Genomic DNA, 444,597 nt, shown 5'->3' on the forward strand with positions numbered 1-444,597 from the left:
CCTGACCGTCGCCGTCGACCGCCCTGACGGGCCCGTCGAGCGCTCTTTCGAGGCTGTCGCGCTCCCGTACTCGCCCGCCGGTACGGTCGCTGCGCCGCTGGTGGACGTCGGCTACGGGACCGAGGCCGAGGTCGCGGACGCGTCCCTCGACGGTGCCATCGCGGTCGCACGGACGGACAGCCCCGAGTCGAAACGCTTCGTCCACCGCATGGAGACGTACGGCCACGCCGTCGACGCCGGCGCCGAGGCGTTCCTGTTCGTCAACCACGTCCCCGGCCAGTTACCACCGACGGGGTCGCTCCGATTCGGGGGGTCGGGTGCAGTTCCGGGCGTCGGCGTCTCCCGGGAGACGGGCGCCTGGTTGGCGGACTACGCGGATGGTGACGACGACTCGCCGTCGGTCACCGCCCGTCTCGCCGTCGAAGCCGCCACCGAGCGGGCCGAGAGCCGCAACGTCGTGACTCACCTCGGCCCGGACACGGACGAGCGCGTGGTCCTGGTCGCCCACCTCGACGCACACGACATCGCGGAGGGAGCCCTCGACAACGGTGCCGGGCTCACCGTGGCCGTGACGGCCGCGCGCCTGCTCGCGGCGGTCGCCGATGACTCCGATGCGCCGGGTCCCGGCCTCGAACGAGGGATTACCGTCGCGGCGGTCGGCTGCGAGGAGACGGGCCTGCTCGGGAGCGAGGCGCTGGCCGACCGACTCGATGTCGAGCACGTCCACGCGGTCTGCAATGTCGACGGGGCCGGGCGCGCCCGCGACCTGCGGGCGTTCACGCACGGCTCGGCGGCGGTCGAGTCACTCACGCACGACGTGACCGACACCGCCGGGGCCCCCCTCCACGTCGAACCGACGCCGCACCCGTACAGCGACCACTGGCCGTTCCTCCGCGCGGGCGTCCCGGCGCTCCAGCTCCACAGCCAGCCGCCGTCGGGCGGCGAGGGGCCCGGCGGGGGCTCGCGCGGCCGCGGGTACACCCACACGCGCGCCGACACGCGGGACAAGGTGGACGCCCGGGACCTCCGGAGCCACGCGGTCCTGACCGCGCTGCTCGTGCACGCGCTGACGCGCCGGGACCTGCCACGCCGGGACCCGGCCGAAATCGCGGTCGAGTTGCGGGATACCGGTGCCGAGCCGGGGATGCGCGCGGCCGGCATCTGGCCTGCACGCTGGGACTGAGCGACACTCGACGGCCGGGCCGGAGCGCGACGGCTACGGCTCCCGCGAGGCGCCGCGGCGCAACTGCGCGGCGACCCGCGCACCCGTCGTCCGCTCGACACGCCGGCGCTCGAACACGGCCCATGCGGTCGCCGCGGCCCGCTGGTCGACGGCGAAGTCGAGGCTCGGGTAGTCGACACGGACGAGGACCAGCGGCTCCGGTGGCGCAGCCGCGATACCCTCGGCCCCGGACAGCGGTTCGTCGTCGAGGACGTGGTCCACGAACGCGAGGTCGCGCTCGCCCGCGCCTACGGCCGCCAGCAGGCCGGCAACCCGGCGGACGCACTCGCGGGGGAAGCCGTCCGCCCGCGCCCGGACCCGGAGGTACGCGCCGTCCCGCTCGGCCGACAGCGAGAGGTCCCGACGTGTCCCATCGCCGCGCGGGTCGGCGCTCAGGTTGTGCAGGTCGGCCTCGCCGGAGAGCCGCTCGCACGCTCGGTCGACCGCGTCGTCGTCGGCCTCGGGGGCGTGGAGGTGGTACTCGTACTCGCGCTCGCGTGCGTCGTGGGTCGCGTGGAAGTCCGCGGGCGCGTCGGCGCTCGCCCACGCGCGGATGTCGTCGGGCAGTTCGCCACAGAATGCACGCGGCGTCAGCCAGTCGGGCGCGTCGAACGCGACGGTCTGGGCGACGGCGGAGACGCCGCGGTCCGTCCGTCCGGCGGCGGCCCACCCCGGCGGTGTCTCGCGGCTGTCGCCGGCCGGACGCGGGTCGGCGTCGAGGACGCCGAGCCGACAGCACGCGTCCAGCAGCGTGTCCTCGACGGTATCGCCGTGTGGCTGGCGCTGGAATCCGCGGTAGGCCGTCCCGTCGTAGGCTATCCGGAAGGCCCGTCGAGTGCGCGCTGCCTCGTTGCCGTCGGCGTCCGTGTCGGTCACGTCCGGGGTTCGGAGTACGGCCCCAAAACTGGCTTGCCCCGGGGCGCCCTCCGAGCGTCCGTGCAGGCCGTCATCCCCGCGGCCGGTCGTGGGACGCGGCTGGGTCCGCTCACCGGCCGGCGGCCCAAGCCGCTCGTCCCCGCCGCCGGTCGCCCACTCCTCGCGCACGCGTTCGACGCCGTCCGGCCCATGGTCGAAGAGGCCGTCGTCGTGGTCGGCTACCGCGGCGAGCGCATCCGCGAGCGGTTCGGTGATACCTTCGAGGGACTCCCGCTGACCTACGTCGAGCAGCCCGAGCAGCGTGGGCTGGCCGACGCCCTGGCGTGTGCCGAGCCCGCCGTCGAGGGGTCGTTCGTCCACCTGAACGCGGACAACGTCTTCGGTGCCGAGCCGGGCGGCGCGGCGAACGTGCGGCGGCTGGTGGCCCGTCGGTGCGAGACGGACGCCGACGCCGTGCTGCTGGTCGAGCGCGTTTCCCTGGCAGCTGCGCGCCAGGTCGGTGTCGTGACGACCGACGGCGCGGGTCAGGTACGCGACGTGGTGGAGAAACCCGAGTCCCCGCCTTCGCGGCTCGTTCAGACGGGCTGCTTCGTGTTCACGCCCGCGATATTCGAGGCGTGTCGCGCAATCGAGTCGGGCGACACGGGCGAGGTCGAGCTGTCGGACGCCATCGCGCGGCTCGCGCGCGGCGGACGGGTCGAGACCGTCCGGTTGCGAGGCTGGCGTCGGAACGTCAACACCCCGTACGAGCGCGCGGCGGTCGAGGCGAGACTGGCGGGCGAGCGCGCCCGTCGGGCGTCGAGCGACCGTCTCGACCGCTGAAATCGCACGACGCCGCCGGGTCGCGGTGGCCGCGGGATTCAATACTCCTCACGCCAATTCCGGGGTATGGACCCCGCGGTGCTCCGGGACGACATGGTCGACAGCCTCGAACACGAGGCCAAGCGGTGCGTCCGGTCGGAGGCCGTGAGTGTCGCGATGCGCGAGGTGCCGCGCGAGGCGTTCCTGGACGACGAGCGCGCCGCGTACGCCGACCGCTCGTTCGAACGCCACGGGACGCGCGTCCTCTCACCCTCCACGGCCGCCCGACTGGTGGAGGCGCTCGCGCCCGAGTCGGGCGACGAGGTGCTCGTCGTCGGCGCCGGCGTCGGCTACACGGCTGCCGTCTGCGCGGAGCTCGCCGGCGCGCGCCACGTCCACGCCGTCGACATCGACCGCCGGCTGGTGTACGAGGCCCGCTCGAACCTGGCCGAGGCGGGCTACGGCGAGGTGCTCGTCGACTGTCGCGACGGCGCCGACGGCCTCCCGGAGTACGCCCCCTACGACCGCGTGCTGGTCGAGGCGGCGGCCATCGAACCGCCGCGCCACCTCGTTCGGCAACTCGCTGCGGACGGCCGGCTGGTGCTCCCACTGGGCGGCGGCGAGCAGACCCTCTCGGTCGTCACGCCGGACGCCCCGGGCGGCGAGGTGGCCGAGCGCCTCGGGACGACGGCGTTCGCCCCGATGCTGGTCGAGGGCGAGCAGGCCACCACGGTCGAGCGGAATCGAACGGTGCGCGAGGACCGCGAACACGCCCAGCGCGCGGCCGAACGGCGGAAGGGCTGGGAGCAGGAGTGGATCGACTGGGACCGAGAGTTGTAGGTTGGCTCAGTATTCTGTGTATAATATTTTCAATCTGAGTTTTAGAAATATGTATGCTCCTTTCGCGATAAATGTCTCGTCCGCTCCCGCTGTGACCGTGAGAGTGGTGGCGGAGTCCTGTTGAAAGCTCCCGCCCGCTCTCCCTGCGACAGCCACAATCGGACCGTGTAGAAAGCCCCCGCCCGCTCGACCCGCCGGGCCTCGCTGCGCGCCTCGGGTTCGCTCCGCTCACCCTGCGGTGCTTACTTCGTCCGGGCGGGGTCGAGGCGGATTGTCGGCTCCGCCGACAATCTATTAGCTGGCCGGCTCCGCCGGCCAGCCGGGCGGCCCCTTTCAGTCCCGCCCTGTTGCCTGATTCACCGAGCGTTCGCGCGTGGTGGTTCCAGCGGGCCGCGGGGTCCCCACACCTCCCCGCGCTCGCGCTGTGGTGCTCCGGCACGCTCGCTCCGCTCGCGGCCTCCACGGGGGTGGCGCGAGCGCGCTTCCTTTTCGTGGAACCGGCTTGTCGACCAACCGCCAGCCGGCCGGGAGCGCGTGGCGCAGCGCGGACGCGCAAGCCAGCGCGACCCGGGGAAGGGCAGGGCCACAGCGCCCGTGGAACAATCCATGCTCCTGGTGGAATCGAAGGGCGAGCACGCCCGACGAAGCACGACGACGTAAGCACCGCAGGCTCCGCGCGAGCGGAGCGAGCGCGGCGCCGAGGAGCGCAGCGAGGCGCGCGAGTCGAGCGTGCGAGGGCTTCGTAGATGTCTCCGTAGTCGCGGTAGTCTTGCTGTAGCGGGCGAGGGGTGCAAAGCCAGCTCTGTCCATCCCGGACTCGCGGTTTCGCAACTACCAAATACGCCCTTTCCGAAGTCCCCACCGATAGACATGGCCAGGCCGGAAGTTCTCGACCGAGTCAAGGAGGCCGAGCGTGAGGCCGACGAGATCGTCGAAGAGGCGGAGGCCGACCGCGAGGAGCGCATCGACGAGGCCCGGGCGCGGGCCGAGGAGATCCGCGAGGAGGCTCGCGAGGCGGCACAGGATATGAAGGATGAACGCCTCGCGGACGCCCGCGGGGAGATCGAGGAGGAGCGCGAGGCCATCGTCGCGGAGGGCGAGGCCGACCGCGAGAAGCTGCAGGCTCGCGCTCGTGACCGGAAGGAGGAGGCGGTCGAACACGTGGTGGACCTGTTCGAGGAGGCGGTCGATGCTCAGACCTGAGAAGATGGGCCGGGTCTCGGTAACGGGATCCAAAGCAGTTCTCGACGACGTGGTCGAGACGGCCCACGACCTCAACCTGCTCCACCTCACCGAGTACGACGGTGGCTGGGAGGGCTTCGAGCCGGGGAACCCGAGCGAGGGCGCCGACCGCGCCTCCGAGGCGCTGGTGACGGTCCGTTCGCTCGAGTCCGTCCTCGGTGTCGACGAGTCCGACGCGGAGGGCCAGCCGGTCCTGCCCGACGACCTCTACGCCGAGATCGAGGAGGTCCGCGAGCAGGTAAACGAACTGGACGACCGCCGGGACGAACTGACCGAGGAGCTCCGGAGCGTCGCGGAGGAACTCGACGCCGTGCGTCCCTTCGTCCAGCTCGGTATCGACCTCGACCTGCTGGACGGCTACGAGAACCTCTCCGTCGCGGTCGGGGAGGGTGACGAGGCGGCCGTCCGGTCGGCGATGGTCGACCAGGCCGGCGTCGACAAGCACGAGACGTTCGCCAGCGAGGAGGACGACGTGCTCGCGGTGTTCGCCTATCCCGCCGTCGATATCTCCGACGCGCTGGTGGGCGCACAGTTCACCGCGTACGAGGTACCGGAACTCGGTGACGACGGCGAGAGCGTCAGTCCCGACCAGTACGTCCAGCAGCTCGAACAGCGTCACCGCGAACTCCAATCCAAGCTCGAGACCGTCGAGGACCAGCTCGACGACCTCCGCGTGGAGGTCGGCGGCTTCCTGCTGGCGGCCGAGGAGAAGCTCGCGGTGCAGGTCCAGAAGGCCGAGGCACCGCTCTCCTTCGCGACGACGGAGAACGCCTTCGTCGCGGAGGGCTGGCTCCCGTACGACGAGTACGTCGAGCTGGCCGAGGGCCTGCAGGAGGCCGTCGGCGACCACGTCGACGTCGACCTGCTGGAGGTCGCCGACTACAACGAGGAGGGGCATCCGACCGACTCCGAGGATGTCGCGGGCGGTGCCGCCGGTGGCGTCGGCGAACCAGCGGCCGCCGATGGCGGTGAGGTCGCATCCGACGGTGGCCGCGACCTGGGCCGCATTGCGGAGGCCGACGTGGCGACCGACGGTGCGGGCGCGGACGTGGCGATGAGCCACTCCACTCCACCGGTCATCCAGGACAACCCCGGCCCGGTGAAGCCGTTCGAGGCGCTGGTCGAGGTCATCAACCGCCCCAAGTACAGCGAGCTCGACCCGTCGGTCATCCTGTTCCTGACGTTCCCCGCCTTCTACGGGTTCATGATCGGTGACCTCGGGTACGGCATCCTGTACATGCTGCTCGGTGGTGCGCTCATGACCCAGTTCGACTCGGATATCATCCGGTCGCTGGGTGGCGTCGGCGTCCTCGCGGGCTTCTTCACCGCGATATTCGGCGTGCTGTACGGCGAGTTCTTCGGACTGCACCAGCTCGGGGAGATCGTCTGGGGCGGTAGCCCGCCCATCCACAAGGGGCTCATTCCCGAGTACAGCGACTACGCGCTCGGCTGGCTCGTCCTGAGCCTGCTGGCCGGCATCCTCCACCTGACCATCGGGTGGATCTTCGACTTCTACGAGAACCTGTCCCACGGCTTCAAGGACGCCATGCTGGAGTCCGGCTCGTGGCTGATGATGATGTTCGGCCTGTGGACGTGGATCTTCGCCGGCGCGTTCGGCTCCGCACCGGACCTCATCTACGGTGCCGACAGCGTCTTCAACGGACAGCCGTTCCCGCTCGGCTTCACCGGCTTCGGTCCGACGGTCGGGCTCGTCGGGCTCGGGGTGTTCTTCGTCGGGCTCATCCTGCTCGTCGCGGGTGAGCCCATCGAGGGCGTCGAGTTCCTCAACGTCCTCGTCAACGTCCTCTCGTACACGCGACTGGCCGCGGTCCTGCTCGCGAAGGCGGGGATGGCGTTCGTCGTCAACCTCCTGTTCTTCGGCGTCTGGGTCACCGAGACCGAGAGCGGTCCGGCGTGGCACTTCGGTATCGACCACTCGCCGCAGTACTACCTCGAACAGGGGACCTACCACGGCCACGAGGTCACGGAGGTCATGTTCGGCGGGCTCGTCCACGGCGGTATCGGCGCCGCGCTGGGCGGCATCGTCATCCTCGTCCTCGGGCACCTGCTGGTGCTCGCGCTCGGCGTGACGAGCGCCGGCCTGCAGGCCGTGCGTCTCGAGTACGTCGAGTTCTTCGGGAAGTTCTACGAGGGCGGCGGCGACGAGTACGAGCCGTTCGGCTACGAGACCCGGTTCGCCAGCGACGACTGACGACCCGGTCTCGACTTCCACGGTTCTCCGGCGGATATTCTTCGAACTCCGTGCCCCCGTGCCGAATCCAGCAGCTACGGCTCTGGAACTCGTCATTCTACGGCTATCTCGGTCGAACCGCAGAAATCGCCCGACAGGGCTTCCGTGACCCGGTTCCCACGGTGACGGGTGGATTCTCGCCCGTGAGGCACGCTACCGTGCGCAAGACCGCGGGTGGGTTTGAGAAGTTTTATTGGCTGGCTGTCCGGATAGCCGCCTGTTCGGAAGCGACTACCCACGGAGGAACCTCAAAACAATGCTGGAACTCATCATGGCGCTTGTCACGTTCGTACTGCAGACCAACCCTGCCCCGGCCATCCCGCCGACAGCCGCAGCCGCCCTCGCCGTCGGGCTGGCCGCGTTCGGTGCGGGCTACGCCGAGCGCGGTATCGGTGCCGCCGCCGTCGGCGCTATCGCGGAGGACGACGACATGTTCGGTCGCGGGCTCATCCTCACGGTGCTGCCGGAGACGCTCGTGATCCTTGCGCTGGTCGTCATCTTCGTCGTATAAACTCCCCCCACTTTTCGATTCATGAGCCTTGATACGGTCGTAGAGGACATTCGAGACGAAGCGCGCACGCGCGCGGAGGAGATCCGCGCGGAGGGCGAGGAGCGAGCCGAGCAGATCGTCGACGAGGCAGAGGCCGACGCCGAGGAGATCGAGGCCGACGCCGAGCAGGAGGTCGAGCGGACCATCGAACAGGAGCGCGAGCAGGCCCTCTCCAGCGCAAAGCTGGAGGCCAAGCAGGAGCGACTCGAGGCCCGACGCGAACTGCTCCAGAACGTCCGCGAGGACGTCGAGGAGGAGGTCGCCGGGCTGGAGGGCGAGCGCCGCGAGGGGCTCACCCGGACCCTGCTGGAGGCCGCCGCCCCCGAGTTCGAGGACGCCGACACCGTCCGGGTCAGGGGTCGTGCGGACGACGCCGACCTGCTGGAGACGATCTGTGACGACTACGACGGCTTCGAGGCCGGCGAACCGGTCGACTGTCTCGGTGGCGTCGTGGTCGAGAGCGAGGGCTCGCGCGTCCGTGTGAACAATACGTTCGATTCGGTGCTCGACGAGGTCTGGGAGGACAACCTCCGGGCCATCTCCGAGCGCCTGTTCGAGGAGCGATGAGTACGCGAACCCAGGGCGGCTCGAACTACGAGTACGTCACCGCGCGGGTGCGGTCCCGCCGTGCTCGGCTGTTCGACGAGGACGACTACCGCAAGCTGACGCGGATGGGGACGGGCGAGATCGCCCGCTTCATGGAGGAGTCCGAGTACGAGACGGAGATGAACGCGCTGGGGTCGCGCCACAGCGGAGTCGACCTCATCGAGTACGCCCTCAACCGGAACCTGGCGAACAACTTCGACGACCTGCTCCGGTGGGCGGACGGGAAGCTGTACGATTACGTCGCCCGCTACCTCCGGAAGTTCGACGCCTGGAACGTCAAGACCACGCTGCGTGGCATCTACTCGGATGCCGACCGCGCGTCGGTCGAGGACGACTTCATCCGGGCCGGCGAGTTCGGCGAGGAGCGGCTGACACGCCTGCTCGACGCCGGTTCGATGGAGGAGGCCGTCGAGGAGACCCGCGGGACGATGTTCCACGGGCCGCTCGAGGTGGCACTCGAGGTGTACGAGGAGAGCGGCGAGCTGGTGCCGCTGGAGAACGCCGTCGACCGCGCGTTCTACGGGCACCTGCTCGACGACCTCCCGGAGGAGCCGGGTCGCGCGACGGAGCTGTACATCGAGTTCCTGCGCGCGGAGATCGACTTCCGGAACCTGCGGAACGCGTTCCGGCTGGCCTACTCCGGCGCGGACATCGACCCGGCGGACTACTTCATCGATGGGGGCCGCCTGTTCGGCGAGGGTGACCTCCGCCAGCTGGCGAAGAATCCCGACGAACTCGCGGCCCGCGTGCGGGAGTCGCCGTACGGCGACGACCTCGACGAGGCACTCGACGCCCTCGAACGGGCCGAGAGCCTCATCGGGTTCGAGAACGCACTCGACGCGGCGCTGCTCGAATATTCGGAGCAGCTGTCGAGCCGCTACCCGCTCTCGGTCTGCCCGGTGCTCGGCTACGTGCTCGCGAAGGAGCGCGAGATCGACAACATCCGCGCCATCGCGCGCGGTCGGGAGGCCGGACTGAGCGAGGAGGAGATCAACGAGGAACTGGTGGTACTATGAGCCAGGAGATCGGCGTGGTCGGGAGCCCCGACTTCACGACGGGTTTCCGGCTCGCGGGCGTCCGGCGCTTCGTGAACGTGCCGGACGAGGAGAAGGAAGACCGACTCGACGAGGCGGTCACGGAGCTGTTCGAGGACGACGACGTCGGCATCGTCGTGATGCACGACGACGACCTCGACCACCTCTCGCGCACCGTCCGACGCAACGTCGAAACGAGTGTCGAGCCCGTGCTCGTGACGCTCGGCGGGGACTCCAGCGGCGGAGCGCTCCGCGAGCAGATCAAGCGCGCCATCGGCATCGACCTGATGGAGGACTAACACATGAGCCAAGCGACAGACACGACTCCGGATACGGACGGGGTCATCGACAGTGTAAGCGGCCCGGTCGTCGTGGCGACGGACCTGGACGCGCGGATGAACGACGTCGTCTACGTCGGCGACGAGGGCCTGATGGGTGAGGTCATCGAGATTGAGGGCAATCGGACCACCATCCAGGTGTACGAGGAGACCTCCGCCGTGGCCCCCGGCGAGCCGGTCGAGAACACCGGCGAGCCGCTCACGGTGGACCTCGGGCCGGGGATGCTGGACTCCATCTACGACGGCGTCCAGCGTCCGCTCGACGTCCTCGAGGAGCAGATGGGTGCCTTCCTCGACCGTGGCGTCGACGCGCCCGGTATCGACCTGGAGGCCGAATGGACCTTCGAGCCGACCGTCGAGGTCGGCGACGAGGTCGAGCCTGGCGACATCCTCGGGACCGTCCAGGAGACGGTCCAGATCGAGCACAAGGTCCTGGTCCCGCCCGAGCGCGGTGACGAGGACAACTCCGGCGAGGTCGTCGAGGTCAACGGCGGCGAGCACACCGTCGAGGAGACGGTCGTCGAACTCGACACCGGCGCCGAGATCTCGATGCACCAGGAGTGGCCCGTCCGAGAACCCCGCCCCTCCGCGAAGAAGGAGACGCCGACGACGCCCCTCGTTTCGGGGCAGCGCATCCTCGACGGCCTGTTCCCCATCGCGAAGGGTGGGACGGCCGCGATTCCGGGGCCGTTCGGCTCCGGGAAGACGGTCACCCAGCACCAGCTCGCGAAGTGGGCCGACGCGGACATCGTCGTCTACGTTGGCTGTGGTGAGCGCGGCAACGAGATGACGGAGGTCATCGAGGACTTCCCCGAGCTGGAGGACCCCATCACGGGCAACCCGCTCATGTCCCGGACCTGCCTCATCGCGAACACGTCGAACATGCCCGTCGCGGCGCGGGAATCCTGCGTGTACACGGGTATCACCATCGCGGAGTACTACCGCGACATGGGGTACGACGTGGCGCTGATGGCCGACTCCACCTCGCGGTGGGCCGAGGCCATGCGCGAGATCTCCTCCCGGCTGGAGGAGATGCCCGGCGAGGAGGGCTACCCGGCGTACCTGGCCGCGCGCCTCAGCGAGTTCTACGAGCGCGCCGGCAAGTTCCAGAACCTGAACGAGACGGAGGGTTCCATCTCGGTCATCGGCGCGGTCTCGCCGCCGGGCGGCGACTTCTCCGAGCCGGTTACCCAGAACACCCTGCGTATCGTGAAGACGTTCTGGGCGCTGGACGCCGACCTCGCGGAGCGTCGGCACTTCCCCTCCATCAACTGGAACGAGTCCTACTCGCTGTACCAGGACCAGCTCGACCCCTGGTTCACGGACAACGTCGACGAGGACTGGCCTGACCGGCGACAGTGGGCCGTCGACACGCTCGACGAGGAGGACGAACTGCAGGAGATCGTCCAGCTCGTCGGGAAGGACGCGCTGCCGGAGGACCAGCAGCTGACGCTGGAGGTCGCACGCTACCTGCGTGAGGCCTACCTCCAGCAGAACGCCTTCCACGACGTCGACACCTACTGCGAACCGGAGAAGACGTTCCGGATGCTCGGTGCCATCAAGACGTTCAACGACGAGGCGTTCAAGGCGCTCGACGCCGGCGTCCCGGTCGAGGAGATCATCGATATCGACGCGGCCCCGCGGCTCAACCGGATGGGCGTCGCCGAGGACTACCACGACTTCATCGACGAGGTCGAGGAACAGATCGAGAGCGAACTGCAGGAGAAGTACTGACGATGCAGAAAGAGTACCAGACCATCACGGAGATCAGCGGCCCGCTGGTGTTCGCCGAGGTCGACGAGCCCGTCGGTTACGACGAGATCGTCGAGATCGAGACACCGAACGGCGAGGTCCGGCGCGGACAGGTGCTGGAGTCGACGAGCGAGTTCGTCGCCATCCAGGTGTTCGAGGGGACCTCAGGTATCGACAAGAACTCCTCGGTGCGGTTCCTGGGCGAGACCCTGAAGATGCCGCTCACGGAGGACCTGCTCGGCCGTGTGCTGAGTGGCTCCGGTGAGCCCATCGACGACGGCCCGGCCATCGAACCCGAGGAGCGCCGGGAGATCGTCGGTGCAGCCATCAACCCGACCGCCCGGGAGTACCCAGAGGAGTTCATCCAGACCGGCGTCTCCGCCATCGACGGCATGAACACCCTCGTTCGTGGACAGAAGCTCCCCATCTTCTCGGCATCGGGGCTGCCCCACAACGACCTCGCACTGCAGGTCGCCCGCCAGGCGACCGTCCCGGAGGACGTCGAGGAGGGTGACGACTCGGAGTTCGCCGTCATCTTCGGCGCGATGGGTATCACCCAGGAGGAGGCCAACGAGTTCATGGACGACTTCGAGCGCACCGGTGCGCTGGAGCGGTCGGTCGTCTTCATGAACCTCGCGGACGACCCCGCCGTCGAGCGGACGGTCACGCCGCGGCTGGCCCTCACGACGGCCGAGTACCTCGCCTTCGAGAAGGGGTATCACGTGCTCGTCATCCTGACGGACATGACCAACTACTGTGAGGCGCTGCGCGAGATTGGCGCCGCCCGTGAGGAGGTGCCCGGTCGCCGTGGCTACCCCGGCTACATGTACACCGACCTCGCGACGCTGTACGAGCGCGCCGGCCGCCTCGAGGGTGTCGAGGGCTCTGTCACGCAGATTCCCATCCTCACGATGCCCGGCGACGACGACACCCACCCCATCCCGGACCTGACCGGCTACATCACCGAGGGGCAGATCTACGTCGACCGTGACCTCCACAGTCAGGGTATCCAGCCCCCGATCGACGTGCTGCCCAGCCTCTCGCGACTGATGGACGACGGTATCGGCGAGGGCCTCACCCGTGAGGACCACGCCGACGTCTCCGACCAGATGTACGCCGCGTACGCCGAGGGTGAGGACCTGCGCGACCTCGTCAACATCGTCGGCCGCGAGGCCCTCTCCGAGCGGGACAACCTCTATCTGGACTTCGCGGACCGCTTCGAGGAGGAGTTCGTCCAGCAGGGCTTCCGTACGAATCGGGACATCGACGAGACGCTCGACCTGGGCTGGGAACTGCTCTCGATGTTCCCCAAGCCCGAACTCAACCGCATCGACGAGGAACTCATCGAGGAGTACTACCACGAAGACGTCGAGGCCGAGGACGCCGAAGAGGTCGCGGCCGACTGACGCCGGTCTCACCGTTCTCCATCACCTTCTCCCTGTGCCGGCGCGGGCCGAATCCGGATGTGTCCGAGCGTTCAGCCAGCGACAGGTTTCTTCTACCCGGCCATCGTGTGTCGTGAGTACATGACCGCGACGGGACGGGCGACGACGGGATGGGACGGGATGGGGTGGCTATCATGACCGAGGAACCGCCGGACCGGGAGGTGCTCTTGGGGGCGGACAACAGCTGGCTCCGGATGGGCGACCGGACGAACCTGATGACCATCACGGGGATGCTCCACTTCGACGACCCCGTCTCCTACGGGGCGGTCCGACAGCAGCTGAAGGAGCGACTCCTCCCGTTCAAGCGGTTCCGTCAGCGGGTCGTCAACGAGCACACGCCCTTCCGGCGGCCGACGTGGGAGGTCGACGAGCAGTTCGATATCGACTGTCACCTCCATCACGTCGCGCTGCCCGAGCCACAGGGCAAGGCCGAGTTCCAGTCGTTCGTGGGGGACCTGCTGAGCCAGCCAGTCGACCACGACAAGCCGCTGTGGCAGGGCTACCTTGTCGAGGGAGCCGGCGACGGCAACGCGCTGGTGATGCGTATCCACCACGCGCTGGGCGACGGCTTCGCAATGATGTACGTCCTGCTCGGGCTGGCGGACGACCCGAGCGAGATCAACCTCCCCATCCGGGGCGTCCCGTCCCCCCCGGACCACGCTGCCGACGAGGACGCCACGTCGCCGGGTAGCCCCTCGGCCTCGCCCTCGGCTACGGACGCCGACGCGGACGACGGACCGGGCGTGCTGGCGTCGCTCTCGAAGGCGCCGAGCCTCCTCGTTCGGGGCGCGCGCGCCACGAAGATCGGCACGGAGTCGATGTTCCTCCCGAAGGAGTCCGAGACCGCGGTGACGGGCGAACTTGGTCTGAAGAAACGGGCCGCCTGGACCGCGCCGATCGATGTCGACCGGGCCAAACGCGTGGGCCGGGCGTTCGACGGTACCATCAACGACGTCCTGCTCGCGACGACGACCGGGGCGCTTCGGCGCTACATGGAGGCACACGACGGGCACGTCGACCCGGACGCCGAGCACCGGACGGCCATCCCGGTCAACCTGAAGCCGCTCGACCGGCGTGACGAACAGCTCGGCAACGCCTTCGGGCTGGGCTTCCTCCAGCTCCCGGTCGGTATCGACAGCGTGCAGGGCCGTATCGATGCCATCGGCGAGCGGACGGGGGCGCTCCGGCAGGGGACGCAGGCGTGGCTGATGTTGACGCTGCTGCGGACGGTGGGGAACCTGCCGATGCCGTTCCAGGACCTGGCGATGTGGCGGTTCCAGAACCGGGCGTCGTCGGTCATCACGAACGTGCCCGGCCCGACCGACACGTTCCACTTCGCCGGGGCCGAGGTGAGCGACATGATGTTCTGGGTACCGACCTCGCAGGGTGTCGGACTCGGCATCAGTATCTACAGCTACGACGGCGACGTCCGGGTCGGTATCGCCTCGGACGCCGGGCTCGTCGACGACCCGACGGAGTTGACCGAGGCCTTCACCGACGAGTTCGAGGCCATCGCCCAGCAGGTCGATATCGAACCGATTCCTGCGGACGACTGAACGGGCCGTCACCCGCACCATAGCCTTGATATCATCCGGTCCGATATCGCAGGTAGTCTCGAATGCGTGAACTCTCCGACCTCGCCGGCGTTCCGCCCGCGGTCTCCGGAGCGTCGGCAGTGCTGGTTCGCGCACCGGGCCTCCACGACGACCGGGAGAACGCGTGCGCGACGCTCTCGCTGGCGGGGGGCCCGACCGGTGTCGTCGCCGTCACCTACCGGGGGACGGCCGCCGAGTGGCTCGAACGGCTGCGGGGCCACCGTAACTCCCCGGAGGCGGTCCAGGTTGTGACCGTCGGGGACGCCCTCGGCACACCCGAGTCGTCCGGCGCGTCCGGAGCGGTCGTCCGCCGGGTCGAGAACCCGGACGACCTCACGGGGCTGGAGATCACCGTGGGAGAGGCCATCGCGGCGCTTCCGGACAGGCCGTCGACGCTCTGTTTCGACTCGCTGACGGCGTTGTTACAGTACGCGGAGGTCGAGGAAGCGTACCGGTTACTCCACCCACTCGTCGAGCGGCTCCACGCCGCGGGCGCCGTGGGGCACTTCCACGTCGACCCGGTCGCGCTGGAGGATCAGGACCTCACCGCGCTGACCGGCCTCTTCGACGCCGTCGTCGAACTCGGTGACGGTATCGTCGAGGTCCGAACGTCCACCGGTGTCGGCCCCGACGATGGGGTTGGGGACGGCGGTGACGACGGCTGAGGCGCGCGCCACCCTTCGTAAAGCGTTAAGCCGCTTCGCCCGGAACGACCCGATAATGGCCAAGGACGTCAAGCCGACGCGGAAGAACCTCATGGCTATCGAGGAGCGCATCGAGCTCTCCGAGCGGGGCCACGACACCCTCGAGAAGAAGCGTGACGGCCTCATCATGGAGTTCATGGACATCCTCGACCAGGCCCAGGACGTCCGCGAGCAGATGGACGACCGCTACGAGCGGGCTCAGCGTGCCATCAACATGGCGCGCGCGATGGAGGGTGATGTCTCCGTGCGCGGTGCCGCGGCCGCGCTCAAGGAGCACCCAGAGATCACGACCCAGTCGAAGAACATCATGGGCGTGGTCGTCCCCCAGATCGAGTCCTCGAAGGTCAAGAAGTCCCTCGACGAGCGTGGCTACGGTGTCGTCGGGACCTCTGCGCGCATCGACGAGGCCGCCGAGGCGTACGAGGAACTGCTGGAGATCATCATCCTCGCCGCCGAGGTGGAGACGGCGATGAAGAAGATGCTCACGGAGATCGAGACGACCAAACGCCGTGTCAACGCCCTGGAGTTCACGCTCCTGCCGCAGCTCTACGAGAACCAGGAGTACATCGAGCAGAAGCTCGAGGAGCAAGAGCGCGAGGAGATCTTCCGGATGAAGAAGATCAAGGCCAAGAAGGAAGAAGAGGAGTCCGTCGCCCGCGCCGAGGAGGAGGCCGAATCCGAGGCCGAGGAACCGGTTTCCGCCGACGACTGACCGCCCCCCCTGGACGTCCGGCTACCCACACTGGTTTTTACCCCTGCCCGTGAAGGGTGGGTATGCGCTGCCCCGTCTGTAACGCGGCCGTCGTGACGTTCGACGTGCCCGAGGAGTACCGTGGCCACCTCCCGGCCGAGACCGAACACGCCGGCCTCTGCTCGCGCTGTCTCCGGCTCCACCCCGCCGACGAGGGTGGTGGTGACTTCGAACAGCTGGGCGAGGAGTTCCCCCAGGACCCCGACGTGGCCGTGCCGATGGCCATCGCCATCGGCCTGCTGGATTCGCTCGCGCTCAACCGCCGGGATATCGAGGAGCTGCTGGATGTCGTCATCGACGCCGGCGTCGACCCCATCATGACCGTCGACCGGCTCCAGACCCAGGGCTCGACGGATCCGGCGGTCGACCTGAACCGGCGGATGGAGCAGCTCCAGCAGCTCATCAACGCGGGCAGCGAGGAGGAAGCGGCGTAGCGACGCAGGCCTCTCCAGAGACAGTTACTGCATACCGCGCGACCGCAGGGAGCGCGGTTTCTCCGCTCCGAGCGTAGCGAGGAGCGGCTTTTTTGGTGCAGATTTTTTCGGTGAGCGGTTCCGCGCCTGCGGCGCGGAACCCGAACCGAAAAAAGGTGCGTTAGAAGGTCTCGAGGTACCGGTCGAGCTCCCACTCGGAGACGTCGACGAGGTAGTCCTGGAACTCCTCGTTCTTGGCCTCGACGAACTTCTCGCCGATGTGCGGGCCGAGCGCGTCGAGGATGGTCTCGTCCGCTTCGAGCTCGTCGATGGCCTCGCCGAGGTTGGTCGGCAGCGTCTCGATGCCGTACTCCTCGCGCTTGGCCTCGTCGAAGTCGTAGATGTTCTCGCGGACGGGGTCGTCGCACTCCAGGCCGCGCTCGATGCCGTCGAGACCGGCGTGGATGAGCACGGCGAACGCGAGGTAGGGGTTACACGACGGGTCGGGGAAGCGGGCCTCGATGCGGCTGGCTGCCGGGACGCGCGCGGCGGGCTTGCGGATGAGCGCCGAGCGGTTCCGGTCGGACCACGCCACGTAGACGGGTGCCTCGTAGCCGGGGACGAGTCGCTTGTAGCTGTTCACCGTCGGGTTCGTGACCGCGGCGAGCGCGGGCGCGTGCTCGAGGATACCGGCGGTGAACTGCTTGGCCGTCTCGCTCAGATTGAACTCGTCGTCCTCGTCGTGGAACGCGTTCTCGCCGTCCTGGAACAGCGAGAAGTGGGTGTGCATGCCGGAGCCGTTGATGCGCGGGATGGGCTTGGGCATGAACGTCGCGTGGAGGTCGTGCTGGGCCGCGATGGCGCGGACGACCGTCCGGAAGGTGCCGACGTTGTCGGCCGTGGTGAGCGCGTCGTCGTACTCGAAGTTGATCTCGTGCTGGCCCTGGGCCACCTCGTGGTGGGAGGCCTCGATGTCGAAGCCCATGTCCTCCAGCCCGTAGATGATGTCACGGCGGACATCGGAGGCGAGGTCCTTCGGCGCGAGGTCGAAGTAGCCGCCGGCGTCGTTGGTCTTCGTCGTCGCGCGACCGTTCTCGTCCTCCTCGAACAGGAAGAACTCCGGCTCGGGCGCGGCGTTGACCGTGTACCCGAGGTCGTCGGCGCGCTCCAGGGCCTGCTTGAGGACGTAGCGCGGGTCGCCCTCGAACGGCTCGCCCGTCGAGGTGTTGATGACGTCACAGATGAGGCGTGCCGAGGCGTGCTCCTCGGTGTTCCGCCACGGGAGTACCGCGAACGTCTCGGGGTCGGGCTTGAGCCGCATGTCCGACTCCTGGATGCGGACGAACCCCTCGATGGAGGAGCCGTCGAAGTAGATGCCCTCGGTGAACGCCTTCTCGGCCTGGTCGGCCGGGACGGACACGTTCTTGACCGTTCCCAGGATGTCCGTGAACTGGAGCCGGAGGAAGTCGACGTTCTTCTCCTCGATCTCCTCGACCACCTGTTCCGCCTCCGCAGAGAGGTTATCGTTCGTCATTTTCGTCGTCACCGGGTTCCAACACTCCCTTGGATAAAATACTGGCGCTCTGGGCGAGTTTCTCTCCGCCGAACTAGAGGCAATACCTGCTATTATTGGATGAATGAACAGATATGGTTCGGTACTGCTCGGATAACTGCCCGAAGTTCAACGCCCGGGTCGCTCCCGCCGTTCGGGGTGTGCGTCAGGTGTTTGCGCGAAAAAGTGGGTGTTCATAAAGTTCTAAATCCCCTCTCCCGATAGGGAACGTATGACCTACGAGAACCTGGACCGCCGCCTCATCAACGCCCTGCTCAACGACGGGCGCGCATCGCTCCGCAGCCTCGCCGAGGACCTCGATGTCTCCGTCACGACCGTCTCGAACCACCTCTCCGACCTCGAGGAGCAGGGTATCATCCGCGGCTACACGCCCGTCGTCGACTACGGCGAACTCGGGTACGACGTCACCGCCATCATCCAGCTCAAGGTCGAGGGGGACGCCCTCCCCGACATCACCGATCGACTCCAGGAGCACCGGCAGATGGTCTCGGTGTACGAGGTGACCGGCGACCACGACATCGTCGCCATCGGGAAGTTCACCGACACGGACCACATGAACGAGGGCATCAAGGAGCTGCTCATCGACCCGGACATCAAGGAGTCCAACACCAGTGTCGTGCTCAACACGGTCATCGAGCACGAGCAGTTCGATCTGGATTTCGAGTAACGCGAACGCTCCCGTCGTTCGGATGGGTCCCCGGCGTCGCCAGCGTCCCCAGCGGTTCGTCCCCGGCAGGACAGCCGGACAGCTGGCGCGCGCTGTGGCCGATGAATCGCACACCTTCGGCGCGCGGCACCGTCGAAACCGCTCAGCGACAGCGCTCGGAGGTCGGGGTCAGATGCTCTTCCGCACGACATCTCCAACCAGCGGCAACACCAGAACGCTGGCGGTGATGACCGCGCTGGCGGCGAACGCGACGGTGGGACCGGGCTCGACCGCGTAGAGGTAGAAGAACGGTCCCCCGAGCACCGGGAGTCCGACGGCCGTGAGGACGAGGCCGGACCGGAGGCTCGTGGGCGCCCGGAGTGCGTCCTCGCCGACCGCCCCCCACGAGATGCGTGCCCCGAGCGTGGCCCCGAGCGCGGTCAGGTGCGTGGCGTCGAAGTTCGCGACAGCGCCGGCGAGCGCCACCAGCGCGGCCAACGAGAAGACACGTCCCGGGTTCCGGTCACCGCCGACCCGGAGCAGGATGGTGAGCGCGGCGCCACCGATAGCCCAGCCCGCGAGCACGTCCACGAGGTAGTGGACGCCGAGCCCGACGCGCGAGAGGCCCACCAGCAGCACGACCGCCGCCCCGCCCGCGAGCCGCGTCCGGCGGTCGGTCTCCAGTGTGAGCGCGGCGCCGCCCCAGACGAGGGCCGCACCGAGCGCGTGCCCGGAGGGGAAACCGGTCCCGTCGGCCGTCGCCGCGTCGACGTAGAACGCCCGCAGGGCGCCGGGGAGCCGGTCGGCACCGACGGCCACGCCCGCGCCGGGCGGGCGCGGGAGTGCGAAGTAGCCCTTGAGCGTCGTCGAGAGCGCAAGCGCGGTCAGCGCACAGCCGAGCAGGAAGGCGGCGTGCCGGCGGTCGCTGCCGGCGACGGTGTCACCGACCCAGTAGGCGGTCGCGAGCGTGAGGAAGTAGAACCAGACGTCGCCGAGCTGGGTCAGGGCGGCGAAGCCGACCAGCAGCGCGAGGGGGAGGCCGGTGAACAGTGATTCGAGCCCGACACCGCGGGTCGTGAGCACGACGGCGACCCGGCGGAGCGCGTCGTGGCCGGATGCGGACATCCGGTCAGGAGCGGAACTCGTCGATACGGTCCTTCATCCTCCCGGGTGCGCGGGCGGCGCCGACGCCGGCACCGACCAGCAGCATCAGGGTGTAGAGCCCGAGCGTCGAGAGCCAGATGACGAACATGGCGAGGACGGCGGCGATGTCCCCGAGGAGATAGAACGCACCCAGCGTCATCGCGGTCCCGTACAGCAGGACGAGGTAGGGGCCCCAGCCGCGGGCCTTCCCCTTGCGGACCTGTCCGCGGACGTAGTGTTTGAGTTCGTCCGTGATCTCCTCGCGGTGGACGGTCCGGTCGTCGATGCGCTCCTCGAAGTCCGCGAGGTCCTCGCGGAGCCCCTCGACCGCTCGCCGGAGTTCCTCGTCGTCCAGTTCCTCGGTGTCGATGTCCAGATTCAGCTCGGTATCTCGTTCGGTCATGTCTGAGTCCCGCTTCTCGCTGTCGATGCTCTCCATCTCGGTCTCGATGTCGTCCTCCGCCAGCCGTCCCGCGTTGGCCGCGTTCAGGGCCACACCGACGAGGAGGATGAGGGCGCCGAAGTAGAGGAACGTCACTAGAAGGAGTGCAGCCCCGAGGACACCGTAGGCGCTGGTACCGGCGCCCGCGGCGTAGACCCGGAAGCCTGTCTGGAGCGCGGTCCAGCCGACGGCCGCGAAGAGGGCGCCGGGGAGCGCCTCTCGCGGGGTCACGTTCTGGGCGGGGAGGAAGTAGTAGAGCGGGAAGAAGGCCGCCGCCAGCCCCACGACGAGCAGGAGCGTGCCGATGACGTTCGCGAGGTCGATGCCCAGCGCAGGGATGTCGACCTGTGCGATGAGAAAGCCCAGAAGGACCGTCGCGGCGATGCCGAGGCCGACCGCGACCAGCGTGATGAACGCGTCTCGGACCTGCTCGATGATGCCCTCCGGGAGCGGTGCCCCGTACACCGTCGAGAAGGCGACATCCATGCCCCGGAACAGCTTCAGTCCGGACCACAGCAACACCGCCAGGCCGACGAGGGTGGCGCCCCCCTGTCCGGCGGCGGAAGTGAGTGCACCTCGGACGGCATCCCCGGCCTGGTCGCCGAAGGCGGTGGCGGCCCGGTCTGCGAGCCCGGCGGCGAGCTGTTCGCCGCCGAACACGCTCGCAGTGACGATGGCCAGCAACAACAGCGGGATCAGCGAGATGAACGCGTAGTAGGAGAGACTGGCCGCGATGAACGTGATCTGGTCCGACCGGACCGCCCGGACGGTCGTCCGGGTCACGTCTGCCAGTCGCGACGCCCGCTGGTTCATGGGCCGGCGTTCGGCAGACGGTCACATAAAACGGGTGGAACCGGCGGCTGGTGTCGGAGCGGGTTCCGTCGGGCGGTCACCGGGGAGTGTGGCCCTGGCACGGCCGGTCAGCCGTACTCGGGGAACAGGTCGTCCTCGCCCTCGACCGTGACCCGCTCGGCCATGACGGCGTTGAGGGTCGCTCCGACCAGCAGCAGGAGGCTCCCGCCGTAGAGCCACGTCAGGATGAGCAACACGGCGCCGAACGCCCCCGCACTGGAGACGGCCACGCCGGATGCCCCGCTGATGTCGGCGAGTACCGACTGGAAGCCGGCCTGGAACAGCGTCCACGTTGCCGCGGTGAACAGCGTCCCCGGCAGGACCTCCGTCGGCTCCGGGTCGACGTTGGGGAACAGGTAGTACATCGGGAAGAAGACGACCGCGAGACCCACGAACAGCGCCAGCGGTTCGAGGATGGTGCCGATGGGCGTCGTCGCGCTCACGACGAACCCGACGACGACCATCAGCCCGGCGCCGAGGGTGACGGTCGTGAAGACGACGGCTGCATCGACCAGCGCCTCGGGCAACGAGTCACGCTCGTCGGCGCCGTACACCTCCTCGAACGCGGCGTCGAGCCCCCGGAACGTCCGGAGCGCTCCCCACAGGACGACGGGAAGGCCCACGAGCGTCACCTGTACGCCCGTGGCCTTCTCGGTGAGTATCCGGTAGAGCAGCTCGTCGACCCGGGGACCGAACAGAGCGGTCACCTCGCCGATGATGATCAGTGCGAGGTCCGTCCCGCCCAGGAACGAGGCGGCGATGACCACCACCACCGCGAGCGGGAGCAGCGAGACGGCCACGAAGTAGGCGACGGCTGCCGCCAGGAAGGTGACACGTGCCGTGCGCGCCCGCTCAACCACCTTCCGGGTGATGTCGACGGCGTCGGTGGCGTGTTCGCGGGCAGCGGCAGAGAGGTCGCTGGTTGCCACTGCGCCCGGGTTCGACCCTGCCGTACAAAGGTTCCGTGACCGCGGGTCCGTCGCAGCCGGACGCCCGTCCGCTCAGGCGAACAGGGCGGCCATCTCGGCCACGTCGGCGTCCGTCTTGAACGTCGTCCCGCCGTAGTGGGTCCGCGAGGCCTCGAAGCCGGCCTCGTGGAGTTCGTCGATGAACTCGTCCATCCCGATGGCCGGGGCGCTCCAGTTCCCGAACAGCCGGTGCTGGTCGTAGTGGGTCGGCTCGTCGAGCTCGACGTCGAGTCGGTCGAGCGTCCGCCCGACGGCGCGGGACGCACCCATCTCGTCCTCGTCGACGTGCGTGCGGACGCGCGCGAGGAAGCCGTCCTCCTGGGTCCGTCCCAGCCAGAGCGGGCCGGCCGGTTTGGTCGGGCGCTCGCAGTCCGGACACTCCGCCACGGGGTCGTGGACGAGTCCCCGCCGAGACGTCCGCCAGAAGCAGTCTGGGCACCAGTCCACGTAGCCCAGTTCCTCCAGCAGGCTGTCTGCCGCCTGTGCGCCCGAGGTGAGTTCGAGGTACGTCCGGGCGTAGTGGGGCGCCGAGTGCGAGAGGATGGGTTCGGCCGCCATGTCGTAGCGTGCGGCCGTTCGCACGAGTGCCGACAGCAGGATGCGCAGCCCCATCTCGGCGTGGAAGTCCGTGTTCCGCGGGACGGCGCCGTACGACCGGACCCCCGACTGGAAGTGGGCACCACAGAGCGGCGCCGTATCGGTGGCCGTCACACAGCAGAGCGTGCGGGCCGACCGGAAGGCGGCGTCGGCGAACGGGATGGGCGTCCCGAACGGGTCCAGGTCGACCACGTCGAAGCGGTCCTCGTGCATCAGCGCGTTCGCGTCCCGGTGGACCGCTTCGCCGTCGAGGTCGTTGCGCGCGAAGTTCTCGCGGGCCAGGGCGACGGCCTCGGGGTCCACGTCACAGCACGTCGCCTCGAACCCCGCGGCGGCCGCGCGAACGCCGCGGATGCCCGAGGCGGCGGTCGCGTCCAGATACGAGCGCGGCGGCGGCCCGTCGACGCCCTCCTCCTCGGCCCGTTCGCGGTAGGCCCGCAGCGCAGCGACCGTCAGGTCCCGGTTCAGCTCCTGCTCCGGGTTGTAGAAGACCGCATCGCCCGCGCCCTGCTCGGGCTGTTCGGGCACCTCGACCGTGATTCTCCCCTCCGAGACGTTCATCGACCGGATGGAGTGGAGGCGGGGACTAAGGGGCTCCGTTCGTGGGTCGTATCGTTTCCGCCCGAAGAATCGCATCTTCTGATATTGTGGGCGTATTCTGGAATCTACGCTTCAGATTACGTCTATATGTGCGTGCTTATAGATATGATCTCCGTGCTCTGGTCGATTCCATCGAAAGCCCCCGCTCGCTCGGGGGTCCGCGACTCGTTGCGCTCCTCGGGCGCCTGCGACGCCCTGCGGTGCTTACTTCGCCGGGGACCCGCCGAGCGAGCGGCCCCTTTCAGTCCCGCCCCGTTCCTGTATCACCGAGCGTTCGCGCGTGGTGATTCCAGCAGAGCGCTAGCGTCCCCATACCTCCCCGCGCGAGCGCCGACTGGCTGCGAACACGCTCGCTCGCGCTCGCGGTTCGCTTCGGGTGGCGCTCGCGCGCTTCCTCGTCCCGGAACCGATTATATCGAGCAACCGCCAGCTGGCCGGGAGCGCGTGGTCGAGGCGCTCGCGCCGAGGCCCGTGCGACCTGGGGAAGGGCAGGGCCATCGCGAGCCGACACAAGCCACATAGGGCGGGACTGAAAGGGGCCGCCCGCCTCGACTCGGCCCCGACGACGCAAGGACCACAGGCCGAACGAAGTGAGGCCGAGGACCGCAGCGAGTCGCGGCCGGTCGAGCGGGCGGGGGCTTTCAGCTGGTTCTCATCGTGGCTGTCGGTTCCGTCGTGAAGTCACCCTACTACCACCCATCCGCCAGAACCCGAATCCCTAAGCCCACACGACGAGCGCTCCCCGCCATGTTCCGCAGCGGCGCGTTCGTCGCCGAGCACATCACACCGACCAGCGAGGAGCAGGTACAGCCCAACGGCGTGGACCTCACGCTGGAGGCGGTCTTCCGCCAGAAGGGGCCCGGTCGCATCACCACGGACGGGAAGTCCGTCGGGCCGCGCTACAAGCAGGTGAACGAGCCAATCGGCGACGCGCTAGAGGGCGAGGCGGGCTACGAACACGCGGGCCAGGACGGACCCGACCGCGAGGGCTACCGGCTCACGCCCGGCAACTACGTCGTCCGGTACGCCGAGGTCATCTCCATCCCGGAGGGCCACGTCGGCTTCCTCTACCCGCGCTCGTCGCTCCTGCGCAACTCCTGTATGCTGAACACGGCGGTCTGGGACGCCGGCTACGAGGGCAAAGGCGAGGGACTCCTGCAGGTCGGCCACGACATCGACATCGAGACCGGCGCCCGGGTTGCCCAACTCGTGCTCGCCGAGGCCGAACACACCGGCGCGTACGACGGCGACTATCAGGGCGAGAACGTCTGAACGCACGATGTCGCCGGTCGCGTCGCCCGGCGACTGGGCCTGAGCTCGGGATGCCGGACGTTCTCCCCGCCGGTGCTGATTCGCTATCCCGTTGCTGGTTGGACACTCTCTGGCGTGCGTGACAATGTAAAACAAACTGACTGAATATCTGTTATATGTGGTTGTATGTCCGTAACCTTTGGACGAATCTGTCTCAATCTGTTTACCTTGTTCACGGGATGGAAGCGGTATGGACGCAAACCGACGGACCGTGCTGAAGGGTGCGGGTGCCGCTGCGGGTGGTGCCCTGTTCTCGACCACTGGGGCGGCCGCCGACACCGTGCGTGCGGCTCTCGGGGACGGTATCGATGCGGAGGATGACGACCTCCAGGGGGCACTGGTCGTGTTCGAGCCGGGTGCCAGCTACGACGTTCTCGACCGGTTCGACCTCCCCGACGGGACCTACGAGATGGACGCCCTCGACATCGTCTACACGCGGGCGACCGGGACGGCGCTTCGTGCCATCGCCGGTCTCGACCGGGTACAGTACGTCGAGGCGAACCGCCGTATCGACTACCACAACGGTGACGCGCAGGTCGCCACGACGGCCGGTGAGGCCCAGGAGCGTTTCGACCTGGGCTACACGGGGGACGGCGTACACGTCGCGGTCATCGACAGCGGGGTCGACGCCTACCACCCCGACCTCCAGGACCGCCTGCGACATAACTACCAGTTCCAGGACCCGCTGAGCACGGACACGGCCTGGACGGACGTCGGCCCCGCCGACACGGACGACATCGGCCACGGTACCCACTGCTCCGGGTCGGTCGTCGGCGAGGGGAACCGGAACCTCGAACACGAGGGGATGGCGCCCGACGCCGACCTGACGGTCTACTCCACGGGTGCGGGCCTGTTCATCCTCAACGCGGTCGCCGCGTACAACCACATCCTCGACACGCTCACGGCGCCCGTCGAGGACGGCGGCCTCGGCGAGGAGCTCCACATCACGTCGAACTCCTACGGCTCCGCCGGCGGCAACGATTTCAACCCCGCCGGCGGTCAGGAGCGCGCGACGTGGCGGGCGTTCGACGCCGGCATCACGGTCGTCTCCTCGGCCGGCAACAGCGGCCCGAGCACGAACACGCTGGGCGGCGCGAAGACCGCGCCCCACATCCTCTGTATCGCCGCCAGTCACGACGGCCAGGGCGAGGGCATCGACGCGACGACGAAGCCGACGAGCTTCTCCTCGCGCGGTCGGACGGCGAACCACGGCCAGCAGAACCCCGAGAGCGAGGGCGCCCGCTGGAACGAGTTCCCGAACGGCGAGGGCGGCTTCACCGGTGAGGACCGCCGGGACGCGCTGGCAAACGTCAACGAGTTCAACCGCGAGAGCAGCTCCGCCGAGGCGTTCGCCGACGAGAAGCAGCCCGACTCGCTCTCGTTCACGGCCGGTCCCGGGGCCGACGCCAGTGTCGCCGCCGACGGCGCGAAGGTCGGCTCGCCGACGTACGTGGAGTACACGCCGAAGAACGATGGCGTCGGCTCCATCGAGGCGACCATCTCCTGGAACCCGCCGGGACAGGACCTCGACATCAACCTCCGGAAGGGGGGCGAGGATGGCCCGGTCGAGAGCTCCGCGGCCTCGCTGAACAACCCCGAGGTACTCTCCGCGCAGGTCGACCCCGACGCGACGTACGTCTTCGAGATCATCCCGTACGCCGCCGTGCAGGCGACCGGGACCATCGATCTCATCGAGCGCAAGCAGTCCGCGGACCCGCCGACCGGTCCGTACGGCGTCTACCGGCCGAGCGTCATCGCACCCGGTAGCGCCGTCGTCTCGACGATGGGCGCCTCCGCGCTGAAAGCGCTGGAGGCCAGCTACGGCGCGACGCCCGCCGACACCGGCGTCTTCTACTCGGCGCTCTCGGGCACGTCGATGTCGTGTCCGGTCACCGCCGGGGTGACTGCACAGGTCATGGAGGCCTACTACCGGAACAACGGCGGCGAGTATCCCGACCCCGAGGAGGTTATCCGGCTCATCGAGGGCGGTGCCAACCCCAACGCCGAGGCGGCGTACACGCCGTACAACGCCGGTGCAGGACTGGTCGATGCCGTCCGGACCATCGAGACGTTCGCCGAGCCGGGCAACGTCCCGACGTACGAACAGATCAATCTCGCGCCGCTCGGTGACGAGCCGGTCACGCTCTCGGCGACCGGGTCCCGCCAGGACGACGGGCAGGTGTTCACAGCCGGCGGGACGAACCAGGTCACCGTCACCATCGACATACTCAGTCACGACGTGGAGGCCGCCCGCGAGCAACTGCCCGACGGCTGGACGGTCGTCGGCACGAACGAGGGCGTGACGAAGGAGAGCGATACGGAGGTCTCCTTCGACACGGGGATGGTGAACGAGGCGACCACGAAGGGGGAGTCGGCGGAGTTCTCCTTCTTCGTCGAGGCGCCGAGCGACCCGGCGGCGAGCAACCAGTACTCCCTCGGGCCGACGGAGGTCAGGAAGAACAGCGGTGTGGACAACGCCGACACGTTCGTCCCAGTCTCCGGGACCTCCAGCACGGAGTACGTCGCCGCCGTTGGAACTGGGTCGCCGCTCTGACCGGCCCGCTCGCCCCACGACCCGCGAGCGTTGCGTGCCGGTGCTGTCCGGGAGCAATCGTCACGATGCTCCAGTTCGATGTCTCGCCCCCGCCCCACCGACTTGCTGTTCGGGCGGTCCCATCGCCGACAGGTGTCCGGTTCCGGTCCAGTCCGTCGTCGGTTCCGCCGAGATGCGTATAAATAACATAAACACCCGTACATGCGCACCCAAACACCTATCCTGCTCTGTCGGGTATCGGTGACAACTGCCAGCGGTATCCCGGTGGTGCAATGAACTACGCACGTACACGACGTGGACTGGTGGTCCTCGTCACCCTCCTGCTCGGGCTGTCGCTCGTGGCGCCGGCCGCCGTAGCCGTCGGGCCCCACGATGACGGTGGGGGCGGTTTCGGCGATGGGCTGTCGTCGGATTCCGATGCCGAATCCGGCGATAGCTTGTTCTCGGACTCCGACTCGGATTCTGGTTCGGGGTCCGACTCCGATTCGAGTGGTGATACGACGACCAGTGGCGGCGACTCCTCCTCGGACACGTCTTCCTCCGACACGCCCTCGTCGGATTCGGACTCCTCTGATTCGTTCGGCTCGGATGATGATACCGACTCGTCGGACTCCTCTGATTCGTTCGGCTCGGATGACGATACCGACTCGTCGGACTCCTCTGACTCGTTCGGCTCGGATGATGATACCAACAGGGAGATACTCCCCAGCGAGGGCGACGACTCGCTGCTCCGGCAGTCACTGCCGTCGCTGGTCTCCGACTCGACGACGGCATCTCTCGACAGCGAGACGGTCAGCGAGACCGACCTCGTCAACGTGGATGCGACCTCGTCCACGAGCGGTACCGGCTACCAAATCGAACTCGTCGAGTTGACCGCCAGCGACGACCCGATTCTCCGGCTGACCGCTACCGGCGGGACGACCGACGGGGTTGCGACGACCCTCACGACGGTCTCCGACGCCCTGAGCGACACCGGTGACCGGCTCACCGCGGGCACGAGCGGGCCCACCGATGCGACGGCCGACACCGCTCGGGTGGCATCGCCCCGGTCCCGTGACCCGGTCGTCCCGGCCGCCGACGCCCCGGCCGCCGTCGAGCCACAAGCTGCGGACGCGGACGGGAGCGGCGATACGGGGGCGATGCGACAGAACGCCGTCGGGGTCGAGGCGCCCATCTCGCCCGAAGACGCTCCCGGCGGCCCAGCCGGAGCCGGCGCGATGGTCGGCCTCCTCGGAGCCGCTGCGGCCGCGGCCACCCGCCAGTCGGGTGCACTCTCGGGCATGACGGGGAGCCTCGAGACGACCGCCCGCACGACCGCGGCGGCGATGCCCGGCTCCAGCTACCTGGACCGCCTCGTCCGGATGCTGGCGCCGTTCCGCTACTCCCGGTACGACGACTCGGACCCGCTCGAACACGACGCCCGCGAGGCGATGTTCGAGGTCGTCGAGGACTCGCCGGGGACGTACCTCTCGGAGATCGCCGACCGGGCCGACATCCCGCTGTCGACGGCCCGCCACCACATCCGTGTGCTGGAGCGCGAGGACCTCGTCAGCGGGGCGAAGGTTCGCGGCAAGCGCCGGTTCTATCCCGCCCACACGGAGGGCGTCGAGCTGGCCGCGGCGATGAACGACGACTCCACCGCGGCGGTCATCGACGCGCTCGCCCGGCTGGGCGCGGCCTCGGTCAGCGACCTGGCCGACGAACTCGGGAAGGACCCCAGCACGGTCACCCATCACGTCCAGCGGCTGGAGGAGGACGAGGTGGTCGTGCGCGAGCGCGACGGCCGCGCCGTCATGAACAAGCTGACCGCCGCCGCCCGGACGATGCTGGAGCCCGAGGAGCCCCCCGCCGAGCGCCCGGCCGCGGGCGAGGCGATGGCCTCGGACTGACCCCCCGCGCCCCCCGATTCGCTTCCTACTCCTCGAGGCTGCTCCCTGCTTCCGTCAACAACGCGATATCCGTCGCCTCGAAAGCCCGGCCACGCTCGAACAGCGCCCGCACCGGGCCGGTCGTCTCCGGGCGGAACTCGACGGTGTAGCCCTGCATCCAGTTCTCCCCACGGAGCCGCCCGGTCTCCGTGTCACGGTCGGTCACCTCGATGGAGTGTGGCGTTCCCTCCACCTCGAACCCGAGACGGTCCCCCTCGACCACGTAGCGCAGCGGCGTCCGGGCGGTGTCCAGCTTCCGGGCGGTGGTCGGGCGGAGGTCCAGTGTCCCGGTTCGTTCTGCACCCTCGTAGGTTCCGGTCCAGCCGTCGCTGCTGCGGCGGAGTTCCAGCGTGTAGCCGACCGGCTCGTTCCGGAGGGTGATGACGCCTTTCAGCGAGTCGACGGCCTCCACGGTTCCGCGGAACCGGCCGCCCCGGACGGTGACGTCCGGGTCGTTGACACGGACCCAGCGCCCGAGTGCGCGCTCGCCGGTCACCAGAACGGCCGCCAGCGCGCTCGCGTCGGGTGCGGGGTCCGCCACCGGTGTGGCCGACTCGTAGACGGATTCCCTGACCGCACGCCGGGCGGCCCGCCGGACGCCCTCGTTCAGGTCCGTCCGGGCGACCTGTGCCAGCACCGACCGCGAGCCAGCCCCAGAATCGAGCCGGTCAGCCGCGCCCAGCGCGAGGCAGGCGGCCCGGCGGACGGGGATGGACTCGTCGCTCAGCAGGTCGACCAGTCGCTCGTGTCGCGTTCCGTCCGCGTGCGGGACGAGGGCACAGAGGCGTGCGGCGTGCTTGCGGACCGGCGGGTGCTCGTCCGTGAGGAGGTCGGTCAGCCGGGCCGCCGGGACGACCGTCGGGTGGCGGGTGGCGAGCCACTCCAGCGCCCACGCGACGCTGTGGCGGACGCTCTCGGACTCGTCGTCGAGCCGGTTTCGAAGCGTGGCCGCCGTCGAGTGGTGGGCCGCCGGGTCCCGGACGATGACCTCCGCGATGGGGCGGGCGACGTTCGCGCGGACGCTGGCCACGGGGTCGTCCAGACCCTCCAGAAGGTCGTCCAGCAGCGGCTCGATAACGGTCGGGTCGTGGGTGCCGACCTCGAAACAGATACGTGCGGCCGCCGTTCGGATGCGGTCGTCGCGGTCGGTCAGCGCACCGACGATCCGGTCGAGGGCTGGGGCCACGAGTCCCGGGTTCCCGGTCGTCGTCTCGACCAGCCGGGACGCCGCCTCCCGGCGTTGCTCGACGGTCTCGCCCTCGAGCAGCGCCGTGACACGGTCGTTCGGCACTCCCATTCACCCCCGATACGGGGGGCCCCGAAGTGTAACTGTCGGTGGGACGGTGTGGCGTGGCACGGGCGGGTCACTCCCACGCCGGGCCGCCCGGTTCGATTTCGTCGGCGCGCTCGCGGAGCCACGCGCGCTGTGCGCGGACCCGTGGCGGCGGGTCGGCGTACGAGTGGTCGAACAGGTCCGCGACCGCGGGCGGCGCGGTCGCCTCGGCGGTCGCGACGGCCTCGTCGGCCTCGTGCTCGGCCCGGTCGTGGGCCGACTCGACGAACGCCTCGTCCGCGATGTCCCGCTCGCGGGCGAACTCGGTGAGTCGCTCCAGCGGGTCGTGCGTGCGCCACTCGGCCACCGCCGCGCGGTCCTCGTAGCGCGAGGGGTCGTCGCTGGTCGTGTGCGGGCCGTGCCGGTGGACGAGCGACTCGACCAGCATCGGTTCGCCGTCGCGCACGCTCGCGAGCGCCTCCGCGACGACCTCGTGGACCGCCAGCGGGTCCGTCCCGTCGACCTGCCGGCCCGCGAAGCCGTACGCCTCGGCCCGTTTCGCGATGCTGTCGGCGGCGGTCTGGCGTTCGCGCGGCGTCGAGATGGCCCAGCCGTTGTTCTCACAGAGGAACAGCACCGGGGCGCCGAACACGCCCGCGACGTTCATCGCCTCGTGGGTGTCGCCCTCGGAGGTGGCGCCGTCGCCCAGGTACGCGACGACCGCCTCGTCGGTCGGGCCGTCGGTGGGGTCCACGAGGCCGGCGGCCACTGCCCCGTCGCGCGTCCGGTCGTCTCGCGGTGGGTCCGGTGCGACGGCGTTCCGGTAGTCGATGGCCATCCCGAAGCCGACGGCGTGGGGTAACTGCGTGGCGATGGGAACCGCCTGCGGGAAGAGCCGAACCTCGTGGTCGGAGACGAACTCCGGGTAGCCGCGCCGGAACAGGAGGACGTCGCTCATCGGAACCCCGCGGGCGAGCGCCATCGCGTTCGTCCGGTAGGTCGGGAACAGCCAGTCCTCGCCGCGCATGGCGTGGGCGGCCGCCACCTGCGACCCCTCCTGCCCCCGGTAGGGCGGGTAGCCGGACATCCAGCCCCGGCGCTGGAGCGAGAGCGCCCGCTCGTCGAAGACGCGGGCACGGATGACGTCGCGGAGGAGGGCACGCACGTCGTCGGCGTCGAGCGAGGTGTCCGCGAGCGACCGCTCCCCGATGACGCGGTACATGCACACCCCCTGTCGGGGGACGTGGTTAGCCGTTGTGGTGGGTACTGTTTTCTCCCAACTGACGAATCAAATATAAAATTCTGGAAACTCCATCTCAATGTGCCCATCTGGCTCTGAAATGGTGGTTCTGTTAGCGTACATTCACGATGTACTGGAAACGACAGCGCCGCTGTCCGGCCTCGGGGTTCGAAGAAGCCGGCAGCCTTAATCCGGTGCCGGAGCCACCGTCGGGCAGTGTTCGGGTCCGATATCGCCCAGCTGGTGCCGCCACGGACCGCTTACGGGACGGTGGCGGACCTGCTCCGGCTGCTGCTCGTGCCGGCGTTCGGCTACGCCGCCTACCGCGACATCCGGACCCGGCGGGTCGACGGGCGCCTGTGGGCCCCGCTCGTCGTCATCGGCGTCGTGGCGCTGTTGCTCGACTTCTCGCGCGTCGGGCTGACCTCGTTCTCCGGGGAGCGGCTGCTGTTCCGCACCGGTCTGTCGCTCGGGCTGGTCGGGGCGCTGGGCTACCTGTTCTGGCGGCTGGGCGCGTTCGGCGGCGCGGACGCGAAGGCCATCATGACGCTCTCGCTGTGTTTCCCGGCGTATCCCGACTACGCGCTCCCGCTCGGGTTCGGCACCATCCCCGACCACCGCGCGACGCTGGGCGTGTTCTCGCTCACCATCCTCACGAACACGGTGCTGGCGGGGCTGGCCTATCCGCTCGTGCTGGCCGCCGGGAACGCCGTTCAGGGCCGGTTCGCGCTTCCGATGTTCATCGGCCGACCCGTCAGCGTTGGCACGCTCGGGGAGACGTACGGCCGGCTGCTGGAGACGCCCGACGGCTTCGACCGCGGCGGGCTGGACCTCGATACGCTCCGGATGTACCTCCGCTGGCGCGGGACGACGCTGTCGGCGGTCCGGAACGACCCGGGGACGTTCCGCGACCCCGACTCGGTTCCGGCGCCCGACGCGCGTGGCGACCCGACCAGCGGCTCCGTCGCGGAGGGCGAGGCGGTGACCGATGGGGGACAACCGGCCGACGCCCCGCCCGTCCCTCGCGTGCCGACGACGGACGAGCCCACCAAGCCGGCCGTCCGCCGGGTCGACGAGTGGGGTGCGGCGACGTTCCTCGACGACGTGGGCTACGCCTACGGCGCGACGGCGGTCGACATCCGCGAGGCGCTCGACCTCCTCTCGGACGCCGAGTGCGAGCGGGTGTGGGTGTCGCCGGGCATCCCGTTCGTCGTCCCCATGTTCGGGGGGCTGCTCGTCTCGCTCGTCGTCGGGGACGTGCTGTTCCTGCTGCTCGGGCTGGGGTGAGCCGAGGCGCTCGCCTCTGGTCGACCCTGCCCCGCGCCCACGAAAAGACCTATCCTCGGGACGGGCCTCGCTCCGGGCATGAGCGAGACCGAGTCCGTGGCGACCGACCTCGCCGTCGACCTGGATTTCGGCGACGACGGGCTGGTCCCCGCCGTCGCCCAGGACGCCGAGAGCGGCGCGGTGCTGATGCTGGCCTATGTCGACGAGGAGGCCCTGGCCGCCACCCGCGAGACGGGCTACGCCCACTACCACTCCCGGTCGCGCGACGAACTCTGGAAGAAGGGCGGCTCCAGCGGCCACGTCCAGCGTGTGCGCGAGGTCCGGGTGGACTGCGACGGTGACGCCCTCCTCTACCGCGTCGAACAGGAGGGCGGCGCCTGCCACACCGGCTTCGAGAGCTGTTTCTACCGGACCCTCGACGGCGAACAGGTCGGCGAGCGTGTCTTCGACCCGGACAGTGTGTACGACGAGACCGACGACGACGGGGACGACGAGGACTGATGGCCGACACGACGTCGAGAACGGCCGGTGACGGTGACGAGCGCGCCGAGTCCCTCATCGCGGACCTCGACGCGGCCGACACGGAGTTCGAGCGCCTCCGCGAGCGTGTCGACGAGTACGGCGTCGACGCACTCGACCGCGTCGCGGGCGCGTGCGAGCAGGTCGACCGGCTGTTCGAGCGCTACGAGGACCGTGCCACCGACTACGACGATTTCCAGGGGTACGTGGAGTTCCAGGACACGTTCGTCGAGTTCGTCGCTGACCTGCCCGAGGACCTGCCCGCCCGGGACGCGTTCGAGGCCGCCGACGAGACGTTCCAGCGCTCTCGCCTGAAGGAGAAGCACTTCGAACAGGCGCGCGAGGACCTCCAGCCCGCCCGCGAACTGGCGCAGCTGTACCAGGACTGGCAGGACGTCCGCCAGCGCTACAGCGACGCCCGATACGCGGTCGCACAGCGACTGGAGACCATCGAGACGCGCATCGCGGACCTCGAACAGACGCTCGAGTGGGGCGAGGCGGACCTGGGCGCGTCGGTCGAGCGCCTGCGCGACCCCATCGAGACGTACGACGGCGCCGTCCGCGAGGCGTTCACCGACCTCCGGCGGGACGCACCGGCGCGGGAGACGCTCGACGTCCTCGCTGCGGCGGCCGACGAGCCGCTGTTGGACGCCCGTCGCCCGCCCAGCCGCCTGCTGGAGTACGTCCACGAGCACGAGGTGGGTGAGGAGTCGGTGACGAAACTGCTGGAGTACGCGGGTTACTCGAACTCGAAACTGAGCCACTACGTCGACGACCCGGCGGCGTTCCAGCGGTGCGTGGCCGCCAACGAGACCTATCTCGACCGGCTCGACGCCGGGTCGCTGACGGTGGGCTGGCCGCCGCCGGCCGCCGAGGAGCTGCGCTGGTGGGCCGACGCGGCCGAATCGGTCGTCCGCCGGTTCGCCCCGGAGGACGTGGTTGCGGCACTTCGGGTGGTCCGGGAGCTGACCCACGACGCCGAGTACGGCCGCCTGCAGACGGCCGCCGTCGCGCGCGCTGAACTGGGCGAGCGCGAGCGCGAGCGCCTACGGAACGGCGCAGTGGAGGCCGACCTCGCCGCGGCGCGCGAGGCGCGGGACCTGCTCGTCAGCGCGCTGGACGAGCACCCGCCGCTGGAGGACCGCCGGACCTAGCTGTCGGTGGCAGTGTTGCTACCGCGAGCGGTCGGACTCGCCGTCCGCACGTCGGTCGGCGTCCGGTCGCCACGGGAGACGCTCAGGACGCGTGCGACGTTCCCTTCCCGGTAGAACAGTTCGGCGGTGTCGCCGAGCCGGACGCTGTTGAAATCACCGCGTGTGAGGCTCGCCTCGCCGCAGCCGCCCGCGCCTTCGGCGTCGGGCGCGCAGTCGTGCCGGACGAGGTAGTCGACGGCGGCGTACTGGCGGTTCAGCGCCTCGCCGAGTGGCTGGGAGACGATGAGTGGCCCGTCCTGCTGGAAGTCGTTCCGGTGGCCCCGGGCGATGGTCCGGGCCTCGTCGATGGCGTCGTAGGCGATGCGGCCGCGGCCGTTCTCGGTCTCGACGACGATGGACTTCGCGCGGACCAGGCCCGTCTGTGTCACGCCGAGCGTGCTCAGGCAGCCGCTCAGAGCCGTCGTCGTGCCGAGTGCCGCCGCGCCGAGCGCCCGGAGCGCTGCCCGTCGTCGCATGGCCGTCGATTCGGGGGGCGGCGCAAGGAGGGTTCCGGTCGCGGCCGGGCTGTCGTGTTCTCCGGCCTCAGACGCTGCCGGTCACGTCCTCGTACGTGCCCGCCTCGTACTCGTCGTCGGGGACCACCACCACACTCCCGAAGCCCTCGCGGTCCTGCAGCATCTCGTGGGCGCGGTCGGTCTCGCTCATCGGCAGCACGTCGCGGACGTACGGCGTGAGCGTGCCGTCCCACACCAGCGAGAGGACGTCGTCCATCTCGCCAGGCGTGCCCATCGTCGAGCCCATGATGTCCAGCTGCTTCCAGAATATCTGGGTGATGTCCGTCTCCGGGTTCGGGCCGGTCGTCGCGCCGCAGGTGACGAGGCGCGCACCCTGCGTGCAGGCCGTGATGGAGTCCTGCCACGTCGCCGCGCCGATGTGGTCGACTACCACGTCCGCGCCGCGGCCGTCGGTGTCGCCCTTGATAGCGCTCACGAAGTCGTCCTCGTCGTAGTTGATGAGGTGGTCGGCGCCACACTCGGCGGCCAGTTCGAGTTTCGCGTCGCTGGACGCGGTGGCCCACACCTCGGCGCCGGCGTTGGCGGCGATCTGGACCGCGGCGTGGCCCACGCCGCCGGAGGCGCCGTGGACGAGGACGTTCTCGCCCTGCTGAACCTCGGCGCGCGTGGTGAGCATCCGCCACGCGGTCTGGAAGACGAGCGGCGCGGCCGCCGCCCGGACGAAGCTGACGTCGTCGGGGATGGGGACGAGGTTGTCCTCGTGCAGCGCCGACAGCTCCGAGTGGACGCCGGTCGTGTGCTCGCCGATGAGCATGAAGTTCTCACACAGCGAGTAGTCGCCGTCCCGGCAGAACTCGCACGTGCCACAGGAGGTGGCGGGCGCGACGGCCACGCGGTCGCCTGCCTCGAACCGGGTCACGTCCTCGCCAACCTCCTGGACGACGCCCGCGCCGTCGCTCCCGGGGATGTGTGGGAACTCGCCGGGGCTCGGCATCCCGCGCCGGGTCCAGACGTCGAGGTGGTTCAGGCCCCCCGCCTTCATCTCGACCAGACACTCGTCGCGGCCGACCTCGGGGTCCGGCAGCTCGTCGTACTGGATGACGTCGGTGTCGCCGTGCTCCTCGTAATAGACTGCCTTCATAGACCGGACGTCGGAGGGCTCGGGCAAAACGGTAGCGGTGGCGGAAGCCGTCCGTCGGCGCCGCTCGACGCAAGACCCATATCCGCCTCGGGGCTATCGCCCACGAATGCGGACCTCGTATCTGGGTGTGGCGGTCCTCCTCGTCGGCCTCGTCGCGATGGGCGCCGGCGCGGCCACCTACGTCGACGCCCAGAACTGCCGGACGGTCGCCGGCCTCTCGGTGACGCCCGTCGAGGACCCGCCCGCGGACCTCACCCGCGTCGCGTACGCGAACCTCACGGACGACCAGCAGCGGGTGTTCGACCAGGTCCGGGGCGCCCGCCAGGCGCTCGTCCAGCGTGGCGTGTTCACCGAGGCACTGGTCGTCCCCTACGAGGGCACCGACTACGTGGTCGCGGTCAGCGAGGAGTCCTCGTGCGGTGACCCCGGCCGCGACGGCGTCCGGGTCCCGCTCCTCGGCGGTGCGGCGCTCCTGCTCGTCGGTGCCGGCGTGGCGAAGTACGGGAGCTGATGACGTACCAGCAGAATTCCTCGGGAACATACTGACTTCGCTCGGAATCCGATGGATTCCGCAGAAATATCTCCGCTCGGCGCTTCCGGTCCCCGCACACTAACCTACCGCCGGGTCGAACGACGGGCCATGACCGATGACGCCGATGCCGACCACGAACCCGACCACAGCCATGGCAGCCACGACGGACACGACCACGACGACCACGGGCACTCACACGACCACGACGACCACGACGACCACGGGCACTCACACGACCACGACGACCACGACGACCACGGGCACTCACACGACCACGACGACCACCACGCCCACGACATCGAGGCCCTCTCTGTCGGCGTGGTCACCGTCTCCTCGTCGCGGAGCGTGAAGGACGACCCCGCGGGCGACGCCATCGTGGCGGCGTTCGAGGATGCGGGACACGAGGTCGCGGTCCGCGAACTCGTCAACGACGACCTCGATGGCATCCAGTCGACGGTCGACCGGCTGGTCGCGCGCGAGGACGTGAACACGGTCGTCACCACCGGTGGGACGGGGGTCACGCCGGACGACGTGACCATCGACGCCGTGCGGCCGGTCCTCCGGACGGAGTTGCCGGGGTTCGGGGAGCTGTTCCGGCGGCTCTCCTACGACGAGGTCGGGACGCGAGTTGTCGGAACGCGCGCGCTCGCGGGCATCGCGCGCGGCGTCCCCGTTTTCTGTATCCCCGGGAGCGAGAACGCCGCACGGCTCGGGACCGAGGAGATAATCGTCCCAGAGGCGCCCCACCTGTCCGGGCTGGCCCGGCGCGACGAGGAAGACGACGAGGAGAACGGGGACGAGGACGACGAGACGGCCTGAGTCGGCCGTCAGATGTCGAGCGGGTCGTCACAGCGAACGACGGCCGGGTCACCGCCCGCGAGTTCCAGGCCGCCGCCGAACGCTGCCACGAGGTCGCGGTTCGTCCGCAGGTGGTCGGTGAGCCGGCGGGTCGTCAGGCGGCCGCCGGCCAGCGCCAGCACCACCGCGAGCTGGTCGGCCGTATGGCTGTCGACGGCCGGCCCCTCCTCGGCCGTCCCGCCCGCCCGCCGGAATCGGTCGAACGCGCCGACGGCATCGCCGGCCACCTCCTCCATCGGTTTGCCCTTCTCCCCGAGGCCCGTGAAGCCGGCCCGGCCGTCCGTGCCGTGGGCCACCACCGTCAGGACGGCGCCCGGGGAGTCGGTCTCGACGTACTCGGGGTGGGTTCCGACCGGGAGCGGGGTCAGGTCGCGGAGCGACTGGCGGGCCGCCCGGGCGCCCCGCTCGGCCACATCGGCATCCACGAGGGGCTCCGCCGCGACGGCGTGGACGTCGAGCCGCTCGGTCGGTCCGATGTCCCGGAGTTCGAGCGGCTGGAGGTCGGCGCTCCCGAGTCGGAAACTGGCCTCGCCGCCGCCGGCTGGGTAGAACCCGTGCCGCGAGACGGCTACGCGGGCATCGAGGCCGGCGCGGCGTGCGAGCGGGAGCTTCACCTGCCGGTAGTGGTCGGTCGTGGGGGCCCACTTCACGTCCGTGCCGCCGGTTGCACGCACGACGAGGTCCTCGCCCTCGTCGAGGGCAGCCGAGAGCGGTACGAGTGCATCGAACACCAGCAGCACACTCCCCGCCGTCCCGATATCCACCTCGTACTCCCCCGGGTGGACGGGTCCGGGCTCGAACGTCAGCGCCTCCGAGCCGTATTCTGCGTCCGTCACCTCGGCGTCGCAGGCGGCCGCGACGGCCTCGACCGCGGCGAGGTGCTGTGATTTGAGCCCCGGTTCCGGGCGGTCCCCTCGGATGCCGGTCATCTCGAATGCACGGCCGGTGACCGCCGAGAGTGCGAGCGCCGTCCGGAGGAGCTGACCGCCGCCAGCGCTCCCGTCGAGGTCGAGCATACCGGCCGTGGGCGCCCGCCCGGCCTCAACCCTGCGGTGGCCCGTCACGGGCTCCCACGGGTCGCGGTCGGCAGGCACTCGTCGCTCCCGGTCGAAGACGGGGCATGGACAAGCAGTCACTCCGCAAGCGGGTGTGGGACGCCCTCGAGGACGAGGGAGCGGCCCGGTTCCCGTTCCCGCCGCATGGTCGCATCCCCAATTTCGCGGGTGCCGACCGAGCGGCCGAGCGCCTCGCCGAGACCGACGCGTGGCGCACGGCCGAGACGGTGAAGGCGAACCCGGACGCCCCCCAGCTTCCGGTCCGCCGGGCCGCGCTCCGGGCGGGCAAGACCGTCTACATGGCGGTCCCGCGGTTGCGTGACGAGCGGTGCTTCCTCGAACTCGACCCCGACGCGCTGGATGATTACGACGCAGCCACGACCGTCAGCGGCATCGGCGAGCACGGCCGGCAGGTCCCCCCCGACGCGATGCCCGACATCGACCTCGTCGTCTCGGGGAGCGTCGCCGTCTCCGAGTCGGGCGCACGGGTCGGCAAGGGCGAGGGATTCAGCGACCTGGAGTGGGCCGTGCTACGGGAACTGGGGCTGGTGGACGATGGAACGCCCGTTGCGACGACTGTCCACGAGTTGCAGGTGCGCGAGGAGGACTGGGCGACCGACGCCCACGACGTGCCGCTGGACCTCGTCGTCACGCCCGAGCGGACGGTGGAGACGGGGAGCGTGGGGAAGCCGAGGGGTATCGACTGGTCGTTGCTCTCGGAGACAGATATCGATGAGATGCCCGTACTCGGGCGGTTCCGGGACGGTAGCGACTGATACCGGACGGGCGGCTACTTCTCCCGGACGACGACGAACTCCGCGAGGTCGCGCAGGTAGTCGACCGCGCGGGAGTCCCGATGGGTCGCGGTGTCGAGCGCGGCGAGCGCGGCGTCGGATTCGTCCCGGGCGCGCTGGTTGGCCTGCGCGGGCGAGAGGTCGGTCACCTGGACGATGGAGGGGCGCTCCATCTCGGCGTCCTGCCCCGTGGGCTTGCCGAGTTCCTCGGGGTCGGCCGTCTCGTCCAGCACGTCGTCGCGGATCTGGAAGGCGACGCCGACCCGTTCGGCGTACTCGCCGAACGCCTCGACGCGGTAGGGGTCGGCGTCGGCTGCGACCGCGCCGAGTTCGGCGGCCGCGCGGAACAGCGCGCCCGTCTTCCGGCGTGCGAGGTCCATGTACTCCGCTTCGTCGCTCGGTATCGCGACGAGTTCGGTGGCCTCGCCCATCCCCAGCTCCACCATCGCCTCGGCCACTATCTGCATCGCGTGCTCGTCCGCGGAGAACAGGTCGAAGGCCTCGCCCAGCAGGCCGTCGGAGGCGATGATGGCCGGGCCGTGGCCGAACGCGACGTGGGCGGCGGTCTCCCCCCGGCGCAGGTCCGACTCGTCGATGATGTCGTCGACGACGAGCGAGGCGTTGTGGACGAGTTCGACCCCGACGGCGAAGTCCACGGCGACCGAGTCCTCGGCCAGCGGGTCGCCGCCGGCGGCCTCGCAGGCGAGCATCGTCAGGGTGGGGCGGACACGCTTGCCCCCCGACAGCGAGACGTGCCGGACCTGGTCGGCCAGCGCCGACGGCTCCACCCCATCGAGGACGGCCTCCAGCCGGTCCTCGACCAGGCTCCGCCGACGTTCCAGATACTCCATCACCAGAAGAGAGGCCCGGAGCCCGGAAGTACGTGACGGAGTCGGGCACCCGCTCGGGTACCGCCTCCCGCTCCGCGGTCCAACCACGGGGGTCGTTTACCCGGAGCATCCCGGTACCTCGCCAGGCTACGTATCTAGTGTCAAGACACTCCCCCATCGCCCCCTTCCGTTCGGGTATGTTCACGTTCCAGCCCATCGTGCTCGCGGCCGCCGTCACCGGCATCCTCGCCGCGGCGGTCTTCCTCTCGGTCGCGGTCGTCGCCTGGCTGCGCGGCGGCAGGTCGCGAGGCGCCGCTCGACGACTCGCACCGATGACGGTCATGCCCGCCGTCGCCGCGTTCTTCCTCTCGTCGCTCGTCATCGCCGGGACGCTCCCGGCCGCCGCGCCGCTTGCCGGTGTCATTCTCGTGACCGGCGGACTGGTCCCGCCCATGCGGTCGCTGTGGCGGACGCCCCCGGAGCCGCGGACCTCGCGGCGGACGGCCCACACTGCCGACTGAGGCGAGGCCGACGCCATCTGTTGCTGCGAGCAGTTCTCCTCGACACGCGGCCCCGATACGCGGGACCGCGGCCCGTGCGTGACCTTCCTGCCAGTGCCACCGCTAGTCGGGCGGCGAAAGAAAGGAACGAGTGGGACGGTGACCGGCTACAGGTTCGGCGCCTCGCCGCCGAACTCCTCGATGAGCTCGGGGACGACGTCGAACAGGTCGTCGACGATGCCGTAGTCGGCGAGGTCGTAGATGGGTGCGTTCGGGTCCGTGTTGATGGCGACGATGGTGTCGGCGCCCTTCATGCCGGCGACGTGCTGGACGGCGCCGGAGATGCCGATAGCGATGTAGACGTCCGGCGTGACGACCTTGCCGGACTGGCCGACCTGCCGGTTCTTCGGCAGCCAGCCGTTGTCCACGATGGGCCGGGACGAGGAGAGCGTCGCGCCGAGCGTCTCGGCGAGTTCCTCGACGAGGACGAGGTTCTCCTCCTCCTCGATACCACGGCCGATGGAGACGAGCACGTCGGCCTCGGTGATGTCGACGTCGCCGCCGCCGACCTCCTCGAAGCCGGTGACCTCGGAGCCGATGGCGTCCTCGTCGATGTCGACATCGACGGCACCGACCTCGGCGTCGCCGTCACCCTCGGCCTGGGGCCATTCGGCCGGCCGGACGGTGAGAGCGTACTGGTCGGCCTCGACGTCGTACGTCGTCTCGACCTTGCCACCGTACTGCTCGCGGGTGACCTCTGTCGTGTCGCCGCCGTCGAGCGCGATGGCGTCGGTCACGAGCGGGAGGTCGAGGTCGTCGGCCACGGCCGGGGCGTAGTCGAGCCCGTTGACCGTGTTCGGCATGAGCAGCACGTCCGCGCCGCTTGCCTCGTACAGCTGCGGGATGGCCTGCGCGTAGACGTCGTGGTTGAACTCCTCGCCGTGGTCGACGGTGTGGATAGCGTCGACACCGTCACGGTTCAGGTCGTCGGCGAACGAGTCCACGTCACCGGAGATAACACCGAGGTGGAGTTCGCCACCGAGTTCGTCCGCCAGCTCGCGCCCGGCGGTGATGACCTCGTAGGAGACGTCGCGGAGCTCGCCGCGCCGGTGCTCCGTAATCGCGAGGACCGTCATCCCTCGACCACCCCCTTATCACGGAGGAAGTCAGCCAGCTCGCCCGCGGTCTCCTCGGGCGAGCCCTCCCAGAGGGTGGCGTCGCTCTCGGACTCGGGCTCGTACATCGACGTGCGGGAGACGTCGGACTCCAGCGTCGACTCGTCGAGCCCCAGGTCGCCCAGCTCCTGGACGTCGAGGGGCTTCTGCTGGGCCTGGCGGATGCCGCGCAGACTCGCGTAGCGCGGCTCGTTGATACCGGACTGGATGGTGAGGACGGCGGGCGTCTGCACGTCTGTCAGCTCCTCGATGCCACCCTCCAGCTCGCGGTGGACGTGTGCCACGCCGCCCTCGATGTCGAGGTCGAGCGTATTGACGACGGCGGCCCACTCCATGTCCAGCTTGTTCGCCAGCGCGACACCGGTCGCGCCGTTGGAGTCGTCGGCTGCCTGGACGCCGGAGAAGATGAGGTCGGGCTCTTCCTCCTCGGCGACCGCGGCCAGCAGCTCGGCCTTGGCCTCGACGGAGAGGTAGTCTGCGCCCGCAAGGGAATCGTCCCAGACACGGATGGCCCGGTCCGCGCCTTTCGCGAGCGCCATCCGGATGGTCTCCTCGGACCGCTCGGGCCCGATGGTGACCGTCACCACTTCCACGTCGTCGTTCTCCTCACTGGTCTGGACGGCCTCCTCTACGGCGTAGTCGTCCCACTCGTTGAGGTCGTACTCGAGGTAGCTCTCGTCGACGTCGAGTCCAGAGATCTGGAACTCGTCCTCGACCTCGGCCACCTCTTTCACGGTGACGAGTATCTTCATGCTAGTCGTTACAACCCAGCAGTCGTTGGTGAATAAACGTTTCCGAACGGCCCGAGCAGCGTCGCCGTTGGCCGGCGATATGAGGGCTGTTCAAGCTGATTCCGATCGCCACGCCCCACGGTGTCGGCAAGATTCGCCCGGGCTGTCACTCCTCGTCCAGTTCGGTCACGTCCTCACCGGGAAGGCTGATGAGGTTCTCCCGGCCGATACGGAGCTTGTCGATGCGGTCCGCCTCGTCCATCGCGGACAGCAGCTGGGACACCTTCGCGTTCGACCAGCCCGTTTCGGAGACGATGTTGGCCTGTTTCATCCGCCCGCCGTTGCGTTCGAGCAACCGCTCGACCCGCTCCTCGTCGCTGAGAAGCTCCGTGTCCGTCTCGGTGTCGTCCGGTGCCTCCGCGTCTTCAGCGGCGGCAGCACCGCCGCCGGCCGCTCCCGCTCCGTCCCCAGCACCTGTCTCGGTATCGCCGGCCGCGCCGCCATCGTTTCCACTCTCCGACCCCGCCGGTGCGGGGCTGTCGTCGTCACGCCGTCGCTGGAGCACGAGCAGCACGGCACCGACCAGAAGCAGCCCGCCGATTCCGCCGACGACGAGCAGCTCGGCGGGGAGCGGCGAGCCGGGTGTCGGCGTGGCTGTCGGCGTCGGCGAGCCGGGTGTCGGCGTGGCTGTCGGCGTCGGAGCCCCGTTGCGCTCGTAGGTCGCCGCCACGTCCCCGGGTTCGAAGGTCGCCGGGCCCTCCCACCGGAGAACGCCGGCCCGCGGGGTGGTCGTCGCCGTGAAGACCCCGTATCCCCGTGGGGGACGGATCTCGAGCGTCTGTCCGGCCGCCAGCCCGGGGAGCCACGTCCCCTCGCTCGTGTTGAACGCGGAGCCGAACCGGAGTCGGTCGTCAGTCCCCCGTGCGAAGCCGGTCCAGGTGAAGTTCAACGTGAGGTGCCCGGCCGCGGTCCCGTTCTCCCGTTCGACGACTGTGGCGTTCCGCTCGACCGCCCGGATGGACATCGACCGGTTGACCGTCGCGTTGGCTTCGCGGTTGGCGCGCCGGAACGTCGTGACATCGAATCCGACATCCGCGTCACCGCGTTCGTATCGGCGCGCGAGGTCTTCGAAGGCGGCGCGGTCGCTCTCGTTCTCGAGGTCGAACGCCGTCACGACCGACCATCGTGCGTCCCCGTTCGGCTGGAGCTGTACGACGAGCGTGGTCCCGTCGCGGGGTGGCGTCTCCGACTGGACCGCGGCGATATCGGCCGAATCGGTGTCCAGGACGGGGCTCGCAGGAGCCGGTGCTGTCGCCGTGGCCGGGGCGGTCGCAGCGACAACGACCATCGCGGCGAGGACGGCGAGGGCAAGCGTCGGCTGGAGGGCGGCACACGACCTCGCCCGCATACGGTGCGGGTGGCGGTGGAGTGGGGAAAACGCTTTCCATCGGGGAATGAAACGTCTCCGCGCCGGATGAAACGTCTCAGGCCTGCTGCACCCGTCTCGTGTCGCCGTTGTCGGTGCCGCGGGCTTCCCCTCGGACGCGACGGACGACTTTTTACTCCCTGGGTCGGAGGGGTGTGACATGAGCGGTCCCCGTTCCCTCCACGCGCCTGCTATCGCGGCCACGCTGGTGCTCGCGGCCGCGCTGGTGCTCGCTCCCGTCGCGGGACTCCCCGCTGTCGGCGGGACCTCCGCCACTCCGTCCGTCCCGACCCCGGCGCCGGCCCCACCGTCGGATGCGCCTCAGACGGTCGCCGGTGGTGACTACGCCGACACGCGTGCTGCCGACGCGCGGCTGCCGGCAGCCCTCCGCGAGCCGGTCCGCTCCGAGCGGAACACGACCGCGTATCTGACGCTCGCGGCGGACCTGGAGACCCGCCAGTTCGGGACGGCCACGTTCGACGTGGGCGGTGCCGTCGCGACCGACGGCGGTTCGACGCACTCGACCTACGAGACGACCTGGCTCCGGTCGTCGTTCACCGATGTCGGCGACAATCGAACGGAGCGCCAGCGCGTCGTCGAACGCAGTGCCGACCGGCTGGACGCCCGCATCACCGCCCTCGAGCGTCGCGAGAGCCGTGCACTCGAACGGTACAACAGCGATGCCATCTCCGCCCGGTCGTATCTGCGCGAGCTGGCCGCTATCGACCGGGCTGCAGGGTCACTCCGTGAGGCTGTCAACCTCCTGCACACGTACAGCTCGGCGGTCGGACAGCCGGTCTCCGAGCGCCGTATCGCGGCCCAGAAGGTCCGTCTGCTGTCGCTCGAAGGCCCCGTCCGTGCCCAGGTCGCGGCGTCCATGTACGGGGACCAGCCGCCGACGCGGGTCTACATCGAGACCTCCAGCCAGGGCGTCATCCTCGCCACCATCGACCGCGGCCCCTTCACGCAGGAGTACCTCCGGGAGGCGTACGTCCCGTCGGCTCGCGACCCCGATGGAACCGACCGGTTCGGGCAGAGCGGTGAGAAACTCGAGGCCGCCAGGGACCAGGCTGCAGCACTCTACCCCTGGGCCTTCGAGAACCAGGGCGGCACCTCCATCGGGACGTTCACCGGCGAGCCGTTCCTCTACAAAGCCGGCGTCTACTCCGTCCGTGTCGGGCATCCCCACGGGACGAGCCGGACGTACGACCTCATCACGTTCCTCGACGGTGGGACCCGGGATGTCTTCCGCGAGATCCAGTACAAGGACCTCTCCGCCGTGCCGACGGTGTTCGCCGACGAGAACACCTCCGACGGCGTCCGCCTCGCCGTCGAGCGGACCAGAACCGGCGGCCCGATGCGCGTGACGGTGACGAACGCAGCCACGGGGGAACCGATTCAGGCAACCGTCCTCGTCAACGGCGAGCGCGTTGGAACGACCGACATCGAGGGGGAGCGCTGGGTCGTCGCCCCCGGACCGACCGCGACGGTCACCGTCGCCTCCGAGGGGGCGAACGTCTCGACGACCGTCTTCAGCGACGGCGCGCCGACGGGCTGAGTCGGACACCCGCCCCGTAGCTTCTTGTCGGATGCCGGAACCAGACGTCCCGTGCCGCCGCGTCCCGACCGCGCCGTGTCACCCGTCCTCGGGTCCGTCCTGCTCGTGGCCGTCACCGTCAGCCTCGCCGCCGTCGTCGGGAGTGCCGTCCTGTCCGGGGCCGTCCCTGCGGAGCCACCGCCACGTGCCACACTCGATTGCCGGGCCGACGCCGCCACGGACCGCGTGACCTGTGTCCACGGCGGCGGCGACCGCCTGGATGTGCGGGACCTCGATGTCCACATCACCGTGGACGGCGAGCCGCTGGCCTACCAGCCGCCGGTTCCGTTCTTCGCCGCGCGGGGGTTCCGCGCCGGCCCGACAGGGCCGTTCAACAGCGCTGCCGACCCCTACTGGTCCGCCGGCGAGTCCGCAGCCGTCCGGCTCGCAGGGACGAACCGACCCGGACTCACATCCGACGCCCGGGTGGGAGTCACGGTTACGGCCGGCGACCACGTGGTCGTGCGAGTACACACGACTGCGGGATGATTCGAATATATCCATTTTATGCTCTCAATGTACGACCCTGTGATGTAGCATCTTCAATTAACAAATTATTGGGTGGTGAAGGAAAGTTTTCGCCGATGAATGCCGGTTGTCGGGGCGTCAGTCGTCGGCCGACGCGTCGACGGGGTCGGTCTCGGCGTCGGTGGCGTCCTCGGTCACGTCCGTCTCGGCGCCACCGGGAACGTGGGCGAGGGTCGTGATGGCGATCTCGGGGTTGTAGTCGGGCCCCATCGTGACGTGGTGGAACTCCTCGTAGCCGGCCTCGGCGAACATCCGGTCGGCCTCGGCCTCGTCGTAGAACAGCATGATGGCGTCGGCGAGCTTCTGGAAGACCGACGAGTTGGGGTAGTTCGGGCCGACGACCAGCACCGGGCCGCCCGGCTTCACGACGCGGCGGAACTCCTCCAGCGCGTCGACCGGGTTCGGCCAGTACTCGATGCTCCCCGAGGACCAGAGCGCATCGAACGAGTCGTCCTTGAACGGGAGGCGTTCGGCGTCGCCGCGGTGGAACTTCACCTGGCCGCGCTTGCCGAACTTCGCGTAGGCCTTCTCGAGCTGGTGTTCCGACTGGTCGAGGCCGTAGACGTCCTCCGTGTACTCCAGCAGTCCCTCCGTGGCGAAGCCGGTGCCACAGCCGACGTCCAGCACGCGGTCGCCCTCGTCGACGCCGAACAGCTCCAGCGCCTCGTTGCGCATCTCCTCGTTCCAGATGAACGGGTTGATCTCGTCGTACACCTTCGAGAGGTACTTGTAGAAGAACCGCGCACGCGCCTTGTTCTCGAGGAGTCCCATTACCCTCGTGTTGGGTCCCAGCGGGCATAATTCCCCTGCTTCCGGGGCCGTGCCGGCTCCGACACGGTCGCCCGACCGCGGGAACTAACCCCGCGCCCTGCCACCACCGAGCCATGAGCGAGGACGTGCTGGTCCCGGGCGGGCGCGACGTGCGTGGGACGCTCGACACGCCCGACGGCGAGGCGACGGCCTGCGTCGTCGCGTGTCCGCCGCATCCGCAGTACGGCGGCAAGCGCACCGACGCGCGCCTGCGGGCGCTCTCGGACGCCCTGACGAGCCAGGGTGTCGCCTGTCTCCGGTTCGATTACGGCGACTGGGACGAGGGCCGGGGCGAGCGAACCGACGTACAGCAGGCCTGTCGGTGGGCTCGCGACCGCTTCGGCGACGACCGTGTGGGGCTGTTCGGCTACTCCTTCGGCGGTGCCGTCGCGCTGCTCGCTGCTGCGGCCGACGCCGCCGACGGGCGGGACCTGCAGGCCGTCGTGGCACTCGCGCCGGGCGCCGGCATCACCGGCGGCGTGGAGCGCCCGGTCCCCGAGGCGCTGGGCGACATCGTCGCGCCCGTCCGCATCGTCTACGGGAGCCGGGACACGACCGCGAACTGGGAGCCGGTCGTCGAGCGCGCCCGCGAGCTGGGGCTCGGCCTCGTGGAGATGAGTGCCGACCACCACTTCGTCGGGCAGGCCGACAAGGCCGCGAGCCACGCCGCCGAGTTCCTGCTGGCCCGGCGCTGAGACGTCTCAGGTGCGACTGCCTGACAGACAGAACCGACCCGGGCACGACAGCGCCGGGTTCTGCCCGGACTAAACGGCCGAGTTCTGACCGTACCGGCCCGATTCGACGACGTGGAGTGTCTCTTGGCCGTGATGGTCGGTTCCAGAGCGACCGGGTATCCGGCGGCGTCCGGCGAATCGTCGGGGGCCGTTCAGCATCCTTCATCGCCAAGATATCACAAAAAATATTATTTTTCGTCGGGTTCTCATCCCATGGACTGGAATGGGGAGTACGCGAGGAGTACGATCATCCCGAACTACGGCCTCACGTCGTCGTTCAACGTTTCCTCGTCGGGGAACATCGACTACGAGGTTATCGTCCGTTCGGGGGCGGGTGTCAGCGTGTACATCGTCGATGAGACCGAACTCCAGAACTACCAGCAAGGGTACAATTTCGGTTCGTACACCAATGCGACACACAAGAACGTCACGAGGGTGGAAAACAGCTTCCCAGTCAACCCCGGGAATTACGGTCTGATAATCGAGAACCCTACGATGAGTAACATCGTGGTCGACGTCGCGGCGGACATCCCGGGGATAACCGGCAGTATCCAGTTGTCTTAGGTACCGCCACCTCGACGACCGGGTACGCGGCCCGAGACGGGACTGCGGCTACCAGCTACCGTGCTCCACCCGTGTCCGTATCGTCTTCCGCGCCGCTGCGTTGTCGCACGAGGCACAGGCCGCACACGTCCGGAACCGACACCACTACCCTCCGACCGTCCCGACCGGCGGGTATGACTCTTCGATACGTGACGACCAACCCCGGGAAGGTCCGGGAGGCCGAGGAGTATCTCGACGACGTGTCGGCCCTGGACTACGACTACGCCGAGGTGCAGGCCCCCGAACTGGGGCCCATCGCGGCCCACGGTGCTCGCGAGGCGTATCGCCACGCCGGTGAGCCGGTCATCGTCGACGACGCCGGCCTGTTCGTGGAAGCGCTCGACGGGTTCCCGGGACCGTACTCCTCGTACGTCGAGGGAACGCTCGGCGTGGAGCTGACGGGCCGGGTCGCCCGCGAGGCCGTCGCCGACGGGGAGGTCGCCCGCGCGGCGTTCCGGTGCGTCATCGGCTACTGCGACGGCGACGACTTCGCCGCGACGCCCGACCCCGTCGACCGTGGCGAGCGCCGTGGGCAGGACCTCGCGGCCGAGGACCGCGATACCGCGACCACGGACGCGCAGGTCGCCGGCGCCGACGGGAGCGTCGGCCTCCCCGTGAAGCTGTTCGAGGGCGCCGTTCCGGGCCGAATCGTCGAGCCACGCGGTGACGGCGGGTTCGGCTACGACCCTATCTTCGAGCACGATGGGACGACCTTCGCGGAGATGGACGCGACCGAGAAGAACGCCGTCTCGCACCGGGGGCGGGCGCTCGCGAAGTTCGCCGACTGGTTCGCCGGGCGGTAACTCCGGCCGTTGTCCCCGGGGACGATGGTCGCCCTCAGGTCAGCAACCGGGGTCCGAACACCATCACCAGCAACCCGAGTATCATCACGATACTGACGGTCGTGGTGACGGCGGAGGTGAGCGCCCGGCCGTTCGAGACGGGGAGCCGTGAGACGACGGTCTCGGTCGTCGTCCGGAGGATGTGGCCGCCGTCGAGCGGATACGTGGGGACGCAGTTGAACTGACCGATGATGAGGTTGATCCACGCCGTCCAGAACAGCAGGTTGGCGAGGAAGAAGGCGACCCCGGCACCGAGCAGTCCGAGCGGACCGCTCACGGTGTAGAAGTTCGTGACCGGGCCGACGAAGCCGGCGAAGTTGTAGCCCACCTCCGGGAGGGTGAGCGACGCGAACGGGAGCACCAGCGTGAGGTAGGCCCGTTCGATGCCGCCGAGGTCACCGCCCCCGTCCCCGCCGAGCACCGTCAGGAAGGTGTCTGCGGGATAGACATCGACACCGAAATCGTCGAGGACGAACCCGGAGACGCCGCGCTGGACCCGCACGCCGAGCTGGGCGTCCGACCCGCTGCCGCCGAGGTCTACCTCGACGGTGCGGCGCTCGCCGTCGTAGCCGCCGACGTAGCCCGTCACGGAGACGGTGTCCCCGGGCTGGCGCGCGTCGAGGACGGCGCTGAGGTCGTCGAAGTCGACGGTCCGGTTGCCGTCGATGGCCGTGACGATGACGGTTTCGCCGCCCGAGAGGCCGGTCTGCCCAGCGAGCGCGCCGTCGGGCGCGACGAGGCTGTACGTCCCGATGGGGAGCCGCACCGAGCGGCTCCCACTCTCGTTCCGTACCGTCAGGTCCGCGACGTGGCGGGACTCGACGGCGTCCTCGAAGTCACCGACCGTCGAGACGCGGCTCCCGTTGACGGCGGTGACGGTCTCGTTCACGGCGATTGGGGCGTCTCGGACCGCGACTGTCACGAGCACCTCGCGCTGGACCGTGACCGTCTCGCCGCCCTCGAGTTCGACGGGAACGCTGTCCGCGCGCGACTCGGCGAGGGTGGCCTGCATCGCGTCGGCGTCCGCGACGGGCTCGCCGGCGACGCTCGTGATGACCGTCCCGCGGTCGATGCCGGCGTCCTGGGCGGGCGAGCCCTGGAGCGTGCCGCCGACGGGAACGCCGGCTGCGACGCTGATGCTGCCGGCGACGGGACCGAAGAGGAGGAGGAAGGCGACGACGGAGATCGCGAAGTTGTTGGTGACGCCGGCCGCGAACATCCGGGTCTGCCCGCCCCGGCTCGCCCGGTTCCGGGAGGCTTCGCTCGGCTCGACGAACGCGCCGATGGGGATGAACGCCAGCAGCGCCAGCCCCATCGACTCGATGTCGATGTCCTCGACGCGGCAGAGGAGGCCGTGGCCGCCCTCGTGGACCACGAGGCCGATGAGGAGGCCGGTCAGGATCTCCGGCGCCACGGAGAGCGGGAGGAAGTCGTTGACACCGGGGATGGCGAGGACGTTCTGTGGCTCGTTCAGTGCCGTCGGCGTCGGGTTCTGGATGGCAGAGACGGCCGCGAACGCGACGAGGGCGAACGAGCCGACCATCACGACGAGCGCGATACCGACCCCGAGGTTGCCCCACGCCCGCCAGAACCGTTTGGGCTGTGCCAGCCAGTTCAGGAACGCCTTGCCGCGCTGGGTGTGGATTGTCGTGATGGGTCCGGACACCCGGACGGCCCTGGGGAGCCGGCCCTGCGCCTTCAGGCCCATCGCGACGAGGGTGTAGAGGACGATGCCTCCACCCACTAGCCACAGCGTGCTTACCATTGTCTCCGGGGAGGGTCCTGTGGCTCAAATGGATTCGGGTTGCGGGATTCGGGCACGGTCCCGGGTCAGGCCAGGAAGAAGATGAGACCACTGATGGCCGTCACCGCGAGGATGAACACGGCTGCGAGCGCCCCGCCCATCGATATCATCGCGTTGGCGTGGGAGGCCAGCGTCTCGGTGCGGTCGTTGCCGAAGACGGTCACCTCGGCACGCTCGGTCGCCATCCCGGCCTCGACGGGGGCGATATCGTCGATGGCTTCGCGGGTGACGGCCTCGACGGCCTCGACGAGCGGGGCGGCCTCGATGGCGGTGCCGACCTGATTGACCGCCTCGACCGTGTTGACGATGTGCGTGTCCGTCGTGAGCGCCTCGACATCGCCGATATCGAGTTCGGAGAGGAGGTGCTCGACCAGTCGGTCCCGGAGCCCCGGCTCCATGTTGTTCCCGTCGATGAGCACGTACGCCGTGCGCTGGTCGTCGACCTCGGTGACGGCGACGCGGATACCGAGTGGACCGATGCCGTCCTGTGGGTTCCAGTCGGTCCGGTCCCACGCGACGCCCAGCGAGAGGGGATGGCGCTCGGCGGCCGCGAGGGTCTCGCCCAGCTGGCCGGCCGCCTGTATCATGTCGAACGAGCGCTTCGATCCCGGTGTGATGTGCCCGAGGTCGTCGCCCTCCAGTCCGTTGTTGCAGTTGTGAGCGTCCGCCAGCAGGACGTCATCGAGTCCCCCCGAACGGGCCTCGGCCTGTGCGGAGAGCCCGACCGCGTACTCCACGTCGTCGGCGAAGGCGGGCGCGTAGGTGGCTGTCATGAACGCGTCCTTGCCGAACGCCTGGCCGATGAGCGTCGCCTCGCCGTGGCTGGTCCGGTACGAGCGGGTCGCGTCGGCGGTGTAGTCGATGCGGTCGAACGCGCGGTCGGCGGCGTCGATGATGGTCTCGACCTCGCGTGCGGTGACGAGGTTGAAGTCGTGGCCGGCGGTGGCGTGGGGCGGGAAGGCCAGTCCGTCGGCCTCCTGGGCCACGCGCTCGGGGAGGTTGCCGCCGCCGATCTCCCCCATCGGGCCGGGGTGAATCATCGGCAGGACGAACCGGGCCTTCTCGACGCCGCCGGGCTCGCGGAACGCGAGGACGGTGACGGGGACGACGGCCTCCTCCCCGAGCTGCTCGAAGAACTCCTCGAGTTCGTCTGTTCCCTCGGCGATGTGGCCGACGAATCCACGGAGGAAGTCCAGCACCGAGACGCCGAGCGAGTTGCGCCACGGGCGGTCGATGACCAGCAGGAAGGCGTAGACTGAGCCGACGTAGAGTACACAGGTGATAGCCAGCAGGACGAACGTCTCCGGGCCGACGACGGTGATCTCACTCGGTGCCTGGTCCGCGCGGTTGAGGAAGACCTGCGTCAGCGGCCCGCCGACCTCGAACAGGCGGATGGTCCCACTGTAGATGAACAGGAGGGCGGCGGCGGCGACCGTCTGGATGCTGGCCGGGACGATGGCGGCGGCCAGGGATTCGTGGGAGACGGCCATGATGACGAGTAGCCGGAGCGCGAAGATGCTGGCCAGCGCCGCCACGAGCGCGTCGAAGACGAACTGCTGTCCCAGCGGTGTCAGGACCGCGACGGCGCCGGCAGCCGTCAGGACGACGACGACGACGAGTTCGCAGGTGAGTGCCAGCAGCGAGGCCCGGTTGGGCGTGAGGTGGCCACCGAACAGCCGGTCGACGGGGGGCGTGACGAGTGACGCTACCACCGTCGGGACACCGATGTAGAAGATGCCCTCCCAGGCGTCCTCGAGGACGAACTGGGACTCGAAGGCGGCTACGCCCGCGAACGCGGCGATGAGGAGCGCGAAGGCGATGCTGGAGTACCAGCTCGGCGCCCGGAAGATGAACCGCGACAGCGAGGCGAGGTCGCCCTGTGTGTTGCTCATGGGGGGTTTGCCGGTGGGTGTTACGCTGAAATTCCCGCGCGCCGACATAAATCGGTCGCGCGCGTCCGACGGCTGACGGACGAGAACAGGCGTGTGTGTAGTGCTAACGCCTGTCGCAGAGCGTCCGGAAGTTCTCGAATACCTCTTCGCCCCGTTCGGTGTGGGCGACCTCGGGGTGCCACTGGACGCCGTAGAGGTCGCGCTCGGTGTCGCTCATCGCCTCGACGCCGCAGACGTCGCTCTCCGCCGTGCGGGTGAAGCCGCCGGGGACGCGCTTGACCTCGTCGGCGTGGCTGGCCCACACCCGCGTCTCGGGGGCCAGCGAGCCGACGAGCGGGTCGTCCTCGTCGTCGATGCGGACGGTCACGTCGGCGTAGCCGCCGTAGTCACCGGCCCCGACCTCGCCGCCGAGTTCGTCGGCGATGAGTTGCATCCCCAGACAGATGCCGAACACCGGGATGTCGAGGTCGAGGTAGTCGGGTGCGCGACCGACGCGGTCCATGTCGGGGCCGCCCGAGAGCACGATGCCGTCGGCGTCGACCTCGTCGGGCGGGGTCTCGTTGTCGACGATGTCCGTGTCGACACCGATGTCGCGGAGTGCCCGCTGCTCCAGATGGGTGAACTGTCCGTGGTTGTCCACCACGACGATACGGGTCATTACTGCCTGTTCTCTCGTGGACGGGTATAAGCCTCCTGAAACGGCGTACGTGCGAGAAACGGCTCGTTCAGGTTCGCTCCTGCGGGACCGCCGCTCCGAGAGGTCAGAGCACGGTCGGGTCGAACCGCTCGTTGCGGCCCACCCACTCCTCAACCTCACGTGACGCGCGCGTGTCGAGGTACACCTCCACCCCGTTGCCTGCGGGGTCGTCGAAGTAGAGGGCCTTCGAGATGCCGTGGTCGACCGGTGCCACCTCGACGCCGCGGTCGTGGAGCCGCTCGTAGGTCTCGCGCAGTGCGGTGCCGTCGGACACCTCCCACGCCGAGTGATAGAGACCGACGCCGGGGCCGGGTCCGGCAGCGCCCTCGCCGAGTCCCTGTAGCGCGAGGTCGTGGTGGTGTGCGCCGAACGAGAGGAAGGCGAAGTTGCCGTGCCGTTCGGCCACGTCGAGGCCGAGCACGTCGCGGTAGAACTCGATGGCCCGGTCCACGTCGCGGACCTTCAGGTGGACGTGGCCGAGGTGTGGGTCGCTGGTCATACCTCACAGAGCGCGTCTGGCGACAAAAGTACAGGAGCGACCCCGCTGTCAGCTGCTGTCGTCGGTGTCACCGGGGTCGAACCGCTCGGCGGCCGTCTCGAAGCCGGTCTCGGCCTGCTCGCGGGCGCGGCGTTCCTCCTTCGCGGCGATGGCCTCCGGGTCCGGCGCGGCGTCGTCGTCGACCCGGGCCCACGACTGGTGGACCTTCGCGTGACACCATCTACAGAGGTAGACGGTTATCTCGTGGGCCATGTCCGCTTCGGGCTCGCCACGGTACGAGAGGTGGTGCTCCTCGAGCAGCGGCCGGGTGTCGCGCGCCTCCACGTTGGCCAGGCGGACCTCCTCCAGTCCGCACCGGATACACTCTCGCGAGCGCTGGCGCGCCCGGAAGTGCGGGCAGTCGGCCCAGTCCCACGCGCCATCAGGGTCGGCGGCCGGGCACCGGAGGTCGTCGGCCCGGCGCTCGGCGGCGAACTCCGGGTCGTGCTGGGCGTACTCGGCGGCGTACCGACACCGCCCGTCGTCGGTCAGGTGGTCGCAGCGCTCGACGTGTTCGTACGGGTCGTCCACGCCGACGGAAGTTCCTGACGGGGTCTTCATCGTGTTCTGGTTCGGTGGGCGCTGGTCGTTTCTGGGGCGGTGTCGGGTTTCAATCTTCGTCCGCGGCTGTGTGGTCATGTGATTGCTGCTGTCGGTGACTGCAACGACGGCGGAGCTTCCTACGAAGCCCTCGCCCTTCGATTCCACCAGGGCCGCATGTTTGTCAGTCGGTAGCCGTGAGCCTCACGCCTCCCCAACCAACTGCGCTTCTCGCTCCCCGCGGTCGCTGTCTCCGAAAATCAGAGATTTTCGGGATGACGAGAGAGCGCCGCTCTCTCGAACCACGATGCTCGCCCCTCGCGCGTGTATAGGCGGCCGGCCTTCGGCACAGCCGCCAGCGCGCGCCCAGTTGACTGACAGCCGTAGGCGTCGCCCCCAAATTAGTCGTGAATCGCCACTGTATTTCGAAAATTCAGGCTACTCTGCGATAATCAGGCCAGTTCGCGGTCGATAACCGACCGCAGTTCGCGAATCTCCTCGACACCCACCGACACCGACTCACCGCCGGCAGCGACGGATAGCGACCCGTCGCTCGTACTCGCGCCGACCTCGTGGACGGGCGCGACGCCGTCGAACGCCTCGCGAACGGCCTCGGGGTCGGTCGTCTCGACGACGGCGCGGCCCACTCGCTCGTTGAACAGCAGGTGCGCCGCGTCCCCGTTACCGAGGTCGATGTCCGCACCGGCCGCGTCGGTCACCATCTCGGCCAGCGACACTGCCAGCCCGCCGTGGCTCACGTCGTGGACGGCGTGGGTGGCGTCGTGGTCGGCCACGCCCGCGAGCGCGCGGACGAACTCGGTGCCGTTCTCGGGTGGCGTGGGGAACACGTCGCTTCCGCCGTGCTGGGCGAGGTACTCCGAGCCGCCCAGCGGGACGGCCTCTCCGTCGAGCACGGGGTCACCGACCACGAGCACCGTCCCCTCGCCGGCGAATGCAGCGGGCGGGGCGTCGTAACCGGGCTTCGTGCCGACCATCGCCAGCGTCGGCGTCGGCGGGACCGGGCCCGCCTCGGAGTCGTTGTAGAGCGAGACGTTGCCGCCGACGACCGGCACGTCGAGGCCGGCACACTCGTCGGCGAGGCCGTCGACGATGCCGCGGAAACCGCCGTACACGTCGGGCTTCTCCGGGTTGCCACCGTTGAGGCAGTCCACGGCCGCGAGCGGGTGCGCACCCTTCGCGGCGATGTTGGTGGCGTTCTCCAGGGCGACCGCACGGGCACCCTCGTAGGGTGCGGCGTCCGTCCAGTTGGGGTCCGCGCCGGCGGAGAGCGCGAGGCCGGTGCCGGGTGCGGCGTCGACGGGCGCCGACTCACGCACTGCAACGAGCGCCGCGTCGTCACCGGGCCGGAGCGCGGTACGGGTACCGACCTCGTGGTCGTACTGCCGGTAGACCCACTCCTTGGAGGCGGTGTTGGGCGAACCGACGACGGCCTCGAAGGCCGCGTCGAGGGCCGGGGACGGGAGGTCCGTCGCCGGCTGTTCGGGCTCGACGTGGTCGAGGTCGTTCATGGGCGCGCCGTCGGCGAGGAACTCCGCGGGCGCGTCGACGACCGTCTCGCCCTCGAACGTGCAGACGTAGCGGTCCTCGGTCACCTCGCCGATGACCGAGCAGCCGAGGTCGTACTTCTCGGCGATGTCGCGCACGGCGTCGACCTCCTCGGGGCGGACCTCGTAGCACATCCGCTCCTGGGACTCGGCGAGGAGAATCTCCAGCGCGTTCATCTTCGGCTCGCGCTGGTGGACACGCTCGAGTTCGATCTCGGCCCCGAGGCCGCCCTTCGCGATCATCTCCGAGGACGCGCCGCCCAGCCCGGCCGCGCCGAGGTCGCGCGCCGCGCGCACGAGGTCGTTGTCGACGAGTTCCTCGTTGGCCTCGATGAGGAGCTTCTCCGTGTACGGGTCGCCCACCTGGACGGCGGGGCGGTCCTCCGTCTCGGCGTCCTCTGCGAGGTCCTCGGAGGCGAAGGAGGCGCCGCCGAGCCCGTCCCGGCCGGTTCCGTTCCCGACGAGGACGAGCTTGTTCCCGGTCTCCTGCACGGCGGCCGTGACCAGACGCTCCTCGTCCAGCAGGCCGACGCAGGCGACGTTGACGAGCGGGTTCCCCTCGTAGTGGTCGTGGAAGGCGACCGAGCCCGAGACCGTCGGGACACCGATGCAGTTGCCGTAGTGGGAGATGCCCTCGACGACACCCTCGAACAGGTAGCGCGAGTGCTCGCGGTCGAAGTCGCCGAAGTACAGCGAGTCGGCCAGCGCGATGGGGTAGGCGCCCATCGACATCGTGTCCCGGACGATGCCGCCGACGCCCGTCGCGGCGCCGTCGAACGGGTCGACGTAGGAGGGGTGGTTGTGCGACTCGACGCCCATCGTGATGTAGGTGTCCGAGTAGCGGGTCTCCGCGTCGTCCTCGGTGCCGGGGACGGGGAGCGCCACGACGGCGGCGTCGTCGCCCGGGCCGACGACGACCTGCGGGCCCTCGGAGTCGAACGCCGAGAGCAACGGCTGTGAGGAGCGGTAGGCGCAGTGCTCGCTCCAGAGGTTCTCGAAGAGCGCTTCCTCGGCTGGCGTAGGGTCCCGACCCAGCTCCTCGGTGACGAGTTCGCGGTCCGAGGGTGCAAGCGGCATACCGGCGGGTCCGGCGTGCCCGTGGAAAGCGCTTTCCATCCCCGGGACGGTCGGCACGCCTCCCCACGCGGTTCGAACGTCCAGCCGTCGAGTCGTCGGTCTGTACCCGGGCGACCGATTTACCCCGCCGCAGTCCGTGTGTCCGGCCGTGTTCCGGGGGTTCGTGGTCGCCGTGCTGGTCGTTCTCGCCGGCTGCAGCGGCTTCGCCGGCGCCCCGTCGGGCGGCTCACCCACCGACACCCTCACGCCGGTGCCGGTTCCCGAGGCCGACCGGCAGACGCGCGCCCCGGCCGCACGCTCGACAGGCACGGCCGACCGGCGACTCGTCCCCGGCGTGACGACCGAGCGCCTCGTCGACCCGTTCGCACTCGTCGACGCACACCTCGTCGGCATCACCGCTGCGTCCTACCGCGCTCGACAGACGACGACCGTCCGCTACCCGAACGGGACGCTCCGGACCCGCGAGGTGACGACCGCACAGGTCGGCTCTGGCGCGGAGCGCTACCAGCTCTCGAACGAGGTGACTGGCCCCTCGGCCGCGAGCGTCCGGGCGCCGCCCGGCCGGTTCGATATCTGGACCGACGGGGACCGGTTCCTCTCGCGGTTCCGGCCACACGATGGCGCGCCCGAGTACGCGCGCATCGCCCCCGACCGCTATCTGGCCCAGCGGGAGTACTACAGCCCGCCGCCGAACCGTGGGGAGTTGCTGGCGCTGTTCTCGGCCTTCGAGATGCGTCCGGTCGAGCGCCGGTCGCGGCGTTCCTCCATGCCCACCGTAGCGCCCGGAACGCGCGATTCGCGCGGGGGAACGGCCACGGCGAGCGGGACTCCCCGGCCGGTTCCGGTCCGCGGGACCCGGTCCACGCCGTCCGTGGACGGAACACTCGTCGGCTACCGGCTGGTCGACACCGCGTTCACCGGTCCCTCCGCACTCGAGACGGTCGGGCCGGGGACCGACCCACGGAACGCGAGCCTCGCGGTCTTCGTCGACACGCGCGGGCGCATCCGCAGGTACGACCTCCAGTACACCGCTGTCGTCGCTGGCGAGCGGGTGCGGGTGACCAAGCAGGGCCGCTACGAGGTCGGCGGGGTCCGGGTCGGTCGGCCCGACTGGTACGGCGCGGCGCTCGCGGCCACGAACGCGACGGTCACGCCGACGCCTCCCGGGCCACGGTGACCCACGGACCACGACCCGCCCACGGCCGACCGAGCGGGGTGACCGGGCGTGGACTGCCCGGACACCGGCGTGCTTTTGGCCCGGTCGCCCGAACGGTGGAGCGTGCTGTCGGTCGAGTTCCATTCCCACTCGTCGCTGTCGTACGACGGGCATGACCCGGTCGAGCTCCTCCTCGGCCAGGCCGAGGCCGTCGGACTGGACGCGCTCGCCGTGACCGACCACGACGAGATCGATGCTTCCCTTCGCGCTGCGGACCTCGCGCCCGAGTACGACCTCGTGGGGATTCCCGGGATGGAGATCACCTCCGAGGCCGGTCACGTGCTCGGACTCGGCGTCGAGGAGGCCGTCCCGCCCGGGCTCTCCTACGACGAGACGCTCGACCGAATCCACGCCCAGGGCGGTATCGCGGTCGTGCCCCACCCCTTCCAGAAGTCCCGGCACGGGGTCGCCGCCCACATCACGCGTGGCCAGCTCTCGAGCGCGGACGCCATCGAGGTGTACAACTCCCGGCTCCTCACCGGCCGGTCGAACCGCCGGGCCGAGCGTTTCGCCCGGGAACACGGCCTCCCGATGACCGCCGGGAGCGACGCCCACATCAGCGAGATGGTCGGGCAGGCCGTCACCGAGGTCGACACGACCCACGAGGACGTGACCAGCATCCTCGACGCGGTCCGCGAGGGCCGGACGACCGTTGTCGGCAAACGCACGCCCTGGCGCGTCAGCTTCCGGCAGTTCGGCGGCGGCATCCTCCGCCGGGCGAGACAGGCCATGCTGGCCCCGTTCTGATGCTGCCCGACTCGTCGTCGATGCAGGGCTTCGACGCCGACCTCGTGGCGCGAGCGCTCCGCGAGGATGACCCGCTCCCCGGTACCCACGGGTTCGCGGGGACGCTCCCCGATGGACGTCCCGTCCGGGACGTACTCGGCCGCTATCCGCTGTTCACCGAGCGTGACGACCACGAGGTGGCCAGCGCCGACCCGGCGGCTCTCGACACGCCGGTCCGGCTCCCCGCGGGCACGGTCCGCTCGGCCGACGGCGACGAGCGGGGCTGGTCGCTTCCCGACCCACCCCCGACTCCCGACGGCCGCCGGGCCGTGCGGGATGTTCGGGACGCCATCGCCGAGAGCGTCGCCGCCGTGCCGTCGGGCCGGGACGACCTCGCGGTCGCGTTCTCCGGCGGCGTCGACTCGGCCGTCGTGGCCGCGGGGTTCCCGCGGGCGCCACTCTACGTCGCGGGCGTCCCGGGGAGTCCGGATATCGAGGCCGCACGGGAAGCCGCTCGCCTCTGTGACCGTGCGGACGACCTCACCGTCGTCGAACTCGACCACGCCGCCATCCGCGACCACGCCGTCTCCGTCGCCCGCGCGACCGGGCGGACGAACGCCATGGACGTGGCCATCGCGGTGCCGCTGGTCGCGGTCGCGCGTCGCGCATGCGAGGATGGGTACGGACGACTGGCCGTGGGGCAGGGTGCCGACGAACTGTTCGGCGGCTACGACAAGGTCGCACGGGCTCCGGAGGACCCGCGTCTCTCGGCAGGTACCGTCCGAGATGCAGTCCGCGAGGTCGTCACCGGGTTGCCCGACCAGCTGGAGCGGGATGTCCTCGCGCTACGGGCGGCGGGCGCCGAACCTGTCGCACCGCTACTCCACGACGCGGTGGTCCGTGCCGCCCTCGGATTGCCCGAGCGACTGCTGGTGAGCGAGCGTGGCGAGCGGAAGGTCGCCCTCCGGCGGGCGGCGCGTTCGCTCGTCCCCGACCGCGTCGCGTTCCGCGGGAAGCGAGCGGCCCAGTACGGGAGCCGGGTTGCCCGTGAACTCGACCGGCTGGCCCGCGAGGCCGGGTTCGAACGCTCCGAGGGGGCACACGTGGCACGGTTCGTCGGTGACCGGGCCGGTAGTGTCCCGGATATCCGTCGCCCGTCGCGTTCGGATTGAGGCGTCGCGCGGGGGTCCGTGGCCGCCTGTCTGCCGCATGTTCGACACCCGGCAGACGACCGTCGTTCGATAGTCATCCATCCGGCGAGCATCGGGGTAAATGCTTTCCGGCCGAATCCGGGGCCCACAGCGCGTGTGAAGCGGTGTCGCGACTCATGTTTGACCAGAAAGCATTTATTATACCCGCGGCTTGTTCTGGCCGTACCCCTACCCATGGTGACAGCACGGAGTACCCCGCTCGGGTCTGTGCACGAGGCGAACGGCGCCGGCGTGCCCCGGGTTGCGGTGGAAACTGTTGTTGCCGATTGCGGTTGCGAGAAATACCAAACATGACAGGAACACACGAGAAACTCCGCGGCATCACCCTTGCCGTCCTGATGGTCGTGTCCGTCTTCGCGGGCACGATTGCGCTCTCAGGATCGGCGGTTGCCCTTCAGAGTGGCAACTTCGACAACGGGAATGCCAATGCGGAGCAGACGAGCGAGCTGATTGCACAGGCAACTTGGGAGTCCACTGATAACAATGGCTTCCAGGAGTATCAGGTTGACTTCAGCGGTGCCAGTGGCTTCGACGGCGACTTCGGTCGCGTCGACGACGCTGAGGTCGAAATCGTCGTCTACGACGCGACGGTCGCCCCTGGCAACATCAAGGCTACGTCCGCTGACGATGGCGGTACGTACGACCCTGCTGGAGCCACCGACCTCGACGAGGCCACGGTCAGTGGTCTCTCGAACGAGGGCGACACCATCAAGGTCGGCCTCCCGAGTGCGTACAACAACCTCGACGCGGACGACATCATCGAACTGCGTATCGCGGATAACCAGTTCCAGAACCCGTCCACGCAGGGTACGTACGAGGGCACAATCGACCTCGACCCCCAGAGCAGCAGCGCCTTCGACGAGGTGACGGCTGATCTGGACGTTGACGAGGAGACCGACTCGGTCAGCGGTGACGATGAAGCCGCCGCGCCCGGCACTGGCGCTGACGATGTCTGGGACGACCAGGCGACTCGGTACCAGGGTCAGGACCTCTTCTTCGCAGTGACTTCCAGCTACGAAGAGGGTCAGAGCAGCCCCGAGGGCGGCTCTATCGACTACCAGCTCCGGTCGGTCAGCGGCTTCGACTCGACCACCGGTGGCTACGACTCCAGTTCGCTCGAGCGTGACATCACGCTCGATACGGACGGTCCCAGTGCCCCGGACGGCTCCGGCATCAGCTCGGGCGACTACTCCGCCTCGACGCTGATCGACACGTCGGACCTGGAGGGCAACTACGTCATCACCGACGGTCAGGGCAACTACGTCGAGACCGAAGGAACGGCCGGCATCGTGGACGCGAACGCTGACTTCATCACCCAGACCGAAGCGTCGAGCAGCGGCGCCGGTGAGGGTGACCAATCCACCGAGATCGTCGTCCAGACGCTCGACACGGAGTTCGACGAGGACTCCGTCGCATCCGGTGACACCGTCGACATCGACTTCGACTCGCCGGTCCGCTCCGGCTACCAGGTTGAGGTCGAGGCAGACGGCCTCGATCAGGACGACCTGTTCCGCATCTTCGACGGCAGCGGTGTGGCCGACCTCGAGCCCGACAGTGACTCCACTGACGGGACCGAGTCCGTCCGCGACGAGAACATCACGTTCACCGTCACGGACACCGACTTCACGGCCGAGGCTGACTTCTCGGAGATCGACACCGGTGACTACGACTTCACGTTCAACGTCACCGACTCGTCCGCTCAGGACACGGCCTCCATCACGGTCAACGAGGAGGACGACATCGACGCCACATTCGCTCGCAACGCCATCGTGCAGCAGCGCGGTGACGTCGTGGGCGTCAGCGTCGCACTCGAGGAGACCGACACGGTCACCGTCGTGTTCGGTAACAGCTCGGACGTCAACTTCGAGCAGAAGGTCCGCATCCGTGACGACGACGACAACGACCGCGTCAACTTCAGCTTCAACACCTACCTCGCTGGTGGTGTCGCTGACCAGGACGCATCGGCTGCGTTCAACACCGAGGATGACCTCATCGTCGGTGCCACGATCGCCGACGGTGTGCCGGACGACGAGCCGCTCGAGGCCGGCGACTACGACCTCTCGGCTCGCGTCGACACTGACGGCGACAGCTCCACGCCGCCCGTGGAGCAGGACCTTTCGGTCCTGACGCTCGAAGAGCGCAGCACCGACAGCGCGGCGGTCTACTCCGCCCCGACCGGTGCTGCTGGCAGCTACGACGACGCTGAGGACCTGCGCAGCGATATCGTGCAGTCCGACGCTGTCGCGCAGAACGACCTCGTCGTTCTGCAGGCGAACGTCTCCGGCGTCTTCGGCTACCCCAACGACGCTGGTGACGACTACCTCGGTAACGAGGACTCCGCCCCGTTCGGTGACTACCTCAAGCAGGGCGACGAGAGCGACGAGCTCTCGTACACTGCTAGCGAGCTGAGCCGCCTCGGTGTGTCCCTCGCGCTGCAGGAAGAGGGCCCCAACGCCGACGCGGACAGTCTGAACATCGGCGGTGCGACCGTCTACCCGGACCAGGATAACGACACGATGTACATCGTGTTCGACTCCCGGGAAATCAACCTCGAGGACGGTGAGACGTACAACGCGTCGTTCGCCGTCCCGGAGGACAACTTCTACGTCGATGACGACGACTCCGGTGAGGACGAGGCGGAGGTCGTCTCCGACACGTTCGAGTACGAAGAGCGCGAGCTCACCTTCGACACGAACGAGCAGGGCATCATCACGGTCGAGGCCGCGGAAGGTCAGACCATCACTGGAACGACCAACCTCGCTCCGAACACCGAGATCACCGTCCGTGCCCGTGCCAGCGGTGAGGGTGCGTTCCTGAAGACGGCCGATGTCGATGTCCTGGCGGACGGTACGTTCAACGCGACGCTCGACTTCTCGGACGTCCCGTCGAACACTAGCTTCACCGCGACCGTCCCGGGCCAGGGTCTCGAGGACAACGCCGAGACGCCCGGCCAGGTTGGTTCGGCCCAGGTCGGCGCTGCGACGTTCAGCAACCAGACCTTCACGGGTCAGGCGACGAGCGTCAACGTCGAGAGCGTCACCGTCTCCGAGGGTGGCTTCGTGACGATCCACGACTCCACGCTCGTCTCTGACGGTGCCGTCTTCGACTCCGTCCGTGGCACCTCCGAGTACCTCGAGGAAGGTACGACCGAGAACGTCACGGTCGAGCTCGACTCGCCGATCGCTCCGTCCGGGTCCGGCACGTACTACGCGATGCCGCACCTGGACTCCGACGGTGACGAGACCTACGACTTCGTCACGAGTGAGGGCGCCGACGACGGCCCCTACGTGGACGGCGAGGGTAACCCCGTCACCGACGCCGCGACCATCACGGTCGAGCGCGTCGCTACGGTCACCCTCAACGACCAGACCACCAGCGGTGACAACGTGCTCGTCGAGAGCGCGCGTCTCCCCGACGGTGGCTTCGTGACCATCCACGACGCCACGGTGTCCGACGATCCGTTCGGCTCCGTGCGTGGCACGTCCGCCTACCTCGACAGCGGGACCAGCGCCGACATCAACGTCAGCCTGGACACCCCGGTCGAGGAGAGCGGGCAGTTCTTCGCCATGCCGCACCGTGACACGGACGGCGACGAGACGTACGACTTCGTCTCGTCCAACGGCGACGACGACGGTCCGTACCTGAACGCGGACGGTCAGATCGTCCTCGACAGCGGGCAGATCTCGCTCGCTGGCGAGATGACTCCGACGCCGACCGAGGCCGACGAGCCGACTCCGACGCCGACCGAGGCAGACGAGCCGACGCCGACCGATGGTGAGGAGACGACGACCACGAGCAGCGACGGTCAGCCCGGCTTCGGCCTGGCTGTCTCGCTGATCGCGCTCGTCGGTGCCGCCCTCATCGCGCTCCGCCGTCGCGACTAACACACGGAACCCTCACGGGTTCTCGAACTGACTTCGCGGTTCCATTCTTTCGCGCGCCACACGACGACGGAGAGACATCTGTCTCCGTGCCCATGGTGCCGGTCCGGTCCCAGCGTCTGGGACCGAAGGGAGACGCCTAAGTCCATCCCACCCCGAACGCGGGTATGGACCTCCCGTCCCGGTCGGAACTGTCCTTCCGACATTACCTCGCGGGGACGACCGCACTCACGGGGATTCTGATGCTGCTGGGCGTGTACACGGCAGCAGCGGGTGCCGGACTGACGTGTGCCCAGCGGTGGCCACTGTGTGACGGTGCGGTGTTCGGCCTGTTCCCGGCCGACTGGATGAGCTTCATCGAGTGGTTCCACCGGCTCGTCGCGATGGTGACGGGGTTCGTCATCCTCGGGGCCACCGGCCACGCGTGGCGGGCGGGGCTCTCGCGCCGCGTGCGTGGCGCACTGACCGTCGCGACGGTCCTGCTGCCCGCACAGATCGTCCTGGGTGCCCTGACCGTCACGGAGTACGAGTGGGTCATCCTGACGGCGCACTTCTCGACGGCGACGGTCATCTACGCCGGTGTGGCGCTGGCGACCGGGTGGACGTTCGCCGGGTCCGTCACGGCCGGGGCGGCCCGCCGGGCGACGCTGGCCGCGGCCGCGCTCCTGCCGGCTTTCCTCGTCCTCTCGCCCCGGCTCGTGTTCGTCTACGGGGCGACCGCACAGGTCGCGCTGTACGCCGTCGGGCTGGCGGCACTGGCAGCACTCTGCTGGGCTGCCGTCTGGAGCCGCGAGGCGGGGAGTGAACCGCGCATGACGCTGGCGACCAGCCTCGCAGCGGTCGTGCTCGGTGGGCTTCTGGTGCTGGGTCGGCAGGTGTTCGGCGCGAGTGCGCAACTGGTGATGACGGGCGGAACACTGCTGGCGTTCTACCTGTCCTTCGCCGCTGCCCACACCCGCCCGCCGGCCACCGGCCGCTCGCGTGAGCTGTCGGGAGCCGAGCGCGGCAGCCGGGGCGACGACTGAGTCACCGGCGTGTTGGGCGAGGGCCCGGACTGGCCGTAGTCTTATCCGCCCGCCGGTCGTGGCCACGGCCATGGCAGACCTCCTGTCCGACGATGAGATCGACGCGCAGCTCCCCGACGGCTGGAGCCACGAGAGCGACCGGATCGAGCGGACCTACGAGTTCGACTCCTACCTCGAGGGTGTCGGCTTCGCCTCGGGCGCGGGCGGACTCGCCGAGGAGGCGTTCCACCATCCGACGCTGACCGTCGAGTGGCGCGAGGTGACCGTCGAGTTGACCAGCCACGAGGAGGGGGGCGTCACGACGAAGGACATCGACCTCGCCGAGCGGCTGAACGAACTCGCCGACTGAGATGGCCGACGAGCGGCGAGGAGGTCCGGGCGTCGGGGACGCGGCGTACGTCTTCCGTGTCACGTTCCGACTGGAGCCGGAAGAGGGCGTGACCGTCGCCCCCGAGACGTTCGAGACGACGCTAGAGCGACGGGCCGACCCGCCGGGTGAGGCGGGCTGGCTGTTCTTCCGCGACAACTGCTGGCGGGGTGAGGCGAACGACGAGGCGCACCTGTGCGACCTGGCGAGCGAGGCACTCGGGGTCGAGGTGGTCTCGGTCGCCTTCCGCGAACTCCGGACCGACGAGGCGTATCTGTCGGCGCTGCGCGAGGCCATCGCGGCGGACCTCTCGCTCTTCCGTACCGACGATGTCGACGAGGTCCTGCACAAGTACCTCGGGTCCTCCATCCACGTCCGGGAGTAGGGTGCTCGCGGCCGAACACGCCGAACGCGCCGACCGTGGCCGTCCCTGCCGGCCGATGCGTGGTCAGCAGATACTTGTCCATCGGCCGGCTACACTGTGTCCGGATGAGTCACGCCGCGGACTACGACGTCTGGCTGTTCGACCTCGACGGGACGCTGGTGGATGTCGAGCCGTCGTACATCCACGAGACACTCGGCGAGGTCGGCGACCGGCTCGGCCACGAGTTCGGTCCCACCGAGGCCGAGGCCATCTGGCACGGGTTCGGCGCGGGCGCGAACGACGTGCTGGCCGAGCGTGGCGTCGATGTCGAGGCGTTCTGGGAGACGTTCCACGAGGTCGAGGACCCTATCGCCCGCGCCGAGGCCGCGTTCTGCTACGACGACGCCGAGTGGGTCGGTGCGCTCGACGAGCCGGTCGGGCTGGTGACCCACTGCCAGTCCTATCTCACCGAGCCCGTGCTGGACCGGCTGGACCTGCGCGACTGGTTCGACACGGTCGTCTGCTGTGACGCGGAGACGGGCTGGAAACCCGACGCCCGACCGGTCGAGCTGGCACTCGCCGACCTCGGCGTCGGACGGGACCCCTCCGGGCCGCTGGTCGGCGACAACCCCTCGGACGTGGGGGCGGCGTGGAACGCCGGGCTGGAGGGAGTCCACGTCGAGCGCCACGGCCACGAGCGGCGCGGCTGCTGTGTGCTGGGAGACCGGCGGCTCCGGAGCCTCGACGCACTCGCCCCCGGGACGGGCCGGGTACCCGACGCTACTTCCGGTGGGTGAACAGGACCGGACTCCCCTCGTGGACCGTCGCGCAGATGTCCATCTGCCGGGAGAGGTTGAGGCGGGTGAACTCCTTCGAGACGATGAGGTCGTCGAACGGCTCGTCACAGGACGGGCACGCCAGCCCGACCGTGTTCTGGTAGATATCGACGGCGCCGGTCTCGCGGGGCGTACACGAGGAGACGATTTCGTCGAACTCGTCCATACCGACGGCTACGGCGCCGACTGCTTAAATTCGACCCATCCAGTCCCGCGGGTCACGCCCACGCTGACCCTCCCGACTCGTCCGAAGCCACGAACCCTGCCAGGACGGCGCCGATGCCGGCGCCGAGCGCGAGTGTGATGAGGTGGTTCCGAGAGGCACGAAGCGGTCTACGGCATCCATGCCCCGTCTCCCCGCGGGAGTAGTCGAAGCTTAGTCGTCCAGGGCCGCCTCCATCGCGGCACCGATGGTCGCCTCGCCGGCGATGACACGCTCACCAGCGTCGGTCGTCGTGTATATCACCTCCTTGCTCACCGGCTCGAGGAGCCCCTGTTCGACCAGGCGTTCCACCCGTCGCTCCGCGTATCGGACGTGGATCCCCAGCCGGTTGGCCACGATAGGGACGTACTCGGGTGGGTTGTCCCCGAAGAACTCGAGGATGCGTTCGTCCGCCGGGTGGCTCTGCGGGGGCATAGCGCCGGTATATGGGTCGTGCTACCACTTAACAGTGTCGGGGGCGTGAGTCGGGATACCGAGTCTACCAGGAGATGACCCGTGTATCTCAGCAGAGATCCGCCGTCAGGTACGCACGGTTGCTCCCACTGACGTGGACGCCGACGCCGAGGAGTTCAGCGTTCTCGAACGTCAACTTACGCCGGTCGGAGTTCTCTGTGAACCACTTCTCGACTGCGTCGACGGCGACGTCTCGGTCGTTGCGGTTGACCTGTCCGCCGTATTCTCCCCCTGCAGACACCTTCTCAAGCGTTTCGAGTTGCTTCCCCTCACGAATCCTGGTCTCGTCATCGTTGAACACTTTGCACCGGTCGTACATCCCGTTCCGACGGTAGCGGTCCGCGGTCGTGTACCCCCCTGCAGCGTGGGAGACGTAGCCCTGTTCGCTCATCCGGCGGCTGTGGTTCCCGGCCATCCTGGTCAGCACCTCGTCGGAGCGGAGCTTCTCCAGCCCGCGCTCGACGCGCCGGTCGTTGATCTCCTCGACGACCAGCAGCTGGATCTTCGTCTCGTTGAACGAGTCGGGGCGGATCGGGCCCGGTGTCGCCGTCGCGTCCGGCTCGGATGTCGCGGTCGGCGGCGGCGTTCCGGTCGATGTCGGCGGTGGTGTCGTGCCGGCGCTCCCCGGCTTCTCGGTCGCGGTTCCACCCCCATCGTCACTGTTACCGCCAGCGTCACCCGTATCTGTGGCCGCCGTGGCGGTGGCGGTCAGCGTGGGCGTCGGGGCTGCGCTGCCGTCCTCGCCGTCGCCGCCACTCTCGAGCAACGGCCCGCCGCCATCGAGATACACACCGATGGCGGCGCCCGCGCTCGTCGCTGTGACGACGATTCCCCCAAGCAGGAGCAGCGCGATCTTGTTCGCCATGTCGTTGGTTCCCGCTAGCCCCCCGAGTTGATAACGCTGTCCCGGGGGCGTCGAAAGCCGTTAACGCCCCCCGCTCGAAGGGAATCACGTGACGGCACCCGACCCGGACGACCCGCTCGGCGTACTGGACGACGAGGCCCCCGGGGACGAGTCCCGCCGCCGACTGGTCCGCCTGGCGACGGGGTTCCTCTTCCTCGTGCTGGCGGTCCTCTGGTTCCGGGGCCCGCTGGCCGACCTGTGGCCGCAGCTCTGGCCGCCCGGCGGGGCACGGTGGGCGACGCTCGTGCTCGTGGTCGGGCTGTCGCTCTTCCTGCCGATGATGGTCGGAGCCGCCCTCGCCGACGTACTCTACCGGCGCCGATAGGCTAGTCGTCGTCCGCTTCCAGCGGCGTTCGCGACGGTTCGACCGCGTTCGTGGCGGCGTCTGTCAGCGCCGTCACGGTCGGTGTTCCGGTCGCGGCGTTCTCCGTGACGACCGTCTCGATGCCGTAGGCCGCCCGCAGCTGCTCGGCGTCGAGCACCGCGTCCGGCGGACCGACCGCCTGGATACTGCCGTCGGCGAGTAACGCGACGCGGTCGCAGAACCGGGCGGCGAGGTCGAGGTCGTGGATGGCGGCGACGGCGGTTCGCTCGGCTGGTGTGTCGGCTGTGGCATCCCGGTTCGTCGAGCCGTCGGCGGGTGCGTGGACGAGGTCGCTCACGAGCCCGAGGACACGGACCTGATGGTTGATGTCGAGACTGGCGGTCGGTTCGTCGAGCAGGAGCAGCGGCGCGGCCTGCGCAAGCGCCCGCGCGAGAACGACCCGCTGGCGCTCGCCGCCGCTCAGTGACCCGACCGAGCGGTCGGCGAACGTCGCCGTGTCGGTCCGGTCGAGCGCGCGCTGGACGACCGCCCGGTCGCTCTCACCCCTTTGCGAGAACCGCGAGCGGTGGGCTGTCCGGCCCATCGCCACGAGGTCGCGGACAGGGAAGTCGAAGCCGACGCTCGTCTCCTGGGGGACGGTCGCGACCCGGCGCGCGCGTTCGCGCACCGACAGGCTCGTGGCGTCCGTTCCGGCGATGCGAACCGTCCCCGAGTCGGGCGTGACGAGCCCGTTGACGGTCCGCAGGAGCGAGGTCTTGCCGGCGCCGTTCGGGCCGACGAGTGCGAGGAACTCCCCGCGCCGGACCGAGAGCGAGACCCCGTCGAGGACGGTCCGGTCGCCGTACCGGACGCTCACGTCCTCCAGTTCGAGTGCGGGTGCATCCTCACTGCCGGCCACGTCGCCTTCCGTGTCGGGTCGATTCTCGCTCACAGCGAATGCACCTCGCGGTTGCGCAGCAGGTAGAGGAAGAACGGGGCGCCGAGCGCCGCGGTGACGATGCCGACCGGTACCTCCGCGGGTCCGGCGCGGGCGAGCGTGTCGGTGGCGACGAGGAAGCCCGCGCCGGCGAGCGCCGAGGTGGGGAGGAGGATGCGGTGGTCCGGGCCGACGAGGAGGCGCATCACGTGCGGGACGACGAGGCCGACGAAGCCGATGACGCCGGCTACGGCGACCGCGGCAGCCGTCAGGATGCTCGCGACGGCCAGCAGCACCCGCTTCGTGCGCTCGACCTCGACGCCCATCGTGTGCGCGTCGTCCTCGCCGACGAGCAGGACGTTCAGGTCGCGGGCGTACGCGAGCGTGACGAGGAACCCGAGCACGGCGACGGGCCAGATGGCGCCGACCTTCCCCCAGTTGGCCGCGTGGAGGTGGCCCATCAGCCAGTAGACGGCCCGCTCGAGCGAGTCACCGGCGAACAGCAGCGTGTAGGAGACGACCGCGCCGAGGAACGTCTGGACCGCGACCCCCGCCAGCAGCAGCGTCGCGACCGGCGTCCGGCCGCCCTCGCGGGCGATGAGGTAGACGGTGAAGCCCGCGAGCAGCGCCATCCCGAACGCCATCGCCTGCAGGTCCGGCAGCAGTGGGATGGCCGGCTGGAAGACGATGGCAGCGACGGCACCGACGGCGGCGCCCGTCGACACGCCGATGATGGAGGGGTCGGCCATCGGGTTGCGGAAGAACCCCTGCATCACGGTCCCGGCGGTGGCCAGTGCGAAGCCCACGGCCGCGCCCAGCGCGATACGCGGCAGCCGCAGTTTCGTCACGATGACCGCGTGCGACTGCTCGACCGGGAAGGTGAACGGGTGGACCCACTGCACCAGCCCGGCGCCGACGGCCAGCGTGGGGAGCGCGACGTCGTTGAGGATGGCCTTCGCCACCGCCAGCGGCGGGATGGCGACGGGGCCGATGGTGGCGCTGTAGACGGTCACGAGCGCCAGCGCAGCCGCTAGCCCCGCCGACCACGCGACCGTGCGCTGCCGCTCGTACATCTCGTGCGCAAACGAGATTGGGATAGGTAAGTACTTGTTGCATAGTCGACTCCGGCCGTGCATGCGCAGACTCACGACGCTGGCTGTGGCCGTGTTGCTGCTGACCGTCGCGCCCGGCGGGGCGCTGGCGGCGTCGGCCACTGGCCCGGAAGGGGCGCACGCATCGGTATCGAGCAGCGTGGGGACGGCCACCCAGCAGGACTGTTCGTTCCCCGTCTCGCGGGTCGACGCGACCGGGACGAACGTCACCGTCTCCGAGGACCCCGAGCGGGTGGTCGTGCTGGCCCCCAGCGCCGCACAGACGATGTGGGAGCTGAACGAGGACTCCAGCGTGGTCGGCCTGCCGACGGGGCCCACGACCGCGTACCTGGAGGGTTCGCAGAACCGGACCGACGTGACCAATCAGGACGGCACTGTCAACCAGGAGCGGGTGGTCGGCCTGCAGCCGGACCTCGTGCTCGCGCCGAACATCGTCCCGAACGGGACGGTCTCGCAGCTCCGGAGCGCCGGCCTTACCGTCTACAAGGTCGATTTCGGCAAGTCGCTCGCGTCCATCACGACGAAGGTGTCGCTGTTCGGCCGCTTCACGGGCGCCTGTGACCGCGCGGCGACCGTCAACAGCGATTTCAATGCCTCGCTGGAGGATATCCGCGCGAACGCACCCGAGCAGCCCCCCCGCGTGGCCTACTTCTTCTACAACTTCACCACCGGTGAGGGGACGTTCATCCACGAGGCCATCGAGACGGCCGGCGGCGACAACATCGCCGCCAACGCCGGTGTGTCGGGGTACAAGCCGCTGAACGACGAGATCGTCGCGGACCGGAACCCGCAGTGGGTCGTCCGGCCGGCCGGCTCGTCGCTGCCCTCGGGCCCGCCGTGGAACGGCACGGACGCCTACGTCCTCGGGCAGACGCTGACCGTGGACAACAACCTCATCAGCCAGCCGGGGCCGCGCGTGGTCCAGCCGATGCAGAACATGTCCGAGGCGTTCCAGAACACGGAGACGCTGGAGACGGACACCGGGTCCGCGACCGAAACCCCGACTGCGGTGCAGGACGACCCCGGTGAGACGCCCTCGGGCGACGCGGAGAACGTGACGATGCAGAACGCGGGCGGTGATGGGGAGCAGACGCCCGACGCCGAGACGAACTCCGGCGGTCAGCCCGGCTTCGGCGCCGTAACCGCGCTCGCCGCGGCCCTCATCGGGCTGCTGGCGCTCGCGCGGCGGACCGAGTAACGACTGCCCGGATTCGCGTTTTCGTCCCCTTTCCGGCCCATTCTCCGCAAGCGCGCTCCCCCGTCAGTCGACCGGGCGCGCGCTGGCGGCTGTGCCGCAGGCCAGCCGCTTCTATACGTGCGAGGGCTGAAGCGCGCAGCGGAGAGCGGAGCGACCGCAGCGAGCACTGCAAGCGGTTGGGGATGCGTGAGGTCCTCACAACCCGACTGACGAGCGAGGCGCGCGAGTCCAGAACGTGAGGGCTTCGTAGCTGTTCATGATGCCTGATGCAAATATCGGAACGGTGAGTGAATTCGGGAACTTATGTCTTGGATAAGTATAAAATAGAACTGATATAATATTTATACTTGTCTCATAGCGACCGACCCGTTCAAAGCCCTCCGCCCGGAACTCCCGCCAACAAGCCGATGCCCGACCACGATACCGACGCGCGCCGCCGCCTCGCCGAGCGGATGGCCGGCGAGATAACACTCAGCGACGACCCCGGCGCGACGATGCGCAAGTGGCGGACCGAGTTCGACGTGAGCGGCACCGAACTCGCCGACGAACTCGGCGTCTCGCCCTCTGTGGTCTCGGACTACGAGGGCGGGCGCCGGGACTCGCCGGGCATCGGCATCGTCCGGCGGGTCGTGGAGGCGCTCCTCGCTATCGACGAGGCACGCGGTGGCGGTCGCGTCCGCCAGCACGCCCGGGTCGTCGAGGCGGGCTTCGACCGCGACATCGTCCACGACCTGCGCGAGTATCCCGCACGGGTCCCTATCTCGCGGGTGTACGAGGCCGTCGGCGCGACGGAACTCGCGCCCGGCGACGACACGACCGTCGCGGGTCACACCGTCATCAACTCCATCCAGGCCATCACGCGGCTCTCCAGCGAGGAGTTCTACCGGCTGTACGGGCAGTCGACCAACCGCGTCCTCGTGTTCACGGAGGTCACGCGCGGGGAGTCGCCGCTCGTCGCGTTGCGCGTGGTGACGCCGACGCCATCTGCGGTGGTCCTGCACGGCATCACGCCCGAGGAGTGCTGGGAGCATGCGCCGAAGCTCGCGCGCGCGGACGGGTTCTCGCTGGCCGTCGCGGACGGCCCGCTGGAGGACCTGCTGGGCGGGCTGCGTGAGGTGGCGTAGAAGGTACCGCGGATTCAGCATTTTCGAGGTGGAGCCTCCGGCCTCAAGGAGCGACCAAAGGGAGCAAGTAGGTCGGGGAGGAAACCGACATGGTACGACGCAACCGACGTACTTCGCCCGGCTGACTCCCGAACGTATAGATGCCGTCGGACCCTCTCTGAAGTATGGAAATGCGTCGAACCGCTGTCGTGAAACTCGCCGTTTCCGACGAGCAACGCGACGCACTCCACCGAACCGCCGACCAATACCTGTACTGCGCGAACCGAACCGCCGACTACTGTTGGTCCGACGCCTCCGACACCGAGTGCAAGACCAACAAACGGCAGGTTCGTGACGCGCTCTACTCCGAACTTCGAGAGGAGACGGACCTACAGGCACAACTTGTCCAAGCCGCCATTCGGCGAGCCGTCGAAGCCGTCAAAAGCGGTGTCGAACGCTGGAAGAAGGGACAGCGCGTCTCCCAACCGACGTTCACCGCCGAAACGATGGACTACGACGCACGGAGCGCGACCTTCTACCGCAACAAGGTGTCGCTGGCAACCATCGAGGGCCGGGTCGAACCCTCGTTCGTCCTCCCGGCGGACAGCCCCACGCCCTACGAGCGGTACGTCCTCTCCGAGGACCACGAGTTCCGCGAGAGTACGGTTCGATACGACGCAGTAGACAACGAGTTCTACCTCCACATCTCGACTCGGCGGATAGACGGCGACGCAGAGGTTTCGGAAGATACCGGGCACCCCGACCAAACGGTCCTCGGTATCGACCTCGGCGTCAACAGTCTTGCCGTCTCCTCGACCGGGCGCTTCTGGCAAGGAGACGATTACGACCACTGGTGCCGTGAGTTTGAGAAGCGACGCGGTGAGATGCAACAGCGCGGGACTCAATCCGCGCACAACGCCATACTTCGACTCGGCAAGCGCGAAGAAGCGTGGCGGAAACAGTACATCCACACCGTCGCTAACGAACTTGTCTCGGAAGCCGTCGAACACGACTGCGACGTTATCGTGTTCGAGGACTTGACCGACATTCGAGAGCGACTTCCGCACGCGAAGTGGCACCACGTGTGGGCGTTCCGACGCCTCGTCGAGTACGTCGCGTACAAAGCACCCGAGCGGGGCGTCACCGTCGAACAAGTTGAGCCGAACCACACGTCCCAACGCTGTTCTCGGACGGACTGTGGGTTCACTCATGAGAACAACCGCCACGGAGAACACTTTGAGTGCCAGAAGTGTGGGTATGAGGTGAACGCGGATTACAACGGCGCGAAGAACATCGGGCTACGGTACGCTCGAAAGCGGATACACAGACTCCGTTCCTCGCCTAAGTCGGGGAGCGGAGACGCAGAAGTAGACCTGCGTATAACTGGTGGAACGTTGAGCGGCGAGAGTCACCGGCCTATCGCCGGTGGCTGATTGCCGGGAGTCCACATCAAAGCCCCACCCTCAACGAACCGAGGCGCGGAGCGCCGAGGGAGTAGGGTGGGGTAGTTTACACGTAGCGGTACTTGCGCTCGCCCATCCGGCCCCAGCCGTCGAAGACGAACTCGTCCTCGGGCGTGGTCAACTCGTCGACGTCGGTCTCCTTCTCGTGGTTGTGGGCGTCGTGGATGCGCTCGTACTCGTCGAACGTCAGCTCGTAGCGGTCGCGGAGCTGGTCCTTCACGCCGAGCGCGCGGATGTTCTCCTCCCACCCGGGCTGGATGACCTCGTGGTGGATCTCGGCCTGCGCGCCGCTGCCGTAGGAGCCGACGAGCAGGCGCTCGCCCGCGAGGTCCTCGCCTGCCTCGGCGGCCTCCAGCAGCCCCGACGCCCGCGCGACGTGGACGCTGCCGGTGTACCAGTTCCCGCAGTACCGCGACAGCTCCAGCGTCGGCTCGACGGTCTCGGCGTACCAGTCCTGGTACACCTCTGTCTCGGCGAGTGCGTCCGTGTACTCCTTGAGCGCGTCCTGGAACGCCTCGATGTCGTCGTACTCTTCCTGCCGGGGCTGTCGCCCGAGCTCCTCGGCGAGCTGGTCCTCGTACTCCGTGTCCCGGGCGACGTGCCGGAACCCGAGCAGCGCGGCCTTCCGGACCATCCCCGGGAACGGGGTGTGGAACGGCACCAGCGCGAAGTCGTCGGGGTGGGTGTCGCCCGCGACGGACTCGTAGTCCATCAGCGCCTCCCGCATCCGCGCCAGGTACACCTGCACGGACCGCTTCCCGTCGACGCTCGGGAACTGCTGGTTGGGCTTCAGGAAGTCCGTCTCGTCGGCGCTGCCGTACCCCTGGTGGGTAGACAGCTCGACGAGGTCCGGGTCCTCGGCGATGAGCATCGCCACCGCGCCGGCGCCCTGCGTCGCCTCACCGGGGTCGCCACGGGCGTACAGCGCCGTGTCCGTCGCGATGACCAGCGCCGCCCGGCCACGATTCCGCCCCGCCCGGATCCAGTTGTACGCGTCGTCCAGCGACTGCGTGCCCGAGATGCAGGCGAACTTCCGCTCGCCCTTGTTGGCGTGGTGGAAGTCCTCGTCGTACACCTGCTCCAGACAGCCCGCGATGTACGTCGAGACGGGCTTCGAGTTGTCGAACGAGGACTCGGTCGCCACGTCGATGCGGCCGATGTCAGCGGGTGTGAGGTCGCGCCGCTCCATCAACCGGTGGGCCGCGTTCGCGCCCATCGTCACGATGTCCTCGTACACGTCCGGGAACGAGGAGGCGAACAGGCCGAGCCCCTTCGTGTACTTGCCCGGGTCGTCGTCCTTCGCGGGCGCGTACGTCTCCGCGAGGTCCAGTCTGAGTTTCCCTGTGTGGATTTCGACTGCATCGATACCGACGGATTTCTCGGTCATGGTTCCGTGTCCGTTCGATACCTTATGGACCTGTCGACAAGGAATTCGTTATCTGTCGAAATATTTGGTCAGACTGTTGCCATGCCGCTCCCAGTCGCGCCATCCGTATCTGTCACGGTGACCTCGACCGAATCGGGCTTGTTGTTGCTGGTGACCGTGAACGTCTGAGTGATGGTGTCTCCCTCGCGGCCGGAAACGTCAATCGGCGACGCCGTAATCGCGTTCCCATCCCCGTTCTCGATGGTCGCCGTGTCTAGGTTCCCGTCGGCGTCATCTGGTGTGAATGTCACGCTTAGTCTATCGTCCGAGTTGGAGTACGTCGCGCTGTTGACGGCCACGGACGGAGGTTGATTCCCCCCACCGTCTCCACCGTCCGTATCCCTGACCGTCACGGTCGTCGTGGCGGTGTCCGAGTCACCCTTGTTGTTCGTCACCTTCAACCGAACCGTGACATCGGTGTCTGCCCCCACGTCGACTCCATTGGCATCGATGGTGGCGGTTGGAGTAGCGGTGTCGTCTTCGTTGATAGTGAGGCCGTCGGGCTTGCTCCCGACGAACGACCACTCGTACGTGTCGATTTTCCCGGTACTGGACGTGCTGGTATCCCCATTCAACGTCCCCGTCGACCCCTCGTCTACTGACGAGTCGGAGTTGCTCGCGTCGGCCGTCACCGACGAGCTCCCACCGCTACTCTTCGGCGCGTCGATGTAGTACGTGGCCCTCGTCCCGTCGCTGTAGACGGCCTTGAAGACGAAGAAGTCGTCCTTGATGTTCTCGTTGAACTCGAAGGTCAGCGTCTCCGTTCCCCCGTCCGCACCGATTTCGATGTCCTGGTCGACGGTCTCGATCCGGTCGCGGATGCCGAGCCGGTCGGTATCGTTCCCGTTCAGGTCGGCGTAGTCCGGGCGGGTGCTGCTCCCGCCGGTGGCCCCGTAGTAGAACGGGATACGGGCCCGTGCGAGTGATTTCGCCTCGCTGTCGGTGTTCTTTAGTGTGACCTGGACATCGCTGTTGGAGCCCACATCGGACATGCTCACCAGCCGGACCTCGCTGAAGCCAGCAGGGTTGATGCTGCCGCCCCCGCCGCTCCCGCTCCCCGACCCGAGCAGGCTCCCCGACCGCGCGCCGGACGGCGGCGCATCGTTGAGGCCGATGGGCCCGCAGTTCAGCTGGTAGCTGCCGGAGAGCGTGAGCGTGAGCGTACCGTCGGTCACGTCGATGTCGTCGGTCGGGACGGTCCCGTCCAGCACCTTGTCCTCCCACACGTCCTCGCTGTACGCGGTCGGGAGCTGTATCTCCGGGTCGACCACGTTCGTCGACAGCACGCCGCCGGGCACCGGCTCGACCGTCGCAGCGCCGGTTCCCGACTCCGAGAACTCGTTGCGGAGGGGAAGCAGGTTGATGCTATCGTCGGTTACGAGTTGCTGGCCCGAGCCTGGCAGCGTCTCGTCCGGGAACTCCCGGAACAGGACGGTGTTCTCGACCCGGTAGGTCGGGTCGCTGTCGTAGTAGTTGTAGCCGGCCCGGTACTCCAGCGCGCGAGTTTCCGGAACCGACGCCCCCGGGCACGCGTTGTTGGAGATTGTCTGCGGACTGCTGACGCTGTCGTTGATGATGGTGATTTCGCGGGCTTCCGTCGTTCGAATGGTCCCCGACGGCTCCGCGGGATTCACGAACAACGACCGCGATGGGTACGCCGGTGCCAGGTCCACCTCCACGAACGACTGGTCGCCGGTTGCCGCGTCGAGGACGGCGTTCCGTGCGTCGAGCATGTCCGAGCGGACCTGTTCGCTGTGCTTGAACTCGATCTCCCCGTTCTGGTCCGGGACGACGAATATCTGGAACAGCGAGAGGTTGATGATGAGGATGGCGAACAGCAGCAGCGCTCCGAGCTGGATGGCCTGTGCCCGACCGTCCCACCGGGCTCCCTGTCCACCGGGCTCCATTCCTTGCCCCTGCTTTCCGTCGCTCGCTTAAGTAGTTGCGGGCATATCTGGGTCTCCGGCCGGGACCGTCGCGCGACCGGTGAACTCGGTCGTTCCCTCCGCCGTCGCCCGATTACTCCTGCTCGAAGCTCCCGCCGTCCCACTCGTACTTCAGCCCGTCACCGTCCGGGCACGGCGACGACGCCGTCTGTCCGCTTCCGGCCGCCGTTCCCTCACCGACGGCCGCGGCGCCGCTGGTCGACCCGCCGGCGTCGAAGTTCTCCATCGACGTTCCGGCCTTCAGCACCACCGTCTCGACCGGGTGGTCGCTGGTCCACTCGATGGCGACCGGTTCGCCGCCGTCCTTCGTCTCGGTGATGGTGATGTCGAGCGACTCGATGTCGTCGTCGACGGGACAGGCCGCGACGAAGCTGATGGCCTTCCGTGAGTCATCCTCGTCGTCGTTGTCATCGTCGTCACTATCTCCCTCACCGTCGTCGTCGCTGTCGTCGCTATCGCCATCTCTGCCATCACTGTCGCCGCTGCTCCCGCCGGCGGTCGCGGCCTCGTCGCCGAGATACCACGTGACGAGCTGCTGGCCGTCGAGTCCGGTCACGTTCAGCACGCTGTCCGGAGAGCCGGCGGGGAACCGGCTCGGCAGGCCACCGTCGCCGGCGCCGTACCTGGTCGTGTCCTGCACCTCGAAACCGACGCTGTCGAGCCCGACAACCGAGGGCCCCTCCTCGCCGACGGGGTCGCTCGTCCGGTTGACGCGGAGGTCGTTGCGCTCCTCGGGTTCGAACAGGCCCGTCGGAAGCTCCGGTCCGGGCGTCAGGTAGACCGCGCCGGGATACGTGTTCTCGTAGCCGAAGGTGGCCTCGGCCGTCCCGTCGCCGTCTTCCTCGTCGCAGCCACCGTCCTCCTCACCCTCCCACGACGAGCCGAAGTTCGGGTTGTCGGGGTCGGTGTCGTCGGGGTTGTTCCCGATACCACGGTCGTCCGTCCCTGGTGAGCCGTCGTCCTCCTCGACCTCACACTCGTCCTCGTCGCCGCTCCCGCTGTCGTCGCTCCCGCCATCGTCATCGCTCACCTCCCCCTCACAGTCCTCTTCCTGAGCGGGCGGGTCGTTGTCACTCGGGTTGCTGGGGTCGGTGTCACAGTCGTTCCCGTGACCGTTGTCGTCATCGTCTCCTTCGTCGTCCTCGTCGTCGCTTCCGTCCTCACCGTCGCCCCCATCCACGGGCGTAGTCCCAGTCACGACCGGCGAGATGTCGCCATCGTCGTCCGGGCCACCGACGACCCGGACGTTGTCGACGTGCCAGAAGTCGTCGGTCCCGTCGCCGTCGAGCTGGTGGAACCGGAGTCGGAACTCCTCGTGGCTGGCGACGCTCCCGGGCAGGTAGACCCGCCGTTCGAGCCCTCCATCGGCCAGCGCGGGGTCGTCCTGCTCGATGCGGTCGACCCGGTGCCACTCCCCGTCCGCGCCATAGAACTCCACCTCGAGGTCCTCCGGCACGGCGTCGGGCGCGCCGCTCGGGCTCTCGGCGCTGGGCAGGTCTGCGGTGTATCCGTCGGACCCGTTCTGGACCCAGTAGGCCACCTCGACGAGGTCGTAGTCACCCGTGTCGACGGTCGGGCCCGTGATGCGCTGCTCGCCGTCCGCGGTGTAGGCCGACTGCCCACAGGTCTCGCTCGTGAGGTCGTTGACGCCGGCGATGCCGTCGCCGCTCGCGCTCCAGCTAGCGTTGGCCAGCCGTGCGGCGTCGTCGGCGCCGCGGGTCTCGAACGTCGACCACAGCAGCACCGCCTCGTCGCCGTCCAGGTTCGTCGGGTCCGAGCAGACGACCCCGTCGCCGTCACTGCCGTCGTCGCCGTCACTTCCATCACCGCCATCACTGCCGTCCCCGCCGTCGCTACCGTCACCACCGCCCGGCGGCCGTTCGAGTTCCTCGACCGTCACGGTCGCCTCGTTGTTGGTCGTGTTCCGGTCGCCGGCCGCGCCCACGTCCGCGATGGTCGCGGTGTTGTCGAGCCCCGAGGGCACCGGGCTGGCGATGGCCGTGATGGTGACCGTCTCCGTCGTACCCTCCGCGAGGCCGCTGGAGAGCCGCCACGTGCCCGTCGCCGGATCGTACTCGCCGGCGCTCTCCTCGTGCGACAGCGGAATGAACCCGGTCGGCAGCTCGTCACGAACCACGAGGCCGCTGGGGATGTCGCCCGGCCCGCGGTTGCCGACGGTCAGGTCGAACGTCACCGTGTCGCCGCTGTCGACGCGCGCCGTGCCGTCCCCGTTCGGGTCCTGGGGCGAGGTCATCTCCAGGTACGGGTCCGCCCCGCCGATGGTCACCGACGCCGTGTCCACGTCGTTGTCGACGCCCGGGTCCTCGACCGCCGATTCCGTCCGGGCGACCGTGTACGGGAGCGCCTCGCCCGTACTCCCGCTGGCGCGCATCGTCACGTTCAGCGTGACCGACTCGCCGGCCGGGAGTCCGTCCGGAATCGTCCAGGTCCCGCTTGCCGGGTCGTAGGTGGGCCCGTTCGCGGGACTGCTCGCCGATACCGGGTCGAACTGACGGGGATCGTAGCCGTCACTCACGCGGATCGGTCCGGTCGCCCGCCCCGGACCGAGGTTCTTGACCGTCGTACTGAAGGTGACCTCCGCCCCGTCGCCGACCGCGGGCTTGTCGGCGGTCACGTTGACCGCGATGTCGGCCGGGCGCTGGCGCAGGTGGACCGTCTCCGTCGAGCCGTCGTCGAACAGCAGCGTCACTGACAGGTTGGCGTCGCCGGCCGTCGTCGGTACGAGCGTTCCCAGGTCGGCGACGGACCCGTCGTCGGTCCGGTACTCGCCCACTTCGAACTCGAAGGTCGCGTTCCCCGGGACCGTCGCGTTCTCGGCGTCGTAGCCCGGGAGGGCGTCGAGGTCCGCGAACCGATATCGCGTGCCGTCGGCCGAGACGTTCGCCTCGGCGTCCGCGAAGCCGTCGTCGCCGCTGCCGTCGCCATCGACCGGCACGTCGACCTCCCGGTCGCCGCCGCGGTCGACCGCCGCCGCGAGCGTCGTCTCCGTCTCGAACCCGACGATCTCCGTCGGCCCATCGCCGCTCGACAGGTCCACGCTCACGCCCGTCGTCTTCTCGATTTCACCGTCACCGTCGATGTCCTCGCCGGTCGGCGTGACGCCCTCGACGGTCACGTTCGCGCTCGCGGGCTGGGGGTCCTCGCCGGGGAGCGCCCCGGTGTCGTACCAGTCGTCGGCCGTGTCCGTGTCGATGTACTGGCCGGCGTCGTCCTGCTCACGGTACGCTGTCGTGTCCTCGGTGCCGCCGGTGAAGGTGTGCTCCCAGTCGCCCGTGCGAGGGGCCTCCGTTCCGTAGGCGTAGCGGTCCAGTTCGGTCTCTGCGGTCCCGTCGCTGTCCAGGTCGCCCCGCAGCGTCAGCGTCGCGCCCGCGTCCGTCAGCACGTCCGAGACCGCGAGGTCGGTGAACTGCGCGCCCGACCCCGCCGGCCCGTCGATGACGATGACCCGGTCGGTCGTCACGCCGTGCTCGGCCGCGAATCGGTCCACGTCGACCGTCTCGCCGACCAGGTAGACCGGACCGCCTGTCGTGGCGACGGGCGCCGCGACGTCGTCTAGCGAGACGTCGAGTCGACCCTCCCCGTCCGGGGCGCCCGGCCGACGGACGGCCAGCTCGTACCCGCTCGTGTCGACGGGCCGCTCGAAGTCCAGTCGGACGTACTCGTCGCTGGACTCGTCGCCGGCCGCGGTGGTCGCGTCGCGGGCCTCGACGGCCGCGATACGGCCACTCCGCAGTTCGCTCCCGTAGACGTACGTGTCGACGGTCGCATCCGACGCGTCGCGGAGCGTCACGGTCCCACCATCGTCCGCGAGGAACGACGCGGGGAGCCCGTCAGCGAGCTCCTCGGCCCGGAGTACCTGACTCGGGTCCACGCCCTGCCCGTCGGCGAACGTCGCCGGGTCGATTCCCCCGCCAACGACGTACACCGGGTCGCCGTCACGTGCCGTCCCATCGACGGCTCCGAGGTCGAGCGTTGCCACGCCCGCGGTGGGGTCGGCGCCGTCGACCGTCGCCGTCCAGCCGGTGGTGTCGGCACCGCCGGGGAACGCGAGCCGGACCCAGCCGTCGCGGTCGGCCGCGGACGCCCCGTCACCGCCCGGGAAGTCGCCGTCCGAGTCGGCCGTCACGGCGTCGATGCGACCGTTAGCCGTCCCCATCCAGGCCGCGCTGTCGACGGTCGTCCCCCCGGCGTCCTGCAGTTCGAGTGCCCCGCCCAGGTCCGAGAGTACGTCCTCGGGCGTCGGATTCCCGTCCGTGCTCGGCACGGCGCCACCGAACCGGAACACCTGGGACGGCTCCACGCCCCGCTCGGTCGCGAACGCCTCGGGGTCGATTCCCTCGCCCACGAGGTACACCGTCCCCGCCTCGGATGCGGCCTCCGCGACGGCCGGATCTGTCAGCGCGTAGGCCACCGATTCCGTGCCCGGGCCGACCGTCGTCCGCTCGACGGCGACCGTCCAGCCCGTCGTCGTGTCCACGGAGCCGGTGAAATCCAGGCGGGCGAACTCGGCGCTCGCGTCACCGCTCCGCGCGGGGTCGACCGTCGTCACCGAGCCGGATTCGGGGTTCCCACTCCCGGTCGGCGTTCCGTCGTACGCGTACCGGTCGACGAGCCGGTCGCGGTCGTCGCGGAGCCGCAGCGTCGCGCCGGGTTCTGGCAGCGCGTTCATCGCGAGTCCGGGTTCGGCCACCGCCCCGATGGGTACCACCTGCGACGGGTCCACGCTGCGGTCGGCGGCGAACCGGTCACGGTCCACCGCCCGCCCGACCAGATAGACGTCCTGCCCGGCCGCGATGGTGTCACGGGCCGCCGGAACGCCCAGGTCGAGTCGGCCGGCGCGCCCCGGCCCGTCGATGGCAAGCGTCCAGCCGGCTGCGTCGAACGCCCGGTCCACGTCCAGCCGCAGGAACTCGTCGGTCGCGCCCCCGGCGCCGGTCGCGTCGCGCGGCGTCACGTCGGCGATACCCGCCGCGGGTCCGCCACCGTAGGCGTACGTGTCCACGGTGTCGCCGGCAACGTCCTGCAGGGTGAGCGATGCGCCGTCATCGTCGAGCAGGTCGGCGTCGACGAGACCACTCTCGGCGAGCGAGGCCGCAGGTACGACCCGGTTGGCCGTGAGATCGCGAGCGCTCGCGAACGCCGCGGGATCGACCCCTTCGCCCACCAGGTAGACCGGCCCGGGGGCGGTGCCGGTCGTGTCCGCCAGCGCCGTCAGGTCGAGCCGTTCGGTCGTTCCGTCACCGTCGTCGACGAGCAACTGCCAGCCCGCCGTATCCACTGCCGTCTCGAAGTCGAGGCGCGTGTACTCGTCGCTCGCGACGCTCGGCGTCCCGCTCCCGGTTGCCTCGAGCGGCACCACGCGCCCGATGCTGGCCCGCTGGATGCCGTCGTACGCCCGCTCGTCGACCAGCTCACCCTCGCCCGGCGGCCCGTCGTGGAGTCGGACGGTCCCGCCGGTTCCGGGGACGAACTCGTCGTCTGCGAGTCCCGCCGGAGCGAGTGTCGTGGCGCGGAAGACGCGGTCGGTCGAGACGCCGTGTTCTCTTGCGAACCTCGTCCGATTCACGTCCCCTCCGACGACGTACACCGGTCCCGTGACCGACCCGTCGGTACCGACCCGCTCGGCGACCGGGCCGAGGTCGATTGTCTCGCGGCGCCCGTCGGCGACGACGCTCAGCGTGTGGTTCGCCCCGTCGAGCAGGTCGGCCGGCCGCTCGAACCGGAGTTCGACGTGTTCGTCGGCGGGGCTCCCGCCCGGCCCGGCCGGCTGCACGCCCGCAATCCGCCCGCCGTCCGAGCGATAGGCGAACGCGTCGACGATGGTCGAGTCCTGCCGGAGCAGCACCGTCCCGCGCTGATCGTCCAGCACGTCGGTGAACGCATCACCGTCGCCTGGGTCGGCGTCCGAGAGTTCGTTCCGTGCCGTCCCATCGACGAGCGACGCGCCGGCGTCCGGGGCCAGCGCCGCGGACCGCACGACCACGTCGTTCTCGTCCAGGCCGTTCCGCGCGGCGAACGCTTCCAGTCCCGCCGCCCCCTCGTACGAGTCGTCGTACGCGTTCTCGCCGACGACGTAGATATCGACCGGACCGCTCGTCACCTCGTCGACCGTCACGCTCGTCAGACTGGACAGGGGAACGCCCCGAGCGTCGGCGACGTCCACCAGCACCTGATTGGCATCACCGGCGAAGTAGATCTCGTCGGCACCGCCGGTCACGCCGGCACGGTCCAGGCTTCCCGCCAGTGCGACCGTGTTCCGGACGCTCCCGTCCCGGTTCACGAACTCGAGCGTGTGGTTCGCCGCGGCGATTCCGTCCGCGTCGGTGACGGTCACCCGGACGAAGTCCCCGCTCTGGTCGTCCCTGACGTTCGGGCTGACGGCTGTGACGAGCGGCGGCATCCGGTCGTCCCGCACCGCCTCGGCGGTGTTCTCGACGCCGATGTCGTAGGTCACCTGCCCCTTGTCACCGTGGATACCCGGGGCCTCCACGCCGAGGGTCGCGGTGGCGCCGTCGCCGGGGGCATTGACCGGCGCCCGGTAGGTGAACGTCGCCCGACCGTCCTCGTCCGTGACGGCGCCGACCTCACCGACGCTGTTGACCGGTCCGACCACGCGACCGACCGACGGCTGGAGGATGTCGAGTTCGATACCGCTGACGGGGTTGTTGTACCGGTCACGCACCTGCACGGTGAACTGGCGCTGCTTCCCCTCGTCGATGGGGTCCGGGTTCCGGAGCGCCGTCACGTAGGCGGCCGGCTCCGACACCGACCCCGTCAGGCCAATCTTCGACAGTTTGGCGTCGTACGTCACGCCAGGCTCCATCTTCAGCGTGAGCGTCCCACAGGGGGCGTCGGCCCGACTCGCCGTACAGCTGTACGACCGGACGTAGGCGTCCGGGTCGGTCCCAGCGGGGTCGAGTTCGCTCGCGAGCAGGTCGCTCCAGGCCGACTTCGGAATCCGTGTCGGGATCCGGAGCGTCATCGGCTCAGCGTTCGGGCTCCGCAGGTCCACGTTCACCTGCGAGGCCGACAGGGCCTCGGGCTCGATCGTCGCCGTCCCGGTCCGGCTGATGTCGCGCTCGCCGTCGACGAACGCCAGGGAGAGCTGCTTCCCGTCGACCAGCCGCTGGCCGCTCTGCATCGTCGTGCTCTCGTCCCCGCTTCGGTAGAGGACGGAGCTCTCGTAGGCCGCTTGTGGGGCGTCCTCGTAGTAGTTGTAGCCCGGATCGTAGAGGACCCGGCTGTTCGTGTAGCCGCTCCGAACCGTCCCGCTCCAGAAATCCGTCGTCTCGGGGTTCGCTGCGACCGCGTTCGACAGCGACCCGGCGCCCAGTGAGTCGATACGCAGCGACCCCTGTGGCTGCTGTGGATTCTGCAGGACCGTCCGCTCGGGGTAGGTCGTTCCCAGACGGACGGTCGCTGTCTGCCCGGTCGTCGTGTCGGCCGACCCCAGCACCGCAGCGCGTACGTCCAGCATGTCCTGTTCGATTCCCTGCTGGTGCTGGACCTCCGCGCGCTCGTTCTGCTGTGGCACGACGACAGCCTGTGTCACCGCCAGCGAAACCACCACCAGTGCCAGAACGAGCACTGCCGCGATAGCCGCCACCTGGGCCCGCTCTGCCTCGGAACCCAACCCCCGGACATACATCTTGATTACCATCACGGTAGTCGTTAATACTAAAAGGGCTTCTGACAGTGCCATCCAAAAGCCCGCCACTCCAGGGTCACGAACCACGGCTATTCGGCCCTGAAACGCCGTACCTGCCGGTCCCCCGTCGTCTCCGCGCTCAGGGCGAGCAGCTCAGACCGTCCGCCAGCGTCAGCGTCTGTCCCGCCTCGACGAGCGTTCCCTCACACTGCACCTGCTGTCTGGTGTCATCGGTGAACGTCACGGTGACGTCGATGTCGTTGGCGGCGGCCACGCTGGGGGTGAACTCGATGATAGCGGTCCCGGACGGTCCCGACGGCGGGTTCACGAGCGAGACCGTCGTGTCGTCCGACGGGTCGGCGTCGACCGTGACCTCCGGCACGTCGAAGTCGTCCGTGGCGCTGTAGGTGAACGTCACGCGGTCGGTCTGGGGCTGGTTGCCCTGCCCCTCTCCTTGCCCTTGGCTGGGATTGCCGCCACCGGCGTAGTTGGCGCTCACGCTCAGTGACCTGACGGTCGGCGCCTGGTCGCCCGCTTCGGCCTCGCAGACATCCTCGGGCCCAGTCGTCCGCCAGTCGTCCGCCGAGACGTTCGTATCCACGTAGGCCTCGTCGTCCACGCGGCGGAGGCCGATGCCGTCGGCGTCGAACTGAACCCCTTCGGCTCCGTTGTACGTGAGGCTGTCATAGACTGGCCCGCCGCCATCGGGAACGAGTTCGAGCACGCCGCTGTCACTGACATCGAGCGTTCCAGTCGACTCGGAGCCACAGGGGTTGGCGTTGACGTATACCTCCTCCCGAGACATGGCATTGTCAATATTGACGGTCACATCGCCCCCGTCGGGGTTGTACACGAGGTCGTAGTCCCCGCCATCCGGGAAGTAGAGCCGGACGAACTCATCGGCGGCCGAATCGTCTCCGACATTCGGTGACGGTTCCACCGCGGTAATGAGCGGCCGTGTGTACGCGTCGTTCTCGACCCGCTCGGCGTTGTCCTCGACGGTGAGGTTGACGGCGACGGTCTGCGGGTCGCTCCGGTCGGCTGCGTCGCCGCCGGGGCCGGTCGCGTTGAGCGTCACCTCCCGGCTCTGCCGGACGTTCAGCGGCGCGCGGTAGCTGAACGTCGCCCGGCCGTTGGCGTCGGTCGTCGCCGTCGCCGTGCCGCCGCTCCCGCTCCCGTCGCCGACCACCCAGCCGGTCACGGGCTGGTCCACCTCCACCTCCTTCCCGGCGAGGGGGTTGTTGAACCGGTCGCGGACCTCGACCGTCACCTGCTGGCGGTCGCCCTCGTCGAGGCTGTCGCCGCTCCCCCGGGTGACGACCACGTACGCTACCTCTCCGGCTGCTCCCTCGGCGGGGCTCCGGCTCCCCACACCGACGGCGCCGAGCCGGAGGTTGTAGCTCTGCCCCTCGACGAGGGTGACGACGAGGAGGTTCCCCTGGGCTGCCGGATTGTCCCGGACCTCGATCTCCTCGACGTAGCCGTCGGGGTTCCTGGTGGCCATCTCACCGCTCAACAGGTCCTTCCACTCCGATTCCGACAACTGCGTCGGGAGCCGAAGCGTAATCGCCCCCTCCTCGCTCGTCACGCTCACGGTCCGGTTCGTCGCGGAGACGACCCGCGGGTCGACGGCGACCGCGCGGCTCGTCGCCGTGTCGTACTCCCCCATCAGTCCGACCAGCGAGATCGTCCGGGAGTTGATGAACGACTGGTTGGAGAGTGTGAGCCGCTCGCCGCTCTCGAACCGGTTGTACAGCACGGAGGTCTCGAACACGGTCTCCGGGGCCCCACCGTAGGCGTTGTACGACGGCTCGTACACCAGTCCGTTCGTCGAGAAGTTCCGAGCCGTCCCGTTCCAGTAGTTCTGAGCGCCGTTGCTGGTCGTCGCCGTCGCATTGGTGATGTTGAATCCGCCCCGGTCGACGGTCCGGAGGGTCCCGCCCGGCGGGGCCGGGTTCAACAGGAGGGTCCGCGAGGGGTAGGTCGTTCCCAGCCGGACCTGCGTGGTCCGGGGCTCGCCGGTCGCGGCCGACCGGAGCAGGTCGCTCCGCAGGTCGACCATGTCGCTCTGGAGGTTCTGGTTGTGGTTGAACTCCACCTGAGCGTTCTCCTGTGGGACGAGCACCGCCTGGAAGAGGGCGAGACCGATGATGAGGAAGGCGAACAGCACGAGGACGCCGATCTGCACCGGCTGCCCCCGCGCTCCCCCCGTCGTGCCGTACATATGCGTCTGCTCGCATCTCTCGGGCGGTGATAAAAGTGGTTTCCGACAGAAGCATCCAACCATCGGCTGGTCGGCCGCGCCCCCGGTGGGCGGCCGCCGACGCCCGGGCTCAGTCCTCCTCTTCGACGACCTCGGGGTCGGCGAGTGCCGACTGGAGGCTGTCGAGCCCGTTCACCCAGTCGAGAACGAGTGCGTTCTCTATCTCCTCGACGACGCTCGTGTCAATCTCATCGCCCGCGAAGATGCGGGTCCCGGCCTGCGCGCAGTAGGCGAACGCGGCATCGAGGTCCTGCTCGTTCCCCGCGTCGATGGCCGCGTCGACGTACTCGGCCGCGCTGGCCTCCTCGGCGGGCGCGTTGGCGACGTACTCCTCGGCCGCCGAGATGACGGGCTCGAGCGAGGCCTGCACGCTCTGGATGAGCATCGTCTTGTCCTCGTCGTCGAACTCCACCTCGGCGAAGATGATGTCACGCATCTGCCCGAGCTTCTCCAGCGCGCTCTCCTCGGCCAGCTCCTCGTCCTCGGCGTCGGTGACGATCTTCGCGACCGCGATGGCCGTATCGTCGCGCAGGTTCCAGAGGAAGCGTGCCGAATCCTCCTCTTCGGGGTTGAAGTCCTCTTCACGGAGCCGGCCGACCCAGTTCTGCCAGCGCTCCGCCGTGTAGTACTCGTCCGGGGGCGTGCTCATGTTGCCGGCGTACGTGCGCCGGGGGTTATGCCTTTCCCTCGGCCGCCACCCGATGGACTCAATACTCTCGACACATCGCCGACTGCGGGCCGCTAACGGCCCGTATCGCATGGGTTGTCGTCTCCCGCCGTGTGCTGGCGCGCCCCACCCTACGCGGGTCAACCCGGCGATATCACGCTCCGAGCGTCGCCTCGGTGTCGATTCCGTAGACGCGCGCGGGAGTCTCGACGTGCACGGTCCGGACGGCGTCCTCGTGGCCCGCCTCCAGCAGCCACCGGGTCCGCCGGGGGACCGTCTTCGGCCCGAGCACCGCACCGGGACGGTCCGGGTCGTCGATGAAGTCCGTCTCCAGCATGAACGGCCGGCCCTGCTCCATGGCGCCCTCGATCTTGGGTTTCTTGGCGATGACGCTCGGCACCGGGCCGACCGTCCGGCTCCCGGCGTAGTGCTTGACCACCTGCTCGCGCGGGAGGCCGCGCTCCTCGGCCCAGTCCGTGACCTCGGAGAAGTCCTCGCCGCCCTCCGTGTGGAGCTGGACGGCACAGCCCACCTCGGCCGCGCGCTCGAACGCGTGGCGCATGACCTCGTTCGAGGCGTCCCAGACGGCCTCGTCGACATCGTAGTGTGGACGCCCGGATTTGATGGCCAGCGCGGGGCCGTCGCTCACATACTCTGCAGCCACGTCGATGCCTGCACACATCAGGTCGCGCGCTGCCTCGGCGGTGTAGCCACGGTCGACGAGCTGGCTGATGAGCGCGGGGTGGACCCCGAGAACGGGCCATGCACGGCCGTCGAGTACCTCCGTCGCGCGTTCGACCGCCGCCACGGTGAGGTCGAACCCCTCGCGGAAGTCCTCGCGCTCGTCCACCTCGACGCCGAGACTCCACGACGGCTTGTTCAACACGAGCAGGTGCGTGCCGCCGACATCGGCGAACTCCTCGACCGCCTCCGTATCCCGGCCGTTCACCGGGTCGAGGTGGAGGTGGTCGTCGAGAACGGGTCCGTCGTATTCCATACCCGTGGCTGGGACGGCCGTGGCGAAAAGCGTCCGGGATGCGCCCGACGGTCGCGGTCGCGTGGCTGGACACCGGCACGTCCCCGAAAGCGGCACGCGGTGGCCCCCGGCCGCGACGCTCGCGGGGCTGGCGAACCCGTCGGCGCGACTCGGTGCGTCAGGTCACGGTTGGGCTGGTCCCGTCCCCCTACTTGAATCTCAGGCCAGCAGCGTCGACCGGCCGACGCTCTCGGCGGCCATCCACGCGAGGAAGCCACCGTAGACGAGCAACAACCCGACCGCTTCGGCCGTCGACACCTTCAGGTCCGTCCGGACGACGGTCAGCAGGAGGAGGGCTGCGCCGACGAGGAAGACGAACAGCGGCACGACCGCGCCGAAGTTCACCGTGACGGCGCCGACCACCAGCACCGCGACCGGGATGGCGACCAGCAGGTCGAACGTGCTCGACCCCAGCACCGTCGAGATGGAGACGCCCGGTTCGTCGTTGCGCGCAGCCAGCACCCCGACGAACACCTCCGGGACCGAGACCCCCGCGCCGACGACGGTCAGACCCCAGAGGAACTCGGAGGTGCCGAACACGTCGCTGAATTCGATAGCCGCGCGCACCAGCCCCTCGACGCCGACGCCCACGAACACCAGCGATACGACCAGGCCGGTCAGGTACTGGGCGGCCGAGTGGTCGCCGCTCGCGCGTCCCGCCCCGTGCTCGGCGGCATCGGCGTACTGCAGGAACAGGAAGAAGAGGTAGAGCCCGAGCGGTGCGAGCACCAGTTGCCGCGTCAGCTCCCCGGTCCGGCTGCCGGTGGCGACCGGGTTGTAGATGACCGAGAGCGCGAGCACCAGCAGGACGGTGGCGACCGACAGCACGTAGAAGCCGGTCTCCTGATACACCAGTTCGCGGTCGGTCTGGAGGCTGCTGCCGGGGGATAGCAGCGTCGAGACGCCCGGCACCACGAGCACCTTGAACACGGCCGAACCGACGACGATGCCGACAGCCAGCTCGACGCGGTCGTGGAGCGTGATGGCGACGACCGTCGCGATGAACTCCGGGAACGAGGAGCCCAGCGCCGTCACGACCGCGCCCCGGACATCGCTCGGGAGGTCGAAGTGGTCGGCCAGCTGTCGGGTCGACCGTTCCAGCACCGTCGCTCCCGCCCACACCGCCGCCAGCGACCCCGCTGCCAGGGCCGCGACAACCTGGAGACTCGTCATGGCCGCCCGGACTCGGGGTCGACCCGTAATTCCAATGGCCGCGTCGTGGTGCGTGAGGTGTTGACGCAGCGGTTCATGGGGTCCTGTCGTATCCGTGGCGGTGTCGACCCACGAGCGACAACCCTGAAGCGTCCGCCCCTCGACAGCCGGCCCATGTCCATCCCGCTCTGGCAGTTCGCGGACCGACTGAACGAGTTCCTCGACGTAGACGCGTACGCGGCTGACGCCGCCGTCCAGGGGCTGCAGGTCGGCCCCGAAGACGCGACCGTCGAGACGGCCGCCTTCGCCGTCGACGGCGTCGTCGCCACCTTCGAGGAGGCCGCTTCGCGTGGTGCCGACGTCGTCGTCGTCCATCACGGCATCTCCTGGGGCGGCATCGACGCCGTCACCGGGAAGGAGCACGACCGCGTCGCCGCCCTCGTCGAGAACGACCTCGCGCTGTACGCCGTCCACACGCCGCTGGACGGGCACGACGAGGTGGGGAACGCTGCGCTGCTCGCCGACCACCTCGACCTCGATGTCGTCGAACCGTTCGGCGAGTTCGGTGGCGTCCACGTCGGCCAGCGCGCCCGCGCGGACGACCCGCTGACGGTCGCGGACCTGCGGGCGTCGCTGTCGGAACTGGCGACCGGTGACCAGCCCGTGCAGGTGCTCGACTTCGGCCCCGACGAGGTGGAGAACATCGCGATTCTCACGGGGAGCGGCACCGACTGGCTGGACGAGGCCCGCGACGCAGGCGTGGACGCCCTCATCACCGGCGAGGGGAAACAGCCCGCCTATCACGAGGCTCGCGAGGCCGGCATCCATGTCTTCCTCGCCGGCCACTACGCCACGGAGACGTTCGGCGTGCGCGCGCTGGCCGACCGCGTGGCCGGCTGGGACGAGGGCATCGAGACGACGTACATCGAGCACCCGACCGGGCTCTGAACACCCGATTCACGACGCGACCACGCCGCGAGGCCGCCTGCCCACATCCGAACCCATATCCTCCAGCCGGCCCTCTACAGCGGTAGTGAGCACGGACACCATCTCCCTGCCGGGCCGTGGGCGGGTGGAGGCGGGGCTGGACGACCTGGTCAGGGAGAACCGGTTCACCATCGCCGTCGTGTTCCCGCTGATGGGGGCGGTCCTGCTGGTCGCCTCCCGGGAGACGCTCCTGCCGGCCGGCCTGAACTTCAATCCGTACCTCATCATCTTCGGGACGCTCGTGATGCGCCTGCCGCTCGTGGCCGGGCTCGCGCCGCTGGTCGACCGCCGGGCCGCCGCTGGCCTCCTCGCACTCACCGCGTACTCCTACGCCATCGAGTACGTCGGCGTCCTGACGGGATTCCCGTACGGGAACTTCGAGTACGGCGTGGAGCTGGGGCCGATGTTGCTGGACACGGTGCCACTCGGACTCCCGGTGTTCTTCTTCCCGCTCGTCGTGAACGCCTACCTGCTCTGTCTGCTCCTGCTGGGGCCCCGCACGGAATCGGCGCTCGTCCGCCTGCCCGCGGTCATCGCGGTCGTCCTGCTGATGGACCTCGTGCTGGACCCGGGTGCGGTGGCGCTGACGTTCTGGACGTACGACCCCGCCGGCGCGTACTACGGCGTCCCGTGGTCGAACTACGCGGGCTGGGTGCTGTCGGCGACGGTCGCGGTCGTGACGCTCGATGCGGCGTTCGAGCGGTCGGGGCTCCGTCAGCGACTCAGCGACTGCGAGTTCATGCTCGACGACCTCGTCTCCTTTGTCGTGCTCTGGGGGCTCGTCAACGCCTACTTCGGCAACTGGATTCCGGTGGTGCTGGCGGGGCTGCTGGGCGCCGGCCTGCTGGCGACGGACCGCTTCGACTTCGACGTTCGCCCCTCGTGGCCGTCGGTTCGGGGGTGAGATGGGTACGACTGAACCGGTTGCATCTCGGCTCGGCCGACGACGGACCCATCAGACAGCGACGATGGCCCCGGGTAGAAAGCCCCCCCGCGCTCGGCCGTAGGGTGGTTGGTTAGCCGGGCGGTTCCGAGACCAGGAAGCGCGCGAGCGCCATCCACGGCGAACCGCGAGCGTCAGCGAGCGTGTTCGCCGGTACTCGGCGCTCGCGCGGGGAGGTTTGGGGACGCTAGCACTCCGCCGGAACCACCACGCCCGAACGCTTGGTCCAACAGACAACAGGGTGGGACTGAAAGGGGCCGCCCGGCTGGCGGCGAAGCCGCCAGCTACTAGATTGTCGGCGGATCCGACAATCCGCCTCGACCCAGCCCCGGTGACGTAAGCACCGTAGCACGAGCGAAGCGAGCGCGAGGAGCGCAACGAGCTGCGGCTGGTCGAGCGGGCGGGGGCTTTCACCAGGAGTCCGTCGTGGTTGTCCTCGCTATCGTCGTAGAGAGAGCGGGCGGGGGCTCCCAACAGGAACTATCACTCTACGACCGAGATAATCCAGATAAGGGCACACCTATTCATTAATGGGCAGAATAGGTGCGGAGATTAACATTTTCCTATCGAGCAGGCATCGGCTCGCCGGGGTGGTCGTGGCTCGTCTGCGTGCCCGACGGGACCGCGCTCACCTTCGCGAACACCGTCTCGGGGTCCTTGTTCCAGAACCAGTGCCACTGGGTCTCCGCGACGAGCCGGAGCTTCCGAAGCGAGGACAGCGACGGGGTTGCCGAGAGCACGTCGCAGTCGCGCTCGCGGATGAGCCGGTGATGGTCGGCGTACAGCACGGCGGCGATGAGAACCGGAAGCTGGCAGTCGCGCGGGAGGAGACCGATGCCGGCAACCCCTTCCTGGTACAGCGTCTCCGTCCGGCGCAGTTCCTCGCGCATCGCGGCGGCGAACGCCTCGTCGTACTCCAGCCGCTCGACCTGCGCCTCGGGGACGCCGTGGCGCTCGAGCGTCTCCAGCGGGAGATAGATGCGGTCGCGCTCGATGATGTCCTCGCGGACGTCCCGGAGGAAGTTGCTCATCTGGAACGCCTCACCCAGCTTGCGAGCGGCGGGGATGGCCTCCTCGGGGGCGTCCTGGCGCATCACGTAGGTCATCATCACGCCGACCGCGGCGGCCGACCCACGCATGTACGCCTCGACCTCCTCGTAGGTCTCGTAGCGGGACTTCTCGATGTCGGTGAGCATCGCGTCGATGAACACCTCGACCTCCCCGTCGGGGATGTCGTAGCGCTCCCGGAGTTCGGAGAAAGCCGCCAGCACCGGGTCGTCGGTCTCGCCGGTCAGTGCGGCCTCCCGGATCTCCTCGAGCTGCCGCCGCTGCTCGGCCGGTGGGACCCCCTCGGCGTCGTCCACCACCTCGTCGGCCACCCGGAAGAACGCGTACAGTACGTACGTGGCGTGCCGGACACGTTCGGGGAGCAGCCGCGTCGCGTAGTAGAACGTCCGTCCGGTCCGCCGATGGATGGCCTTGCTCCGAGAGAGCTGCGCGTCGTCGACCATTCGGTACCTCACAGTACGGTCGTCAGCATCTTATAGATAGTGCAAGGACGAGCCGGTAAGCTTGAACATGGGGGTTGTTCAAACCGCCTATCTAGGAAAAAATTGCCTAATGTCGGCCACCATGCTGAGACTGGCCCGCCGTCTGCCTCGGTCCGGATATCGAGTTGAATACCGGTTCCGGCCTCGGACAGGTCGTCGCCTCGTCGACGGGGTCGTCGTGCTCGCCGCCATGGCCCCCGCACTCGCCGACACGGCAACCAGTCGTCGAGGGGCATCGGCGCCCGGGGCTCGCCGGTGTCTAGGGCCCGAGATAGCCCCATGCCTGCAGCCGGTCACCGTCGCCGTCGACCCAGCGCTCCCCGATGTCGTCCCGGTAGTAGCAGTTGGGGAGCAACACCTGGTCGACGCGGTCGTACGCCTGCTCGCGGGCGTCGGCCATCGTCTCGCCCGTCCCGGTCACGACCAGTGGCATCCCGCTCTCCCCCGCCGCGCGCCACTGCCCGTCGACGAGTTTCGCGTCCTCGATGTGGACGCCCTCCGGTGGGCTCCCGTCGGGCGTGTCGAACACGATGGCGGCGTTCCGTGAGCTCTCGTCGTACGTCTTCTCGTCGTCGAACGGGAACGGCGGGAGGACCACCCGAACCGCGACCTGGTAGCCACCGTGGACCTCGGGCGAGGGATTCCGCCCGTGCGCGAGGTCGTGGAGGAACTCGCCAGTGGGTGACTCCAGGGACTCCTCCTGCAGGACGATGGTCGGGTAGCCAAAGCGGGGCGTGAACTCCAGCGGGTAGATGCCGCTCTCGTTGACGATGCAGTTGATGTCGATGCTCCCGACGTACCCCTCGTCGGCGAGCCAGCCCTCCAGCTTCCCGAACGTCTCCTCGAACAGGCGGTTGCGACCGGCCCAGAACATCGAGGTCCCCATCTCACCCGTCGAGGGGCCGATATTGCCCGGGAACAGCTTCTTGTGCTCGAAGTTGAAGTTGATGGGCTCGACGAAGCCCTCGCCGTCGAAGAAGCCACAGACCGCGACCTCGACGCCCTCGACGCGGCGCTGAAGCTGGAACCCCTTCATCCGGTGGCCCCACGACTTCTCGTACGCGCGCAGGATGTCCACCACGTCGCTCCCGTCGTCCTCGCGGCCGACGTACAGCAGCCGTTTGACGTTCTGGACCTCGCCGAGCGGCTTCACGACGTACGGCGCGGGGTTCGCCCGGACGTGGTCGATGGCCGCGTCGAAATCGTGGAACACCTCCGAGGGAATGGGGTCGATGCCGTGGGCCTCGAACACCTCCGTCGCGTAGCCGCGGTCGTCCTCCAGCCGGTCGGTGTTCGGCGTCCCGCCGACGACGGCGTGGCCCTCGGCGCGCAGTTCCTGGGCCAGTTCGCCCGTCCCCACGTCGCTCCCGACCCAGATGTCGTCGAAGACGACGACGTCCGCCCAGTCCAGCTCCGCGCGCCAGTCGTCGGTCTTCGGGACGAACCCGTCGGCGATTGCCCGGTCGCTCTCGGCGGCGATGTAGTAGCGGACGTCGTGTCCCTCGCGTTTCACCTGCCACGCGAGGTCCCCGACGAGGGCCGCGTCCAGCGAGCAGAAGAGGAAGTTCCTGCTGTCCATGCCCGGGTGTCGGCGGGTGACGGGATAAGCGTGGGTCCGGGTGGCGGAATAGTGATACAGGGCGCCGCACAGCATCGGCGCATGACGAGGCTGCTCGGGGCGTCCGACAGGCACGAGCGCGGTGTCTCGGAGGTCCTCGGCAGCGTCCTGATGACCGGCCTCGTCGTCGTGGCGATGACGGTCGCTGCGTCGGCTGTCGTGCCACAGTTCACCTCCGATACGGACTCGGCCCGGCCACTGGTCGACTGCGAGATTGCCTACGAGGACGAACTGCTGCTGACGCACGCCAGCGGCCACAGCATCGACACCACCGGGCCGTCGGTGGTCCTGCAGGACGGGTCGGGGTCGCCGACTCGCCTCCCGTTCGCCGTGGACGAGGGCGACGACGACGGCCGGTTCGAGGTCGACGAGACCGCCCGGCTCGGGACGCTCCCGGGCCGCACGGAGGTACTGCTCGTCGCGGACGGCGCCATCGTCTGTGAGGCCATCGTCTACCCGACGACGCCGACCCCGACGCCAGGCACGACGCCGACGGCCACAGCAACGCCGATGCCGACAGCTACACCGACGCCGATGCCGACAGCTACACCGACACCCAGCGCGCCGGCGCCGGCCACACCGACACCGTCTCCAACGCCGGAGAATCAGCCTCCGGCAGCAGACTTCACGGCCGACCGGAAGGGACAGTCGTCCAACGTCGACCTCGATGGCTCCCCGTCGTCCGATTCCGACGGTACGATTCTGACCTACCGGTGGGACGTGGGTAACGACGGTTCCATCGACTACAGGACCGAGACGGTGAGCTGTGCCGAGGTTCCGCAGGGTGCGCTCGTGCGACTCATCGTCACCGACGACGACGGGGCGACCGACCGTACACTCAAATATGTTCCGTAGCTCGGCTCAGGGCGTGAAGAAAAATGGTATATGTCGGAAATTATCTGGAAATTGTCGGAATAACTCGGATATGGGCTACAGCGGCTCCTCGCCGTCGATGATGCGCTGGGCACGGGCCGCCAGCGCCGGGACGCCGTGGCGCATCTTCGGGTACATGTCGTCGTCCGAGTTCCCCTCGAGGTAGCGCCGGAAGAACATCTCCCCGAGTCCGGCGAGTTTGTACACCGCGAGCACGCGGTAGAACTTCTCGTTGGTGAACTCCAGCCCCGTCTTCTGCTCGTAGCGCTCGACGAGTTCCTGTCGGGTCATGTACCCGTCGCGGGTCATGAACGTGTTCGACAGCGAGTCCGTCGATTCGGGCGGATCGGGATCCTTCGCGTCCCACCAGTACGACAGCATCCACCCGAGGTCGGTGAACGGGTCCCCGAGCGTGGCCATCTCCCAGTCGAAGACGGCGTTGATGCGTGGCTCGTCGTCCGTGGCGAACATGACGTTGTCCAGCTTGTAGTCGCCGTGGACCAGCGTCGACGGCGGGTCCTCGGGGACGTTGTCCTGGAGCCAGCTCATCACGTCGTACAGTTCGTCGACCTCGCGCTCCTCGGTGGTCACCTCGAACGCCCACATCAGCTGCTCGGACCAGCGCCGGACCTGGCGCTCGGTGAAGCCGGGCGGGTAGCCGAAGTCGCCCTCCTCCAGCCCGACGGCCTCGTAGTCGACGGCGTGGATCTCGGCGAGCCCGTCGACCAGTTCCTCGCCGACCTGTCGCCGGCGCTCGGGCGTGGCGAAGCGCTCGGGCTCCTCGTCGCGGAGGACGACACCCTGCATCCGCTGCATCACGTAGAAATCCGCGCCGAGGACGTCGTGGTCGTCGCACGCGAGTACCGTCTCGGGCACGCGCACGTTCGTCTCCTGAAGCGCATCCATCACGCGGAACTCCCGGAGCACGTCGTGGGCGTTCTCGGCGGTCTCGCCCGGCGGCGGCCGCCGGATGACGAGATCGTCGTCGCCCCACGTGACGAACAGCGTCTCGTTGGAGTGACCCTCCTTGTGATGTTCGACCTCGTAGGTGCCGCCGTGCGGCCCGAGTTCGTCCTCCAGATACTCGGCGAGCGCCTCGCGGTCGACGATGCGCCGGAAGTAGTCCGATTCGCCCTCGCTCATGCTCTCTCCTGGCACGACACGCCCCGTGTTGCCTCGATTGCTAACATTGTAAGGGGTAGTTCCCGCCGGGGGTACGTATAGGTGGGGGACGAACGGGGGCGACCCCGTTGCCGGCGGGTGGATTGCTGCGATTCCTTTACAATGGTTGCCCAGCAACACCTCGAACATGGATATCGATTACCACGACTCCGAGCGGGCGACGGAGCTTGCTCGGCGCGCACGCGAGTTCATGGACGAGGTCGTCATCCCGACCGAGCGCGAGTATCTCGGCAACGGCCCCGTCGACATGTCCGTCATCGAGGACCTGCGTGCGGAGGCGCGCGAACGGGACATCTACTGCCCGCAGATCGCCGAGGAACACGGCGGCATGGGCGAGTCGTTCCGCGACGTGCTGCCCCTGTTCGAGCAGGCCGGGCGGTCGCTGCTGGGCGCGGTCGCGATGCGCGTCGACGCCCCGGACGAGGGGAACATGCACACCATCGAACTCGTCGGGACCGACGAGCAGAAGGAGGAGTACCTCGAGCCGCTCGTCGCCGGCGACATCCGCTCGGGCTTCTCGATGACCGAGCCCCGCGAGGGCGCCGGCTCTGACCCGAAGATGATCAAGACCACCGCCGAGAAAGAGGGCGACGAGTGGGTCATCGACGGCCACAAGTGGTGGACCACGCAGGGTGACGAGTCCGACGTGCTCATCGTGATGGCCCGGACGAACCAGGAGAAGCACCCGTACCAGGGCTGCTCGCTGTTCCTCGTCCCGACCGACGCCGACGGGGTGAACATCGTCGAGCCGACGCCGCACCTCGGCCAGACGCTCCTGCCCGAGAGCCACGCGGAGATCCGCTACGACAACGTCCGCGTCCCCGAGGAGAACCTCCTCGGCGGGCTGGACATGGGCTTCGTCCACGCCCAGGAACGGCTGGGCCCGGCGCGCCTGACCCACTGCATGCGGTTCTCCGGGATGGCCGAGCGCGCGCTCGACATCGCGAAGACGTACATGCAGAATCGCGAGGGCTTCGGGTCGAAGCTCTCCGAGAAGCAGAACCAGCGCTACGAGATTGCCGACATGGAGACGCGCCTCCACGCGACGCGCTCGATGGTCCGCCACGCCGCCGAGGAAATCACCCGCGGCAACCAGGCCCGCGTCGAGGTCGGCATGGCGAAGGTGTACGCCGCGAACACCGCACAGGACGCCATCGACCTCGCGGTCCAGTGCTGTGGCGGGGCGGGCATCTCCCGGAAGCTCCCGCTCGCGGACTTCTACGAGGCGGTGCGGGCGTTCCGCATCGTCGACGGCGCCGACGAGGTCCACCAGCGCGTCATCGCTCGCGAGGCGTTCGACATGGAGTACGACGAGGCCGAACTGGCGAACCTCCCGACGTTCGGCAACCCGAGCGTCTGAGCCCCCGTCGTTTCCGCCGAGTCGTTTTTGTCGTGCCATGCCCTCCCACAGTATATGACTGACCTCGATGTCGAGGACGAGATTCGCTTCGCTGCCGACGCCATCCGTGACGCCGACTCGGTGGTCGCCATGACCGGCGCCGGCGTCTCGACGGCCTCCGGCATCCCCGACTTCCGCAGCGAGGACGGCGTCTGGCAGGAGTACGACCCGATGGACTTCCACATCTCACGGTTCGAGGCCGACCCCGAGGGGTTCTGGACCGAGCGCGTCGAGATGGTCGAGGACCTGTTCGGCGACGACTTCCAGCCCAACCCGGCTCACGAGGCACTCGCCACGCTCCAGCGCGATGGCCACGTGGACGGCCTCATCACGCAGAACATCGACGGACTCCACCAGGAGGCCGGCAGCGAGGAGGTCATCGAGGTCCACGGCAACGGCCAGCGGGTCGCGTGCTACGACTGCGACCGGACGTTCGAGGCCGACGGTGTCTTCGACCGCGTCCGTACGGGCGCGGTCCCGCCGCGCTGTCCCAACTGCGACGGGCTCCTGAAACCGGACGTGGTGCTGTTCGGCGAGGAACTCCCGGAGTACCCGCTGTTCCGCGCGCAGTCGCTGGCCGAGCGTGCCGACCTGTTCCTCGTTGTCGGCTCCTCGCTCACCGTCCAGCCCGCCGCCTCCTTCCCCCGGACCGCCGCCCAGTCGGGCGCCACGCTCTGTATCGTCAACCTCGACCGGACGGGGCTCTCGGACCGCGCGGAGTACGACTTCCGCGCGGACGTGACGGACGTGCTGCCGGCCCTACAGGACGCCGTGCGGGAGCGGGCCTGAGCGCTGCCGTCCCGTGTGAGTCTAGTTCCCGCAGTAGGTGGCCTGGCCGGTCGCTGCACAGGTCAGCGTGAGGTCGTATCCCGTCACGGCTGCCGGGTCGCCATCGACCGGCTTCCAGACAGTCAGCCGGACGGACTCGCCGGGGTCGAGTTCGGGGCTCCCGTCGCCGGAGACGGCCACGCCGTTCCCGGGGTCCGCTCCCGCTCCGGTCGTCAGGTCGAACTCGTAGCCGTACCCGGAGGAGAGGACGGTGGCCTCGCGGTCGCCCGTGTTCGTCACGGTGACATCGACGCCGAAGTCGGGGTCGGCGACGAACGGCGTCGCGTCGTCGAGTGCGAGTTCCGCGACGGTCGACCGGGCCGTCCCGGTCGCGTCGGTCGGCTCCGGTGAGTCGCGCGGCTCCCGCGCCGACGGCGTCGGGGAGGGCGACCGTCCATCGCCTCCGTCCGAGCTACACCCGGCTAGCAACGGTGCCGTGGCGAGGCCAGCGGTCGCCCGGAGCAGCTGTCGCCTGTTCACTCGTGACCCGTCACGGACGGGTCGCATGAAGCTACTGCTCGGTGGCGCCTGTCGGACGCAGTGGTGTCGCCGCTACTCTTTTGTCCCGACCGGGCGTGCCAACGCTCGCCATGGAATACAGCGTCGTCGAGACGGATGAAGTCGCGGTGACCGACCTCTCGCAGATAGAGGAGATTCCGCCGGACCTGGACATGCAGGATGTCGACTCCGCGCTCGGGCTGGAGAACATGCTCTGCAAGATCTGGCACTTCGAGGAGGACGAGCAGATCGGGTACCACGCGCACGCCCAGCAGGAGGAGCTGTTCTACGTCCTGGAGGGGCGGTTCTCGCTGAAGCTCGGGCGCTCGGGCGAGGAGGAGTTCCGCGAGGTCGGCCCGGGAACGTTCTGGGCGGCCGGCCCGATGATCGGTCACGGTCACCGCTGCGTGAGCGAGTCGGGGAAGGTCCTCGCGCTCGGGGCGCCCGACACCGCTGACCCCGGACTCGACCCGCATCAGATATCCGACGAGGAGATAGAGGAGGCCCAGTCCGGCGACGACTGAGTCCGGCCGTCCCGAGTGGTCCGGTCGGCCTCAGTTCGCCTCCGTCTCCGGGTTCGCGTCCACCTCGATGTCCTCGCCCGCGTAGGTCGCGTCGAGGTACTCGAGGATGCGCGAGGACTGGCTCATCGTCACGCCGGTCGCGCTGTCGACGACGACCGGGACCTGCCGCTGGCCGGAGACGCGCTGGACCTCGTTGCGCCGGGAGTGGAGCCCCTCGACCCAGACGCTGTCGTATGCGAGGTCGAGTTCGTCCAGCCGGTCGACGACGAACTCGCAGAACGGGCAGCCCTCCAGTCGGTAGAGGGTGATGGTCGGGTCGGTGTCGGCGGCGTCGGTGGCGTCGCCCGCGTCGGCGTCGGTGCTCATACCCGTCGTTGTGGGGCGGGGCGCATAACTCTCCGGGGCGCTCGGTTACGTCGTATCGCTGGGACGTGTCTCCGGGATAGGTTCGACTCGAAACACGTAGTCCGGGTAGACGCCATCCAGATTCGCCGGACTCTCTTCGGCGGTGTGCGCTCGACAGAGGGCGGCTTCTGACTCCACGGCGCCGTGGCCGGTGTCCTCCTGATAGCGTTCACGGACGAGAAACGTCGCCGGCTCGGTACAGCCGCGACGGTGACACTCACCGGGCGAGCCCGACTGTTCGTCCTCCTCGTGTCGGGCCTCGTCGTGGCCGGTCCTATCGTCGGCGGACGGTTCCGGTTCGTCGGCACGGTCACGCGCCTCCCCAAGCTCTCGCTCCCGCTGACGGCGTTCCTCGTCGTCTGCCTGGTCCTCTCGTCCCTGCTTAGTGTCCACCATGCCGCTCTCTACGCGAATGGGCGGGATAACGCTGTGGACGGTCGTCGCTTCAGTGCTGCACAGTCGCGCCGTCTCCCGCGGACGCTCTAGATGTCGGAGCGACAGACGGACGGTGTTCACCTCGGGCCGGTCGTCAGGGGGTATGCAACGCTCCCTGCGAGCTCGGTGATGTCGCTACTTCGCGGGCTCCGGTGGCCGGCCGGGGAAGTTCACGTAGCGGTCCAGAACGCGTCGAGCGTCCTCGGTGACCGAGGACCCGTGGTAGACGAGCGCGGCGTCGAACTCCCAGTCGAGGAGGCGGTCGAGGTTCAGCTCCGCTGCCCCGTGGTCTGTGGCGTAGACGGCGGCGTGCGGGAGCAGGTACCCCTCGGGGAAGCCACGGAGGTCGGCCCCCACGAGTGCATCGCCGGCAAGCAACACCCCACGTCGCTCGGACACGAGTACGTGGTGGTCGGGGGAGTGCCCCGGCACGTGGATGGCCCGGAACGCCCCGATTCGGTCGCCATCGCCGTAGCGGTTGTCGGCGGCGTGGTCGGTGTCTAGCTCGGACTGCTCGGGCACGCACGTCTCGGTGCCGTAGCGGTCGACAACTGCGTCGAATCCGCCGACGTGGTCGTAGTCCCCGTGGGTGATGACGAGCCGTTCCGGGCGGAGCCCGGTCGCCTCGATGCCGTCGAACAACGCCTCCGTCGTGTCGTCGAACCCCGCATCGAACAGCGTCGGAACCTCGCCGTCGACCAGGAAGGCCCGGTACCGGCGACCCGTCGGGTCCGTCCGCACGGTGATGTCGAACACGTCCGGAACAATCTCACGAGGCATGTCCGTGCTAGCACCCGGTCGCCCTTATATCGCGCTCCGGCACGAGGGACCCTGTGCAGCACGGGTCCGCGAATCGCTCCGGTAGCTGCCTGGCCGACACGGGACAGTGGTACGCCGACTCTCCGGGTCGGTATGTACCCGACGCCCACGAGCCACGCACGTCCTGCGTCCGGGAGCGCAACGCCCAAACGACGGCCACCCCCACGGACGCACATGAACGCCGACCGGCGGTACGTCGCGGTGGCCGCCATCGTGGGCATTTTCGTCCTCGTCCAGCTGGGGGCGCTCGCGCTGGTGGAGCCGTTCAAGTCCGCGGGGTTCCAGGACGTCCAGAACCCCTCGGACCCGACCAACAGCCTGCTGTACGTGGGGGCCATCCTCGTCGCGACCGTCGTGATGCTCGGCGCGTTCAGGTACGGTGGCGACCGCGTCATCCGCGCGGTGCTGGTGTTCTCGTCGGGCTACCTCTCGTTCTACGTCTTCGCGGTGCTCGTCCCGGCGGCGCCGCTCCCAGGCCTCGCCGCCCTCGCGCCGGCCGTCGCGCTCGCCGCGCTCGTCACCGGCGCGCTCTGGTTCTACCCCGAGTGGTACGTCATCGACGCCGCCGGCGTCGTGATGGGTGCGGGCGCGGCCGGCCTGTTCGGTATCAACTTCGGCATCCTCCCGGCGCTCGTCCTGCTGGTCGTGCTGGCGGTGTACGACGCTATCAGCGTCTACGGCACCGAGCACATGCTCACACTCGCCGAGGGCGTGATGGACCTGAAGGTGCCGGTTGTCCTCGTCGTCCCGCTGACGCTCTCGTACTCGTTCCTCGACGAATCACCGGAGGCTGGCGGGAGCGACGACGGTGACGAGGACGACACGGCCGTCGCCGATGGGGGGCAGGCCAGCGGCAACGAGGCCGGCGGGGACGGGACCGACGAGGGCGGGAATGCGTCCGAAGAGGGCGACGAGGCGGACCCTGAGCGCGACGCCTTCTTCATCGGGCTCGGCGACGCCGTGATGCCGGCGGTGCTCATCGCGTCGGCCGGGTTCTTCGCGCCCGTCGGCGTCTCCTCGCTCGTGCCGGGCATCGCGCTCACGCTCCCGGCGCTCACCGCGATGGTCGGGACGAACCTCGGCCTGCTCGCGCTGATGTACTTCGTCATGCAGGGGCGCGCCCACGCGGGCCTGCCGCTGCTCAACGGTGGCGCCATCGGTGGGTACCTCGTCGGAGCGCTCGCCGCGGGCATCCCGCTGGTGCAGGCACTCGGACTGGCCCCGTACCTCTGACCGTCCCTCGCGTTGGTGAAGCAGATTTCAGTAACTTCCCATACAGAAATGTCCTTCAGATTATACTTTTCACCCTCCCTCCGTTAGGGGTGGATGCGGGGATGGTCCCCGCTGGTCCCCATGAAGCCTCCACGAACGCGCCGCCTCATCGTAGGCGGCTCCGTCCTGCTCGTCGCCGGCTGGCTGGGCCTGATGGCGCTCGTCGCGCCGGCCCTCCTCGGTGCGGTCGCCGCAGCGACGACGCTTCCGCTGGCGCTCGTCCTCCTCCCGTACGTCGCGGTACGGCTCGCGACACGGGTGATGGAACCCCCCCGGTGGCCGCTCCGGGCCACGCCCGACGGCGTCGAGGGGGCCGACCCCGGGACCGCAGAGGCCTGACTCCCGCACTGCCGGGGCCTCCGCGTGCCACGAAGGCCCCGGCCGTTCTCGGTCATGTCCTGGTCCCTTACGGGACCACCCTGCTGTCGCGGTCCGCGTGCTACCGCCCGGTGAGCGCGTCGCTCGCCGGCGCGAACTCGAGCAGTTCTCCCAGTCCCTCGTCGCGCGCCTTCCGGTACAGCATGTATGCCGCGGCGACGGTCTCGACACCCGTCCCGCCCGAATCGAACATGGTGATCTCCCGGCGGTCCGTCCGGCCCTCGGCCTCGCCGGCGACCACCTCGCCCAGTTCGGCGTGGATGTGGTTGTCCCCGACGACGCCCGCTTCTTTGGCCTGCAGGAACGCCCCGGCGTCCTGGTCGACTCGGGCACGGAGGTCCGGGACGTACTTCGCACGCTCGACGGCCGTCGTGTCCACCTCGCGCTTGTCCGGGTCGTACTGGCCCATCGCCGTGATGTGGGTTCCGTCCTCCAGCATGTCGCCATCGAAGACGGGTTCGGTGGCGTTCGTCGCCGTGACGACGATGTCGGCGCCCTCGACGGCGGCGTCCGGCGAGGCGACCGCCGCGACGGACGCGTCGAGCGCCTCGTTCATCTCGCCCGCGAAGCTCTCGCGGTGTGCCTTCGTCGGCGAGTAGACCTCGACGGTCTCGATGTCGCGGACCGCGGCGGCCGCGCGGAGCTGGCCCCGGGCCTGGGCGCCGGAGCCGAACAGCGCCAGGTCGGTCGCGTCCGGACGCGCCAGTTCGTCGATGGCGACACCACCCGCGGCGCCGGTCTTGAACGGATTGAGCGAGGCACCGTCCAGCATCGCCAGCGGGCGCCCGCTCTCGGCGTCGAACACCGGCAGGAAGAAGTGCGCATCCTTGTCGCCGAACCCGGCCGCGTAGGTGTACCCGCCCATCGCCCCGGTCTCGGGAAGGATGGCCATGTAGCCGGTCAGCATCCCCGGCGGCGACTGGTTCACGAGTTTGGTCCGTGGCTCGGCAGCCGCACCCTCGCCGACCTCGCGGTACCCCTCGCGGACGGCGTCGACGTACTCGGACAGGGTGGCGAGCCCGGACAGCTCGTCGCTCCGCAGGAACAGCACCTCCGTATCGGTCATACCGGGCGTTCACACGGCCACCGTTTGGCGTTTGCGGCCCGGACGCCCGGACGCCATCGGGTGGGTATCCGCCTCCATCGAGACAAGAAGCATCGGACATTATCCCGGAACATGTCCAATATATCTATAATATCTAGATTATATTCAGTAGATGGGATTCTGGTAACAAATGGTGGTGTAGGACCGTAGCGTAGAATACGGCACCGTCGGGAGTTCAGTCGGCGGGCTCGAAGGAAGCCTGCGACTCGGTGGCGGGGGCCCCCGTCGACCGACCGGGGGTGCGGACGAACATGGCGTGGCCGACGAGGCCAGCGGCGACGAGGCAACCCAGCGAGATGGCGGTGGTGACGACGATGCCACCGAGGAAGAGAGCGGTGGCGATGCTGGCTGCTGCGAGCGGAATCGCGCCGAGAACGAAGTCGTAGTAACCTGCCATATCTATCATGACTTTCGGATGTTACTGGTATAAGTGTTTCCCAGATTCAACTGGTAAGTCGTGTGGGGGCGATATATATCTGCTCCAATACTTCTGCAAATAATCTCCATAACTTATGAAATAGTTCGTTCTCCATAACCGCAATCGAGCAGCGGGAGAAGGGAACGGCTGGACGGGCACGAACGGCCGACTGGAGGATTACATACGATGCAGTATGTTTACCGACTCGTCCCAAGCGACTCCCCGCGGCGCCGGGAACCGGTCAGACGCTGGGGGAGTCCGGGCCCGTGAGGAGCGAAACGACGTGTTGAAACCTGCGGCGTCGGAGTTGAAGACGTGAACCGGAACGACCGGGCGATTACGGGGCTGGTGATGGTCGCACACGCGATGGTCCACACGTACGAGCTGTCGCTCCCGCTGTTGCTCCCGGTCTGGCAGGCCGAGTTCTCGACGGTCGCGCTCCCCACAGGGACGCTCGCAGTCACGGGGTTCGTGATGGGTGTCGTCCTCACGATGGGATACGCTCCCTTCGGGCTGGGCGCGCTCCCCGGCGGCGTCCTCGCGGACGCCTACGGCTCGCGCCGACTCATCCTCGCCTGTCTCGTCGGGATGGGGGCCTCGTTCCTCCTGCTGGCGGTTTCGCCCGGACTCATCGCCATCGCGTTCGCACTGTTCGTCTGGGGTGTGGCGGCGTCGGTCTACCACCCGTCGGGGCTGGCGCTCATCTCGAAGGGCGTCGAGGAGCGTGGCTCCGCGTTCGCCTACCACGGGGTGGCGGGCAACCTCGGCATCGCACTGGGCCCGCTCGCCACCGCCCTGCTCCTGTTCGGCCTCGGTGACTGGCGCGTCGCCGTCGGCCTGCTGGCACTCCCGGCGCTCGTCGCGGCTATCGCGGCCGCGCGCATCGACGTCGACGAGACGGCTGCTGTCGGGTCGGAGCCCGCGACCGACGGAGGGGCACCGGACGGCACGCCTGATGGCGAGGAGACCAGCGGCGACGCCCGGGCGTCGGGGTCGGTCGCCTCGCTCGGTGAGTTCCTCGCGGACTCGCGGCTCCTGTTCGGTGGCGCGTTCGTCCTCGTGTTCGCCGTCGTGATGCTCTCGGGACTCTACTACCGTGGCCTATTGACGTTCCTCCCCGAGATACTCGGTCGGTTCCCGTCGCTCGCTCCCATCGAGTTCGCCGGCCGCACGCTGGAACCGGAGCGGTACTTCTACGTCGGCCTACTGATGGTCGGCGTCGCCGGCCAGTACGCCGGCGGCCGCCTCACCGACCGGGTCCCGGTCGAGCTCGGACTCCTCGGCGGCTACGGCGCGCTCGCGGTGCTCGCCGTCCTCTTCCTCCCGGTCGCCACGATGGGGCTCGTTCCCCTCCTGGTGATGGGCGCGCTCGTCGGGTTCTTCCTGTTCGTCGTCCAGCCGTTCTACCAGGCGACGGTGGCCGAGTACACGCCCGCCGGCGCGCGCGGGCTCTCGTACGGCTACACCTACCTCGGCGTGTTCGGCGTGGGGGCGCTCGGCGGTGCGGTCGCAGGTGGTGTCCTCACCTACGCGAACGACGCCGCCCTGTTCGCCGTGCTCGCCGGGTTCGGCGCGCTGGCGTCGCTGTGTGGTGCGGTGCTGTATCTGCGACGGTGAGAGTCGTCGACCAGCGACGCACTGCCGTACCGCCGGCCTCCCGCCACGACCCGCTGTGAGTCACCGAGAATCGAATCGTCACTCCGGTTCCGCTGGCGAGGGGTACCGCGATCAGCTGGTCATCGAGTCCTGACTCGCCGCGCAGTTGTTCGGGCCGAGTTCGAGTTGCAGGGCGACACGCTCGGGTGGCGACTCCACGCCGAGGTTCGTCCCGATGATCTGCTGGTAGTTCGACGGACGAGGCGGCATATCCGAGAGGACGAACTCGACGAACTCGTCCTCCGTCATCTCGAGGGCGTCCATCGACGCCCGGAGGTCACCCAGCGTCGCCGTGTACGTGCCGTCCTCGGCGGGCTCTGCACTGTCGCTGAAGTGCGCCGGGGCGACGATGGTGCTGTCCGGCAGGGAGAGTACCGTGTTCTGAAGCGTGTCGTACAGGAGCCTGGCAGCGTCCGCTGCGCCGTCCTCCCCGTCCTCGAGGTCGGGGCGGGCGACGCTCTCGGTGAACAGCCCGTCTCCCGTGAACAGGACATCCCCGACCTGGTAGGAGGTCATCCCCGAGGTGTGCCCCGGGGTGTGGACGACCTCGACCTCGGCCCCTCCGACCTCGAGGACATCGCCGTCCGAGACGGTGTCGTAGTCGATGTCGTATTCCACGCCTCGCTCCTCGGCGGCCACAGGGACGACCGCCGTCGCGTCGGTCGTCGAGGCGAGTGTCCGAACGCCCGAGATGTGGTCGGCGTGGATGTGGGTGTCGATTGCGTACTCGAGCGTCGCGCCGCGCTCGCGGGCGTCCTGCTGGTACCGGTCGGTGAATGCACGGAGTGGGTCGACGACGACAGCCTCGTCGCCGGCCACGACGAGGTACCCGAGGCATCCACTGGATGGTCGCCTGTATTGTATAATATCTGCACTACTACTGCTCTCGAGCGGCACCCCCTGGTAGAGGTACGCCCAGCCGTTCATCCCGTACGAGAGGTTCTCGGCCTCGATTCCGTACCGGTCGAGGTGGGCGGCGGCGGCCCGACTCGAGTTCCCGCTGGCGCACACCGTGACGACACGATTGTCGGTTGGCACGTCCTCCAGCATCGACCTGACCCGGGAGGTCTGAAGGCTCGCTATCGGGATGTTGACCGTAGTCACGTTCTCGCCGCCGTCGATATGCCACTCCTCGTACTGTCCGGGACCTCGAACGTCGATGATGGTCACGTTCTCGCCGCGCTCGATTGCGCCGTACAGTTCGTCGGGACTCAGTGTCGGAACTTGCATCTACGACGTAGTATCGGATGGACCTACATAAGCATATCCATAGTATTGTAGAATTCTCACAATATTGATGCTCCCGGCGCCCTCACCGGGGCACGGGCCAGTCGACTCGACGGGCGCGTGACGCGACCCTTTTGCTCCCGCACTCGCTACCCCGTCCCGTGCCCCCCGACATCTCAGTCGCCGTCGTGGACGCCGAGACGCCCGGCAACGTCGGGACCGTCGCCCGCGCGATGAAGAACTTCGGGCTCTCGGAGCTGCTGCTGGTCGACCCGCCGGAACTCGACCCCGAGGGTGAAGCGTACGGGATGGCAGGCCACGCCCGCGAGGACGTCCTCCCGAACGCCCGTCAGGTGACGTTCGACCATCTCGTCGAGAACTTCCACACCGTCGGCTGCACCGCGGTCACGAACGAGGACGCCCGCAAGCACGTCCGGTACCCGTTCCGCACGCCCGCGGACCTCGCCGACTCACTTCGCGGCGTCGAGGCCGACACCTGCATCGTGTTCGGCCGCGAGCGCGTCGGCCTCACCAACGACGAACTCGGCCGCCTCGACGAGGTGTGTGCCATCCCCGCCAGCGCTGACTACCCCGTCCTCAACCTCGGCCAGGCCGCGACCGTCGTCATCTACGAACTCCGGGAACTGACCGTCACCGAGACGCAGGTACCCGACGAAATCGAGCGCGCCGACGAGGCCGAGATCGAGGGGCTGCACGAGGAGTTCGCCCGCTACCTCGGCAACGTCAACCACCCCGAGGGGAAGCGGGCGAAGGCCCGGCGACTCCTCCGGCGCGTGCTGGGGCGTGCGCATCTGACCGGCCGCGAGGCCCGCACACTGCGGGGAATCCTCCGGCGAGGGAACGGCCTGCTCGAGCACCCCGAACGGCTCCGCCCGGGCGGGTCGGCCCCCGACGAGAGCGACGACGAGGCCTCCTGACCGCTCCCCACGAACGGGTGCCGGCCCGCAGTCAACCGCTCTGGACCCGGAGCTTCCCCGGCGTCAGGTCGAAGAAGGCCGTCTCGTACCCCTCGTGGCGGGCGACCTGCGGCGGCACCGTCACGCGGAGCCGGACCCGGTCGTCGGCCCGTAGCGACGGGAGCCCCGCACCGTAGTGGTAGCCCAGCTCGGGTCCGAGCGTCCGGGTCAGCGCTCCCTCGAACACCGTCTCCCCCTCGCGTTCGACGGTTGCCGTCAGCCCCATCGACGGGACCACGAGGCGGTTGTGGACCGTCCGGGCCGCGACCGCGAGGTAGGAATCGCCCGGGAGGTCGGGACGCGAGACGCCGAGCGCGGCGAGGTCGATGGCGCCGGTCCGCACCGTGCCCAGATGGCGTCCCGGCAGGTCGGCCGGCTCCGGGGTCGTCGAGGATGGCAGCACGTCCGGAACGGCCCGCGCGAGCGCGCCGGGGTCGCCCGCCCGGGAGACGCGCCGGCGCTCGATACGCTCGCGGTCGCGACGGCTGTAGTCGAACGCGACCGTGGCCGTCGCCGGGTCCGAGAGCCGCCCCGCGAACGCCCCAACGCGGCGGTTCTGCAACCCCCCGACCCGGACGCGGACGGTGTAGCGACCGTCGCCCGTCAGCGCGAAGTTGCCGCCGTAGTGAAAGCCCATCCGCTGGGCCAGCATCGGGTAGACCACCTCCTCGCTCACGAGGGCACCGTCTCGCGTGAGCTCGGCGGTGACGCCGGCCTCTGGAAGGACCAGTCTCGATTCTCGCTCCCAGACGGTGACCATCAGGTGACAGTTGTCGTCCGCGTCCACCTCGGTCCGCTGGCTCCGGGTGCCGGTGACGTTCCAGAACCGGCTCGGATACGAGTACGTGACCGCGACCCCGAACGGGCCCGCCGTCGTGGCATCGACCAGTTCCATCCCGAGGGCGAGCGTCGGCCGGTAGACCGTCTCCGGCCGGTAGTCGACGACTGGCGGCATCCGACCGCTCGAGCGCCGCTGGAACGGCATCCCACCGTAGACACAGCCCGCGGTCGCGGCGCTCCCCGCGAGTGCACTCGCCCGGAGGAACGCGCGCCGTCGCATCTCACTCGACGACGCGGAAGCCGCCCTTCATGCCGACCGAGAGGTGCGGCTCGCAGAAGTACCTGTAGTAACCCGGTTTCTGGACCGTCTTCTCGTAGGTGTAGCCCTCCGTGTTGGAGTAGCTGCTCTCCCAGTTCCGGTCTTCGAACACGACGACGTGCTGGCCGCCCTTCCCCGTCCACTCCCAGGTGATGGTCGTCCCCGGAGAGACGTCCATCTTGATAGGGTCGAAGTCGAAGCCGTCGCTGGCGCCGACCTTCACAGTCACCGCATCCTGTCCGGTCATATCGACCGGCTCGCCGTCGTCGTCGATGTCGCTGAAGTGGTCGCCGTATCCCCCGCCTCCCGACCCGCCCCCGATGCCGAGACAGCCGGCCAGTCCGCCCAGCGTGCCGGCACCGGCCGCCCGCGCGAGGAAACCACGGCGTCCGGTCGGTCGTCGCATACCGCCATCTCTCCCCCATCGAGTGATAAGAGTGACTCCTGTCTGGGTCGGTCGGTTAAGTGTCGGACCGCCAGTACCGCTCTGCTCTGCCCACCACTCGACCCCGGGCACGGCGGTCACTGTGCGTGGCCGAGTGGCGGATACGACGGGTGCTCGGATGATTACTTATCAATATCCCGGCTCTACAGGGGGTATTTTTAACCTCGGCTGGGGGCCTCTCCTCGGTATGACCGACGAACCGGAGCCAGCAACCGACGAGCGGGGACTCGCACGCCGGGACGTGTTGAAACTCGCAGGCTCGGCGAGCGCGGCCGGGACCGTCGCCGCCGTCGGTGGGGCCGCTGCCGCACCGACACAGAAGCGCGGCGACGTGCCCGCGAACCAGCCCGACCGCGGCGACCCCGCGGCATACGAGGACTACACCGTCCGGCGGGTGCCCGAGCAGTACGACACCATCCAGGCCGCCGTCAACGACGCCGAGGAGCGCGACCTCGTGCTGGTCGGGCCGGGCGTCTACAACGAGGCCGTCACCATCCAGGACACGAACGGGCTCACCATCCGCGGGACCGACCGGAACGAGGTCGTCCTCGACGGCGAGTTCCAGCGCCGCAACGGCATCACCGCTATCGGGACGAACGGGAGTCTCGAGGACATCGTGCTGGAGAACATGACCGCCCGGAACTACCAGTACAACGGCTTCTACTGGACGGGCGTCGACGGCTGGCGTGGCTCCTACCTCACGGCGCACAACAACCGGATGTACGGCATCTACGCGTTCGACTCGGTCAACGGCAAGTTCGAGCAGTCCTACGCGTCGGGCCACCGCGACAGCGGCTTCTACATCGGGCAGTGCTACCCCTGCCACGCCATCATCGACGACATCGTCTCGGAGGGGAACGCGGTCGGGTACAGCGGGACGAACGCCGGTGGCTACCTCACGCTGAAGAACTCCGTCTGGCGCGAGAACATGTCCGGCATCCTGCCGAACTCGCTGGACAGCGAGGAACTCGCCCCGCAGGGGACCGCCCGCATCGAGAACAACGTCGTCGAGCGGAACAACAACGTCGGTGCGCCCGCTCGCAAACTGGCGTACCCCGCGTTCGGTACGGGCATCAACATCGCCGGCGGCGTCGACAACGAGGTCGTCGGCAACGAGGTCCGCGACCACGTCAACTTCGGGCTCATCGCCTCCATCAACATCTCCGAGAACCTCTACAAGCCCGCGGACAACGTCTTCCGCGAGAACACCGTGGAGCGGTCCGGTCGCGCGGACCTCGCGGTCGGGGCGCCCTCCGGCGGCGGGAACCGCTTCGAGGCCAACGAGTACGATTCCTCGCGCCCGGCGGGACTGCAGGACGGCTTCGGCCTGCTGGGGAGCGATATCTGGCCGACGCTCGTGCTGGGCAAGCAGTTCCTGCAGGGCTTCGGCGAGCCGCCGCGCGGCGACTGGAAGGAGTACCCGCACCCCGACGACCAGCCCACCATGCCCGACCCCGAGTCGCCGCCGCGCGAGGCCGTCGCGGAGAAGGCCGAGGTCCAGTACGGACTCACGCCCGGCCGTGGTCCCGGTGCGGTCACGGGAGGTGAGCGGTGATGGCGGGGTCGACCGTCGAGCGGTTCGCGGCCGAGAACCGCCACGACACCGCCACGACCGCAGTCGTCGTCGCGTTCGCGGCCCTGTTCGGACTCTACGGTTCCTGGATGCTGGCCGACCTGCTTCCCCGTGCCCTCGGGTTCCTCCTGCCGGCACTGGTCGGGGGCTGGGTTTGTTACGGTCGCGCGGACCGCGGCTCGGTCGCGGCGGCCGGCTGCTACGGCCTCGCCGTGCTGGTCGTCCTGACGCCGGTCGCGCTGCAGGTGCCGTACGTGCTCAACAGCGGGATGGTGTCCAACGGCGGTGCGCTCTCGTTCTTCCAGCCGACGGACCTGGTCTTCCTGCTCATCTTCGTCGTCATCGCGGCGGTGCCGGCGCTCGTCGGGTTCTACCTGAACAACCGCGGCCACGTCCGCGAGCGCGTCAGTGGAGCCGTCGGAGGCGTCGCGGGGCGTATCCGGGGCTGACGCGGGCCACTGCTTCTCGCTTCGCCGCCGTCTCCAGCTTCGTTCACTCCGGGTGGCCGTAGCCCGCCAGGGCCGCGATGCCGTCGTCCGCGTTCGTGATGGCCTCGCGCAGCGCCGTCACGCCTGGCTTCTCGATACGCTCGGGGTTGGCCAGCACCCGGACCGTCTCCTCGCCGACGGGGACGAACGCCATCTCGAGCCGGTCGGCCGTCACGCGCAGGCCGAGGCCGGCGTCGGCCTTGCCCGCGAGCACTCGCCGAGCGGGGCTCTCGTGGGCCCGCGTGCCGGCGTCGAAGCCGTCGATTGCGTCGACGAGGTCGTGACGGTCGACGCCGCGCTCCTCGGCGAGGTCCCCCACGGCGTTCCCGAGCGTGGTCCGCAGTCCCGACGCCGAGGTTCGGTTGACGAAGCGCAGGTCGCGGTCGACGAGGTCCCCAAGGCCCTCGACGCCCTCGGGATTGTCGTCGGGGACGACGAGGCCCCACTCACGGGTCCACCGACCGAGTTCTTCGGCCTCGATGCTGACCTCGCCCGGGGCGCTCGTGACGGCCACGTCGGGAACGCCGTCCCGGAGCCGGCGGAGCCCCTCCCGCGAGCCGACACCCAGGTAGCGAGGTCGTTGTGTGGCCGATACCTCGTCCAGTAGCTCCGACAGCAGCGGGTCGTCCTCGCCCACGCCGAACAGTGTCGGCGGACGCACGTCCGGCGAGAACAGTTGCACTGCGACCGATTCGCCCTCGTCGAGGTACTCCACGTCCGGGTCGACGGCGACGACCCCGTCGGCCTCGACGAGCGAGGTGGTCGCGCCGCTCCCCTTGTCGACGGGGTAGACGAGCGTCTCGCCGTCGCCGTCGGTCACGAGGCCGGCCGGCATGTAGCGCAGTCGGCCCTCGCTGTAGCGTTCGGCGACGGCCATCCGCCCCTCGACAGTGGCTGTCTGTGCTTCGGGCAGGCCCGCCGCCTCGCGGATGGCGGGTGCGACGAAGGTCCGGAAGATGGTGAGCGCCGAGACGGGGTAGCCCGGCAGCCCGACGTACGCGCTGCCCTCCATCCGCCCGATGAGCATCGGCTTCCCGGGCTTGACGGCGACGCCGTGGAGCAGCAACTCGCCGCGCTCCTCGACGACGCGGTAGATGACGTCGACGGCCGAGGCCGACGTGGACCCGGAGGAGAGCACGAGGTCGCACTCCGCCGCGGCCTCGCGCAGGACGGACTCCATCGCGTCGTAGTCGTCACCGGCGTGGGGGTAGAGTCGGGCCTCGCCACCGGCGGCCTCGACCGCGGTGGCCGTGGTGTAGGAGTTCACGTCGTAGATCTGTCCGGCGTCGCTGTCGAGGTCGCCGCCCGGACGGACCAGTTCCTCGCCGGTCGAGACGATGCCGACCGTGGGGCGGCCACGGACGGGTACCTCGTCGACGCCGAGTGCGGCGAGCAGCCCGATTTCGCGGGGGCCGAGTTCCGTTCCGGGCCCCAGCGCCCGCTCGCCGGCGGCCACGTCCGCGCCCGCGAACATCACGCGGTCGCCCGGGGCGACCGAGGTGCGGACGAGCACGTCGTCGCCGTCTCTATCGGTTCGCTCCACCATCACCACCGCGTCGGTGTCCTCGGGGACGACCGCGCCCGTCGATATCTCGACGCAGGTGCCCTCCGGAACGTCGACGTCTGGTGCCTCGCCCGCGTGGACTTCACCGACGAGTTCCAGCCGGACGGGGTCGGCTTCGTCGGCGCCGAACGTGTCGCTCGCGTGGACGGCGTACCCGTCGACGCTCGCGCGGTCGAATCCGGGCACGTCGATGGCGGCGTCGATACGCTCGTGGAGGACCCGGCCGCGTGCTTCACGCAGCGGGACCGTCTCGCTGTCGGGCGTGAGGTCCAGGGACGCGATGGCCGCCCGTGCCTCCTCGGGTTGTGCCAGGTCCCTGAACTCCTTCCGCTCGCTCATGCGACGGGGTTGGGCCGGGGGCGTAATGAAGGGGTGGACCCGCGAGCAACGGGCAGTTCGTGCGACTGTTCGTCTGATATCGCTGTTGCTGCGTGGGAATTCGCGGAGTTGGTCGAAAAAGTCAGCTATTATCCCAAAATCAGGCCTCGACGGCCAGTCCGGACTCGCGCAGCGCCTCGTCGGGGTCGGCGTCCTCGTGGACGACCAGGCTGACCGCGCGGGTCATCGCCTCGGGGTCGTCGTGCTGGAAGATGGTCCGGCCCATCGAGACGCCGGCGGCGCCGCCGTCCATCGCGCCGCGGACATCGGCCAGCGTCTCGCGGTCGGTGTCGGGTTCGCCGCCCGCGATGACGACCGGCAGGCGCGTCGACTCGCAGACGTGCTCGTAGCTCTCGGCGTCGCCGGAGTAGGCCGTCTTCACCACGTCCGCGCCGAGTTCCTCGCCCAGCCGGACCGCGTGGCCCAGCGCCTCGGGGTCGTGCTCGTCGACGCCCGGTCCGCGAGCGTACGTCATCGCGAGCACGGGGAGGCCGTAGTCGTCGGCCACGGTCGTCAGCTCGGCGAGTTCCTCGATCTGGCCGGGCTCGTGGTCCGAGCCGACGTTGATGTGGAAGGAGACGGCGTCCGCGCCCGCACGGATGGCGTCCTTGACGCTGCCCGTGGTGCGCTTGTCGTTCGTGTCCGGGCCCACGACGGTCGAGCCGTTGAGGTGGACGATGTAGCCCGCACCGTTCTTGTGGGGGTGGACCCGCGGGGCGATACCCTTCTGCGTGAGGACCGAGTCCGCACCGCCACGCGTGATGGCGTCGATGGTCGATTCGATGTCCTTCAGGCCTGTCACCGCGCCGAGTGTGATGCCGTGGTCCATCGGAACCACGACGTATCGCCCGTCCGTCCCGATGCGGTCCAGACGGGCCGTCTTCCCTGCATCCATGTTACCTGACGGTGTGGCAGGTACGAACAAGGGCGTTCCGGTCGGGGCCGACGTTGCGGGGATATGTGGGTGGTGGTGTACGGTACTGTCCACCCTGTTCGAGGGATGTCACCGTAGACGACCCGCTGAAAGCCCCCGGTCGCTGGCGCGGTCGAGCGACGCGTGCCGAAAACCAGGTGTGTCCGTTCCGTCCGTCAGTCCGCCTGCGACGCTTCCGTCTCGGTGCCCGCCAGCGCACCCTCCTTCAGCTCGCGGCCGAGTTCCTCCAGTTCGGCGGCGGTCTCCGCGACCGGCCGGTCCGTCTCGTGGCCCTCGGCGACGATGTCGACCAGCGCGCTCCCGACGATGACGCCGTCGGCGCCCGCCGCGATGACATCGCGGGCCTGCTCGAACGAGGAGATGCCGAAGCCCACGGCGCGGGGAAGGTCGGTCCCGGTCTCGGCGACGCGCGCGAGCGACTCGCTCGTCCGGTCGGAGACGCTCGCGCGGGCGCCCGTCACGCCCAGTCGCGCCTGGATGTAGAGGTAGCCCGAGGAGAGGTCGACCAGCCGCTGGAGCCGCTCCTCGCCCGTCGTCGGCGCGACGATGGAGACGAGGTCGCGCCCGTGCTCGTCGCAGGCCTCGCGCAGCGGGCCGGCCTCCTCCGCCGGCAGGTCTGGCACGACGAAGCCGTCGATGCCCTCCGCGGCGGCCCGCTCGACGAACGGCTCGGGGCCCTCCTCGTCCCCGTAGCGGTAGATGAGGTTGTAGTAGGTCATACAGACCAGCGGGGTGTCCACGTCCAGCTCCGAGACGAACTCGAAGTAGCGCTCGACGGTCATGCCGCCCTCCAGCGCCCGGACGACGGCCTGCTGGATGGTCGGGCCCTCTGCGATGGGCTCGGAGAACGGCAGGCCGAGTTCGATGCAGTCCGCGCCCGCCCGCTCCAGGGCCTCGACGTACTCGAGCGAGGCCTCGTAGTTCGGGTCGCCGGCCGCGAGGTAGGGGACGAAGGCGGGCTCGCCGTCGAACGCCGCAGGGATGTGGCTCTGACCACTCATCGGAGGCCACCCTCCCCCTCGAACACGCCCATCTCCGGCGCGTTCGGCAGGTCGCGCGTCGCGGTCTCCTCGATGGCCGACTCGAGGTCCTTGTCGCCACGCCCGGAGACGTTGACGACGACGTACTCGCCGAGTTCCGAGGGGTCGTCGTGTTCCTCGAGATAGGCGAGCGCGTGGGCCGTCTCCAGTGCCGGGATGATGCCCTCGGCCTGTGAGAGCCGGTGGAACGCCTCCAGCGCTGCGTCGTCGTCGACGTTCACCGCGTCGACCCGGCCTTCGTCGACGAGGTTCGCCAGCTCGGGGCCGACACCGGCGTAATCGAGGCCGGAGGAGACCGAGTGGGACTCCATTATCTGTCCGTCAGCGTCCTGCAGGACCTTCGTCCGGGCGCCGTGGAGCACGCCCTCCGTGCCGGTCGAGAGCGACGCCGAGTTGGGCGCGACGCCGCGTTCCTCGTCGACAGCGAGCGAGGAGCCGCCCGCCTCGACGGCGTACAGGTCGACATCGTCCTCGGCGCCGGCTTCGTTGGTCGCCGGGTCCGTGCCGGGGAGCCCGCCGGCGTCGACGAACTCCGAGAAGATGCCCATCGTGTTCGAGCCACCGCCTGCGCACGCGACGACGGCGTCGGGGAGCCGGCCGAACGCGTCGATGGACTGGCGCTTCGTCTCCGCGCTGATGGGCCGGTGGAAGTCCCGGACCATCGACGGGAACGGGTGGGGACCGACGATGCTCCCGATGACGTAGTGGGTGGTCTCGACCGTCGTCGCCCAGTCGCGCATCGTTTCGTTGATGGCCTCCTTCAGCGTCCCGCGGCCGATGTCGACGGGGTTCACCTCGGCGCCGTTGATGCGCATCCGGAAGACGTTGGGGCGCTGGCGGTTGATGTCGCGCCGGCCCATGTATATCTCGCAGGGCATATCGAGGTGCGCGGCGGCCATCGCCGTCGCGGTGCCGTGCTGGCCGGCGCCGGTCTCGGCGACGATGCGCTCCTTGCCCATGTACTTCGCCAGCAGGCACTGGCCGAGCGCGTTGTTGAGCTTGTGTGCACCGCCGTGGAGCAGGTCCTCGCGCTTGAGGTACACCTCGACGCCGTAGCGCTCGCTCAACTGGTCGGCCCGGCCCAGCGGCGTGGGCCGGCCGCCGAAGTCTCGCAGGCGCTCGCGGAACTCGTCCATGAAGCCGTCCTCGTTGTCGAGGACGTAGCGTTCGTAGGCGTCGGTCAGCTCCTCGATGGCCGGCATCAGTGCCTCCGGGACGTACTGGCCGCCGTACTCCCCGAACTTGCCGTCACCGCCGCGTCGTTGTTGTTCGCTCATGATGAATCGCCACCCTCGGTGGGCATCGTCAGCCGCTTCGTGTTCGCGCGGACCGAGCCATCCATGATGGCCGACCCGACCAGCAGTCCGTCGGCGCCGGCCCGTCGCATCCGCGCGGCGTCCTCGACGGTACCGATGCCGCTCTCCGCAATCAGGGTGACGTTTGCGCGTTCCTCCGGGGACAGCGACGCCGCGACGCGCTCGAAGGTCGCGAGGTCGACCGCCAGGGCGGCGAGGTCGCGGTTGTTCACGCCCACGATATCCGCTCCTGCCGCGAGTGCCCGCTCCAGTTCGTCGGCGTCGTGGACCTCGACGAGCACCTGGAAGCCGCGCTCGCGGGCGGCCCGTAGCATCGGTTCGAGGTCGTCACCGAGGAAGCGGGCGATGAGCAGGACCACGTCGGACGCGACCGCATCGAGCTGCGCCTCGTGCAGGAGGAAGTCCTTCCGCAGGACTGGCACGTCCACCGCCTCGCGGACGCGTTCGAGCGCATCGGTCGAGCCACCGAAGTGCTCGGGTTCGGTCAGCACCGACAGCGCCGCCGCGCCGCCGGCGACCATCTCCTCGGCCAGCGCCACGGGGTCCTCGCGGCGTTCGCCCTCGGTCGTCGGCGAGGTCGGCTTCACCTCCGCGATGACCGGCACGCGCCCGTCCGCCTCCGCTACGGCGAACGCCTCGGGCAGCGACCGCGGCTCGACCGACACACGCTCGTCGCTCCCCCCGCGCTCGCGGGCCGCCGCCAGGATGGAACGCACGGCTGGTGCCAGCTCCTCGGTGGTATCCATTACTGTACACTGAGGGACGTATCTGTGCATAAGGCTTGCGGGACGCGGTTGCCGCCTGCCGGTCGACGGCCGTACTTCAATGCCCGGACATGACGGGAGGAATCTGTTTGACCGAACGGTCAGTCCATCGGGACGAATGCGACAACGGACTCTTGGTCGACGGTCACTCCTCCAGGGCATCGCGGGGGCGGGAGCGTTCACGGTCCTTCCGGGGACTGCCCGCGGTACCACGCCGCCGACCACGGACCCACACACGCGAGTGACGTTCGCGGCGGCGGTAGACGCGGTGGTGCCGCCGACACCTGACCTCCCGGAGAACGACGAGACGGACGCCGACGACGTGGACGACGGCAAGCAGTACGGCCACGTCGGCGAGGAGCACGTGCCCGGCGCTGTCGAGGTGGGCGTCGACGAGTACATGATCACCTACGTGAACTCGCTGCTGGGTATCGGGAGCGAGGAACTGGGGCTCACCGGTGAGCTTCGACTGGCCGAACTCGTGGGACTCGTCCTTGACGCCGCGGCGACCGAACTGGTCGCCCGCGGCGAGAACACGGTGCCGCTGGACCCGGGACGGGTCCTCGACCTGCTCGCCCTTCGGGACATCGCGGCGGACCCCCGGAGCCTGGCGGCCGGGCCGTTCGCGAAGCTCTCGCGGACGGACCGGCTCCGGGCGCTCGCCATGCTGGACGAGAAGGAACTCGACACCGCCGAACTCCCCGGTCCGCTCGTCGAGGCCGACGCCGGCCTGGTCCCGCAGCTCATCGTCGGCTTCTCCGAGGTCATCTACTACAGCGAGTGGCAGGGGTACGACGATATCGGCGGGCCCCCGAGCGAGCGGTCGCACCCGAACGACCCCGATTCGGTCCAGTCCTGGCGGCAGACCGGCTACCCCGGGTTCGAGGACGGCAACGCGGCGTTCCGGGGCTACTGGGGTGCCCCCGACTCGTCCCTCGGCGGTGGCCGGACCTGGAAGACCTACAAGGGACCACAGGGCCCCCGCCAGCTCACCTTCGAGTCGGGCGCGTTCCGCGAGAACGACTACGACACGAGCGACTACGAGGAGGTGTACCCGGAGACGGGCCGGACCGACGGCGACACGCCGGTCACAGACGTGACCGGCATCGTCCGCGGCGAGGACCCCGGCGACGCCCCCGGTGAGACCGGCAACCCGACGGGAACCGCCCCGGACCCCGACGCGTCCGGGACCGACGGCCCCGGCGACGGCGGAACCGACGATGCGGACGGCATGGACGACAGCGGGTTCATCGGCGGACGGACCGACGATGACGACGACGACGGCCTGCTCGGCGGTCTGCTCGGGGGTGACGACTGATGGTGGACCGTCGCTACGACGCGGTAATCGTCGGCGCGGGCGGTGACGGCCCGGTCGCGGCCTGGAAGCTCGCGGAGGCCGGTCTGGACGTTCTGCTGCTGGAGGCGGGGCCCTTCCACGGCAACGAGGAGTGGCCCCGCCCTCACGAGGAGGCCGGCGGGGAGTACTCCGACAGCGCGAGCGACCTCTCGGGCGAGCTGCTGGACGAGCAGTTCACGACACGCGAGTTCGAGATGACGGGGAAGCTCCTGTTCGGCCCGGCCGACCACGAGCGGGGACTCTGGTTCCGGAAGTTCCCCGGCGATGGCGCGCTGCTCCAGTGTGCCGGCGTCGGCGGCACGACGCTGCACTACACCGGCAACCACCCCCGGGCGTATCCGGCCGCCATCGACGAGCAGGGTCACTGGCCCGACGAGGTGTCGTACGCTGACCTCGTCCCGTACTACCAGGAGGTCGAGACGATGACTGAGGTCCAGCCGGCGCCCGTGACGAAGAAGGAGGAGCTGTTCTTCCAGGGCGCCGAGGAGGCCGGCTGGGACCTGCTGGACACGAAGAACGTCACGGAGCCGGGCTATCGCCCCCAGCCCAACGCCGTCCGGCAGCCCTCCGAGAAGCTCCACGTCTCGAACGACTACGACGGGAACTTCCGCCACCCCGCCGACCCCGATGCCGAGAACCCCGTCGAGGGCTCGACCGGCGCGCTGTCGATGATTGCGGGCAACCCGCATCCGAAGGGCGCGCCGTTCGAGGAGAAGGCCAAGCGCGCCTCGAACGTTAGCTTCGTCCCGGCCGCGCTCCGTGCCAGCGACGACCCCGAGAAGGGTGACGTGCACGTCCGGCCCAACGCGTTTGCCACCGACATCGAGGCCGACCGCGCGCTCGGGGACGCCCCCGTCGCGACCGGTGTCACCTTCCGTGACACCTGGACGGGACAGACGGAGTCCGTCGAGGCGGAGGTAGTCGTGCTGGCGGCGGGCGCCATCGAGACGCCGCGCCTCTACCTCAACAGCGGTCTGCCGCAGAACGGCTGGGTCGGCAAGGGGATGACCATCCACTTCGGCGACAACGTGATGGGGTTCTGGGAGTCCGCGGACGCCTACGCGGAACTGGAAGAGCGCGTCCACGACGAGGTGCCGCTGGAGGGCGACCCAACTGTGGACCAGCACAAGGGGCAGAACATCGCCGCCCGGTTCGATTACCCTGGACTGGGGATGCTCCAGACCACCGGAATCGGGCCCGGTGTCGGTGCGTTGCTCGGGTTCGGCGCCTCGGCGTCCGGGTTCAGCTTCCGCAACGACGTGGGTGACGCGCCCTGGGACTCGATGGGCCGCCTGACCGGCGAGGACCTGAAGTACCACCTCTCGCACTACGAGCGGAACCTGCCCGTCCTCGTGGTCACCGACGACCGGCCCCACCAGCGCAACGGCGTCTCCGTCGCGCCCGGTGCCGAGGACGAGCACGGCCCCATCCCGCTGGTGAACTACGTCCCCAGCGAGGGTGACGTCAAGCGCCGCGACCGGCTGGCGGAGATCTGCACGGAGATCCTCCGCGAGGCGGGTGCCGACCACATCCACCGCTCGGACTCGCCGCCTGCGGCACTGCACATCCACGGGACGATGCGGATGGGCACGCGCGGCGAGCGGGTCGTGGACACGGCGTGTGAATGCGTCGAGGTCGACCGGCTGTTCGTGGCCGACCACTCCGTCCTGCCGAACTCGCTGGGCGGGCCGAACCCGACGAACACCGGCCAGGCCATGGCGGCCCGGACGGCCGACCGCATCGTCGACCGCTACTTCTGACACCCGCGCGGCCCGGGGCGCCGCCCTCGCCGCACTGCCGCCGGAGCCGTCAGTACAAATACGTCCCCACATAGACGGCGACAGTCGTTAGCCGCTATTCTCCCATGCGAGGTGTACGGAGCGACCCGTCGGCCGGCAACGGCGAACACGTGGTGTGTCTCGGTGCGGGCGACGTACCGGTGGTGGGCAGGTCGACGGGCCACATGAACAATGCTAGGACGACCAGCGGACGACGGAGACGAGGAGCCGAACACGGACGAACAGCTCGACCGCCCGCCTCGGGTGGCCGGAGCCGACCGGACGGCTGACGACCGGCGGGCACACCCCTCGCGCCGGAGTCGGAGCCGGCGCGGGTTCCTCGGTGGCATGGCCGGGATGGGCGTCGGCGTCGGGACGGTGACGCCCGGGCGCGTGCTCCAGCAGGTAGAGGACCTGCTCACGCAGGTCGACGAGGAGGACCTGCCCGCCGACACGGACGCCGGGCCGCACGACCCACACACGGTGGCGACGTTCGAGGCCATCATCGACGCGGTCGTGCCGAACACGCGTGAGGCGGACGGTCACGACCCCGTCACGACGGACAAGGTCGGCGAGGAACTCGACGACATCCACCAGTACGGCGGCCTCGACACGGGGATGACCGGGATGTGCATCGACATCCTCAACGACTTCATGTCGCCCGAGGTCTCCCTGCCGAAGGTGACCAACACGGGCGAGACGGCGCCGCTCTCGGAGGCACTGGCGGCCATTCTGGACGTGGCGGCCAGCGAACTCGTCGCCCGGGGGGGAAATCAGGACACACCAGAGCCCGGTCGGTTCGGCCCCGCTGGCGGTCCGTTCGCCAGTCTCTCACGGGAGGACCGCTTCCGGGCCCTGTACGACGTGGAGAACCGGGCGAACCAGCTCGGCGAGGGCGAAGCGCAGGTGAGCGAGGCCGTCGGCATCGACAACGGTCGGTATAGCCGGACCGGGAGCTTCGTCGTCGCGCTGGCGGTCGTCTTCCCGCCCATCGTCTACTACAGCGACATGAACGCGTACGACGACTTCATCGACACCGCGCCCAGTGAACGCGATTTCGACCCCGAGGAATACAACAGCGCGCCCGAGGGATACGACACGCTGCTGGGGTGGGCCCAGACCGGCTATCCTGGCATCACCGAGGGACACGACGCGCTCCTGGGGTACGAACTCGAGATAGCCGAGGGCGGGGAGAACGAGGGCGAGTTCGTCGCAACCGGCGACGGGAAACAGCGGTCCGAGGGTGCGGGGCCGCGGAACGATACCGGCGAGGACACCTCCAGCACGGACAGCGACGGCGGGGACGGCCCGCTGGGCGGCCTGCTACCGAGCGACCCCGCGGGCCAGTTCACGGAGGGTGGATTCTGATGAGTACGAACACGAGCAACGACTTCGACGTCATCGTGGTGGGAGCCGGCGGCGACGGCCCCGCCTGTGCACAGCGACTCGGCGAGCGCGGCCTGAACGTTCTGGTGCTCGAGGCCGGGCCGTGGTACGGGAACGAGAAGTGGCCCCGACCCACGGAGAGCGGGGGGAAGGCGAAGGTGTCCTCCGACCCGGAGGACCTCTCGGGCGAACTGCTCGACGAGCAGTTCACGACCCGCGAGGCGGAGATGCTGGAGAAACTGGTCTGGGGCCCGGCCGACATCGAGCGGCCGCTCTGGTACCGCGAGCAGCCCGAGGATGGCCTCATCCTGCAGGTCGCCGGCGTCGGTGGGACGACGCTGCATTACACGGGCTGTCACCCGCGGGCGTATCCGAGTGCGTTCGAGACGGGCGGTGCTGCCGCCGGTGGCGAGGGGTGGGAGAAAGCGGGCGTCGGCTACGAGGACCTCGCCGTGATGGGCCCGGGGCCCGACGGCCCACAGGAGGAGGGCAAGTCCTACTACCGCACCGTCGAGGACCAGCTCGACATCTCGCCCGCGCCCACGACGCCGAAGGAGGAACTCTACTACCAGGGCGCCTCGAACATGGGCTTCGACCTGCTGGAGGGACGCGACGTGGAGGCCGAGGGATATCGACCCCAGCCCAATGCCATCACCCGACCCGACGGGAAGCTCAATGCCAATAAGGGAAAGAACCCGGACGACTACAGCGCCGACAGCGTCTCGGGCCACACGCTGGTCGGCACCGAGATTCCCGGCAACCCGCACCCGCGCGGCGCGGACTACGCGGACAAGGCCAAGAAGTCCAGCGCTATCGGCTTCGTCCCGGAGGCGCTGGAGACGGGCAACGTCACCATCCGGCCGAACGCCTTCGTGACCGAGGTCCTCCCCGAGGGCGGGCCCGGAAGTATCCAGGCGCGGGGCGTTCGGTTCCGCGACACGTGGACCGGCGATTCACGCATCGTCGAGGCCGACGCCGTCGTGCTGGCCGCGGGCGCCATCGAGACGCCGCGGCTGTGGCTCAACTCCCCGCTTCCGCGCAACGAGTGGGTCGGCCGGGGGCTGACCATCCACTTCGGCGAGGTCATCGTCGGCCAGTTCAGCAAGAAAGCACTGGAGGGTGTTATCGGCCAGGAGCAGATCGACCCCTGGGCCGGCGAACAGATCGCCGCCCGCTTCGACTGGCCGGGCTACGGCGGCGTCCAGACGTTCGGCGGCGCGCCGGGGACGACCGCACTCTCGTCGGTCTCGGGCTCGGCACAGACGTTCACGAGCGACATCCTCGAGGATGTCGGCGTCGAGGCCGACCCGTCGGAGCCGTGGGACACCCGCGGGCGCATCGCCGGCGAGGAGCTCAAGCGGTTCATGGGCGGCTACGACCGGATGCTCTCGCTGCAGATCATGACCGACGACGAGCCCCAGAAGCGCAACCGCGTCGAACTCGGCGGCTACGCCGACGAGCACGGGGCCGTCCCGAAGGTCACCTACACGCCGAGCGCCGACGACATCGAGAAGCGCAACGAGCTCTCGCGGCGCTGTGCGGACATCCTCCGCAGCGCCGTCCCGGACGGACTCGACCCCGACGAGCACGTCCACGTCCACCGGCTCGACGCCGGCCCCAGCGCCATCCACATCCACTCCACGATGCGGATGGGATTCGTGGCCGACGGGAACTGCGAGGCCTACGACGTCGACCGGCTGTTCATCGCCGACCACTCCGTCCTGCCGAACGGACTGGGCGGGCCGAACCCGACGAACACCGGCCAGGCACTCGCGATGCGTACGGGTGACCGTATCGCCGACCTCTACTTCGAGGACTGAGTGGCGGCCGCCGTCCGGCTCGCGCCCGCCGTTCCTGCTCCTTCACGCCTCACCTCGACCGCCAGCCTCGCCGTTCATCTGCCCACGTTGCGCGACTGTCGTGCCCAGTATTTCGACTATATGTCGATAATGTGTTATTTAATCGAGGTATGTCGCGATACTCGTGAGTAATCGGCGAGACAACAAGAGAGTGTGTGGAACGGGGACCCGAGGTGGGGGGACCAGTTGGGCGGGTCGTGTTGGCGGTGGGGCTCCTGTGTTGGGTAGGGAGACTACGAGGCGTCGGTCACGCGGGTTCCACGCGCCACGTGGTCGCGCTCGTGTACGACCACTTCTCGATCTCGAGGTCGGTCGCGGAGTCGCGGAGCTGGACCATCAGCGCGCCGATCTCCTTCGCGGAGAGGCCGACCTCGTCCGCGATGAACTTGCTCTTGAAGTAGAGCTCGCCGTCCTGTGCGCGCTCGCTCAGGTACGTCTGGAGTCGCTCGTACTTGCTCTCGGTCTCCGCGTCGTCGGAGGGGGACTGCGTGGTTGCGCTCATCTCTGACACCTCATCCCCGTCTTGCCACCACACCCCCATATAAACGCGAGTCGCTTGCCGTTACTTCGGCTCGTTTCGCCGGTCTCGGGGCGAAAAGAGTTCGTTTTACGACCTTTTCAGAATCCCTTAGAAGTTTTATCGAGTCTTCAGAATCTTTCGTTCGGTTGTGATAGCGTTCGTGAACGAGGGCCACTGCCGCGGTCTATTCCTGTTCGTAGGAATTGGAATAATCGGCCAGACGGGGGTCGCGCCCCGGAGCGCGCTCCTCTGTATGACAACGTTTGCCCTGGCATTCGGGGTGGTCACTCGCGCTCGTGGACCCAGAACGTCTCCGCCTCGGTGACCTCCTTCTTGAATATCGGAACCTCGTCTTTCAGCCGGTCGATGCCGTCCTCGACCGTCCGGAAGGCCTCCTCGCGGTGGCCGGCGAGGACGACAACGAAGACGATGTCCTCTCCGTCCGGGATGACACCAGTCCGGTGGTGGAGCCGGACCTCGAAGACGCCGTCGCGGGTCGCCAGTTCGTCCTCGATGGCACGCATCCGCGTCGCCGCGACCGCCTCGTACTTCTCGAACTCCAGGTACTGGGTGCGGTCATCGTCCGGGTCGTCACGCGCGCGAACGCGGCCAGTGAACGTGGCGATGGCGCCCGACCGGTCGGCGTCGGGTGCGCGTTTCACCTCGGCGACCAGCGATTCCAGGGTCTCGAACGGCTCCGTCTCCTCGATGGCGGCGACGAGGTCGGCCGTCGGCCCGTCCGGGTCCGCGACACGGGCGATGACCTCGCCCGGCGGCTCCGCGTCCCCGATGACGACCTTGGGCAGGTCGGCCTCCGGGAACCCGACGGCGAGCGCGTAGTCGTGGTCCGGTGCGAGGCGCTCGATGGCGTCCCGAAGCGACGGCCCCGGGCCGCTGGCCGCCCACGACTCGGCGCCCAGCCGGTAGGTGGTGTCGGCGGCGTCGATGCTAGCTGTTCCGGTAGCGGCCCCGCCGTCGGATGTCTCCGCCGAGGGTTGTCCCGCTCCGCTCGGCTCCCCGCCGTCCTCGGCGACCTGGTGGACGAGTCCGACCCGGCCAGCCAGCGCGTCGGCCAGCCGACCGGCCAGCCGGTCCGCGCCGGGGCCACAGACGACAACTGCGTGCATGAGCGATACCAGGTCGGCTCGGGGCTTGTATCCCCCGGGTAATCGGACGTTAAGCGGAAGCTTAACCGACCGGCCGGGGGTACGCTCGGACATGAAAGTAGTCGTCTCCGTCGGGGGGAGCGTCCTCGCGCCGGACCTGGCTGCCGACCGGGTCGCCGCGTACGGCGACGTGCTCGTGGACCTCGCCGCGGACCACGAGGTGGCCGCGGTCGTCGGTGGTGGGCGGGTCGCGCGCGAGTACATCGATGCGGCCCGCCAGCTGGGGGGCAACGAGATCGAACTCGACCAGCTCGGCATCGGCGTGACGCGCCTGAACGCCCGTCTGCTCGGTGCCGCGATGGAGGGTCCTGTCAAGCCACCCGAGGAGTACGACGCCGCTGCCGAGGCGCTGCGCCGTGACGGTCTCGTCGTGATGGGTGGGGTCGTGCCCGGGCAGACCACCGACGCCGTCGCCGCGGCGCTGGCCGAGTACGTCGAGGCGGACCTGCTGGTGTACGCCACGTCGGTGCCCGGCGTGTTCGACGCGGACCCCAACGAGGACCCCGACGCCGAGCGGTACGACCGCCTTCCCGCGGCGGAACTGGTCGAACTCGTCGCCTCGGGCGGCTCGCTCGGCTCTGCCGGCTCGAACGCCCCCATCGACCTCCTCGCGGCGAAGCTGGTCCAGCGCTCGGGCACGCGGACGCTCGTCCTCGACGGCGAGGACCCCGACCGCGTCCGCGGTGCGGTCCGTGACGGCGACTACGACGGCACCGAAATCGTCCCCGACGCGGAGGTGGAGTCGTGAGCGACGACTCCGGCCCGCCCGTCGATGCGGCCCCCTCGAACACCGTGGACGTGCCGCTCGACGCCGAGTCGTTCGACGCCCGCTCGCCACACACGCTCGCCGAGAGCGACCGCCAGCACGCCTTCTGGGCCGACGCCGTCGCCGACGCCGTCGAGAACCGCGTCGAGGCGGCAATCGAGGCCGGCGAGCGCGACTCGGACGCGCCCATCGTCGTGAAGGGTGGCATCTCGCCGTCGGGCGTCCCGCACCTCGGGAACATGAACGAGGTGATGCGGGGGTACTTCGTCGCCGAGGCCCTCCGCGAGCGTGGCTACGAGGTCCGACAGGTGTTCACCACTGACGACCGTGACCCGCTCCGGAAGGTCCCCCGGAAGCTCGCGGACCTCGACGGCAACGTCGTCGGCCTTGGCGAGGTCGAGGATGCGGGCGCGCTGGGTCGCAACCTCGGCAAGCCGTACACGGCTATCCCGGACCCGTTCGGCTGCTGTGACTCCTACGGCGACCACTTCTCGGAGCTCATCCGGCGCTCGGCCGAGCAGCTGGGCGTCGACATCGACATCGTCTCGAATACGGCGCTGTACGAGTCCGGCGAGTTCGAGGACGCCACGCGGGAGGTCCTCGCCAACGCCGACCGCGCCCGGAAGGTCCTCGCGAACTACCAGAACAAGGTCGACGCCGACTACGTCCCGTTCAACCCCATCTGCGCGGAGTGCGGGACGGTGACCGAGACGGTCACGAGCATCGACCTCGACGCCGGCACCGTCGAGTATCGCTGTACGGATATGGAGGCCGGCGACAACGTCATCGAGGGCTGTGGCCACCAGGGGACCGCGACGTTCCGCGAGGGGAAGCTCCCGTGGCGCTTCGAGTGGCCCGCCCAGTGGCGCGTTCTCGGCGTCGACTTCGAGCCGTTCGGGAAGGACCACGCCGAGGGCTCGTGGCCCTCCGGCGACCACATCGCTCGCGCCGTCTTCGGCGACAAGCCGCCCGTTCCGATGGTGTACGAGTGGTTCACCCTCAACGGGGAGCCGTTCTCCTCGTCGGCGGGCAACGTCGTCCTCGCGGGCGAGGTGCTGGACCTGCTGGAACGGGCGGTCGTCCACTTCTTCTTCGCGAAGGACCCCAAGCGCGCCCGGGACTTCGACATCCACGCGCTCGACCAGCTGGTCGACGAGTTCGACCGCTTCGAGCGCGTCCACTTCGGCGAGGTCGAGGGTCCGGAGACCGAGCGGGAGCGCGCAGAGCGGGTCTATCCGTTCGTCGTCGACGAGGTGCGCCCGGAGCGGGTCCGCATCGCCTACACCTTCGCCGCCGTCCTCGGGATGACCGACGACCTCGACCTGCGCGAGACGATGGCCCGCCGGTCGGGCCACATCCCCGACGACGCCCCCGAGTGGGCCACCGAGGACGCGCTCGACCGCGTCCCACTGGCACGGAACTGGGCGGTCCGCACGGACAACGAGTACAACTACCGGCTCGCCGAGGACCTGCCCGAGGTCGATTTCGACGCGAACACCGAGGCCGCGCTCACGGAACTGGCCGAGTTCATCGAGTCCGAGGGGCCGGACGGCGAGGCGCTCCAGGAGGCCGTCTACGAGACCGCGCGCGGGAACGATGTCGAGGTGGGCGACTTCTTCACGGCTGGCTACCGGCTGTTCCTCGACGAGGACCAGGGCCCGCGGCTGGGTCCGTTCCTGGCGGCGCTGGACCGGCAGTTCGTGGTCCGGCGGTTGCGGCTGGAGGGGTAGCTGGTACTCCTGCCGGGGCCAGTCCCGTCAGCGCGTCTCGTCGCCCATCCCGGTGTAGAGTTCACCCTCCATGACTGTCCAGCCCTCGTGACTCCCGGTCACGGTCACGGTCGTCTTCTGGACGAACTGATTGAAGCCGTTGCTGAGGCCGAATCCCCACTCGTTCGTGCCGGACAGTTCGAGGGCCAGGTGAGCGACGTTGTCGGCGCTCGTGTCGTACGCGACGTAGCCGGGCGTCTCGAACGTCGTGCAGGCGGCGTTCTCGTCGTCGGGCCAGTACGGCTCGCAGGCGTCGGCGGTTGGGTTCTCGACCGGGAGGACGGCGGCGCTGGCGACGGGGTCGGTCACGTCGATGCGGTCCTCGACGGGCACGTACACCGAGAACCGGTAGTGGGTCGGCTCGGCGTACGCTTTCTTGTTGGTCATGTCCGCGGGGAGTTCGTCCTCGGGGACCTTCTCCCAGCCGAGGTGCGTGCCGTTGTCGTCGAACTCGTGGACGAGGTAGTAGAGTTCACCTTCGACGCGGTCGGCGGTCAGCGCGAGCATCGGGCCGTCCGGAGTCTCGACGAGTTCGACCTGCCAGTCGGCGGCGCCGTCCTCGGTCTCGACCGTGACGTTGGCCGCGTCGATCAGGGCCGTCCCGTTCTCGACGGGAACCGGGAGGTAGAGCGTGACGTTGGTCAGGGTCTCGTTCGTGGCGAGCGTGCCCTCGTACTGGTAGTGGCTGGTGTAGCTGCCGGCCACCCCGAAGCCACCGAGGGCGCTGAGGAGGAACAGGAAGCCACCGGCGACGACCGCTATGGCGACCACGATAGTCGCCACGGCGATGCCGATGGAGCGGAGGTTCATCTATATCACCGTGTGGTTAGACGTGCCCTCGGGGCATATACCGCAGATCCGATTCTCGGTTTCGGAGAATCTCGAGCCGGTTCCGCGTCCCACTGGACCGCGAGAGCGGGCCGGGCCGGGCGCGGAGCGGTCGTGCCGAACGCCACTCTCAGTGTGCAGATATGATGAAAATGCGCCGATTACGGGGAAAGCTAGGGAATCACGCGTAATACTCCCAGTCTTCGACGGAAATCTCGCTGCCTTCCGCGTACCCCTCCGTCTCCTCGGGCACCACGACCCAGCCGTCGGCCAGCGCCACGGACGACAGCACGCCCGAGCCCGAGGCCCGCGTCGGCGTCGCCTCTAGCCCATCCCCGCCCGACTCCTCCACCGTCACCCGCGCGAACGTCTGCACGCCCGGTTCGCTGGGGAGCTTGCGCGTCAGCGTCGCCTCCCGCGTCGGATGCTCGCGCAGCGGCATGTGGCCGGCCCACTTGATGGCGGGCCGGAGGAACTGGACGGCGTTGACGATACACGCCACCGGATAGCCGGGGAGCATCAGCACCGGCGTGTCCCGGACGACGCCGAAGCCGAACGGGTGCCCGGGTTTCAGCGCGACGCCGTGAACGAGCACCTCGCCGAGCCGGTCCACGACCTCCGGAATCAGGTCCCGCTCGCCGACCGACGAGCCGCCCGTCGTGACGATGAGGTCCTTCGTCAGGTCGCGCTCGACGGCCGCACGCAGGGCCTCGGGGTCGTCGGTGACGGTGTTGCGGTAGGTCGCGGCGCCACCCCAGCGCTCGACGTAGCGCGAGACGGTGAGGCCGTTCGTCTCGACCACCTCGCCGGGCCCGGGGTCGCGCTCGACCACCTCCTCGCCGGTCGGAATCACACCGACCGTGGGACGGTCGTGGACCTGCACGCGTCGGACGCCGCACGATTTGAGCAGTCCCATGTCGGAGGGCCGAACCTGATGGCCGGGCTCGTAGAGGCGCTGGCCGGCCTCGACATCCTCGCCGGGTGGCGCGACGTTCTCGCCCTCCGCGACGGCGTCGAACACCTCCACCTCGCCGGCGAAGCGGTCGACGTGCTCGACCATCACCACGGCGTCGGCGCCTTCCGGAAGTGCGCTCCCGGTGTGGACGCGGGTGGCCTCGCCCGGCCTGACGCTCGCCTCCGCGGGGTCCGTGTCCTCGTCCTCACCGACCTCGCGGAGGACCTCCGGCGCGCGGTCGCTGGCGCCGAACGTGTCCGCGGCACGGACCGCGAACCCGTCCATCGCGGCGCGGTGGTAGTCCGGCACCGCGTGCCGGGCGTCGACCGGCTCGGCCAGCGCCCGGCCTTCGGCGGCCGAGAGCGGCACCGTGTCCGTCCGGTCGACGGGTGTCACGGCCTCGCGGAGCCGTTCCCGGGCGGCCGCGACGCGGGTAACCTCCTTGAACCCGTGTTCGTGCAGGTCGCTCATGGTGGAGTCGAGGGGCGGGTGGCGCAAAAACGGGCGGGTCGTGGCGGGGGTCGGCCCCGCTGGACCGGGGCGGCCGCTCGTGCCCGCTGGGAGATAGAAGATACTTGTCCGCGCGGGCGAGAGCGGGGGACGTGACAGGCGGCGGGCCCGAGGGCCGACTCGCACGCATCCGGGCTACCGGTGCGTCCGCCCTCGCTCGCCGCGTCGCTGTCGACCGCCGGGCGCTGGCGGCGCTCCGTATTTCGCTCGGCCTCCTGCTTCTCGCGGACCTGCTGCTCCGTTCGCGGGCGCTCGTCGCCCACTACACCGACAGCGGGGTCATGCCCCGCACGGCGCTCCGGGAGGTCTACGGCCCGCTCGCCGATATCTCGCTCCACGCGCTCTCGGGCGGTGTCGTACTCCAGGTCGCGTTGTTCGCCCTCGCCGGACTCGCGGCGCTCGCGCTCGCGGCCGGCTACCGGACCCGCCTCGCGGCCGTCGTCTCGTGGCTCCTGCTCGTCTCCCTGCACGCGCGTAACCCGATGCTCCTGAACGCGGGCGACTCGCTCCTCCGGCGGCTGCTGTTCTGGGGGCTGTTCCTCCCGCTGGGGAGCGTCCGGTCGCTCGACGCGCTCGCGCGGGACGAGGAGCGCGAATCCTCTGTCGGTAGTACGGTCGTGAGCGTCGCCACCGCCGCGCTGCTGGTACAGGTCGTCCTCGTCTACGCGGTCAACGCCGCCATCAAGGTCCGCGGGGAGGCGTGGGTCTCGGGCACCGCTGCCCGGTACGTCTTCGGTATCGACCATCTGACGGTGCTGCTGGGGGATGTCCTCGCCGGCCACCCGGCGGTGCTGACGCCGCTCGCGCACCTGTGGCTCGCGTTGCTCGTCGCATCGCCGCTGTTACTCCTCCTCACGGGCTGGCCCCGCGCGCTCCTCGCCGGTGCGTTCGCTGCCGGCCACCTCGGGATGGCGCTCACCCTCCGGCTGGGGCCGTTCCCGTTCGTCTCAATGGCAGCGCTCCTCCCGTTCCTCCCGCCGCGCGTGTGGGACGTGGCCGAGCGCCGGCTGGCGGGTCTCGTCGCCCCCGACGCTCGCACGCGTGCCCGACGGGTGGCACGGCGACTCGCCCCGTGGCTCCCCCGCGGCCCGACGCTCCCGAACGAGGTCCGGGCTCCGGGCCGCCGGGTCGTCACGGTCGTCGTGGCGGTCCTCCTCGTGACGGTGCTGGTCTGGAACGCCGTCTCGGTCGACCTCGCGCCCGCGCCACCCGAGGTGGAGGCCGCCAGCGAGGAGTACCGCTGGGACATGTTCGCGCCGGAGCCCCGACGGGTCGGTGGGTGGTACGTCGCCCCGGCGACGACGGTGGCGGGCGACCGCGTCGACGCGTGGAACGGCGGCTCCGTCTCCTGGGCCCCCCCGGCGGACGCCACGACGACGTTCCCGACCCATCGGTGGCTGGTCTACCTGCTCGACCTCCAGCGCCCCGGTGGCGTGCCCCTGCGGGACGAGTTCGGGGCGTACCTCTGTGACCGCTGGGCGACCCGCCACGACTCCCGGTTGCAGAACGTCTCCGTGGTGTACGTCGAGCGACCCGTCCGGTTCGAGGGCCCGTCGGAGACCCGCCGGGCCGACCTCGGGACGTACGGATGTTCGGGCGGCTGACCGACGGTCAACGTGCCGCCGGCTGGCGGTCGTGAGCGTAGCGCGGCGCCAGCCACAAGCCGTATATCCCGGCACGACGACGGGCCACGTGTGTCGCAGGCACTGACCGACGCGCTGGCCTGGATATCCATCGCCGCGTTCGTCGTGGCGGCCCTTGCGGAGTTGCGTGACCGCCGAACGGCGAGTCTCGCCGCCGCGGGCGCGTGGACGCTGTTCGCCGTCTTCTGGCTGGCGCTCATCCCGCAGTTCCTGCTCGTCGAGAAGAGTGCCATCGAGGGCGTCCTCAGTGCGCTCGCCGTGCCGGCCTCGCTGTCGGCCGCGTACCTCCTCTACCGGGGTCGCGCGTCGCTGCTCGTCCTCACGCGTGGTGTCGCGGTGATGGGCCTCATCTACCTGCCCGCCACGACGATTCCGTGGCTCTACGGCCTCCTCATCGAGACGACCACGGCCCAGACGGACGCGCTCATCCGGTTCGCGGGCTACGACCCGACCGTCGCCACCAACGAGGCAGGCCTCCGGAACACCTTCGTCTTCACCACGGGCGGCCACCAGTACGAGACGTTCATCATCCTCGCCTGCACGGGGCTGGGGAGCATGGCCATCTTCGCCGGCCTCATCGCCGCCGTCCGTGCGCCGCTGCGCCGGAAACTGGCCGCGTTCGCCGTGAGCGTCCCGGTCATCTGGGTCCTCAACCTCGTCCGGAACGCGTTCATCGCGGTCGCGTTCGGGAAGCAGTGGTTCCAGGTCGCGGTCCCGCAGGTGTCGATGCTGTTCGGCATCCCGCCCGAGGAGTCGGGGCTGGTCTCGTTCTACCTCGCGGACAAGGTCATCTCGCAGTCCGCGTCGGTCGTCGCGCTCGTCCTCATCACCTACCCGGTCGTGCGGGCGCTGCCCGAACTCGCCGGCGTGCTGGACGACGCGCTGTACGTCGTCACGTATCGGGAGTTCCACATCGCCGAGGCACTCGGGCTGGAAGCATCGGATGCCGGGGCAGCCGAGACGACCGCGACCGACGCGAGTCACGCGGCCGGTTCGGATTCCGTCGGCCACTCGGACGACGACTGATGGCCGCATGGCGCCGGCCCGCTTCCGTTGTGGCGTCTTGTACCCCCCGAGTACACCCGGGCAAGAGCTATAGGCCGAATCTCCCAACGGTGGAGCGATGAGTGGACCGGCCGAGGCGCTCCTGTCGGGGCTCGCCGCGCTGGGGGCGCTGTCCGACCCGCTGGCGTGGTTCGTCGTGGCGGCGTTCGTCGGCGGGAGCCTCCTCGAGCTACGGGCCCGCGAGCCCGCGCGCTACGTTCTCACCGGTGCGTGGCTCCTGTTCGGTCTGTTCTGGCTCACGCTTGTCCATCACTTCGCCTTCGAGCAGAAGTCGCTCATCGAGGGGGTCGGGAGTCTCGCCGCCGTCCCACTCTCGGCTTACGTCGGCTATCTGCTCTTCCGGGGTCGTGACTCCCTGTTCGTCCTCTCCCGGGCCGTCGCGGGGATGGGCGCCGTCTTCATGCCGTTCGAGGCGCTCGCCGTCCTGCGGCGCCCCCTTATCGAGACGGTCACGTCCCAGACGGAGTTCCTGATGGCCCTGCTCGGGCAGGACCCGACGGTCCTGACGTGGTCCGGGGCGACCGAGCGCATCGCCGCCCAGTACGACTGGTCGGCCGCCCGTGCCCGGGCCTTCAGCGACGCCCGGGGCTACTACGACTATCGGAACACGTTCTTCTGGCTCCACGAGGGCCAGTACCCCATCACCTACACCATCCGTCTCGCCTGCACGGGGCTGGGAAGCATGGCTATCTTCGCGGGGCTCATCACCGCTGTGCGCGCGCCGCTCCGCCGGAAGGCCCGGGCGTTCGCCGTGAGCGTCCCCGTCATCTGGGTGCTCAACCTCGCCCGGAACGTCTTCATCGGCCTCGCGTTCGGCCAGCAGCGGATGCAGTGGTTCGTCCCGCAGGTGATGGACCTGTTCGGCACCACGGACCCCCGGATGGTGTCGTACTTCCTCGCGGACCGCGTGCTCGCACAGTCGCTGTCGGTGGTGGCGCTCGTGGTCGTCACCTACCTCGTCGTCCGCGAACTGCCGGAGGTGTTGACCGTCGTGGAGGACGTGCTGTTCGTGCTGACCGGCAGCGAGTACGACCTCGGCGCGGCGCTGGACGTGCCCGGCGCCGAGGAGGCCGACCCCGACCCGGCCGCGGTGCGGGCCGACGGCGGCGAGTGAGGCCGACCGCCCTACGCCAGTCGTTCGTCGGCCAGGTCGGCGGGTGCGTCGGCCAGTTCGACCAGCGCGTCGCGCTCGATGTAGTGCAGCTCGCCAGGGAGCACGAGCAGGTGGAGCGGGTCGCCGAAGTCGCGTTCGGCCAGCGCCGCGAGTCGGTCCGCAGTGACGACGGGGTCGGGACTCCCGGCACGCGCGACCACGACGCCCAGTTCGTCGCCGCGGCCGGCGTCGGTCAGCAACCCGGCGGCGGTGCTCGCGGCCATGTACTCGTCGGTCTCTGCGAGTTCGTGGTCGACCTTGATATCGAGGAAGCAGAGCGTGTGGAGCCCGCGCTCCCGGTTGGCGCCGACGGTATCGAGGACGGAGTCGGGGACGCTCGCGGACTCCGTCCGCTCGCCGGAGGCGTCTTTCGACGCCCGGCCACCGTGCGCGTACGGGAACGGGAGCGTCGTCGCCTTGCCGAAGCGGTAGTTCTGGAGGCCCGTCAGCGAGGCGGCCGCGGCCGCGGCCGTGGTCCCGTGGACGACGCGCGTCTCGATGCCGCGCTCGTGGGCGCGCAGGCGCAGGTCGACGTGCGTGGTCGCGATCATCGTGTCGCCCGCGGTGCAGAAGACGACATCACCCGACGCGGCGGCGTCGAGAATCGGGTCGGGCTCCTGCTCGACGCCCTCACGGGACCGGACCTCGACCGTGATGTCGTGGTGGGATTCGATGTCGTCGAGGGTCGCCCCTGCCAGCTTGCTGGTGTAGAACTCGGCGAAGACCTGGTCCGCCGTGCGGAGGGCGTCACGCCCCTCGACGGTGACCGAGCGCTCGTCCCAGAGGCCGAGGCCGACGAAGGTGAGCATACACGCCCTCTCGGCGGTGTCCGAGCGTAAGCCTGGCGGAGCATGGGTGGCCGGGAGCAGACGGCGGCCGGAAGGTGGGTGAAGCCGCTGTTTGTGTCTGCCGGAGACGTATGCGTCGGGGGGACCAGGGAGTCGTATGAACCGCAGAACGTACCTCGGCGCGCTTGCCGCCAGTGGGGCCGGGATGCTCGCCGGCTGTTCGGCACTCGGAGGAGCACAACCGGACCGGACCAGCGGGGAGCGTCGGCTCCAGTACGACGAGAACTCCGTCGGCTCGAACGCCCGCAACCCCGCGACCGTCGAGGCGTACCTCGACTCGATGGCCAGCACGTACGGTTCGATGGGCGTCTACGGCGAGGCAGGGGCCGACCCGGAGGGCGACCTTCCTATCGGTGGCCTCTGGACGCAGCCGCTGGAACACGGGAGCGGGGTCGTCTCGAACCACGCGCTCGTTCTCCATCGGCTCCCGACGGCTCCGGACGGGACCCCGGCGGCCGCGCTCTGGCTCTGGAGCGCCATCGACCCGAGCGCCGCCGAGGATGCGACGGTCGAACGCATCGAGACCCACGTCGACCTCCCCGGGGACGGGGCCGAGATGGGCATCTACGACCCCGGCGGCGACCGGCGGAGCGGCCAGGTCGACGCCTACACCGTCGGGACCGCTCGGAAGGACGTCGAGGGACTCTCCGCCTCGATGCCGCTGCCGGCCGGTCGGGTCGAACACGACCCGGACCGGACACAGGTGGGGGACGCCGGCGGCTACGCGCCGCTCTGGCGTGGGAGCCACGACGGCGCCGTCGGGCTTCTGGCGACCTGCGAGGTCAGGTGGCCCCCCTCGACGGACCAGCACCTGACGTGGTCGATGGCGGCCGAGACGACGGGGACCTGACGACGGCCCGGTTGGTCACGTTCCGGGTCCGGAGACGAGTGCGGGCGGGGCTGCACCCTCGCGGTCGTCGAGGAACGCACGTTCGGCGTCGCTCAGCCCGTCTCGCCCCCGGAACCGGTCCAGCCCCTCGCGGTAACGCTCCCCGTCGGCGTCGGCGGGCCGGTCGGCGGGTCGCGCGAGGACCAGCTCCGCGAGGCCGCTCGCCTCGCCGGTCCACGCGAACCCGGCCTTGTACAGCGCCTCGTAGGAGAACGCGTTGTTGACGCCGATAGCGACCCGGTCGAATCCCTCCTCGGCCGCGCGCGCCGCGACGAACGCCGAGAGCCGGGCGCCCAGGCCGCCGCCGCGGGCGTCCTGCCGGACCGTCAGGTAGCGGAGCTTCAGCGTGTCCGGGTCGGTGCGGTCCGCGTCGAACGCCGCGGCGGCGCGGACCGCCTCGGAGTCGCCCGGGTCGCCACGTTCGGGCGCGTAGGCGACGGCCTTTCCCGTCGAGGACATCACGAACTTCCCGGCGTAGGCGAACCGCCGGTAGTCGAGCCGCAGCGTGGGGCCCTCGTCGGGCCACCCCAGGACCGTCAGCTCGACTGCCGGTTCGTCCATGGTATGGCTCGCCCCCGGAAGGTGAAAACGGCAGCGCCCGGCCCCGGCTGTGGGGCGTCGATTATCGTGGTGAGCGCCGTATATTTCGAGTATTTTTGTCCTATCTCTGTAATCCATCCGAAAAGGGGGTAACGGGCTCCCGGGACGCTCGCCGGGAGCGAGGCGCACAAGTCGTCGGGTGCCAAAGCAGGTGGTATGAGCACCGCCACCGCTCTCTCGTCCCGGTTCGACCGCTCGGCCACGACCGTCGGCCTCGCGCTGGTCGACCTGGTCCTCATCATGGCGTTCTTCGTCCTCGGGGAGATCCAGCACGGGGGCGTCGCAGCCATCCCGAGTGCGCCGGTCGCCGCCGCGCCGTTCCTGCTCGGCTGGGTCGTCTCGACGGTCGTGCTGGGGCTGTACGGGCCGCCGTGGCGCGCGTCGCTGCAGGACGCCGCTGTCCGCACCGCCGGCGCGTGGACCGGCGCCGTCGCTATCGGCCAGCTCCTGCGGGACACCTCGTTCCTCCCGGGCAACGCCGACCCCGCGTTCATCCTCGTCTCGCTGGTCGTCGGGATGGTCCTGCTGGTGCCGTGGCGGCTTGTCGCCTTCCAGCTCGACCTGGCCGGAGTGGAACGGCAGGCTTAGGCCGTCCCATCGACGAGCAGTGGCCGTGACCGACGACCGCGACCGCCGGACGGAGCCCACGCCCTGCGTCCGCGTCCCCCGCGAGGAGGGCGAGGCGACCCGTGCGGCCCTCGCCGAGCGCGATATCATCGACGGCGACCACGAGATTACGGTCGCCGACGGAGCCCTCTTCATCCCCGTCACTGACCCGATGGCCGTCCCCGACGAGTTCGACGTGGTCTCCCACGAATCGCCCGTCCGCGAGGGGCAGACCCTCCCCGAGGACATCCTCGGTTGGGCGCCCACCTACGAGCGCCTCGGGGAGGTCGTCATCCTCGACGAGGACGACCCCGAGCGCGCGCAGGCCGCGGCCGACGCCGTGATGGAGTCCTCGCTCCCCGCTGAGACGGTCGTCAACCGCGCCTCGAAGGTGAAAGGCGAGACGCGCGTCCGAGACTGGGACGTCCTCGCCGGCGACGGCACCGAGGCCGTCCACCGCGAGTACGGCTGCGAGTTCCTCGTCGACATCGCGGAGGTGTACTTCTCGCCGCGGCTCGCGACCGAGCGCCACCGCGTCGTCCAGCAGGTCGATGCCGCCGACCACGTGTTCGACATGTTCGCCGGCGTCGGCCCGTTCGTGATTCCGGCGGCGAAACGCGGGGCACGTTGCGTCGGCGTCGACCTCAATCCGGACGCGATTCGCTACCTCCGCGAGAACGCCCGCCGTAACGGCGTCGAAGAGCGCGTCACCGCCCACGAGGGTGACGTTCGAGACGTAGTCGGCTGCGAGGGCTACGACGGCTGGGCCTCGCGCGTCGTGATGAACCTGCCTCACTCTGCCGACGCGTTCCTCGACACTGCAGTCCGGCTCGCCAGCGACGAGTGTGTCCTCCACTACTACGACATCCAGCACGAGGACGACCCGTTCGGTCCGGGGGAGAGCGCGATTCGCGATGCGGCCAGCGACGAGTACGACGTGACCGTCGAGACGCGCCACGAGGTCCGGTCGTACGCCCCCCACGAACTGAACGTCTGTCTGGATGTGCGGCTCTCGCGCTGACCCCGATACCGTCGCACGGCTTCGGAATCCTTATACTCCGCACCCGGTTTCCATCGTGTAGCGCCGGTGTAGCTCAGACTGGCAGAGCGATTCCTTCGTAAGGAATAGGCCGGGGGTTCAAATCCCTCCACCGGCTTTCTGCTGCGAACGAACGTGAGCAGCGAAAGCCGTCGAGGGATTCGAACCAGAGAGTGAAGCGTCGCGGAACGACCGAGGTTCACAGTCCCCTCCACCGGCTCTCGCGTACCTGCGGCGCGCGAGGAATACGAACAGACCGTCGAGGGCGTTTGCATTGTTCTTCCGGTCGGCGGAATTCGCCGGTGGTGACCTCTCAGGCCTCCATTGTCGATGCGGTGGCGTCCTCGTCGAGGAAGCCGTGGTCGGCCAGCACGTCGTCGATGACGGTGAAGAAGTCGTGTTCGGGGTCGAGCGTGTTCGCGACGCCGTCGGTGATCGCCATCACGCGCAGTACGAGTACGAGGTCGGGTGGGAGCGTGAACGGCAGCTCGTAGAACGCCTCCTCGAGCTCGTCGACGAGGGACTCGAACTCCCGGGCGTCGAACTCGCCGGCGTGCAGGCGCTGGACGAACCGTTCGACGACCTCGCCGAGGGCGTCGTCGCCGGTCTCGGCGGCAGCCGGGTCGAGCGTCCCCAGTTCGATGAGTGACTCGAGGATGGCGTCGACAGCTCCTCGGTTGATGGCCACGAAGAAGTCGACGATGCCGGACCGCAGTTCGGGGTCGAGGACGCCGGCCATCCCGAAATCGTAGAGGACGATGGTGCCGTCGGGCTGGACCGCGACGTTCCCGGGGTGCGGGTCGGCGTGGAAGATGCCGTCGACGAGCGTCATCTGCAGGTAGAGCTCCCGTAGCGTGTTCGCGAGGTCGGCGCGGTCGATGGCCATCGAATCGAGCGCCTCGTGTTCCGAGACCTTCGTCCCGTCGACGTACTCCATCGTCAGCACGCGCTCGGTGGTGTGTGAGTCGACGGCCGCGGGAATCTTGACCCGGTCGTCGTTCCCGAAGCGCTCCCGGATGCGCTCCATGATATCGGCCTCGCGTTCGTAGTCCAGTTCCTCACGGAGCGTATCGGCGAACTGGTCGACGATGGTCTCGAGGGTGAACGCCCGGCCGTCGTCGAGGAACGCGGTGGCGACCGGTACGGCGGACTCGACCAGGCGCAGGTCCCGCTGGACACGCTTCTCGATGTCCGGGCGCCGAACCTTCACCGCGACCGTCTCGCCGTCGAGTTCGGCGCGGTACACCTGTCCGAGACTCGCGCCCGCCAGCGGCTCCCGCTCGAAGTCGTCGAACACCTCGTCGACGGGGCCGAGTTCCGCCTCGATGACGCCCTCGACGCGGTCCCAGGGTGCCGGCGGCACCTGGTCCTGCAGCTCCTCGAGGGCGCCGACATACTCCTCCGGGACGAGGTCGGGCCGCACCGACAGCGTCTGCCCCAGCTTCACGAACGCCGGGCCGAGGTCGGTGAACGCGTCCCGGAGCTGTTCACCGCGGCGCGCCCGCTGTTCGCTCGATGTCTCCCGCCGCTGGTCCCGGGCGAGCCCCGTCACGACCGGGGCGGTCGTCAGTGCGATGTCGGTCGCACGCGGCCACTCGGTGAGGAGCAACGGGTCCTCGACGAACATGTCGATGCTCCGCTTCGAGGCCTCGTACCCCTGTAGCGTCGTCTCCATCCCCGTCACACCGAGAGCGAGTCCCCGCGAGGTGACCGCCAGCCCCGACTCGAAGGCGGAGAGCCCCCCTTTGACCGCGTACTGCAGTGGCATCGCTGGTTCTGGAGAGGTGTAGGGTCGCCACACGGCTCAATCTTCGGCAGGTCATCTAAGGGAGTATAAAGACCTGTCCGCCGTCGGGGGCGCTCGGGTCGACCGGTCCAGAGTCGTCCTCGTTGATACCACATGCCGCACCGAGACGGAGCGCTCCCAGGGCGGGACATCGACCACTCGTGCCCCACCTGCCGTCGCCAGCCGTACCGAGGTCCCCCTGAACAGCAGAACCAAATGGGTCGCCTCGGAATATCGGGTAGACTGCTCAGATGGAGATTCCGGACCAACTACGATGTCTGTTCTCGGCGCAGGTGACTGAAGCGGACGGGACGTATCGGCTCGAGATTCCCGACCAGGAGGTACAGCTCGGCGAGCTCTCGGAGGGTGAAACGTATCGCGTGGCCCTTCTCGACGCCGCCTCCGACACGGGGGATGGGCGAGCGACGACCGAGCCAGCCCGTGAGGGCGACCACCCCGAACCGCCAGTCGAGGAGGGCGAAACGCTGACTGTCGATATCGAAGACATCGGTGACCAGGGGGACGGCATCACCAGGGTCGAACGCGGGTTCGTTGTCATCGTTCCCGACACCGAACAGGGCGAGCGTGTCAGAATCGAGATCACGGATGTCCAGCAGACCGTGGCGTTTGCCGATGTCGTCGAGCGACTGAGCTACTACGAATAGGGCGCGAGCGCCGCTGTTCCTGCCATCGCGTGGCGGTCATCGAGTGCCGACCGATTCGTCCTCACCAGTCAGCACGCTCGGTGACCGTGGCCCGATGCGAGAAGCCCTAAGTAGTCGGGGAGTCACCCCACAGACGGAATCCTGATCCAGTGCGCTACCAGGGTGTTACAGCCCGGGCCGCTCTGGCAGGTAGGATGGCGTAACCCAGTCATCCGCCCACCATTCATCCGGCTTTCATATCTCGACCGTCTCGACCTCCCGGTTCAGCCCTCGAACCACTCCGTACAGCGTCTCCGGTGTCTCCACCAGTACGCCCTCACCCCGGGAGCGGGATTCGTTCCGACGGATGATGTTTCCACAGACGACGTTCCCGTCGCGGACCGGTTCGGTCTGCATCGAGTGGCCGACGACCTGTGGCGGGGCCGACGAGTCGAGGTGCCTGAAGTCCAGCCAGCAACAGCCGGCACCGGGACTACGGGCGCCCGATTCGCCGAGGCCGAACAGCCGGTCGTACTCCGCCTCGACGCGGTCCTGCACCGCCGGCTCGTCGTCGGTCCCCAGGGCCGACCGGAGCTCGCTCGCTGCGGCTCGAAGCTCGTCGTTGAGCGTCGCGGCGTCGAACGGCTCGTTGCTACCCGCGTGGGAGTAGGTGTACGCGTAGCCCTCGAACGCGGCGGTTACGTCGCCGTCGCCGATGCGGTCGAGGAACGCCCGGCGGGCGTCCCGGTCCAGGTCCGTCGAGAACGCGCTCGGCCACCGGACCTGCTCGGGAAGGAGGATGGCCTGCTCGTGGTTGCCGAGGTGGTAGCGCACCCGCCCGGGTGGTGCCTCCTCGACGAGCCGCCACACGAGGTCCAGACACGCCTCGTTCTCGGGGCCGCGGTCGACGAGGTCGCCGTTGACGACGAGCACGTGGTCGTTGCCGGCCCAGTGGAGTCGTCCCTCGTCGTCCGCGGTGACGACGGGGTCGAACCGGTCGCTCTCGCCGACGGCGAGCAGGGCACTGCGTGCCTCGTCGAGGTAGCCGTGAACGTCGCTGATGTGGACGATACGTGGCGTTCCGTCGAACGCGTCGACGCTGTGGATACGCGCTTGTCTCACGTTCTGCCTCCGGTCGGGAATGGTGCCGCCGGCCTGAACAGTCCTCCGCTGCCCCGGCGACGCCGACCGGGCTATCGCCAGCGGTTAGCCGGTCGGCCGCGTGGGCCCGGACATGGCAGCCAACTCGCTCGCGCCCGATGCCCCGGATGTCACGTCGTTCGACGCATCGGTCACAGCGTACGACGAGTCCGAGCGGCCCACGGTCGTCCTCTCGGAGACGTACTTCTACCCGGAGGGTGGCGGTCAGCCGGCCGACCGTGGCACCATCGCGGACGTGGCCGTGACCGACGTGCAGTCCGTCGACGGGCGGGTGGTCCACCGGCTGGCCGAACCACTCCCCGCCGGCGAGGGCGACTCCGTCGCCTGTACCGTCGATTCCGCGTTCCGCACCTACTGCCGGCGGGCGCACACGGCGAGTCACGTACTGTACGGGGCGGGCAGACGGCTGTTCGAGGACCTCGGCTACGGCGGCTTCGGTATCACCGCCCCCGACGTGGACGGGGAGACGGCCAGTGGCGGCAAGGTCCGCGTCGACTTCCGAACGCCGACCGATATCGACGACGACGCCCTCGTCGAGCTGGAGCGACTGACGAACCGCGCCGTCTGGGACTCACGAGAGGTCTCCTGGGAGCGCGTCCCCGCCGACGAGGCGCTCGACCGCGAGGACGTGGCGTTCAACACGAAGACCGAGGAGGGCATCACGGGCGACACCGTGCGCCTCGTCACGGTCGACGGCTGGGACATCGCCGCGTGTGGCGGTACGCACGTCGCGAACACCCGCGATATCGGGCCGGTGACGGTGCTGGAACGCTCGAACCCGGGCGAGGGGCTCACCCGGGTCGAGTTCGCCGTCGGGCCGCGGGCAATCGACCGCCGGGCCGACGACCACCGGGCGGCGCTCCGCGCGGCACGAGCGCTCGGCAGTGCCGTCTCGGACCTCCCCGAGGCCGTGGCCCGGCTGCAGGACGGGCGGGCCGACCTCGAATCCGAGCTGTCGGCCCTGCGCGAACGGTACGTCGACGCGCGGGTGGCCGCGCTCCGGGAGGACGTGGTCGAGCGCGACGGCCGGCGCTGGCTCGTCGGCACCGTCGAGGGTGTCGACGCGAACGCGCTGGCCGACCGGGCGGGCACACTGGCCGGCGACGCCGCGGCCGTCGTCGCGCTCGTCGCCGACGACGCCTCGCTGGCGGTCGCCACGGACGGTGCCGTCGACGCCGGGGATGTCGTCGACGACGTGACCGACCGGTTCGGCGGCGGTGGCGGCGGCTCGCCGACGGTCGCGCAGGCCGGCGGGCTGGACGCGGACCCAGAGGCGGTCGTTGGATTCCTCCGCGGGGAGTGAGCCGTTGGACGGAGGCATGGGCTCGCCAGTCGGACGCGGTGTATTCTGGCCCAAAGGCTGAAATTTGCGGCAATCTGCGTCTGTTCGCGAGGTATTCTTATGCTTATCGGGGTTGTATGTGAACGTGTAGACGGTTCGGCCCCACTGACGGTCGGCCGTCACAGAGCGACCGATGTCACCACTCTCCCCATCGACCGGTGCCGCCCTCGTCCCCCTGCAGGCGAGCCAGGCGGCCGTGTTCGACCGTATCGCCGGCGACCCAGTCCTGAGCGCGTCGCTCTGGGTGAACGTCGCCCTCGCGGGGCTGTCCATCCTGCTGTTCGTGGCGATGGGCCGCGAGCTGGAGACCGACCGCGCCCGCGCCATCTTCGTCGCGACCCTGCTGGTCCCGCTGGTCTCCATCGCCAGCTACCTCGGCATGGTCTCCGGGCTCACCGTCGGCCTCCTCGAGATGCCGGCGGGCCACCCGCTCGCCGGAGCGGAGGTGCTCTCGTTCTGGGGGCGCTACCTGACGTGGACCCTGTCGACGCCGATGATACTCGTCGCTCTGGGCCTGCTCGCGAACACCGACCGCACGAAGCTGTTCACCGTCGTGACGATGGATATCGGGATGTGCGTAACGGGGCTGGCGGCCGCCCTCATCACGTCGTCGTACCTCCTGCGCTGGGCGTTCTTCCTGCTGAGCTGTGCGTTCTTCGTCGTGGTGCTGTACGTGCTACTGGCGGAGTGGCCCGCCGACGCGCGGGCCGCCGGCACGAGCGAGATCTTCGGAACCCTCCGGAACCTGACGGTCGTCCTCTGGCTGGGCTACCCGGTGCTCTGGGCCCTCGGCGTCGAGGGTATCGCCCTGCTGGACGTGGCCGTCACCTCGTGGGGCTACTCCCTGCTGGACGTGCTCGCGAAGTACGTCTTCGCGTTCCTGCTGCTCCGGTGGGTCGCCGCCAACGAGGGGGTCGTGGCGGACGCGGGCGAACCGTTCGGCAGTGGTGCCGCACCCGCGGACGACTGACTCCCCGGAACCGTCCACCCACGCTTATCTTCCGGCCCGGTGTCGATGCAGCCAGTGGCCGTCTCGCTCTCCCTGCTCGGCACGCTCGTTCTCGGGGCCGTGGCGCTGGGCGTCCTCGTCCGGGCGGCGGGCGTGGTCGTCGACCGGGCGACCCGGCTCGCGACCTCCTTCGACGTGGACGAGGAACTGGTCGCGATGACGGTCGTTGCACTCGGGACGAGTCTCCCGGAGATCGCGACCGGCGTCATCGCCAGCGCCGGCATCCTCGCGGGGACGCTGGACCCCGTGGTCGCCTCGGCGACGGTGCTGGGCAGCAACACCGGGAGTTCGACCGTCCAGCAACTGCTCCTGTTCGGCATCTTCCTCGTCGGCTACGGCCGGCTCGACCTGACCACATCGTTCGTCCGCGCCCGATACCTCCCGATGCTCGGTTCGCTGGCGCTGTTGCTCGTGCTGTCAGCCGATGGCCACCTCTCCCGACTCGAGGGACTCGTGCTCGTCGGCGCGTACGGGGCCTACTTCGCCTACAGCTACACCCGACGACAGCGGACACGGGGGCTTCCCGAGGCCAGGAGTGCCACACCGGGCCGCGATGCCGCGGTCGGGGCCGCCGCCCTCGTCGCCGTGCTAGTGGCCTCGTTCGTCGTCCTCGACACGGTCGACGTGGTCGTCCAGCGCCTCGCACTCGGCGGGTCGATGCTCGGGGTCGTCACAATCGGCGTCGCGGCGGCACTCCCCGAGTTGAGTGTGGTCCGGGAGGCCATCCGTCGGCGTACCCCGACGCTGGCACTCGGGACGCTCGTCGGGAGCAACGTCGTCAACTCGCTCGTCGGCCTCGGCCTCGGCGCGACCATCTCGACCTACCAGGTTCCGCAGTCCGTGATACTCTGGGACCTGCCGTTCAAACTCCTCGTCGGCGTCGGGCTGCTGGTGCAGGTCCGCCAGCGGTCGGGCGGGCTCGGGCGCGGCGAGGGGACCACGCTACTGGTGCTGTATCTGGTCTTCATCGCCGGTCGGCTGCTGCTGTTCGCCGGGCAGTGACCGTGCCCGAGCAGTGACCTGCCCCGGGATTCTTGATGGCCCGTCGCCCACGGCAGTACCATGACCGACGACCCGACGGCCAACGACGCTGCGGCGTTCTCGGACCTCATCGGGCTGGAGTTCACCGATATCGAGGAGGGGTACAGCCGCGGGGAACTGGACGTGACCGACCGCCTCCGAAACCCCCACGGTGTCCTCCACGGGGCGGTCGCGTACGCCATGGCCGATACGGGGATGGGTGCTGCACTCTACCCGGGACTCGGTGCCGACGAACTCTGCGCGACCATCGAGGTCAAGATCAGCTATCTGGAGCCGGTCTCCGAGGGAACGCTCGTCTGCGAGACGACGGTCACGAAGCGTGGCCGGACGGTTGCGTACCTCGAATCCGACGTGACGGTGGACGGGGAGTCAATCGCCAGAGCGACCGGCTCGTACTCCATCTTCGAGTCCTGACCCGCGGCCGGCAGCGAGGTCCCGGCCGAGGCAGGTATGCGCCGTGTGTCCCGGACACACCTCGAGAATCCGGAGTAGACACCTTCTTGAATCAGGACGAGAACCCTCAGATATGAGCGCCACGGTAGCCTACGCACTCATCGGCATCACCGTCCTGGCCATCTTCGCGGTCGGGGCGGCAGGCTGGTGGATGACCGAGAAGACGCTCGGGGAGGACGAGGAGGACGACCACGAGCCGCCGACGGGCGGCAGCGCGGTCTGACTCGCTGACCGGGCCCGCGCTGCCGGCGCCCGTCGCCGCGGCGGACCGGGCCGCACAAGTGGCCCCTGTTCCTCGCTCCGATAGTGACCGCTGTCGACGAGCGGCCCGGCTACGGCAGGCGGATGCTGGCCATCCTCCTGCTCGGGTGGGCCGTCCTGCAGGGTGGCCGGTTCATCCTGAGCCCGCTGTTGCCGGCCATCATCGACGACCTCTCGCTGACCTCCGCCACTGCCGGTCTCGCCCTGACGGTGTTCCAGGCGGTGTACGCCGTCACCCAGTACCCGAGCGGTCGGCTCTCCGACGAGTGGTCGCGCGCGACGCTCATCCTCCCCGGCCTTGGCGTCCTTGCGGTGGCCTTCCTCGCCATCGGCGCGGCGCCGAACTACCTCGCGTTCGTCGCGGGAGCGGTGCTACTCGGGGTCGGGAAGGGTATCTACGTCACCCCGTCGCGCGCGTTGCTGTCGGACCTGTTCGTCGAGCGGCGAGGCCGCGCACTCGGCATCTACACCGCCGGGACCGACCTCGGCGGCCTGGTCGCGGCGGGCGTCGCGGCGCTCGTCCTCGCGACGACGCTCCCGGCCGTGGGGCTCCCGGCCGACCTTCACGCCGCGCTGGAGGCGGCCGGCTGGCGGACCCCCTTCCTCCCCATCGCGGGCCTGCTGGCGCTCGCCACGCTGCTGTACGTGTGGTGGAATCGTGAGCCGTACCGGACGGGGCCGGCGTCGCTGGAACTCCGCGCGACGGTCCGGCGACTGGCGACCACACGCGAGCAGCGCGAGGTCCTGGCCGCGTACGCACTGTTCTACTTCATGGTCGGCGGCTGGATCAACTTCCTGCCGACCTACCTCAACGTCGCGAAGGGGATCCCCGAAGCGGTCGCGTCGGCCGGATTCGCGCTCGTGTTCCTCACCGGAATCGGGACGAAGCCGGCAGCCGGGTGGCTCTCGGACCGGTTCCCGCGCCGTGCCGTCTCCGTCGCGGGGCTACTGCTGGCGACCGCGGCGCTGGCAGGCGTGGTCCTTGCCTCGTCGGTAGCGGCGCTCGCGGCCTGCGTGGTCGTGCTGGCGCTGGGTTACAAGACCCAGTTCCCCATCGTCGACGCTATCCTGCTGGAGGCGGCGCCCGACGAGAACATGGGTGGGGACCTCGGGGCGGCCCGGGCGCTGTTCCTCGGCGTCGGCAGTCTCGGGCCCGCGTACGTCGGCATCGCCGCCTCCCTGGCGGGCTACGAGGTCGCGTTCGCGGGACTCGCGGTCTGCCTCCTCGTCGCCGCCGGCATCATCGGTCGCCAGCACCGGCGCCGCCGGGCCGCGACGGCCGCCCCTGCCGGCGACTGAATAACCGTCGGATGGTACGAGATGGTTCTGTATGGTCGGGTTAATCAAATCGCCGTCTATGTTCTGCAATGGTCTCATGGTGCTGTGGGCAGAGTGTAGAGTGAACGCCTGGGAATCACTCGGTGGGGACACGGGTGGACTCCGGGTGGATGATACGACAGCCAACATGAAACTGACACGCACATCTGCCGTCCTCGTGACGGCACTGGTGGTGGCCCTCGCAGCAGTGGCCCTCCCTGCGGCCGGTAGTCTCGTAACGCCGGGCGACGCGCCCGAACCGGATACGAAGAACCGCGAGCCCACTTCCGGGGCGGACTTCCAGGTCCGGCCCGACGACCCCACTCCCGATACCACGACGGCCTACACGATGCTCTCTCGCGGGAAGGGCCCCTGGGACGGGAGCGAGGGGCTCCAGCAGATCGACTACTACAAGATCACGACCCAGGAGACGCGGTTCAAGGACTGCGCCCCGAGCGACGCGCAGGCGTTCGGTATCGACCGTGACAACGACGCCGAGGGGACGAAGACCGACACCGGGCTCCTCCGGCATATGGAGCAGTACTCCGTCAGCGGCCGCATCATCGCGGTGGACATCTACGACGATGGTGACCTGGGTGGGTCCCCGACCTACCTCAACGACACCGACGAGACGGTGGCGAAGCTCGCCAACTGCGTCGTCACGCCCTCCGACCCCGGCTGGTACCAGTTCAAGGGCTACGTGAACGGCACCAACTACCAGGGCAACTTCCAGGAGGTCCTGCTGTACTCGAAGTACTTCTACATCTGTGACTGCTCCTCCGAGGCTGAAGCAGAGGAGCAGCTCGGGCCGAAGCCGTACAGCGAGAGCGACTCGACCGGCGGCGGTTCGTCGGGTGGGACCTCCGAGACGACTGCGACACCCACCGCGACGGCGACCCCGGAGCGTGGCGGCTCGTCGGGTGGTTCGTCGGAGACGACCGCGACGGCCACGGCGACCGCGACACCGACCACGACGGCTACGGCGACCGCGACACCGACCACGACGGCTACGGCGACCACGACGCCCGCTCGGAGTGGCGGGGGGTCGTCGGGCGGCTCGTCTGCTTCGACCGCGACGGCCACCGCAGCCAGTGGTGGCGCGAACACCGCGACGGCTACGGCCGCACAGAGCGGCGGGGGCGGTGGTGCCTCCGGGCAGCAGGCCGGCGGTGGCGCCCGGAGCGGAAGCCAGGAGCGCGTGACACCGACAGCCGGGAGCGGTCCCGGGTTCGGCGCGGTCGCGGCGCTGGGCGGGCTGCTCGCACTCGGTCTGTTCGCGCGCCGGCGGGACTGAGTCACTCCCCGCCGCGCTGGTGGTACTCCTCGAGGATCGACGACAACATCGTCGACTCGGCCTTCCGAAGGTGTTCGTCGACGGTGGAGGGTGCGAGCCCGAGTTCGTCGGCCAGCTCCGTCTGCGTGATGCCTCGCGGGATGCGGTAGTAGCCACGGTCGACGGCGGTCTCGAAGATCTCGCGCTGGCGGTCGGTCAGGAGCGAGCGGGCGTCCTTGCGGCCGGGCGTGTACCGCCCGACCTCCTCGACGGTCACACGCACGTCGTCGGGAACGGCGGCGAGCGCGTTCCGGAGGGTGGCGTGCTGGCCGACGATGCGGACCCTGAGACTTCCGTCGCCGCGGAACCGGATGGGAGTCTCGACGATGAGCGCGTGGTCGTACGGCAGCCCCAGCAGCGTCCCGTCGGGGTCGTTCGAGGCGAGGTGGGCGTAGCAGTAGAACCGGCCCTCGTCGTCGGGGTCGGTCACGTCGTAGTCCAGCAGCCCCTCGCCCTGGATGGCTGCGACTGCAGCCTCGGGGTCGCCTTTCAGCCGGTAGAGGAGCGCGCCCGTGCCGTCGCTGTACGCGTCGACGTGATGGAGGAGTTCCCGCGTGACCTCCGGTTCCGAGGCCAGCCGACCGTCTACCGGATGGATACCCTGCTCGCCCGGAGTCAGTACGAGGTCGAAGTAGCGCATCTCACCACCAGTGGCCGACGGGTTCTCGGGGTCGGTACACCGTGTGGACTCGCGCGGGGTGGTTAACGGTTCCGACGCCGAGACCTCCCGCGCCGGTCGGGTACCGGCGTTCGTCCCCCGCCGACCCCGACTGTTTATGCGGTCTCCACTCCCTTTCCGGGTATGGAGAAGGTCGCCATCGACGATGTCGAGACCCAGAACAGCCCGCTCGGCGTTCACAGCCTCCGGAAGCCGGTCTCCTCGGCGCTCGGGACCGAGCATTTCGCGATGAACTACTTCGAACTCCAGCCCGAGGAGTCGTTTTCCGGCGGGCTCCACACCCACCACGACCAGGAGGAGGTCTTCTACGTGATGGAGGGGAGCGTCGAGTTCGAGGTCCTGGCGTCGCAACGCGACGCCGAACGGTCGAGCGGGGAGCGGAGCGACCCGCGAGACATCTCGGAGCGCGAGACGGTGCTGGTCGAGGCGGGTGAACTCATCCGGTTCGCGCCCGGTGAGTACCAGACCGGCTGGAACCACGGTGACGAGACGGTCTCGGGCTGGGCGCTCGGCGCGCCCGGCGCACAGCACGACTGGGACGAACTGGAGTCGGTCGTCGACTGCCGTGAGTGCGGTGAGGAGACGCCCCACGCGACGACTATCAACGAGGAGGGCCGCTTTGCCTTCACCTGCAACGAGTGCGGGACCTCGTTCTCGATGTAGGGCGGGTGGGGTTGTTGCTGTGAGTGGACTTGCTTCGAGGCTCTCGCGTTCCCTCACGGTGACGGCAACCACGGCGACGACCGACACCTAGACGAAGCCCTCGCGTTCTCGACCTTCCGTCAGAGCAAGCTCTGACGGCTTCTCGCTCGCTTCGCTCGCGAGAACTCCGGGACTCGCTGCGCTCCTCGGTCGCTCACTGCGTTCGCTCCCTGCGGTGCTTGCTTCGTCCGGGATGGGTCGAGAGCGCTCGCCCTTCGAGTCCGCCAGGGACATGGATTGTGTCACGGGGGCGGCGGCCCTGCCCTTCCCCGGGTCGCGCGGCACTCGCGGGCAAGCCGCTCGGCACGTGCTCCCGGCCGGAGAGCGGTGGATCGGCTGGCCGGTTCCGGAATCAGGAAGCGCGCTCGCGCCACTGCCGTGGAGGCCGCGAGCGCGAGTGAGCGTGCCGGAACACGCGCGGTGCGAGCGCGGGGAGGTGTGGGGACACTAGCGCTCCGGTGGAACCACCACGCGCAGACGCTCGGCCCAACCAGCAACAGGGCGGGACTGAAAGGGGCCGCCCGCTCGACCCAGCCCGGAGGAAGCAAGCACCGCAGCGCGAACGGAGCGAGCGCGAGGAGCGCAGCGACTCCCGGCCGGTCGAGCGGGCGGGGGCTTTCAACAGGTTATGGTGGCGGTCTCCATCGCAGCGAGAGCGGGCGGGGGCTTTCAACTCCGTCGTCGCCGTGGCTCTGTGAGAAGAGCATCCGGAGAGTCCGGCAACGTCTCAATCAGAGATAAAAAGCCGAATAATTCAGAAATATTCTGTATAGATATAAAATATCTGCAAAAAGGTCATGATTCAGAGTTGTTCTCCAAAGTGGGTTCGGAAGTTCCCTACGCCCGCTTCTGAATCTCCTCGCGCAGCACGTCGCTCACGACCTCGCCGTCGGCCTTCCCGCGCAGCGCGCCCATCGCCTCGCCCATCAGGGCGGAGAAGGCGCCCATTCCCTGCTCCTCGATCTGTCCGGTGTTGCGCTCGACGACCTCGACGACGGCCTCCCGAACCTCCTCCTCGTCCACGCCCGACAGCCCGGCCTCCTCGACCGCTGCCTCGGCCGAGAGGTCGGGCTGTTCGGCCAGCACCGTCAGCACCTCGCCGATGCCCTCCTTGGCGAGGTCACCGGCCTCGACCAGCGCGAGCACGCCCAGCAGGTGGTCGTCGGTGAGGTTCTCGACGGGGGCGTCGCGCCGGCGGATCTCCGTGACTGTCGACTCCAGCGTGGTCGCCGCGGTCGTCGGGTCGATGCCGCGGTCGACGGCCTCCTCGAAGGCCGGCATCCGGCGGCCGTAGGCCACCTGCTCGGCCAGTCCCGCACCGAGGCCGTACTCCTCCTGGTAGCGCTCGACCTTCTCGGTGAGGAGTTCGGGCGGCTCCACCTCGCTCGGGTCGGGTTCGACGGGCGGCACGTCCGTCTCGGGGTACATCCGCGCGGCGCCCGGCAGGGGCCGGAGGTAGCGCGAGGTGCCGTCCTCGTTGGCGTCGCGGGTCTCCTCCGGGACGTCCTCCAGTGCGGTCTCGGCGCGGTCGGCGACGGCCTCGATGGACTGCTCGGCCACGTCGCGGTCGGCCGCGACGATGGCGACCGCGTCCTCGTCGCCGGCGCCCACGGCATCGCGCAGGTCGGCGACCTCGGCCTCGGTGACGCCGTACGCCGGCAACTCGTCGGTGTGGAAGATGCCACCGGCACCGTGGCGCTTCGCGTGGTCGGAGAGCTCGGTCCCGAGGCGGCGGTCGGGCTGTATCTCCGCGCCGACGATGCCGTCGAAGCCGTACAGCGGCACCGCCATCACGGCCGATGCGCCGGCGATGACGCCCGAATCGGTGTCGGCGAAGGTGTCGGTCACGTCCTGGGTCTCGCCGACGCTGGCGTCGCGCTCGCGGAGGTCGTCGCGGAGCTCCAGCAGCCGGACCTGCCGGTGAGCTTCGAGGCGAACGATGTCGTCGATGTCGTCGAGCGACTGGACGCCCTTCAGCTCGATACGTGCGCCGTCGGCGATGGAGACGTTCACGTCCTGGCGGATGGTGCCGAGGCCGCGCTTGACCTTCCCCGTCGAGCGCAGGAGCATCCCGATGCGCTCGGCGGCCTCGCGAGCCTGCTCCGGCGAGCGGATGTCGGGCCCGGTGCCGATTTCGACGAGCGGGATGCCCAGCCGGTCGAGGCCGAAGCGGACGCCCGTGTCCGTCTCCTCGACGCGCTGGGCGGATTCCTCCTCCAGCAACATGTCGGTGATACCGACGGGACCCTCGCTCGTCGATATCTCGCCGTCGGTCGCGACCAGCGAGGAGCGCTGGAAGCCCGTCGTGTTCGAGCCGTCGACGACGATTTTCCGCATCACCTGCACCGCGTCGACGACGTCCATGTCGAGCAGTGCGGCGATCTCGAGGGTGACCTCCAGTGCCTCCTCGTCCAGCCGGGCGGGGGGCTCGTCGTCCTCCTCGACGAGGCAGGTCGAATCGAACGCGAGGTACTCGAACTCGCGGTCGACCTTCGACTCCTCGAGCGCGGCGTCGTCGATCTCTCCCAGCTCCGAGCGCGTCGGGTGGAGATAGCGGGTGAACCGGCGTGTCGACTCCTCCGGCTCGCGCCGCGCCGTCGGGCACGAGCAGAACAGCTTCGTCGCGGTGTCGAGTTGCTGGTGGATCTCCAGCCCCGCGACGAGCCCGAGGTCGGCGTAGTCGTAGTCGCGGTCGTGGTCCATGGCGCGGAGTGTGTCGGGCGGGACCAAAAACGGCCCGATGGCGGGGGGCCGGCCGGCGGCCCCGCGGCCGGACCGAGAGACACCCATCGGTCCTCTCGACGACCCTTCGTTCCGAGACACGTTAGCCGGTCAGAGCCGGTGAATGACCGTTCAATCGTCGCTTCAGCGGTTGTAGTACCCGGAAGGTTGATACGGTTGTGTCAGACTCATTTGCACAATGAGAACCCGGTCCACGCTGCGCGGGGGGAGGCGGACCCGGGTCGCCCTCCTCGTGCTGGCACTGAGCGGCTGTCTGCTGGTCGCGGCGTTCGCACCGGCGGCTGCACTGACTGGAACCGTCACGAGCGTCGCCAACGATGGTGGGAACACCGGCGCTGGAACCGACGCCGGGAACACCGACACCGACAACGGTGGCCCGACCACCGTCTCGGCGTGTCGCACCATCGAGGCCGCGGGTGACTACCGGCTCGACGCCGACCTCGCGGCCGACAGCGGGGCCTGCATCGAGATCACCGCCAGTGACGTGGGTCTCGACGGCGCCGGCTACGAGGTGACGAGCGGCGCGGACGGCACAGGAGTCGAGATCCGCGCGGGCTCGGATGGGACCAGCAACGTCACGGTCCGTGACCTGGCCGCGAACGGAACCCGGGACGGTGTCCTCGTGACCGGCTCGCAGGACACGTCCGACGTGGTCGGCATCGAACTCGTCGATATCACCGGCCACAACAACTCGCGGGCGGGCATCCGGACGGTGTTCGCGAACGTCACCGTCCGGGAGAGCACGCTGACCGAGAACGAGGTCGGGCTGGCGGTGCTCGGCGGGGCCGCTGTCGTCGAGGCGACCGACGCCGAACGGAACGACGTGACGGGGCTGAAGGCCTCGTTCGACCCGATGGCCCTCACGGTGTCCGGCGGCGCGTTCACGGAGAACGGCGCGCGTGGCATCCTCGTCCGCGAGCTTCCGGGGGCGAACCTCACGGACGTGAACGCCTCGAACAACGGCTTCGACGGCATCCTCATCGCGTCGACCGCGCCGAACGCCACCCTCCGCGATGTCGACGCCTCTGCGAACGTTCGACACGGACTCGTCGTGCGTGCGCCCGGCGTTCGCGTGCTGGGCGCGACCGCCAGCGGTAACGGTGGCGACGGCTTCCGGCTCCCGGCGGTCGATGGCTCGCGCGACGCCCGCCGGCTGCTGGCCGGCGAGACGACGCTCGAAGCACGGAACAACGTCGATGCCGGTGCGCGACTCTCGGGGTCGAACACCTCCGTCTCCGGGCTCGTCGCCACCGGGAACGCGGCCGGGGTCAACCTGACCGACGCGACCGGCGTGACGGTCAACGAGACGGACGCGTCCCGGAACGACCGGGGCGTCGTCCTCGCGAACACGTCCGGGAGCGTGTTCGACGAGGGGACCGTCGCGAACAACTCCGGGGTGGGGCTCCTCGTCATCGGCTCGGACGACAACACCATGGAGGACCTCACCGCGCTCGACAACGCGGTGACCTACCGCGCGCTGGGCAACGGCCGCACCAGCGTCGACCGTCTGACGCTCGCCCGCGGGACGATATCGTTCACCGCCAGCGATGTCGAGTTCGAGACGGTCTCGCGCCCCGCCCCCGCTCGCCCCGGGAACCGGACCTTCGGGCCGTATCTCAACGCCACGACGACCGAGAGCACGTCGCTCTCCACCGGCCTGACCGGGAACCTGGGCGGGGGGAGCGGCTTCCTCGACCTGACCGTCGGCTACGCGTCAACCGACCTCCAGCAGCCACCGCTGGAGGAGCCGACGGTTCGCCTCCACGTCCACGACGGTAGCTGGTCGGCCAGCGGTGGCTCGCTGGACCGGGACGCCAACGAGGTCTCGCTCAACATCTCCGCGCCGAACGGCGTGTACGCGCCGGCGGCGGACCTGGAGAACGCCATCACGGCCTGCCGTGGCGGGTCACCACTCACCGAGGACGGGGCGACCTACCGGGTCGATACGGACCTCCAGGGCACCGGGTCGCGATGTCTCGCGGTCAGCGCGAACAACGTCACCGTCGTCGGCTTCGGCCACGGCGGCGAGCAGCCCCGTACCATCACCGGACAGGACAGTGCCGACATCTCCGGTATCGACGTCCGGCCCGCCGACGACCGGACCGGCGTCACCGTCCGGAACCTCACCGTCCGGGACTTCGGCGTCGGTGTCAAACTCCGCGGCGCCAACGCCACGCTCCGGCGCGTCACGGCGTTCAGCAACGCCGACGAGGGAATCCTCGTCGACGGCGCCACGAACGCGACGCTGTTCAACACCTCCGCCGTCGAGAACGGGGGGACGACGGGCGACGGCATCCTGCTGCGGGACGCCACCGACACGAACCTGACGAAGGTCCTCGTCCAGGACAACGGCGCGTGGGGCCTCCGGGAGACCGGCGGCACGACGGGCACGACCGCGGCGGACCTGAACGTCTTCGCCGACCCGGACGACGACGGCGCGGGCCGGAACGTCGTTCTCGGCTTCGAGGCGGCCCAGGATATCGCGCTCGGCTCGGTCGCCGACCCGGCACGACCGGGCGAGAACCTCACCGACCTGGGCAACTTCGTCGATGTCGAGGGGCAGCAGGACGGTGCGTACGTCGAACTCGACCTGCGCTACAACGACACCGGCGTCGACGAGGGGAACCTCTCGCTGTACGACTACGACGAGCGGGTCGGCGAGTACGCCCCGGTCGAGGGGGCTTCCGTCCACCCGGACGCCGACGTGGTCTCCGCCAACCTCACCTCGTTCAGCACGTTCGCCCCGCTGGTGAACACGTCGACGAGCAGTGGTGGGGGTGACGGTGACACTGGCGACGGTGACACTGGCGATGGCGAAACGGGTGACGGCGACACCGGCGATGGAGACACCGGTGACGGTGACACGGGGGATGGTGACACTGGCGGCGGTGACGAGGAGTCACCGCCTGACATCGGTTCCGGCACGGGCGACGGCAGCGGTGACGGTTCGGACGGGGGTAGCAGTGGCGGTGGTGGTGGTGGCGGTTCCGCGTCGACCCAGGACAACCCGTCGTTCGCGACGGTCGCCGCGAGCGTCAACCGGACGGGCGTGCAGGTCGACGGGACGGTCCGCATCAACGCGACCGTCCGGAACAGCGGCGACGGCGGCGGGCGCTACGAGGCCGACCTCTACCGGAACGACCGCTTCGTCCAGAGCCGTTTCGTCGAACTGTCTCCGGGCGAGGCGGCCGAGATCTCCTTCGAGCGCCAGCCGAGCGAGGTCGGGACCTACACCTTCCGCGTCGAGAACGTCACGGCGGGGACGGTCAACGTGACCGAGACGGCGCCCGACAACGCGTCGACGACGTCCACGGCTACCCCGACACCGGCGCCCGATGACTCGAGCGCCGACGGCGGGACCGATAACGGTGGCGGGGACGGGACCGCCACCGGAGACGGGAGCACCGACGGTTCCGATAGCGACGACTCCGGCTCCGACGACTCCGCCGACCCGGGGACCGGCGAGAACGCCCGCGAACCAGGGTCCCCCGGCGATTCCGACGGGGGCTTCGGCGGTCTGGGGCCACTCGGGATGGTGGTCGGCGGTATCGGCGCACTGGCTGTCGGCGCGGGTACCATCTACCTCGTCGTACTGAAACCCTGACGCCGGACCGGCACCGCTGGTCGGTCGCCCGGTTCGGGCCCGTCCGCCGCGCGATTCTTGCCGCCCCGGTTCGTAGCACGAGCGTGACCCGAGCGGTCGCGGTGGCGCTCGCCGCGTTGCTGGTCTTCGCCGGCTGCAGTGCCGTCGGGGAACCCGCCGAGCGTGGGGCCACGCCAACCCTGACGCCGGCGCCGGTTCCGGAGGATGCGGCCGGCGGCGACCCCCCTGCCCGCCCCGGATTCCTCCAGCGCCCCATCGAGCCGTGGACCGTCGGCGACGCGCACGCGGCCACGCTCTCGGGACGCAACTACACCTGGGTCCTCTCGTACAACCGGACCACCCACCGGTTCGACTTCCCCGACTCCGGGCGCGAGACGGTCCGGGTCGTCCGGGTCGCGAACGCGACTACCTACCGCGTCGACCGGCGGGTCCGGGTGACGACCGTCACGGGGCCCGGCCCTTGGCGGGCTGCGACGACGGAGTACGCCGCCGGCGGACTGGTAGCGGAGCGGCGGCCGCCGACGGACCCGGTCCGGGTCCGGCCGGTCGAGCGCCCGCGTAACGGCGAGGGTGTCGTCGACGACCGTGCCGAATCGCTGGTCGCGCGGTATCTCGACGCCGGCGAGACCACGGTCGTCCGGTTCCGTGACGATGGGCGGCGACGGTATCTGGTCCGGGGGCGCGGTGCCCCGCCGTCGGTGACGGCACTCACGAACGACACGGTGTCGGACTACCGCGTCGCGGCACTCGTCCGTCCCGACGGCCGCGTGGTGACCCTGCAAGCGCGCTGGCTCGCGGGTCCCCGGACGGTCGTGACCGTGCGGTCCGAGTATCGTGCGGCCGGGAAGACGTCGGTGCCGGCGCCGGCGTGGTTCGGTGACGCGCCGGTCCAGCAGCCCGGGGACCGGAGTGCGGCGGACTCCCCGGACGACTGGTTCGCCGGTTCGGACCTCCGCGAGGCCGCGGCCTCCCGGAGAGGGGACGAGCCGTCGAGTGACGGCGTCGACGGCTGGGTCGGGTGGCCCGACTGGGCGAGCGACGACTGAGGCGGCGTGGTGGCCTGGCGCTCAGTCGTCGCCGAGGATACCGCGTTCGGTCATCCGCATGGGGTCGAGCACCTCGTCGGCTTCGTCCTCGGAGAGATAGCCCTCCTCCAGGACGACCTCGCGAACGGTCTTGTCCTCGGCGAGCGCACGCTTCGCGACCTTGCTGGCCTTGTCGTAGCCGATGGCCGGATTCAGGGCCGTCGCGAGTGCCATCGACTGCTCGACGCGCTCTTCGCAGTACTCCTCGTCGGCCTCCAGTTTGTGGACGAACTTCTCGCCGAACACCTCGGCGGTGTTCGACAGGAGCTTCGCGGACTGGAGGAAGTTGTGCGCACAGACCGGCTTGTAGAGGTTGAGGTCGATCTGTCCCTCCGCCGCGCCCGCGGCGACGGCGGCGTCGTTGCCGACGACCTGCTTGTGGACCTGATTGACCGATTCGGCGACGACCGGGTTGATTTTTCCGGGCATGATGGAGCTGCCGGGCTGGTTCTCCGGCTGGTCGACCTCGTTGAGCCCGTTGCGCGGCCCCGACGCCAGGAGGCGGAGGTCGTTGGCGATCTTGTTGAGGCTCCCTGCAATCGTGCGGAGCTGGCCGTGTGCCTCGCCCATCGCGTCGTGGGCGGCCTGGGCCTCGAAGTGGTTGTCTGCCTCGCGGAACTCGAGGCCGGTCTCCTCGCTGATGTACTCGGCGGCGCGGGTGGGGAACTCGGGATGTGTGTTCAGGCCCGTGCCAGTCGCGGTCCCGCCGAGTGCGAGTTCGCCGAGGTGGTCGCGGGTGCTGTCGGCGCGGCTGATACCCTTCTCGACCTGCGCGCGGTAGCCGCCGAACTCCTGGCCCAGCGTCACCGGCGTCGCGTCCTGCAGGTGCGTGCGGCCCGTCTTCACGACGTCCGCGAACTCCTCCTCCTTCGCGGCGAGCTCCTCGCGCAGCGTCTCCAGCGCCGGGATGAGGTCGCGCTCGACCGCCTCCAGCGAGGCCACGTGCATCGCCGTCGGGATGACGTCGTTGCTGGACTGGCCGTAGTTGACGTGGTCGTTGGGGTGGACCTCGCGGGACCCGATTTCCCCGCCGATGAGCTCGGTCGCGCGGTTGGCGATGACCTCGTTGGCGTTCATGTTCGAGGAGGTGCCGCTCCCGGTCTGGAACACGTCGACCGGGAAGTGCTCGTCGTGCTCGCCGGCGATGACCTCGTCGGCGGCCCGCACGATGGCCTCGCCCTTCTCCTCGGGGATGAGGTCGAGGTCGAGGTTCGCGCGGGCGGCGGACTTCTTGACGATGCCGAGCGCGCGGACGAACCGCCGCCCGAACGTCACGTCCGAGATGGGGAAGTTCTGGAGCGCGCGCTGGGTCTGTGCGCCCCAGTAGGCCTCCGCGGGCACCTGCATCTCGCCGAGACTGTCGCGTTCGGTCCGGTAGTCACCGTTGTCCTCGCTCATACCTCGGCGGTCACACGGTGGGGGCTAAATCCCGTCGAAGCCGGCCACGCTGGCCGTCGTCTCCCCCTCGTTCCAGTCCGCCACAGCAAAGCCCACGGCCAACCAACGCCGTTCCGTGTACGTCTCCAACGCGGTCACGCCGATGGTCGAGGACCCGCCCGACGAGCCCGTGGCGCTCGTTCTTCGGACCGACGACGACACCGACACCGACACCGTCGTCGCCGCCGTCGAGGACATCGGGGGCGAGCACGAGCGTGACCTCGGGTTCGGCGACGTGCTGGTGACCGTCCCCGGCGACGCGGTCGGCGACGTGCTCGATATCGCCGGGCTGTCGGCCGTCGAGACGGGCGCACTCGCCGAGATGACCGACGCCGACGGGGCCGGCGAGGACGTGGAGATGGGGGACGGCGACGGTTCTGACTGAAGATCGCGACTATATCACGAGAACTGCAACTCCCACGATAATGTGGGGTACACGCTACCTGTATATCGATTAATCGAACGTCTCCGGGGCGTCCTCGAACTCCTCGGGTGTGTACGTCTTGAGCTCCAGAGCGTGGATATCGGTCGTCATGTGCCCCTCGAGCGCGTCGTATATGATCTGGTGCTGGTTCACGAGCATCTCGTCCTCGAACGCCGGTGAGACGACCAGCGCGGCGAGGTGGTCGTCGTCGTGTTCGCCGCGGGCCCGGCGCACCCGTACGCGGGCGTCGGGGAGTGCCTCCCGGATGAGGTCCTCCACGTCGGCAGGGTTCATGTCCGGTCGTGGGACCGGTGCGGGGATAAATCCCGTCGAGACACGCACGACCCGTGGCCCCGGCGGCGCAGTCCCGCGCGGGCCGTCACTATATAACTCTCCCTACATCAACGGCATCGTACCCATTGTGCGGTAGTCGAACGGTTCCGTATGGAACGACGCACGTTTCTCAGAACGGTGGGTGCGGGTGCGCTCGCCGGCGCTGGTGGCGCCGGCAGTGCGGCGGCGAACGGTGATAGCGAGGCCGAACGGAACCCGACGCCGGTGGACGGCTCCGAAGTGTACGTCCCGAAGGTGAACGAGATACGGTCGCCGCTGTCGGGTGTGCCCGAGGTGGTCGAAGCCGGCGATAGCCTGCGCGTGGAACTCGACGCGAACGCGGACATCCCGTTGCGGACCGTCGAGGCCCGTCTGGAGCCGAGTTTCGGTGGCCCGGCTCGGATTCCGCTGTCGCGGGCCGGCACCGACGGGGACGACCCGACGAGTCGCATCTGGAACGCCGGCGCCGAGGTGGACGGCTCCGAGAGCGAGGGCGACGAGGCCTCGTACGGGCAGGTCGTCGTCGCCGAGTTCGACGTGCCGGCGCTGGACGACCGCCCGACGTTCACGCCCGACCTGTACGACCTCGTCGTGACGTGGGACACCGCCCCGACCGCGCTGACGGGCGGGGAGGACCGGCAGCCACGCGCGGTGAGCGTCCGTGAGACCATCCCCGACGAGTTGGACATCGCCGTCCTCGCGGACCCGCAGATCGGCGACCCGCGAGCACTCCAGTCCGGGTTCAACGAGGCCCGGGACGAGGGGAATCCGGACCCGTTCGTCCAGCGGTCGCGCCGTGTCCTCGGCGACCGGCCGGACGAGCGCTGGGCGGCTACCCGCCGCGCTATCGCCGAGGTGAACGCGCTCGACCCCGACATCGTGCTGGTGGCGGGGGACCTCTGTCTCGGCCAGGACGTGCCCGGGAAGTTCTACGCGGAGTTCGAGGACGCCTGGACGGTGATGAATCAGGTGCAGGCGCCGACGTTCATGACGCTGGGGAACCACGACGGCTACGTCCAGTCCGGCACCGACGGGAAGGCGCTCTATCGCGAGACCTTTGGACCGCCGTCCTACAGCGTCGAAATCGGTGACGCCGCACAGGTCGTCGCCGTCGACACGTTCGACTGGTCGTACCTCGACCGGACTGGGGCCAGCGTCGCTGTCTCGACCTACGGCGGGCAGGTCCGGGACGCGCAGTTCGACTGGCTCCGCGGGGAACTCTCCCGCCTGGCCGATACGGACCGCTCGATTCTCGCCGTCGGCCACCACAACCCCTCGTGGGTGCCCGACGCGAAGAACGAGGCGTACGCACAGACCGACGGCCAGCCGGTCGCCGAGCAGGTCGCGCGTGGGAGCCGTATCGCCCAGAGCGGCCAGCGCTGGACCGGCGAGAACGCCTTCTCGCTCCGGCGGCTGTTCGACGAGGCCGGCGTGGACGCGTTCTTCTGTGGGCACTCGCACCAGGACCGCGTGGCGCGCTCGATGGCGAACCGGACGGGCGATTCGACCGTCGATGTCGATGGCGACGGTGACACCGATGTCTACACCGCGGGCGACCCTGCCGACGTGGTGGCGGCCCTCGGGAACCGGTACGCGAGACAGTCGTACGAAGCGACGGACGGCGTCACGACGGGCCGAGTCGAGAACTATCCCGACCCCACCGTCGAACGCGCCGCCCCCGGAACGGCCGACGCCGAAGGACTCGTGGCCGACCTCCGGAACACCGAGGCGGGTACCCTGTACGTCAACGTCGCCTCCACGATGTCCTCGACGGGCGAGTACTGGGGCTGGCGGCAGTTCGACTACGATACCACGTCCGACGGCCTCGACCCCCGCGCGTTCCGGTATCCCGTGAGCCAGGCGTTCCTCGACGAGCGTACGGTCAGTCCCGGGCCTTCCGACGACCCACGGTGGGTCGCCCAACAGGACGAGGTCGGCTTCTTCTCCACGCCCTCGTACCTGTTCGACGTGACCGACGAGGGGAGCGCGAACGCGCCGGACGGGCGCACGGTGACGGTCACCAACGACCAGACGCTCGACCGTTCGGGCGCCGTGACCGTCTCGACTACGGCCGCGAACCCGACTGTCGAGGGCGGCGAGGTCGTCTGGCGACGCGAGGCCGACCCACGGACGGACCTGAAGGTGGCCTTCGACGTGCCCGCGGGTGGCGAGACGAGCTTCACTGTTACCGGCGACACGCCGGGCCGGAACTGATGCGCCGGCGGCTCACGCTCAGGCGGCGTCGACGAAGACGTCGAACGTCCCGTCCGCCCCGACCACGATGTCGGCACCGACGACGTTCCCAGCCTCGCTGGTCCGGTAGGAGACCTCGCGGACGGCTCCGCCCCGTCGGCCGAAGCTCAGCCGTGGCGCGCGGGCGTACACCCGGTCGAACGTAACCGAGAGGAGACCGCCCTCCGCCCGGAGCCCGCGGTGGACATCGAGCGGCGGCGCGTTGTCCCTGGCCCGGGAGGTGGGACTCGTGATGCGCCACGGGGCCTCGCCGTCGGCCCGGTTGGCCTCGTACCGGTTGTCGCCGCCGTCAGCGCACTCGATGATGCCGGGGCCGCGGTTGCGGTGGATGCTGTTCCCCCGGACCCGGACGCCGTGGTCACAGACGCGGATTGCCGGCGCCCCCCTCGATACGCGGCCACCATCGCCGCCTCTGTCGCCGCCTCCGGTATCGCGCAGGTGGTTGCCGACGATGTCGGTGCCCGCGGTATCGGGGCCACCTCGCACGTCGATTCCCGGGCCGGCGGGAGCACGAATCTGGTTCTCCCCGACCCGGAGGCCGCCGGCGTCCACGAGTCGGATGCCCACCGTCCCGGGTTCGACGACCACGTTCCCGGTCACGGTGCCACCGTCGACCTGGCGGACCCGGACTCCCGCCCGGGCCGGTTCGACGAGCGCGTTCCCCGCGACGACGGCTTCCCGGACCGCACCGTCGATGTTGACACCGGGGCCGCTGTACCCGCGGAAGGTGTTGTTCCGGACCACGAGGGTGTCTCCCCCCACTGCGTCGGCCGCGACGCCCGCGAACCGCGTCGTCCGGTCGGTCGTCAGCCCCGCCGTCTCCTGGGTGGCGAGGTTGTTGCGGACGGCAACGCTCGCGAACGGCTCCGGGCCGCGGACGTGGCAGAACGACTTGTGGGCTCCGTAGCCGACGTTGCCGACGAACGCGATGTGTCCTCGCCCGGGCCCGACGGGTTCGTTGTGGGCCACGCCCGTCAGGCTCCCCTCGGCGCTGTCGCCGAGTACGTTGCCCGTGACGAGTGCGTGCCGGGCCGTGTGGTTCTCCCCGTCGGGGTACCAGAGGTCGGCGGATATCGCCCGGTCCAGACTGCCCCGGATGTCGTTCCCTGCGACGAGCAGGCCCGAGCCCGCGACCTGTATCCCCCGGTCGCCCGCGTCGCGGATCCGGTTCCCGACGACCCGGACCGCGTCGCACCCGGGGGTCACGCTGATACCGCTCCCGCCGTCGCCGTGCCTTCGGGGGTGGGTCCCACGGATATCGTTTCCGGCGAGCGTCACGCCGTCGGCGTCCCGGACGGCGATGCCGTGACAGCGGGGCGCCCGTGGGCGCTGCGCCGCCCGGTTCCCCTCGAAGCCGAACCCCCGGACGAGGACATTCTCGCAATGGCTGTGGTGGCCGATGCGGATGCCACCGGCGTCGGCGCCGCGAGCCGGCCGGACGAGACCCGGTATCCCGGGGCCGACCACGGCCACGTCGTCGACGTCCACGTCGAGCCAATCGCTCGTCCGGTAGGGGCCCCCGGCGGCGGAGATGTGGATGGTGTCGCCGGGGGAGAGGCGCTCGAAGGCGGTCCGGAGCGCCGGCGTGGAGTCGACCACCCGGTCGGTGATGCGCCCGTCGGTCATCGAGCACCCCGCGAGTGCGGCCGCGAGCCCGGCCGCACCCTGGAGGAGTGGCCGCCGGGAGAGTCGTTCGCCCAGGCCGTCGGAATCGGGTCGTCGCGACACACGTACACCCCGGCGCACCCGCCAGGGGGATACTTACTCGGGGGATAACGGCGCCCCGCGGCAGGAGCCCCGTGGGACCGATGGACTCAGGTCCAGCGGTCCAGGCCGGTCTGCGTGAGCGCCTCCTCGATGCGCTCGAAGCCGCGCTCGACCTCGTCGGCGGGGACCTCCCACTCGTCGGTGACGTAGGCTTTCGCGGCGGCGATGTCGGGGTCGATGTCCGTGTCGAACCCGACGTCGTCGGTCACGTCCGGGTCGAGGAACAGCTGCCGGATGGCGTCAGTGTTGTCGACGTAGCAGTCCTCGGCCTCGAAGACCGCCCAGATGTCGCCGTGCTCGTTCAGGAGCTTGACGGCGGTCTTCGGGCCGATGCCCGAGACGCCCTCGTTGAAGTCGGTCCCCATCAGGATGGCCGCGTCGACCAGTTGCTCCCAGGAGAGGTCGTGCTTCGCGAGCGTGGCTTCGAAGTCCATCAGCTCGGGGTCGCCCTTGCTGGTGAGCTGCCGCAGCGTGAGCGGCGCCCCGAGCAGCAGCGAGTCGTAGTCCTCGGTGCCGGCGTAGTCGACAGTTCCCGTGCGCGCCATGTGTGCGGCCTGTGCCTCGCCCTCGGCGGGTGCCTCGATGACGGGCACGTCCAGCAGTTCGAGCAACTCGCGGGTGGTCCGGCGGATGGTCTCGGTCAGGCGCTGGGTCCGGGATTCCAGCGTGGCGATGGTCTCGGCGGCGGCACCCTCCTCGCGTGCCGTCTCGAGGTCGTCCTCGTACCGTTCGCGCTGCTCGCGGCGTTCGGCCACCTCATCGGCCTTCAGTTCGGTCGTCCCGCCGTCGAAGACGAAGACCGGCGTCAGGTCGTGTTCGAGGAACTTCGGCAGGCCCTGCACGGTGCCGATGAGGTTGGCCACCTCCTCGCCGTCGCTCGTGGTGTACGCGCTCGTGCTCGTGAACTTGACCGTCGTCGTCAGGTACCGGTAGAGCCAGTTGTGCGCGTCGACGGCGACGACACTCCCCTCGAGGTCGTCGAACGACACGTCCTCGATGACCGCCAGTTGCCGGAGGTCCGCGTTGCCCATTGGCGTCCCCTTGGATGGTGCGTGATTTGGTGTTTGTGTCGCGCGCCTCGTGTTCTTTCGCCACGTCGGAACTGACCTCTGCCGAAGCCCTCGCGTTCTCGCCCTTCGGAAGTCCGCTAGACCCCCGCGTCCGTCAGTCGGGTCTGTGGGCCTCACGCCGCCCCAGCCGACTGCGGTACTCGCTCCCTGTGGTCGCTGTGCTCCTCGCCCCTCGCGCGCTGGGCGGCGGCTGGCCGCCGGCACAGCCGCCAGCGCGCGCCCCGTCGACTGACGGCACGCGATTTCCCGCAATCCACGGGCCGGTCGAGCGCGCGAGGCCTTCGTGGCCATCTCCGCCTATCCTACAATAGAGATGCTGAATTTAGAATTATGCAGTTTATACGATATCTCGATATTTTTGGGTGGATTTGTACTGCTATGCGTGCCGTTCGAGCAATCCATCCAGCCGCTCCAGTCCCTCCTCCAGGTGCGCCGTCTCGTCTCCGAAGCCCAGGCGGAAGTAGTCGGGCTGGTCGAACGCCTCGCCGGGTGCCAGCACCACGCTGCATTCCTCCACGACGCGCTCGCAGAACGATTGCCCGCCGAAGAACCCGTCCGGGACCTCGATGAACGCGTTCACGCCGGTCTCGGGGTCCGGCCACCCGAGGTCGTGCCGGTCGACGAACGCCCCGACCAGGTCGCGGTTCCGGGCCGCCAGGTCGCGATTCTCGGCCAGTATCTCGGCCTCCGTCTCGGGGTCGAGCACCTGCTCGGCGACGCGCTGGGAGACGGCGGGCGGGGAGATGGTGGTGTAGTCCTTCCACTGGGCGGCGGCCTCGACGACCTCGCGGGGGCCGGCGAGCCAGCCGAAGCGCAGGCCCGCGAGCCCGTACCCCTTCGAGAGCCCGCAGGTCGAGACGCCGTAGGGACCCAGACTCGCCGCGGGGGGCGGCAGCTCGACCGCCCCGTCGTCGGCCCCGGCGAACGGCCGGTACACCTCGTCACAGAGGAGGTACGCGCCGGCGTCGGCGGCGTGCTCGTACACCGCCCGGACGGTGTCGGCATCGTGGATTCTCCCGGTCGGGTTGTTCGGGTTGTTGAGCACCACCAGCGCCGTGTCGGGGCGGATGGCCTCGGCGACGGCGTCCGGGTCGAGCCGCCAGCCGTCGGCCGCATCGAGTTCGACGCGGGTCACCTCGCCGAGCGCCTCGGGAATGGCGTGAAGCGACTGGTAGGTGGGCGTGACGACGACGGCGTGGTCGCCCATGAGCGCCGCGAAGGTGACGAAGTTGGCCTCCTGGGTGCCGCAGGTCAGGAGCACCTCGTCGGCGGCGCGGTCGTAGCGGTCACCGATACGTCCCCGGAGGTCGGGGTCGCCGCCGGTCGGGATGACGTAGCCGAAATCGTCCGGGACGAGGTCGAAGCGGGTCGGGTCCAGCGGCCGGATGCCGGACTCGGCGAGCATCAGGTTGTCCGCCTCGTGGGTGGCGAACCAGCGTTCGAGGGCGAACGGCTCGATCTGCATACCGGCGTGTCGGCGTGCCAGGAGAAAGTGTCACCGGACCGGTCGCCGATGCGCCCGGCCCTCGTCCGTCAGCTGCGGTCCTCAGTTCGCCTCGACGGTTACTCGACCATGCGCCTGCTCGACAAATACGTTCTCGGCCTTGTCCAGGTTCAGGTCGTCGAACGAGTCGTACGGGTCGCTCTTGCCCCACGGGTCACTGAACAGGACGCCGTCGTCACCATCCCACTTCGCGGTCTTGTAGTTGTTCGAATCGAGGATGTCCGTCCCGCCGGACCGGAGGATGTCCTTCGCGGCCCCGCGCTTCAGTTCGCCCCGGAACACCTTGTCGCCCTCCTCGTCGTCGATTCGGATAGTCGCCCCGTCGTGGCCATTGATATTGTCGTCCCCGTTCTCGTCGAAGAGGTAGTACCGGAGCTGCAGCTCCTTGTTGTTCTGCTTTTCGAGCAGGAGACTCCCCTGGATGGTGCGGAAGGAGTCCTTGTCGCACTGGAGGCTGCCGAGCAGTCCGCCGAGCAGTCCGCCACCGGTATCTCCCAGGAGCAGGCAGTCCGTGTCACTGGTGGGAACGGTCCGGCCGCTTGACAGCCGCAACTCCGAGAACCCGGAGAGGTCCTCGAGCATCTGTCCGGAGGTGTAGATGCTCTTCTGCCCCTTCGTGGTCGTCGGCCGCGTGATGTCCACCTCGACGGTCCGGTAACTCCCCGGGCCGCCGCCGATGTCGGCTTCGACAGCGCCGGGAGCCGATCCGCCGCCGGAGAATACGGCCGTCGCTTGGCCGTCCGGCCCAGTCTGGACCGGATTGGAGAGCGCGTTACCGTCGGTGTCCTCCAGGTTCCCATTGCCCGACACCTGCATGGTCACGTCGGCACCCGGGACCGGATTGCCGTACTCGTCACGGACGGTGACCGTGACGGGTTTCGACCCGCTTTCCGGGATCTGGACGGTTCCCGACGGCGCCGTCAGGTACGTCGGCGCCACGCTCGCTGGCTGCCCGAGCGTCACTCGCGACACCCGGAAGTCGTACTGCTGGCCGTCCTTCAGAGTCAGTTTCACGTAGTCACCGTTCCCGGCCGGGGCAGGGCTGTCCCCACTGTCCTTCACCTCGGCGCTCACCAGTTCGTCCTGTGCGTCGGCGATGTCGGTCCACTCGTCCTGGTTCAGCTGCGTCGGGAGCCAGATGTGCGGGTCCTCCTTCGAGGAATCGCCGGAGATGTCCGTCCGCTGAGCGGTGACGGTAAGGCTGCGGCTCGTGGTGCTCACCGGGCTGAACTCGACGCTCTCTCGATGGGCGGTCCGGTCGTAGTCCCCGCCCAGCAGGGTCAGGGAGATGCGATTCCCGTTGACCGGCGCCGCAGTCAGGTTCCGGGTCTTCCCGTTGGCGTACTTCTTGACGAGCATCCCCTGTTCGAGGGCGTACTCGTCGCCCGTGATGCGGTTGTACGAGATGGAGTAGTTGAGGTGGCGGGTCGCGTACTGTACCGACCGGCCGTCCCAGAACCGTTCGTCGGTACTGTAGAGCCCCCGGACATAGACGGGGTGTTCGTCACTCGTGGCGAGACGGCCTGCGGGCTCGGGCGGGTTGACCGCCACCGCCCGGCCGGGGTAGGAGGGACTGAGCTGCAGAGTCGCGGATGCAGCGCTCTCTGACGTGCTCGCATCCTGCATCGCCGCTCGGAGTTCACCCATCTCACCCGCCATCGCGCTGTTGTGGTCGAACTCCACCTCCTCGTTCTGGTCGGGGACCACGTCTGCCTGGTACAGCGCGAACGTGGTCATCGTGACCGCGAACATCAGGGCGAAGCCCAGAACCTGCGTCGAGCCCCGGTTCTCGAACAACGTCCACGTCGCTCGGCGCTCGTGGTTCCTGCGGCCGGATGGAGGGTCCCGCATGCGTGTAACTCTCTTCGTCAGTCGATGGTGCGGAGATAAATACCAACCGCTCGTTCAACAGCTCGGAATCTCGTCCGAAGATTTATATTCGATTACTCGTCCTGCCGCTTTCGCATCTCCTGGCGGGTGAACTGTGGCGTCGCGCTGATGCCGCTCTGCTCGCGGAACGAGCGGTACAGGAGCACGAGGACGAGCGCTGCACCGACACCCGGCGCGATGGCGTCGACGGGCGTCGCGAAGGCGTAGAGGATGGCCGTCGAGAGGACGGTTCCCGTTAACAGGAGCCCCAGCACCAGCCGCCGGGCCAGCGTGTCGAAGACGGCCTCCTCGTCGTCGATGGTGGCCTCGACCTCGAGGTCGCCACGGTTGATGCGGTCGAGCGCGTCCTCCAGTTTCGGTGGGGTGCGGACGGCCGACCGGGCCGCGTCGTTGAGCTCCTCGGTGCGCTCCTCGACGAACTCGCGGATGCTTGCCTCGACGTACCCCTCCTGTCGGAGGTAGTCGGTGGCGACGTCGATGAAGTCGAAGTCCGGGTCCAGCGTCACGCAGACCCCCTCGACGACCGTCGCCACACGCAACACGAGCGCGAGGTTGGGTGGGAGGCGTAGCGGGAACTCGTAGATGGTGTCCTCGACCTGCTCGACGATCTGCTGGACGCGGTACTGCTCGATGTCCTCGCCGCGCGCGTCAGCGATGGCCAGTTCCATGACGTCCGCCATCACCTCGCGGTCGGCCTCGGGCGAGAGCGTCCCGAGTTCGATGAGCGTATCGAGGATGGCGTCGATGTCCTGGTCCGCGACGGCGATGTAGAAGTCGACGATCTTGTCCTGAACGAAGGCGTCGACGCGGCCGGACATCCCGAAGTCGTAGAAGACGAGCCGGCCGTCGTCCTGCACGGCGAGGTTCCCCGGGTGCGGGTCGGCGTGGAAGGTACCGTCGGTGACGAGCATCTTCAGGTAGGCGCGCTGGAGCGTCTCGGCCAGTTCCGTCCGGTCGAAGCCCCGCTCGTCGAGCCCCTCCACGTCGGAGATCTTCGTCCCGGGGACGTACTCCATCGTCAGCACGCGGCCCGTCGAGCGCTCGCCATCCACCGCGGGGATACGGACCGCCGATTCCTCCCGAAAGTTCTCCCGGATCTCCTCCAGCATCCCGCGCTCGCGCTCGTAGTCCATCTCCTCGCGGATGGTCTTCGAGAACTCGTCGGCGAGCGTCTGCATCGAGAACGACCGGGCCTGGTCGATGAACCGCATCAGGATGGGCAGCGAGAACTGGATGATGCGGAGGTCGGCCTCGACCAGCGACTCGATGCCCGGTCGCCGGACCTTCACCGCGACCTCGCGGCGGGCGTCCGGGCTCCCCTCGACCGGTTCCGGGATGGTCGCCGTGTACACCTGCCCGAGCGACGCGCCGCTGATGGGGTCCGTGTCGAACGACTCGAACGCGTCCTCGACCGGACCCAGGTCCTCCTCGATGACGGGCCGCACGTCCGCCCAGTCCGCCGGTGGGACGCGGTCCTGCAGTTGCTCGAACTCGTCGATGTACTCCGGGGGGAGGATGTCCGGACGGGTCGAGAGTATCTGCCCGAGTTTGATGAACGTCGGCCCGAGCGTCAGCAGCGAGTCCAGCAGCTTGCGGGCCCGGCGGCGACGCGTCTCCGCGTCGACACGCCGGGCTCGGCCGAACAGGAGGAACCGCCGCCGGTCCCGTGCGTAGGCCAGCAGTAGCGGCAGGAACTGGTAGACGACGACGGGGAACCGGCGGTACGCGCGGAGGTTCACCACGCGCTCAGGCGTCCTCGACAGGCACCCGTGTCTCGCCCGCCGCACCCCGCTTGGGGAGCGTCACCGTCAGGACGCCCCGGCTCACGCTCGCGGTGGCGCCCTCGCCCGTCGTGTTCGGCGGGAGCGGGAGTTCGGCGTCGAGGAACAGCGACCGGTCCTCCGTGACGTACGAGAACTCCGACGGCACGTCCTTCGCGCGCCGGGCCTCGATGCGGAGGCGCCCGCCGTCGATGGACACGTCGACCGTGTCCGCCGTCGCGCCCGGCAGGTCCATCACGACGCGGTGGGCGTCGTCGCTCTCCAGCAGGTCCGCGAACACCGTCTCCGGGAGTTCGCGCAGGGCCTCGCGAAACGCGTTCATACCACGCTGTACGGCTCCGGGGGCGAAAAAGGCCCCGGAGCCGGAACCCCGGAGGCGTCCGTGCGACCGGGGGCCCGCCCGCCACGGCCGCGGCTCGGAGACGGCTCCCGACCGTCCCCAGTCAGGTGCCGATTTCTAGGGTTAGAGTGTGTCTAATGTCCGCAGATGGCCAGAAGGTACTTACAAAACCAGCAGTAAATGCCGGTTGAACACAGATGAGTACCTACACCGCGGCGGGCGACCGGATGGCGGCCGACGGCCGGGCGGTGGTGCTGGTGCGCAACGGGACGACCGAACCCCGGACGGCGACCGTCGTCATCGACGGCACCGAGTCGGCCCCGCGCCGCGCCGACCTCTCCCCCGGGGAGGTCGGTGTCGTCGCCGCTCCCGCCGCCGGACAGGTCACCGCCGCGGTCCACACGAACGAGGCCTCCGCCTCCCTCTCGTTCGACCCGGAGACGGCGTCGGCGCCGCCGCTGTTCGCCCTCCGCCCGGGTCGGGTCCTCGTCTCGCCGGAGTGACACGACGCCGGCCTCTGCCGTCAGTCGAGGAACGCGCGGATATCGGCGACCGTCTCCTCGTTCTCGTCGGTGGTCGGCACCGGCACTTCGTCGTGCCACCCCACCGTCCACTCCGCCACGACCTCGGCGGGCGGGGCCGGTGTCTGCTCCCCGACCGGGGTAGCGTCGACGAAGACCTGGTACCCCTCGGTCGCCGTCTCGTCGTCCGGACGCCGGTATCGTCGCCGCTTCACGCGCCGCACCCCATCGACACGGACGACGACGCCGGCGGTCTCGGCCACCGCGTCGCGGGCCCGCTGGGTCCAGTTCTCCCCCGGCGCGACCGTCGCGTGCGGGAGGGCCGCGAACAGCTCCTCACGACTGACCTGTAACAGGAGCCGGCCGGCCTCGTCCCTCGCCCCGACGACCACCATCCCCTCGATGCCGTCGTACAGCTGAGCGTGGTGTTCGTGCGGTATCACTGCCGACTCGTCGTCGACGAGTACGTCTTCGCGGTGCAACAGGTCTGCGGGGTCGGTGATTCCGAGCGCGTCAGGAGGGCCGTTTCGCATCACTATCTGGTGCCACCGCTGGCGTGAAAGTGCTATGGGTCATCTCAAATGGCGCAGATTACTCGAAAAATATCTGTATTTGTATCTAATCTGGAGAAATACGGGGAAATTGGCGGCTTTGGTGGCTTATCTGGAGGTTACTCCCCGAGCGTCACGGCCTCGTGCGCGGCGTTCCGGAGTGCGTCCGACCGGCCGTGGGTGCCCGGTGCGATGGCCAGCGTCCGGCAGCCACGCCGGGCCGCCAGCTCGAGGACGGGTTTGAAATCGGTGTCCCTGGAGGCCACGGCGAGGACGTCGCAGTCGCCGTCGGTGACAGCCGTGGCGGCGTCCACGGCCAGTTTCACGTCCACGTCACCGCTCGTGATGACGACCTCGTAGCCCCGGGCCTCGGCGGCCTGGATGAGCCCCGAGGAGGCCTGCTCGTCGAGGTAGACGCGGGTGATGACGGGGCGACCCATCGCGGCCGCGGCCGCCCGGACCTCGTCGAGGTCCGTGTCGAACTCGCTCCGCAGGACGTTCGGTCCGTCGACGAACAGCGCGACGCGGTCCGGGCCGCCGCCGAACAGTCCGTCGAGGAGTCCCATACGCCCGCCGTCCGGGACGGGCCGTGATAGCGCTGGCGGTCCCTCGGCCCCGACTGCTCGCCAGTGGACTCGGAACGTCGGTCACCCTTATCACGGCGCCCCGAGCTAGGCCGGTCATGGCTGCCGGATTCGCGGTACCGCCGCTCGTCGGAGGCCTCGACGCCGTCGTCCTCGCCGCCGAGAGCGGCGGCGGGGCTCTCATCGAGGAGACGCTCATCCAGCTCCTGCCGGTGTTCATCATCGCTGCCGGGGTCGGCATCTTCGTCGCCAAGGTCGGCCGGTTCCCATACACCATCGCGCTGTTGCTCGCCGGCTTCGGCCTCTCCGTGCTCGCGACCACGACCGGGCAGTTCGGCCGACTCATCGACATCCGGCTCTCCGACGAACTCATCTTCCTGGTCCTGTTGCCACCGCTCCTGTTCGAGGGCGCGGCGACGACGGACCTCGAACGGCTCAGGCGCAACATCGTCCCCGTCATCGTGCTGGCCGTCGTCGGCCTCGCCATCGCCGTCGTCCTGCTGGGCGTGGCGGGGACGTACGTCTTCGGCGCGTTCGCCCCCGGGTTCACCCTGCTGCTCGCGCTGCTGTTCGCGTCGATGGCGCTCCCGACCGACCCGGTGAGCGTGCTGGCGCTGTTCGAGGAACTGGGCGCTCCCGAGCGCCTCTCGGTCCTCGTCGAGGGGGAGAGCCTCATCAACGACGGCGTCGGCGTCGTCCTGTTCTCGACGTTCCTCGTCCTCGTCGAGGAGGGTGCGGCCACGAGCCGACTGTTCGACCCCGTCGAACTGGCACGCATCGGACTGGACGTGGCCGTCGTCTCGCTGGGCGGCCTGGTGGTCGGCTTCGCCGCGGGGTACGCCGTCTACAGCGTGATGCGCGAACTCGACGAGCACATGACCGAAATCGTCCTGACGTTCGTCCTCGCGTACGGGTCGTTCGTGCTGGCCGAGCACTACCTCCACGTCTCCGGCGTCATCGCCACGGTCGTCGCGGGCCTGTTCATCGGGAACCGCGGCGCCGACTACGCGATGAGCCCGCAGACGAAGGTCAGCATCTTCAACTCGCTGGAGACGGCGGCGTTCCTCGTCAACACGTTCATCTTCATCATGATCGGCGTGACGACCCCCGTCCATACGCTCGCGACCCACGGCCGACTCATCCTGCTGGCCATCCCGCTCGTCCTCCTCGTCCGCGCGGCCATCGTCTACCCCCTCACGACGCTCACCAACCAGTTCGTCGAGCCGAAGGTCTCGACGGCCTACAAGCACGTCCTCGTCTGGGGTGGGCTCCACGGCTCCATCCCCATCGCGCTGGTGCTGGGCCTCCCGCGTGAACTCGCCTCCGGCGCGCCGTTCCCGTTGCGCGAGGAGCTGCGCGCGATGGTGTTCGGCGTCGCCGCGTTCTCGCTGGTCGTCCAGGGGCTGACGATGTCGAACCTGCTCGACCGGCTCGGCGTCGTCACCCGCTCCGAGGCCACCGAACTGTACGAACTCCTCATCGGGCGCGCCCGCGCGGTGGACGAGGCGCTGGAAGCCGCCGAGCGGCTCCACGCCGCCGGCGAGATTCCCGGTGGCGTGTACGAGGACTTCTCCGCCGAGTACGAGCGCGAGAAGGCGGCCCTGAACCGGGCCATCTCGGAGTTGCTGAGCGAGCAACCGGAACTCGCGCGCGAACAGTTGCTCGCAAGCGAGCGGCAGGTGCTCCAGCGCGAGAAGTCCGCCATCATGGACGCCATGCGCAAGGGTGTCGTCAGCGACGACGTAGGCGAGCGGCTGCTGGAGGAACTCGACCTGAAACTCGACCGCGTCCGCGACGGCGAGAGCACCGTCGCCGGCTCCGAGGAGGGGTACACGGAGTTCTGGCGCCGGCGCGCCGAGGAGTACGGCCTCGAGGCCGAACTGGAGACCGCGGAGGCCGACGACGAGGCCCTCGAGCCGGGGCACGGCGCCGAGGCCGACGAGAAGACCAAGGAGCCAGATGAGTGAGTCCGCCTACGTCGCCGTGTAGCCGCCGTCGTTGAGGTAGACCGTGCCCGTGCAGTACGCCGAGGCGGGGGAGGCGAGGAACAGTGCCAGCCCCTTCAGGTCCTCCGGGTAGCCGAGCCGTCCGAGCGCGGTCTCCTGGCGCATCTGGTCCTGGATGGGCTCCATCCCGGGGGCGTCCTCGCGGAGCATCCCGCCGCCGATGCCCGTGTGGATCCAGCCGGGCGCGATGGCGTTGACGCGGATGTCCGGGCCCAGTTCGACCGCGGCCTGCTTCGTGAACTGGACGACGCCGCCCTTCGAGGCGACGTACGCCGAGAGGCCGGGCGTCTCCGTCCCCACGAGGCCCAGCACCGACGCCGTCGTGACGATGCGGCCGCCTCCATCCTCCTTCATCGCTGCAGCGGCCTCGCGCGTGGTGAGGAAGACGCCGTCCAGGTTCACGTTCATGACCTCGCGCCAGTGGTCCAGCGACTGGCTGTGGACCGGGTTGAACATCCGGCCGATGCCGGCGTTCGCGAAGGCCACGTCGAGGCCGCCGAACGCGTCGACCGTCGCGTCGACGGCCGCGCGCACGTCGTCCTCGTCGGTCACGTCGCACGCGACTGAGCGTACGTCCCCGGCCGTCGCGTCCGCGAGGTCGGCCGCGACGCTCTCGGCGCCCTCGGCGTCGATATCGGCGAGCATCACGTCGGCGCCGGCCTCAGCGCACGCTTCGGCGTACGCCGTGCCGATGCCGCTGGCTCCACCCGTGACGAGCACCGCGTCACCGTCGAGCGAGAAGGCCGCCAGTACACCGTCCGCTGCCGGAACGTCGTCGCGTTCCATGAGGGCGCCTCGACTGCTGGGGCTTTGGTCGTTCGGCCGCGGATGTGTGGTTGGTTGTCGTGGGGTGGCCCAACGAGCGGTCGTCGAAGGGCTCTTTACTAACTGGTTAGTAAGTTCGCTGTGAACGACGAGACGCAGGTCGCCATCATGGATGCGACCCGGCGTGCCCTCTGTGAACACGGCAACGCTGGACTGACCATCCAGCGGATCGCCGACGAGTCCTCGCTGTCGACGGCGGCCATCCACTACCACTACGAGACGAAGGAGGAGCTGCTGAACACCTTCCTCGAGCACCTGTTGGAGTCGTTCGAGGGAAAGCTGGCCTGCGAGGCCACCGACCCCCAGGAGCGGCTGCAGACGCTCCTCGATGCGGTGTTCCCCGACGAGACCCGGGACGACCGCTTCGCCGTCGCGCTCATCGAGATCGAGGCGCAGGCACCCTACCACGAGGCGTATCGCGACCGGCTCGCCGCCATGGACCGTCGGGTACGCGATGTCGTTGCCGACGCCGTCCGTGACGGTGTCGACGGCGGCCAGTTCCGCGAGGCCGACCCCGAGGCGGTCGCGCGGTTCGTCGCGACGGCGATCAACGGGGCCCACGTCAGGGATGTCGCGCTCGGCGAGCCCCCGGACCGGACGCAGACGCTCATCGCGCGGCACCTGGAGCGCGAACTCGGGTGGACCCCGGAGGTGCCCGCGTGAGCCTTCTCCCGGACCAGGCGGAGCTCGATCTCACCGAGGGCGGCATCCTGAAGCCGCTACTGGTCCTCTCGCTCCCCATCGTTCTCACGAACCTGCTGCAGACGGCGTACAACCTCGCCGACACGTTCTGGCTGGGGCAGTACTCCACGGAGGCGCTGGCGGCGATCTCCTTCGCGTTCCCGATGGTCTTCCTGCTCATCTCGCTCGGGATGGGGCTCTCGGTGGCGGGGAGCGTCCTCGTCGCCCAGCACACCGGCGCGGACGAACCGAAGGAGGCGTCGTACGCCGCCTCGCAGACGGTCACGTTCGCCTTCCTCGGGTCGGCGCTGCTGGGTGGCCTGGGCTATCCGCTGGTCCGGCCCTTCCTTGGCTTCCTCGGCGCTTCGGCGGACGTCCTCCCGGGTGCGACGGCGTACATGGAGGTCGTGGCGCTGGGGCTGCCGTTCATGTTCGGCTTCTTCGTGTTCATCTCGCTGATGCGCGGTGCTGGTGACACCATCACGCCCATGCTGGTCATGTTCGGGACGGTCGTGCTCAACATCCTGCTGGACCCGTTCCTCATCTTCGGCTTCGAGGCCAACCCGCTGTTCGGGATGCTCGGACTCGCCGGCGTCCAGGCGGACCTGTTCGCCGCGACCGGCTTCACCGGTATCGGCGTCGAGGGGGCCGCCATCGCCACGGTGTTCTCGCGCAGTCTCGCCATGCTGGTCGGGATGGGCATCATGCTCTCGGGCCGCAAGGGCATCCAGATCCACCTCGCGGACATGCGGCCGGACCTCGGCTACCTCCGGACCCTGCTCCGCATCGGCGTCCCGGCCAGCATCGAGGGAACCGGCCGAGCGGTGTCCATCAACGCCCTGCTCATCATCGTGGGGCTGTTCTCGACGCCCGTGGTCGCCGCCTTCGGCATCGGGACGCGTGTGTTCTCGGTCATCTTCCTGCCCGCCGTCGCCGTCGCGCGCGGGGTCGAGACGATGACCGGGCAGAACATCGGCGCCGGTAGATACGACCGCGCGAAGCAGGCCAACTACCTCGCCGCGACCGGCCTGTTCGTCGTGCTCGGGCTGGCGGGGGTCGCCATCTTCCTGTTCCCGCGACCCATCGTCGCCGTCTTCACCGACGACGCCGCGGTCCTCCGCGAGGGGTCGACCTTCCTCCGCTACGTCGCGCTCTCCTTTGGCTTCATGGGCATCGTCCGGGCGTTCTCCGGGGGGTTCCGGGGCGCGGGGAAGACGATGGTCGCGGCCGCCATCGCGGTCGGGACGCTGGGGGGCATCCGTATCCCCGTGGCCTACGTCCTCTCGCAGTTCCGGGTCGCGCTGCCGTACGTCCCCGAGGGGATGCTGTTCGGCGTCCGCGGTATCTGGGCGTCGTTCTTCGTCTCGAACGTCGTCGGCGCGGTCGTCGCGTGGCTCTGGTTCCGCCGGGGGACGTGGCGCTCGGGCGGCGCCCGCGGGGCTCCGGCCCCGGACACGGGGAGCGATGTCGACCCCGAGGCGACGATGTCCGACGATTGAACGGGGGCGTCCGCGAGCGGAACCGATTTCCCCCCGGGCGGTGTCGGCGGCGATATGCCGCTTCGAACGCCGCCCCTCCGTGACCTGCACGCCGACCGGGGCGCGAAGTTCACCGAGTTCGGCGGGTGGGACATGCCCGTCGAGTTCGGCTCTATCAGGACCGAACACGAGGCCGTCCGCGAGGCGGCCGGGCTGTTCGACGTCTCGCATATGGGTGAGATCGTCGTCAGTGGCCCCGACGCCACCGCGCTCACCGACCGCCTCGTCACCAACGACGTGGCCGCGCTCGACCCCGGCGAGGCCGTCTACGCCGCTATCACCGACGCCGAGGGTATCATGCACGACGACACCGTCGTCTACCGGCTCCCCGACGACGAGACCCATCGCGCGGCCGGCGAGCCGCCGGCGTACCTGTTCGTCCCGAACGCCGGCCACGACGAGTGGGCCCACGGGCGCTGGTGTGACCACCGCGACGAGTGGGGCCTGGACGCCACGGTCGAGAACGTCACCGACGACTGGGCGATGTTCGCCCTCCAGGGACCCGACGCCGAGGCCCATCTCCGGGACGCCGCGGGCGGCGACTCGCCCGACCTCGGTCGATTCGAGATGGCCGGCGACGCCGTCGCTGGTGTCGACTGTCTGGTCGCACGCACCGGCTACACCGGCGAGGACGGCTTCGAACTGCTGGTCCCGTGGGGCGAGGCTGAGACCGTCTGGACCGCGCTGGTCGGACCCATCCCGGATGGCGACGAGGACGCGGTGCCCGGGGACGCCGCAGGCGCCGACGCCGGCGTCCAGCCCTGCGGCCTCGGCGCGCGCGACACGCTCCGCATCGAGGCCGGCTTCCTCCTCGCCGGGCAGGACTTCCACCCCGAGAACGAGCCGCGAAACCCGTACGAGGCCGGTATCGGCTTCGTGGTGAAACCGGACTCGACGTTCGTCGGGCGGGATGCGCTGGAGCAGGTCGACGCCGAGGGCGTCGACGAGACGTTCGTCGGCTTCCGACTCGTCGAGCGCGGCGTCCCGCGCAACGGCTACGACATCACCAACACGGACGGGAAGGTCATCGGCACCGTCACCTCCGGGACGATGAGCCCGTCGCTGGACGAACCGGTCGGGATGGGCTACGTGCCCGTCGACTACGCCGACCCCGGGACGACGGTTCGGGTCGTGGTGCGTGGCCAGCAGAAGAAGGCGCGCGTGCAGACGTTGCCGTTCCTCGACGACTGAGTGGCGATTCGGGAGTGAGAAGGCAATCCTGTCGTTATATCTCTGCATTTCTGGTATTATATCTGGGTTTGAACTATTATGCGCCAGCCTTTGGATGTCCCGCGTCGATTCACGCCTGTCGTCAGTCGAGCAGGCCCGCGCTGGCGGCCGTGCCCGGAGGGCCGGCTGTCTCTCCACTGCGCGAGGGCCGAGAAGCGCAACGAGTCCCGGCCGGCCGAGCGGATGAGGGCTTCGGCAGTGGTTGTGTGATTGCAGTTGTCGTGCGAGCGGGTGAGGGCTTCGCAAGCAGTCTCCCCGAGTCGCACGCACCTGGGGCAGAGCGCGAGCCACAGCGGCCGCCCGGCTGCCGAAAGATACAGGCGCATCGAACGACGCGGGACCTGATACGGATGCACAGTATCCCGAGCCACCTGCTGGAGTCGTCGGACACGCCATGGTACGTCCGGGCCATCCTCGCCGCCCTGCTCGTCGGAGCTGTGGCGGCGTTCCTCCTGTGGCGATATCCCCAACTGTCGTCGCTGGTACTCTGAGCAGCTGCGCTCCTCCGCGCGTGACGGTCCCCGACCCCCGAACCACAGCCTACATGCCTTCTCCACCCAACCCCCGCGTATGAGCTTCGAGGTGCCCGAGGACTGCCGGTATCTGGAGACCCACGAGTGGGTCCGGCTGGAGAATGGAACTGCCCGCGTCGGCATCTCCGACTTCGCGCAGGACGAACTCGGCGACGTGGTGTTCGTCGAACTCCCGAGCGAGGGCGACACCCTCTCCCAGGAGGCCGACTTCGGCGTCATCGAGTCCATCAAGGCCGTCTCGGACCTGTACGCGCCGGTCTCCGGGACCGTCGCCACCGTGAACGACCGGCTCGTCGACGAGCCCGAACTCGTCAACGAGGACCCGTTCGGCGACGGCTGGATGCTGGAACTCGAGGATGTCGACGAGAGCGAACTGGATGGCCTGCTCTCGCCCGACGCGTACCGCCAGCAGATCGAGTAGCGACGGGCCGTCTGACCGCGCGGTCACGTCACCGACCGAACCGAAGGGGTTGTTATCGCCGGACCGTAATCCTGGATAACCCGATGTTCACGCCGCCAATCGACCCGGAGCCGGGGGCCGACCGATGAGCAGCGACGACCGCGGCAGTCCGTTCGCGCCACACACCGCCGACGAGACCGCGGCGATGCTCGACGCGGTCGGTGTCGCCGACGAGGAGGCGCTGTTCGACGTGCCCGATGCCGTCCGCTTCGACGGCGAGTTCGGCATCGAGCCACGGTCGGAACGTGCCGTCCGCGAGGAGGTGGGTGAGATGCTCGCGCGCAACGACGAGGTGACCGAGTTCCTCGGGCGTGGCCACTACGCCCACTACGTCCCCTCGCTCGTGGGGCATCTCTCGGACCGCTCGGAGTTCCTGACGAGCTACACGCAGTACCAGCCCGAGGTCGCGCAGGGGTTCCTGCAGGCGCTGTTCGAGTACCAGTCGATGCTGGTCGAGTTGACCGGCCTGCCGGTCGCGAACTGCTCGATGTACGACGCCGCGACCGCGCTGGGCGAGGCGGCCACGCTCGCGAGCCGCGTCCGCCAGACGACCGGGACACGCGTCCTCGTGCCCGAGCACCTACTGCACGGGCGGCGCGAGGTGCTCGAGAACTACGTCGCCGGGAGCGACCTGACCGTCGAGTCGTACCCGATGGCCGACGGCAACGCCGACCTGGACGCGCTCGGAGCGCAGATGGACGACGAGGTCGTGATGCTGTACGCCGAGAACCCGACTGTCCGGGGCTGTATCGAGGAGTCGCTGGCCGACCTCGGCACCCTGGCCGACGAGCACGAGACGCTGTTCACGCTGGGGTCGGACCCGGTCGCGCTCTCCGTGCTCGAGGAACCGGCGAGCGTCGGCGCGGACGTCGTCGTCGGCGACTGCTCGCTCGGCCTTCCGAGCGCGTACGGGATGGGGCTGGGCCTGTTCGCCTGCCGCGAGGAGTTCCTCCGGCAGGTGCCCGGACGCCTCGTCGGTGCCAGCGAGGACGACACCGGGCGCCGGGCGTACACCCTCACGCTCCAGACCCGCGAACAGCACATCCGCCGCGAGCGCGCGACCTCCAACATCTGTACCAACCAGGCGTGGGTCGCGCTCCGCGCGGCGATGCACGTCGCGTCGCTTGGGCCCGACGGCCTGCGTGAGCTGGCCAACGACTGCGTCCGGTACGCGCGCGACCTCGCGGCCGACCTCGACGCCGTCGATGGCCTGCACGCGCCGGTCCACGACCGCCACTACCTGCGGGAGTTCCCCGTTCGGACCGACCAGCCGGCGGGTGCCGTCGCGGCCGACCTCCGCGACGAGGGTTTCGCGGTCCACACGCTCGATGACCATCTGCTACAGGTCTGCGTGACCGACGCGAACGCCGACGCGACCGACGACCTCGTCGCGGCGTTCCAGGAGGTGGCCCGATGATTTTCGACCAGGCGCGCTGGACGGACGACGACGGCGAGCGCTACGAACCCCTCCTCTCGGAGAAGCGCTCGCGCGAGGTCGAGCGGGACGACGACGACCCGCTCCCCGACGACCTGACACGGGACTCGCTCGAGCTGCCCGACGCCTCGGAGCCGGAACTCGCCCGCCACTACACCCGGCTCTCGGAGATGAACTACGGGGTCGAGAGCGGCCCCTTCCCGCTCGGGTCGTGCACGATGAAGTACAACCCGAAGTTCACCGAGGATATCGCGGCCGACCCTGCCGGCCACGTCCACCCGGACCGGCCCGACGAGTCCGTGCAGGGCGTCCTCGAACTGCAGTACCGCTTGCAGGACTACCTGGGACGCATCGGTGGGATGGACGCGGTCACCCTCCAGCCGCCCGCGGGCGCTGCGGGCGAGTTCGCCGGCATCCTCGTCGCGAAGGCCTACCACGAGTCCCGCGACGACGAGCGCAGCGAGGTCGTCATCCCCGACAGCGCGCACGGGACCAACTTCGCGAGCGCCGCGATGGCGGGCTACGACGTGGTGAACCTCCCGTCCGGCGACGACGGCCGCGTCGATCTCGACGCACTGGAGGCCGCGCTCACCGAGGAGACGGCGGCACTGATGCTGACGAACCCGAACACGCTGGGCCTGTTCGAGCGCGACATCGAGCGCGTCGCCGAGCTGGTCCACGACGTGGGGGGCCTGCTCTACTACGACGGCGCGAACCTGAACGCGCTGCTGGGGCGGGTCCGCCCGGGCGACATGGGCTTCGACGTGATGCACTACAACGTCCACAAGACGTTCGCCACGCCCCACGGGGGCGGTGGTCCCGGCGCGGGGCCGGTCGGCGTCGTCGAGGAACTCCGCGAGTTCCTTCCGGACCCGCACGTGCGCACGGTTGACGACGGGGACGCCGAGGGCGGGACGCGCTACGAGACCTACACGCCCGCCCAGTCCGTCGGCAAGGTCCACGGCTACCAGGGCAACTGGCTCGTCCTCGAGAAGGCGTACGCGTACATCGCTCGTCTCGGGGACACGGGCCTCGCGGACGCGAGCGCCAAGGCGGTGCTCAACGCGAACTACCTCGCCGAGCAGGTGGCGTACGAGACGCCGTTCGGCCCGTTCCACCACGAGTTCGTCGCGAGCGCCGGCGAACAGGACGCCGCCGACGCCGCCAAACGGATGCTCGACTACGGCGTCCACCCGCCGACCACGAAGTGGCCGGAGATCGTCGGTGAGGCGCTGATGACCGAGCCGACGGAGGTCGAGAGCCAGCGCACGCTGGACCAACTCGCCGACGCGTTCAACGCCGTCCACGCCGAGGACGACGAGACGCTCGAGGCCGCGCCGGAGCGGACCGCGGCACGGCGCATCGACCAGGTGACGGCGGCGCGGGAACCGCGGCTGTCGTGGCAGGCGCTGGACCGCGAGGAGTAAGCCGACCCTCCGTTTCTGATTCCGCCGATTCCGGTAGTGACAGCACCCGAAACGGGTGTCCGTCTGTGTCCGGGCTGTCGGCCCGGACGCCGATTTCGTATCGCCGTTACCGGTTTACGAGTTCCCGTTGCGAATGGCGATTATTTCAGAAATATGCCAATCCTGACGGAACGTTCGCCGCTCAGGGCTCCAGCACGACCCGGAACCGGGCCTCGTTCTCGAGCATCCGCTCGTAGGCCTCGCTCGCGTCCGCGAGGTCGTAGGTCTCGATCTCGGGTGTCACGTCTCGCAGGACGGAGAACTCCATCGTGTCCTGTGAGTCGCGCGCGTGGCCGGAACTCCACGCACCGACGGAGGCGCGCTTGCCAACCAGTCCCTGCACGTCGACGCTCACCTCCTCCCCGGGGACGCCGACGGCGACGAACTCCCCGTCCCGACCCAGTCCGCCGACGACCGATTCGACGGCCGCCGCCGACGGTGCCGTGCCGAGAATTACCCGCGCACCACCCAGCGCCTGCAGGCGCTCGGCCGGGTCCTCGCTGCTCGCGTCGACGAAGTGGTCCGCGCCCAACTCGAGGGCCAGCTCACGCTTGTCCGGCGACCGCGAGAGCGCGACCGTCTCGAACCCCATCCGGTGGGCGTACTGCACGCCGAGGTGGCCCAGGCCGCCGACACCCTGGACGGCGACGAGGTCCCCCGGGCCCGCGCCGGTGTTCCGGAGCGCGTTGAACGTCGTGATTCCGGCACAGAGGAGGGGTGCGGCGTCGACGGCGTCCAGGTCGTCGGGCACGGCCGCGAGTGCCTCCGCCGGGACCGTGGCGTACTCGGCGTACCCGCCGTCGAAGGTGAGGCCCGTGATGTCGCCGTGCTCGCAGCCCTGGAAGTCGCCGCGCCGGCAGGGCTCGCACTCGAAGCAGTGGCCGCCGTGCCAGCCCGCGCCGACGCGGTCGCCCGCTGCCCAGCCCGTGACGCGCTCACCGACGGCGTCGACACGGCCGGCGATCTCGTGGCCGGGAACCCGGGGGTAGGAGACGCCGGGGTAGGTCCCCTCCTTGACGAAGGCGTCGCTGTGGCAGATGCCACAGGCATCGACCGCGACCCGGACCTCTCCGGGCCCGGGGTTGGGACGCTCGCGCTCGACCATCTCGAAGTCGGCGCCCGCCTCGGGCACCTGAACCGCACGCATTGTGTCGGACATCACTTCGACACTGCGCGCGCCGGAGGTGTCGGTGTGTGGCTCCCGGCGAAGTGCGGAGGCTACCGAAGGAGAATGCTGGTCGTCTCAGGCGTCGACGCCGGTGTCGACCGCGTCACCGATGCGGACGAACCCGTAGTCGCACTCCTCGCAGTGCCACTTGACCTTCTCGCCGAGGTGGAGCTCCGTGCTCGCTGCGCGCCAGAACGTCTGCTCCTCGCCGCAGTCGGGACAGTACCGCGTCGTGTCGAGGCTCATACGCCGTGTTCCGGCCGCATCGCTGTTGAAGCTACTGGTCCGCCAGCCGCCCCGGTTCCCCCCGATAAATCGTATAGCACGATACCGAATCCCCGGCTCGTCGACCAGCGTTCCGCCACCGAGATGGCGCGGCCCTGGCGAGAGCGACCGGTGAGCGGCCGTTCGTGGCACTTCGAGTTCCGAGTCGGTCACTAGCGCTATACCTGCAAGCTCCCCGTGTCCCCTATGGCGCGTAACGAATCGCTCTCGGTGCTCGTCGTCGACGACAGCGAGTTCTTCTCTACGCTGCTCGCCGACAAACTCGAGTCCGACTACGGGATGACCACCCGGACCGTGACGGACGCGACGAGGGCGGTGTCCGCGGTCGATTACGAGGCGGTCGACTGCGTCGTGAGTGATTACGAGATGCCCGGGCGCTCCGGGCTGGAGCTGTATCGGGCGGTCGAGCAGCACCACGACGTGCCGTTCATCCTGCTCACCAGCGAGGGTGACGAGGAGGTCGCAAGCCGGGCTATCAGGATGGGTATCGACGAGTACCTCCTCAAGAAGGCCGTGAGCGAGGAGCGGTCGCTCGACCTGCTGGTCAACCGCATCCGGAACGTGGTCGACCAGCGGCGGACCCAGCGCAAGTACGAGCAGCTGGTGGATAACTCGCCCGACGAGATCAGCCAGGTGAGCCTCGACGGCGAGATACTCGCCGCGAACGCGGCGATGGCGACGGCGTTCGGAACGACCCAGCCGGAGCTGGTCGGCGAGCAGCTGTCGTCGTTCCTGCCGGACCCGGTCGCGAACGGGCGGCTCGAGGAGGCCCGGCGGGCCGTCACCGCCGACTGTGCGGTGACGTTCCAGGACAGTATCGGCATCCGCCACTTCCACAACATCGCAGTCCCGCTGACGACGCCCGGCGACGGCGAGTCGGTCCAGCTCGTGACGCGGGAGATGACGCTCCAGAAACGCAATGAGCGGGAGCTCGAGCGGAAGAGCGAGAAGCTCACGCTCATCAACCGTATCGTCCGCCACGACATCAACAACGACGTCCAGATGCTCATCGGCTGGGCGGACCTCCTCGACGAGCACGTCGACGAGGCGGGGCGCGACCTCGTGGAGCGCATCGGCGAGCGGAGCAGTCATATCGCCGAGCTCACGGCCATCGCACGGGACTTCGTCGAGTCGCTCGAGGGTGACACGACGGTCGACCTGGAACCCGTCGACGTCGACCGCGTCCTCGAGACGGAGGTCGAGAAGCGCCGCTCGAAGCTCGAGGGCGTGACCTTCGAGGTGGACAGCGAGGCGGGCGCCGTCGTGCGTGCGAACGAGCTGCTCTCGTCGGTCGTTGGGAACCTCCTCGGGAACGCGGTCCGACACAACGACGCGCCGGACCCGGAGGTCCGTGTCGAGGTCCGGACGCGCGGGACGGAGGTCGCCATCCGCGTCGCCGACAACGGGCCGGGCGTGCCGGACGCCCGCAAAGAGGAGATATTCGGCAAGGGTACCATGGGACCGGAGAGTCCGGGCACCGGCGTCGGCCTCTACCTCGTCCACACGCTGGTCGAGCAGTTCGGCGGCGGCGTCCGGGTCGAGGACAACGAGCCGACGGGCGCGGTGTTCGTCGTCGAGCTGCCGAAGCATCCCGGGCCGGTCGGCGGCTGCGACGAGCGACAGCGGGCCGGTAGCGGGTCCAGCGGTGTCTCGCTGGAGAACACCTGACCTGGACCTGGCGTGTCGCCCACCGGCTGACGCCGCGTCGACGCCGCCGGCGGTTCCGGGCTCCACCCGCAAACTCCAGCTCCGTGGCTGTGAGTGTACGCCACGCCACACCACAACACACAAGTCGGAGCTTACCAACGTTAAGTGCACAATGCAAGATGCGTACATCGTAGACGCAGTCCGGACACCGTTCGGCAAGCAGGGCGGGTCGTTCCGCGACACCCATCCGCAGGACCTGGCCGCCGAGCCGCTGCTGGCGCTGGAAGAGCGCAACGGCTTCACCGGCAGCGAGGACATCGAGGATGTCATCTACGGCTGTGTCACCCCGACGGACGAGCAGGCCAACAACATCGCGCGCCTCGCGCCGATGGTGGCCGGCTGGGACGACACGGTTCCGGGTGTCCAGCTGGACCGGATGTGTGGCTCCGGCCAGCAGGCCATCAACTTCGCCGCCGCGCAGACGGCTGCGGGCGCACACGACGTCATCATCGGGGGCGGCATCGAGCACATGTCCCGCGTCCCGATGGGCTCGGCCGGCAGCTCCATCACGGACACCTACTTCGAGCACTTCGACGAGCTGACCACGCAGGGCGAGGGCGCCGAGCGAATCGCCGAGCAGTGGGGTTTCTCGCGCGACGACGTGGACCAGATCGCCGCCGACTCGCAGTCACGCTGGGGCGAGGCCGCCGAGGCCGGCCACTACGACACGCACGTCACGCCGGTCGAGACCGAACTCGACGACGAGACCGTCGTCGTCGAAGAGGACGAGCACCCGCGTCCGGGCACGGACACGGACACGCTCGCGAACCTCCCGCTCGCGTTCCGCGGCGAGGGGGACGGCGTCATCCACGCCGGTAACTCCTCGGGCATCGTCGACGGCTCGGCCGCCGCGCTCATCGCCAGCGAGGACGGCATGGACGAGCACGGCTGGGAGCCGATGGCCCGCATCGTCGACACGCACGTCGTCGGCGTCGACCCGGTCACGATGCTGACCGGCCCCATCCCCGCGACGAACGAGATCCTCGAGCAGAACGACATGTCCATCGACGACATCGACCGCTTCGAGGTCAACGAGGCGTTCGCCTCCGTCATCACGGCGTGGCTCGAGGAGACCGGCGCGGACTGGGACCGCACCAACACCTGGGGCGGCGCCATCGCCCACGGCCACCCGCTGGGCGCGACCGGGGCCGCGCTCCTGCCGAAGCTGGCCTACCAGCTCGAGGAGTACGACGAGCAGTACGGCCTCTGTACGATGTGTATCGGCTTCGGGCAGGGCGTCGCGACGATCATCGAGCGGGTCTAGAGACGGCTCGGTAGTCCCTCCGATTCTTCCCTTCTTTCACCGACTGTCAGTGGTGACGCCGTGGACCGGTTTCATCGTGGGTCGTGCCGTTCCGTGCGATGACGGCAGAATCACCTACGAGGGCTTCGACTCTGTTCCTATTTGGGTCAAATCTATCGGAATAACACCGGAGGTAGAACTGAGTCCCAATATGTCTAGAAATACATAAAATAATTACGTTATAATGCGAATAGGCTTGATGAATGTCATTCTTCTTCGAAACGCCGCTCGACACTCGCCGCGTGCGCCTCCAGTCCCTCGGCCCCGGCTAGCGTCGTCACCGTCTCCCGGATAGCCGCCAGCGCGTCCTCGTCGAGCCGCTGCACGGTCGTCGAGCGGAGGAAGTGGTCGACGGAGAGGCCGCCGAAACGCCGCGCCGCGCCGCCCGTCGGCAGGACGTGGTTCGGGCCGCTGGCGTAGTCGCCCGCCGCGACCGGGGAGAAATCGCCCAGGAACACGCTTCCGGCGGAGTCGATGCGGTCCAGCAGTTCCTCGTCGTCCTCGGCCATGATGGCCAGGTGCTCGGCGGCGTACTCCTCCGTGAACAGCACCGCCTCGGACATCGAGCGGGCGAGCAGGACGCCACTGGCGTCGTTGGCGAGGGTTTCGCGGATGGTCCCCGCACGCTCGCGCTCGGGGACCTGCTCGTCGACGGCCGCGACGACCGCCTCGGCCAGGTCCGCGTCCGCGGTCACGGCCACGCAGCTCGCGTTCGGGTCGTGTTCGGCCTGTGTGATCAGCTCCGCCGCCACCAGGTCCGGGTCGGCGGTCCCATCGGCGAGGACGGCCACCTCGGAGGGGCCCGCGAGGAGGTCGATCTCGACGTCGCCGCGGACCTCGGCCTTCGCGGCCGTCACGAAGGCGTTGCCCGGGCCGACCACCTTGTGGACGGCGTTGACCGTCTCGGTGCCGTAGGCGAGCGCGGCGACGGCCTGGGCGCCGCCGATCTGGTAGACGGCGTCCGCGCCCGCGACGTGGGCGGCCGCGAGCGTCGCATCCGGCAGGTCGTCGGCGGGCGGGGTACTGACCGCGACGTGTTCGACGCCCGCGACCTTGGCGGGGACGACGCCCATCAGCACGCTCGAGGGGTAGGCGGCGGTGCCGCCGGGGGCGTAGACGCCGACACGTTCCAGCGGCCGGTAGCGCCGGCCGAGTTCGCGCCCGTCGAAGTCCGCACGCCAGTCCTCGGGCGCCGACTCCGCGTGGAACGTCTCGATGTTCTCGGCCGCGGTCTCGATGGCGTCGCGCAGGTCCTCGTCGAGGCGGTCGTAGGCGCGCTCGGCCTCGTCGGTCACCTCGAGATTGCCGACCGACACCTCGTCGAACTTCTCGGCGAACTCGCGCACCGCCACGTCGCCCTCCGTGCGCACGCGGTCGACGATGTCGCGGGCGGCGTCCCGGGCGTCGGCGACCCCGGCGTCCCGGTCGAACAGGGCGGCCCGCTCGTCGGTGGAGAGGTCCGGTAGCCGGCGTACGTTCATAATCGTCGTTCGGCGTGGCGGCGAAAAACGGTTTCCATCGGGCCCCCCGCTCGGCTCCGTGACCCCGGCCGACGACGGTGATGCGAACAGACTACAACCTCGGTGTCAAGGGCCACATTTATAGATTAGACTAATCTAATCCTGGTATGCACACCGCCGAACTTTCGGCAACGCAGTGGAGGGATCGACCGTGAGCCCCTCGCTGGACTACGAGCGGGCACGTGAGTACACCGAGGCCCTCGAGGGGCGACTCGTCGACGCGCTCGACGGGGACGCCGGCGTCAGCCGCCGGGCGGTTCTCGGGAGTCTCGGGCTGGCTGGCAGCGCCGCGCTGATGGGTACCGGCGGCGCCGACGACGGGCACGACGGCGGCGGCGAGGAACACGGCAACTTCGGCGCCCGCGGGGAGTTCGACGAGGGCGAACTCGACCCGCACGAGTTCCTCCGGACGTTCAACACCGGCTTCGACGGCCAGGACAACCTCACGCAGGACGTCTTCGAGGAGGACGGCGAGCGGATCCGCTACTTCGAGATGACGGCCACCGACACGACCATCGAGGTCGCGCCGGGCGTCGAGTTCTCGGCGTGGGCCTACCAGGGACAGGTCCCCGGCCCCACGCTCCGCGTGACCGAGGGCGACCGCATCCGGGTGAAGTTCACCAACGGGAGCCGGCACGCTCACACCATCCACCCGCACCTGAAGAACCTCAACCCGAAGATGGACGGCATCCCGCAGAACGGGCCCGGCGTGCTCGAGCAGGGGGAGTCGTTCACCTACGAGTGGAAGGCACAGCCGGCCGGCGTCCACTTCTATCACTGCCACTCCCTGCCGCTGAAGGCCCACATCCACCGCGGCCTGTACGGGAGCATCATCGTCGACCCGGACCCCGAACGGGTCCGCGAGAAGCCCGAGGAGTACTGTGACTTCCACGAGTCACAGGTCACGCCCGAGCTGACCGAGGAGCTCGTCGCCCGCGCGAAGTCGCGCAACCACGAGTACGACGAGAACGACGAGGTCCAGGAGCTCGTGATGATAATGAACGGGTTCGACACGAACTTCGACGGCGGCAACGAGGTGTACGCCGCCAACACCCGCGCGTTCGCCTACGGCGTCGGCGAAACCGACGGGAAGGGTAACTGGAAGCCCGGCGAGACGAAGCGCCCAATCCAGATTGACGGGCAGAAACCCGTCCGGGTGTACCTGGTCAACGCCATCGAGTTCGACCTCATCAACTCGTTCCACACCCACTCGCAGTTCTTCGACTACTACGACCACGGGACGACGCTGCTCCCGACCCACCAGACGGTGGACACCATCATGCAGTGTCAGGCACAGCGCGGCATCATCGAACTGGACTACTCCGACCACGAGCCGGGACTGTACATGTTCCACGCGCACCAGTCGGAGTTCGCAGAGCTGGGCTGGATGAGCTTCTTCGAGGTGGTCTGAATATGGACGACACTGATACGGAACGACGGTCCGACGGCGGCGTGACGGTGCAGGAACAGCCCTTCGGCCTCCCGCGATGGGTGGTCGCCATCGTCCCGCTCGTGTTGCTGGCCGCGGTGCTGGCGTACCTGTTCTTCGGGTCGCCGTTCGCCGCGCTCGCGACTGGCGGGAGCGCGCTTCCCGACGTGACCGTCTCCTACACGACGCTGCCGAACGAGGAGACGGTCCTCGTGCACGTGACCAACAACGGACCACGCACGGTGACCGTCGAGCAGGTGCTCGTCGACGAGGCGTACTGGTCGTTCCAGATGAGTGGCGGGGACCGAACCCTTGAGCCACTCGAGAGTTCGACCATCAGTATCCCGTACCACTGGGAGCCCGGCTGGGACCTGAACGTCGCGATGGTCCTGTCCGACGGCGCGGTCATCCACCACACCATCGTCGCGCCAGCGATGAGTCCGGGTGTGACCGGTGAGATAATCGGGACGCTGGCGGTCGTCGGCCTGTTCGTCGGCGTCATCCCGGTCGTGCTGGGGATGCTGTGGCTGCCGTACCTGCGCTCGGTGTCCGACCGCGCGCTCCACGCCGTCCTCGTGTTCGCGGTCGGTGTGCTCGCCTTCCTCGGCTTCGACGCGCTGGTCGACGTCGAGGAGTTCATGGAGTCGGTTCCGGGCGGGTACGAGGGGCCCTTCCTCTTCGCGCTCGGCGTGGCCGGCTCCGTGCTGGTCATCCAGGGCATCAGCGCCTGGCAGGAGTCCCGGACCGAGGGCGAGACAAGCCGGCTCCGAACGGCGTATCTGGTGGCGGTCTCCATCGGGTTGCACAACCTCGCGGAGGGGCTGGCCATCGGGACCGCGTTCGCGCTGGGTCGTGTCGAACTCGGCGCGTTCCTCGTGGTCGGGTTCCTCGTCCACAACGTGACCGAGGGGCCCGCCATCGTCGGCCCGCTCGCGCGGGGTCGTCGCCCCGGCATCGAGCACTTCGCCGCGCTCGGGCTCATCGGTGGCGCGCCGGTCATCGTGGGTGCGTGGATCGGGAGCTACGCGTTCTCCCCCACGCTCGGCGTGTTCTTCCTCGCCATCGGGCTGGGCGCCATCCTCCAGGTAGTCTGGGAGATGGCCGACCTCGTCCGGGGTGACGACTCGCTCGCCAGTATCGGGACGCCCGTCAACGCGGGGGCGTTCCTGTTCGGCGCCGTGTTCATGTACGTGACCGGGCTCTTCATCGCACTCTAGTGAGGGACAAGGTTCTATGCACGTCGGCCGGAAACGTGAGCCAACGATGCTGAGCGCCGTCATGGAGGACTACATCAAGGCCATCTACGCCATCGGCGGCGACGGCGAGGAGCGGGTCTCCACGTCCGAACTCGCCGACTACCTCGATGTGACCTCCCCCACCGTCTCCTCGATGGTGAAGAAGCTGGAGGAGCGCGGGCTGGTCGACCGCGAGGAGTACAAGGGCGTCACGCTGACCGAGGAGGGCGAACTGGTGGCGCTGGAGATTCTCCGGCACCACCGGCTGCTGGAGGCGTTCCTCACCGAGCAGCTGGACTACGACTGGGCCGACGTCCACGACGAGGCCGACCGCCTCGAACACCACGTCTCCGACGAGCTGACCGACCGCATCGCGGAGGCGCTGGGCAACCCACCGGTCGACCCGCACGGCGACCCGATTCCGGACGCGGACCTCTCGCTCCCGGACGCCGGCGAGACCACCCGACTGGCGGAGGCCGGCGAGGGCGAGCGCGTCGTCGTCCGGCGCATCCGCCACCAGGGTGACGAGGAACTGCGCTACCTCGCCGATGCGGGTATCCGCCCGGATATCGAGGTTCGAGTCATCGACGTGGCGCCGTTCGGGATGGTGACCGTCGAGACGCCCGGCGGCGAGCAGAGCCTGCCGGAGGAGATCGCCCGGCTCATCGAGGTCGTCCCGGCCGCCGAGGCGGACGGGGTCGAGGCCTGAGACGGGTGGCTATCGTTCCGCCAGATACCAGAAGGCGGCCACGCCACAGATAGCGACCAGTCCGCCGAGGAAGAACACGACCGTCGGGTCCAGTCCTGCGGCTCCGCCGCTCGCAGCTGCATCGCCGACCCGTTCGACGGTCGGCTGGGCGGTGTCGGCGGCGTACCCGCTGGCCTGTCCGCGCGGCTCGCTGACGAGCCACTGACGGAGGTAGTAGAAGGCGATTGTCGCGAGTGCGAGGACGAAGTAGAGTCCCAGCACCCGCCCGACCAGACGTTCCAGTCGCGAGCGCTCGTGGTCGCTGCCCGCGAACAGGACAACCGCCTCGCTGGCGGGCGCGTAGACGGTCATCTCGTTGCCCTTCTCCGAGTAGCCCACTCCGGCCGCCTTGACGAGGTCGGCGTCCTCCAGCTTGTCGAGATGATAGTGGACGTTCTGGAGGGAGGTGCCGACCTCCTCGCGGATCTCGACGGGCGTCCGCGGTTGCTCGTAGACGGCCGCCATGATGCGGCGGGCCGTCTCGGAGCCGAGCGCGTCGAAGGTCGCCGAGGCCTCCTCGCCGCTCACGTCCAGCACCTTCGCGGCGTCCGGTCGCTCCTCGGGTTCCGCGCGACGCGGTAACAGTCCCATCGGTACCGCCTACCGTCGCCGGTGGGTTGCCTGTTGCGGTAGGTCAAATCGCGATTTGACTGTCGTCGCCGGGCGACGCGGGCTCCGGCGACGAACGCGACGGCCGCGGCTCATGACGCGGCGGCGCGAAGAAAAATCCGCTATCGAGGCTCCCTTAGAGGTAGCCCTGCTCCTCGAGGCCGTCCATGATGTCGTCGACGAGGTCGTCGACGTTGTCGTAGGGGAACTCCTGGCTCCCCCCGCCCTTCGTGTTGAGCTCCATGGCGGTCATGGAGAAGTCACCCGACTCGAACGTCGTGCCCGGGCCGTTCGGCAGTGCGGGGACGAGGTCCATCGGGGAGTTGACTGGGAAGTCGGCGCCTTCGAACGCCTCGGTGAACTGCTGTCGCAGGTCTTCTTTGTCGACCATTACACCTCTTGCGTGACACACACAACCAATTGAACGTTTCGGGACGCACCCACGATGGGCGTCGAGTCGGTGGGGGCGCCACGGCTCGTCGGGGCCGTCGCTGACGTTCCGACACAAAAAATGAAATAGTGGTGGTGGTGGTGGTGGGACCGTGCCGACACGGGGGTGCCGACGACGGGGCCCGGTCGGAAGCACGTTTCCGAATCTGGGACAGGTGTGGCAGCCAGCCCCGGGCCGGTTGATACTGAACGTTCAGTCTACAAAAAACCTTCCGACTGTTCGGCGGTGAGGGGTGGACTGCTCCGACGAACGGGCGTGTGCTGGAATACCGGCCGTGGCCCGGCAGTCGGCCGTTCAGGCGCCCGTCGGACGAGCGTCCCCGTATGCACCGCCGAAGGTTCATGTGCCGTCCGTGACCCCCTCCGCTATGACAGTGCAGACAACAGGGGTCGTGGGAGCCGGACTGATGGGTGCCGACATCGCCGCCATGCTCGCCAGCGGTGGCTACGAGGTCGTGCTGGTGGACGTGGACCCGGACGCGCTGGCGGCGGCGCGCGAGCGACACGCCGTGGGTGCACCGGGTGCACTGGTCGCGGCCGGTCTCCGGGCCGAGGATGCCGACGCTCTCGATGCGCGCATCACCTACACCGACGACCTCGCCGCCCTCGCCGACTGCGAGTTCGTCGTCGAGGCCGTCAGCGAGGACCTCGACCTGAAACGCGGCCTGCTGGCAGACATCGAAGACGTGGTCGCCGCGGACACCGTCCTCGCCACCAACACCTCCTCGCTCACGCCCAGCGACGTGGCGGCCGACCTCGACCATCCCGAGCGGGTCACCTTCTTCCACTTCGCGAACCCGCCTATCGAACGTGACGTGGTCGAGGTCGGCGGCGTGAACGCGACCGACGACGCCTACCGGACCACGGTCGCGGTGGGTGAGGGGATGGGCAAGTGGGTGGCCGAACTCACCGGCGAGGGCCGAGCGCACTGTCTCTCGCGCATCTCCGCGGCCATCAAGTGCGCCGGGACGTGGGAACTCCCCGCGGCCGATTCCCCGGCGGCCATCAACGTCGCCGCCGACAACCTCGGGTTCCCCCGCGGCCCGCTGGAGCTCGTCGACCTCATCGGCATCGACGTCCACCTTGCCACCGTCGATAACCTCCACGACGCGCACGAGGGCCGCTTCGACCCGCCCGCCGACCTCCGCGACCGGATGGAGCGGATGGTCGCGGAGGACCGCATGGGCAAGAAGAGCGGCGAGGGGTTCTACGCGTGGGAGGGCGACGAGCCCGTCGTTCCCGAGATCGAGAGCGGCCACGACATCGCGCCAATCGTCGGCGCGATGGTGAGCGAGGCCCACCGCATCGTCGCGGACGGCATCACGGACGCCGAGACGCTGGACGAGATTCTCCAGCGTGGGGGCGGGGGCGACCTCGGCCCGTTCGGGGCGCAGGAACTGCTGGGGGCGGGCTACCTCGTCGACGTACTCGAGGCGCGATACGAGGCGACGGGCGCGGCCATCTACGAGCCCGCGCCGGGGCTCCGGGAGGCTGCCGGGGAGTGAGATGAGTGGAGCGGTTCGGGACGGGGACGTCTCCGTCGTCGGCTGCCCTGGGAACCGGCCTCGTGAACTATGCCCCTCCGTGTCAGAGACACCCACATGGACCAGTCGGACACCGACACCGGCGTTCCACCGGACATCGACATCGCGCGGAACGCGTCGTTACGACCCATCGCGGACGTGGCCGAGGAACTGGGGCTCGACGAGGCGGACCTCGACCACCGTGGCCCGGGCATCGCGAAGCTGACCCGGGACTGCATCCGCCGGGTGCGGGACGCGCCGGCGGACGGGAACCTGGTGCTCGTGACGGCGATGACACCGACACGCCGGGGAGCCGGCAAGACCGTCACCACCGTCGGACTCGGGCAGGCGCTCGCGCGACTGGGGGAGTCGAGCGTCGTCGCCGTCCGGGAACCGTCGCAGGGCCCGGTGTTCGGCATCAAGGGCGGCGCGGCGGGTGGTGGCTACAGCCAGGTCCTCCCGATGGAGGACATCAACCTGCACTTCACCGGCGACATCCACGCCGTCACGGCGGCGCACAACCTCCTCGCGGCGATGGTCGACGCCGAGCGGACCCACGGCAACGAACTCGACATCGAACCCGATAGCGTCGTCTGGGGCCGCGCGCTCGACGTCAACGACCGCGCGCTGCGCGAGACCGTCGTCGGCCTCGGTGGTCGGAAGAACGGGCCACCGCGAGAGGACTCCGTCCTCATCACCGCCGCCTCCGAACTGATGGCCATCCTCTGTCTGTCGACCGACCTCGCGGACCTCAAGCAGCGGGTCGCTCGCATCATCGTCGCCTACGACACCGACGGCGACCCGGTCACCGCCGCGGACCTCGACTGTGTCGGGGCCGTGACCGCCCTGCTGAAGGACGCGCTGCGGCCGAACCTCGTCCAGACGCTCGAGGGGACGCCCGCGTTCGTCCACGGCGGGCCGTTCGCGAACATCGCCATCGGCACGAACTCGATACTCGCCGACCACCTCGGCCTACGTCTGGGGGACTACCTCGTCACGGAGGCCGGCTTCGGCGCCGACCTCGGCGCGGAGAAGTTCGTCAACATCGTCGCGCGTGAGGGGCTCGCGCCCGACGTCGCCGTCGTCGTCGCGACGGTCGACGCGCTGGTGAAACACGGCGAAGCGATGCTGGAACGACAGCGAGGGGCCTCCCGAGACGGGGGCGCCGACGCCGACTGGGACGCCGCCACGGCGGTTCGCAAGGGCTGTGCCAACCTCGACCACCACGTCGACAACCTCCGGGCGATGGGGCTTCCGGTCGTCGTCGCGGTCAACCGCTTCCCGGACGACACCGACGCCGAGGTCGAGGCGGTCCTCGACCACTGCGACCAGCGGGAGGTCCCGGCCGCCGTCTCGACGGTCCACCCCGACGGCGGCGAGGGCGGCCTCGACCTGGCCGAACACGTGCGCCACGCGGCCGAATCCGGGACGGCGTCGCTGGAGCACTCCTACGACCTGTCGATGGGGCTCGACGAGAAGGTCCGCGCGGTCGCCACGCAGGTGTACGGCGCCGACGACGTCGAGTTCACGCCGGAGGCGCGAGCCGACATCGAGGAGCTGACCGACCTCGGGCTGGGTGACCTGCCGGTCTGCCTCTCGAAGACGCCCGCGTCACTCTCCGACGACCCCGACGAGGCCGGGGTCCCGTTCGGCTGGGAGCTGACGGTACGGGAGCTCTACCCCTCGGCCGGCGCGGGGTTCGTCGTCGCCCTCACCGGCGACGTGCTCACGATGCCCGGACTGCCCCGTGAGCCCGCCGCGAAACGCATCGAGGTCGACGACGACGGGACCGTCCACGGCCTCTACTGAGCGGGTGGCCCGCTAGACCAGCACCGGCGGCGTTGCGTACAGTTCGACCCGCACGTCCAGCACGGTCGGGTGGTCCGAGGCGACGGCCTCGGCCATCGCGTCGGGCAGTTCGTCGGGGTCCTCGATGACCTGTCCGTCGCAGCCGAAGCCCTCGGCGACCGCGGCGTAGTTCGTCCCCGGGTCGAGGTCGGTGGAGTTGTCGACGTTGCTGGTCGCCATCTGGCTCATCTTCGAGGAGCCGAACGCCTGGTTGTTGACGACGACGAGCGTGATGGGGAGGTCCTCGCGGACGGCGGTCTCCAGTTCGGCGATGTGGTAGCCGATGGCGCCGTCGCCGGAGGCGGCGACGACCGGCACGTCCGGCCGCGCGGCCTGCACGCCGAGTGCCTGCGGCAGACAGTAGTTGATGCCGTCGCTGCCGCGGGCCTGGATGTAGCCGACGCCGGGTTCGCGGACGCGGTAGAACGCGCCCGTGAAGAAGCCCGTGAACGAGGTGGCCGAGACGAGGACGCCCTCGGGCGGGAGCGCGTTCTCGATCTCGTGGAAGACCCGCTGGGGCTTGATGGGCACGTCGTCGCTCGTCAGCGCGTCCATGTGGCCCTCGTACCACGCCTCGCGCTCGCGGGCGATGCGCTCGATGCGCTCGGCGCGGGCCTCGGTCGTGCTCACGCGCTCGGCGAGCGCGCTGGCGCCCGCGCGCACGTCGGCCTGGATGGGGATGTCCACCGCCTGGGTCTTGCCCAGCCACTCGGGGTCGAGGTCGACGTGGACGATGGTCGCGTCCTCGGGGTAGAGCGTCCAGTCGACGGTCGAGAGTTCGCCCATCCGCGCGCCGAGGACGAGGATGGTGTCGGCCTCCTCGACGGCGTCGTTGGCGACCTGGCAGAACCCCCAGCGCCCCGCGACGCCGGCGGCGTAGTCGCTCGTCTCGTCGACGATACCCTTGCCGTTCATCGAGGTGACGACGGGCGCCTCGAGGGTGCGCGCGAGGTCGTCGACCGCGTCGAACGCCTTCGACCGGAGCGACCCCTCGCCCGAGACGATGACCGGCCGCTCGCTATCGTCGAGTGCGTCGGCGGCCGCCGCGAGCGCGTCGGCGTCGGGCGCCGGGCGGCCCGTCGGGAACGCGCGGTCGAACGCCGGCATCGATGGGGCCTCCCCGTCCTCGAACTCGTGGGCGATGAGGTCGCCCGTGAGGTTCAGGTGGGTCGGCGCGGGGACGCCCGCGAGCGCCTCGCGGATGGCGGCGGCGGCGTCCTCGACGGCCCGCTCGGGCGTCGCCGGGTCGTAGCTCGATTTCACGTACGGGTCGAGGATGGCCCCGTTGTCGCCGTCCTGGATGACCTCGTTGCCGCGGGTGTCACGCGGGTTGTCGCCGGTGATGGCCAGCACCGGCGAGCTGGCGCCGTCGGCCTCGACGAGCCCGATGCCGAGTTGCGAGGCGCCGGGGCCGCCGACGCCGTCGGCGACGCCGAGGCCGCCGCTGGCGCGGGCATACCCGTCGGCCATGATGGCCGCGCTCGCCTCGCTCCGTGCGAGGATGTGGCGCACGTCGCTCTCGTCGAGGGCGGCGTAGTACGGGTCCATCTGCTCGCAGGGCAGTCCGAACACGGTGTCGACGCCGGCGTCCTCGATGGCGCCGACGATGGTGTCGGTCAGGCGCATGGGGTCGCCTCCACGGGGTGTCGTGCCATGGCCGTCCATCCGGTGACGGTGTGATAAACGTCCCGCCGGTCATCCGGGGCGGGGAGCGGGCGACCGTCGGCTGTTCGGCGTGTCCGTCAGCTCACAGCCGGAGCGTCCCGGTCACGAACGCGATGATCGGGACGGCCACGACCGCGTGGAACACGGCGAGGACGGCCTGTCCGAGGGGGGTCACGCCCAGGGTCGGCGCGAACATGACGACCGGGACCAGCATCAGCGTGAAGACGGCCACCGCGAGCGCGGTGAAGGTCCGCGCCGGGCGGTCGGTCACCCGGTCGAGCACCGCGTAGGCGATGGCCGCGCCCGCGCCGGCGACGACGGTGCTCGCCAGCAGCGGGATGACCGCGAACGGGTCGTTCGTGCCGCCGGCACCGACCGCGAGGCCGCCGAGGTCGACGGCGACGCGCAGCACGAGGACGGAGACGGCGGCGGCCAGGATACCGAGCGTGGTCTGGCGGGTCAGGTCGGTGGCGTCCGTCGGGGCCGAGAATCGGGTTGTTGTCGTTGCCATGGCCAACCCTACGATTTCCGTAGTATTAAGCAGGGAAATCCACGAATCCGTAGTCGCTACGGACTCCTGGAGCGGCTCAGCTTAATACTACAGCGGGCGTAGTGCGTCGCATGGAACCGACCTCGAGCGACGGCAGCGCCAACGAGTCCGCCGAGTGTCCACCCGACGGCCGGGATGGGCCGGATCGTGCTGTCGCGGCGTTGCTGGCGCTGCTGGGCAAACGGCACACGCTGGCGATCCTCTACCGGTTCGCCAGCGATTCGACCCCGTGGCGGTTCGGGGAGCTGGAGACCGACCTCGGTATCTCGCCGACGACCCTCTCCGAGCGGCTGACAGAACTCACCGCCGCGGGCTTTCTGGACCGCCACTCGTACGACGAGCGGCCGCCGCGCGTCGAGTACACCGCAACCCCGCGGCTGGAGGGACTGAAACCGGCGTTCACGGAGCTGTACCGCTGGTCGGGTGAGTACGGGCCCGTGTCTGTTGATTGATGTGTGAAACCGCGGTCGGGCTACCGGCCGCGGTGGAGGCGTGGCAGGTGAACGCCCCCAATATAATATAAATATGGGGGGATTATTCTGTTTTTGTCGAGATATACGAAGCAGATATTGATTCTATTTCTATATTGTGGGTATGGTCGAGATATCTCTCTCGTGGTCCCGAGAACGGCTGGGTATCGTCCTGGCAAACCGGGCCACGGTTATCGGTGGGGGGTGTCAACCTGTCGCTCGCATGTCCAAACGACTCGACTGTGTTATCGACGGCTGCCAGGCGACCGTCGAGGCCGAGACCGAGGAGGAACTGCTGGAGCATGTACAGGCCCACGCCGCCGAGGAGCATCCGGACCTCGAACTGGACGAAGAGACCGTGGCAGTGGTGAAGGAGAACATCCAGACGGTCTGAGTCGGCTACCCGTAGACGGACTCGAGGAACCCGCCGAGCGCCTCGTTGAACCGGTCGGGGGCCTCGAGGTTCGAGCAGTGGCCCGCGTCCGGGATGCATTCCATCCGGGCGTCGCCGATGCCCTCGGCCCTCGGTTCGGCGAGGAGACGGTCATCTCGCGGCTGGTGCCGCCGGAGTCCTACCAGTTCACCAGCCACAGCGCGCCCCACCTCGCCGCGCGTGTCCGCGACGGTGACGCACCGACCGGCTTCCAGACGCCCGCCGGCGCGTTCGGGCCGGACATCGCGCTCGAGGTCGACGGCGTGGAACGGACCGACGAGTGGCCCGCCGGGCTCAATCGGTCGGCTCGAGGCCGTCCGGCGAGTAGGCCTCTCGTTCCAGGAAGAGGACCTCGAGCACGAACAGCACGAGGAAGATGGCGACGATGGAGACGAGGATGCCGGGGTCGGTCCGATAGAGGTGGTGGACGACCATCGGGATGGCGACGAGGGTGCCGGCCAGCCCGAGCCCGGGGACCACCCGCGATGCGCCGGTCTCGTCGGCGAGCGTGAGACTCGTGTAGTTGGTCACCGCGAACGAGACGAGGAAGGCGACGGAGCCGAACTCGGTGATCTGCTTGAGGCTCCCGAGGACCGCGAAGACCGCCGTCAGCCCGCCCATCGTCAGGACCGCGTACACCGGGATGCCCTCGCGGTCCCGGAACGAGAACAGCCGGGGGAGTGCCCCTTCGCTGGCGACCAGGTGGACCAGCCGAGACGTCCCGAACAGGGTCGCGTTGATGCCCGAGGAGGTGCTCTTCATCGCCGACAGCACCACGAGCACGAATCCAGCGCCCCCCAGCAGTGGGATGTTCGAGACCGCCGCGGCCAGTGCCGTCTCCTCGTGGGCGATGAGCTGCTCGGGGGTGAGATGCAGCGTCGCCATGAACGACACCGAGACGTAGATGAGGATGGCGATTGCGATGGCGATGTACATCCCGAGCGGGAGTGTGCGGTCGACGTTCTCGATGTCCTCGTAGTCGTAGACCAGCAGCTGGAACCCCTCGAAGGAGACGAAGATGACGGCGAACCCGGTGATCGGACTGATGGTTCCCTTGTCGAAGAACTCGACCGCGGTCGGGTCGCCCTCGAAGAAGACGATGCCCAGCGCGGCCAGCGAGAGCAGGACGACGATCTTGACGTAGACCGCGATGTCCTCGAACACGCCCGTCTCGCGGACACCCCGGAGGTTCAGGCCCACGAAGGCCGCGACGATGCCGACCGAGATGACCGGGCGGAGGACCCCCGGGAGCGTGACGCCGACGAGGGCCCGCGCCGCGGTCAGCGTGTACGCGCCGAACGCGAACGCGTACATGGCCATGACCCCGACATAGCCGACGATGAGTATCCAGCCGACGTACGCCGCGACGGTGACGTTGTCGACGGCGTGCTCGACGAAGGAGAACGCGCCGCCGTGTTCGCCGAAGTGGAGCGTGAGCGTCAGGTAGGAATGGGCGGTGAGCAGCGTGATGGCACCGGCGATGAGATAGGAGAGCGGGACGGCGTTGCCCGACTGTCGCATCGCCACGCCGAGCACCGCGTAGATGCCGCCCGAGACCATCCCACCGACGCCCATCGCGACCACCTCCAGGAGCCCAAGCTTGTCCGGGCGTTCTCGGGACAGTAGTGAACTGAGTCGACCCATGATTCGGTGTCCAGTGTTCTGGCTGGTGGTGGTCGTGTCGCGCTACTCCTCGCCCCGGGCCCACGCCCACGCGTCGTCGAGGTCCGCCTCGTCGAAGTAGCGGCAGTCGACGGCCGTGACGTGGTCGCCGAACTCCGTGACCCACTCCAGCAGGGTGCTGTCGCCGACGACAGCGTAGCGGTCGAGGTTGTCGCGGTGCTGGAGCCAGAAGCCGAGGTCCTCGTCGAGCGCGTCGAGGTCCGGGTGGGGGACGCTCGGCATGTGGACGAGGAGGTTCGCGGAGCCGTGTTCGGCGATGACTCTCTCGATTTCGGTGAGTACCTCGGAGAGCTGGTCCTCGGTCAGTCGCTCTTCGATGCGAAAACCGAGGGTGTCGCCGCCCGAGTTCGAGAGCTTCATGTACATACCGGGGACTACCGCGGTAGCGTCCGAAAGTGCCCGTGGACGTTACCAGGGTCTGGGAACTGGCTGGGTCGTCGGCCGGCTCTCTCGGTCTCTGAAGTGTGTCGCCCGGAACACTAACGTCCGGTCTCATCCCGTGGCGGCGTGCCGCGTCGACCGGGAAACCCTCGTGCCGGGCGGGGGGCGCTCTGCGCCCCCAATTGCCGAGGCGGTGTGAACCGCCGAGGCGGGTCACGCTAGCGCGCGACCTGGTGCCGAGCCCGGAGTTGGTGGGGCTCGGCTGTACCGTTGCCGTCCCTTTCTGGCGGACGGCGGTTCCTGTCGCGTGCCCGGGTTCTCCGCGCGTCATCGCGACCCTGCTGGGGTCTCGGGCGGGGACTGAGGCACGCACCGGACGTAGCCGACGACGCGGTATCCGTGTTTCGGGGCGCGCGTGGGCGCCTCCGGAAGCGTCAGGTGGCGCCGGCGCCTATCGTCGGGCATGAGCGACTCGGGGCCCTCGGTCGACGTGACGGAGACGCCGGTGGTGCTGTTCGACGGCGTCTGCAACTTCTGCTCGTCGTCGGTCCGGTTCATCCACCGGCACGACGACGGGCGGCTCCGGTTCGCGCCGCTCCAGTCCGAGGTGGCGGCCGACCTGCTCGCCGAACACGGGCTGGACTCCGACTACTTCGACTCGCTGGTCTACATCGGGCCCGAGGGCGTCCACACGAAGTCCGACGGCGCGGTTCACATCGCGCGGTACATGGAGTTCCCCTACGGACTGGGGTGGCATCTCCGATACGTGCCGCGGCTCCTCCGGGACGCCGGCTACGACGGCATCGCGCGCATCCGCTATCGCGTCTGGGGGAAGAAGGAGGAGTGCATGGTCCCCGACGCCGAACTGCGCGACCGGTTCCTCGCGACCAGCGACGACGAGGCGGGCGCCGAGGTAGCCGCGGACGACTGACCCTCAGACCGAGTAGTCGCCCTCGCGGACCTGGCAGTAGCCCCCATCGCGGACCTGGAACTTGCCCCACTGGTACTGCGCGAACAGCTTGAGCGCCCCCGGCCCGGCGCGGATGGCATCGAGCCAGTCCGTCCGGCCGCCCTCGTCCGGTTGCATCGCGCTCGCGAGGCCGAAGACGCGGTCCCAGTCCGACGGGCCGTAGTCCCGGACCATGTCCGCCAGCACGACGTTGCGCCGGACCTCCTCGCCGATGGCGCGCTTCCACTCGTAGTTGTACGCGCGGAGCGCCCCCAGTCCGGCGAGGCGACCGGCTTCTTTCCCCGAGCGGATGGCGACGTGGTCGCCGCCCTCGTGGAACGCGCTCGTGGCACCCATCGCCCCACCCACGACAGCCACGTTGGCCGCCGTCGGCGACTCGATGGGCCGGGTCGAGGAGATGGGGTACGTCTCGGTCCCCTTCGCCTTCCCGCGGTCCTCCAGCAGCGGGAAGTCCTCGGCATCGTACGAGGGGTAGGCGTGCTCCAGCAGGCGGCTGATGTACTCCTTGCCCGCGGGGACGCGCTCGTCCTCGGGCCGGAGGAGGGCGTAGTCCTCGCGGTTCTCGACGGTGTCGAGGTCGAGGCCGATGGGCATCGTCAGCCCGACGCGGGCGACCTGTCCGTCGTTGGGGAACACCCACGGGTAGGCGGTGTGGCCGGGCATGTGGCCCCACCAGAACTTCAGACGGTCCGTCTCCAGCAGCTCCTCGGGGAACTCCCGGTACTCCTGGTAGGCGATGTGGTTGGCCGTCGTCGAGGCGAGGCCGTCGTACTGGCCGTCGGGCAGGAGCGGTTCGAGGACCTGCCCGGTGATGGTGCGCTGGGGGCCGTCGGCGAGAATCAGGTACTCGGCCTCGATCTCGGTGCCGTCCTTCAGCGTCAGCTGGTGGGTCGGGCTGCCCCTGAGGTCGCTCTCGACCTCGCGGACCCCCGTGCCGACGCGGTACTCGGCGCCGGCGTCCTCGGCGCGCTTGCGGAGCCAGTCGTCCATCCGGGCGCGCTGGAAGGTGAACCCGAAGTTGGGGTAGGAGCTGTCGATGCCCGTTTCGTCCATCTCGACCGAGGCGTTCGGCCCGATGAAGTCTGCGCCCGATAGCTCGCGGAGCTTGACGTGCTCCGGGATGGGCACGTCGAGGTCCATGATGTCGACCCAGTAGTCGAGGATGCCGGCGGCGTCCGTCGAGTCCGGACCCAGCCCCTCACGGTCCGCGCGCGGCACGCCCTTCTCGATGACGAGGGCGTCGGCGCCCTCGGCGGCCGCGGCCCGTCCAGCGGAACTGCCGGCCGGCCCACCGCCGACGACGGCCACGTCGACTCGTTGCATGTCACGGTTCCCGGTTCGATGCGGCTTAAATGGCGTGACACGAGGTGGGCGACGACGGAACTGCTCCCGAAGCCCTCTCCCGCTCGCACGGTGTGTGCGACCACGACGGAACTGCTCCCGAAGCCCTCTCCCGCTCGACCATCCGGGACCCGCTCGGTCGCTTCGCTCCCTCGCGTCGCCTTCGGCGACGGCTGCGCTCTTCGGCCTCCGCTACGCTCCGGCCTGCGGTGCTTGCCGGGTCCGGGATGGGTCGAGCGGGTTCGCCTTCCGATAGACTTCGTCTATCGGCCTTCGCCTCGCTGCGCTCGGCTCAGCTTCGGAAGTCCGCCAGGCCCGCACGTGGGTCAGGCGGTAGCCGTGAGCCTCGTACCTCCCCAGCCGCCTGCAGTGCTCGCTGGCGCTGCGCGCTTCGGCCCTCGCGCGCTTAGAGACGGCCGGCACCCGCCGTTGGTGCTCGCGGCATGAAGCCGCTCGCGGGGGCGGGCGCCGGCCACCAGCGCGCGCCGGTTCGACTGACGGGGAGGTGCGACCCGCCACAATCCACGGGCCGGGAGCGCGTGGCCGAGCGCGGACGCGCGAGGCCCGCGTGACCTGGGGAAGGGCAGGGCCATCGCTTCGTGCCGCTATCTACGTTCCTGGTGGACTCGAAGGGCGAGCGCGCTCAGGGAAGCACGGCGACGCAAGCACCGGAGGGAGCGAACGCAGTGAGCGACCGAGGCGCGCAGCGAGCCGCGCGACCTGAGCGCGCGAGGGCTTCGTAGGCTGTATGCTTCGTAGCGGTGAGATTACAGTCCAAACTGGAAATCTGGGCTCGAGATCTCGGGAAAGGTGTATAACGTGGAACATTACCACAAAGTTGGGATGTCTCACCACACCACTCTTACTGCCGCCACGCCCACGAAGGAACACTCATTTACCGGGCACCCACATCCGTCAGTCAGGATGCGGCGGGGCCGCGGCCGGCGGCCCCAGCAACGCAATACGACAACGCGAAATCCAGAGCCGACGACACGATGAACGAACGAACGCGCGACTACCTCCGGGGGCGGTTCGGCGACCATTACCGCCGCGTATCGATAGAACCCCCGCCGCGTGCCAACGAGCGCGAGTGGGGGTACATCCCCTTCTCCGAGGGCGGGACGCGGATGGTGCGCCACCGCGCGTGGATCGACCTCGTCGGGGGTGCCGACGACCTCGCGGACGCGCTGGCCGACGACTCCGTGCGGCCCCAGCACGTCTACTACTCGGCCGGGAGCTACGACGACCCCGGCGCGAACTCGATGGGGCAGAAGGGGTGGCGCGGCTCGGACCTCGTGTTCGACCTCGACGCCGACCACCTGCCCGGCGTCGACCCGGAGCAGGCGACCTACGCCGAGATGCTGGCGACCTGCAAGGAGGCCCTGTTGCGCCTGCTCGAGATACTGGAAGACGACTTCGGGTTCACGGACACGTACGTCGTCTTCTCGGGCGGCCGGGGGTATCACGTCCACGTGCGGCGCGAGGACGTGCAGGCGCTCGACCGGGGCGCCCGCGGCGAGATTGCCACGTACGTTCGCGGCGCCGAAATCGAGTTCGAGGACCTGATTCGGACCGAGGCGGTCGGCGGCGAAGCCGGCCGGACATCACCAGCGGAGAAGCGGTCGCTCCCGCCCGAGGGTGGGTGGAGCGGGCGGCTCCACGACGAACTCCTCGCGTTCGTCGACGAGGTGGCCGCGCTCGACGACGCGGCCGCGGTCGAACGGCTTCGCGAGTTCGAGAACGTCGGGGAGAAGAAGGCCCAGGGCGCGCTCCGGGCGATGCGGAACAACCGCGACGCCATCGCCGCCGGGAACGTCGACGTCCACCCCGCGTTCTTCAGCGTGGCGCGGACGCTCCTGGAGGACGAACTCGCGAGCGCGGGCGCGCCCATCGACGAGCCCGTGACGACCGACATCAACCGGCTCATCCGGCTACCGGGGAGTCTCCACGGCGGGAGCGGGCTGGAGGTGCAACCGCTCGCCCGGGCCGAACTCGCCGACTTCGACCCGCTGGACGACGCTGTGCCGGACACCTTCCGCGAGAACGACATCCGGGTCGAGGTGACCGAACCGGGGCCGGTCGAACTGCTGGGCGAAGAGTTTAGGGTAGAGGAGGGAGAGCGTCAAGTGACAGAGGCACGGGGCGTCTTCCTCATGGCGAGGGGGCGCGCCGAGAAGGCACCCGAATGAGACACTCGAACTGATGGATCTGGACGAACTCCGAAGCGCACAGAGCCGGGAACGACAGGCGTCCCAGCTCCAGCACTTGCGTGATGGCTTCTACGAGGAGGCGGCCAGCTTCATCCGCGGCCTGCGTACGGAGCGCGAGCGCGCGACCGCGAACTCGGAGTACTCGTATCCCTACGACGACCCCGAGGTCCAGCGCCTGACGAACGAGATACAGACCGCCGAGGAGGTCGTCGAGTCGCTGTACGAGCGCCGCGTCGGCAAGGTCGTGAAGATGGCCTCGTTCGACGCGGCGGGGATGGCGGTCGACGCCGAGGGGCTGACGACCGAGGAAGCCGACCTCTTCGAGACGCTGGTCGGCGATATCGAGGCGAACCGCGCGCGCGTTCTCGACGCGCTCGCGGGCACGGCCGGTGGCGACGGGAGCCCCGGCGCGGGCGGCGGGGCCGGCAGCCAATCCAGGACCGAGGACACCGCGACACCAGCCGATGCTGGCCACGAGCAGGCGGCTCCGGACGAGGATGGGCCGGTCCACATCGGCTCGGGGCCGGCGGCGGATGGCCCCGTCTCGACCGCCGACGAGGCTGCGCGCCCCGACGGCGAGCCGCCGGCCCCGGAGTCCGGTGAGGCGGCCGCGCCGGAGGCGGTGGCCCCGGACTCGGCCCAGGAGACATCGACAGCAGGGACGCCGCCCCAGGGGGATGCCCGGACACCTGACCCGTCCGGAGACGCCAGCCCCGGTGACGATGCGATGGACGCGGCGTCGGCGATGGGCAGCAGTACGGACGACGGCCCCGCCGCAGGGAGCGTTCCGGGGCTGCCCGACGACGCCAACGGTGGCATCCCGACCGACGGGCCACCGGGGACGGCGACCGACTCCGAAGCTCCGGCCGACCACACGTCGACGGCAGACGCCTCCGCCGCGGTCGGGTCCGACACGGCCGACGAAGGGGGCCATCAGGCCGTTCCACCCGCTGACGGACCACCGGGAGCGGACCCGGACCGGAGGTCGGAGACAGGGGCGTCGACCGGCACGGAGGCCGTCGACGGGACGGCCCCCGCCGACACACCGGACCCGACCTCCGGAACGGACACGGCCGCCGCGACGGACGACCGTCCGCCCGAGGCTGCTGGACACACCGGTACCCGGTCTCCCCCCGACGCGGGCGGCGGGCCGGCGGCGTCGGCGGCTCCGTCGAACGCCACAGACGAGTCAGGGGCGAGCGAGACGCTGGTCCGTATCACGGGCGACGTGGGCGAGATATTCGGCGTCGACGGCCGGGCGTACGACCTCTCGGCGGACGACGTGGCGGTCCTTCCGGCGGACAACGCCGAGCTACTGGTCGAGAACGGCGACGCGGAGTCACTCGACCCGACGATTCCCTTCTCCGGCGATCACTCCAACCGGTCCTGATACCAGCCGTCGATCCGCTCCCAGTTCGAATCGACCACGAACGGGAGCGTGAACAGGACCACGATGAGGAGGACCGAGAAGACGTCTCCAGGGATGCCGAGCCGGGAACTCGGGATGACCGACCCGAGGAACGCCCCGGTGTGCGAGCCGGCGATGACGAACAGCAACTGACGAACGCTCCGCCGCCGCCGCTCTGACCGCTCCACACCCTGCCGGTCCGGACTCATGGCTGTGGATGCGGTTGCACGTTTCAAAACCAGTCCGACTTCGGTACGTGTTCGGCGAAGGGCGCACCCCCCACCAGGGAACCCACCTCGCTTGTGGTCACGTGTCCGGGCCTCCCACCAAGGCGGCCCGGGCATCCCGTTTCGGTCTCCGCTCCGTCGACGGCCGCCCACCACCAGTGTCCCACCAGTGCGGCCGCCGTGCCGGCGACACACACCCACGTGCGTGCCGCCGGCGGCTAACCGGGAGTTGGGGTGGCTACTGGACCAGGCCGGAGACGACGCGCGACTCGGCCTTCCGGAGGTGCTCGTCGACGGTCGAGGGGGCACAGCCGAGGTTGTCGGCGATGTCCTTGTGCGTCGCACGACGCGGGACATCGTAGTAGCCCTCCTCGACGGCGGTCTCGAAAACCTCCAGCTGCCGGTCCGTGAGCGGTGACAGCAGGTCCTCGCCGCCGGGGACGTACGGCCCGGCGTTCTCGACGGTGAAATCGAGTGCCTCGGGCAGCAGTCCCAGTGCCTCGCGCAGGTTGCCGTGAGTCCCGACGAGCGTGGCCTTCAGGCCGTCCTCGGTGAACTCCAGCGGCGTGTCGATGATGAGGGCGTTCTCGTGGGCGATGTCGAGCAGGGCACCACCCTCCTCGGCGGACTTGGCCTGGACGAACGCGTGGAAGCCCTCCTCCTCGACGTCGACGACGTCGTAGTCCCGGACGCTGGCGCGCTGGGAGAGCGCCGTCTCGAACGACTCCTGGTCGCCGACGAGGCGGTACAGCAGGACGGTAGTGCCGTCGGCCCGTGCGTCGACGTGGAGGAGTTCCTCCCGCGTGACGCTTCGATGCCCTTCGATGAACCGGTCGACAGGGTGAATCGCGCGGTGCGTGGGTGACAGCGTGAGTTTGAGGTACTGCATTGTTTGACGTGCCCCGGTTGCTCCCGGTGTACCCCAATCTGGATGCTACGGGTTAAAGAAGAAATTGACAACTGCGTCCAAAGGTTTGGTAGAGAGCTTCTACTGCACGTATTCGGCTTCTGGGGCGGTTGCGGAGGTATTTGAACACCCGGTACAACACCGGTCGGGCCTTTACCAGTCACCCGTGATGGCTGGGGGGTCGTTCCCCCCGCGGCTCCGGCGTTCTGTCCCGTTCCCGTGGCGAACCGGCGGGACGAGCCGGCAGTGGCCACGCTCGCACGCAGAGCATAACGACTATGCGCGGGCCAGTCGGACTCGTAGGTATGAGCGACTGGCCGCACGACCCCGACGGCGAGGAGGGGAGCGAGGGGATGCGCAAGTACGGACAGGCCATCCTCGCGAAGAAGCTCGACGAGGACGAGGACTTCCCACTCAGCCGGGGCGAGTTCGTCGAGGAGTACGGCGACCACCCGGTTCGACTGAACCACGAGCGCGTCGTCAGCGTCGCCGATATCATGGAGCACGTCGAGCAGGAGGAGTTCGACGGGTTCGTACCGTTCCACAAGGCCGTCGGCCAGGCGATGCGCGAGAACGGGATGTGGGAGATCACGCCAGAGGAGATCAACTGACGCCCGTCGTCCGGAGGGCTCCGGTGTGACGCTGCTCCCCCGGACCCCAGCGACCGCGCCCCCTCGAATCTCGGAAGTGTGAACGATAACGCATTTACTACGAACTCCCCGAGTCACCGACAGTGACGAACACGCAGGTCACCCTCGTCCAGATCGACAACTACGGACCCTGGACGGTCACGCCGGAGCCGCGTCGCGAGGTCGACCTTCAGACGCTCCAGTCGAGACTGTACGCCGACCTCTCACAGCTCATCGGGAACCGCGAGGGGTACGTCTTCTTCACCCGCTTCGACAACATGATCGCGGTGACGAACGGGCTGGACCGCGAGGCCCACGCCCTCGTCCAGGAGTCGGTGGCCAACCGCTACCCGGTCACCGTCTCGCTGGGTGTCGCGACCGACCCCTCGCCCGCGGCCGCGCTGGGCGACGCCACGGACCGCCTGCAGGCCGCCGGCAGCGCACAGGACGAGGACCGAACCCAGATTCTCGGCGGCGGGTTCCTCGACGAGGGGGACCGCACCGACGGCGACGTCCAGATCGCCCACTTCGACGTCATCGACGCCACCGGGAAGTACACCGACCGGCTGAACGCCTTCGACTCGTTCATCCACATCGAGCAGGGCTACGCGGAGCTGATGCGGCACATGCGCCGGGCCCACGACTCGCTGTCCTTCTTCGTCGGCGGGGACAACGTCATCGCCGTCTGTCCGGAGCTGGACCGGGCTGCCTACCGGGACGCCATCGACCACGTCGCCGGTGAGGTCGGCGTCGACCTGCAGGTCGGCGTCGGCCGGGCCCGGACGGCACAGGACGCCGGGATGGGGGCGAAACACGCCCTCGAGACCTGCCGTCACGACGGGACCGACGTGGAGTTCGCTTCCCGTCGCTGACCACGCCGCTCTCCGAGTTCTCGGCGGCCAGCCGGAGGGTGAAATCTGGTTTGCACTCTTAACCAGTTTTATATATATCGGAAACAAGTCAACAGTTGACATGACACGGAACTATCGACGGCGTGATGTGCTGAAGGGGACCGCGGGCATCGGTATCGCCGCGGGACTCGCTGGCTGTACCGGTGATGGTGGCGATGGCGGCGGTGGCGACGGCGGTGACGGCGGTGACGGCGGTAGCGGCGGTCGGACGCTCAAACAGGGTATCCTCCTCCCGCTCACGGGGGACCTGGGTTCGCTCGGGCAGCCCATCCGTGACGGGGCTATCCTCCCGAAGGCCCAGATCGGGGACGACATCGACTTCACCATCGACCTGCAGGTGGAGGACACGGAAACCAACGCTCAGGCCGGAATCCAGGGGGCGAACACCCTCATCAACAACGGCTATCCTGCCGTCACCGGCCCGGCCTCGTCGGGCGTGAACCTCCAGGTCACCCGGGAGGCGCTCATCCCCAACGAGACGGTCGGCTGCTCGCCGTCCTCGACGTCGCCGGCGGTGACGGATCTGGAGGACGACGACTACATCTTCCGGACTGCGCCCTCGGACGCCCTGCAGGGGCAGGTCATCGCACAGGTGGCCACCGAGCAGCTCGGGAACTCCACGGCCGCCACGATGTACGTGAACAACTCCTACGGGCAGGCCCTCTCCCAGTCGTTCGCCGGAGCGTTCGACGGCGAGGTCCGCCAGCAGGTCGCCTTCCAGAAGGAGCAGTCCTCGTACAGCTCCCAGCTGGAGCAGGCGCTCAACGGCGATCCGGACACGCTCGTGGTCATCGGCTACCCGGCCTCGGGTGTTCAGCTGTTCCGTGACTACTACAACAGCTTCGACTCCGGGGAGGACATCATCGTCACCGACGGTCTCATCGACAACGAACTACCGGACAACGTCGACAGCGACATGGGCAACGTCACCGGGACGGCACCGCAGGCGTCCGGGCCGGGGCGAGACGCGTTCGACCAGGCCTATCAGGACGAGTACGGCCGTGAGCCGGGTGTGTTCAACGCCCAGGCGTACGACGCGACGGCCGTCTGCCTGCTCGCGAACGTCTACGGCGGCGAGAACACGGGCACCGCGGTGCGCGACAACATCCGGAAGGCTGCCAACCCGGACGGCGAGGAGTTCGACGCCAGCAACCTCGCCGACGCGTTCGCGGCCGCCGCGGCCGGCGACGAGATCAACTACCAGGGCGCCTCCTCGGCGTGTAACTTCAACGACGACGGCGACATGGTCGCTGTCTCCTACGGCGTCTACAAGGTCGAGGACCGCGACTTCACGCAGACCGATACCGTCGCCTTCGGCCAGTAACGACCACGGACCCCTCGATTTCTCTTCGACGCTGGGTGGCCAGTCACAACGGAAGCCGCGCCAGCGGTCGGATCGTCGCCGCACCGTCGGTGCCGACGACTCGGGCGATTCGCCGCCTCTCGGCTGTCAACCGCCGAGGAAGTCCTGCCGGACCTGCTCGTCCGCCAGGAGGGCGTCGCCCGCGTCCATGTAGCGGTTCTTCCCCTGGACGAGGACGTAGCCGCGGTCACAGCGCCGGAGTGCCTCCTTGGCGTTCTGCTCGACCATCAGCACCGCCGTCCCGTCGTCGTTGATGCGGTCGATGCGGTCGAACATCTCCTCGACGAGGTCGGGCGCCAGTCCCGCGGATGGCTCGTCGAGCAACAGCAGGTCCGGGTCGAGCATCAGTGCCCGACCCATCGCGACCATCTGCTGCTGGCCGCCGGACATGGAGCCGACCTGCTGGCTGGACCGCTCCTCGAGGATGGGGAAGTAGCCGTACACCGCCTCGATCCGCTCCTCGGGCACCTCATCCAGGATGTACGCTCCCATCTCCAGGTTCTCGCGCACGGAGAGCGTCCCGAAGATGTTCTCGTTCTGGGGAACGTAGCCCAGCCCCTCGTGGATGATATCGTCGGGGCGCATGCCGGCGATATCGTTGCCATCGAACTGGATCGTCCCGCCCATGTAGTCGGTGAGCCCGAAGACGCTCTTCATCAGCGTCGACTTGCCGGCGCCGTTCGGGCCGACGATGGTGACGTACTCCCCGTCGGCGACATCGAGGTCGACGTCCTCGAGGATCTTGAGGTCGCCGTAGCCGGCGTCGAGGTCGCGCACCTCGAGGAGCCCGTCGTTCAGTTCCACCGGGTGACGGTTCTCCGTCTCCGCGCTCATACGTCCTCACCCAGGTAGGCCTCGACCACCTGCTCGTTGTTCCGGATGTCCTCGGCGGTTCCTTCGGCCAGCAGGTCACCCTGGTGCATGACGATGATGTGTTCGCAGTTCTGCATGATGAGGTCCATGTCGTGTTCGACCAGCAGGAACGTGTACCCCCGGTCGGTGAGCTCGTGGATACGCTCGAGCAGCTTCTCCTCCAGCGTCGGATTGACGCCGGCGAATGGTTCGTCGAGCAGCAGCATCTCCGGGTCGGTCATCAACGCGCGGGCCATCTCCAGTAGCTTGCGCTGCCCACCCGACAGGTTGCCGGCGTACTCCTCCGCGAGGTGGTCGATCTCGAAGAACTCGAGCATCTCCCAGACGTCCTCCCGGATGGCCGCCTCGTCCCGCTTGACCTGATCGCGTAGCCCGGGCGTGATGGCGTTGGTCAGCTTCTCGCCCTGCTGGCCCTGCGGCGCCAGCATCAGGTTCTCCAGGACGGTCATCTCCTCGAGCTCGCGAGCGATCTGGAACGTCCGCACCAGTCCCTTCTGGGCGATCTCGTGGGGACGCTGCCCGGTGATCTCCTCGCCCTTGAACAGGATGGTGCCGCCGTCGGGTTCGTGGACACCGGTGATGCAGTTGAACGTCGTGGACTTGCCGGCGCCGTTGGGCCCGATGAGCCCGGTCAACGACCCCTCCTCCACCTCGAAGCTCGCGCCGTCGACGGCGGTGATGCCACCGAAGGTCTTCCGGAGGTTCTGCACCCGAAGCGGCAGCCCCCGCGGGACGGTCTTGGCCGACTCCTCGATCGACGAATCGGCGGTCTCGGGGTCGACATCATCGAGGTCGACATCGTCGGGGACGTTCGTGTCGACCGGGGCCGCCCCGCCGCCGCTCCCGCCCTGTTCACTCATCCGACTCACCCCCGGTGGCGGCCGCCTGGCCGCCGGGCTTGCCCGGTCCGTCGGTCGACCCTGGCCGCTCCGAGAGGTCGACACTGGAGGCGGTCTCCTTGCGGTGGCCGAGCAGTCCTTCCGACCGGTTCTGCATCAGGTAGACGAGGACGACGCCGAGGAAGACGAACTTCAGGTTCGGCGTCTGGACGACGAGGTAGCCGAGCCACGTCAGCGGGTCGAGGGAGGTGAGTGCGACCCAGAAATTGGCCGGCTCCGGTAGCCCACCGCCGGTGGTGTACTGGGCACCGGCGTTGATGAGGCCGGCGAGCCGGCGCGGTCCCTGTAGCAGCAGCGCGGCGAACACCGCGCCGCCGACGACGCTCCCGGTATTCGACCCGGACCCACCGACGATGAGGGCGGTGAACACGTAGAACGTGATGAGCGGCCGGAACGTGTTCGGGTTGACGTAGCCGAACGTGCCGTACCAGAGGATGCCGGCCAGCCCCATCATCGCGCTGCCGAGCATGAACACCTTGATCTTGAACAGCCGGGTGTCCTTCCCGAGCGACTGGGCGACGAGTTCGTCCTCTCGGATGGCCTTCAGCACGCGGCCGAACGGGGAGTAGCCGACGCGCTGGACGAGGAGGTAGTAGGCCGGCAGCACCAGCAGTACGATGAACGCGGTGTAGGTCGTGGCCTCGACGACCTGGGGGATGATGCCGACCGCGTCGCCGACGGAGACGAGCACGTCACCGACCGGCTGGAGGGGTCCGTCGAACAGGAACTCGAGCGGGTTCCCGATCGGCGTGCTGATGCCGCGACCGCCGCCGGTGCCGAACTCCAGGCCGAACAGGTTCACGACGTTGTACTGGCTCGAAGTCGGGTCGGTGACGGTCCCGGAGAAGGTGTCCGCCAGCAGGGTGAGCCGGATGATCTCCGAGAAACCGACGGTGACGATGGCGAAGTAGTCCGCGTCGAGCTGGAGTGCCGGGAGCGCGGCGATGCCGCCGACGATGGCCGCCGCGAGGACGCCGCCGAGGACGGCGACCGGCACCGGCAGCCCCAGCCCCGGTGGGAGCCCATCCGGCGACCCGGCCAGGATGGACATGGTGTAGACGCCGATCGCCATGAACCCGGCGACGCCGATGTTGAACAGGCCGGTGTACCCCCAGTGGAGGTTCAGGGCGAGCGCGAGGATGGCGTACACGCCCGACAGGAAGAGGATGGACTGGAACGTCTGGAACGCGGCGTTGACGATTGTAGCATCGGCGAGGAACGCCTGCAGCCCGCCGATGAGGAAGTAGAGCGCGCCGATGCACAGCAGCAGCACGGCGATGAGGACGGTGTCGTCCTCGGTGAGGGCGTCGGGGAGGGCCGACCGGGCGCGGCCGCGGATGCTCATGCGGTTGTCACCCCTCCGAAGAGTCCCGCCGGACGGTAGAGCAGGACGAGAATCATGACACCGAACGCCGCGACCCGCGGGAACCCGGAGGGGAGCCACACGAGCGCGATTCGGGAGGCGACACCGATGATGATTCCGCCGCCGATGGCGCCGTAGACGGAGCCGATACCGCCGAGGATGACGCCCGAGAAGATGAACAGCAGGAGCCGCCAGCCGAAGTTGAAGGAGAGGACACCGCGTTCGAGGATGATGAGGAAGCCGGCGACACCGGCGAGCCCGCCGCCGATGACCCACGTGGCGCGCACGACCCGCTCGGTCGGGATACCGGTGACCTGTGCGAGCGCCTTGTTGTCCGACATCGCCCGCATTGCCTTCCCGAGTTTCGTGTACTGCAGCAGGAGATGGACCCCGAGCATCAGACCGACCGCCACGACGATCATAATGCCCTCGTGGAGGTTCAGCGTGTAGATACCGAAGAGGTCCATGGAGGGCAGCGATTCCGGATTCGTGGATGTGACCCCGCGGGTACTGGGCGACCAGACGAACACGATGAGGTACCGGAGCGCCAGCGCGACGCCGATCGAGGCGATGAGCAGCGAGATGCTGCCCTTGTCACGCATCGGTCGGTACACGGCCCGGTCGAGCCCAAGCACCAGCACGACGCTCACCACCGCCGCGACGATGAAGCCGACCAGAACCGCGAACGGTGAGGTCCAGGCCGACACCAGGGACGGGGCGTTCAGCAGGATGACCTCTCCGAACGTCACGTCGAGCCCGTCGAGGGTGAACAGCGCCACGACGTACGCGGCGGCCCAGCCGGAGAACGCCCCGGCGGTGAGGTAGTCACCGTGGGCGAAGTTCGCGAACCCGAGGATACTGTACGTCATCGATAGCCCGACACCTGCGAGCGCGATGATGAGCCCGAGGATGAGCCCGTCCATCAGGAACCCGACCACGTTCGCGACCGGAATCTCCCCACCGATGAGGTGGATACCACCGGGAGCGATTCTGACGCCGCCGAGCTTCGCCAGCAGGTCGACAAGCAGGTAGAGGCAGGCGACGGCGAGGAGTAGTACCGTCGGACGGCGCAGATAACTCCGGAGACCGTCGTCGGCCTGTGACTCAGCTACACCCATGTCTACAATTCACGGTGTTGATGACGGGGCGTCAGTAAAAGAAGTATCGCTCGACCATGGTAAGGCGCTGGAATATGGGTTCAGGCCCCGCCCAACGGGGGAACGCAATACCTTTGCCCCGTCCCCGGCGACGAGCGAACATGCTACGGACGCTGGCGGACCTCGACGCCACTGGGACCACCCTCGGGGTTCGGGTCGACATCAACAGCCCCCTCGAGGGGGGTGACCTGGCGGACGACTCGCGGGTCCGTGCCCATCTGGATACGCTCTCCGAGCTGCTGGACCGCGACGCCCGGGTCGCGGTGCTGGCCCACCAGGGACGCCCCGGCGGCGACGAGTTCGCCGACCTGTCCTCGCACGCCGCCCGCCTGGACGAACTGCTGGACGCGCCGGTCGACTACTGTGACGCCACGTTCACCGCCGCCGCCCGCGACCGCGTCGACGCCCTGGACGACGGGGAGTGTGTCGTCCTCGAGAACACGCGCTTCTACTCCGAGGAGTACATGGAGTTCGACCCCGAGGTCGCCGCGGACACGTTCCTCGTCCGCAAGCTGGCGCCCGCGCTCGACGCGTACGTCAACGACGCGTTCGCCGCGGCGCACCGCTCACAGCCCTCGCTCGTCGGCTTCCCCGTCCACGTTCCCGGCTACGCCGGCCGCGTCATGGAGCAGGAACTGGACGTACTGGGCAGTATCGAGTCCACCCCGGAGCCACGCATCTACGCGCTCGGTGGGGCGAAGATCGTCGACTCGCTCGACGTGGCCCGCTCGGTCCTCGAACGCGGCCTCGCGGACCACGTACTCGTCTCCGGCATCGTCGGGAACGCCTTCCTGCTGGCCGACGGCGTCCAGCTCGGGGCCGCCAGCGCGCACGTCGTCAACGAGCGCTCGGCCGAGGCCGTCAAGCGCGCCGGCGACCTGCTGGACGACTTCGGCAGCCGCATCCACCTCCCCCGGGACGTGGCCGTCGAGCGCGGTGGCGAGCGGGTCGAACTCGACCTCGACGAGCTACCCTCGGAGAACGCCGCCATGGACATCGGGGCGAAGACGGTCGCCGCCTACGCCGAACTCCTCGAGGACGCCGGGACGGCCATCCTCAACGGCCCCGCGGGCGTCTTCGAGGAGGAGCTGTTCGCGACCGGGACGAAGGAGCTGTTCGGGGCGGCCACGCGCTCGGAGTTCAGTATCGTCGGCGGCGGCGACACGGCCGCGGCGCTACGCCAGCTGGGCGTCGAGGGGTTCGACCACATCTCCACGGGCGGTGGCGCGGCGCTCCGGATGCTGACCGGGGAGTCGCTCCCGGCCGTCGAGGTGCTCCGTGAGGACTGGCAGACGGAGTCGCCCCCGGACGCGGCGTGACCGACCGGGACGCCGCGCCGCCGGATGTCGTCGTCGAGCGTGGCGAGACGGACGATGCCGAGGCGGTCGCGGACTGCTGGGTCGCACTGGCCCGGGACCAGAAGGAGTACGGCTCCCGACTGTACGCGGACCGCAACCGCAGTGCGGCCCGCGAGGCCGCTCTCCGCCACGCCGTCACAGGTGGGCTGTTCGTCGCGCGCCGCGTCGAGCACGAGCGCTCGGCCGACGCCGATGATGGTGAGGGCGACGTTCTCGGCTTCGTCACGGCGAGTCCCACCTCGGGTGAGTTCGTCGAAGCGGACGAACGCGGCGCGGTTCGGAACCTCTACGTCCGTCCGTCCGAGCGCGGGCGCGGTATCGGGACGGCGCTGCTGGCGGCCGCCGAGGCGCATCTGGAATCCCTGGGTGTAGCCGTGGTGTCGCTGGAGGTGCTGGCCGGGAACGAGGCCGCGCGTCGATTCTACCGGCGGCACGGCTACGCCGACCACCGGACGGAACTACGGAAGCCCGTCGGGGACCGATAAGGTTTCCAGTCACCCGAGCGAACCATCACGCGCGCCACGGGAGCTTGGGTGGTCCAAGCACTCGACTTGTAATCGAGAGTTCGTGGGTTCAAATCCCACCCGTGGCTCCTTCCGTTCTCTCCGGCCGGAAGACGCGGTCTACGCCGCGGTGCCGCCCCGGCGACTGCGAGCCTGCCGTCGTGGCCTTCAGAACGACTCACTGGCCTGCAGCCGACCGGGCGGCGTTCAGTTCGAGGTGATACCTGTGGAATCGGTCGCAGAGGGGGGGGAGGGGGCCACGCGCAACTGGACCAGACGGACGGTCAGCGAGCCGTTCGCGCCTCGTCGACGTACTCCCGCCCGGTCGGCGAGATACGGTAGTAGCCGTCCGTTCCGTCGACCCGGTCGACGAGCCCGGCCTCCATCAGGAGCTTCAGCCGGCGCTTCAGCGTCCGCTCGGAGAACGTTATCTCTCTGTCAGATTTCATATTGTAGTACAGTACCTTCGGCGGAAGCGCCAGGCTCACGTCCGCCAGATACTCCAGGATAGCGACATCACGTCGATTCGGCTCCATCAACCCTATATCGGTCGACTCAGTGTATAATTTTGACGGTAATTTCAGATATCTGTACTAATTAACGACGGATTGGGGTAGAAAATGCAAAATGGCATTTTCTGGTGCTATTCGGGCGCCGGAACGGCCGAATCCTGCGAAGGACTACCACGGAGCTCGGGGTCCGGCCGCATCCGGCGGCAGTTAGGTCCGGAATCGGTCGTCAGTCCGCGTCAGCGTGCATCTTCTGACGGTGCTCCATCGCCTCGGTCAACTCCGCGAGGAGGGTCGTGACGGCCTCCTCCTGTGCTCTCTTCGAGCGGTGGATGGCGCTCGAGGAGACGTCGCATGCGTCGTATTCGGGCGTAGGGACCGGCTCCCCTGCCTCGCGCTCGTAGTAGTCACGGACCTCCCGGAGCAGGCCGTGCAGGTAGACGAGTTCCTGTTTCCGCATGGTGTGTCGTAGGGACTGGACTCGTAAGGGTCTGTCTCCGAATCCATTCGCGTCCGGCGATTGCCTGCCGACGGAACGGGTGTCGCCGTGTGGTGAACGCGCAAGCGTTTTGCCGCGGCCCGCTGGGACGACGATATGGCCGGGCCATCCGCACCTGCCCTCGTGACGGCGGTTCTGGTCTCGGTCGCGGGGCTGCTCGCCGTCGGTGTCGTCGCCTGGGTCGGACCCCCGGTCACGCGCCGGGTTGTTCTCGCCGGAACCCCGTGGATGGTGGTCGGGGGGCTCCTCCATCCGCTGGCGACCACCGGTGTCTACGACGGCCCGCTCGCCCCGGCACTGGGGTCGCCGCTGGTCGTGCCCGTGACGGTCGTGCTGGCGACGGTGCTCTGGATTCCGCTCGTCCAGGCCGGCCATGTCCGTGCCCGTATGGACCCGGCCGGGTATCTGGCCGCGAGCGGGGCCGGCGTCGGGCTTCCGGTGCTGGCCGTGATGTTGCTTGCGGGGCGTGCCACCGTCGCCACACTCGTACCGCTCGCGCTGGCTCCGGTGGTGGCCGCTATCGCCGCGGCGGCGGTCGTGCTCATCCTCGGTCTGAGCGCCGCCCCCGCGCTGGCGGCGGCGCGCTCGCTCGCCCTGCTCGCGGTGTACGCTCAGGCGTTCCACGCCGTCGCCGTCGTCGTGGCGGTCGACGCGCTGGGGATGCCCGCCAGCGGCCCGCTCGCTCGTGTAGCCGTCGGACTGGGGGCCCCCCTCGTCGATGGGTTCGGCGTCGCCTGGCCGTTCCTGTTCCTGAAACTGTGTGCCGTCGCGCTGCTGGTCGTCGGACTCGGGCGGCTCGCCGAACACCGCGAGACGGCGGCGTACGTGCTGCTCGGCACCGTCGCCGCGCTGGGTGTCGGGCCCGCGGTCGCAGTGCTGGTCTCGGCGACGCTCCTCGCGTAAGCCGGGCGAGTGGCCGTCGGAGTAAAGACCGCCCGTGCGAGAGGGTCGCTATGGAGACCGCAGACGACCCGGCCGGTGTCGCCGTCGCACTGCTCCTGGGGGCTGGCGTCGGTGTCGCGCTCGCCGTTCCGGCGCTCCCACCGGGTGGCCTCACGGTCAGTGTCGGCGGATTCACGCTGGACACCGTCGGGACGGTGCTGGTGGTGAGTGCGCTGTCGGTACTGCTGTTGCCACTCATGCTGATGACACTCTACCAGCTGTTCTCGCTCGCGGACCGGTAGCGCCGACGGTCGGCGCTACTTCTGCAGTTCGCGGGCGATGATGTTCTTCTGGATTTCGGTGGTGCCCTCGTAGATCTGGGTGATCTTGGCGTCGCGGTAGAACCGCTCGGCGTCGAAGTCGTCGACGTAGCCGGCGCCGCCGTGGATCTGCACGCACTCGTTGGCGACGTCCACCGCTACACGGCTCGCGTACTCTTTGGCCATGGAGGCCAGCGTCGTCAGCTGCTCGTCGAGGTTGTCGACGGACCACGCCGATTTGTAGGTCAACATCCGGGCGGCCTCCAGCCGGGTGTGCATGTCGGCGAGTTTGTGCTGGATGGCCTGGAACTCGCCGATGGGCTGGCCGAACTGCTCGCGCTCGCCCGCGTAGTCGAGCGCACGCTCGGCGGCGCCCTTCGCGATGCCGACACCCTGTGCCGCGACCTGGGTGCGGGTCTCGTCGAAGAACTGCATCTGCTGCAGGAAGCCCGCACCGCGCGTCCCGACGAGGTTCTCCTCGGGGACACGGACATCGTCGAAGATGAGTTCCGCCGTGTCGGACGCGCGAATCCCCATCTTGCCCGTGATCTTGTCGGCCTCGAAGCCATCGCGGTCGGCCTCGACGATGATCTGACTGAAGCCGTTGTAGCGGCCCTCCGCATCCGGGTCCGTCCTGCAGAGGACGACGAAGAAGTCGGCGACGGAACCGTTCGTGATCCACATCTTGTTGCCGTTGACGACCCACTCGTCGCCGTCCTTCTTCGCGCGCGTGCTCACGCTGGAGACGTCCGATCCCGTATCGGGTTCGGAGATGGCCGAGCCCATGATAGCGTCACCGGCAGCGAGCGGCGGGAGGTACTCCTCCTTCTGCTCCTCGGTCCCGAAGCCGATGATGGCCTCGCTTCCGAACGCGGTGCCGAGGACGGAGCCGCCGACGCCGGGGTCGGCCGCGTACAGTTCCTCGATGATGATGGCCACGTCGAGTGCGTCGTAGCCCGCCCCACCGTACTCCATGGGGATCTGCGCGCCGGTGAGCCCCATCTCGGCGCCCTTCTCGACGACCTCGTGCGGGAACGTCTCCGCCCGGTCGTACTCCTGTGCGACCGGCCTGATCTCGTTCTCGCCGAAGCGCCGGACCTCCTCGCGGATCTGCTGTTGCTCGTCGGACAGCTCGAAGTCCATACCCCACGCTAGAGCGGTGGGTGAAAAACGGTTGCCCCGAGTTACTCGTACTCCCCTTTGCCGATGTCGGGCTCGGGCTGGGGCGTCATGTTGATGCGGAGCTGGGGCAGGTAGAGCGCGAGGTCCGTCGTGGTGATGATGCCGACGGCCTTGCCGTCCTCGGCGACGGGGAGCTTCTTGACGCCGTTGTGACCCATCCGCTCGCCGGCGACGCGGGCCGACTCGTTCGGTCGGATGGTGACGACGGGGTCGGACATCAGCTCCTCTACGGTCGTCGTTTCGGGGTCCATCGCGTTCCCGACGCTCTCGACGACATCCATCTCGGTGATGATGCCATCGATGATGTCCTCGCCGATGATCAGCGAGCCGATTCCCTCGCTGGAGAGGATCTGTGCGGCCTCGGCGATGGTGGTGTCGGCCGGCACGGTGCGAACCGGCGATGTCATGATCTCGCTCACCGGTGTGTCGATCTCCGAGTCTTGCTCCTCCGTCATGGGTGGAGGCTGGGGACCCCGAATGATAAGCCTACCCGACGACAGTGCGCGGTGAACCGACAGGCGACCGGTTCTCGTACGGTGGCTCCGAGACGGGACGGTGTCCGCACTGCGAGCGGGCGCAGGACTTACACCTGCGCGTGTCGTACTGTTCTCCGGCGTGCGGTGGGGCTCCGACCGTCACCTTGGGTAGGGAGACTTTACGACGTCCCCTGCACGCCACCCCGCTCCGTTTTCCTTACCTGCCGTCCCAGTCCATCCGGCAGGTATCGTCACAGAAGTGTGCGCTCCGGACTTCGCCGTCCTCGACCCAGGTAATGACACGGTGTTGCGGGTCGTTCAGGATCGGCTCGCCGCAGGTTCGACACTGCGGGGCGTCCTCCTCGGTGACATCCTCACCCAGGTCCGAGGTCGGGTCTACCATTACCCGAGGCCAGACACCGACCCTACTTATGCCCATACTTTCGGCTGCGTTCTTGCGGCAACACTCTCGGCGGGCGATAGCTACGCCTCCTCGTCCGACGACAGATCGGGGCCGCGATACGCCTCGCCGGGCCGGGTCCACCCGTCGGTCGGGAGGACGCTCCCGGGGTAGAGGCTGGTGTTGATTCCGGTCTTCGCACCCGGACCGACGACGACACCGAACTTCCGGCGGCCGGTCGAGGTCGGCTCGCCCTTCACGACGGTCGACACGTCCCCGTCGTCGTGACGGAGGTTGGCGACCTGCGTCCCCGCGCCGAGATTCGCATCCGGACCGAGGATGCTGTCCCCGACGTAGGAGACGTGCGGAACGTTCGAGCCGGCCATCACGAGGGTGTTCTTGACCTCGACGCCGTGGCCGACGTGCGTATCGGGCCCGAGCAGTGTCGCGCCCCGGACGTACGCGTTGGGGCCGACCTCGGCGCCCTCGCGGACGAGCGCGGGCCCCTCGATGACGACGCCCGGTTCGACCGTTGCACCCTCCTCCACGACCACGTCGCCCCGGAGTTCGGCGTCACCGCGTACGTCGCCGTCGATGCGCCGCTCCAGCTCGCCGAGCTTCCACTCGTTCGCTTCGAGTAGCTCCCACGGCCGGCCGACGCCGAGCCACCGTTCGACGTCGACGGCGGCCACGTCGAACGCGTCGACCACACGGCCCAATACGTCGGTGATCTCGTGCTCTCCGCGGTCGGACAGCTCCGTCTCGGTCAGCCAGTCGGCGGCCTCCGCGGGGAAGTGGTATGCGCCGACGTTGACCCGGTTACTGGGCGGCTCGCTGGGCTTCTCTATCACGTCGGTCACGTGGCCCTCCTCGATGGAGAAGACGCCGTACGGGCGCGGGTCGTCCACCTCGTACGCACCGACCGCGGGACACACGTCGAACAGGGCGTCCAGTGCGGCCGCGTCGTAGAGGTCGTCGCCGTTCAGGACGACGAAGTCACTGTCCAGATACGGGCGGGCCTGCGCAGCGGCGTGGGCAGTCCCCAGTCGCTCCGCCTGCTCGGCGTACCGGACCGGGACGCCCCGGTACTCGTCGCCGAAGTGCTCGCGGACATCCTCGCCGCGGTAGCCCACGACGAACACCAGCTCGTCGGCGCCGGCGCGCACGGCGGCGTCGGCCGTGTGCGCGCACAGTGGTCGGTCGCCGACCGGGAGCATCGGCTTCGCGACGGCGTCGGTCAGCGGGCGCATCCGGGTTCCCTGCCCCGCGGCCAGGATGACGACTTCCATACCGACCACTGCCGCGCCGGTCCGCAAAGGTCCACCGACCCCGGCGACCGTGGCCCCGACGGCCGTGGGATCGGTTGCAGTGGCTGGCGAACAGGCGGCACCGCTCTCCGCGCGCCGGACCGTGGTGCCGCGCTGGCGGAACCGACCAGTCAGTGGCGTGCTGACTGCTCGGGTCGGCGGTCCGGCGATGGCTCGTCAGGTCACGGGGGCGCTGGTCGCGGGCTGGTATTTGAAAGTACGGAATGGCCGAATAAGGCCAGAAAATTTCAGATATTCTGAAAAATCGAACGTAAATGCTGGAGAGTGGATTTTGGATATTTATCGCGGTGGTGCGGCCAGCAATCTGGGAAATTCGTCCGCGCGAGCGAAGCGAGCGCGGTTCACCGGCGACGAACGAAGTGAGTCGCCGGCATTTTTTCTGAACGTTTTTTGGCGTCATCAGAACGCTTCGCGTTCTGATTGCCCGTGGAATCGCGGAGCGATTCCACGACGCCGAGCGGTGGCCGCAGGCGGCGCGAAGTGCAGCCGAGGCCACCCGAGGCGTCAAAAAAGCTCTTTAGAACCCTTTACCTTGGAGTTCGCGGGCGATGATGTTCTTCTGGATTTCGGTGGTGCCCTCGTAGATCTGGGTGATCTTGGCGTCGCGGTAGAAGCGCTCGACGTCGAAGTCGTTGACGTAGCCGGAGCCGCCGTGGATCTGCACGGCCTCGTTGGCGACGTCCACCGCCACACGGCTCGCGTACTCTTTGGCCATGGAGGCCAGCGTCGTCAGTTGCCCGTCCGCGTTGTCGACGGACCAGGCGGACTTGTAGGTCAGCTGGCGGGCCGCCTCGATGTCCGTGTGCATCTCTGCGAGCTTGTGCTGGATGGCCTGGAACTCGCCGATGGGCTGGCCGAACTGCTCACGCTGCTGGCTGTACTCCAGCGCGCGCTCGGCGGCGCCCTTCGCGATACCGACTGCCTGTGCGGCGACGCCGGTCCGGGTCTCGTCGAAGAACTGCATCTGCTGCAGGAAGCCCATGCCCTCCGTGCCCAGCAGGTTCTCCTCGGGGACACGGACATCGTCGAAGATGAGTTCCGCCGTGTCGGACGCGCGGATGCCGAGCTTGCCGTGAATCTTGTCGGCCTCGAAGCCATCGCGGTCGGCCTCGACGATAATCTGGCTGAAGCCGTTGTAGCGGCCCTCGGCGTCCGGGTCCGTCTTGCACAGGACGACGAAGTAGTCGCCGACGGTCCCGTTCGAGATCCACATCTTGTTGCCGTTGATGACCCACTCGTCACCGTCCTTCTCGGCGGTCGTCGAGACCGAGGAGACGTCGGAGCCGGTGTCCGGCTCGGAGATGGCCGCGCCCATGACGGACTCGCCCTCGGCGATGGGAGGGAGGTACTCCTCCTTCTGCTCCTCGGTCCCGAACTCGACGATGGCCTCGCTCCCGAACGCCGACGCCGTGACGCAGAATCCGATGCCCGGGTCCGCGGCGAACATCTCCTCGACGACGATGGACGTGTCCAGCGTGTCGAGGCCGGCACCGCCGTACTCGATGGGCAGGCTCCCGCCGAGCAGGCCGTTCTCCGCGGCCTTCTCCATCACGTCGTGGGGGTACTTCTCCTCGACGTCGTACTCGGTCGCGACCGGCTTGATCTCGTTCTCGGCGAACCGACGAACCTCCTTCTTGAGTTGCTCCTGCTCGTCGGACAGTTCGAAGTCCATACCCCTGTTGTACAATCCCACGCGTATAAGCCCAACTATTCTAACGGCGTTTATCGGTGGGCTAGGTGGTATTAACGGTGTAAATCCCGAAACCGGCCAACGCCGGGTTCTTCATTATCGTTACCGCGAAATCAGGGCGCACGGAGGCTGGCTCTTACTGGAAGGTCCGCGAGACCTCGACCTCGTCCTCCGCGGCCTGTCCGCGCGAGAACCGCTCCTCGATCTGGTCGTAGCGCTCGCGGGTCTCCTCGTCGACGCTGGCGCCGACCTCGTCGAGCGCCTGCTCGAAGTGGTCCATCGTTACACGGACGTTCCCGACGCTGGTTGCGGTCTCCTCGGGAGAGACGGAGTTGATGAACTCACGCGTCGCGGCCATCGACGCCTCGCGGCAGACCGCCTCGATGTCCGCACCGACGTAGCCGTCCGTCCGTCGGGCCAGCGCGTCGAGGTCCACGTCGTCCGCGAGCGGCTTGCGCTCGGTGTGGACCGCGAAGATGGCACGGCGAGCCTCCTCGTCGGGCACCGGGACGTGGACGTGGCGGTCCAGCCGGCCCGGCCGGAGGAGTGCACTGTCGATGAGGTCCGGCCGGTTGGTCGTCGCGACGACGACCACGTCCTCCAGTTCCTCCAGCCCGTCCAGCTCGGTCAGGAGCTGGCTCACGACGCGTTCGCCGACCCCCGAATCGCCCATCCGCTGGCCACGTTCGCCCGCGATGGAGTCGATCTCGTCGAAGAAGATGACCGTCGGGGCGTTCGAGCGGGCCTTCTCGAACACCTCGCGGACACCCTTCTCGGACTCGCCGACGTACTTGTTGAGCAGTTCGGGCCCCTTGATGGAGATGAAGTTGCTCTGGGCCTCGTTGGCCACCGCTTTGGCCATCAGGGTCTTGCCGGTGCCGGGCGGGCCGTACAGCAGCACACCCTTCGCGGCCTCGAGGTCCATCTGCTCGAACACGTCGGCGTAGTCCAGTGGCCACTGGATGGTCTCGCGGAGGCGCTCTTTGGTGTCCTCCAGCCCGCCGACCTGGTCCCACGACACGTCGGGGACCTCGACGAACACCTCGCGCATCGCCGAGGGCTGGATGCCCTTCAGGGCCTCCTTGAAGTCACGCTCGGTGACCTCCAGCGAGTCGAGCACGTCCGCGTCGATCTCGTCCTGCTCCAGGTCGAGCTGCGGGCGCACCCGCCGGAGCGCGTTCATCGCGCTCTCCTTCGCCAGCGACGCCAGGTCCGCGCCCACGAACCCGTGCGTGCTCTCGGCGTACTTGTCCAGGTCGATGCCCTCCACCAGCGGCATCCCGCGGGTGTGGACCTGCAGGACCTCCTTGCGGCCCGCCTTGTCCGGGACGCCGATCTCGATCTCGCGGTCGAACCGGCCGCCACGCCGCAGCGCCGGGTCCAGCGAGTCCAGCCGGTTGGTCGCGCCGATGACGGTGACCTGTCCGCGCTCCTCCAGCCCGTCCATCAGGCTGAGGAGCTGGGCGACGACGCGGCGCTCCACGTCACCGGAGGTCTCGCCGCGCTTGGGCGCGATGGAGTCGATCTCGTCGATGAAGACGATAGCCGGCGAGTTCTCCGTGGCCTCCTCGAAGATCTCGCGGAGCTGCTCCTCGGACTCCCCGTAGTACTTCGACATAATCTCGGGGCCCGAGATATCGGTGAAGTACGCGTCGATCTCGTTGGCCACCGCTTTGGCCATCAGGGTCTTCCCGGTGCCCGGCGGACCGTGCAGGAGCACGCCCTTGGGCGGCTCGATGCCGAGCTGCTGGAACAGCTCCGGGTGGCGCATCGGCAGCTCCACCATCTCGCGGACCTGCTCGAGCTCGTCGTCGAGCCCGCCGATGTCCTCGTAGGTGACGTTCGGCGTGTCGGTGTCGCCGGTGGTCTGTCCGGAGATCTGCTCGGCGGGCTTCTCGCTCACCTCGATCTCGGTCGAGTCCGTGACGACGACGGTCCCCTCCGGGTCCGTGTCGGCCACCTTCAGCGGGATCTTCTGCCCGCTCATCGAGGAGAGCGGGCCCAGCCCGAGCGAGAAGGGCACCTGCTGGCCCTTCGTGACGGCCTGCCCGCTCAGCTTGTCGCGGATGTGCGGGCCGACGTTACCGCGGATGCGGAGGTTCTGGGGCAGTGCGACCGTGATGCTGGTCGCCGGCTTCACCTCTGCCGGCTCCACCTCGACCCGGTCGTCGATGCCGACGTCGGCTTCCTGCCGGAGGCGGCCGTCGACCCGGATGATGCCGTTCCCCTCGTCCTCGGGGTAGCCGGGCCAGACACGCGCCACGGCGCGGCCCTCGCTGCCCTCGATGAGGATGTAGTCGCCGTTTTCCAGTTCCATCTCCCGCATCGCCGCGCGGTCGACGGCCGCGAGGCCGCGTCCCGCGTCCTTCTGTTTGAGTGGTTTGACCGTGAGCTTCATCGTTCGTCCTCCGTGCCCTCGTCCGTCTCGCTTTCACCGTCCCCTACATCGATATCGGTCGAATCACCGTCTGGGGCGACCGAACCGTCCATCTCGACGGTGACGACGCCGTTGTTGATAGTCGCTTTGGCGGGCCGTCCCTCGGGGAGGTCCATCTCGAACTGCTCGTCGTCGACGACGACCATCAGGGTCCCGTCGACCACGTCCACGGCGCCGGCCACTCCGGCGCCGAGGTCGAACGCCAGCACGTCGCCGTCGGCGTACTCGTACTGCCGTGCGACGACGTCGCGCTCTGCGAACCGCTGGGTCTCTGCCATACTAACTCTGAGTTAGTCATTCTAATATATAAATCCTTCCCTGATGGTGGCCGGAACGGGTGCCGATTCCGGACGAAGAGGTGAATTGCGGTTCACACGAGCGCTCGCCGCGCTGGCTTCATACCGGCGCCGGCCGCAGGGGTGGTATGGACCACGTCACACATGACGGTCGCACGACGGCCTACCGGGACGCGCCTGCCGACACCGACGACCCGGCACCGACGGTGCTGTACGCCCACGGGAGCGGCGGGACCCACTCGCTCTGGGCCAACCAGTACGGTCGGCCCGACCACGACGCGGTCGCGCTGGACCTGAGCGGCCACGGCGAGAGCGAGGACGTCGACCTCGGTCCCGAGGCGGGCCTCGACGCGATGACCGCGTACGCCGAGGATACGGCGACCGTGGCCCGCGAGACCGACGCGACGGTCCTCTGTGGCAACTCTCTCGGTGGTGCGGTCGCCCTGACGGTCGCCCTGGAGAGCGACCTCGACCTCGATGGGCTCGTCCTCGTCGGAACGGGTGCGAAGCTGGGTGTCGCCGACGAACTGCTCGACGCGCTCGCGACCGACTACGATGCAGCCGTCGAGACGCTCCTGGGCGAGGACATGCTGTATCACGAGACGGACGGCGAGCGGGTGGCCGACGCCCGGGAGATGTTCCACGAGGTCGGCCAGCGCGCCACCGAGCGTGATTTCCGGGCCTGCGACGCGTTCGACGTGCGCGACCGCCTGGGCGAGATCGACGTGCCGGCGCTCGTCTGCAACGGTGAGCACGACAGCCTCACCCCGCCGGCTTTCCACGAGTACCTCGCCGAGCACCTCCCCGATGCCCGCCACGTGGAACTCGCCGACGCCGCGCACATGCCGTACCTCGAGCGTCCGGTCGCCTTCGACGCCGCTGTCGACGAGTTCCTCGACGAGCTGGCGGCCTGACTGCCTGACCGCCGCATCGGGCGCAGATGACTACTTCCGGTCGGCCACCGGCTCACGGGGCATGCACGGCGCAGGAGGGTCCTCGTCCGCAACCCGAACAGCGGCGACGGGCGAGCGACGAAGCGGGCGAAGTGCCTCGCCACGGCGCGCGGCTACGATGCCCGCGACAGCGAGGGCGGGGACCCCACCGTCGAACATGGCCGAGTGCGCCGCCCGCGCCGGCGCGCCCTCCCCATCGTCGTGGGAGCGACGCACTACTCCCCGTTCGGGTCGGGTGCGCGTCGACCCGGCTCGACGTGGACCAACTCCCGCCCGGGTCGGTCGTGGCGGACATCCACGACGGGCGCGTCGAGCAATCAGCGCACCATAGACTGATTACGGACTGTGATGTGAGTTCTCGTAACAGGGGGCGAGAACGGATGTCACTCGACCGACTCGTGAACGGGGTGGCGGGCCGTGGATAACATGGAGACCGACCCGCGGTGTCCGGAGTGTGGCGAACCCATCGGTGTGACCGCCACCTACTGCATGCACTGCTCGGCCGACCTGACCGAGGAGCAGGCGGCGGCGGACGCCGACGACGACGGGACCTGGGACTCGAACGAGGCCCCGTCGCTGGGGGATGTCGTCGAGGAGACTGTCGGTGGTGGCGGCGCGGGGTCGTCGACCGGGGACTCGTCCGACGGCCAGCTCCTCGACCCGGACGGGCTCGTGGACAACGCGCTCACAATCCTCGTCGGTATCGTTGGCGGGGCCATCGCTGGCCTCGTCGGGACCGTCGTCCTCGGCGTCGTGACCAACAGCGGCTACGGCGTCCTGTTCGGCATCGTCGCGTGGCTCGTGACGACTGCCTATCTCGTCCGCCAGCGGACGGTCCAGGGAGCCGTGTCGAAGAGCGGCTACGCTATCGCGCTCGTCCTGTTGCTGGTGCCGCTCGTCGCACTCAGCCCGTTCGTGAACATCGACGGTGGGCTCTCGGAGCGCGGCGGGCTGTTCGTCGTCCTGCTGGTGTCCGTCGGAATTCCCGCGGCCATCGCGGCCGCGGTCGGCTGGGTCGCCGGGCGGTTCGTCCCCGACGACCCCGCGGCAGGTGACGCCCCGACCGACGGCGAGCACGAAACGCCGACTCAGTAGAGGTCGTCCGTGTCCAGGTCCTCGGCGACGTGGCTGTGCTCTTCGGCCGGGAACTCGCCTCCCTCGACCTCGTCGACGTAGCCCTCGATGGCGCGCTCCATCTCCCCACGCACGTCGCCGAACTTCTTCGAGAACGGCGCGACGCCCTCGGTGAGGCCGATGACCTCGTCGACGGTGAGCACCTGCCCGTCGCAGTTCGGGCCCGCGCCGATGCCGATGGTCGGGATGTCGAGCGCCTCCGTCACCGCGGCCGCGGCGTTCGCGGGGACGTGTTCGAGGACGAGCGAGAACGCGCCGGCCTTCTCGTGGGCCGTCGCGAGTTCGAGCATCTCCGAAGCGGCCTCGTCGTCGGTCGCCTGCCGGAACAGCCCGGTCTCGTTCTCGCGCTGCGGGGTGAGCCCGAGGTGGGCCTGCACCGGGATGCCGAGGTCGGTCAGGCGGTCGGTCAGGTCGACGGTGTGTTTGCCGCACTCGAGTTTCACGCCGTCGGCGCCGGCCTCCTTGACCATCCGGCCGCAGTTCTCGATGGAGTCGGCCTCGTCCACGCCGAACGAGAGGAACGGCATGTCCGCGATGACGAACGCGTCGTCGGTCGCGCGTGCGACCGCGGCCGTGAGACTGGCCATCTCGTCGGCCGTGACGGGGAGGGTCGAGTCGTGGCCCAGCCGGAGGTTGCCAACCGAGTCGCCCACGAGAATCATGTCGACGCCTGCTCGGTCGACGAGTTCGGCCGTGGGCGCGTCGTAGGCCGTCAGCATCGTGATGGGCTCCTCGCCGGCCTTCGCGCGGATGTCCTTCGCTCGCATGTGTGGTCTGGATTCTGCCCCGGCCGCGAAAAGCGTGGCCCCTCTCGCTCGAAGTCGTCTCTTGTACGGTCGTCTCTGGCGTTCTTTGCCGGTTGGTCGGTGTGTGCGACGGGTCCGCCTCCTCTCTCGAGTGCCTGATGTGTGCGACGGGTCCGCCGTTCCATACAACCTGTAGGAAGCCCCGGCGGGCTCGACTTCCGTCAGAGCAAGCTCTGACGACTTCTCGCTCGCTTCGCTCGCGAGAACGTCCGGACCTCGCTGTCGTTCGAACGGCGGCGAAGCCGCCGTTCGTGATGACGAGAGACGCCTCTGGCGTCTCTCGAACCACGCTCCTCGGTCGCTCACTTCGTTCGCTCCCTGCGGTGCTTGCGTCGTCCGGGACGGGTCGAGCCCGCCGCCCCTTCCATTCCCCCCCGAACGTGGTGTGTGACACGGGCGGGGCGCTCCTGCCCTTCCCCGGGTCACGCGGGCTCACCCGCAAGGGGTTCGCCACGCACTCCCGGCCCGAGAGAGGTTGCTCGGCCGGCCGGTTCCGTGAACAGGAAGCGCGCGAGCGCCACCCGCGCCGAACCGCGAACGGGGTGAGCGTGTTCGGCAGCCATCGGCGCTCGCGCGGGGAGGAGTGGGGAGACTAGCACTCCGCTGGAACCGCCACCGCATACGCTCGGTGCAACAGGCAACAGGGCGGGACTGAAAGGGGCCACTCGCTCGACCCAGCCCCGGCGACGTAAGCACCGCAACGCGTGCCCGGAACGGCGGCCGACCGAAGGGAGGCCGCCGCACGCCCGGACCGTGAAGAGCGCAACGAGCCGCGGCTGGTCGAGCGAGTGGGGGCTTTCAACAGAGTTCCATCGTCGTCATCGGGATTCAATTCTACTAATGGGTGCCATAAAGCCATAATATTTCGATATAAATGTGGTAAAGTTGGAATACCTTGGAAATTCTAGTGGTTGTGGACGGCTCTATCGAACCTACGCTCCCATCTAGCGACCGTAACCGCTTACCGCGAACCACTACAACCCGGTATCACATGCCCGAGCGCGTCGACAGCACCGACCCCGACGGCGTGGACTTCGGCTGGGTGATGCAGACCACGTTCGTCCTCACCATCGTCGTCGGCGCCCCCGTGGTCGCCATCGCCTCGGCCGCCGTCACGCTCCCCACCTGGACCGCGATGGCCTCGTTCGCCGTCCGGGTCGGCGCGCTCGTCTGGTTCGTCACCGCCGTCGCGGTCTACCTCTACGCCCGCCGGCAGGAGCGTCAGGAGTCGGATGTCGACATCGAAACTGGACCCGACCCCGCGGAGAACGATTAGCGGAGCGGCGAGGCTCAGAGCCACTCTTCGACGTACCTGAACGCGGTGCCGGCGCGCTCGGCGGTGACCTCGTCGCGCCGGCCGTCGCCGACGAACACCGCGCGGTCGGGCTCGACCTCGAGCCCGCGCAGCGTCGCCAGCAGCGGCTCGGGGTCGGGCTTCTCCGTCGCCACGCTGTCCCGGCCGACTACCGCACGGACGCGATGGTCGAGGTCGTGACGCTCCAGGGCGAGGTGGCACGCGTCCTCGCAGTTGAGCGAGCAGACGCCGACGGGAAGCGGCTCGGGGTGCGAGAGGAGGATGTCGGCACACCCGAGCCGCTCCGAAGTGCGTGCACCCTCGCGCTCGTGCTCGGCGATGGTCGCCTCCACCGCCTCGGCGAGCGTGGGCTCCTGCCGCGACCGTTCCAGCATCGACCAGAGGTCCAGTCCGTCCGGGTCCGCACCGTGGTCCGAGAGCGTCCGGCCCACGTCCTGCCGGACGTGCTCCCAGTCGACCGCCAGCTCCGCGAGCGTCCCGTCGAGGTCGTAGACGACCGCGTCGTAGCCGTCGAGGGGGTCGGTACCTGCCATTGTCCCCAGGTTGTGTCCCGTCGACCAAACGGCTTGTGCCCCGCCCCCGGCGACTACCGCTCGCCCAGCCACTCCCGGGCGATGACGGTCCGCTGTATCTCGCTGGTCCCCTCGTAGATGGTGGTTATCTTCGCGTCGCGATACAGGCGTTCGACGGGGAAGTCCGTGGTGTAGCCGTAGCCACCGTGGATCTGGACGGCCTCGTTGGTCACGTCCATGGCCGTCTCGCTCGCCTTGAGTTTCGCCATCGACGCGGCCTCGGCGGGCGGCGAGCCCTCGTCCAGCCCGCGCGCGGCATCGTAGGTGAGCAGCCGCGCACCCTGCGTGTCCGCCCGCATATCCGCGAGCTTGTGCCGGATTGTCTGGAAGTCGGCGATGGGCTGGTCGAACTGCTCGCGGTCGGTGGCGTACTCGGTCGCGAGGTCGAGCGCGGACTGGGCGAGGCCGACGGACTGGGCGGCGATGCCGACGCGCCCACCCGTCAGAATCTCCAGGGCGGCCGAGAGCCCACGCCCCTCCTCGGTGAGGCGGTTCTCGGCGGGGATGCGGGCGCCGTCGAAGGTGAGCGAGGTGGTGTCGCTCGCTCGCAGGCCGAGCTTCTCCTCCTTCTTCCCGACACTCAACCCGTCGACCTCCTTCGGGACGAGGAACTGCGTCACGGAACCGGGGTCGTCGGGGTCGGTCTTCGCGAACAGGATGACCACACCGGAGCGCTCGCCGTTGGTGATCCACTGCTTGTCGCCGTCGATGACGTACTCGTCACCCTCGCGGCGGGCGACCGTCGACATCTCGGCCGGGTTCGACCCGGCATGGGGCTCTGAGAGGGCGAACGCGCCGACGGGGTAGCCGTCGCGCATCTCCGGCAGCCAGCGCTCCTGCTGTTCCTCACTGCCGAACGTGGCGATGCAGGAGGTCGCGAGCGAGTGGACGGACAGTGCCGTCGCCACCGCCAGCGTCCCGTAGGCGACCTCCTCGTTGACGAGCGCGTAGGTCAGTCCGTCGGCGTCGTAGCCCCCGTACTCCTCGGGAACGGTGAGACTGGTCAGGTCCATCTCGGCGAGCCCCTCCCAGACCTCCTCGGGGAACGACTCGTTCTCGTCTGCCTCGCGGGCGACCGGGCGAATCTCCTCCAGGGCGAACTCGCGGACGGCCTCCCGGACGGCTCGCTGTTCCGGCGTCAGGTCCATGCTCCCGATTCGGTGGCGTTCCGGGAAAAGTCCCCCGACGGGCCCGGGTCACGGAAGCCCATCCACCCGGCTATCACGTGAACAGCGCCGCGACCGTAACCGCCGCGGCCGCCAGCGCCGCCGCGCCCGACCAGCCCGCGACGCGCAGTGTGAACCGTCTGTCGGACGCGGGCGCGGTCAGGGCGACCTTCACCACCAGCGACGCCGCGGTCGCCACCAGGATGCCGACGACGGCCTCCTCGGCGGGCATCGAGCCGCTCCGGTAGAGCACCACCGCGGAGGTCGTCACGCCGGCCGACGACACGAGGCCCGCCAGCGCCGCCGTGGCGTAGAAGCCCGCCGTCCCGAACAGCGAGTCCGCGAGGCTCCCGGCGACCACGACGAGGAGGAACAGGAGGCCGAACGAGAGGACGTACCGCAGCGTGAACGGCCGGTCGAGCGAGACGTCCAGTGCCCCCCCTCGGCCGGCGACGGTGGCCGCGGCCCCCACGCTCCCCACCGCGAGGGCACCCAGCGGGAGCGCCACGTCCGTCAGCGGCGGGACGGTCGCGCCGAGCGTGAACACGAGCGCGATGGCCAGATTCCGGAGCGACATCGCCGCGTTCCCCAGCAGCACCGCAGCCACGGCGTACGGGGTCGCCGCCGCGTCCTCGCGGACGTGTTCGACCGCCGACCCGACGACCGCCGTCGAGGAGGCCAGTCCGCCCAGAAAGCCAGTGACGGCGATACCGCGACCGCCGTACACCCGGACCGCGGCGTAGTTGACGATGCCGATGCCCGCGACCGTGACGACCATCGCCCAGACGACGCGTGGCTCGACGGCCACCGTCGCCCCTGCGAGCGCGACCGACCGCTCGCCCGCGGGCAGGAGCGGGTAGACGACGAACCCGATGATGGCGAACTGGGCCGCCGCGCGGACCTCCTCGCGCGAGAGCTGGTCGGCCACGCCGTGGAGTTCGCGCTTCGAGACCAGCAACAGAGCGGTGACGACCCCGACGGCCACGGCCGTGACGAGTTCGCCCGCACCGGCGAGCGCGCCGACACCGTACGCTACCAGCATCGAGATGGTCGTCGTGAGTGCCAGTCCCTCGCGCTCGCCGACGACGGCACGTGCGCCGAGCAGGCCGCCCAGCACCACCACGAGGAGCCCGCCGACCGCCAGCAACAGCGGCCGCTCCACCACGACGAACACGGCGGCGGCCAGACTCAGCAGCGCGAACGTCCGGACCCCGGCGGCCTTCTCCGAGCGCTCGCGCTCGAAGCCGATGAACATCCCCAGCGCCGCGGCCACAGCCAGCCGGAGCACCGGCTGTGAGAGCACCGGCTCCATCTGTGCTGGTTCTTCCCACACGTCGTACTTCCGTCTTCGGGCTGTCTGCGAGACGGTGGCACTCCGGAGAACGAGGTGTCCGAGTTCGAAACGCCCTGTCGAGGCCGAGCGGTTCAGCGGTCCTCGCCCTCCGGGCTGCAGCCACCAGTACCGGCGCCCGCTACTCTTCCCGTTCGCCGGCCCCGTCGTCGCCGTCCAGCACGTCCTGCCGGATTGTCTCCGAACTGCGTGGACTGGTCTGCAGGCCGACGGCGGACCGGAGCACCAGCCCGGCGGCGAGCAGTGCGACGACGGCCGAACTGCCGATGAACCCGACGCCGGTGAGGTACGCCTCGACGGCCACGGTCTGGAAATCCGTTCCCCAGCCGTAGAACTGGGTGCCGGCGGTGAGGGCCAGCAGGACCGTGACACAGAGGATGAACCACTGGCGCAGGCGACGGCCAGCGCGGTCGACGGGCCCGACGAACACGGCCGCGAGCGTCGCGACGGCCGTCACCAGGACGAGCCCGAGCCCCACGTAGACCATCGAGCGTGAGAACGTTCGGCGCCCGTACGTGTACAGGTAGAACGCGAGAACCAGCCCTACAGTCGCCACATCGACACCGGCATCGCGAAACCGCCGGACGAGGTGCATACGCGACCACAGACGGTGGGTGGACATAAAACACGAATCTCGCGCCATGTGCCACGTGGTCGCGATACTCCGTCCGGTCTCGCTGGCGCTGGAGTGGCTCCGCTTCGGTCGGCTGGTTCCTCGTGTCCGCCGATTACTCCGCGGTCAGCGGTTCCTCGGGGCCGCCGCCGGGCTCGCCGGTTTCCGCCTCGGCGTACTTCTCGCGGAAATCGCCGACGAGCTGGCCCATCTTCGCGTAGAAGTCGTTGAGCGTCCGCTGCATCGCGTCGGCGATCTCGTCGGCGTCGCGGGGCGAGAAGACGTGGTAGTAGCTCCCGCCGTCCTGGTTGACCTGGTCGCGCTCGACGAGGTCGGCCTCGCGCAGGCGCTTGACCGACCGGTAGGCGGTCGTCCGCTCGCGGTCGACGGCGTCCGCGACCTCGTCGACGGTCAGGGGCTCGTCGGCGTCGACCAGCAGGCCGAACACCCGCCGGTCGAGCTCCGAGAGCCCGTGGAAGCAGTCCAGCAGGCTCTCACATGCCATCTCCTGCTGGAGGAGTTCTGTCATCGCGTCGGGCATGGTTACGGGTACTCACCTCCCACACAAGAGCCTGTCCGTGGCTCCTGCCGGGGCTGGCACGGCCCACGCGGCCGCTCGCGGTCAGTCCGCACCGGCCACCTCCGACCCGGCTGTCCGTTCGGCCAGCTTCGACCGCGCGAGCCCCTGCGCGTACGCGCCGAGGAACATCCCGCCGATGGCCCAGAGGATGGGCCAGTTCCCGATACCAACGCTGGCGTACGCGGCGCCCGGGCAGATGCCCGAGAGCCCCCAGCCGACGCCGAAGACGGTCCCGCCGACGAGGACGTTCCGGTCCATCTCGCGCACCCGGCGCGTGTACGCCCGACCCGTCAGGGGTGCGGTCCGGTCGAGCACGTTCGTCCCGATATAGAACGTCAGCGCCGAGACGACCGCGGCACCCCCCATCACGAACAGCAGTCCGAGGTCCTGCAACTGGAGGAAGTCCAGCACGACCTCCGGCCGGGCCATCCGGCTGACGCCGAGGCCGAAGCCGAAGAGGATGCCACCGAGCAGGATGACGGCGTGGAAGCGCGCGCCGCGGCCGTCGGGCTCCACGTCGGTGTCGCTCATGGCGACACCCCCAGCGCGAGCGCGACCTGTGCGGTTCCGATGGCGACGACCATGAACGTCGCCACGTTGGTGATGCTCGTCCCCGAGACCGAGCCGACGCCGCAGACCCCGTGCCCGGAGGTACAGCCCTTGCCGAGGCGGGTCCCGACGCCGACGAGGAACCCGCCGGCCAGCAGCCGCCAGGGCTGGACCTGTGTGGTCCAGCCGCCCGGCCCGAGCGTCAGGGCGTAGACGGCGGCGCCGATGATGATGCCAGCGGTGAACGTGACCCGCCAGTCGCGCGAGGCGAGGTACTTCCCGCGGTTGAACCGCGGCAAGCGCGAGGCGTACGAGAGCGTCGATTCGAGGAACGTCGAGGCGCCCGCGATGATGCCGGTACCGAAGTAGATGGCCGCCACGCCGAGGCCGATGAACACTCCCCCGACCGCGTAGCCGACCACGCCGTCCGGGAAGTATGCCGCCAGCCACGGCGGCATCGCCTCGACCACGGGGCCGGTCTGGAGCAGGGCCGCGCCGAGTGCGTCCGCCAGCATCAGTCGTCAGCCCCGTCTCGCGTCCCGGCTGCTCGACTGTCTGTGGCGTGTGGCGCCGCCCCATCCAGCCGGCCCTCGCTCGCCGCGCAGTTGTTCGGTCCGAGTTCCATGGTGAGTAGCTGTTCACGGGTCACGTTGCCACGACCCATGTTCGTGTCGATGATGGTCTCGTAGTTCGCCGGCCTGGGCGGCATATCCGCGAGGACCCGTTCGACGAACGCCTCGCGGTCCGCGTCGAGCACAGGGAGGCGCTCGCGGACGGTCCCGAGCGTGGCCGTGTAGGTGCTGTCCTCCCGGGTCGGCGTCCCGTCGCTGGCGTGAGCCGGGGCGACGACCACGTCGTCGTCCAGTTCCAGGAGCTGTCGCAGGGTGTCGTACAGCTGTCGGGCAGCGTCCGGGGCGCCGTCGGCGCCGTCCTCGAGGTCCGGGCGCGCGACGCTGTCGACGAACAGGCCGTCGCCAGTCAGCAGGACTGTATCGTCGACGAGCAGCGAGGTCATCCCCGAGGTGTGCCCCGGCGTGTGGCGGACCACGACCGTCGTGTCGCCGACGGTGAGCGTGTCGCCGTCGGCGAGTTCCCGGTCGACGTCGAACGTGACGCCACGGCCGACCGACGCCTCCGGGAGACAGGTCGCGACGCCGCGGTCGCCGAGTGCCGACAGCGCCGAGACGTGGTCGGCGTGGACGTGCGTGTCCATCGCGCACGTCAGCTCCGCGCCAAGCGCCTTCACGTCCTGCTCGTACTCGTCGATGAACGCCAGGAGCGGGTCGACGACGAGCGCCTCGCCGTCGTCGACGACGAGGTAGCTCAGACAGCCACTGGAGGGCCGATGATACTGCGCGACGGTCGCGTCCGTGTCGACTTCGAGTTCGGTGTAGTCGTAGCGGTCCGCCCAGCCACGCATCCCACGGTCGAGATTGACGGCGTCGACGCCCTCCTCACGGAGCTGCTCGGCGATGAAGTCACTCGAGTCGCCCTTCGCGCACACGACGACCACCGGCTCGGGGCCGGGGAGGTCGTCCAGGACCGCCTCCGGGATGCCGTCCAGCATCCGGAAGTAGGGGACGTTGCGGTAGTCGACGCGTTCGCCGTCGATGCGCCACTGCTCGGCCTCGGCCTCGGCCCGGACATCAAGGAGGCCGACCGGTTCCCCCCGTTCGAGTCGCGCCCGCAGCGACTCCGGGCTCGTCGTCTCGCCGGATACGTCGGCGGAGTGGTCCGTCATTGCCGACCGTTCGGCGCGGTTATTCAAAACAGTTTGCAACCAGGGTACAATGCACTCACTATCGAAGTCGAGGCTCTCGACTCCACTCGAACCCCCGCTCGCTCGGGAAACGGGGTTCAGATGGGGGAAGTAGAGGCATACTGGTGGCGAGAGGTGCTGGCTGAGATGACCGAATGGTTTTTGCGTGCCGCACGAGGATTGTGTGTTAGGTACAAGATGGTGTTATCCACATGAACACTGAATACGATATCACGGAGACGCTGGACGTGAAGGGACTCTCGTGTCCGATGCCGGTGGTCGAGACCAAGCAGGCCATCGATACGCTCGATGCGGACGAGGTTCTCGAGGTCGTCGCCACGGACCGCGGGAGCATGAGCGACATCGCGGGCTGGGCCGACACCACGGCGGGCGTGGAACTGCTGGACCAGTCCGACGAGGGCGACGTCTTCCGACACGTCGTCCGGAAGACCGCATGAGTTCCGACCCCTCCGAGGCCGGGGGCCCCGTCGACGCCGGGACCGATGAAGGGGGGGCCGACGGGCCGTCCCGCGCCGACCTCCAGGCACAGGTCGCGACCCTGCAGGAGCGCGTCGCGGAGCTCGAAGCCGGCGCGGCGGCGGACGATGGGGACGACACCCGGCAGATGACCATCATCGCGACGAAGGGGACCCTCGACATGGCCTACCCGCCGCTCATCCTCGCGTCGACTGCCGCCGCATTCGGCTGGGGGGTGACGGTGTTCCACACGTTCTGGGGGCTCGAAATCCTCCACGAGGAGCGCTCGAAGGAGCTCCAGCTCTCCTCGGTCGGGAACCCGAACACGCCGATGCCGAACCTCGTCGCCGCGCTGCCGGGGATGGACCGGCTGACCACGGAGCTGATGAACCGGCAGATCGACGAGGTCGGCACGCCAACCATCGGCGAACTGGTCGACACCTGCCTCGAGATGGGTGTCGACATGCAGGCCTGTCAGATGACCGCCGACATGATGGAGTACGACGAGGACGAGTTCTACGACGAGGTCACCACCGGCGTCGGCGCCGCATCGGCGCTCGCCGAGATGGCCGAGGCCGACATCCAGCTACTGGTCTGAACTCGATGTCTCCCGCTGACACCCCAACCGACGAGGACGCCGAGCGGTCGGCTACCGAGTGCGATTCCGGAGCGGACGGGCCGGCTGCCGAGCGCGAGGCCGGTGCGGGCGGAGCGACCACCGAGGAGCCACCCCACGTCGACGGGCGCGGCCCGGACCCGTCGGTCGGGGAGGGCCTGCTCGACGCGGAGATGGGTCCCAGCTCGGCGATGGCTCACCTCTACCGGGGAGAGATCCACCGGATGAAGTTCTGGCGCGAGCGGCTGGACCGGACCACCAACTGGGCTGTTATCGTGATTGCAGCGGTACTGACGTGGGCGTTCTCCAGCGAGCAGAACCCACACTACCTGCTGCTCATCGGGAACGTCGTGCTGGCGACGTTCCTCACCGTCGAGGCCCGGCGGTACCGGGCGTACGACATCTGGCGCTCGCGGGTCCGCACCCTCCAGCAGGAGGTCTGGGCAGCCGGACTGGACGAGCGCGAGCCGCTGGACCCGGACTGGCGGTCGAAGCTGGCTGACGATTACCGCCAGCCGACGCTGAAGATAACCGCCGAGGAGGCCATCGCGCACCGCCTGCGTCGCATCTACCTCCCGCTGTTCGCGGTACTGAACGGCGCGTGGGTCGTCCGTGTGACGGCGTTCGGCCCGGATACCTGGCCGGCGAGTGCGGCCATCGGCATGGTGCCCGGTACCGTCGTGACCGCGGTACTCGTCCTGCTGGGCGCGGTGGCGGTGTTCGTGGCCTGCCGTCCCCGCACCTGGCACGCCCACGGCGAACTCCGCGATGAGGCGCTCCGAAAGGAGTAGCGGGCGGAGCGACCGAGTGGTGCGTGACGGACTGCGCACACCCGCAAACTGTTTCCGAGCGGTGTTCCAGCATGGTGGTATGCGACGCCTTCGCGGCCCGTGGGGGCCCCCGCTCGCACTCGGCGGCGTCGGGGTACTTCTGCTGGCTGTCGGGCTGTGGAACTTCAATCGGGAGCTGGCCAATCTGGTCATCCAGTGGGGGCCGGTCGTGGCGTTCTCGCAGATAGCCATCCCGTCGCTGGTGGTCGTCTACGGCGGCTACCGGCTCGCCGCGTCCTCGTTCAACCGGGACGAGCGCTGGCGCGTGACCCTGTTCGGACTCGTCGGAATGGCCCTCGTGGCGGGCGGGGTCTACACCACCATCATCGTCCGGCTGGCCGAGGCCCGGCCCGTCGGCGAGCCACAGTACGTCGTCGCGGTGATGGCCGGTGTCGGGGCGGCGGGCGGGGCCGCGATGGGTTCGCTCAGCATCACCAGCCGCCGGGACGCCCGCCAGGCCGAACGCGCGCGCGACAACTTCGAGCTGCTGAACAGCATCATCCGGCACGACATCCTCAACAGCATGATGATCGTCCAGTCCCGGGCGGAGTTCATCGAGGACGAGGCCGAGGACGACCGCATCCGTGAGTTCGCCGACACCATCCTCACGCAGACCAGCGGCGTCGTCGACCAGGTCGAGCGGACACGGGCCATCCTGCAGGCACTCCGGACGAGCGACCCCCGGCTGGAGGCCATCGACTTGGAGGCGGTCGTCGAGCACGAACTCGACACCATCCGGACCACCTACGACGAGGTGACCGTCGAGACCGACCTGCCCTCCGGTCCGGTCCACGTCCGCGCGGACGACCTGCTCGACGACGTGGTCGGCAACGTCCTCTCGAACGCCGTCGAGCACAACGACAAGGACGACCCGCGGGTCGTTGTCTCGGCCAGCGTTCGCGACGACGACGCACTCGCCGACCACTCCGGGGACGAGGACGAATCGGAGGCAGTCGTCGAACTCCGCATCGCCGACAACGGCCCCGGCGTCGACGACGACCTCAAGGATGCCGTGTTCCGCCGCGACGAGACCGGCCTCCACGAGGACGGCACCGGCTCCGGGTTCGGCCTCTTCTTCGTCGACACGATGATGCGCAAGTACGGCGGCGAGGTGACCATCGAGGACAACGACCCCGAGGGGGCGGTCTTCGTCTTCCGATTCAGCAGGGCCACGCCCGAGTCGGACGAGCCCTCGGAGGACCTGACCGACGTGGTCGAGGTCCCCGCCTGACGGCCCGGCTTCGGCCGGGAACCCGCCCACGCGGCTCGTATCAGGGTGCCGATGCCTCGGGTGAGGGTTTATTCCCGAGGGCGACGATGATGGCCCCATGAGCGAAAGCGACGGGCAGGCGGACGACCAGCCGACGGTGCTGGTGGTGGAGGACGAGGAGGAACTCCGCCGGACGTACGAACTCTGGCTCGCGGGCGACTACGAGGTCATCACGGCCGCGGAGGGGGAGGAGGCACTGGAACTCGTCGACGACGATGTCGGCGTCGTGCTGCTCGACCGGATGATGCCGGGGCTGTCGGGCAAGGAGACGCTCGCGAAGATGCAGGACCAGGGTGTCGAGGCGAAGTTCGCTATGGTCACGGCCGTCGAGCCGGATTTCGACATCATCGAGATGGGGTTCGACGCCTACCTCACGAAGCCCATCGACGAGGACCGACTGCGCGACACCATCGAGAGCCTCCGCTCGCAGGAGGCCTACTCGGACGCGCTCGACGAGTACACCTCACTGCTGGCGAAGAAGGAGACGCTGAAGGCCCGCAAGAGCGAGGAGGAACTGGCCGAGAGCGAGGCCTTCGCCGAGCTGGAGTCCCGGCTCGCCGAGCTGGAGGCCGAACTCGAGGACGCGGACTCGGGTGCCGGCGACGACGCCGGCTTCGTCGCTGCGCTCCGCAGTATCGACGAAGGGGCCCAGCGGACCGAACCCGAGGAGTCATAACGCCACCCTGCGAACCTGACACACTCTCAACATCATGAGCGGAGTCACGAACGAGCGGGACGCCTACGACCTGGGCTCGTCGTTTCCCGTCGCCGAGGCGCGGAGCCAGGCACCCGGAACGACGCTTCTCATCACCGGCCCGGGGGCGGTCGCCGAGCGTGCGGCGTTCGAGATTCTCCTTGCCGGCCTCGAGACCGGCGAGGGCATCGTGCCGGTCAGCACGGACCGGTCCACCGCCGACCTCCAGCGCGAACTCGCTGCCCACTCCGGCGGCGCGCTGGACGGGAAGCTGGCCGTCATCGACGTGAGCGGCGAGTCGGCCGACGGCGGGAGTCCGGACGACCTCGCGGCCATCGGGCGCGAACTCAACGACGCTATCGACCGCGTCGACGTGCCCCGTGTCCGAATCGGCGTCCTCTCGCTGACGGGGATGCTGGCCCACCTCGACCGGAGCGAGGTGTTCAAGTTCTGTCACGTCGTCCGGGACCGCATCGACGACGCCGGCTTCTTCGGTATCGCGACGCTCGACACCGAGCAGGTCGAGGCGGCGACGGTGTCGATGCTACAGGAGGCGTTCGACGGCACGGTCGAGGTCCACGAGGACGAGAAGGGCGACCTCGTACGGGTCGTCGGCCTGCCGGACGCGCCGGTCACCTGGCACGACTGGAGCTAGCTCCGCTCCCAGCCGTCCTCGGACCACTCGTAGACGCCCTCGAACAGGCTCCGGATGGTGGACACCGTCTGCTCGTCGTGTGCCTCGGGGTCCATGTAGAAGACACTCATCACGTCCGCCCGCTTCATGCGACTCGTCAGGACGTGGAGGAACTGGAACACCTGCTTGGTGTCGGCGTACTGGAGCATCGTCGTCACGGAGTCGAAGACGACGACGCACTGGCGTTCCTGCCACGCGTCGAGACACTCGTTGATGCGGATGCCCAGCCCCGTCAGGTCGCCCGGGTCGGCGACCGTGGTCATCCGATAGGAGGTCTCGGCGCTGGTGCCCGTCGTCCCTGTGTGGTTGCAGCCGATCGTGGCCACCTCCTTCGGCGGCTTCCGCCACCGGTCCTCCCAAGAGGCGATCTGCTCGTCGGGGTCCCGAAGGAGCGACACCGCGAGCAGGGAGGGCGTGCCGGTCACGCTCTCCATGAGCCGCACGATGGCGTCACCGTCACCTTCCATCGACGGCCCCAGCAGGAGGAGGTTCGACGGCACCGCCTCGCCGAACGGGGGAGCCGTGGCTGGGGCATCGTCCGGACCCGTCCCAGCGGATTCGACTCCCGTCACACTACCATGTAGATGACCCAGTCACTTAACCACCGCTAACGGTTTCAGAACGAGATAATACGCCCCGGAACGGGCTGAACGGCCGAATCCGTCCTCGACAGACCGTGTGCAGCCGTGGGTTGTCACGGGCTCTCTGTGATGGCTGTTGCCACGTCTCGGACGGTCTCGAAGGCGTCGTCGGAGTACGCGATGAACCGGACATCGGAGAGGGTCGTCGGGTCGTACGCGTCGATGACCTCGCAGATGATGCGGGCCCCTTCCTCGAGGTCGAACCCGGCCACGCCGGTTCCCAGCGCCGGAATCACGAGCGACGCACAGTCCAGTTCGTCGGCCGTCCCCAGCGTGTTCCGCGTGGCGGCCCGGATGGACTGGCGGGTCGCCTGCCCGTCGCCGTAGTGGGGCATCGCCGCGGCGTGGATGACGTACCCGGCGTCGAGGTCGTAGGCGTCGGTCACAGCCACCTCTCCGAGGTCGACTGGTCCCTTCGAGACCGCTTCCTCGTTTATCTCGCGGCCGGCACCGCGCCGGAGCGCCCCGGCTACACCGCTCCCCATCTGCAGGCTGGTCCCCGCCGCGTTCACGAGCGCGTCTGCGGACTGCGCGGCGATGTCGCCCTGGACGACTCGGAACTCCATGTCGACGCCTGTCCCGGCGACCCACAAAGCTCCAGCGGCGACGCGGGTACGCCTGACGTGCAGAGGTCCTGGTTCCACTCCGGCGAACGCCGCCCACGCCGTCAGGCCGATACCGCGTCGGCTCGTAGTCGTGGGTATGTGCGCCCGTTTCGCCGACTGCAAGCTCCTCTCGATGGTGTGGGAGGACCTGCTGTTCGCTCACTGGCGGGTCGACCCCGCCCTCGTCGACGAGCGGCTCCCCGACGGCCTCGCCGTCGACACCTACGACGGGGACGCCTACCTCGGCGTCGTGCCGTTCGTGATGCGGGACATCGGTCCCCGGTTCGCGCCGGTGGGGCTCTCCTTCGGGGAGCTGAACCTCCGGACGTACGTCCACGAGACGGCTGACGGGCCCAGCGACGACGACCCCGACGAGGGCGGGCGCGGGGTCTACTTCTTCAACCTCGACGCCGACGACCGGCTCGGGGTGGGTATCGCGCGCTCGCTGTTCCAGCTCCCGTACTACCGGGCGAACATGACCATCGACGCGGCCGGCGACCGGGTGGCGTTCCGCTCCCAGCGGCCCGACGGCTCGGCGGCCTTCGCGGCCGCGTACGGGCCCGACGGGGAGTCGTTCGTCCCCGAGCCGGGCTCGCTCCCGGCGTTCCTCACGGAGAACTACCGGTTCTACACCGCCGACGGGGGCGGTCGGCTCTGGTACGGCGACATCGACCACCCCCGGTGGGAGCTGGCCCCCGCGAGTGCGGACTTCGTCCGGAACGAGCTGTTCGACGTGAACGGGTTCGACCATCCCGGGGGCGAGCCGCTCCTCCACTTCGCAGAGCGTATTCGGGTGACTGCGGGGCGCATCCACCGGGCGTGAGCCCCGTCGCCGCTTCGGCAGTTCACCCTGCCAGCCACTCGCGGGTCGGGGGCTACTTTAGTCACGACCTCGTCCGAGGAACCAATGAGTGACGGCGACGGGCGGGTCGACGACGCCACGCCGGGACCGGACGACCGGGGCGGCAACAGCGACGAGGCCGCCGCTCCGGCGGAGACGGCCGACACCGAGTCCGCGGTCCGAGAGGTGACCGACAGCGGGGATGGGGCCACCGAGGACGGGGCCGCCACCGAGCCGCTGGACCCCGCCGCGGTCGACGTGGCGGAGCTGACGGGCCCGGAGCGGTCGCTGGAGTCCGCCGTCCGGCTGGTGTGGATCCTTCGGGCGGCACTCGCCGCGGTGGTCCTCGGCGCGGTCACCGGTGCACTGTCCGTCGTCCTCGATGCTCCGGCGTGGATCGGCCCGGTCGTGTTCACGGTGCTGTTCCTGTTCGGCGCGACCCGGGCACACCTCCGGTACGAGTCCTGGTCGTACCGGGTGCGGACGGACTCGTTGTTCCTCGACCGTGGCGTCCTTACACGCGTCCGGACCGTCGTCCCGTACGTCCGTATCCAGCACGTCGACGCCTCGCGCGGTCCGGTCGAGCGGGCGTTCGGCCTCGCCACCGTAGTCGTCTACACCGCGGGGTCGCGCGGCGCCGACGTCTCCATCCCGGGACTCACGCCCGACCGCGCGGACGACCTGCAGGACCGGCTGAAGCGACTGGCCATCGCCGCAGAGGGGGAGGACGCGGTCTGAGATGCGTCTTACCCCCCTCTCGATTCCGTACGGCGCCGCGACGACGGCCGCGCGGCTGGGGTGGATACTCGTCATCGCCACCTTCGGCTCGACGCAGATGCCCGGCGCCGGGCCGCTGGTGGCCCTGGCCGTCGTCGCCGGGGTGCTGGCACTGGCGGGGCTCTACCAGTTCGCGCGCTGGCAGCGGTTCGAGTACGAACTCACGGGGGACACGCTCGATATCGAGTCCGGCGTCTTCTCCCGCCGGACCCGCGAGATTCCGCTCGGTCGCGTCCAGAACGTCGATACCAGTCGGAACGCCGTCCAGCGAGCCCTCGGCATCGCCGCCGTCACGGTCGAGACGGCGGGCGGCAGCGACGTGGAGGCCGAACTCCGGTACGTCACGGAGGCCGAAGCCGAGCGCCTCCGCGCCGAAGTCGGCCGGCTGAAACGGCGAGCCGAGGATGAGCGGAACGGAGAGGCGACGGCCGCTGACGACCCCGAGGAGGAGGAGCTGTTCGCCATGTCGCCCCGCGAACTGGCGTTGCTGGGTGTCGTCTCGGTCGACCTGCGCCTGCTATCGCTGTTCTCGGCGGTCATCCCCATCGTCGCCCCGTCGCTGACACGGCGGGCCACGGACCCGCTGTTCTCGCTGGCGGTCGCCGCGCCGCTGTTCGCGGCCGGTATCGTCCTCGTCGCGGTGCTGGCGAGCGCGGCCTTCTCCGTGGGGAACTTCTACGGGTTCCGCCTCGCGCGCGCCGGCGACGAACTCCGGTACGAGCGCGGCCTCCTCAACCGCTACACCGGGACGGTCCCGCTGTCGAAGGTCCAGTCGGTGGTGCTCTCGGAGAACGTCCTCGCGCGGCGCATCGGCTACGCGTCGCTCACCGTCGAGACGGCGGGCTACGCGCCCGGGGACGCGGGAGCGGAGTCGGCCGTCCCGTTGGCGCGCCGCTCGCGCGTCGTCGACCTGGCGCGCGAGGTGGAGCCGTTCGGTGAGGTGTCGTTCGAACGCCCGCCCGCCCGCGCCCGCACCCGGTACGCTATCAGGTACGCACTGGCCGGCCTCCTGCTCACGGGCATCGCCTACGGCGTCCACCGGTTCTCGGAGTTCTCGTTCGCCTGGTATCTCACTCTCGGGCTGGTGTTGCTGGCGCCGCTGGGAGCCCACCTGAAATGGCGCAACCTCGGGTTCGCCGTCCTCGCGGACCACGTCGTCCTCCGGTCGGGGTTCTGGTCGCGCGAGACGACCGTCGTTCCGTACTACCGGGTCCAGACGGTCGTGGAGACCGAGAGCGTCTTCCAGCGTCGCCGTGACCTCGCGACGGTGGTCGTCGACACGGCCGGGTCGCGCGGCCTGACGAGCGGTGACCCGAAGGCGCTCGATATCGAGGCCGACCGCGCCGCCCAGCTCCGGGAGACGGTGGCCGACCGGTTGCAGGACTCCCTGCAGGCCCGCCGAGCCGAGCGCCGCCGGGAGCGCGAACGGGACCTGCGCGCGCCCCCCGCCGACCGAACTCAGTCGTCGGTCGCGTCCCGGTAGCGGGTCAGCGTCAGTACGTACCTCCGTCCACAGTTCGGACACGCCGTCCGGAGGTCCGCCTCGGCCTCGAGTGGGTCGCCGTGGACGTCCATCTCGTCCCCGCACCAGCACTCTACCTTTACGTTCATTCAGTCGGGTCGACGCTGCACAGTCCCCTCCAATGTGGATTCGGGCGGATATTTGCCGCGGTTTTTGCACGCACCGGCAAGCGTCACACACAAGCCCCGGCGCCGTGGGCCATCAGTCGTGACCGACTCGCGCACGCGTCTGGTCGGGGCCGCCAGCGTCGCGAGCCTCGTCCTCGCCGTCCTCCTGGGACTCGTTTTCGACCCGACCGTCCGCATCCTTCCCGTTCGGGCCCGGCTCTCGGACCTCGGGCGGCCGGGCGGGGCGGGCGCGTTCCCGTTCGACTACGGACTCGTGCTCGCCGGGTTGTTCGGGCTGGTCGCCGTCCGCGCCTGGTGGGAGGCGGCGCCCGACCGCCACGACCGGGTCACGACGACACTCGCCGGCGTGGCGTTCACCGGTCTCGCGCTCGCGGGCCTGTTCCCCGCCCCGTCGGTCGCGCACCTTCCGGCGCTCGCGGCCGCCTACCTCGCGGGCTGGACGGCGCCGCTGCTGGACGGGTTCGGACTGCGGCGGGCCGGGGCAGGTGATGACGACCGGTCCCGTGCCGGACTCCTGCTCGTCGGCGGCGCCGCCCTCGTCGCCGTGCTGTGGGTGGTCCGCGCGCTCGTCGCGACGACGTTCGTCCTCTCCGGGCCGACGAGCGCGCTGCTGCTCGCCGAGCTCGCGACGCTCGCGCTGTTCGCCGGCTGGGTACTGTTCCGGGCGGGCGTCGGGCACGCGGCCCTCGGGGGGGCCGCCACGGACGGCGGCGTCAGCGCTGGCGGACGGTGACCTCGATTGGGTCCTCGGGCTGGAGCGTGACGTTGAGCGACGGCGTCACCTCGCCCGGGTCGGTGAACCGCCACTCGCGCGCGAGCGTGGCCAGCGCCAGCTGTGCCTCCAGCATCGCGAACCGCGCGCCGATACAGTGGCGTGGGCCACCGCCGAACGGGAAGTAGGCGTACTCGGGGCGGTCCGTCTCGTCGTCGAGCCACCGCTCGGGACGGAACTCGTCCGGTGCGGCCCACCAGCGCGGGTCCGTGTGGACGATGCGCTGGGGGAGGACGAGCGCCGCGCCCGCGGGCACGTGGCGGCCGCCGAGAACGACCGGTTCGAGCGGTTCGCGGAACAGCGTGTACAGCGGCGGATACCGCCGCATCGACTCCTTCACGACCGCCTCCGTGTACGGGAGGTCGGGCAGGTCGGCGACCGAGGGATCGCCGTCGAGCGCGTCGACCTCGGCCGTGAGGCGGTCGCTCGCGTCGGGCGCGCCCGCGAGCAGGTGGCCGGCGTACGAGAGCGCCAGCGCGGTCGTCTCGTGCCCGGCGAACAGGAAGGTGACGAGGTTGTCCCGGAGTTCGCCCCGCGAGAGGCGGTCGGCCTCGTCGGCCGCACGGTTCGCGGCCAGCAGCAGGTCCAGCAGGTCCGGGTCCTCGATGGCGTCCAGCGATGTCGGGCCGTCGGTCGCGGCGTCGTCGCCGGGACCTCCGCGGTCGTCGAGCAGGTCGTCGACGGCGTCGTCGAAGTCCGCGCGTGCGGCCTCGAAGCGCCGCTTCGACGGGGTCGGGAGCCAGTCCGGGAGCGGCAGGACGGTCCGGAGCGAGGTCGCATCCAGGAAGTCGTTGACGGTGCGTGCGGCCTCGGCGACGGTCTGCCCGAACTCGTCGTCGAGGTCGCGGTCGAACAGTGCCCGGACCAGCACGTCGAGCGTGACCCGTTTGGTGACCGCCCCGAGGTCCACGCGGTCACCGTCCGACCAGCTGGCCGTCGCCTCTCGGGTCGCGGCGACGGCGTGGCGGCCGTAGCGCTCGACGCGCTCGCGGTAGAAGGCGGGCTGGGCGACGGTGCGTGCGCGCCGCCACTGCTCGCCCGTCGCGAGGAACATCCCGTCCGTGAGGAAGCCGCCGCCGGCCTCGGCGACCTGCGAGGCCTTCCGGAAGCGGTGCTGGTCGCTCACGAGGACGCGCTGGATGTCCTCGGGGTGTGTGACGTAGTGGAAGCTGCCGCCCGCGAGTCGGACCCGGACCACGTCGCCCAGGTCGCGGGCGTGGCGCTCGTGGAAGGTGAGCGGGTCCCGGAGGTACTGGTGGGTGTTGCCGAGCAGCGGGAGTCCGTCGGGTTCGGGCGCCGGGGGGATGTCGGTGGAGCGGTCGGCCCCGGAGCGCGGTCGGTACCGTCCGGACGCCGGGTCGTCGGCCATTGCGGGTCCGTCGGGCGGCCGTGACTAACGCCTTCGGGTCAGAGCGGGAGGAACCCGGCGCTGTTGGCGGCCAGGACGCCCGCATCGAGCAGCAGGAGGACGGCGACGACGCCGGCCGCGCGGTAGAACCGCCCGGCCGTCCGTGCGGGCGAGCGGACCTTCTTGGCGTCGAGGCCGTCCTGTAGCCGGCTGTTCCCGACCTCGACGAGCCCCGTCATGACGAGCCAGAGCAGCGTCATCGTGAGGACGAGATGGCCCCGCGGGCTGGCGGTCAGGCTCTCGAACGTGTAGAGCTGGGCGGCCATATGCCCGCCCGTCAGCAACATCACGAGGGCTGAGCCGCGTGAGAGTGTCGTCAGCCGGCTGAAGACGGCCGATAGCGGTTCCGGCCTGACCTCGCCCGCGCGAGCGGTCGGCAGCACTGCGGCGGCGGCGAACAGGACGCTCCCGGTCCAGAGCGCCCCGACGAGGAGATGGATCGCGTAGAACGCGGCGTCGACGATTGCCATATCCCTGCTGGCGGGCGGATGGCTCTTGAAACCAGGCGGGACGGCCCGACGATGTCGGTTCTCCTGCTGCGAGGTATCGGGTACTCCCGGCAGTCGCCGTGTCACGGGCTCCCGGGGTCTGCGCCCCGGTTGGCAAGGCTTAAACCCGGTCCACGACCAAACGGAGGTATGAGCCAGGCCGACAACAGCGAGACGCGCCAGTGCGTCTCCTGTGGCATCAACATCGCCGGGACGAACGCCGCCCGGTTCAAGTGCCCCGACTGCGGGCACCTGATCTTCCGGTGTTCGACCTGCCGCAAGCAGAGCAACCTCTACGAGTGTCCGGACTGTGGCTTCACGGGGCCCTGACGATGGGGAAGGTCGCAGCCAAACTCAAGGTCATGCCGGAGAGCCCCGACGTGGACCTGGACGCACTCCAGGAGCGTCTGGAATCCTCCCTCCCCGAGGGTGCCCACATCAAGGGCACCCAGCGCGACGACGTCGCGTTCGGGCTGGTGGCGCTGTTCCCCACCGTCATCGTCCCCGACGACGCCGGGGGCACCGAGGCCGTCGAGGAGGCCTTCTCCGGCGTCGAGGGCGTCGAGTCGGTGCAGGTCGAGGAAGTCGGTCGCATCTGAGGCCAGCTCCGCCGTCGAGCCGGTTCTGCGGCGAACCTCTCTCGGCAGGTATAAGCCTTCTGGCCGCCGTGGAGGCCGTTTTCAGGACGCGAGAACGCCCGACCTACTTATGCAGACGTGGCCCATCGTTGCCGATATGACCCACAGCAGGCAGCGCTCGACCTGGGCACCGTCGGGGTGGTCGGCATGAGCGCCGGCGCCCGCGAGGATTCGACGACCTCCGAGGTCGAGACAGCGCGTGACCCGCTCGCGCCGTGGGCCTTCCGTGCGGCGATGTCGGGCCTCTCCGAGGAGCAGGCCCGCGAGCTGCTCGAGGGCGAACGGTGCCCCCAGCCCAGCCACGAGGAGCGCTGGGAGGCCGAGATGGATGCGCTCGAACTTCGAGAGGAAGGCGGCGACGTGGTCGTGTACCGGACGGACGAGGAGCACGCATGGCTCCAGTCGGACACGGCGCTTCGACCGGACGAGGTTCGGTGAACGGCCCGTTCTTCCGGCGCGTGCTTCCGCCGTAGTGGCCACGCCGAGCGGTTCGGTGACGCCCACGGTACCGGACACAGAACACACCATTCAAGTACTCCTCGGGTCAATTCGGTCTCACGACTATGCCGAGCTCCAACGGGCCCCTTCACGGAACACGCAACAAGCTACGGAACAAGCCCCGCGAGCGGGGGACCTCCCCGCCGCAGCGCGCCGTCGAGGAGTTCGAGGCGGGCGACAAGGTCCACCTCCACATCGACCCGAGCGTGCCGGACGGCCGCTTCCACCCCCGATTCAACGGTCACACCGGTGAAATCGAGGCTCAGCAGGGCCGTGCCTACAAGGTGACCATCACCGACGGCAGCAAGGAGAAGACCATCATCACGAAGCCCGCGCACCTCCGCCGACAGACGGAGTAACCGCATGACGATCTTCAAGGAGACGCTCGACGCCGAGTACGTCACCACCGCCGAGGCCAAGGAGCTGCTGGCGGAGGTCGAGCAGGAGCGCGCGCTCGACGAGGACCGCGAGATGCGCTACGAACTGGCGCGCGCCATCGACCACGCCAACCGCTTTGCCGCCATGAGCGCCGAGGACGGCCGTGCGCTGGTCGAGGACCTCCTCGAACTGGAGAAGCTCGACGAGAAGACCGCCCACAAGATCGCCGACACCCTCCCGCAGGACCGCGACGAGGTCCGGTCCGTGTTCGCCCAGGAGCGCTACGCGCTCGACGGCGACGAACTCGACGAGGTCCTCAACATCGTCGCGAAGTACGCCTGAGGGGCGTTCCGTTTCGTTCTCGCTGCACTTCCGTGGAGCCGCCGCTCCCACCGTCAGCGTTAACCGCGTCTGATGGGTATGTATGGTAATGAAATCCGCTCAAACCCGGGAGGTGGCAAAAGAGAGGACATCCACGCCGCGGAAGTCGGTGCTGTTCTGCCCCACCTGCGGCCGCAGGGCCCCCGTCGAGGGGGACTGGGTCGTCACCGAGCGGTCCGTGGACGGCGACTGCCGACGGGCCTACGGCTGCCCGGCCTGCGGTCGCACACTGGTCGACCAGCCCGTGTTCGAGGCGTCCATCCCGGCCTGATGGCCGTGGTCGGTGTTACCGGAGGATCGAGGAGAAAGCCCTGCCCTTCAGAGCGGGGAGGATGTCAGGGCGACAGCGTCCCCTCGTCCGTGATGACCGAGTCGACGAGATGCATCGGCGTCGCGTCGTACGCGGGGTTCTCGATGTCGAACCCATCGGCGGGTTCGAGCATGACCTCGCTCGCGGGCCGGAACTCGTTCTGGAACTGGAACCCGCCCTCGTCGATGACCTTCGTCGAGGCGCCGACGACGGTGACCGGGACCGCGAGCTCGGCCGCGGTTGCGGCGATGGGGAAGGTGCCGACGCGGTTGTAGAACGTGTCCTCGACGATGCAGTCCATCCCGACCATCACGCGGTCGCACTCGGGGAGGACCTCGCCACAGGCCGAGTCCACGAGCAGGTGGGGCTCGATGCGGTCGATACCCGCGAGCGTGCGGGCCGTCTTGCGCCCGAGGTAGCGCGGGCGCGCCTCGGTCACGTACACCTCGAGGTGGCGGCCCTCGGCGGCCGCGAGTTCCAGCGCCTCGAGCACGGTCGAGGAGTAGTCGTGCGTGAGGACCACGTCACCGTCACGGAGCGCATCGGCGGCGTTCTCGGCGGCCTGCCGCTTGCCGGTCTCGACCTGCTCGACGACCGCCTCGATGGCGTCCTCGGTGGCCGCCTTCGCGGCCGCCACGTCCTCGTGGTCGACGTCCGTGACGGAGGCCTGTATCTGTCCCTGCGTGGTGTGCAGCGTCGCGTGGGAGGGCTGGGCGCGCTTGAGCGCCTGGCTGTTCCGTTCGAGGTCCCGAACGTACTCCTCGAGCGACGGGTAGTCGCGGTCCAGCACCTCCCGCAGCGCCTCGGCCGCCTTCACCGCCACGACAGAGGAGCTGTGGGTCTGCATGTCGCGGATCTCCGCGACCGTCTCGTCGATCATGCGCGAGGGCACTCGCGCGGTGGTCAAAGGCGTGTCGGCCCCGAACCCGGCCACGGCGTCGGCCTGCATCGCGGGGGCCGGTGTCCGGCCGGGACCGGGGCAGAGTCGGGCGTGGTGGTTTAGCCCCTGGCGCCCGGACCGACGGTATGGTCACAGTCACCTACACCTGCCCGCGGTGTGATGCGGTGGTGGAACTGGAGCGGGATGCCTACCTCGCCGACAAGGCGGTCACGCCGGACCCGCTGGCGGGCTGGACGTACGTCCCCGTCTACGAGGCGTTCGAGGCGGGAACCGAGCCCCCGCTGCTGGACGGCGACGCCGTCGACGCCGACGGCGTGGAGCTGGTCTGTGGCGCGAGCGAGACCCGCGGCGAGGGGTGTGGGCGCCCGTTCTACCTCTCGTTCGTCCGGCACGAGGACGGCGAGGAGGTCGACCCGAACCTGTCGCTGGACGATGTCTCGTTCGACTTTCTTCGTGACTGATGGCCCTGCAATCACGCGAGGGCGAGGGGGGTGCTCGACCGCCGGAGTTTCCGTTCGAACCAAAGCGTTAAATATGAGACTAAGTAGACGTTAGGTGTGCCCCACTGCAACAACTGCGACTCGTACGTTAGCGAGGCGTACGTACGGGTGTTCGCCCCGCAGGGCATGGATACCGTCCGTGTCTGTCCCCACTGCGAGGACAAGCTACGGGACGGAGCCGACGTCCGCGAGGCGCGCGCCCCACGTCAGCAGTAACACACTGAACTGGGGGTACAGTCCGCCGGTCCACGCGACCGGCTCCTTCCTCTAGCCCTCGACCGGAGAGCGGTAGCGCCGGCAGTCTCGGGACCCCGTCGTTCGACCCGTTCAGCCCTTGATGTTGCAGACAGGGAACGTCCGTGCGACCCGGTCCCCGATGCCGAGCGCGTCACTCACCCGGACCACCTCGTCGACGTCCTTGTAGACGCCGGGCGCCTCCTCGGCGATGGTGGCGCCCGACGAGGCCTTCACGTAGATGTGCTCCTGCTCGCGGAGGTCGTCCTGGACGTCACCGCCCCAGTAGTCCTGTTTGGCCTGGGTGCGGCTCATCAGCCGGCCGGCGCCGTGGGCCGTGGAGCCGAACGTCTCGGCCATCGAGTTCTCGCCGCCGCGCAGGACGTACGACCCGGCGCCCATGCTCCCCGGGATGATGATGGGCTGGCCCACGTCACGGTGGGCCTTCGGGACCTCGGGATTGCCCGCCGGGAACGCCCGCGTGGCACCCTTCCGGTGGACGAACAGTTCGCGCTGTTCGGTGCCGCCCGCGCCGTCGGGCACCTCGTGGACCTCGCGTTTGGCGATGTTGTGGGATACGTCGTACAGCAGGTCCATCCCCAGGTCCTGCCAGTCGGCGTCGAACACGTCGGCGAACACCTCCCGTGTCCGGTGGGTGATGAGCTGCCGATTGACCCACGCGAAGTTGATGGCCGCGCACATCGCGCCGTAGTACTGCTCGGCCAGCTGGGAGCCGGCGGGCGCCGCAGCCAGCTCCCGGTCGGGCAACTGCGCCAGGAGCCCCTGGTGGGCCTGCTCGATGTCACGGAGGTAGTCCGTACAGACCTGATGGCCCAGCCCCCGGGAGCCACAGTGGATGAGGACGACCACCTGGTCCGGTTCCAGCCCGTAGGCGTCGGCCACGTCCTCGCGGTAGATGTCGGTGACGCGCTGGACCTCGAGGAAGTGGTTGCCCGAGCCGAGCGAGCCGAGCTGGGTACGACCGCGGTCCTTCGCCTTCTTCGACACCGCGTCCGGGTCCGCGTCGTGGCGCATCCCCTCGTCCTCGCAGTGGGTCAGGTCGTCCTCGACGGCGTAGCCGTGTTCGAGTGCCCAGTCGACACCCCGGTTCAGGACCGACTCCACGGTCGAGATGTCGCTCTCGACGACTCCACCGCCGCCGAGGCCCGTGGGGACGGCGTCGAAGAGGGCCTCGACGAGTTCCTCCTCGCGGCCGCGGAGGTCGTCGTAGGAGAGATTAGTTTTAACCATTCTCACTCCGCAATTTACGTCGTAGCCCACCGCTCCGGGGGAGATACAGCCATCTTCTGCATCTATTCCGGCCACCCCGCCGACCGGGAAGCCGTAGCCCTGGTGGCCGTCGGGCATGCAGATGGCGTACTTCCGGATGCCGGGGAGGTGGGTCGTGTTCCGGAGTTGCTGGAGCGTCTTGTCGTTCTTGATTTCCTCCAGCAGCGACCGACTGGCGAGGATGCGCGCGGGGACGCGCATCCCCTCGGCCTCGTCCTGGGGGATCTCCCAGACGAACTCCCGGCGCTTCTCGAGGGTGATGCCGCCGGCCTCGAACGTCTCGGGGTCGCCCGCGGGCGTGTCGCTCATACGCGAGTGGTCACCGGCGGCGGCCGAAAGGGTTCGGGTCGCTCCGGCCGGCCTCACGTCCGGTCACTCCCGCGTCCGGCCCCTCCCCCGTCCGCCTGCTGCCGGCTCCGAAACGCCCGCCGCCACCCCCACGGCTTTGACGGGTGCGCCCCTCGCCCCGGCCATGCGAGCCGTCCGATACCACGACCACGGCGGGCCGGAACAGCTCATGGTTGAGGACGTCGACCGTCCGACCCCCGGCAACGACGAGGTGCTGGTGAAGGTGCGCGCGGCGTCGGTCAACCCCGTGGACACGTACTTCCGGGAGGGGTCGTACGCGCCGGGGCGGCTGCCGTGGATTCCCGGGAGCGACGCTGCCGGCGTGGTGACGGCGGTCGGCGACGCCGTGACCGACTACGACCCGGGCGACCGGGTGTTCGCGACCGCGCTGGGCAACGATCGACCGGGGACGTGCGCCGAGTACGTCGCGGTCCCGACCGACCGACTCGCGCCGCTCCCGGACCGCGTGGGGTTCGCGGCGGCCGCGGCCAGCGCGCTGGTCGGCGTGACGGCGTGGCAGTCGCTGGTCGCGCGGTGCGACCTCGACCCGGGCGAGCGGGTCCTCGTCCATGGCGGGTCGGGCGGCGTCGGCCACGTCGCCGTCCAGGTCGCGGCGGCCGCCGGCGCCCGCATCACGACCACGGCGCGCCCGGAGTACCACGACGACCTCTCCGAACTGGGTGCCGACGACGTGCTGGACTACGGCCGCGACGACCTCGCGGACGCCATCCGTGCGGCTGGCCAGCCCGACGTTGTCCTCGACCACCGGCTCGACGACTACCTGGGGCTGGACTGCGAGGTCGCGGCGTTCCGCGGGCGTATCGCGGCCATCGGCAACACCGACCCCGAGGCGACCTTTCCGAACGTCCCGGCCCATCGCGGCAAGGCGCTGACCGTGAACCACGTCTCGATGTTCAACACGCCCGACGTGGCGCGGGTGCTCGGGCGGCTGGCGGCCCTCCTGGAGCGTGGGTCGCTCGTGCCCCAGGTCGCGCGAACGTACGACCTCGACGGAGTCAAGGCCGCTCAGCAGGCCGTCCTGGACGACTCGTTCCTCGGAAAGCTGGTCGTCGAGCCCTGAGCCGCGGGTGGTCCCGCGGCCGACCCGGGCACGTCCGCGGCCACGGGCGTCCCGCTCAGACCGCGTCCGGGCCGCGCTTGCCTGTCCGGATCTGGAGCGCACGCTCGACCGGCAGGACGAACACCTTCCCGTCGCCCGGGTCGCCGGTGTGGGCAGCGTCGGCGATGGCCTCGACCACGTCGTCGACGGGGACGTCGGCGACGACGCACTCGACCTTCGCCTTCCGGTGGAGGTCGACGGTGTACGTCTCGCCACGCCACTGGCCCTCTTCGGGGGCTTGACTCCCGCGGCCCGACACCTGCGTCACGGTCAGCGAGGGCGCCCCGACCGCGGCGAGTGCGTCTTTCACGGCCTCCAGCCGGTCGGGGCGGACGTAGGCCAGCACGAGTTTCGGCCCACGGGTGCCGCCGGCGCTCCCCTGGCCCGACGCGTCGGCGCGCGGCGTGTCGCTTCCGGCCTCGCCGCCGTCGGTGGCCCAGCGAGCCACCGGGCCGAGCGGTCGGTCGGCGTTGCCGCTGGCCGTGGCCGGTTCGGCCCCCGGGGCCGTACCGTCGAGCCGGCGGACCCGCCGGCCGAGGAGGGCGGCACCGACCCCGAGCACGAGGCAGGTCACCAGGAGGACCGCGACGACGGGCTCCATACGCGGTGGTCCGCTGCCGGGGCAGTAGAGCGTTACGTCCCGGCGGAGCGTTCAGTCGTCGAACTCGCCCGGGCCCGTCACGCGCTTGACGTCGCTGACGCTCGCGCGTCGGACGACCGCGCGAACGGGGTCACGATAGTCCGCGAGGTTGTCCGAGTCGCCGTCGAGCACGAGGAGCCGGGGCTCGCGCCCGGGTTCGATGCAGCCGCAGTTCAGCCCCGCGAGGTCCGCCCCGGCGACCGTGGCCATCCGCAGCACGTCGGGCGCGGTGACGCGGTCGTCGCTCAGCTTCATCGTGAACGCCATCTCGCGGAACATCGACGGGGAGTTGAGCATCACGTTGTCCGTCCCGAGCGCGACCGGGGTCCGCTCGAGCATGTCACCGACGGGCGGGAACCCCACTTTCGTGACGAGGTTCGAGCGCGGGCAGACGACGATGGGGGTCCCGCGCTCCTCGACGCGCTCGAAGTGGAGTTCCTCGGCGTGGACCATGTGGACGAGGAAGTCCGGGTCGAGGTCCAGCGCCGGGTTGATGTCGGCGGCGTCGCGCTCGCCGGCGTGGATGCCGAACAGTTTGTCTGCCTCGCGGGTGGCGTTGCGTTCCCGGGAGAAGTCGCCGTCGCGAGCCCCGGAGGCACCGAAGCCGTCGGCCGCTTCCATCGCGTCGACCGTCTCCCGGCCGAGGACGACCGACTCGATATCGACGCCCTCCAGCGCGTCACGGATGGCTTCGACGCCTTCGACGCCGCCCTCGCGGAACTCGACGAACGCGCCGGTTCCGCCCTGGCGCATGTAGCGCAGCGACCGGTGCATGGCCCCGACGAGTTCCGAGCGGTCGGCGTCGCGGAGGAGGCGGTGTTTCAGGCCGTCCGGCGGTGCGACCAGTTCGTCCAGCGAGAGGCCGGCGCCGGCGTCCTTCGCGATGGAGTCGCCGATGTGGGTGTGGGCGTTGACGAACGCCGGCAGGATGATGTCGTCGCTGTCGACGTCGTCGCGCTCGATACGCTCTATCGTGCCGTCCTCGACGACGACGCGGCCTTCCACGGGTTCGAACTCCCGACCGACGAGGACCGTCCCCTCCAGAACCATGCTCCAGGGTGGACGGTGGACGACCAAAAACGGGTCGGCACGCCGACACCAGCCGGGGACGGGCCTGCGGCGGCCGTATCGCCCGGCGTTCGCGGACAGGCTTTAGTACGCCGCTCTGGAACGGGAACGCATGACAGCCGACGGAGACGGTACGCGCGTGCGGGCCCACGTCTTCGTCAGCGGTCGCGTCCAGGGGGTGACCTACCGGGCGACCACCCGGCGCGAGGCCATCGAACGCGTCGTGGACGGCTGGGTCCGCAACCTGGACGACGGCCGCGTCGAGGCCGTCTTCGAGGGGCCCGAGTCGGCGGTCGAGGGGATGCTGGAGTACTGCCATGAGGGCCCGACGCGGGCCCGCGTCGACGACGTAACCGTCGAACATGAGTCGCCCGAGGGAATCACCGGCTTCGAGATCCGCCGATGAGCGACCGCGTGGCCGACTCGCCGCCCGAGGCCCCGCGTGAGACCGCCCAGGACGGCGACTGGCCGACTATCGACTGGGACGCGTTCTGGAGAGCGCCGCTCACCCCGGCCGACCGGGACGCGATGTGTCGTCGGGGACACGACGCCGCGCGGCTGCTGGGTGACCTGTTCGTCGAGCGGGGCGTCCCCGACTCGGTCGCCTCGGTCGGCTGTGGGGCGGCCGTCGTCCTGCTCGACCTGGCCGAGGAGTTCCCCGACACCGGGTTCTTCGGCTACGACCCCGCACCCGCCGCGCTCGAACTGGCGCGCGCGAACGACGAGGAACGCCGGTCCGCGGACGACGCGCTGGCTCCCGAGTGGGGGCTCGCCGAGGTGACGTTCGCGGCGGCGGGGCTGCCGGCCCCCGGCATCGACCGGACGTTCGATGTCGTCTACTGTCTGAACACGCTGGACTACGTCCCCGACATCGAGCGGGCGCTGCGTGACCTGTTCGCCCTGGTGGCGGAGGGCGGACTCCTCGTGTTCAACTACCCCTCGCCCGCGCGGCAGGCGTGGCACGAGACCCACCTCGCGGCGCCGGACGACTACTGGCTCGGCGAGCACGACGAGCGCTGGCTCCGGCGGCGCCTGCGGCTGGTCGACACCGGCGAGAACGTGCTGACGCACGAACGGGTCGAGGAGTTGCTGGGTCACGAGGCGCGGCCGGTGGGGGCGTTGCTGGAGAGCGTGGCGCCGAACCCGGACCCCGTCGCACCCGTGCTGGTCGTGGAGAAGTGATGGACGACACCAATATCCTTCCGTAATCCCTAATAAATTTACAATATAGGAAATTTGAGGTCAGGTATTGATATTATAATATAATGGGGTATCTCCGTAGCTCCCCCAACGATATCTGACTACCGCCTTGACGCGATTCTGTTGAAAGCCCCCGCCCGCTCGACCGGGCGGGGGCTTTCGACAGGAGTCCAGTCGCCATCGGTCAAACAGCAAGGGCTTTCGACAGGGCGTCCCGTTCTCGCCCGGATTTAACCCATCACCCGTCGAAGGCCCGCCCATGCTCACGGCACAGGATGTCGCCGTCCTCGACGCGAACACCGAGGCCCTCGGCGTCCCTCGCAAGCAGTTGATGGAGTCGTCGGGCAACGCCGTCGCCCGGGCGGTCCGTGACCTCGCAGACCCCGGTACGACGGTCGCTATCGTCGCCGGCCGCGGCAACAACGGCGGGGATGCGCTCGTCGCGGCGCGCTTCCTCGACGACTACGATGCGACCGTCCACCTCCTCGGCCGCGCGTCGGCCATCGGGACCGACATCGCCCGCGAGAACTGGGACGCGCTCGTCGCGGCCGACTACGACGTCCGCGAGGTGACCGATTCGACCGCGCTCGAACTGGGCGACCCGGACCTCGTCGTGGACGCGATGCTCGGGACCGGTGTCTCGGGCGAGTTGCGCGAACCCGAGGCCACGGCCGCCCGGCGGATGTCCGAGAGCGACGCGACGGTCCTCTCGGTCGACGTCCCCTCCGGTGTCGACCCGGACGGGGAAGCCCACGCCGCGAACGCGGTCACGGCCGACCACGTCGTCACCTTCCACGACACGAAGCCCGGCCTGCAGGAGGTCGACGCGGACGTTCGCGTCGAGCCCATCGGCATCCCGGCGGCGGCCGAGACGTTCGTCGGGCCGGGTGACCTCCTGCGCCTCGGCCGCGACCCGGCGAGCCACAAGGGCGACAACGGCGAGGTGCTGGTCGTCGGTGGCGGGCCGTACACGGGCGCGCCCGCGCTGTCGGCCCAGGCCGCGCTCCGGGCTGGGGCCGACCTCGTCCGGGTCGTCTGTCCGAGCGAGGTGGCACGAGAACTGCAGGGCTACAGCGAGAACCTCATCGTCCGGTCGTTCCACGGCGAGTGCCTGACACCTACGCACCTCGACACCGTTCGGGAACTCGCCGAGGGACACGACACCGTCGTCCTCGGGCCCGGGCTGGGCGACGCCGCGGAGACGCTGAGCGCGGCCGAACAGCTCCTGTCCACGCTCGAGGGAACCGTCGTCGTCGACGCCGACGCGCTGCAGGTCGTCCCCGAGGTGGAGACGCGCGCGGACCTGCTCTGTACGCCGCATCAGGGCGAACTGCGGAAGATGGGCGGCGAGACGGCCGACGACCCTGCCGAGCGTGCCCAGCTGGTCGAGGCGTTCGCCGCCGAGCTGGGGCACACGCTGCTGGTGAAGGGGGCCCACGATATCGTCAGCGACGGCGAGCGCACGCGGCGCAACCGCACTGGGAATCCCGGGATGACCGTCGGCGGGACGGGCGACGTGCTCGCGGGCGCCTGCGGCGCGCTCGTTTCCGTCCTCGACACGCACGATGCCGCGTCCCTGGCCGCGTTCGCGAACGGGCGCGCCGGCGACATCGCCGTCGAGGAGTACGGCCACGGCCTCGTCGCGACGGACCTCGTCGACGTACTCCCGCGGGCGATGCACCGCCCGGACGAGGATATCGCGGGGGGAGCATGAGCGACGACTCGCCACAGGACCACAACGACCCGGACGGCCCGGACGGCGACCCCGAGGTCACCACGCACGAGGACGGCGACGGTCTCACCCACGTCGAGGACGGCGACGTGCAGATGGTGGACGTGGGCGACAAGCCCGACACCGCGCGCCGGGCGGTCGCGCGGGGGGCGATTCACCTCCAGCCCTCGACCGTCGAGGCAATCCGGGCCGACGAGGTCGGGAAGGGCGACGTGCTCGCGACCGCGCGCGTCGGCGCCGTGCAGGCGGTCAAGCACACCTGGGAGACCATCCCGATGTGCCACCAGATCCCCATCACGAACGTCGAGACGGGCTTTGACGTACACGAGGAGCGCGTCGACCTCGAGGTCGCCGTCGAGACCACCGGGAAGACGGGCTGCGAGATGGAGGCGCTGGAGGGCGTGACGACGGGGCTCAACGTCGTCTGGGATATGGTGAAAGCCGTGGAGAAAGACGAGGATGGTCAGTACCCGGACACGCGCATCGACGACGTGCGGGTCGTGACGAAGGAGAAGCGCCCCCTCGACCGAGAGGAGTAGCGTCCCCTCGACCGAGAGGAGTAGCGCCCCCTCGACCGAGCCGGCACCGCTCCGCGACGGCGGGTGAAGACATTTACCACACTCCCGGCAACGTTCGCTGATGCCCTCCAGACGCAGGTTCCTCGCGGCCGGCAGCGCCGCACTCGCGGTCCTCGCCGGCTGCTCGACTGACGACACGCCGGTGGACTCGCCGACGGATTCGCCGACGGACCCACCGACCGATGTCCCGACGACCGACCGTGATTCGCCCAGGCCAACGGACGATGACCGGCCGACCCAGACTCCGCGGGAGCCCCGCCCGCTCGATGTCTCGGGGGCGTGGCCACAGCCCGGCTACGGCTCCGGGCACGCCGGCGTTGCCCCAGCGCTCGGCGTCCTCGACGACGCGACGACCTACTGGCGCCTGCGGCGCATCCGGAGCGGACCACCACTGCTCGCCGACGGGCGCCTGTTCCACTTCGGGTTGACGGGCCCGAGTACGTCCGGCCCGCCGACCCGGACTGCCTCCCCGCCGACGGGGACCGGCCACCAGCCCGACGGGACGCTGACGCTGTTCTGTCGCGACGCGCGCGAGGGGCACGAGCGCTGGACCCGCCAGCTCCCGGGGCGCATGCGCGCCGGAACCGTCTCGGGCGACCGCGTGGTCGTGGCCGGCGAGGGGTTCCTGCGGGCGTACACCCTCACGGGCGACCTGGCCTGGGAGCGCGACCTCGGGGCTCGGGCGGCGTCGGTCACCACGGCCGTCGACGGGACGGTGTTCGCCACCACCGAGATTCCACGACAGGGTGACCGCGACGCGGACGTGCGGGCCTACGCCGTCGCGGATGGCTCCCGCCGCTGGCGACGCCCGTCGCCACGGTTGCAGGCCACGCTCGCGGCGGACGACGACACCGTGTATGCCCTCTCCAGCGAGTTCCAGGTCGGGAGCACGCTCACGGCCCGTGCGCTCGCGGACGGGAGCGAACGCTGGTCCATCGACCTCGACGACAACGGTATCCCGGAGGGGCCGTACGCTGCTGGCGACACCGTCTACGTGGCCCCGGACGACGGCGGCGTCCACGCCTTCGCGCGGTCGGACGCGCGCCGTCGCTGGCACTACGACGCCGAGACGACGAACGTCGTCGGGGTCGCGGTCGACCGCGAGCGGGCGTATCTCGTCGACGACGGGACGGTCCGGGTCCTCGACGCCACGACCGGCGACGAGCGAGACGCCGTGACCCCCGGCAGCGGTTCGGGCTACCGTGGCCACCCGGCCGTCGGGAGCGACCGGATCTACGTCGGGAAGCGTGGGAACGGCGGCGAGCTCGCCGCGCTCTCCCGGACCGACGGAACCGAACGCTGGACCCACCGGTTCCCGGAGACCGTCGTCGAGGGAGATATGATGGTCTCGGGTCTCGCCGCCCAGCCTGTCGTCGCCGAGGGCGGCGTCTACGTGTTCGCGTGGGACGGGCTGTACGCGCTCGGGCCGGAGCCGAACTGACCGGCGGCCCGCGCTCAGTGCTCGGCCGTCGCGGCCACGTCCGAGGCTCGCGCCCGCGAGCGCTCGATGACGCTGGGTCGGGCCTCGAAGTCGACGACGACCTGCTCGCCGTAGTCCACGTCGTTGACGTGCGCGTGGTCGTGGACCCACGAGACGAGGCTCATCGCGTCGTCGCACATCGGGAGGACGAGCCGCTCACGCTCGAACGGCGGGAGCTCGTCGTCCACGCGGTCGCGCAACTCGGCGATGCCGTCGCCCTCCAGGGCGCTCACGGCGATGGGGCTGGGCGCGAGCGCTGAGAGGGCCTCGCGTTTGCGCTCGACCTCCTCCTCGGGGACCTTGTCGACCTTGTTGAGGACGGTGACGATGGGGGCTTCGTTGCGCTCGTACAGCGTGTCGTGGCTGGTGACGAGCTTCTCGCGGATCTCCTCGATGGGGTCCGAGACATCGACGACCAGCAACACGAGGTCCGCCCGGTACACCTCCGAGAGCGTCGACTTGAACGACTCCACGAGCCAGTGCGGGAGGTCGGAGATGAACCCGACGGTGTCCGTGACGAGCACGTCGCGCTTGCCCATGTCCGCGCGCCGGGTGGTCGTCCCGAGGGTGGTGAACAGCCGGTCCTCGGATTCGGCCGTCGTGTCGAGGTCGGGGTGGCGGTCGGCGTTCTCGTCGATGTCGAGTTCGTCCGCGAGCCGCCGTAGCAGGGTCGACTTCCCGGCGTTCGTGTAGCCCGCCAGCGCGACGAGGTCGAAGCCGGATTCGCGGCGCTGCTCGCGACGGTGCGCCTCGGTCTCCTCGATTGACTCGAGTTCGTCGCTTATCTCGGCGATCTGTCGCTTGATGTCCTGCTCGCGGGACTCGTCGTACTCGCCCAGCCCCATGAACCCGGGGCGCTCGTCGCGCTGGGCGAGCGAGGCCTTCGCCTCCGCGCGCGGGAGCTCGTACCGGAGTTCGGCTAGCTCGACCTGGAGCTGGGCCTTCTTGGTCGCGGCGCGCTGGCCGAAGATCTTCAGGATGAGCCGGAAGCGGTCGACCAGCTCGACGCCCTCCGGCAGGAGATTGCCGAGGTTGAACGTCTGGTACGGGCCCAGCCGGTTGTCGAACAGTACCGTCGTCGCGTCGGTCGCCCGGACGACCGCGGCCAGTTCCTCGGCCTTCCCCTCGCCGAGACAGAGCGCCGGGTCCTCCTTTCGGGTCTGGGTGACCTCCGCGGCCACCTCGTAGCCCGCGGCCCGGGCGAGGTCGCGGAACTCGGCCGTGTCGGCCTCACCCGCGTCGACCCGCTTCGCGACGACCGCCGTTCCCTGGTGTGCGCCAGTCACTCACCCTGAACGTTACTCCCCCTGCGTGAAAACGTCGTCGGCGGGACGGGGGGACGACACGTGTCTGACGCAGAATCGACCGCTGGCGGCTGATTCCGCCCACGTTCGCCACAAGAGACTTACATCGGCGTATCCCACCCGGGGGCATGGTGGACTTCCAGGCGCTCGCACAGACCATCGGCATCAACGTGGGAACCGGCGCCGTCATCGGGGGGATTATCGGCTTCACAGCGAAGAAAGTGGCCAAGATCATCGCGATTCTCGTCGGTCTCGAGCTGGCCCTGTTCAAGTTCCTCGAATCCCGGCAGATCATGACCGTCAACTGGGACAAGCTCGGTGCGAGCTTCCTGCAGGCCGGCGAGGCGGCCGCCTCGCAGACGCCGCCCTCGTGGCTCATGACCATCCTCTCGACGCTCTCCATCAGTGGTGGCTTCGCCGGCGGCTTCCTGCTCGGGTTCAAGAAGGCCTGATAGCCTGATTAATGTCTTCTTTCCTGTAGCATACGCGGAATTAGAGGATTAGTCTCGTGCGGATATAATCTGTCTGCTTATGCGCCGCTAACTTGGCCTTTCTCTATGCATACCCCGCGAGCAGGGCGGGACTCCGTCCCGCTTGCAGTCGGACGTAGTCCGACGACGCAGCGAGCGCGGTTGCTCCGGCACGAGGGCGCCGAAGGCGCCCGAGTGCCGGCCTTTTTCTGAACGTTTTTGCCGTCATCAGAACGCGGCGCGTTCTGATTGCCCGTGGAATCGCGAATCGATTCCACGACCGCGAGTGGTTCCACAGCGCCGGCCTACGGCCGGCGCGAGGAAACCCGAGCGGGAAAGAAGCTCGAGTAAAAGCTCGTTAGAGTTCGACGCCGCTCGGAATCAGCGACCGTCCGCGCAGCAGTTCCCCGTCCGGGTCGTAGACGAGGAAGACGTTCATCTCGTGGTCCAGCAGTTCCTCGTCGTCGACGGTGACGCGGACGCGGTACCGGAACTCCCCGTCGGTCTCCTTGCCGAACTCCCGGGCGGCGTCGATGAACCGGAACACGTCGTCGGCGTCAGCGTTGAGTTCGAGGACGAACGCGCCGGTGACGCGGTGGGTCACCGCGACCACGCCGCTGGCGTCGTCGGCCTCGGCGGCGGTCTGCAGTCGGAAGGCGACATCGAGTTCCTCCGGGGAGAGCGGTTCGTCGTCGTCGCCGGTGAGGCGGTCGACGAGCTGCTCGGCGGGGCCATCGAACTCGATGTGCGCCGTCGGCGGCCCGTCCGTCTCGAGGTTGCGGACGTCCAGCGTGAAGTAATCGCGCCTCATCAACTGTATCACCGTAGGAGACCAGCGGACAAGAACGTGACGCCGCTCGGTGGTCGGTGGCCGCGAGCGGGGCGGCCGCCATCGGTACGTTTTCGGTGGCGGGCGGCGCCCGGCCGGTATGACGTTGCTCCGGACGAAGTACGCGGGTGAACTCGCGGTCCTGGCGACGTGGGCGAGCGCGCTGCTGCCGTGGTCGGTGTCGTTCGCCTCGCGAGGCGGCATCTCCCTTGTGGTCGTCCGGTGGCAGGTCTTCCTCTTCCAGTTCATCTTCGGTGCGTCGCTTCCCGGCGAGGCGCCGTTCCAGACGGTACTGGGGGCGATCACTCGCGAGTCGGGTGGCGTCGAGCAGGCGTATCAGGTGTGGGCGGTCGGGGCGGTCGTCTTCCTCGCCGCACTGGCCGTCAGCGTGGCCTACTACGCCCGTGAGGAGCAGGTCGAGGACCGACTTCCGGTCGACCCCGTTCGGTTGCTGGGCGGGCTGTTGCTCGTGAGCGGGGCGGTGCTGGGGGCGTCGACGGCGCTGCTGTTCACCCGCTATCCCGGGACCACGGTTCCGGTCGGGGCCCTGTTCCTGCTCGTGTTCGGGGCCGTCCTGCTCCGGGTCGAACAGGTGGCGTCCTGACCCACCAGTCAGGGCGAGCGGGCTGCTTTCGGCCATCGTCGGCCGTCGGCGCCGCGCCGCGGCCAGCGTGGATTTATATATGGTTGGCCCTACCACCCTGACAACAGACGGGGGGCGACCAGGTCACCCGGCCATCATGTCCGACACGAACGACACACAGCAGGGCCAACGGAAGGGCGCGCTGGAGAACGCGATGGAGCAACTCTCCAGAACGGTGGAGATGTTCCGTGGGTCCCGCATCGACATCGAGCACTGGTCCCCGACCGAACACGGGCAGCTGGTCAACTTCGGCGGCCGCGAGGGATACGAGGAGGTCGACCGCTACTGGTTGAACGCGCCGTTCTCCTACGCTTCGATCAACTACGACGCCGAGGAGAACCAGTATCTCTACCACGTCGTCGAGCCGACCCTGGACTCCTTCGAGGCCGAGCTGCTCGACGCGCTGTATCAGGATGTCCGGAACCCGCTCCTGTACGGCCCCGAGACCGACGCCGACGACGAGGCGGGTGCCGAGCGGGTGCTGATGGAGGAGCTGCGCGACCGCCTGGAGGAGTACGGCGTCGACGTGGACATGGCCGGCTTCTACCGCCTCTTCTACTATCTGTGGCGTCGTTTCCGCGGCTACGGGAAAATCGACGCCCTGATGCACGACCCCAACATCGAGGACATCTCCTGTGACGGCTATGGTCTGCCGCTGTACGCCTACCACGAGGACTACCAGGACGTCGAGACCAACGTCTCCTTCGGCGAGGAGGAACTCGACTCGTTCGTCATCCAGCTGGCCCAGCAGTCCGGCCGGCACATCTCCGTCGGCAATCCGGTCGTCGAGACGACCCTGCAGGACGGGTCGCGTGCGGAACTCGCACTCGGGCAGGAGGTCACGCCTCGCGGCTCGGCGTTCACCATCCGGAAGTACAGCGAGGAGCCGTTCACCCCCATCGACCTCCTGCGGTTCGGGACGTACAGTCTCGACCAGATGGCCTACCTCTGGATGGCCATCGAGCACAACAAGAACATCATCTTCGCGGGCGGTACCGCGGCCGGGAAGACGACCTCGCTGAACGCCATCTCGATGTTCATCCCGCCGCGGTCGAAGCTCATCACCATCGAGGACACCCGGGAGCTGGCGCTGTACCACGACAACTGGCTCTCCAGCGTCACCCGCGAGCGGCTGGACGAGGCCGCCAACATCAACATGTACGACCTGCTGCGGTCGTCGCTCCGGCACCGGCCGGAGTACATCGTCGTCGGCGAGGTGCGTGGCGAGGAGGCCATCACGCTGTTCCAGGCCATGAACACCGGTCACACCACGCTGTCGACGATGCACGCCGACTCGGTGCAGACCGCCATCAACCGCCTCGAGAACGAGCCCATCAACGTGCCGCGGCCGATGGTCCAGTCGCTGGACGTGCTCGTCGTGCAGACGCTGGCCCGGTTCGGCGGCGAGCGCGTGCGGCGGGCCTCGGACGTGGCCGAGATCGAGGGTATCGACCAGCGGACCGGCGAACTGGACTACGCCGGGGCCTACGACTGGAACGCCACGGACGACACCTTCAGCGAGGGCAACCGCAACCTGATGGACGAGATTCGCGAGGAGCGGGGGTGGTCCCAGCGTGACCTGCTCAGCGAGCTGCGCCGTCGCCGTCGCTTCCTCAAGTACCTCTGGGACGAGGAGGTGACCCAGTATCAGGCCTTCACGACGATGGTGAATCGATACTACGCGAACCCGGACCGCGTGATGGACCGCATCGACGCCCCGGAGATCGATACCGGTTCCGAGGCCGAGGCCAGCGCCGACGACTGATATGGCGGTCACGACCTACATCCCACTCATCGTCGTCGTGGTGGCGCTGGTGGTGCTGGCGCTGGCGCCGTTCAGCCGGACGATCGAACGCGACACCAAGCGGCTCGCCTACACGGCGTTCGGCGGCCGGACGGTCTCGGATAACGAACAGCGCGAGCGAACGCTTCGTGCGGCCGGTATCGGGACACCGTACCGGGTGTACGTCACCCAGACGTACCTGTACACGGCCGTGGCGGCGTTCTCGGGGGCCGTCCTCGGTGTCTATCTCGGCGGCTTCCTGGTGGAGTTGCTCGACCTGAACACGCTGACCGCTCCGAGCCCCGTCATCAGCGACGTGGCGTCGTCGCTTCCCGACTTCCTGCTGGCGTTCAACGCCAAACTGTTCGCGCTCCTCGTCGGCACGAGCCTCCTGATGGGGACCATCGCGGCGACCATCGTCTACGCCATCCGGTGGGCGATTCCGTCCGTCCGTGCGACCACGCGTGAGCGACAGATCGACGCCTCGCTCCCACGGATGGTCGCGTTCATCTACGCCCAGTCCCGTGGCGGGATGGCGTTCCCGGACGTGATGCGCTCGCTCTCGAACAACCGCGGCGTCTTCGGGGCCGGCGCCGAGGAGATGGCCGTCGGCGTCCGCAATATCGACGTGTTCGGGCAGGACCTCGTCAACGCGGTCCGGGACCTCTCGCGGCGCACGCCGTCACAGCAGTTCCAGAAGTTCATGGAGAACCTGACGAGCGTGCTCCAGTCCGGTCGGAACCTCTCGGCGTTCCTCGCCGACGAGTACGAGCGCTACCGCGAGCAGGCCGAGGAACAGCAGGAGGAGATCCTCGAACTGCTGGCGACCACGGCCGAGGTGTACGTCACCACCGTCGTCGCGGGGATGCTGTTCCTCATCACCATCCTGCTCGTCATCGGGCTCACCAGCGGCGATACCCTGGTTCTGGTCCAGCTCATCACGTACGTCGTCCTGCCTGCGACGAACCTCCTCTTCATCGCGTATCTCTCGGAGATCACCCAGCCGCTCCGGGCCAGCCGCGACGAGAGCGACATCGAGCGCGACGAACTGAACGCGCTGAACCGGCGGCTCCCGCGCGAGGCCGGTGAGGACGAGCCGGCGACCGCCCCCGACGGTGGTGAGTCCGTCGGGCACGCTTCGTCGGGGACGCCCGACGGCGGCGAGCCGGCCGACTACGGCTGGGCCGAGAGCCCACAGTCGAAAGCCAACCGCGACCGGCTCCGGGCGTACAAGCGCGTCAAGCGGGTCCGGTCGGCGCTCACCAGCCCCGTCGAATCCCTCTTCAATCAGCCGGAACTCATCCTGTTCGTGACCGTCCCCATCGCTGTGGGGTTCGTTCTGGCCCAGTTGCCGGGGGCACTGGAGGGCGGGTCCTTCGACGCGCGGGCGTTCGACGACGCACTCATCCAGGCCGCGCTGTTCGTGATGTCGACGTTCGCGGTCGTGTACGAGGTGGCCCAGCAACGGCTGCAACGCCTCGAAAGCGCCATCCCGGACATGCTGGAGCGACTCGCCAGCCTCAACGAGGCCGGCGTCGCCGTCGTCTCCTCGTTCGACCGGGTCCGTCGGAGCGACCTCGGCGAACTGAACGCCGAGGTCGACCGCATCTGGCGCGACATCAAGTGGGGTGCCACGGTCGAGCAGGCACTGAACCGCTTCGAGCGCCGGGTGCAGACCCCCTCGGTCACGCGGACGGTGACGCTGTTGACGAACTCGATGCGGGCCTCGAACGAGATCGGGCCCGTGCTCCGCATCGCATCCGAGCAGGCTCGTGCGGACCAGCGCCTGAAGCGCAAGCGCAAGCAGGAGATGTTCACCTACATCATCGTCATCTACGTCTCTTTCCTGGTCTTCCTCGTCGTCATCGGGGCCATCGACCGAGTCCTGATTCCGAACCTGCCGACCCAGAGCGCGCTCAGCGGTGGGGACGGGGCCGTCGCCTCGGCGCCCTCGTTCCTCCAGATCAACTCCGACAAGGTCGAACAGTACCGCCTGACCTTCTTCCACGCGGGCCTCATCCAGGCGATGCTCTCGGGGCTGGTCGGCGGGCAGATGGGTGGCGGCTCCATCAAGGACGGCATGAAGCACGCCAGCATCATGCTGCTCATCACCTACCTCGTGTTCGTCTTCCTGCCGCAGCCGGATGTCGGCGGCGCGACGGCGGGGATGCTGGTTCCGCTCCTCCCCTTCTGACGTGGCGGGCGACGACTCCGCGGCGACCCCCCCGGAACCCGCTACCGTCAGTGACCGCCGGACGGTGCGCGAGACCTACGACCACATCGCGACCCACTTCGCCGAGACACGCGCGCACCCGTGGCCTGAGGTGACCGACTTCCTCGACGGCCGCGGGGGGGAGACGGGCCTCGACCTCGGCGCGGGAAACGGCCGTCACGTCGAACCGCTCGCCGACCGCACCGACCGTGTTCTCGCCGTCGACGCCAGTTCCGAACTCCTCCAGGTGGGACGTGACCGCGCCGTCGATCGGGGATACCGCGACCGCTACCGGCCGGTCGCCGCCGACGCCGCCCGCCTCCCGCTCGCGGCCGACACGGTGGACCTCGCGGTGTACGTTGCCACCCTCCACCACCTCCCGGACCGGGAGACGCGGGTCGCGTCGCTCTCGGAACTCGCACGGGTCCTCGCGCCGGGCGCCCGGGCGCTGGTGAGTGCGTGGAGCACCGCTCACGACCGCTTCGAGGCCGCCGCCGATGCCGCCGAGGGGTTCGACACGACCGTCGACTGGACGCTCCCCGGCGGGCAGCGGGTCCCCCGGTTCTACCACATCTACGCGCCCGCCGAGTTCGACGCGGACCTCGCGGCGAGCGACCTCGACGTGGTCGAATCGTTCCTGTCAAGCGGAAATTGCTACGCTATTGTGGGTGTTAATCGGTAATTTCTGGTCCTGGTGCAGAATATCTGAAATTATACGAGAATATCTCCGCACTGGGGTAGAGGGGAAGTCTCTATCCGACATACGGCCACCGCTTTCGGACCGGTACGCACTTGTGGCCCCCACGACCAGACAGTGATGCGAGCGCCGGTGGTGACCGCCGAAGGCGGGAACCACGGGGCTCGAACGAAGTGAGAGCGCCGGTGGTCTAGTGGTAGGACACAAGCCTTCCAAGCTTGTCGCCCGGGTTCAAGTCCCGGCCGGCGCATGCCTTCTGTGGACGCTCTCGATTGCTCCCGACCTCGACCACCAGTCGACTCGCTGGGCGGAGAATCATGCACTCGGTTCGCAGCTGAACTGAGCCTCGCGACCCCCTCTACGACTGGACTGAACGGTGCATTTAACACTGCGGACCCGAACGTTCGCGCAAGTGTAACGTACCACATTCGTCGGCGGCGAGGGGTCCGGAGTCCAGGTGCGTATAAAGTACCGGGGTTGGCCGGTGAAATCCTCTTGCAGGTGACGGCGGATGGACAGGCAGGACCGACCTGAATGCTCGGACAGGTGTGGTGTCCGGGCGGGGACGGTAAAACACAGGAACGTGTGACCGTGAGCAGCGAAACAGACCAGAACGAGCCGAGATCGACCGAGGAGCACAGTGAGACTGGGCCGGAGGACGGCGGCTTCCAGTTCGACAGTGACGAAGATGCCGACGGAGCGGGGACAACGACCAGCGAGGGCGCCTCCGGGCGATCGACCGCTGGTGGTGGCCATATCGTCGCTGACCACCCTATCAAGGGTGAGATCCTCCGCGAGGTGCAGGAGTGGTTCCAGCAGGCGGACCTCGACGAGTCGTTCGCGACGCCTCCGGAGACCGAGTTCATCAAGAACCAGTTCTTCGACTTCTCCTACCTCGACGACCACGAGGAGATCGAACGTGTGTGGGTCAACCGCCCGTACGCGTACGTGTCCATCCTCCAGCGTCACGGGGAGGAGAAGCTCCGCTACCACGTCCACGAACCCGAACTGACGGAGTTCGAGGAGTACGTCAAGGAGGACCTCGAGAAGATCCTCCGGAACTCCCTGATGTACCAGGACCTCGACGACGAGGAGGAGCGCGAGGCGGTCTTCGAGCGGAAGGCCAAGGAGATTATCACGGACCACGCGGCCGCGACGGTCTCGGACGGGACGCTCCTGAAGCTGAAGTACTACCTCCTGCGGGACTTCGTCCATCTCGGCCCCATCGACCCCATCATGCGGGACCCGGCCATCGAGGACATCTCGTGTGACGGTATCGGTATCCCGGTGTACGTCTACCACACGGAGCATCGGGACCTGAAGTCGAATATCACGTTCGACGGCAACGACCTGTCCTCGTTCGCGCTCCGGCTGGCCCAGCGTGCGGGCGAGCAGATATCGGTGAGCGAACCGCTGATGGACGGCACGCTCCCCGACGGGAGCCGTGTCCAGCTGACCTTCGGCTCGGACGTCTCGACGCGTGGGTCGAACTTCACCATCCGGAAGTTCGCGAACGTCCCGCTGACGCCGGTCGACCTCATCAACACCGGAACGTTCAGCGTCGAGCAGATGGCGTACTTCTGGCTGGCCATCGAGAACAACCGCTCGCTCATCTTCTCCGGCGGTACCGGCTCGGGGAAGACGACCAGCATGAACGCGGTGTCGATGTTCATCCCGGAGGACTCGAAGGTCGTCTCCATCGAGGACACCCGGGAGATCACGCTCCCGCACGACAACTGGATCCAGTCGCTGACGCGTGACTCCATCACCTCGGAGGGCCGCGGTGAGGTCACGATGTACCAGCTCCTGCAGGCCGCGCTCCGCCAGCGCCCCGAGTACCTCCTCGTGGGCGAGATTCGGACCGAGCAGGACGTGGCGTTCACGTTCTTCCAGGCCATCGGCACGGGGCACACGGCGTACACGACCATCCACGCCGAGTCCGTCGAGGGCGTCCTCAACCGGCTGGAGAACGACCCGCTCGCGGTGCCGGTCCAGATGGTGCTGGAGCTCGACATCGTCTCCATCCAGAAGCAGACGTTCAAGGACGGCGACCGGGTGCGCCGGAACGACGGCGTGACCGAGATCCGCTCTGGCGACGACGCCGGCGAATCCGTACGCGCCATCGACGTGTTCCAGCGCGACGCGGACACGGACACCCACCGGAAGGTGAACAAATCCGCCGTCCTGCAGGACATCGCCGACGACCGTGGCTGGGGCGCGCGCGAACTCGCCGAGGCCATCAACGACCGCGAGGAGTTCCTCCAGTATCTCGTCGACGAGGATATCGACGACTACCAGCAGGTCACCGCCGCCATCCACGCCTTCGGCAACGACCGCGAGGAGTTGATGCAGAAGGTCCAGCAGGGCACGCTCTCGCCCGATGACCTGAGTATCGACGAGGAGGCCGACGAGCTCTACCGATGAGTTCACCGAACGTCGACGACTCCCCGATCGTCCCGGAGTACGAGCTGGAGCAGTACTTCCCGGAGCGGTCGGAACTGAGCGAGGAGGAGCGTGCGAAACTGCGCGAGCAGCACGGCTACTTCCGGACCTACTTCCGGGAACAGCCCGACCGGTTCCGGAAGCTCCAGCGCTGGCTCAACCAGGCCCGCTTCGGCGTCACCTACGACGTCTACCTGGCCGCGACGGCCCGCTACGCCATCGGCGCGGCGGTGGTCGGGCTCGTCCTGGGGGTGGCGCTCTCGGTGCAGCTGATGACGATGGGCGTCTTCGCGCCGATTACGGAGCTACCAGCGGTTGGCGGCGTCCTGGCGCCGGTTCTTGGGCCGCTGGTCGCCTTCGTGTTCGGGCTGCTCGGAATCACCGTCCTCGGCGGCGGGACGGCGATGGCCCGCTACTACTACCCACGGACGGTGGTCAATCAACGCCAGCGCAACATCGACGTGTTGCTCCCACACGCCATCGTCTACATGTACGCCCTGAGCCACGGGGGGATGAACACGTTCGAGGTCATCAAGGAGGTCGCACAGGCCGAGGACGTCTACGGCGAGGTGTCGCGCGAGTGTGACATGATCGTACGCGACGTGGAGCTGTTCGGGAACGACCTGTTCACGGCCATCCGCGACGCCCGGAACCTCACGCCCTCGGACAACTTCGAGCAGTTCCTCGACGACACGCTCTCCGTGCTCGACTCCGGGAGCGACTTCAGTACCTTCCTGTCCGACGAATCCGAGACGTACATGAACGAGGCCAAGCAGGAGCAGGAGAACTTCCTGGAGACGCTGTCTATCCTGAGCGAGATCTTCGTCGTGATGTTCGTCGCGGCGCCGCTGTTCCTCATCGTGACGCTGATGGTTATCAGTCTGCTCGGTGGGGACTCGCTCGCCCAGACGCAGGCGCTGGTCTACCTGTTCCTCCCGGCGGGGATGGTCGTGTTCATCGTCCTCATCGACCTGCTGTCGAAGCCGTACGCACAGCACGAACACGATGTCGAACTGTCCGAGGAGCAGGACGTGGCCCCGAGCGACGCGGCCGAGTCCGACCCGCACTTCGAGGAGTACGAGAAACGGAAGCGCCGCGACGAGCTGCTCGAACTCGTCCGGAACCCGATTTCGGAGATCCGCAAGCGGAACCCGCTGCTGTCGCTCGCGGTCTCCGTGCCGGCGGCGCTCCTCGCCGTCGGGCTACTCGTCGTCTCGGGCCAGCTCCAGACGAGTCTCGCCGGGATGGGACGGACGCCCATCAAGCACACAATCGGGTACGGGGTCATCCCGTTCCTCATCACGACGGTCCCGCTGACACTGTTCTACGAGGCCGAGCGCCGGCGGGAGCAGCGCATCTCGAGTCGCTTCCCCGACACGCTCAACATCCTCTCCAGCGCCAACCAGATGGGTATCCGGCTCGTCGACGCCCTGGACCTCGTCTCGCGCTGGTCGGAGGGAACCCTGGCCGACGAACTCCGCAAGGTCCGCAACGACATCACGTGGAACCACGATATCGAGGGGGCGCTGCTGTCGTTCGCTGACCGCCTGCGGGTCCCGCAGGTGACCCGGACGATGAAGCTCATCGCGAAGGGGTCGCGCTCCTCCTCGGACCTCTCGGAGATCATCTCCATCGCCGCCGAGGACACCCGCAACCGCTACCAGATCGAGCAGAACCGGCGCCAGGAGATGGCCGCGTACACGGCCATCGTCGCCATCGGCTTCCTGGTCTACCTCGCGGTCATCGTGCTGCTTGACACCTCGTATCTCCAGCCGATCGGACAGATGGCCACCGACGCACAGGGCAACACCGACCTGCTGACCGTGTCGACGGTTCCGGTCGACCAGTACCGGACCATCTTCTTCCACTCGGCGCTCATCCAGGGTGCCGGGAGCGGACTGCTCGCCGGCAAACTCGCGGAGAACGACGTTCTGGCCGGGTTGAAATACAGCATCGTCCTCGTGGCGATCGCGCTCGCGGTCTTCATCTTCATCTAACAATGGCAGACACACGCAACGAATGGCGGACGGAACGGCGCGGTGAACGAGCGGACAGCGGCTGGCTCGACGACCGCGGTGTGAGCGAGGTCATCGGCTCCATCCTCGTGTTCGGGCTGCTGGTCTCGCTGCTGGCCATCGTCCAGACGCAGGCGGTGCCCGACGCGAACAGCGAGGTTGAGGTGCAGCATAGCGCCGATGTGCAGGGCGACTTGGCGAACCTGCAGGCCGCCATCAGCCGGACAAGTGCCTTCGGTGGGACGGAGTCGACCACCGTCGAGACGGGGATGACCTACCCGCCCCGGCTGGTGCTGTACAATCCTCCAGCTGTGCAGGGGACGCTGCGGACGAACGATGTCCCAGATGCCCAGGTGGGCCGGTTCGTCGCCGCGGACCCGACAGCAAACCAGAACTTCAACCGGTATCTCCAGAACCCCAATACCACCTATCAGACGAACGTGCTCACCTACGAAGCGAACTACAATCGCTTCCAGGATTCCCCGACAATCAGGTACGAGTACGGGGCGCTCGTCAGTGACTACGGTAACCAGTCGACCGTCCAAACCGAAGGGAATCTGGTGAACGGAGACCGCATCAGCCTGACCTACTTGGAGGGCGGACTCCAGGAGTCGCAGGTCCGGCCGGCGTCGCTCACGACGTACCCCGTCAGCGCGCCCGGCCGTACCGTCGAGGTGGAGACGGAATCGAAGCCAGGTCAACTCCTTCTATCGACGGACATCGACAAACAGGCCTGGGTTGGAGAGATTCTGACGGATCAGATAGACATGAACGCGCTGCCGAGCCAGAACGTCTCGACCTGCTCGGAACTGAACGAGATCAACAATTCGAACCCGGCAGCGACGAACGACGGACGGTTCATCGTGGGCTGTGACTATTTCGAACCGTCCGGTGCGGATACGAATCTCCTGCTGCTGCAGTTCCAGACCAATTCGACCTACAAGATGCAGATGTCGAAAGTCGGGTTCAGCGCGAGCGTTGACGACCCACCCGGCCGGTATCTGGTCGCCGAGGACGCACTCACCGAGAGCGGCAACGTGACGTTGCAGCTCTTCGACCGGTACAACAACCCCGCGACGAGCGGCACAGTTGCCCGGGCGAATTTCTCGAATTCGGGAATCAGCTCGACCGTGGAGCGGAACTACACGGCTTCGAATGACGGCGAGATCACCATCGAGAAGCCCGGTGGAGCAAAAGCGTACTACATCAGCGAGGGCCCACACGCCTACGTGCCGAACAACGGTACCAGTTGCGTGAACTCGTCCGCCTGTACCATCAGCACGCGGTTCAGCGCCGGTAGTACTCCGGTACGGCTGGCGAACGCATTGCTCGTCGCGGACGACGAGGTACAGCTGACGTTCCAGAACCTCGGCAGCGACCGGAAAATCGAACGGATTAAACTCAATTATGCGACCGTCCACGAGCGCAAGAGCGTTCTCGACACGGCGAACACAGTCACCGGCGTCGGGAATCTGCTCGGAGCGCTTGTCGACGTCCAGTTCGGCGAGACGACGGCTACCGACATCGTGGATGGCCCGGAGGAAGTCACTGAGGTCCGTGTCGACAACGGTGCCACTTCGGGTAGTGCTACCCTCTCCAATCCGGCAGTAGAGAACCGAGTGAGCCGAGCAGCTCCCAGCTCGCTACCCACCCTCACTGGGGGAAGCAACTCGGCGGTGACACTCACATTCGACCAGTCGGTCAACAGTGGGACTCAGAACAACTTCGGGAACAGCGGCAGCCCGGAGGATATGCTAGAGGTCAGCGTGACCGTCACCTACAGCGACGGCTATCGAAAGACATACGTGACGCAGATTCACGCGCCAGAGGACGACGCTCGGCCCTGAGGGCCCGTCTTCCTCCAGCACAGCAGCGGAATTACTATACCCTGTCCGACGGAAGCCACAGAGAGATAGATGGGCTCAGATGAACCGACGGTACTGGTGGTGGAAGACGAGCCCCCGCTCATCGAGATCTACGCCCGGTGGCTGGAGGGGGAATACGAGGTCCGGACCGCACAGAACGGCTCCGAGGCGCTCGAGCAGATCGACGACGAGGTCGACGTGGCGCTTTTGGACCGGCTGATGCCCGGGATGTCCGGCGACGAGGTGCTGGCGGAGATCCGTGAGCGGGCGCCCGACTGCAGGGTCGCGATGGTGACGGCGGTGGAGCCGGATTTCGATATCATCCGGATGGGATTCGACGACTACCTGACCAAACCCGTCGAGAAGGAGATGCTGTTGGAGACGGTCGAGCGGCTGCTCGCCCGGTCGAACTACAAGGGGCTGGAGCAAGAGCTGTACTCGCTGGTGTCGAAGCGGTCGGCGTTGCAGTCTGCCAAATCCGCCCAGGAGATCTCCAGCTCCGAGGAGTACGCGGAGCTCGAGTCGCGTATCGAGGAGCTCCAGTCCGAGATCGACGCGGCCATGCCCGAGATGGAGAGCGGCGAGTTCGTCGCGATGGTACGCGACATCGAGTCCGGGGCCGGGGAGGAGGCGGAGCCCCCCGAAGGGGAGGTCCCCGACCCGTTCGCGGAGGAGTCGGACGCCGCCGAGGACGGTGACGACCTCGATGTCGACGCCGACGAGTCCACCTCGACGGAGGGTGAGGACCGATGAGCTACCGGACCACCGCGCTCGATGACGGCACGGTGGCATTCGACCAGGGGACCAGTCTCCTCGTCTCGGGCTCCTCGATGGACGTTCAGGAGCGCATCTACGACCTGCTGTCCGAGGCCGGCGAGAGCGACGAGACGACCATCCTCATCTCGACCGACCGCGGGGCCCCGGAGGTCGTCCGGTCGCTCCGCGAGCGGGACGCGTTCGACGCCGGTCGCGTCGGGTTCATCGACTGCACGGGTCGCGACGGCCCCGAGGAGGCTGCGGGTGCGCCGGTCCGGCGGCTCGGGTCACCGGGCGACCTGACCGGGATGAGCCTGGAGTTCGCGAAGCTCGCCGACCGGTTCGACGACGCCGGCGCGGGTGACCGTATCCGTGTCGGGCTGGTCTCCATCTCGACGCTGCTGATGTACACGGACGTGCGCACCGCGTTCCGGTTCCTCCACGTGTTCACCTCGCGCATCCGCTCGGGCGGGCTGTTCGGCATCTTCGCGATGGACCCGGGGATGCACGACCAGCAGACGGTCAACACCATCCGGGCGGTGTTCGACTGCGAGGCCCGAATCGCCGATGATGGCGACGTGGACCTGCGTGGCTCCGGGTTCGTCACGGAGTGACCGGCGCGACTCAGAGCTCGATGCGTTCGAGCAGCTGGCCATCGCCGTCGCCGTTCGTGTGGACCGCGACGATGCGGATCTCCCGTTCGAGACCAGAGTCCTGTAGCTTCGATTTGAGGAGTTCGTCGACCTGATAGACGCCCGCGGCGTCGGTCATCTCGATCTCCACGAGCACCGGCCGGTCGTCGCCGTCGTGGAGCGACACCCGGCGGATGGCCCGACTGGAGATGGTGTCGATGCCGCGGCCACCCTTCTCGTAGGGGATGCGCGAGCGCCCCCGCTCCATGTCCAGTGCGTCGGCGACCCGGACGACCCCGGCCTCGAGCGTGAGCGGGTCCTCCTCGGTGTGGTGACAGAGGATGGCGTGGAGCACCTCGCCTTTGACACGGACGGCGTCGGCGGTGTCGTAGCCGAACTCGGGGAGGAGGCGGTCGAGCAGGTCCGCGGCGAGCGGGATGGAGTAGTAGGGGTGCTCGTCGCGGTGGACGACGTGGCCGATGTCGTGCAGTGTCGCGGCCAGCGCGATGATGACCGCCTCGTCGGCTTCCTCGAGGCCCTGTCCGGCTGCGCCGTTGAACTCGACGCCGCCGGCTTTCAGGAGGTCGTAGAGGCAGAGCGCTCGGTTCCGGACGATGCCGATGTGTTTGGTCCCGTGGTCGTTGTACCCCTTCCGGGCGACGGGGTTGACGTTCTGTGCCTCGAGGTATGCCGCGATCTCCTCGTCGGCCTCGATGGTCTCCAGCACTCGGTTGACCCGTTCGTCCGGGAAGCTGTGGTCGGCCGTCGGGTCGTACTCCCGGCCGCCGTCGCCGCGTGACGGAGTCACGCGGTCCGCGCTTGTCTCGTCCGGCGTGTCGCTCATGGCCGGACCGAGGTCACCGCCGGCCAAAAGCCCCCGGGTGCCCCCGAGTGCCCTCCGCTGGACGCCCGCTCGCTGTCCGACCGCCGGGGAAAGACCTACATACCGATGAAAGACCTACAAGTGCCGCCACGCCACTGCCGGTCGTGATGCTCGAACCACTGCCCCTGTTCGTCGGTGGACTCCCCGGCGGACCGGAACTGCTCGTCATCCTGCTCATCGTTGTGCTGCTGTTCGGTGCGCAGAAGCTCCCGAAGCTGGCGCGCTCGACGGGGGAGGCGATGGGTGAGTTCCAGAAGGGTCGTGAGGAGGTCGAACAGGAACTCCAGGAGATGCAGGAGGGTGCTGCCACCGAGACGACCGAGACAGCCGCCACACCTACCGAGACGCACACCACGGAGTGAACCCGAGGGAAAGGCATATAATTCGTTGACAGCAAGTGCGTCCATAGATGCTCGACACATTCGTACCGCTGTTCGGCGGGCTGCCTGGTGGGCCGGAACTCATCGTCATCCTGCTGATAATCGTGCTGCTGTTCGGTGCGCAGAAGCTCCCGAAGCTGGCGCGCTCGACGGGGGAGGCGATGGGTGAGTTCCAGAAGGGCCGCGAGGAGGTCGAACAGGAACTCCAGGAGATGCGCGAGGGCCAGGAGAACGAGGGAGTCACTCAGGCCCAGGACGCCACCACGGGCGCCGAGGAGACCGAGAACGACACGGTCATCGGCGAAGCCGAGTCCGATACCGAGACCGATACCGAGACGAACTGACGGACACGCTTTTCTCACCGCCTCGCCCACCCTCCCGCAGGACGCGTGGCCTAGTGGACAGGGCGAGAGGTTCCTAACCTCTCGATCGCGGGTTCGAATCCCGCCGCGTCCGTTTTCCGTCGAGCGAAGCGAGGCGTGAAAACGACCCAGCGGGTTCGAACCCTGTGAGTCGCAGCCCGGCACGCGAGCGAAGCGAGCGCGCCCGGAACGTCTCGCTCCGGTGAGGATCCCGCCGCGGCCGCTCGTTCGTCGCTGCGCTCCTCACTCGCGGCCGCGGCGTAGTTCGCGAACGCTTCGCGTTCGCTCACTCCCGCCGTGGCCGCTGTCTGTCACGATCGGCAGCGAGTGATGCCAGCGACCGCGTCTCGACGACACAGCGACACCGGGAGCAGCTGCCGGAGGTTGACAACGTGTGACACTGCCGACGGGTATATACTCCTCTGTGCGTAACTCGGTCCCGTAATGTACCGCGAGGACGGGGTGAGGACGCCGTGAGTGGGACGGACGACGGACCGGTCGACAACGTAACGGAGGCCCTGCTGAACGGGTCGGCGTACGAGCGCCTCCGGCTCAGGCGGCACGGGTTCTTCGGCCAGCCCATCCCGCAGAAGCTGCGCGCCCAGAGCGGGTTGTTGTTCGCGCTCGCGGCGGTGCTGCCGCTCATGGCGGCGTTCCCGGGCGACGTTCGCGAGTCGCTGGGCTCACAGGTGCAGACCGCCTCGCCGAAGGTCATCGTCCTCGGGCTCATCGGCGGAGTGGTCGTCTTCGTCTGTGGGCTGGGGCTGGCGACCCTCGCGGCTGCGCGCCTGCGGCTCGACGGGGAGATGACAGAGGAGCGGGCGAACACCCTCCTCTCGCTCGAGGAGGTAGCCTCGTTGCTCGGCCTCGGCACCGGCGGTATCGCTATCGTTCTCACTCTGGGATACGCCCTGCTGGGCCACGGTGGGATGCGCGCGGTCGAGACCTACATCCGGCTCGCAGGGAAGAGCCCCTACGCCGCCAGCGGTGTGAACGTCACCGTCGCGGAGGTGGCGACCAGCGCGTTCGTCGGCGCCGTCGCGCTGTACGTCCTCGCACAGGCGATCCATCTCCAGTTCCGGCTCCGGCTCGATGCCACGGGTGCCGACCCCATCGAGGGATAGGACCGATACGCGCCGGGCGAGCGGTGACACCGGGCCGGCGAGGCGAAGGCAGAAGTGGGCGCCCGGAGTGGAGTCGGCCATGACCGACCGACGGGTCACGCCCTCCCGCCGTGGATTCCTCCGGCTCGGGGCTGGTGCGGCAGCGGCTACCGGTCTCGCCGGCTGTACCACGCTCGCCGACCCCGCCAGCTCCGACTTCGCCCGGGCCGCGGCGACGCAGTTCCGTGGCGGCCTCCGGCGCCGTGGGTTCCACACCGACGCAACCGTCCCCGACGATGTCGAGGTGGCGTGGTCCCACCCAGTCAACACGGGCGACCACACCGCCGCGAAGGCGAGCTTCGTCCGGGTCCCTGCCGCCGAGGTTCGGAGCGCGACGGGCAACGAGAGCGCGAGCGACCGCCTCGTCGTCCCGGGCGACGACGGGACGCTGCGGGCGTTCACGCCCGACGGCGAGCTGGTATGGGCCGCCGCAATCGAACACGCCACGCGTGGCATCCATGGGACGCCTGCCGTCGCCGAGGGCCTCGTCTACATCGGCGGGTACGACGGCGCGCTGTACGCGTTCGACCTCGGGAGCGGCGAGCGGGTGTGGCGCCGGAAGCTCGGCGACGCCATCGGCTCCTCGCCGGCCTACCACGAGGGCGATGTCTACATCGCCGTGGAGTACTACACCCCCAGCGGCGGCGTCTTCGGCGTCGACGCCGATACCGGCGGGGGGAAGTGGGGTGACCGCCGGGTGACCGACCACCCGCACTCGACCATCGCCATCGACCGGGACGTCGGCCGGCTCGTCGTCGGGTCCAACGACGGTTACCTGTACGCGTGGAGCTACCCGGAGCGGGAGTTCCAGTGGCGCTTCGAGACGGGGGACGCCATCAAGGGGCCCGTCGCCGCCTACGACGGGGCCGCCTTCTTCGGCTCGTGGGACCGGAACGTCTACCGCGTCGACCTCGCGGACGGCACGGAAGAGTGGGCGTTCGAGACGAACGGCATGGTGATGAGCGGCCCCGCCATCGACGTGGGTCGTGGTGTCTGTTTCATCGGAAGTCACGACGGTAATCTGTACGCGCTCGACGCCGGCAGTGGGGCCGAGCTGTGGCGCTACAGCACCGGCGGCCGCATCGTCGGCTGCCCCGCGACCACCGTGGACCGCGTCGTCGTCGGGTCGAAGGACCGCTCGGTCTACGCCCTCGACACCAGCGACGGGACGGAGGTGTGGGAACTGGAACTCGACGGCTGGGTCACCAGCGCGCCGCTCCTGACCGAGGACGGTATCTACGTCACCGAACGCGCGCCGGAGGGTGCCGACGGGCCGCCCGGCCACGCCTACGCACTGCGGCCGCCCTGACGCGCCCACGAGCACCCGTCACCACGAGCCACGTATCGCCCGCGGGCCTCTCATCGCCCACGGGCTACCCGCCGCCGCGGGCTGGCCGCTCGATGGGCCGTGCCGCCCGTCGGTCGAGGCGACCGCTCGGTGAGTCGCTGGCTCCAGCCCACAACTCCCATACTCACTCCCCGAGACTCGCTGTCCATGTGGCAGGTGATGCCGACCTACGACGACTACGAGGCGGCCCGCGCCGACTTCGAGTGGGACCTCCCCGACGCCTACAACCCGGGCGTCGACATGGTCCGGAAGCACGATGCAGACGCGACGGGACTCGTGGTAGCATCCGAGGACGCCGCCGGTGATGGTCCCGTCGAACGGTACACGTGGGGCGCCCTCGACGCGCACTCCGACGCGCTCGCGGCGGGCCTCCGCGAGCGCGGTATCGGGCCCGGCGACCGCGTCGGGGTCTGTCTCCCGCAGGTCGCCGCGACGCCGCTCGCGCACCTCGCGTGCTGGAAGGCCGGGGCGGTCTCGGTCCCGCTGACGACGCTGTTCGGCCGCGACGCGCTGGAGCACCGACTCGGCGACGCCGACGCGGTGGCCGTGGTCGCCGCCGGGAGCGTCCTTCCGGACCTGGAAGCGGCCGACCTGCCCGCGCTGGAGTCGCTGTTCACGGTCGATGCCGACCCGGACGCGGCCGACGAGGTGGCCGATGCGCTCAACGCCGCACAGGAGCCGTTCGATGCAGTGGCGGACGAGGCGGCCGCGGGCGCGTTCGACGCCCACGACGCCACCCCCTCGACCCGGACGGCCATCATGTACACGAGCGGCTCGACGGGCCCGCCGAAGGGGGTGCTCCACTCGCACGCGCTCTGGCTCGGGCGCGCGGCCGCCGCCCAGCAGTTCTTCGAGGGGTATCACGTGCGAGACGAGGTGCCGGCCGATGACGTGACGGTCTGGACGCCGGCCGACTGGGCCTGGGGCGCGGCGCTCGGCGGGACGCTGCTGGGCGCGTGGCACCACGGCCACCGCGTCGTCGGGGCGCCGCGGGAGTCGTTCGACCCGGAGTGGGCCTTCGGCCTCATGGAGCGCTTCGACGTGACCCACGCCTTCCTCCCGCCGACGGCCATCCGGATGCTGATGACCGTCGATTCGCCGACCGAGCGCTGGGACCTCTCGCTGTCGGCCATCGGCTCGGCCGGCGAGCCGCTCACGCCCGAGATTCTGGAGTGGGGCGAGGGACTAGTGGGCGTCTCGGTCAACGAGTTCTACGGCCAGACGGAGCTGAACCTCGTCGTCGGGAACAACCGCCGCTGGTTCGACGCCCAGCCGGGCAGCATGGGCAAGCCATTCCCCGGCTACGACCTCGCGCTGCTGGACACGGAAACCCGGGAGCCCGTCGCCCAGGGTGAGGTCGGGGAGATCGCACTGCGCCCGTGGGACCGGCGCGTCTTCTTCGACGAGTACTGGAACCGGCCGGAGGCGACCGCGGCGAAGACGGTGGAGTGCAACGGAGAGACCTGGTTCCTCACGGACGACCTCGCGATGCGCGACGAGGACGGTTACGTCCGCTTCCGCTCGCGTGCGGACGATGTGATTCTCACCGCGGGCTACCGCGTCGGGCCGCTGGAGGTCGAGCAGGTCCTGCTGGACCACCCCGCCGTGGAGCAGGCCGGCGTGGTCGGGGAACCGGACGAGACGCGCGGCGAGGTCATCGCGGCGTACGTCCAGCCCGTGGAGGGCTTGGACGAGGTGGAGTACGACCGGGTCCGCGACGAGTTGCGCTCGACGTGCCGGGAGCGACTGGCGGAGTACGAATACCCGCGCGTAATCCGGTTCGTCGAGGAGCTGCCGAAGACATCGACCGGGAAGATTCGCCGGAAGGACCTGCGGGAGTAGGAGCATTATAAATTATACACTCGTCATATTTTGTAAAATAGCACAATAACTCACCATATCTTCACATTGCAGATAAATTTGCCCATTCGATGAACACTCACGAAGCCCTCGACCGCTACGGTCGCGCGGCTCGCTGTGCGCCTCGGTCGCTTCGCTCCCTCGGTGCTTGCGTCGCCGTGCTTCCCGTAGCGGCCTCGCCCTTCGAATCCGCCAGGGCCGCGTACTGGTCAGTCGGGGCCGTGGGCCACGTGCCTCCCCAGCCGCCTGCGGTGCTCACTCCGCGTTGCTCCGTTGCGCGCCTCGGCCCTCGCGCGGTGCCGGCGGTCCCGGCTCCGGCGAGGTGCTCGCGAGCTGAACTCGCTCGCGGGAGCCGGAGCCGTGTCGCCAGCGCGCGCCGCTGCGACTGACGGACTGGCATGGGTGCGTGGAATGCCGGCCCGTGAGAACGCGGGCGGAACGGAAGTCGGACCGAGCCAGGTACCTCAGTCGTCGGCCGAGGCGGGGGTCGGGTTCGCGGGGATGGGGTCCGACACGCCGTCGAAGTAGCGGTCGGCGAGGTGTTCGGCGGTTCGGAGCGCGAGCGCCTGCCCGGTGTGGGTCGGGTTGGCGCCGCCGACACCGTTGGCGAGCGCGGAGTGGTCGGCGACGAACAGGCGGTCGACCGACAGCGCCTCGCCGCCCGAGTCCAGCACCTTCCCCATCGCCATCGAGGACTGCAGGTGGAGGAGGATGGGTGCGGCGCCGGCACGGTGGATGTGGTTCGCGCCGGCCTCGTCGAGCAGCTTGCTGGCGCGGCGCGCGAGGTCGTCGCGGCGCTCGTCGTCCTCGGGGTGGGGCGACCAGTCGATGCGGGCGACGGGGCCGTGCTCGTCCTCGGTGGCCGAATCGAGCGTAACGCCGTTGTCCTGCCGCGGCCGGTCGTCCGTGTGGCAGATGAGGGTGAGCATCCGGCGGTAGTCGCTCATCTCCTCCTTCAGCTTCGTGCCGGTGACCCGGCCGTGGGTGTCCCACGGCTCGCCGGTCGTGTCGTTCTCGAAGGCGAAGCCGTCGATGGACTCGGAGAACATCACCGAGGCGGTGATGCCGGGCGCGAAGGTGTTGACCGCGATGCCGCCCTTGCCGGGCACGTCGAGCCGGGAGCCGGCAGCCTGGCCCTGGTGTGGCTCGACCTTGCGCTGGCCGATGACGTCCTCGAGCGTGTCCGAATCGAACGTGCCCGAGACGAAGTCGAAGTGGTGTGTGGTGAGGCCCTTGCCGACCCAGCCGTCGTCCGGAAGCCCCGAGTTGAGCCACAGTCGCGGCGTCTCGATGCAGCCCGCGGCGAGCACGACGGCGTCGGCGAACACGCGGCGCGTGCGTCCGGTCCAGGTGTCCCGATACTCGACACCGCAGGCCTCGAGCGGCCCGGGGCCGGCGCGCGTGAGTACCTCGGTCGCGAAGGCGTTCGGCCGGATCTCGACGTGCCCCGTCGCGAGCGCCTTCGGCACGAGCGACGTGAGCGAGCCACGCTTCGCCCGCTCCTCGAAGTCCGCACCGCGCGGATGGGGCCCACCCTGGTGCTCGTGGCAGGCGAGCGTGTCGCCCGACACGTCGCGGAAATCGCCGTCGTAGTCGCCGTCCCGTCGCAGGGCCTCGTCGGGCTGGTGGATGGCGTTCGGGAACGGCCGGTAGCCCTCGTCCTCGACGTTCAGGCCCGTCGTGAGGTCGTACCCCGACCGCCGCGCGCCCTCGAAGAACAGCTCCGCTTTGGGCGTCGTCGGTGCCGGCTTCACCGGGTGGACCGACTCCAGATGCTGGTAGTACGGCACCAGGTCGGCGTAGTCGATGGGCCAGTGTGGTTGCTCGTTGATGGACGGGACGAACGCCCGCGGGTGGTTGCCGTAGTAGTGCAGCGTCGTGCCGCCGACGCCGGCCACCTGCGAGATGACGCCGGTCTGTGGGACCGTCCGGGCCCACGGCGCGCGCTCGGCGTCGGCCGGGCCCCAGCGCAGTTTGCCGTCGACGGGACTCCCCATGTCGCCCTCGCGGGCCGTGAACTGCTGGTCCAGCAGGTCGCCCGAGAGGTCGTCGGTGGAGGCAGAGGCGGTGTTGCCACGCTCGCTGTGGGGCGCCGGGAACTGCTCGTTCCCGTGGAACGGCCCCGCCTCGAGCAGCAGCACGTCGATACCCTGCTGGCCGAGGCGCCACGCCAGCGCCGGCGCGTCACCGCCCGCCCCGACGACGACCACGTCCGGGTCGCTCATGTCGGCCCCCGAACCGGTCATTCGGCGTCGCCCTCCTCGGCGTCCGCGCCGTAGTCGTTCTCCTCGAACTCGTCGACCTCGTAGCCCATGTGGACGGCGTATCCGTCGGCGGGACCGGGGTAGTCGGCCTGTTCCCAGCCCTGGGGCCGCTCCGAGTCGTCGCCCCAGTCGCTGTACGCCGCCATCGCCGTGATGAACAGCGCACCCTGCATCAGGTAGGCGACGATGCCGATGGGCGCGTCGTACGTCTCGTCGAGGCCCGGGACGACGCCGTCGGCCTCCAGCAGGCGGATGGCCCGCATCCGGTCCTCGCGCGCGAGTCGGGAGAACGGCCCGCCCGCGAACCGCTCGTCGGGGGACTGGAGCGGCGCCTCGCGCTCCCGCTTCAGGATGAGTTCCAGCGCGCCGACATCGAGCAGGAGCGCCAGCAGCGGCGCGAACGGCATCGTCTCGTAGCCCAGCGACCGGATGGGCCCCTCGGGCGCCTCCTGCAGTTCGTTGAACGCTGTCTCGACGGTCTCGTCGAGGTCGATGTCCAGCGCCCCGGCCGCCTGCACGTCGTCCCCGACGGCCGGCGTCTCCGGAACCACCGCGTCCACCAGCGCCGCGATGGTACCGCGAGCGTAGCTCATGACCACGCCCTCCCGCGACGCGTGCGTCTGTTTCGCATATGCCACGCCTACGACCGTCCCTGATTAAAGGCTTCTATCGTCCATTCGAGCGGGGTTCTTGTCACCGGCCCGGGGGACGAGTCGGTTCCGCCGATAGCAGAATTTCGGGAATTGTACCAGACCGTAAATACATCTCGCAGCCGTAGGTTCACACATGAGACGCCTCTCTCGACGAGCCGTACTCGCAACGGCTGCTGGAGCGGCCACAGTCGGGCTCGCGGGCTGCACCGGCGACGGGGACTCGGATGGAGACGATGACACCGGCGGCTCTCCGACCCCGACGGGGACCCCGACCGGTACCGAGCAGCCGGACCTCACGGAGCCGGTGACCGTTCCCGAGGACGCCTCGTGTGCGGTCTGCGGGATGAAGCCGGCGGAGTTCCCCGAGTGGAACGGCCAGCTCGCCCACGAGGACGGCGAGCGCGTCCACTTCTGTACCTCGGGCTGTCTGTCCGCCTACCACGCCGCCCCCGGTCACTTCCGGGAGGGCCGGACGTGGGACACCGTCGTGGCGGCCTGGGTTCGCGACTACCGCACGACCGAACTCATCGACGCGACGACGGCCCACTACGCGCTCGAACTGGACACCGAGCGGGTCGACGACCCGATGATGAAGAACCCGCTCCCGTTCGCCGACCGCGAGGACGCGGTGGCGTACGTCGACCAGTACGACGACCTCGGCGAGCAGGACATCGTCGGGCTGGCCGCGTTCGACGTGCCGCTCGCCCGGAAGTACCGGGGCCGTCTCCTCCCGGAGCCCGACGAGCCATCGGCGCTCGACCGGGCACCCGTTCCCGAGGACGCCGAGTGTAGCGTCTGTGGCATGGCGCCCGCGAAGTTCCCCGAGTGGAACGGCGAACTCTCCTTCGAGGACGGCGAGCGGGCCCACTTCTGCTCACCGGGCTGTCTGGCCGCGTACTACGCCACCCCCGGCCACTTCGACGACGGGCGCGCACAGGACGACGTGCTGGGAACCTGGGCGCACGACTACGACACGAAGGACTGGGCCGACGGCTTCGACGCGAACTGGGTGCTGGAGACGAACGCCGACCGCATCGACGCACCGATGGGGAAGAACCCGCTCCCGTTCGCCGACCGCGAGGACGCACTCGCCTACGTCGACCGGTACGACGACCTCTCGGAGGCAGACGTGGTTCCGCTGACCGCGTTCGACAGGGACCTCGCGGAGACGTACCGCGGCAAGTTCTTCTGAGTCGGCAGGTCTCGCCCATCCGCGGTCCCGGCCGGGTCACTCGTCGACCGCCAGCACGGATTCGAGACACTCACCACGTCGCTGCCGGCCGGCGACGCGTCCGTGTGGGGCTGTGCGTTCCCCCCGGCGTTCACCCTCTGGGGCCCCACGGAGCCCTTTTCACGGCACCGCGCGACAGGCCGGTATGCGCGCCGCCGTCTTCCACGGTCCCGGTGACATCCGCATCGAGGACCGCCCGAAGCCCGAGGTCGAGGGGCCCCAACACGCCGTCGTCAGCGTCACGCACACCGCCATCTGCGGCTCGGACCTCTGGTTCTATCGGGGGCAGAGCGACCGCGAGCAGGGGAGTCGGGTCGGCCACGAGCCGATGGGCATCGTCGAGGCCGTCGGCGAGGACGTGGTCTCGGTCGAGCCCGGCGACCGCGTGTTCGCACCCTTCGTCCAGTCCTGCGGGGCCTGCGAGTTCTGCCGCAAGGGCCTGCATACCTCCTGCGTGAACGGCGGCTCCTGGAGCGGCGAAGACGGTGGCGCCCAGGGCGAGTACGTCCGGGCGACCCACGCCGACGGCACACTCGTCCGGGTCCCGGACCGCCACGCCGACGACGAGGCCGTCCTCCGCTCGGTGCTGCCGCTGACCGACGTGATGGGCACGGGCCACCACGCGGTGGTCAGTGCGGGCGTCGAGCCCGGCGACGACTGCGTGGTGGTCGGTGACGGTGCGGTCGGTCTGTGTGCGGTCGCGGCGGCGCGGCGCCGCGGTGCCGAACGGGTCGTCGCGATGGGTCACCACGAGGACCGGCTGGCACTCGCGGAGGAACTCGGTGCGACCGACACTATCGCCGCCCGGGGCGAGGCGGCAGTCGAGGCCGCCCTCGAACGGACTCACGGCGGCGTGTCTCACGTCGTCGAGGCGGTCGGCGCGGCGAGCGCGATGGAGACCGCCGTCGAGGTGTGCCGCCCCGGCGGGACGGTCGGCTACGTCGGCGTCCCGCACGGGATGGACGGGCTGGACCTCTACCCGCTGTTCGGCGACAACGTCACCCTCCGGGGTGGCGTCGCGCCGGTCCGGGCGTACGCCGACGACCTGCTGGCCGATGTCCTGCAGGGGACGCTCGACCCGTCGCCGGTGTTCACGGAGACGGTGTCGCTGGACGGCGTGCCCGAGGGCTACCGCATGATGGACGAGCGCGAGGCAGTCAAGGTGCTCGTGGAGGTCTGAGGCGCTGCTCCGTCAGTCGAGCCGGGCCAGCCAGTCGAACAGCCGGTCGCGCATCTGTGCCTCCGCCTCGCGGGAGAACCGGTGCCCCTCATCGGCCACCGCCCACAGCGCGGCATCGGTGTCGAGAGCGCCGACGGCGTCGAGGCTGTCCGCCAGCGGAACGGAGTCGTCGTCCCGCCCGTGGAACACGGCGACGGGCACGTCGAGCCGGTCGGCCACGTCGCCGAAGTCGTAGCCCGCGAGGTCGTCGACGAGGCGCTCGTCGACCGGGAACCCGGGGGCGTACTCGACCTCGCCCTGCGTGCGGACGGCCTCGGCGAGTGGGTCGAACGCTCGTCCGTGGGTGACCGGCGCACGGGTCGCCACTGCCGTGACGCGCTCGTCCGGGGTGCCGTCGCCCCTGGGTCCGCCGCCGGCAGCCGCGTGGAAGGCGGTTTTGCCGCCGAAACTGGAGCCGAACAGGACCACCGAGCCCTCATCGGGGACGAGGTGGTCGAGGACCGCCCGGAGGTCCGCGATGCGCGCCGAGAGCGTCGCGGCGGCGAACGCGCCGTCGGCATCGCCACAGCCACGGAAGTCGAACCGGACGCCGTGGTAACCCTCCGCGACCGCACGCTCGCACCGGCCCTCGTAACTGCCGGTCCTGTCGCTGGCGAAGCCGTGACAGCAGACGAACCAGTCGGCGGCCGGGTCGGGGGCCGGGTGGTGGACGGCGACGAGCGACTCCCCGTCGGCGACGGGGATGGTGTGATGCTCCGTGTCGGTCATCGTCTGGAGGTGGCAGGGAGAGGTGGTAGGCGTTGGGCTCTTTCGACAAGTGGTCGCCATCGGTCTAAACTTCTTAAACGATGCCGCAGCAGAAAGCACCGATGTCAGATTGGTTCGAGACGGCTGGCGAACGCGGCGTTCTGGAGCTGATGCGGCGGGACGGGAGCTGGTACGTCGCCGAGCCATCACCGGAGGCGACGGTGAAGGTACTCGGCACCGCGTCTGGAACGGGGGAGGAGGACCAACCGGCACGCCGGCGGCTGCGGGGAACCGTGTCGAGCTACAAGCGGGGCGCCGACAGTCACCCGGATATGCTGTTCCTGACCGACGTGGCGACCGCGCCCGACACGGAGACGGGAAGCGTTCCAGCGACAGAGGATGGACCGACCACCTCGGACGATGAATCGACGACTGGGTCAGCCAACGGGACAGCACCGACGACATCGCATGGGGGCGAATCGCCGCTCGAACGTATCGCGCGTGAGCACCTCGACGATCACGAGGTCAGAATCGAGGGGGAGGAGGAATCGCTGGTCGGCAGTGCGCGCCGGCGAGCCAGCGACCGACAGCGAGCACCCGCTATCGACCCACGGCTGCAGGGCGAGGACAGCGATATCAGCGGGGGATGAGTTGCCGAATCCGTGACAGGGACGACAGGACGGGCGTGAGAAGTCGGATGCTCCGGCGGGGATTTGAACCCCGGTCATTGCCTCGAGAGGGCAATATGATTGGCCGGACTACACTACCAGAGCGCGTTTTCTCGTAACCGACTGGCCTTATTAACGGTTCCGCTTCCCCGACGCCGTGCCCCGAATCCACATGGCGTAGCTGGCTCCGGAATCCGTGGCGGGTCGGCCCGCCGTCGGGCGACCGGCGCCGGTACGACGCACGCGGAGCGGGGGGTTCAGGCCGTGGCTCCGACCGGGAGAATCACCACCCACTACTAAATCAGACGGCGTGAAACCCCCGCTATGGCCCTCCATGCCCTGGACGACCTCGAGGATGCCCTCGCTGCCACGAGGTCGTTCCTCACCCCGATCGAACCGCGGACCTGGCTGAAACTCGCCCTGATCGCGTTCTTCGTCGGCGTCCCCGGCGCCAACTTCCCCGGGTTCCAGGCTTCCGGCGGCGGGAACGGCGGCGGCGAGTTCGTCCCGCCGGGGACCATCTCGAACGTCGATGTCGGGCCACAGCTATGGCTCGTCGTGGGGGCCGTCGTCGCTGCCGTCCTCCTCCTGGGGCTGGCTTTGCTGTTCGTCTCGTCGGTGATGGAGTTCGTCCTGGTTGACACGGTGCGGTCGGAGACGGTCGCGATTCGCCGGTACTGGTCCGACCGGTGGCGCCAGGGCGCCCGCCTGTTCGGCTTCCGGCTGGTGCTCGGGGTCGTCGTCCTCGGGAGCTTCCTGCTCGTCATCGGTCCGGTCGTCCTCTCGGCGCTGGACATCGGGCCGGCCAGCATCGGCGTCTCGCTCGCGCTCCTGGTCCTCCTCGTCCCGGTGTTCCTGGTCCTTGCCCTCGCCGCCGCCCTCGTCAACGCGTTCACCACGGCCTTCGTCGTCCCCATCATGCTCCTGGAGGACCGTGGCGTCGTCGCCGGCTGGCGGCGGCTCTGGCCGTCCGTCAGGAGCGAGTGGAAGCAGTATCTCGCGTACGCCGTCGTCGGCTTCCTCCTCTCGGCGACCGGCGGCGTCCTCGTCGGCATCGCCGTCCTGCTGGCAGCCCTCGTCCTCCTCATCCCGTTCGGCATCCTGTTCGCCATCGGCTTCGGCGTCTTCCTCGTCGTCCCGCCGGCCGGCATCGCCGTGTTCGCCGTCGTCGGGCTCCTGTTCGCGCTGGCGGTCCTCACTGCCGTCGCGCTGGCGCAGGTCCCCGTGGTGACGTATCTGCGCTACTACTCGCTGCTGATTCTCGGCGACATCGAGCCGGACCTCGATGTCATCCCGGACCAGCGGGCGGCCGTGCGCGCGTCGGACGCGGACGACTCGGACCCCGACCCGGAGGCAGGAGTCTGATGACCGAAGCAGCCACCACGCGAACGGGCAGCGGCGCCGGGAGCGGGGGCAGCCGGCTCCGTGGCTGGGCCGCGCTGTTCGGTCTCGGGATGGTCGGTGTCGTCGCGCTGGCAGTGACTGCAGCCCGGTCGCTCCAGGGCACGGCCGGGCTGGAGGGGCTCTCATACCCGGCCCTGGTCGTCGTCGCGGCAGCCAACTCCACGGTCCTGCTCGCGGTGTTCGTGACGCTCGGCGTGGTGACCGCTCCCCGCGTCGGTCTACACTCGCACGTCTATCGGTGGGCGACCGGTCAGCCACCAGAGTGGTCGGCGTTCCGCGAGTCGCTCCCGCTGGCCATCGGCCTCGGCGTGGCGAGCTTCGTAGCGGTCGCCATCCTCGAGGCCGCGTTCTCGCCGTTCGTCAGCCTCACCACGGGGGCGGTCCTCTCGGACGCCGAGACCCTCCGGGCACTCGCCGAGTCGATCCCACTCCGGCTCCTCTACGGCGGTATCACCGAGGAACTGCTCCTCCGCTGGGGTACGATGGCGCCGCTGGCGTGGCTGTTCTGGCGAGTCGGAGCACAGGTCGGAGACGGGCGCGAGCGCCCCTCCGATACGGTCGTGTGGGCAGCCATCGTCGGGTCGGCCATCCTGTTCGGGCTGGGCCACCTGCCGACCCTGCTGGCCACCGACGAGGCGAGCGTGGCGCTCGTCGTCCGGACGGTGGTCCTCAACGCGGTGGCTGGGGTCGCGTTCGGGTGGCTGTTCTGGCGCCGGTCGCTGGAGGCCGCGATGGTGGCCCACGCCAGTTTCCACGTCGCACTACTCGTCGCCTCGACCGTACTCGTCGTGGGGTTCTGATGTCCGCGACGACCGACACCGACCACCGGGCCGGAGCGACCTGCCCTCGCCCGCGCCACCTCGAAGGCGGGACGCCGTGAGGCTCGTCGAGTTCGTCCGCGAGGGACGCTGGGCGACGGTGGCGGGGTACGCCCTCTTCGTCGCGCTGATGACCGCGGGCTACTACTACAACATCACGTTCGTCCAGCTCGGACTCATCGACCTCGGGACGCGGCTGGTCGGGATGAGCCGGACCCTCGTCTCCATGTGGATGGCTGGGCTGGCGCTGGTCACGTTCGCCGTGGCCGTCGCGTTCGGTGTGACGATGGACCGGCGGGGCTGGAGCCGGGACCTCCGGACACGCCTCCGGCTCCTGTTCGCCGTCGTCCTGGTGCAGTTCGTCCTGACGGTCGCCGCGCCCTTCATCCGAAGCGTGCCGGCGTTCGGCGCGTGGATACTGGCGGCGTCGGTCACGCTGGGCGTCGGCTTCCCCGTCTCGTTCAGCCTCGCGGTCGACCTGATTCCGGTCCCCGACCGCGGCCCCGTCGCCGCCATCATCACGGCCGCGACGTACGGCCTCGCCAACGCCGTCCCGCTGGCGTGGTCCATCGACGTGTTCGCGCGGGTGATGGTGGCGGCGATGCTCCCCGGCGTCCTCGTCCTCGGCGTGGTCGTCTCCGGGCGGGTCGCGGCCGTCGAGGACGTCCTCGACGCGCTCGCGACGCAGGCCGAGGCGTTCGGCCCCGGACGGTTCTGTCGACCCGACCCCGTGACGACCCGCAGTCTCGCCTTCTGGTCGCCCATGCTGTTGATGTTCGGCGTCTTCTTCATCGACAGCCTCGGCTTCCTCCGCATCATCGACACGCCGGCGCTCGTCCTGAGTTCGTGGCAGTCGCCCGACCTCGGACCGCGCCTGGCGCTCGCCGCGGTCCACGTCGTCGGCGCGCTGATGGCCGGCGTCCTCTACGTGAACTTCGACCGGAACGGCCTGTTCCTCTCGGTATTCGCGCTGTTCGCGCTCACGCACGTCCTCTACACGTCGGACCTGCGACTGGCGGCGCTGTTCCCCGGCGTCGCGGGCGGCGCCCCGTCCATCGTCAATCCACTGTTCTACGCGCTGACGGTGAGTTTCTACACGACGCTGAACTTCGCGCTCTGGCCCGACCTCTCGACGGTCGACACCGTGGGCACCCACACCGCCATCGGCATCGGGATGGCCGGCTGGCTCGCGACCTTCCTCAGCACGGCCGTCGCGCTCTACCTCGACCACGCCGAGGTGACGCTGCTGACACACCTCAACCTCGTCAACGCGCTCGCGCTGCTCCTCCTGCTCGGGCTCGCCGTGGGACTGTACGTCCGGCGGGCGGCCGAAATCGCCCGAGCGTCCGAGGGAGGCGCCGAACCCCAGGAGGTGACTCGATGAATCCCGTCGAGGTGCTGCCGCTGCTGATCGCCGTCTTCCTCCTCCTGTCGGCCAGCGGCGCCGAGCCCGCGTCGATGGAGATCGTCTTCGAGGGCGACCGAACCCTCGACGGGGACGCGCCCGCGTTCGTCGTCGCCGGTGGCACCGTGACGGTGCCCGCGGACGCGACCGCCCGTGGCCGCCTGTTCGTCGTCGGGGGCACGCTCGACGTGGAGGGCCGCGTCGCGGGCGACGTGACGCAGCTGGCCGGCAACCTCTCCGTGACCGAGGGCGGCGCCATCACGGGCGAACTCCAGGCCGTCTCCGGGACGACCACGGTGGCCGAGGGTGCCAGCGTCGGCTCCCGGACGACGGTCGACGTCACGCCTCAGCAGCGCTCGCCCGCCACGGTCGTGAGCTTCGTCCTGCTCCAGATGCTCGTCGTCGCGGGGGCGGCCGCGCTGCTGACTCGACGGACCCCCGAACTGCTCGACAACGTCGGCGCCACCGTCACCGGCCATCCGCTCGTCAGCGGCGTCGTCGGGTCGCTCGCGGGTGTGACGCTGCTCGTCCTGTTCGTCTACATGGCCTTCACGCTCGTCCTGCTGCCCGTGAGCATCCTCGGCCTGTTCGGGCAGTTCCTCGTCGTCGCGTACAGCTACGTGGTGTACGGCTCCCTGCTCGGCCGGCGCCTCCCGGTCGAGCGCCCGACGCTCGCGGCGGCGCTGGGCGGTGCCGGGTTCGTCCTCCTGATGGAGTTGCTCTCCCGACTCCCGCTGGTGGGGGCCCTCGTCCAGCTCACGCTCGTCACGGTCGGTTTCGGCGCCGTCCTCGTCTCCTACTTCGGGCTGCGGGTGTTCGAGCCGCCGCGACTGCCGGAGTAGCGGCCCGAACTCGTTCAGCGGTTCCCGGCGGGTGAGAAGCAGAGCATCCGCTAAGCAACTGGAGCAGTTCTCTCCACCTATGAGCGACCTTCCCACCACCGACGAGACGGGGCGAATCGGGAACCGGACGCGGACCGCCGTGCTGGGCACCGGGGCGCTCGCCGGTGTCCTCGCCTTCCTGGTCGGCTATCTCGTGACGTGGGTGACGGCCGGCACCCGCGCCGCGAGCGTCACCGTCACCGGGCCGTTCGGGAGCGGCGTTCCCGACTGGCGGGCGGTCCTGTGGGTGTTCTTCGACGGGCACTTCGTCGGCACCCGGACGCCGCAGGTGTTCGGTCCCGACGGCGCACTGTGGGGTGGCGGCGAACTCGTCGACACCGTCAGCCTGCTCGACGTGACGTACGTCTACGCCATCCCGCCGCTGGTCCTCGCGGTGGCTGGTGCGGCAGTCGCCCTCCACCTCCGGAGCGAGACACCGCGAGCCGGCGTCCAGGCCGGCCTCACCGTCGGTATCGGCTATCTGGTGACTGTCGTCCTCGCGCTGTTCGTCGCCACACAGGGCGGCATCGCGCCCAGCCCGCTCCGGGCGCTCGTCGTCGCTGGTATCGTCTACCCGGTCGCCTTCGGCGGACTGGGCGGCTTCGTCGCCGTGCTGGTCACCACCCGCACCTCGGGCGAGCGGTCCAGCCCGGCGGCCTGAACAGCCGAACCGAGTGGCGTGGCGACTGGCCGTCAGCCCAACCGACGCGACCGAGCGACTGACGCGACCGCCCCAAGGCACTTCTCGGCTAGTCTCCAGCCGCTGCCCATGGAGTGGCCCTCCCACGCAGTCTCCGCCGCAGCACTGCTGGTGCTCCTGACGACGGGCGTCGCGCTGCAGGACGCGAGTGGCGCCCGGGCCCTCGGAATCCTCTCGATGGCGTTCCTGTCGCTCGTCGTACTCGCTGTCATCTGGTTCCAGCTCCGTCGGGCCGCCGAGCGGAGTCGCGCCGAGCAGCAGGGGCACCTGTAGCTCGCTACGGTCCCCGAAACACGGAAGCCGCTCGGCCGAGTCGCCCCCGACATGGATGCCGAGACCCTGCGCGCCGAGCCCGAGCGGGTGGTGGAGCTCATCGACCACACGAACGTCGAGCCGGACTCGACGGAGGCGGAGGTCCGCGAGCTCTGCGAGGAGGTGCTGGAGTACGGCTTCAACGCCGCCTGCGTCGTCCCGTACCACGCCGAACTTGCCGCCGATGTCCTCGGCGACGAGGCCGACGTGGTGGTCGTCGTCGGCTTCCCGTACGGAATCCAGAACTCGCAGGCGAAACGCGCCGAGGTCGAGGCACTCACGCAGCACGCCGACGAACTGGACATGGTGATGAACCGGACGGCGTTCACCAACGGCGACTTCGAGTACGTGGTCAACGACATCCGTGCGGTCAAGCAGGCCGTCGGCGAGCACACGCTCAAGTGCATCATCGAGTCACCGACGCTGAGCGACGCGGAGATCCGCCACGCCTCGGAACTCGTCGACGAGGGCGGTGCGGACTTCGTGAAGACGGCGGTCGGTTACGAGGGTGGCTGTGACGTCGACGAGGTCCGCGCGATGCGCGAGGCGGCAGGCCCGCACGTGGAGGTCAAGGCCTCCGGCGGCATCCACTCCTTCGAGGAGGTGGTGGAGATGGTGGAAGCCGGCGCCACCCGCATCGGCGCCTCGTCGGGCGTGGAGATATTCGAGTCCATCCAGGAGTGACAGGCTAGACAGATACAGGCAGCACATCCCACATACATCATGTATTTTTGAACTATTTGAAATACTAGCGTCCAAATTTCGTATTAAGTAGACTAGAGGGCGACCAGGCCAGCCCTCAGAGGAACGTCGTGAGGTAGAACCCCAGCAGCGCGACGGTCGTCACCAGCCCGGCGAGCGCGGTGACCGAGAGCCGCCCGACGGTGAGCGGCGCGGTGAAGCCCGACCGGTCGTCGGGCCGGTCGAATCGAAGCTTCAGGAGCGCCACGTTCACCATCACGAACACCACGAGGAGCGCAGCGTTCGCCAGCGCCGCCACCTGGCCCAGGTCGCCCAGCAGGACGAACGGTATCGTCAGGCCCCCGACCAGCGCGACTGCGAGGTACGGGGTCCGCCGGCCGGCGTGGATGCGCGAGAAGGCAGTCGGGAACGAGCGGTACTCGCTCTTCGAGACGCCGTACAGCAGCCGCGAGGTCGACACGAGCAGGATGAGGACGGTATTCGCGGTCGAGGTGAGCGCGATGGCCCCGACGACGGAGCCGGCGACCGCCCCGCTCCCGGCCTCCGCGACCAGCGCGAGCGGCGACGCCGACGCGCCGAGCGTCCGCCAGTCGACGAGCCCGACCGCCGAGAACGCCACCAGCACGTACAGCACCGTCGTGATGAGGATGGAGAGCAGGATGGCCCGCGGCACCGTCCGGGTGGCGTCGCGGGTCTCCTCGGCGACGTTGACGATGGAGCCGAAGCCGAGGTAGGCGAAGAAGACGAGGAACGTGGCCGCGACGATGCCCGAGCCGCCGAACGGTGCGTCGAGGACGGCCACCGAGCCCCACGCGTTCCGCCCGAGCCAGATGACCAGCGCGAGCCCGCCGACCTCGGCGACCGTGAACAGCACGTTCAGCTTCGCCGACAGCTCGATGCCCCAGAAGTTGACCGCCGAGGCCAGCACCACCAGCGCGAGCGCGGTCAGCGCCGGCGGCACGTCGGTGAAGGCGGTCAGGTACCCCGAGAACGCGAGTGCGACGGCCGCGGCGGAGACGGCGCCGACGAACACCCGCAACACCGCCACGACCTCGGCGAGGCGCTTGCTCCGGAGCGACTCCCGGACGTAGACGTAGTCGCCCTCCCCCTTCGGGTACCGTGAGGCGAGTTCCGCGTAGCTCAGCCCGGTGAGGCCGGCGACGACGGCGGCCGCGAGGAACGCGAGCGGAACGGACTCGCCGGCGACGGCGGTGGCCTCGCCGAGGATGGCGTAGATGCCCGCCCCGAGAATGAGGCCGACGCCGTACACCGTGACCTCGAACAGCCCGAGTTCGCGGCTGAGCGAGGGAGTGGCGGCCTCGCTCGCGCCCGGGCCCCCGGGCGCGCTCACGTGCCACCACCGCCGTCTGCGCGCGTACGCCGAGCATCCACGCGCGCACGCCCACCAGCCGCTCGCGTACGTCTCCAGCTCCCCCCGTGACGGCAGCGATGACGCGGTTCGGACGACATATGCACGGTCGACTGGGGCGGGGGACAACTTCGCTGCGGTTCCGGTTCTCGCTGGGCGAGAGCCGGCGGAGGGCATAAACCCCGTCCGGGTGTCGGCCAACCCAGCCACACGATGCGCCGTCCGAGCGCGAACGGGCAGCCTGCACTCGCTTCCCGGCCGATGGCGACCACGTCGGAGGCCGGCCGATGAGCGATGGCGACGACCGGACGGCGCTGACACCGCCCGATGACTGGCACAGCGCGCCCGTCGACGACCTCTACGACGCACTCGACGCCGACGAGACGGGGCTCTCGTCGGACGAGGCGGCCCGCCGCCTCGAGACACACGGCCCGAACGAGATCCGCGAGGGCGAGTCCGTCTCGCCGCTGCGCCTGTTCGTCGCGCAGTTCCAGGACGTCCTCATCTACCTGCTGGTGCTGGCGGCGCTGCTATCGCTGGCGGTCGGGTTCCTGCCCGGCGAGGAACCCAACTACGTCGACGCGGGGCTCATCTTGCTCATCCTGTTCGGCAACGGCGTCTTCGGCTTCGTCCAGGACTACCGCGCGGAGCAGGCGATGGCCCGGTTACGCGAGATGGCGACACCCGACGCGACCGTCATCCGCGACGGCGAGAAGCGCCGCGTCCCCGCGACGGAGGTCGTCCCCGGTGACGTGGTCGTCATCGACCAGGGTGACGCGGTGCCGGCGGACGCGCGCCTCCTCGAGGCGACCGACCTCGAGACGATGGAGTCGGCGCTCACGGGCGAGAGCACGTCCACCACGAAGGCGACCGGGGCGCTCCCCACGGAGACGCCGCTCGCCGAGCGGTCCAACTGCCTGTTCATGAACACGACCGCCGTCCGGGGGCGCGGGCGCGCGGTCGTCGTCGAGACGGGGATGGCCACCGAGGTGGGCGCCATCGCCACGCAGATACAGGACGCCGAGCGCGACGACACGCCCTTCCAGCAGGAGGTCGACGAACTCGGCCGACGCATCGGGCTGGGCGTCCTCGGGCTCATCGGCCTCGTCGTCGCTGTCCAGTTCCTGTTCACGGACACCGGACCCATCATCATCCTGCTGACCGCGGTGACGCTCGCGGTCGCGGCCGTCCCCGAGGGGCTCCCGGCGGTCGTGACGCTGACGCTGGCGCTGGGCTCACAGCGGCTGGTCGAGCGGAACGCCCTCGTCCGCCGGCTGCCGGTCGTCGAGAGCCTCGGCTCCGTCGACACCATCCTCACGGACAAGACCGGCACGCTCACCGAGGGGCAGATGACCGTCACCCGACTCGGGGTCGGCGACGACGAGTACGAGGTCACGGGGTCGGGACTGGAACCGGAGGGTGAGTTCCTCCGTGCCGGCGAGACGCCCGAACTCGGCGAGGTTGCGCCGGTCCTCCGATGCGGGGCGTACTGCAACAACGCCGAGCAGGCGCGGGCCGGCGAGGACGAGGCGTTCCTCGGTGACCCGACCGAGGTGGCGCTGGTCGTCTCGGCGGCGAAGGCCGGCATCGACCGCGACGACGTCGAGCGACTGCGCGAGGTGCCGTTCTCCTCCGAGCGACAGCGCATGACCGTCGTCGTCGAGGGCGAGGAGGCGACGGCAGGCAACGAGTCCGATGGCCCGACCGCCTACACGAAGGGCGCGCCGGGCGCCATCCTCGAGCGGTGCGACACGGTGCTCGTCGACGGCGAGGCGGTCGCCCTGACCGACGAGCGGCGCGAGGCCATCCGAACCCGGGTCGACGCGTTCGCCGAGGATGCCCTCCGCGTGCTGGGGTTCGCCCGCAGGACCGACGTCGACCCGGACGCCGACGCGGAGACGCTGGAGACCGGACTCACGTTCCTCGGCCTGCAGGGGATGCTCGACCCGCCACGGCCGGAGGTGGCCGGCGCGGTGGCGGACTGCCGCGACGCCGGCATCCGGGTCGTGATGGTGACCGGTGACAACGCCATCACCGCGAGCGCCATCGGCGAGTCCATCGGCTTCGACCCGACGGGCGCACTGACGGGCCCGGGGCTGGACGACCTCACCGATGCGGAACTGCGCGACGTCGTCGAGGACGTCGAGGTGTTCGCCAGAGTCGCGCCGACCCACAAGGTGCGAGTGCTGAAAGCGCTCCAGGCGAACGACCACGCCGTGGCGATGACCGGCGACGGCGTCAACGACGCCCCCGGCCTCCGCAACGCCGACGTGGGCATCTCGATGGGCATCCGCGGGACGGACGTGACGAAGGAGGCCTCGGACATGGTCCTGCAGGACGACAACTTCGCGACCATCCGCGACGCCGTGGCCGAGGGCCGGGCCATCTTCGACAACATCCAGAAGTTCGTCAACCTCCTCCTCTCGGCCAACACCGCGGAGGTGCTCATCGTCTTCCTGGGCGTCCTCGTCGGGAGCGCGCTGTTCCCGGACCTGTTCGCGTCCCAGGCCGAGGCGCTCATCCTGACGCCGGTGATGTTGCTGTGGATAAACCTCGTCACCGACGGCCTCCCGGCGCTGGCGCTGGGTGTCGACCCGAAGGCCCCGGACGTGCTGGACCGACCGCCACGCGAGCCGGGCCACTCAGTCATCGACCGCGATGTCGTCATCTCGGTCCTCACCATCGCCGCGACCGCGACGGTCGCTGGACTGGCGCTGTTCTTCGAGGCCCTCTCGGCGACGGGGTCGCTCGTCCGGTCCCAGACGCTGTTGTTCACCTTCCTCGTGGTGGCGGAGATGGGTCTCGTCCAGGTCATCCGGCGGCGGTTCGGAGCGCGGCTCCTGTCGAACCGGTGGCTCCTCGCGGCGGTTGCGGGCTCGCTGGCGCTCCACCTGGCGGTGCTGTACACGCCACTGGCGGATCTCTTCGACGTGGTCCGGCTGGGGCTTCCCGGCTGGCAGGTCGTCGCCGTCGCTGTCGGCGCGGTGCTGGTCGTGAACGCCGTGCTGTCGTCGGTGCTTCGGCGCCGACGCGACTAGCCGGCACGCGTCCAGTTCCCGCCCCCCGACAATCCCCACGAGGCTCATCCCCGCCGGCCCCCTCCCCACAAACTGATTCGATGACTCCGACACCCTCCAATCAAGAGTCTCCCACCCCCGCACGGCCATGGCTCGGTCGACGACAGGTACTCGCCGGCGGGATGGGACTCCTCACACTCCCGCTCGCCGGCTGTGGGTGGTCGCCGTCCTCGGGCGGCCCGCCGTTCGAGTTCCACGAGGTCGACGACGGGCCCGTCTTCGGCCCCGGACTACAGGACGAACTCGACCTCGAGTTCTACGCGGCCGTCGTCACCGACGAGGCGGCGACCGAGGCCTTCGACGTCGGCCGGCTCCCCCCGGACGCCCACTCGTTCATCCGGGCGACGGACTTCGGCTCGCAGTACCTCGCCGTCGTCCAGGTCTCCGGGGTCAACTCCTCGATGGCCTTCGACGTCGCCGACGTCGCGGAAGGCGGAGCGAACACCACCGTCGTCGCGAGCCTCAACGACCGGACGCCACACTCCGAGGACCGGGTCATCTCGACGTTGCTGGTTCGCGTGACGGCCCAGGGCGGGTTCACGCCAGAGGGTGTGACCGTCGAGTTCCACCTGAACGACCGCCACGAGACGTTCGAGGGCGACCGGGTCGCGCCATCCGGATGAGGATACGATGAGGAAATCCCTAATAACTCCGCAACCTCAGACACAACAGGTAAACAAACACACTTCTGGCGAATACTGCTCAAAATGAAATATATCTAGAGATATACACGCATCACTTCTTGTCCTTCCGCCCCTTCGCCAGCTCGAGAACGTCCTGTTTCGCGAGGCTCGCGCCGGTCTCCAGGAAGGAGGCCAGCGTGAAGTCCTCGGGAATGACCCCGAGCTGTTGCATCTGTCCGAGCGCGTCCCAGACCGCCCACGCCTCGACGACCTTCCCGTCATCGTCGAACCTGTGGACGAGGATGCCGGGAGAGCTGCCCTCCTTTCCGGTCGGGGGGATACCCATGAACTCGCCGTCGTGTGTGCCACCGACGGTGAAGCCGACGACGACCATGTCGTCCTCGGCGACCATGAACTCCGTGTCCATGTGGAAGTCCGAGAAGCCCTGCCGGGCGGCGTCGATGAACGCGACGAGGCCGTCGCGGTCCACGTCGCCCTCCTCGGGGTCGAACCAGTGGCCGACGTAGTCCTCGCTGACCGTCTCCATCACGATGTCGTAGTTGCCGCTGTTCCACGCCTCGTCGATGAACTGCTGTTCGTACTCCTTCAGCTCGTCCGTTGGCCGCATGGTGGTTGCCATGGTGTCTCACTGGTACAGCGCCAGACACGAGTCGTGGCTCACTGTCCAGTGTCTAGTGTAGCCGCCGAACGAGCATAACAGTGGGATTGAGTCTCACCCCGTGAGAACCATCGCTCATCGCCCCGTGGATGCCCGTGTGCGACGTACCACAGGTGAACGCGGCATTCCGGCTGGCCGGCCGGACGTTCTCACCTGACGATTGTGACCGGAACGGGGGCATTGCGCATCACGCGCTCGGCGACGCTGCCCAGGAGGAGCCGCGAGGCCCCCTTCCGGCCGTGACTCCCCATCACCACGTGGTCGACGCCCTCGGCGTCGACGACGTCGAGAATCTCGGTCGCCGGATTCCCCTGTTCGATTGTGGTCGTGACCGCGATGTCGTGGGCCACGGCCAGGTCCTCCGCCCGCGCGAGTGTCTGCTCGGCTTCCTCGGTCGCGCGTTCGACCCACGACTCGGCGGCGCCCAGCCCCTTCGCCTCGGCCTCGTAGACCGCGTAGACGGGGTCGATGACGTAGAGGACCGTTATCTCGTCGTCCGGGTGCGTCGTGAGAACTCGCTCGAGCGCGCGCTCGGCGAGCGGGGACCCGTCGAACGGGACGAGGGCGTGCTCGGCCATGGTACGAGGATGGCTCCCCGGCTACGAAACCGTTCCCCCTGCCGCAGTGCGTCCGCCCAGGCACCGCTCCAGCGCCGGGAACGACGGTACTTTGTCGCTCCTCGGCGCGGTCACGCGTATGCTCGCAGAGCTGCTGGGTGACGAGGTACAGTCCTCGGGCCGCTACCTCGCGGAGGTCATCTACGGCGCGAACGACGGCATCGTCACCACCTTCGCGGTCGTCTCTGGGGTCGCGGGCGCGGCCCTGAACCCCTCCATCGTGCTCATCCTGGGCGTGGCGAACCTGTTCGCCGACGGGTTCTCGATGGGCATGAGCAACTACCTGAGCCGGCGGTCGGCGATCGACTACCGCGAGTCGCAGGACGCGGGCGCGACGGATACCAGCCAGTCCCACGACGACGGGAAGTCCCCCGCGCGGACGGCCGGGGTGACGTTCCTCGCGTTCGTCGTGGCGGGGTGGGCGCCGCTGCTGCCGTACGTGTTCGAACTCGCGCCGCTGTTCGGCTACTCCATCGCGTTCACCGGGGTCGCCTTCTTCGGCGTCGGGGCGAGCCGGAGTCTGGTGACCGACCGGCACTGGATGAAGAACGGTATCGAGATGTTCGTCGTCGGGATGGCGGCCGCCGCCGTCGCCTACGCGGTCGGGAACCTGCTCGGTGGGGTCGCCTGAGCGGGGGAACGGTTACGGCGGGGGGCCGAGACGCGCCGGTAGATGCTGGTCGAAGCCGCGCTGTTCCTCGTCGGGCTGGCGGCACTCATCGCCGGCGCGGACCGCGCCGTGACCGCCGCCGCCGACCTCGCGCTCTACTACGGCGTCTCTCCCTTCTTCATCGGCGTCACGCTCATCTCCATCGGCACGTCGGTCCCGGAGATGGTCACCTCCATCTACGCGGCCTACTACGGCGCGGGCGACCTCGTGGTCGGCAACATCGTCGGCTCCGAGACGGCCCAGATTACGCTGGCCATCGCCATCGTCGCGTTCATCGCCCCGTTCGTCGCCGAGCGCCGGAACGTGCTGACCTACGGCTCCGCGATGATTCTCGCGATGATCATCATGATACTGACCCTCGACGACGGCGTCATCGGCCGCTCCGAGGGATTCCTGATGATGCTCGCGTACGTCCAGTTCATCTACACCCTCTACACGAACGAAGGCGGCGAGGAGATAACCGAGGAGGTCATCGAGCCCACGGAGCCACCAGCCCGGTCGGTCGCGGTCATCGTCGTCGGGCTGGTGTTCGTCGTGGTCGGTGGGCAACTGATGGTCACCAACGGGGTCGCGCTCGCCCGCCTCGTGGGGATTCCGGAGTACGTCGTCGGCCTCCTCACGGGCCTCGGGACGACCCTGCCCGAGATCGTCGTCGCCGGCATCGCCGCCCACGAGGGGCGCGGGGGCATCTCCGTCGGCGCCATCCTCGGGAGCAACATCACCGACCCCGTCTTCTCGCTGGGCATCGGCGCGCTCCTGTTCGACATCACCGTCGACGCCGCCGCCCTCCAGCTCTCGCTGACCTACATGCTCGGCGTCTCCATCGTCGTGCTGGGCCTGTTCTACTGGCGCGAGGGCATCGACCGGCGGACAGCGGTCGTCTGTCTGTTACTGTACTTCCCGTCGTTCTTCGTGCTGTAGGCCCGGCGACACCGCGTTCCGGAGTCTGTCACGTCATGGGACCCGCCGGGGTAGTTATCCGGACGGGCGTGGAAGTGTCAGCTATGTCAGAGGACCCATCGTTCACGGTCGAGTCGACGAGCGAGACACCACCGGGCGAGCGACTGCTGGTCGGGATGGCCGGCGTCGGCGTCGCCGGCCTGACCGCGGCGGACTACCTCGTCAACAACGTGGAGACCGAACAGATCGGCCACGTCCGGACTCGGAACCTCCCGGACCTCACGCCGTTCACGAACGGCGAACCCCGGCACCCGATACGGCTCTACAGCGCGACCGACTCCGACGTGACGGTCCTCATCAGCGAGGTGTTCCTCCCGGCGTGGGTGGCGGACCCGCTGACGGACGCCCTGCTCGACTGGGCCGACGGTCACGGCATCGAGGAGGTGACCGTCCTCCAGGGGACGCCGTTCCCCCACCGCGAGGAGGAACACCTCGTCTACCACGTCGCCACCGACGCCTACCGGGAGGCACATTTCCCCGCCGAGGGCGGGCCGGACGTCGAACCGCTCGCGGGCGGCTTCTTCGACGGCGTCATCGGGGAACTCCTCGTCCGGGCGCTGGACGACGAGGCGCCCGCGACGGGCGTGCTGGTCACACCGACCCACCCGCCCGGGCCGGATCTCGACGCGGCCGTCCGGCTGCTCGATGCGCTCGAACCCGTCTGTGGCATCGAGGTCGACGAGGGCGAGCTCCGCGAGCGCGCCCAGGAGATGGAGCGGTACTTCACCGAACTCGCCGAGCGGATGCAGGCCATGCAGGAATCCGAGAACACGACGGAGGGGCAGGACTACCCGGCGAACCGGATGTTCATGTGACGCGAGGGCCGGCGGACCACGACAGGCCATCGGTACATCGTATTATCGACATATCTCGGCCACACACCAGTAATCCCGGATTTTAATCGATTACCGAGCCACCGTGCAAATAATCTTCGGGGGGACCCCAGCCCATTCTGTCACCCCCAGCGAGAGGTCGAGGCCAGGAACCACCAACCCAGGTGGTCCATCCCACGGGCTGAGAATCAGTATAGGAGCTATTGCGCTTCGAGCCCCATGTTCCTCGCGTACCATGAGTTCACGACCGAACCCATTCCGTGAGGTAGAGCGACTGTTCGAGACCATGGGCCGTCAGTTCGACGACGCCGCCCACATGTTCGAGGGCGAGGGGCCGCTGGGTCGGTTCGCCGAGCTGGACGAGATGGCCATCGACCTGGTCGAGCGCGACGACGAGTTCGTCGTCACCGTCGACCTCCCCGGCTTCGAGCGCGACGACATCGAGGTGACGGTCACCGACCACACACTCCGCATCGAGGCCGAACACGAGGCGGAGACGGAGGAGGAGGACGACTCGTACCTCCGCCGCGAGCGCCGCCACCAGTCAGCGAGCCGGTCGGTGCGGCTCCCCGGCGAGGTGGACCGCGACGCCGTCGCGGGCACGATGAAGAACGGGGTCCTGACGGTTACCCTCCCCAAAGCGGAGGCCGAGGACGCCCACACCATCGACATCGAGTGACCGGTCCCCGAACGACGGCCGGGTCGTCCGGCCGATTCCCGATTCTTCGAGTCCGAGTCCGTCGCTAGCCACGATAGCACCAGTCGCCTGCGCGGACGCCGTCGACGGACCGTCCCGAGGGACAGGACTAACTACCGAGGACTTGCCGGAGAGAGTGTCCCGTGGCCTCGTCGAACACCCGCCTCCTGACCCTCGCCGTCGCGCTCCTGGTCACCGGACTTGTCGCGGTCGTTCCCGTCGAGGGGCCGCTCACCACGGCCGGGCAGTACGCCCTCGCGACGATGGCGTTCGCGGCCATCCTCTGGGTGACGGGCGCGGTTCCGCTGCCGCTGACGGCGCTGTGCATCCCGATTCTGCTGACGGCGTTCGGCGTCTACCCCAGCTTCGGCGACGCCGTCGCCGGGTTCGCGGACCCCGTCATCTTCCTGCTGCTGGCGGGCTTCGTGCTGGCCGAGGCGCTGCAGGCCCACGGCATCGACCGGCGCATCGCCTACCGCATCCTTATCCGATTCGGGACCTCGTCTCGCGGCCTCGTGGCGGGCGTGATGGTGGCGACGGCGGTCCTCTCGATGGTCGTCTCCAACACGGCGACGGTCGCGATGATGGTCCCCATCGTGCTGGGCATCGTCGACTCCGTCACCGACCTGACGACGGCGGAGGAGGCCGGCGCGGGCGGGCGGGCCTCGAACCTGCAGGTGGCGATGCTCCTGGGGGTCGCGTACGCCGCCAGTCTCGGCGGCGTCGGGACGCTCATCGGGACGCCGCCCAACGCTATCGTCGTCGGCCAGCTGAACGAGCTCCTGGGCTTCGAGATAACCTTCGTCGAGTGGCTGGCCATCGGGCTGCCGATGGTCGTCCTGCTGCTCCCGGTCGCGTGGGTCCTCCTGACGTACGTCGTCTACCCACCGGAGGCCTACGACGTGGGCGCGGCGCGCGAGCGGGCCCGCACGGAACTGCGTGCGATGGGGTCCCTCTCCCCGGCGGCGCGACGGACCGTCGCCATCTTCGCCGCGACCGCCGGCCTCTGGCTGCTTGGCGGCTTCGAGTTCCTGTTCGGCGACCTGCTCCCGCCGGCGGTCCGCGTGACGCTGTTCGGCGGTACCGGGGGGAGCGTCTTCGGGACGACCGGCCACGAGGGGCTGCTGTTCTACGTCCTCGTGGGGGTGCTGGCGATTCCCGCGCTCGTCGTGAGTGGCGCGGCCGAGTGGGACGACCTGGTCGACATCGACTGGGGGACGCTCCTGTTGCTCGGCGGCGGCATCTCGCTCGCGAACGCCCTCCGGGACACCGCCGCCACGCGCTGGATGGCCGGCGTGACGGTCGAGGCGCTCGCCGGCACGTCGGTCGTGGTGGTCCTGCTCGCCGTGGTCGCACTGACCGTCCTCGTCGGCGAACTGGCCTCGAACACCGCGATGGCGGCCATCCTCGCGCCGTTGCTCATCAACGCCGGGCCCGCGTACGCGGCCGCGCTCGGAACCACCAGCGAACTCGCGGCCGTCCTGCTGGCGGTGACCGGCGCCATCGCCGCGAGCTACGGGTTCGCGCTCCCGGTCGCGACGCCACCCAACGCCATCGTCTTCGGCGCCGGCTACGTCGAGCGCGACCACATGCTGCGAGCGGGCGTGCTGCTGGACGCCGTCGTCATCCTGCTGACGACCGGCGCCGCCTACCTGCTCATCCGGTTCCTCTGGCCGCACGTCCTGGGCTGATGGCACATTCCGGCGACCGGCACCGCTCGCGGACCGGGAGCCACACGGCACGTTTTAGGGCTGCCCGGACCCACCCCGCCACATGGCACCTGTCCGCCGGCTCGTCATCGACGTCCTGAAGCCCCACGAGCCGCCGCTGCTCGAGTTCACGCAGCGCATCGCAGATGTCGACAGCGTCGAGGGAGTCAGCTCGTCGCTCATCGAGCTGGACAACGAAGTCCAGAACCTGAAGCTCACCTTCGAGGGGGCGGCCATCGACTACGCGGCCATCGAGGAGGCCATCGAGGGACAGGGCGGCACCATCCACTCCGTCGACGAGGTGGGCTGTGGCGACTACGTCGTCGACGACCGCCCGACGCTCCAGGACCGGTGACGCCGTGAGCTCCCTCCGACAGCAGGTGGCCCGAGTGCTCGCCCGGGACGACGTCCTCCCCATCGCCCGGCGCTACTTCGTCTCCAACGGGTTCGACGGCACCCTCACCTGCATCGGCGTCGTCGTCGGCGCGGTCCTGTCGGGCATCCCGGATGGCGCGACGGTCATCAAAATCGGCCTCGGCGCGGCGGTCGGGCTGGGGACCTCGGCGGTCTGGAGCGTCTGGGAGATCGAGCGGGCCGAGACGAAGGCCGAGATCCTCCGGATGGAGAAGGCGATGCTCACCGACCTCGACGACACCCGTATCCAGCGCGAACGGTCGACCGCCCGCCTCCTCCACGCGTTCGCGAGCGGGCTCGGCCCGATACTCGGCATCCTCATCCCGCTCTCGCCGTTCCTGCTGGAGGGTGGCCTCCTGACGATGGTCGAAGCCGCCGTCATCGCCGTCGGCCTGGGCATCGGCGTCCTCGGCGTCTTCGGGGCCTACATGGGTTCCATCTCGGGGCAGCGCTGGTACGTGGCCGCCGCACGGATGGCACTCGCGGGACTCGTGGTGGCGGTCGTCAACGTCTTCCTCCCCGGGTGACGACTCGGACTCGCATCCACAAACAGTCTTTCGCTGTTTCCAAAATACTGCGAACCACCTGTACTTCATTACCGACCTCCGTGCTTCCCTCCGACCATGACAGAGACGTTCGTCGTCATCGGCGGTGACGCGGCAGGAATGAGCGCGGCGAGCAAGGCCAAGCGCGAGAACCCGGACCTCGACATCGTCGTCTTCGAGAAGGGCGAGTGGGTGTCGTACGCGGCCTGCGGGATGCCGTACTACGTGAAGGGCGAGATCGACGAACTCGAGGACCTCGTGCAGGTGACCGCCGAGGAGTTCCGCGAGGAGCGCGACATCGACCTGCGGACGGGCCACGAGGTGGTCGGCATCGACCCCGAGGCCCGGACCGTCCGGGTCGAGGGCGACGGCGAGGCGTTCGACCAGCCGTACGACCAGCTCCTCATCGCGACCGGCGCGCACGCCGTGAAGCCGCCGTTCGACGGCATCGACCTCGACGGCGTGTTCACCATCCACGACATGGACCACGCCGACGCCATCCAGGACTACGTCACGGAGGAGAACCCGCAGACCGCCGCCATCGTCGGCGGAGGGTACGTCGGCATCGAGATGGCCGAGGCGCTCGACGAGCGGGGCCTCGAGGTCCACATGTACGAGATGCTGCCACACGTCCTCCAGCCGTTCGGGGAGTCCGTGGCGACCGTCGTCGAGGACCACCTCCGCGAGCAGGGCATCCACCTCCACCTCGACACGGCCGTCCAGGGGTTCACCGGTGACGGCGCCGTCGACGGCGTAGCGCTGGAGGCGGAGACGGTTCCAGCCGACATCGTGGTCGTCGGCGTCGGCGTGGCACCGAACACGGCACTCGCAGAGGACGCCGGTATCGAGGTCGGCGAGACGGGCGCCATCGCCACGGACGCCTACGGGCGGACGAACTTCGACCGCATCTACGCCGCCGGCGACTGCGCGGAGGCGCACAACGTGGTCACCGACGCACCCGACCACGTGCCGCTCGCACTGACCGCGAACCGGGCCGGGCGAGCCATCGGCCAGAGCGTAACGGGCACACCGACCGAGGTCGGCGGGATGGCGGGGACGGCTATCGTCAAGGCGTTCGACATCGGCGCGGCCCGGACGGGCCTGACCGACGAGGAGCAGGCCCGCGACGCGGGCTTCGACCCCGTCTCCGTCGAAATCCAGGCCTCCTCGCGGGCACACTACTACCCTGGTGCGGAGGAACTGACCGTGATGCTCATGGCCGACCGGCCCAGCGGGCAGGTCCTCGGGGCCAGCATCGTGGGCCGTGAGGGTGTCAAGCGCATCGACACCGTCGCCACCGCACTCCACGGTGGGATGACCGTCGAGGACGTCGAGAACCTCGACCTGGCGTACGCACCGCCGTTCAGCCCGGTCTGGGACCCCGTCGCGACCGCGGCGCGGGTGCTGAGCGGGAAGGTCGAATAACCCGCAAGAAGATTATATGTTCGGGATATAAGATATTAATATCGGGTCTTATCTGGATAATTTCGAGTTTGGCTCCATAAATCGACAGCCAGCAACGTTCAACGCGTCAGCTCGGGAGTTCGACGCTGCCGGTACCTTCGTACTTGTCCTCGAACTCGCGGATGAGCTGGCCCATCTTCGCGTACCAGTCGTTGAGCATCCGCTGCATGTCGGCGGACATCTGCTGGGCGTCGGTGGGGTAGTAGACGTGGTAGTACCCACCGTGGTCGTAGTTGATCTGCTCCTTCTGGACGAAGCCGGCCTTCAGGAGCCGCTGGACCGCACGGTAGGCCGTCGAGTGTTCGCGGTCGACCACGTCGGCGAGTTCGTCGACCGTCATCGCCTCCTCCGCGTCGACGAGGGCCTGGAAGCAGTCCTTGTCGAGCTGCTTGAGCCCGTGGAAGCACTCCAGCAGCCCCTCACACTCCATGTCCTGCTGGAGTTGCTCTGACATCGGGTCTGGCATCAGTATCGGAGAACAGTTGGAGTTGTGCGGTTAAAATGTTTGCGCGATTTTTGCACAAGCAACAAGACACCTGGGACGGTCCCGAGCCGAGGCCGAGAGGAAGTCGCGCGGATACCGTTACTGCTCGATAGGGGGCTCCGGTTCCGCTCCCTCGTACTTGTCCTCGAACTCGCGGATGAGCTGGCCCATCTTCGCGTACCAGTCGTTGAGCAGCCGCTGCATCTCCCCGGCCATCTCCGACCCGCCAGCGGGCCGGTAGACGTGACAGTATCCACCCTGGTCGTAGTTGATCTGCTCCTTCCGGATGAGACCAGCATCGAGGAGGCGCTGGATCGACCGATAGGCGGTCGAGCGCTCGCGCTCGACGGCCGCGGCGATCTCGTCGACCGTGAGCGCCTCGTCGGCGTCGGTCAGGACGCCGAACACCTCGCGGTCCAGTCCTTTCAGGCCGTGGAAACACTCCAGCAGCCCCTCGCACTCCATGTCCTGCTGGAGGTAGTCCGTCATGGCGTCGGGCATTCGTGTTCGAGACGAGGGGTTCGAGCAGCATAAAATTGTGGATGATGCCCAATACATTGGGGTTCGGGTGGCGCGTGCGAGTCACGAGCGCGACGACGCTCGGGCTAGTCCTCGGCGTAGCACAGCGTCCGGCGACACTCCGGACAGACGTAGGGAACGGGCGTGAGTATCTCGTCCGCGCGCAGGCTCCCGAGGAAGCCCTCGGAGGACGAGGCCGAGACGATGGCGAGCTCACCCGCCAGGTCGGTCCCCTGTAGCTCCATCCGTTCGAGCGACACCTCGCAGTCGGGGCACGTCTTCTCGACAGCCATGTGTGGTGATGGGAATCTCCCGAGATATATTTTGCCGACTCCGGGCAGGAGCAGCGCGCGCGAGAACTCACCGGAGACATCCACTCGGTACTCTCAGACGCCGTTCTCGGGCCGTAGTTATCCATAAGTTATGTCCAACCATGCGTAGCCTATCCCGACCTTGTATTGTGTGCTGCACCCAAAACCGTTAAGTCCGGACATCGGTTATCCTCGCCTGCGCAGATTCCCATGGAATACACAAGACTGTACGAGGTGTGCAACGATGTTCGGTATTGAGAACTTGACGGGGCCGACGGGGGCCGCCATCCTCATCGGGGCGGTACTCCTCGAGGCACTCGTGTTGTACGTCGGGTACGGTGCACTGGAGAGCGTGCTCGGCCCGACCATCGCCAAGATACTCCGGGGTGAGTGAACATGGAGGTGTTCGGCATCGCCGCGAGTCTGCTCGCGATGTTCGCGAGCTTCGGCGTCCTGATCGGCCTCCTGTTCGGGTTCTTCGGGATGGGCGGGTCCTTCCTCGTCACCCCGGCACTGCTGGTGATGGGGTACAAGCCGGACGTGGCGGTCGCCTCCGGCCTCGCGTTCGTCTTCGGTACCTCCGTCATCGCGACCCTGAAACACCGTGACCTCGGGCAGGTCGACTACAAGCTCGGCGTCCTGATGATCGCCGGCACGACCGCGGGCATCGAGGTCGGACGGATCGGATTGCACAGGCTCCAGGATATCGGATTGGCCGATACCTTCGTCAGCGTCGCGTACGTCGCGTTGCTGGGTGGCATCGGCCTCTTCGTCACCTACACCGCGATGAAGGGTGACGGCGGTGGTGGCGTCAGCCACGACGAGGTCGACGGGGAGATCGACCCCGACGACATCCCCGACATCGCGAAGAAGATCCAGTCCTACCGCATCCCGCCGATGATGAAGCTCAAGGGCGGCATCAGGGTGTCGCTCTGGATGATCCTCGGCGTGGCCTTCGCCACGGGGCTGCTGTCGGGGCTGCTCGGCGTCGGCGGCGGATTCATCCGCATGCCCGCGCTGTTCTACCTCATCGGCGTCCCGGTCCCGGTCGCGGTCGGGACGGACCTGTTCGAGATCGTCTTCTCGGGCGGTATCGGCAGCTTCCTGTACGCCATGGACGGCGCGGTCGACCTGGCCATCGTCGTCCCGCTGCTGGCGGGGAGCGCCCTCGGCGCCCGGCTCGGCGCCGCGGCCACGAGCCTCGTCGACGAGGACGACATCAAGGTCTACTTCGGCATCATGCTGCTGCTCGGTGCCATCGCGGTCGCCGTCCGGAAGATCGGCGGCGTCATCGAGATGCCCGTCCTCGACACAGTGGCCCTGGTCATCATCATCGGTGCGGCACTGCTCGTCAGCGGCGCGGTGGTCGTCAGCTCCATCCGCGAGATGCGGACCGCCGAGAGCTCGGCCACGGCACAGACCGCGGACTGAAGCCGGCCTCCAACGGGGAGGCACTCCGACCGCTCCGTTTTCCACCCCGGCGTCCGGGGCTTCTTCCAGCCCGTGACCTGCAGGAGTCCGTGGCGGTGAGACAGCGAGACGGCAACGGCCCCAGTATTGTAGAATCTGCAAAAGACTTGTTCCGGTGGAGCCCCTACGCTCCCACATGAGCACCGACTGGAAGCAGCAGCTACAGACCCAGCGCCAGCGGAAGGAGGAGTACTTCGCGGAGAGCGAGCACTCACCGCTCGCCCCGCACGAACGGGCCGACTTCGACGGCCTCTCGCACTACCCGCCCGACGAGGACTACCGGTTCCGGGTCCCGCTCCACGAGCACGAGGAGAAAGAGCGGGTCACGGTCGCCACCAGCACCGACGGCGAGCAGGAGTACCTCCGCTGGGGGGAGTTCCGCGTCGAGATCGACGGCGAGGCGGTCGTCGTCCAGGCCTACAAGAGCGACCCCGACGAGGACCGGCTCTGGGTCCCGTTCCGCGACGCGACGAGCGGCGACGAGACCTACGGCGCCGGCCGGTACATCGACCTCGAGGCGGACGAACACCGCTCGCCGGACGGGTGGCTGCTGGACTTCAACCAGGCGTACAACCCGACGTGTGCCTACTCCGACCGGTACGAGTGCCCGCTGCCGCCGGGCGAGAACTGGCTGGAGGTGCCCATCGAGGCCGGCGAGAAGGCGTACCACTGAGTAGCCGCCCCTAGCGGGCGACGATGACGGGGACGGGGGACCGGCGGAACACCTTCTGTGCGACGTTCCCGACGAGCAGACGGTCGGCCATCGACCCGCCGTGGCTTCCGATGACGACCGCGTCGAAGTCCTCGACCCGGTTCAGAATCGCTCGAGTCGGGTCACCCAGCTGGACCTCGGTGGTTATCTCGACGTCGTGGTCGGCAGCTAGTTCCCTGGCGCGGTCGAACACCGTCTCCGCGCGCGCTTCGGCGGCCTCCTCGACGTTCTCCTCGAGCGCGAGCCCCGTCGCTGCCCCCCACATCGACGACGGTTCCCCGACGACGTGCAGGACGGCGATGTCGGCGTCCGGATGGTTCTCGAGGGCGTACTCGAGCGCTCGCTGCGCCATCTCCGAGTCGTCCATCGGCACCAGAATTCGAGAGAGCATGGAACGACTACAGCCGGGACCGTGATAAAGCAGGGTCCGCACGGGCCAGCCTCTGGGAGTTCCAGGCCCCGTCGGGCCGGCTACAGCCCGGCGACGTCCTCGATGGCGTCGGTGAGCGCCTTGATGCTCTCGACGTCGTGTTCGCCCATGTGACCGATGCGGAACGTCTGCTCGCCGATGTCGCCGTAGCCGTTCGAGAAGACCATGTCGTACTCCTCGCTGACATGGTCGATGGTCGCGGCCACGTCGATGCCCTGCGTGTTCTCGACGCAGGTGACGGTCTGTGACTCGTACCCCTCCTCGGGGAAGAGGCCGAAGTGCTCGCGGGCCCAGTCGCGCGTGTACTCGGCCATCTCCTGGTGGCGCTGGTCGCGGGCGTCGTGGCCCTCGTCGAGCATGTGCTTCATCTGCTTTCGGTAGGCCAGCATCAGCGGGATGGCGGGCGTCGAGTGGGTCTGCCCCTTCCGGTCGTAGTAGTCCAGGCAGCGCTGGAAGCCCCCGTACCACGAGGCCGAGTCCTTCTCGAGTTCGCGCTCGCGGGCGGCCTCGCTGACGGTGCAGACCGCGAGGCCGGGCGGCATGGCGAACGCCTTCTGCGTCGACGTGAAGATGCAGTCGATGTTGTGTTCCTCCACGTCGACGAAGTCGCCACCGAGACAGGAGATGGCGTCGACGACGAAGTAGGTGTCCGGGTAGTCACCGAGGAGGTCACCGACCTCCTCGACGGGATTGCGGACGCCCGTAGAGGTCTCGTTCATCACCATCCCGACGGCGTCGTAGCCCTCGTCGCTTTCCTCCAGCGCGTCGCGCACGTCCTCGGGCTTGACCGCCGTGCCCCAGTCGTACTCGATGCGGTCGACCGTCTTGCCGAGGCGCTCGGCGACGTTGGCCTGGCGCTCGCTGAAGCTCCCCGAGGTCGGGACCAGCATCCGGTCCTCGACGAGGTTCATCGTCGTCGCCTCCCAGAACTCCGTGCCCGACGCCGTCAGGACGATGACGTCGTTCGTGGTGCCGAGGAACTCCTTCGTGTCCTCGACGATGGTCGTGTAGAGGTCCGTCATCCGGTCCATCCGGTGGCCGAACATCGGTTCGCACATCGCCTCGATGACGTCGTCGCGGACCTCGGTCGGGCCGGGGAGATACAGCGTCTTGTCGGGGTAATCGCCCGTGTACTCGCTCTTCTTGGTCACGTGAACCACCTGATACCCGACTCCACTCGGGGGGAGGGCAAGGGAGTTGTGATAGCCGTCCGCTCCCCGACAGGTCGTCGCCCCGAGCGCTGTTCAGCGCACGGCGACCGGCGGGACCAGCAGGACGTTGGAGTTCGCCCGTGCCGTCACGCGTTCGGAGGTGCTACCCAGGAGGAGCCGGCGGAGGCGGCTCCGGCCGCGCGAACCCATGAGGATACTCGTCGGGTCCACCTCGGCCTCGGCCGCGAGAATCTCCTCGCTGGCCTCGCCCGCCCGGACCATCGTCCGCGTCTCGATGCCCATCCCCTCGAGCCGGTCTGCCAGCTCGGCGAGGCGCTCCTCGGCGTCCTCGACCACCTCCGGCTCCGAGCGGCGCTCCGGCGGGGTCACGTGGACCAGCGTCGCCTCCTGCGTGGCGCGCTTCAGGTTCCGGAACTGCTCGAACGCGCGCTCGGCGTTCTCGGAGAAGTCCGTCGCGTACAGTACGCGCTGGAACAGGTGTTCGTTGGCGACCTCGTGGCCGTCCTCGTCCGACTCGACGATGCGCTGGACCAGCAGCGGCCGGACGGCGGTCCGGGCGACGTTCCGGGCGGTCCCGCCGATGAACCGCTCGCGGAGCGGGCTCTTCCCGCGCGACCCCACGATGATGAGGTCGGCGTTCACCTGCTCGGCCAGCCCGTTGATGCGCCGGTGGGGCGTCCCTCGGACGACGTGGGTCTCCACGTCGAACCCCTCGGTCTCTAGCAGTTCGCGCTGGCGGTCGAGCCCCTCCCGGGCCCGCTTCCCGAAGTCGCTCCCCGGCATCCCGGTCGTCACGTTCGGGCTGGTGACGGTGACGAGGTGGACCTCGGTGATCCCGTATCGCTCCAGGCACTCGAGACAGATACGGGAGCTCATTGCGGCCTCGATGGCGTCGGACAGGTCGGTGGCGTACACGGCGCGCATACGTGTAACGTGGCGGTGCGCGTTCATAGTATTGTTGGTAATTCCCAATACATACAAATCTATTGTGGCGTCGAGACGGTTCCGCCCGGGGTCAGACTCCCTCCCCGGGGTCGCCGGCACCCGAGCCGATGGCCTTCGCGAGGGCGACGACGTAGCCCATCCCCTGCTTCACCTCGTCGTCGCGGAGCGACTTCACGAGCGAGAGCGTGCTGGTCGACTCCGGCTCGGTCCGCTCGGCGGACCCGACCGCCGACAGGAGCCGGGCGAGGCCGTCCCGGGTGTCCGGTTCGGCGGCGGTGTCGGCCAGTTCACCGAGGCTGGACCCGGTGCCGGCGAGCGAGACGACCATCTCGTCGGTCATCGCGTCGGTCGCGAGCGAGAGGACGTCCGCCAGCTCGGCCAGCTCGTCGAGCGCCCCGCTCCGCTGGAGCTCGACCAGCGTCTCCATCGCGTCGGCCAGCTCGTCCCCGTTCGCACCGACGCCCTCGGCGAGCCGCACCGTCTCCTCGGTAGCGAGGCCGTCGGCGGACTCGGCCAGCGTCGAGCCCGTGTCGGCCAGTTCGACGACCATCTCGTCGGTCATCGCCTCCTCGCCGAGCGCCATCACGTCCAGCAGCTCGTTGACCGCGTCGAGCCGGTCGACGAACTCGGCGACGGCCTCCGGGTTCTCCTCGATAGCCGCCTCGAGGTGTTCGCGACCCGTCGGCTCCTCCGCTCCTTCCGGCGCCTCCTCGGCCGCTTCCTCTGCCGCCCCGCTCTCGACTGGCTCGGACGCCTCGGCCGCCTCGCCGGAGCCGTCCGTCTCTGTCCGGGGCGTCTCGTCGTCGGCCATGGTCAGAGCAGCCCCCGTGCGGTCAGCCAGTAGGACTCGTTGTACGCGAGCTTCGCCCAGTGGAGCTTCTTCGACGGCGTGGCCGGCGACGGCGGGTTCTCGTAGTCGAACTCGACGTACGAGGCCGCGTCCATCCCGGTCTCGACGAAGCAGAGCGTCTTGCCGTCGTAGGTTTCCGTCGCCGGACGGTCCCGCAACTCGCTGGCGATGCGCTGGGCCACCACGCCGGCCTGGTAGTGCGCGACGCTGCCGGCCTTCGGGACGCCCGCGTCGGCGGTGTCACCGAGCGCGTAGACGTTGTCCGCATGCTCGGCCTCCAGGGTCTCGCTGTCGACCTCGACCCACCCGCGGTCGCCCAGGCCGGCGTCCTCGACGAGGTCGATGCCGCGGTGGGGCGGGATGGCGACGAGCAGGTCGTAGTCGAGTTCCCCGCCCTCCATCGAGGTCATCACGCCGTTCTCGGCGTCGATCTCCTCGGCGTTGAAGAACGTCTCGACGTTGATACCGCGGTCCTCCATCAGCGGCTCGGCCCACTCCGCGATGTGGGGGTTGCCGTGGACCCGCTGGATGGGATAGGTGTACGTGATGTCGATGTCATCACGGAGCCCGCGCTTGCGGAACCAGTCGTCCGCCATGAAGACGAACTCCAGCGGCGCCGCGGGGCACATGTGTGGCGACCCGATGACGCTCAGGACGAGGTGGCCCTCGGTGAACGAGAGCAGTTCGTCCTGCAGCGCCAGCGCGCCCTCCTCGGTGTAGTAGTTGTGCCCGCCCCCGGCGAGGCCGGGAATCTCGTCGGGCGCCAGGGTCGACCCCGTGGCGAGCACCAGTTTGTCGTACCGGCCGGGCCCGCCACCGTCGCGGTAGGTCAGGCGCTGGGCGTCCGTGTCGATGTCCGTGACGCGGTCGACGACGACGTCGACGCGGCTGTCGACGAGGTCGCGGAGCGGCCGCCGGCCGTCCGACGGCTCGCGCTTGCCGAACGGGACGTACAGCCAGACGGGTTTGTAGACGTGGTCCTCGCTGTCGTTGACGAGCGTGACGCGCACGTCGCCCGCGTCGATCTCTGCCTCGAACCGGTCGGCGAGGTCGTTGGCGAGGACGGACCCACCCGTCCCGCCGCCGACGATGACGACCTCCCGTGTCATGCTTTCCTCACGAGGATACGGTAGTAGTCGTCCTCCTCTTCCGTCGCGACGACCTCGTTCCCGGATTCGTCGGCCCACTCCGGCACGTCGACCAGCGACTGGTCGTTGTCGCTCAGCAGTGCGACCACGCTGCCGGAGTCGACCTCGCGGATGGCGCCGACGAGGTCCATCAGGGGGCCGGGGCAGGCCGCCCCGCGCGCATCGACCGTCTTCTCCGCCTGTGTCTCGCTCATGGTTCTGGTCTCAACTCGGGCCCCACCGGATATAATATTGCGTGGTGTTTCCAAGATAGTGGGGAGGAGGGTACCGTTCAGTCGACCGCGTCGGCGTCGGCCGCTGGCAGGCGGGTGTAGACCTCGGCGGTCCCGGCGAGCGCGTCGACGGTGGTGTACTCGTCGACGGCGTGGACGGTGTCGGTCCCGAGCGCGAACTCGACGGTCGGGATGCCGGCGTTGCGGAACTTCTTGGCGTCGCCGCCGCCGGTGGCACTCCGGCGGTAGACGCGCTCGTCGGTCACGTCCGCGGCGAGCGAGGCGACCGCCTCGACCAGCGGGCTGTCCGGCGGCTCGTAGGTGCCGACCGACCAGCTCGTGTCCGCGACGGTCACGTGCGGGTAGTCGTCCAGGCAGTCACGGATATCGGCCAGCACCGCGGGCGTCTCGACGCCGGCGGCAAGCCGGATGTCGAGTTCGGCGGTCGCCGACGGCGGGACCGTGTTGATGCTCTCGCCGCCCTCGATGGTGCCGAGGTTGACGGTCGGATGCTCGAACAGCGTCCGGGCCGTCTCGGCGCCCATCGTCGGCTCGTAGTAGGCCACCGATTCCTCGACGATGGTGTCCATCGCGGCCGGCAGGTCGAGGTCGCGGGCCGGGAGGCGGCTCCGGATGGCCGTAATCGCGGCCCAGAGCCGGTCGATGGCGTTCCCCCCGAGCATCGGCCGGGAGCCGTGGGCGGCCTCGCCGCTCGCCCGGAGCGTGAGCCAGATGCTCCCGCGGTCGGCGACGGTCACGGAGTGGTTCCCGCCGGCACAGGTCGTCTCGCCGATGACACAGGCGTCGGCGTCGACGGCACCACGTTCCAGCAGTGCGCCGACCCCGGCGCCCCCACCGGTCTCCTCGTCGCTCACGAACGCGAACGCGAGGTCGACGGGTGGTGTCGTGTCCGTTTCGACGAACGCTTCTGCGGCGTGGAGCATGGCCGCGAACGGCCCCTTCATGTCGGTCGCGCCGCGCCCGTAGAGCCGGTCGCCGTCGCGCTCGCCGAGCGGGTCGTGGGTCCACTCGTCGGCGTCGAACGGGACCGTGTCGAGGTGGCCGTTGAACAGTAGCGTCCGGTCGCGCTCGCCGGGGATGGTGGCGAGCAGGTTCGGCTTCGCCGGGTCAACCGTGACGCGCTCGGTCGCGAGGCCGAGGTCGTCCAGGAACGATTCGACGAGGGCAGCGAGTTCGCGGGTGTCGCCCGGCGGGTTCCGGGAATCGACCCCGAGCAGGTCATCCGCGATGTCGACGACGCGCTCGCCGGAGAGGTACGCGGTCGCCGCCGTCGGTGCGGTGGGGGCCATGGTCGACGGTTGGAACTGGAGGTCCGTCGGTGTGAGGGGTGATTCCCGGTCGGTGCGGGTGACGAGAAATCGAGGGGCGTCAGTCGTCGCTCGGTGTGGGGCTGGCCGAATCGTCGGCGCGGTGGCTGCGCCAGACCCCCTGCACGTACGCGCCGAGGAACATCCCGGCGATGGCGTAGAGGATGGGCCAGTTACCCACCCCGAGGCTGGCGTAGGCCGCGCCGGGACAGATACCGGCGAGGCCCCAGCCGACGCCGAAGATGCTCCCACCGACGAGGACCCGCCGGTCGAACGACTTCAGCCGGCGCTTGTAGGAGCGCCCGGTGAGGGGCGCCCCGTCGCGCAAGTGCGGGACCAGCCAGAACGCGAGGCCGGCGACCACCGAGCCGCCGCCCATCACGAACAGCAGGCCGAGGTCCTCGAAGGTGAGGAAGTTCAGCACGACCTCCGGGCGGGCCATCTGGCTGAAGCCGAGGCCGAAGCCGAAGATGAGCCCACCGACCAGGATGACCGGCAGGAACAGCGGATGCCGGCCTGTGTTCGCGCTCATGGTGTCACCCCCAGCGCGGCGACGATGTTGGCGGTCACGATAGCGACGAGCATGAACGTCGCCACGCCGACGATGGACGTCCGGGAGACCGAGCCGACGCCACAGATGCCGTGGCCGGAGGTACAGCCCTTCCCGACGCGGGTGCCGACGCCGACGAGCGTCCCGCCGACGAACAGCCGCCACGGGGCGACCTCGGTCGTCCACGCGCCGCCCTGGAAGAGGACGGCGTAGACGGCCGCCCCGAGGACGATGCCGACGGTGAAGACGACACGCCAGTCACGCGAGGCGCGGTACTGCTGGAACCGGTCCCGGTCGGAGACGTACGACAGGGTCGACTCCAGGAACGTACTCGCGCCGGCGGGAATCCCGGTCCCGTAGTAGATGACGGCCGTCCCGAGTCCGACGAGCAGGCCGCCGATGGCGTAGTGACTGACGCCGTTGGGGAAGAACGCCTCCAGCCCGAGTAGTCCACTGAGCATCTATCTCGCCTCAGTCACTGGTGAGCGCATCCTGGCTGGCTGCGCAGTTGTTCGGGCCGAGCTCGAGGGTGAACGCCTCCTCGTCGTCGGCCTCCTGCTGTCCCAGGTTCGTCGCGATGATGTCCTCGTAGTTGGCCGGGCGGGGTGGCATGTCCGCCAGGACCAGATCGACGAAGTCGTCCTCGTCCATCGACAGCGCGTCCATCCGGTCGACGAGGTCGCCAATGGGAGCCGTGTAGGTGCCGTCCTCGGCGGGCTCGGCGGCGTCACTGAAGTGGGCGCCGCCGACCAGCACGTCGTCGTCCAGGGTGAGGACGCGCTCCTGCAGGCTCTCGTAGAGCATCCGGGCCGCGTCGGGCGCGCCGTCGTCGCCCTCCTCGAGGTCCGGCCGGGCGACGCTCTCGATGAAGAGGCCGTCACCCGTCGCGAGCACGCTGTCGTCGACGAGGTAGCTCGTCATCCCGGTCGTGTGCCCGGGCGTGAAGACGGTCTCGATGGTCGCGTCGCCGACATCGAACTCGTCGCCGTCCTCCGCGAGGGTCACCTGGTCGGTGTAGGTGACGCCACGGTCGGCGGCGGCCTCGGGGACGACCCCCTCGACGCCCTCGTCGGCGAGGGCGCGCACGCCGGAGATGTGGTCGGCGTGGATGTGGGTGTCGATGGCGTACGTCAGCTCGACGCCGAGTTCCTCGGCGTCCTCGAGATAGCGGTCCGTGAACGCGCGCAGTGGGTCGATGACGGCGGCCTCGTCACTGTCGTAGACCATGTAGCCGAGGCACCCGCTGGAGGGGCGCTGGTACTGGACGACCGTGCCGGCGCCGTCGTAGTCGGTGACCTCCTCGGCCTCGTAGATGGAGGCCCAGCCGTTCATCCCGTCCTCGAGGTGGTCGACGTCGTAGCCGCGCACCTGCAGTTCGGCGGCGACGTACTCGCTGGAGCCACCCTTCGCGCAGAGGACGGTCATGTGCTCGTCCTCGGGCAGCTGCTCGAGGACCTCCTCGTCGATCTCCTCGTCGAGGAACTCGAAGTACGGGACGTTGATGGCCTCGACGTTCTCTCCCTCGATGGCCCACTCCTCGAACTCGCTCGACATCCGGGTATCCAGGAGGGTGACCTCCTCCCCATCGTCGATACGGGCCTTGAGCTGCTCGGGACTGGTCGATTCGACGGTCACGTCGGGCATCTCGACGCCCAACTCGTCCGGGTTCATGTGTGCATTCCCTCGTACTGGAGTGACCGACTTAAGATTTTGCATAGTATTTCCAATCTACCGCAATACTAATCGCGAACTGAAGCGCGGCCGGTCGCCGGTTTCCCGCTCTCGATATGCAGGTAACTCGCCATAGGTCCGGCAGAGCGCCCAGATATCGAGAAATAGCCCGCACGGGAGTTGTTTCGGGCGTGCGAGCGCGTTGCGATAGTTGTGTCCGTTTTGGGCAATAATCGACATACTTATGAGGGGCAAGACAATATTGTGCGATAGTCCCAATAGAGGACATCCGAATCATGAGCACGGAAACACCTACCGAGACGCTCGACGTGAAGGGACAGAACTGCCCGATGCCGGTCGTCAAGACCAAGGGAGCCTTCGACGGGCTCACCCCCGGCGGGACGCTGGAGGTGGTCGCGACCGACTCCGGGAGCATGAGCGACATCGCGGGCTGGGCCGACTCCACCGACGATGCGGAACTCGTCGACCAGGAGGAGGACACCGAGGACGGCGAGGCCGTCTACAAGCACTACATCCGCAAGACCGAGTGACGATGAGCACGGACACCCAGCCCACCCCCGACGGTGCCCCATCCGCCGAGGAGTTCGAGGCACTCCAGTCCCGCATCGACGAACTGGAGGACGAACTCGCGGCCGTCCGCACCGACGTGGACGACGACACCCAGAAGATGGTCATCATCGCGACGAAGGGGACCCTCGACATGGCCTACCCGCCGCTCATCCTCGCGAGCACGGCGGCGGCCTTCGGCTACGACGTGACGGTCTTCCACACCTTCTGGGGGCTCGAGATCCTCCACGAGGAGAAGGCCGACGACCTCAAGCTCAGCTCCGTCGGCAACCCCAACATGCCCGTCCCCAACGTGGTCGGCGCGCTGCCGGGGATGGACCGGGTCACGACCCGGATGATGGAGAAGCAGATTGCGGACAACGAGGTCGCGACCGTCCGGGAACTCATCGAGACCTCCATCGACCAGGGCGTGGAGTTCCAGGCCTGCCAGATGACCATCGACCTGATGGGCTACGACGAGGACGACTTCTTCGACGAGGTCGAGACCGGCGTCGGCGCCGCGAGCGCCTTCCAGGAGATGGTCGAGGCCGACATCCAGCTGCTGGTCTGAGCGCACTCGTCCCGCAACCCCGGCGGCCACCTGCCGGCCGCCACCCCTTCTCCCGCTGCCTGCCACTCCCCGGTTCCGGACCCGGTTCGTGGGTGCGGTCCCGTGCCAGACGGCCCCGCTCCCGGAATCCCGGAACCGACCCCCCGATTCTTCACCCCCGACGTGGAGCCTCGGCCATGGTCGTACTCGTCCCCATCGACGGTTCGGACCCGGCGCGGGCGGCGCTCGAACTCGCCCTCTCGGAGTCTCCCGACGAGCTGCTGGTGTTGCACGTCGTCGACCCGCCACGCGCGCTCGCTGCCCACGGTCACCGGGGGCTCGACGACGCGATGGACGCCGCACAGGACGCCGCCGAGCGCATCCTGGAGGCGGCGACGGCGCTCGCCGAGTCGCGTGGCGTCACCGTCGAGACGGAGGTCGCGTTCGGCGACCCCGCACGGACCATCCTCGAGTACGCGGCGCTGGACGAGGTCGACCGCGTCGTCGTCGGGAGCCGCGGCCGGACCGGGGTCCAGCGCGTCCTGCTCGGTAGCGTCGCCGAAAGGGTCGTCCGCCGGTCGCCCGTCCCGGTCACCGTCGCGCGGTGACGGCTCTGGGCGTCACGGGGGGCGCACGCTCACCGGACGAGCGTCACCGGCACAGAGGCACGCCGGGCGACGGTGTCGGCGACACTGCCGAAGAACGGCCTGTCTGCCCCCTCGCGGCCGTGGGCGCCCAGCACGATGTGGTCCACGTCCTCCTCCTCGGCGTAGCTCAGCACCACCCTGTCGACGTCACCGATGTCGGAGTCGGTCGTCACCTCGCGGCCGTAGTCCTCGGCGAGGTCGCGCGCCGCGCCGAGGATGGTCTCGGTCACCCGTTCGGTGGCCTCGTACCACTCCGCCGTGCCCATCATGTGCTCGTAGGTCGGCTCGAACCCCTGATGCTCGCCGTAGGTCGGCTCGAACAGGTCGACCACGTGCAGGACGGTGATGTCGGCGTCCGGGAACTCTCGCAGGGCGTGCCGGAGCGCCTGGCGCGCCAGCGGTGACCCGTCGGTGGGGACCAGAACGTGTCGCGTCATCGGTCCGTTCCCGCCCCGGCTCTGGGTCCGAGTGGCGGCAGGGGAATGCTGTCGAACATGTGCTCGCCCGACTGTGGGGTCCGGAGCGGATTAGAGGCGGCGACCGTTCCCCGCTGTTGAGAACCGCTCCGAGGGGTAGGCTTGAACCTTTCCCCAGATACCAACTGGAAGGAACTGCAGAAGTCGTCATACCCCTGAGGCGCCTATTTACATGTATGTCCGCAGAGCCAGTCGCCGTCTCGCGTCGAACCTTCCTCCGAACGGCAGCCGGTGCCGGTGCGCTCGCCGGCGCGACTGGCGCCGCCACCGCACAGGACGGCACCACCCACACGGTCGATATGACCGATGGGCTCGTGTTCGACCCGGACGAGATAACCATCGAACCCGGCGACACCGTCGTCTGGGAGAACGTCGGCTCCATCGGGCACAGCGTCACCGCGTACGAGGACGACATCCCCGAGGAGGCCGAGTACTTCGCGAGCGGCGGGTTCGACAGCGAGCAGGCCGCGCGCGACGCCTACCCCGATGGGGAGGTCGGCGGCGGCGGCACCTACGAGCACACCTTCGAAGTCGAGGGTACCTACGAGTACTTCTGCATCCCCCACGAGGGCGCCGGGATGCTCGGCACGGTCAACGTCGGCACCGGCGGCAGCACGCCCACCAGTGGCGGCGGTGGCCTCGTCCCGCAGGTGCCGGACAGCGCACGGTCGCTCGTCGTCGGCACGCTGGTGGCCGGCCTCTCGGTGCTGGGGCTGGCATACTTCTTCATGCGCTACGGCGGCGACTACGGGACCGAGGAGTGAACTGTCCGACCGCTGTTGCCCGGCCAGCGATATCGGTGCGGAGTTACTCCGAGTAGCCCTCCCGCAGGAAGGACCCCTCCGTCTCGTACACCGAGACGAGTTCCTCGACGAACTCCTCCATCGTCTCGTCTTCCTCCAGATGCCGCTCCATCCGCTCTTTCAGTTCGTCGCTTATCTCGAGTGTGTAGGTCATGGTACTGGCGCTGTTCCACGCCACGTCGGACGACGTGGGCCACAGTGAAATACGTTGCCGGGGCGATGGGCCCGCTGCGATTTCGACGACACCAGCATCGACGGGTGAGTCCGGACTACTCGGAGATGTTTTTCTTCAATCCGCCATACAACCCACATGAAATAGAATCTAATTGGGCGTATCGCAAATAAATCTGTATCCTTCCACAGAGAGGCAGTATCTCGCATACATCTGTCCCATCCGCTGAGAATCACCCCGCCAGTCTACACCAGCTGGTGACGTACCACCAGCATGAATCGCGCCATCGTAAGCATCGTCGCACTGCTGGTCCTACTCGCCGGCTGTTCCTCACTGACCGGTGGCCCGGCAGAGACGCCAACGCCGACCCCGACCGACACACCCACCCCGACCGACGCACCGACGCCCACCCAGACGCCGACTGACACACCCACGGCCACCCCGACGCCCACGCCGGGGGGCGCCGAGGAGCTCGCCCCGGGCGTCACCAGTGAGCGGATCGAGAACCCGGTCGCGCTCATCGACGCTCATCAGCGCGGCCTCCTGGCCGACGGGTTCGTCGTGAACCAGACCCTGACCAGCACCTACAACGGGACGGTCAGCAACCGACTGAACCTGACCCTGACCGCCGGCCCCGGTGGTGAGGTCGCGTACATGAACGGGTCTTCCTCCGGGTTCGACTTCGAGGGCGACGAGAGCGTCATCGTCAACAGCGTCTGGGTGAACACGACCCACCAGTACAACCGCCACATCGAGAGCGGGTCGACGACCTACGACCTGCAGAAGCGGCTCTACCCGGCGGAGTACTTCGTCTGGTTCGGCAGCCTCCAGCGCGACATCCAGCTCGCCGGAACCGACCACGAGGTGACGAGCGTCGAGAGCGGTGACGGGCTCGACTACATCACGCTGACGGCGACCATCGACCGCGTCGGCAACGACGGCGTGACCGACACCGTCTCCACGCTCGTCGTGGACGAGAACGGCATCATCCGGAGCGCCGACGTCCGCGTGGACTACGGCGAGGGCCAGACCTACCACACCACCTACGAGGTGGTCCAGCTCGGCGCCGCCGCTCCCGAGCGAGCGGCGTGGGTCGACGCTGTCCCGCCGAGCGCATCGCTCCAGCTCGAACTCGACGTGTTCGGGTTCAACGAGTCCAGCATCGAACTGGTCCACCTGTACGGGGACGCCGTCCCCGAGGGCGCCATCGTGACGGTCATCTCCAACGGCACGCTGTACGAGACGACACTCGAGGAACCGTTCGGCGACGACCGGCGCTACCTCTGGGTCGCGACCGATGGCACGCTTCGGGCCACCGCCGAGCCGCCGGCCACCGACGCGACGCAGGCACTCGGCCGGGAGGTCACCGTCGAGGTCCACGCCCCGGACGGCGGGGAGCTGTTCACGACGAGTATCGGGCGGCGATAATCGACCCTGCTCGCCGGCAACCGCCTCACTCCTCGTCGTCGAACGGCGACCCCGCGGCATCCGGCTCCATCCCACGCTTCGAGATGATGTTCTCGCGCCCGACCCGGAGCTTCGATATCTGCTCTTCCTCCTCCATGTCCGAGAGGAGCATCGAGACCTTCGATTTCGACCAGCCGGTCTCCTCGACGATGTTGACCTGCTTCATCCGGCCGCCGTTCTCCTCGAGCAGCCGCATCACGCGCTCGTCGTCCTCTAGCAGTTCCTCGTCGGAGACGGCCGGTTCAGGGGGGGCGTCGACTGTGCCCGCGGCGCCTGCCGCGCCCGTCGCCCCTGCGTCGCCGGCCTCGGCCGCGGCTCCCCCGCCCGTACCGCCGGAGCCGCTCGCGTCGTCTGCCGCCGCGTCCCCGCCATCGTCGCGGCCCGGGAGCGCGCCCGCGCCGTAGGCCAGCGCGGCTCCGAGGCCGAGCAGCACGACCACGCCGAGTCCGAGAATCGGGAGGAAGCCCGTCGAACCGTTGGCGGGGGATGTCGCCGACGTCGTTGGTTCACTGGACCCATCTGTCGGCGTGGGGGTGGACGGCGGGACGAGCCGGACCTGCGGCCGTTCGTCGACGAACGACCGTTCACCGACCCAGGTCAGCGTGTCGCTCGTGGCCAGCGAGTCCTCGTCGAGAATCGGCTGTGGTGCGGCGGACTGGAACCGGAGGTTCGGCCCGTGCTGCACGACGAGCCGCTGGCCCGGGCCGATGTAGAAGCCGCCCGCGAACACGTCACCCATCTCGACCGTCCCGTCGACGCGCGTCGCGAAGTTCGACCAGCGGAAGCTCATCCGGACGATGCCCTGGTTGTCCGTCAGCGTGGTGATTCGCGCGTCCTTCGAGAAGCCGGAGGCGTTCATCTCCCGGCCCGTGGCGTTTGTCCCCTGCGCGGTGACGCTCCGCGTGCGCTCCTTGAAGTTCGTGTAGAGTTCCGTCTCCTGGGAGTTGAACCGGTCGGCGTACGCCCGGAAGTCCTCGCGCTCGGACTCGTTGTTCAGGTTCACCTTGTAGACGAACGTCCACCGTGCCGAGGTGTTCTCGTAGACCCTGATACGGAACTCGGTGGAGTCGACCTCCTGGTTCCCGACCTGTGCGACCGCGGGACCGCCCGGCGCGCCGACGCCGCCGGCCGCGGCTGACAGCGCCAGCGCGGGCGCGACGCTGGCGACCACGAGGAGTACCACGAATCCGACCGCACCCGGCCGTGTCATCTACACTACCTCCGCCCGGCGTGGATGATAAAAACTGCGAGGTACACCGCTGCCCCATCCCCCCCGGCGACCGGCCGTGAGATACCCACGGGAGCGGCGGCGCCCCCGGTTCCGATATGCCTGCCTCTCGGTGGTATCGACTCCCGCGACGCACCGCCGCGCCAACCTTTACCCCCGTCGGGGAGTTGTGCCCCGCATGCCTGTCGACTCCGATGCGGCACTGCGCGAGATACTCGAGATGGATACCATCGCCGTGGTCGGGATGTCCGACACCCCCGGGAAGGCCGCACACGGCGTCCCGCGCTATCTCATCGAACACGGCTACGACGTGATTCCGGTCAACCCGACCGCCGACGAGATACAGGGCCGGCCCGCCTACGACTCGCTTTCGGAGGTCGAGGAGGAGGTCGACGTGGTCGACGTGTTCCGACCCAGCGAGGAGGTCGCCGGCATCGTCGACGAGGTGCTCGCGCGCGACGACGTGGCCGCGGTGTGGCTCCAGCTGAACATCCGCGACGATGACGCCGGCGCGCGTGTCGAGGAGTCGGGCCGGACGTTCGTCCAGGACCGCTGCATCAAGGTCGTCCACCGGCGGCTTCTGGGCTGATTCCATCAAGTGCCCGCCCACACCGGGGCAGCGCCCCCACGGACGCCCTACGACCCCGTCCCTTCGGCGTCGGCGACTCCCTCGTCAGTTCTGGACCCATCGCCCTCCCCCGCATCGGCGCGCGCGTCGGGTGCAGGGTCCGGCTCACCGGGTTCGGCCTCCTCGATAGCCGCCTCCGCGAGCACCTGCTCGACGTCCACGTCGGCGTCGCGGGCGAGCGCCTCGACGAGCGCCCCCTGGTCGTCGAGGTCCCGTTCCAGCCGGCGGACCCGTCGGTTGGTGTCGATGACCGTCTCGCGCATCTGCTGGACCTGGTCGCGCAGTTCGTTCAGTCGCTTGTACGTCTCCTCTGCCATGTCGACGATCTGCTGGAGCTTCTTCGTCGCGCCTCCGAGGGCCATACCGGCCCTTCCGGCCGGGGGACCCTATCCGTTGTGCCTCGGGGGGCCTCGAGCGCGACGGCTCCACAGCACGCCCGCGCACCCAGAGACGCCGTCGTTAAGACGCGGACGCCCGCATCGCCCGACATGGACCGGACGAAAGCGGCCCCGACGCTGGGCATCGTTGGCTGTCTGCTCGTGCTGGCGGCGCTGGTGTGGCCGTACCTGCAGGAGACGGCGTCGTCGGTGTCGACGTACTACGGGTCGGGCGCCGTGACGCCGCTGGCCGCTGGCCTGCTCGCGTTCGTGAGCATCATCGTCTTCGCCGCTGGGCGCGAGGAGCGCTCGGACCCGGCGCTGGTGGCGGGCGCCGCGCTCGTGTTCGGCCTGTTCGTCCTCGCCATCGACGTCTCCTTCGCGTTCACCGCGCGGGTCGATGTCCTCGGCGGCAACGCTGCGTCACTCACCTACCAGCGGTGGGTCCTCGCCGCCGTCTCGGTCGTGCCTGCGGTCAGCGCGGGCTGGTACGCACGGACGCTGGGACTGCTCTGATGCCGCCGCAGTGGTGGTTCGGCACGTGCCACGCCACCACGCGTCGTCGACTTCCCGAAAGGCCCTTAAGCCGGACCGGTGTACCCTCAAATCGGACTAGGTCGGGCAGTTAGGCCACTGCTCCATCGCCTCCAACGGTCTTCATGTTGGGACCGAACACCGGGCGCGTCTGGGAGAACCAGTGCGGGCCCTGCGAGCCAACGTAGAAGCCTCGTCCCACGAGGGCAGCGGTCCGGGCACCGGCCTCTGCAGGGAGGTACGAGCCCGGTTAACCCCGAGAACCCCGTCAGGCGCGGAAGCGAGCATCGGTATCGGGGACACCTGTCGCCCGTGGGGTCGCGGGGTGGAGAAGGCGAGCAGGCCTCACCCGTGCTGGAACCCCCAGGCAACCTCGGGAGTCCGACCATTCATCCCGGTTCATCACCCGACGAGCGACGCTGCTGTCATCCGCTCGTGGCCACCTCCCCGATAGCGATTTGTGAACTCGTCCCAAGACCTCACCATGAGCGACAGCGAGCGGTCCTTCCGGAGCGCCCCCAGCGTCTGTCCGTTCTGTGGTGTCGGCTGCAGCCTCCAGTACACCGAGGAGACGGGGTCGGCACGCGGCTGGAAGGGCCCGGTCAATCGGAAGGGCGAGATCTGTCCGAAGGGGGGTGCCGCGTGGCAGATGGTCGAGGACGAGGACCGCCTCACCCAGCCGCTCGTCCGCGAGTCGGGCCGACTGGTGACGGCCTCGTGGGCGGAAGCCCTCGACCGGGTCGTCGAGTCGTTCACCGACATCGTCGAGACCGAGGGCGCCGACGCGCTGGCCGTCTTTGCCTCCTCGAACTGCACGAACGAGGAGAACTACCTGCTCCAGAAGCTCGCGCGCCTGCTCGGCACCAACAACGTCGACAACTGCGCCCGGCTCTGCCACTCCTCGACCGTCGCCGCGATGGGCCAGCGGTTCGGGGCAGGGGCGATGACCAACACGCTCGACGACCTCGGCGAGGCGGACGTCTTCCTCGTCGCCGGCGCCAACCCCGCCGAACAGCACCCCGTCATCTTCCGGTCGTACCTCTACCCCGCCATCAAGAACGGGACCGAACTGGTCCACATCGACCCCCGGGAGAACGCGACCACCGAGGCCGCCACCCACCACCTCCCCGTCCGGCCGGGCTACGACATCCCGCTGCTGAACGCCATCGCCGCGGTCCTCGTCGAGGAGGGACTGACCGACGAGCCGTTCCTCGACGAGCGCGTCGAGGACGTGGCGGCGTTCCGCGAATTCATCGCGGGCGTGGACGTCGACGCGAACGCGGAACTGGCCGGCGTGGACCCGGAGACGCTCCGCGCTGCCGCCCGAGCGTACGGCGAGGCCGACCGTGCTGCCGCCTTCACCGGGATGGGTATGAGCCAGCATCACTGCGGGACGGACAACGTCCACGCCCTGCTGAACCTCGCGCTCCTCACCGGCAACCTCGGCAAGCGCGGGACCGGCGTCAATCCCCTGCGCGGGCAGAACAACGTGCAGGGCGCGGGCGACGTAGGGGCGCTCCCGAACGTCCTGCCGGGATACCAGCCTGTCACCGACCCCGAGGCCCGCGAGCGCATCGCGGCCGAGTGGGGTGTCGAACCGCCCGCCGAACCGGGACTGACGGAGGTCGAGGCCACCCACCGCTTCGGCGACGAGGTCCGGGGCGCCTACATCTTCGGCGAGAACCCCGCCGTGACCGAGCCGAACGCGAATCGGGTCGCCGGGGCGCTCGACCGGCTGGACTGCCTGGTCGTCCACGACATCTTCCACACCGAGACGGTCGAGCACGCCGACGTGGTCCTCCCGGGGTGTGTCTGGGCCGAGAAGGCCGGCACCGTCACCAACACCGACCGTCAGGTCATCCGGATGCGGCCGAACGCCGACCCGCCGGGCGACGCGCGGCGCGACCTCGACATCGTCCGCGAGCTGGGGGCGCGCCTCACCGGCCAGCCGTTCGACTACGACGGCGCGGCGGGCGTGTTCGAGGAGATAACCCGGGTGGCGCCCATCTACGCGGGGATGAGCTACGACGGCATCGGGACGGGCAGCCAGCGTTGGCCGTTCCCGGAGGGCGCCGACGAGGGCGTCGGCGTCCTCCACGCCGGGCGGTTCGAATCTGGCGACCAGCGCGCCCCGCTCGTTCCGGTCGAGCACGTCGACCCGGTCGACCCGGTGGCCGACGACGAACTCGTGCTGACGACGGGGCGCGTCCTCCAGCACTTCAACAGCGGCGCCGTCACCCGCCGCTCGGGGACGCTGATGCGGATGCGTGGCGAGGATGTCCTCCAGGTCCACCCCGACGACGCAGCGGCGCGTGGCATCACGGAGGGCGACACGGTCGAGGTGGCCAACGACCGCGGGCGCGTGACGCTGGCCGCCGAGGTGACACCGGCCATCCGCCGTGGCACCGTCTTCGCGACGTTCCACTACGCGGACCCGCTCGTCAACCGGCTGACGGGCGACGAACTCGACCCCGTGGCGAAGATTCCCGAATTCAAGCACTCGGTCGCGCGCGTGACCGTCGTCGGGGCCTGACGGCTCCCGGTGGGTGTCTACCCCTCGCGCTGCCCGGCGTGGCTCCCACGCCGCGAGAACGGCGGGAGTGTTGAAGCCGCGGTGGTGCGTCGCCTCGCGTATGGACATGGAGAACATCCAGTACGCCACGACGCGAGGGCTCCGCGACGAGGAGGTCGAGGAGTTGCTCTCGACCCACCACGTCGGCGTGCTCTCGCTCGCCGACGGCGGCGACGCCTACGCGGTGCCCGTCGACTACCACTACGACGGCGACCACTTCTACGTCCGGCTTACCGACGACGGGGAGAGCGACAAGCTCGAGTTCCTCGCGGCGACCGAGCGTCCCGAGTTCCTCGTCTACGGCCACGGCGGGGACTACGAGTCCTGGAGCATCCTCGTCCGCGGCGACCTCCACCAGGTCGACCCCGACGAACTCGGAATCGACGCCGCGACGGTCAACGACTGGTTCGGCCCCGTCCGGGTGTTCGACGAGTCCATCTCCGGGCTGACCCTCCGGCTGTTCGAACTGGCGGTCGAACGCCTCGTCGGGCGGGCCACCATCGGGTAGCGAACCGGTCGGCTCACGTCGCGGGGCCCGTGGCGGGCTGCCAGCACTGCTCACTCACCGTCCCCACCGGAAGAGAATCATCACTACTGGCACCCTGCCGGGACGCGTATCTCCACTCGGTGACCATCCATGACCGAGACACCACTCCCGGAACAGGAACAGAGGCGGGAACGAGCGGTATCGACCCACTCCCGTGACATCGAGGGGACCCGGCGGCTCGCCGGTGGCGTGTTCTTCGCGCTCGGCGCGGGCTTTCTCACCGTCGTGATGCTGGCCGCGGCGATGGTGCCGGGGTACGACTTCCGGAACGGCGCCATCAGCGACCTCGGCGTCGCGCCGGAGACGGCACTCGTGTTCAACGGCCTGCTCGTGCTCGCCGGCATCGCGAACATCGCGGGCGGCTACCTGCTCTACCGCGTACACGGCAGGCGGTGGTTGCTGGGGACCTTCGTGCTCGCCGGCATCGGCGCGGTCGTCACGGGCGTCTTCCCGCTCGACACAGGCGCACCGCACAGCCTCGGCGCGCTGTTCGCGTTCGTCTTCTTCAATCTGCAGGCACTCGGCCTCGCGACCCGACTCACGGGCGTGCTGCAGTGGCTGTCGGCCCTGGCGGGCGCGCTCGGCCTCGTCTTCGTCGTCGTGATGGTCGTCGGGGACGCGGGGAACACGGCCGTGTTCGGCCCCTTCGGACACGGTGGGACCGAGCGACTCATCGTCTATCCGGTGATGCTCTGGCTGGTCGCACTCGGCGGCTACCTGCTCGGTGGCGGCTCGCTGACCGGGACTGCGGTCGGCGGTCGCTGACGCGGTTCCGGACGACCAACTCGACAAGAGGTGGTCGACCGACCCGGCACCAGCCGGGACTACGACTTAAACGCCCTCATCGTGCGGGGGGTAACCGCTAAGTTGTGCTGCTCGTTCTCACCCTGCATGGCAACCGGCGAATCGGAGCTGCACGACATGATCCGTGACTCGGTGCAGGACCTCGCGGCCGACTTCCCGCGCGAGTACTGGCGCGAGTGCGTCGAGAACTACGAGTTCCCCCGCGAGTACTGGGACGCGCTCGCCGACGACGGCTGGCTCGGCGTCGCCATCCCCGAGGAGTACGGCGGCGAGGGACTGGGGATGCTGGAGATGACCATCGTCATCGAGGAGCTGTCGCGGGCCGGGACGATGGGCGGCATCGTCTTCGTCCTCACCCCCGTCTTCGGCGGCATCGGCATCCAGCGCCACGGTACCCCCGAGCAGAAGGAGGAGTACCTCCCGCGCATCGCGAACGGCGACGTGACGTTCTGCATGGGCCTGACCGAGGCCGCCGCCGGGACGAACACGCTCAACATCGACACGATGGCCGAGGAGGTGGGCGACGGCGAGTGGGCGGTCAGCGGGCAGAAGATGTTCATCTCCGGGGTCGAGAACGCGGACACGATGCTGCTCGTCTCCCGGACCGCGGAGTTCGACAAGTCCGACCCGACGGGCGGTGTGACCCTGTTCCTCGTCGAGGACCCCGCGAACCGTGACGCCATCGACCTCACCCACGTCGAGGTCGAACTCCCGTGGTTCGAGAAACAGTACCAGGTCGACATCGACGGGCTCCGCGTGACCGAGGACGACGTCCTCGGGACAGTCGACGGCGGGCTCTACCTCCTGTGGGACACGCTCAACACCGAGCGCATCGCCGGTGCAGCCTCCGCCCTGGGCGGCGGTCTCCGCGCTGTCGACCTCGCAGTCGACTACGCCAACGACCGGAACGTCTTCGGCTCGCCCATCGGCTCGCACCAGGCCATCCAGCACCCCATCGCGGAGTCGTACGCGAAACTGACCGCCGCGCGCGAGGTGACCTACAAGGCTGCGAAGCTCTGGGACGAGGGCGAGGAGTGTGGCACGGAGGCCAACTCCGCGAGCCTCCTCACCAGCGAGTTCGGCCTCGAGGCCGCCGACCGCGCCATCCAGACCCACGGTGGCAACGGCTTCACCCCCGAGTACGAGGTGTTCGACATCTGGCGGAACCTCCGCCTGACGAAGACCGCGCCGGTCTCCAACGAGATGATACTCAACTACCTCGGCGAGCACGAACTCGGGATGCCGCGGAGTTACTGAATACCGCCATAATACGAGATGCAAACGCCATAATCACGCAACAAGACAGATAATCGACCACTATTCTATTTCTTCAGCGCTTCCACCAGCACCGCCCACGCCAGCGCCGCGAGGCCAACGTCCCGCGCCAGCACGTCCCCGAACCGGCCCGCCGTGACCCAGACGATGCCCAGGTAGCCGACGGTCGCGGTGAGCGAGACGGCGGCGACCGCGGCCGCGAACGCGGTGTAGCGGTCGACGATGATGGCGAGACCGAAGGCGAGTTCGAGCCAGCCGTTGAGCAGCATGAAATCGACCGGCGAGAGGACGATGAACGGCTCGAGCCAGTCGACGACGTAGAACGCCCACGCGCCCGGGGCGAGGAGCTTGTGGACGCCCGCGAGCAGGACCATCAGGCCGAGGCCCACCCGGGCGAGTGTCGCGGATGACGGGGCACGCGCCGCTGCATCCTCCCCCCGGCGACGGACAGTATCGAGAACTTCCATACACACCGAGTGGGACGGCGTGGCCGTAATCGGTCCGGTCGTTTTGACCGTCTTGTCAGAAACGCCTTTTCTATCCCATCGGAAGCAGGGAGTGCGGTGGTGGTGCGAGACGGTCGCCGTGGTGGGCGCCGTCACGACGACGGGCGCGCTTGCGGAAGTGGTAGCGGGTACGGTTTCGGTGGTGGTGGTGGTCGCGGCTGGTGGACGCGGTTGCAGTCTCGGTGGTGGTGGCGGACGGTGGTGCATCCCCGCGGGGAGGCCCGGGAGCCGGTTCGACGCCGGCCGGGGGCGTTGCGACTCGAAGCACAGTCACTCTCGAACGCGCTGCCGGTGGAGCGAGACGACATCGCGGTCGCACTGTGGGGCATCCTGGTGGTTGCCACGGTGCTCGACCTCGCGACGACCATCTACGCGCTGGAGTACCTCGCCGCGGTGGAGGGGAACCCGTTCGTCCGCACGCTGCTCGGCCATGCCGGCTACGCCGGCTTCGTCGCCGCGAAGCTGGCCGTGCTGGGCCTCGGCGCTGCCCTGTGGCGGGTCCTGCCACGCCACCAGCAGCTCGCGGTCCCCGCCGGGCTCTCGCTCCCGACGGTCCTGGCGGTGCTGGTCAACGCCACGCTGTTCGTCTGACCGAGGTCACTCCTGTCCCCCGCCGCGTCGCTCGACGGCCGCACGCAGTTCCCTGACCTCGGCCAGCACCTCGGTCCACTGCTCTATGGTTCCGGGAACCGGGTCGCGTGCGCGCTCGGCACGTCGGTCGACCAGCGAACGGACCTCGCGGGGCGTCTCGATGCGGAAGAACGTCGCCGACGGCCCGCCGGCCGACTCGAACGTGACCGTCCCGTAGCCGAACAGCGACCCGGTGATGCTCTGAGTGTACGCGGAGTTCTGCACCCGTTCCAGGCCGACCCGCCGGACCTCGCGCGAGAGCACCCCCGACCGGGCGTACACCGCGGCGTCCGAGACCGCGAACCGGGTCCGCCGGAGTTCGACGACGCGATAGGCTGGCACCGCGAGGCCGACCGGAATCAGGAGCGCCACGAGCGCCCGTGCGAAGAGCGATGCCTCCGGCGGGAGGAAGACGACCCCCGCGACGCCCCCCGAGACGAGCACCAGTCCGCCGAGGACCGCGCCGATGGCGGCCGACAGCCGGGGCGACCCCTGCCAGAGCACGTCCTCGTCGGCGTGCAACAGCAGGTCGTCGGTCATGCGTCGCGGTCCTCGGCGGGGTCGACCGCCGGGGTGCCAGCGCCTCCGTCGTCGCCCTCGACGGCGGTCCGGATGGCCCGCAACTCGGCGAGGATGTCGTCCAGGACGGCGGCCTTGTCCCGGTCCTCATCGCCGTCCCGGTCCGTGCGGATGCGCTCGTTGATACGGCGCTGGAGCGACTGCGGGTCCGCGACGTTCGTGAAGGAGAGTTCGACGCCGGTCCCGCCGGCGGTGCTCACGTCGACGGTGCCGTAGCCGAAGTACGAGCCGAAGAACGACTGGCGGTAGGAGGTGTCCTGTACCTTGTCGAACTCGATGCGCTGGACGTTCCGCGAGAGGATGCCGGTCTTGCGGTAGAGCGCGGTCGTCGTCACGACGTAGTTCATGTTCCGATGCGAGAGGTACGCGCCGACGAGGATAGGGATGCCGACGAGCAGCAGCGACAGCGGGATGCCGACGATGAACGCCGGTACCAGCGACATCTCGTGGGGCGTATCGGCCCAGACGACCGTCTCGTCCGCGTCGAGGGTCAGCCAGTCGAACTCGTCGCTACCGGGCGCGCCCCCGTCGGGCGCCGTGGAGGGCTCCATGGCGGCGACTCGCCGGCACCGTGAATAACCGTTGTGCTGCCGCCCGAGGCGTCAGTCCTCGGCGTGCTCCCGTTTCAGCGACAGCGCCGTCCGGTCGAACTCGCAGACGAGCACGTCCTCTCCCTCGTCGTCCTCCCGGTTGACCGCGAATATCTCGACGTGCATCGTCACGATGCCGCGCTCGCCGTCGCTCGTCTCGCGCTTGTCCGTCACGGTCGACTGCGCGCGGATGGTGTCGCCGTGGAACGTCGGGTTCGGGTGCTCGACCTCGTCGTACGAGAGGTTCGCGACGATGGTCCCGTCCGTCGTATCGGGGATGGTGAGTCCCACTCCGAGCGCCATCGTGTAGAGCCCGTTGACCAGCCGCTCGCCGAAGGCCGTGTCCTCGGCGAACTCGGCGTCCAGATGGAGCGGCTGCTGGTTCATCGTCATGTCACAGAACTGCTGGTTGTCGGACTCGCTGATGGTCCGGCGCTTCCCGTGCTCGATGGTCTCGCCGACCTCGAACTCCTCGTAGTACAGACCCGTCATGCGGGCCGCGTCGTGGGGCGGGGGCTTGAAACGGACGGCTCCGGCAGGTCCCTGCTCGCAGAGAGGCGCTCCCACGCCGACCCGCAACGCACAACCCGGGCCCGTCCGGAAGACGACCGTGGACACGAGCGACCGGACCATCGCGACCGAGCGGGTCGAGCGGCTGCACGACCTCGCTCGCGAGGCCGCCCGCGCGGACCGGCAGGACCGCGCGAAGCGGTACGTCCGGCTTGCCCGCCGGGTCGCCGAGCGACACCGGCTCACCCTCCCGACTCGCTTGCGCCGCTTCACCTGTGACCGTTGCGACGCGTACCTGGTTCCCGGACGCAACGCCCGCGTTCGGACCCGGGACGGCCACGTCGTCGTCACCTGCGACTGCGGCGAACACGCGCGCTACCCGTACGACTGACCACGTCGCGCCGTTCGAGGGCCCGAAACGCCCTTCGAGCGCTGGCCAGGTGTGTAGCCTTTAAACCAGACGCACACGAACGCCGGAGCACATGACGGACGACCTGAACCAGCGGGCCCACGACCTGGACGTGACGGTCTGGGTGGGCAAGGCCGGGCTGGACCCGGTGGTCGATGAGTTGCGCGACCAGCTCGAGAGCGAGGAGCTGGTGAAAGTGAAGTTCCTGCGGTCCGCCCGCGGTGGCACCACAACCGAGGAACTCGCCGAGGAACTCGCCGACCGTGCCGGCTGTGAGCTGTTCCGGACCCGCGGTCATACCGGGGTGTTCCGGCGATGAGTCTCCCGCTGGTCCCCACTCAGACCGGCGTCGACGGGACGACGTTCGTCTCCGACTTCCTGCAGGGACTCGGCGTCCCGGGGAACCTGGCCGACCCCGTAGCCGCGGCGGTCGTGTTCGTCGTCGCCTTCGTCGCCATCTACCTGCTCGGTCGCGTCGTCGTGACGCCGCTGTTCGGCCGGTTCCTCGACCGACGTGACCTCGACGAGCACGCCAAGCGACCACTGAAGAAGGTCATCGGCGGTGTCGTCGTCTTCGTCGCCATCGGTATCGCCTTCGGGCTGGCCGGTTTCGGGAGCATCCTCCAGTCGCTGGCCACCGTCGCCGCGGCCGCGACGCTGGCCATCGGCTTCGCGATGCAGGACGTCATCGCCAACTTCGTCGCCGGCGTGTTCATCTACACGGACAAGCCGTTCCGCATCGGCGACTGGGTCGAGTGGGACGACCGGTCCGGCATCGTCGAGGACATCTCGCTGCGCGTCACCCGTGTCCGGACCTTCGACAACGAACTCCTGACGGTCCCCAACTCCACGCTGACCGACGGCGTCATCAAGAACCCCGTCGCGAAGGACAAGCTCCGGATGAAGTTCGTCTTCGGCATCGGCTACGAGGACGACATCGAGCAGGCCACGGAGATAATCCTCGAGGAGGCCGAGGCCCACGACGATATCCTCGACGACCCCGAGCCCTCGGTCCGGCTGACCGAGCTGGCGGACTCGTACGTCGGCCTCCAGAGCCGTTTCTGGATCGCGAACCCCTCGCGGGCTGACTTCGTCCGCACCCGCGGCGAGTACGTCACCGACGTGAAACAGCGGTTCGACGAGGCCGGCATCAACATCCCCTACCCGCAGGTCGACCTCTCGGGCGGCATCGAGATGGAGGGCCCCGTCGCGGAGGCGATGGCGAAGGGCGACGACTGACACGCATTTCCACTCGTCGAACTCGCCGGCTCTGCCGGCGACTCGCGCTCGCTGACGCTCGTGCGGATGTCGTTCTCCGATTCGGAACCGCTGAATATATCGGTACCTGACAGTATGGTCGTGACCGACTCGGAGATCGTCGTCAGCAATGCAGATACCTTCGTCTCGGGCTCTTTCCCCGTATTGAAATCTTGATCTACGTGCTCCTCGTTCACGACTCAAAACACATACTTTCCTTGCGAGGAGGAGGATTCACATGGTCCCTAGCTTGTCACGAACGGTTGATACAGAAGCCCTTCAGGTCGTTGTCGGTCTCCTCCTGATGTCGTTCATCGTACTGACGACAGTGGAGCATCTCGCAGTCACGTATCTCCCCTCGTGGAGCCGTCTTGGCGACACAGGGACTGCTGGAGCACTGTTTGCGGCCGCAATCTTCGCGCTCGGTTCGTATCTCGCCGTGACAGGGGTTTTCCGCGGAATCGAACGCGCAGTAGAGAGAGCCAACTCTGACGGTAGATAGACCGCCCACATCGACCTCCCCTGCGACCCGCAATCGTTATCGATGTCTGTTGCACCCGCTGTGAAGTTCAGCAATCGCCGAGTGACGTAACTGTTCGCTGTCAGGACCATCGTGACCGACATAGAGGGTGTAGTCAGTACCACAGGCGTGCTTGTTTCGTGCCGAAACTTCTGAACAATCGGTTCAGCGAACCTGTCGATCGAGCAGATCTGAACGAGCCACTGAGTCACGACGTATCGACCAGCGGTAATTCGACCGCAAAGACAGCCCCTTCGGGGTCGTTGTCTTCGACCCAGACCTCACCGCCGTAGTGAGTGACAAGATGATGGACGAGGTGGAGACCAAGGCCCGTCCCGGAGCTGTCAAGTCCTTTCTCGCCCTTCCCGAAGATCTCCTCTTTCTGATTGTCAGCCACTCCTGGGCCGTTGTCTGCAATGCGGACCACAACCCTTCCGTCGTGATTCGTCGCTGACACCGAAATCTCTGGCACATCTTTATCGTTGTGCTGGACGGCATTGGACAGTAGATTCCGGAACACCGAGTCTAACAACTGGTTGGCCCGGACCTGCACTGCTGGGAGCGACCCCTCGACCGTCAGGTTCGCGTTGGGGTATTCGGATTCGATCTTGTCGAGTTCACGCTCGAGCGTGCTGCGGAGGTTGACCCGGTCTTGTTGCTGTGCATCCTCTCGCGACAGCATCACGTCGGCGATATCCCGTGCCGTCTCGGTCAACTCAGCCGCATGGTCGGCACTGCTCTGCAGCGTATCGAGATACTCGGTGCCATCCTCGTCGACGTGATCGGTCAGAAGGTCGCCATACCCCGTCACCACCTGCAGGTCGTTCCGGATATCGTGACGCAGGACCTGATTCAGGATGTCGAGGTCGTTGCGTTGCTCTTCTAACTGCTGTTGAGCCTTTCTGCGTGTCGTGATGTCACGTATCACGAATAACGTGCCGAGTGTCTGTTCAGTCTCCGTGGCGAAATCCGAGGACGAGATCTCGAGATACCGCGTTCCGTCGTCTGTCTGGATATGCGTTATGAAGGAGGGCACGGAATCCGTCCCTCTCAGCGTCTGCTCATCTATCGCAGAGAACAGGTCTGAAATCTGCATCTCGGTAAGTGGACTCCCGACATCGAGCAACGACCGAGCGCTCTGGTTATCATCGATAATCTTCCCACCCGTATCGATGAGCAGATACCCATCGCTCATGTTCTCGATCGTCCGAGAGCGGGCCAGGGCCTTCGTATCGAAGGCCTCGTAGCGGAACGCTGCGTAGCCGACACCTGCCATACCCACGGAGAAGGAAGTGGGTGTCAGAATCGTTCCTGGCGTCTCGAACGGAAGGAGCGAGAACGTCTGTGCGACGGACAACAGCATCGGAGCAAAGATCGCGGTGACGAGAATCGCAGTCTGCCTTCGACCGAGACTCGGGTCGGGCCACGTCTGGTAGACGATGTAGGACAGTCCGATTGTCGCAATGACGTAGAACGCGGATAGGTACGACACATAGATGAGCGTGTTCCCGTGTTCGATGACCGAGAACGCTCCAAACGAGATCAGACGGGGATCTTCGAAGAGGACTGGAACGGGGTCGGTGAATAATAGAACGAACACCGGCAGTAACAATAACACGGCAACAGAGACCGTCTTCCGATTCACCCACCGGCGTGCGTCTCCCATCGAGAGTCCGTACAAGAGCACCGCAGGTGCCGTGGTGAAAGACCCGAAATGGAGCATCTTGTACGCCCAATACGACTGAGCAAAACTAGTCGCAGTCAACTGTAACAGCGCGAAAAATGTCCATAATGTTATACTCGCGGCCAGGACGGTGAACGTCATCACCTGTTTGGTGCGCTCGTACCGGTTGAGGTAGTACGCGGCATAGACCGTTGTCAGTACCCCGACTGAGGTAGCCAACGAGATGAGAATCAGGGGCAGATGGAACTGGAAGCCACCCATACGTTAGTCCAACATAGCCACGCGTACAAGTAACGGCATTGTCATTATCATCTGTTGAGAACGCGTGTTCTGCTATCGATACCGGCCCCGTCGAACCACGTACCGTGCGGAATGTATCCCACGATCCAGCACGACTGCGTGAATATCGTGGGGCGACAGAGTCACCGGCAGAATCTCCGATGGCGGATCTGCAGCGAGACGGAGCGCTGGCGTACGCTCGTCTCTGGAAACCGGGAGAGCCAGTCGAGTTGTCTGAACGACGTCGACCGGTCGGAGATGGGTCGACCCCCTTGCCGCGCCTGCTCGGCTTCCCCACCGATTGCTGACGGGGGGCGACGTGACTCTCGTGACCGACTTCCAGTCTGTACTCGCGAGCCAAGACACCGCGACTAGCGTCCGCCTTTTTCAGGCACTCGCCGGTAGTGCCGGGTATGAGCACCGACGCACACGGCAGCTACGACACCGTGACCGTCCGCCGCGAGGCCTCCGTCGGGCGCATCACCCTCGACCGGCCGGAGGCGATGAACACGTTCAGCACCGACCTGGCGACCGAACTGGACGAGGCCCTCCGCGCACTGGACGATGGGGACGACATCCGGGCCATCGTCGTCGACGGCGCTGGCGAGGCCTTCTCGGCGGGTATCGACCTCTCGGAGTACGACCCGGACGCGAGCGAAGCGGCCCACGAGGAGTGGGTCACCCGGATGGAGGAGCCCTTCCACACCATCCACGGGATGGGAACGCCCGTTGTCGCGGCGGCCCACGGCCACGCCGCCGCCAACGGCATCGGACTGGTCGCCGCGTGTGACCTCGCGGTGGCGGCCGAGGGAACGATGCTCGGCGCGACGGCACCGAAGGTCGGGCTGTTCTGCATGGGCCCGGCGGTGCCGCTGCTGGACTGCCTCCCGAAGAAGCGCGCGACGGAGCTGCTGCTGACCGGTGACCTCATCGACGCGGAGACGGCCCGCGAGTGGGGCCTGCTGAACCGGGTCGCGCCGCAGGGCGAACACGTCGACACCGCGATGGACCTCGCGGAGACGATGGCCGCGAAGAGCCCCGAGGCGCTCCGCCGGGGGAAGCGCGCGGTGAGTGAACTCGCCGGGATGGAGTACGGCGCGGCGCTGGACCGCTCGAACGAGCACTTCGCCGGGCTCTGTGCCACCGACGACGCTCGCGAGGGCATCGCAGCGTTCCTCGACGGGGAACCACTGGACGCCGAGGCGTGGCCGAGCGACAGAATGGAAACAGGAGAATAGGTTCTTTTATATCAAACATAAATTATTTATTCTAGATATAATATATGGGAAGGGCAGATATTGCAATTTCATCTGCGGTCCATAGAGCGGCGTCCGTGCTAACCAGACCCTAATCCGCGATTAGGCACAGTATCCTAAACCGGACAGGTGCCCAACGGTGGGACGATGCCCCCGTCCACGGAGTCTGAAGACTCGTCCGCGGCGGACACGTCGCAGTCGGGTAGCGACCTCGACCAGCGCCTGCTGTTCCTGGTCGGCACCGTGCTGTTCGTGGGCGGGATGGCGGCCGTCGCCGGCGTGGGGAGCGTGGGCGACCTCTCGGTCGCCGGGAGCCCCGAGACACCGGCCGGCCCGACCCCCACGGCACCGGGTGACTCGACGGCCACCCCGACCGCGACGCCCGACGGCGGCGGGGCGGTCGAGACGGCGTCGCCCACGCCGACACCGACGGGCACCGCGACCTCCACGTCGACACCCACGCCGACACCAACACCCGAAGCCACGGAGACCGACGATGGGGTCATCGTCATCGGTGGCTGAGCGGGTCGTCGGGCGAACAGAACAGTAGCGCCGTGGACGGCCCTCGAGGGCCCGCTACAGGACGGTGCCGTGCTTCTTGTCGGGGAGGTCCTTCTCGATACCCTCGTAGAACTCGAAGCGCCGCTCCAGCTGCTCGCGGAGGCTGCTCGGCGGCACCACCTCGTCGATGACCACGTCGCTGGCCATCTTCCGGACGTCGATCTCCTCGCGGAACTCCTCGCGGAGTTCGGCCTCCCGCTGGGCGCGCTCCTCGGGGTCGTCGATGGCGTCGAGCTTGTTGGCGTAGACGGCGTTGATGGCCGCCTCGGGCCCCATGATGGCTATCTCGCCGGAGGGGAGCGCGATGGTCGACTCGGGGTCGTACGCCGGGCCGGACATCGCGTAGATGCCCGCCCCGTACGCCTTCCGCAGGACCACACACTGCTTGGGGACGGTCGCGCTGGAGGTGGCGTAGATCATCTTCTTGCCCTGCTCGAGGATGCCCTCCTTCTCGACCTGCGAGCCGGCCATGAACCCCGGCGTATCCGCCAGGTACAGCAGCGGGATGTTGTACGCGTCGCACTTCCAGATGAACTGCGCGGCCTTCTCGGCGGCGTCGGGGAAGATGGCGCCGGCGCGCTCGTTGGGCTGGTTGGCGACGATACCGACCGGGCGCCCGTCGATGCGGGCGAACGCGGTGAGGATTTCGCTGCCGTAGTCGGGCTGGAGTTCGAACAGCGAGTTCCGGTCGACCACGCGGTCGGTCACCTCGCGGATGTCGTACGCCCGGTTCGGGTCCTCGGGAATCACTTCGTCGATGCCCTTCGGGGCGTACTTCGGAGGAGTCGGGTCGGTTCGGGGGGGCTGCTCGTCGCTGTTATCGGGCAGATAGGTGACTAGCTGGGCGACGAGTTCGCGGGCGTGCTCCTCGTTCTCCGCGATGAGGTCGGCCGAGGAGGAGTGCTTCGCGTGGATCTCGGCGCCACCCAGTTCCTGCAGGTCGATGTCCTCGCCGGTGACCATCTGCACCATCCGCGGGGAGGCGATGGCCATCGCGCTCATCCCGCGGACCATGATGGTGAAGTCCGCGAACACGGGCGTGTACGCGGCCCCCGCGATGCAGGGACCGTACAGCACGCAGATCTGCGGGACCCGACCGGACAGCATCGAGTGGTTGTAGTAGTACTTCCCGATGCCCTCGCGATTGGCGAAGAAGCCCGACTGCTGGTCGATGCGGCCACCCGAGGAGTCCATCAGGTAGAGGACGGGCTGCCCGGTCTTCAGCGCGCGCTGCTGCATCCGGAGGAACTTCTCGACACCCTTCTCGGCCATCGACCCGGCCTTGACGGTGAAGTCGTTGGCCATGAAGTGGAGGTCCCGCCCCTCGAACGTGGCTGCCCCTGTCAGAAGACCGTCGGCCGGGAGCACGTCGTCGGCGTCGAACTCGGCGAACTTGCCGTCCTCGAACACGAGTTCGCTGTCGTCGCCGGCCCCGTCGCCGAACCAGAGGTCGAGCCGGTCGCGAACGAACAGTTTGCCCTGCTCGGAGAGACGCTCCTTGTACTTCTCCTTCCCACCGGACTCTATCTCCTCGATCTGCTCCAGTAGCTCCCGTTCGCGCTCGGTCGGCTCCTTCCCGTCGTCGATGGGGTCGGTGACCTCGTGCGTGGCGGCCGGCTCATCGGCGTCTCCGACGTACACCTCGACCGTGTCGCTCCCGGAGTGGCGCGAGAAGGCGTCCGCGATGGCCGCCGCCTCGTCCGCGCTGGCATCCCCGGAGATGCGTACCTTCATGTGCCGCCCCTCATGGGGGCCGGAGAAAGGGTTTTCCATCGTCTGGAACTCTCCCGGAATTGAGTGTTTCCGCCCCCCCTCCGACCGACTCGAATCGGTCGTCGGTCAGTCCAGTGCGGTTTCGAGTCGCTCGATGTACTCGGTCGACCCGACGTGGACCGGCACCCGCTGGTGGAGTTCCTCGGCCTCGACCTCGAGCAGGGAGCGGTCCCCGTTCGATGAGGCTCCACCGGCCGCCTCGATGACGTACGCGATGGGCGCGCCCTCGAAGACGAGCCGGAGTTTTCCGTCGGGTGCCGACTCCAGGGCGGGATACGCGAAGACACCGCCGTAGGTGACGACCTGGTTCACGTCGGCTATCATCGCCCCGCCGTACCGGAGTTTGAGTTCGTCTTCCACTGCGTCGACGTAGGCCGCGAAGTCGCCGGGCCAGTCCGGGACCCGGCCGCCGAACCCGTAGACGACGGGGTCGTCCGGGATGGTGAGGTCTGGCGTGTCGCACTCCAGAGTGCCGTCCTCGACCACGTACTCGCTGGCGTGGCCCTCGACGGCCAGTGCCATCGTCGTGATGGGGCCGTACAGCACGTAGCCAGCCGCGACGAGGTGGTCGCCCGCGGCCGGCAGGGCGGCGTCGTAGACGCCGAAGATGGTCCCCATCGCGTTGTTGGACTTGAGGTTCGAGGAGCCGTCGAGCGGGTCGCAGGCGACGTGGTACCCTTCGTCGTCGGCGAGGCGCATCTCCTCGCGCTCCTCGCTGGCGTAGCCGCCGACGCCCTCGATGGCCAGCAGGCGGTCCTCCAGCAGGTCGTCGGCGTAGAGGTCGGCCGCGAGCTGGCGCTCGCCGCTGGGGTTCTCGTCGGCGTCCGGGTCGTACATCCGGCGCCCGGCGAGGCCGCCGCGTACGTCCGGCGCGGTCTCGGCGACCGTCTCGACGACGCGCCGTACCGTCGCGTCGGCCCGCGCCAGCGCGTGGTCCGTATCCTGGTCGGCCATCCGGGGTTACTCCGCGGCCGCCAGCGCCTCGTCCACCGTCGCCTCCTCGAAGATGACCTGCTCGAGGGCGTCGAGGATGCGGTGGGGGTTCTCGCGCTGCCAGACGTTGCGGCCCACTGCCAGCCCCTTCCCGCCGGCGTCGATGGTCGCCTTCACGTCCTCGAGGAAGGCGCGGTCGGAGGTCTTCGAGCCGCCGGACATGACGACCTTCGTCGGGCCGGCCATCCGGACGGCCTGCTCCATGGCGTCCTGCGAGCCGGGGAACTTCACCTTCGCCACGTCCGCGCCGAGTTCGAGGGCGAGGCGCGCCGCGTACGCGATGGTGCCGGGCTTCGTGTCGTTCTTGAGCCCCTGGCCGCGCGGGTACGACCACATGACCGTCGGGAGGTCGTAGTCACGAGCGGCCTCCTGGGCACGGGCGAACTCCTCGGCCATCTCGATCTCGTTGTTGGAGCCGCCGTACAGCGTGAAGCCGACCGAGGAGGCGCCGACGTCGTAGGCGTAGTCGACCGAGCAGTTGACGGCCGAGTCCGGCTCACCCATCCAGAGGTTCGACGTCCCGTTGAGCTTCATCAGCAGGTCCACGTCGTCCTCGTAGGACTCGTAGTAGGCCTCGGCGATGCCCTTCTGGACCGCGATGGACGTGACGGCCGGGTGGGTCGCGGCCTCGAAGGTCCGCTCGGGGTCCGCGCTCTCGGGGACCTCCTCGAAGTCGACCGGCCCGTGCTCGAGGCCGTGGTCGTACGCGAGGATGAGCACCTTGCCGTCCCGGCAGAGCGGCGAGTCGTCGATGTCGATCATACAGGTCACGTTGCGAGAGTCCGGGGCAAGAATTTACCGAACGGGCCGGTGGGGGACCCGTGCTATCGTCTGACGTAGATTCTTGCCGGTGGCGGCCCACGACCCACCCATGCGGGACATCGTCGAGGAGGTTCTCGAGGGGGACGGGGAGGCAACACCACCGGGCGAGGTACAGGACGTCCAGGTCGCCGTCGTCGGCATCGGCGCGGCGGGCACCGACCGGCTGACGGGCATCGGCCGACGGCTCCGGGGCGACGCGTTCACCGGACAGGTCCCGACGGACGTGGACGCGGTCGGGGTCGACCTGCCGGGGGAGGAGACGACCGTCACCGACTGGGAGCCCGCGGCGTGGCACGTCGTGGAGTCGCTGAACCGCCCCGACCGTGGCGGCCGACCACAGCTCACGCTTGCGGCCGCGGACCGGCTCCAGCGGTTCTGTAGCGACGAACTCGCCCGGTACGACGTGCTCGTGGCGACCGTCGACGGGACGGACCCGGCCGCCGTCGCGGTGGCGGCGGACCTGGCCGCGACGTTCCGGGGTGGCGTCGCCAGCCCTGCGGTCTGTGTTCCGACCGTCGAGGCCGCGGACCCGCCGACCCCGCTGCTCGGCGCGGAGTCGGGCTGGCTCCCGGACACCCGTGACCGGTTCGGTCCCGACGCCGTCGTCCCCGTCGAACACGGCCGGGCGACGGAGGTTGCGGCCGGCGAGAGCGGCGGGCGCGGACCGCTGGCTGCGGCCACGGAGACGACCGACGACACCGTCGAGCGGGTCGCCGAGGCGGTGACCGCGGCCCTGGCCGAGGCGCTGGGGACGCGGGTCCAGTTCGGGAGCCTCGCCGACGACCTCCACCGCTTCCGGGGCCGTGTCGTGGCCCACGTCGGGCGCGACGACGAGGGGCTGTCGCCCGATGCCGAGGCCCTCGCCGGGGACGCCCTCGCGACGCCGGTGTCGGGCGAGCCGCCGGACTGGCGGCCGGGCGGACCGGTGCTGGCACACCTGCGGTCCCACTCGCCGAACGACGCGGCCATCGACGCGGCCATCGACGCCGGCGTGGACGCCCTCGACGGGGCGGACGGCCGCGGCGAGGTGGGCGGGACGGCGGGCGACGCCCGGACGACGTTCCGCAGCTACCGGCACACGGCGACGCGGATGCACGAGCTGTTCCTGTTCCGTATCGAGCGGCCCGACGAACCGGCGCCCGAACGGCACCCGCACGTCGCGTTCGCCGATGACGACCTCGACGACGACCTGTTCACGCGCGGCGAGGACGACGTGACCGACGAGTTCGATACTGGCTCCGGACTGGACGTGGTCCGGTGAGTCGCGTGCCACCCCAAGACCGTTATCACCGCCCGCAGTAGCCCGCCGTATGCGACTCGGGGTCATCTCCGACATCCACGCCAATCTCGTCGCGCTGGAGGCCGTACTCGAGGACATGCCACCCGTCGACCGGCTGGTCTGTGCGGGCGATGTCATCGGCTACAACCCCTGGCCCGCCGAGTGTGTCGACCTCGTTCGCGAGCGATGTTCGGCGACGGTGGAGGGGAACCACGACCGGAACGCCGATACCCCGAACCGGTACTCGATGAACAAGATGGCCCACGAGGGGCTCAAACTCGCCTCCGAGGCGCTGAACGAGGGCCAGCTCGAGTGGCTCCGGAGCCTCCCACGGTCGGTCGACCTCGCCGGCGACCGGGTGCTGATGGTCCACGACCATCCCGAACACGTCGACCAGTACGTCCGTCCGCACTCGTTCCCGAAGATGCGCCCCTACCTCGACGACCACGACGCCTGTATCCTCGGCCACACGCACGAGCAGCACGAGGCCACTATCGACGGGCGCCTCATTCTCAACCCGGGGAGCGTGGGCCAGCCCCGGGATGGCGACCCGCGGGCCGCGTACGCCGTCGTCGACACGGCCCCGGACCCGATGGTCGCCCACCTGCACCGCGTGGAGTACGACATCACCGCGGTGCAGACGGCCTGCCGGGAGGCGGGACTCCCCGAGCAGACCGGCGAGCGACTGGCGAAGGGACGGTAGCGGCCCGGGCCGCCGAGGACCGCCCCGATATCACCCCCGCCACGCCCAGGATTACAACCACGGTTGCGTCAGAACAAACAGCAACGAGGAGGCCGAAACCTCCGTTAGAGTCAAACGCCACCCGCCCGCAGTGGGGCATATGAGCACGGAACAGGAACCCGAGCAGCGGACCATCCGGTGCCTGGTCGCGAAGGTCGGACTGGACGGCCACGACCGTGGTGCACACGTCATCGCGCGGGCGTTCCGGGACGCCGGCTTCGAGGTCATCTACTCCGGCCTCCACAAGGCACCCGACGAGATCGTGCAGGCAGCCGTTCAGGAGGACGTCGACGTGCTGGGCATCTCCATCCTCTCGGGCGCACACAACACGCTCGTCCCGAAGATCGTCGAGGGGCTGAAGGAGTACGGCGCCTTCGAGGACACCCTCATCATCGTCGGCGGCATCATCCCCGAGGACGACCGGCCGGGGCTCAAGGAGGAGGGCGTCGCGGAGATATTCGGCCCGGGCGCGTCGATGCAGGAGACCATCGACTTCGTTCGCGAGAACGCTCACGACCGGTAGCCAGAGGATGGGCGAACTGATAGACGACCTGCTCGACGGGCAGCACCGCGCCCTCGCGCGGGTCATCACGAAAATCGAGAACCGCTCGCCCGGCTACCGCGACCTCGTCCGGGAGCTCCACCAGCACACCGGCGACGCCGACGTGGTCGGCATCACCGGTTCCCCGGGCGCGGGGAAGTCGACACTCGTCGACAAGATGGCCGCCGAGTACCGCGAGCGCGGGCTCACGGTCGGGGTCATCGCCATCGACCCGTCCTCGCCGTTCACCGGCGGGGCCGTCCTGGGCGACCGCATCCGGATGGCCTCCAACGTCGGCGACATGGACGTGTTCTTCCGGTCGATGTCCGCTCGCGGGCAACTGGGCGGCGTCTCCACCGCCACGACGGATGCCGTGAAGGCGCTGGACGCCTTCGGCAAGGACAAGATAATCGTCGAGACCGTCGGCGCCGGGCAGAACGAGATCGACATCGTCCGGACCGCCGACACCGTCGCCGTCCTCGTCCCGCCCTCGTCGGGTGACGACGTACAGATGCTGAAGGCCGGCATCCTCGAGATCGGCGACGTGTTCGTCGTCAACAAGGCCGACCTCGATGGGGCTGACCGGACCGTCTCCGAACTGAAGGAGATGATAATGATGCGCGACGCCTCGCCCGCGGCCGGTACGGGCGGCTACCACGGCGCGGGCACGGATGCGACGGACGCGAGCGGCCACCACGGCCCCGACGAAGGGGGCACGGCGGGGGGCGGCGGTACCGACCCCGACCCGAGTGCCGAGATCACCGGCCCGGGGTCGGCCGGGACGCCCGGCTCGACCACCGACCAGGGCGGCCCCGTCGAGACCGACGAGGGTGAGGCGTGGGTGCCGCCGGTCGTCCAGACGGTCGCCAACACCGGCGAGGGCGTCGAGGGCTTCCTCGAGACGCTCGACGGACACCGGAACTTCCTCGAACGGACCGGACAACTGGAAGCGAAGACGCGCAAGCGCTACGCAGAGGAGATTCGACGGCTCCTCCGCGAGGATACCCGGGCCCTGCTGGAGCGTGAACTCGAGGCACAGGGCGGCATCGACGCGTTCGTCGAGGACGTGATGGCCCGTGAGACGGACCCCTACACCGTCGCCGACGAGGTCGTCCAGCCGCTCCGGGACTGTCTGGGGGGCCGGTCCGAGGACGGGGCCTAGCCCGTCACCTCCACCTGACACTGCCCGTGACAGAGTCTCTGTTCTTCGATTACTCCTCTATTTATAGATTAATCCCCAATTCTGAAGAATTATCGGCCGATTTCAGCTCCGGAGAGCGAAGAATATCATGATGACCGTGGTGGACACGATGGCCAGGGCCGCGACGCCCATCATCGTCGCCAGAGGGGGGACCGCGCCGGTACCGTCGCCGGCGGCCCCGCTCGCGGCGGCTCCCGCACCCTGGCGTCCGGGGTTCCCCCGGCTCTGGTCGTCCCCCGCGGCCCCGCCCCCCTCGGCAGCCGCGGTCGGGATGGTGGTCGCTGTCCTCGAGGGCGACACGGTCGGTTCCGGCGTGGGGGTTGCGGTCGGTGATACGGGCGCGGTAGGGGTCGGACCGACATCGAGCCGCTGGATGGAGGGGAACGGCTGGTCCCGGCTCCAGAACACGTCCGCGTCCCACTCCTCCGCCTGCTCAGTGTCGTTGGTGGTGTCGACGAACACGTCGGTCCGGTTCGGAACCCGACCGACGAAGACGGGGGGTGTGGCCTCGATGAAGTTGACCCGGTCGAGCGTGCGGTAGTCGGTCGGCGGGACGGCTGGCGACTGTGTCCCGTGGAACGTGGAGTTGACAACCTCCAGCGGTCCGTCGTTGGCTGCGAAGCCGGCGAGCCCAGCGGACTCGGCGAACACGGAGCCCCGGACGGTGATCGACTCGGACCCGACGACCCGGTCGGACCGACGGAACCGGGAGTCGGTTATCAGCACCTCGCTCCCGTCGATACCCCTGACGGTCCGGAGGGTGCTGTTCCGGACGGAGATCAGTCGGCCAGTCAGTCGCAGACGGCCCGCCGCGGTGGACCCGCGCACGTCCACGTCGGCCGCGTGAACTCGACTCACGTTCACGAGACGGCTGTCTCGGATGGTGACCCGCCCGTCGGAGATACCTCCGTAGCCGAACTGGACCGGATCGAGGTTCTCGAGATGCGAGCCGACCACCGTCAGCGAGTGGGGGCCGTAGCCGTACAGCGAGTACCCCTGATCCGACGCCGCGTCGACGATAGTGGCGTTCCGGAGGACGACCGTCCCGTCAGCGGCGACGGCGCCGCCGTTGCGGCCAGCCTCGGCGTTCCGGATGGTGCTGTCGACCACACGGGCGGCCGACTCGGCGTTGATAGCACCGCCGCTGTACCCCGCCCTGACCGTCCTGAGCGTGGAGTTCCGGACCGTCACGCGGTCCGCAGCGATCCCTCCACCGCGGGCGCCGGAGGCGTTCACGATGGTCGAATGCAGCACCCTCGCCCGCTCGACTGCCGTGACGGCTCCGTTGGCACCGGTGTCGATGTCGGCGATGGTGGCATTCTGGAGAACGAGCGACCCGCCGGCACGGACCGCGTGGTCGGCCCGTCGGACGGTGCTGTCGACGACCCGCACGTCGCCCCCGGCGCGGTACGCAGCGACCCGGTGGGTCTCGGTGAACGTGTCGGAGGCGTAGCGCGCCCGGTGAACTGTATCCCGGAGCGTGACGTTCCGGATGGTGAGCGGGCCGCCGGCGACGACGGTGGTGGCTGGCTGCTCGGCCCGCACGTCGGCGATGGAGAGGTTGCGAAGAACGAGCGACCCCTCGCCGGACCTCCTGACGAGCGGTGCCGGAACGTCCCGGAACCCGGCGTCGGCGGTCCCCCGGAGGACGAACGGCTCCGGCCCGTCGAACCGGAGCGTCGGGTCACGGCTTCGACTCATGTTGAACGTCCCCCGTAGGGCGACGACGACCCGCCCGTCGCCGTTCCTGTCGGCGAACCCACGGCTGTTGTAGTAGTCGAGTTCATCGACCGAGTCGATGTTGTAGTCGGGGGCAGCCTGGGTGTCGTCCGCCCCAGCCTGTCCGACGGCGGGGACCGCCGAGAGGACGAGCAGGACGACCAGCCCGGCAGCGAACCAGCGTCCCCCCCGGACGTGGCCCACACAGGGTCGCATACACGGGAGGCTGCAGTGCGAACGGCTTCAACCCCCGGGTCGCCGTTCGCCGGTGCCCTGGGACCGTGGGATGCCCCGGCGGCCGCGGTCGGGGAGTCCCGCCCCGGGTCGATAGGATTTACCCGGCGGGCGGTCCTCCGGACAGGTATGAAACTCCGGAACGCCCTGCTGGGGGCCGCTGGTGCCGTCGGTGCCGTCGCTGGCGGGAACGCGCTCCTCCGTGGCGACGCCGAGGACCTCGAACCGCCACTCGGCCGGCCGCTCGCGACCTACCGCTGGCGCGGCTTCGATATCGCCTACACCGAGGCCGGCGACCCGGCCGACCCGACACTCGTCCTGCTGCACGGGGTCAACGCGGCCGGCTCCAGCCACGAGTTCCGCTACGTCGTCGACGACCTCGCCGAGGACCACCACGTCCTCGCGCCGGACCTGCCCGGATTCGGCCACTCCGACCGGCCGCCGCTGCTGTACTCCGCGACGCTGTACGTCACCTTCGTCGCGGACTTCCTCCGGGACGTGGCCGAGGGGACGGTCGGCGGGGACGAGGCGGCCCCCCACGACGAGCCGGAGCCGCCAGCGGTCGTCGCGTCCTCGCTCGTCGGCGCGTACACGGCCGCCGCCGTCGCCGAGAAGGGCGCGCCTGCCCGGCAACTGTTCCTCGTCTCTCCGACCACGACGGCGTTCCCGGGGCGCTCGCCGGCCATCCGGTCGCTGCTGCGCGCGCCGCTGGTCGGCGAGGCGGTCCACAACCTCATCAGCTCCGAGGCGTCCATCCGCTACTTCCTCGGTGACCACGGGTTCTCCTCGTCGGCCGCGGTCCCGGAGGAGTGGGTCGCGTACGACTACGCGACCACGCACGTCCCGGGCGCCCGCTACGCGCCGGCGTCGTTCCTGAGCGGCTTCCTCAATCTCGACGCCGACCTCGGGGCACTGCTGGGCGACATCCGCGAGTCGGGCACGCCCATCACGGTCTGCTGGGGCGGCGCCTCGGAGGTCACACCCCTCTCACAGGGTCGCGAACTGGCACGGACAGCCGACGTGAAACTGGTCGTGCTGGAGGCCGCCGACCTGCTCCCGCACGGGGAGTTCCCCGAGGCCTTCCTCTCGGTGCTCCGCGGTGAACTGAGGGACGGGGGCCGGACGGTCGACGCGAGCGTCTGAGCGTGGCCCCGGGGCGCCTCGCCCCGACGTGTCGCCGTTCCTCCGTTCAGTCGGAGCCGGCACCGGTGTCGGCCTCCGCCTCCCCCTCCTCGGTGTCGGGGGCGCCCTCGATATCGTCCTGCCCGGATGTCGGCTCGCGCCGTGTGTGGCTCGACATCGCCGACGTGGGCCAGACGCCCTCGTCTGTCTCGATCTCGATACGGACGCCGCCCGCCGCGCTGAGTCCGGCGGTGACCGCCCAGTCGTGAGCGGCCGCGATACGCTCGATGCGACCGAGCCCCCGCTCCCCCGCCACCGGCCGGTCCCCGCTCTCGCCCGGGAATCCCGGCCCGTCGTCCGCGACGAAGAACCCGGGTCGGTCGCCGAGTGCGCCGACCCGGACGTGGAGGCCGCCCGTGTCGTCACCGTCGCCCGGGTCGCCGGCCGACCCGAGACAGAACCGGAAGGTCTCGGCCAGTAGCCGCTTCAACAGCGATTCGTCGGCTGGGACGCGGACGCCGGGCTCGGTCGTCAGCCGGCCGCGCGGCTCGCCGTCTGTGGCCTCGCCCCAGGCGTGTTCGGCGGCCGTGCGGACGTCCACCGGACCCGTCCCGCCCGCGCGCTCGGAATCGCTGGCGAGCCGGAGCAGGTCGGCCACCAGCCGCTCGGTCCGCGAGAGCGCTGTCACGGTGGCCTCGGTGTGTCGGCCGACCTCGTCCTGGTCGCCGCCGGCCGCCGCTTCGTGTGCGAGCTGTGCGTGCCCCCGCGCGGTCGAGAGCGGCTCCCGGATGTCGTGGTCTATCATGGCGGCGAAGCCGTCGAGCCGGTCGCTCTCCGAGTCGAGGGCGAGCTCCCGTGCCCGGGCGGTGAGGCCGTCGCTCATCCAGCTCGCGAGCGCCGCGACCAGCTCGCGCTCCCAGTCGGCGAACGGGTCCCGTGGGGCCCGCCCGGTGAAACAGCAGGTGCCGTACACGCGGCCGTCGGCGGTGACGGGCGCGCCGACGTAACAGGAGAACCCGTCGTCGGTGTGGACCGTCCGGTCGGCGGTGCCGGGTGGTCCATCCTCGACGTGTCCGAACGCGACCGGCTCACGGTCCGTGACGGGGAGTTCGCAGAACGTCTCCCCGAGCGGTCGGCTGCCGCCGATGGCGGCCGGCGCGTCCCCCGCCGTGGCGACGGCCAGGACCGTGTGTTCCCCGTCGTCGATGCGGGCGAGCGACCCGTACTCGACGCCGAGCGCCGAGCGCCCCAGTTCTAGCGCCTCGTCGACGCGGTCGACGAACGACCCCTCCCGGTCCCGAACGAGCGTGGCGAACTCCCGGAACGCTCGCTCCCGTGACTCCATACCCGGCAACGGGGTCGACCGAGGAAAAACCCCGCGACCGGTTCGAGCGTCGCAATCCGGTCGATGCGGCCGCCGCCGCTCGACATCCGGCCATCCACGCCGTTACAGGCCGACCGGGCAGCCCCGTATCTCCCCGCCACGCATCCCGTCCGCCAGCCAGAATATCGACAGCAGGACCGCCACGAGCCCGAGAATCGCGAACTCCAGCCCGTCGAGCGGCAGGATGGTCAGCGACCCGATGCCGAGCAGGGCGAGCAGGCCCGCCAGCACGGCCGACCCGCAGGCCGCACAGCCCGCGCCGAGTGTCCCGAGGACGACCCCGACGAGGCCGCTCCCGCTCGCGGCCGAGAGGTCGTGCTCGCGGACGTGGTAGACCGCCATGGACACGTCGACGCCGACCAGCGCGGCCACGACGAGCAACAGGACGCCCTGCACGACGCCGAATCCCGGGCCGAGGAAGGGGTAGAGCCCCACGAGCAGGGTCAGCCGGTCGGCCAGCGGGATGCCGGGCGAGAGTGCGAAGCCGACGAGCGGGAGGTTGAGCGAGAAGACGAACAACGAGAGCGCGACGACCGCACCCACCAGCGCGAGGGCGGCGTATGCGGGCCCGCCAAGGACGAGCCGCGCGGTCCGGGCCATCAGCCGCCAGTCGTCGCTTCGGGTCGGCAGTCGAGGGAGCGAGCGCCGGACCGCGAACGAGCGTCCCGCCATCAGAACCCCAGCGCCGTGGCGAAGACGTCGTAGCTCTGTGCGCCCCTGATAACCGTCCGGAACTCGCCCTCCCGGAACAGGAAGAACGTGGGCGTCGCGCTGACGCCCGCCTCGTTCCCCGCCGCGAGGTCGGCCTGCACGGCCGCATCGTGACGCTTCTCGCGGGCGGCCGCCACGACGGCCCCCGCATCCAGGTCGGTCTCGCTTGCGAGGTAGGCCTCCGTCTCCGCGAGTACGTCGCCCGACGCGAACCGCTCGCGCTCAGTGTAGTACGCGTCCTTCAGTCCCCAGAACGCCGGCGCGTCGCGGTCCTGCCCGGCCTCGAGCGCGAACGCGTACGTCGACTCCAGCGCCTGTGTCGCCGGTTTGCCCCACTGATACGTGATGGGCATCACCCGGTAGACGAAGCTGACCTGCCCGCTCGCGACCAGTTCGGACTCCAGTCTCGGCCACGTGTTCTTCTCGAACCGCTGGCAGACGGTACAGGACGGGTCCTCGAAGCCCACCACGAGACCCGGTGCCTCGCCGGGAGATGGGCCGACCACCGGCTCCGCGTCCAGTCCCGTCAGGGCGACGTGGTCGGGGAGGTCCCACGGCGTCCCGGTGCCGGTCGTCGAGGCTCCGTCCCCGGTGCCCGACCCATTACCTCCCGGGGCGCCACCACCGTCGCCGGTACAGCCCGCCAGCCCCGTCGCCCCGGCAGCACCCAGCGCGCCGAGGAGCTGTCGTCGTCGCATACACCGTGGAGGGCCCGGGGACTCAAACCGGTTCGGCGGTGGGGCGGCCGTCGCGAACGACCGCGGGCGGGGACGGCACCGTGCGCGACGCGCGGGGAGGGCGGACACGCGTCGGACGGACCCGCCGGGCTTTATAATGGGGCGTCACGCACGGCGCGTCATGGAGCTGTTCGAGCGACCGAAACCGCAGATGGGAACGCAGGACGACGTGGTGTTACGCCGCGTCGGCGCGTTCGTCGTCGACGCCATCCTCGTCGCTATCGTCGGGGGGCTGGTGGCGGGGGCGTTCAGTCTCCCTCCCGAACTCGGAGGCAGCCTGACCGGGCTGTTGCTCCTCCTCTACTTCTTCGTGTTCGAAGGGACGTACGGGAAGACGGTGGGGAAACACGTCTTCGAACTGGTCGTCGTCACCGAACGAGGCGACCCGTGTGACTACACCGACGCCGGTATCCGGACGGTGCTCCGTATCGTCGACGTGCTGCCGGTGTTCTACATCGTCGGCCTCGTCGCCATCTACCTCACGGATGACAAACAGCGGCTCGGTGACCTGGCGGCCGATACGGTCGTCGTCCGGGCTGCCGACCGGGGCGAGCGGTTGTAGCGGGGTATTTTCACGGACTGATAACACCCCGTCTCTTTTTACGCGCGCGATTTCCTATCTCAGACGATGAAAGGCCTCCGGCGACTCGGGAGCGCTACGGTCCTGACAGGGCTGGGTGTGGCCGGACTGTTCGTCGTCTGGAGTGCCTACGACCCGACAGAGAGCCGACTCGCCATCACGCTCGGAACGGTCCTTCCGTCCTTCCTCGCCATCGCGCTCGTGGGCGCCGGTCTCTGGGTGCTGTTGACGGACGAACTCGACGAGCGGACCGCGACGCGGATGCTGGAGTGGAGTGGAGCCGGGATGGCCGGCATCGGCACGCTCGGCGGACTGGCACTGTTCCTCCAGCGCGAGGGGTACGTCATCGACCAGCCGGTGTTCGTGCTGACGAGCACCGTCGTCTGCGGGGCGCTGGCCGGCTTCGGAATCGGGTTCTACGAGGTCTGGACCGAGCAACAGCGAGAGGAACTGGAGCGCGAGCGCGAGAAGCTGGACCATCTCAACCGGCTGCTCCGACACCACCTCCTCAACGGGATGAACATCCTGCTGGCGAAGGTCGAACTCGCGCGCGACCGGACCGACGACCCGCAGGTCGGTGACGACCTCAGGGACGCACGCCTCCGGGGCGAGGAGATCGTCACGCTGGTCGAACAGGTGAGCACCATCGCGGGCCCCGACAACGAGCCACCCAGCGAGATCGACCTCCCGCGGCTGCTCCGGGCCGAGGCCGAACAGCTCCGGGCCACCCACGCCGACGCCGCTGTCTCGGTGGCCGAACCGCTCCCCGACGTGACCGTCCGCTCCTCGCCCGCGCTCGGTGAGGCCGTCAACGCCCTGCTGCAGGACGCGCTCGCGGCCAGCGGGCGGGCCACACTCTCCGCGGCACTCGACGGTGACGGCGTCGTCGTCAACGTCACTGTCCCCGGGCAGACGACGCCCGACGGTGGTGACCAGCTACTCGGCGGGGTCGGCAGCGACGTGGGGCTCTCGGTCGCGGACGTGCTCGTCGAGCGCGCCGGCGGTGAACTGGAATCCGGGGCAGCCGACGGGTCGGTCAGTATCTACATCGAGACCATCTGAGCCCGCCTGCTGCCTGCCGCCCGCATGACCGACACCGATTAGTCACTCTCGGCGCACCTGCCGGTATGAGACGCCGTATCACGACTCCGCAGCGACACCGACGGGGGGCGGCCTGATGGCGACGGACGTACCCGGCGAGTCCACGGCGGCGAGCGACGACGCACCGCCCGAGGACGCGGTGGCGGCCGGGGGCGCGGTGGAGGCGCCCGAGGAGGCCGACCCCGATCGCCGCCCGTTCGTCGAGACCGCAGCCGAGTGGGCAGCGGGGCTCCGATTCGGTCGTATCCCGGCTCCGGTCCGGCGGGCCGCGGCCGCGCAGTTGACCAGTACCGTCGGCGCGGCGGTCTGGACGCTCGACCATCCCATCGGCGACCACGTCCTCGACACCGTCCGGGCGGAGTTCCCGGCCGACGAGGGCGCAACCGCGACCCTGCCCGGTGCGGGGCCGATGCCCGTCCGGGGGGCGTGTTACGGCGCGGCCGCGCTCGCGATGGCGATGGACTTCGACGACACCGTCCTCGGGGGGCATACCGGCCACAGCGCCGCGCTCGTCCCGTACCTGTTCGCGGAGACCCACGTCGACGACCTCGAGTACCCCGGGCGGCGCGCGCTCCGGGCCCACGTCGCGGCCAACGAGATCGCCGCGCGGGTCGCCAGCGCGGCCGCTGTCGGCCCGTTCCGGGGCCAGCAGACCGCCTACGTCCACAGCGTCGGCGCCGCCGTCGCGCGCGGCGTGGTGGAGGGCGACGACGCGGAGACGCTGGCCGATGCCATCGCCATCGCGCTGGGCCAACCGCCCTGGCCGCTCGTCCCGGACTTCCTCGGGTCGGATGCGAAGGTGCTCTCGGCGGCCGAACCGACGCTCGCGGGGCTGTCGGCCGTCTCAGCCGCGCGGAACGGTCTGACCGGGAACACCGACATCCTGGAGGCCGAGGACGGCTTCCTCGAGGAGTTCTCGGACCTGCCGCTCCCGGAGTTCCTCGGGGGGCTGGGCGAGCGCTGGCACACCCGCGCCGTGACGGTGAAGCCGTACCCCGGCTGTGCGTACGTGACGGCACCCGTCCACGCCGCGTTGCAGGTCAGGAGAGAGGTCCGCGAGGCCGTCGCTCCGGAGACCGACCACGCGGAGATCACCGGTGTCCGCGTCGACGGCTCCCTGTTCAGCCACGAGGTCGACCAGCTCGCGACCCGGTACACCGACCGGACCGAGAGCCCGCTCGCGTCGCTCAACTTCTCCATCCCGTACAACGTGGCCGTGGCGCTCCGTGACGGGGAACACACGCCGCGGCAGTTGCGCCCGGAGCGCGTCGGCGACGAGGCCGTCTGGGAACTGGCCGACCGTGTCCACATCGAACACGACCCCGAGTTCACGATGCGGGCGCTCCGGTCGGAGGTGCCGCTGGGCGCGATGCTCCGACGGGTCGGCTGGAAGGTCATCCCGTACTCGGCGAAGAGCGTCGGGCCCGTGACCGCACTGAAGAACCTCCCGACGCTGCTCCGGTTCGTCCGGAAGCGCCCGCTCCCCGACGACCTCTCGGGGGCGGACAAGGCGATGGGCGCGCGGGTCACCGTCCGGCTCGCGGACGGCCGCGAGTTCAGCGAGACGTGCGAACACCCGCCCGGGTTCGCGGGTCGGGCGCTCGACGAGACCCGCGCCATCGCCCGCCGGAAGCTCTCCGACGCGATGGAAGCGCGGGGCACCGACCGCGACGATGCCGAGCGCGTCGCCCGCGAGGTGCGCGACGTGACCGAGACCGACGCCACGCTGGCGGACGTGGACGCGGTGCTGGGACCATGAGCGACGACGCCGACGCTGACGCGGGTGCCGACACCGACGCGGTCGCCCGGGCGGGTGCGACCCCGACCCTCCCCGAGCGCGTCGGGGCGGTCGTCAACCCGACCGCCGGCGACGGGGAGGGCCGGCGGCTCGCGCGGACCTTCGCCGCGCGCTACGGCGACACGGTCGCGCGCGAGGTGACGCAGGGTCCCGGCGACGTGCCCCGGGCGACGCGGGCACTCGCGGGCGACGTGGACTTGCTCGTCAGCGTCGGCGGCGACGGCACGCTCCGGGAAGTCGCGAGCGCGCTGTACGCGTGGAGCGAGGAGACGGGCGGGGACCCGCCGCCGCTGTTCGTCGTCCCGGCGGGCCGGGGCAACAGCGTCTACCGGCACCTGTACGGCGACACGGACTGGCGCGAACTCGCCGCGCGGCTGGGCGAGGGCGTCGTGGGGCGGCCGCTCGAACTGACGGCCGTGGAGACGGAGCCGCCGACCGAGGCCCGGTACTCCGTGCTGGGCGTGACGGTCGGGCTGTTCCGGCACGCGCTGGACGGTGCCGAGCGGTTCCGTGCGCTCCCGGGACCGCTGGCGTACCTTCTCGGGACGGCGACGGCGACGCTGTTCGCCGACCCCGTCGCGGTCCGGGTGGGCCGCGCCGACGAGCGCCTGTTCGCGGGCGAGGCCCGCCTCGTCGCCGTCGGTGGCGGGCGCTACCGCGGCGGCACGACGCGCCTGTTGCCTGACTCGCGCCCGGGCGATGGCCGACTCCACGCGCTCGTTCTCGAACCCGTGGGCGGGCGTGAGGCGCTCGCCATCGCGCGGGCGGCCCGGAACGGCGACCATCTCGACCACTCCGCGGTCCACCACTTCACCGGCGGGACGTTCGACGTGCGGGCGGGCGCCGGCACCGGCGCGGCGAGCGGGACGCTCCCGGCCGAGATCGACGGGACGCCGCTGCCGGACCTGACCGACCTCCACTGCGAGGTGGTCCCGGAGGCGCTGTCGGTGGCCTACCCCGCCGCCGTGGCGCAGGGAGGCCGGTAGCTACTCCTCGCCGTCGGTGTCGCCGGGCGGCCCGACCGCCACGTCCGCGCCGGAGATGCTGGTCTCGACGTGGGCCCCCTCGCCCGCTTCGAGACCGCGTTTGACGCCCGCAACCAGTTCGGAGACCTGTTCGGCGTCGAGGTCGACGGAGAGTTCGAGGCCGACACGGACCGTCTCGTCGGCCGTTCCACCTGCGTCGGTTCCCGGCCCCCCACCACCGCTCCCCGGGTCGACCCGACCGGGCAGGTAGCGCCCGTCGTCGGTCCGGTCGAGCGCGCCCGCCCACGTCCACACGTCGACGAGAGTCCGGAGTCCGACGCGGTCGCGCGAGGCGTCGAGGTCGGCGTCCGCGAACGACGCCAGCCGCGGGAGGAGGTCGTCCTCACCGAGCGGGTCGCCACGCAGGAGGTCCCGGGCGCGGACCGTGAGCGGCCAGGCCGCGAGCAGCCCGTACGCGCGCTCACGGGCGAGGTCGCCCTCGCCGTCGGCGAGGGCGGCCGCAAGCGGCGTCCCGCGCTCCGTGAGACGGTGCTGCTGGTCGTCGGCCGGCTCCAGCGCACCGATGGCCTCGAAGAAGCGCGTCTGCCGAGCGGTCGCGTCCGGGTGCCCGGTCCGTTCGGCGACGGTGCCGGTGTGGACCGGCGCCTCGGCGGCGCCAGCCTCGTACCAGCCCGCGAGGATTTCCAGGAGGGTGTCACGGCCCACCCCCCGCGGAATCGGGTCGTCGTCGCTCATGGGCGCGGTGACTCACGGGACCCACAAGAATGGGGGCGTCTACCGGGCCGGGGGTCTGGACCGGGAGACATTTGCCCGCGCCCACCCGAACACCAGCAACCAGCGGACGATGAGCACCGACACCGACCAGCCACCGGAGGAGACCGAGGCGTTCCAGCGCGTCATCGAGGAACTGGCCGAGCGCGTCCTCGCGGGCGACCTCGAGCGCGACGAGGTCGAGAGCGCCAAGCTCGACGCCTGCTCGCGCCATGGCGCGCCGAAGGTGCCGCGCAACAGCGACATCATGGACGCCATCCCGGAGCGCCGTGACGAGCTGGAGTCGGTCCTCCGGCGCAAGCCCGTCCGGACGGCATCGGGCGTCTCCCCCGTGGCGGTGATGACGGCACCGCACAACTGCCCGCACGGGCAGTGCCTCTACTGTCCGGGCGGTCCCGATTCGGAGTTCTCCAGCGCGCAGAGCTACACCGGTGACGAACCCGCCGCGGCGCGCGGCCAGCAGAACGACTACGACCCGTACGGGCAGGTGACGCTGCGACTGAACCAGCTCCGGAAGATCGGCCACCCCGTGGACAAGGTCGAACTCATCGTGATGGGCGGGACGATGACCGCCCGGAGCCACGACTACCAGGAGTGGTTCGTCAAGCGGGCCTTGGAGGCGATGAACGAGTTCGACCCGGGGGCGGAGGCGACGCCCTCGGAGTCCGAGAGCTTCGCGCCCGAGGGGGTGCCGGAGTTCCGGTACCTCGAAGACGTCATCGCTGCGAACGAGACGGGCGACGTGCGCTGCATCGGCGTCACGTTCGAGACGAAGCCCGACTGGTGCGACCCGGAGCAGGTCAACCGGATGCTCTCGCTCGGCGGGACGAAGGTCGAGGTCGGTGTCCAGACCACCTTCGAGCGCGTCAACCGCGAGATGCACCGCGGGCACGGCGTGCAGGCGTCGATGGACGCCAACCGCCGGCTCCGGGACGCCGCGTTCAAGGTCGGCTTCCACACGATGCCCGGCCAGCCCGGGATGAGCGAGCGGATGGTCGTCGAGGACTTCCGGCAGCTGTTCAGCGACCCGGCGTGGCGGCCGGACTACCTGAAGATATACCCCACCCTGGTGGTCGACGACACCGTCACCTACGACATGTACCGCCGCGGCGAGTTCGAGCCCCTGTCCAGCGAGCGCGCGGCCGAACTGGTCGCCGAGGTGATGGCCGACCTGCCGCGGTACGTCCGCCTCCAGCGGGTGCAGCGCGACATCCCCGCCGGTCACATCGAGGCCGGGGTCCAGAAGTCGAACCTCCGGCAGCTCGCGTGGCAGGCGATGGACGACCACGGCTGGGAGTGCGAGTGCATCCGCTGCCGGGAGGTCGGGATGAACGACGAGCAGCCCGAGCACGTGACCCGCGACACCATCGAGTACGAGGCCGCCGGCGGCACGGAGCAGTTCATCAGCTACGAGGACTTCGAGAAGGACCTGCTGGTGGGGTTCTGCCGGCTCCGGTTCCCAGATGAGCCGGTCCGCCGGGAGCTGGAGGACGCGGCGCTGGTCCGCGAACTGCACGTCTACGGCAACGAGGTCGGCGTCGGGCAGGCTGGCGACGGCGACGGCGGTTCACACCAGCACCAGGGGTACGGCCGGAAGCTCCTGCACGAGGCCGAACAGCGCGCCCGCGACGCGGGTTACTCGAAGCTCTCGGTCATCTCGGGCATCGGCGTCCGGGAGTACTACCGCGAGAAGCTGGGCTACTTCCAGGACGGTCCGTACGTCTCGACGTACCTGGAGTGACCCCCCTCGACTGACCGCGCGCACCCGGCGACGGCCGGGAGCGCACCGGTCATCCCTCGCCGTCCAGCCGCGCACCGAGGAACCGCCGCACGTCGGCCGCCGTCCGCTCGGGAATCTCCTCCATCGGCGTGTGACCGGCGTCCGCGTACGTGGTGAGTTCGGCGTCCGGGAGCGTCTCGGCGAAGTCCTCGCCGAACCACGGCGGGATGAGGTAGTCCTCTTCGCCCCACAGCACCAGCGTCGGCACCCGCAGGTCGGCGAGTTCCCCGTGGCGGTGGACGGCGTTCACGTCGCGCCGGACGAGTTCGACGCCCGCGTCGCGGTTCCCCTCGCGCCGGATGAGGTCGTGGTAGCGGTCGACCAGTTCGGGCGAGACCCGCGAAGGGTCGCCGTAGATGTCGCGGACGCTCCGGCGGATGAGCCGCCGGGGCGTCAGCCGGGCGATGGCGTTCGGGACCCACGGCAACTCGATGATACCGAACGGGCTGTCGAAGGCCATCGGGAACCCCATCGAGTCCACGAGCACGAGCGCGGGGACGCGCTCGGGGTGGTCGAGCGCGAACTGCCAGGCGATCTCGCCGCCCCGCGAGTTCCCGGCGACGACGCACTCCTCGATACCGAGTTCGTCCAGGAACGCGGCCACGAACGCGACGTACGCGGCCATCGTGTACCGATTCTCGGGGTGCGGGCCCGTCAGGCCGTGGCCCGGGAGGTCCGGGCGCACGACACGGTACTCGTCGGTCAGTTCCTCGACCCAGCCGTCCCAGGTGTGCAGTGAGGAGAAGGTCCCGTGCAGACAGAGGAGGGCGGGCGCGTCGCGCGGGCCCTCGTCGCGGTAGTGGACGCGCATGCCGGCCACGTCGAGGAAGTCGTCCTCGCCCTCGGCGTACTCCGGCTCGAGTTCCTCGGGCGGCAGGTCGCGTCGGTGGGCCCACGCCAGTCCGGCGCCGACGGCTCCCGCGAGTGCGAGCCCGCCGAGCACGAGCGGGCGTCGCCACCGGTCGAGCCAACTGTCGTCGTCGCCGTCGTTGCTCCCGGACACGCCCCAGGAACGACTGCCGCGGGAGAAAAGTGCCGCGTTACGCGCTCGTCCGCTCGACACTGCTGATGCCCGCGTCGGCCTCGACCATCGCGACGACGGCCTCGCCGTCGTGTTCCAGGCGGACCCGCATCCGGGGTGGGTCCTCGGAGACGAGGTCGCCAGTCGGGAGGCCGATGTCCCCGAGCAACCACGTCGGACTGTGCCCGGTCTCGAAGCCGTGGTCGTAGAGGAATCCCGTGACCGCCGGATGGAACATCGTCGGCGTCCCACCGGAGGCGGTCGCGATGCTTCCGCAGCGGTCGCAGGCGTACGCCACGTGCGCCGGGAGGCCCGCGAGTCGCTCCCCCTCCTCGTCGACGACGAGCCGGCCCTCCATCCGCCCGGCGCAGGTCTGGCAGAACCCGGCGGCGACCCCTCTCATGACGTGGCTCATCCAGTGGTCGAACGCGAGCGGGAGTTCCTCGGGGTCGAACTGGTCGAGACTCCCCGGCGGGAACGCGAACTCGTTGTAGAAGTCCTCGCACTCGGTGCAGTCGACACGCGCGGTCTCCTCGGCGTAGGCCGCGGCGAGGTCGCCGCCACAGACCGGGCAGGCCCCGTCGACCGGGATGGTCTCCACCGTCGCGTTCGCGGTGTAGATGCCGGCGTACATCGCGCCGATGACCTGCCGGCCGGCGTAGGTCAGTTCGTACCCGTCGTCGGCCCGGCGGACGAAGGTCCCCCGGAGCTTCCCGAGGTGGTAGTTGAACCGGCCGCTGTCGTCGACCTCCGACCGGCGATGCAGTTCCGAGAAGGGGACGGGCTCGTCGGGCGTCTCGCCGAGCGCCTGCAGGATTCGCAGGCGGCTCTCGTCGCCCAGCAGCCCGAAGACCGCCTCCGGTGACCGTCGCTCGACGGTGACGGCGCCGCTACCGGTGTCGTACTCGCCACTCATGTGTCACTAGTCGACGCCGTAGTATAAGTCCGTATCGGCGTGAAATGAAGTGGCCTGGCAGCCCGAGACCGCCATCGGACCGATTCCGGGTGCTCCCAGAACCGGAGCCGATTCAGAGGTCGGCGCGGGCGAACCGGCCGTAGCCCAGCGCCAGCGGGACGACCAGCCACGCCGCGAGGACCGTCATGCTGGCCCAGCCGGTCAGGTAGAACGGGACCGGGCCAGCGAGCTGTGCGCCCAGCGCCGCCGCGGTCGCGGTGCCGTCACCGAGGAACCAGCCCAGTGCGTTCGTGTACGCCGCACTCGGCGTGACGACGTTCAGGAACGCCACCCACCCCGGAACCGTCGCGCCACCGGGCAGCGAGAAGCCGTTGACGACGAACAGCGCCGCCAGTGGGACGATGTCCGCGAGGACCTCGAGGACGACGAACGCGCCGATACCGAAGGCCATCGCGCGGCCGCCGCTCCCCGTCGTAGCAGAGATGGCGACCATGATGCCGATGTAGACCAGCGCGAGGACGAGCGTCATCGCGGTGAAGACGGCGTAGTCGACGGGGGCGAACGAGTCGAACAGGACCAGTGCCACCACGAGCGTTATGGCCAGGCCGACCACGATAGCCGCGCCGAGGACGGCGGTCCGGCCGACGAGCTTTCCGAGGACCACGTCCGCGCGGCTGTGGGGGAAGCCCAGGAGGAGCTTGCTGGAGCCGCTGGCGCGCTCGCCGGCGATGGACCCAGCGCCGACGACGATGGCGGCGATGGAGACGAACAGCGTCACCGCGCCGATGAGCAGCGTCAGGAAGCCGAGCGTACTCACCTCGCCGATGTCCTGGCTCACGGCCGGGACCGTGCCGTACAGCACCGCGAAGCCGACCGACATGAGGACGAACAGGCCCGTGACGGCCCAGAGGCCCCGCGAGAGGCGGGCGTCCCGGAAGTCCTTCCGCGCGACGACGGCCCAGCTCATGCGCGCACCTCCGTGGCCTCGTCGTCGGGTGCTGGCGCGTCGGCCTCTCCCTCCGCGGGGGCATCCGGCGCGTCCTCGGTGTAGGCGGCGAACAGCTCCTCCAGCGACACCTCCTCGGTGTCGAAGTCGAGCAGGCGGGCGCCGGCGGCCTCGACCGCGGTGAGGACCGCCGTCTTCGCGGACTCCTCGCAGGCGACCGAGAGCTGGCCGTGGCCGTCCTCGCGGACGCTGGAGACGCCCTCGACCGCGGCGACCGCTGCGACGACCGCGTCGCTCACGGGCTCGACGGTGAGGGTGAGCCGGGCCTCGCTGCCCAGTGCGCCCCGCAGCGCGTCGATGGTGTCGACCGCGACGAGGCGACCCTCGCGGAGGATGCCGACGCGGTCACAGACTGCCTCGACCTGTTCGAGGATGTGCGAGGAGAAGAACACCGTCGCGCCGCGGTCGCGCTCCTCGCGGATGATATCGCGCATCCGGCGTGCGCCGTTCGGGTCCAGCCCGGTCGTCGGCTCGTCGAGGACGAGGATGTCCGGCTCCCCCACGAGCGCCATCGCGAGGACGAGCCGCTGTTTCATCCCCTTCGAGAAGCCGCCGGCCGTCCGGTCGGCCGCGTCCGCGAGGCCGACGCGCTCGAGGACCGCGTCGATGTCGTCGGCCGCGTGCTTCGACGCGACCGCGAACTCGAGGTGCTGCCGGGCGGTCAGCCGGTCGTAGAGGTGGTAGCCGTCCGGGAGGACGCCCACCTGTCGCCGGACCGCCAGCGAGTCGGCCTGCGTGTCGTGGCCGAGGACCGTCGCCGAGCCCGCGGTCGGGCGCACGAAGTCGAGCAGGATGTCGATGGTCGTCGACTTCCCGGCACCGTTCGGCCCGAGGAAGCCGAATATCTCGCCCTCCGCCACGGAGAGGCTCACGTCGTCGAGCGCGGTCACGTCGCCGTACCGCTTCGTTACACCGGTCAGTTCGATTGCACTCATCGTTCCGAGGATTGCTGCAAGCCGATATAGCCACTCGCAGAAGTCGGCTTCTGTGTGCGATAGCATACCACCTCGGTACCGTGCTGGCGACCGAAGACGGCTTCTGCGAGCCGTTATCTCCGCGTCCGACCTCCGACCCGTCGATGACATCCGATATCCACACCCGGCCCTCGTCGGCCGCCGACTCGCCCACCGACCGGGGCCTGTACCGTTTCGTCGCCGTCGTCGCCGGACTGTGGGGCGTCGTTCTCGCGTACGGCGGGCTGTTGCTCGTCCGGACCGACCTCCGACAGGTCGTCGCCGGCCTCGTGGCCGATGGCCGACTCACCTCGGCCACGATGTCCGACGCAGCGCTGCTCGACGCCGCCCTCCTCGTCCAGCAGGTCGGGGGCGTAGTCCTCGCCGTGCTGGGCGTCGTGCTACTGCTGGGCGGGCTGGGGCTCGTCCTGCGTGGGCAGTCGGCCTGAATCGGTTCGCTCGGGTGTCCCCCGGGGCTGTTTTGCGACGCCGTTCCGCAACTCGTACAGAACGGCCCTTCTGTGAGGGGTTATCTCCTCGGTCGGCGTCCCCAGAGCTATGGAGACCAACACTCGTACGGACCTCTCCGGAATCGACCCCACGACCGACGCACCGAGCCGCCTCCGCGCCGTCCTCTTCGCCATCGGTGTCACCGTGGGTGCCGCGCTGTACGTCCCGCTCGTGGTCGGCTCCGCGGCCGAACTGTGGGCCCTGCTCGGGAACGACGGCTTCCTCGTCCCGTTCGCCGTCGGCGGCACGCTCGCGACGATCTCGCTCGGCGCGATGGCGTACTACTACGTCCGCTACACTTCGCTGGCCGTCCCGGTCCGGCTCCCGACGCGACGCGACCTGGCGTGGGTCGTCGTCGGCATCGTCGTCCCGCTGGCCGTCCAGATCGGACTCATCGTGGTCGGCTCCCGGTTCGGTGTCCAGCCGGTCGGCGGCGGTATCGATGCGGCCGCGGCCGCTGACCCCGTGCTGGTGTACTCGCTGGCGCTCGTCTCGGCGCTGTTCCTCATCGGCCCAGTCGAGGAGCTCCTGTACCGCGGTGTCGTCCAGGGCCGGCTCCGCCAGTCGTTCGGTCCCGTCGCGGCCATCGGCCTCACCTCGCTGGGCTTCGCGGCCGGTCACGTCGCGACACTCGTCTGGGGCGGCGGCGACCCGTTCACCCTCGGCTTCGGCCTCTCGCTGCTCGCCATCGCCTCTGGGTCGGTCGTCCTCGGTGTCGTCTACGAGCGCACCGGGAGCCTCGTGCCGGCCATCCTGGCCCACAGCCTGTTCAACGGCCTCCTCCTCGCGCTGGCGCTGGCCACGGTACTCTGAGGCGGTCCCCACCGGGGGTATCGGTGCACGGGGGAGAAACTGGTTATCTGGGCTCCAATTCATGTAGTTCGAGATTTTGTCTCATGGGGGTGATATTCGATAGCTATCGCCACAGAAAATACCTTCTGCGAGCGGTTATCTAGATATCTCTCCTCCCGAAGGCATGGTATCGAGACGACTCGCGGTGATTCCGGTGGTACTGCTCCTCGCGCTCGCGGTTGCGATGCTGGCGGCTGTGGGCACCGGGACCCCGGCTCCGGTCAGCACGCCCACGGAACCGATGCCGGGAACCACGCTCACCGGTGGGTTCCCCGACGAGCCGACCGACGCACAGGTGACGACGTTCGTCTCCGGCGCGGGGGTCTGTGACCCTGCTCCGGCTGTCGCCGTGACGATGCACACGAACGCCTCCGGCGTGGTCACGCTGGCCGTCACCGGCGGCATCGCGACCGACGACGCCGCCCGGTTCGCGCCGCCGGCCGCGCTGACCGATCCCGTGCCCGGCGAGTACGTCCTCTGGACCTCGACGCGCGAGGACGAGGACCGCCAGCCGCGTCCGTGCGATGATGCGGGACACGTCCCGTACGAGGCGACCATCGAACTGCCCGCAGGCACCGAGCCCGTGACTCTGACCGTGATGCACGACGGCGAGGCCGCGGCGACGTGGGAGCACCCGGGCCCGTGACCGCCAGGTACCTGACGGCCCCCGGAGCGGCGACCGACCGTCGCCGTCTGCGCGACTACGTCGCCCCGACGGTGGCTACCGGCCTCGTCCTCCTCGGCCTCGCCGTCTCGACGGTCACGGCGAACACGGCCGTGACGATGGGCGAGGTCCCGGTCACGCTCCTCCCGGGTGGCCGGTGGCTCGCGGCGCTGGGCCTCCCGGCGCTCGTGACGGCCCGCGCTGCCACCGTGGGGCTGGCGTCCGGGCTCACCGCACGTCTCGCTCCGCGCTACCGCCTCCACGCGGTGGCTGCAGCCGGTCTGGGCTGGCTCCTGTGGGGTGTCCGGCAGTTCTGGGTGCTGCTGGCGCTGACGTAGGCGGCCGGGAGACACTTACCGCCACAGGCGGTAAACAGAACGTGCCCGACGAAACCGACGAGCGGGTGGACTCCGGTGACGGCCCGACTGCCTTCATCCCGCCCCAGACGCCCGAGGTGGCCGCCGAGCTCCGCGACGGCGACCACGACCTCCTCCACTGTCTCGACTGCGGCCGACAGATGGTCGCCCGGCGCCACGGCGACGGCTGCATGCTCTGTGGTTCGAAGGCCATCGTCATCGAGACGCCCTGACGACTACTCCTCGACAGGTCCGTCCCCGACTGCCTCGCGAACGCGCTCGTGGAGTGTCTCGCGGGCGCGGTGTGAGGCCTCCCCGTCGACGACGACCTCGACCACGTGGCCGCCGGGTGCGCCCACGGCGGCGTCGAACAGGTCCGCGAAGGCGCCCAGCCCGTCGTGCTCGGCGTGGACGCGCCCGAAGTCGTAGCCGTACATCGCGGCGAGGTGCGAGAGGTCCACGCCCAGCGGCGTCCGGAAGAACTCGGTGAACGACTCGTGGGCCTCGATGGGGAGGACGTGGAAGATGCCGCCGCCGTCGTTGTTGATGACGACGACGGTGGCGTCGAGGTCGTTGCGCGGGAGCGCGAGCAGCCCGTTGGCGTCGTGGTAGAACGCGAGGTCGCCCGTCACCAGGACGAGCGGGTCGTCGTCGCCCGCGCCCGCACCGAGCGCCGAGGAGGTGATGCCGTCGATACCGGAGGCGCCGCGGTTCCCCAGCACCCGCAGGTCCGCAGCTCTCGGGCGGCCGAACCGGTCGAGGTCCCGGACCGGCATCGAGTTCGAGACGAACAGCGTCGCCGGGTCCGGCGTCCGCTCGGCGACCTTGGCCAGTACCTGCCCCTCGTGAGGCTGCTCGTCGGACGCGGGCGCCTCGTCGACGGTCTCCCAGTGCGTGCGCTCGGCGGCCGCGAACCGCTCGCGCCACGCCGGGTCGGCGCCCGCCTCGACGCGTCCCGAGATGGCCGCCGCAAGCCGTGTCGGGTCCGCCACGACGAGGTCCGAGGTGACGAACCCGGCCTCGCGCCAGCCGCCGGCGGGGTCGACGACGAACTGCCGGGTGCCCGCTTCGCGCGTCGCGTCCCGGAGGTAGTGCCGGAGCGTCTTCGAGGTGGGCGAGGCGCCGAAGCGGAGCACGAGGTCGGGAGCCGGCGTTGACGAATCGGGGTCGAACGCCGGCGCGTCGAGGAACGAGTCGTAGCCGCCACAGACCAGTACCCCGTCGGCGCCGACGTGGTCGCCGAAGCGCAGGCCCGAGAGCGGGTCCGCGAGCACCGGGAAGCCCGTCGCGCGCGCGAGGCCCAGGAGGGCATCGCGGTCGGGCGTCGGCGCGTCCGCGGGCCCGGCGACGACGAGGCCACGCTCGGCGTCCTCGATGGCTTCGACCACGCGGGCGCGGTCGGCCGCCGAGAGGTCCGGTCGACCGGGCGTCGTTGCCACGTACGGGCGCTCGTCCGCACGCCCACTCGCGGCCAGCGCGTGTGACTCGTCGGCCCAGTCGTCGGGTACGTCGCCCGCCACCGGCGTCGGCTCCAGCGGCTTCTCGAACGGGACGTTCAGGTGGACGGGCCCGGGCGGGCCCGCGTCGCGGGTCGACGTGGTGACCGCTCGCGCGACGGCCGTCCGGAGCGCCCGCACCTTTCTATCCTCGACTGCGGGTTCGGGCAAGGTGCGATACGCGCGGACAGCGTCGCCGTACAGCTTCTCCTGGTCGACGGTCTGGTTGGCGCCGGAGTCCTGCAGGACACGGGGTCGGTCGGCCGTCAGGAGCAGCATCGGGACGCGGGCGTTCGCGGCCTCCATCACGGCCGGGTGGTAGTTCGCGAGCGCAGTGCCCGAGGTGCAGACGAGCGGCGTCGGCCGGCCCGTGGCCTTCGCGCGCCCGAGGGCGAAGAACGCCGACGAGCGCTCGTCGATGTGGGTGAACGTCCGCACCTCGGGATGCTCGACGAAGGCGTTCGTCAGGGGCGTACAGCGGCTCCCGGGCGTGAGACAGACATCGTGGACGCCGCTCCGGACGAGTTCCTGCACGACGACGCGCCCCCAGAGCGTGTTCCGGTTCGGGGCCTCGGTCGTCGGGGGGTCGTCGGTCACGGCTGCCGTCCCCCGTCGTGCGTGGCCTGGTGCATACGCCCTCGTAGGAGGGGTCGGCGCTAAGAACCTCCGGACGGGTGCCGCTGGCTGCCGTGCCGGAAGGACCGGGGCCGGGTCAGGCTGCGGTCTCCGCGGCCCCGCCGGCGACCTCGTTGATACCGGTCTGGACGAGGTACCACACGATGGGCGTGAAGACGACGAACGCGATGAACAGGATGAGTTCGTCGTAGTCCGTCACCGCCGTGATGTCGTTCGAGAACCGCCAGATGACGACGAGGTTGTAGAGCGGAATCAGGATGCCGAGGGTCCGGAAGCCCGGGCTGATGTCCGCGCTCGTCCCCGCGTCGAGCTGCTCGTTCGTCTTGTACCACCAGTACAGGCCGTAGAGGCCGAACGTCACGACGCACAGGATGACCTGCGTCGCCAGCGAGCCGTGCGTGAACGCCGACGGGTCGGTCACCTCGGGTGAGTCTGCCATCACCCGCCGGTTCTCGCATCGGCGGAATAAGTCATGGGGCGGCCCGTGGACCGCGCCCGATCACTCCAGTTCGTCCAGAATCGGCCGGTACTTCAGCTGGACCTCGTCCCACTCGCGGTCGGGGTCCGAGTCCGCGACGAGGCCGACACCCGCGAACATCGTCACCTGCTCGTCGTCGGGGCTCGCCACCGCGGAGCGGATGGCGACCGCGAACGAGCCGTAGCCGGCCGCGTCGAACCAGCCCACTGGCGCGGCGTACCAGCCGCGGTCGAACGGCTCCGTGTCACGGATGGTCCGAAGCGCACGGTCCGGCGGCAGCCCCCCGACGGCGGGCGTCGGGTGGAGTGCCTCCACCAGGTCGAGGACGTGGTGGTCCGCGGCGAGTTCCGCCGTGATGGGCGTCTCGATGTGCTGGACCGTCGCGAGCCGGCGGATGCGGCGCTCGCCGGTCGAGACCGACGCGGCGTACGGCGCCAGCTGCTCCCGGATGGCGTCCGCGACGAGTTCGTGCTCGTGGACGTTCTTGTCGTCGGCCAGCAGCTCCTCGGCCAGCCACTCGTCCTCGGCGGGCGTCTCCCCGCGCCCGGTCGTGCCCGCGAGCGCGCCCGTCTCGACGGTACGGCCGGTGAGGTCGACCAGTCGCTCCGGCGTCGCGCCGAAGAAGCCCGGGCGGGGCCCCTCGGCGTCACCCTCTGCCATCGCGTCGCCGGAACGGATGGGCTCCAGCAGGAAGCGATAGCAGTCCGGGTAGCGCCCGGCGAGGCGGGTCAGCGTATCGGGGAGGTCGAGTGGCTGCTCGAGGTCGGCCTCCAGCGCCTGGGCCAAGACGACCTTCCGGAGGTCGCCGGCCTCGATGCGGGTGAGTGCGGCGTTCACCGAGTCGCGCCACGCGCCGCGGTCGGTCGTCCGGCGCCGGTCGGCGACCCCCGGCGGGTCGGAGACCGTCCCCGGTTCCGGGAGCGACTCGACAGTCTCGCGTGCCTCGGCCAGCCGGGCCTCGACGGCCGCGGCCGACGCCTCCGGCCCGGCCGCGGTGACGGTCAGCCACGCCTCCGACCCGGCGTCCGGGTCGCCCGTGGTCGGGTCCGTCCCGGTGTAGGTGAGCTGCACGCGCGGCAGGAGGAAGCCCGCCGACGGGTAGTCGTCCCACGGCGGCTCGCCGTCCGCTGCCGCGTGCTCCTCGTGGAAGGCGAACCCGCCGAACAGGCGGGGCCGCGCGGCCAGCGTGCCGGCGTGGACGTCGCCGCTTTCGAACAGGTCCGCGGCGGCCTCGCGGATGGCGGTGAACCGGTCGGCGCCGGTGGCCGTGAGCGTGGCCGCCGCACCGCTCCCGACGACGGTCGCCTCGTCCGGGGCCGCCCACACCGTCCGGGGGTGCTCGGCCGCCGCGACGACCGCGCGGAACGGCGGCGCATCGACGCGGACGGAGCGACTGACGAGGTCGGCGTCCGTGGCAGCCGCCGCCGACCGACCCCCGCGAACCGACGACTCGCCGCGCGGTGGTTCCATCACCCTGGTGTTGGGGTTCCAGTGTTTTGAGGCTAGCCCTCTCGGACGACGACGGCCACGCTGCCGAGGGGGAACGCTCTCTCGTGATTACAACGGCAGCGACGGTGGCGGCGACACCGGAGTCCTGTCCGAAGCCCTCGCGCTCTCACACGACAGGGACCGCAGCGACGAGGCGACCTCCGCAGCCCTCGCACTCTCACACGACAGGGACCGAAGCGACGAGACGACCTCCGAAGCCCTCGCACTCTCACACGACAGGGACCGAAGCGACGAGACGACCTCCGAAGCCCTCGCGCTCTCGACCCGCCGGGCCTCGCTGCGGTCCTCGGCCGCCAGAGGCGGCCTGCGGTCCTTGCGTCGTCCGGGCGGGGTCGAGAGCGCTCGCCCTTCGAGCCCACCAGGGGCGTGGCCTGTCGAGGCTCGCGGCGCACCTGCCCTTCCCCGGGTCGCGCGGGTTCGCAGACAAGCTGCTCACCACGCGCTCCCGGCCGGAGAGCAGTTACACGGCCGGCCGGTTCCGAGAACAGGAAGCGCGCTCGCGCCATCCCGGCGAACCCGCGAGCGAAGCGAGCGTGGGGAGCCGCCCCGGCGCGAGCGCGGGGAGGTGTGGGGACGCTAGCGCCCCACTGGAACCACCACGCGCGAACGCTCGGTCGAACGAGCGACAGGGCGGGACTGAAAGGGGCCGCTCGCTCGACGAAGCACGGCGACGCAAGCACCGCAGGCCGAACGAAGTGAGGCCGAGGAGCGCAGCGAGCCGCGCGAGTCGAGCGGGCGGGGGCTTTCAACAGGATTCTGTCGTCGCTGTTGGCGTCACAGGGAGAGCGGGCGGGGGCTTTCAACAGGATTCTGTCGTCGCTGTTGGCGTCACAGGGAGAGCGGGCGGGGGCTTTCAACAGGATTCTGTCGTCGCTGTTGGCGTCACAGGGAGAGCGGGCGGGGGCTTTCAACTCAGGTTCGTCGTGACTGTCGGCCTCGATAATAGATGAGAATCTGGAATATATTGGATTAGCGCAGAATTATAGATTATTGCATTAGATAAATAGAAAATGTACGATTTACTCGACTAGCGACAGCATCGAGCAGGAGATGGCGGTCGAACCGTCCTGCTTCACGACCTCCACGTCGTACTGGATGGTCCCCGTCGCGGCCGGGTTGTCGGACTCGCGCTTCTCGACCACCTCGGCCTCGACGTGGATGGTGTCGCCGGCGAAGACGGGCCCGCGGAAGCGCAGGTCGTCGATGCCGTAGAACGCGACGACGGCGTCGCGCTCCTCGGGTGTGCGGTTCTGCCACAGGAGGCCGGTCGCGGCCGAGAACACCAGCATCCCGTGGGCGATGCGTTCGCCGAACATCGACTCCTGCATCGCCTCCTCGTCCATGTGGAGGTGGTTGAAGTCGCCGCTCACGCCGGCGAAGTTGGCGATGTCGGCCTCTGTGATGGTCCGACCGCCGGTGGTGTCGGTGTCGCCCTCCTCGGTGTTCGCGTAGATGCTGTAGTCGTCGCCGTCGTCTGTGTCTGTCATCGGTGTTGGTCTCGTTGTCGGCCTCAGTCCTCGCCGTTGTCGTTCGCGTCGGTGTCGGTGCTGCCGTCCCTGAACAGCCGATACGTCGTCCCGCCGGTCGCGACGACCTTGCGCTCGCCCTCGTGCATCGTCGTGACCTCGCACTCCGTGACGCCCATGCTCGACCCGGCGCGGACGACCTCGGCCGCGACGCGGAGGTCGTCGCGCGCGGGCCGGACGTAGCGCACGTTGAGGTCGGTCGTCGTCAGCGCCGCGTGGGCGGGGTTCTCGAACGTCGAGCGGAGGGCGAAGCCGCTGGCCGTGTCGATGACCGTCGCGGTGATACCACCGTGGACGGTCCCCGACGAGATGTTCGCGAACTTCTCGTCGAACGGCAGATCGAACACCGCCCGCCCGGGTTCGACCGCGACGATGTCGAGGTCGAGCCAGTGGAACAGGCCGTGCTCCCGGAGTTCACGCTCCAGTTCCTCGGAGCCGGCGAGGTCCGCCGTGTCCGCGACGCCCCCGTCGGCGGCGTCACCCTCCGTTCCGGTCACTATTTCCCCTCGAACTCCGGCTCGCGGTCGCCCATGAACGCCATGGCGCCCTCCTCCATGTCGTCGGTCGTGAGGAGGAGACCGAACGCCTGGGACTCCATCTCGAGGCCGGCTTCCATGTTCTCGTCGGCGCCCTTGTTCATCACCTGCTTGGCCTTCTTCAGCGCGATGGGCGGTCCGTTGACGAGGTCGTCGACGAACTCCTCGCAGATCTCCTCGAAGTCCTCGCTGTCGACGGCGCAGTTGATGAGCCCCCACTTGTGGGCGCGCTCGGCGGAGATGCGGTTGCCGCGGAAGACGAGCTCCTTCGCGCGCGCCTCGGGCAGCATCCGCATCGCGCGCTGGGTGCCGCCGCCGCCCGGGATGAGGCCGAGGTCGATCTCCGGGAAGCCGAACTCCGAATCCTCGGTGGCCACGCGCAGGTCACACGCCAGCGCCAGTTCGTGGCCGCCGCCCAGACAGAAGCCGTCGATCTTCGCCAGGGTGGGTCGCGGGAAGTCGTTGACCGTCTGGAAGAACTCCGTCACCTCGACCTCGTGGGGCGCGATGCCGGAGAAGCCGGTGATGTCGGCGCCCGCGGAGAACGCGCGGTCACCCGCGCCCTCGAACGTCACCGCGCGGACCTCGTCCACGTCGACGTTGTTCAGCAGGTGGACGGTCTCCTGCATCAGGTCGTCGTTGAGCGCGTTCATCCGGGCCGGCCGGTCGAGTTCGATCTCGAGTAGCCCGTTGTCGTGGAGTTCGTGGTTGATGGTGGTGTAGTCGCGGGTGCCGTCCTCGCCGCCGCCGTAGTCGAAGAAGCCGCTCCCGGCGTCCTCGCCAGTCTCGCCGGCCTCGACCTTCTCGACGAGCCACGGGTCCGGCTCGTAGCGCTCGGCGCCGTACTCCTCGTGGAGGTCCTGAAGCTTCTCCAGCACCACGTCCAGGCCGATCTTGTCGGCGCGCCGGCAGGGGCCCTCGGGGAAGCCCGTCCCCAGGCGCATTCCGGTGTCGATGGCCTCCGGCGTCGCCACCTCCTCGCGGACGAGGTACGCCGCGCGGTTGATGATGCGGGCCTCGATGCGGAGCGTGTCGACGCCCTCGCCGTCACCCGGCTCGTAGGTCGTGCCCTCGCCGTCCTCGTAGTCGTAGTAGCCCTTGCCGGTCTTCTGGCCGAGGTCGCCGGCTTCGACCTTCTCCTCGACGATGGGGGCGACCTCGCGCCCGGCCTCCTTGGCCACGTCGTAGCCGATGTCGATGCCGGTCATGTCCGACAGCTCGAACGGGCCCATCGGGTAGCCCCGCTGGTGGACCATCGCGGCGTCGATGGCCTCGACGTCCGCGACGCCCTCGCTGGCCATCCACGCGGCCTCGTCACCGAACGGCCCCAGCACGGTGTTGACGACGAACCCGCGCACGTCCTTCCTGACGTAGATGGGCGTCTTGTCGATATCCTCGACGAACTCGTAGGCGAGTTCGGCGGTCTCGTCGGTGGTCTCCTCCCCGTAGATGACCTCGACGAGGTCCATCTTCACCGGCGGGTTGAAGAAGTGGGTCCCGACGACCTGCTCGGGTCGCTCGGTCGCTTCGGCGATCTGTGTAATCGGCAGCGAGGAGGTGTTGGAGGCGAATATCGTGTGGTCCGGTGCGTACTCCTCGAGGTCGCCGTAGATGTCGCGTTTCAGGTCGAGCTTCTCGGGCGCGGCCTCGATGACGAGGTCCGCGTCCTCGACGGCTGCCTCCAGGTCGACCGCGGTGTCCACGCGGTCCAGCACCTCGTCGGGGTCCTGGTCGACGAGACCCTTCTCCGCGAGCTTCTCCAGCGACCACTTGATGTCGTCGTAGCCGTCCTCGACGATCTCCTCCTTGATGTCCCGCATCGTCACGTCGTAGCCGCCAAGCGCCACGACCTCGGTGATGCCGTGACCCATGCTCCCCGCGCCGAGCACGGTCACACGGTCGATATCCTCGAGTTCCAGAGTCATGCGAGCACGTGTGGCACACGCTCCGGCTTAATACCACCGGGATGGGTTACAGGTGTTAGGTCATTCCGGATGGCCGTTGACCAGCGTAAACTCCTCGCTCCGGTGTCGGCGGTTTCCGGACGCGGCCCCGGAGCCGCCGGTTCCGGGGTGGATGCTGGTGCCCGGAAGGCCTTTGGGCGGACCGGTCCCACCGGCGGGCATGACAACCCGCGCGGTCGCCGAGATGCGTGAGTGGGACGGCCGCCAGTACGACGGCGGGTTCGACGGGCTGCACGACCTCGCCGACCGGGAGTTCACGGGCGCCGTCGAAGCCGACGGCGCCGTCTGTTTCGTGCTTCGCGGGCGCGTGGTCGGCGTCTTCGAGACGGACGAGGAGGCCGACCACGGGCTCCGTTCCGGCGATATCGGCGCCTTCGAGCACGCCACCGGGACCGCGTACGAGGCTCCACACGCCGCCCTCCCCCTGCTGTTCACCATGCAGGCCACCGGCGGCGAGGAGCGCGGCCGCTACTACACCGAGGACACGCCGCTGGAGGAGGTCCACGAGCGGCTCTCGGGCGGCTTCACCGGCTACGTCGAACTCTCCGAGAACGTCCTCTCGGGTGACTACTACTCCGTCTACCACGGCGGGCGCGCGAAACACGTCGCCTTCGTCGGCCAGTCCCGCCGCCTGCTGGAGGACGAGGAGGCGTTCGAGCGCTCATGCGACGAGGTCGGCATCTACACCGTCACCGCCGTCGACCTCGATATCACCGAGATTCCCGGTGGCGAGGAGCGCACGGCCGCGGGAGCTGGTGCGGCTGGTGCGGCTGGTGCGGACGGCGCAGGAGCGGCCGACGCAGGTGCCGCCGGTGCGGCGGGTGCCGGTGCGGGTGGGGCGGCCGGGGAGTCCGATTCGGCACCGGGCGGCGGTGCCAGGGCGGACGCGGACGACCCGAGCCTGGACGCCGACATTCCCGAGGCCGGCTCCGACACAGCCGGCGAGGCCGACGCAGCGGCCGCCGGGGCGGACACGGAGGAGGGGACCGAAGCGGAGACTGAAATGGAATCGGAGAGGGAGGCCGAGACGCCCCACGGCGACCAGGCCGACACCACGCCTCCTCGCGGCACCGAGCGTGACTCGTCCGCGGACGACGCCATCAGGCCGGCAGCGACCCTGACCGACGACGGCGACGAGGGGAACGGGACGGACGCCGACTCGGGCGACACCGACCCGGAGGTCGGGACCGACGAGCGCGACGGCGTCGACGACCAGCAGAGCGACGCGGCGGCCACCGAGGCGGCGTCCCCCTCGCCGGCGACGGGTCCGGCCGACGACGACGACATCGAGGCGGCCGTGACCTCCGTCGAGGAGGCGTCGGCCGAGTCCGAGCCGGAACCGGAGGTGGCCGAGTCGCCCGACGAGTCACCCGCTGAGCAGTTCGCGGACGAGGAGCCCGGTTCCGAGACGGCCCCGGAGCCGGCGGCGTCCGGCGAGGACGTGGCGACGCTCAAACGAACGCTCGAGGACCGCGAGAGCGAGGTCGAGCGGCTAGAGCGCGAGGTCGACCGCCTCGAATCGGAGCTGCGGACGGTCCGGGACGAGCGCGACGACCTCGCCGCACGTGTCGAGAACCTCGAGGCGCGCCTCCAGGAGCTGGGCTCCGGTGCCGCCGCGCCGGAGTCCTCGATGACGGCGTCGGAGGCACTCTCTGGAACGAACCTCTTCGTCCGCTACCGCTCGAAGAGCGAGCCGACCCTGGACGACCTCTCGGATGGCGTCAGCCGCGAGGGCGTCATCGAGAACCTCCGGCTCGAGCGTCACACCGAGTTCGATGCCGAGGCTGTCGCTGTCGACGGGCGGCAGTTCGACGCCTTCCTCGAGGGGACGCAGGAGTACCGGTTCGCCCGGTGGCTGGTGAGTGAGCTGCCGCTGGAGATCCGCGATACGGGTACCCAGCGGAAGCTGGCGGACCTGTACGGCGCCCTGCCGGATATCGACCGGATCGAGTTCGGTGCGACGGTCGCCGACGACCAGACGTTCGACCTCGTCGCCCGGAACCGGATGGGCGAGCCGCTAGTTATCGCGACGCTGGACGACTCCCGCGAGCCGACCCAGGGCGAGGAACTGGCGGCTCTCGTCCGTGGCGGCTCTGCGGTGTCGGAGGAGTCGGGGTCGCTGGCGGGTGCGATGGCTGCCACGGGCGCCTTCTTCGAACCGGAGGCGCTCGCGACGGCCGAAGAGGCCACTGGTGGGAGCCTGTTGAGCCGCGACAAGCGCGAGAGCTACGTGAAACTGTCGCGGGGGCGGGGCTTCCACCTCTGTCTCGTCGAGGACCGCGACGAGTCGTTCTATCTCTCGGTCCCGGAGCTGTGAGACAGTATTAGCTGCCTCAGCCCTCGATTTCGGGAATATCCTCGATTTTCATCCCCTCGAGCTTCTCGACGATCTCGTCGATCTTCCCGTCCAGGTCGTCGACGAAGTCGGCGGTGTCCTCGGTCGTGATGGCACCCTGGCTGGAGGGCTCGATGAGGTTCTCCTCCTCGAGCACCCGGAGGGAGTAGCGGACCTTGTGGTGGGGGTATCCCGTCTCGTTCGACATCTTCACGATGCCGATGGGTTCGTTCTCGATCACCATCCGCAAGACCTGCAGATGGCGTTCGAGCATGTCGACTTCCTTCTCGAGCCGATCTATCATGGCACGTGTTAACTCGTGAGACGAGGGTTTAAAAGTTGCCCTCACGCCGCCCGATTCGGGGCCATCCAGGCGGACGGACGTCCGGAATCGGTACCGCATATCACTCGGACCATGTTAACCCTTCCGACCGCGGCAGCCTCCGAGTGGTCGAATCGGGGGCGCTCGGGGCGCACGCGCGCCGAGACGCGGGGGTGGCGGTGGCCCGGGGGAACCGCAACCGGTTTGTTCGGCCACGCCGCACGCTGGGGCGGATGACTGTCACTATCGTCGGTTCGCAGTTCGGCGACGAGGGGAAGGGGGGGATCGTCGACGTGTTCGGCGAGGCGGCGGACGTGGTCGTGCGGTACCAGGGCGGCGACAACGCCGGCCACACCGTCGTGCACGAGGACGTGGAGTACAAACTCTCGCTGGTCCCCTCGGGCGCGGTCCGCGGGAAGATCGGCGTGCTCGGCAACGGCTGTGTCGTCAACCCGGCGACGCTGTTCGACGAGCTCGACGCGCTCCGCGAGCGCGGGCTCGACCCCGACGTCCGCGTCGCCGAGCGCGCGCACGCCATCATGCCGTTCCACCGCGTCCTCGACGGCCTCGAGGAGGACGTGAAGAGCGAGGACGACATCGCCGTCGGCACCACCGGGCGCGGCATCGGCCCCACGTACGAGGACAAGGCCGGCCGCCGCGGGGTCCGCGTCGGTGACCTGCTCGACCCCGAGGTCCTCCGCGACCGCCTCGCCTACGTCGTTCCGCAGAAGAAGGCCCTCGTCGAACAGGTGTACGACCTCGACCTCGATGCGCTCGACGCCGACGACTTCGGTATCGAGATGGACGTCACCGAGGCGTTCGACGAGGACGCGCTGTTCGAGCGCTACCGCACGTTCGGCGAGCGTCTCGCCGACGAGGGGATGACCGTCAACTGTGGCGCCTTCCTCGCCGAGCGTCGCGAGGCCGGAGACCTGGTGATGATGGAGGGCGCCCAGGGGACCGGCATCGACATCGACCACGGGAGCTACCCCTACGTCACCTCCTCGAACCCCACGGCCGGCGGCGCGTCCGTCGGAACCGGACTCGGCCCGACCGTCGTGGGACAGGGTGAGGTCGTCGGTATCGTGAAGGCGTACATCTCGCGGGTCGGGATGGGCCCGCTCCCGACCGAACTCGGCCACGTCGAGGGGCAGACCCCACCCGAGGGCGGCGACACCTCCGAGCGCGGTCAGGAGCTCGCGACCTACATCCGTGACGAGGGTGGCGAGTACGGCACCGTCACCGGGCGCCCGCGACGGGTCGGCTGGCTCGACATGCCGATGCTCCGGCACGCCGCCACGGCCAGCGGCTTCACCGGCCTCGCTATCAACCACGTCGACACGCTCGCCGGCCTCGACACGGTGAAAGTCGGACACGCGTACGAGCGCGACGGCGAGGAGCAACTGACCATCCCGGCCACGACGGAGAAGTGGGCCGACTGCGAGGCGGTCTACCGCGAGTTCGACGGCTGGCCGGAGGCCGACTGGAGCGACGTGGCCGAGCGCGGCTACGACGCTCTCCCCGAGAATGCCCAGGAGTACCTGGGTTACATCGCGGCCGAACTCGATGCCGACATCTACGCCGTCGGCGTCGGTCCCGGGCGCGAGGACACGGTCGTCGTGCAGGACCCGTTCGAGGTGTAACTCCCCTCTCCACCTCTTCCGCCCGGTCCGCCGCCGATAGCGGCGTGTCCCGGTTCGGGAGCAACCAGAAGGATTCTAAGGGCAGCGGCTACAGTCCGTAGCGATGGTGGCCGCCCCTGACGACGACCCCGCCGCCGCCGACGGCGATCCGGGGCCAACAGACGCTCCCCCCACGGATGGTGAGCCCCCCGCCGCCGACGATGGTACCGACAGTGAGCCGTCCACCGGAACCGGGTCCACGCCCTCCTCCGACTCGGACCCAGCCGCCGGAACCGGGTCCATATCCTCTCCCGACTCGGACCCAGCCGCCGAGCGCGTCCGCGCCGGCCGGCGACCCTTCCTCGCCGACTACCTCGGCACTGGCACCGAGCGCACCCTCCGGCTGGTGCTGGGCATCACGGTCCTCGCGCTCGTCGCGCGGTTCGTCCTGCTCGGCGACCGTGTCCAGCATTTCGACGAGGGCCGGGTCGCCTGGTGGACGCTCGAGTACATGCGGACGAGTTCGTTCAGCTACCGCTACATCATCCACGGGCCGTTCATCCAGCACCTGAACACGTTCCTGTTCTCGGTGCTGGGGACGACGGACTTCGCGACACGGGTGGTCCCGGCGCTGGTCGGCGGCCTGCTGCCCGCCACGGCGCTCCTGTTCCGCGAGCACCTGCGCCGGAGCGAACTCGTCGCGATGGCGCTGTTCCTCAGCTTCAACCCCATCCTGCTGTACTACTCCCGGTTCTCCCGGTCGACGATTCTCGTCGCCGGGTTCTCGTTCGTCGCGTTCGGGTTCTTCGTCCGCGCGATGGACGCCCGCCGGGCCCGGCACGAGTCGACGACCGCCGCGACCGACGGCGGCACCCCGGCGGCCGCTCGTTCGAGCAGGCCTGGCGGGGCGCTGGCTGACCTGTTCAGCCTCGAGACGACGCGCTCGCCCGCGCTCTACTTTCACGTCGGCGTGTTCTTCGTCGCGCTCGCGTTCGCCGCGAAGGAGAACGCGCTGGTGTACCTGCTCTGCTGGGCGGGCGCTGGCGTGCTCGTCTCGGACCGCCTGCTCTCGACGCCCGGCACCAGCGGGTTCGACCGCATCGAGGCCGCCCTGACACGCTTCGTTGTCAGCCCCGGCTACTACATCGGCCACGCGCTCGTCGCGCTCCTCATCGTCGGTGCCGTGACGCTGTTTTTCTACGCGCCGCGGGGCGCGGCGGCGCCGGACGGCGTCGGTCTGTACGCTGTACTCGGCCAGCCCGGACAGTTCCCGACGCTCGTCGACGCGACGGTCTCCGATATCGAGACCGGCCTGGAGTACTGGTTCGGCGGTTCGACCGAGGCGGGGTGTAACAAGGACAACCTCATCGACGGGTACCTCTGCTTCCTCGCCCGGTTCCTCGAATCGACCGTCCTCTACGCGGGTCCGCTGTTCGCCCTCTCGATTGTCGGTTTCGTCGCCGACCGCTACACCGCCGGCCGGCCGCGGGCGCTGGTCATGTTCGCCGCCTTCTGGGGCTTTGCCTCCGTCGTCGGCTACCCGCTCGGGACGGACATCTACGGCGCGTGGATCGTCGTGAACGCGCTCGTCCCGCTCGCGGTTCCTGCCGCCGTCGGCGCGGCCATCCTGTTCCGCTGGGGCGTCGACGCCTACCGCGAGGACGACGGCATCAGCGTGTTCCTCGTCCTCGTGCTGGTGCTCGCTGCGACCGGCGCGACCGGCTACCAGGGCGTGACCGGTGTCTACGCCGAACCCGAGGAGGGGCCGGACTCGCTCGTCCAGTACGCACAGCCGGAGGGCGAGTGGCGGCCGCTCATCGCGGAGATGCAGGCCGTCTCGGCGGGTAACGCCCCCGCCGAGACGGACGTGCTCGTCCACGGCTCCTACTACGTCGACGGGGCCGAGTCGGCCGTCCGCACGCCCGCCTGCATCAAGTGGTTCAAGATACTCCCGATGCCGTGGTACTTCGAGAAGGACCGGATGCAGGTTGCCTGCACCAACTCGACGGCGGAACTCGACTCGCTCGAGTCGGTCCCGCCGGTCGTCGTCGCTCGGGGGTCCCACGCCGAGGAACTCGACCAGCGCCTCGGCGACGACTACCGGAAGGAGACGGCGCTGATACGCCAGGACGCCATCTCGACGGTCGTCTACATCGAGCGGTCGGCGCCCCGGGCCGACGTTCAGCGGTCGGCGCCGCGGGCCGACATTCAGCGGTCGGCGCCACGGGCCGACATAGCAGTGCCCGGCGACACCCACGAGGCTGTCCACGACGCCCGCGCCGCGCAGGCGCGGCTCCGGGCCGCCGGCTAACTTCGCCCGAGCTGGCGCTCTGCGCTGTTTCTCCCGCCTACCCGGAAGCGAAAGCGGTAGGGTCGGGCGCCGTGGACGCCCGGACATGACTCATTCCGACGGTCTCGATGCGCGGACGCTGGCCACTCCCGGCCCGACCCTGGGCGTGGTCGGTGGGGGACAGCTGGGCCGGATGCTGGGCGAGGCCGCGGGCCCGCTCGGCGTCGAACTCGTCGTCTCGGACCCGACGCCGGACTGTCCCGCGCGCTCGGTCGTCCGCGACCAGGTGGTCGGGGACTTCGACGACTACGAGACGCTCCGTGAACTCGGCGAGCGCGCCGACCTCCTCACCTTCGAGATCGAACTGGCGGACCCCGACGCGCTGGACCGAGTCGCCGAGGAGACCGGCACGCCCGTCCACCCCGCACCGGAGACGCTGCGCACCATCCAGGACAAGTACGTCCAGAAGGAGGCGCTGGTCGAGCGGGGTATCCCGGTCCCGGCCTACCGGAAGGTGGACGACGCCGACGACCTCCACGCCGCCGGCGAGGAGCTGGGCTGGCCGCTGATGCTGAAGGCCCGCGAGGGTGGCTACGACGGCCGCGGGAACGTCCCCGTCGAGGGCCCCGACGAGGTCGAGGCGGCGATGGAGGCCATCGCCGGGCCAGCCATGGCCGAGGAGATGCTGGACTTCGAGCGCGAACTCGCGGTGATGGGCCTGCGCGGCGCCGACGAGCGAGATACGTTCCCCGTCACCGAGACCATCCACCGCGAGGAGATACTCCGCGAGTCCATCTCGCCGGCCCGGGCCGACGAGGCCATCCGCGTCCGGGCTCAGGAGGTCGCCGACGAGGTCCTCGACGCCATGGACGGGCGCGGCGCGTTCGGCATCGAGCTGTTCCAGGTCGACCCCGACGACCACGACGGCGAGGCCATCCTGGTCAACGAGATTGCCCCGCGCCCGCACAACTCCGGGCACTGGACCATCGAGGGCTGTCTCACCTCGCAGTTCGAGAACCACGTCCGCGCGGTGCTGGGCTGGCCGCTCGGCGCGACGAAGCGGCGCGCGCCGACCGCGAACGCCAACCTGCTCGGCGATGTCGACGAGAACCGAGCGGCAGAGCTACGGGGCGTGGACGAGGTGCTGCGGTCGGAGGGCGCGGCGCTCCACTGGTACTGCAAGCACGAGGCCCGGCCGCTCCGGAAGCTGGGGCACGTCACGCAGGTCGGGAGCGAGGGCGAGGACATCAGCGACCTGCTGGAACAGGTGCGGGCCCTGCGCGACGCGACGACGTTCCAGCCGGACGCGTAGGCCTCAGTTCGGCGTGGTGACCCCGTCCTCGGGACCACTGGCCGACAGGTGGTCGAACTCGCCGGTCGGGATATCGCCGTCCGTCCAGACCAGCCGGCCGCTGGCCTCGACGTCGAGCCCGTCGTACGGTCCGAACCGGTCCGACTCGGACTCGATGTACGACGCCAGCTTCTCCGCCTCGGCTGCCTCGGCGTCGGCGTAGGTGTTCGCGAACGTGAGGTGGGTCGTCTCGGTGCCGAACCGCCACGACTTGAGTCCGCCCGTTATCTCGTCCGCCCGGAACCCGCGGGTCGTGGAGCCGTCCATCGCCTCCGGGTAGCACCAGAGCGCGTGCGGGTCGTCCACGGTGCCGAGCATCGCGTCGACGTACGCGTTGCCGTTGGCGTAGCTGGCCGCCTCGCCGGCCCCCGCGTCGATGATGGCCTTCGCGTACGGACCCGCGCCGTCGCTCTCGGGCCTCATCGGTGATACCTCCATGAAGACGTCCTCAGACACGGCGTAGACGTACTCGGTGCCGTAGAGGTCGAAGCCCTCGTACTGCTCGGGCTCCGACCAGGGCGTCCGCGTCGGTGTCGTCGGGGTTCGCTCCGCGGTCGGCGTCGACGAGTCGCCGTCGCTGGTGATGCGTTCACCGATGGCATCCGGGTCGAACGAGCCGATGGCCACCCGTGCGTCGCCGACCCCGACCGAGGCAGCGATGTCGGCGGCGTCGACGTACCGGTCCGGGGCGGGGTAGAGCATCTCCCGTTCGAGGCGGCGATAGGCGTTCTCGTGCATCGCCTCCCGGTGCCGCCGGATGGCCGCGATGTCGAACAGACGGACACTGTAGCCGTCCCGAAACGGCGACGAGGCCGGGTTCGGGAGCCACTGTGCGAGGTCGACCGACACCGACTCGGTCGTCCCGTCCGCCGGCGTCGGTTCGTCTGTCGGGGAGGACCCGGCCGGGGAACTGGCGCCGCCGGTCGGGGAGGTGCTGGTACAGCCGGCCAGTGTTGCGAGCGCTCCACCGCCGAGCGCGAGACCTGTCGCTTCGAGGAGGGACCGTCTTGAGCGGGGCATCGTCAGGAATCGTGCCACGGGCGGCAAAAATCTTCTCTACGGTCATCGACCACGAACGATGGCATGGCTCGCTCTGATGTCGGTAGGTATCTTGTTCGGGCTTTCACGGATTTGCCGTGCGAGTTTTACAGTAATACGGTATACTCTGCTCTAGCTCGGGGTCTAACGCTGCTACCCGTCTACGGCGTCAGCACGACCTTCCCCGAGGACTTGCGGTCCTCGATGTACTGGTGGGCCTCGGCGGCGTCGGTGAGGTCGAACGTCTCGCCGACCTGGACCTCCAGCGTGCCGTCGCCGAGCAGCTCGGTCAGCTCGGGGACGGCGCCCATCACCTGCATCGGCTTGCGCTCGATAGCGCGGCCGAGATGGTAGCCTTCGACGGTGACGTTGCCGAACAGGAGCTTGTCCGTCGGCGGAGCGCCCGGCTCGCCCGAGGCGGCGCCGTAGACGACGAGCGTGCCGAACTCCTTCAGCGCGTCCACGGAGCGCTCGGTGGTGTCGCTGCCGATGCCGTCAAGCACCATGTCCAGCCCGTAGTCCGTCTCGGCCTCGCAGACCTCGACGAAGTCCTCCTCCGTGTAGTTGATGGGGTGGTCACAGCCCAGCGAGGCCGCCTTGTCCAGCTTCTCCTGGGTCGAGGCCGTGCCGAACACCTCGGCGCCGGCGTTGCTGGCGAGCTGGACGGCCGCGGTGCCGACCCCGCCCGCGGCAGCATGGACCAGCACGGAGTCGCCCTCCTCCAGCCCGCCCCACTCGAACAGGCAGTTGTGGGCCGTGAGGTACTGGACGGGGAAGCCCGCGGCCTCCTCGAAGCTCATCTCGCCGGGGATGTCCATCAGCCCCATCGCGTCGGCGATGGCGTAGTCGGCGTAGCCGCCGCCGTTGACCATCGAGACCACCTCGTCGCCGACCTCCCGGCCGACTCCGTCGCCGACGGCGTCGACGACGCCCGCGACCTCCATCCCGGGCGTGTAGGGCGGCTGCGGACCGCCGTGGTAGTGGCCGCGGCGCTGCATGATGTCCGCGAAGTTGATGCCCGCGGCCTTCACCTCGATACGGACCTGCCCGTCGTCCGGTTCGGGAACGTCCTGCTCGACCTGCTCGAGTTCGGCCGCGTCACCGAAGGCCGACACCTGAATGGCTCGCATGGGTTGGTCGTCGTCCGCCCGTCGTATAAACGATACTGTTAGCAGAAGCGCTCCAAAAGCTTATCATTGTAAGAGACGCAGGCGGTGGTGGAGCATCCGTTTCCCCGTTTCGGGTGCTCCGCTCCGTCCCGTTCCGTGTCGGCGCGGACCCACCACCGTGCCGACGCGTTCTTTCCCCCTGTCCCTTTGAGGCCACGTGTCACGGCGGTGACCCGGCGAGGCGATGACCCGGTCTCCCGATGGTGGCCGGACAAGAACCTCCCCGGACTCGCGCGGATAGCTTTATCATCGCCTGCCCGTCCACTACCGGGTATGTCGTACGATTGTGCGTTCCTCGCCGACCTGCTGCCGGAGGGGCAAGTCTCGTTCGGTGAGTCCGACCGTGGGAATCACGCTGCCGACTGGGGAGCCGAGGAGGCCGGCCGCGGCGTCACGCCGGACGCCGTCGTCTGGCCCGAGTCGACCGAGGACGTGAGCACGGTCCTCGAGGCCGCCAACGACCGCGGGGTCCCCGTGACGCCGTACGCCGCGGGCACCTCGCTGGAGGGCAACGCCGTGCCGCAGTTCAAGGGTATCTCGATGGACGTGACCCGGATGAACGACGTGCTGGAGGTCCGTCCGGACGACTTCCAGATAGATGTCCAGCCCGGCGTGATGGGCTCGAAGGTCGACGAGACCGTCGAGAGCGAGGGGCTGTTCTTCCCGCCGATGCCGTCCTCGGCCAACATCTCGACCATCGGTGGGATGATCGTCAACGACGCCTCCGGACAGAAGACCGTCAAGTACGGCGAGGTGAGCGACTGGGTGCTCGAGCTGGAGGTCGTCCTCGCGGACGGGACCGTCATCGAGGCGGGGTCGAAGGCCGTCAAGACCAGCGCCGGCTACAACCTGAAGGATATCCTCGTCGGCAGCGAGGGGACGCTCGGTGTCGTCACGCGCGCCACCCTCGAACTCGAGGGGCTGCCCGAGCAGATTCGCGGCGGCCGCGCCGTCTTCGGCGACCTCGACGACGCGACCAGCGCCATCTTCGACGCCGTCCGCTCGGGCGTCGACGTGGCCAAGATCGAGCTCATCGACCCGCTCGCCGCCGAGATGTCGAACCGTTACCTCGACACGGGGCTCCCGGACAAGCCGATGGTGTTCCTGGAGTTCCACGCCAACCACGGCGTCCAGGAGGAGATCGACTTCTGCGAGGCGATCTTCGAGAGCCACGACGTGGAGCTGTTCGACATGAGCGAGGACGACGAGCGGATGGCCGAACTCTGGAAGGCCCGGACGGAACTCGCCTTCGCCGTCCAGAGCTACGACCCCGACCTCCGGCCGATCCATCCCGGCGACGTGACCGTTCCGATCTCGAAGTACCCCGACATCATCCGCTACGCGAAGGAACTCGGCGAGGAGCACGACATCATGGTTCCCGTCTTCGGGCACGCTGGCGACGGCAACGTCCACTACTCCGTGATGGTCGACCCCGAAGACGAGGCGATGGTCGAGACGGGCGAGGAGATCTACGACTCGGTCGTCCGCAAGGCCATCGAGATGGGCGGCACCTGCACCGGCGAGCACGGTATCGGCGGCGGCAAGCGGGAGTACCTCGAACTCGAACACGGCGAGGGGGGCGTCGAGGCGATGCGCCGCATCAAGGGTGCGCTCGACCCGAAGGACACGCTCAACCCCGGGAAGATATTCCCCGAGACCATCGAGGAGGGCGGCCGGGTCCACCTCTCGGCCGACGACGACTGACGACGGCCGTCCCATCGACCGGTTCCATCCGGTGGGCACGGCCGGGAGCGCGTCCCGTCGCCCGCCGTGGCGGTGACACCGGCACGCGGCAAGCATCCCGGTAGCGCGAACCTTTTCGTTCCGGCGAGTTCCCCATCGGACGATGGCTGCGCTCCGACCGAGCCACGGTCTGTCGGTCGTATCGACCCTCGTCCTCGCCCTCCTCCTCGCCATCCAGCCGGCGGCGGCCGCCGCGATGGCCCCCGGGCCGACCACCGTCGGGGCCACGCCACGCCCGGCGCTGGCGCAGTCCGACGGCACGAACGAGAGCGATGGGCTCGACGCCGACCACGTCTACGTCGAGCGCGACGGGGACGTGATACTGGTGTCGAACGGCACGGACGCCGCCAGCAGGGCCAACACCACCGTCGAGGACGACTCGCTCGACGAGGTCCGCAACGCCTCGTTCGGCCTCGTCACGGGTCAGGGACTGCTCTACGGGCTGTACGAGACGGACCGCTCGGAACTCGCCGAGGACGGCGAGACGTTCCCGGGGACGTTCTCGGTCGCGACGCGTGCAGCGCCCGACCGGCTCGCCGCTGGCGGGACGTTCGCGACGGAGCGCCCGGCCCAGCTGCAGGCGTTCCGGCTGGACATCGAGGGCGCGCGGACGGACGAGCGCGCCGGCGCGACGCTCGACGGGCGCGCGACGGTGACCGTGAACGGCTCCGCGGCCGCGGGCGCGGTGCTGGAGCGCGCGGAGACCCGCTCGTACGCCCGGGTCGGGCCCCGGAACCTCACGCTCCGGAGCAACGGGACGGCACGGGTCGCGCCCTCCGCAGCCGGGACGGCCGACCCGTTCCGGTTCTCGGCGGTCCTGACCGAGGAGCCGGGCGTCTACCGGCTCGCGGTCGAGCGCAACAGCAGCGTGGGTGCCCAGGCGGTCGGGAACTGGTCGACCCGCGAGCGGGCCCGGGAGACGCTCGAACGGCGGTTCGCCGGCCAGGGCGCCCGGCAGTTCGCGAACACGTCGCTTCGGCTCCGGGCGTACGACTTCCGGAACGCGACGGACGGCGAGGGCGGTCGTCTCGTCGTCAGCTACGTCGTCCGGTACGAGGGGATGAAGGCCCGGCTGCGCCCCCTGGCGCTGGGGGCGCTCACGGCCGACGAGGAGAACGGGCTCGACCCGCTGCAGGCCCAGCGCATCACCGCGGACCTGTTCGCGCTCCGGGTCGAGCGAGCCGCGGTCGACGCGACCTACCGTGACGGGCAGTTCGAGGGCTCGACGGAGCTCCGCCTGAATCGCTACGACCGGGCCGTCGACGGCGCGCTCGACCTGGCGACCGCGTACAATCTGACCGCCAACGAGACCGTCGCGCGCTACGTCCGGGGCTTCCGGACCCGGTTCGACGCTGCGCGTGAGGCGGGCCTCGTCCGTGAGTACCGCCTCGGAACCACCTACCAGCGACCCGGCTCCCGTGAGGCGACCGTCGAGGTGACCAGTCGCTACCGGACCACCAACTGGGACGCGTACGTCGCCGAGCTGGACGAGCGCGGCGTCACCCGGCTCGACCTGACGGGCGACCTGCACGCGCGCGCCGACGGCGACCGGCTCCGGGGCGACGCGAGCGTGGCAGCCGCCCGACCGGGGCTGCTGGCCGACGCCGTCGACGGTCTCCGGAACCTCTCGCGCGCCGGCGTCGAGGACGAGTTCGCCTCGCCCGCCGAACGCGCCGCAGAGCGCGAGGAGTTCAACGACACCCGGGCGGTGCTCGACGCCTTCGAGCGGAGCGACCTCCGGACGGCCCGGTTCGAGCTGAACGTGACCGACGAGGCCGCGCGCGTCGAGGGTGCCGCGCGGTTCGGCAACCTGAGCGCGTTCCGTCCGCTCCTGCGCAACGACACGACCGGCGAACTGCCGACCGACCTGGTCGTCCGCGAGGCCGTCGCCCGGCCGCGACCCGATGGCGGCTCCGTGGTGTACGTCTACGCCGAGGGGGCGGTGCCGGTCAGGCCGTCGGAGGCCGACGTCCGGGCACTCGCGGCGGTCAACGAGAGCATGACGGTCCACATGCCCGGCGAGTGGGACCGGTCGTTCCCGCGCGTCGACCGCGAGCGGGCGTACGGGGTCCTCCGGGCGACCCCACCCGAACCAACGCCGACGGAGACGCCACTCCCGCCAACCGACGGCACGAACGGGACCAGAAGCGACGGACAGCCCGGCTTCGGCCCGGCTGTCACGGCCGTGGCGCTCGTGGCCGGCGTCGTGCTGCTGGCCCGGCGGCGAAGCGAGCACGCCGAATAGCTAGCGAATATTTCTCTTGATTTCGAGCTATTACGTCAACGTGCGTGAGTAAGTTGCGAATTTCTCTGCGTGTTCTAATTCTACTACGACAGGATATCCTTCACCCGCCGCGGCTCGCCGGAGAGCGCAGGGTCCTCCTCCACCATCTGGAGCACCTCGTGGTCGGTCACGTCGGGGTAGCTCTTCTGCGTGGCCTCCTCGATGAGTTCGGCATCCAGCCGGAACTCCGTTCCCTCGTAGACCACGTCGGCTCCCTTCTCGTCGAACGATAGAACGGTCATGCGCGGCGATAGCCGGTCGGCGTACAAAAAGGGCGCGTCCCGGGGTTCCGGGCGGACGGCAGCGGCTCAGTCCTCGCCCTCGGCATCGGCGGCCTCCGTGCTGGCACCATCGCCCAGTTCGAAGACGGTGGTGTCGGCGTCCGGTGCCTGCAGGCGGGCGCGGACCGCCTCGCGGTCGACGGTATCCGAGGCCGTCCGGGGGAGGGCGTCGGTGACACCGACCGTCCGCGGGAGCTTGTACCCGGCCAGTCGCTCACGGCAGTGGCGTTCGAGCGCCCTCGCCTCCACAGCGCCGTCAGCGACGACCAGCGCTGCCACGCGCTCGCCGAACTCCGGGTCCGGGAGGCCGACGACCGCCGCGTCGGCGATACTCGGGAACGCGCGGAGTGTGTCGACGACCTCGCCGGGGTCGACCGTCTCGCCGCCCGGATTGAGACGGTCATCGAGCCGGTTGAGCACCCAGATGCGGCCGTCCTCGTCGCGGTAGCCGGCGTCGCCCGTGTGGAACCCGTGGGGTCCGAACGCCCGCTCGGTCGCCGTCGAATCGCGGTAGTAGCCCGGCGTCACGGCGGGCCCGCTGACAACGAGCTCGCCCCGTTCGCCGGGTTCTACGGCGGCGCCGCTGTCGACGACGGTCACGTTCGTCGTGAACAGCGGGTTCCCGACGGTCCCCGGGTTGGCTCGCGCCTCCGACGGGCGGGCCGTCGCGATCTGCGATGCCGTCTCGGTCATGCCGTAGGTGGGGGCGACGGGTACGTCGCGCTCGGCGCACCGCTCCAGCAACTCGTCGCTCGCCGGTGCACCACCGAGCAGAACGAACCGGAGCGAGTCGGGGAGGTCGCCGGCGTCGAGCAGGCGCGACAGCATCGTCGGCACCAGCGACGTACAGGTCGCGCCCGTCTCGTGCATCGCGTCGAGCGCCGCCTCGGGGTCGAAGCCACCGACGCCGTAGGCCGCGCCGTCCCCGTCATCCTGCTGCTCCGGCGCGTCGGAGCCTCGAAGCGCCACCGCGGTCCCGTAGCAGACCGAGCGGTACACCGGGGCCAGCCCGCCCATGTGGCTCATCGGGAGCGGGTCGAACCAGCGGTCCGCCGGGTCCAGCCCCAGCCGGAATGCCGAGGCGGTGGCGCTCGCCAGGACGTTGCCCATCCGCAGGTCGACAGCCTTCGGGTCGCCGGTCGTCCCGGAGGTGAACAGCAGGCAGAGGCGCCGTCCGGGTGACCACGCCGGGAGGTCGTACGTCTCCGGCGTCGCGTCGGCGAGCGCCGTCGCGCCCTCGCGGGGCGTGTCGATGGTGGCCACGGGGAGGTCCGTCCCCGCGTCGGCCGCGTGTTCGGCCGCCGCTACGACGGTGGCCTCAGTCGCCGCGTCACCGCAGACGAGTCCACAGTCGGCTTGCAGCGCTCGCTCCGCCAGTTCCTGCGCGGTCGAGCGGGCGTGCAACGGCACCAGCACGGCGCCCAGGCGCATCGTCGCGTGGACGAGTTCGACGAACGCCGGCCGTGTCGGGAGGCAGACACCGAGATGCGTGCCCACGCCGACGCCCATCGCCGAGAGGCGCCCGGCGAGTTCCTCGACACGGTCGTCCAGTTCGCGGTAGGTGGCCGGCCCGTCGTCGCCGTCCTCGCCGTCGTCGGCTGCCGCGGCACCGCCGGCGACGCGGAGCGCCGCCGCTCCCGGTGTTGCTGCCGTCCGGTGGGCCAACCAGTCGCGCACGACAACGGACTTGCGACGTGGGGGTATTTGCTGTTTCGCTCCGTCCTCCGCAATCTCACACCCGGTCGGTTCTTCCCTGGTGCCATCGCGTCGCCCCTGCCACGCCGGGGCCGTCCGGGACTCGTACCCGCCCGTCGGCGACGGGGGCCGGGTCCGCGTCGAGCAGGTCGCACTCCAGCCGGTCGCCGGTCGCGAGCCCGCAGGCCGACACGTCGGGTACCGCAGCGGCCGCGTGGACGGCGGTCGCGCGCGCCAGCGCCCCGTCGATAGTCGTCGTGAGGACCGGCTGGACGCCGGCGTTCCGGGCCGCGTGGGCGGCGGCCACGGCACGGTCGGGCCCGCCCAGCGCCATCGGCTTCAGCACGAGCGCGTCCGCCGCGGCCGCGTCCAGTGCCGCCGCGACCGGTTCCCCGCCGACCGCCAGCGACTCGTCCAGCGCGATGCCGACGCCCAGTCCCCGGAGTTCGGCGTGGGCTCGCAGGTCGCGTCGGGTGCCCGACTCCGGGGTCGGGTCGGCCGGGAGTGGCTGCTCCACGTAGGCCACGCCGTGGTCGGCGAACGCTTCGAGCGCGCGTTCGGCGGCCCTCAGGTCCCACGAACCGTTGGCGTCCGCTCGGAGGGTGATATCCGGACAGCGGTCCCGAACAGCCGCGATGCGCTCGATGTCGGCCGCGACGGACCGCGCACCGACCTTCAGTTTCACCGTTCCGAAGCCGTCGGCGACGGCCGATGCAACCGCGGCGGCGGTCGCTTCGGGCCCTCCGTCCCCGACGGTCGCGTTCACCGGCACGGACGCGCACGGCGCGGCCCCATTGCCCGCTTCGTCGACCAGCGTCCGGGCCAGCGGCTCCCCCGCCGCGTGCGCCCGTGCGTCCAGCACCGCGCTCGCGACTGCGTGTCGGGCGGCCGGGGCGTCGGCGAGCGTCTCGTGGGTCGGCAGGGCCGTCGGCTCGGTCTCTGCCTCCGACTCGGCGACCCGTTCCAGTGCCGCCTCGCACGCGGCGAGCGACTCCGTCCAGTCCGGGAGCGGCGCCGCCTCGCCGACGCCGGTCGTCCCGTCGACCGAGAGCCGGACGACGAACCCCTCACGTTCGGTGATGTCGCCGCGGGCGGTGCCGAGTGGTCGCGCGAGCGCGAGCGCGAACGGGTGGATATCCATCACAGGAATCGCGGAAGCGCCAGCCCGATGGCGAACAGGACCGAGTGGGCGGCCAGCAGTTTCCCCGTCTTCTCGAGTGCCGGATTGAGCGCCGCGCCATCGGTCCGTTCGAGTACCGTCTCGCCGATATCGAGGGCACCGGAGAGTGTCGCCAGCGGGAGCAGCGCCGACAGCCCCCAGCCGGTGGCCGCGAACACGGCCGGAATCACGTACGCCATCCCGACGAGCGCACAGAACTCGACGCGGGAGAAGCGGTAGCCCAGCAGGACGGTCAACGTCTGTTTGCCGGCTTCGGCGTCCGTCTCACGGTCGCGGACGTTGTTGATGACGAGGATGGCCGAGGAGAGCCCCGCGGCGGGGAGCGCGGCGACCACCGCGGCGAGCGGCACGACCGACAGCGGCGCGTCGAACGGCGGGATGCCGGCGACGCTGGCGACCGCCTGCACGTAGTAGGTACCCGTCACGGCGACGAGGCCGAAGTACAGGAAGACGAAGAACTCGCCCAGCCCCCGGTAGCCGTACGGGTACGGCCCGCCGGTGTAGAGGATGCCCGCCGCGACCGAGGAGAGGCCGACGACGACGATGACCGGGCCACCCACGTAGACGAGGTACGTCCCGAGGAGGATGGCCAGCCCGAACGTCCCGTACATCGCCCGTTTGACCTGTGCGGCGGGGATGAGCCCGCCCGCGGTGACGCGGGTGAACCCCTCGCGCTCTTCCGTGTCGGCGCCCTTCACCGCGTCGTAGTAGTCGTTCGCGAAGTTGGTGCCGACCTGCAGGAGCAGGGCCCCCACGAGCGCGCCGAGCGCGGGCAGCACGGCGAACTCGCCCAGTCGGAGCGCGAGACCCGTCCCGACGATGACGGGTGCGGCGCCCGCCGGGAGGGTCTGTGGCCGGGCCGCCATCACCCACGCCTCGCGCTTCGAGATGTCGGCCGGCTCGTCGGAGCCGCCACCGCTCTCGACCTCGGTACTCATTAGGGAGAGGTAGGTGCGGGCGGGTTGAAGGGTGTACCGGGGTCGGGCCGGGTGCCGGCGACCGGGGCGGTGGATGGACGCCGGAGGGTGAGCGGGGGCTCCCTGTCAGGGTGTCGACGTCGGTGTGGTATCCTCGTCGACCTCTCCATCGCAGTCGTTGTCCTTCCCATCGCGGACCTCCTCGGCGCCGGGATGGACCGTTTCGTCGTTGTCGTTGCAGTCTTGCTCGGTCGTGTAGCCGTCCGCGTCGGCATCCTGTGCCGTTCGAGTCTGGGTCTGCGTCGGAGTGGTGCCCTCGTCGACCTCTCCATCGCAGTCGTTGTCCTTCCCATCGCGGACCTCCTCGGCGCCGGGATGGACCGTTTCGTCGTTGTCGTTGCAGTCTTGCTCGGTCGTGTAGCCGTCCGCGTCGGCGTCCCGTGGCGTTCGAGTCTGGGTCTGCGTCGGAGTGGTGCCCTCGTCGACCTCTCCATCGCAGTCGTTGTCCTTCCCGTCACGGATTTCTTCGGCACCAGGGTAGACCGTCTCGTCGTTGTCGTTGCAGTCCTCCTCGGCCGTGTAGCCGTCCGCGTCGGCGTCCCGTGGCGTCGGTGTGCCGGGCGCCTCCGTGGTCGTCGTCCGAGTCTCTGTCGACCGTGGTGTCGGAGTCGCTGCCGTCACGGTCGTCCGTGTGGGTGTGGGCGTCGATTGCAGTGTCCGCGTCGGCGTTTCGGCACCATTACCCCCCGCAGTTGCGGTCGGTGACGGTGTGGCTGTCGCAGTTGCGGTCGGTGACGGTGTGGCTGTCGCAGTTGCGGTCGGTGACGGTGTGGCTGTCGCAGTTGCGGTCGGTGACGGTGTGGCTGTCGCAGTCAGGTCGTCGGTCGTCCCCGCTGACGGGAGGCCCGTACAGCCCGCGAGGAGCATCAGCATCGCGGTTGCGACTGCGAGCCAGAGACGGGTCGTCCTGCTGCCGGATGAGCGTCGGGCATCTCCCCCCATGTCAGTAGAGGGCATAGCTTCGGAATATAAGAGTTGTCCTGCTGGCCGGCACCGACCGGCCTCGGCTGGGCGCGCCGAATCGCCCGAACCGTCACCGTCAAAGCCACCCGCCGACTTCCCACGGATACGAGTAGATGACCCTCACCAAACGCATCATCCCCTGCATCGACGTCGACCTGGACGAGAACGGCGACGCGAAGGTGTATACGGGGGTCAACTTCGAGGACCTGCAGTACACCGGCGACCCAGTGGAGATGGCACGGGCGTACAACCGCGCGGGCGCCGACGAGTTCGTCTTCCTCGACATCACGGCCAGTGCCGAGGGGCGCGAGACGATGCTGGACACCGTCTCCGCGGTCGCCGACGAGGTGTTCATCCCGTTGACGGTGGGCGGCGGCATCCGCACGAAGGCCGACATCGTAGAGACCCTGCGCGCGGGCGCCGACAAGGTCTCCATCAACACGGGCGCGCTCGACCGACCCGAACTCATCACCGAGGGGGCCGACTCGGTGGGGAGCCAGGCCATCGTCATCAGCGTCGACGCCCGCCGGCGCTACGACGAGCAGGGCGAGCACTACGAACAGATCGACGGGGAGTCCTGCTGGTTCGAGTGTACCATCAAGGGCGGCCGCGAGGGGACTGGAACCGACGTGATCTCCTGGGCCCAGGAGGCCGAGGACCGTGGCGCGGGCGAGCTGTTCGTCAATTCCATCGACGCCGACGGGACGAAGGACGGCTACGACATCCCGCTGACGCGGGCGGTCTGTGACGCCGTCTCCACACCCGTCATCGCCTCCTCGGGCTGTGGCGGCCCGGAGGACGCCTACGAGGTGTTCACCGAGGCCGGCGCGGATGCGGCCCTCGCGGCCAGCATCTTCCACTTCGACGAGTTCTCCATCGACGAGGTCAAGCGCTATCTCGACGAGCGCGGCGTGCCGGTCCGGCTCTGAGGGCCGGCCCGTGGCGGGAACCGCCCGCCTGACACCCGACTGGAATCGTCCGACTGCCCGCCGACCGCCCCGCCTGTTTCCACTCCAACTTCGAGTAGAACTGTACTCAGGAGCTCCAGGTGTCCTGTTTTCCAGGGCGGGACTCCTCGAGATTTCACTTCCACTCCGCACCCGGGGCTCGCCCATCTGCGCCCGGACCAGAGGGTAGCTGTCGTCGCACCTATCGACCGCGAGGTAGTCGAGGCGTCCGGCTGGGAACGACCGCTGAGGACGACGGGGACGGTTACGCCGCGGCGGCCTCGAACGCGTCGCGGAAGGTCGTGGTCTTGTCCCTGACGTTCTGGGCGGCGGCCTCCAGCGCGTCCAGCGGCGCCGTGTCGTCCTCCGTCTTGATGGTGAGGATGGGGTCGGTCTGACCACCGGACTGTTCGGGGTTCATGTCGTAGGTCGCCGCGGCGACGCCCTCCGTCTCCAGCAGGGCCTCCTTGAGGACGTTCATGAAGGTGTGGTCCTCACCGGCGATCTCGATGGAGAGTTCGGTCTCCTCGTTCTCGATGACGCGCAGGTCCATGCCGTCGGGTAGCCGACAGCCGGCAATAGAACTTGCGAAGCGGGGCCCGGTGGAGAACGGCCTCGTTCCCGTTACAGGTCGGCACCGGGGTGGATGCTCACGTCGGCGTGGAGCCCCTCGCGGAGGGCGGCGTGGACGTGGCAGATATCGTCCGCGAGCTGCTTCAGCTCGGCCTGCTCGTCGTCGTCGAGGTCGGCCTCGACGTGCATGTCGAAGCTGATCGACTCGAGGTCGTCGTCGTCGTCGAGGTCGGCGGAGGCATCCGTCTGGATCTTGCCGAGGTCGTCGTATGAGTTGCGCTGGGCGCCGGCCCGGAACGCGAAGGTGTAACAGGAGGCGTAGTCAGCTACCAGCACCTCGTTCGGAGAGGGTCCGTCCTCGGTCGTGGCGTCGATGCTCAGCTCGAACTCGCCGACAATACTCAGGCTGTGAAATCCGGAGTCGTTCGTCGTGGTGGACTCGATATCTGCCATAGCGGGTGATACCACTCTCGACGCGACCGTAAACGTTGCCCCGAGGCGCCAGCAGTCATCGGCCCGGACCGGGGCTCGGGGCACGAATCGCCCCCTCCCTCCGCAACGGTTTTTCCCCCACCGGGGCGAGAGGGTGGTATGGACGAGTCGTCCGAGGGGGGCCAGTCCGAGGACACCGTCGACCCCGAGGCGACCGACGAGGACGTCGAGGCGGCCATCAACGGGGTCGAAACAGCCCCTGGCGGGTCGAGCGGCGCCCAGCACGACCCGGAAGAGCCGTCGCTATCCCCGGACGGGCCGGCCGAGTCCCCCGCCGAGGGCGCGTCCGGCCCCGATTCTGGCCCCGGCCTCGATTCCGATTCTGGCCCGGGAGACCTCCCGGAAGAGGTCATCAACGCACCGGCCAGCGCCGAGGACGGGGACCACACGCTGCTCGAAGATTACGAGCGCGAGAACGAGCCCCGGTGGAAGACGCTCGCCCGGAAGGGCGCGTTCTGGGTGGGTGCGACCGCCGTTGCTGTCGCGGTGACGCTCACCGCTGTCGTCTCGCTGCGTCAGAGCGGACTCTCGGACGGTGTCGCGTTCATCCTCGCCAGCGTGGGGATGGCGGTCATGGTCGGGTTCGTCTTCCTCTCGCTCCGGCGGTAGACATCACGGCACGGAGCCGACCCGACGGCGTCGCTGCGGCCCCAACGGACCGGCACTCCGACCCCGCCACCGAGGGTCGCGACTCTCGGTGGGTTTATCCCCGACAGCGGGCTAGCGTCGCGTATGAAATTCAGCGGCTATCCCGACCCCGGGGAACTCGTCGTCGGCCGGGTCGACGAGATCGAGGACTTCGGCGTGTTCGTCGACCTCGAGGAGTACGAGGACAAGCGTGGGCTCGTCCACGTCAGCGAGGTCGCCTCCGGCTGGATAAAGAACGTCCGCGACCACGTCGGCGTCGACGAGCGCGTCGTCTGCAAGGTGCTCGAGGTCGACGAGGACGCCCAGCAGATCGACCTCTCCATCAAGGACGTCAACGACCACCAGCGCTCGGACAAGATCCAGGAGTGGAAGTCCGAGCAGAAGGCCGAGAAGTGGATGGAGCTGGCCTTCGGCGAGGACATGAGCGACGAGCAGTACAGCACCGTCGCGAACGCGCTGTTCGCGGAGTTCGGCTCGCTGTACGACGGCTTCGAGCAGGCCGCCATCCACGGCCACGAGGCGCTCGAGTCGACCGACCTCTCCGACGAGGACGCCGACGCCATCGTCGAGACCGCCCGCGAGAACGTCTCGGTCCCGTACGTGCAGGTGACGGGCTACGTCGACCTGCGCGCGCCGGGACCGGCCGGCGTCGAGACCGTCCGGAAGGCCCTGGAGGCCGCGGAGGGCAACGGCGAGGTCCCCGACGAGATCGACCTCGAGGTCACGTACGTCGGCGCGCCCGAGTACCGCATCCGGGTACAGGCACCCAACTACAAGACCGCCGAGTCGGAGCTCGAGACTGCGGCGGAGCGCGCCAGCGAGGCCATCGAGGCCGCCGGCGGGACCGGCGAGTTCCACCGCGAGCGCCGGACCGACGAGGAGTAACACGGATATAACTCTGCCTCGAATCGAACGCTCTTGATTATCCGACAACGCCAACATCTCTCGTGAAATCCGACATCCACGTCTGTTCCGACTGGCGCGACGCCCACGACCGCCCGGTCTACACGCTCGGCGACGAGTGCCCCGAGTGTGGCGCCCAGGCGGTCAACAGCGCGCCGGCGCCGTTCAGTCCGGAGGACCCGAACGGGGAGTACCGGCGGCGCGCGAAGCGGCGGCGGGGGTTGTTGCCGGCGGCCGAGGACGACGGGTAAGCGAGGCGGAAGAGGGACAGCCCGCACGTCGCCGTCGGGGGACGGCCCGCTGGGCCTGATGGGGGGTCCGCTGGATGAAGGGCTCGCATAGACTGATGTCGGCGCGTAGCGGACTCCCAAATCGACGGCCGGAGCAGACGCCTATGCCGGGACTCGGGAGTCACGTTCGAGTGTGTGCCCCGGCCGTCGACGTCACCGGCGGAGCTGCACGAGAGCCTCCCCGTCGGTTTCCGCGACCTCGACCAGCCCGTCGTCGACGAGGTCGTCGATGAGCCCCCGGAGCCAGTCCTGGCCGTATTCCCCGTCGGGCGCGTAGTCGACGCGCACCCGTGGCCCGAGCCGGTCGATCGGCAGCTCCCCGTGTTCCTGTAGCGCGCGCACCACGCGCCCCCGCATCTGCCGACGCGACCCCTCGAACTCCGGCTGGGTCGGCACGTCCGGCGCCGTGAAGTCGTTGGTCGCGTAGGCGTGGCACCACTCACGCCATGGGCAGCCCGCCGCGTCACACTCCGGGGTCTTCCCGCAGGCGACCCCGCCCAGTTCCATGATGGCGTTGTTCCAGACCCGGGACTCGCCGGCAGGCATGAGCGTCCGGGCGACCCGCTCGAAGGTGTCGTCCTCGTCCGGGGTATCGAACGCTCGATGGAGCACGCGCTTGACGTTCGTATCGACCACCGCATCTCCCTCGTTGAACGCGAACGAGGCGACCGCGTTCGCGGTGTACGGGCCGACGCCCATCAGCTCTTGCAGGCCCTCGGGCGCCCGGGGGAACTCGCCCGCATCGACGCCGTCCACCTCGCCGTCCACGACCTGTCGGGCGGCCTCGTGGAGGTACTTCGCGCGATTGTTGTAGCCCAGCGAGTGGTCGGTCCAGAAGCCGACCACGTCGGCGCGGTCGGCATCGGCGAGTGCCTCCACGGTCGGCCACTCGTCGAGGAAGTCGTGCCACGCCTCGACCACGCGGTCGAGCTGTGTCTGCTGGCTCATCACCTCCGAGACGAGGATCTCGTAGGGGTCTTGGGTCTCGCGCCAGGGGAACGACCGGTGGTCGGCCTCGTACCATTCGACGAGCGCCTCGCGAACTGCCTCGACGGCCTCGGGGCCGTCCGGGAGGGCAGGTGCGTCGCCGTCCGCCAGTTCGTCGGGCAGGGCCCCGGCGTCGGTCATCACCCGGAGTCGGGGTGGACGGTACTTTCCGGTGGCGGTTCGTGGCGGCGTCAGGCTGAAGCACCGCCCAGTGTACCGACCGGACATGCGAACGACGGCCTGGCTTCTCGGTGTCGGTGTCGTCTGTCTCGTCGCGTCGTGGCCCCTACTCGAGTTCACCGGGAACGCCGCGGGCGGCGTACTGCTGGTGCTGGGTTTGCTCCTGCTGGTCGCTGCCATCGCGAACTCCTACCTGAACGACTTCCGCGAGGGCTACCGCTCTGCGGGCGAGGAGTGAACAGGAGGCGGACGCGGACCTAGCTATCGACCAAGACGCGAAAGAAGAGTGGGTTCAGCCCAGCAGCAGGCGGAGCCAGCGGTTGTTCTGGACGACGGCCATCTTCTCGACGATGGAGTCCACGCCCAGGATGCGGCCCGCGCCGACCGCGCCGAGGCCGAACAGGAGGGCCGCGTAGACGAGGTGGTCGTCGACGACCCAGCCGTGTGCGACCGGGAGTCCGGCCATGATGCCGCCCGTCAGGCTCGCTGCCCAGAAGAACATCATCATGACGGCGCCCCAGAACGCGTTCCAGCGCACCGCCGCGCCGATGATGAGGCCGAAGCCGGTCAGTGTCAGGCCCCACATGACGAGGCCGTCGATGAGCGGCATCCCGGCCATGCTCGCGAAGAACCCAGTCAGCGGGTTCCCCTGGGGGATGGCGTTGAGCAGGAAGCCCGCCGCGGTCCAGTTGTTCTCCGGGTTCGCGTCGAGGTACGTGACGAGCTTCGTGAGCCCGCCCTGGAGGAGGACCCAGCCCATGACGACTCGCATCGAAACCAGTGCGTAGCCGAGCCAGTGTTCGCTGTATTCGAAGTGCGCCTCACGACCGAATATCTCGGTGTCGAGTTCTCGGGTTGGGGTCTTAGTTGACATCGTGTTTCACCTTACAGATACATCTACTACACGCACCCCTATCACCCTGAATGGTGATTCCAAATCCGTGGGAATCCACGTGTGTCTCCCGATTTCGCCGGATTCCATGCTCGACATTGGATAACAATCCCGCCCCGAACAGGGGGGTCGTCTACCGGCCCACCGTCATCTCGATACGCAAGGGTAACCCCTGATACAAAACGGTGATATCACCAATCGATAAGTCGGTCGCGCTCGAGGCGTCGGCATGGGATTCACGGACGAACTCGAACCCCTCCACGACGAGGTCGTCACCGCCATCGTCGAGCACCCGATGGTCACGGGAATCGGTGACGGGACACTCGATCTCGAGCCGTTCCGGCGCTGGGTGCGGCAGGACTACGTCTACCTCGTCGAGTACAACCGCGTGTTCGCGCTCGGCGCCGCGAAGGCCCCCGACCTCGCCCGGATGGGTCGGTTCGCGGAGCTGCTCCACGAGACGCTCCACACGGAGATGGACCTCCACCGGTCGTACGCCGCCGAGTTCGGCATCACGGAGGCGGAACTGGAGGCCACCGACCCCACGCCCACGACCCGCGGGTACACGGATTTCCTCGTCCGGGTCGCCGCGCTGGGGACGTTCGGTGACCTCGTCGCCGCGCTGCTCCCGTGCATGTGGGGGTTCAACGAGACGGCCGAGCGCCTCGCCACCGACGGCCTCCCCGACGAGGAGCGCTACGCCGAGTGGATTCGCACGTACACCAGCGACGAGTTCGCCGACCTCGCGGACTGGTGCCGGGAACTGCTCGACGAGGTCGCTGCGGGCGCGCCCGACCGTACTCGCGAGCGCTACCGTGACCTCTTCTACACGTCGGTGCGCTACGAGTACCGTTTCTGGGACGCCGCGTATCGCGACGAGGGGTGGGGCGTATGAGCACTCCCAGCGCCGCGAACGTCCCGGCCAGTTTCGCCGAGAGCGACTTCGACCGGTACACGGCGTGGCTCCGCGCACGGACAGGCCCGAACTGGTTCGCCGCGACCGAGCACCGGTTCGTCACTGAACTCGCCGCGGGCGAACTGGACGACGCCATCTTCCGTCGCTATCTGGTGCAGGACTACGCCTTCGTCGACGCGCTCACGTCGCTGGTCGGCCACGCCGCCGGGCACGCCCCGACCGTCGAGACACGCGTGGAACTGGCCGACTTCCTCACGACGGTGGGGACCGACGAGGACGAGTTCTTCCGGCGCTCGTTCGACGCGCTGGACGTGCCCGATGCCGACCGGACCGACCCGGACCTGTGGGCCGTCACCCGCGCGTTCCAGGACCTGCTCGGCCGCGCGGCCCGCGCGGGCTACGCCGAGTCGCTGGCCGTCCTCGTTCCCGTCGAGTGGGTGTATCTGGAGTGGGCGACCGCAGCAGCCGAGGAGCCCCGCCCCGACCGCTTCTACCTCGACGAGTGGATCGACCTGCACGCCGTCCCCGCGTTCCGCGAGTTCGTCGGGTGGATTCGTGAGGAACTGGACGATGTGGGTCCGGCGCTGTCCCCCCGTCGAACGCAGCGCGTCGACCGACTGTTCCGCCGAGCGGTGGAGCTGGAGGTGGCCTTCTTCGACGGCGCGTATCAGCCCGACTAGAATCGTGTATTCACACGAATATGTGGGGTATAACTGATATAAATGTCCAATTGCGGCCATACGTTCGAAATATGGGGGTCTGGTAACTGTGGCCATCCTGGTGTGGCTCCTACGACGAGGCGAGCATCGGCTCGCGGGGACAGCACAGCCCTCAAGCCCGTCGCCGACCTCGGTCGAGGTATGAGTCTGGACGAGCTGTCCGCCGATATCGAGGCGACGTACGCGGAACTGGGCGAGACGATGGACCTGTCGCTGGACCGTGAGACGCGCAACGAGCTGGCGCTCCTGGCGGCCGCCTACGACCCCGACGAGCTGGACGAACTCGTCCGGCGGGGCGTCCACATGCTGTTCCAGTCGGCCGTCGACACCGGGAACGTCGACTTCCACCTCCGCTCGGGATACGACGTAACCTACGACGAGTACCTCTCTGGGATGACCTACGAGGAGATGACTGGTGGCGCCGCCGGTGCCGGTGGCCCCCCGGACCGTGACGATACGCGTCGCTACCAGCAGTAGCCCCCACGAGAAATCCCCGTTCGTCCCGTTCCCCGTTCGTCCCGTTCCGTTCCCCTCGGCTTCCGATTCAGGCCGCGGCCAGCGCCGAATGCGTGGCGCTGACCAGTTCCTCGATGTCGGCGTCCTGCAATTCCTCGTCGCCCAGCAGGAGCCGGAGGCGCGGTCGCCCGACGTCGATGGGCACCTTCTCGGTGTCGATGAGGTCGTTCTCCTCGAGTTTCGTCTTCGTCCGCGAGAACGTCGCCTTCGAGGCGATACCGATGTCCTCGCCCCACTTGCTGACGTCGTAGAGGAGTTCGCGGTTCTTCGCGGCCACGAGCAGGCTGATGGTCACCTCGTCCAGCCCCTCGCCGTCGCCGCGGGCGGTCTCCAGCGTCGCGAGGATAGCGTCGAAGTCGTCGGCCGAATCCGGCCCCAGCGATTCGCGTAGCGTCTCGCGGACGCGGGAGATGGCGGGGGTCCGGAGGTTGTGCGGTTCGGCCGCCTCCCACGCGTCGGCGTACTCCTCGTACGCGCCCTCGATGAACTCCCCGTCGTCGGTCGCGAGCGCGGCGACCCGGCCGCCACCGGCGACGAGTGCTGCGACGGAGTCCTGGGTCACGAGAAGCGTGTTATCCCCGTTCTGGTACGTCCGGAGCTCGAGGCGTCCGGCCTCGACGAGGTCGGCGGCACGACTGGCGACGATGAAGTCGTCCAGCACGGCCTTCAGCACGCTCTCGTCCGCGAGGAGGCGGACCGTCGGCCCACCGTCGGGCGAGAGCACGTCGACGAGTTCTTCGACGGTCTCCGAGGCCGGATTCACGACGAAGACCGACTCGTCGACGTTGTCTAGTGCTTCCGAGAGTACCTCGGCGATACTGTTCTCGAGTAGATTAGCATCCATGATAGCTGGTGTAACTATGACCTGAAGTATATATTAATTTATTGGCCAACTGTGAGGAACTGGCCGTCTCGGACGCAAGAACGGTATGTCGGCGGGAATCGGCCAACCGAGAGTGTGGGCCTCTGCTCGGGTGATTATACTCGCCAGTAATACAAAAGGGTCCCGGAACACCGCCAGGCGAGTTGGCCACTGGCCCGCTCGTCGCTACGCGTCGTCGGCCGCCAGTTCCGCGGCGAGGTCGGTCGACCAGTGGAGGCGGCCGTCGTAGCACACCGGAAGGGAGCGGTCCCGGAGCAGGTCCACCGTCTCCCCCTGGCTCAGTTCGACCCTGGCCGGCCGGCCGTCCAGTCGGTCGCAGCGGCCGAACGGCGAGCGGTGGCTTCGTCCGGTGGCGTCGGCCGAGAGGACCTCCTGGACAACCTCGAACCCGCCCTCGTCCTCGCTCTCGCTCTCGGAGACGTGCAGCACCGCCGGCGACGCCGCCGGTGCCAGCGCGTACGTGCCGTCGCCGACCACGGCGTAGTCGCTACCCATCAGTATCTGCTGTCGGGCGAGCGAGAGGGCTCGCTCGAAGCCCACCCCGCGGATGAGCAGGCGGGCGAACGCCGTCCCGACGGTCGCCGCGTGCCGGTCCAGTACCGTCGTCAGCGTCACGGCGCCCGCCACGCTCCCGCGCTCGACCAGGCGCTGGCCCTGCTGGTACGAACCACAGGCGTTCAGGAAGAACGTCCGCGCCCGGACCGTCTCCAGGTCGGCCACGTCGAGGTAGCCGTTCCGGCATCGCAGTCCTTCGCGCTCGCAGTGGCCGATGTAGTGGACGAAATCACACGGTTGCTGGAGGAGGTCGGCCAGTGCGTGCCGGGTGAGCGAGCCGTGGACCGTCACGTCGACCTCCAGGTCGGCCGCCCGGTCGCGGTAGATGTCGGCGACGGCTCGCTCGCCGGTCATATCGGTGTCGTTGCAGACCACGGCGATATCGAGCGCCCCCTCCCGGTCGCACTGGGCGGCCAGCCGATTCCAGTAGGCGGTGGGCGTCGTCTTGAACGCCTCGATGGGAGTTCCATCGGCGAGCCAGCCGTGGAGCCGGGCGTTCCGGAGCTCCGGGGCGAGTCGGTCCGCGGTCGCCACGTTGCCGGCCGACCGGGTCGTCCCGTCGTCATTCGCCGGGGGCGCTGCCCGTCCGGTCACGCCGTCGACGAGCGCCGACCCCGGTCCCCGGTAGAACCCGTCGAGGGCCCGCCGGAGGAGCGAACTGCCGTCGAGTTCCGACGCGGCGGCCGGGTAGACGAGGCTCAGTCGGTCGAGCAGATGCGGGAGACAGCGGACGGCCCGCGTCCCGCCGTCGACGTACGTCGCCAGCGGCCAGGCCGGGAGTTCGGCCTCGATGCGCTCGAAGGGCGCCTCGAGGTACGCCGCAAGCCGCTCGGCGGGCGAGCGGGCGCGCACGGTCCCGGGGTCGAGCCCCACCTGTTCGAGCAGGCCCGTCCCGGCCAGTCGCTCCGCCGGCCGGTCGCGGGCCAGGCAGTCGAGACCGAACACCCGTCGGAGCAGGTCGGCCACTGCGTCGGCGAACGGCCCGTCCTCGGCCGGGAGCGCGCGGTCGATTCCGGCTCCCGGGGCGCGGAGCCGCGGTCGCGACCGCCCCTCGTCGACTCGTACCGTCGCCCCGAGGTAGAACGCAAGCGGCGCTGCCAGCGCGCACGTCGTCAGCGACGGCGGGAGCCGGAGTTCGATTCCCGATTCGGGTGTGGCCCGCTGGACCGCGGCCGGGATGTCGCGCTCGCCGAACGCGACGAGCGGCGGGTGGCCGCGTCGGTCGGGGTGGGAGCGCTCTGGCCCGAGCGTTTCGAGGGCGGACGAGGCGTGCGTGAGCGCCGTCGCGGCACCCGCGGGCGTGGGCGGGACGGTCACCATCGGCGGGTTCGCGGTTCGCTCGCGGAAGCCGACCGTGACGGTCGTGGGGGCGTCGAAGCTGACCGTGGCCCTGGGTGTGGACCGGGCGTCGGAACGGGGGCCGGACGGCTCGCCGCCACCCGGGTCGCTCGGTTCCCCGGTTCCGGCGGCACTGCCCATCCCCGTGCCGCTCCCGTCGGCGAGCGCTGGCGGCTCCACGCGCGCCGGGCCATCGAAGCGGAGCACGGTCTCGACGGGGCCACCGCTCGCGACCAGCGCTTCGTCGGCTTCCAGACTGACCGCCCCGGTGGCCGCCCGGGCGCTCGCCGGGGCCTGCACCGAGACGGCCGAGCCGGGGACCGCGAGGCGTGTGGTCCGTCCGTCGGTCCGTGTATCGACCGGGAGCGGGAGCGACGGGGACGAACCGCTGGGTGCCCCCCGCCACGCGGCCGCAGCGACCCGGATGGAGCCCTCGCGGCCGTGCGCGACTATCCTCCCCCCCGATGTGGAACACCACACCATCCGTAGAGCGAATCTCGGGTGCCCGACCAAAGAACTACCGCCCAGCAGGCCCGGGCCTTTTTATCGCCCGGCCGGGACACCCGCCCGGATTGCCGGAGACGGGAAGCTACTTCCATACCCATCCCCGACGCTCTCGTATGTACGACCGCGTCCGCGAGACCGACCCGGCAGTGGCCGACGCCCTCGCCGGTGAGGTGGACCGCCAGCGCGAGACCCTCGCGATGATCGCCTCCGAGAACCACGTCTCCCCCGCGGTGCTGGAGGCCCAGGGCTCCGCGCTCACCAACAAGTACGCCGAGGGCTACCCCGGCGAGCGCTACTACGCCGGCTGCGAGTACGCCGACGAGGTCGAGCGTCTCGCCATCGACCGCGCGAAGCAGCTCTGGGGTGCCGAGCACGTCAACGTCCAGCCCCACTCGGGGACGCAGGCCAACATGGGCGTCTACCTCGCGATGCTGGACCCCGGCGACAAGATCCTCTCGCTGGACCTCAACCACGGCGGGCACCTCTCGCACGGCCACCCGGCCAACTTCACCGGGCAGACCTACGAGGTCGAGCAGTACGAGGTGAACCCGGAGACGGGCTACATCGACTACGACGACCTCCGCGAGCACGCCGAGCGGTTCGACCCCGACATCGTCGTCTCGGGCTACTCCGCGTACCCGCGCGAGGTCGAGTTCGAGCGCGTCCAGGCGGCGGCCGACGCCGTCGACGCCTACCACCTCGCCGACATCGCCCACATCACTGGGCTCGTCGCCGCCGGCGAACACCAGTCTCCGGTGGGCGTCGCCGACTTCGTCACCGGCTCGACGCACAAGACCATCCGCGCCGGCCGTGGCGGCATCATCATGACCGACGAGGAGTACGCGAGCGACATCGACCCGGCCGTCTTCCCCGGCGGGCAGGGTGGCCCGTTGATGCACAACATCGCGGGCAAGGCCGTCGGCTTCAAGGAGGCGCTCTCGGACGACTTCGAGGCGTACGCCGCACAGGTCGTCGACAACGCGAAGGCGATGGCCGAGGTGTTCGCCGACCACGGTCTGAAGGTGGTCTCCGGCGGCACGGACACCCATCTCGTCCTCGTCGACCTCCGCGAGTCGCACCCGGACCTCTCCGGCGGTACCGCCGAGGAGGCCATGGAGGAGACGGGGCTGGTCCTGAACGCCAACACGGTGCCCGACGAGAGCCGCTCCCCGTTCGACCCCTCGGGTATCCGCGTGGGCACGCCCGCGCTCACGACCCGCGGGATGGACGAGGACGCCGTTTCAGAGGTCGCACACCTCATCTGCGACGTGCTGGACGACCACGACGACACGGCGACGCTGGACCGCGTCTCCGAGCAGGTCGAGGCGCTCTGTGCGGACTACCCGCTGTACGAGGACCTGTAGCGCGGGTCGCTACTTCCTGGAGAGGATTCGCACTCTCCGGGCAGGGCGTCGGCGTCGCCGCGAAGTGATGGGAGCGGTGGTACGGGACGGCCGGCAGTAGCCGGTGAGTTTTTGCGTCCGAAGCGGGTAAAGACGGGAAGATGGACCCCTCTCCGTCCCTGGGTGTCCTCCTCGACCATGCCCGGGACAAGATAATCCTCCTCGACGAACGGGGACGGGTCACCTACGCCAACGGAGCCGTCGAGGATATCCTGGGGGCCTCCCCCGAGGCGTTCGAGGGCGAGGACGTCTTCGACTACATCCATCCCGACGACATCGACGCGGTCCGCGCGGCGTTCGAGGAGACCATCCGCAGCGAGACGTTCGTCGAGACGACCATTGAGTACCGCTGCCGGGCAGCCGACGGCTCCTGGGTCCACCTCGAGAGCCGGATGTCGAACCTTACTGACGACGAACTGGACGGGTACGTCGTGAGCTCCCGGGACATCACGGACCGTGTCGCGGCCCAGCGCGAGCACGAGGCGGTGACGAGACGGCTCCGGGAGCTGTCGGCCACGACGGGTGACGTGCTCTGGATGTTCGACGGTGACTGGTCCGAACTCCTCTTCGTCAACCCCTCGTACGAGGACGTGTACGGCCAATCAGCCGAGACGCTGGAGGCGGACCCGCAGCGGTTCCTGGATACCATCCACCCCGACGACCGCGCGACGGTCGAGGAGGCGATGGCGTATCTGTCGGCGGGCAACTCCGCCGACATGGAGTACCGGGTGAACCCGAACAAGGACTACCGGACGTGGGTCTGGGTCCAGGCCGAGCCCATCGTCGAGGGCGGCGAGGTGGTCCGCATCACCGGCTTCACCCGGGACATCACCGACCGGCACCGACGCGAGCGCCAGCTCTACGTGCTGGACAACCTCCTGCGGCACAACCTGCGAAACGACATCAACACCATCTCGGGCAACGCCGAACTCATCGAGGAGGAGGCACCCGAGGTGGCCGACAGGGCCGCCGTAATCCGACGGACCGGTGAGGAACTCCTCCGTAGTGCGGAGAAGGACCGAGACATCATCGAACTGCTCATCGGGGCCACCGGACCGGAGCGGGTCGACGTCGTCGCGGCGATCGAGACGGCCGCCGAAACCGTCAGGGACCGCGGTCTCGTGGCCGACATCGATATCTCCACTCCCGAGACGGCCGACGCCCTCGCGCTGCCGGAACTCCGCCTCGCCGTCGTGGAACTCCTCGAGAACGCCATCCTGCACAGCGACGCCGATACGCCGCTGGTGTCGGTCACCGTCGAGCTCGACGCCGAGCGGGTGGCCATCCTCGTCGACGACGACGCGCCGCCCGTCCCCGAGATGGAGGAAGCGGTCCTCGCCGGCCACCACAACATGGACGGGCTGTACCACAGTACCGGGCTCGGACTCTGGCTCGTCTACTGGGTCGTCGAACTCTCCGACGGCCGCATCGAGGTGACGCGCCGGGGCGGCGGGAACCGAATCCGGGTGGACCTGGCTCGTCCTCCGGAGTGAGTCCGGAATCGACACCGGTCGCAGCGGCGACGGGATACCCGACCTCAGGGGCATGCCCGAGCCTCGAAGACGAGCTATCCCTCCCGAGCGACCAGCAGGAGTACCCCCCCGAACAGCCCGCACAGCGCCGCGACGTACCAGCCGATACCGGTGCCGATGGTCACGACCGCGGCGGCGCCGATTCCGAGGAACAGCAGCGCCAGCACGCCGGCGGCCAGCCGGACCTGCGGGTTCGGGTCCCGGCCCGTCTCCGGGTCCGCTGTCGCGACGACCACATCGAGTGCCGCCTCCACGTCGGCGAGCCGTGCTGTCGGGACCAGCAGCCGGGTCGTGCTCCGACCGAGCCGCCCCGGTCGGTTCGGGACCGCCAGCGTGACCAGCGAGAGCGGGCCGAGCCGGCGCGACCGGTAGCCGGTCACGCGGTCGAGTTCGAACTCGCGAGCGCCCGTGTCGAGGACGGCACGCTCGGTGTCGATGGTTCCCCGGGTCGCCGCCACGGCGTACGTCAGCCCGGCCAGCACACCGCCGCCGACGATGGCGGCCGCCACCCGTGGGTCGAGCCACCAGCTCCCGACGAGAACGGCCCCACCGGAGAGGCCGAGTGCGACCCGCTGTCGGACCGAGAGCGCCAGCCCCATCGTCATCTCCTCGGGGTAGAACGAGGGGCGCTGGTCGGTGTCGCGGAGCATCGGGAGCAGGTAGAGCAGCGAGGCAGGCCCGCCGACCAGCGCGAGCAGGACGACCAGCGCTCGGGCCCCGGTGCTCCCGGTCCAGAGGACGACTCCGAGCAGGGCGAGCCCTCCCGCCGCGACCACCACTCCCACCCCGTGGAGCAGCGCGGCGGCGAGCAGGAACAGGACCCGGAGCCACCGCTCGGTCGTCGCGTCGTGGCGCCACGTGACGCTCCCGGCCATCACCGAGGCTGCACCGCTCGGCGTCAAAGAGGTGTCGGCGCGGCCGGGACGGCGGTGCCGCCTGTTATAAGTCTCCGCCCCCCGAACCGGGATGCATGAAGATCTACACCGGTCGCGGCGACGAGGGGATGACCGACCTGCGTGACATGAGCCGGGTGTCGAAGACGAGTCCGCGCATCGAAGCGTACGGCACCGTCGACGAGGCCAACACCGTCGTCGGGATGGTCCGTCCCTCGGGCCACGACGACATCGACGAGAAGCTCGAAGCCATCCAGAACCACCTCCACATCGTGCAGGCCGACTTCGCCAACCCCGACCTGGACGACGACGACGCGCCACATCTGGAGGAAGAGCACGTCGACGAACTGGAGGACTGGATGGACGCCTACGACGAGGAACTGGAGCCGCTGGAGAACTTCATCCTGCCGGGCGGCAGCGAGGCCGGTGCACACCTCCACCACGCCCGCGCGGTCGTCCGGCGGGCCGAGCGCCGCTCCGTGGAGCTGGCGTCGGACGAGCCCGTCAACGCCACCGCCATCGCCTACCTGAATCGGCTCTCGGACGCGCTGTTCGTCTTCGGCCGCGTCGTCAATCAGCGCGACGGTGTCCCCGAGGAGTCGCCGAGTTACTGACTCCGAACACGGAGCGCGGGGATGTCGGGTTCGGTCGTCCGTGGGAGGTGTCGGTCTCAGTCGTCCGCGGCGGCCTGGGCGTCGGCGTCCCCTTCGGCCGGCGTCCGCCCGTAGATGTCGTCGATGAGGTGTTCGTGGCGGCTCCGGATGATGCGGCGCTTCTTCTTCAGCGACGGCGTGAGCGCGTCGTTGTCCGCTGTCCACTCCTCCGGGGCGAGGCGGAACTCCTTGATGGTCTCGTGGTGACCCAGCCGTTCGTTGACGGCCTCGACGTCCTCGGCGACCCACTCGCGGACGCGCTCGTCGTTCGCGACGGCCTCGGGGTCCTCGGGCAGGTCGATACCCGCCTCGTCGGCCCACTCGCGGAGCTGCTCGAAGTTCGGCACGATGACCGCACCGATGAACTTCTCGTTGTCACCGACGACCATCACCTGGTCGATGCGCGCGGAGGTGGCGAACTCGTCCTCGATGGGCTCGGGAGCGACGTTCTTGCCCGTGTCGAGCACGATGAGGTTCTTCCGGCGGTCGACGAAGGAGTAGTAGTCGTCCTCGTCCCGGGCCACGATGTCGCCGGTCCGGAACCAGCCCGTCTCCGTGAACGCCTCCTCGGTCTTGTCGGGCTTGTTCCAGTAGCCCTCGAAGACGTTGGGTCCTTTCGCCAGCAGCTCCCCCACCTCACCCTCGGCGGCCTCCTTCTGCTCGGGCGAGACGACGCTCCGGTCGAGCTTGAGCTGGACGTCGTGGAGTGGCGGCCCCATCGTCCCGACCTTGATATCCTCGGGGGGATTGAACACCAGCCCCGGCGCCGTCTCGGTCAGGCCGTACCCCTCGATGATGGTGATGCCCATCGCCCGGTAGAGCTTCGCGAGATCCTCCGAGAGGGACCCACCGCCGGAGACGAACATCTCGATGTTGCCACCCAGCGCCTCGCGGACCTTCGAGAAGACGAGTCTATCTGCGAGCTTCATCTTCGTCCGGAGGCCGAGCCCCGGCGACTCGGCATCGTCGTACGCCTTCCCGGTCTCGACTGCCCACTCGAAGATGCGCTTCGAGACGGGCGAGTCGCTGGCCTGCTCGCGCATCCCGTTGTAGATGCGCTCGTACACCCGGGGGACGGAGTTGGCCACCTGTGGTTGCACCTGCTGGATGTCGTCGGCGATGGTGTCGGTCGACTCGGCGTAGCCGATGGTGATGCCGGAGGCGAGCGACTGGAAGTGCCCCGACCGCTCGAAGGCGTGCGCCAGCGGCAGGAAGGCAAGCGAGGTCTTGCCGGGCTCGAACTTCGGCATGTCCTCGGGCTTGTCCGGGCGGGGGCCGAGCCGCTTGCGGACGGCGTTCATCAGGCTCCGCCAGTGCCTGTGCTGGAGCATCACCCCCTTCGGGTCGCCGGTGGTCCCGGAGGTGTAGACGAGCGAGGAGAGCTCCGTCCAGTCCCGGCGGTCGAGCCAGCGCTCCACCGCGTCGCGGTCGAACTCCTCGCTGCCCAGTTCGTACACCTCGGCGAGCGTGTACGTATCGGCGTCGAGCGGTTCGGTAACCTCGTCCGGCACCTCGTCCAGCGTGACGACGAACGAGAGCGGCAGTTCGCTCTCGACCTCGGCGAGCGTCTCCAGCAGGTCGGCGTTCTCCACGACGACGCCCATCGAGCCGGGGTCGTCGAGGAGGTACTTCACCTGCCGGGGGCTCGACTCGGTGTAGACCGTCGTCGCCACGCCCTCGGCGGTCTGGATGGCCATGTCCGCGTGGGCCCACTCCATCCGCGTGTCGGCGTAGATGCTCACGCGGTCGTCGGCCTCGACACCCAGTTCGCGGAAGCCGGCCGCCAGCCGCGCGACGATATCACCCACCTCCTCGTACGTGAGCGCGGCGTACTCTCCCGACGGCGCCGCCGGGACGACGTTGCCCGAGACGAGCGACCGGTCGTAGATGCCACCCTTGTAGAGCTGGCAGTCCAGCTCGCCGTGTTGGTCCACCGCGTCGAAGAACGCCCTCGGGATGGTCGTCTCCCCCATAACCTCGTCCGTGTACTCCGCTTCCGCCTGGCGCCAATCCATGCGGGCCGGTACCTCCCGCCCACCTTAAGCATAGGGGGCCGTTCGCGAGGTTCCTTGAGACGACAGGCCCGACGGGTGCCCCCCGAAACCTTTGCCGCCGGCGGTGGTTGACAGGTCATGGTCGACCGCCCACGGATGGACGAGGCCGACCCCCTGTCGTGGATGCGCGAACAGATGCCCGTACTGCGAGCGCTCGGTGCCGCCGGGGAGCCGCTGGCCGGGACCACTGTCGCCGTCGCCTCCCACCTCGAGCCCTCGACCGGCTTCTTCATCGAGACGCTCCACGAGGCCGGCGCCACGGTGCTGGCGACGGCCAGCGAGGCCGACAGCACCCACGACGACGTGGTCGCGTATCTGGACGGACTGGAACGCGTCGAGACGTTCGCCGATAGCTCGATGGACGACGCCGCGCTCGACGAGGCTCACCGCCGTCTCCTCGACCGCGAACCCGAGTTGCTCCTGACCGACGGCGCCGAGCTCGTCGTGAAAGCTCACGACGATGTCTCGGATGTGGCTGATTCGGTCCGGGCGGCCGCCGAGCAGACCACCTCCGGGGTCGGCCGGGTCGAGGCGATGGCCGACGCCGGCGAACTCACCATCCCGGTCTACCGGGTCAACCACACCCCGATGAAACACCAGTTCGACAACGTCCACGGGACCGGCGAGAGCGCGCTCACCAACATCGCGATGACGACGAACACGATACTCGCCGGGCGCACGGTCGTCGTCGCGGGCTACGGCTACGTCGGGAAGGGTGTCGCCCGGAAGGCCCGCGACCTCGGTGCGGAGACGGTCGTCACGGAGATCGACCCCCGGAAGGCGCTGAAAGCACGGATGGACGGCCACCGCGTCATGCCGATGGCCGAGGCCGCCGCCGAGGGGGAGCTGTTCGTGACTGCCACGGGCAACTGTCGTGTCATCCGCGACGAGCACTTCGAGCGGATGCCCGACGAGGCCATGCTCGCGAACGTCGGACACATGGACGTGGAACTCGACCTCGATGCGCTGGCCGAGCGCGCGACCGAGGTGACCGAGACCGACCAGGGCATCACCCGCTACCGCCTCCCCGACGGCCGCAGACTGGACGTGCTCGCCCGAGGACGGTTGGTCAACCTGGCAGGCCCGTTCAGTCAGGGGCATCCGGCGGCCGTGATGGACACCACCTTCGGCGCGATGTTCGTCGCCGGCCGAGACCTCGCCGACGGGCCCGTGCCCGGCCCGGGCGTCCACGACCTGCCCGACGAACTGGACCGCGAGGTGGCGGAACTGAAACTCGACGCGATGGATATCGACATCGACGGGTTGACCGACAAGCAAGCGGCGTATCTGGACTCCTGGAACCGCGAGGAGACGCTGGCGGAGTGGGAGTCGGAGCGGTCCTGACCCCGGGAACAGCTACCCGTTCCGCCGGGGGAAGCTACTTGTTCCGGGCTGGTGACGCCCGGCCATGCGCCTGTCCGAGTCCGACCGGCTGTTCCGCGACACCCTCCGGGAGTTCCTGGAGCGCGAGGTCGCGCCGGACCTGCCCGAGGCCGACCACGAACCCGTCTCGAAGGAGCAGGCCGTGGCCTACCAGCGCGACCTGGGCGACCTCGGTGTCGGTCCGGGTGCCGGCGAGGATGCCTCGTTCGAGGACCCGGTGACCTACGCCGTGACCATCGAGGAGATAGCACGCGTCTGGCCCAGTCTCGTGATGATCATCACGATGGGGTTCCCGTTCCCGGCGGCACTGGTACCGTACGCCGGCGACCGGACCCGCGAGGCGCTGGGTGACCGGTCGCGGGCGGGCGAACTGGTCGGCTGTCTCGCCGTCACGGAGCCGGCGGGCGGCAGCGACACCACCAGCCCCGCGACGACCGCCGAGCGCGACGGCGACGAGTACGTCATCGACGGGGAGAAGACGTGGGTGTCGAACGCGACCATCGCGGACGTGGCGCTGGTGCTGGCGACCGACACGGACACGGGCGCGCGGGACTTCTTCCTCGTCGACGCCGAGACGACGAGCCTGGAGTCCCGGGAGCTGGACAAGCTGGGGTGGAAGGGGTCGCCGACCGGCCAGCTGTTCCTCGACGAGTGCCGGATTCCGGTCGAGAACCGGCTGCTGAACGCCGTCGGCCGGATGGCGAGCGAGGGTGGCACGAACGTGCTCGAGAACCCGATATTCCGGACCCAGGACCCACAGAACGCCATGTTCGCCTACATGCGGACGGGCATGGCGTCGATGGCGGTCGGCATCATGCAGGCGTCGTTCGAGGCGGCGCTGGACTACACCACCGAGCGGACCGTCGGCGGCGACGCCATCGCCGGCAAGCAACTGGTGCAGGACCACCTCTACGAGATGAAGGCCGGCATCGAGACCGCGCGGCTGCTCACCCACCACGCCGCTACGCACGTCGCCGAGGGGCACGCCGACGCCCGGCTGCTCTCCTCGCTAGCGAAAGGATACGCCTGCGAGACGGCCGTCGATGTGGCCAGCCGCGCGGTCCAGGTCCACGGTGCCAACGGTCTCTCGACGGACTACCCGGTGGAGCGCTACCTCCGGGACGCCCGGACGACCACCATCCCCGATGGGACCACGGAGATACAGAAGCTCATCGTCGGGTCGGAGCTGACCGGCTACCCGGCGTACTGACAGGAACGGGTCGCTGCCTGCGTCGGCCGGTGGCAGGCTCAGTCGTCGGTCCCCGGTGCCGGCCGCTCCGCGAGGAACGCCGCCAGCGCCTCGCGGGTCCCCGTCGCTCCGTTCTCGATGAAGTAGGTCGCACAGGCGTTGCCGAGCGCCAGCGCCGCCTCGGGGTCGAGCCCGCTCCCGAGAGCGTGGGCCAGTCCCGCCGTGAACCGGTCGCCCGCGCCCGTCCGGCGGGTGATGGAGCGGGCGTCGAAGTTCTCTACCCGGGCCATGCCCCCGCCGAGTCGGTCGTCGGTGGCCGACAGGGCCGCGGGTTCGTCGTGGCGGACGACCCCCGCGATGTCCAGCGCCGCGCGGAGGTCGCGCTCGCGTTCCGGGCGGGCGTCCTGCGTGACCCCGAGGCCCTTCGCCAGCGCCCGGAGTTCCCCACCGTTCGCGCTCAGGACCACCGGGCAGGTCTCGTCGAGGTGCGCCATCGCGTCGCGAAGTTCCTCGATATCCTGCTCGACGCTCCCGCTCAGGTCGCCCGGGTCCAGCACCACCGGACACGCGATGTCGTAGGTCGCGAGCGTCCGCATCGTCGGCATCAGCTCCCGGAACGACACCCAGTTGGCCAGGCAAACCGAGCCCGCCCGCTCGATGCGGCCCCGGAACGGCGCCTCGTTCTCGTGGAGCTCCGCGAACGACCAGCCGTCGATGTCCGGCGGCTCCCGCGAGAACATCAGGTCCGTCCGGTCGAACGAGAGGACGGTCACCTCGGCGGGCGGTCCCATCGAGTACGTCTCGAACGGGAACGTCAGCAGCGGGTGGTCGAGGTGGCCGAACAGCGTCACCTCGTCGCCCAGCGCGTGGGCCTGCCGAGCGGCGTTGACCGCCTGGCCGCCCGGCTGCCGATCGTACTCCTCCAGCCGGACCGACCGGATGGCGCCCGTCGAGATTCGGCGCCCGAACTCCTTCCGCGACGACACGCGGTCACGCCCGCCGTCGTAGACGTGACAGAGGATGTCCACGCTCCCGTCGGGGAGACAGACGACCGGGAGGGTGCCGGACGGGTCGGAGAGGTGGGCGACGAGTCGCTCGTACGGCATCTGCCCGCCCCGAGGCGGGCGGCTGGTGTAAAACCCGGTGCCACGAGGCGGACGGATGAGTGGCCGTGGTGCCGTGTGGTGGTGGCAATAGGAATATCCTACGTATAGTACTAGAAAGAATCACATAGAGATTTTATGCGCACTTTAATAGTCTAATATTGCGACTTCTCGTGTAATATGGGGTGGACTTCGGTGACATGGCCGCCTCCGCAATCGGCAACCCTTAAGGTTCGCGCCGCCGCTACCTCGGAACGCGGGTCGGTGGTCTAGTCCGGTTATGACGGCTCCTTCACACGGAGCAGGCCGGCGGTTCGAATCCGCCCCGACCCATCCTGCGACGAACGAACGTGAAGAGCGGATAGGCCCGGCGGATTCCGACCCCTGTCACGAGCAAGCGGAGCGAGCGACGTGGCTCCGGTGAGAATCCCCCCGACCCTCTTGTCGAACCTTCTACGGCTCAGGAGCGTTGCGAACTGCTCCGCGTTCGTCAACCCGTGGGCCGTGACTGCGGGCGGAATCAGCTAACCCGACGATTAAGTACAACAGGGTACGACTACCAGGTAGTGAATCGACGGAGCTTCCTCGCAGCGGCGGGCGGCGCGACGACGGTCACGCTGGCCGGTTGTACCTTCGGCAGCAATCCCGGCCGTGGCGACGGCAGCAGGGACACGCTGGTCGTCGGCACGTACAGTTCCCTCATCGACTCGCCCTCCTCCTCGCCGGGTGCGTGGCTCAAATCCACGTTCGAGGAGGAGTTCGACATCGACCTGGTGTGGCAGACCCCGAGCAACGAGCTGAACCACTACGTTCAGCGCCAGCAGGCGGGCGTGGATATCGAGGCCGACCTCTACATGGGGCTCAATCCCGAGGACCTCGTCCGCGTCGACCGGGAGCTGGACGAGGCGCTGTTCGCCGAGGCCGGTGACGTCGAGGGGCAGTCCGATATCAAGTCCGGGCTGCAGTTCGACCCGCAGAACAGGGCCCTCCCGTACGACACGGGCTACGTCAGCCTCGTCTTCGACGGGACCGAGATGACCGCACCGGAGACGTTCGAGGGACTGCTGGCCGACGAGATGCAGGGCGACCTCATCGCGCAGAACCCCAGCAGTTCGTCGACGGGCCGGGCATTCCTCCTGCACACTGTCAAGGAGTTCGGACCCGATGGCTACCTCGACTACTGGGCGGACCTGCAGGCCAACGACGTGCAGGTACTCGGGTCGTGGGACGATGCCTACAGCGCCTGGGGCAGCGGCGAGGCGCCGATGGTCGTCTCCTACTCGACCGACCGGGTGTTCGCGGACGAGTCGGGAGCGAACCTGGAGGAGCACCGAATCCGGTTCCTCAACGACCAGGCGTACGCCAACCCGGAGGGGATGGCCGTCTTCGCCGACAGCGACCGGCCCGAGGCGGCCCGGCAGTTCATGTCGTTCCTCCTGCGCCCCGAGATCCAGGGGGAGATCGCCGTCCGCAACGTCCAGTTCCCCGCCACCGACACGGTCATCCTCCCCGAGGACTACGCCGAGCTGGCCCGGGAGCCCCCCGAACCGGTGACCTTCACCTACGAGGAGCTACAGGGGAACGTGAGCGACTGGGTCTCCGACTGGGAGCGCCAGTTCGCCGGTAACTGAGCCGGTGACCGGACAGCGTCCAGCGAGCGACGAGGCGTCGGCGAGCGACGGCGGAGGGCCCGCGGCCGGGCGCTTCGGCAGCCTGCGCCGGGTCCGCGCGGGCATCGAGCGGCGGTCGCTCCCGATGCTCGCGGCCGCCGTCCTCGCGCTGCTGGTCGTGCTGTTCTACTACCCGGTCGCGACGGTGTTCGTCGACGCCGTCCTGGTCGAGGGACGGCTGACACTCCGGGTGTTCGCGAGTATCCTCACGGACCCGTTCTACCTCGGGGAACTCGCGCGGCTGTTCGCCGGTGACTCGCCGGTGGCCGTCCTCCGGGCGCTGCTCTCGGCGGACCGGCGGCTCGGCATCGTCGGCTTCACCGCGTACCAGGCGGCGCTCTCGACGGTCGTCAGCGTCGCCGTCGGGGTGCCGCTGGCGTACCTGCTGGCCCGGTACGAGTTCCCCGGGCGCCGGACGGTGCGCTCGCTGACCATCCTCCCGTTCGTCCTGCCCTCCATTATGGTCGCGGTCGGCTTCTTCGCGGCGTTCGGCGCCGACGGGACGCTGAACGCCGTGCTCGGCGCCGTCGGCCTGGGGCCGGTGGACCTCCTGCCGAGTCTCGAGGCCATCGTCGTCGCCCACGCGTTCTACAACGCGCCGCTGGTCGCGCGCATCACGACCGCGTCGTGGGAGTCGGTCGACGCCAGCGCCGTCGAGACGGCCCGGAGTCTCGGCGCGGGCCCCTTCCGGGCCTTCCGTGACGTGGTGTGGCCGCAGGTCTACCCGGCGGTGCTGATGAGCGCGGCGCTGACCTTCGTCTTCACCTTCGGCACCTTCCCCATCGTGCTCGCGCTGGGTGGGTTCGAACTGGCGACCCTGGAGGTGTTCATCTACGGGCTCATCCGCGACCTGGCGTACGCCGAGGGCGCGGCGCTGGCGCTGCTCGAACTGGCCATCTCCCTGTCGGTCCTGTACGGCTACCTCCGGTACGAGGCGGCGCACACGGTCGAAGCGGGCAGCATCCGGCCCCAGGAACGCCGGCCCCTCCGGCCGCCGTCGTGGTCGCTCCGCGAACTCCTCCCCCGCATCGGGCTGGCAGCCTACGCCGTCGTCGCGCTCGTGCTGTTCTGTCTTCCCATCGCGAGCATGGTGTACGCCAGTCTCTCGGGACCGACGGGGCTCACGCTGGAGCACTACCGCTTCCTGCTGGAGCGCCAGGTCACCGGGGCGGCGTTCCAGGTCCGGCCGTGGCCCGCGGTCCGGAACTCGCTGCTGTTCGGGGCCGCGGCGCTGGCGGTGGCGCTCCCGATGGGCGTCGTCGTCTCGGTGCTGACGACCCGTGATTACGCCGGCCGGGAACTGGTCGACACCATCGCGATGGCGCCGCTCTCCGTGTCGAGCATCGTCGTGGGGCTGGGACTGCTCCGCGGGCTCGTCTTCGGCGTCGAACTCGGCGGCGTGCGCGTCGCCGTCGGCGGAGCGCTGGCCATCGTGGCTGCCCACGCCGTCGCGGGCTACCCGTTCATCGTCCGGGTCGTCGCCCCCGGCCTGGCGTCGCTGGACCGGCAGCTGGTGGAGTCCGCGCGGGCACTGGGCGCGCCGCGCGCGCGTGCGTTGCTGGACATCGAACTCCCGCTGGTGTGGCCCGCGGTCGTCGCCGGCGCCGCCTTCGCCGCCGCCATCTCCATCGGCGAGTTCTCCGCGACGGCCGTCCTCGCCTCGGGGACGGGCCAGTACACGATGCCAATCGCTATCGAGCGGTTCATCGGCCGACGGCTCGGCCCCGCGACGGCGATGGGCGTCGTCCTGCTGGTCGTGACGAGCGGGAGCTTCCTCCTCATCGACCGGTTCGGGGGTGACCGCGTTGGCCTCTGAGCCGCCACCGGCGCTGGAGCTGGACGGCGTGACCCGTCGCTACGGCAGCACGGCCGCGGTCGACGACCTCTCGCTGTCGGTCTCCGAGGGCGAGTTCTTCACGCTGGTCGGCCCCTCCGGCTGCGGGAAGACGACGACCCTCCGACTCGTCGCGGGTTTCGAGGCGCCGACGAGCGGCACCGTCCGGTTCGGCGGCCGCGACGTGGCCGGCGTGCCGCCCGAGGACCGCGACGTCGGCGTCGTCTTCCAGAGCTACGCCCTCTTCCCCCACATGACGGTCGCGGAGAACGTCTCGTACGGGCTGAACTTCGCGGACCCGCCGGGTGGGGTGAGCGAGGCCGAACGGGTGGCCGAACTGCTCGAACTGGTCGACCTCCCCGATGCGGGCGACCGCGACCCCGACAGTCTCTCGGGCGGGCAGCAACAGCGCGTGGCGATGGCCCGGGCGCTGGCCCCTGGCCCGGACGTGCTCCTGCTCGACGAGCCGATGAGCGCGCTCGACGCCCGACTCCGCGAGCAACTCCGGGTCCAGGTCCGGGAGATACAGCAGGAGCTGGGCATCACGACGGTGTACGTCACCCACGACCAGGAGGAGGCGCTCGCCGTCTCCGACCGGGTGGCCGTGATGCGCGACGGTGCCGCCGAGCAGGTCGGCCCACCGCGGGACATCTACCGGCGACCCGCCTCCCGGTTCGTCGCCGAGTTCGTCGGCGACAACAACGTCCTCGACGGCGAGGTCCGCGCCGTCGCGGACGGGACGGCCACGGTCGCGGTCGGCGGTGAGACGCTGTCGGTCGGACTCGATGACTGGAACGGGGAGCGGGTCTCGGTCGGCGACCGGCTCACCCTCTGTATCCGGCCGGAGGCGCTGTCGGTCGACGGCGGGCCGAACCGCCTCGTGGCGACCGTCGAGAGCGTGGAGTTCCTCGGCGAGACGACGCGGGTCCATCTCGACTGGGCCGGCCACGACCTCCTGCTCCGGACCCGGGACCCCCTGACCGGCGAGGTGACGGTCGGGTTCGACCCGGTGGATGCGCACGTGGTCGAGTGCCACGAGTGAGGGCGCCCCGGCGGTGACGCGGCACCGACCCGGAACGGAACAGAACGGTCGACTGTCGCGCTCGCAGCGTACGGAGACCGCTACTCTCGACGGGTGCGTCCCCCCTGTTGCGACCGTCTCTGCCGGGCTGTCGCGTTCGGATGGGGCTCTTCGGCGTCCTGCAGCGCGTTCTGGAACGAGTCGTCGACGAGGTCGACATCCTCGTTGGGCGCGACCAAGGCTGCGGCGCGGCGGAACCCGAGGCGTTCCAGCACGTACCGGAGCAACTCTCGGAGCTTCTGGACCTGCGGGATGGTCCGGACGGTGACGAGCAGCTGGCCGGCACCCAGCAGCCCCAGGAAGGCGAGACTGGCGGCGAACAGCAGGTCGCCGTCGATGAAGAAGTTGAACGCGAAGACGAGGAATCCGAGACTGAAGCCGGCCTCGATCTTCGCCTCGAGCAGGCTGATGGTCTCGTCGACCTTGCTCAGCCGCCGGTCGACGGCGACGAGTGTCTGGTTCGCCTCCTTGACCGCCTCGGCGGCCTCGTCCTCGACCTCCTCGACCCGGTCGAGCGTGTCGTTGACGTCGTTCACCAGGTCCTCGGCCTGCGCGATCGCCTCCGTGAACCCGTCGTCGCTCAGCAACTCCACCAGTTGCCGAACGTTGTTGACCTCGGACAGCAGCATACCCGACCAACCGGCGGCGAGCGTATCCCTCTTTGGGCGAACCGGTCCGACGCGGCCGCCACCGTCGCTCCGTGCCAAGCGTTTTGCGTCGCACCCGCCGAGCCACTGGTATGTTCGGGCTCCTGCTGCTGTTCGCCCTGCTGCTCTCGCTGGCCGACGCCCTCCTCCTCGTGGTCGTCGCGGGGGAGATCGGCGCGCTCCCGACGGTCGGACTGGTCGTCCTGACCGCCCTGCTCGGCTCGCTGCTCGTCCGCAGCGAGGGCCGGGCCACGCTCCGCCGCCTCCAGCAGCGCGCCCAGCAGATGGAGGCCCCGACCGACGAACTGCTGGACGGCGCGCTCATCCTCGCGGGCGGCGCGTTCCTCATCACGCCCGGTCTGCTGACCGACCTGACGGGTTTCCTGTTCGTCATCCCGCTCACGCGCTACCCGCTCCGGGTCGCGCTCAAGCGGTGGATCGTCGGCCCGTACATCCGCGAGAAGATGGAGAACGGTAGCATCAACGTCCAGTTCGGGTCGATAGGCGGTGGCGGCGGCTTCGGGGGTGCGGGGAGTACCGGCGGCGCCGGTGGCGCGGGCGGCCCTGGCTGGCCGGAGCCCGACGACGGCCCGGGTGGTCGGTCATCCTCCGGCGATGCGGACGATGGAGACGATGTCTACGACCTCGGCGACGATGCCTACGACATCGACGTCGGGGAGCGCGACGAGGACGACCCGGACCGATCGCAACGGGGCGACCACTGACCGGTCGCGCGCCGTTCCGGTGGTCGCAGCACGCGACCCGAACAGGATACCGCGTCCCGGTGTCCACAACGCATAAGCGGCCGCCCGGGCACGGTTACCCGAATGGACGCCAGGGGGGTCAGACGGTGACCGGAAGCGGCCGCCAGCCGGGTCGGGCGCTGCTCGCGCTCGTGGCGGCGTTCGGACTCGTGCTCGCGGCGGGTATCCTGCCGATGTTCGGCGCTGCCGCACCGGCCGGTGAGGTGGCCCGCGAGATCGGCGCCCTCGCCAGCAGCGGCGCCGACGACGCCGACGAGAGCCCGTCCGTGCGCGCACCCGGCGGCTCCGGCGGCTCCGGCGGCGGCCCCGGTGGGTCCGGCGGTCCGGGACTGGGTGACAGCGGCGTGCTGGGCGGCGACACATCGGCGCCACTCGTCGAGAGCCTGCTGCGTCTCGTCGGTGGTCCGAGCGGTAGTGGTGGTGGTAGCGGCGGTGGCGTCGGCGCGGGTGGTGGTGGTGGAGCCGGCGGTAGCGGTGGGGGGTCCGGTGGGGGTGGCGGTGGAGGCCTGTTCGGCGGTGGTGGTGGTGGCGCGGGGGGAAGTGGTGGTGGCGGCGGCAGTGGTGGTAGCGGTGGCGGCGGGCTGTTCGGTGGCCTGTTCGGTGGCGGCGGTGACGGTGGTTCGAGTAGGTCGGGAGGTCCCGGCGATAACGGCGGCTCGCAGGCCGGCAGTGGCGCCGACGGCGGCTGTCTGTCGTCGGGCGAGTACCGGCTCTGCTTCGACAGCGAGCTCGCCGCCGGGAGCGAGACGACGGTGCGGGTCACGCGCGGCGGCGAGCCGGCGTCCGGTGTCGTCGTCACGTTCGACGGCGAGGCGGTCGGCCGGACGGACGCCGACGGGGAGGTCACCGCCACCGTCCCGTACGTGCGCCAGCTCTCGGTCGGCGTGCGCGCCCCGGCGAGTGCAATCCAGCCGGTCGCGGACCGGCAGTACTCGCTCGCACAGCCCGACGACGGGGCGGTCACCGTGACGGTCGACAGCGACCTGCGCATCGAGGTGGCGGACGACCCCGACCCCGGCGGCACGGTGGGCATCCGGACGCTGGTCGGTGACCGACCGGTGCCGGACGCGACCGTCCGGGTCGACGGGGAGACGGTCGGGCGGACGGACCGCGCGGGGCGCCTGCAGGTCCCGCTGCCGGTCGCGGAGACGGCGACGGTCGCGGCCGAGCGTGGCGACCTCGCGGCGTCGCGGAGCCTCACGCTCGCGCGGGTCGAAGTCGCGCTGGGCGCGGGGCTCGTGCCCGTCGCGGTTCCCGGACAGCCGACGACCGTCACGGTCACCGACGGCGGCGAGCCGGTGACGAACGCGAGCGTCGCGGTCGCCGGCGGTGCGACCGGGCGGACGGACGCGAACGGCACCGTCCGGGCGACGTTGCCGCTCGCACCGACGACGGACGTGACGGTCACGACGGCGGCGGGGCTGACGGTCACCCGGTCGAAGGCCATCTTCGTCGGGCCGCTGGTCGCGCTGTTGCTCCTGCTGGGCCTGCTCGGCGCGGTCGGCTACGTCTACCGGCAGTCCGAGGTGACCGGTCGCGGGCTGCTGGCGCAGGCCCGGGCGACGCTGTCGGCGCTCGCCGCGGACCTGCTGTCGGCGCTGGTCGGGCTGTCGAGCGGCATCGAGGGGGTCCTGTCCGACCTGCGCGAGGAGCTGCGAGGGGCCATCGCCGCCGTCTCGGCGCCGGACGTGTCGGTGCGTGCGTTCGTCCGCGAGCGGCTGGCCGCGCTACGGGCTGCCGTCCGCGGTGCGCTCGGTGCGCCGCTGGCCCGGTTCCGGGACCGGGGTGGGACTGACACCGACACGGGCACCGCCACGGCGGCGGCCGCGCCGGACCGCGCCGACCCGCGCGAGCGCATCGAGCGGCTCTGGGCGCGGTTCGTCCGGCGGGTCGGGCTCACGCGGGCGCGGACGCGGACGCCTGGCGAGGTCGCGGGCCGGGGCGTCTCACGCGGGCTCCCGGCCGAGTCGGTGGAGCGCCTGACCGACGCCTTCCGCGTCGTCGAGTACAGCGATGCCGACCCCGCGGCCCACGTCGAGGCCGCGACGGACGCGGCCGGGGAACTGGACCTCGACGGGGACGCGGCGGCCGACGAGACGGACGGAGCGGGGTCCGTCGACGGAACAGACAGCGACGGCCTGCCCGGCGAGGAGGATGCCGACGAGACAGCAACAGCGCCCGACACGAACGACGTCACCACGGAGGGCGAGTCCCGATGAGCGACCGCGACGACGTGCGCCTCCGGAACTCGGTCCTCGGCATCGGTAGCCTGCTGGCGGTCCTCCTCGCGGCGGTGGCGGTGCTGGAACCGGGTGCGGTCCCGCTGCCGCCGCCGGTCCGGGCGGTACTGACGACGCTGCCGCCGGGCGTGGTGCTCGCGGTGCTCGCGTTCGTCGGGGTCGTCCTGCTACTGGTCCGGTCGCGGGGGTCGCGGGCCGCCCCGCCGGAGCCGCTGGTCGAGCGCGAGGAGCCGACCGCCCGCGCGACGGAGCTGGGCAGCGAGTTCGACGCCCGGCTGGCGACGGCGACCGACCTCGACGCCGACAGGGCGCGCCGCCTCACCGCCCGCGAGTCGGTCGAGGCGACCGTCCGCGATATCGCCGTCGAGGCGTACGCACTGGACGCCGACGTGGACCACGAGGCCGCGGCCCGGGCCGTCGAGACCGGCGCCTGGACCGAGGACCGTCGGGCGAGCGCCCTCGTGGGCGGGCCCGAGGCGCCGAGTCCCTCGCGACTCCGGTGGCTGCTCGACCTGCTGCTGACCGGCAGCGCCTACCAGCGCCGCGTCCGCCACGCGGTCGCCGAGGTCGACCGATTACTGGTCGGGGACCCTTCGGACAGCAGCGACGATACCGGGGGAGCGACCGACGCCGACGGAGCCGGAGACGGAGGTGTGTCCGCGTGAGTGCCGGCCGACTGCGACCCGGGCTGCTGGCCGCGCTCGGCGCCGGCGTGCTCGGGCTGGCTACGGGTGAGCCGCTGTTCCTGTTCCTCGGACTCGTCCCACTCGCGTACGGCCTCTTCGGCTATCTCAGCGGCGCGCCGCCGGCGACAATTGCGGTCGAGCGGGCCGTCAGCGACACGGAGCCACGCCCTGGCGACACCGTGACCGTCACGCTCACCGTCGAGAACGAGGGTGACCGACCGCTCGCCGACGTTCGGGTGGCCGACGACCCGCCCGGTGGCATCCCCGTCGATGGGCCGACACAGCTCGCGACGGCGCTCCGCCCGGGCGAGACGACGAGCCTGACGTACGAGATGAGTCTTCCCCGCGGCACGTTCGAGTTCGGCGAGGTCACGGCCCGGAGCCGGAGCCTCGCGGGCGCGGTCGTCGAGGAGACGGCGGTCGAGGCCGCGGGCGACGGGCTGGTGACCTGTCAGACGCTGCTCGACGCGGTGCCGCTGCAGGACCACACCATCCAGTTCGTCGGCCGGACGCCGACCGATACGGGCGGGAGCGGGGTCGAGTTCTACGCCACCCGCGACTACCACCGCGGCGACCCGGTCGGGCGCATCGACTGGAACCGCTACGCCCGGACGGGGGAGCTGACGACCGTCGAGCTGCGCGAGGAGCGCGCGATGACCGTCGTCTTCCTCGTCGACGACCGTGCGGGCGTCCAGCGGTCGGTCCCCGGCTACGGCCCCGACTCGCTGGACCTCGCGACCTACGCGGTCTCGCGGGCGCTGCCCACGCTGCTGGACGAGAACCACCGCGTCGGCGTCGGCCTGCTGAGCCGCATCGCCGACGACGGGGGGTTCGTCGAACCCGGTGGCGGCGAGGCGGTCCGGGCGGCCAGCGAGGCGACGCTCCGCGACGCCGGCGAGGACCGGGCTCGCACGGACGGCGGTGACGCGGCCGCGGCCGCCGATACGGCCACCACCTCGGATGGCTCGTCGGATGCCGACCGGGAGTCGGCGTCCGTCGGCCGGCGGAACGGGCTCGCGGTCGGGCGGCGGCTGGCCGAGCGGCTGCCGCCGCGGGCGCAGGTGGTCTGCTGTACGCCCCTGACCGACGACCTCCCCGCGGGGCTCGCGGACGCGCTCGTCCAGCGGGGGTACGCCCTGACCGTCCTGTCGCCGGATATGCGCACCGCCGGCGATGCCGAGCCCACGCTCGGCCGGGAGGTGGCCGCACTCCAGCGCGAGGCTCGCCGCCGTCGACTCACCCGGCGCGCCGTGCCGGTCGTGGACTGGTCGCTGGACGCGCCGCTGGCGTTCGCGCTCGCGGCGGTGTTCGACTCGTGGGGGCGGTCGCTGTGAGCACGTCCCCGCTCTCGACGGCGGCGACGCCCGGCCGGCGCGAGCGACTCCGGCAGTGGGTCGGCGGCCTCCGTCAGCGACTCGTCCGAATCCGTCCGGCATCGGTCGCTGGCGGTGTCGTCGCGTTCGTGGTGGCGCTGCTGGTGGGCCGTCTGGTGGTCGGACTCGGTTCCACCGCGCAGGCGCTACTGGCCGGTATCGTTCTCGCCAGCGGCGTGTATGCGCTCAACAGCGACCGACCGCTGGTACAGATGGGTGGTGTGGTGGTGCTGCTTCCGGGCGGACTGCTGGTGACCGCGAGTCTCGGGGGGGCCGCGTCCGTCGCCGGGCAGAGCCTCGCGGGGAGTCTGACGGTGCTGGCCGTCGTCGTCTCGGTCGGCACCATCGGGCTGGTGGCGGCACTCTCCGGGACTACCGCCCCGGACGAGGGGCAACTGGGCGTCGCGAACTCGCGGGCGACCCGGGCGCTACTGGGGCCGCTGGTGCTGCTGGTGGTACTCGTCCTCCCGGACCTCGGACTCGCGGCGCAGCTGGCCGGCGTGGCCGCCGACATCGCTGGTGTCGTCCTCGGCCACCTGCTCGCCTCACCCCCCGGCCTCGCGCCGTTCGTCTTCCCGGTGCTGCTGGGGGGCACGGCCGTCCTCTGCCGGCGGGCGCTCCAGACGGTCCCGGTCGACACCCTCGTCCAGCCGGACCGCCGTGAGGCGGTCACCCTGCGACTGGCGGCCGTGGAGCGGGCGCTCTCGCGGACGGCGCTCGTCGCCGTCGGACTCCTGTTCGCACTCGGGGTCCTGAGCGCCGTCGGCGGGTCGCCGGACCTCACCGGCCTTCGGGCAGCCCTTCCGCCCGCACTCGCCGGCATCGTTGCGGGTGTCGTCGGCTCGACGCTGCTGCGGATGGCGCTCCTGGCACTCGCTGCCGGAGGGTTCGTCGTGACCGAGGCCTACCGGCTCGTCGCACTCGTCCGGGGAGCCAGCCCGCAATCGCTGGCCCGCCGGTTCGCACCGCCGCTGGGGGGACTGCTCGCGGCCGCGGTGGTGGCGGGGCTGCTCACCGCCTCCGGCGTCGCCGGGGCGACGCGCCAGCGCCTCCTGGCGGCCGTGAACGCCTCTCTCGTCGACCTGCTCGCCGGCTTCGGGCCGTACGTACTGAGTGTCGGCATCGCGGGGCTGGTGCTGCTGGCGGCGGTGAGTGCCCTGCGGACGCTGGGTGTGGTGACCTGGCTGGTCGCGCCGCCACGGGCCGTCGGCCCGGCGCTGGCCGGCCTCGCGTCGTTCGTCCTGGCGGCGGTGGCGCTGGTGGTCGGCGCGACGGTGCTGGCCTTCGGTGTCGCCGCGCTCGCGGTCGTCGCCTGGGATATCGGGGAGTACGGGCGTGGCCTCGGCGAGGAACTGCTGGCCGATGCCCGGACGACGCGGGCGGAGCTGACCCACGCATCGGGCAGTTTCGCCGTCGGCATCGCGGCGGTGCTGGTCGCGCTGGGACTCGGCGCGCTACTCTCCGGGGCTGCGGCCATCCCGTCGACGGTCGCGCTGGCGGCGCTGGTGCTGGCCGTCGGGGCCGCGACGCTACTGCTCTACAGCCTGTGACCGGTGGCGGGTGTGGCCGTCGGCGCCCTCAGAGGTCGTCCATCGCCGGGACGGGAACCCGGTCCAGCACGTCCTCGACGACCGCCCGCTTCTCGATGTCCCGGACCTGTGCCTCGCCCGTGAGGACGAGCCGGTGGGTCAACACCGGGTAGACGACCGCCCGAACGTCGTCCGGCGCGACGAACGAGCGCCCCTCGAGGACGGCCCGGGCGCGCGCGGCCTCGAACAGGCGCTGGACCCCACGCGGCGAGACGCCGACCTCGACGCGGCTGTCCTGCCGTGTCTCCCGGCCCAGGTCGACGACGTACTCGCGGATGTCGTCGTGGGTCTCGACCGTCTCGGGGACGGCCTGCAGCTCCGTGACCGTCTCGCGGTCGGTGACACGCTCGGCGCTGGGTGCCTGCGTCGTCCGGCTCGCGCGGCGGTCGATGAGTTCGAGTTCGCCGTCGCGGTCCGGGTAGCCCATCGAGGTCTTGACGGTGAAGCGGTCGACCTGGGCCTCCGGCAGCCTGAAGGTGCCCTCCTGCTCGACGGGGTTCTGCGTCGCGATGACGAAGAACGGCTCCGGCAGGTCGCGCGTCTCCCCGTCGACCGACACCTGCCCCTCCTCCATCGCTTCGAGCAGCGCGGCCTGGGTCTTCGGCGGCGCACGATTGATCTCGTCGGCGAGCACGACGTTCGCGAAGACGGGCCCCTCCGAGAACTCGAAGGCCCCCTCGTGTTCGTTGTAGACGTGCGTGCCCGTGATGTCGGAGGGGAGCAGGTCCGGCGTGAACTGGATGCGCGTGAACTCCAGTCCCAGCGCTGTCGCCAGCGTCCGCGCGGTCAGCGTCTTGCCGGTCCCGGGCACGTCCTCCAGCAGCACGTGCCCGTCGGCGAGCACGCCCGTCAGCACGGTCTCGAAGAACGAACGCTCCCCGATGACCGTCCCCGTCACTGCCTCCAGCACCGACTCGCACTGGCCGGCGGCCGCCTCGATATCCATGCCGGAGTCTCCCGTGGGCCGCCGAAATAACTTCCGTGAACCGCCGTCGGCGGCGGCCATGACAACTCCCCGGAACGGGGAGGGGGTTTTAGTCGTCCCCGCACTGCTGGCATCATCCCTATGGGGGATTCTCCCGTGGACGGTGGTATGACCGACGAGAGTGCGGACGACCGATTCCCGGCGGACGGCTGGCACAGCAAGGCCGAGCCACGGGTCGAGAGCGACGGTGGGGTCGCCCGCCCGGACGCCGAACTCGGTCGCGGCACCGAACTCCCTCCCGCCGCCGACGCCGGGGGCACCGAGGTGGGCGCCGATATCGACGCCGAGGCCGTCGAGCCGACGGACGCGTCACTGCTGAGCCCCCACGGCCGCTCCCTGCTCGCCTACGCGGGCAGCGTCGTCGCCGTGTTCGTGGCCGCGGGCGTCGGCCTCGGCCTCGGCTCGAACTTCATCCTGGGCTTCCTCATCGAGCAGTTCGTCGAACCGGGTGCCAGCCCGACCGACAGCACGCTCGTCAGCATCATGCTGCTGCACAACGTCATCACGCCGTTCCTCGTGGGCCCGCTGATGGCCATCGGTGCGGGCGCGCTGCTGGGCCGGGCGCTCCCGGACCGTCCCCTCACCGCGACGGCCGTCGGCGGGACGGCGTCGCTGGCCGGGTTCTACCTGATGACCGGCCTCACGCTGTTCCTCACCATCAACGTCATCGCGCAGTACTCCACCGGCGGCGGTGGTGGCAGTGGCGCCCTCGACCAGGCGGCGCTCGGCAAGCAGGTCATCGAGAGCGGCATCCCGGCGGCCGTCGTCGGCGCGGCGGGCGCCTACATCGGTTCGTACATCTCCGACTGAGGCGGTCCCCCGTTTCTGACGACACGGGGCGACGGTTCCGGTTCCTCGCTTGCGGGTTCGTCCACCGCCATCGGCCGGCGGACTTTTGCACACCCCTGCCGTAGCGTGGTCCGATGGAGGAGTCCCCGTTCACCATCGACCCACACGTCCACTCGGAGGGCTCCTACGACGGCCGCGAACCCGTCGACCTGCTCCTCGAACACGCCGCGGACATCGACCTCGATGCCATCGTCGTCACCGACCACGATACCATCGAGGCGTCGCTCCGGGCGGCGCGACTGGCACCCGAGTACGGCCTCGTGGGCGTCCCCGGCGTGGAGGTGTCGACGGCGGACGGCCACCTGCTCGCCATCGGCGTCGAGGAGTGCCCCGCACCCGGGCGGCCGCTCCCGGAGACGGTCGCACGGGTGCGGGACCTGGGTGGCGTGGCGGTCGTCCCGCACCCGTTCCAGCGCACGCGTCACGGCGTCCCACGCCGCCGGCTCGCGGGGGTCGACGTCGACGGCATCGAGACGTACAACGCCTGGCTGTTCACGGGCTACCGGAACCGCCGGGCGGCCGCGTTCGCGCGTCGCTACGGCCACGCCGACCTCGCGGGCAGCGACGCCCACCGCGTCGAGACCGTCGGCCGCGCGTTCACCGCGCTGGACCTGCCGACCGACGGGAGCGCGACGGCCGACGACGTGGTGGCGGCCATCCGGCGCGGCGACACCGCGGTCCACGGCCGTCGCGCGCCGCTGCACCGCTGTGCCGGCCACTACGTCAAGGGCGCCGCCCGGAAATCCGGCTACGCGGCCCGGAAGGCGCCCAGCGTCGCGGGTGCGGTCGCGTCGGCGGTCTTCCCGTTCTGACAGCCGGGAGATTACGCATCTCTGGCTCGATTATCACAGATGGAGTCGTGGTAGCAGTCTTCTCGCGCGGTTTATGTCCTGAAATGCCGTATACGGGTGTTGAAAGGTGAATACGATGGAAAATCGACGATATCCCTTCGACGAGATGGACAGCACAATGAACCGGATGTTCCGCACCATGTTCGAGGAGTTCGGCTCCGGACTCGGGCTCGACCACTCCGGCGAGGGGCGGATGGGCCGGCGCGACATCCACCTGCACATCGAGGAGACCGACGACGGCTACGTCGTCTTCGCGGACCTCCCGGGCTTCGAGACGGAGGAGATCGACCTCCGGCTCGACGACGGCTTCCTCACCATCGAGGTCGAGCACGAGATGAGCGAGGGTGACGCTGCGGTGCACTACGCCCGCTCGCGAAGCGCCTTCGAGCGCGTCCGTCTCCCCGAGGGCGACATCGTGGCCGCGGACATCGCGGCCGAGTACCACAACGGCGTCCTCGAGGTCCATGTCCCCATGGCCGGCACGATGGACGACGAGGGGCTCCGGATCGATATCGACTGAACGGGCACCCACCTCGGCTCCGCCGGATGAATGTCACCATTGATTACCCCCGGGACGCAGTATCACGGCAACAGGTATGTCTGGTAGGACGAACGAGCCGGCGTGGCTCCAGGCCGAGCGGGACTACACCGACGAGGTCACCGGGGAGAACACCATCCCGCAGCTGTTCGCCGAGAGCGCCAGCCGGCACGCCAACCGGGACGCACAGTGGTACAAAGGTGGCATCTACCGGCGGTCGCTGGCCGACGGCATCGTGCCGGCGGCGCCCAAGGGGCAGTACGCGGCGCTGACCTACGACGAGATGTTGAACGTGGTCCAGCGGCTCGCGGCCGGGCTCCGCGACATCGGCATGGAGACGGGCGACCGGGTCGGCATCTTCGCGGACACGCGGATGGAGTGGGCCCAGAGCGACCTCGCCGTCCTCTCGGCGGGCGGCGTCGTCACGACCGTCTACACGGAGTCGAGCCCGCGGCAGGTCCGCTACCTGCTCGACGACCCCGACGCCGACGGCGTCGTCGTCGAGAACGAGGAACTGCTGGAGCGGGTCCTGGAGGTCGAGGACGACCTCGACCTGGAGTTCATCGTCGTGATGGACGAACTGGACGACGAGGCCCACGTCGAGCGCGCGGACGTGTTCACGCTGGCCGACCTCTACCGCCGTGGCGACGAGACCTTCGACCCGGACCACTGGGACGAGTGGCTCCAGAGCCGCGAACCGGAGGACACCGCGAGCCTCATCTACACCTCCGGGACGACCGGCCAGCCGAAGGGCGTCCAGCTGAGCCACGCCAACTTCCGGGCCAACATCAACGGCGTCCGCAAGCGGTTCGGGCCCCGCAACGACAAGCCCGCCGACGTACCCGTTCTGGACGAGTCGGCCCGCTCGCTGTCCTTCCTTCCGCTGGCGCACGTCTTCGAGCGGACGGCCGGGAACTTCGTGATGTTCGCCTCGGGCGGGACCGTCGCGTACGCCGAATCCACCGACACCATCGCCGAGGATATCCAGCTCGTCGAGCCCACCACCGCGACGAGCGTCCCCCGGGTGTACGAGCGCATCTTCGACCAGATGCGGGCCCAGGCGACCGAGTCCGACACCAAGGAGCGCATCTTCGAGTGGGCTATCGAGATCGGCCGCGAGCACGCCCGGACAGAGAGCCCGGACCTCTCGCTCCGGGTGAAGTACGCCATCGCGAACAAACTGGTCTTCTCGCAGGTCAAGGAACAGATGGGCGGCAACATCGACTTCTTCATCTCCGGCGGCGGGTCGCTCTCGAAGCGCCTCGCCGAACTGTTCGAGGGGATGGGGCTCCCTATCCTCGAGGGGTACGGCCTCACCGAGACCGCGCCGGTCGTCTCCACGAACCCGCCGGAGGACCCGCGCCCCGGCACGCTGGGGCCGGCGCTCGTCAACGTCGACCTGAAGCTGGACAGTTCGGTCATCACCACCGAGCAGGCCCAGAAGGCCCGCCCGGACAGCGAGATCGGCGAACTGCTGGTCAAGGGCCCCAACGTGACCGAGGGCTACTGGGAGAAACCCGAGGCGACGATGGACGCCTTCACGAAGGACGGCTGGTTCCGGACCGGCGACATCATCGAGCGGACGAGCGACGGCTACCTCGTCTACCACGACCGGCTGAAGCAGCTGCTCGTGCTCGACACCGGGAAGAACGTCGCCCCCGGACCCATCGAGGACGCCTTCGCCACCTCCGACCGCATCCAGCAGGTGATGGTGATGGGCGACAACGAGAAGTTCGTCTCCGCGCTCGTCGTGCCGGACTTCGAGGCTATCCGGCGCTGGGCCGACCGCGAGGGTGTCGACATCCCGGACACGAACGAGAGAATCTGTAACGACCCGCAGGTCCGTCAGTACGTCCAGGAGGAGGTTGACCGCGTCAACGAGCAGTTCGAGAAGTACGAGCGTATCAAGGAGTTCCGGATGGTCCCGGTCGAGTGGACCCCGGAGAACGACCTGCTGACCCCCTCGATGAAGGTCAAGCGCCGGAACGTCCTCGACCGATTCACCGGCCAGTACGACGACATCTACGGCGAGCAGGAGGCTCGCGCCGCCGCGGACGACTGATCACGCCGCGTCCGACTCGCCGTCGGGGCTGCCCCCGCCCTCCTCGCTCCTTCTCCCATCCTCCTCGCTCGCGAGGGTCGCGACCGCTTCCAGCCCGTCGACGACGTACGTCGGGGTCACCCCGTCTGGCACCGTGGGGCAGTGGGGTCGCCGGACGAAGACGCTGTCCAGGCCCGCCCGCTCGGCCGCGACCACGTCGCTCGCGCTGTCGCCCACGTAGAGCGCCGTCGACGCGTCCAGGTCGGCCAGCGCCCGGTCCAGATAGTGTGTGTTCGGCTTCTTCAGGTCGATACTCTCGACGGTCATCGGGCGGCCGTAGTGGGTCTCGAACCAGCCGCCGAGGTCGAAGAAGTCCAGCACGAACGAGACGGTACTGTGGTGGTTGTTGCTGACGACGCCCCGCGCGGTCGGGATGTCGGCCACGGCGTGGATATCGTCGTACGTGGTCCGTTCGCCGGCGTGGAACGCCTCGACCTGTGAATCCTCGTCGAACCGTTCCCGGGCAGTCCAGAGCGTCGCCGGGTCGAGGTCGTGTGCTGCAGCCACAGCGCGGAGCGAGTCGACCGTCACGCCGTGCCGGAGGGTATCGACGTGGTCGGGGTCGGGGTCGGCAACACCGACTGACTCGAAGGCGGCCGCCACGGCCGCAGCCTGCGTCTCGGGGGCGGGTGGCTCTACCAGCACCCCGTCGTTGTCGAAGAGGACCGCATCGTAGGGGGACACGGCCGAGGGTAGCGCGAAGTTGATGTTGACCGTTTCGGAGCGTCAGTCCTCACCGTCGGCGCCGACCTCGGTCGGGGGCGTCCCGACCGGGTCGTCGTGCTCCCCGCTATGGTCCGCCTTCCCGCTACCCTCGCTCGTGGCAGTGTCGCGCGGCGGCTGGTCGCTTTCCGGGCTGGCGCCCGGGGCCGACGACCGGTCCGGTGACAGCTGTTCGGCCAGTTCCTCGAGGCGGCGCGTCTGTTCGCGGTTGACGGTGACGATGATGTCCGAGAGCACGCCGAACATCACCAGCTGGACGCCGAGGAGGATACCCGCGGCGGCGACCACCGCGAGCGCCTCGTGGGAGATGTCGTTGACGAGGAAGTCGTATCCGACGTACGCCGCGACGAGCAGGCCGACGAGCCCACTCACGCTGCCGACGCTCCCGAAGTAGAACAGTGGGTTGTTCGTCTTCGCCAGTTTGTACAGCGTAAGGAAGATGTTCGCACCGTCGCGGACCGGGTGGAGGTTCGTCTCCGACTCGTCGGGACGGGCGCCGTAGGTGATGGGGACGACCTCCGTACCGGTGCCGTGCTTGACGGACTCGACGCTGAGTTCGGTCTCGATGCCGAACCCGTCCGAGCGCAGCGAGTACCGCTCGACGGAGTCCCGGGTGAAGGCCCGATAGCCGCTGAGGATGTCCCGCAGGTCGCGGCCGTGGATGAACGCGAACGCTCGGTTGACGAGGCCGTTCCCGAGCCTGTTGAGCCGGGTCATCGCGCCGTCCTCCATGTCAGCGAACCGGTCGCCGATGACGTGCTCGGCACGCCCATCGAAGATGGGCTCGAGCATCCGCTCGGCGTCCGCGGGCCGGTACGTCCCGTCGGCGTCGGCCATCAGGACGATGGGCTCGTCGATATACGTGAGGCCTTCCCGGACGGCCTGCCCCTTGCCGACACCGCTCTGCTCGACGACGCGCGCACCGTGTTCGCGGGCGATTTCCCGGGTCCCGTCGGTGGAGTGGCCGTCGACGACGAGGACGTGCTCGAACCCCTCGTCGTGGAAGCCGTCGATGACACTCCCGACGGTCTCGGCCTCGTCCAGCGTCGGCAACAGGACGCAGACGTCGTCGCGGTCCATTCACTTGCCGGTCGACGGCGCGCCCGCAAAAGCGCTCCGGCCCGCGCCGAAGCCGGGGCTCGCAGCCTCGAGGTGGTTATCGGAGCCCGGGTGGCGACTCCCTACTCCTCGCGCTGCTCGCTCAGGTGTTCCCAGACCTCCGTGCAGCCACACCCGTCCTCGAGCTCGGAGAGATGCTCCTGGCTCGCTCGTTCGGTTTCACTCATTTACTCGACTGATGAGTAACTCTCTGTAATGATAAAACTTGGCCCGAGGGCCCCATCCGTTCACCGGCGCGTTTACGGTCACCCCGGATGAGCGTCCGGTATGGCCGACGGGGACGGGACGGACCTGTTCGACGCGCTCGACCTGACGGAGTACGAGGAGACTGCGCTCTCGAACCTGCTCCGCCTCGGACGGACGACCGCCCCGAACCTGGCGGAGGCGACAGGCATCCCCAAAGCACGCATCTACGGCGTGCTCGATGCGCTCGCCGACCGAGGCTTCGTGAAGGTGATTCCCGGCCGCCCGAAGGAGTACCAGTCACGCTCGCCGGCGGAGATCGTCGACCGGGCGAAGGAGAACCAGCGGCAGGCGTACGAGTCCACGGCGACGGAACTGGAGGCCGGTCGCGAGGCGTTCCTCGCGGAATTCGGCCCGCAGTTCGACTCCGCCACCGAGGACGTGCGCCCGGCCGAGGAACTGTTCCACGTCGTCGACGTCGGCGAGTCGAGCGAATCCGAGACCCGCCGGCTCTACCACGAGGCCGAGCGGGAGGTCCGGGTCCTCACCAAATCGTGGGAGTACCTCGAGAGCGTCGAGCCGGCGCTCCGTGACGCCCTCGACCAGGGTATCGCGGTCCGGACGCTGTTCCTCCACCCCGACCGCCTGAGCGACGAGAACCGACGTATCCAGGCGGGTATCGTCGACCGACTGCGCGAGGAGTTCCCGGGCGTCGAGTTCCGGTTCGCGGAGGGGGCGCTTCCATGGCGCGGGACGCTCACCGACCCGCCCACCGACGCGGGCGAGGTGAGCGGGGAGTCCGGCGGCGAGGCAATTTTCCTCGTCGAGGAGCCGGACGTGCCCAACCATATGCGGCAAGCTGCTATCACCGAGAACGAGTCGTTCGTGGCCGGGCTGAAGCGATTCTTCGACCTCGTGTGGGAGCACGAATCGGTCGACCGCCGGGCCGACTGACCCACGAGTGCGCCACCGAGCGCCCGAAGGACAGGAGTGAACTACCCGCCTGCCGGACCGGGCGTATGACCGACGAGGACACCGACGGCTCGGCGACCCGGAACCGCGAGGGTCCCCTCGAGGGGCTCCGGGTGGTGGACTTCTCCGGGATGGTCGCCGGCGGCTTCGCGACGATGACGCTCGCTGACTTCGGCGCGGATGTCGTAGCTGTGGAGCACCCGCAGGCTGGCGACCCCATCCGCGACTGGGGCCCCTTCGACCCCGATTCCGGGATGTCGCTGTGGTGGAAGGCGCTCGCACGGGGGAAACGGTCCGTCACCTGTGACCTCTCGACGCCGGAGGGCCACGCGCTCGCGCTGGACCTCGTCGAGACCGCCGACGTGGTCGTGGAGAACTTCCGTCCCGGGACGATGGAACGGTGGGACCTCTCGTACGACGACCTGCGCGAGGTCAACCCTGGGGTCGTGATGGTCCGCATCTCCGGCTACGGACAGACCGGGCCGCGCGCCGAGCAGCCGGGCTTCGGAACGGTCGCGGAGGCCATCTCTGGGTTCGCGCACGTCAACGGATTCCCCGACCGGGAGCCGCTGCTGCCACCGATTCCGCTGGCCGACATGGCCGCCGGCCACTACGCGGTCCAGGCAGCGATGTTCGCCCTGTTCGAGCGCGAGGTCGGGCCCGATGGCGACGGCAGCGGCGAGGGGCAGGTGGTCGATGTCTCCCTGTACGAGTCGCTGTTCCGGATGTTCCCGGGCGACGTGGAGGCGTACGACCGGCTGGGACAGGTCCGCGAGCGCCGGGGCAACCACCACAGTAACGCCGCACCGCGGAACGTCTACGAGGCCCAGGACGGCTACGTTGCGCTGTCGGCCTCGGCACAGTCCATCTTCGAGAACCTCGCCGAGACCGTCGGCCACCCGGAGCTACTGGACGACGAACGGTTCGTCACGAACGACGCGCGGGTCGAACACGCCGACGAGCTGGACGAGTACATCGCCCCGTATATCGCCGAGCGGACCGTCGAGGAGGCCATCGCTGACCTGGGCGCGGGCGACGCGGTCGTCGCGCCGGTGTACGACGTGAGCGACGTGTTCGAGGACGAGCAGTACGCCGCCCGAGACAACCTCGTCGAGGTGGCAGACGAGGACGTTGGGAAGATTACGACCCACGGCGTGGTCCCGCGGCTGACGCGGACACCGGGCGCAGTCGAGCACCTCGGGCCGCGACACGGACAGCACAACGAGGCCGTCTACGAGAGCGAGCTGGGGCTGGACGAGGAGACGCTCGACGACCTCCGGAACCAGGGCGTCATCTGACGGTGCTGTGGAGCCGGACGAGAGCGTGAGCTGGCGAGCAGGCGGCGCGACCGAACGCCGGACCGTGCGCCGCGCTGGCGGAACCGACCGGAGGGTGGCGTTCCCCCCGCTCGGGCCGGCGGCCCGGCGGTGGCTCGTCAGGTCACGGGGGCGCTGGTCCCGCCACCCTACTTGAAATTCAGTCCCAGCCGTCGCCGAGGAGCCGGCTGAGGAGGTCGCGGTCGAGGGTGTTCTCCGGGAGTTCCTCGACCCACCGGACGGTCTCGATATCTTCGTCGGGCAGTCCGGGGTTGTCGCCGAGTGCTGTCGAATCGGCCGTCGCCCGGTGGATGGCGAACCGGAACGACAGTCCATCGTCGCCGTGGCGGAGGATGTTCCGAACGATGGCCACCCGCTCTCTGGGTGTGATGTCGATACCGGTCTCCTCCCTGAGTTCACGCACCAGGGCCTCGTCGTGGTCCTCGCCGGCCTCCACCTCGCCGCCCGGGAGGAGCCACCGGCCGTCCTCGCGGACGAGCAGCACGCGCCCGTCGGCCTCGACGAGCGCGCCGACGCCCCACTCGAGCCCGTCTTCGCCACGGATGCGGTCACGTGCCTCCGCGAACTCCTCGGCATCGAGACTGTGAGCTCGCTCGCGACGGTACTCGCCGTCCTTCCGCCAGGTCCGGACCGTCGTCTCCGGGTCCGTGTCGTCGATGACCGGGTCGTCCTCCTGGGCGTCGTCGCTCACGGGTCAGGGCAGGTCGACGTCGACGCCCGCTTGCTCGCTCGCGGCCGCGACGGTGTTGTAGAGGAGCATCGCACGGGTCATCGGTCCGACGCCGCCGGGGACCGGCGTGATGGCGCCGGCCACGTCCTTCGCGCTCTCGTACTTCACGTCGCCGATGAGTTCGTACCCCTTGTCGGTGTCCGCGTCGACGCGGTTGATGCCGACGTCGACGACCGTCGCACCCTCCTTGACCATCGAGCCGTCGATCATCTCGGGAACGCCGGCGGCAGCCACGAGGATGTCGGCCTCGCGGGTGTGGGCCGCGAGGTCCTTCGTCCGGGAGTGACAGACCGTCGTCGTCGCGTTGCCGAGGGGTTCCTTCTGGATGAAC

427 protein-coding genes, 6 tRNA genes and 1 other RNA gene (2 of these 434 running past the window's edge) are annotated in these 444,597 nt (G+C 69.2%); 244 read left to right on the plus strand and 190 right to left on the minus strand.

Annotation, left to right across the window (positions count from 1 at the left end):
* A protein-coding gene (locus NL115_RS12485) for a M28 family peptidase (RefSeq protein ID WP_254829686.1) crosses the window boundary here: on the plus strand, positions 1-1,183 show its 3' portion. Its footprint begins 254 nt before the window's first position; only the last 1,183 of its 1,437 coding nucleotides appear in the window; its start codon lies beyond the left edge, outside the window; the stop codon is at positions 1,181-1,183.
* Between the two features lie 33 nt (positions 1,184-1,216).
* Here the strand turns inward: NL115_RS12485 and truA are convergent, their stop codons facing one another.
* A complete protein-coding gene (gene truA / locus NL115_RS12490) occupies positions 1,217-2,098 on the minus strand; it encodes a tRNA pseudouridine(38-40) synthase TruA (RefSeq protein ID WP_254829687.1) in 882 nt (293 codons plus the stop codon).
* Between the two features lie 60 nt (positions 2,099-2,158).
* Here truA and NL115_RS12495 point away from each other — a divergent pair, with 60 nt between their 5' ends.
* The 14 genes from NL115_RS12495 (at position 2,159) to NL115_RS12560 (ending at position 16,441) form a co-directional block, all read left to right on the plus strand.
* Positions 2,159-2,920 carry a nucleotidyltransferase family protein gene (locus NL115_RS12495; RefSeq protein WP_254829688.1) on the plus strand — a complete coding sequence of 254 codons (762 nt, stop codon included), beginning with the start codon at positions 2,159-2,161 and terminating at the stop codon, positions 2,918-2,920.
* A 66-nt stretch (positions 2,921-2,986) separates the two neighbouring features.
* Complete coding sequence (locus NL115_RS12500; protein ID WP_254829689.1) at positions 2,987-3,739, plus strand: protein-L-isoaspartate O-methyltransferase family protein; 753 nt, start codon at positions 2,987-2,989, stop codon at positions 3,737-3,739.
* Between the two features lie 870 nt (positions 3,740-4,609).
* Positions 4,610-4,942, plus strand: coding sequence for an ATP synthase archaeal subunit H (gene ahaH, locus NL115_RS12505; RefSeq protein ID WP_254829690.1), 333 nt, complete (start codon positions 4,610-4,612; stop codon positions 4,940-4,942).
* Complete coding sequence (locus NL115_RS12510) at positions 4,929-7,193, plus strand: V-type ATP synthase subunit I (protein ID WP_254829691.1); 2,265 nt, start codon at positions 4,929-4,931, stop codon at positions 7,191-7,193. Before ahaH ends, NL115_RS12510 begins: the two co-directional genes overlap by 14 nt.
* A gap of 295 nt (positions 7,194-7,488) precedes the next feature.
* Complete coding sequence (locus NL115_RS12515; RefSeq protein WP_254829692.1) at positions 7,489-7,743, plus strand: F0F1 ATP synthase subunit C; 255 nt, start codon at positions 7,489-7,491, stop codon at positions 7,741-7,743.
* A 21-nt stretch (positions 7,744-7,764) separates the two neighbouring features.
* Positions 7,765-8,349: a V-type ATP synthase subunit E gene (locus tag NL115_RS12520; protein ID WP_254829693.1), complete on the plus strand. Its 585-nt coding sequence runs from the start codon at positions 7,765-7,767 to the stop codon at positions 8,347-8,349.
* Positions 8,346-9,404: a V-type ATP synthase subunit C gene (locus NL115_RS12525; protein ID WP_254829694.1), complete on the plus strand. Its 1,059-nt coding sequence runs from the start codon at positions 8,346-8,348 to the stop codon at positions 9,402-9,404. Before NL115_RS12520 ends, NL115_RS12525 begins: the two co-directional genes overlap by 4 nt.
* Entirely contained in the window at positions 9,401-9,721 is a 321-nt protein-coding gene (locus tag NL115_RS12530; RefSeq protein WP_254829695.1) for a V-type ATP synthase subunit F, read from the plus strand. The genes NL115_RS12525 and NL115_RS12530 overlap by 4 nt, the downstream gene beginning before the upstream one ends.
* Positions 9,722-9,724: 3 nt before the next feature.
* Entirely contained in the window at positions 9,725-11,494 is a 1,770-nt protein-coding gene (locus NL115_RS12535) for an ATP synthase subunit A (protein WP_254829696.1), read from the plus strand.
* 2 nt (positions 11,495-11,496) lie between these two features.
* Positions 11,497-12,918, plus strand: coding sequence for an ATP synthase subunit B (locus NL115_RS12540; RefSeq protein WP_254829697.1), 1,422 nt, complete (start codon positions 11,497-11,499; stop codon positions 12,916-12,918).
* 173 nt (positions 12,919-13,091) lie between these two features.
* Complete coding sequence (locus tag NL115_RS12545; RefSeq protein WP_254829698.1) at positions 13,092-14,513, plus strand: wax ester/triacylglycerol synthase family O-acyltransferase; 1,422 nt, start codon at positions 13,092-13,094, stop codon at positions 14,511-14,513.
* Positions 14,514-14,575: 62 nt separating this feature from the next.
* The gene (locus NL115_RS12550; RefSeq protein ID WP_254829699.1) at positions 14,576-15,217 is read left to right on the plus strand and encodes a DUF7504 family protein; all 642 of its coding nucleotides are present in this window, start codon (positions 14,576-14,578) and stop codon (positions 15,215-15,217) included.
* A gap of 55 nt (positions 15,218-15,272) precedes the next feature.
* Positions 15,273-15,968, plus strand: a complete 696-nt coding sequence (locus NL115_RS12555) for a V-type ATP synthase subunit D (protein ID WP_254829700.1) — start codon at positions 15,273-15,275, stop codon at positions 15,966-15,968.
* Positions 15,969-16,030: 62 nt separating this feature from the next.
* Positions 16,031-16,441: a DUF6276 family protein gene (locus tag NL115_RS12560; RefSeq protein ID WP_254829701.1), complete on the plus strand. Its 411-nt coding sequence runs from the start codon at positions 16,031-16,033 to the stop codon at positions 16,439-16,441.
* Between the two features lie 160 nt (positions 16,442-16,601).
* Here NL115_RS12560 and glnA read toward each other — a convergent pair whose 3' ends face one another.
* Complete coding sequence (gene glnA / locus NL115_RS12565) at positions 16,602-17,954, minus strand: type I glutamate--ammonia ligase (RefSeq protein ID WP_254829702.1); 1,353 nt, start codon at positions 17,952-17,954, stop codon at positions 16,602-16,604.
* A gap of 250 nt (positions 17,955-18,204) precedes the next feature.
* On the opposite strand from glnA, the gene lrp reads away from it, so the two are divergent.
* Positions 18,205-18,660 carry an HTH-type transcriptional regulator Lrp gene (lrp, locus tag NL115_RS12570; protein WP_254829703.1) on the plus strand — a complete coding sequence of 152 codons (456 nt, stop codon included), beginning with the start codon at positions 18,205-18,207 and terminating at the stop codon, positions 18,658-18,660.
* A 168-nt stretch (positions 18,661-18,828) separates the two neighbouring features.
* Here lrp and NL115_RS12575 read toward each other — a convergent pair whose 3' ends face one another.
* The 4 genes from NL115_RS12575 to NL115_RS12590 all read right to left on the minus strand — a co-directional run bounded on the left by NL115_RS12575 (position 18,829) and on the right by NL115_RS12590 (position 23,202).
* Complete coding sequence (locus NL115_RS12575; protein WP_254829704.1) at positions 18,829-19,764, minus strand: phosphatase PAP2 family protein; 936 nt, start codon at positions 19,762-19,764, stop codon at positions 18,829-18,831.
* Positions 19,765-19,768: 4 nt separating this feature from the next.
* On the minus strand, positions 19,769-21,037 hold the full coding sequence (locus NL115_RS12580; RefSeq protein WP_254829705.1) for a YihY/virulence factor BrkB family protein: 1,269 nt from the start codon (positions 21,035-21,037) through the stop codon (positions 19,769-19,771).
* 107 nt (positions 21,038-21,144) lie between these two features.
* Positions 21,145-22,005, minus strand: coding sequence for a YihY/virulence factor BrkB family protein (locus NL115_RS12585; protein WP_254829706.1), 861 nt, complete (start codon positions 22,003-22,005; stop codon positions 21,145-21,147).
* Between the two features lie 72 nt (positions 22,006-22,077).
* A complete protein-coding gene (locus tag NL115_RS12590; RefSeq protein WP_254829707.1) occupies positions 22,078-23,202 on the minus strand; it encodes a tRNA (guanine(26)-N(2))-dimethyltransferase in 1,125 nt (374 codons plus the stop codon).
* Positions 23,203-23,988: 786 nt separating this feature from the next.
* Between NL115_RS12590 and NL115_RS12595 the strand changes: the two genes are divergently transcribed.
* The 3 genes from NL115_RS12595 (at position 23,989) to NL115_RS12605 (ending at position 28,995) form a co-directional block, all read left to right on the plus strand.
* Positions 23,989-24,513: a deoxyuridine 5'-triphosphate nucleotidohydrolase gene (locus NL115_RS12595; protein WP_254829708.1), complete on the plus strand. Its 525-nt coding sequence runs from the start codon at positions 23,989-23,991 to the stop codon at positions 24,511-24,513.
* A gap of 229 nt (positions 24,514-24,742) precedes the next feature.
* Positions 24,743-27,106, plus strand: coding sequence for a S8 family peptidase (locus NL115_RS12600; RefSeq protein ID WP_254829709.1), 2,364 nt, complete (start codon positions 24,743-24,745; stop codon positions 27,104-27,106).
* 272 nt (positions 27,107-27,378) lie between these two features.
* Positions 27,379-28,995, plus strand: a complete 1,617-nt coding sequence (locus NL115_RS12605; RefSeq protein WP_254829710.1) for a winged helix-turn-helix transcriptional regulator — start codon at positions 27,379-27,381, stop codon at positions 28,993-28,995.
* Positions 28,996-29,020: 25 nt separating this feature from the next.
* Here the strand turns inward: NL115_RS12605 and NL115_RS12610 are convergent, their stop codons facing one another.
* Together NL115_RS12610 and NL115_RS12615 are read right to left on the minus strand one after the other, a co-directional pair.
* The gene (locus tag NL115_RS12610) at positions 29,021-30,331 is read right to left on the minus strand and encodes a HEAT repeat domain-containing protein (protein ID WP_254829711.1); all 1,311 of its coding nucleotides are present in this window, start codon (positions 30,329-30,331) and stop codon (positions 29,021-29,023) included.
* A gap of 67 nt (positions 30,332-30,398) precedes the next feature.
* Complete coding sequence (locus NL115_RS12615; protein WP_254829712.1) at positions 30,399-31,529, minus strand: thiamine pyrophosphate-dependent enzyme; 1,131 nt, start codon at positions 31,527-31,529, stop codon at positions 30,399-30,401.
* 234 nt (positions 31,530-31,763) lie between these two features.
* Between NL115_RS12615 and NL115_RS12620 the strand changes: the two genes are divergently transcribed.
* The 3 genes from NL115_RS12620 to NL115_RS12630 all read left to right on the plus strand — a co-directional run bounded on the left by NL115_RS12620 (position 31,764) and on the right by NL115_RS12630 (position 34,507).
* Positions 31,764-32,834 (plus strand): A24 family peptidase, encoded by a 1,071-nt coding sequence (locus tag NL115_RS12620; RefSeq protein WP_254829713.1) that lies wholly within the window; start codon positions 31,764-31,766, stop codon positions 32,832-32,834.
* A 78-nt stretch (positions 32,835-32,912) separates the two neighbouring features.
* Positions 32,913-33,335, plus strand: coding sequence for a phosphoribosyl-AMP cyclohydrolase (gene hisI / locus NL115_RS12625; protein ID WP_254829714.1), 423 nt, complete (start codon positions 32,913-32,915; stop codon positions 33,333-33,335).
* A complete protein-coding gene (locus NL115_RS12630; protein WP_254829715.1) occupies positions 33,335-34,507 on the plus strand; it encodes a DUF7118 family protein in 1,173 nt (390 codons plus the stop codon). The genes hisI and NL115_RS12630 overlap by 1 nt, the downstream gene beginning before the upstream one ends.
* Here NL115_RS12630 and NL115_RS12635 read toward each other — a convergent pair.
* Complete coding sequence (locus tag NL115_RS12635) at positions 34,504-35,022, minus strand: hypothetical protein (protein WP_254829716.1); 519 nt, start codon at positions 35,020-35,022, stop codon at positions 34,504-34,506. The genes NL115_RS12630 and NL115_RS12635 overlap by 4 nt on opposite strands.
* A gap of 67 nt (positions 35,023-35,089) precedes the next feature.
* Positions 35,090-36,163, minus strand: coding sequence for a zinc-binding dehydrogenase (locus tag NL115_RS12640; RefSeq protein ID WP_254829717.1), 1,074 nt, complete (start codon positions 36,161-36,163; stop codon positions 35,090-35,092).
* A gap of 106 nt (positions 36,164-36,269) precedes the next feature.
* Between NL115_RS12640 and NL115_RS12645 the strand changes: the two genes are divergently transcribed.
* On the plus strand, positions 36,270-36,674 hold the full coding sequence (locus tag NL115_RS12645; RefSeq protein ID WP_254829718.1) for a DUF7979 domain-containing protein: 405 nt from the start codon (positions 36,270-36,272) through the stop codon (positions 36,672-36,674).
* Positions 36,675-36,803: 129 nt separating this feature from the next.
* Positions 36,804-37,514: a MogA/MoaB family molybdenum cofactor biosynthesis protein gene (locus NL115_RS12650; RefSeq protein WP_254829719.1), complete on the plus strand. Its 711-nt coding sequence runs from the start codon at positions 36,804-36,806 to the stop codon at positions 37,512-37,514.
* 8 nt (positions 37,515-37,522) lie between these two features.
* Here the strand turns inward: NL115_RS12650 and rtcA are convergent, their stop codons facing one another.
* Entirely contained in the window at positions 37,523-38,569 is a 1,047-nt protein-coding gene (rtcA, locus tag NL115_RS12655; protein WP_254829720.1) for an RNA 3'-terminal phosphate cyclase, read from the minus strand.
* Positions 38,570-38,673: 104 nt separating this feature from the next.
* On the opposite strand from rtcA, the gene NL115_RS12660 reads away from it, so the two are divergent.
* Positions 38,674-39,384, plus strand: coding sequence for a 5-formyltetrahydrofolate cyclo-ligase (locus NL115_RS12660; RefSeq protein ID WP_254829721.1), 711 nt, complete (start codon positions 38,674-38,676; stop codon positions 39,382-39,384).
* A gap of 14 nt (positions 39,385-39,398) precedes the next feature.
* On the opposite strand, the gene NL115_RS12665 is transcribed toward NL115_RS12660, so the two are convergent.
* Entirely contained in the window at positions 39,399-40,253 is an 855-nt protein-coding gene (locus NL115_RS12665; protein ID WP_254829722.1) for a polyprenyl synthetase family protein, read from the minus strand.
* Positions 40,254-40,429: 176 nt separating this feature from the next.
* Between NL115_RS12665 and NL115_RS12670 the strand changes: the two genes are divergently transcribed.
* Positions 40,430-40,753, plus strand: coding sequence for a hypothetical protein (locus NL115_RS12670; RefSeq protein WP_254829723.1), 324 nt, complete (start codon positions 40,430-40,432; stop codon positions 40,751-40,753).
* Positions 40,754-40,899: 146 nt separating this feature from the next.
* Here NL115_RS12670 and NL115_RS12675 read toward each other — a convergent pair whose 3' ends face one another.
* The 3 genes from NL115_RS12675 to NL115_RS12685 all read right to left on the minus strand — a co-directional run bounded on the left by NL115_RS12675 (position 40,900) and on the right by NL115_RS12685 (position 44,046).
* A complete protein-coding gene (locus NL115_RS12675) occupies positions 40,900-41,868 on the minus strand; it encodes an electron transfer flavoprotein subunit alpha/FixB family protein (RefSeq protein WP_254829724.1) in 969 nt (322 codons plus the stop codon).
* On the minus strand, positions 41,865-42,659 hold the full coding sequence (locus NL115_RS12680; protein ID WP_254829725.1) for an electron transfer flavoprotein subunit beta/FixA family protein: 795 nt from the start codon (positions 42,657-42,659) through the stop codon (positions 41,865-41,867). The genes NL115_RS12675 and NL115_RS12680 overlap by 4 nt, the downstream gene beginning before the upstream one ends.
* A 145-nt stretch (positions 42,660-42,804) precedes the next feature.
* Entirely contained in the window at positions 42,805-44,046 is a 1,242-nt protein-coding gene (locus NL115_RS12685; RefSeq protein WP_254829726.1) for a helix-turn-helix transcriptional regulator, read from the minus strand.
* Positions 44,047-44,224: 178 nt separating this feature from the next.
* Here NL115_RS12685 and NL115_RS12690 point away from each other — a divergent pair, with 178 nt between their 5' ends.
* Together NL115_RS12690 and NL115_RS12695 are read left to right on the plus strand one after the other, a co-directional pair.
* Positions 44,225-45,622, plus strand: coding sequence for a DUF7096 domain-containing protein (locus NL115_RS12690; RefSeq protein WP_254829727.1), 1,398 nt, complete (start codon positions 44,225-44,227; stop codon positions 45,620-45,622).
* Positions 45,623-45,673: 51 nt separating this feature from the next.
* Complete coding sequence (locus tag NL115_RS12695) at positions 45,674-46,150, plus strand: archaellin/type IV pilin N-terminal domain-containing protein (protein WP_254829728.1); 477 nt, start codon at positions 45,674-45,676, stop codon at positions 46,148-46,150.
* 117 nt (positions 46,151-46,267) lie between these two features.
* Here the strand turns inward: NL115_RS12695 and NL115_RS12700 are convergent, their stop codons facing one another.
* Positions 46,268-46,960, minus strand: a complete 693-nt coding sequence (locus NL115_RS12700) for a methyltransferase domain-containing protein (protein ID WP_254829729.1) — start codon at positions 46,958-46,960, stop codon at positions 46,268-46,270.
* 113 nt (positions 46,961-47,073) lie between these two features.
* Here NL115_RS12700 and NL115_RS12705 point away from each other — a divergent pair, with 113 nt between their 5' ends.
* The 3 genes from NL115_RS12705 (at position 47,074) to NL115_RS12715 (ending at position 49,139) form a co-directional block, all read left to right on the plus strand.
* Entirely contained in the window at positions 47,074-47,694 is a 621-nt protein-coding gene (locus NL115_RS12705; protein WP_254829730.1) for an alpha/beta hydrolase, read from the plus strand.
* A gap of 252 nt (positions 47,695-47,946) precedes the next feature.
* A complete protein-coding gene (locus NL115_RS12710) occupies positions 47,947-48,297 on the plus strand; it encodes a hypothetical protein (protein WP_254829731.1) in 351 nt (116 codons plus the stop codon).
* 173 nt (positions 48,298-48,470) lie between these two features.
* Positions 48,471-49,139: a non-canonical purine NTP pyrophosphatase gene (locus NL115_RS12715; RefSeq protein WP_254829732.1), complete on the plus strand. Its 669-nt coding sequence runs from the start codon at positions 48,471-48,473 to the stop codon at positions 49,137-49,139.
* A 34-nt stretch (positions 49,140-49,173) separates the two neighbouring features.
* Here the strand turns inward: NL115_RS12715 and NL115_RS12720 are convergent, their stop codons facing one another.
* The 6 genes from NL115_RS12720 to purL form a co-directional block, all read right to left on the minus strand.
* Positions 49,174-50,943 carry a site-2 protease family protein gene (locus NL115_RS12720; RefSeq protein ID WP_254829733.1) on the minus strand — a complete coding sequence of 590 codons (1,770 nt, stop codon included), beginning with the start codon at positions 50,941-50,943 and terminating at the stop codon, positions 49,174-49,176.
* A gap of 65 nt (positions 50,944-51,008) precedes the next feature.
* Positions 51,009-52,874: a DUF2070 family protein gene (locus tag NL115_RS12725; protein WP_254829734.1), complete on the minus strand. Its 1,866-nt coding sequence runs from the start codon at positions 52,872-52,874 to the stop codon at positions 51,009-51,011.
* 103 nt (positions 52,875-52,977) lie between these two features.
* The gene (locus tag NL115_RS12730; protein ID WP_254829735.1) at positions 52,978-53,532 is read right to left on the minus strand and encodes a GMP synthase subunit A; all 555 of its coding nucleotides are present in this window, start codon (positions 53,530-53,532) and stop codon (positions 52,978-52,980) included.
* A 103-nt stretch (positions 53,533-53,635) separates the two neighbouring features.
* Positions 53,636-54,070: a VOC family protein gene (locus NL115_RS12735; RefSeq protein ID WP_254829736.1), complete on the minus strand. Its 435-nt coding sequence runs from the start codon at positions 54,068-54,070 to the stop codon at positions 53,636-53,638.
* A 48-nt stretch (positions 54,071-54,118) separates the two neighbouring features.
* Positions 54,119-54,670: a DUF7097 family protein gene (locus tag NL115_RS12740; RefSeq protein ID WP_254829737.1), complete on the minus strand. Its 552-nt coding sequence runs from the start codon at positions 54,668-54,670 to the stop codon at positions 54,119-54,121.
* Positions 54,671-55,101: 431 nt separating this feature from the next.
* Complete coding sequence (gene purL / locus NL115_RS12745) at positions 55,102-57,291, minus strand: phosphoribosylformylglycinamidine synthase subunit PurL (protein ID WP_254829738.1); 2,190 nt, start codon at positions 57,289-57,291, stop codon at positions 55,102-55,104.
* Between the two features lie 148 nt (positions 57,292-57,439).
* Between purL and NL115_RS12750 the strand changes: the two genes are divergently transcribed.
* The 8 genes from NL115_RS12750 to NL115_RS12785 all read left to right on the plus strand — a co-directional run bounded on the left by NL115_RS12750 (position 57,440) and on the right by NL115_RS12785 (position 66,878).
* Positions 57,440-58,468, plus strand: a complete 1,029-nt coding sequence (locus NL115_RS12750) for a hypothetical protein (RefSeq protein WP_254829739.1) — start codon at positions 57,440-57,442, stop codon at positions 58,466-58,468.
* Positions 58,469-58,570: 102 nt separating this feature from the next.
* Positions 58,571-59,254: a PHP domain-containing protein gene (locus NL115_RS12755; RefSeq protein WP_254833088.1), complete on the plus strand. Its 684-nt coding sequence runs from the start codon at positions 58,571-58,573 to the stop codon at positions 59,252-59,254.
* A gap of 20 nt (positions 59,255-59,274) precedes the next feature.
* On the plus strand, positions 59,275-60,405 hold the full coding sequence (locus NL115_RS12760) for an asparagine synthase C-terminal domain-containing protein (protein WP_254833089.1): 1,131 nt from the start codon (positions 59,275-59,277) through the stop codon (positions 60,403-60,405).
* A 329-nt stretch (positions 60,406-60,734) separates the two neighbouring features.
* On the plus strand, positions 60,735-64,328 hold the full coding sequence (locus tag NL115_RS12765) for a DUF7282 domain-containing protein (protein WP_254829740.1): 3,594 nt from the start codon (positions 60,735-60,737) through the stop codon (positions 64,326-64,328).
* 164 nt (positions 64,329-64,492) lie between these two features.
* Entirely contained in the window at positions 64,493-65,350 is an 858-nt protein-coding gene (locus NL115_RS12770; RefSeq protein WP_254829741.1) for a COX15/CtaA family protein, read from the plus strand.
* 70 nt (positions 65,351-65,420) lie between these two features.
* Complete coding sequence (locus NL115_RS12775) at positions 65,421-65,699, plus strand: 4a-hydroxytetrahydrobiopterin dehydratase (protein ID WP_254829742.1); 279 nt, start codon at positions 65,421-65,423, stop codon at positions 65,697-65,699.
* Position 65,700: 1 nt separating this feature from the next.
* Positions 65,701-66,102: an LWR-salt protein gene (lwrS, locus tag NL115_RS12780; protein ID WP_254829743.1), complete on the plus strand. Its 402-nt coding sequence runs from the start codon at positions 65,701-65,703 to the stop codon at positions 66,100-66,102.
* A 104-nt stretch (positions 66,103-66,206) separates the two neighbouring features.
* Positions 66,207-66,878: an HAD family hydrolase gene (locus NL115_RS12785; RefSeq protein WP_254829744.1), complete on the plus strand. Its 672-nt coding sequence runs from the start codon at positions 66,207-66,209 to the stop codon at positions 66,876-66,878.
* Here NL115_RS12785 and NL115_RS12790 read toward each other — a convergent pair.
* The 3 genes from NL115_RS12790 to NL115_RS12800 form a co-directional block, all read right to left on the minus strand.
* Positions 66,862-67,083 (minus strand): DUF7385 family protein, encoded by a 222-nt coding sequence (locus NL115_RS12790; protein ID WP_254829745.1) that lies wholly within the window; start codon positions 67,081-67,083, stop codon positions 66,862-66,864. The genes NL115_RS12785 and NL115_RS12790 overlap by 17 nt on opposite strands.
* A 210-nt stretch (positions 67,084-67,293) precedes the next feature.
* Positions 67,294-67,554: a hypothetical protein gene (locus NL115_RS12795; protein ID WP_254829746.1), complete on the minus strand. Its 261-nt coding sequence runs from the start codon at positions 67,552-67,554 to the stop codon at positions 67,294-67,296.
* An 88-nt stretch (positions 67,555-67,642) separates the two neighbouring features.
* On the minus strand, positions 67,643-68,458 hold the full coding sequence (locus tag NL115_RS12800; protein ID WP_254829747.1) for a CAP domain-containing protein: 816 nt from the start codon (positions 68,456-68,458) through the stop codon (positions 67,643-67,645).
* Positions 68,459-68,546: 88 nt separating this feature from the next.
* Between NL115_RS12800 and NL115_RS12805 the strand changes: the two genes are divergently transcribed.
* The gene (locus NL115_RS12805; protein ID WP_254829748.1) at positions 68,547-68,822 is read left to right on the plus strand and encodes a hypothetical protein; all 276 of its coding nucleotides are present in this window, start codon (positions 68,547-68,549) and stop codon (positions 68,820-68,822) included.
* Position 68,823: 1 nt separating this feature from the next.
* Here NL115_RS12805 and NL115_RS12810 read toward each other — a convergent pair whose 3' ends face one another.
* Positions 68,824-69,753, minus strand: coding sequence for an ABC transporter ATP-binding protein (locus NL115_RS12810; RefSeq protein ID WP_254829749.1), 930 nt, complete (start codon positions 69,751-69,753; stop codon positions 68,824-68,826).
* The gene (gene btuC, locus NL115_RS12815) at positions 69,750-70,811 is read right to left on the minus strand and encodes a vitamin B12 ABC transporter permease BtuC (RefSeq protein WP_254829750.1); all 1,062 of its coding nucleotides are present in this window, start codon (positions 70,809-70,811) and stop codon (positions 69,750-69,752) included. The genes NL115_RS12810 and btuC overlap by 4 nt, the downstream gene beginning before the upstream one ends.
* 61 nt (positions 70,812-70,872) lie before the next feature.
* On the opposite strand from btuC, the gene NL115_RS12820 reads away from it, so the two are divergent.
* The 3 genes from NL115_RS12820 to NL115_RS12830 all read left to right on the plus strand — a co-directional run bounded on the left by NL115_RS12820 (position 70,873) and on the right by NL115_RS12830 (position 74,584).
* Positions 70,873-72,048 (plus strand): PGF-CTERM-anchored ABC transporter substrate-binding protein, encoded by a 1,176-nt coding sequence (locus tag NL115_RS12820; protein WP_254829751.1) that lies wholly within the window; start codon positions 70,873-70,875, stop codon positions 72,046-72,048.
* 407 nt (positions 72,049-72,455) lie between these two features.
* Positions 72,456-73,172 (plus strand): helix-turn-helix domain-containing protein, encoded by a 717-nt coding sequence (locus NL115_RS12825; RefSeq protein ID WP_254829752.1) that lies wholly within the window; start codon positions 72,456-72,458, stop codon positions 73,170-73,172.
* Between the two features lie 164 nt (positions 73,173-73,336).
* Positions 73,337-74,584 carry an RNA-guided endonuclease InsQ/TnpB family protein gene (locus NL115_RS12830; protein WP_254829753.1) on the plus strand — a complete coding sequence of 416 codons (1,248 nt, stop codon included), beginning with the start codon at positions 73,337-73,339 and terminating at the stop codon, positions 74,582-74,584.
* A gap of 76 nt (positions 74,585-74,660) precedes the next feature.
* On the opposite strand, the gene hmgB is transcribed toward NL115_RS12830, so the two are convergent.
* The 7 genes from hmgB to NL115_RS12865 all read right to left on the minus strand — a co-directional run bounded on the left by hmgB (position 74,661) and on the right by NL115_RS12865 (position 90,794).
* The gene (gene hmgB / locus NL115_RS12835; protein WP_254829754.1) at positions 74,661-76,001 is read right to left on the minus strand and encodes a hydroxymethylglutaryl-CoA synthase; all 1,341 of its coding nucleotides are present in this window, start codon (positions 75,999-76,001) and stop codon (positions 74,661-74,663) included.
* 68 nt (positions 76,002-76,069) lie between these two features.
* Positions 76,070-77,947, minus strand: coding sequence for a PKD domain-containing protein (locus tag NL115_RS12840; protein WP_254829755.1), 1,878 nt, complete (start codon positions 77,945-77,947; stop codon positions 76,070-76,072).
* Between the two features lie 112 nt (positions 77,948-78,059).
* Complete coding sequence (locus NL115_RS12845; protein WP_254829756.1) at positions 78,060-85,640, minus strand: DUF11 domain-containing protein; 7,581 nt, start codon at positions 85,638-85,640, stop codon at positions 78,060-78,062.
* 154 nt (positions 85,641-85,794) lie between these two features.
* On the minus strand, positions 85,795-87,879 hold the full coding sequence (locus NL115_RS12850; RefSeq protein WP_254829757.1) for a hypothetical protein: 2,085 nt from the start codon (positions 87,877-87,879) through the stop codon (positions 85,795-85,797).
* A 109-nt stretch (positions 87,880-87,988) separates the two neighbouring features.
* The gene (locus NL115_RS12855) at positions 87,989-88,567 is read right to left on the minus strand and encodes a DUF2150 family protein (RefSeq protein WP_254829758.1); all 579 of its coding nucleotides are present in this window, start codon (positions 88,565-88,567) and stop codon (positions 87,989-87,991) included.
* Between the two features lie 172 nt (positions 88,568-88,739).
* Entirely contained in the window at positions 88,740-89,582 is an 843-nt protein-coding gene (locus tag NL115_RS12860) for a TatD family hydrolase (RefSeq protein ID WP_254829759.1), read from the minus strand.
* 198 nt (positions 89,583-89,780) lie between these two features.
* Entirely contained in the window at positions 89,781-90,794 is a 1,014-nt protein-coding gene (locus tag NL115_RS12865) for a sodium:calcium antiporter (RefSeq protein ID WP_254829760.1), read from the minus strand.
* Between the two features lie 159 nt (positions 90,795-90,953).
* On the opposite strand from NL115_RS12865, the gene NL115_RS12870 reads away from it, so the two are divergent.
* Together NL115_RS12870 and cruF are read left to right on the plus strand one after the other, a co-directional pair.
* Entirely contained in the window at positions 90,954-91,721 is a 768-nt protein-coding gene (locus tag NL115_RS12870; RefSeq protein ID WP_350355312.1) for a Nif3-like dinuclear metal center hexameric protein, read from the plus strand.
* Between the two features lie 85 nt (positions 91,722-91,806).
* Positions 91,807-92,664 (plus strand): bisanhydrobacterioruberin hydratase, encoded by an 858-nt coding sequence (cruF, locus tag NL115_RS12875; RefSeq protein WP_286666643.1) that lies wholly within the window; start codon positions 91,807-91,809, stop codon positions 92,662-92,664.
* Positions 92,665-93,266: 602 nt separating this feature from the next.
* On the opposite strand, the gene NL115_RS12880 is transcribed toward cruF, so the two are convergent.
* Positions 93,267-94,214 carry a phytoene/squalene synthase family protein gene (locus NL115_RS12880; RefSeq protein ID WP_254829762.1) on the minus strand — a complete coding sequence of 316 codons (948 nt, stop codon included), beginning with the start codon at positions 94,212-94,214 and terminating at the stop codon, positions 93,267-93,269.
* Positions 94,215-94,512: 298 nt separating this feature from the next.
* Entirely contained in the window at positions 94,513-95,832 is a 1,320-nt protein-coding gene (locus tag NL115_RS12885; RefSeq protein WP_254829763.1) for a phosphoribosylamine--glycine ligase, read from the minus strand.
* Positions 95,833-95,913: 81 nt separating this feature from the next.
* On the opposite strand from NL115_RS12885, the gene NL115_RS12890 reads away from it, so the two are divergent.
* On the plus strand, positions 95,914-96,726 hold the full coding sequence (locus tag NL115_RS12890; RefSeq protein ID WP_254829764.1) for a PKD domain-containing protein: 813 nt from the start codon (positions 95,914-95,916) through the stop codon (positions 96,724-96,726).
* Between the two features lie 75 nt (positions 96,727-96,801).
* Here NL115_RS12890 and NL115_RS12895 read toward each other — a convergent pair whose 3' ends face one another.
* Positions 96,802-97,887, minus strand: a complete 1,086-nt coding sequence (locus NL115_RS12895) for a phosphotransferase family protein (protein ID WP_254829765.1) — start codon at positions 97,885-97,887, stop codon at positions 96,802-96,804.
* 172 nt (positions 97,888-98,059) lie between these two features.
* Between NL115_RS12895 and NL115_RS12900 the strand changes: the two genes are divergently transcribed.
* Together NL115_RS12900 and NL115_RS12905 are read left to right on the plus strand one after the other, a co-directional pair.
* Positions 98,060-99,286, plus strand: a complete 1,227-nt coding sequence (locus tag NL115_RS12900) for an acyl-CoA dehydrogenase family protein (RefSeq protein WP_350355313.1) — start codon at positions 98,060-98,062, stop codon at positions 99,284-99,286.
* A 54-nt stretch (positions 99,287-99,340) separates the two neighbouring features.
* Positions 99,341-100,114, plus strand: coding sequence for an SIR2 family NAD-dependent protein deacylase (locus NL115_RS12905; RefSeq protein ID WP_254829767.1), 774 nt, complete (start codon positions 99,341-99,343; stop codon positions 100,112-100,114).
* 21 nt (positions 100,115-100,135) lie between these two features.
* On the opposite strand, the gene NL115_RS12910 is transcribed toward NL115_RS12905, so the two are convergent.
* Positions 100,136-100,633: a DUF4352 domain-containing protein gene (locus tag NL115_RS12910; RefSeq protein ID WP_254829768.1), complete on the minus strand. Its 498-nt coding sequence runs from the start codon at positions 100,631-100,633 to the stop codon at positions 100,136-100,138.
* A gap of 110 nt (positions 100,634-100,743) precedes the next feature.
* On the opposite strand from NL115_RS12910, the gene NL115_RS12915 reads away from it, so the two are divergent.
* Positions 100,744-101,175 carry a cupin domain-containing protein gene (locus NL115_RS12915; RefSeq protein ID WP_254829769.1) on the plus strand — a complete coding sequence of 144 codons (432 nt, stop codon included), beginning with the start codon at positions 100,744-100,746 and terminating at the stop codon, positions 101,173-101,175.
* A gap of 30 nt (positions 101,176-101,205) precedes the next feature.
* On the opposite strand, the gene NL115_RS12920 is transcribed toward NL115_RS12915, so the two are convergent.
* The 3 genes from NL115_RS12920 to NL115_RS12930 form a co-directional block, all read right to left on the minus strand.
* Positions 101,206-101,541 (minus strand): glutaredoxin domain-containing protein, encoded by a 336-nt coding sequence (locus tag NL115_RS12920; protein ID WP_254829770.1) that lies wholly within the window; start codon positions 101,539-101,541, stop codon positions 101,206-101,208.
* A 45-nt stretch (positions 101,542-101,586) separates the two neighbouring features.
* Complete coding sequence (locus tag NL115_RS12925; RefSeq protein WP_254829771.1) at positions 101,587-101,976, minus strand: hypothetical protein; 390 nt, start codon at positions 101,974-101,976, stop codon at positions 101,587-101,589.
* 174 nt (positions 101,977-102,150) lie between these two features.
* Positions 102,151-102,795, minus strand: a complete 645-nt coding sequence (locus tag NL115_RS12930) for an MBL fold metallo-hydrolase (protein ID WP_254829772.1) — start codon at positions 102,793-102,795, stop codon at positions 102,151-102,153.
* Between the two features lie 213 nt (positions 102,796-103,008).
* Here NL115_RS12930 and NL115_RS12935 point away from each other — a divergent pair, with 213 nt between their 5' ends.
* Together NL115_RS12935 and NL115_RS12940 are read left to right on the plus strand one after the other, a co-directional pair.
* On the plus strand, positions 103,009-104,067 hold the full coding sequence (locus tag NL115_RS12935) for a presenilin family intramembrane aspartyl protease PSH (RefSeq protein ID WP_254829773.1): 1,059 nt from the start codon (positions 103,009-103,011) through the stop codon (positions 104,065-104,067).
* A 120-nt stretch (positions 104,068-104,187) separates the two neighbouring features.
* Complete coding sequence (locus NL115_RS12940; protein WP_254829774.1) at positions 104,188-104,445, plus strand: hypothetical protein; 258 nt, start codon at positions 104,188-104,190, stop codon at positions 104,443-104,445.
* Positions 104,446-104,545: 100 nt separating this feature from the next.
* Here the strand turns inward: NL115_RS12940 and NL115_RS12945 are convergent, their stop codons facing one another.
* Both NL115_RS12945 and NL115_RS12950 read right to left on the minus strand, forming a co-directional pair.
* Positions 104,546-105,550 carry an ornithine cyclodeaminase family protein gene (locus NL115_RS12945; RefSeq protein WP_254829775.1) on the minus strand — a complete coding sequence of 335 codons (1,005 nt, stop codon included), beginning with the start codon at positions 105,548-105,550 and terminating at the stop codon, positions 104,546-104,548.
* A 214-nt stretch (positions 105,551-105,764) separates the two neighbouring features.
* A complete protein-coding gene (locus NL115_RS12950; protein WP_254829776.1) occupies positions 105,765-105,986 on the minus strand; it encodes a DUF8015 family protein in 222 nt (73 codons plus the stop codon).
* 336 nt (positions 105,987-106,322) lie between these two features.
* On the opposite strand from NL115_RS12950, the gene NL115_RS12955 reads away from it, so the two are divergent.
* Positions 106,323-107,624, plus strand: a complete 1,302-nt coding sequence (locus NL115_RS12955; protein ID WP_254829777.1) for an MFS transporter — start codon at positions 106,323-106,325, stop codon at positions 107,622-107,624.
* Between the two features lie 111 nt (positions 107,625-107,735).
* Here NL115_RS12955 and NL115_RS12960 read toward each other — a convergent pair whose 3' ends face one another.
* Positions 107,736-108,893, minus strand: a complete 1,158-nt coding sequence (locus NL115_RS12960) for an MBL fold metallo-hydrolase (RefSeq protein WP_254829778.1) — start codon at positions 108,891-108,893, stop codon at positions 107,736-107,738.
* Between the two features lie 158 nt (positions 108,894-109,051).
* On the opposite strand from NL115_RS12960, the gene NL115_RS12965 reads away from it, so the two are divergent.
* Positions 109,052-109,828 carry an RNA methyltransferase gene (locus NL115_RS12965; protein WP_254829779.1) on the plus strand — a complete coding sequence of 259 codons (777 nt, stop codon included), beginning with the start codon at positions 109,052-109,054 and terminating at the stop codon, positions 109,826-109,828.
* 31 nt (positions 109,829-109,859) lie between these two features.
* On the opposite strand, the gene NL115_RS12970 is transcribed toward NL115_RS12965, so the two are convergent.
* Both NL115_RS12970 and NL115_RS12975 read right to left on the minus strand, forming a co-directional pair.
* Entirely contained in the window at positions 109,860-110,927 is a 1,068-nt protein-coding gene (locus NL115_RS12970) for an iron transporter (RefSeq protein ID WP_254829780.1), read from the minus strand.
* 1 nt (position 110,928) lies between these two features.
* Entirely contained in the window at positions 110,929-111,372 is a 444-nt protein-coding gene (locus NL115_RS12975) for a halocyanin domain-containing protein (protein WP_254829781.1), read from the minus strand.
* 226 nt (positions 111,373-111,598) lie between these two features.
* Here NL115_RS12975 and NL115_RS12980 point away from each other — a divergent pair, with 226 nt between their 5' ends.
* Positions 111,599-112,966: a right-handed parallel beta-helix repeat-containing protein gene (locus NL115_RS12980; RefSeq protein WP_254829782.1), complete on the plus strand. Its 1,368-nt coding sequence runs from the start codon at positions 111,599-111,601 to the stop codon at positions 112,964-112,966.
* Entirely contained in the window at positions 112,966-113,433 is a 468-nt protein-coding gene (locus tag NL115_RS12985; RefSeq protein WP_254829783.1) for a hypothetical protein, read from the plus strand. The genes NL115_RS12980 and NL115_RS12985 overlap by 1 nt, the downstream gene beginning before the upstream one ends.
* Positions 113,434-113,476: 43 nt before the next feature.
* Here the strand turns inward: NL115_RS12985 and NL115_RS12990 are convergent, their stop codons facing one another.
* The 5 genes from NL115_RS12990 to trpC all read right to left on the minus strand — a co-directional run bounded on the left by NL115_RS12990 (position 113,477) and on the right by trpC (position 119,450).
* Positions 113,477-115,375 (minus strand): molybdopterin biosynthesis protein, encoded by a 1,899-nt coding sequence (locus NL115_RS12990; protein ID WP_254829784.1) that lies wholly within the window; start codon positions 115,373-115,375, stop codon positions 113,477-113,479.
* Between the two features lie 139 nt (positions 115,376-115,514).
* Positions 115,515-116,309 carry a 2-amino-3,7-dideoxy-D-threo-hept-6-ulosonate synthase gene (locus NL115_RS12995; protein ID WP_254821372.1) on the minus strand — a complete coding sequence of 265 codons (795 nt, stop codon included), beginning with the start codon at positions 116,307-116,309 and terminating at the stop codon, positions 115,515-115,517.
* 194 nt (positions 116,310-116,503) lie between these two features.
* Positions 116,504-117,349 carry a tryptophan synthase subunit alpha gene (gene trpA / locus NL115_RS13000; protein WP_254829785.1) on the minus strand — a complete coding sequence of 282 codons (846 nt, stop codon included), beginning with the start codon at positions 117,347-117,349 and terminating at the stop codon, positions 116,504-116,506.
* On the minus strand, positions 117,346-118,665 hold the full coding sequence (gene trpB / locus NL115_RS13005) for a tryptophan synthase subunit beta (protein WP_254829786.1): 1,320 nt from the start codon (positions 118,663-118,665) through the stop codon (positions 117,346-117,348). Before trpB ends, trpA begins: the two co-directional genes overlap by 4 nt.
* A complete protein-coding gene (trpC, locus tag NL115_RS13010; RefSeq protein WP_254829787.1) occupies positions 118,662-119,450 on the minus strand; it encodes an indole-3-glycerol phosphate synthase in 789 nt (262 codons plus the stop codon). The genes trpB and trpC overlap by 4 nt, the downstream gene beginning before the upstream one ends.
* 136 nt (positions 119,451-119,586) lie before the next feature.
* Here trpC and NL115_RS13015 point away from each other — a divergent pair, with 136 nt between their 5' ends.
* The 4 genes from NL115_RS13015 (at position 119,587) to NL115_RS13030 (ending at position 125,809) form a co-directional block, all read left to right on the plus strand.
* Positions 119,587-120,786 carry a hypothetical protein gene (locus tag NL115_RS13015; RefSeq protein ID WP_254829788.1) on the plus strand — a complete coding sequence of 400 codons (1,200 nt, stop codon included), beginning with the start codon at positions 119,587-119,589 and terminating at the stop codon, positions 120,784-120,786.
* Positions 120,786-122,585 (plus strand): GMC oxidoreductase, encoded by a 1,800-nt coding sequence (locus NL115_RS13020; RefSeq protein WP_254829789.1) that lies wholly within the window; start codon positions 120,786-120,788, stop codon positions 122,583-122,585. Before NL115_RS13015 ends, NL115_RS13020 begins: the two co-directional genes overlap by 1 nt.
* Before the next feature lie 210 nt (positions 122,586-122,795).
* Positions 122,796-123,971, plus strand: coding sequence for a hypothetical protein (locus NL115_RS13025; RefSeq protein WP_254829790.1), 1,176 nt, complete (start codon positions 122,796-122,798; stop codon positions 123,969-123,971).
* Positions 123,971-125,809 (plus strand): GMC oxidoreductase, encoded by a 1,839-nt coding sequence (locus NL115_RS13030; RefSeq protein ID WP_254829791.1) that lies wholly within the window; start codon positions 123,971-123,973, stop codon positions 125,807-125,809. The genes NL115_RS13025 and NL115_RS13030 overlap by 1 nt, the downstream gene beginning before the upstream one ends.
* A 286-nt stretch (positions 125,810-126,095) precedes the next feature.
* Here the strand turns inward: NL115_RS13030 and NL115_RS13035 are convergent, their stop codons facing one another.
* Together NL115_RS13035 and NL115_RS13040 are read right to left on the minus strand one after the other, a co-directional pair.
* On the minus strand, positions 126,096-126,350 hold the full coding sequence (locus NL115_RS13035; protein ID WP_254829792.1) for a DUF7123 family protein: 255 nt from the start codon (positions 126,348-126,350) through the stop codon (positions 126,096-126,098).
* A 302-nt stretch (positions 126,351-126,652) separates the two neighbouring features.
* On the minus strand, positions 126,653-127,495 hold the full coding sequence (locus tag NL115_RS13040) for a molybdopterin synthase (protein WP_254829793.1): 843 nt from the start codon (positions 127,493-127,495) through the stop codon (positions 126,653-126,655).
* Between the two features lie 91 nt (positions 127,496-127,586).
* On the opposite strand from NL115_RS13040, the gene pyrH reads away from it, so the two are divergent.
* Both pyrH and lysS read left to right on the plus strand, forming a co-directional pair.
* Positions 127,587-128,282 carry a UMP kinase gene (gene pyrH, locus NL115_RS13045; RefSeq protein WP_254829794.1) on the plus strand — a complete coding sequence of 232 codons (696 nt, stop codon included), beginning with the start codon at positions 127,587-127,589 and terminating at the stop codon, positions 128,280-128,282.
* A gap of 50 nt (positions 128,283-128,332) precedes the next feature.
* Positions 128,333-130,030, plus strand: coding sequence for a lysine--tRNA ligase (lysS, locus tag NL115_RS13050; protein WP_254833091.1), 1,698 nt, complete (start codon positions 128,333-128,335; stop codon positions 130,028-130,030).
* Between the two features lie 27 nt (positions 130,031-130,057).
* On the opposite strand, the gene NL115_RS13055 is transcribed toward lysS, so the two are convergent.
* Positions 130,058-130,879 carry a hypothetical protein gene (locus NL115_RS13055; protein WP_254829795.1) on the minus strand — a complete coding sequence of 274 codons (822 nt, stop codon included), beginning with the start codon at positions 130,877-130,879 and terminating at the stop codon, positions 130,058-130,060.
* A gap of 199 nt (positions 130,880-131,078) precedes the next feature.
* Positions 131,079-132,323 carry a molybdopterin molybdotransferase MoeA gene (locus NL115_RS13060; RefSeq protein WP_254829796.1) on the minus strand — a complete coding sequence of 415 codons (1,245 nt, stop codon included), beginning with the start codon at positions 132,321-132,323 and terminating at the stop codon, positions 131,079-131,081.
* 131 nt (positions 132,324-132,454) lie between these two features.
* Between NL115_RS13060 and NL115_RS13065 the strand changes: the two genes are divergently transcribed.
* The 3 genes from NL115_RS13065 to artA (NL115_RS13075) all read left to right on the plus strand — a co-directional run bounded on the left by NL115_RS13065 (position 132,455) and on the right by artA (NL115_RS13075) (position 136,184).
* The gene (locus tag NL115_RS13065; RefSeq protein ID WP_254829797.1) at positions 132,455-133,966 is read left to right on the plus strand and encodes an HTTM domain-containing protein; all 1,512 of its coding nucleotides are present in this window, start codon (positions 132,455-132,457) and stop codon (positions 133,964-133,966) included.
* A gap of 90 nt (positions 133,967-134,056) precedes the next feature.
* Complete coding sequence (artA, locus tag NL115_RS13070; RefSeq protein ID WP_254829798.1) at positions 134,057-135,031, plus strand: archaeosortase A; 975 nt, start codon at positions 134,057-134,059, stop codon at positions 135,029-135,031.
* Positions 135,032-135,128: 97 nt separating this feature from the next.
* Positions 135,129-136,184, plus strand: coding sequence for an archaeosortase A (artA, locus tag NL115_RS13075; protein ID WP_254829799.1), 1,056 nt, complete (start codon positions 135,129-135,131; stop codon positions 136,182-136,184).
* Between the two features lie 11 nt (positions 136,185-136,195).
* Here artA (NL115_RS13075) and dph5 read toward each other — a convergent pair whose 3' ends face one another.
* Positions 136,196-137,032 (minus strand): diphthine synthase, encoded by an 837-nt coding sequence (gene dph5 / locus NL115_RS13080; protein WP_254829800.1) that lies wholly within the window; start codon positions 137,030-137,032, stop codon positions 136,196-136,198.
* Between the two features lie 136 nt (positions 137,033-137,168).
* On the opposite strand from dph5, the gene NL115_RS13085 reads away from it, so the two are divergent.
* Positions 137,169-137,921: a hypothetical protein gene (locus NL115_RS13085; protein ID WP_254829801.1), complete on the plus strand. Its 753-nt coding sequence runs from the start codon at positions 137,169-137,171 to the stop codon at positions 137,919-137,921.
* A 15-nt stretch (positions 137,922-137,936) separates the two neighbouring features.
* Here the strand turns inward: NL115_RS13085 and NL115_RS13090 are convergent, their stop codons facing one another.
* Positions 137,937-138,521, minus strand: a complete 585-nt coding sequence (locus NL115_RS13090) for a GNAT family N-acetyltransferase (RefSeq protein ID WP_254829802.1) — start codon at positions 138,519-138,521, stop codon at positions 137,937-137,939.
* 195 nt (positions 138,522-138,716) lie between these two features.
* Between NL115_RS13090 and NL115_RS13095 the strand changes: the two genes are divergently transcribed.
* The 3 genes from NL115_RS13095 (at position 138,717) to NL115_RS13105 (ending at position 140,323) form a co-directional block, all read left to right on the plus strand.
* On the plus strand, positions 138,717-139,148 hold the full coding sequence (locus tag NL115_RS13095; protein ID WP_254829803.1) for a DUF3054 domain-containing protein: 432 nt from the start codon (positions 138,717-138,719) through the stop codon (positions 139,146-139,148).
* A gap of 25 nt (positions 139,149-139,173) precedes the next feature.
* Positions 139,174-140,187, plus strand: a complete 1,014-nt coding sequence (locus NL115_RS13100; protein ID WP_254829804.1) for a class I SAM-dependent methyltransferase — start codon at positions 139,174-139,176, stop codon at positions 140,185-140,187.
* A 62-nt stretch (positions 140,188-140,249) separates the two neighbouring features.
* Positions 140,250-140,323, plus strand: a tRNA-Thr gene (locus tag NL115_RS13105).
* A gap of 195 nt (positions 140,324-140,518) precedes the next feature.
* Here the strand turns inward: NL115_RS13105 and NL115_RS13110 are convergent.
* Complete coding sequence (locus NL115_RS13110) at positions 140,519-141,973, minus strand: ABC1 kinase family protein (protein WP_254829805.1); 1,455 nt, start codon at positions 141,971-141,973, stop codon at positions 140,519-140,521.
* A gap of 269 nt (positions 141,974-142,242) precedes the next feature.
* On the opposite strand from NL115_RS13110, the gene NL115_RS13115 reads away from it, so the two are divergent.
* Positions 142,243-142,656 (plus strand): TRAM domain-containing protein, encoded by a 414-nt coding sequence (locus tag NL115_RS13115; protein ID WP_254829806.1) that lies wholly within the window; start codon positions 142,243-142,245, stop codon positions 142,654-142,656.
* A gap of 234 nt (positions 142,657-142,890) precedes the next feature.
* On the opposite strand, the gene NL115_RS13120 is transcribed toward NL115_RS13115, so the two are convergent.
* Positions 142,891-143,757 carry a metallophosphoesterase gene (locus NL115_RS13120; protein WP_254829807.1) on the minus strand — a complete coding sequence of 289 codons (867 nt, stop codon included), beginning with the start codon at positions 143,755-143,757 and terminating at the stop codon, positions 142,891-142,893.
* A gap of 112 nt (positions 143,758-143,869) precedes the next feature.
* Between NL115_RS13120 and NL115_RS13125 the strand changes: the two genes are divergently transcribed.
* The 7 genes from NL115_RS13125 (at position 143,870) to NL115_RS13155 (ending at position 150,513) form a co-directional block, all read left to right on the plus strand.
* Positions 143,870-145,099 (plus strand): alanine--tRNA ligase-related protein, encoded by a 1,230-nt coding sequence (locus NL115_RS13125; RefSeq protein WP_254829808.1) that lies wholly within the window; start codon positions 143,870-143,872, stop codon positions 145,097-145,099.
* A 172-nt stretch (positions 145,100-145,271) separates the two neighbouring features.
* Positions 145,272-146,108, plus strand: a complete 837-nt coding sequence (locus NL115_RS13130) for a bacteriorhodopsin (protein ID WP_254829809.1) — start codon at positions 145,272-145,274, stop codon at positions 146,106-146,108.
* A gap of 45 nt (positions 146,109-146,153) precedes the next feature.
* Complete coding sequence (locus NL115_RS13135; protein ID WP_350355249.1) at positions 146,154-147,149, plus strand: sodium:calcium antiporter; 996 nt, start codon at positions 146,154-146,156, stop codon at positions 147,147-147,149.
* A gap of 60 nt (positions 147,150-147,209) precedes the next feature.
* The gene (locus NL115_RS13140; protein ID WP_254829811.1) at positions 147,210-147,602 is read left to right on the plus strand and encodes a PaaI family thioesterase; all 393 of its coding nucleotides are present in this window, start codon (positions 147,210-147,212) and stop codon (positions 147,600-147,602) included.
* Positions 147,603-147,714: 112 nt separating this feature from the next.
* Positions 147,715-147,864 (plus strand): hypothetical protein, encoded by a 150-nt coding sequence (locus NL115_RS13145; RefSeq protein WP_254821396.1) that lies wholly within the window; start codon positions 147,715-147,717, stop codon positions 147,862-147,864.
* 122 nt (positions 147,865-147,986) lie between these two features.
* Entirely contained in the window at positions 147,987-149,201 is a 1,215-nt protein-coding gene (locus tag NL115_RS13150; protein WP_350355316.1) for an MFS transporter, read from the plus strand.
* Between the two features lie 166 nt (positions 149,202-149,367).
* A complete protein-coding gene (locus NL115_RS13155; protein ID WP_254829813.1) occupies positions 149,368-150,513 on the plus strand; it encodes a PGF-CTERM sorting domain-containing protein in 1,146 nt (381 codons plus the stop codon).
* A 1-nt stretch (position 150,514) separates the two neighbouring features.
* Here the strand turns inward: NL115_RS13155 and NL115_RS13160 are convergent, their stop codons facing one another.
* A complete protein-coding gene (locus NL115_RS13160; RefSeq protein WP_254829814.1) occupies positions 150,515-151,192 on the minus strand; it encodes a helix-turn-helix domain-containing protein in 678 nt (225 codons plus the stop codon).
* Positions 151,193-151,354: 162 nt separating this feature from the next.
* Here NL115_RS13160 and NL115_RS13165 point away from each other — a divergent pair, with 162 nt between their 5' ends.
* Entirely contained in the window at positions 151,355-151,894 is a 540-nt protein-coding gene (locus tag NL115_RS13165) for a cupin domain-containing protein (RefSeq protein ID WP_254829815.1), read from the plus strand.
* Between the two features lie 876 nt (positions 151,895-152,770).
* On the opposite strand, the gene gatE is transcribed toward NL115_RS13165, so the two are convergent.
* Complete coding sequence (gene gatE, locus NL115_RS13170) at positions 152,771-154,636, minus strand: Glu-tRNA(Gln) amidotransferase subunit GatE (protein WP_254829816.1); 1,866 nt, start codon at positions 154,634-154,636, stop codon at positions 152,771-152,773.
* 217 nt (positions 154,637-154,853) lie between these two features.
* Between gatE and NL115_RS13175 the strand changes: the two genes are divergently transcribed.
* Positions 154,854-158,279 carry a right-handed parallel beta-helix repeat-containing protein gene (locus tag NL115_RS13175; RefSeq protein ID WP_254829817.1) on the plus strand — a complete coding sequence of 1,142 codons (3,426 nt, stop codon included), beginning with the start codon at positions 154,854-154,856 and terminating at the stop codon, positions 158,277-158,279.
* Between the two features lie 83 nt (positions 158,280-158,362).
* Positions 158,363-159,325 (plus strand): hypothetical protein, encoded by a 963-nt coding sequence (locus tag NL115_RS13180; protein ID WP_254829818.1) that lies wholly within the window; start codon positions 158,363-158,365, stop codon positions 159,323-159,325.
* Positions 159,326-159,346: 21 nt separating this feature from the next.
* On the opposite strand, the gene NL115_RS13185 is transcribed toward NL115_RS13180, so the two are convergent.
* Positions 159,347-160,762 (minus strand): class II fumarate hydratase, encoded by a 1,416-nt coding sequence (locus tag NL115_RS13185; protein ID WP_254829819.1) that lies wholly within the window; start codon positions 160,760-160,762, stop codon positions 159,347-159,349.
* Positions 160,763-160,877: 115 nt separating this feature from the next.
* Here NL115_RS13185 and NL115_RS13190 point away from each other — a divergent pair, with 115 nt between their 5' ends.
* Positions 160,878-161,186, plus strand: a complete 309-nt coding sequence (locus NL115_RS13190; RefSeq protein WP_254829820.1) for a hypothetical protein — start codon at positions 160,878-160,880, stop codon at positions 161,184-161,186.
* 69 nt (positions 161,187-161,255) lie between these two features.
* On the opposite strand, the gene NL115_RS13195 is transcribed toward NL115_RS13190, so the two are convergent.
* Positions 161,256-161,519 carry a BolA/IbaG family iron-sulfur metabolism protein gene (locus NL115_RS13195; protein WP_254829821.1) on the minus strand — a complete coding sequence of 88 codons (264 nt, stop codon included), beginning with the start codon at positions 161,517-161,519 and terminating at the stop codon, positions 161,256-161,258.
* Positions 161,520-161,669: 150 nt separating this feature from the next.
* Between NL115_RS13195 and NL115_RS13200 the strand changes: the two genes are divergently transcribed.
* The gene (locus NL115_RS13200; RefSeq protein WP_254829822.1) at positions 161,670-163,772 is read left to right on the plus strand and encodes a metallophosphoesterase family protein; all 2,103 of its coding nucleotides are present in this window, start codon (positions 161,670-161,672) and stop codon (positions 163,770-163,772) included.
* Positions 163,773-163,790: 18 nt separating this feature from the next.
* Here the strand turns inward: NL115_RS13200 and NL115_RS13205 are convergent, their stop codons facing one another.
* From NL115_RS13205 to NL115_RS13230, 6 genes are all read right to left on the minus strand, one after another.
* Positions 163,791-165,539: a right-handed parallel beta-helix repeat-containing protein gene (locus NL115_RS13205; protein ID WP_254829823.1), complete on the minus strand. Its 1,749-nt coding sequence runs from the start codon at positions 165,537-165,539 to the stop codon at positions 163,791-163,793.
* 86 nt (positions 165,540-165,625) lie between these two features.
* Positions 165,626-166,609, minus strand: coding sequence for a flap endonuclease-1 (gene fen, locus NL115_RS13210; protein WP_254829824.1), 984 nt, complete (start codon positions 166,607-166,609; stop codon positions 165,626-165,628).
* Positions 166,610-167,024: 415 nt separating this feature from the next.
* On the minus strand, positions 167,025-168,113 hold the full coding sequence (locus tag NL115_RS13215; protein ID WP_254829825.1) for an aminotransferase class I/II-fold pyridoxal phosphate-dependent enzyme: 1,089 nt from the start codon (positions 168,111-168,113) through the stop codon (positions 167,025-167,027).
* Positions 168,114-168,194: 81 nt separating this feature from the next.
* On the minus strand, positions 168,195-169,949 hold the full coding sequence (locus tag NL115_RS13220; RefSeq protein ID WP_254829826.1) for an Ig-like domain-containing protein: 1,755 nt from the start codon (positions 169,947-169,949) through the stop codon (positions 168,195-168,197).
* Positions 169,950-170,095: 146 nt separating this feature from the next.
* Positions 170,096-171,781: an ABC1 kinase family protein gene (locus NL115_RS13225; protein ID WP_254829827.1), complete on the minus strand. Its 1,686-nt coding sequence runs from the start codon at positions 171,779-171,781 to the stop codon at positions 170,096-170,098.
* Positions 171,782-171,788: 7 nt separating this feature from the next.
* Positions 171,789-172,145, minus strand: coding sequence for an Hsp20/alpha crystallin family protein (locus NL115_RS13230; protein WP_254829828.1), 357 nt, complete (start codon positions 172,143-172,145; stop codon positions 171,789-171,791).
* A gap of 215 nt (positions 172,146-172,360) precedes the next feature.
* Between NL115_RS13230 and NL115_RS13235 the strand changes: the two genes are divergently transcribed.
* Positions 172,361-172,666, plus strand: coding sequence for a hypothetical protein (locus tag NL115_RS13235; RefSeq protein ID WP_254829829.1), 306 nt, complete (start codon positions 172,361-172,363; stop codon positions 172,664-172,666).
* A gap of 20 nt (positions 172,667-172,686) precedes the next feature.
* On the opposite strand, the gene NL115_RS13240 is transcribed toward NL115_RS13235, so the two are convergent.
* Both NL115_RS13240 and NL115_RS13245 read right to left on the minus strand, forming a co-directional pair.
* On the minus strand, positions 172,687-173,217 hold the full coding sequence (locus NL115_RS13240) for a hypothetical protein (protein WP_254829830.1): 531 nt from the start codon (positions 173,215-173,217) through the stop codon (positions 172,687-172,689).
* 137 nt (positions 173,218-173,354) lie between these two features.
* The gene (locus NL115_RS13245) at positions 173,355-173,801 is read right to left on the minus strand and encodes an NYN domain-containing protein (RefSeq protein ID WP_254829831.1); all 447 of its coding nucleotides are present in this window, start codon (positions 173,799-173,801) and stop codon (positions 173,355-173,357) included.
* A gap of 116 nt (positions 173,802-173,917) precedes the next feature.
* On the opposite strand from NL115_RS13245, the gene NL115_RS13250 reads away from it, so the two are divergent.
* The gene (locus NL115_RS13250) at positions 173,918-175,786 is read left to right on the plus strand and encodes a Na+/H+ antiporter (protein ID WP_254829832.1); all 1,869 of its coding nucleotides are present in this window, start codon (positions 173,918-173,920) and stop codon (positions 175,784-175,786) included.
* Between the two features lie 6 nt (positions 175,787-175,792).
* On the opposite strand, the gene NL115_RS13255 is transcribed toward NL115_RS13250, so the two are convergent.
* Entirely contained in the window at positions 175,793-176,611 is an 819-nt protein-coding gene (locus NL115_RS13255; protein ID WP_254829833.1) for an SDR family NAD(P)-dependent oxidoreductase, read from the minus strand.
* A 120-nt stretch (positions 176,612-176,731) separates the two neighbouring features.
* Between NL115_RS13255 and NL115_RS13260 the strand changes: the two genes are divergently transcribed.
* The 7 genes from NL115_RS13260 (at position 176,732) to gcvPB (ending at position 183,954) form a co-directional block, all read left to right on the plus strand.
* On the plus strand, positions 176,732-177,313 hold the full coding sequence (locus NL115_RS13260; protein WP_254829834.1) for a TetR/AcrR family transcriptional regulator: 582 nt from the start codon (positions 176,732-176,734) through the stop codon (positions 177,311-177,313).
* Complete coding sequence (locus NL115_RS13265) at positions 177,310-178,830, plus strand: MATE family efflux transporter (protein ID WP_254829835.1); 1,521 nt, start codon at positions 177,310-177,312, stop codon at positions 178,828-178,830. The genes NL115_RS13260 and NL115_RS13265 overlap by 4 nt, the downstream gene beginning before the upstream one ends.
* A 54-nt stretch (positions 178,831-178,884) precedes the next feature.
* Positions 178,885-180,060, plus strand: coding sequence for a glycine cleavage system aminomethyltransferase GcvT (gene gcvT / locus NL115_RS13270; protein WP_254829836.1), 1,176 nt, complete (start codon positions 178,885-178,887; stop codon positions 180,058-180,060).
* A 389-nt stretch (positions 180,061-180,449) separates the two neighbouring features.
* Positions 180,450-180,590, plus strand: a complete 141-nt coding sequence (locus NL115_RS13275) for a hypothetical protein (protein ID WP_254829837.1) — start codon at positions 180,450-180,452, stop codon at positions 180,588-180,590.
* A 79-nt stretch (positions 180,591-180,669) separates the two neighbouring features.
* Positions 180,670-181,053, plus strand: a complete 384-nt coding sequence (gene gcvH / locus NL115_RS13280; RefSeq protein WP_254829838.1) for a glycine cleavage system protein GcvH — start codon at positions 180,670-180,672, stop codon at positions 181,051-181,053.
* Between the two features lie 124 nt (positions 181,054-181,177).
* A complete protein-coding gene (gene gcvPA, locus NL115_RS13285) occupies positions 181,178-182,509 on the plus strand; it encodes an aminomethyl-transferring glycine dehydrogenase subunit GcvPA (RefSeq protein ID WP_254829839.1) in 1,332 nt (443 codons plus the stop codon).
* Positions 182,506-183,954, plus strand: coding sequence for an aminomethyl-transferring glycine dehydrogenase subunit GcvPB (gcvPB, locus tag NL115_RS13290; RefSeq protein ID WP_254829840.1), 1,449 nt, complete (start codon positions 182,506-182,508; stop codon positions 183,952-183,954). Before gcvPA ends, gcvPB begins: the two co-directional genes overlap by 4 nt.
* Before the next feature lie 181 nt (positions 183,955-184,135).
* Here gcvPB and NL115_RS13295 read toward each other — a convergent pair whose 3' ends face one another.
* Both NL115_RS13295 and NL115_RS13300 read right to left on the minus strand, forming a co-directional pair.
* The gene (locus NL115_RS13295) at positions 184,136-185,152 is read right to left on the minus strand and encodes an alcohol dehydrogenase (RefSeq protein ID WP_254829841.1); all 1,017 of its coding nucleotides are present in this window, start codon (positions 185,150-185,152) and stop codon (positions 184,136-184,138) included.
* Between the two features lie 84 nt (positions 185,153-185,236).
* Positions 185,237-185,407, minus strand: a complete 171-nt coding sequence (locus tag NL115_RS13300) for a DUF7838 family putative zinc beta-ribbon protein (RefSeq protein WP_254829842.1) — start codon at positions 185,405-185,407, stop codon at positions 185,237-185,239.
* Between the two features lie 225 nt (positions 185,408-185,632).
* Between NL115_RS13300 and NL115_RS13305 the strand changes: the two genes are divergently transcribed.
* Positions 185,633-187,114 (plus strand): hybrid sensor histidine kinase/response regulator, encoded by a 1,482-nt coding sequence (locus tag NL115_RS13305; protein ID WP_254829843.1) that lies wholly within the window; start codon positions 185,633-185,635, stop codon positions 187,112-187,114.
* Between the two features lie 151 nt (positions 187,115-187,265).
* Positions 187,266-188,417 (plus strand): thiolase family protein, encoded by a 1,152-nt coding sequence (locus tag NL115_RS13310; RefSeq protein WP_254829844.1) that lies wholly within the window; start codon positions 187,266-187,268, stop codon positions 188,415-188,417.
* 245 nt (positions 188,418-188,662) lie between these two features.
* Here NL115_RS13310 and hisD read toward each other — a convergent pair whose 3' ends face one another.
* On the minus strand, positions 188,663-189,937 hold the full coding sequence (gene hisD / locus NL115_RS13315) for a histidinol dehydrogenase (RefSeq protein WP_254829845.1): 1,275 nt from the start codon (positions 189,935-189,937) through the stop codon (positions 188,663-188,665).
* Positions 189,938-190,127: 190 nt separating this feature from the next.
* On the opposite strand from hisD, the gene NL115_RS13320 reads away from it, so the two are divergent.
* Genes NL115_RS13320 through NL115_RS13330 form a run of 3 tightly spaced genes read left to right on the plus strand, consistent with a single transcriptional unit; the run spans position 190,128 to position 193,349 of the window.
* Positions 190,128-191,387 carry a multicopper oxidase domain-containing protein gene (locus NL115_RS13320; protein WP_254829846.1) on the plus strand — a complete coding sequence of 420 codons (1,260 nt, stop codon included), beginning with the start codon at positions 190,128-190,130 and terminating at the stop codon, positions 191,385-191,387.
* A 2-nt stretch (positions 191,388-191,389) separates the two neighbouring features.
* The gene (locus tag NL115_RS13325; protein WP_254829847.1) at positions 191,390-192,622 is read left to right on the plus strand and encodes a ZIP family metal transporter; all 1,233 of its coding nucleotides are present in this window, start codon (positions 191,390-191,392) and stop codon (positions 192,620-192,622) included.
* 46 nt (positions 192,623-192,668) lie between these two features.
* Positions 192,669-193,349 (plus strand): metal-dependent transcriptional regulator, encoded by a 681-nt coding sequence (locus NL115_RS13330; RefSeq protein WP_254829848.1) that lies wholly within the window; start codon positions 192,669-192,671, stop codon positions 193,347-193,349.
* A 9-nt stretch (positions 193,350-193,358) separates the two neighbouring features.
* Here NL115_RS13330 and NL115_RS13335 read toward each other — a convergent pair whose 3' ends face one another.
* Both NL115_RS13335 and NL115_RS13340 read right to left on the minus strand, forming a co-directional pair.
* Positions 193,359-193,979 carry an ArsR/SmtB family transcription factor gene (locus tag NL115_RS13335; RefSeq protein ID WP_254829849.1) on the minus strand — a complete coding sequence of 207 codons (621 nt, stop codon included), beginning with the start codon at positions 193,977-193,979 and terminating at the stop codon, positions 193,359-193,361.
* Between the two features lie 154 nt (positions 193,980-194,133).
* Positions 194,134-194,388, minus strand: a complete 255-nt coding sequence (locus NL115_RS13340; protein ID WP_254829850.1) for an MTH865 family protein — start codon at positions 194,386-194,388, stop codon at positions 194,134-194,136.
* 427 nt (positions 194,389-194,815) lie between these two features.
* On the opposite strand from NL115_RS13340, the gene NL115_RS13345 reads away from it, so the two are divergent.
* Together NL115_RS13345 and NL115_RS13350 are read left to right on the plus strand one after the other, a co-directional pair.
* Positions 194,816-195,952 carry a 3-hydroxyacyl-CoA dehydrogenase family protein gene (locus NL115_RS13345; RefSeq protein WP_254829851.1) on the plus strand — a complete coding sequence of 379 codons (1,137 nt, stop codon included), beginning with the start codon at positions 194,816-194,818 and terminating at the stop codon, positions 195,950-195,952.
* A gap of 96 nt (positions 195,953-196,048) precedes the next feature.
* Positions 196,049-197,779 carry a formate--tetrahydrofolate ligase gene (locus NL115_RS13350; RefSeq protein ID WP_254829852.1) on the plus strand — a complete coding sequence of 577 codons (1,731 nt, stop codon included), beginning with the start codon at positions 196,049-196,051 and terminating at the stop codon, positions 197,777-197,779.
* Between the two features lie 12 nt (positions 197,780-197,791).
* Here the strand turns inward: NL115_RS13350 and NL115_RS13355 are convergent, their stop codons facing one another.
* Positions 197,792-199,444 carry a thiamine pyrophosphate-binding protein gene (locus tag NL115_RS13355; RefSeq protein ID WP_254829853.1) on the minus strand — a complete coding sequence of 551 codons (1,653 nt, stop codon included), beginning with the start codon at positions 199,442-199,444 and terminating at the stop codon, positions 197,792-197,794.
* 121 nt (positions 199,445-199,565) lie between these two features.
* Positions 199,566-199,994, minus strand: a complete 429-nt coding sequence (locus NL115_RS13360; protein ID WP_254829854.1) for a DUF6069 family protein — start codon at positions 199,992-199,994, stop codon at positions 199,566-199,568.
* Positions 199,995-200,104: 110 nt separating this feature from the next.
* On the opposite strand from NL115_RS13360, the gene NL115_RS13365 reads away from it, so the two are divergent.
* Positions 200,105-200,485, plus strand: a complete 381-nt coding sequence (locus NL115_RS13365; protein WP_254829855.1) for a winged helix-turn-helix transcriptional regulator — start codon at positions 200,105-200,107, stop codon at positions 200,483-200,485.
* Positions 200,486-200,726: 241 nt separating this feature from the next.
* Entirely contained in the window at positions 200,727-200,897 is a 171-nt protein-coding gene (locus tag NL115_RS13370; RefSeq protein ID WP_254829856.1) for a DUF1059 domain-containing protein, read from the plus strand.
* Positions 200,898-200,902: 5 nt separating this feature from the next.
* Here NL115_RS13370 and NL115_RS13375 read toward each other — a convergent pair whose 3' ends face one another.
* From NL115_RS13375 to NL115_RS13385, 3 genes are all read right to left on the minus strand, one after another.
* Positions 200,903-201,094 carry an alpha/beta fold hydrolase gene (locus NL115_RS13375; protein WP_254829857.1) on the minus strand — a complete coding sequence of 64 codons (192 nt, stop codon included), beginning with the start codon at positions 201,092-201,094 and terminating at the stop codon, positions 200,903-200,905.
* A gap of 136 nt (positions 201,095-201,230) precedes the next feature.
* Positions 201,231-202,580: an APC family permease gene (locus tag NL115_RS13380; RefSeq protein WP_254829858.1), complete on the minus strand. Its 1,350-nt coding sequence runs from the start codon at positions 202,578-202,580 to the stop codon at positions 201,231-201,233.
* 42 nt (positions 202,581-202,622) lie between these two features.
* Positions 202,623-202,985: a SpoIIAA family protein gene (locus tag NL115_RS13385; protein WP_254829859.1), complete on the minus strand. Its 363-nt coding sequence runs from the start codon at positions 202,983-202,985 to the stop codon at positions 202,623-202,625.
* A 478-nt stretch (positions 202,986-203,463) separates the two neighbouring features.
* On the opposite strand from NL115_RS13385, the gene NL115_RS13390 reads away from it, so the two are divergent.
* Positions 203,464-203,931, plus strand: coding sequence for a thiol-disulfide oxidoreductase DCC family protein (locus tag NL115_RS13390; RefSeq protein ID WP_254829860.1), 468 nt, complete (start codon positions 203,464-203,466; stop codon positions 203,929-203,931).
* A 3-nt stretch (positions 203,932-203,934) separates the two neighbouring features.
* Here NL115_RS13390 and NL115_RS13395 read toward each other — a convergent pair whose 3' ends face one another.
* Positions 203,935-205,293 (minus strand): NAD(P)/FAD-dependent oxidoreductase, encoded by a 1,359-nt coding sequence (locus tag NL115_RS13395; RefSeq protein ID WP_254829861.1) that lies wholly within the window; start codon positions 205,291-205,293, stop codon positions 203,935-203,937.
* 1,013 nt (positions 205,294-206,306) lie between these two features.
* On the opposite strand from NL115_RS13395, the gene priS reads away from it, so the two are divergent.
* On the plus strand, positions 206,307-207,500 hold the full coding sequence (priS, locus tag NL115_RS13400; RefSeq protein WP_254829862.1) for a DNA primase small subunit PriS: 1,194 nt from the start codon (positions 206,307-206,309) through the stop codon (positions 207,498-207,500).
* 13 nt (positions 207,501-207,513) lie between these two features.
* Positions 207,514-208,911, plus strand: coding sequence for a hypothetical protein (locus tag NL115_RS13405; protein WP_254829863.1), 1,398 nt, complete (start codon positions 207,514-207,516; stop codon positions 208,909-208,911).
* On the opposite strand, the gene NL115_RS13410 is transcribed toward NL115_RS13405, so the two are convergent.
* Positions 208,893-209,138, minus strand: coding sequence for a hypothetical protein (locus NL115_RS13410; protein ID WP_254829864.1), 246 nt, complete (start codon positions 209,136-209,138; stop codon positions 208,893-208,895). The genes NL115_RS13405 and NL115_RS13410 overlap by 19 nt on opposite strands.
* Before the next feature lie 256 nt (positions 209,139-209,394).
* Complete coding sequence (locus NL115_RS13415; protein WP_254829865.1) at positions 209,395-210,045, minus strand: helix-turn-helix domain-containing protein; 651 nt, start codon at positions 210,043-210,045, stop codon at positions 209,395-209,397.
* 323 nt (positions 210,046-210,368) lie between these two features.
* Between NL115_RS13415 and NL115_RS13420 the strand changes: the two genes are divergently transcribed.
* From NL115_RS13420 to NL115_RS13430, 3 genes are all read left to right on the plus strand, one after another.
* Positions 210,369-210,674, plus strand: coding sequence for a DUF5785 family protein (locus NL115_RS13420; RefSeq protein WP_254829866.1), 306 nt, complete (start codon positions 210,369-210,371; stop codon positions 210,672-210,674).
* Positions 210,675-210,796: 122 nt separating this feature from the next.
* Positions 210,797-211,564 (plus strand): GTP cyclohydrolase III, encoded by a 768-nt coding sequence (locus NL115_RS13425; RefSeq protein ID WP_254829867.1) that lies wholly within the window; start codon positions 210,797-210,799, stop codon positions 211,562-211,564.
* Positions 211,565-211,664: 100 nt separating this feature from the next.
* Complete coding sequence (locus NL115_RS13430; protein ID WP_254829868.1) at positions 211,665-212,927, plus strand: ABC transporter substrate-binding protein; 1,263 nt, start codon at positions 211,665-211,667, stop codon at positions 212,925-212,927.
* 126 nt (positions 212,928-213,053) lie between these two features.
* On the opposite strand, the gene NL115_RS13435 is transcribed toward NL115_RS13430, so the two are convergent.
* From NL115_RS13435 to NL115_RS13450, 4 genes are read right to left on the minus strand one after another with little or no spacing between them, the layout of a single operon-like run.
* Entirely contained in the window at positions 213,054-213,800 is a 747-nt protein-coding gene (locus NL115_RS13435) for an ABC transporter ATP-binding protein (RefSeq protein WP_254829869.1), read from the minus strand.
* Positions 213,797-214,699, minus strand: coding sequence for an ABC transporter ATP-binding protein (locus NL115_RS13440; protein ID WP_254829870.1), 903 nt, complete (start codon positions 214,697-214,699; stop codon positions 213,797-213,799). Before NL115_RS13440 ends, NL115_RS13435 begins: the two co-directional genes overlap by 4 nt.
* Positions 214,692-216,083: a branched-chain amino acid ABC transporter permease gene (locus NL115_RS13445; protein ID WP_254829871.1), complete on the minus strand. Its 1,392-nt coding sequence runs from the start codon at positions 216,081-216,083 to the stop codon at positions 214,692-214,694. Before NL115_RS13445 ends, NL115_RS13440 begins: the two co-directional genes overlap by 8 nt.
* Positions 216,080-217,219: a branched-chain amino acid ABC transporter permease gene (locus tag NL115_RS13450; protein ID WP_254829872.1), complete on the minus strand. Its 1,140-nt coding sequence runs from the start codon at positions 217,217-217,219 to the stop codon at positions 216,080-216,082. The genes NL115_RS13445 and NL115_RS13450 overlap by 4 nt, the downstream gene beginning before the upstream one ends.
* Before the next feature lie 140 nt (positions 217,220-217,359).
* Here NL115_RS13450 and NL115_RS13455 point away from each other — a divergent pair, with 140 nt between their 5' ends.
* The 3 genes from NL115_RS13455 to NL115_RS13465 all read left to right on the plus strand — a co-directional run bounded on the left by NL115_RS13455 (position 217,360) and on the right by NL115_RS13465 (position 219,208).
* Positions 217,360-218,577, plus strand: coding sequence for a phosphoglycerate kinase (locus NL115_RS13455; protein ID WP_254829873.1), 1,218 nt, complete (start codon positions 217,360-217,362; stop codon positions 218,575-218,577).
* Positions 218,574-219,101 (plus strand): GNAT family N-acetyltransferase, encoded by a 528-nt coding sequence (locus NL115_RS13460; protein ID WP_254829874.1) that lies wholly within the window; start codon positions 218,574-218,576, stop codon positions 219,099-219,101. Before NL115_RS13455 ends, NL115_RS13460 begins: the two co-directional genes overlap by 4 nt.
* Positions 219,102-219,134: 33 nt before the next feature.
* Positions 219,135-219,208, plus strand: a tRNA-Thr gene (locus NL115_RS13465).
* A gap of 195 nt (positions 219,209-219,403) precedes the next feature.
* On the opposite strand, the gene NL115_RS13470 is transcribed toward NL115_RS13465, so the two are convergent.
* Together NL115_RS13470 and NL115_RS13475 are read right to left on the minus strand one after the other, a co-directional pair.
* Entirely contained in the window at positions 219,404-219,655 is a 252-nt protein-coding gene (locus NL115_RS13470) for a hypothetical protein (protein WP_254829875.1), read from the minus strand.
* Positions 219,656-219,857: 202 nt separating this feature from the next.
* On the minus strand, positions 219,858-220,088 hold the full coding sequence (locus NL115_RS13475) for a UPF0058 family protein (protein ID WP_254829876.1): 231 nt from the start codon (positions 220,086-220,088) through the stop codon (positions 219,858-219,860).
* Positions 220,089-220,223: 135 nt separating this feature from the next.
* Here NL115_RS13475 and NL115_RS13480 point away from each other — a divergent pair, with 135 nt between their 5' ends.
* Entirely contained in the window at positions 220,224-221,030 is an 807-nt protein-coding gene (locus NL115_RS13480; protein WP_254829877.1) for a DUF63 family protein, read from the plus strand.
* A gap of 50 nt (positions 221,031-221,080) precedes the next feature.
* A complete protein-coding gene (locus NL115_RS13485; protein WP_254829878.1) occupies positions 221,081-221,311 on the plus strand; it encodes a hypothetical protein in 231 nt (76 codons plus the stop codon).
* Between the two features lie 15 nt (positions 221,312-221,326).
* On the opposite strand, the gene NL115_RS13490 is transcribed toward NL115_RS13485, so the two are convergent.
* The 7 genes from NL115_RS13490 to NL115_RS13520 form a co-directional block, all read right to left on the minus strand.
* A complete protein-coding gene (locus NL115_RS13490) occupies positions 221,327-222,472 on the minus strand; it encodes an acyl-CoA dehydrogenase family protein (protein WP_254829879.1) in 1,146 nt (381 codons plus the stop codon).
* A 41-nt stretch (positions 222,473-222,513) separates the two neighbouring features.
* Positions 222,514-222,966, minus strand: coding sequence for a CBS domain-containing protein (locus NL115_RS13495; protein ID WP_254829880.1), 453 nt, complete (start codon positions 222,964-222,966; stop codon positions 222,514-222,516).
* Positions 222,967-223,204: 238 nt separating this feature from the next.
* A complete protein-coding gene (locus tag NL115_RS13500) occupies positions 223,205-223,390 on the minus strand; it encodes a DUF7576 family protein (protein ID WP_254829881.1) in 186 nt (61 codons plus the stop codon).
* 80 nt (positions 223,391-223,470) lie between these two features.
* Complete coding sequence (glmU, locus tag NL115_RS13505) at positions 223,471-224,676, minus strand: bifunctional sugar-1-phosphate nucleotidylyltransferase/acetyltransferase (RefSeq protein WP_254829882.1); 1,206 nt, start codon at positions 224,674-224,676, stop codon at positions 223,471-223,473.
* Positions 224,677-225,232: 556 nt separating this feature from the next.
* Positions 225,233-226,387: an acyl-CoA dehydrogenase family protein gene (locus NL115_RS13510; RefSeq protein ID WP_254829883.1), complete on the minus strand. Its 1,155-nt coding sequence runs from the start codon at positions 226,385-226,387 to the stop codon at positions 225,233-225,235.
* Positions 226,388-226,541: 154 nt separating this feature from the next.
* Positions 226,542-228,803 (minus strand): CDC48 family AAA ATPase, encoded by a 2,262-nt coding sequence (locus NL115_RS13515; protein WP_254829884.1) that lies wholly within the window; start codon positions 228,801-228,803, stop codon positions 226,542-226,544.
* Positions 228,800-229,120: a DUF7127 family protein gene (locus NL115_RS13520; protein ID WP_434083996.1), complete on the minus strand. Its 321-nt coding sequence runs from the start codon at positions 229,118-229,120 to the stop codon at positions 228,800-228,802. Before NL115_RS13520 ends, NL115_RS13515 begins: the two co-directional genes overlap by 4 nt.
* A 146-nt stretch (positions 229,121-229,266) precedes the next feature.
* Here NL115_RS13520 and NL115_RS13525 point away from each other — a divergent pair, with 146 nt between their 5' ends.
* Together NL115_RS13525 and NL115_RS13530 are read left to right on the plus strand one after the other, a co-directional pair.
* Complete coding sequence (locus NL115_RS13525) at positions 229,267-230,052, plus strand: alpha/beta fold hydrolase (protein ID WP_254829885.1); 786 nt, start codon at positions 229,267-229,269, stop codon at positions 230,050-230,052.
* A gap of 465 nt (positions 230,053-230,517) precedes the next feature.
* Complete coding sequence (locus NL115_RS13530) at positions 230,518-231,186, plus strand: zinc ribbon domain-containing protein (protein ID WP_254829886.1); 669 nt, start codon at positions 230,518-230,520, stop codon at positions 231,184-231,186.
* On the opposite strand, the gene panB is transcribed toward NL115_RS13530, so the two are convergent.
* Positions 231,180-231,992, minus strand: a complete 813-nt coding sequence (gene panB, locus NL115_RS13535) for a 3-methyl-2-oxobutanoate hydroxymethyltransferase (protein WP_254829887.1) — start codon at positions 231,990-231,992, stop codon at positions 231,180-231,182. The genes NL115_RS13530 and panB overlap by 7 nt on opposite strands.
* A gap of 1,030 nt (positions 231,993-233,022) precedes the next feature.
* On the opposite strand from panB, the gene NL115_RS13540 reads away from it, so the two are divergent.
* Complete coding sequence (locus tag NL115_RS13540; protein ID WP_254829888.1) at positions 233,023-233,307, plus strand: DUF5822 domain-containing protein; 285 nt, start codon at positions 233,023-233,025, stop codon at positions 233,305-233,307.
* Between the two features lie 14 nt (positions 233,308-233,321).
* Here NL115_RS13540 and NL115_RS13545 read toward each other — a convergent pair whose 3' ends face one another.
* The 8 genes from NL115_RS13545 to NL115_RS13580 form a co-directional block, all read right to left on the minus strand.
* On the minus strand, positions 233,322-233,879 hold the full coding sequence (locus NL115_RS13545; RefSeq protein WP_254829889.1) for an HAD family hydrolase: 558 nt from the start codon (positions 233,877-233,879) through the stop codon (positions 233,322-233,324).
* 53 nt (positions 233,880-233,932) lie between these two features.
* Positions 233,933-235,066 carry an acyl-CoA dehydrogenase family protein gene (locus tag NL115_RS13550; protein ID WP_254829890.1) on the minus strand — a complete coding sequence of 378 codons (1,134 nt, stop codon included), beginning with the start codon at positions 235,064-235,066 and terminating at the stop codon, positions 233,933-233,935.
* Between the two features lie 73 nt (positions 235,067-235,139).
* Complete coding sequence (locus NL115_RS13555) at positions 235,140-236,396, minus strand: MgtC/SapB family protein (protein WP_254829891.1); 1,257 nt, start codon at positions 236,394-236,396, stop codon at positions 235,140-235,142.
* 160 nt (positions 236,397-236,556) lie between these two features.
* Entirely contained in the window at positions 236,557-237,030 is a 474-nt protein-coding gene (locus tag NL115_RS13560; RefSeq protein WP_254829892.1) for a hypothetical protein, read from the minus strand.
* Between the two features lie 133 nt (positions 237,031-237,163).
* Entirely contained in the window at positions 237,164-237,589 is a 426-nt protein-coding gene (locus NL115_RS13565; protein WP_254829893.1) for a helix-turn-helix domain-containing protein, read from the minus strand.
* An 81-nt stretch (positions 237,590-237,670) separates the two neighbouring features.
* Entirely contained in the window at positions 237,671-238,159 is a 489-nt protein-coding gene (locus NL115_RS13570) for a YeeE/YedE family protein (RefSeq protein WP_254829894.1), read from the minus strand.
* Entirely contained in the window at positions 238,156-238,635 is a 480-nt protein-coding gene (locus tag NL115_RS13575) for a YeeE/YedE family protein (protein ID WP_254833092.1), read from the minus strand. Before NL115_RS13575 ends, NL115_RS13570 begins: the two co-directional genes overlap by 4 nt.
* A gap of 56 nt (positions 238,636-238,691) precedes the next feature.
* On the minus strand, positions 238,692-239,918 hold the full coding sequence (locus tag NL115_RS13580) for an MBL fold metallo-hydrolase (protein WP_254829895.1): 1,227 nt from the start codon (positions 239,916-239,918) through the stop codon (positions 238,692-238,694).
* A gap of 230 nt (positions 239,919-240,148) precedes the next feature.
* Here NL115_RS13580 and NL115_RS13585 point away from each other — a divergent pair, with 230 nt between their 5' ends.
* From NL115_RS13585 to NL115_RS13610, 6 genes are all read left to right on the plus strand, one after another.
* On the plus strand, positions 240,149-240,394 hold the full coding sequence (locus NL115_RS13585; RefSeq protein WP_254829896.1) for a sulfurtransferase TusA family protein: 246 nt from the start codon (positions 240,149-240,151) through the stop codon (positions 240,392-240,394).
* On the plus strand, positions 240,391-241,011 hold the full coding sequence (locus NL115_RS13590) for a DsrE/DsrF/DrsH-like family protein (protein ID WP_254829897.1): 621 nt from the start codon (positions 240,391-240,393) through the stop codon (positions 241,009-241,011). The genes NL115_RS13585 and NL115_RS13590 overlap by 4 nt, the downstream gene beginning before the upstream one ends.
* A 5-nt stretch (positions 241,012-241,016) precedes the next feature.
* The gene (locus NL115_RS13595) at positions 241,017-241,820 is read left to right on the plus strand and encodes a DUF2270 domain-containing protein (protein ID WP_254829898.1); all 804 of its coding nucleotides are present in this window, start codon (positions 241,017-241,019) and stop codon (positions 241,818-241,820) included.
* Between the two features lie 79 nt (positions 241,821-241,899).
* Entirely contained in the window at positions 241,900-243,090 is a 1,191-nt protein-coding gene (locus NL115_RS13600; RefSeq protein WP_254829899.1) for a sensor histidine kinase, read from the plus strand.
* A gap of 97 nt (positions 243,091-243,187) precedes the next feature.
* Positions 243,188-243,805: a response regulator gene (locus tag NL115_RS13605; RefSeq protein ID WP_254829900.1), complete on the plus strand. Its 618-nt coding sequence runs from the start codon at positions 243,188-243,190 to the stop codon at positions 243,803-243,805.
* 34 nt (positions 243,806-243,839) lie between these two features.
* A complete protein-coding gene (locus NL115_RS13610) occupies positions 243,840-244,478 on the plus strand; it encodes an RAD55 family ATPase (protein ID WP_254829901.1) in 639 nt (212 codons plus the stop codon).
* On the opposite strand, the gene NL115_RS13615 is transcribed toward NL115_RS13610, so the two are convergent.
* On the minus strand, positions 244,475-245,089 hold the full coding sequence (locus NL115_RS13615; RefSeq protein WP_254829902.1) for a DUF7504 family protein: 615 nt from the start codon (positions 245,087-245,089) through the stop codon (positions 244,475-244,477). The two genes, NL115_RS13610 and NL115_RS13615, sit on opposite strands and share 4 nt — an antisense overlap.
* 122 nt (positions 245,090-245,211) lie before the next feature.
* A complete protein-coding gene (locus tag NL115_RS13620) occupies positions 245,212-245,724 on the minus strand; it encodes a macro domain-containing protein (RefSeq protein WP_254829903.1) in 513 nt (170 codons plus the stop codon).
* A 136-nt stretch (positions 245,725-245,860) separates the two neighbouring features.
* On the opposite strand from NL115_RS13620, the gene NL115_RS13625 reads away from it, so the two are divergent.
* The 3 genes from NL115_RS13625 to NL115_RS13635 all read left to right on the plus strand — a co-directional run bounded on the left by NL115_RS13625 (position 245,861) and on the right by NL115_RS13635 (position 248,864).
* Positions 245,861-246,586, plus strand: coding sequence for a YqjF family protein (locus NL115_RS13625; protein WP_254829904.1), 726 nt, complete (start codon positions 245,861-245,863; stop codon positions 246,584-246,586).
* A gap of 285 nt (positions 246,587-246,871) precedes the next feature.
* Positions 246,872-247,342 carry a PH domain-containing protein gene (locus NL115_RS13630; protein ID WP_254833093.1) on the plus strand — a complete coding sequence of 157 codons (471 nt, stop codon included), beginning with the start codon at positions 246,872-246,874 and terminating at the stop codon, positions 247,340-247,342.
* Between the two features lies 1 nt (position 247,343).
* Entirely contained in the window at positions 247,344-248,864 is a 1,521-nt protein-coding gene (locus NL115_RS13635; protein ID WP_254829905.1) for a PH domain-containing protein, read from the plus strand.
* On the opposite strand, the gene NL115_RS13640 is transcribed toward NL115_RS13635, so the two are convergent.
* A complete protein-coding gene (locus NL115_RS13640; RefSeq protein ID WP_254829906.1) occupies positions 248,840-248,992 on the minus strand; it encodes a hypothetical protein in 153 nt (50 codons plus the stop codon). The genes NL115_RS13635 and NL115_RS13640 overlap by 25 nt on opposite strands.
* A gap of 118 nt (positions 248,993-249,110) precedes the next feature.
* Here NL115_RS13640 and NL115_RS13645 point away from each other — a divergent pair, with 118 nt between their 5' ends.
* A complete protein-coding gene (locus NL115_RS13645) occupies positions 249,111-249,764 on the plus strand; it encodes a hypothetical protein (protein WP_254829907.1) in 654 nt (217 codons plus the stop codon).
* Here the strand turns inward: NL115_RS13645 and NL115_RS13650 are convergent.
* Positions 249,745-251,172 carry a cytochrome P450 gene (locus NL115_RS13650; protein WP_254829908.1) on the minus strand — a complete coding sequence of 476 codons (1,428 nt, stop codon included), beginning with the start codon at positions 251,170-251,172 and terminating at the stop codon, positions 249,745-249,747. The genes NL115_RS13645 and NL115_RS13650 overlap by 20 nt on opposite strands.
* A 38-nt stretch (positions 251,173-251,210) precedes the next feature.
* Entirely contained in the window at positions 251,211-251,681 is a 471-nt protein-coding gene (locus NL115_RS13655; RefSeq protein ID WP_254829909.1) for a CopD family protein, read from the minus strand.
* A 168-nt stretch (positions 251,682-251,849) separates the two neighbouring features.
* Here NL115_RS13655 and NL115_RS13660 point away from each other — a divergent pair, with 168 nt between their 5' ends.
* The 6 genes from NL115_RS13660 to NL115_RS13685 all read left to right on the plus strand — a co-directional run bounded on the left by NL115_RS13660 (position 251,850) and on the right by NL115_RS13685 (position 253,865).
* On the plus strand, positions 251,850-252,029 hold the full coding sequence (locus NL115_RS13660) for an HVO_2753 family zinc finger protein (protein ID WP_254829910.1): 180 nt from the start codon (positions 251,850-251,852) through the stop codon (positions 252,027-252,029).
* A 2-nt stretch (positions 252,030-252,031) separates the two neighbouring features.
* Entirely contained in the window at positions 252,032-252,298 is a 267-nt protein-coding gene (locus tag NL115_RS13665) for an elongation factor 1-beta (protein ID WP_254821487.1), read from the plus strand.
* Between the two features lie 186 nt (positions 252,299-252,484).
* Complete coding sequence (locus NL115_RS13670; RefSeq protein ID WP_254821488.1) at positions 252,485-252,775, plus strand: hypothetical protein; 291 nt, start codon at positions 252,485-252,487, stop codon at positions 252,773-252,775.
* A gap of 125 nt (positions 252,776-252,900) precedes the next feature.
* Positions 252,901-253,194: a 50S ribosomal protein L21e gene (locus tag NL115_RS13675; RefSeq protein WP_254829911.1), complete on the plus strand. Its 294-nt coding sequence runs from the start codon at positions 252,901-252,903 to the stop codon at positions 253,192-253,194.
* Positions 253,195-253,198: 4 nt separating this feature from the next.
* A complete protein-coding gene (locus NL115_RS13680; protein WP_254829912.1) occupies positions 253,199-253,555 on the plus strand; it encodes an RNA polymerase Rpb4 family protein in 357 nt (118 codons plus the stop codon).
* 88 nt (positions 253,556-253,643) lie between these two features.
* Positions 253,644-253,865, plus strand: coding sequence for a DUF8106 domain-containing protein (locus NL115_RS13685; protein ID WP_254829913.1), 222 nt, complete (start codon positions 253,644-253,646; stop codon positions 253,863-253,865).
* 64 nt (positions 253,866-253,929) lie between these two features.
* Here NL115_RS13685 and NL115_RS13690 read toward each other — a convergent pair whose 3' ends face one another.
* On the minus strand, positions 253,930-254,784 hold the full coding sequence (locus NL115_RS13690) for an eIF2B alpha/beta/delta subunit family protein (RefSeq protein WP_254829914.1): 855 nt from the start codon (positions 254,782-254,784) through the stop codon (positions 253,930-253,932).
* A gap of 146 nt (positions 254,785-254,930) precedes the next feature.
* Between NL115_RS13690 and NL115_RS13695 the strand changes: the two genes are divergently transcribed.
* Both NL115_RS13695 and NL115_RS13700 read left to right on the plus strand, forming a co-directional pair.
* Positions 254,931-255,266: a DUF7969 family protein gene (locus tag NL115_RS13695; RefSeq protein WP_254829915.1), complete on the plus strand. Its 336-nt coding sequence runs from the start codon at positions 254,931-254,933 to the stop codon at positions 255,264-255,266.
* A 96-nt stretch (positions 255,267-255,362) separates the two neighbouring features.
* The gene (locus NL115_RS13700) at positions 255,363-255,521 is read left to right on the plus strand and encodes a DUF7563 family protein (protein ID WP_254821494.1); all 159 of its coding nucleotides are present in this window, start codon (positions 255,363-255,365) and stop codon (positions 255,519-255,521) included.
* A 111-nt stretch (positions 255,522-255,632) separates the two neighbouring features.
* On the opposite strand, the gene NL115_RS13705 is transcribed toward NL115_RS13700, so the two are convergent.
* Positions 255,633-257,138 carry an RtcB family protein gene (locus NL115_RS13705; RefSeq protein ID WP_254829916.1) on the minus strand — a complete coding sequence of 502 codons (1,506 nt, stop codon included), beginning with the start codon at positions 257,136-257,138 and terminating at the stop codon, positions 255,633-255,635.
* Positions 257,139-257,301: 163 nt separating this feature from the next.
* Here NL115_RS13705 and NL115_RS13710 point away from each other — a divergent pair, with 163 nt between their 5' ends.
* Positions 257,302-258,258, plus strand: coding sequence for an NADPH:quinone reductase (locus tag NL115_RS13710; RefSeq protein WP_254829917.1), 957 nt, complete (start codon positions 257,302-257,304; stop codon positions 258,256-258,258).
* 55 nt (positions 258,259-258,313) lie between these two features.
* Here NL115_RS13710 and NL115_RS20800 read toward each other — a convergent pair whose 3' ends face one another.
* Complete coding sequence (locus NL115_RS20800) at positions 258,314-258,898, minus strand: P-II family nitrogen regulator (RefSeq protein ID WP_254829918.1); 585 nt, start codon at positions 258,896-258,898, stop codon at positions 258,314-258,316.
* 51 nt (positions 258,899-258,949) lie between these two features.
* Positions 258,950-259,987: an amidohydrolase family protein gene (locus NL115_RS13720; protein WP_254829919.1), complete on the minus strand. Its 1,038-nt coding sequence runs from the start codon at positions 259,985-259,987 to the stop codon at positions 258,950-258,952.
* 130 nt (positions 259,988-260,117) lie between these two features.
* On the opposite strand from NL115_RS13720, the gene NL115_RS13725 reads away from it, so the two are divergent.
* The 5 genes from NL115_RS13725 to NL115_RS13745 all read left to right on the plus strand — a co-directional run bounded on the left by NL115_RS13725 (position 260,118) and on the right by NL115_RS13745 (position 264,956).
* Positions 260,118-260,411, plus strand: coding sequence for an acylphosphatase (locus NL115_RS13725; protein WP_254829920.1), 294 nt, complete (start codon positions 260,118-260,120; stop codon positions 260,409-260,411).
* Positions 260,408-261,187 (plus strand): class I SAM-dependent methyltransferase, encoded by a 780-nt coding sequence (locus NL115_RS13730; protein ID WP_254829921.1) that lies wholly within the window; start codon positions 260,408-260,410, stop codon positions 261,185-261,187. Before NL115_RS13725 ends, NL115_RS13730 begins: the two co-directional genes overlap by 4 nt.
* A gap of 277 nt (positions 261,188-261,464) precedes the next feature.
* On the plus strand, positions 261,465-262,919 hold the full coding sequence (locus NL115_RS13735; protein WP_254829922.1) for an NAD(P)H-hydrate dehydratase: 1,455 nt from the start codon (positions 261,465-261,467) through the stop codon (positions 262,917-262,919).
* Positions 262,916-263,476, plus strand: coding sequence for a cyclic pyranopterin monophosphate synthase MoaC (gene moaC / locus NL115_RS13740; protein ID WP_286666742.1), 561 nt, complete (start codon positions 262,916-262,918; stop codon positions 263,474-263,476). The genes NL115_RS13735 and moaC overlap by 4 nt, the downstream gene beginning before the upstream one ends.
* Positions 263,477-263,576: 100 nt before the next feature.
* Positions 263,577-264,956 carry an outer membrane protein assembly factor BamB family protein gene (locus tag NL115_RS13745; RefSeq protein ID WP_254829923.1) on the plus strand — a complete coding sequence of 460 codons (1,380 nt, stop codon included), beginning with the start codon at positions 263,577-263,579 and terminating at the stop codon, positions 264,954-264,956.
* Between the two features lie 14 nt (positions 264,957-264,970).
* Here NL115_RS13745 and hflX read toward each other — a convergent pair whose 3' ends face one another.
* Entirely contained in the window at positions 264,971-266,281 is a 1,311-nt protein-coding gene (gene hflX / locus NL115_RS13750) for a GTPase HflX (protein WP_254829924.1), read from the minus strand.
* Between the two features lie 146 nt (positions 266,282-266,427).
* On the opposite strand from hflX, the gene NL115_RS13755 reads away from it, so the two are divergent.
* Positions 266,428-266,751: an FUN14 domain-containing protein gene (locus NL115_RS13755; RefSeq protein WP_254829925.1), complete on the plus strand. Its 324-nt coding sequence runs from the start codon at positions 266,428-266,430 to the stop codon at positions 266,749-266,751.
* 376 nt (positions 266,752-267,127) lie between these two features.
* Here NL115_RS13755 and NL115_RS13760 read toward each other — a convergent pair whose 3' ends face one another.
* On the minus strand, positions 267,128-267,580 hold the full coding sequence (locus NL115_RS13760) for a DUF5793 family protein (RefSeq protein WP_254829926.1): 453 nt from the start codon (positions 267,578-267,580) through the stop codon (positions 267,128-267,130).
* A gap of 118 nt (positions 267,581-267,698) precedes the next feature.
* Between NL115_RS13760 and NL115_RS13765 the strand changes: the two genes are divergently transcribed.
* The 10 genes from NL115_RS13765 (at position 267,699) to NL115_RS13810 (ending at position 280,625) form a co-directional block, all read left to right on the plus strand.
* Positions 267,699-268,202, plus strand: a complete 504-nt coding sequence (locus tag NL115_RS13765) for a DUF7549 family protein (RefSeq protein ID WP_254829927.1) — start codon at positions 267,699-267,701, stop codon at positions 268,200-268,202.
* A gap of 193 nt (positions 268,203-268,395) precedes the next feature.
* On the plus strand, positions 268,396-270,006 hold the full coding sequence (locus NL115_RS13770) for a type II/IV secretion system ATPase subunit (RefSeq protein WP_254833095.1): 1,611 nt from the start codon (positions 268,396-268,398) through the stop codon (positions 270,004-270,006).
* A gap of 1 nt (position 270,007) precedes the next feature.
* The gene (locus NL115_RS13775) at positions 270,008-272,218 is read left to right on the plus strand and encodes a type II secretion system F family protein (protein ID WP_254829928.1); all 2,211 of its coding nucleotides are present in this window, start codon (positions 270,008-270,010) and stop codon (positions 272,216-272,218) included.
* Complete coding sequence (locus NL115_RS13780; protein WP_434083998.1) at positions 272,169-272,918, plus strand: class I SAM-dependent methyltransferase; 750 nt, start codon at positions 272,169-272,171, stop codon at positions 272,916-272,918. Before NL115_RS13775 ends, NL115_RS13780 begins: the two co-directional genes overlap by 50 nt.
* 194 nt (positions 272,919-273,112) lie before the next feature.
* Positions 273,113-273,183, plus strand: a tRNA-Gly gene (locus NL115_RS13785).
* Between the two features lie 341 nt (positions 273,184-273,524).
* Complete coding sequence (locus tag NL115_RS13790) at positions 273,525-275,357, plus strand: type II/IV secretion system ATPase subunit (protein WP_254829929.1); 1,833 nt, start codon at positions 273,525-273,527, stop codon at positions 275,355-275,357.
* Positions 275,354-277,372: a type II secretion system F family protein gene (locus NL115_RS13795; protein ID WP_254829930.1), complete on the plus strand. Its 2,019-nt coding sequence runs from the start codon at positions 275,354-275,356 to the stop codon at positions 277,370-277,372. Before NL115_RS13790 ends, NL115_RS13795 begins: the two co-directional genes overlap by 4 nt.
* An 80-nt stretch (positions 277,373-277,452) precedes the next feature.
* Entirely contained in the window at positions 277,453-279,237 is a 1,785-nt protein-coding gene (locus tag NL115_RS13800; RefSeq protein ID WP_254829931.1) for a hypothetical protein, read from the plus strand.
* 69 nt (positions 279,238-279,306) lie between these two features.
* Positions 279,307-280,008 (plus strand): response regulator, encoded by a 702-nt coding sequence (locus tag NL115_RS13805; RefSeq protein WP_350355251.1) that lies wholly within the window; start codon positions 279,307-279,309, stop codon positions 280,006-280,008.
* Complete coding sequence (locus NL115_RS13810; RefSeq protein ID WP_254829932.1) at positions 280,005-280,625, plus strand: DUF7504 family protein; 621 nt, start codon at positions 280,005-280,007, stop codon at positions 280,623-280,625. Before NL115_RS13805 ends, NL115_RS13810 begins: the two co-directional genes overlap by 4 nt.
* Positions 280,626-280,635: 10 nt before the next feature.
* Here NL115_RS13810 and NL115_RS13815 read toward each other — a convergent pair whose 3' ends face one another.
* A complete protein-coding gene (locus NL115_RS13815; protein WP_254829933.1) occupies positions 280,636-281,487 on the minus strand; it encodes an HD domain-containing protein in 852 nt (283 codons plus the stop codon).
* A gap of 146 nt (positions 281,488-281,633) precedes the next feature.
* Here NL115_RS13815 and tatA point away from each other — a divergent pair, with 146 nt between their 5' ends.
* The 6 genes from tatA (at position 281,634) to NL115_RS13845 (ending at position 286,621) form a co-directional block, all read left to right on the plus strand.
* A complete protein-coding gene (gene tatA / locus NL115_RS13820) occupies positions 281,634-281,888 on the plus strand; it encodes a twin-arginine translocase TatA/TatE family subunit (protein ID WP_254829934.1) in 255 nt (84 codons plus the stop codon).
* Positions 281,889-281,935: 47 nt separating this feature from the next.
* Positions 281,936-282,250, plus strand: coding sequence for a Sec-independent protein translocase subunit TatA/TatB (locus tag NL115_RS13825; RefSeq protein WP_254829935.1), 315 nt, complete (start codon positions 281,936-281,938; stop codon positions 282,248-282,250).
* A gap of 39 nt (positions 282,251-282,289) precedes the next feature.
* Positions 282,290-282,362 (plus strand) — tRNA-Arg (locus NL115_RS13830).
* Positions 282,363-282,741: 379 nt separating this feature from the next.
* The gene (locus tag NL115_RS13835; RefSeq protein WP_254829936.1) at positions 282,742-283,392 is read left to right on the plus strand and encodes a hypothetical protein; all 651 of its coding nucleotides are present in this window, start codon (positions 282,742-282,744) and stop codon (positions 283,390-283,392) included.
* Positions 283,393-283,471: 79 nt separating this feature from the next.
* Positions 283,472-284,740, plus strand: a complete 1,269-nt coding sequence (locus tag NL115_RS13840) for an outer membrane protein assembly factor BamB family protein (RefSeq protein ID WP_254829937.1) — start codon at positions 283,472-283,474, stop codon at positions 284,738-284,740.
* Between the two features lie 186 nt (positions 284,741-284,926).
* Complete coding sequence (locus NL115_RS13845) at positions 284,927-286,621, plus strand: acetate--CoA ligase (RefSeq protein ID WP_254829938.1); 1,695 nt, start codon at positions 284,927-284,929, stop codon at positions 286,619-286,621.
* Positions 286,622-287,103: 482 nt separating this feature from the next.
* Here the strand turns inward: NL115_RS13845 and NL115_RS13850 are convergent, their stop codons facing one another.
* Both NL115_RS13850 and NL115_RS13855 read right to left on the minus strand, forming a co-directional pair.
* Positions 287,104-288,885 (minus strand): GMC oxidoreductase, encoded by a 1,782-nt coding sequence (locus NL115_RS13850; protein WP_254829939.1) that lies wholly within the window; start codon positions 288,883-288,885, stop codon positions 287,104-287,106.
* A complete protein-coding gene (locus tag NL115_RS13855) occupies positions 288,882-289,496 on the minus strand; it encodes a hypothetical protein (RefSeq protein ID WP_254829940.1) in 615 nt (204 codons plus the stop codon). The genes NL115_RS13850 and NL115_RS13855 overlap by 4 nt, the downstream gene beginning before the upstream one ends.
* Positions 289,497-289,689: 193 nt before the next feature.
* Between NL115_RS13855 and NL115_RS13860 the strand changes: the two genes are divergently transcribed.
* Positions 289,690-290,748, plus strand: a complete 1,059-nt coding sequence (locus tag NL115_RS13860) for a nitrous oxide reductase accessory protein NosL (RefSeq protein WP_254829941.1) — start codon at positions 289,690-289,692, stop codon at positions 290,746-290,748.
* Between the two features lie 184 nt (positions 290,749-290,932).
* Entirely contained in the window at positions 290,933-291,967 is a 1,035-nt protein-coding gene (locus tag NL115_RS13865) for a zinc-binding dehydrogenase (RefSeq protein ID WP_254829942.1), read from the plus strand.
* Between the two features lie 12 nt (positions 291,968-291,979).
* Here the strand turns inward: NL115_RS13865 and NL115_RS13870 are convergent, their stop codons facing one another.
* On the minus strand, positions 291,980-292,735 hold the full coding sequence (locus tag NL115_RS13870) for an alpha/beta hydrolase family protein (RefSeq protein WP_254829943.1): 756 nt from the start codon (positions 292,733-292,735) through the stop codon (positions 291,980-291,982).
* A 101-nt stretch (positions 292,736-292,836) separates the two neighbouring features.
* Between NL115_RS13870 and NL115_RS13875 the strand changes: the two genes are divergently transcribed.
* Positions 292,837-293,364 (plus strand): hypothetical protein, encoded by a 528-nt coding sequence (locus NL115_RS13875; RefSeq protein ID WP_254829944.1) that lies wholly within the window; start codon positions 292,837-292,839, stop codon positions 293,362-293,364.
* Between the two features lie 48 nt (positions 293,365-293,412).
* Here the strand turns inward: NL115_RS13875 and NL115_RS13880 are convergent.
* A tRNA-Glu gene (locus NL115_RS13880) sits at positions 293,413-293,487 on the minus strand.
* Between the two features lie 219 nt (positions 293,488-293,706).
* Between NL115_RS13880 and NL115_RS13885 the strand changes: the two genes are divergently transcribed.
* The 7 genes from NL115_RS13885 (at position 293,707) to deoC (ending at position 299,586) form a co-directional block, all read left to right on the plus strand.
* Positions 293,707-294,747: a DUF7544 domain-containing protein gene (locus NL115_RS13885; protein ID WP_254829945.1), complete on the plus strand. Its 1,041-nt coding sequence runs from the start codon at positions 293,707-293,709 to the stop codon at positions 294,745-294,747.
* On the plus strand, positions 294,747-295,586 hold the full coding sequence (locus NL115_RS13890; protein ID WP_254829946.1) for a CPBP family intramembrane glutamic endopeptidase: 840 nt from the start codon (positions 294,747-294,749) through the stop codon (positions 295,584-295,586). Before NL115_RS13885 ends, NL115_RS13890 begins: the two co-directional genes overlap by 1 nt.
* A 76-nt stretch (positions 295,587-295,662) precedes the next feature.
* Complete coding sequence (locus NL115_RS13895; RefSeq protein WP_254829947.1) at positions 295,663-296,988, plus strand: MFS transporter; 1,326 nt, start codon at positions 295,663-295,665, stop codon at positions 296,986-296,988.
* Positions 296,985-297,851 (plus strand): bactofilin family protein, encoded by an 867-nt coding sequence (locus NL115_RS13900; RefSeq protein WP_254829948.1) that lies wholly within the window; start codon positions 296,985-296,987, stop codon positions 297,849-297,851. The genes NL115_RS13895 and NL115_RS13900 overlap by 4 nt, the downstream gene beginning before the upstream one ends.
* Positions 297,852-297,930: 79 nt before the next feature.
* Entirely contained in the window at positions 297,931-298,551 is a 621-nt protein-coding gene (locus tag NL115_RS13905; RefSeq protein ID WP_254829949.1) for a DUF7978 family protein, read from the plus strand.
* A 108-nt stretch (positions 298,552-298,659) separates the two neighbouring features.
* Positions 298,660-298,863, plus strand: coding sequence for a hypothetical protein (locus tag NL115_RS13910; protein ID WP_254829950.1), 204 nt, complete (start codon positions 298,660-298,662; stop codon positions 298,861-298,863).
* A 51-nt stretch (positions 298,864-298,914) separates the two neighbouring features.
* Positions 298,915-299,586 (plus strand): deoxyribose-phosphate aldolase, encoded by a 672-nt coding sequence (gene deoC / locus NL115_RS13915; RefSeq protein WP_254829951.1) that lies wholly within the window; start codon positions 298,915-298,917, stop codon positions 299,584-299,586.
* Positions 299,587-299,701: 115 nt separating this feature from the next.
* On the opposite strand, the gene NL115_RS13920 is transcribed toward deoC, so the two are convergent.
* Entirely contained in the window at positions 299,702-300,955 is a 1,254-nt protein-coding gene (locus NL115_RS13920; protein WP_254829952.1) for an APC family permease, read from the minus strand.
* A gap of 305 nt (positions 300,956-301,260) precedes the next feature.
* On the opposite strand from NL115_RS13920, the gene NL115_RS13925 reads away from it, so the two are divergent.
* Positions 301,261-304,011: a cation-translocating P-type ATPase gene (locus NL115_RS13925; RefSeq protein ID WP_254829953.1), complete on the plus strand. Its 2,751-nt coding sequence runs from the start codon at positions 301,261-301,263 to the stop codon at positions 304,009-304,011.
* A 161-nt stretch (positions 304,012-304,172) separates the two neighbouring features.
* Complete coding sequence (locus NL115_RS13930; protein ID WP_254829954.1) at positions 304,173-304,673, plus strand: hypothetical protein; 501 nt, start codon at positions 304,173-304,175, stop codon at positions 304,671-304,673.
* A 112-nt stretch (positions 304,674-304,785) separates the two neighbouring features.
* On the opposite strand, the gene NL115_RS13935 is transcribed toward NL115_RS13930, so the two are convergent.
* Complete coding sequence (locus NL115_RS13935; RefSeq protein ID WP_254829955.1) at positions 304,786-305,301, minus strand: ester cyclase; 516 nt, start codon at positions 305,299-305,301, stop codon at positions 304,786-304,788.
* 200 nt (positions 305,302-305,501) lie between these two features.
* Positions 305,502-305,930 (minus strand): universal stress protein, encoded by a 429-nt coding sequence (locus tag NL115_RS13940; protein ID WP_254829956.1) that lies wholly within the window; start codon positions 305,928-305,930, stop codon positions 305,502-305,504.
* A 118-nt stretch (positions 305,931-306,048) separates the two neighbouring features.
* Between NL115_RS13940 and NL115_RS13945 the strand changes: the two genes are divergently transcribed.
* From NL115_RS13945 to NL115_RS13980, 8 genes are all read left to right on the plus strand, one after another.
* On the plus strand, positions 306,049-306,600 hold the full coding sequence (locus NL115_RS13945) for a VIT1/CCC1 transporter family protein (protein ID WP_254829957.1): 552 nt from the start codon (positions 306,049-306,051) through the stop codon (positions 306,598-306,600).
* A gap of 42 nt (positions 306,601-306,642) precedes the next feature.
* On the plus strand, positions 306,643-307,560 hold the full coding sequence (locus NL115_RS13950; protein ID WP_254829958.1) for a calcium/sodium antiporter: 918 nt from the start codon (positions 306,643-306,645) through the stop codon (positions 307,558-307,560).
* Positions 307,561-307,643: 83 nt separating this feature from the next.
* Entirely contained in the window at positions 307,644-308,414 is a 771-nt protein-coding gene (locus NL115_RS13955) for a proteasome assembly chaperone family protein (RefSeq protein ID WP_254829959.1), read from the plus strand.
* Between the two features lie 253 nt (positions 308,415-308,667).
* Positions 308,668-309,111 carry an Hsp20/alpha crystallin family protein gene (locus NL115_RS13960; protein ID WP_254829960.1) on the plus strand — a complete coding sequence of 148 codons (444 nt, stop codon included), beginning with the start codon at positions 308,668-308,670 and terminating at the stop codon, positions 309,109-309,111.
* 161 nt (positions 309,112-309,272) lie between these two features.
* Positions 309,273-310,820 (plus strand): SLC13 family permease, encoded by a 1,548-nt coding sequence (locus NL115_RS13965; RefSeq protein ID WP_254829961.1) that lies wholly within the window; start codon positions 309,273-309,275, stop codon positions 310,818-310,820.
* 82 nt (positions 310,821-310,902) lie between these two features.
* Positions 310,903-311,193 carry a DUF211 domain-containing protein gene (locus tag NL115_RS13970; protein ID WP_254829962.1) on the plus strand — a complete coding sequence of 97 codons (291 nt, stop codon included), beginning with the start codon at positions 310,903-310,905 and terminating at the stop codon, positions 311,191-311,193.
* 4 nt (positions 311,194-311,197) lie between these two features.
* Positions 311,198-311,779 carry a VIT1/CCC1 transporter family protein gene (locus tag NL115_RS13975; protein WP_254829963.1) on the plus strand — a complete coding sequence of 194 codons (582 nt, stop codon included), beginning with the start codon at positions 311,198-311,200 and terminating at the stop codon, positions 311,777-311,779.
* Between the two features lie 96 nt (positions 311,780-311,875).
* Entirely contained in the window at positions 311,876-313,222 is a 1,347-nt protein-coding gene (locus NL115_RS13980; RefSeq protein WP_254829964.1) for an FAD-dependent oxidoreductase, read from the plus strand.
* 106 nt (positions 313,223-313,328) lie between these two features.
* On the opposite strand, the gene NL115_RS13985 is transcribed toward NL115_RS13980, so the two are convergent.
* The 3 genes from NL115_RS13985 to NL115_RS13995 all read right to left on the minus strand — a co-directional run bounded on the left by NL115_RS13985 (position 313,329) and on the right by NL115_RS13995 (position 314,557).
* Complete coding sequence (locus tag NL115_RS13985) at positions 313,329-313,727, minus strand: helix-turn-helix domain-containing protein (protein WP_254821533.1); 399 nt, start codon at positions 313,725-313,727, stop codon at positions 313,329-313,331.
* A 117-nt stretch (positions 313,728-313,844) separates the two neighbouring features.
* Positions 313,845-314,246 carry a helix-turn-helix domain-containing protein gene (locus NL115_RS13990; protein ID WP_254829965.1) on the minus strand — a complete coding sequence of 134 codons (402 nt, stop codon included), beginning with the start codon at positions 314,244-314,246 and terminating at the stop codon, positions 313,845-313,847.
* 104 nt (positions 314,247-314,350) lie between these two features.
* Positions 314,351-314,557 (minus strand): hypothetical protein, encoded by a 207-nt coding sequence (locus NL115_RS13995; protein ID WP_254829966.1) that lies wholly within the window; start codon positions 314,555-314,557, stop codon positions 314,351-314,353.
* Positions 314,558-314,819: 262 nt separating this feature from the next.
* Between NL115_RS13995 and NL115_RS14000 the strand changes: the two genes are divergently transcribed.
* The 3 genes from NL115_RS14000 (at position 314,820) to NL115_RS14010 (ending at position 316,718) form a co-directional block, all read left to right on the plus strand.
* Positions 314,820-314,969, plus strand: coding sequence for a DUF7512 family protein (locus tag NL115_RS14000; RefSeq protein WP_254821536.1), 150 nt, complete (start codon positions 314,820-314,822; stop codon positions 314,967-314,969).
* Positions 314,970-314,971: 2 nt separating this feature from the next.
* Complete coding sequence (locus NL115_RS14005) at positions 314,972-316,006, plus strand: sulfite exporter TauE/SafE family protein (protein WP_254829967.1); 1,035 nt, start codon at positions 314,972-314,974, stop codon at positions 316,004-316,006.
* Between the two features lie 175 nt (positions 316,007-316,181).
* A complete protein-coding gene (locus NL115_RS14010; RefSeq protein ID WP_254829968.1) occupies positions 316,182-316,718 on the plus strand; it encodes a DUF1684 domain-containing protein in 537 nt (178 codons plus the stop codon).
* A 10-nt stretch (positions 316,719-316,728) separates the two neighbouring features.
* Here the strand turns inward: NL115_RS14010 and NL115_RS14015 are convergent, their stop codons facing one another.
* The 10 genes from NL115_RS14015 to NL115_RS14060 all read right to left on the minus strand — a co-directional run bounded on the left by NL115_RS14015 (position 316,729) and on the right by NL115_RS14060 (position 325,063).
* Positions 316,729-317,148, minus strand: a complete 420-nt coding sequence (locus NL115_RS14015; protein ID WP_254829969.1) for a universal stress protein — start codon at positions 317,146-317,148, stop codon at positions 316,729-316,731.
* A gap of 80 nt (positions 317,149-317,228) precedes the next feature.
* Positions 317,229-318,338, minus strand: a complete 1,110-nt coding sequence (locus NL115_RS14020) for a pyridoxal-phosphate-dependent aminotransferase family protein (RefSeq protein ID WP_254829970.1) — start codon at positions 318,336-318,338, stop codon at positions 317,229-317,231.
* A 93-nt stretch (positions 318,339-318,431) separates the two neighbouring features.
* Positions 318,432-319,283 carry a universal stress protein gene (locus NL115_RS14025; RefSeq protein WP_254829971.1) on the minus strand — a complete coding sequence of 284 codons (852 nt, stop codon included), beginning with the start codon at positions 319,281-319,283 and terminating at the stop codon, positions 318,432-318,434.
* Positions 319,284-319,374: 91 nt separating this feature from the next.
* The gene (locus tag NL115_RS14030; RefSeq protein ID WP_254829972.1) at positions 319,375-320,115 is read right to left on the minus strand and encodes a helical membrane plugin domain-containing protein; all 741 of its coding nucleotides are present in this window, start codon (positions 320,113-320,115) and stop codon (positions 319,375-319,377) included.
* Between the two features lie 2 nt (positions 320,116-320,117).
* The gene (locus NL115_RS14035) at positions 320,118-321,263 is read right to left on the minus strand and encodes an NAD(P)/FAD-dependent oxidoreductase (protein ID WP_254829973.1); all 1,146 of its coding nucleotides are present in this window, start codon (positions 321,261-321,263) and stop codon (positions 320,118-320,120) included.
* On the minus strand, positions 321,260-321,496 hold the full coding sequence (locus NL115_RS14040) for a sulfurtransferase TusA family protein (RefSeq protein WP_254821544.1): 237 nt from the start codon (positions 321,494-321,496) through the stop codon (positions 321,260-321,262). Before NL115_RS14040 ends, NL115_RS14035 begins: the two co-directional genes overlap by 4 nt.
* 77 nt (positions 321,497-321,573) lie before the next feature.
* A complete protein-coding gene (locus tag NL115_RS14045) occupies positions 321,574-322,824 on the minus strand; it encodes a M20 family metallopeptidase (RefSeq protein ID WP_254829974.1) in 1,251 nt (416 codons plus the stop codon).
* 79 nt (positions 322,825-322,903) lie between these two features.
* Positions 322,904-323,374, minus strand: a complete 471-nt coding sequence (locus NL115_RS14050; RefSeq protein ID WP_254829975.1) for a YeeE/YedE family protein — start codon at positions 323,372-323,374, stop codon at positions 322,904-322,906.
* Positions 323,371-323,853 (minus strand): YeeE/YedE family protein, encoded by a 483-nt coding sequence (locus NL115_RS14055; protein ID WP_254829976.1) that lies wholly within the window; start codon positions 323,851-323,853, stop codon positions 323,371-323,373. The genes NL115_RS14050 and NL115_RS14055 overlap by 4 nt, the downstream gene beginning before the upstream one ends.
* A 10-nt stretch (positions 323,854-323,863) precedes the next feature.
* Positions 323,864-325,063, minus strand: a complete 1,200-nt coding sequence (locus NL115_RS14060) for an MBL fold metallo-hydrolase (protein ID WP_254829977.1) — start codon at positions 325,061-325,063, stop codon at positions 323,864-323,866.
* A 296-nt stretch (positions 325,064-325,359) separates the two neighbouring features.
* Between NL115_RS14060 and NL115_RS14065 the strand changes: the two genes are divergently transcribed.
* From NL115_RS14065 to NL115_RS14075, 3 genes are all read left to right on the plus strand, one after another.
* A complete protein-coding gene (locus NL115_RS14065) occupies positions 325,360-325,614 on the plus strand; it encodes a sulfurtransferase TusA family protein (protein WP_254829978.1) in 255 nt (84 codons plus the stop codon).
* Positions 325,615-325,616: 2 nt separating this feature from the next.
* Positions 325,617-326,201, plus strand: a complete 585-nt coding sequence (locus NL115_RS14070) for a DsrE/DsrF/DrsH-like family protein (protein ID WP_254829979.1) — start codon at positions 325,617-325,619, stop codon at positions 326,199-326,201.
* 176 nt (positions 326,202-326,377) lie between these two features.
* Positions 326,378-326,788, plus strand: coding sequence for a universal stress protein (locus tag NL115_RS14075; protein WP_254829980.1), 411 nt, complete (start codon positions 326,378-326,380; stop codon positions 326,786-326,788).
* A gap of 29 nt (positions 326,789-326,817) precedes the next feature.
* Here the strand turns inward: NL115_RS14075 and NL115_RS14080 are convergent, their stop codons facing one another.
* The gene (locus tag NL115_RS14080) at positions 326,818-327,264 is read right to left on the minus strand and encodes a universal stress protein (RefSeq protein WP_254829981.1); all 447 of its coding nucleotides are present in this window, start codon (positions 327,262-327,264) and stop codon (positions 326,818-326,820) included.
* 215 nt (positions 327,265-327,479) lie between these two features.
* On the opposite strand from NL115_RS14080, the gene NL115_RS14085 reads away from it, so the two are divergent.
* Positions 327,480-328,067, plus strand: a complete 588-nt coding sequence (locus NL115_RS14085) for a plastocyanin/azurin family copper-binding protein (RefSeq protein ID WP_254829982.1) — start codon at positions 327,480-327,482, stop codon at positions 328,065-328,067.
* A 43-nt stretch (positions 328,068-328,110) separates the two neighbouring features.
* On the opposite strand, the gene NL115_RS14090 is transcribed toward NL115_RS14085, so the two are convergent.
* Entirely contained in the window at positions 328,111-328,260 is a 150-nt protein-coding gene (locus NL115_RS14090; RefSeq protein WP_254829983.1) for a DUF7557 family protein, read from the minus strand.
* A gap of 291 nt (positions 328,261-328,551) precedes the next feature.
* Here NL115_RS14090 and NL115_RS14095 point away from each other — a divergent pair, with 291 nt between their 5' ends.
* Complete coding sequence (locus tag NL115_RS14095) at positions 328,552-329,706, plus strand: hypothetical protein (RefSeq protein WP_254829984.1); 1,155 nt, start codon at positions 328,552-328,554, stop codon at positions 329,704-329,706.
* A gap of 25 nt (positions 329,707-329,731) precedes the next feature.
* Here NL115_RS14095 and NL115_RS14100 read toward each other — a convergent pair whose 3' ends face one another.
* Positions 329,732-330,955, minus strand: a complete 1,224-nt coding sequence (locus NL115_RS14100) for a helix-turn-helix transcriptional regulator (protein WP_254829985.1) — start codon at positions 330,953-330,955, stop codon at positions 329,732-329,734.
* Positions 330,956-331,151: 196 nt separating this feature from the next.
* Between NL115_RS14100 and NL115_RS14105 the strand changes: the two genes are divergently transcribed.
* Positions 331,152-331,562, plus strand: coding sequence for a CoA-binding protein (locus NL115_RS14105; RefSeq protein ID WP_254829986.1), 411 nt, complete (start codon positions 331,152-331,154; stop codon positions 331,560-331,562).
* 47 nt (positions 331,563-331,609) lie between these two features.
* Here the strand turns inward: NL115_RS14105 and NL115_RS14110 are convergent, their stop codons facing one another.
* Complete coding sequence (locus NL115_RS14110) at positions 331,610-331,963, minus strand: DUF5798 family protein (RefSeq protein ID WP_254829987.1); 354 nt, start codon at positions 331,961-331,963, stop codon at positions 331,610-331,612.
* A 126-nt stretch (positions 331,964-332,089) separates the two neighbouring features.
* On the opposite strand from NL115_RS14110, the gene NL115_RS14115 reads away from it, so the two are divergent.
* The 6 genes from NL115_RS14115 to NL115_RS14140 all read left to right on the plus strand — a co-directional run bounded on the left by NL115_RS14115 (position 332,090) and on the right by NL115_RS14140 (position 337,692).
* The gene (locus NL115_RS14115; RefSeq protein ID WP_254829988.1) at positions 332,090-332,494 is read left to right on the plus strand and encodes a DUF7548 family protein; all 405 of its coding nucleotides are present in this window, start codon (positions 332,090-332,092) and stop codon (positions 332,492-332,494) included.
* Between the two features lie 89 nt (positions 332,495-332,583).
* Positions 332,584-332,899: signal recognition particle sRNA (gene ffs, locus NL115_RS14120), an RNA gene on the plus strand.
* Between the two features lie 97 nt (positions 332,900-332,996).
* On the plus strand, positions 332,997-335,045 hold the full coding sequence (fdhF, locus tag NL115_RS14125; RefSeq protein WP_254829989.1) for a formate dehydrogenase subunit alpha: 2,049 nt from the start codon (positions 332,997-332,999) through the stop codon (positions 335,043-335,045).
* A gap of 100 nt (positions 335,046-335,145) precedes the next feature.
* Positions 335,146-335,592, plus strand: a complete 447-nt coding sequence (locus NL115_RS14130; protein ID WP_254829990.1) for a pyridoxamine 5'-phosphate oxidase family protein — start codon at positions 335,146-335,148, stop codon at positions 335,590-335,592.
* Between the two features lie 129 nt (positions 335,593-335,721).
* Positions 335,722-336,396 (plus strand): DUF998 domain-containing protein, encoded by a 675-nt coding sequence (locus tag NL115_RS14135; RefSeq protein ID WP_254829991.1) that lies wholly within the window; start codon positions 335,722-335,724, stop codon positions 336,394-336,396.
* Positions 336,397-336,522: 126 nt separating this feature from the next.
* A complete protein-coding gene (locus NL115_RS14140; protein WP_254829992.1) occupies positions 336,523-337,692 on the plus strand; it encodes an acyl-CoA dehydrogenase family protein in 1,170 nt (389 codons plus the stop codon).
* Between the two features lie 65 nt (positions 337,693-337,757).
* Here the strand turns inward: NL115_RS14140 and NL115_RS14145 are convergent, their stop codons facing one another.
* Positions 337,758-338,177: a DoxX family membrane protein gene (locus NL115_RS14145; protein ID WP_254829993.1), complete on the minus strand. Its 420-nt coding sequence runs from the start codon at positions 338,175-338,177 to the stop codon at positions 337,758-337,760.
* A 240-nt stretch (positions 338,178-338,417) separates the two neighbouring features.
* Here NL115_RS14145 and NL115_RS14150 point away from each other — a divergent pair, with 240 nt between their 5' ends.
* Complete coding sequence (locus NL115_RS14150; protein ID WP_254829994.1) at positions 338,418-338,807, plus strand: DUF5658 family protein; 390 nt, start codon at positions 338,418-338,420, stop codon at positions 338,805-338,807.
* A gap of 6 nt (positions 338,808-338,813) precedes the next feature.
* Here NL115_RS14150 and NL115_RS14155 read toward each other — a convergent pair whose 3' ends face one another.
* Genes NL115_RS14155 through NL115_RS14165 form a run of 3 tightly spaced genes read right to left on the minus strand, consistent with a single transcriptional unit; the run spans position 338,814 to position 340,507 of the window.
* Positions 338,814-339,386: a PH domain-containing protein gene (locus tag NL115_RS14155; protein ID WP_254829995.1), complete on the minus strand. Its 573-nt coding sequence runs from the start codon at positions 339,384-339,386 to the stop codon at positions 338,814-338,816.
* Complete coding sequence (locus NL115_RS14160; protein ID WP_254829996.1) at positions 339,383-339,976, minus strand: PH domain-containing protein; 594 nt, start codon at positions 339,974-339,976, stop codon at positions 339,383-339,385. Before NL115_RS14160 ends, NL115_RS14155 begins: the two co-directional genes overlap by 4 nt.
* A 51-nt stretch (positions 339,977-340,027) precedes the next feature.
* Positions 340,028-340,507 carry a MaoC family dehydratase gene (locus NL115_RS14165; RefSeq protein WP_254829997.1) on the minus strand — a complete coding sequence of 160 codons (480 nt, stop codon included), beginning with the start codon at positions 340,505-340,507 and terminating at the stop codon, positions 340,028-340,030.
* 118 nt (positions 340,508-340,625) lie between these two features.
* On the opposite strand from NL115_RS14165, the gene NL115_RS14170 reads away from it, so the two are divergent.
* The 3 genes from NL115_RS14170 to NL115_RS14180 all read left to right on the plus strand — a co-directional run bounded on the left by NL115_RS14170 (position 340,626) and on the right by NL115_RS14180 (position 342,173).
* The gene (locus NL115_RS14170) at positions 340,626-340,916 is read left to right on the plus strand and encodes a ribonuclease P protein component 4 (RefSeq protein WP_254829998.1); all 291 of its coding nucleotides are present in this window, start codon (positions 340,626-340,628) and stop codon (positions 340,914-340,916) included.
* Between the two features lie 91 nt (positions 340,917-341,007).
* Complete coding sequence (locus NL115_RS14175; protein ID WP_254829999.1) at positions 341,008-341,253, plus strand: YhbY family RNA-binding protein; 246 nt, start codon at positions 341,008-341,010, stop codon at positions 341,251-341,253.
* Positions 341,250-342,173 carry a mechanosensitive ion channel family protein gene (locus NL115_RS14180; protein WP_254830000.1) on the plus strand — a complete coding sequence of 308 codons (924 nt, stop codon included), beginning with the start codon at positions 341,250-341,252 and terminating at the stop codon, positions 342,171-342,173. Before NL115_RS14175 ends, NL115_RS14180 begins: the two co-directional genes overlap by 4 nt.
* Positions 342,174-342,919: 746 nt before the next feature.
* Here the strand turns inward: NL115_RS14180 and NL115_RS14185 are convergent.
* A complete protein-coding gene (locus NL115_RS14185) occupies positions 342,920-344,656 on the minus strand; it encodes a sensor histidine kinase (RefSeq protein ID WP_254830001.1) in 1,737 nt (578 codons plus the stop codon).
* Positions 344,657-345,087: 431 nt separating this feature from the next.
* On the opposite strand from NL115_RS14185, the gene NL115_RS14190 reads away from it, so the two are divergent.
* Both NL115_RS14190 and NL115_RS14195 read left to right on the plus strand, forming a co-directional pair.
* Complete coding sequence (locus NL115_RS14190; protein ID WP_254830002.1) at positions 345,088-345,912, plus strand: enoyl-CoA hydratase/isomerase family protein; 825 nt, start codon at positions 345,088-345,090, stop codon at positions 345,910-345,912.
* Between the two features lie 165 nt (positions 345,913-346,077).
* Complete coding sequence (locus NL115_RS14195; RefSeq protein WP_254830003.1) at positions 346,078-346,452, plus strand: hypothetical protein; 375 nt, start codon at positions 346,078-346,080, stop codon at positions 346,450-346,452.
* Positions 346,453-346,506: 54 nt separating this feature from the next.
* On the opposite strand, the gene NL115_RS14200 is transcribed toward NL115_RS14195, so the two are convergent.
* From NL115_RS14200 to NL115_RS14210, 3 genes are all read right to left on the minus strand, one after another.
* Positions 346,507-348,225, minus strand: a complete 1,719-nt coding sequence (locus NL115_RS14200) for an acyl-CoA carboxylase subunit beta (RefSeq protein WP_254830004.1) — start codon at positions 348,223-348,225, stop codon at positions 346,507-346,509.
* Between the two features lie 105 nt (positions 348,226-348,330).
* Positions 348,331-349,218: a class 1 fructose-bisphosphatase gene (locus tag NL115_RS14205; protein ID WP_254830005.1), complete on the minus strand. Its 888-nt coding sequence runs from the start codon at positions 349,216-349,218 to the stop codon at positions 348,331-348,333.
* A 6-nt stretch (positions 349,219-349,224) separates the two neighbouring features.
* A complete protein-coding gene (locus NL115_RS14210; protein WP_254830006.1) occupies positions 349,225-350,019 on the minus strand; it encodes a class I fructose-bisphosphate aldolase in 795 nt (264 codons plus the stop codon).
* A gap of 109 nt (positions 350,020-350,128) precedes the next feature.
* On the opposite strand from NL115_RS14210, the gene NL115_RS14215 reads away from it, so the two are divergent.
* The 4 genes from NL115_RS14215 to meaB all read left to right on the plus strand — a co-directional run bounded on the left by NL115_RS14215 (position 350,129) and on the right by meaB (position 353,803).
* On the plus strand, positions 350,129-351,340 hold the full coding sequence (locus NL115_RS14215; protein ID WP_254830007.1) for a hypothetical protein: 1,212 nt from the start codon (positions 350,129-350,131) through the stop codon (positions 351,338-351,340).
* A gap of 49 nt (positions 351,341-351,389) precedes the next feature.
* Positions 351,390-352,061: a metallophosphoesterase family protein gene (locus NL115_RS14220; protein WP_254830008.1), complete on the plus strand. Its 672-nt coding sequence runs from the start codon at positions 351,390-351,392 to the stop codon at positions 352,059-352,061.
* Between the two features lie 139 nt (positions 352,062-352,200).
* Positions 352,201-352,623 carry a cobalamin B12-binding domain-containing protein gene (locus NL115_RS14225; protein ID WP_254830009.1) on the plus strand — a complete coding sequence of 141 codons (423 nt, stop codon included), beginning with the start codon at positions 352,201-352,203 and terminating at the stop codon, positions 352,621-352,623.
* A gap of 7 nt (positions 352,624-352,630) precedes the next feature.
* Positions 352,631-353,803 carry a methylmalonyl Co-A mutase-associated GTPase MeaB gene (gene meaB, locus NL115_RS14230; protein WP_254830010.1) on the plus strand — a complete coding sequence of 391 codons (1,173 nt, stop codon included), beginning with the start codon at positions 352,631-352,633 and terminating at the stop codon, positions 353,801-353,803.
* Positions 353,804-353,905: 102 nt separating this feature from the next.
* On the opposite strand, the gene NL115_RS14235 is transcribed toward meaB, so the two are convergent.
* A complete protein-coding gene (locus tag NL115_RS14235; protein ID WP_254830011.1) occupies positions 353,906-355,777 on the minus strand; it encodes a hypothetical protein in 1,872 nt (623 codons plus the stop codon).
* A 147-nt stretch (positions 355,778-355,924) separates the two neighbouring features.
* On the opposite strand from NL115_RS14235, the gene NL115_RS14240 reads away from it, so the two are divergent.
* Entirely contained in the window at positions 355,925-356,938 is a 1,014-nt protein-coding gene (locus NL115_RS14240; protein ID WP_254830012.1) for an alpha/beta fold hydrolase, read from the plus strand.
* Between the two features lie 46 nt (positions 356,939-356,984).
* On the opposite strand, the gene NL115_RS14245 is transcribed toward NL115_RS14240, so the two are convergent.
* The 3 genes from NL115_RS14245 to NL115_RS14255 form a co-directional block, all read right to left on the minus strand.
* The gene (locus tag NL115_RS14245) at positions 356,985-358,262 is read right to left on the minus strand and encodes a GAF domain-containing protein (protein WP_254830013.1); all 1,278 of its coding nucleotides are present in this window, start codon (positions 358,260-358,262) and stop codon (positions 356,985-356,987) included.
* 102 nt (positions 358,263-358,364) lie between these two features.
* Complete coding sequence (locus tag NL115_RS14250; protein WP_254830014.1) at positions 358,365-358,973, minus strand: hypothetical protein; 609 nt, start codon at positions 358,971-358,973, stop codon at positions 358,365-358,367.
* Positions 358,973-359,710 carry a DsbA family protein gene (locus tag NL115_RS14255; RefSeq protein ID WP_254830015.1) on the minus strand — a complete coding sequence of 246 codons (738 nt, stop codon included), beginning with the start codon at positions 359,708-359,710 and terminating at the stop codon, positions 358,973-358,975. The genes NL115_RS14250 and NL115_RS14255 overlap by 1 nt, the downstream gene beginning before the upstream one ends.
* A 160-nt stretch (positions 359,711-359,870) precedes the next feature.
* Here NL115_RS14255 and NL115_RS14260 point away from each other — a divergent pair, with 160 nt between their 5' ends.
* From NL115_RS14260 to NL115_RS14275, 4 genes are all read left to right on the plus strand, one after another.
* Complete coding sequence (locus tag NL115_RS14260; protein ID WP_254830016.1) at positions 359,871-360,311, plus strand: RDD family protein; 441 nt, start codon at positions 359,871-359,873, stop codon at positions 360,309-360,311.
* Between the two features lie 66 nt (positions 360,312-360,377).
* A complete protein-coding gene (locus NL115_RS14265; protein ID WP_254830017.1) occupies positions 360,378-361,391 on the plus strand; it encodes a hypothetical protein in 1,014 nt (337 codons plus the stop codon).
* A gap of 115 nt (positions 361,392-361,506) precedes the next feature.
* Entirely contained in the window at positions 361,507-363,189 is a 1,683-nt protein-coding gene (locus tag NL115_RS14270; RefSeq protein ID WP_254830018.1) for an MmgE/PrpD family protein, read from the plus strand.
* Positions 363,186-364,214, plus strand: coding sequence for a diacylglycerol/lipid kinase family protein (locus tag NL115_RS14275; RefSeq protein ID WP_254830019.1), 1,029 nt, complete (start codon positions 363,186-363,188; stop codon positions 364,212-364,214). Before NL115_RS14270 ends, NL115_RS14275 begins: the two co-directional genes overlap by 4 nt.
* Here NL115_RS14275 and NL115_RS14280 read toward each other — a convergent pair whose 3' ends face one another.
* Positions 364,215-364,949, minus strand: coding sequence for a hypothetical protein (locus NL115_RS14280; RefSeq protein WP_254830020.1), 735 nt, complete (start codon positions 364,947-364,949; stop codon positions 364,215-364,217).
* 109 nt (positions 364,950-365,058) lie between these two features.
* On the opposite strand from NL115_RS14280, the gene NL115_RS14285 reads away from it, so the two are divergent.
* On the plus strand, positions 365,059-366,726 hold the full coding sequence (locus NL115_RS14285; RefSeq protein ID WP_254833097.1) for a tRNA uridine(34) 5-carboxymethylaminomethyl modification radical SAM/GNAT enzyme Elp3: 1,668 nt from the start codon (positions 365,059-365,061) through the stop codon (positions 366,724-366,726).
* 49 nt (positions 366,727-366,775) lie between these two features.
* On the opposite strand, the gene NL115_RS14290 is transcribed toward NL115_RS14285, so the two are convergent.
* The 4 genes from NL115_RS14290 to NL115_RS14305 form a co-directional block, all read right to left on the minus strand.
* Positions 366,776-367,768 carry an alpha/beta fold hydrolase gene (locus NL115_RS14290; RefSeq protein WP_254830021.1) on the minus strand — a complete coding sequence of 331 codons (993 nt, stop codon included), beginning with the start codon at positions 367,766-367,768 and terminating at the stop codon, positions 366,776-366,778.
* Between the two features lie 37 nt (positions 367,769-367,805).
* Positions 367,806-368,702: a winged helix-turn-helix domain-containing protein gene (locus NL115_RS14295; protein WP_254830022.1), complete on the minus strand. Its 897-nt coding sequence runs from the start codon at positions 368,700-368,702 to the stop codon at positions 367,806-367,808.
* 112 nt (positions 368,703-368,814) lie between these two features.
* Positions 368,815-369,669 carry an ABC transporter permease subunit gene (locus NL115_RS14300; protein WP_254830023.1) on the minus strand — a complete coding sequence of 285 codons (855 nt, stop codon included), beginning with the start codon at positions 369,667-369,669 and terminating at the stop codon, positions 368,815-368,817.
* Positions 369,666-370,643 (minus strand): ABC transporter ATP-binding protein, encoded by a 978-nt coding sequence (locus NL115_RS14305; protein ID WP_254830024.1) that lies wholly within the window; start codon positions 370,641-370,643, stop codon positions 369,666-369,668. Before NL115_RS14305 ends, NL115_RS14300 begins: the two co-directional genes overlap by 4 nt.
* 143 nt (positions 370,644-370,786) lie before the next feature.
* On the opposite strand from NL115_RS14305, the gene NL115_RS14310 reads away from it, so the two are divergent.
* From NL115_RS14310 to NL115_RS14330, 5 genes are all read left to right on the plus strand, one after another.
* A complete protein-coding gene (locus NL115_RS14310; protein WP_254830025.1) occupies positions 370,787-371,110 on the plus strand; it encodes a hypothetical protein in 324 nt (107 codons plus the stop codon).
* Between the two features lie 109 nt (positions 371,111-371,219).
* Positions 371,220-371,984, plus strand: coding sequence for a CPBP family intramembrane glutamic endopeptidase (locus tag NL115_RS14315; RefSeq protein WP_254830026.1), 765 nt, complete (start codon positions 371,220-371,222; stop codon positions 371,982-371,984).
* A gap of 163 nt (positions 371,985-372,147) precedes the next feature.
* Positions 372,148-372,669 (plus strand): hypothetical protein, encoded by a 522-nt coding sequence (locus NL115_RS14320; protein ID WP_254830027.1) that lies wholly within the window; start codon positions 372,148-372,150, stop codon positions 372,667-372,669.
* On the plus strand, positions 372,666-373,025 hold the full coding sequence (locus NL115_RS14325; protein WP_254830028.1) for a hypothetical protein: 360 nt from the start codon (positions 372,666-372,668) through the stop codon (positions 373,023-373,025). Before NL115_RS14320 ends, NL115_RS14325 begins: the two co-directional genes overlap by 4 nt.
* A 41-nt stretch (positions 373,026-373,066) precedes the next feature.
* Positions 373,067-373,276, plus strand: coding sequence for a hypothetical protein (locus tag NL115_RS14330; protein WP_254830029.1), 210 nt, complete (start codon positions 373,067-373,069; stop codon positions 373,274-373,276).
* Between the two features lie 3 nt (positions 373,277-373,279).
* Here the strand turns inward: NL115_RS14330 and menD are convergent, their stop codons facing one another.
* From menD to NL115_RS14360, 6 genes are all read right to left on the minus strand, one after another.
* The gene (gene menD, locus NL115_RS14335) at positions 373,280-375,136 is read right to left on the minus strand and encodes a 2-succinyl-5-enolpyruvyl-6-hydroxy-3-cyclohexene-1-carboxylic-acid synthase (RefSeq protein WP_254830030.1); all 1,857 of its coding nucleotides are present in this window, start codon (positions 375,134-375,136) and stop codon (positions 373,280-373,282) included.
* Positions 375,137-375,251: 115 nt separating this feature from the next.
* Positions 375,252-375,614 (minus strand): DUF4234 domain-containing protein, encoded by a 363-nt coding sequence (locus tag NL115_RS14340; protein ID WP_254830031.1) that lies wholly within the window; start codon positions 375,612-375,614, stop codon positions 375,252-375,254.
* A 60-nt stretch (positions 375,615-375,674) separates the two neighbouring features.
* Positions 375,675-377,123, minus strand: coding sequence for an isochorismate synthase (locus tag NL115_RS14345; RefSeq protein WP_254830032.1), 1,449 nt, complete (start codon positions 377,121-377,123; stop codon positions 375,675-375,677).
* A gap of 1,058 nt (positions 377,124-378,181) precedes the next feature.
* A complete protein-coding gene (locus NL115_RS14350; protein ID WP_254830033.1) occupies positions 378,182-378,649 on the minus strand; it encodes a MaoC/PaaZ C-terminal domain-containing protein in 468 nt (155 codons plus the stop codon).
* A gap of 23 nt (positions 378,650-378,672) precedes the next feature.
* Positions 378,673-379,185 carry a PaaI family thioesterase gene (locus tag NL115_RS14355; protein WP_254830034.1) on the minus strand — a complete coding sequence of 171 codons (513 nt, stop codon included), beginning with the start codon at positions 379,183-379,185 and terminating at the stop codon, positions 378,673-378,675.
* Positions 379,185-381,149 (minus strand): 3-hydroxyacyl-CoA dehydrogenase/enoyl-CoA hydratase family protein, encoded by a 1,965-nt coding sequence (locus NL115_RS14360; RefSeq protein WP_254830035.1) that lies wholly within the window; start codon positions 381,147-381,149, stop codon positions 379,185-379,187. Before NL115_RS14360 ends, NL115_RS14355 begins: the two co-directional genes overlap by 1 nt.
* Before the next feature lie 199 nt (positions 381,150-381,348).
* On the opposite strand from NL115_RS14360, the gene NL115_RS14365 reads away from it, so the two are divergent.
* Positions 381,349-383,505: a DUF7527 domain-containing protein gene (locus tag NL115_RS14365; protein WP_254830036.1), complete on the plus strand. Its 2,157-nt coding sequence runs from the start codon at positions 381,349-381,351 to the stop codon at positions 383,503-383,505.
* A 16-nt stretch (positions 383,506-383,521) separates the two neighbouring features.
* On the opposite strand, the gene NL115_RS14370 is transcribed toward NL115_RS14365, so the two are convergent.
* On the minus strand, positions 383,522-383,827 hold the full coding sequence (locus NL115_RS14370; RefSeq protein ID WP_254821598.1) for a hypothetical protein: 306 nt from the start codon (positions 383,825-383,827) through the stop codon (positions 383,522-383,524).
* 251 nt (positions 383,828-384,078) lie between these two features.
* On the opposite strand from NL115_RS14370, the gene NL115_RS14375 reads away from it, so the two are divergent.
* The 3 genes from NL115_RS14375 (at position 384,079) to NL115_RS14385 (ending at position 389,069) form a co-directional block, all read left to right on the plus strand.
* Entirely contained in the window at positions 384,079-385,488 is a 1,410-nt protein-coding gene (locus tag NL115_RS14375) for an adenylosuccinate synthase (RefSeq protein WP_254830037.1), read from the plus strand.
* A gap of 103 nt (positions 385,489-385,591) precedes the next feature.
* Positions 385,592-387,778, plus strand: a complete 2,187-nt coding sequence (locus tag NL115_RS14380; protein WP_254830038.1) for a flippase activity-associated protein Agl23 — start codon at positions 385,592-385,594, stop codon at positions 387,776-387,778.
* Between the two features lie 85 nt (positions 387,779-387,863).
* The gene (locus NL115_RS14385; protein ID WP_254830039.1) at positions 387,864-389,069 is read left to right on the plus strand and encodes a 5-(carboxyamino)imidazole ribonucleotide synthase; all 1,206 of its coding nucleotides are present in this window, start codon (positions 387,864-387,866) and stop codon (positions 389,067-389,069) included.
* Between the two features lie 3 nt (positions 389,070-389,072).
* Here NL115_RS14385 and NL115_RS14390 read toward each other — a convergent pair whose 3' ends face one another.
* Both NL115_RS14390 and NL115_RS14395 read right to left on the minus strand, forming a co-directional pair.
* Positions 389,073-390,128 (minus strand): hypothetical protein, encoded by a 1,056-nt coding sequence (locus NL115_RS14390; protein WP_254830040.1) that lies wholly within the window; start codon positions 390,126-390,128, stop codon positions 389,073-389,075.
* Between the two features lie 179 nt (positions 390,129-390,307).
* Positions 390,308-391,276 carry a quinone oxidoreductase family protein gene (locus NL115_RS14395; RefSeq protein WP_254830041.1) on the minus strand — a complete coding sequence of 323 codons (969 nt, stop codon included), beginning with the start codon at positions 391,274-391,276 and terminating at the stop codon, positions 390,308-390,310.
* Positions 391,277-391,588: 312 nt separating this feature from the next.
* On the opposite strand from NL115_RS14395, the gene NL115_RS14400 reads away from it, so the two are divergent.
* Together NL115_RS14400 and NL115_RS14405 are read left to right on the plus strand one after the other, a co-directional pair.
* Positions 391,589-393,019, plus strand: a complete 1,431-nt coding sequence (locus NL115_RS14400) for an FAD-binding oxidoreductase (RefSeq protein ID WP_254830042.1) — start codon at positions 391,589-391,591, stop codon at positions 393,017-393,019.
* Positions 393,020-393,161: 142 nt separating this feature from the next.
* Positions 393,162-395,303 carry a hypothetical protein gene (locus NL115_RS14405; protein ID WP_254830043.1) on the plus strand — a complete coding sequence of 714 codons (2,142 nt, stop codon included), beginning with the start codon at positions 393,162-393,164 and terminating at the stop codon, positions 395,301-395,303.
* Positions 395,304-395,386: 83 nt separating this feature from the next.
* Here NL115_RS14405 and NL115_RS14410 read toward each other — a convergent pair whose 3' ends face one another.
* The 5 genes from NL115_RS14410 to NL115_RS14430 form a co-directional block, all read right to left on the minus strand.
* The gene (locus NL115_RS14410; RefSeq protein WP_254821607.1) at positions 395,387-395,584 is read right to left on the minus strand and encodes a DUF5800 family protein; all 198 of its coding nucleotides are present in this window, start codon (positions 395,582-395,584) and stop codon (positions 395,387-395,389) included.
* A gap of 66 nt (positions 395,585-395,650) precedes the next feature.
* Positions 395,651-397,300 (minus strand): class I adenylate-forming enzyme family protein, encoded by a 1,650-nt coding sequence (locus NL115_RS14415; protein ID WP_254830044.1) that lies wholly within the window; start codon positions 397,298-397,300, stop codon positions 395,651-395,653.
* 55 nt (positions 397,301-397,355) lie between these two features.
* Positions 397,356-398,459, minus strand: a complete 1,104-nt coding sequence (locus NL115_RS14420) for a mandelate racemase/muconate lactonizing enzyme family protein (protein ID WP_254830045.1) — start codon at positions 398,457-398,459, stop codon at positions 397,356-397,358.
* Positions 398,459-399,436, minus strand: coding sequence for a 1,4-dihydroxy-2-naphthoate polyprenyltransferase (locus NL115_RS14425; RefSeq protein ID WP_254830046.1), 978 nt, complete (start codon positions 399,434-399,436; stop codon positions 398,459-398,461). The genes NL115_RS14420 and NL115_RS14425 overlap by 1 nt, the downstream gene beginning before the upstream one ends.
* A gap of 105 nt (positions 399,437-399,541) precedes the next feature.
* Entirely contained in the window at positions 399,542-400,417 is an 876-nt protein-coding gene (locus NL115_RS14430; RefSeq protein ID WP_254830047.1) for a putative metal-binding motif-containing protein, read from the minus strand.
* A 134-nt stretch (positions 400,418-400,551) separates the two neighbouring features.
* Between NL115_RS14430 and hisF the strand changes: the two genes are divergently transcribed.
* The gene (gene hisF, locus NL115_RS14435; protein ID WP_254830048.1) at positions 400,552-401,367 is read left to right on the plus strand and encodes an imidazole glycerol phosphate synthase subunit HisF; all 816 of its coding nucleotides are present in this window, start codon (positions 400,552-400,554) and stop codon (positions 401,365-401,367) included.
* 283 nt (positions 401,368-401,650) lie between these two features.
* Here the strand turns inward: hisF and NL115_RS14440 are convergent, their stop codons facing one another.
* Positions 401,651-401,938: a DNA-directed RNA polymerase subunit L gene (locus NL115_RS14440; RefSeq protein ID WP_254830049.1), complete on the minus strand. Its 288-nt coding sequence runs from the start codon at positions 401,936-401,938 to the stop codon at positions 401,651-401,653.
* 71 nt (positions 401,939-402,009) lie between these two features.
* Complete coding sequence (locus tag NL115_RS14445; RefSeq protein WP_254830050.1) at positions 402,010-402,411, minus strand: OsmC family protein; 402 nt, start codon at positions 402,409-402,411, stop codon at positions 402,010-402,012.
* A 138-nt stretch (positions 402,412-402,549) separates the two neighbouring features.
* On the opposite strand from NL115_RS14445, the gene NL115_RS14450 reads away from it, so the two are divergent.
* The 3 genes from NL115_RS14450 (at position 402,550) to NL115_RS14460 (ending at position 404,252) form a co-directional block, all read left to right on the plus strand.
* Positions 402,550-403,059, plus strand: a complete 510-nt coding sequence (locus tag NL115_RS14450) for a hypothetical protein (protein ID WP_254830051.1) — start codon at positions 402,550-402,552, stop codon at positions 403,057-403,059.
* Between the two features lie 123 nt (positions 403,060-403,182).
* A complete protein-coding gene (locus tag NL115_RS14455; RefSeq protein WP_254830052.1) occupies positions 403,183-403,983 on the plus strand; it encodes a translation initiation factor IF-2 subunit alpha in 801 nt (266 codons plus the stop codon).
* A 62-nt stretch (positions 403,984-404,045) separates the two neighbouring features.
* A complete protein-coding gene (locus NL115_RS14460) occupies positions 404,046-404,252 on the plus strand; it encodes an RNA-protein complex protein Nop10 (protein WP_254830053.1) in 207 nt (68 codons plus the stop codon).
* Positions 404,253-404,444: 192 nt separating this feature from the next.
* On the opposite strand, the gene NL115_RS14465 is transcribed toward NL115_RS14460, so the two are convergent.
* Positions 404,445-405,419 (minus strand): HhH-GPD family protein, encoded by a 975-nt coding sequence (locus NL115_RS14465; RefSeq protein WP_254830054.1) that lies wholly within the window; start codon positions 405,417-405,419, stop codon positions 404,445-404,447.
* A gap of 85 nt (positions 405,420-405,504) precedes the next feature.
* On the opposite strand from NL115_RS14465, the gene NL115_RS14470 reads away from it, so the two are divergent.
* Positions 405,505-405,696 (plus strand): hypothetical protein, encoded by a 192-nt coding sequence (locus NL115_RS14470; RefSeq protein ID WP_254830055.1) that lies wholly within the window; start codon positions 405,505-405,507, stop codon positions 405,694-405,696.
* Between the two features lie 54 nt (positions 405,697-405,750).
* Here the strand turns inward: NL115_RS14470 and NL115_RS14475 are convergent, their stop codons facing one another.
* Positions 405,751-406,332, minus strand: a complete 582-nt coding sequence (locus NL115_RS14475) for a hypothetical protein (RefSeq protein WP_254830056.1) — start codon at positions 406,330-406,332, stop codon at positions 405,751-405,753.
* A 247-nt stretch (positions 406,333-406,579) separates the two neighbouring features.
* Here NL115_RS14475 and tenA point away from each other — a divergent pair, with 247 nt between their 5' ends.
* The 3 genes from tenA (at position 406,580) to NL115_RS14490 (ending at position 408,462) form a co-directional block, all read left to right on the plus strand.
* Complete coding sequence (gene tenA / locus NL115_RS14480; RefSeq protein WP_254830057.1) at positions 406,580-407,245, plus strand: thiaminase II; 666 nt, start codon at positions 406,580-406,582, stop codon at positions 407,243-407,245.
* Positions 407,242-407,946 (plus strand): TenA family protein, encoded by a 705-nt coding sequence (locus NL115_RS14485; protein WP_254830058.1) that lies wholly within the window; start codon positions 407,242-407,244, stop codon positions 407,944-407,946. The genes tenA and NL115_RS14485 overlap by 4 nt, the downstream gene beginning before the upstream one ends.
* A 180-nt stretch (positions 407,947-408,126) precedes the next feature.
* Positions 408,127-408,462 (plus strand): ribbon-helix-helix protein, encoded by a 336-nt coding sequence (locus NL115_RS14490; RefSeq protein ID WP_254830059.1) that lies wholly within the window; start codon positions 408,127-408,129, stop codon positions 408,460-408,462.
* Positions 408,463-408,529: 67 nt separating this feature from the next.
* On the opposite strand, the gene tbsP is transcribed toward NL115_RS14490, so the two are convergent.
* Together tbsP and NL115_RS14500 are read right to left on the minus strand one after the other, a co-directional pair.
* A complete protein-coding gene (tbsP, locus tag NL115_RS14495; RefSeq protein ID WP_254830060.1) occupies positions 408,530-409,345 on the minus strand; it encodes a transcriptional regulator TbsP in 816 nt (271 codons plus the stop codon).
* A gap of 204 nt (positions 409,346-409,549) precedes the next feature.
* The gene (locus NL115_RS14500) at positions 409,550-411,760 is read right to left on the minus strand and encodes a hypothetical protein (protein ID WP_254830061.1); all 2,211 of its coding nucleotides are present in this window, start codon (positions 411,758-411,760) and stop codon (positions 409,550-409,552) included.
* Positions 411,761-411,897: 137 nt separating this feature from the next.
* On the opposite strand from NL115_RS14500, the gene glyA reads away from it, so the two are divergent.
* Together glyA and NL115_RS14510 are read left to right on the plus strand one after the other, a co-directional pair.
* Entirely contained in the window at positions 411,898-413,148 is a 1,251-nt protein-coding gene (gene glyA, locus NL115_RS14505; protein ID WP_254830062.1) for a serine hydroxymethyltransferase, read from the plus strand.
* A gap of 140 nt (positions 413,149-413,288) precedes the next feature.
* The gene (locus NL115_RS14510; RefSeq protein ID WP_254830063.1) at positions 413,289-414,680 is read left to right on the plus strand and encodes a PAS domain-containing sensor histidine kinase; all 1,392 of its coding nucleotides are present in this window, start codon (positions 413,289-413,291) and stop codon (positions 414,678-414,680) included.
* A gap of 74 nt (positions 414,681-414,754) precedes the next feature.
* On the opposite strand, the gene NL115_RS14515 is transcribed toward NL115_RS14510, so the two are convergent.
* A complete protein-coding gene (locus NL115_RS14515) occupies positions 414,755-415,594 on the minus strand; it encodes a hypothetical protein (RefSeq protein WP_254830064.1) in 840 nt (279 codons plus the stop codon).
* A gap of 95 nt (positions 415,595-415,689) precedes the next feature.
* Here NL115_RS14515 and NL115_RS14520 point away from each other — a divergent pair, with 95 nt between their 5' ends.
* On the plus strand, positions 415,690-416,226 hold the full coding sequence (locus NL115_RS14520; RefSeq protein WP_254821629.1) for a cob(I)yrinic acid a,c-diamide adenosyltransferase: 537 nt from the start codon (positions 415,690-415,692) through the stop codon (positions 416,224-416,226).
* A gap of 56 nt (positions 416,227-416,282) precedes the next feature.
* Here NL115_RS14520 and NL115_RS14525 read toward each other — a convergent pair whose 3' ends face one another.
* Entirely contained in the window at positions 416,283-418,280 is a 1,998-nt protein-coding gene (locus tag NL115_RS14525; protein ID WP_254830065.1) for an AMP-dependent synthetase/ligase, read from the minus strand.
* A gap of 117 nt (positions 418,281-418,397) precedes the next feature.
* Between NL115_RS14525 and NL115_RS14530 the strand changes: the two genes are divergently transcribed.
* Together NL115_RS14530 and NL115_RS14535 are read left to right on the plus strand one after the other, a co-directional pair.
* Positions 418,398-419,663 carry an adenosylhomocysteinase gene (locus tag NL115_RS14530; protein WP_254830066.1) on the plus strand — a complete coding sequence of 422 codons (1,266 nt, stop codon included), beginning with the start codon at positions 418,398-418,400 and terminating at the stop codon, positions 419,661-419,663.
* A 64-nt stretch (positions 419,664-419,727) separates the two neighbouring features.
* Positions 419,728-420,912, plus strand: a complete 1,185-nt coding sequence (locus NL115_RS14535; RefSeq protein WP_254830067.1) for an acyl-CoA dehydrogenase family protein — start codon at positions 419,728-419,730, stop codon at positions 420,910-420,912.
* 38 nt (positions 420,913-420,950) lie between these two features.
* Here NL115_RS14535 and NL115_RS14540 read toward each other — a convergent pair whose 3' ends face one another.
* Positions 420,951-421,997, minus strand: a complete 1,047-nt coding sequence (locus tag NL115_RS14540) for a carbohydrate kinase family protein (RefSeq protein WP_254830068.1) — start codon at positions 421,995-421,997, stop codon at positions 420,951-420,953.
* A 255-nt stretch (positions 421,998-422,252) separates the two neighbouring features.
* Between NL115_RS14540 and NL115_RS14545 the strand changes: the two genes are divergently transcribed.
* From NL115_RS14545 to NL115_RS14560, 4 genes are all read left to right on the plus strand, one after another.
* A tRNA-Val gene (locus tag NL115_RS14545) sits at positions 422,253-422,327 on the plus strand.
* A 284-nt stretch (positions 422,328-422,611) separates the two neighbouring features.
* Positions 422,612-423,625, plus strand: coding sequence for a thiamine ABC transporter substrate-binding protein (locus NL115_RS14550; protein ID WP_434084022.1), 1,014 nt, complete (start codon positions 422,612-422,614; stop codon positions 423,623-423,625).
* Between the two features lie 82 nt (positions 423,626-423,707).
* Complete coding sequence (locus NL115_RS14555) at positions 423,708-425,480, plus strand: ABC transporter permease (protein ID WP_350355320.1); 1,773 nt, start codon at positions 423,708-423,710, stop codon at positions 425,478-425,480.
* Positions 425,470-426,540, plus strand: a complete 1,071-nt coding sequence (locus NL115_RS14560; RefSeq protein ID WP_254830070.1) for an ABC transporter ATP-binding protein — start codon at positions 425,470-425,472, stop codon at positions 426,538-426,540. The genes NL115_RS14555 and NL115_RS14560 overlap by 11 nt, the downstream gene beginning before the upstream one ends.
* An 80-nt stretch (positions 426,541-426,620) precedes the next feature.
* Here NL115_RS14560 and NL115_RS14565 read toward each other — a convergent pair whose 3' ends face one another.
* Positions 426,621-427,208, minus strand: coding sequence for a hypothetical protein (locus NL115_RS14565; RefSeq protein WP_254830071.1), 588 nt, complete (start codon positions 427,206-427,208; stop codon positions 426,621-426,623).
* A gap of 110 nt (positions 427,209-427,318) precedes the next feature.
* On the opposite strand from NL115_RS14565, the gene NL115_RS14570 reads away from it, so the two are divergent.
* From NL115_RS14570 to NL115_RS14590, 5 genes are all read left to right on the plus strand, one after another.
* Entirely contained in the window at positions 427,319-427,951 is a 633-nt protein-coding gene (locus NL115_RS14570) for an FxsA family protein (RefSeq protein ID WP_254830072.1), read from the plus strand.
* A 125-nt stretch (positions 427,952-428,076) separates the two neighbouring features.
* A complete protein-coding gene (locus NL115_RS20630; protein ID WP_286666831.1) occupies positions 428,077-430,209 on the plus strand; it encodes a DUF4129 domain-containing protein in 2,133 nt (710 codons plus the stop codon).
* Positions 430,206-430,895 (plus strand): DUF7269 family protein, encoded by a 690-nt coding sequence (locus NL115_RS14580; RefSeq protein WP_254830073.1) that lies wholly within the window; start codon positions 430,206-430,208, stop codon positions 430,893-430,895. Before NL115_RS20630 ends, NL115_RS14580 begins: the two co-directional genes overlap by 4 nt.
* A complete protein-coding gene (locus tag NL115_RS14585) occupies positions 430,892-432,250 on the plus strand; it encodes a DUF58 domain-containing protein (RefSeq protein WP_254830074.1) in 1,359 nt (452 codons plus the stop codon). The genes NL115_RS14580 and NL115_RS14585 overlap by 4 nt, the downstream gene beginning before the upstream one ends.
* Entirely contained in the window at positions 432,247-433,839 is a 1,593-nt protein-coding gene (locus NL115_RS14590; protein ID WP_254830075.1) for a DUF7519 family protein, read from the plus strand. The genes NL115_RS14585 and NL115_RS14590 overlap by 4 nt, the downstream gene beginning before the upstream one ends.
* Positions 433,840-433,867: 28 nt before the next feature.
* Here the strand turns inward: NL115_RS14590 and NL115_RS14595 are convergent, their stop codons facing one another.
* The gene (locus NL115_RS14595; protein WP_254830076.1) at positions 433,868-434,824 is read right to left on the minus strand and encodes an AAA family ATPase; all 957 of its coding nucleotides are present in this window, start codon (positions 434,822-434,824) and stop codon (positions 433,868-433,870) included.
* Between the two features lie 147 nt (positions 434,825-434,971).
* On the opposite strand from NL115_RS14595, the gene NL115_RS14600 reads away from it, so the two are divergent.
* The 4 genes from NL115_RS14600 (at position 434,972) to NL115_RS14615 (ending at position 439,163) form a co-directional block, all read left to right on the plus strand.
* Positions 434,972-435,673 carry a hypothetical protein gene (locus tag NL115_RS14600; protein ID WP_254830077.1) on the plus strand — a complete coding sequence of 234 codons (702 nt, stop codon included), beginning with the start codon at positions 434,972-434,974 and terminating at the stop codon, positions 435,671-435,673.
* Between the two features lie 113 nt (positions 435,674-435,786).
* Entirely contained in the window at positions 435,787-436,524 is a 738-nt protein-coding gene (locus NL115_RS14605) for a CehA/McbA family metallohydrolase (protein WP_254830078.1), read from the plus strand.
* 145 nt (positions 436,525-436,669) lie between these two features.
* Complete coding sequence (locus tag NL115_RS14610) at positions 436,670-437,083, plus strand: Hsp20/alpha crystallin family protein (RefSeq protein WP_254830079.1); 414 nt, start codon at positions 436,670-436,672, stop codon at positions 437,081-437,083.
* A 76-nt stretch (positions 437,084-437,159) separates the two neighbouring features.
* Positions 437,160-439,163: an AMP-dependent synthetase/ligase gene (locus NL115_RS14615; protein ID WP_254830080.1), complete on the plus strand. Its 2,004-nt coding sequence runs from the start codon at positions 437,160-437,162 to the stop codon at positions 439,161-439,163.
* On the opposite strand, the gene NL115_RS14620 is transcribed toward NL115_RS14615, so the two are convergent.
* From NL115_RS14620 to NL115_RS20840, 3 genes are all read right to left on the minus strand, one after another.
* Complete coding sequence (locus NL115_RS14620; RefSeq protein WP_254830081.1) at positions 439,164-439,886, minus strand: HAD family hydrolase; 723 nt, start codon at positions 439,884-439,886, stop codon at positions 439,164-439,166.
* Between the two features lie 42 nt (positions 439,887-439,928).
* Positions 439,929-441,005, minus strand: a complete 1,077-nt coding sequence (gene aglJ, locus NL115_RS14625; protein ID WP_254830082.1) for an S-layer glycoprotein N-glycosyltransferase AglJ — start codon at positions 441,003-441,005, stop codon at positions 439,929-439,931.
* 101 nt (positions 441,006-441,106) lie between these two features.
* Complete coding sequence (locus NL115_RS20840; protein ID WP_491536938.1) at positions 441,107-441,211, minus strand: DUF8595 family protein; 105 nt, start codon at positions 441,209-441,211, stop codon at positions 441,107-441,109.
* Positions 441,212-441,311: 100 nt separating this feature from the next.
* On the opposite strand from NL115_RS20840, the gene NL115_RS14630 reads away from it, so the two are divergent.
* Together NL115_RS14630 and NL115_RS14635 are read left to right on the plus strand one after the other, a co-directional pair.
* Positions 441,312-442,181: a TrmB family transcriptional regulator gene (locus tag NL115_RS14630; protein ID WP_254830083.1), complete on the plus strand. Its 870-nt coding sequence runs from the start codon at positions 441,312-441,314 to the stop codon at positions 442,179-442,181.
* A 65-nt stretch (positions 442,182-442,246) separates the two neighbouring features.
* Complete coding sequence (locus NL115_RS14635; protein WP_254830084.1) at positions 442,247-443,497, plus strand: CaiB/BaiF CoA transferase family protein; 1,251 nt, start codon at positions 442,247-442,249, stop codon at positions 443,495-443,497.
* A gap of 178 nt (positions 443,498-443,675) precedes the next feature.
* On the opposite strand, the gene NL115_RS14640 is transcribed toward NL115_RS14635, so the two are convergent.
* Together NL115_RS14640 and folD are read right to left on the minus strand one after the other, a co-directional pair.
* Entirely contained in the window at positions 443,676-444,227 is a 552-nt protein-coding gene (locus NL115_RS14640) for an NUDIX hydrolase (protein WP_254830085.1), read from the minus strand.
* Positions 444,228-444,230: 3 nt separating this feature from the next.
* Positions 444,231-444,597, minus strand: the final stretch of a protein-coding gene (folD, locus tag NL115_RS14645; protein WP_254830086.1) for a bifunctional methylenetetrahydrofolate dehydrogenase/methenyltetrahydrofolate cyclohydrolase FolD. Its footprint extends 527 nt past the window's final position; the window shows 367 of its 894 coding nt (coding positions 528-894); the start codon falls outside the window, past its right edge — the gene reads right to left on this strand; the stop codon is at positions 444,231-444,233.

This window comes from Haloglomus salinum (assembly GCF_024298825.1).
GTDB lineage: Archaea > Halobacteriota > Halobacteria > Halobacteriales > Haloarculaceae > Haloglomus > Haloglomus salinum.

Excerpts from the sequence above, each read along its gene's own strand:
- NL115_RS12500 (WP_254829689.1), top strand. The coding sequence starts at position 2,987 with ATGGACCCCGCGGTGCTCCGGGACGACATGGTCGACAGCCTCGAACAC.
- ahaH (WP_254829690.1), top strand. The coding sequence starts at position 4,610 with ATGGCCAGGCCGGAAGTTCTCGACCGAGTCAAGGAGGCCGAGCGTGAG.
- NL115_RS12510 (WP_254829691.1), top strand. The coding sequence starts at position 4,929 with ATGCTCAGACCTGAGAAGATGGGCCGGGTCTCGGTAACGGGATCCAAA.
- NL115_RS12515 (WP_254829692.1), top strand. The coding sequence starts at position 7,489 with ATGCTGGAACTCATCATGGCGCTTGTCACGTTCGTACTGCAGACCAAC.
- NL115_RS12520 (WP_254829693.1), top strand. The coding sequence starts at position 7,765 with ATGAGCCTTGATACGGTCGTAGAGGACATTCGAGACGAAGCGCGCACG.
- NL115_RS12525 (WP_254829694.1), top strand. The coding sequence starts at position 8,346 with ATGAGTACGCGAACCCAGGGCGGCTCGAACTACGAGTACGTCACCGCG.
- NL115_RS12530 (WP_254829695.1), top strand. The coding sequence starts at position 9,401 with ATGAGCCAGGAGATCGGCGTGGTCGGGAGCCCCGACTTCACGACGGGT.
- NL115_RS12535 (WP_254829696.1), top strand. The coding sequence starts at position 9,725 with ATGAGCCAAGCGACAGACACGACTCCGGATACGGACGGGGTCATCGAC.
- NL115_RS12540 (WP_254829697.1), top strand. The coding sequence starts at position 11,497 with ATGCAGAAAGAGTACCAGACCATCACGGAGATCAGCGGCCCGCTGGTG.
- NL115_RS12545 (WP_254829698.1), top strand. The coding sequence starts at position 13,092 with ATGACCGAGGAACCGCCGGACCGGGAGGTGCTCTTGGGGGCGGACAAC.
- NL115_RS12550 (WP_254829699.1), top strand. The coding sequence starts at position 14,576 with ATGCGTGAACTCTCCGACCTCGCCGGCGTTCCGCCCGCGGTCTCCGGA.
- NL115_RS12555 (WP_254829700.1), top strand. The coding sequence starts at position 15,273 with ATGGCCAAGGACGTCAAGCCGACGCGGAAGAACCTCATGGCTATCGAG.
- NL115_RS12560 (WP_254829701.1), top strand. The coding sequence starts at position 16,031 with ATGCGCTGCCCCGTCTGTAACGCGGCCGTCGTGACGTTCGACGTGCCC.
- glnA (WP_254829702.1), bottom strand. The coding sequence starts at position 17,954 with ATGACGAACGATAACCTCTCTGCGGAGGCGGAACAGGTGGTCGAGGAG.
- lrp (WP_254829703.1), top strand. The coding sequence starts at position 18,205 with ATGACCTACGAGAACCTGGACCGCCGCCTCATCAACGCCCTGCTCAAC.
- NL115_RS12575 (WP_254829704.1), bottom strand. The coding sequence starts at position 19,764 with ATGTCCGCATCCGGCCACGACGCGCTCCGCCGGGTCGCCGTCGTGCTC.
- NL115_RS12580 (WP_254829705.1), bottom strand. The coding sequence starts at position 21,037 with ATGAACCAGCGGGCGTCGCGACTGGCAGACGTGACCCGGACGACCGTC.
- NL115_RS12590 (WP_254829707.1), bottom strand. The coding sequence starts at position 23,202 with ATGAACGTCTCGGAGGGGAGAATCACGGTCGAGGTGCCCGAACAGCCC.
- NL115_RS12595 (WP_254829708.1), top strand. The coding sequence starts at position 23,989 with ATGTTCCGCAGCGGCGCGTTCGTCGCCGAGCACATCACACCGACCAGC.
- NL115_RS12600 (WP_254829709.1), top strand. The coding sequence starts at position 24,743 with ATGGACGCAAACCGACGGACCGTGCTGAAGGGTGCGGGTGCCGCTGCG.
- NL115_RS12605 (WP_254829710.1), top strand. The coding sequence starts at position 27,379 with ATGAACTACGCACGTACACGACGTGGACTGGTGGTCCTCGTCACCCTC.
- NL115_RS12610 (WP_254829711.1), bottom strand. The coding sequence starts at position 30,331 with ATGGGAGTGCCGAACGACCGTGTCACGGCGCTGCTCGAGGGCGAGACC.
- NL115_RS12615 (WP_254829712.1), bottom strand. The coding sequence starts at position 31,529 with ATGTACCGCGTCATCGGGGAGCGGTCGCTCGCGGACACCTCGCTCGAC.
- hisI (WP_254829714.1), top strand. The coding sequence starts at position 32,913 with ATGAGCGAGACCGAGTCCGTGGCGACCGACCTCGCCGTCGACCTGGAT.
- NL115_RS12630 (WP_254829715.1), top strand. The coding sequence starts at position 33,335 with ATGGCCGACACGACGTCGAGAACGGCCGGTGACGGTGACGAGCGCGCC.
- NL115_RS12635 (WP_254829716.1), bottom strand. The coding sequence starts at position 35,022 with ATGCGACGACGGGCAGCGCTCCGGGCGCTCGGCGCGGCGGCACTCGGC.
- NL115_RS12640 (WP_254829717.1), bottom strand. The coding sequence starts at position 36,163 with ATGAAGGCAGTCTATTACGAGGAGCACGGCGACACCGACGTCATCCAG.
- NL115_RS12645 (WP_254829718.1), top strand. The coding sequence starts at position 36,270 with ATGCGGACCTCGTATCTGGGTGTGGCGGTCCTCCTCGTCGGCCTCGTC.
- NL115_RS12650 (WP_254829719.1), top strand. The coding sequence starts at position 36,804 with ATGACCGATGACGCCGATGCCGACCACGAACCCGACCACAGCCATGGC.
- rtcA (WP_254829720.1), bottom strand. The coding sequence starts at position 38,569 with ATGCTCGACCTCGACGGGAGCGCTGGCGGCGGTCAGCTCCTCCGGACG.
- NL115_RS12660 (WP_254829721.1), top strand. The coding sequence starts at position 38,674 with ATGGACAAGCAGTCACTCCGCAAGCGGGTGTGGGACGCCCTCGAGGAC.
- NL115_RS12665 (WP_254829722.1), bottom strand. The coding sequence starts at position 40,253 with ATGGAGTATCTGGAACGTCGGCGGAGCCTGGTCGAGGACCGGCTGGAG.
- NL115_RS12670 (WP_254829723.1), top strand. The coding sequence starts at position 40,430 with ATGTTCACGTTCCAGCCCATCGTGCTCGCGGCCGCCGTCACCGGCATC.
- NL115_RS12675 (WP_254829724.1), bottom strand. The coding sequence starts at position 41,868 with ATGACGGTCCTCGCGATTACGGAGCACCGGCGCGGCGAGCTCCGCGAC.
- NL115_RS12680 (WP_254829725.1), bottom strand. The coding sequence starts at position 42,659 with ATGAAGATACTCGTCACCGTGAAAGAGGTGGCCGAGGTCGAGGACGAG.
- NL115_RS12685 (WP_254829726.1), bottom strand. The coding sequence starts at position 44,046 with ATGCGGGCGAGGTCGTGTGCCGCCCTCCAGCCGACGCTTGCCCTCGCC.
- NL115_RS12690 (WP_254829727.1), top strand. The coding sequence starts at position 44,225 with ATGAGCGGTCCCCGTTCCCTCCACGCGCCTGCTATCGCGGCCACGCTG.
- NL115_RS12700 (WP_254829729.1), bottom strand. The coding sequence starts at position 46,960 with ATGGGACTCCTCGAGAACAAGGCGCGTGCGCGGTTCTTCTACAAGTAC.
- NL115_RS12705 (WP_254829730.1), top strand. The coding sequence starts at position 47,074 with ATGAGCGAGGACGTGCTGGTCCCGGGCGGGCGCGACGTGCGTGGGACG.
- NL115_RS12710 (WP_254829731.1), top strand. The coding sequence starts at position 47,947 with ATGGACTGGAATGGGGAGTACGCGAGGAGTACGATCATCCCGAACTAC.
- NL115_RS12715 (WP_254829732.1), top strand. The coding sequence starts at position 48,471 with ATGACTCTTCGATACGTGACGACCAACCCCGGGAAGGTCCGGGAGGCC.
- NL115_RS12720 (WP_254829733.1), bottom strand. The coding sequence starts at position 50,943 with ATGGTAAGCACGCTGTGGCTAGTGGGTGGAGGCATCGTCCTCTACACC.
- NL115_RS12725 (WP_254829734.1), bottom strand. The coding sequence starts at position 52,874 with ATGAGCAACACACAGGGCGACCTCGCCTCGCTGTCGCGGTTCATCTTC.
- NL115_RS12730 (WP_254829735.1), bottom strand. The coding sequence starts at position 53,532 with ATGACCCGTATCGTCGTGGTGGACAACCACGGACAGTTCACCCATCTG.
- NL115_RS12735 (WP_254829736.1), bottom strand. The coding sequence starts at position 54,070 with ATGACCAGCGACCCACACCTCGGCCACGTCCACCTGAAGGTCCGCGAC.
- NL115_RS12740 (WP_254829737.1), bottom strand. The coding sequence starts at position 54,670 with ATGAAGACCCCGTCAGGAACTTCCGTCGGCGTGGACGACCCGTACGAA.
- purL (WP_254829738.1), bottom strand. The coding sequence starts at position 57,291 with ATGCCGCTTGCACCCTCGGACCGCGAACTCGTCACCGAGGAGCTGGGT.
- NL115_RS12760 (WP_254833089.1), top strand. The coding sequence starts at position 59,275 with ATGCAGGGCTTCGACGCCGACCTCGTGGCGCGAGCGCTCCGCGAGGAT.
- NL115_RS12765 (WP_254829740.1), top strand. The coding sequence starts at position 60,735 with ATGACAGGAACACACGAGAAACTCCGCGGCATCACCCTTGCCGTCCTG.
- NL115_RS12770 (WP_254829741.1), top strand. The coding sequence starts at position 64,493 with ATGGACCTCCCGTCCCGGTCGGAACTGTCCTTCCGACATTACCTCGCG.
- NL115_RS12775 (WP_254829742.1), top strand. The coding sequence starts at position 65,421 with ATGGCAGACCTCCTGTCCGACGATGAGATCGACGCGCAGCTCCCCGAC.
- lwrS (WP_254829743.1), top strand. The coding sequence starts at position 65,701 with ATGGCCGACGAGCGGCGAGGAGGTCCGGGCGTCGGGGACGCGGCGTAC.
- NL115_RS12785 (WP_254829744.1), top strand. The coding sequence starts at position 66,207 with ATGAGTCACGCCGCGGACTACGACGTCTGGCTGTTCGACCTCGACGGG.
- NL115_RS12790 (WP_254829745.1), bottom strand. The coding sequence starts at position 67,083 with ATGGACGAGTTCGACGAAATCGTCTCCTCGTGTACGCCCCGCGAGACC.
- NL115_RS12795 (WP_254829746.1), bottom strand. The coding sequence starts at position 67,554 with ATGCCCCCGCAGAGCCACCCGGCGGACGAACGCATCCTCGAGTTCTTC.
- NL115_RS12800 (WP_254829747.1), bottom strand. The coding sequence starts at position 68,458 with ATGGCGAACAAGATCGCGCTGCTCCTGCTTGGGGGAATCGTCGTCACA.
- btuC (WP_254829750.1), bottom strand. The coding sequence starts at position 70,811 with ATGTACGAGCGGCAGCGCACGGTCGCGTGGTCGGCGGGGCTAGCGGCT.
- NL115_RS12820 (WP_254829751.1), top strand. The coding sequence starts at position 70,873 with ATGCGCAGACTCACGACGCTGGCTGTGGCCGTGTTGCTGCTGACCGTC.
- NL115_RS12825 (WP_254829752.1), top strand. The coding sequence starts at position 72,456 with ATGCCCGACCACGATACCGACGCGCGCCGCCGCCTCGCCGAGCGGATG.
- NL115_RS12830 (WP_254829753.1), top strand. The coding sequence starts at position 73,337 with ATGGAAATGCGTCGAACCGCTGTCGTGAAACTCGCCGTTTCCGACGAG.
- hmgB (WP_254829754.1), bottom strand. The coding sequence starts at position 76,001 with ATGACCGAGAAATCCGTCGGTATCGATGCAGTCGAAATCCACACAGGG.
- NL115_RS12840 (WP_254829755.1), bottom strand. The coding sequence starts at position 77,947 with ATGGAGCCCGGTGGACAGGGAGCCCGGTGGGACGGTCGGGCACAGGCC.
- NL115_RS12850 (WP_254829757.1), bottom strand. The coding sequence starts at position 87,879 with ATGTACGGCACGACGGGGGGAGCGCGGGGGCAGCCGGTGCAGATCGGC.
- NL115_RS12855 (WP_254829758.1), bottom strand. The coding sequence starts at position 88,567 with ATGAGCACGCCCCCGGACGAGTACTACACGGCGGAGCGCTGGCAGAAC.
- NL115_RS12860 (WP_254829759.1), bottom strand. The coding sequence starts at position 89,582 with ATGGAATACGACGGACCCGTTCTCGACGACCACCTCCACCTCGACCCG.
- NL115_RS12865 (WP_254829760.1), bottom strand. The coding sequence starts at position 90,794 with ATGACGAGTCTCCAGGTTGTCGCGGCCCTGGCAGCGGGGTCGCTGGCG.
- NL115_RS12880 (WP_254829762.1), bottom strand. The coding sequence starts at position 94,214 with ATGGTCGACGACGCGCAGCTCTCTCGGAGCAAGGCCATCCATCGGCGG.
- NL115_RS12885 (WP_254829763.1), bottom strand. The coding sequence starts at position 95,832 with ATGGACAGCAGGAACTTCCTCTTCTGCTCGCTGGACGCGGCCCTCGTC.
- NL115_RS12890 (WP_254829764.1), top strand. The coding sequence starts at position 95,914 with ATGACGAGGCTGCTCGGGGCGTCCGACAGGCACGAGCGCGGTGTCTCG.
- NL115_RS12895 (WP_254829765.1), bottom strand. The coding sequence starts at position 97,887 with ATGAGCGAGGGCGAATCGGACTACTTCCGGCGCATCGTCGACCGCGAG.
- NL115_RS12905 (WP_254829767.1), top strand. The coding sequence starts at position 99,341 with ATGACTGACCTCGATGTCGAGGACGAGATTCGCTTCGCTGCCGACGCC.
- NL115_RS12915 (WP_254829769.1), top strand. The coding sequence starts at position 100,744 with ATGGAATACAGCGTCGTCGAGACGGATGAAGTCGCGGTGACCGACCTC.
- NL115_RS12920 (WP_254829770.1), bottom strand. The coding sequence starts at position 101,541 with ATGAGCACCGACGCCGACGCGGGCGACGCCACCGACGCCGCCGACACC.
- NL115_RS12925 (WP_254829771.1), bottom strand. The coding sequence starts at position 101,976 with ATGGTGGACACTAAGCAGGGACGAGAGGACCAGGCAGACGACGAGGAA.
- NL115_RS12930 (WP_254829772.1), bottom strand. The coding sequence starts at position 102,795 with ATGCCTCGTGAGATTGTTCCGGACGTGTTCGACATCACCGTGCGGACG.
- NL115_RS12935 (WP_254829773.1), top strand. The coding sequence starts at position 103,009 with ATGAACGCCGACCGGCGGTACGTCGCGGTGGCCGCCATCGTGGGCATT.
- NL115_RS12940 (WP_254829774.1), top strand. The coding sequence starts at position 104,188 with ATGAAGCCTCCACGAACGCGCCGCCTCATCGTAGGCGGCTCCGTCCTG.
- NL115_RS12945 (WP_254829775.1), bottom strand. The coding sequence starts at position 105,550 with ATGACCGATACGGAGGTGCTGTTCCTGCGGAGCGACGAGCTGTCCGGG.
- NL115_RS12950 (WP_254829776.1), bottom strand. The coding sequence starts at position 105,986 with ATGGCAGGTTACTACGACTTCGTTCTCGGCGCGATTCCGCTCGCAGCA.
- NL115_RS12960 (WP_254829778.1), bottom strand. The coding sequence starts at position 108,893 with ATGCAAGTTCCGACACTGAGTCCCGACGAACTGTACGGCGCAATCGAG.
- NL115_RS12970 (WP_254829780.1), bottom strand. The coding sequence starts at position 110,927 with ATGCGACGGCGCGCGTTCCTCCGGGCGAGTGCACTCGCGGGGAGCGCC.
- NL115_RS12975 (WP_254829781.1), bottom strand. The coding sequence starts at position 111,372 with ATGCGACGACCGACCGGACGCCGTGGTTTCCTCGCGCGGGCGGCCGGT.
- NL115_RS12980 (WP_254829782.1), top strand. The coding sequence starts at position 111,599 with ATGACCGACGAACCGGAGCCAGCAACCGACGAGCGGGGACTCGCACGC.
- NL115_RS12985 (WP_254829783.1), top strand. The coding sequence starts at position 112,966 with ATGGCGGGGTCGACCGTCGAGCGGTTCGCGGCCGAGAACCGCCACGAC.
- NL115_RS12990 (WP_254829784.1), bottom strand. The coding sequence starts at position 115,375 with ATGAGCGAGCGGAAGGAGTTCAGGGACCTGGCACAACCCGAGGAGGCA.
- NL115_RS12995 (WP_254821372.1), bottom strand. The coding sequence starts at position 116,309 with ATGGATGCAGGGAAGACGGCCCGTCTGGACCGCATCGGGACGGACGGG.
- trpA (WP_254829785.1), bottom strand. The coding sequence starts at position 117,349 with ATGAGTGGTCAGAGCCACATCCCTGCGGCGTTCGACGGCGAGCCCGCC.
- trpB (WP_254829786.1), bottom strand. The coding sequence starts at position 118,665 with ATGAGCGAACAACAACGACGCGGCGGTGACGGCAAGTTCGGGGAGTAC.
- trpC (WP_254829787.1), bottom strand. The coding sequence starts at position 119,450 with ATGGATACCACCGAGGAGCTGGCACCAGCCGTGCGTTCCATCCTGGCG.
- NL115_RS13015 (WP_254829788.1), top strand. The coding sequence starts at position 119,587 with ATGCGACAACGGACTCTTGGTCGACGGTCACTCCTCCAGGGCATCGCG.
- NL115_RS13020 (WP_254829789.1), top strand. The coding sequence starts at position 120,786 with ATGGTGGACCGTCGCTACGACGCGGTAATCGTCGGCGCGGGCGGTGAC.
- NL115_RS13025 (WP_254829790.1), top strand. The coding sequence starts at position 122,796 with ATGCTAGGACGACCAGCGGACGACGGAGACGAGGAGCCGAACACGGAC.
- NL115_RS13030 (WP_254829791.1), top strand. The coding sequence starts at position 123,971 with ATGAGTACGAACACGAGCAACGACTTCGACGTCATCGTGGTGGGAGCC.
- NL115_RS13035 (WP_254829792.1), bottom strand. The coding sequence starts at position 126,350 with ATGAGCGCAACCACGCAGTCCCCCTCCGACGACGCGGAGACCGAGAGC.
- NL115_RS13040 (WP_254829793.1), bottom strand. The coding sequence starts at position 127,495 with ATGCACGCAGTTGTCGTCTGTGGCCCCGGCGCGGACCGGCTGGCCGGT.
- pyrH (WP_254829794.1), top strand. The coding sequence starts at position 127,587 with ATGAAAGTAGTCGTCTCCGTCGGGGGGAGCGTCCTCGCGCCGGACCTG.
- NL115_RS13055 (WP_254829795.1), bottom strand. The coding sequence starts at position 130,879 with ATGAACCTCCGCTCCATCGGCATCGCCGTGGCGACTATCGTGGTCGCC.
- NL115_RS13060 (WP_254829796.1), bottom strand. The coding sequence starts at position 132,323 with ATGAGCGACCTGCACGAACACGGGTTCAAGGAGGTTACCCGCGTCGCG.
- artA (WP_254829799.1), top strand. The coding sequence starts at position 135,129 with ATGAGTGGACCGGCCGAGGCGCTCCTGTCGGGGCTCGCCGCGCTGGGG.
- dph5 (WP_254829800.1), bottom strand. The coding sequence starts at position 137,032 with ATGCTCACCTTCGTCGGCCTCGGCCTCTGGGACGAGCGCTCGGTCACC.
- NL115_RS13085 (WP_254829801.1), top strand. The coding sequence starts at position 137,169 with ATGAACCGCAGAACGTACCTCGGCGCGCTTGCCGCCAGTGGGGCCGGG.
- NL115_RS13090 (WP_254829802.1), bottom strand. The coding sequence starts at position 138,521 with ATGGACGAACCGGCAGTCGAGCTGACGGTCCTGGGGTGGCCCGACGAG.
- NL115_RS13095 (WP_254829803.1), top strand. The coding sequence starts at position 138,717 with ATGAGCACCGCCACCGCTCTCTCGTCCCGGTTCGACCGCTCGGCCACG.
- NL115_RS13110 (WP_254829805.1), bottom strand. The coding sequence starts at position 141,973 with ATGCCACTGCAGTACGCGGTCAAAGGGGGGCTCTCCGCCTTCGAGTCG.
- NL115_RS13115 (WP_254829806.1), top strand. The coding sequence starts at position 142,243 with ATGGAGATTCCGGACCAACTACGATGTCTGTTCTCGGCGCAGGTGACT.
- NL115_RS13125 (WP_254829808.1), top strand. The coding sequence starts at position 143,870 with ATGGCAGCCAACTCGCTCGCGCCCGATGCCCCGGATGTCACGTCGTTC.
- NL115_RS13130 (WP_254829809.1), top strand. The coding sequence starts at position 145,272 with ATGTCACCACTCTCCCCATCGACCGGTGCCGCCCTCGTCCCCCTGCAG.
- NL115_RS13135 (WP_350355249.1), top strand. The coding sequence starts at position 146,154 with ATGCAGCCAGTGGCCGTCTCGCTCTCCCTGCTCGGCACGCTCGTTCTC.
- NL115_RS13140 (WP_254829811.1), top strand. The coding sequence starts at position 147,210 with ATGACCGACGACCCGACGGCCAACGACGCTGCGGCGTTCTCGGACCTC.
- NL115_RS13145 (WP_254821396.1), top strand. The coding sequence starts at position 147,715 with ATGAGCGCCACGGTAGCCTACGCACTCATCGGCATCACCGTCCTGGCC.
- NL115_RS13150 (WP_350355316.1), top strand. The coding sequence starts at position 147,987 with ATGCTGGCCATCCTCCTGCTCGGGTGGGCCGTCCTGCAGGGTGGCCGG.
- NL115_RS13155 (WP_254829813.1), top strand. The coding sequence starts at position 149,368 with ATGAAACTGACACGCACATCTGCCGTCCTCGTGACGGCACTGGTGGTG.
- NL115_RS13160 (WP_254829814.1), bottom strand. The coding sequence starts at position 151,192 with ATGCGCTACTTCGACCTCGTACTGACTCCGGGCGAGCAGGGTATCCAT.
- NL115_RS13165 (WP_254829815.1), top strand. The coding sequence starts at position 151,355 with ATGGAGAAGGTCGCCATCGACGATGTCGAGACCCAGAACAGCCCGCTC.
- gatE (WP_254829816.1), bottom strand. The coding sequence starts at position 154,636 with ATGGACCACGACCGCGACTACGACTACGCCGACCTCGGGCTCGTCGCG.
- NL115_RS13175 (WP_254829817.1), top strand. The coding sequence starts at position 154,854 with ATGAGAACCCGGTCCACGCTGCGCGGGGGGAGGCGGACCCGGGTCGCC.
- NL115_RS13185 (WP_254829819.1), bottom strand. The coding sequence starts at position 160,762 with ATGAGCGAGGACAACGGTGACTACCGGACCGAACGCGACAGTCTCGGC.
- NL115_RS13195 (WP_254829821.1), bottom strand. The coding sequence starts at position 161,519 with ATGAACCCTGCCGACGTGGAGGACCTCATCCGGGAGGCACTCCCCGAC.
- NL115_RS13200 (WP_254829822.1), top strand. The coding sequence starts at position 161,670 with ATGGAACGACGCACGTTTCTCAGAACGGTGGGTGCGGGTGCGCTCGCC.
- fen (WP_254829824.1), bottom strand. The coding sequence starts at position 166,609 with ATGGGCAACGCGGACCTCCGGCAACTGGCGGTCATCGAGGACGTGTCG.
- NL115_RS13215 (WP_254829825.1), bottom strand. The coding sequence starts at position 168,113 with ATGCAGATCGAGCCGTTCGCCCTCGAACGCTGGTTCGCCACCCACGAG.
- NL115_RS13230 (WP_254829828.1), bottom strand. The coding sequence starts at position 172,145 with ATGAACGCGTTTCGCGAGGCCCTGCGCGAACTCCCGGAGACGGTGTTC.
- NL115_RS13235 (WP_254829829.1), top strand. The coding sequence starts at position 172,361 with ATGAGTACCTACACCGCGGCGGGCGACCGGATGGCGGCCGACGGCCGG.
- NL115_RS13240 (WP_254829830.1), bottom strand. The coding sequence starts at position 173,217 with ATGCGAAACGGCCCTCCTGACGCGCTCGGAATCACCGACCCCGCAGAC.
- NL115_RS13245 (WP_254829831.1), bottom strand. The coding sequence starts at position 173,801 with ATGGGACTCCTCGACGGACTGTTCGGCGGCGGCCCGGACCGCGTCGCG.
- NL115_RS13250 (WP_254829832.1), top strand. The coding sequence starts at position 173,918 with ATGGCTGCCGGATTCGCGGTACCGCCGCTCGTCGGAGGCCTCGACGCC.
- NL115_RS13255 (WP_254829833.1), bottom strand. The coding sequence starts at position 176,611 with ATGGAACGCGACGACGTTCCGGCAGCGGACGGTGTACTGGCGGCCTTC.
- gcvT (WP_254829836.1), top strand. The coding sequence starts at position 178,885 with ATGCCGCTTCGAACGCCGCCCCTCCGTGACCTGCACGCCGACCGGGGC.
- NL115_RS13275 (WP_254829837.1), top strand. The coding sequence starts at position 180,450 with ATGCACAGTATCCCGAGCCACCTGCTGGAGTCGTCGGACACGCCATGG.
- gcvH (WP_254829838.1), top strand. The coding sequence starts at position 180,670 with ATGAGCTTCGAGGTGCCCGAGGACTGCCGGTATCTGGAGACCCACGAG.
- gcvPA (WP_254829839.1), top strand. The coding sequence starts at position 181,178 with ATGAGCAGCGACGACCGCGGCAGTCCGTTCGCGCCACACACCGCCGAC.
- gcvPB (WP_254829840.1), top strand. The coding sequence starts at position 182,506 with ATGATTTTCGACCAGGCGCGCTGGACGGACGACGACGGCGAGCGCTAC.
- NL115_RS13295 (WP_254829841.1), bottom strand. The coding sequence starts at position 185,152 with ATGTCCGACACAATGCGTGCGGTTCAGGTGCCCGAGGCGGGCGCCGAC.
- NL115_RS13300 (WP_254829842.1), bottom strand. The coding sequence starts at position 185,407 with ATGAGCCTCGACACGACGCGGTACTGTCCCGACTGCGGCGAGGAGCAG.
- NL115_RS13305 (WP_254829843.1), top strand. The coding sequence starts at position 185,633 with ATGGCGCGTAACGAATCGCTCTCGGTGCTCGTCGTCGACGACAGCGAG.
- NL115_RS13310 (WP_254829844.1), top strand. The coding sequence starts at position 187,266 with ATGCAAGATGCGTACATCGTAGACGCAGTCCGGACACCGTTCGGCAAG.
- hisD (WP_254829845.1), bottom strand. The coding sequence starts at position 189,937 with ATGAACGTACGCCGGCTACCGGACCTCTCCACCGACGAGCGGGCCGCC.
- NL115_RS13325 (WP_254829847.1), top strand. The coding sequence starts at position 191,390 with ATGGACGACACTGATACGGAACGACGGTCCGACGGCGGCGTGACGGTG.
- NL115_RS13330 (WP_254829848.1), top strand. The coding sequence starts at position 192,669 with ATGCTGAGCGCCGTCATGGAGGACTACATCAAGGCCATCTACGCCATC.
- NL115_RS13335 (WP_254829849.1), bottom strand. The coding sequence starts at position 193,979 with ATGGGACTGTTACCGCGTCGCGCGGAACCCGAGGAGCGACCGGACGCC.
- NL115_RS13340 (WP_254829850.1), bottom strand. The coding sequence starts at position 194,388 with ATGGTCGACAAAGAAGACCTGCGACAGCAGTTCACCGAGGCGTTCGAA.
- NL115_RS13345 (WP_254829851.1), top strand. The coding sequence starts at position 194,816 with ATGACAGTGCAGACAACAGGGGTCGTGGGAGCCGGACTGATGGGTGCC.
- NL115_RS13350 (WP_254829852.1), top strand. The coding sequence starts at position 196,049 with ATGGACCAGTCGGACACCGACACCGGCGTTCCACCGGACATCGACATC.
- NL115_RS13355 (WP_254829853.1), bottom strand. The coding sequence starts at position 199,444 with ATGCGCCTGACCGACACCATCGTCGGCGCCATCGAGGACGCCGGCGTC.
- NL115_RS13360 (WP_254829854.1), bottom strand. The coding sequence starts at position 199,994 with ATGGCAACGACAACAACCCGATTCTCGGCCCCGACGGACGCCACCGAC.
- NL115_RS13365 (WP_254829855.1), top strand. The coding sequence starts at position 200,105 with ATGGAACCGACCTCGAGCGACGGCAGCGCCAACGAGTCCGCCGAGTGT.
- NL115_RS13370 (WP_254829856.1), top strand. The coding sequence starts at position 200,727 with ATGTCCAAACGACTCGACTGTGTTATCGACGGCTGCCAGGCGACCGTC.
- NL115_RS13380 (WP_254829858.1), bottom strand. The coding sequence starts at position 202,580 with ATGGGTCGACTCAGTTCACTACTGTCCCGAGAACGCCCGGACAAGCTT.
- NL115_RS13385 (WP_254829859.1), bottom strand. The coding sequence starts at position 202,985 with ATGTACATGAAGCTCTCGAACTCGGGCGGCGACACCCTCGGTTTTCGC.
- NL115_RS13390 (WP_254829860.1), top strand. The coding sequence starts at position 203,464 with ATGAGCGACTCGGGGCCCTCGGTCGACGTGACGGAGACGCCGGTGGTG.
- NL115_RS13395 (WP_254829861.1), bottom strand. The coding sequence starts at position 205,293 with ATGCAACGAGTCGACGTGGCCGTCGTCGGCGGTGGGCCGGCCGGCAGT.
- priS (WP_254829862.1), top strand. The coding sequence starts at position 206,307 with ATGAACGAACGAACGCGCGACTACCTCCGGGGGCGGTTCGGCGACCAT.
- NL115_RS13405 (WP_254829863.1), top strand. The coding sequence starts at position 207,514 with ATGGATCTGGACGAACTCCGAAGCGCACAGAGCCGGGAACGACAGGCG.
- NL115_RS13410 (WP_254829864.1), bottom strand. The coding sequence starts at position 209,138 with ATGAGTCCGGACCGGCAGGGTGTGGAGCGGTCAGAGCGGCGGCGGCGG.
- NL115_RS13415 (WP_254829865.1), bottom strand. The coding sequence starts at position 210,045 with ATGCAGTACCTCAAACTCACGCTGTCACCCACGCACCGCGCGATTCAC.
- NL115_RS13420 (WP_254829866.1), top strand. The coding sequence starts at position 210,369 with ATGAGCGACTGGCCGCACGACCCCGACGGCGAGGAGGGGAGCGAGGGG.
- NL115_RS13430 (WP_254829868.1), top strand. The coding sequence starts at position 211,665 with ATGACACGGAACTATCGACGGCGTGATGTGCTGAAGGGGACCGCGGGC.
- NL115_RS13435 (WP_254829869.1), bottom strand. The coding sequence starts at position 213,800 with ATGAGCGCGGAGACGGAGAACCGTCACCCGGTGGAACTGAACGACGGG.
- NL115_RS13440 (WP_254829870.1), bottom strand. The coding sequence starts at position 214,699 with ATGAGTGAACAGGGCGGGAGCGGCGGCGGGGCGGCCCCGGTCGACACG.
- NL115_RS13445 (WP_254829871.1), bottom strand. The coding sequence starts at position 216,083 with ATGAGCATCCGCGGCCGCGCCCGGTCGGCCCTCCCCGACGCCCTCACC.
- NL115_RS13450 (WP_254829872.1), bottom strand. The coding sequence starts at position 217,219 with ATGGGTGTAGCTGAGTCACAGGCCGACGACGGTCTCCGGAGTTATCTG.
- NL115_RS13455 (WP_254829873.1), top strand. The coding sequence starts at position 217,360 with ATGCTACGGACGCTGGCGGACCTCGACGCCACTGGGACCACCCTCGGG.
- NL115_RS13470 (WP_254829875.1), bottom strand. The coding sequence starts at position 219,655 with ATGGAGCCGAATCGACGTGATGTCGCTATCCTGGAGTATCTGGCGGAC.
- NL115_RS13475 (WP_254829876.1), bottom strand. The coding sequence starts at position 220,088 with ATGCGGAAACAGGAACTCGTCTACCTGCACGGCCTGCTCCGGGAGGTC.
- NL115_RS13480 (WP_254829877.1), top strand. The coding sequence starts at position 220,224 with ATGGCCGGGCCATCCGCACCTGCCCTCGTGACGGCGGTTCTGGTCTCG.
- NL115_RS13485 (WP_254829878.1), top strand. The coding sequence starts at position 221,081 with ATGGAGACCGCAGACGACCCGGCCGGTGTCGCCGTCGCACTGCTCCTG.
- NL115_RS13490 (WP_254829879.1), bottom strand. The coding sequence starts at position 222,472 with ATGGACTTCGAGCTGTCCGACGAGCAACAGCAGATCCGCGAGGAGGTC.
- NL115_RS13495 (WP_254829880.1), bottom strand. The coding sequence starts at position 222,966 with ATGACGGAGGAGCAAGACTCGGAGATCGACACACCGGTGAGCGAGATC.
- NL115_RS13500 (WP_254829881.1), bottom strand. The coding sequence starts at position 223,390 with ATGGTAGACCCGACCTCGGACCTGGGTGAGGATGTCACCGAGGAGGAC.
- glmU (WP_254829882.1), bottom strand. The coding sequence starts at position 224,676 with ATGGAAGTCGTCATCCTGGCCGCGGGGCAGGGAACCCGGATGCGCCCG.
- NL115_RS13510 (WP_254829883.1), bottom strand. The coding sequence starts at position 226,387 with ATGGACTTCGAACTGTCCGACGAGCAGGAGCAACTCAAGAAGGAGGTT.
- NL115_RS13515 (WP_254829884.1), bottom strand. The coding sequence starts at position 228,803 with ATGAAGCTCACGGTCAAACCACTCAAACAGAAGGACGCGGGACGCGGC.
- NL115_RS13520 (WP_434083996.1), bottom strand. The coding sequence starts at position 229,120 with ATGGCAGAGACCCAGCGGTTCGCAGAGCGCGACGTCGTCGCACGGCAG.
- NL115_RS13525 (WP_254829885.1), top strand. The coding sequence starts at position 229,267 with ATGGACCACGTCACACATGACGGTCGCACGACGGCCTACCGGGACGCG.
- NL115_RS13530 (WP_254829886.1), top strand. The coding sequence starts at position 230,518 with ATGGAGACCGACCCGCGGTGTCCGGAGTGTGGCGAACCCATCGGTGTG.
- panB (WP_254829887.1), bottom strand. The coding sequence starts at position 231,992 with ATGCGAGCGAAGGACATCCGCGCGAAGGCCGGCGAGGAGCCCATCACG.
- NL115_RS13540 (WP_254829888.1), top strand. The coding sequence starts at position 233,023 with ATGCCCGAGCGCGTCGACAGCACCGACCCCGACGGCGTGGACTTCGGC.
- NL115_RS13545 (WP_254829889.1), bottom strand. The coding sequence starts at position 233,879 with ATGGCAGGTACCGACCCCCTCGACGGCTACGACGCGGTCGTCTACGAC.
- NL115_RS13550 (WP_254829890.1), bottom strand. The coding sequence starts at position 235,066 with ATGGACCTGACGCCGGAACAGCGAGCCGTCCGGGAGGCCGTCCGCGAG.
- NL115_RS13555 (WP_254829891.1), bottom strand. The coding sequence starts at position 236,396 with ATGGAGCCGGTGCTCTCACAGCCGGTGCTCCGGCTGGCTGTGGCCGCG.
- NL115_RS13560 (WP_254829892.1), bottom strand. The coding sequence starts at position 237,030 with ATGCACCTCGTCCGGCGGTTTCGCGATGCCGGTGTCGATGTGGCGACT.
- NL115_RS13565 (WP_254829893.1), bottom strand. The coding sequence starts at position 237,589 with ATGCCCGACGCGATGACAGAACTCCTCCAGCAGGAGATGGCATGTGAG.
- NL115_RS13570 (WP_254829894.1), bottom strand. The coding sequence starts at position 238,159 with ATGAGCGACACCGACGTGGAGCCCGACGGCCGCGGCGCGCGCTTCCAC.
- NL115_RS13575 (WP_254833092.1), bottom strand. The coding sequence starts at position 238,635 with ATGCCGCCGTGGCTGGCGGCATACTTCCCGGACGGCGTGGTCGGCTAC.
- NL115_RS13580 (WP_254829895.1), bottom strand. The coding sequence starts at position 239,918 with ATGACGGACCACTCCGCCGACGTATCCGGCGAGACGACGAGCCCGGAG.
- NL115_RS13585 (WP_254829896.1), top strand. The coding sequence starts at position 240,149 with ATGAACACTGAATACGATATCACGGAGACGCTGGACGTGAAGGGACTC.
- NL115_RS13590 (WP_254829897.1), top strand. The coding sequence starts at position 240,391 with ATGAGTTCCGACCCCTCCGAGGCCGGGGGCCCCGTCGACGCCGGGACC.
- NL115_RS13595 (WP_254829898.1), top strand. The coding sequence starts at position 241,017 with ATGTCTCCCGCTGACACCCCAACCGACGAGGACGCCGAGCGGTCGGCT.
- NL115_RS13600 (WP_254829899.1), top strand. The coding sequence starts at position 241,900 with ATGCGACGCCTTCGCGGCCCGTGGGGGCCCCCGCTCGCACTCGGCGGC.
- NL115_RS13605 (WP_254829900.1), top strand. The coding sequence starts at position 243,188 with ATGAGCGAAAGCGACGGGCAGGCGGACGACCAGCCGACGGTGCTGGTG.
- NL115_RS13610 (WP_254829901.1), top strand. The coding sequence starts at position 243,840 with ATGAGCGGAGTCACGAACGAGCGGGACGCCTACGACCTGGGCTCGTCG.
- NL115_RS13620 (WP_254829903.1), bottom strand. The coding sequence starts at position 245,724 with ATGGAGTTCCGAGTCGTCCAGGGCGACATCGCCGCGCAGTCCGCAGAC.
- NL115_RS13625 (WP_254829904.1), top strand. The coding sequence starts at position 245,861 with ATGTGCGCCCGTTTCGCCGACTGCAAGCTCCTCTCGATGGTGTGGGAG.
- NL115_RS13635 (WP_254829905.1), top strand. The coding sequence starts at position 247,344 with ATGCGTCTTACCCCCCTCTCGATTCCGTACGGCGCCGCGACGACGGCC.
- NL115_RS13640 (WP_254829906.1), bottom strand. The coding sequence starts at position 248,992 with ATGAACGTAAAGGTAGAGTGCTGGTGCGGGGACGAGATGGACGTCCAC.
- NL115_RS13650 (WP_254829908.1), bottom strand. The coding sequence starts at position 251,172 with ATGGCCGACGACCCGGCGTCCGGACGGTACCGACCGCGCTCCGGGGCC.
- NL115_RS13655 (WP_254829909.1), bottom strand. The coding sequence starts at position 251,681 with ATGGCAATCGTCGACGCCGCGTTCTACGCGATCCATCTCCTCGTCGGG.
- NL115_RS13660 (WP_254829910.1), top strand. The coding sequence starts at position 251,850 with ATGAGCCAGGCCGACAACAGCGAGACGCGCCAGTGCGTCTCCTGTGGC.
- NL115_RS13665 (WP_254821487.1), top strand. The coding sequence starts at position 252,032 with ATGGGGAAGGTCGCAGCCAAACTCAAGGTCATGCCGGAGAGCCCCGAC.
- NL115_RS13670 (WP_254821488.1), top strand. The coding sequence starts at position 252,485 with ATGAGCGCCGGCGCCCGCGAGGATTCGACGACCTCCGAGGTCGAGACA.
- NL115_RS13675 (WP_254829911.1), top strand. The coding sequence starts at position 252,901 with ATGCCGAGCTCCAACGGGCCCCTTCACGGAACACGCAACAAGCTACGG.
- NL115_RS13680 (WP_254829912.1), top strand. The coding sequence starts at position 253,199 with ATGACGATCTTCAAGGAGACGCTCGACGCCGAGTACGTCACCACCGCC.
- NL115_RS13685 (WP_254829913.1), top strand. The coding sequence starts at position 253,644 with ATGAAATCCGCTCAAACCCGGGAGGTGGCAAAAGAGAGGACATCCACG.
- NL115_RS13690 (WP_254829914.1), bottom strand. The coding sequence starts at position 254,784 with ATGATCGACGAGACGGTCGCGGAGATCCGCGACATGCAGACCCACAGC.
- NL115_RS13695 (WP_254829915.1), top strand. The coding sequence starts at position 254,931 with ATGGTCACAGTCACCTACACCTGCCCGCGGTGTGATGCGGTGGTGGAA.
- NL115_RS13705 (WP_254829916.1), bottom strand. The coding sequence starts at position 257,138 with ATGAGCGACACGCCCGCGGGCGACCCCGAGACGTTCGAGGCCGGCGGC.
- NL115_RS13710 (WP_254829917.1), top strand. The coding sequence starts at position 257,302 with ATGCGAGCCGTCCGATACCACGACCACGGCGGGCCGGAACAGCTCATG.
- NL115_RS20800 (WP_254829918.1), bottom strand. The coding sequence starts at position 258,898 with ATGGAGCCCGTCGTCGCGGTCCTCCTGGTGACCTGCCTCGTGCTCGGG.
- NL115_RS13720 (WP_254829919.1), bottom strand. The coding sequence starts at position 259,987 with ATGGTTCTGGAGGGGACGGTCCTCGTCGGTCGGGAGTTCGAACCCGTG.
- NL115_RS13725 (WP_254829920.1), top strand. The coding sequence starts at position 260,118 with ATGACAGCCGACGGAGACGGTACGCGCGTGCGGGCCCACGTCTTCGTC.
- NL115_RS13730 (WP_254829921.1), top strand. The coding sequence starts at position 260,408 with ATGAGCGACCGCGTGGCCGACTCGCCGCCCGAGGCCCCGCGTGAGACC.
- NL115_RS13735 (WP_254829922.1), top strand. The coding sequence starts at position 261,465 with ATGCTCACGGCACAGGATGTCGCCGTCCTCGACGCGAACACCGAGGCC.
- moaC (WP_286666742.1), top strand. The coding sequence starts at position 262,916 with ATGAGCGACGACTCGCCACAGGACCACAACGACCCGGACGGCCCGGAC.
- NL115_RS13745 (WP_254829923.1), top strand. The coding sequence starts at position 263,577 with ATGCCCTCCAGACGCAGGTTCCTCGCGGCCGGCAGCGCCGCACTCGCG.
- NL115_RS13755 (WP_254829925.1), top strand. The coding sequence starts at position 266,428 with ATGGTGGACTTCCAGGCGCTCGCACAGACCATCGGCATCAACGTGGGA.
- NL115_RS13760 (WP_254829926.1), bottom strand. The coding sequence starts at position 267,580 with ATGAGGCGCGATTACTTCACGCTGGACGTCCGCAACCTCGAGACGGAC.
- NL115_RS13765 (WP_254829927.1), top strand. The coding sequence starts at position 267,699 with ATGACGTTGCTCCGGACGAAGTACGCGGGTGAACTCGCGGTCCTGGCG.
- NL115_RS13770 (WP_254833095.1), top strand. The coding sequence starts at position 268,396 with ATGGAGCAACTCTCCAGAACGGTGGAGATGTTCCGTGGGTCCCGCATC.
- NL115_RS13775 (WP_254829928.1), top strand. The coding sequence starts at position 270,008 with ATGGCGGTCACGACCTACATCCCACTCATCGTCGTCGTGGTGGCGCTG.
- NL115_RS13780 (WP_434083998.1), top strand. The coding sequence starts at position 272,169 with ATGTCGGCGGCGCGACGGCGGGGATGCTGGTTCCGCTCCTCCCCTTCT.
- NL115_RS13795 (WP_254829930.1), top strand. The coding sequence starts at position 275,354 with ATGAGTTCACCGAACGTCGACGACTCCCCGATCGTCCCGGAGTACGAG.
- NL115_RS13805 (WP_350355251.1), top strand. The coding sequence starts at position 279,307 with ATGGGCTCAGATGAACCGACGGTACTGGTGGTGGAAGACGAGCCCCCG.
- NL115_RS13810 (WP_254829932.1), top strand. The coding sequence starts at position 280,005 with ATGAGCTACCGGACCACCGCGCTCGATGACGGCACGGTGGCATTCGAC.
- NL115_RS13815 (WP_254829933.1), bottom strand. The coding sequence starts at position 281,487 with ATGAGCGACACGCCGGACGAGACAAGCGCGGACCGCGTGACTCCGTCA.
- tatA (WP_254829934.1), top strand. The coding sequence starts at position 281,634 with ATGCTCGAACCACTGCCCCTGTTCGTCGGTGGACTCCCCGGCGGACCG.
- NL115_RS13825 (WP_254829935.1), top strand. The coding sequence starts at position 281,936 with ATGCTCGACACATTCGTACCGCTGTTCGGCGGGCTGCCTGGTGGGCCG.
- NL115_RS13840 (WP_254829937.1), top strand. The coding sequence starts at position 283,472 with ATGACCGACCGACGGGTCACGCCCTCCCGCCGTGGATTCCTCCGGCTC.
- NL115_RS13845 (WP_254829938.1), top strand. The coding sequence starts at position 284,927 with ATGTGGCAGGTGATGCCGACCTACGACGACTACGAGGCGGCCCGCGCC.
- NL115_RS13850 (WP_254829939.1), bottom strand. The coding sequence starts at position 288,885 with ATGACCGGTTCGGGGGCCGACATGAGCGACCCGGACGTGGTCGTCGTC.
- NL115_RS13855 (WP_254829940.1), bottom strand. The coding sequence starts at position 289,496 with ATGAGCTACGCTCGCGGTACCATCGCGGCGCTGGTGGACGCGGTGGTT.
- NL115_RS13860 (WP_254829941.1), top strand. The coding sequence starts at position 289,690 with ATGAGACGCCTCTCTCGACGAGCCGTACTCGCAACGGCTGCTGGAGCG.
- NL115_RS13865 (WP_254829942.1), top strand. The coding sequence starts at position 290,933 with ATGCGCGCCGCCGTCTTCCACGGTCCCGGTGACATCCGCATCGAGGAC.
- NL115_RS13870 (WP_254829943.1), bottom strand. The coding sequence starts at position 292,735 with ATGACCGACACGGAGCATCACACCATCCCCGTCGCCGACGGGGAGTCG.
- NL115_RS13875 (WP_254829944.1), top strand. The coding sequence starts at position 292,837 with ATGTCAGATTGGTTCGAGACGGCTGGCGAACGCGGCGTTCTGGAGCTG.
- NL115_RS13885 (WP_254829945.1), top strand. The coding sequence starts at position 293,707 with ATGGCCCTCCATGCCCTGGACGACCTCGAGGATGCCCTCGCTGCCACG.
- NL115_RS13890 (WP_254829946.1), top strand. The coding sequence starts at position 294,747 with ATGACCGAAGCAGCCACCACGCGAACGGGCAGCGGCGCCGGGAGCGGG.
- NL115_RS13900 (WP_254829948.1), top strand. The coding sequence starts at position 296,985 with ATGAATCCCGTCGAGGTGCTGCCGCTGCTGATCGCCGTCTTCCTCCTC.
- NL115_RS13905 (WP_254829949.1), top strand. The coding sequence starts at position 297,931 with ATGAGCGACCTTCCCACCACCGACGAGACGGGGCGAATCGGGAACCGG.
- NL115_RS13910 (WP_254829950.1), top strand. The coding sequence starts at position 298,660 with ATGGAGTGGCCCTCCCACGCAGTCTCCGCCGCAGCACTGCTGGTGCTC.
- deoC (WP_254829951.1), top strand. The coding sequence starts at position 298,915 with ATGGATGCCGAGACCCTGCGCGCCGAGCCCGAGCGGGTGGTGGAGCTC.
- NL115_RS13925 (WP_254829953.1), top strand. The coding sequence starts at position 301,261 with ATGAGCGATGGCGACGACCGGACGGCGCTGACACCGCCCGATGACTGG.
- NL115_RS13930 (WP_254829954.1), top strand. The coding sequence starts at position 304,173 with ATGGGACTCCTCACACTCCCGCTCGCCGGCTGTGGGTGGTCGCCGTCC.
- NL115_RS13935 (WP_254829955.1), bottom strand. The coding sequence starts at position 305,301 with ATGCGGCCAACGGACGAGCTGAAGGAGTACGAACAGCAGTTCATCGAC.
- NL115_RS13940 (WP_254829956.1), bottom strand. The coding sequence starts at position 305,930 with ATGGCCGAGCACGCCCTCGTCCCGTTCGACGGGTCCCCGCTCGCCGAG.
- NL115_RS13945 (WP_254829957.1), top strand. The coding sequence starts at position 306,049 with ATGCTCGCAGAGCTGCTGGGTGACGAGGTACAGTCCTCGGGCCGCTAC.
- NL115_RS13950 (WP_254829958.1), top strand. The coding sequence starts at position 306,643 with ATGCTGGTCGAAGCCGCGCTGTTCCTCGTCGGGCTGGCGGCACTCATC.
- NL115_RS13955 (WP_254829959.1), top strand. The coding sequence starts at position 307,644 with ATGTCAGAGGACCCATCGTTCACGGTCGAGTCGACGAGCGAGACACCA.
- NL115_RS13960 (WP_254829960.1), top strand. The coding sequence starts at position 308,668 with ATGAGTTCACGACCGAACCCATTCCGTGAGGTAGAGCGACTGTTCGAG.
- NL115_RS13970 (WP_254829962.1), top strand. The coding sequence starts at position 310,903 with ATGGCACCTGTCCGCCGGCTCGTCATCGACGTCCTGAAGCCCCACGAG.
- NL115_RS13980 (WP_254829964.1), top strand. The coding sequence starts at position 311,876 with ATGACAGAGACGTTCGTCGTCATCGGCGGTGACGCGGCAGGAATGAGC.
- NL115_RS13985 (WP_254821533.1), bottom strand. The coding sequence starts at position 313,727 with ATGCCAGACCCGATGTCAGAGCAACTCCAGCAGGACATGGAGTGTGAG.
- NL115_RS13990 (WP_254829965.1), bottom strand. The coding sequence starts at position 314,246 with ATGCCCGACGCCATGACGGACTACCTCCAGCAGGACATGGAGTGCGAG.
- NL115_RS13995 (WP_254829966.1), bottom strand. The coding sequence starts at position 314,557 with ATGGCTGTCGAGAAGACGTGCCCCGACTGCGAGGTGTCGCTCGAACGG.
- NL115_RS14000 (WP_254821536.1), top strand. The coding sequence starts at position 314,820 with ATGTTCGGTATTGAGAACTTGACGGGGCCGACGGGGGCCGCCATCCTC.
- NL115_RS14005 (WP_254829967.1), top strand. The coding sequence starts at position 314,972 with ATGGAGGTGTTCGGCATCGCCGCGAGTCTGCTCGCGATGTTCGCGAGC.
- NL115_RS14010 (WP_254829968.1), top strand. The coding sequence starts at position 316,182 with ATGAGCACCGACTGGAAGCAGCAGCTACAGACCCAGCGCCAGCGGAAG.
- NL115_RS14015 (WP_254829969.1), bottom strand. The coding sequence starts at position 317,148 with ATGCTCTCTCGAATTCTGGTGCCGATGGACGACTCGGAGATGGCGCAG.
- NL115_RS14025 (WP_254829971.1), bottom strand. The coding sequence starts at position 319,283 with ATGCGCGCCGTGTACGCCACCGACCTGTCCGACGCCATCGAGGCCGCA.
- NL115_RS14030 (WP_254829972.1), bottom strand. The coding sequence starts at position 320,115 with ATGGCCGACGACGAGACGCCCCGGACAGAGACGGACGGCTCCGGCGAG.
- NL115_RS14035 (WP_254829973.1), bottom strand. The coding sequence starts at position 321,263 with ATGACACGGGAGGTCGTCATCGTCGGCGGCGGGACGGGTGGGTCCGTC.
- NL115_RS14040 (WP_254821544.1), bottom strand. The coding sequence starts at position 321,496 with ATGAGCGAGACACAGGCGGAGAAGACGGTCGATGCGCGCGGGGCGGCC.
- NL115_RS14045 (WP_254829974.1), bottom strand. The coding sequence starts at position 322,824 with ATGGCCCCCACCGCACCGACGGCGGCGACCGCGTACCTCTCCGGCGAG.
- NL115_RS14050 (WP_254829975.1), bottom strand. The coding sequence starts at position 323,374 with ATGAGCGCGAACACAGGCCGGCATCCGCTGTTCCTGCCGGTCATCCTG.
- NL115_RS14055 (WP_254829976.1), bottom strand. The coding sequence starts at position 323,853 with ATGCTCAGTGGACTACTCGGGCTGGAGGCGTTCTTCCCCAACGGCGTC.
- NL115_RS14060 (WP_254829977.1), bottom strand. The coding sequence starts at position 325,063 with ATGAACCCGGACGAGTTGGGCGTCGAGATGCCCGACGTGACCGTCGAA.
- NL115_RS14065 (WP_254829978.1), top strand. The coding sequence starts at position 325,360 with ATGAGCACGGAAACACCTACCGAGACGCTCGACGTGAAGGGACAGAAC.
- NL115_RS14070 (WP_254829979.1), top strand. The coding sequence starts at position 325,617 with ATGAGCACGGACACCCAGCCCACCCCCGACGGTGCCCCATCCGCCGAG.
- NL115_RS14075 (WP_254829980.1), top strand. The coding sequence starts at position 326,378 with ATGGTCGTACTCGTCCCCATCGACGGTTCGGACCCGGCGCGGGCGGCG.
- NL115_RS14080 (WP_254829981.1), bottom strand. The coding sequence starts at position 327,264 with ATGACGCGACACGTTCTGGTCCCCACCGACGGGTCACCGCTGGCGCGC.
- NL115_RS14085 (WP_254829982.1), top strand. The coding sequence starts at position 327,480 with ATGTCCGCAGAGCCAGTCGCCGTCTCGCGTCGAACCTTCCTCCGAACG.
- NL115_RS14090 (WP_254829983.1), bottom strand. The coding sequence starts at position 328,260 with ATGACCTACACACTCGAGATAAGCGACGAACTGAAAGAGCGGATGGAG.
- NL115_RS14095 (WP_254829984.1), top strand. The coding sequence starts at position 328,552 with ATGAATCGCGCCATCGTAAGCATCGTCGCACTGCTGGTCCTACTCGCC.
- NL115_RS14100 (WP_254829985.1), bottom strand. The coding sequence starts at position 330,955 with ATGACACGGCCGGGTGCGGTCGGATTCGTGGTACTCCTCGTGGTCGCC.
- NL115_RS14105 (WP_254829986.1), top strand. The coding sequence starts at position 331,152 with ATGCCTGTCGACTCCGATGCGGCACTGCGCGAGATACTCGAGATGGAT.
- NL115_RS14110 (WP_254829987.1), bottom strand. The coding sequence starts at position 331,963 with ATGGCCCTCGGAGGCGCGACGAAGAAGCTCCAGCAGATCGTCGACATG.
- NL115_RS14115 (WP_254829988.1), top strand. The coding sequence starts at position 332,090 with ATGGACCGGACGAAAGCGGCCCCGACGCTGGGCATCGTTGGCTGTCTG.
- fdhF (WP_254829989.1), top strand. The coding sequence starts at position 332,997 with ATGAGCGACAGCGAGCGGTCCTTCCGGAGCGCCCCCAGCGTCTGTCCG.
- NL115_RS14130 (WP_254829990.1), top strand. The coding sequence starts at position 335,146 with ATGGACATGGAGAACATCCAGTACGCCACGACGCGAGGGCTCCGCGAC.
- NL115_RS14135 (WP_254829991.1), top strand. The coding sequence starts at position 335,722 with ATGACCGAGACACCACTCCCGGAACAGGAACAGAGGCGGGAACGAGCG.
- NL115_RS14140 (WP_254829992.1), top strand. The coding sequence starts at position 336,523 with ATGGCAACCGGCGAATCGGAGCTGCACGACATGATCCGTGACTCGGTG.
- NL115_RS14145 (WP_254829993.1), bottom strand. The coding sequence starts at position 338,177 with ATGGAAGTTCTCGATACTGTCCGTCGCCGGGGGGAGGATGCAGCGGCG.
- NL115_RS14155 (WP_254829995.1), bottom strand. The coding sequence starts at position 339,386 with ATGACCGACGACCTGCTGTTGCACGCCGACGAGGACGTGCTCTGGCAG.
- NL115_RS14160 (WP_254829996.1), bottom strand. The coding sequence starts at position 339,976 with ATGGAGCCCTCCACGGCGCCCGACGGGGGCGCGCCCGGTAGCGACGAG.
- NL115_RS14165 (WP_254829997.1), bottom strand. The coding sequence starts at position 340,507 with ATGACGGGTCTGTACTACGAGGAGTTCGAGGTCGGCGAGACCATCGAG.
- NL115_RS14175 (WP_254829999.1), top strand. The coding sequence starts at position 341,008 with ATGACGGACGACCTGAACCAGCGGGCCCACGACCTGGACGTGACGGTC.
- NL115_RS14180 (WP_254830000.1), top strand. The coding sequence starts at position 341,250 with ATGAGTCTCCCGCTGGTCCCCACTCAGACCGGCGTCGACGGGACGACG.
- NL115_RS14185 (WP_254830001.1), bottom strand. The coding sequence starts at position 344,656 with ATGGGTGGCTTCCAGTTCCATCTGCCCCTGATTCTCATCTCGTTGGCT.
- NL115_RS14190 (WP_254830002.1), top strand. The coding sequence starts at position 345,088 with ATGAGCACCGACGCACACGGCAGCTACGACACCGTGACCGTCCGCCGC.
- NL115_RS14195 (WP_254830003.1), top strand. The coding sequence starts at position 346,078 with ATGCCCCCGTCCACGGAGTCTGAAGACTCGTCCGCGGCGGACACGTCG.
- NL115_RS14200 (WP_254830004.1), bottom strand. The coding sequence starts at position 348,225 with ATGAAGGTACGCATCTCCGGGGATGCCAGCGCGGACGAGGCGGCGGCC.
- NL115_RS14205 (WP_254830005.1), bottom strand. The coding sequence starts at position 349,218 with ATGGCCGACCAGGATACGGACCACGCGCTGGCGCGGGCCGACGCGACG.
- NL115_RS14210 (WP_254830006.1), bottom strand. The coding sequence starts at position 350,019 with ATGATCGACATCGACGACTCGCCGCTCTGCCGGGACGGCAAGGTGCTC.
- NL115_RS14215 (WP_254830007.1), top strand. The coding sequence starts at position 350,129 with ATGCGGGACATCGTCGAGGAGGTTCTCGAGGGGGACGGGGAGGCAACA.
- NL115_RS14220 (WP_254830008.1), top strand. The coding sequence starts at position 351,390 with ATGCGACTCGGGGTCATCTCCGACATCCACGCCAATCTCGTCGCGCTG.
- NL115_RS14225 (WP_254830009.1), top strand. The coding sequence starts at position 352,201 with ATGAGCACGGAACAGGAACCCGAGCAGCGGACCATCCGGTGCCTGGTC.
- meaB (WP_254830010.1), top strand. The coding sequence starts at position 352,631 with ATGGGCGAACTGATAGACGACCTGCTCGACGGGCAGCACCGCGCCCTC.
- NL115_RS14235 (WP_254830011.1), bottom strand. The coding sequence starts at position 355,777 with ATGCGACCCTGTGTGGGCCACGTCCGGGGGGGACGCTGGTTCGCTGCC.
- NL115_RS14240 (WP_254830012.1), top strand. The coding sequence starts at position 355,925 with ATGAAACTCCGGAACGCCCTGCTGGGGGCCGCTGGTGCCGTCGGTGCC.
- NL115_RS14245 (WP_254830013.1), bottom strand. The coding sequence starts at position 358,262 with ATGGAGTCACGGGAGCGAGCGTTCCGGGAGTTCGCCACGCTCGTTCGG.
- NL115_RS14250 (WP_254830014.1), bottom strand. The coding sequence starts at position 358,973 with ATGGCGGGACGCTCGTTCGCGGTCCGGCGCTCGCTCCCTCGACTGCCG.
- NL115_RS14255 (WP_254830015.1), bottom strand. The coding sequence starts at position 359,710 with ATGCGACGACGACAGCTCCTCGGCGCGCTGGGTGCTGCCGGGGCGACG.
- NL115_RS14260 (WP_254830016.1), top strand. The coding sequence starts at position 359,871 with ATGGAGCTGTTCGAGCGACCGAAACCGCAGATGGGAACGCAGGACGAC.
- NL115_RS14265 (WP_254830017.1), top strand. The coding sequence starts at position 360,378 with ATGAAAGGCCTCCGGCGACTCGGGAGCGCTACGGTCCTGACAGGGCTG.
- NL115_RS14270 (WP_254830018.1), top strand. The coding sequence starts at position 361,507 with ATGGCGACGGACGTACCCGGCGAGTCCACGGCGGCGAGCGACGACGCA.
- NL115_RS14275 (WP_254830019.1), top strand. The coding sequence starts at position 363,186 with ATGAGCGACGACGCCGACGCTGACGCGGGTGCCGACACCGACGCGGTC.
- NL115_RS14280 (WP_254830020.1), bottom strand. The coding sequence starts at position 364,949 with ATGAGCGACGACGACCCGATTCCGCGGGGGGTGGGCCGTGACACCCTC.
- NL115_RS14285 (WP_254833097.1), top strand. The coding sequence starts at position 365,059 with ATGAGCACCGACACCGACCAGCCACCGGAGGAGACCGAGGCGTTCCAG.
- NL115_RS14295 (WP_254830022.1), bottom strand. The coding sequence starts at position 368,702 with ATGAGTGGCGAGTACGACACCGGTAGCGGCGCCGTCACCGTCGAGCGA.
- NL115_RS14300 (WP_254830023.1), bottom strand. The coding sequence starts at position 369,669 with ATGAGCTGGGCCGTCGTCGCGCGGAAGGACTTCCGGGACGCCCGCCTC.
- NL115_RS14305 (WP_254830024.1), bottom strand. The coding sequence starts at position 370,643 with ATGAGTGCAATCGAACTGACCGGTGTAACGAAGCGGTACGGCGACGTG.
- NL115_RS14310 (WP_254830025.1), top strand. The coding sequence starts at position 370,787 with ATGACATCCGATATCCACACCCGGCCCTCGTCGGCCGCCGACTCGCCC.
- NL115_RS14315 (WP_254830026.1), top strand. The coding sequence starts at position 371,220 with ATGGAGACCAACACTCGTACGGACCTCTCCGGAATCGACCCCACGACC.
- NL115_RS14320 (WP_254830027.1), top strand. The coding sequence starts at position 372,148 with ATGGTATCGAGACGACTCGCGGTGATTCCGGTGGTACTGCTCCTCGCG.
- NL115_RS14340 (WP_254830031.1), bottom strand. The coding sequence starts at position 375,614 with ATGGCAGACTCACCCGAGGTGACCGACCCGTCGGCGTTCACGCACGGC.
- NL115_RS14345 (WP_254830032.1), bottom strand. The coding sequence starts at position 377,123 with ATGGAACCACCGCGCGGCGAGTCGTCGGTTCGCGGGGGTCGGTCGGCG.
- NL115_RS14350 (WP_254830033.1), bottom strand. The coding sequence starts at position 378,649 with ATGACAGACACAGACGACGGCGACGACTACAGCATCTACGCGAACACC.
- NL115_RS14360 (WP_254830035.1), bottom strand. The coding sequence starts at position 381,149 with ATGACTCTGGAACTCGAGGATATCGACCGTGTGACCGTGCTCGGCGCG.
- NL115_RS14365 (WP_254830036.1), top strand. The coding sequence starts at position 381,349 with ATGACAACCCGCGCGGTCGCCGAGATGCGTGAGTGGGACGGCCGCCAG.
- NL115_RS14370 (WP_254821598.1), bottom strand. The coding sequence starts at position 383,827 with ATGATAGATCGGCTCGAGAAGGAAGTCGACATGCTCGAACGCCATCTG.
- NL115_RS14375 (WP_254830037.1), top strand. The coding sequence starts at position 384,079 with ATGACTGTCACTATCGTCGGTTCGCAGTTCGGCGACGAGGGGAAGGGG.
- NL115_RS14380 (WP_254830038.1), top strand. The coding sequence starts at position 385,592 with ATGGTGGCCGCCCCTGACGACGACCCCGCCGCCGCCGACGGCGATCCG.
- NL115_RS14385 (WP_254830039.1), top strand. The coding sequence starts at position 387,864 with ATGACTCATTCCGACGGTCTCGATGCGCGGACGCTGGCCACTCCCGGC.
- NL115_RS14390 (WP_254830040.1), bottom strand. The coding sequence starts at position 390,128 with ATGCCCCGCTCAAGACGGTCCCTCCTCGAAGCGACAGGTCTCGCGCTC.
- NL115_RS14395 (WP_254830041.1), bottom strand. The coding sequence starts at position 391,276 with ATGCGAGCCATTCAGGTGTCGGCCTTCGGTGACGCGGCCGAACTCGAG.
- NL115_RS14400 (WP_254830042.1), top strand. The coding sequence starts at position 391,589 with ATGTCGTACGATTGTGCGTTCCTCGCCGACCTGCTGCCGGAGGGGCAA.
- NL115_RS14405 (WP_254830043.1), top strand. The coding sequence starts at position 393,162 with ATGGCTGCGCTCCGACCGAGCCACGGTCTGTCGGTCGTATCGACCCTC.
- NL115_RS14410 (WP_254821607.1), bottom strand. The coding sequence starts at position 395,584 with ATGACCGTTCTATCGTTCGACGAGAAGGGAGCCGACGTGGTCTACGAG.
- NL115_RS14420 (WP_254830045.1), bottom strand. The coding sequence starts at position 398,459 with ATGGATATCCACCCGTTCGCGCTCGCGCTCGCGCGACCACTCGGCACC.
- NL115_RS14425 (WP_254830046.1), bottom strand. The coding sequence starts at position 399,436 with ATGAGTACCGAGGTCGAGAGCGGTGGCGGCTCCGACGAGCCGGCCGAC.
- NL115_RS14430 (WP_254830047.1), bottom strand. The coding sequence starts at position 400,417 with ATGGGGGGAGATGCCCGACGCTCATCCGGCAGCAGGACGACCCGTCTC.
- hisF (WP_254830048.1), top strand. The coding sequence starts at position 400,552 with ATGACCCTCACCAAACGCATCATCCCCTGCATCGACGTCGACCTGGAC.
- NL115_RS14440 (WP_254830049.1), bottom strand. The coding sequence starts at position 401,938 with ATGGACCTGCGCGTCATCGAGAACGAGGAGACCGAACTCTCCATCGAG.
- NL115_RS14445 (WP_254830050.1), bottom strand. The coding sequence starts at position 402,411 with ATGGCAGATATCGAGTCCACCACGACGAACGACTCCGGATTTCACAGC.
- NL115_RS14450 (WP_254830051.1), top strand. The coding sequence starts at position 402,550 with ATGGACGAGTCGTCCGAGGGGGGCCAGTCCGAGGACACCGTCGACCCC.
- NL115_RS14455 (WP_254830052.1), top strand. The coding sequence starts at position 403,183 with ATGAAATTCAGCGGCTATCCCGACCCCGGGGAACTCGTCGTCGGCCGG.
- NL115_RS14465 (WP_254830054.1), bottom strand. The coding sequence starts at position 405,419 with ATGACCGACGCCGGGGCCCTGCCCGACGAACTGGCGGACGGCGACGCA.
- NL115_RS14470 (WP_254830055.1), top strand. The coding sequence starts at position 405,505 with ATGCGAACGACGGCCTGGCTTCTCGGTGTCGGTGTCGTCTGTCTCGTC.
- NL115_RS14475 (WP_254830056.1), bottom strand. The coding sequence starts at position 406,332 with ATGTCAACTAAGACCCCAACCCGAGAACTCGACACCGAGATATTCGGT.
- tenA (WP_254830057.1), top strand. The coding sequence starts at position 406,580 with ATGGGATTCACGGACGAACTCGAACCCCTCCACGACGAGGTCGTCACC.
- NL115_RS14485 (WP_254830058.1), top strand. The coding sequence starts at position 407,242 with ATGAGCACTCCCAGCGCCGCGAACGTCCCGGCCAGTTTCGCCGAGAGC.
- NL115_RS14490 (WP_254830059.1), top strand. The coding sequence starts at position 408,127 with ATGAGTCTGGACGAGCTGTCCGCCGATATCGAGGCGACGTACGCGGAA.
- tbsP (WP_254830060.1), bottom strand. The coding sequence starts at position 409,345 with ATGGATGCTAATCTACTCGAGAACAGTATCGCCGAGGTACTCTCGGAA.
- NL115_RS14500 (WP_254830061.1), bottom strand. The coding sequence starts at position 411,760 with ATGGTGTGGTGTTCCACATCGGGGGGGAGGATAGTCGCGCACGGCCGC.
- glyA (WP_254830062.1), top strand. The coding sequence starts at position 411,898 with ATGTACGACCGCGTCCGCGAGACCGACCCGGCAGTGGCCGACGCCCTC.
- NL115_RS14510 (WP_254830063.1), top strand. The coding sequence starts at position 413,289 with ATGGACCCCTCTCCGTCCCTGGGTGTCCTCCTCGACCATGCCCGGGAC.
- NL115_RS14515 (WP_254830064.1), bottom strand. The coding sequence starts at position 415,594 with ATGGCCGGGAGCGTCACGTGGCGCCACGACGCGACGACCGAGCGGTGG.
- NL115_RS14520 (WP_254821629.1), top strand. The coding sequence starts at position 415,690 with ATGAAGATCTACACCGGTCGCGGCGACGAGGGGATGACCGACCTGCGT.
- NL115_RS14525 (WP_254830065.1), bottom strand. The coding sequence starts at position 418,280 with ATGGATTGGCGCCAGGCGGAAGCGGAGTACACGGACGAGGTTATGGGG.
- NL115_RS14530 (WP_254830066.1), top strand. The coding sequence starts at position 418,398 with ATGGTCGACCGCCCACGGATGGACGAGGCCGACCCCCTGTCGTGGATG.
- NL115_RS14535 (WP_254830067.1), top strand. The coding sequence starts at position 419,728 with ATGCGCCTGTCCGAGTCCGACCGGCTGTTCCGCGACACCCTCCGGGAG.
- NL115_RS14540 (WP_254830068.1), bottom strand. The coding sequence starts at position 421,997 with ATGCCGTACGAGCGACTCGTCGCCCACCTCTCCGACCCGTCCGGCACC.
- NL115_RS14565 (WP_254830071.1), bottom strand. The coding sequence starts at position 427,208 with ATGCTGCTGTCCGAGGTCAACAACGTTCGGCAACTGGTGGAGTTGCTG.
- NL115_RS14570 (WP_254830072.1), top strand. The coding sequence starts at position 427,319 with ATGTTCGGGCTCCTGCTGCTGTTCGCCCTGCTGCTCTCGCTGGCCGAC.
- NL115_RS14580 (WP_254830073.1), top strand. The coding sequence starts at position 430,206 with ATGAGCGACCGCGACGACGTGCGCCTCCGGAACTCGGTCCTCGGCATC.
- NL115_RS14595 (WP_254830076.1), bottom strand. The coding sequence starts at position 434,824 with ATGGATATCGAGGCGGCCGCCGGCCAGTGCGAGTCGGTGCTGGAGGCA.
- NL115_RS14600 (WP_254830077.1), top strand. The coding sequence starts at position 434,972 with ATGACCGACGAGAGTGCGGACGACCGATTCCCGGCGGACGGCTGGCAC.
- NL115_RS14605 (WP_254830078.1), top strand. The coding sequence starts at position 435,787 with ATGGAGGAGTCCCCGTTCACCATCGACCCACACGTCCACTCGGAGGGC.
- NL115_RS14610 (WP_254830079.1), top strand. The coding sequence starts at position 436,670 with ATGGACAGCACAATGAACCGGATGTTCCGCACCATGTTCGAGGAGTTC.
- NL115_RS14615 (WP_254830080.1), top strand. The coding sequence starts at position 437,160 with ATGTCTGGTAGGACGAACGAGCCGGCGTGGCTCCAGGCCGAGCGGGAC.
- aglJ (WP_254830082.1), bottom strand. The coding sequence starts at position 441,005 with ATGGACCGCGACGACGTCTGCGTCCTGTTGCCGACGCTGGACGAGGCC.
- NL115_RS20840 (WP_491536938.1), bottom strand. The coding sequence starts at position 441,211 with ATGAGTGAAACCGAACGAGCGAGCCAGGAGCATCTCTCCGAGCTCGAG.
- NL115_RS14630 (WP_254830083.1), top strand. The coding sequence starts at position 441,312 with ATGGCCGACGGGGACGGGACGGACCTGTTCGACGCGCTCGACCTGACG.
- NL115_RS14635 (WP_254830084.1), top strand. The coding sequence starts at position 442,247 with ATGACCGACGAGGACACCGACGGCTCGGCGACCCGGAACCGCGAGGGT.